Annotated in this window: 397 protein-coding genes, 12 tRNA genes, 3 rRNA genes and 17 pseudogenes (2 of these 429 cut by a window edge); 242 read left to right on the top strand and 187 right to left on the bottom strand. The window is 60.5% G+C overall.

What is annotated here, in order from left to right; genetic code table 11:
- The 4 genes from ACMTA2_RS23980 to ACMTA2_RS23965 all read right to left on the bottom strand — a co-directional run.
- Positions 1-768: the 5' portion of a type II and III secretion system protein family protein gene (locus tag ACMTA2_RS23980; RefSeq protein ID WP_413792060.1), read on the bottom strand. It extends 456 nt beyond the left edge of the window; 768 of the gene's 1,224 nt are visible here — the first part of the coding sequence; the start codon lies at positions 766-768; its stop codon lies off the left edge, out of view.
- 257 nt (positions 769-1,025) lie between these two features.
- Positions 1,026-1,664, bottom strand: coding sequence for a LysE family translocator (locus ACMTA2_RS23975; protein WP_413792059.1), 639 nt, complete (start codon positions 1,662-1,664; stop codon positions 1,026-1,028).
- A 1-nt stretch (position 1,665) separates the two neighbouring features.
- Positions 1,666-2,436 carry a 2OG-Fe(II) oxygenase family protein gene (locus ACMTA2_RS23970; RefSeq protein ID WP_413792058.1) on the bottom strand — a complete coding sequence of 257 codons (771 nt, stop codon included), beginning with the start codon at positions 2,434-2,436 and terminating at the stop codon, positions 1,666-1,668.
- Between the two features lie 66 nt (positions 2,437-2,502).
- Positions 2,503-3,129 (bottom strand): alanyl-tRNA editing protein, encoded by a 627-nt coding sequence (locus tag ACMTA2_RS23965; protein WP_413792057.1) that lies wholly within the window; start codon positions 3,127-3,129, stop codon positions 2,503-2,505.
- 89 nt (positions 3,130-3,218) lie between these two features.
- On the opposite strand from ACMTA2_RS23965, the gene ACMTA2_RS23960 reads away from it, so the two are divergent.
- Positions 3,219-4,217, top strand: a complete 999-nt coding sequence (locus ACMTA2_RS23960; protein ID WP_413792056.1) for a LysR family transcriptional regulator — start codon at positions 3,219-3,221, stop codon at positions 4,215-4,217.
- Between the two features lie 99 nt (positions 4,218-4,316).
- On the opposite strand, the gene ACMTA2_RS23955 is transcribed toward ACMTA2_RS23960, so the two are convergent.
- Positions 4,317-4,724, bottom strand: a complete 408-nt coding sequence (locus ACMTA2_RS23955) for a PA2817 family protein (protein WP_003179340.1) — start codon at positions 4,722-4,724, stop codon at positions 4,317-4,319.
- A gap of 89 nt (positions 4,725-4,813) precedes the next feature.
- A complete protein-coding gene (locus tag ACMTA2_RS23950) occupies positions 4,814-7,261 on the bottom strand; it encodes an acyl-CoA dehydrogenase (RefSeq protein WP_413792055.1) in 2,448 nt (815 codons plus the stop codon).
- A 273-nt stretch (positions 7,262-7,534) separates the two neighbouring features.
- On the opposite strand from ACMTA2_RS23950, the gene ACMTA2_RS23945 reads away from it, so the two are divergent.
- From ACMTA2_RS23945 to ACMTA2_RS23930, 4 genes are all read left to right on the top strand, one after another.
- The gene (locus ACMTA2_RS23945; RefSeq protein WP_413792054.1) at positions 7,535-8,194 is read left to right on the top strand and encodes a transglutaminase-like domain-containing protein; all 660 of its coding nucleotides are present in this window, start codon (positions 7,535-7,537) and stop codon (positions 8,192-8,194) included.
- A 44-nt stretch (positions 8,195-8,238) separates the two neighbouring features.
- Entirely contained in the window at positions 8,239-8,862 is a 624-nt protein-coding gene (locus tag ACMTA2_RS23940; protein WP_413792053.1) for a glutathione S-transferase family protein, read from the top strand.
- A gap of 137 nt (positions 8,863-8,999) precedes the next feature.
- Entirely contained in the window at positions 9,000-9,932 is a 933-nt protein-coding gene (locus tag ACMTA2_RS23935; protein WP_413792052.1) for an ABC transporter ATP-binding protein, read from the top strand.
- A 2-nt stretch (positions 9,933-9,934) separates the two neighbouring features.
- A complete protein-coding gene (locus ACMTA2_RS23930; protein WP_053124195.1) occupies positions 9,935-10,714 on the top strand; it encodes an ABC transporter permease in 780 nt (259 codons plus the stop codon).
- Between the two features lie 188 nt (positions 10,715-10,902).
- On the opposite strand, the gene ACMTA2_RS23925 is transcribed toward ACMTA2_RS23930, so the two are convergent.
- Positions 10,903-11,418 carry a DUF2062 domain-containing protein gene (locus ACMTA2_RS23925; protein WP_413792051.1) on the bottom strand — a complete coding sequence of 172 codons (516 nt, stop codon included), beginning with the start codon at positions 11,416-11,418 and terminating at the stop codon, positions 10,903-10,905.
- 144 nt (positions 11,419-11,562) lie between these two features.
- On the opposite strand from ACMTA2_RS23925, the gene ACMTA2_RS23920 reads away from it, so the two are divergent.
- The 12 genes from ACMTA2_RS23920 to ACMTA2_RS23865 all read left to right on the top strand — a co-directional run bounded on the left by ACMTA2_RS23920 (position 11,563) and on the right by ACMTA2_RS23865 (position 23,069).
- Positions 11,563-13,809 carry a DNA internalization-related competence protein ComEC/Rec2 gene (locus ACMTA2_RS23920; protein WP_413792050.1) on the top strand — a complete coding sequence of 749 codons (2,247 nt, stop codon included), beginning with the start codon at positions 11,563-11,565 and terminating at the stop codon, positions 13,807-13,809.
- Between the two features lie 95 nt (positions 13,810-13,904).
- A complete protein-coding gene (locus tag ACMTA2_RS23915; RefSeq protein ID WP_413795711.1) occupies positions 13,905-14,540 on the top strand; it encodes a MotA/TolQ/ExbB proton channel family protein in 636 nt (211 codons plus the stop codon).
- Complete coding sequence (locus tag ACMTA2_RS23910) at positions 14,537-14,965, top strand: ExbD/TolR family protein (RefSeq protein ID WP_013694002.1); 429 nt, start codon at positions 14,537-14,539, stop codon at positions 14,963-14,965. The genes ACMTA2_RS23915 and ACMTA2_RS23910 overlap by 4 nt, the downstream gene beginning before the upstream one ends.
- Complete coding sequence (gene lpxK, locus ACMTA2_RS23905) at positions 14,965-15,975, top strand: tetraacyldisaccharide 4'-kinase (RefSeq protein ID WP_413792049.1); 1,011 nt, start codon at positions 14,965-14,967, stop codon at positions 15,973-15,975. Before ACMTA2_RS23910 ends, lpxK begins: the two co-directional genes overlap by 1 nt.
- A 22-nt stretch (positions 15,976-15,997) precedes the next feature.
- On the top strand, positions 15,998-16,183 hold the full coding sequence (locus tag ACMTA2_RS23900) for a Trm112 family protein (protein ID WP_003179363.1): 186 nt from the start codon (positions 15,998-16,000) through the stop codon (positions 16,181-16,183).
- The gene (kdsB, locus tag ACMTA2_RS23895) at positions 16,180-16,944 is read left to right on the top strand and encodes a 3-deoxy-manno-octulosonate cytidylyltransferase (RefSeq protein ID WP_413792048.1); all 765 of its coding nucleotides are present in this window, start codon (positions 16,180-16,182) and stop codon (positions 16,942-16,944) included. The genes ACMTA2_RS23900 and kdsB overlap by 4 nt, the downstream gene beginning before the upstream one ends.
- Positions 16,944-17,408 carry a low molecular weight protein-tyrosine-phosphatase gene (locus ACMTA2_RS23890; RefSeq protein WP_413792047.1) on the top strand — a complete coding sequence of 155 codons (465 nt, stop codon included), beginning with the start codon at positions 16,944-16,946 and terminating at the stop codon, positions 17,406-17,408. The genes kdsB and ACMTA2_RS23890 overlap by 1 nt, the downstream gene beginning before the upstream one ends.
- Positions 17,405-18,424, top strand: coding sequence for a UDP-N-acetylmuramate dehydrogenase (gene murB, locus ACMTA2_RS23885; RefSeq protein ID WP_413792046.1), 1,020 nt, complete (start codon positions 17,405-17,407; stop codon positions 18,422-18,424). The genes ACMTA2_RS23890 and murB overlap by 4 nt, the downstream gene beginning before the upstream one ends.
- A gap of 280 nt (positions 18,425-18,704) precedes the next feature.
- Positions 18,705-19,175, top strand: coding sequence for a (2Fe-2S)-binding protein (locus tag ACMTA2_RS23880; protein WP_413792045.1), 471 nt, complete (start codon positions 18,705-18,707; stop codon positions 19,173-19,175).
- The gene (locus ACMTA2_RS23875) at positions 19,172-21,487 is read left to right on the top strand and encodes a xanthine dehydrogenase family protein molybdopterin-binding subunit (protein WP_413792044.1); all 2,316 of its coding nucleotides are present in this window, start codon (positions 19,172-19,174) and stop codon (positions 21,485-21,487) included. Before ACMTA2_RS23880 ends, ACMTA2_RS23875 begins: the two co-directional genes overlap by 4 nt.
- Positions 21,487-22,458, top strand: coding sequence for an XdhC family protein (locus ACMTA2_RS23870; RefSeq protein ID WP_413792043.1), 972 nt, complete (start codon positions 21,487-21,489; stop codon positions 22,456-22,458). Before ACMTA2_RS23875 ends, ACMTA2_RS23870 begins: the two co-directional genes overlap by 1 nt.
- 20 nt (positions 22,459-22,478) lie before the next feature.
- Entirely contained in the window at positions 22,479-23,069 is a 591-nt protein-coding gene (locus tag ACMTA2_RS23865) for a nucleotidyltransferase family protein (RefSeq protein WP_413792042.1), read from the top strand.
- 403 nt (positions 23,070-23,472) lie between these two features.
- Here ACMTA2_RS23865 and rne read toward each other — a convergent pair whose 3' ends face one another.
- Complete coding sequence (gene rne / locus ACMTA2_RS23860; protein ID WP_413792041.1) at positions 23,473-26,658, bottom strand: ribonuclease E; 3,186 nt, start codon at positions 26,656-26,658, stop codon at positions 23,473-23,475.
- A 699-nt stretch (positions 26,659-27,357) separates the two neighbouring features.
- Here rne and rluC point away from each other — a divergent pair.
- Genes rluC through ACMTA2_RS23845 form a run of 3 tightly spaced genes read left to right on the top strand, consistent with a single transcriptional unit; the run spans position 27,358 to position 29,976 of the window.
- Entirely contained in the window at positions 27,358-28,314 is a 957-nt protein-coding gene (gene rluC / locus ACMTA2_RS23855; RefSeq protein WP_413792040.1) for a 23S rRNA pseudouridine(955/2504/2580) synthase RluC, read from the top strand.
- Complete coding sequence (locus ACMTA2_RS23850; protein WP_413792039.1) at positions 28,304-28,966, top strand: HAD-IA family hydrolase; 663 nt, start codon at positions 28,304-28,306, stop codon at positions 28,964-28,966. Before rluC ends, ACMTA2_RS23850 begins: the two co-directional genes overlap by 11 nt.
- Before the next feature lie 20 nt (positions 28,967-28,986).
- On the top strand, positions 28,987-29,976 hold the full coding sequence (locus ACMTA2_RS23845; protein WP_413792038.1) for a S49 family peptidase: 990 nt from the start codon (positions 28,987-28,989) through the stop codon (positions 29,974-29,976).
- A gap of 88 nt (positions 29,977-30,064) precedes the next feature.
- Here the strand turns inward: ACMTA2_RS23845 and ACMTA2_RS23840 are convergent, their stop codons facing one another.
- Positions 30,065-30,643, bottom strand: a complete 579-nt coding sequence (locus ACMTA2_RS23840; RefSeq protein WP_413792037.1) for a Maf family protein — start codon at positions 30,641-30,643, stop codon at positions 30,065-30,067.
- Positions 30,644-30,748: 105 nt separating this feature from the next.
- On the opposite strand from ACMTA2_RS23840, the gene ACMTA2_RS23835 reads away from it, so the two are divergent.
- The 23 genes from ACMTA2_RS23835 (at position 30,749) to araH (ending at position 51,078) form a co-directional block, all read left to right on the top strand.
- Positions 30,749-31,276 carry a YceD family protein gene (locus ACMTA2_RS23835; RefSeq protein ID WP_003204262.1) on the top strand — a complete coding sequence of 176 codons (528 nt, stop codon included), beginning with the start codon at positions 30,749-30,751 and terminating at the stop codon, positions 31,274-31,276.
- Positions 31,277-31,289: 13 nt separating this feature from the next.
- Entirely contained in the window at positions 31,290-31,472 is a 183-nt protein-coding gene (gene rpmF, locus ACMTA2_RS23830) for a 50S ribosomal protein L32 (protein ID WP_003179396.1), read from the top strand.
- 4 nt (positions 31,473-31,476) lie between these two features.
- The gene (gene plsX / locus ACMTA2_RS23825) at positions 31,477-32,487 is read left to right on the top strand and encodes a phosphate acyltransferase PlsX (protein WP_413792036.1); all 1,011 of its coding nucleotides are present in this window, start codon (positions 31,477-31,479) and stop codon (positions 32,485-32,487) included.
- A gap of 123 nt (positions 32,488-32,610) precedes the next feature.
- Positions 32,611-33,549 (top strand): ACP S-malonyltransferase, encoded by a 939-nt coding sequence (gene fabD, locus ACMTA2_RS23820; RefSeq protein WP_413792035.1) that lies wholly within the window; start codon positions 32,611-32,613, stop codon positions 33,547-33,549.
- Between the two features lie 15 nt (positions 33,550-33,564).
- Positions 33,565-34,308 carry a 3-oxoacyl-ACP reductase FabG gene (gene fabG, locus ACMTA2_RS23815; RefSeq protein ID WP_018613558.1) on the top strand — a complete coding sequence of 248 codons (744 nt, stop codon included), beginning with the start codon at positions 33,565-33,567 and terminating at the stop codon, positions 34,306-34,308.
- Between the two features lie 191 nt (positions 34,309-34,499).
- Positions 34,500-34,736: an acyl carrier protein gene (acpP, locus tag ACMTA2_RS23810; RefSeq protein WP_003175607.1), complete on the top strand. Its 237-nt coding sequence runs from the start codon at positions 34,500-34,502 to the stop codon at positions 34,734-34,736.
- Positions 34,737-34,844: 108 nt separating this feature from the next.
- The gene (fabF, locus tag ACMTA2_RS23805; protein ID WP_186707195.1) at positions 34,845-36,089 is read left to right on the top strand and encodes a beta-ketoacyl-ACP synthase II; all 1,245 of its coding nucleotides are present in this window, start codon (positions 34,845-34,847) and stop codon (positions 36,087-36,089) included.
- The gene (gene pabC / locus ACMTA2_RS23800) at positions 36,089-36,904 is read left to right on the top strand and encodes an aminodeoxychorismate lyase (RefSeq protein ID WP_413792034.1); all 816 of its coding nucleotides are present in this window, start codon (positions 36,089-36,091) and stop codon (positions 36,902-36,904) included. The genes fabF and pabC overlap by 1 nt, the downstream gene beginning before the upstream one ends.
- Before the next feature lie 3 nt (positions 36,905-36,907).
- Positions 36,908-38,056: an endolytic transglycosylase MltG gene (gene mltG, locus ACMTA2_RS23795; RefSeq protein WP_413792033.1), complete on the top strand. Its 1,149-nt coding sequence runs from the start codon at positions 36,908-36,910 to the stop codon at positions 38,054-38,056.
- A gap of 20 nt (positions 38,057-38,076) precedes the next feature.
- Positions 38,077-38,709 carry a dTMP kinase gene (tmk, locus tag ACMTA2_RS23790; protein WP_413792032.1) on the top strand — a complete coding sequence of 211 codons (633 nt, stop codon included), beginning with the start codon at positions 38,077-38,079 and terminating at the stop codon, positions 38,707-38,709.
- Positions 38,702-39,688, top strand: coding sequence for a DNA polymerase III subunit delta' (locus ACMTA2_RS23785; RefSeq protein ID WP_413792031.1), 987 nt, complete (start codon positions 38,702-38,704; stop codon positions 39,686-39,688). Before tmk ends, ACMTA2_RS23785 begins: the two co-directional genes overlap by 8 nt.
- Before the next feature lie 38 nt (positions 39,689-39,726).
- Positions 39,727-40,083 (top strand): PilZ domain-containing protein, encoded by a 357-nt coding sequence (locus tag ACMTA2_RS23780; RefSeq protein WP_413792030.1) that lies wholly within the window; start codon positions 39,727-39,729, stop codon positions 40,081-40,083.
- A gap of 11 nt (positions 40,084-40,094) precedes the next feature.
- Positions 40,095-40,889, top strand: a complete 795-nt coding sequence (locus ACMTA2_RS23775) for a TatD family hydrolase (RefSeq protein ID WP_413792029.1) — start codon at positions 40,095-40,097, stop codon at positions 40,887-40,889.
- A gap of 384 nt (positions 40,890-41,273) precedes the next feature.
- Positions 41,274-41,912 carry a TetR/AcrR family transcriptional regulator gene (locus tag ACMTA2_RS23770; RefSeq protein WP_060741238.1) on the top strand — a complete coding sequence of 213 codons (639 nt, stop codon included), beginning with the start codon at positions 41,274-41,276 and terminating at the stop codon, positions 41,910-41,912.
- A gap of 157 nt (positions 41,913-42,069) precedes the next feature.
- Positions 42,070-43,038, top strand: a complete 969-nt coding sequence (locus ACMTA2_RS23765; protein WP_413792028.1) for a GTP 3',8-cyclase MoaA — start codon at positions 42,070-42,072, stop codon at positions 43,036-43,038.
- 232 nt (positions 43,039-43,270) lie between these two features.
- Complete coding sequence (locus ACMTA2_RS23760) at positions 43,271-43,876, top strand: DUF4823 domain-containing protein (protein ID WP_072406309.1); 606 nt, start codon at positions 43,271-43,273, stop codon at positions 43,874-43,876.
- 15 nt (positions 43,877-43,891) lie between these two features.
- A complete protein-coding gene (locus tag ACMTA2_RS23755; RefSeq protein ID WP_413792027.1) occupies positions 43,892-44,452 on the top strand; it encodes a DUF1285 domain-containing protein in 561 nt (186 codons plus the stop codon).
- A gap of 173 nt (positions 44,453-44,625) precedes the next feature.
- Complete coding sequence (locus ACMTA2_RS23750) at positions 44,626-45,372, top strand: FadR/GntR family transcriptional regulator (protein ID WP_003204233.1); 747 nt, start codon at positions 44,626-44,628, stop codon at positions 45,370-45,372.
- On the top strand, positions 45,369-46,244 hold the full coding sequence (locus ACMTA2_RS23745; RefSeq protein WP_413792026.1) for an SMP-30/gluconolactonase/LRE family protein: 876 nt from the start codon (positions 45,369-45,371) through the stop codon (positions 46,242-46,244). The genes ACMTA2_RS23750 and ACMTA2_RS23745 overlap by 4 nt, the downstream gene beginning before the upstream one ends.
- Before the next feature lie 236 nt (positions 46,245-46,480).
- Positions 46,481-47,299, top strand: coding sequence for an SDR family oxidoreductase (locus ACMTA2_RS23740; RefSeq protein ID WP_024616941.1), 819 nt, complete (start codon positions 46,481-46,483; stop codon positions 47,297-47,299).
- Between the two features lie 175 nt (positions 47,300-47,474).
- A complete protein-coding gene (locus ACMTA2_RS23735; protein ID WP_413792025.1) occupies positions 47,475-48,479 on the top strand; it encodes a substrate-binding domain-containing protein in 1,005 nt (334 codons plus the stop codon).
- A 75-nt stretch (positions 48,480-48,554) separates the two neighbouring features.
- Positions 48,555-50,099 carry an L-arabinose ABC transporter ATP-binding protein AraG gene (gene araG, locus ACMTA2_RS23730; protein ID WP_413792024.1) on the top strand — a complete coding sequence of 515 codons (1,545 nt, stop codon included), beginning with the start codon at positions 48,555-48,557 and terminating at the stop codon, positions 50,097-50,099.
- 10 nt (positions 50,100-50,109) lie between these two features.
- Positions 50,110-51,078 (top strand): L-arabinose ABC transporter permease AraH, encoded by a 969-nt coding sequence (gene araH / locus ACMTA2_RS23725; protein ID WP_092201941.1) that lies wholly within the window; start codon positions 50,110-50,112, stop codon positions 51,076-51,078.
- A gap of 141 nt (positions 51,079-51,219) precedes the next feature.
- Here the strand turns inward: araH and ACMTA2_RS23720 are convergent, their stop codons facing one another.
- Both ACMTA2_RS23720 and ACMTA2_RS23715 read right to left on the bottom strand, forming a co-directional pair.
- Positions 51,220-51,600 (bottom strand): Rho termination factor N-terminal domain-containing protein, encoded by a 381-nt coding sequence (locus tag ACMTA2_RS23720; RefSeq protein ID WP_413792023.1) that lies wholly within the window; start codon positions 51,598-51,600, stop codon positions 51,220-51,222.
- Between the two features lie 32 nt (positions 51,601-51,632).
- Positions 51,633-51,980 carry a hypothetical protein gene (locus ACMTA2_RS23715; protein ID WP_413792022.1) on the bottom strand — a complete coding sequence of 116 codons (348 nt, stop codon included), beginning with the start codon at positions 51,978-51,980 and terminating at the stop codon, positions 51,633-51,635.
- A gap of 189 nt (positions 51,981-52,169) precedes the next feature.
- Between ACMTA2_RS23715 and ACMTA2_RS23710 the strand changes: the two genes are divergently transcribed.
- Complete coding sequence (locus ACMTA2_RS23710) at positions 52,170-52,652, top strand: GNAT family N-acetyltransferase (protein ID WP_413792021.1); 483 nt, start codon at positions 52,170-52,172, stop codon at positions 52,650-52,652.
- Between the two features lie 5 nt (positions 52,653-52,657).
- On the opposite strand, the gene ACMTA2_RS23705 is transcribed toward ACMTA2_RS23710, so the two are convergent.
- On the bottom strand, positions 52,658-53,290 hold the full coding sequence (locus ACMTA2_RS23705) for a glutathione S-transferase family protein (RefSeq protein WP_413792020.1): 633 nt from the start codon (positions 53,288-53,290) through the stop codon (positions 52,658-52,660).
- 188 nt (positions 53,291-53,478) lie between these two features.
- On the opposite strand from ACMTA2_RS23705, the gene ACMTA2_RS23700 reads away from it, so the two are divergent.
- The 5 genes from ACMTA2_RS23700 (at position 53,479) to ACMTA2_RS23680 (ending at position 58,650) form a co-directional block, all read left to right on the top strand.
- Positions 53,479-54,459 (top strand): 2-dehydro-3-deoxygalactonokinase, encoded by a 981-nt coding sequence (locus ACMTA2_RS23700; RefSeq protein WP_413792019.1) that lies wholly within the window; start codon positions 53,479-53,481, stop codon positions 54,457-54,459.
- A 19-nt stretch (positions 54,460-54,478) separates the two neighbouring features.
- Complete coding sequence (locus tag ACMTA2_RS23695; protein WP_413792018.1) at positions 54,479-55,099, top strand: 2-dehydro-3-deoxy-6-phosphogalactonate aldolase; 621 nt, start codon at positions 54,479-54,481, stop codon at positions 55,097-55,099.
- A gap of 50 nt (positions 55,100-55,149) precedes the next feature.
- Complete coding sequence (gene dgoD / locus ACMTA2_RS23690; protein ID WP_186707213.1) at positions 55,150-56,298, top strand: galactonate dehydratase; 1,149 nt, start codon at positions 55,150-55,152, stop codon at positions 56,296-56,298.
- Positions 56,299-56,476: 178 nt separating this feature from the next.
- Positions 56,477-57,787 carry an MFS transporter gene (locus tag ACMTA2_RS23685; RefSeq protein WP_413792017.1) on the top strand — a complete coding sequence of 437 codons (1,311 nt, stop codon included), beginning with the start codon at positions 56,477-56,479 and terminating at the stop codon, positions 57,785-57,787.
- Between the two features lie 59 nt (positions 57,788-57,846).
- A complete protein-coding gene (locus ACMTA2_RS23680; protein WP_072406290.1) occupies positions 57,847-58,650 on the top strand; it encodes an IclR family transcriptional regulator in 804 nt (267 codons plus the stop codon).
- Positions 58,651-58,732: 82 nt separating this feature from the next.
- Here ACMTA2_RS23680 and ACMTA2_RS23675 read toward each other — a convergent pair whose 3' ends face one another.
- A complete protein-coding gene (locus ACMTA2_RS23675) occupies positions 58,733-59,785 on the bottom strand; it encodes an NAD(P)-dependent alcohol dehydrogenase (protein WP_413792016.1) in 1,053 nt (350 codons plus the stop codon).
- Between the two features lie 178 nt (positions 59,786-59,963).
- On the opposite strand from ACMTA2_RS23675, the gene ACMTA2_RS23670 reads away from it, so the two are divergent.
- On the top strand, positions 59,964-60,854 hold the full coding sequence (locus tag ACMTA2_RS23670; protein ID WP_413792015.1) for an AraC family transcriptional regulator: 891 nt from the start codon (positions 59,964-59,966) through the stop codon (positions 60,852-60,854).
- A 186-nt stretch (positions 60,855-61,040) separates the two neighbouring features.
- Here the strand turns inward: ACMTA2_RS23670 and ACMTA2_RS23665 are convergent, their stop codons facing one another.
- Positions 61,041-62,705, bottom strand: coding sequence for an electron transfer flavoprotein-ubiquinone oxidoreductase (locus tag ACMTA2_RS23665; RefSeq protein WP_413792014.1), 1,665 nt, complete (start codon positions 62,703-62,705; stop codon positions 61,041-61,043).
- A gap of 543 nt (positions 62,706-63,248) precedes the next feature.
- On the opposite strand from ACMTA2_RS23665, the gene ACMTA2_RS23660 reads away from it, so the two are divergent.
- The 14 genes from ACMTA2_RS23660 (at position 63,249) to ACMTA2_RS23595 (ending at position 74,761) form a co-directional block, all read left to right on the top strand.
- Positions 63,249-63,998: an electron transfer flavoprotein subunit beta/FixA family protein gene (locus ACMTA2_RS23660; RefSeq protein WP_014339477.1), complete on the top strand. Its 750-nt coding sequence runs from the start codon at positions 63,249-63,251 to the stop codon at positions 63,996-63,998.
- 2 nt (positions 63,999-64,000) lie between these two features.
- On the top strand, positions 64,001-64,930 hold the full coding sequence (locus ACMTA2_RS23655; protein ID WP_413792013.1) for an electron transfer flavoprotein subunit alpha/FixB family protein: 930 nt from the start codon (positions 64,001-64,003) through the stop codon (positions 64,928-64,930).
- A gap of 75 nt (positions 64,931-65,005) precedes the next feature.
- Positions 65,006-65,830, top strand: coding sequence for a substrate-binding periplasmic protein (locus ACMTA2_RS23650; RefSeq protein WP_413792012.1), 825 nt, complete (start codon positions 65,006-65,008; stop codon positions 65,828-65,830).
- A 9-nt stretch (positions 65,831-65,839) separates the two neighbouring features.
- The gene (locus tag ACMTA2_RS23645; protein WP_413792011.1) at positions 65,840-66,199 is read left to right on the top strand and encodes a DUF4398 domain-containing protein; all 360 of its coding nucleotides are present in this window, start codon (positions 65,840-65,842) and stop codon (positions 66,197-66,199) included.
- Positions 66,196-67,005 carry an OmpA family protein gene (locus ACMTA2_RS23640; RefSeq protein ID WP_413792010.1) on the top strand — a complete coding sequence of 270 codons (810 nt, stop codon included), beginning with the start codon at positions 66,196-66,198 and terminating at the stop codon, positions 67,003-67,005. Before ACMTA2_RS23645 ends, ACMTA2_RS23640 begins: the two co-directional genes overlap by 4 nt.
- A gap of 200 nt (positions 67,006-67,205) precedes the next feature.
- Positions 67,206-68,648 (top strand): aminotransferase-like domain-containing protein, encoded by a 1,443-nt coding sequence (locus ACMTA2_RS23635; RefSeq protein WP_413792009.1) that lies wholly within the window; start codon positions 67,206-67,208, stop codon positions 68,646-68,648.
- A gap of 86 nt (positions 68,649-68,734) precedes the next feature.
- Entirely contained in the window at positions 68,735-69,214 is a 480-nt protein-coding gene (locus ACMTA2_RS23630) for a translation initiation factor 2 (RefSeq protein ID WP_413792008.1), read from the top strand.
- Between the two features lie 148 nt (positions 69,215-69,362).
- Positions 69,363-69,617: a YkgJ family cysteine cluster protein gene (locus ACMTA2_RS23625; protein WP_413792007.1), complete on the top strand. Its 255-nt coding sequence runs from the start codon at positions 69,363-69,365 to the stop codon at positions 69,615-69,617.
- A 54-nt stretch (positions 69,618-69,671) separates the two neighbouring features.
- The gene (locus ACMTA2_RS23620) at positions 69,672-70,280 is read left to right on the top strand and encodes an START domain-containing protein (RefSeq protein ID WP_413792006.1); all 609 of its coding nucleotides are present in this window, start codon (positions 69,672-69,674) and stop codon (positions 70,278-70,280) included.
- Between the two features lie 141 nt (positions 70,281-70,421).
- Positions 70,422-70,658: a hypothetical protein gene (locus tag ACMTA2_RS23615; protein ID WP_413792005.1), complete on the top strand. Its 237-nt coding sequence runs from the start codon at positions 70,422-70,424 to the stop codon at positions 70,656-70,658.
- 202 nt (positions 70,659-70,860) lie between these two features.
- Complete coding sequence (locus ACMTA2_RS23610) at positions 70,861-71,202, top strand: ribonuclease E inhibitor RraB (protein ID WP_413792004.1); 342 nt, start codon at positions 70,861-70,863, stop codon at positions 71,200-71,202.
- A gap of 389 nt (positions 71,203-71,591) precedes the next feature.
- Entirely contained in the window at positions 71,592-73,001 is a 1,410-nt protein-coding gene (locus tag ACMTA2_RS23605; protein WP_413792003.1) for a circularly permuted type 2 ATP-grasp protein, read from the top strand.
- A 9-nt stretch (positions 73,002-73,010) separates the two neighbouring features.
- A complete protein-coding gene (locus ACMTA2_RS23600; RefSeq protein WP_413792002.1) occupies positions 73,011-73,961 on the top strand; it encodes an alpha-E domain-containing protein in 951 nt (316 codons plus the stop codon).
- Positions 73,958-74,761: a transglutaminase family protein gene (locus ACMTA2_RS23595; protein WP_413792001.1), complete on the top strand. Its 804-nt coding sequence runs from the start codon at positions 73,958-73,960 to the stop codon at positions 74,759-74,761. The genes ACMTA2_RS23600 and ACMTA2_RS23595 overlap by 4 nt, the downstream gene beginning before the upstream one ends.
- 129 nt (positions 74,762-74,890) lie before the next feature.
- On the opposite strand, the gene ACMTA2_RS23590 is transcribed toward ACMTA2_RS23595, so the two are convergent.
- Positions 74,891-75,703, bottom strand: a complete 813-nt coding sequence (locus tag ACMTA2_RS23590; protein WP_413792000.1) for a c-type cytochrome — start codon at positions 75,701-75,703, stop codon at positions 74,891-74,893.
- A gap of 609 nt (positions 75,704-76,312) precedes the next feature.
- Between ACMTA2_RS23590 and ACMTA2_RS23585 the strand changes: the two genes are divergently transcribed.
- From ACMTA2_RS23585 to ACMTA2_RS23575, 3 genes are all read left to right on the top strand, one after another.
- A complete protein-coding gene (locus ACMTA2_RS23585; RefSeq protein WP_413791999.1) occupies positions 76,313-77,518 on the top strand; it encodes an acetyl-CoA C-acetyltransferase in 1,206 nt (401 codons plus the stop codon).
- 26 nt (positions 77,519-77,544) lie between these two features.
- Entirely contained in the window at positions 77,545-79,689 is a 2,145-nt protein-coding gene (locus tag ACMTA2_RS23580; RefSeq protein WP_413791998.1) for a 3-hydroxyacyl-CoA dehydrogenase NAD-binding domain-containing protein, read from the top strand.
- Between the two features lie 89 nt (positions 79,690-79,778).
- Entirely contained in the window at positions 79,779-80,513 is a 735-nt protein-coding gene (locus ACMTA2_RS23575) for an amidotransferase (RefSeq protein ID WP_413791997.1), read from the top strand.
- A gap of 109 nt (positions 80,514-80,622) precedes the next feature.
- On the opposite strand, the gene ACMTA2_RS23570 is transcribed toward ACMTA2_RS23575, so the two are convergent.
- The 3 genes from ACMTA2_RS23570 to ACMTA2_RS23560 all read right to left on the bottom strand — a co-directional run bounded on the left by ACMTA2_RS23570 (position 80,623) and on the right by ACMTA2_RS23560 (position 83,397).
- Positions 80,623-81,594 (bottom strand): magnesium and cobalt transport protein CorA, encoded by a 972-nt coding sequence (locus tag ACMTA2_RS23570; RefSeq protein WP_413791996.1) that lies wholly within the window; start codon positions 81,592-81,594, stop codon positions 80,623-80,625.
- Positions 81,595-81,728: 134 nt separating this feature from the next.
- A complete protein-coding gene (locus tag ACMTA2_RS23565) occupies positions 81,729-82,451 on the bottom strand; it encodes a 1-acylglycerol-3-phosphate O-acyltransferase (protein WP_413791995.1) in 723 nt (240 codons plus the stop codon).
- A gap of 256 nt (positions 82,452-82,707) precedes the next feature.
- Entirely contained in the window at positions 82,708-83,397 is a 690-nt protein-coding gene (locus ACMTA2_RS23560; protein ID WP_413791994.1) for a crotonase/enoyl-CoA hydratase family protein, read from the bottom strand.
- 308 nt (positions 83,398-83,705) lie between these two features.
- Between ACMTA2_RS23560 and ACMTA2_RS23555 the strand changes: the two genes are divergently transcribed.
- Positions 83,706-83,795 (top strand) — tRNA-Ser (locus tag ACMTA2_RS23555).
- 175 nt (positions 83,796-83,970) lie between these two features.
- Here ACMTA2_RS23555 and ACMTA2_RS23550 read toward each other — a convergent pair.
- The 6 genes and pseudogenes from ACMTA2_RS23550 to ACMTA2_RS23525 all read right to left on the bottom strand — a co-directional run.
- The gene (locus ACMTA2_RS23550) at positions 83,971-84,966 is read right to left on the bottom strand and encodes a hypothetical protein (protein WP_413791993.1); all 996 of its coding nucleotides are present in this window, start codon (positions 84,964-84,966) and stop codon (positions 83,971-83,973) included.
- A 156-nt stretch (positions 84,967-85,122) separates the two neighbouring features.
- Positions 85,123-86,289 carry an Arm DNA-binding domain-containing protein gene (locus ACMTA2_RS23545; protein WP_413791992.1) on the bottom strand — a complete coding sequence of 389 codons (1,167 nt, stop codon included), beginning with the start codon at positions 86,287-86,289 and terminating at the stop codon, positions 85,123-85,125.
- Positions 86,290-86,665: 376 nt separating this feature from the next.
- The gene (locus ACMTA2_RS23540; RefSeq protein WP_413791991.1) at positions 86,666-89,386 is read right to left on the bottom strand and encodes a toprim domain-containing protein; all 2,721 of its coding nucleotides are present in this window, start codon (positions 89,384-89,386) and stop codon (positions 86,666-86,668) included.
- A gap of 69 nt (positions 89,387-89,455) precedes the next feature.
- Positions 89,456-89,695 (bottom strand): hypothetical protein, encoded by a 240-nt coding sequence (locus tag ACMTA2_RS23535; RefSeq protein ID WP_413791990.1) that lies wholly within the window; start codon positions 89,693-89,695, stop codon positions 89,456-89,458.
- Positions 89,692-89,982: an Ogr/Delta-like zinc finger protein gene (locus tag ACMTA2_RS23530; RefSeq protein ID WP_072344114.1), complete on the bottom strand. Its 291-nt coding sequence runs from the start codon at positions 89,980-89,982 to the stop codon at positions 89,692-89,694. The genes ACMTA2_RS23535 and ACMTA2_RS23530 overlap by 4 nt, the downstream gene beginning before the upstream one ends.
- A 43-nt stretch (positions 89,983-90,025) precedes the next feature.
- Positions 90,026-90,217 (bottom strand): annotated as a pseudogene (locus ACMTA2_RS23525) (DNA-binding protein); the annotation flags it as partial.
- A 102-nt stretch (positions 90,218-90,319) separates the two neighbouring features.
- On the opposite strand from ACMTA2_RS23525, the gene ACMTA2_RS23520 reads away from it, so the two are divergent.
- The 3 genes and pseudogenes from ACMTA2_RS23520 to ACMTA2_RS23510 all read left to right on the top strand — a co-directional run bounded on the left by ACMTA2_RS23520 (position 90,320) and on the right by ACMTA2_RS23510 (position 92,556).
- Positions 90,320-90,667, top strand: coding sequence for a helix-turn-helix domain-containing protein (locus ACMTA2_RS23520; protein WP_413791989.1), 348 nt, complete (start codon positions 90,320-90,322; stop codon positions 90,665-90,667).
- A gap of 497 nt (positions 90,668-91,164) precedes the next feature.
- Positions 91,165-91,460: pseudogene (locus ACMTA2_RS23515) on the top strand (DUF4113 domain-containing protein); the annotation flags it as partial.
- Between the two features lie 178 nt (positions 91,461-91,638).
- Complete coding sequence (locus ACMTA2_RS23510) at positions 91,639-92,556, top strand: DUF4145 domain-containing protein (RefSeq protein ID WP_413791988.1); 918 nt, start codon at positions 91,639-91,641, stop codon at positions 92,554-92,556.
- Positions 92,557-92,805: 249 nt separating this feature from the next.
- On the opposite strand, the gene ACMTA2_RS23505 is transcribed toward ACMTA2_RS23510, so the two are convergent.
- The 18 genes and pseudogenes from ACMTA2_RS23505 to ACMTA2_RS23420 form a co-directional block, all read right to left on the bottom strand.
- Positions 92,806-93,351, bottom strand: coding sequence for a GNAT family N-acetyltransferase (locus ACMTA2_RS23505; protein ID WP_413791987.1), 546 nt, complete (start codon positions 93,349-93,351; stop codon positions 92,806-92,808).
- The gene (locus ACMTA2_RS23500; RefSeq protein WP_413791986.1) at positions 93,323-93,634 is read right to left on the bottom strand and encodes a type II toxin-antitoxin system TacA family antitoxin; all 312 of its coding nucleotides are present in this window, start codon (positions 93,632-93,634) and stop codon (positions 93,323-93,325) included. Before ACMTA2_RS23500 ends, ACMTA2_RS23505 begins: the two co-directional genes overlap by 29 nt.
- 248 nt (positions 93,635-93,882) lie before the next feature.
- Positions 93,883-94,731 (bottom strand): DNA cytosine methyltransferase, encoded by an 849-nt coding sequence (locus ACMTA2_RS23495; RefSeq protein WP_413791985.1) that lies wholly within the window; start codon positions 94,729-94,731, stop codon positions 93,883-93,885.
- Positions 94,692-94,892 carry a Com family DNA-binding transcriptional regulator gene (locus ACMTA2_RS23490; RefSeq protein WP_413791984.1) on the bottom strand — a complete coding sequence of 67 codons (201 nt, stop codon included), beginning with the start codon at positions 94,890-94,892 and terminating at the stop codon, positions 94,692-94,694. The genes ACMTA2_RS23495 and ACMTA2_RS23490 overlap by 40 nt, the downstream gene beginning before the upstream one ends.
- 30 nt (positions 94,893-94,922) lie before the next feature.
- On the bottom strand, positions 94,923-96,173 hold the full coding sequence (locus ACMTA2_RS23485) for a phage late control D family protein (protein WP_413791983.1): 1,251 nt from the start codon (positions 96,171-96,173) through the stop codon (positions 94,923-94,925).
- Positions 96,170-96,610, bottom strand: a complete 441-nt coding sequence (locus ACMTA2_RS23480; RefSeq protein ID WP_413791982.1) for a phage tail protein — start codon at positions 96,608-96,610, stop codon at positions 96,170-96,172. The genes ACMTA2_RS23485 and ACMTA2_RS23480 overlap by 4 nt, the downstream gene beginning before the upstream one ends.
- Positions 96,611-96,616: 6 nt before the next feature.
- Positions 96,617-99,157, bottom strand: a complete 2,541-nt coding sequence (locus tag ACMTA2_RS23475; protein WP_413791981.1) for a phage tail tape measure protein — start codon at positions 99,155-99,157, stop codon at positions 96,617-96,619.
- Complete coding sequence (locus tag ACMTA2_RS23470) at positions 99,147-99,266, bottom strand: GpE family phage tail protein (RefSeq protein ID WP_413791980.1); 120 nt, start codon at positions 99,264-99,266, stop codon at positions 99,147-99,149. The genes ACMTA2_RS23475 and ACMTA2_RS23470 overlap by 11 nt, the downstream gene beginning before the upstream one ends.
- Positions 99,267-99,274: 8 nt before the next feature.
- Positions 99,275-99,603 (bottom strand): annotated as a pseudogene (locus ACMTA2_RS23465) (phage tail assembly protein).
- Positions 99,604-99,631: 28 nt separating this feature from the next.
- The gene (locus ACMTA2_RS23460; RefSeq protein ID WP_413791979.1) at positions 99,632-100,147 is read right to left on the bottom strand and encodes a phage major tail tube protein; all 516 of its coding nucleotides are present in this window, start codon (positions 100,145-100,147) and stop codon (positions 99,632-99,634) included.
- 23 nt (positions 100,148-100,170) lie between these two features.
- A complete protein-coding gene (locus ACMTA2_RS23455; protein WP_413791978.1) occupies positions 100,171-101,340 on the bottom strand; it encodes a phage tail sheath protein in 1,170 nt (389 codons plus the stop codon).
- Positions 101,341-101,462: 122 nt separating this feature from the next.
- Complete coding sequence (locus tag ACMTA2_RS23450) at positions 101,463-101,828, bottom strand: DUF6124 family protein (protein ID WP_413791977.1); 366 nt, start codon at positions 101,826-101,828, stop codon at positions 101,463-101,465.
- A gap of 391 nt (positions 101,829-102,219) precedes the next feature.
- Positions 102,220-102,651, bottom strand: a complete 432-nt coding sequence (locus ACMTA2_RS23445; protein WP_413791976.1) for a tail fiber assembly protein — start codon at positions 102,649-102,651, stop codon at positions 102,220-102,222.
- A gap of 11 nt (positions 102,652-102,662) precedes the next feature.
- The gene (locus tag ACMTA2_RS23440) at positions 102,663-103,835 is read right to left on the bottom strand and encodes a phage tail protein (RefSeq protein ID WP_413791975.1); all 1,173 of its coding nucleotides are present in this window, start codon (positions 103,833-103,835) and stop codon (positions 102,663-102,665) included.
- Complete coding sequence (locus tag ACMTA2_RS23435; RefSeq protein WP_413791974.1) at positions 103,825-104,454, bottom strand: phage tail protein I; 630 nt, start codon at positions 104,452-104,454, stop codon at positions 103,825-103,827. The genes ACMTA2_RS23440 and ACMTA2_RS23435 overlap by 11 nt, the downstream gene beginning before the upstream one ends.
- Positions 104,451-105,362, bottom strand: coding sequence for a baseplate J/gp47 family protein (locus ACMTA2_RS23430; RefSeq protein ID WP_413791973.1), 912 nt, complete (start codon positions 105,360-105,362; stop codon positions 104,451-104,453). Before ACMTA2_RS23430 ends, ACMTA2_RS23435 begins: the two co-directional genes overlap by 4 nt.
- Positions 105,359-105,703, bottom strand: coding sequence for a GPW/gp25 family protein (locus tag ACMTA2_RS23425; RefSeq protein WP_413791972.1), 345 nt, complete (start codon positions 105,701-105,703; stop codon positions 105,359-105,361). Before ACMTA2_RS23425 ends, ACMTA2_RS23430 begins: the two co-directional genes overlap by 4 nt.
- The gene (locus tag ACMTA2_RS23420) at positions 105,700-106,272 is read right to left on the bottom strand and encodes a phage baseplate assembly protein V (protein ID WP_413791971.1); all 573 of its coding nucleotides are present in this window, start codon (positions 106,270-106,272) and stop codon (positions 105,700-105,702) included. Before ACMTA2_RS23420 ends, ACMTA2_RS23425 begins: the two co-directional genes overlap by 4 nt.
- 196 nt (positions 106,273-106,468) lie before the next feature.
- On the opposite strand from ACMTA2_RS23420, the gene ACMTA2_RS23415 reads away from it, so the two are divergent.
- Both ACMTA2_RS23415 and ACMTA2_RS23410 read left to right on the top strand, forming a co-directional pair.
- The gene (locus tag ACMTA2_RS23415) at positions 106,469-107,356 is read left to right on the top strand and encodes a hypothetical protein (protein WP_413791970.1); all 888 of its coding nucleotides are present in this window, start codon (positions 106,469-106,471) and stop codon (positions 107,354-107,356) included.
- Positions 107,357-107,403: 47 nt separating this feature from the next.
- Entirely contained in the window at positions 107,404-108,273 is an 870-nt protein-coding gene (locus ACMTA2_RS23410) for a S1 family peptidase (protein ID WP_413791969.1), read from the top strand.
- On the opposite strand, the gene ACMTA2_RS23405 is transcribed toward ACMTA2_RS23410, so the two are convergent.
- From ACMTA2_RS23405 to ACMTA2_RS23375, 7 genes are all read right to left on the bottom strand, one after another.
- Positions 108,270-108,761, bottom strand: a complete 492-nt coding sequence (locus ACMTA2_RS23405; protein WP_413791968.1) for a phage virion morphogenesis protein — start codon at positions 108,759-108,761, stop codon at positions 108,270-108,272. The genes ACMTA2_RS23410 and ACMTA2_RS23405 overlap by 4 nt on opposite strands.
- Positions 108,762-108,769: 8 nt before the next feature.
- On the bottom strand, positions 108,770-109,213 hold the full coding sequence (locus ACMTA2_RS23400) for a phage tail protein (RefSeq protein WP_413791967.1): 444 nt from the start codon (positions 109,211-109,213) through the stop codon (positions 108,770-108,772).
- Positions 109,214-109,238: 25 nt separating this feature from the next.
- Positions 109,239-109,451, bottom strand: a complete 213-nt coding sequence (locus ACMTA2_RS23395) for a tail protein X (RefSeq protein WP_413791966.1) — start codon at positions 109,449-109,451, stop codon at positions 109,239-109,241.
- Positions 109,451-109,912 carry a head completion/stabilization protein gene (locus tag ACMTA2_RS23390; protein ID WP_413791965.1) on the bottom strand — a complete coding sequence of 154 codons (462 nt, stop codon included), beginning with the start codon at positions 109,910-109,912 and terminating at the stop codon, positions 109,451-109,453. The genes ACMTA2_RS23395 and ACMTA2_RS23390 overlap by 1 nt, the downstream gene beginning before the upstream one ends.
- Positions 109,913-110,013: 101 nt before the next feature.
- A complete protein-coding gene (locus ACMTA2_RS23385; protein ID WP_413791964.1) occupies positions 110,014-110,712 on the bottom strand; it encodes a phage terminase small subunit in 699 nt (232 codons plus the stop codon).
- 9 nt (positions 110,713-110,721) lie between these two features.
- The gene (locus ACMTA2_RS23380; protein ID WP_413791963.1) at positions 110,722-111,729 is read right to left on the bottom strand and encodes a phage major capsid protein, P2 family; all 1,008 of its coding nucleotides are present in this window, start codon (positions 111,727-111,729) and stop codon (positions 110,722-110,724) included.
- A gap of 19 nt (positions 111,730-111,748) precedes the next feature.
- Positions 111,749-112,579 carry a GPO family capsid scaffolding protein gene (locus ACMTA2_RS23375; protein ID WP_413791962.1) on the bottom strand — a complete coding sequence of 277 codons (831 nt, stop codon included), beginning with the start codon at positions 112,577-112,579 and terminating at the stop codon, positions 111,749-111,751.
- A gap of 142 nt (positions 112,580-112,721) precedes the next feature.
- On the opposite strand from ACMTA2_RS23375, the gene ACMTA2_RS23370 reads away from it, so the two are divergent.
- Both ACMTA2_RS23370 and ACMTA2_RS23365 read left to right on the top strand, forming a co-directional pair.
- Entirely contained in the window at positions 112,722-114,479 is a 1,758-nt protein-coding gene (locus tag ACMTA2_RS23370) for a terminase ATPase subunit family protein (protein ID WP_413791961.1), read from the top strand.
- Entirely contained in the window at positions 114,476-115,483 is a 1,008-nt protein-coding gene (locus ACMTA2_RS23365) for a phage portal protein (RefSeq protein WP_413791960.1), read from the top strand. The genes ACMTA2_RS23370 and ACMTA2_RS23365 overlap by 4 nt, the downstream gene beginning before the upstream one ends.
- Positions 115,484-115,549: 66 nt before the next feature.
- On the opposite strand, the gene ACMTA2_RS23360 is transcribed toward ACMTA2_RS23365, so the two are convergent.
- From ACMTA2_RS23360 to ACMTA2_RS23340, 5 genes are all read right to left on the bottom strand, one after another.
- Positions 115,550-116,020 (bottom strand): hypothetical protein, encoded by a 471-nt coding sequence (locus tag ACMTA2_RS23360; RefSeq protein WP_413791959.1) that lies wholly within the window; start codon positions 116,018-116,020, stop codon positions 115,550-115,552.
- On the bottom strand, positions 116,007-116,936 hold the full coding sequence (locus ACMTA2_RS23355) for an endonuclease/exonuclease/phosphatase family protein (RefSeq protein ID WP_413791958.1): 930 nt from the start codon (positions 116,934-116,936) through the stop codon (positions 116,007-116,009). Before ACMTA2_RS23355 ends, ACMTA2_RS23360 begins: the two co-directional genes overlap by 14 nt.
- 590 nt (positions 116,937-117,526) lie before the next feature.
- On the bottom strand, positions 117,527-119,512 hold the full coding sequence (drt3b, locus tag ACMTA2_RS23350; RefSeq protein ID WP_413791957.1) for an antiviral reverse transcriptase Drt3b: 1,986 nt from the start codon (positions 119,510-119,512) through the stop codon (positions 117,527-117,529).
- On the bottom strand, positions 119,505-120,728 hold the full coding sequence (drt3a, locus tag ACMTA2_RS23345) for an antiviral reverse transcriptase Drt3a (RefSeq protein ID WP_413791956.1): 1,224 nt from the start codon (positions 120,726-120,728) through the stop codon (positions 119,505-119,507). The genes drt3b and drt3a overlap by 8 nt, the downstream gene beginning before the upstream one ends.
- A gap of 459 nt (positions 120,729-121,187) precedes the next feature.
- Positions 121,188-122,369 carry a phage exclusion protein Lit family protein gene (locus ACMTA2_RS23340; protein ID WP_413791955.1) on the bottom strand — a complete coding sequence of 394 codons (1,182 nt, stop codon included), beginning with the start codon at positions 122,367-122,369 and terminating at the stop codon, positions 121,188-121,190.
- Between the two features lie 1,205 nt (positions 122,370-123,574).
- Between ACMTA2_RS23340 and ACMTA2_RS23335 the strand changes: the two genes are divergently transcribed.
- Together ACMTA2_RS23335 and ACMTA2_RS23330 are read left to right on the top strand one after the other, a co-directional pair.
- Positions 123,575-124,057, top strand: coding sequence for a nuclear transport factor 2 family protein (locus ACMTA2_RS23335; RefSeq protein ID WP_413791954.1), 483 nt, complete (start codon positions 123,575-123,577; stop codon positions 124,055-124,057).
- A gap of 140 nt (positions 124,058-124,197) precedes the next feature.
- The gene (locus tag ACMTA2_RS23330; RefSeq protein ID WP_003204158.1) at positions 124,198-124,425 is read left to right on the top strand and encodes an integrase; all 228 of its coding nucleotides are present in this window, start codon (positions 124,198-124,200) and stop codon (positions 124,423-124,425) included.
- Positions 124,426-124,441: 16 nt separating this feature from the next.
- On the opposite strand, the gene ACMTA2_RS23325 is transcribed toward ACMTA2_RS23330, so the two are convergent.
- Both ACMTA2_RS23325 and ACMTA2_RS23320 read right to left on the bottom strand, forming a co-directional pair.
- Positions 124,442-124,924: a GNAT family N-acetyltransferase gene (locus tag ACMTA2_RS23325; RefSeq protein WP_413791953.1), complete on the bottom strand. Its 483-nt coding sequence runs from the start codon at positions 124,922-124,924 to the stop codon at positions 124,442-124,444.
- 100 nt (positions 124,925-125,024) lie between these two features.
- Positions 125,025-125,960: a helix-turn-helix transcriptional regulator gene (locus tag ACMTA2_RS23320; RefSeq protein WP_413791952.1), complete on the bottom strand. Its 936-nt coding sequence runs from the start codon at positions 125,958-125,960 to the stop codon at positions 125,025-125,027.
- Between the two features lie 565 nt (positions 125,961-126,525).
- Here ACMTA2_RS23320 and ACMTA2_RS23315 point away from each other — a divergent pair.
- The 9 genes and pseudogenes from ACMTA2_RS23315 (at position 126,526) to ACMTA2_RS23275 (ending at position 133,059) form a co-directional block, all read left to right on the top strand.
- A complete protein-coding gene (locus ACMTA2_RS23315) occupies positions 126,526-127,875 on the top strand; it encodes an MFS transporter (RefSeq protein ID WP_413791951.1) in 1,350 nt (449 codons plus the stop codon).
- 101 nt (positions 127,876-127,976) lie between these two features.
- Entirely contained in the window at positions 127,977-128,675 is a 699-nt protein-coding gene (locus tag ACMTA2_RS23310) for a fumarylacetoacetate hydrolase family protein (RefSeq protein WP_413791950.1), read from the top strand.
- Positions 128,676-128,696: 21 nt separating this feature from the next.
- The gene (locus ACMTA2_RS23305; RefSeq protein WP_413791949.1) at positions 128,697-129,455 is read left to right on the top strand and encodes an SDR family oxidoreductase; all 759 of its coding nucleotides are present in this window, start codon (positions 128,697-128,699) and stop codon (positions 129,453-129,455) included.
- A 32-nt stretch (positions 129,456-129,487) separates the two neighbouring features.
- Entirely contained in the window at positions 129,488-130,444 is a 957-nt protein-coding gene (locus ACMTA2_RS23300; protein ID WP_413791948.1) for a 2-hydroxyacid dehydrogenase, read from the top strand.
- Positions 130,445-130,596: 152 nt separating this feature from the next.
- On the top strand, positions 130,597-130,884 hold the full coding sequence (locus tag ACMTA2_RS23295) for a type II toxin-antitoxin system Phd/YefM family antitoxin (protein WP_063324969.1): 288 nt from the start codon (positions 130,597-130,599) through the stop codon (positions 130,882-130,884).
- A pseudogene (locus ACMTA2_RS23290) lies at positions 130,874-131,184 on the top strand (type II toxin-antitoxin system RelE family toxin). The gene ACMTA2_RS23295 and the pseudogene ACMTA2_RS23290 overlap by 11 nt, the downstream one beginning before the upstream one ends.
- Positions 131,185-131,279: 95 nt before the next feature.
- On the top strand, positions 131,280-131,684 hold the full coding sequence (locus tag ACMTA2_RS23285) for a hypothetical protein (protein WP_413791947.1): 405 nt from the start codon (positions 131,280-131,282) through the stop codon (positions 131,682-131,684).
- 183 nt (positions 131,685-131,867) lie between these two features.
- Positions 131,868-132,449, top strand: coding sequence for a hypothetical protein (locus ACMTA2_RS23280; protein ID WP_413791946.1), 582 nt, complete (start codon positions 131,868-131,870; stop codon positions 132,447-132,449).
- A gap of 49 nt (positions 132,450-132,498) precedes the next feature.
- On the top strand, positions 132,499-133,059 hold the full coding sequence (locus ACMTA2_RS23275; protein WP_413791945.1) for a GNAT family N-acetyltransferase: 561 nt from the start codon (positions 132,499-132,501) through the stop codon (positions 133,057-133,059).
- Here ACMTA2_RS23275 and ACMTA2_RS23270 read toward each other — a convergent pair.
- Positions 132,995-133,378, bottom strand: a complete 384-nt coding sequence (locus ACMTA2_RS23270; RefSeq protein ID WP_413791944.1) for a DUF2834 domain-containing protein — start codon at positions 133,376-133,378, stop codon at positions 132,995-132,997. The two genes, ACMTA2_RS23275 and ACMTA2_RS23270, sit on opposite strands and share 65 nt — an antisense overlap.
- 117 nt (positions 133,379-133,495) lie before the next feature.
- On the opposite strand from ACMTA2_RS23270, the gene ACMTA2_RS23265 reads away from it, so the two are divergent.
- The 4 genes from ACMTA2_RS23265 (at position 133,496) to ACMTA2_RS23250 (ending at position 136,000) form a co-directional block, all read left to right on the top strand.
- Complete coding sequence (locus ACMTA2_RS23265) at positions 133,496-134,305, top strand: helix-turn-helix domain-containing protein (protein ID WP_413795710.1); 810 nt, start codon at positions 133,496-133,498, stop codon at positions 134,303-134,305.
- A gap of 17 nt (positions 134,306-134,322) precedes the next feature.
- Entirely contained in the window at positions 134,323-134,688 is a 366-nt protein-coding gene (locus tag ACMTA2_RS23260) for a VOC family protein (protein ID WP_413791943.1), read from the top strand.
- Positions 134,679-135,482: a diaminopimelate epimerase gene (dapF, locus tag ACMTA2_RS23255; protein WP_413791942.1), complete on the top strand. Its 804-nt coding sequence runs from the start codon at positions 134,679-134,681 to the stop codon at positions 135,480-135,482. Before ACMTA2_RS23260 ends, dapF begins: the two co-directional genes overlap by 10 nt.
- Positions 135,483-135,553: 71 nt before the next feature.
- A complete protein-coding gene (locus ACMTA2_RS23250) occupies positions 135,554-136,000 on the top strand; it encodes an NUDIX hydrolase (protein WP_413791941.1) in 447 nt (148 codons plus the stop codon).
- A 6-nt stretch (positions 136,001-136,006) separates the two neighbouring features.
- Here the strand turns inward: ACMTA2_RS23250 and ACMTA2_RS23245 are convergent, their stop codons facing one another.
- Complete coding sequence (locus ACMTA2_RS23245; RefSeq protein WP_413791940.1) at positions 136,007-136,573, bottom strand: nucleotidyltransferase family protein; 567 nt, start codon at positions 136,571-136,573, stop codon at positions 136,007-136,009.
- 113 nt (positions 136,574-136,686) lie between these two features.
- On the opposite strand from ACMTA2_RS23245, the gene ACMTA2_RS23240 reads away from it, so the two are divergent.
- The 3 genes and pseudogenes from ACMTA2_RS23240 to ACMTA2_RS23230 all read left to right on the top strand — a co-directional run bounded on the left by ACMTA2_RS23240 (position 136,687) and on the right by ACMTA2_RS23230 (position 138,909).
- Positions 136,687-137,784, top strand: coding sequence for a sterol desaturase family protein (locus ACMTA2_RS23240; protein ID WP_413795709.1), 1,098 nt, complete (start codon positions 136,687-136,689; stop codon positions 137,782-137,784).
- A 55-nt stretch (positions 137,785-137,839) separates the two neighbouring features.
- A pseudogene (locus ACMTA2_RS23235) lies at positions 137,840-137,932 on the top strand (suppressor of fused domain protein); the annotation flags it as partial.
- Between the two features lie 125 nt (positions 137,933-138,057).
- On the top strand, positions 138,058-138,909 hold the full coding sequence (locus tag ACMTA2_RS23230; protein WP_413791939.1) for an AraC family transcriptional regulator: 852 nt from the start codon (positions 138,058-138,060) through the stop codon (positions 138,907-138,909).
- 36 nt (positions 138,910-138,945) lie between these two features.
- Here ACMTA2_RS23230 and ACMTA2_RS23225 read toward each other — a convergent pair whose 3' ends face one another.
- On the bottom strand, positions 138,946-139,161 hold the full coding sequence (locus ACMTA2_RS23225; protein ID WP_413791938.1) for a hypothetical protein: 216 nt from the start codon (positions 139,159-139,161) through the stop codon (positions 138,946-138,948).
- Between the two features lie 57 nt (positions 139,162-139,218).
- Between ACMTA2_RS23225 and ACMTA2_RS23220 the strand changes: the two genes are divergently transcribed.
- From ACMTA2_RS23220 to ACMTA2_RS23210, 3 genes are all read left to right on the top strand, one after another.
- The gene (locus ACMTA2_RS23220) at positions 139,219-141,531 is read left to right on the top strand and encodes a TonB-dependent siderophore receptor (RefSeq protein ID WP_413791937.1); all 2,313 of its coding nucleotides are present in this window, start codon (positions 139,219-139,221) and stop codon (positions 141,529-141,531) included.
- 117 nt (positions 141,532-141,648) lie between these two features.
- Positions 141,649-142,062, top strand: a complete 414-nt coding sequence (locus tag ACMTA2_RS23215) for a hypothetical protein (protein WP_413791936.1) — start codon at positions 141,649-141,651, stop codon at positions 142,060-142,062.
- On the top strand, positions 142,049-142,450 hold the full coding sequence (locus tag ACMTA2_RS23210; protein WP_413791935.1) for a hypothetical protein: 402 nt from the start codon (positions 142,049-142,051) through the stop codon (positions 142,448-142,450). The genes ACMTA2_RS23215 and ACMTA2_RS23210 overlap by 14 nt, the downstream gene beginning before the upstream one ends.
- Here the strand turns inward: ACMTA2_RS23210 and ACMTA2_RS23205 are convergent.
- Positions 142,444-142,729, bottom strand: a pseudogene (locus ACMTA2_RS23205) (DUF3363 domain-containing protein); the annotation flags it as partial. The gene ACMTA2_RS23210 and the pseudogene ACMTA2_RS23205 overlap by 7 nt on opposite strands.
- Before the next feature lie 452 nt (positions 142,730-143,181).
- On the opposite strand from ACMTA2_RS23205, the pseudogene ACMTA2_RS23200 reads away from it, so the two are divergent.
- Positions 143,182-144,273, top strand: a pseudogene (locus ACMTA2_RS23200) (IS1182 family transposase); the annotation flags it as partial.
- Here the strand turns inward: ACMTA2_RS23200 and ACMTA2_RS23195 are convergent.
- Positions 144,267-144,668, bottom strand: a pseudogene (locus tag ACMTA2_RS23195) (site-specific integrase); the annotation flags it as partial. The pseudogenes ACMTA2_RS23200 and ACMTA2_RS23195 overlap by 7 nt on opposite strands.
- 221 nt (positions 144,669-144,889) lie before the next feature.
- On the opposite strand from ACMTA2_RS23195, the gene ACMTA2_RS23190 reads away from it, so the two are divergent.
- The gene (locus ACMTA2_RS23190) at positions 144,890-146,167 is read left to right on the top strand and encodes a DUF2254 domain-containing protein (RefSeq protein WP_413791934.1); all 1,278 of its coding nucleotides are present in this window, start codon (positions 144,890-144,892) and stop codon (positions 146,165-146,167) included.
- 3 nt (positions 146,168-146,170) lie between these two features.
- On the opposite strand, the gene ACMTA2_RS23185 is transcribed toward ACMTA2_RS23190, so the two are convergent.
- Positions 146,171-147,493 carry a chloride channel protein gene (locus ACMTA2_RS23185; protein WP_413791933.1) on the bottom strand — a complete coding sequence of 441 codons (1,323 nt, stop codon included), beginning with the start codon at positions 147,491-147,493 and terminating at the stop codon, positions 146,171-146,173.
- A 202-nt stretch (positions 147,494-147,695) separates the two neighbouring features.
- Between ACMTA2_RS23185 and ACMTA2_RS23180 the strand changes: the two are divergent.
- From ACMTA2_RS23180 to acuI, 9 genes and pseudogenes are all read left to right on the top strand, one after another.
- Positions 147,696-148,195, top strand: a pseudogene (locus ACMTA2_RS23180) (tyrosine-type recombinase/integrase); the annotation flags it as partial.
- 133 nt (positions 148,196-148,328) lie between these two features.
- Positions 148,329-149,759: an IS1182 family transposase gene (locus ACMTA2_RS23175; RefSeq protein WP_413791932.1), complete on the top strand. Its 1,431-nt coding sequence runs from the start codon at positions 148,329-148,331 to the stop codon at positions 149,757-149,759.
- 291 nt (positions 149,760-150,050) lie between these two features.
- Positions 150,051-150,950, top strand: coding sequence for a transcriptional regulator GcvA (gene gcvA, locus ACMTA2_RS23170; RefSeq protein WP_413791931.1), 900 nt, complete (start codon positions 150,051-150,053; stop codon positions 150,948-150,950).
- 337 nt (positions 150,951-151,287) lie between these two features.
- Entirely contained in the window at positions 151,288-153,783 is a 2,496-nt protein-coding gene (locus ACMTA2_RS23165) for a CoA transferase (RefSeq protein WP_413791930.1), read from the top strand.
- 263 nt (positions 153,784-154,046) lie between these two features.
- Entirely contained in the window at positions 154,047-155,693 is a 1,647-nt protein-coding gene (locus ACMTA2_RS23160; protein WP_413791929.1) for a BCCT family transporter, read from the top strand.
- Positions 155,694-155,807: 114 nt separating this feature from the next.
- Positions 155,808-156,965: an iron-containing alcohol dehydrogenase gene (locus ACMTA2_RS23155; protein WP_413795708.1), complete on the top strand. Its 1,158-nt coding sequence runs from the start codon at positions 155,808-155,810 to the stop codon at positions 156,963-156,965.
- 61 nt (positions 156,966-157,026) lie between these two features.
- Positions 157,027-158,523: a CoA-acylating methylmalonate-semialdehyde dehydrogenase gene (locus tag ACMTA2_RS23150; protein ID WP_413791928.1), complete on the top strand. Its 1,497-nt coding sequence runs from the start codon at positions 157,027-157,029 to the stop codon at positions 158,521-158,523.
- Positions 158,524-158,709: 186 nt separating this feature from the next.
- Positions 158,710-159,342, top strand: coding sequence for an acrylate utilization transcriptional regulator AcuR (gene acuR, locus ACMTA2_RS23145; RefSeq protein ID WP_413791927.1), 633 nt, complete (start codon positions 158,710-158,712; stop codon positions 159,340-159,342).
- A 45-nt stretch (positions 159,343-159,387) separates the two neighbouring features.
- Positions 159,388-160,371 (top strand): acrylyl-CoA reductase (NADPH), encoded by a 984-nt coding sequence (gene acuI / locus ACMTA2_RS23140; protein ID WP_413791926.1) that lies wholly within the window; start codon positions 159,388-159,390, stop codon positions 160,369-160,371.
- Between the two features lie 242 nt (positions 160,372-160,613).
- Here acuI and ACMTA2_RS23135 read toward each other — a convergent pair whose 3' ends face one another.
- Positions 160,614-161,300 (bottom strand): HD domain-containing protein, encoded by a 687-nt coding sequence (locus ACMTA2_RS23135; protein ID WP_413791925.1) that lies wholly within the window; start codon positions 161,298-161,300, stop codon positions 160,614-160,616.
- 126 nt (positions 161,301-161,426) lie between these two features.
- Complete coding sequence (locus tag ACMTA2_RS23130) at positions 161,427-162,887, bottom strand: L-lactate permease (protein WP_413791924.1); 1,461 nt, start codon at positions 162,885-162,887, stop codon at positions 161,427-161,429.
- 131 nt (positions 162,888-163,018) lie between these two features.
- On the opposite strand from ACMTA2_RS23130, the gene ACMTA2_RS23125 reads away from it, so the two are divergent.
- The gene (locus ACMTA2_RS23125; protein ID WP_413791923.1) at positions 163,019-163,546 is read left to right on the top strand and encodes an Lrp/AsnC family transcriptional regulator; all 528 of its coding nucleotides are present in this window, start codon (positions 163,019-163,021) and stop codon (positions 163,544-163,546) included.
- A gap of 41 nt (positions 163,547-163,587) precedes the next feature.
- Here ACMTA2_RS23125 and ACMTA2_RS23120 read toward each other — a convergent pair.
- The 7 genes and pseudogenes from ACMTA2_RS23120 to ACMTA2_RS23090 form a co-directional block, all read right to left on the bottom strand.
- Positions 163,588-163,901: pseudogene (locus tag ACMTA2_RS23120) on the bottom strand (hypothetical protein).
- Between the two features lie 73 nt (positions 163,902-163,974).
- A pseudogene (locus tag ACMTA2_RS23115) lies at positions 163,975-164,562 on the bottom strand (alpha/beta hydrolase family protein); the annotation flags it as partial.
- 85 nt (positions 164,563-164,647) lie between these two features.
- Complete coding sequence (locus tag ACMTA2_RS23110) at positions 164,648-165,337, bottom strand: phytanoyl-CoA dioxygenase family protein (RefSeq protein ID WP_413791922.1); 690 nt, start codon at positions 165,335-165,337, stop codon at positions 164,648-164,650.
- A 285-nt stretch (positions 165,338-165,622) separates the two neighbouring features.
- A pseudogene (locus tag ACMTA2_RS23105) lies at positions 165,623-165,853 on the bottom strand (short-chain dehydrogenase); the annotation flags it as partial.
- A gap of 22 nt (positions 165,854-165,875) precedes the next feature.
- Entirely contained in the window at positions 165,876-166,616 is a 741-nt protein-coding gene (locus tag ACMTA2_RS23100; protein ID WP_413791921.1) for a Fic/DOC family protein, read from the bottom strand.
- On the bottom strand, positions 166,613-166,873 hold the full coding sequence (locus ACMTA2_RS23095) for a hypothetical protein (RefSeq protein ID WP_413791920.1): 261 nt from the start codon (positions 166,871-166,873) through the stop codon (positions 166,613-166,615). Before ACMTA2_RS23095 ends, ACMTA2_RS23100 begins: the two co-directional genes overlap by 4 nt.
- A 236-nt stretch (positions 166,874-167,109) precedes the next feature.
- Positions 167,110-167,388, bottom strand: a complete 279-nt coding sequence (locus tag ACMTA2_RS23090; RefSeq protein WP_058544244.1) for a hypothetical protein — start codon at positions 167,386-167,388, stop codon at positions 167,110-167,112.
- 555 nt (positions 167,389-167,943) lie between these two features.
- Between ACMTA2_RS23090 and ACMTA2_RS23085 the strand changes: the two genes are divergently transcribed.
- The 6 genes from ACMTA2_RS23085 (at position 167,944) to ACMTA2_RS23060 (ending at position 173,395) form a co-directional block, all read left to right on the top strand.
- On the top strand, positions 167,944-170,133 hold the full coding sequence (locus ACMTA2_RS23085; protein WP_413791919.1) for a response regulator: 2,190 nt from the start codon (positions 167,944-167,946) through the stop codon (positions 170,131-170,133).
- Positions 170,134-170,223: 90 nt separating this feature from the next.
- Entirely contained in the window at positions 170,224-170,475 is a 252-nt protein-coding gene (locus ACMTA2_RS23080) for a hypothetical protein (RefSeq protein ID WP_413791918.1), read from the top strand.
- A 364-nt stretch (positions 170,476-170,839) separates the two neighbouring features.
- Positions 170,840-171,250, top strand: a complete 411-nt coding sequence (locus ACMTA2_RS23075; RefSeq protein ID WP_014339430.1) for a glycine zipper domain-containing protein — start codon at positions 170,840-170,842, stop codon at positions 171,248-171,250.
- 596 nt (positions 171,251-171,846) lie between these two features.
- Complete coding sequence (locus ACMTA2_RS23070; protein WP_413795707.1) at positions 171,847-172,053, top strand: hypothetical protein; 207 nt, start codon at positions 171,847-171,849, stop codon at positions 172,051-172,053.
- Between the two features lie 88 nt (positions 172,054-172,141).
- Complete coding sequence (locus ACMTA2_RS23065; RefSeq protein ID WP_413791917.1) at positions 172,142-172,513, top strand: hypothetical protein; 372 nt, start codon at positions 172,142-172,144, stop codon at positions 172,511-172,513.
- 186 nt (positions 172,514-172,699) lie between these two features.
- On the top strand, positions 172,700-173,395 hold the full coding sequence (locus ACMTA2_RS23060) for an HAD-IA family hydrolase (RefSeq protein WP_413791916.1): 696 nt from the start codon (positions 172,700-172,702) through the stop codon (positions 173,393-173,395).
- 69 nt (positions 173,396-173,464) lie between these two features.
- Here the strand turns inward: ACMTA2_RS23060 and ACMTA2_RS23055 are convergent, their stop codons facing one another.
- Positions 173,465-174,211, bottom strand: a complete 747-nt coding sequence (locus tag ACMTA2_RS23055; RefSeq protein WP_413791915.1) for a 3-oxoacyl-ACP reductase family protein — start codon at positions 174,209-174,211, stop codon at positions 173,465-173,467.
- A gap of 125 nt (positions 174,212-174,336) precedes the next feature.
- Here ACMTA2_RS23055 and ACMTA2_RS23050 point away from each other — a divergent pair, with 125 nt between their 5' ends.
- A complete protein-coding gene (locus tag ACMTA2_RS23050) occupies positions 174,337-175,260 on the top strand; it encodes a LysR family transcriptional regulator (RefSeq protein WP_413791914.1) in 924 nt (307 codons plus the stop codon).
- A 147-nt stretch (positions 175,261-175,407) separates the two neighbouring features.
- On the opposite strand, the gene ACMTA2_RS23045 is transcribed toward ACMTA2_RS23050, so the two are convergent.
- From ACMTA2_RS23045 to ACMTA2_RS23035, 3 genes are all read right to left on the bottom strand, one after another.
- A complete protein-coding gene (locus ACMTA2_RS23045) occupies positions 175,408-176,136 on the bottom strand; it encodes an aspartate/glutamate racemase family protein (protein ID WP_413791913.1) in 729 nt (242 codons plus the stop codon).
- Positions 176,137-176,196: 60 nt separating this feature from the next.
- Positions 176,197-177,726 carry an NCS1 family nucleobase:cation symporter-1 gene (locus tag ACMTA2_RS23040; protein ID WP_413791912.1) on the bottom strand — a complete coding sequence of 510 codons (1,530 nt, stop codon included), beginning with the start codon at positions 177,724-177,726 and terminating at the stop codon, positions 176,197-176,199.
- Positions 177,727-178,178: 452 nt separating this feature from the next.
- On the bottom strand, positions 178,179-178,922 hold the full coding sequence (locus ACMTA2_RS23035; RefSeq protein ID WP_013693959.1) for a phosphoadenylyl-sulfate reductase: 744 nt from the start codon (positions 178,920-178,922) through the stop codon (positions 178,179-178,181).
- Positions 178,923-179,095: 173 nt separating this feature from the next.
- On the opposite strand from ACMTA2_RS23035, the gene thrH reads away from it, so the two are divergent.
- A complete protein-coding gene (thrH, locus tag ACMTA2_RS23030; RefSeq protein WP_413791911.1) occupies positions 179,096-179,713 on the top strand; it encodes a bifunctional phosphoserine phosphatase/homoserine phosphotransferase ThrH in 618 nt (205 codons plus the stop codon).
- 125 nt (positions 179,714-179,838) lie between these two features.
- On the opposite strand, the gene pabB is transcribed toward thrH, so the two are convergent.
- From pabB to rloA, 4 genes are all read right to left on the bottom strand, one after another.
- The gene (gene pabB, locus ACMTA2_RS23025; protein ID WP_413791910.1) at positions 179,839-181,182 is read right to left on the bottom strand and encodes an aminodeoxychorismate synthase component I; all 1,344 of its coding nucleotides are present in this window, start codon (positions 181,180-181,182) and stop codon (positions 179,839-179,841) included.
- Positions 181,183-181,504: 322 nt separating this feature from the next.
- The gene (locus tag ACMTA2_RS23020; RefSeq protein ID WP_413791909.1) at positions 181,505-182,491 is read right to left on the bottom strand and encodes an alpha-L-glutamate ligase-like protein; all 987 of its coding nucleotides are present in this window, start codon (positions 182,489-182,491) and stop codon (positions 181,505-181,507) included.
- Positions 182,491-184,023, bottom strand: a complete 1,533-nt coding sequence (gene rloB, locus ACMTA2_RS23015; protein ID WP_413791908.1) for an osmotic stress tolerance membrane protein RloB — start codon at positions 184,021-184,023, stop codon at positions 182,491-182,493. Before rloB ends, ACMTA2_RS23020 begins: the two co-directional genes overlap by 1 nt.
- 5 nt (positions 184,024-184,028) lie before the next feature.
- Positions 184,029-184,565 carry a retropepsin-like aspartic peptidase RloA gene (gene rloA / locus ACMTA2_RS23010; RefSeq protein ID WP_305467789.1) on the bottom strand — a complete coding sequence of 179 codons (537 nt, stop codon included), beginning with the start codon at positions 184,563-184,565 and terminating at the stop codon, positions 184,029-184,031.
- Positions 184,566-184,847: 282 nt separating this feature from the next.
- On the opposite strand from rloA, the gene ACMTA2_RS23005 reads away from it, so the two are divergent.
- From ACMTA2_RS23005 to prpF, 5 genes are all read left to right on the top strand, one after another.
- Positions 184,848-185,561: a GntR family transcriptional regulator gene (locus ACMTA2_RS23005; RefSeq protein WP_413791907.1), complete on the top strand. Its 714-nt coding sequence runs from the start codon at positions 184,848-184,850 to the stop codon at positions 185,559-185,561.
- Positions 185,558-186,448, top strand: coding sequence for a methylisocitrate lyase (prpB, locus tag ACMTA2_RS23000; protein WP_003204061.1), 891 nt, complete (start codon positions 185,558-185,560; stop codon positions 186,446-186,448). The genes ACMTA2_RS23005 and prpB overlap by 4 nt, the downstream gene beginning before the upstream one ends.
- Before the next feature lie 41 nt (positions 186,449-186,489).
- Positions 186,490-187,617 carry a bifunctional 2-methylcitrate synthase/citrate synthase gene (prpC, locus tag ACMTA2_RS22995; protein ID WP_413791906.1) on the top strand — a complete coding sequence of 376 codons (1,128 nt, stop codon included), beginning with the start codon at positions 186,490-186,492 and terminating at the stop codon, positions 187,615-187,617.
- 197 nt (positions 187,618-187,814) lie between these two features.
- A complete protein-coding gene (acnD, locus tag ACMTA2_RS22990) occupies positions 187,815-190,406 on the top strand; it encodes a Fe/S-dependent 2-methylisocitrate dehydratase AcnD (RefSeq protein ID WP_413791905.1) in 2,592 nt (863 codons plus the stop codon).
- A 42-nt stretch (positions 190,407-190,448) separates the two neighbouring features.
- Positions 190,449-191,642: a 2-methylaconitate cis-trans isomerase PrpF gene (gene prpF / locus ACMTA2_RS22985; protein WP_413791904.1), complete on the top strand. Its 1,194-nt coding sequence runs from the start codon at positions 190,449-190,451 to the stop codon at positions 191,640-191,642.
- Positions 191,643-191,753: 111 nt separating this feature from the next.
- On the opposite strand, the gene ACMTA2_RS22980 is transcribed toward prpF, so the two are convergent.
- The 10 genes from ACMTA2_RS22980 to soxR all read right to left on the bottom strand — a co-directional run bounded on the left by ACMTA2_RS22980 (position 191,754) and on the right by soxR (position 199,144).
- The gene (locus tag ACMTA2_RS22980) at positions 191,754-192,647 is read right to left on the bottom strand and encodes a metal ABC transporter substrate-binding protein (RefSeq protein ID WP_413791903.1); all 894 of its coding nucleotides are present in this window, start codon (positions 192,645-192,647) and stop codon (positions 191,754-191,756) included.
- Positions 192,648-193,547: a metal ABC transporter permease gene (locus tag ACMTA2_RS22975; protein ID WP_249875573.1), complete on the bottom strand. Its 900-nt coding sequence runs from the start codon at positions 193,545-193,547 to the stop codon at positions 192,648-192,650.
- A complete protein-coding gene (locus ACMTA2_RS22970; protein ID WP_413791902.1) occupies positions 193,547-194,299 on the bottom strand; it encodes a metal ABC transporter ATP-binding protein in 753 nt (250 codons plus the stop codon). Before ACMTA2_RS22970 ends, ACMTA2_RS22975 begins: the two co-directional genes overlap by 1 nt.
- Entirely contained in the window at positions 194,296-195,225 is a 930-nt protein-coding gene (locus tag ACMTA2_RS22965; RefSeq protein WP_053123647.1) for a metal ABC transporter substrate-binding protein, read from the bottom strand. Before ACMTA2_RS22965 ends, ACMTA2_RS22970 begins: the two co-directional genes overlap by 4 nt.
- A gap of 35 nt (positions 195,226-195,260) precedes the next feature.
- Positions 195,261-195,836, bottom strand: coding sequence for a DUF6162 family protein (locus ACMTA2_RS22960; protein ID WP_413791901.1), 576 nt, complete (start codon positions 195,834-195,836; stop codon positions 195,261-195,263).
- Positions 195,833-196,159: a hypothetical protein gene (locus ACMTA2_RS22955; RefSeq protein ID WP_413791900.1), complete on the bottom strand. Its 327-nt coding sequence runs from the start codon at positions 196,157-196,159 to the stop codon at positions 195,833-195,835. The genes ACMTA2_RS22960 and ACMTA2_RS22955 overlap by 4 nt, the downstream gene beginning before the upstream one ends.
- Positions 196,156-196,698 (bottom strand): thiamine pyrophosphate-binding protein, encoded by a 543-nt coding sequence (locus ACMTA2_RS22950; protein ID WP_413791899.1) that lies wholly within the window; start codon positions 196,696-196,698, stop codon positions 196,156-196,158. The genes ACMTA2_RS22955 and ACMTA2_RS22950 overlap by 4 nt, the downstream gene beginning before the upstream one ends.
- The gene (locus tag ACMTA2_RS22945; RefSeq protein WP_413791898.1) at positions 196,695-197,909 is read right to left on the bottom strand and encodes a PepSY-associated TM helix domain-containing protein; all 1,215 of its coding nucleotides are present in this window, start codon (positions 197,907-197,909) and stop codon (positions 196,695-196,697) included. Before ACMTA2_RS22945 ends, ACMTA2_RS22950 begins: the two co-directional genes overlap by 4 nt.
- 219 nt (positions 197,910-198,128) lie before the next feature.
- Positions 198,129-198,587 carry a VOC family protein gene (locus tag ACMTA2_RS22940; protein ID WP_207282724.1) on the bottom strand — a complete coding sequence of 153 codons (459 nt, stop codon included), beginning with the start codon at positions 198,585-198,587 and terminating at the stop codon, positions 198,129-198,131.
- Between the two features lie 104 nt (positions 198,588-198,691).
- Positions 198,692-199,144 (bottom strand): redox-sensitive transcriptional activator SoxR, encoded by a 453-nt coding sequence (gene soxR / locus ACMTA2_RS22935; protein ID WP_413791897.1) that lies wholly within the window; start codon positions 199,142-199,144, stop codon positions 198,692-198,694.
- A 96-nt stretch (positions 199,145-199,240) separates the two neighbouring features.
- On the opposite strand from soxR, the gene ACMTA2_RS22930 reads away from it, so the two are divergent.
- The 5 genes from ACMTA2_RS22930 to ACMTA2_RS22910 all read left to right on the top strand — a co-directional run bounded on the left by ACMTA2_RS22930 (position 199,241) and on the right by ACMTA2_RS22910 (position 203,887).
- Entirely contained in the window at positions 199,241-199,606 is a 366-nt protein-coding gene (locus ACMTA2_RS22930) for an antibiotic biosynthesis monooxygenase (RefSeq protein ID WP_413791896.1), read from the top strand.
- Between the two features lie 116 nt (positions 199,607-199,722).
- Positions 199,723-199,989, top strand: coding sequence for a hypothetical protein (locus ACMTA2_RS22925; RefSeq protein ID WP_413791895.1), 267 nt, complete (start codon positions 199,723-199,725; stop codon positions 199,987-199,989).
- Between the two features lie 103 nt (positions 199,990-200,092).
- Positions 200,093-200,707 (top strand): LysE family translocator, encoded by a 615-nt coding sequence (locus ACMTA2_RS22920; protein ID WP_413791894.1) that lies wholly within the window; start codon positions 200,093-200,095, stop codon positions 200,705-200,707.
- Between the two features lie 159 nt (positions 200,708-200,866).
- Complete coding sequence (locus ACMTA2_RS22915; protein ID WP_413791893.1) at positions 200,867-202,033, top strand: cysteine desulfurase family protein; 1,167 nt, start codon at positions 200,867-200,869, stop codon at positions 202,031-202,033.
- 45 nt (positions 202,034-202,078) lie between these two features.
- Positions 202,079-203,887, top strand: a complete 1,809-nt coding sequence (locus tag ACMTA2_RS22910) for an aminopeptidase P family protein (RefSeq protein WP_413791892.1) — start codon at positions 202,079-202,081, stop codon at positions 203,885-203,887.
- A gap of 9 nt (positions 203,888-203,896) precedes the next feature.
- Here ACMTA2_RS22910 and ACMTA2_RS22905 read toward each other — a convergent pair whose 3' ends face one another.
- Together ACMTA2_RS22905 and ACMTA2_RS22900 are read right to left on the bottom strand one after the other, a co-directional pair.
- Entirely contained in the window at positions 203,897-204,487 is a 591-nt protein-coding gene (locus ACMTA2_RS22905; RefSeq protein WP_413791891.1) for a 2-hydroxychromene-2-carboxylate isomerase, read from the bottom strand.
- Positions 204,488-204,517: 30 nt separating this feature from the next.
- Entirely contained in the window at positions 204,518-205,246 is a 729-nt protein-coding gene (locus tag ACMTA2_RS22900; protein ID WP_413791890.1) for an SDR family oxidoreductase, read from the bottom strand.
- A gap of 90 nt (positions 205,247-205,336) precedes the next feature.
- Here ACMTA2_RS22900 and ACMTA2_RS22895 point away from each other — a divergent pair, with 90 nt between their 5' ends.
- A complete protein-coding gene (locus ACMTA2_RS22895) occupies positions 205,337-205,906 on the top strand; it encodes a TetR/AcrR family transcriptional regulator (protein WP_413791889.1) in 570 nt (189 codons plus the stop codon).
- Between the two features lie 6 nt (positions 205,907-205,912).
- Here the strand turns inward: ACMTA2_RS22895 and ACMTA2_RS22890 are convergent, their stop codons facing one another.
- Both ACMTA2_RS22890 and rhtA read right to left on the bottom strand, forming a co-directional pair.
- On the bottom strand, positions 205,913-206,194 hold the full coding sequence (locus tag ACMTA2_RS22890; protein WP_014337379.1) for a hypothetical protein: 282 nt from the start codon (positions 206,192-206,194) through the stop codon (positions 205,913-205,915).
- Positions 206,195-206,362: 168 nt separating this feature from the next.
- Positions 206,363-207,253, bottom strand: a complete 891-nt coding sequence (rhtA, locus tag ACMTA2_RS22885) for a threonine/homoserine exporter RhtA (RefSeq protein WP_413791888.1) — start codon at positions 207,251-207,253, stop codon at positions 206,363-206,365.
- Positions 207,254-207,935: 682 nt separating this feature from the next.
- Here rhtA and ACMTA2_RS22880 point away from each other — a divergent pair.
- The 5 genes from ACMTA2_RS22880 (at position 207,936) to rrf (ending at position 213,168) form a co-directional block, all read left to right on the top strand.
- A 16S ribosomal RNA gene (locus ACMTA2_RS22880) occupies positions 207,936-209,472 on the top strand.
- Positions 209,473-209,595: 123 nt separating this feature from the next.
- Positions 209,596-209,672, top strand: a tRNA-Ile gene (locus ACMTA2_RS22875).
- Positions 209,673-209,682: 10 nt separating this feature from the next.
- Positions 209,683-209,758, top strand: a tRNA-Ala gene (locus ACMTA2_RS22870).
- Between the two features lie 245 nt (positions 209,759-210,003).
- Positions 210,004-212,895 (top strand): 23S ribosomal RNA (locus ACMTA2_RS22865).
- 157 nt (positions 212,896-213,052) lie between these two features.
- Positions 213,053-213,168, top strand: a 5S ribosomal RNA gene (rrf, locus tag ACMTA2_RS22860).
- The 16S, 23S and 5S rRNA genes sit together here with 2 tRNA genes alongside, the layout of an rRNA operon.
- A 117-nt stretch (positions 213,169-213,285) precedes the next feature.
- On the opposite strand, the gene ACMTA2_RS22855 is transcribed toward rrf, so the two are convergent.
- Entirely contained in the window at positions 213,286-213,687 is a 402-nt protein-coding gene (locus ACMTA2_RS22855; RefSeq protein ID WP_413791887.1) for a lysozyme inhibitor LprI family protein, read from the bottom strand.
- 153 nt (positions 213,688-213,840) lie between these two features.
- Here ACMTA2_RS22855 and ACMTA2_RS22850 point away from each other — a divergent pair, with 153 nt between their 5' ends.
- Positions 213,841-214,299: an SRPBCC family protein gene (locus tag ACMTA2_RS22850; RefSeq protein WP_413791886.1), complete on the top strand. Its 459-nt coding sequence runs from the start codon at positions 213,841-213,843 to the stop codon at positions 214,297-214,299.
- Between the two features lie 463 nt (positions 214,300-214,762).
- Here the strand turns inward: ACMTA2_RS22850 and ACMTA2_RS22845 are convergent, their stop codons facing one another.
- Both ACMTA2_RS22845 and ACMTA2_RS22840 read right to left on the bottom strand, forming a co-directional pair.
- A complete protein-coding gene (locus ACMTA2_RS22845) occupies positions 214,763-214,972 on the bottom strand; it encodes a hypothetical protein (RefSeq protein WP_413791885.1) in 210 nt (69 codons plus the stop codon).
- A 177-nt stretch (positions 214,973-215,149) separates the two neighbouring features.
- A complete protein-coding gene (locus ACMTA2_RS22840; protein WP_413791884.1) occupies positions 215,150-216,097 on the bottom strand; it encodes an AraC family transcriptional regulator in 948 nt (315 codons plus the stop codon).
- 201 nt (positions 216,098-216,298) lie between these two features.
- Between ACMTA2_RS22840 and ACMTA2_RS22835 the strand changes: the two genes are divergently transcribed.
- Positions 216,299-217,036: an SDR family oxidoreductase gene (locus ACMTA2_RS22835; RefSeq protein WP_413791883.1), complete on the top strand. Its 738-nt coding sequence runs from the start codon at positions 216,299-216,301 to the stop codon at positions 217,034-217,036.
- Between the two features lie 31 nt (positions 217,037-217,067).
- Positions 217,068-217,325: an Atu4866 domain-containing protein gene (locus tag ACMTA2_RS22830; protein WP_014337384.1), complete on the top strand. Its 258-nt coding sequence runs from the start codon at positions 217,068-217,070 to the stop codon at positions 217,323-217,325.
- 72 nt (positions 217,326-217,397) lie between these two features.
- On the opposite strand, the gene inhA is transcribed toward ACMTA2_RS22830, so the two are convergent.
- Complete coding sequence (inhA, locus tag ACMTA2_RS22825; protein ID WP_413791882.1) at positions 217,398-218,084, bottom strand: isonitrile hydratase; 687 nt, start codon at positions 218,082-218,084, stop codon at positions 217,398-217,400.
- A gap of 100 nt (positions 218,085-218,184) precedes the next feature.
- Here inhA and ACMTA2_RS22820 point away from each other — a divergent pair, with 100 nt between their 5' ends.
- Positions 218,185-219,177 (top strand): GlxA family transcriptional regulator, encoded by a 993-nt coding sequence (locus tag ACMTA2_RS22820; RefSeq protein WP_413791881.1) that lies wholly within the window; start codon positions 218,185-218,187, stop codon positions 219,175-219,177.
- Here the strand turns inward: ACMTA2_RS22820 and ACMTA2_RS22815 are convergent.
- Together ACMTA2_RS22815 and ACMTA2_RS22810 are read right to left on the bottom strand one after the other, a co-directional pair.
- Positions 219,146-220,048: an alpha/beta fold hydrolase gene (locus ACMTA2_RS22815; protein ID WP_413791880.1), complete on the bottom strand. Its 903-nt coding sequence runs from the start codon at positions 220,046-220,048 to the stop codon at positions 219,146-219,148. The two genes, ACMTA2_RS22820 and ACMTA2_RS22815, sit on opposite strands and share 32 nt — an antisense overlap.
- Positions 220,049-220,076: 28 nt before the next feature.
- Positions 220,077-220,454, bottom strand: a complete 378-nt coding sequence (locus ACMTA2_RS22810; protein ID WP_413791879.1) for a hypothetical protein — start codon at positions 220,452-220,454, stop codon at positions 220,077-220,079.
- A 590-nt stretch (positions 220,455-221,044) separates the two neighbouring features.
- Here ACMTA2_RS22810 and ACMTA2_RS22805 point away from each other — a divergent pair.
- Positions 221,045-221,377 (top strand): annotated as a pseudogene (locus ACMTA2_RS22805) (DUF6124 family protein); the annotation flags it as partial.
- 261 nt (positions 221,378-221,638) lie between these two features.
- On the opposite strand, the gene ACMTA2_RS22800 reads toward ACMTA2_RS22805, so the two are convergent.
- The 4 genes from ACMTA2_RS22800 to tam form a co-directional block, all read right to left on the bottom strand.
- Positions 221,639-223,462, bottom strand: a complete 1,824-nt coding sequence (locus ACMTA2_RS22800; RefSeq protein WP_413791878.1) for a glycoside hydrolase family 15 protein — start codon at positions 223,460-223,462, stop codon at positions 221,639-221,641.
- The gene (locus tag ACMTA2_RS22795; RefSeq protein ID WP_413791877.1) at positions 223,455-224,255 is read right to left on the bottom strand and encodes an SDR family oxidoreductase; all 801 of its coding nucleotides are present in this window, start codon (positions 224,253-224,255) and stop codon (positions 223,455-223,457) included. The genes ACMTA2_RS22800 and ACMTA2_RS22795 overlap by 8 nt, the downstream gene beginning before the upstream one ends.
- 278 nt (positions 224,256-224,533) lie before the next feature.
- On the bottom strand, positions 224,534-225,667 hold the full coding sequence (locus ACMTA2_RS22790) for a cupin-like domain-containing protein (protein WP_413791876.1): 1,134 nt from the start codon (positions 225,665-225,667) through the stop codon (positions 224,534-224,536).
- A 92-nt stretch (positions 225,668-225,759) separates the two neighbouring features.
- Complete coding sequence (gene tam / locus ACMTA2_RS22785) at positions 225,760-226,530, bottom strand: trans-aconitate 2-methyltransferase (RefSeq protein ID WP_413791875.1); 771 nt, start codon at positions 226,528-226,530, stop codon at positions 225,760-225,762.
- Positions 226,531-226,675: 145 nt separating this feature from the next.
- Here tam and ACMTA2_RS22780 point away from each other — a divergent pair, with 145 nt between their 5' ends.
- From ACMTA2_RS22780 to ACMTA2_RS22760, 5 genes are all read left to right on the top strand, one after another.
- On the top strand, positions 226,676-227,410 hold the full coding sequence (locus ACMTA2_RS22780) for a thioesterase II family protein (RefSeq protein WP_413791874.1): 735 nt from the start codon (positions 226,676-226,678) through the stop codon (positions 227,408-227,410).
- 294 nt (positions 227,411-227,704) lie between these two features.
- Entirely contained in the window at positions 227,705-240,265 is a 12,561-nt protein-coding gene (locus ACMTA2_RS22775) for a non-ribosomal peptide synthase/polyketide synthase (protein ID WP_413791873.1), read from the top strand.
- Entirely contained in the window at positions 240,266-251,341 is an 11,076-nt protein-coding gene (locus ACMTA2_RS22770; RefSeq protein ID WP_413791872.1) for an amino acid adenylation domain-containing protein, read from the top strand. It begins immediately after the preceding gene.
- Positions 251,341-263,823 carry a non-ribosomal peptide synthase/polyketide synthase gene (locus ACMTA2_RS22765; RefSeq protein ID WP_413791871.1) on the top strand — a complete coding sequence of 4,161 codons (12,483 nt, stop codon included), beginning with the start codon at positions 251,341-251,343 and terminating at the stop codon, positions 263,821-263,823. The genes ACMTA2_RS22770 and ACMTA2_RS22765 overlap by 1 nt, the downstream gene beginning before the upstream one ends.
- 211 nt (positions 263,824-264,034) lie before the next feature.
- Positions 264,035-264,997, top strand: a complete 963-nt coding sequence (locus ACMTA2_RS22760; RefSeq protein ID WP_413791870.1) for an alpha/beta hydrolase — start codon at positions 264,035-264,037, stop codon at positions 264,995-264,997.
- A gap of 217 nt (positions 264,998-265,214) precedes the next feature.
- Here ACMTA2_RS22760 and ACMTA2_RS22755 read toward each other — a convergent pair whose 3' ends face one another.
- The 5 genes from ACMTA2_RS22755 to pvdM form a co-directional block, all read right to left on the bottom strand.
- A complete protein-coding gene (locus tag ACMTA2_RS22755) occupies positions 265,215-267,665 on the bottom strand; it encodes a TonB-dependent siderophore receptor (protein ID WP_413791869.1) in 2,451 nt (816 codons plus the stop codon).
- 104 nt (positions 267,666-267,769) lie between these two features.
- Complete coding sequence (locus ACMTA2_RS22750) at positions 267,770-269,419, bottom strand: cyclic peptide export ABC transporter (protein ID WP_413791868.1); 1,650 nt, start codon at positions 269,417-269,419, stop codon at positions 267,770-267,772.
- Positions 269,420-269,714: 295 nt separating this feature from the next.
- Complete coding sequence (gene pvdO / locus ACMTA2_RS22745) at positions 269,715-270,590, bottom strand: dihydropyoverdine dehydrogenase (protein WP_413791867.1); 876 nt, start codon at positions 270,588-270,590, stop codon at positions 269,715-269,717.
- Between the two features lie 23 nt (positions 270,591-270,613).
- Positions 270,614-271,894, bottom strand: coding sequence for a pyoverdine-tailoring periplasmic protein PvdN (gene pvdN / locus ACMTA2_RS22740; RefSeq protein ID WP_413791866.1), 1,281 nt, complete (start codon positions 271,892-271,894; stop codon positions 270,614-270,616).
- Complete coding sequence (pvdM, locus tag ACMTA2_RS22735; RefSeq protein WP_413791865.1) at positions 271,891-273,261, bottom strand: pyoverdine-tailoring dipeptidase-like protein PvdM; 1,371 nt, start codon at positions 273,259-273,261, stop codon at positions 271,891-271,893. The genes pvdN and pvdM overlap by 4 nt, the downstream gene beginning before the upstream one ends.
- A gap of 333 nt (positions 273,262-273,594) precedes the next feature.
- Between pvdM and pvdP the strand changes: the two genes are divergently transcribed.
- Positions 273,595-275,211 (top strand): pyoverdine maturation tyrosinase PvdP, encoded by a 1,617-nt coding sequence (gene pvdP / locus ACMTA2_RS22730; protein ID WP_413791864.1) that lies wholly within the window; start codon positions 273,595-273,597, stop codon positions 275,209-275,211.
- Between the two features lie 180 nt (positions 275,212-275,391).
- Here the strand turns inward: pvdP and ACMTA2_RS22725 are convergent, their stop codons facing one another.
- From ACMTA2_RS22725 to ACMTA2_RS22710, 4 genes are all read right to left on the bottom strand, one after another.
- Entirely contained in the window at positions 275,392-275,718 is a 327-nt protein-coding gene (locus ACMTA2_RS22725; protein ID WP_092331482.1) for a DUF6124 family protein, read from the bottom strand.
- A 529-nt stretch (positions 275,719-276,247) separates the two neighbouring features.
- On the bottom strand, positions 276,248-277,642 hold the full coding sequence (locus ACMTA2_RS22720; protein ID WP_413791863.1) for an efflux transporter outer membrane subunit: 1,395 nt from the start codon (positions 277,640-277,642) through the stop codon (positions 276,248-276,250).
- 10 nt (positions 277,643-277,652) lie between these two features.
- A complete protein-coding gene (locus ACMTA2_RS22715; protein ID WP_413791862.1) occupies positions 277,653-279,623 on the bottom strand; it encodes a MacB family efflux pump subunit in 1,971 nt (656 codons plus the stop codon).
- Positions 279,624-280,772 carry an efflux RND transporter periplasmic adaptor subunit gene (locus tag ACMTA2_RS22710; protein ID WP_413791861.1) on the bottom strand — a complete coding sequence of 383 codons (1,149 nt, stop codon included), beginning with the start codon at positions 280,770-280,772 and terminating at the stop codon, positions 279,624-279,626.
- Positions 280,773-281,238: 466 nt separating this feature from the next.
- On the opposite strand from ACMTA2_RS22710, the gene ACMTA2_RS22705 reads away from it, so the two are divergent.
- The 11 genes from ACMTA2_RS22705 to ACMTA2_RS22655 all read left to right on the top strand — a co-directional run bounded on the left by ACMTA2_RS22705 (position 281,239) and on the right by ACMTA2_RS22655 (position 295,755).
- Positions 281,239-281,721, top strand: a complete 483-nt coding sequence (locus ACMTA2_RS22705; protein WP_092257832.1) for a sigma-70 family RNA polymerase sigma factor — start codon at positions 281,239-281,241, stop codon at positions 281,719-281,721.
- Positions 281,722-281,867: 146 nt separating this feature from the next.
- Entirely contained in the window at positions 281,868-283,202 is a 1,335-nt protein-coding gene (locus tag ACMTA2_RS22700) for a lysine N(6)-hydroxylase/L-ornithine N(5)-oxygenase family protein (RefSeq protein WP_413791860.1), read from the top strand.
- Between the two features lie 338 nt (positions 283,203-283,540).
- Positions 283,541-286,801 carry an ATP-binding protein gene (locus tag ACMTA2_RS22695; protein ID WP_413791859.1) on the top strand — a complete coding sequence of 1,087 codons (3,261 nt, stop codon included), beginning with the start codon at positions 283,541-283,543 and terminating at the stop codon, positions 286,799-286,801.
- Positions 286,802-286,941: 140 nt separating this feature from the next.
- The gene (locus ACMTA2_RS22690; RefSeq protein ID WP_413791858.1) at positions 286,942-287,376 is read left to right on the top strand and encodes a PleD family two-component system response regulator; all 435 of its coding nucleotides are present in this window, start codon (positions 286,942-286,944) and stop codon (positions 287,374-287,376) included.
- Between the two features lie 114 nt (positions 287,377-287,490).
- On the top strand, positions 287,491-288,105 hold the full coding sequence (locus tag ACMTA2_RS22685) for a response regulator (protein WP_413791857.1): 615 nt from the start codon (positions 287,491-287,493) through the stop codon (positions 288,103-288,105).
- A gap of 176 nt (positions 288,106-288,281) precedes the next feature.
- Positions 288,282-289,148 carry a pirin family protein gene (locus ACMTA2_RS22680; protein ID WP_413791856.1) on the top strand — a complete coding sequence of 289 codons (867 nt, stop codon included), beginning with the start codon at positions 288,282-288,284 and terminating at the stop codon, positions 289,146-289,148.
- Positions 289,149-289,353: 205 nt separating this feature from the next.
- The gene (locus ACMTA2_RS22675; RefSeq protein WP_413791855.1) at positions 289,354-290,796 is read left to right on the top strand and encodes a mechanosensitive ion channel domain-containing protein; all 1,443 of its coding nucleotides are present in this window, start codon (positions 289,354-289,356) and stop codon (positions 290,794-290,796) included.
- Positions 290,797-291,040: 244 nt separating this feature from the next.
- On the top strand, positions 291,041-291,481 hold the full coding sequence (locus ACMTA2_RS22670) for a carboxymuconolactone decarboxylase family protein (RefSeq protein ID WP_003203930.1): 441 nt from the start codon (positions 291,041-291,043) through the stop codon (positions 291,479-291,481).
- Positions 291,482-291,697: 216 nt separating this feature from the next.
- Positions 291,698-292,198 (top strand): sigma-70 family RNA polymerase sigma factor, encoded by a 501-nt coding sequence (locus tag ACMTA2_RS22665; RefSeq protein ID WP_060741413.1) that lies wholly within the window; start codon positions 291,698-291,700, stop codon positions 292,196-292,198.
- 37 nt (positions 292,199-292,235) lie between these two features.
- The gene (locus ACMTA2_RS22660; protein WP_413791854.1) at positions 292,236-293,219 is read left to right on the top strand and encodes a FecR family protein; all 984 of its coding nucleotides are present in this window, start codon (positions 292,236-292,238) and stop codon (positions 293,217-293,219) included.
- A gap of 142 nt (positions 293,220-293,361) precedes the next feature.
- Complete coding sequence (locus ACMTA2_RS22655; protein WP_413795706.1) at positions 293,362-295,755, top strand: TonB-dependent siderophore receptor; 2,394 nt, start codon at positions 293,362-293,364, stop codon at positions 295,753-295,755.
- A 197-nt stretch (positions 295,756-295,952) separates the two neighbouring features.
- On the opposite strand, the gene ACMTA2_RS22650 is transcribed toward ACMTA2_RS22655, so the two are convergent.
- Positions 295,953-297,104 carry an MFS transporter gene (locus ACMTA2_RS22650; protein ID WP_413791853.1) on the bottom strand — a complete coding sequence of 384 codons (1,152 nt, stop codon included), beginning with the start codon at positions 297,102-297,104 and terminating at the stop codon, positions 295,953-295,955.
- 181 nt (positions 297,105-297,285) lie between these two features.
- Between ACMTA2_RS22650 and ACMTA2_RS22645 the strand changes: the two genes are divergently transcribed.
- The gene (locus ACMTA2_RS22645) at positions 297,286-298,278 is read left to right on the top strand and encodes a diaminopimelate epimerase (protein WP_413791852.1); all 993 of its coding nucleotides are present in this window, start codon (positions 297,286-297,288) and stop codon (positions 298,276-298,278) included.
- A 199-nt stretch (positions 298,279-298,477) separates the two neighbouring features.
- On the opposite strand, the gene codA is transcribed toward ACMTA2_RS22645, so the two are convergent.
- The 5 genes from codA to ACMTA2_RS22620 form a co-directional block, all read right to left on the bottom strand.
- Positions 298,478-299,725 (bottom strand): cytosine deaminase, encoded by a 1,248-nt coding sequence (codA, locus tag ACMTA2_RS22640; protein WP_413791851.1) that lies wholly within the window; start codon positions 299,723-299,725, stop codon positions 298,478-298,480.
- A gap of 12 nt (positions 299,726-299,737) precedes the next feature.
- A complete protein-coding gene (gene codB, locus ACMTA2_RS22635) occupies positions 299,738-301,009 on the bottom strand; it encodes a cytosine permease (RefSeq protein ID WP_413791850.1) in 1,272 nt (423 codons plus the stop codon).
- Positions 301,010-301,285: 276 nt separating this feature from the next.
- Positions 301,286-302,116 carry an alpha/beta fold hydrolase gene (locus ACMTA2_RS22630; protein ID WP_413791849.1) on the bottom strand — a complete coding sequence of 277 codons (831 nt, stop codon included), beginning with the start codon at positions 302,114-302,116 and terminating at the stop codon, positions 301,286-301,288.
- A 125-nt stretch (positions 302,117-302,241) separates the two neighbouring features.
- A complete protein-coding gene (gene queD, locus ACMTA2_RS22625) occupies positions 302,242-302,598 on the bottom strand; it encodes a 6-carboxytetrahydropterin synthase QueD (protein WP_003203918.1) in 357 nt (118 codons plus the stop codon).
- A gap of 83 nt (positions 302,599-302,681) precedes the next feature.
- Entirely contained in the window at positions 302,682-303,761 is a 1,080-nt protein-coding gene (locus tag ACMTA2_RS22620) for a patatin-like phospholipase family protein (RefSeq protein WP_413791848.1), read from the bottom strand.
- Between the two features lie 126 nt (positions 303,762-303,887).
- On the opposite strand from ACMTA2_RS22620, the gene ACMTA2_RS22615 reads away from it, so the two are divergent.
- The 7 genes and pseudogenes from ACMTA2_RS22615 to ACMTA2_RS22585 all read left to right on the top strand — a co-directional run bounded on the left by ACMTA2_RS22615 (position 303,888) and on the right by ACMTA2_RS22585 (position 309,983).
- A complete protein-coding gene (locus ACMTA2_RS22615; RefSeq protein WP_413791847.1) occupies positions 303,888-304,196 on the top strand; it encodes a PepSY domain-containing protein in 309 nt (102 codons plus the stop codon).
- Complete coding sequence (locus ACMTA2_RS22610; protein ID WP_413791846.1) at positions 304,196-304,507, top strand: PepSY domain-containing protein; 312 nt, start codon at positions 304,196-304,198, stop codon at positions 304,505-304,507. The genes ACMTA2_RS22615 and ACMTA2_RS22610 overlap by 1 nt, the downstream gene beginning before the upstream one ends.
- Positions 304,507-305,175, top strand: coding sequence for a response regulator transcription factor (locus ACMTA2_RS22605; protein WP_063320294.1), 669 nt, complete (start codon positions 304,507-304,509; stop codon positions 305,173-305,175). The genes ACMTA2_RS22610 and ACMTA2_RS22605 overlap by 1 nt, the downstream gene beginning before the upstream one ends.
- Positions 305,172-306,485: a sensor histidine kinase gene (locus ACMTA2_RS22600; protein WP_413791845.1), complete on the top strand. Its 1,314-nt coding sequence runs from the start codon at positions 305,172-305,174 to the stop codon at positions 306,483-306,485. The genes ACMTA2_RS22605 and ACMTA2_RS22600 overlap by 4 nt, the downstream gene beginning before the upstream one ends.
- A gap of 243 nt (positions 306,486-306,728) precedes the next feature.
- Positions 306,729-308,045, top strand: coding sequence for a Na+/H+ antiporter family protein (locus tag ACMTA2_RS22595; protein WP_413795705.1), 1,317 nt, complete (start codon positions 306,729-306,731; stop codon positions 308,043-308,045).
- Between the two features lie 258 nt (positions 308,046-308,303).
- A pseudogene (locus ACMTA2_RS22590) lies at positions 308,304-309,077 on the top strand (cache domain-containing protein); the annotation flags it as partial.
- An 84-nt stretch (positions 309,078-309,161) separates the two neighbouring features.
- Positions 309,162-309,983, top strand: a complete 822-nt coding sequence (locus tag ACMTA2_RS22585; RefSeq protein WP_370873826.1) for a methyl-accepting chemotaxis protein — start codon at positions 309,162-309,164, stop codon at positions 309,981-309,983.
- Between the two features lie 242 nt (positions 309,984-310,225).
- Here the strand turns inward: ACMTA2_RS22585 and trhP are convergent, their stop codons facing one another.
- Positions 310,226-311,551 (bottom strand): prephenate-dependent tRNA uridine(34) hydroxylase TrhP, encoded by a 1,326-nt coding sequence (trhP, locus tag ACMTA2_RS22580; protein ID WP_413791844.1) that lies wholly within the window; start codon positions 311,549-311,551, stop codon positions 310,226-310,228.
- Positions 311,552-311,697: 146 nt separating this feature from the next.
- Between trhP and ACMTA2_RS22575 the strand changes: the two genes are divergently transcribed.
- Positions 311,698-312,759 (top strand): AI-2E family transporter, encoded by a 1,062-nt coding sequence (locus tag ACMTA2_RS22575; protein WP_413791843.1) that lies wholly within the window; start codon positions 311,698-311,700, stop codon positions 312,757-312,759.
- Here the strand turns inward: ACMTA2_RS22575 and ACMTA2_RS22570 are convergent.
- The 3 genes from ACMTA2_RS22570 to ACMTA2_RS22560 all read right to left on the bottom strand — a co-directional run bounded on the left by ACMTA2_RS22570 (position 312,756) and on the right by ACMTA2_RS22560 (position 313,544).
- Positions 312,756-312,938 carry a hypothetical protein gene (locus tag ACMTA2_RS22570; protein WP_003203898.1) on the bottom strand — a complete coding sequence of 61 codons (183 nt, stop codon included), beginning with the start codon at positions 312,936-312,938 and terminating at the stop codon, positions 312,756-312,758. The genes ACMTA2_RS22575 and ACMTA2_RS22570 overlap by 4 nt on opposite strands.
- A gap of 89 nt (positions 312,939-313,027) precedes the next feature.
- On the bottom strand, positions 313,028-313,222 hold the full coding sequence (locus tag ACMTA2_RS22565; protein WP_014337442.1) for a hypothetical protein: 195 nt from the start codon (positions 313,220-313,222) through the stop codon (positions 313,028-313,030).
- A 246-nt stretch (positions 313,223-313,468) separates the two neighbouring features.
- Positions 313,469-313,544, bottom strand: a tRNA-Asn gene (locus ACMTA2_RS22560).
- A gap of 234 nt (positions 313,545-313,778) precedes the next feature.
- On the opposite strand from ACMTA2_RS22560, the gene ACMTA2_RS22555 reads away from it, so the two are divergent.
- On the top strand, positions 313,779-314,006 hold the full coding sequence (locus ACMTA2_RS22555; protein ID WP_018612405.1) for a hypothetical protein: 228 nt from the start codon (positions 313,779-313,781) through the stop codon (positions 314,004-314,006).
- Positions 314,007-314,270: 264 nt separating this feature from the next.
- Here the strand turns inward: ACMTA2_RS22555 and ACMTA2_RS22550 are convergent, their stop codons facing one another.
- Entirely contained in the window at positions 314,271-315,467 is a 1,197-nt protein-coding gene (locus ACMTA2_RS22550; RefSeq protein WP_413791842.1) for an amino acid aminotransferase, read from the bottom strand.
- Between the two features lie 332 nt (positions 315,468-315,799).
- On the opposite strand from ACMTA2_RS22550, the gene uvrB reads away from it, so the two are divergent.
- From uvrB to ACMTA2_RS22495, 11 genes are all read left to right on the top strand, one after another.
- The gene (gene uvrB, locus ACMTA2_RS22545; RefSeq protein ID WP_413791841.1) at positions 315,800-317,815 is read left to right on the top strand and encodes an excinuclease ABC subunit UvrB; all 2,016 of its coding nucleotides are present in this window, start codon (positions 315,800-315,802) and stop codon (positions 317,813-317,815) included.
- Positions 317,816-318,044: 229 nt separating this feature from the next.
- Positions 318,045-319,526, top strand: a complete 1,482-nt coding sequence (gene gltX / locus ACMTA2_RS22540) for a glutamate--tRNA ligase (RefSeq protein WP_413791840.1) — start codon at positions 318,045-318,047, stop codon at positions 319,524-319,526.
- 146 nt (positions 319,527-319,672) lie between these two features.
- Positions 319,673-319,748: transfer RNA gene (locus ACMTA2_RS22535), tRNA-Ala, on the top strand.
- Positions 319,749-319,827: 79 nt separating this feature from the next.
- Positions 319,828-319,903, top strand: a tRNA-Glu gene (locus ACMTA2_RS22530).
- 53 nt (positions 319,904-319,956) lie between these two features.
- Positions 319,957-320,032, top strand: a tRNA-Ala gene (locus ACMTA2_RS22525).
- Between the two features lie 75 nt (positions 320,033-320,107).
- A tRNA-Glu gene (locus tag ACMTA2_RS22520) sits at positions 320,108-320,183 on the top strand.
- 178 nt (positions 320,184-320,361) lie between these two features.
- Entirely contained in the window at positions 320,362-320,901 is a 540-nt protein-coding gene (locus ACMTA2_RS22515; protein ID WP_413791839.1) for a TetR/AcrR family transcriptional regulator, read from the top strand.
- Positions 320,902-320,930: 29 nt separating this feature from the next.
- Positions 320,931-321,764 (top strand): alpha/beta fold hydrolase, encoded by an 834-nt coding sequence (locus tag ACMTA2_RS22510; protein ID WP_413791838.1) that lies wholly within the window; start codon positions 320,931-320,933, stop codon positions 321,762-321,764.
- 85 nt (positions 321,765-321,849) lie between these two features.
- On the top strand, positions 321,850-322,299 hold the full coding sequence (locus tag ACMTA2_RS22505) for an acyl-CoA thioesterase (protein ID WP_413791837.1): 450 nt from the start codon (positions 321,850-321,852) through the stop codon (positions 322,297-322,299).
- 164 nt (positions 322,300-322,463) lie between these two features.
- A complete protein-coding gene (locus tag ACMTA2_RS22500; protein WP_413791836.1) occupies positions 322,464-323,423 on the top strand; it encodes a tRNA dihydrouridine synthase in 960 nt (319 codons plus the stop codon).
- A 119-nt stretch (positions 323,424-323,542) separates the two neighbouring features.
- Positions 323,543-323,995 carry an Hsp20 family protein gene (locus ACMTA2_RS22495; RefSeq protein WP_053123476.1) on the top strand — a complete coding sequence of 151 codons (453 nt, stop codon included), beginning with the start codon at positions 323,543-323,545 and terminating at the stop codon, positions 323,993-323,995.
- A 209-nt stretch (positions 323,996-324,204) separates the two neighbouring features.
- Here ACMTA2_RS22495 and ACMTA2_RS22490 read toward each other — a convergent pair whose 3' ends face one another.
- Together ACMTA2_RS22490 and ACMTA2_RS22485 are read right to left on the bottom strand one after the other, a co-directional pair.
- Positions 324,205-327,483, bottom strand: coding sequence for a sensor domain-containing protein (locus ACMTA2_RS22490; protein WP_413791835.1), 3,279 nt, complete (start codon positions 327,481-327,483; stop codon positions 324,205-324,207).
- A 69-nt stretch (positions 327,484-327,552) separates the two neighbouring features.
- Positions 327,553-328,443, bottom strand: a complete 891-nt coding sequence (locus ACMTA2_RS22485) for a LysR family transcriptional regulator (RefSeq protein WP_413791834.1) — start codon at positions 328,441-328,443, stop codon at positions 327,553-327,555.
- Between the two features lie 157 nt (positions 328,444-328,600).
- Between ACMTA2_RS22485 and leuC the strand changes: the two genes are divergently transcribed.
- From leuC to ACMTA2_RS22390, 19 genes are all read left to right on the top strand, one after another.
- Positions 328,601-330,019 (top strand): 3-isopropylmalate dehydratase large subunit, encoded by a 1,419-nt coding sequence (gene leuC / locus ACMTA2_RS22480; RefSeq protein ID WP_413791833.1) that lies wholly within the window; start codon positions 328,601-328,603, stop codon positions 330,017-330,019.
- Positions 330,020-330,030: 11 nt separating this feature from the next.
- The gene (leuD, locus tag ACMTA2_RS22475) at positions 330,031-330,675 is read left to right on the top strand and encodes a 3-isopropylmalate dehydratase small subunit (RefSeq protein ID WP_413791832.1); all 645 of its coding nucleotides are present in this window, start codon (positions 330,031-330,033) and stop codon (positions 330,673-330,675) included.
- 138 nt (positions 330,676-330,813) lie between these two features.
- The gene (locus ACMTA2_RS22470; RefSeq protein ID WP_413791831.1) at positions 330,814-331,578 is read left to right on the top strand and encodes a class I SAM-dependent methyltransferase; all 765 of its coding nucleotides are present in this window, start codon (positions 330,814-330,816) and stop codon (positions 331,576-331,578) included.
- Positions 331,579-331,644: 66 nt separating this feature from the next.
- Positions 331,645-332,727 (top strand): 3-isopropylmalate dehydrogenase, encoded by a 1,083-nt coding sequence (gene leuB / locus ACMTA2_RS22465; protein WP_063320312.1) that lies wholly within the window; start codon positions 331,645-331,647, stop codon positions 332,725-332,727.
- 54 nt (positions 332,728-332,781) lie between these two features.
- Positions 332,782-333,894 carry an aspartate-semialdehyde dehydrogenase gene (asd, locus tag ACMTA2_RS22460; RefSeq protein ID WP_024779161.1) on the top strand — a complete coding sequence of 371 codons (1,113 nt, stop codon included), beginning with the start codon at positions 332,782-332,784 and terminating at the stop codon, positions 333,892-333,894.
- Between the two features lie 253 nt (positions 333,895-334,147).
- The gene (locus ACMTA2_RS22455) at positions 334,148-335,158 is read left to right on the top strand and encodes an aspartate-semialdehyde dehydrogenase (RefSeq protein ID WP_413791830.1); all 1,011 of its coding nucleotides are present in this window, start codon (positions 334,148-334,150) and stop codon (positions 335,156-335,158) included.
- A gap of 210 nt (positions 335,159-335,368) precedes the next feature.
- Positions 335,369-337,960, top strand: a complete 2,592-nt coding sequence (locus ACMTA2_RS22450) for a FimV/HubP family polar landmark protein (RefSeq protein WP_413791829.1) — start codon at positions 335,369-335,371, stop codon at positions 337,958-337,960.
- Positions 337,961-338,288: 328 nt separating this feature from the next.
- The gene (truA, locus tag ACMTA2_RS22445; RefSeq protein WP_413795704.1) at positions 338,289-339,113 is read left to right on the top strand and encodes a tRNA pseudouridine(38-40) synthase TruA; all 825 of its coding nucleotides are present in this window, start codon (positions 338,289-338,291) and stop codon (positions 339,111-339,113) included.
- 63 nt (positions 339,114-339,176) lie between these two features.
- Positions 339,177-339,800, top strand: a complete 624-nt coding sequence (locus tag ACMTA2_RS22440) for a phosphoribosylanthranilate isomerase (protein WP_413791828.1) — start codon at positions 339,177-339,179, stop codon at positions 339,798-339,800.
- Between the two features lie 263 nt (positions 339,801-340,063).
- A complete protein-coding gene (gene accD, locus ACMTA2_RS22435) occupies positions 340,064-340,984 on the top strand; it encodes an acetyl-CoA carboxylase, carboxyltransferase subunit beta (RefSeq protein WP_060741445.1) in 921 nt (306 codons plus the stop codon).
- Complete coding sequence (gene folC, locus ACMTA2_RS22430) at positions 340,981-342,288, top strand: bifunctional tetrahydrofolate synthase/dihydrofolate synthase (RefSeq protein WP_413791827.1); 1,308 nt, start codon at positions 340,981-340,983, stop codon at positions 342,286-342,288. The genes accD and folC overlap by 4 nt, the downstream gene beginning before the upstream one ends.
- A complete protein-coding gene (locus tag ACMTA2_RS22425; RefSeq protein ID WP_413791826.1) occupies positions 342,272-342,949 on the top strand; it encodes an SPOR domain-containing protein in 678 nt (225 codons plus the stop codon). Before folC ends, ACMTA2_RS22425 begins: the two co-directional genes overlap by 17 nt.
- Before the next feature lie 89 nt (positions 342,950-343,038).
- Positions 343,039-343,599 carry a CvpA family protein gene (locus tag ACMTA2_RS22420; protein ID WP_030142022.1) on the top strand — a complete coding sequence of 187 codons (561 nt, stop codon included), beginning with the start codon at positions 343,039-343,041 and terminating at the stop codon, positions 343,597-343,599.
- A gap of 40 nt (positions 343,600-343,639) precedes the next feature.
- Positions 343,640-345,145, top strand: coding sequence for an amidophosphoribosyltransferase (gene purF / locus ACMTA2_RS22415; protein WP_413791825.1), 1,506 nt, complete (start codon positions 343,640-343,642; stop codon positions 345,143-345,145).
- A gap of 56 nt (positions 345,146-345,201) precedes the next feature.
- On the top strand, positions 345,202-346,413 hold the full coding sequence (locus ACMTA2_RS22410) for an O-succinylhomoserine sulfhydrylase (RefSeq protein ID WP_413791824.1): 1,212 nt from the start codon (positions 345,202-345,204) through the stop codon (positions 346,411-346,413).
- On the top strand, positions 346,410-347,183 hold the full coding sequence (locus tag ACMTA2_RS22405) for an SDR family oxidoreductase (protein ID WP_413791823.1): 774 nt from the start codon (positions 346,410-346,412) through the stop codon (positions 347,181-347,183). The genes ACMTA2_RS22410 and ACMTA2_RS22405 overlap by 4 nt, the downstream gene beginning before the upstream one ends.
- Before the next feature lie 103 nt (positions 347,184-347,286).
- Positions 347,287-347,362, top strand: a tRNA-Val gene (locus tag ACMTA2_RS22400).
- 58 nt (positions 347,363-347,420) lie between these two features.
- Positions 347,421-347,497, top strand: a tRNA-Asp gene (locus ACMTA2_RS22395).
- A gap of 89 nt (positions 347,498-347,586) precedes the next feature.
- Positions 347,587-347,663 (top strand) — tRNA-Asp (locus tag ACMTA2_RS22390).
- A 167-nt stretch (positions 347,664-347,830) separates the two neighbouring features.
- On the opposite strand, the gene ACMTA2_RS22385 is transcribed toward ACMTA2_RS22390, so the two are convergent.
- The 7 genes from ACMTA2_RS22385 to ilvD form a co-directional block, all read right to left on the bottom strand.
- Positions 347,831-349,126, bottom strand: coding sequence for a hypothetical protein (locus ACMTA2_RS22385; protein WP_413791822.1), 1,296 nt, complete (start codon positions 349,124-349,126; stop codon positions 347,831-347,833).
- Between the two features lie 16 nt (positions 349,127-349,142).
- Positions 349,143-350,396 (bottom strand): OprD family porin, encoded by a 1,254-nt coding sequence (locus tag ACMTA2_RS22380; RefSeq protein WP_413791821.1) that lies wholly within the window; start codon positions 350,394-350,396, stop codon positions 349,143-349,145.
- A 109-nt stretch (positions 350,397-350,505) separates the two neighbouring features.
- Entirely contained in the window at positions 350,506-351,876 is a 1,371-nt protein-coding gene (locus tag ACMTA2_RS22375) for an MFS transporter (protein WP_413791820.1), read from the bottom strand.
- Positions 351,877-351,958: 82 nt separating this feature from the next.
- Positions 351,959-353,236, bottom strand: a complete 1,278-nt coding sequence (locus ACMTA2_RS22370; RefSeq protein WP_413791819.1) for an FAD-dependent oxidoreductase — start codon at positions 353,234-353,236, stop codon at positions 351,959-351,961.
- A 90-nt stretch (positions 353,237-353,326) separates the two neighbouring features.
- A complete protein-coding gene (locus ACMTA2_RS22365; protein WP_413791818.1) occupies positions 353,327-353,809 on the bottom strand; it encodes an aconitase X swivel domain-containing protein in 483 nt (160 codons plus the stop codon).
- The gene (locus ACMTA2_RS22360) at positions 353,806-355,089 is read right to left on the bottom strand and encodes an aconitase X (RefSeq protein WP_413791817.1); all 1,284 of its coding nucleotides are present in this window, start codon (positions 355,087-355,089) and stop codon (positions 353,806-353,808) included. The genes ACMTA2_RS22365 and ACMTA2_RS22360 overlap by 4 nt, the downstream gene beginning before the upstream one ends.
- The gene (gene ilvD, locus ACMTA2_RS22355) at positions 355,089-356,798 is read right to left on the bottom strand and encodes a dihydroxy-acid dehydratase (RefSeq protein ID WP_413791816.1); all 1,710 of its coding nucleotides are present in this window, start codon (positions 356,796-356,798) and stop codon (positions 355,089-355,091) included. The genes ACMTA2_RS22360 and ilvD overlap by 1 nt, the downstream gene beginning before the upstream one ends.
- Before the next feature lie 126 nt (positions 356,799-356,924).
- Between ilvD and ACMTA2_RS22350 the strand changes: the two genes are divergently transcribed.
- Complete coding sequence (locus tag ACMTA2_RS22350) at positions 356,925-357,866, top strand: LysR family transcriptional regulator (protein ID WP_413791815.1); 942 nt, start codon at positions 356,925-356,927, stop codon at positions 357,864-357,866.
- 79 nt (positions 357,867-357,945) lie between these two features.
- Here ACMTA2_RS22350 and ACMTA2_RS22345 read toward each other — a convergent pair whose 3' ends face one another.
- Positions 357,946-359,229: an NAD(P)/FAD-dependent oxidoreductase gene (locus ACMTA2_RS22345; RefSeq protein WP_413791814.1), complete on the bottom strand. Its 1,284-nt coding sequence runs from the start codon at positions 359,227-359,229 to the stop codon at positions 357,946-357,948.
- Positions 359,230-359,412: 183 nt separating this feature from the next.
- On the opposite strand from ACMTA2_RS22345, the gene ACMTA2_RS22340 reads away from it, so the two are divergent.
- A tRNA-Val gene (locus tag ACMTA2_RS22340) sits at positions 359,413-359,489 on the top strand.
- Positions 359,490-359,609: 120 nt separating this feature from the next.
- Here the strand turns inward: ACMTA2_RS22340 and ACMTA2_RS22335 are convergent.
- From ACMTA2_RS22335 to ACMTA2_RS22305, 7 genes are read right to left on the bottom strand one after another with little or no spacing between them, the layout of a single operon-like run.
- Complete coding sequence (locus ACMTA2_RS22335; protein WP_413791813.1) at positions 359,610-360,746, bottom strand: phage integrase Arm DNA-binding domain-containing protein; 1,137 nt, start codon at positions 360,744-360,746, stop codon at positions 359,610-359,612.
- Entirely contained in the window at positions 360,746-360,979 is a 234-nt protein-coding gene (locus ACMTA2_RS22330) for a hypothetical protein (RefSeq protein WP_215002355.1), read from the bottom strand. Before ACMTA2_RS22330 ends, ACMTA2_RS22335 begins: the two co-directional genes overlap by 1 nt.
- A 40-nt stretch (positions 360,980-361,019) precedes the next feature.
- Positions 361,020-361,385, bottom strand: a complete 366-nt coding sequence (locus ACMTA2_RS22325) for a hypothetical protein (RefSeq protein WP_413791812.1) — start codon at positions 361,383-361,385, stop codon at positions 361,020-361,022.
- Positions 361,386-361,434: 49 nt separating this feature from the next.
- Positions 361,435-361,860: a hypothetical protein gene (locus tag ACMTA2_RS22320; RefSeq protein ID WP_413791811.1), complete on the bottom strand. Its 426-nt coding sequence runs from the start codon at positions 361,858-361,860 to the stop codon at positions 361,435-361,437.
- A 49-nt stretch (positions 361,861-361,909) separates the two neighbouring features.
- Positions 361,910-362,608 carry a hypothetical protein gene (locus ACMTA2_RS22315; RefSeq protein WP_413791810.1) on the bottom strand — a complete coding sequence of 233 codons (699 nt, stop codon included), beginning with the start codon at positions 362,606-362,608 and terminating at the stop codon, positions 361,910-361,912.
- Positions 362,605-363,408 (bottom strand): hypothetical protein, encoded by an 804-nt coding sequence (locus ACMTA2_RS22310; RefSeq protein WP_413791809.1) that lies wholly within the window; start codon positions 363,406-363,408, stop codon positions 362,605-362,607. Before ACMTA2_RS22310 ends, ACMTA2_RS22315 begins: the two co-directional genes overlap by 4 nt.
- On the bottom strand, positions 363,405-363,899 hold the full coding sequence (locus ACMTA2_RS22305; protein ID WP_413791808.1) for a DUF4406 domain-containing protein: 495 nt from the start codon (positions 363,897-363,899) through the stop codon (positions 363,405-363,407). The genes ACMTA2_RS22310 and ACMTA2_RS22305 overlap by 4 nt, the downstream gene beginning before the upstream one ends.
- 277 nt (positions 363,900-364,176) lie before the next feature.
- Between ACMTA2_RS22305 and ACMTA2_RS22300 the strand changes: the two genes are divergently transcribed.
- The gene (locus ACMTA2_RS22300; protein ID WP_413791807.1) at positions 364,177-364,815 is read left to right on the top strand and encodes a DUF4760 domain-containing protein; all 639 of its coding nucleotides are present in this window, start codon (positions 364,177-364,179) and stop codon (positions 364,813-364,815) included.
- Between the two features lie 800 nt (positions 364,816-365,615).
- The gene (locus ACMTA2_RS22295) at positions 365,616-366,197 is read left to right on the top strand and encodes a hypothetical protein (RefSeq protein ID WP_413791806.1); all 582 of its coding nucleotides are present in this window, start codon (positions 365,616-365,618) and stop codon (positions 366,195-366,197) included.
- Here the strand turns inward: ACMTA2_RS22295 and ACMTA2_RS22290 are convergent.
- The 4 genes from ACMTA2_RS22290 to ACMTA2_RS22275 all read right to left on the bottom strand — a co-directional run bounded on the left by ACMTA2_RS22290 (position 366,157) and on the right by ACMTA2_RS22275 (position 369,720).
- Entirely contained in the window at positions 366,157-366,534 is a 378-nt protein-coding gene (locus ACMTA2_RS22290; protein ID WP_413791805.1) for a hypothetical protein, read from the bottom strand. The genes ACMTA2_RS22295 and ACMTA2_RS22290 overlap by 41 nt on opposite strands.
- Before the next feature lie 81 nt (positions 366,535-366,615).
- On the bottom strand, positions 366,616-366,930 hold the full coding sequence (locus ACMTA2_RS22285; RefSeq protein WP_413791804.1) for a hypothetical protein: 315 nt from the start codon (positions 366,928-366,930) through the stop codon (positions 366,616-366,618).
- 288 nt (positions 366,931-367,218) lie between these two features.
- On the bottom strand, positions 367,219-367,707 hold the full coding sequence (locus tag ACMTA2_RS22280; RefSeq protein ID WP_413791803.1) for an IS110 family transposase: 489 nt from the start codon (positions 367,705-367,707) through the stop codon (positions 367,219-367,221).
- A gap of 573 nt (positions 367,708-368,280) precedes the next feature.
- Positions 368,281-369,720 (bottom strand): PDZ domain-containing protein, encoded by a 1,440-nt coding sequence (locus tag ACMTA2_RS22275; protein WP_413791802.1) that lies wholly within the window; start codon positions 369,718-369,720, stop codon positions 368,281-368,283.
- A gap of 755 nt (positions 369,721-370,475) precedes the next feature.
- Between ACMTA2_RS22275 and ACMTA2_RS22270 the strand changes: the two genes are divergently transcribed.
- From ACMTA2_RS22270 to ACMTA2_RS22260, 3 genes are all read left to right on the top strand, one after another.
- Positions 370,476-370,748 (top strand): hypothetical protein, encoded by a 273-nt coding sequence (locus tag ACMTA2_RS22270; RefSeq protein ID WP_003203821.1) that lies wholly within the window; start codon positions 370,476-370,478, stop codon positions 370,746-370,748.
- Between the two features lie 377 nt (positions 370,749-371,125).
- On the top strand, positions 371,126-372,361 hold the full coding sequence (locus ACMTA2_RS22265; RefSeq protein ID WP_413791801.1) for an FYVE zinc finger domain-containing protein: 1,236 nt from the start codon (positions 371,126-371,128) through the stop codon (positions 372,359-372,361).
- 164 nt (positions 372,362-372,525) lie between these two features.
- A complete protein-coding gene (locus ACMTA2_RS22260) occupies positions 372,526-373,071 on the top strand; it encodes a hypothetical protein (RefSeq protein WP_413791800.1) in 546 nt (181 codons plus the stop codon).
- A gap of 121 nt (positions 373,072-373,192) precedes the next feature.
- Here ACMTA2_RS22260 and ACMTA2_RS22255 read toward each other — a convergent pair whose 3' ends face one another.
- On the bottom strand, positions 373,193-373,378 hold the full coding sequence (locus tag ACMTA2_RS22255; RefSeq protein WP_413791799.1) for a hypothetical protein: 186 nt from the start codon (positions 373,376-373,378) through the stop codon (positions 373,193-373,195).
- A gap of 142 nt (positions 373,379-373,520) precedes the next feature.
- Between ACMTA2_RS22255 and ACMTA2_RS22250 the strand changes: the two genes are divergently transcribed.
- A complete protein-coding gene (locus tag ACMTA2_RS22250) occupies positions 373,521-373,721 on the top strand; it encodes a hypothetical protein (RefSeq protein ID WP_413791798.1) in 201 nt (66 codons plus the stop codon).
- A 262-nt stretch (positions 373,722-373,983) separates the two neighbouring features.
- On the opposite strand, the gene ACMTA2_RS22245 is transcribed toward ACMTA2_RS22250, so the two are convergent.
- Positions 373,984-375,177 carry an IS4 family transposase gene (locus ACMTA2_RS22245; protein ID WP_413791797.1) on the bottom strand — a complete coding sequence of 398 codons (1,194 nt, stop codon included), beginning with the start codon at positions 375,175-375,177 and terminating at the stop codon, positions 373,984-373,986.
- A gap of 238 nt (positions 375,178-375,415) precedes the next feature.
- Here ACMTA2_RS22245 and ACMTA2_RS22240 point away from each other — a divergent pair, with 238 nt between their 5' ends.
- A complete protein-coding gene (locus ACMTA2_RS22240) occupies positions 375,416-375,922 on the top strand; it encodes a P-loop nucleotide/nucleoside kinase family protein (RefSeq protein ID WP_413791796.1) in 507 nt (168 codons plus the stop codon).
- Positions 375,923-376,115: 193 nt separating this feature from the next.
- Here ACMTA2_RS22240 and ACMTA2_RS22235 read toward each other — a convergent pair whose 3' ends face one another.
- Positions 376,116-377,021 carry a LysR substrate-binding domain-containing protein gene (locus ACMTA2_RS22235; protein WP_413791795.1) on the bottom strand — a complete coding sequence of 302 codons (906 nt, stop codon included), beginning with the start codon at positions 377,019-377,021 and terminating at the stop codon, positions 376,116-376,118.
- Positions 377,022-377,126: 105 nt separating this feature from the next.
- On the opposite strand from ACMTA2_RS22235, the gene ACMTA2_RS22230 reads away from it, so the two are divergent.
- From ACMTA2_RS22230 to ACMTA2_RS22215, 4 genes are all read left to right on the top strand, one after another.
- Complete coding sequence (locus ACMTA2_RS22230; RefSeq protein ID WP_413791794.1) at positions 377,127-377,594, top strand: PACE efflux transporter; 468 nt, start codon at positions 377,127-377,129, stop codon at positions 377,592-377,594.
- A gap of 72 nt (positions 377,595-377,666) precedes the next feature.
- Positions 377,667-378,167: a DUF4765 family protein gene (locus ACMTA2_RS22225; RefSeq protein WP_413791793.1), complete on the top strand. Its 501-nt coding sequence runs from the start codon at positions 377,667-377,669 to the stop codon at positions 378,165-378,167.
- A 147-nt stretch (positions 378,168-378,314) separates the two neighbouring features.
- Entirely contained in the window at positions 378,315-379,025 is a 711-nt protein-coding gene (locus tag ACMTA2_RS22220) for an AzlC family ABC transporter permease (protein ID WP_413791792.1), read from the top strand.
- Positions 379,022-379,330 carry an AzlD family protein gene (locus ACMTA2_RS22215; RefSeq protein ID WP_413791791.1) on the top strand — a complete coding sequence of 103 codons (309 nt, stop codon included), beginning with the start codon at positions 379,022-379,024 and terminating at the stop codon, positions 379,328-379,330. The genes ACMTA2_RS22220 and ACMTA2_RS22215 overlap by 4 nt, the downstream gene beginning before the upstream one ends.
- A 53-nt stretch (positions 379,331-379,383) precedes the next feature.
- Here ACMTA2_RS22215 and ACMTA2_RS22210 read toward each other — a convergent pair whose 3' ends face one another.
- The 6 genes from ACMTA2_RS22210 to ACMTA2_RS22185 form a co-directional block, all read right to left on the bottom strand.
- Positions 379,384-379,590, bottom strand: coding sequence for a hypothetical protein (locus tag ACMTA2_RS22210; RefSeq protein WP_413791790.1), 207 nt, complete (start codon positions 379,588-379,590; stop codon positions 379,384-379,386).
- A gap of 232 nt (positions 379,591-379,822) precedes the next feature.
- Positions 379,823-381,034: an MFS transporter gene (locus ACMTA2_RS22205; RefSeq protein ID WP_413791789.1), complete on the bottom strand. Its 1,212-nt coding sequence runs from the start codon at positions 381,032-381,034 to the stop codon at positions 379,823-379,825.
- A gap of 37 nt (positions 381,035-381,071) precedes the next feature.
- Complete coding sequence (locus tag ACMTA2_RS22200; protein WP_092327232.1) at positions 381,072-381,458, bottom strand: ectoine synthase; 387 nt, start codon at positions 381,456-381,458, stop codon at positions 381,072-381,074.
- A gap of 19 nt (positions 381,459-381,477) precedes the next feature.
- Entirely contained in the window at positions 381,478-382,665 is a 1,188-nt protein-coding gene (locus ACMTA2_RS22195) for an acyl-CoA dehydrogenase family protein (protein ID WP_413791788.1), read from the bottom strand.
- On the bottom strand, positions 382,658-383,686 hold the full coding sequence (locus tag ACMTA2_RS22190; protein ID WP_413791787.1) for a class I SAM-dependent methyltransferase: 1,029 nt from the start codon (positions 383,684-383,686) through the stop codon (positions 382,658-382,660). Before ACMTA2_RS22190 ends, ACMTA2_RS22195 begins: the two co-directional genes overlap by 8 nt.
- A 19-nt stretch (positions 383,687-383,705) precedes the next feature.
- The gene (locus ACMTA2_RS22185) at positions 383,706-385,244 is read right to left on the bottom strand and encodes a class I adenylate-forming enzyme family protein (protein WP_413791786.1); all 1,539 of its coding nucleotides are present in this window, start codon (positions 385,242-385,244) and stop codon (positions 383,706-383,708) included.
- A 154-nt stretch (positions 385,245-385,398) separates the two neighbouring features.
- Here ACMTA2_RS22185 and ACMTA2_RS22180 point away from each other — a divergent pair, with 154 nt between their 5' ends.
- Positions 385,399-385,533, top strand: coding sequence for a hypothetical protein (locus ACMTA2_RS22180; RefSeq protein WP_413791785.1), 135 nt, complete (start codon positions 385,399-385,401; stop codon positions 385,531-385,533).
- A 220-nt stretch (positions 385,534-385,753) separates the two neighbouring features.
- Entirely contained in the window at positions 385,754-386,257 is a 504-nt protein-coding gene (locus ACMTA2_RS22175) for an anti-virulence regulator CigR family protein (protein ID WP_413791784.1), read from the top strand.
- Between the two features lie 195 nt (positions 386,258-386,452).
- On the opposite strand, the gene ACMTA2_RS22170 is transcribed toward ACMTA2_RS22175, so the two are convergent.
- Positions 386,453-388,303, bottom strand: a complete 1,851-nt coding sequence (locus tag ACMTA2_RS22170) for a sigma-54-dependent Fis family transcriptional regulator (protein ID WP_413791783.1) — start codon at positions 388,301-388,303, stop codon at positions 386,453-386,455.
- A 421-nt stretch (positions 388,304-388,724) separates the two neighbouring features.
- Here ACMTA2_RS22170 and ACMTA2_RS22165 point away from each other — a divergent pair, with 421 nt between their 5' ends.
- The 6 genes from ACMTA2_RS22165 (at position 388,725) to ACMTA2_RS22140 (ending at position 394,723) form a co-directional block, all read left to right on the top strand.
- Entirely contained in the window at positions 388,725-389,819 is a 1,095-nt protein-coding gene (locus ACMTA2_RS22165; RefSeq protein ID WP_413791782.1) for an ABC transporter ATP-binding protein, read from the top strand.
- A complete protein-coding gene (locus tag ACMTA2_RS22160; RefSeq protein WP_413791781.1) occupies positions 389,819-390,928 on the top strand; it encodes an ABC transporter ATP-binding protein in 1,110 nt (369 codons plus the stop codon). Before ACMTA2_RS22165 ends, ACMTA2_RS22160 begins: the two co-directional genes overlap by 1 nt.
- The gene (locus tag ACMTA2_RS22155; protein ID WP_413791780.1) at positions 390,925-391,791 is read left to right on the top strand and encodes a carbohydrate ABC transporter permease; all 867 of its coding nucleotides are present in this window, start codon (positions 390,925-390,927) and stop codon (positions 391,789-391,791) included. The genes ACMTA2_RS22160 and ACMTA2_RS22155 overlap by 4 nt, the downstream gene beginning before the upstream one ends.
- Before the next feature lie 10 nt (positions 391,792-391,801).
- Positions 391,802-392,602, top strand: a complete 801-nt coding sequence (locus ACMTA2_RS22150; protein WP_413791779.1) for a carbohydrate ABC transporter permease — start codon at positions 391,802-391,804, stop codon at positions 392,600-392,602.
- Between the two features lie 10 nt (positions 392,603-392,612).
- On the top strand, positions 392,613-392,885 hold the full coding sequence (locus ACMTA2_RS22145; protein ID WP_413791778.1) for a DUF2160 domain-containing protein: 273 nt from the start codon (positions 392,613-392,615) through the stop codon (positions 392,883-392,885).
- 95 nt (positions 392,886-392,980) lie between these two features.
- Entirely contained in the window at positions 392,981-394,723 is a 1,743-nt protein-coding gene (locus tag ACMTA2_RS22140; protein WP_413791777.1) for an ABC transporter substrate-binding protein, read from the top strand.
- 367 nt (positions 394,724-395,090) lie between these two features.
- Here the strand turns inward: ACMTA2_RS22140 and ACMTA2_RS22135 are convergent, their stop codons facing one another.
- The 3 genes from ACMTA2_RS22135 to ACMTA2_RS22125 are packed head-to-tail and all read right to left on the bottom strand — an operon-like array spanning position 395,091 to position 397,683.
- Positions 395,091-396,272, bottom strand: a complete 1,182-nt coding sequence (locus ACMTA2_RS22135) for an acetyl-CoA C-acetyltransferase (protein WP_413791776.1) — start codon at positions 396,270-396,272, stop codon at positions 395,091-395,093.
- Positions 396,273-396,283: 11 nt separating this feature from the next.
- A complete protein-coding gene (locus ACMTA2_RS22130; RefSeq protein ID WP_215002104.1) occupies positions 396,284-396,949 on the bottom strand; it encodes a CoA transferase subunit B in 666 nt (221 codons plus the stop codon).
- A 35-nt stretch (positions 396,950-396,984) separates the two neighbouring features.
- Positions 396,985-397,683: a CoA transferase subunit A gene (locus tag ACMTA2_RS22125; protein WP_003200117.1), complete on the bottom strand. Its 699-nt coding sequence runs from the start codon at positions 397,681-397,683 to the stop codon at positions 396,985-396,987.
- Between the two features lie 130 nt (positions 397,684-397,813).
- Here ACMTA2_RS22125 and ACMTA2_RS22120 point away from each other — a divergent pair, with 130 nt between their 5' ends.
- Entirely contained in the window at positions 397,814-398,716 is a 903-nt protein-coding gene (locus ACMTA2_RS22120; RefSeq protein ID WP_413791775.1) for a LysR family transcriptional regulator, read from the top strand.
- A gap of 26 nt (positions 398,717-398,742) precedes the next feature.
- On the opposite strand, the gene ACMTA2_RS22115 is transcribed toward ACMTA2_RS22120, so the two are convergent.
- A complete protein-coding gene (locus tag ACMTA2_RS22115; protein ID WP_413791774.1) occupies positions 398,743-399,582 on the bottom strand; it encodes an NAD-dependent protein deacetylase in 840 nt (279 codons plus the stop codon).
- A 195-nt stretch (positions 399,583-399,777) separates the two neighbouring features.
- On the opposite strand from ACMTA2_RS22115, the gene ACMTA2_RS22110 reads away from it, so the two are divergent.
- The 6 genes from ACMTA2_RS22110 to ACMTA2_RS22085 all read left to right on the top strand — a co-directional run bounded on the left by ACMTA2_RS22110 (position 399,778) and on the right by ACMTA2_RS22085 (position 404,559).
- Positions 399,778-400,035 carry a hypothetical protein gene (locus ACMTA2_RS22110; protein WP_413791773.1) on the top strand — a complete coding sequence of 86 codons (258 nt, stop codon included), beginning with the start codon at positions 399,778-399,780 and terminating at the stop codon, positions 400,033-400,035.
- Between the two features lie 36 nt (positions 400,036-400,071).
- Positions 400,072-400,302 (top strand): metallothionein, encoded by a 231-nt coding sequence (locus ACMTA2_RS22105; protein WP_413791772.1) that lies wholly within the window; start codon positions 400,072-400,074, stop codon positions 400,300-400,302.
- Positions 400,303-400,783: 481 nt separating this feature from the next.
- Positions 400,784-401,161, top strand: coding sequence for a con-10 family general stress protein (locus tag ACMTA2_RS22100; protein WP_413791771.1), 378 nt, complete (start codon positions 400,784-400,786; stop codon positions 401,159-401,161).
- Between the two features lie 258 nt (positions 401,162-401,419).
- On the top strand, positions 401,420-402,301 hold the full coding sequence (locus ACMTA2_RS22095) for a manganese catalase family protein (protein WP_413791770.1): 882 nt from the start codon (positions 401,420-401,422) through the stop codon (positions 402,299-402,301).
- Positions 402,302-402,407: 106 nt separating this feature from the next.
- A complete protein-coding gene (locus ACMTA2_RS22090; protein ID WP_413791769.1) occupies positions 402,408-403,337 on the top strand; it encodes a ZIP family metal transporter in 930 nt (309 codons plus the stop codon).
- A 202-nt stretch (positions 403,338-403,539) separates the two neighbouring features.
- Entirely contained in the window at positions 403,540-404,559 is a 1,020-nt protein-coding gene (locus ACMTA2_RS22085; protein ID WP_413791768.1) for a hypothetical protein, read from the top strand.
- 9 nt (positions 404,560-404,568) lie between these two features.
- Here the strand turns inward: ACMTA2_RS22085 and ACMTA2_RS22080 are convergent, their stop codons facing one another.
- Positions 404,569-404,763: a hypothetical protein gene (locus tag ACMTA2_RS22080; RefSeq protein ID WP_413791767.1), complete on the bottom strand. Its 195-nt coding sequence runs from the start codon at positions 404,761-404,763 to the stop codon at positions 404,569-404,571.
- A 227-nt stretch (positions 404,764-404,990) separates the two neighbouring features.
- Here ACMTA2_RS22080 and glsB point away from each other — a divergent pair, with 227 nt between their 5' ends.
- Positions 404,991-405,899, top strand: a complete 909-nt coding sequence (glsB, locus tag ACMTA2_RS22075; protein ID WP_003200136.1) for a glutaminase B — start codon at positions 404,991-404,993, stop codon at positions 405,897-405,899.
- A 63-nt stretch (positions 405,900-405,962) separates the two neighbouring features.
- On the opposite strand, the gene ACMTA2_RS22070 is transcribed toward glsB, so the two are convergent.
- Together ACMTA2_RS22070 and ACMTA2_RS22065 are read right to left on the bottom strand one after the other, a co-directional pair.
- Positions 405,963-406,292: a hypothetical protein gene (locus tag ACMTA2_RS22070; protein WP_413791766.1), complete on the bottom strand. Its 330-nt coding sequence runs from the start codon at positions 406,290-406,292 to the stop codon at positions 405,963-405,965.
- 636 nt (positions 406,293-406,928) lie between these two features.
- On the bottom strand, positions 406,929-408,875 hold the full coding sequence (locus tag ACMTA2_RS22065) for a DNA topoisomerase III (RefSeq protein WP_413791765.1): 1,947 nt from the start codon (positions 408,873-408,875) through the stop codon (positions 406,929-406,931).
- Between the two features lie 241 nt (positions 408,876-409,116).
- Here ACMTA2_RS22065 and ACMTA2_RS22060 point away from each other — a divergent pair, with 241 nt between their 5' ends.
- From ACMTA2_RS22060 to ACMTA2_RS22045, 4 genes are all read left to right on the top strand, one after another.
- Positions 409,117-409,524 (top strand): response regulator, encoded by a 408-nt coding sequence (locus ACMTA2_RS22060; RefSeq protein WP_413791764.1) that lies wholly within the window; start codon positions 409,117-409,119, stop codon positions 409,522-409,524.
- Positions 409,525-409,627: 103 nt separating this feature from the next.
- On the top strand, positions 409,628-410,149 hold the full coding sequence (locus ACMTA2_RS22055) for a sigma-70 family RNA polymerase sigma factor (protein WP_413791763.1): 522 nt from the start codon (positions 409,628-409,630) through the stop codon (positions 410,147-410,149).
- Positions 410,146-411,105, top strand: coding sequence for a FecR domain-containing protein (locus ACMTA2_RS22050; protein WP_413791762.1), 960 nt, complete (start codon positions 410,146-410,148; stop codon positions 411,103-411,105). Before ACMTA2_RS22055 ends, ACMTA2_RS22050 begins: the two co-directional genes overlap by 4 nt.
- Positions 411,106-411,200: 95 nt before the next feature.
- Entirely contained in the window at positions 411,201-413,666 is a 2,466-nt protein-coding gene (locus ACMTA2_RS22045; protein ID WP_413791761.1) for a TonB-dependent siderophore receptor, read from the top strand.
- Positions 413,667-413,709: 43 nt separating this feature from the next.
- Here ACMTA2_RS22045 and ACMTA2_RS22040 read toward each other — a convergent pair whose 3' ends face one another.
- Both ACMTA2_RS22040 and ACMTA2_RS22035 read right to left on the bottom strand, forming a co-directional pair.
- Positions 413,710-415,332 (bottom strand): MFS transporter, encoded by a 1,623-nt coding sequence (locus ACMTA2_RS22040; protein WP_413791760.1) that lies wholly within the window; start codon positions 415,330-415,332, stop codon positions 413,710-413,712.
- 204 nt (positions 415,333-415,536) lie between these two features.
- Positions 415,537-417,180 (bottom strand): GMC family oxidoreductase, encoded by a 1,644-nt coding sequence (locus ACMTA2_RS22035; RefSeq protein WP_413791759.1) that lies wholly within the window; start codon positions 417,178-417,180, stop codon positions 415,537-415,539.
- 130 nt (positions 417,181-417,310) lie between these two features.
- Here ACMTA2_RS22035 and ACMTA2_RS22030 point away from each other — a divergent pair, with 130 nt between their 5' ends.
- The 3 genes from ACMTA2_RS22030 (at position 417,311) to ACMTA2_RS22020 (ending at position 420,260) form a co-directional block, all read left to right on the top strand.
- Positions 417,311-418,195 (top strand): LysR family transcriptional regulator, encoded by an 885-nt coding sequence (locus tag ACMTA2_RS22030; RefSeq protein WP_413791758.1) that lies wholly within the window; start codon positions 417,311-417,313, stop codon positions 418,193-418,195.
- A gap of 279 nt (positions 418,196-418,474) precedes the next feature.
- Positions 418,475-418,846, top strand: a complete 372-nt coding sequence (locus ACMTA2_RS22025) for a c-type cytochrome (RefSeq protein WP_072406927.1) — start codon at positions 418,475-418,477, stop codon at positions 418,844-418,846.
- Between the two features lie 115 nt (positions 418,847-418,961).
- Positions 418,962-420,260 (top strand): D-arabinono-1,4-lactone oxidase, encoded by a 1,299-nt coding sequence (locus ACMTA2_RS22020; protein ID WP_413795703.1) that lies wholly within the window; start codon positions 418,962-418,964, stop codon positions 420,258-420,260.
- 123 nt (positions 420,261-420,383) lie between these two features.
- Here the strand turns inward: ACMTA2_RS22020 and ACMTA2_RS22015 are convergent, their stop codons facing one another.
- Positions 420,384-421,151, bottom strand: a complete 768-nt coding sequence (locus ACMTA2_RS22015; RefSeq protein ID WP_413795702.1) for a methyl-accepting chemotaxis protein — start codon at positions 421,149-421,151, stop codon at positions 420,384-420,386.
- 93 nt (positions 421,152-421,244) lie between these two features.
- Positions 421,245-422,327, bottom strand: a pseudogene (locus ACMTA2_RS22010) (HAMP domain-containing protein); the annotation flags it as partial.
- Positions 422,328-422,621: 294 nt separating this feature from the next.
- Between ACMTA2_RS22010 and ACMTA2_RS22005 the strand changes: the two are divergent.
- Positions 422,622-423,665 carry a GlxA family transcriptional regulator gene (locus ACMTA2_RS22005; RefSeq protein WP_413791757.1) on the top strand — a complete coding sequence of 348 codons (1,044 nt, stop codon included), beginning with the start codon at positions 422,622-422,624 and terminating at the stop codon, positions 423,663-423,665.
- An 83-nt stretch (positions 423,666-423,748) separates the two neighbouring features.
- On the opposite strand, the gene ACMTA2_RS22000 is transcribed toward ACMTA2_RS22005, so the two are convergent.
- On the bottom strand, positions 423,749-424,162 hold the full coding sequence (locus ACMTA2_RS22000; RefSeq protein WP_413791756.1) for a hypothetical protein: 414 nt from the start codon (positions 424,160-424,162) through the stop codon (positions 423,749-423,751).
- Positions 424,163-424,523: 361 nt separating this feature from the next.
- The gene (locus ACMTA2_RS21995; protein ID WP_413791755.1) at positions 424,524-425,246 is read right to left on the bottom strand and encodes a pirin family protein; all 723 of its coding nucleotides are present in this window, start codon (positions 425,244-425,246) and stop codon (positions 424,524-424,526) included.
- A gap of 305 nt (positions 425,247-425,551) precedes the next feature.
- On the opposite strand from ACMTA2_RS21995, the gene ACMTA2_RS21990 reads away from it, so the two are divergent.
- Positions 425,552-426,502, top strand: coding sequence for a GlxA family transcriptional regulator (locus tag ACMTA2_RS21990; RefSeq protein ID WP_413791754.1), 951 nt, complete (start codon positions 425,552-425,554; stop codon positions 426,500-426,502).
- Positions 426,503-426,685: 183 nt separating this feature from the next.
- A complete protein-coding gene (locus tag ACMTA2_RS21985) occupies positions 426,686-428,176 on the top strand; it encodes an ATP-binding protein (protein WP_413791753.1) in 1,491 nt (496 codons plus the stop codon).
- On the opposite strand, the gene ACMTA2_RS21980 is transcribed toward ACMTA2_RS21985, so the two are convergent.
- Positions 428,123-430,927, bottom strand: a complete 2,805-nt coding sequence (locus ACMTA2_RS21980; RefSeq protein ID WP_413791752.1) for an ATP-binding protein — start codon at positions 430,925-430,927, stop codon at positions 428,123-428,125. The genes ACMTA2_RS21985 and ACMTA2_RS21980 overlap by 54 nt on opposite strands.
- Positions 430,928-431,287: 360 nt before the next feature.
- On the opposite strand from ACMTA2_RS21980, the gene ACMTA2_RS21975 reads away from it, so the two are divergent.
- From ACMTA2_RS21975 to ACMTA2_RS21945, 7 genes are all read left to right on the top strand, one after another.
- Positions 431,288-432,109: an alpha/beta fold hydrolase gene (locus ACMTA2_RS21975; protein WP_413791751.1), complete on the top strand. Its 822-nt coding sequence runs from the start codon at positions 431,288-431,290 to the stop codon at positions 432,107-432,109.
- Between the two features lie 132 nt (positions 432,110-432,241).
- Entirely contained in the window at positions 432,242-433,189 is a 948-nt protein-coding gene (locus ACMTA2_RS21970) for a LysR family transcriptional regulator (RefSeq protein WP_413791750.1), read from the top strand.
- Entirely contained in the window at positions 433,186-433,599 is a 414-nt protein-coding gene (locus ACMTA2_RS21965; RefSeq protein ID WP_413791749.1) for a DoxX family protein, read from the top strand. The genes ACMTA2_RS21970 and ACMTA2_RS21965 overlap by 4 nt, the downstream gene beginning before the upstream one ends.
- The gene (locus ACMTA2_RS21960) at positions 433,592-434,230 is read left to right on the top strand and encodes an antibiotic biosynthesis monooxygenase (protein WP_413791748.1); all 639 of its coding nucleotides are present in this window, start codon (positions 433,592-433,594) and stop codon (positions 434,228-434,230) included. The genes ACMTA2_RS21965 and ACMTA2_RS21960 overlap by 8 nt, the downstream gene beginning before the upstream one ends.
- A gap of 118 nt (positions 434,231-434,348) precedes the next feature.
- Positions 434,349-436,187: an amidohydrolase gene (locus tag ACMTA2_RS21955; protein WP_024617381.1), complete on the top strand. Its 1,839-nt coding sequence runs from the start codon at positions 434,349-434,351 to the stop codon at positions 436,185-436,187.
- 145 nt (positions 436,188-436,332) lie between these two features.
- Positions 436,333-436,962, top strand: coding sequence for an isochorismate family cysteine hydrolase YcaC (gene ycaC, locus ACMTA2_RS21950; protein WP_003203400.1), 630 nt, complete (start codon positions 436,333-436,335; stop codon positions 436,960-436,962).
- Positions 436,963-437,212: 250 nt separating this feature from the next.
- Complete coding sequence (locus tag ACMTA2_RS21945; protein WP_413791747.1) at positions 437,213-438,094, top strand: LysR family transcriptional regulator; 882 nt, start codon at positions 437,213-437,215, stop codon at positions 438,092-438,094.
- Between the two features lie 72 nt (positions 438,095-438,166).
- Here the strand turns inward: ACMTA2_RS21945 and ACMTA2_RS21940 are convergent, their stop codons facing one another.
- The 18 genes and pseudogenes from ACMTA2_RS21940 to ACMTA2_RS21855 all read right to left on the bottom strand — a co-directional run bounded on the left by ACMTA2_RS21940 (position 438,167) and on the right by ACMTA2_RS21855 (position 456,092).
- Entirely contained in the window at positions 438,167-438,643 is a 477-nt protein-coding gene (locus ACMTA2_RS21940; RefSeq protein ID WP_413791746.1) for a PA2171 family ribosome-binding persister protein, read from the bottom strand.
- Between the two features lie 198 nt (positions 438,644-438,841).
- Positions 438,842-439,951, bottom strand: coding sequence for an NAD(P)/FAD-dependent oxidoreductase (locus ACMTA2_RS21935; RefSeq protein WP_413791745.1), 1,110 nt, complete (start codon positions 439,949-439,951; stop codon positions 438,842-438,844).
- Between the two features lie 62 nt (positions 439,952-440,013).
- Positions 440,014-440,289 (bottom strand): type II toxin-antitoxin system RelE/ParE family toxin, encoded by a 276-nt coding sequence (locus ACMTA2_RS21930; protein WP_413791744.1) that lies wholly within the window; start codon positions 440,287-440,289, stop codon positions 440,014-440,016.
- Positions 440,289-440,561 (bottom strand): CopG family ribbon-helix-helix protein, encoded by a 273-nt coding sequence (locus ACMTA2_RS21925; protein WP_014337668.1) that lies wholly within the window; start codon positions 440,559-440,561, stop codon positions 440,289-440,291. Before ACMTA2_RS21925 ends, ACMTA2_RS21930 begins: the two co-directional genes overlap by 1 nt.
- 230 nt (positions 440,562-440,791) lie before the next feature.
- Positions 440,792-441,007, bottom strand: a pseudogene (locus ACMTA2_RS21920) (DUF2867 domain-containing protein); the annotation flags it as partial.
- Positions 441,008-441,145: 138 nt separating this feature from the next.
- The gene (gene nuoN / locus ACMTA2_RS21915) at positions 441,146-442,609 is read right to left on the bottom strand and encodes an NADH-quinone oxidoreductase subunit NuoN (protein WP_413791743.1); all 1,464 of its coding nucleotides are present in this window, start codon (positions 442,607-442,609) and stop codon (positions 441,146-441,148) included.
- A 7-nt stretch (positions 442,610-442,616) separates the two neighbouring features.
- Positions 442,617-444,149, bottom strand: coding sequence for an NADH-quinone oxidoreductase subunit M (gene nuoM, locus ACMTA2_RS21910; protein WP_053123219.1), 1,533 nt, complete (start codon positions 444,147-444,149; stop codon positions 442,617-442,619).
- 39 nt (positions 444,150-444,188) lie between these two features.
- Positions 444,189-446,042: an NADH-quinone oxidoreductase subunit L gene (nuoL, locus tag ACMTA2_RS21905; protein ID WP_413791742.1), complete on the bottom strand. Its 1,854-nt coding sequence runs from the start codon at positions 446,040-446,042 to the stop codon at positions 444,189-444,191.
- Positions 446,039-446,347: an NADH-quinone oxidoreductase subunit NuoK gene (nuoK, locus tag ACMTA2_RS21900; RefSeq protein WP_003180046.1), complete on the bottom strand. Its 309-nt coding sequence runs from the start codon at positions 446,345-446,347 to the stop codon at positions 446,039-446,041. Before nuoK ends, nuoL begins: the two co-directional genes overlap by 4 nt.
- Positions 446,348-446,351: 4 nt before the next feature.
- Positions 446,352-446,852, bottom strand: coding sequence for an NADH-quinone oxidoreductase subunit J (nuoJ, locus tag ACMTA2_RS21895; RefSeq protein ID WP_003180049.1), 501 nt, complete (start codon positions 446,850-446,852; stop codon positions 446,352-446,354).
- Between the two features lie 9 nt (positions 446,853-446,861).
- Positions 446,862-447,410, bottom strand: coding sequence for an NADH-quinone oxidoreductase subunit NuoI (gene nuoI, locus ACMTA2_RS21890; RefSeq protein ID WP_003180051.1), 549 nt, complete (start codon positions 447,408-447,410; stop codon positions 446,862-446,864).
- Between the two features lie 11 nt (positions 447,411-447,421).
- On the bottom strand, positions 447,422-448,429 hold the full coding sequence (nuoH, locus tag ACMTA2_RS21885) for an NADH-quinone oxidoreductase subunit NuoH (protein WP_413791741.1): 1,008 nt from the start codon (positions 448,427-448,429) through the stop codon (positions 447,422-447,424).
- Positions 448,426-451,140 (bottom strand): NADH-quinone oxidoreductase subunit NuoG, encoded by a 2,715-nt coding sequence (gene nuoG / locus ACMTA2_RS21880; protein ID WP_413791740.1) that lies wholly within the window; start codon positions 451,138-451,140, stop codon positions 448,426-448,428. Before nuoG ends, nuoH begins: the two co-directional genes overlap by 4 nt.
- Positions 451,141-451,281: 141 nt before the next feature.
- Positions 451,282-452,640 carry an NADH-quinone oxidoreductase subunit NuoF gene (gene nuoF, locus ACMTA2_RS21875; protein ID WP_413791739.1) on the bottom strand — a complete coding sequence of 453 codons (1,359 nt, stop codon included), beginning with the start codon at positions 452,638-452,640 and terminating at the stop codon, positions 451,282-451,284.
- Positions 452,637-453,134 carry an NADH-quinone oxidoreductase subunit NuoE gene (gene nuoE, locus ACMTA2_RS21870; RefSeq protein WP_053123206.1) on the bottom strand — a complete coding sequence of 166 codons (498 nt, stop codon included), beginning with the start codon at positions 453,132-453,134 and terminating at the stop codon, positions 452,637-452,639. Before nuoE ends, nuoF begins: the two co-directional genes overlap by 4 nt.
- Before the next feature lie 2 nt (positions 453,135-453,136).
- On the bottom strand, positions 453,137-454,921 hold the full coding sequence (gene nuoC, locus ACMTA2_RS21865; RefSeq protein WP_413791738.1) for an NADH-quinone oxidoreductase subunit C/D: 1,785 nt from the start codon (positions 454,919-454,921) through the stop codon (positions 453,137-453,139).
- Positions 454,922-454,993: 72 nt separating this feature from the next.
- Positions 454,994-455,668 carry a NuoB/complex I 20 kDa subunit family protein gene (locus tag ACMTA2_RS21860; RefSeq protein WP_013693708.1) on the bottom strand — a complete coding sequence of 225 codons (675 nt, stop codon included), beginning with the start codon at positions 455,666-455,668 and terminating at the stop codon, positions 454,994-454,996.
- Positions 455,669-455,678: 10 nt separating this feature from the next.
- Complete coding sequence (locus tag ACMTA2_RS21855; RefSeq protein ID WP_030141323.1) at positions 455,679-456,092, bottom strand: NADH-quinone oxidoreductase subunit A; 414 nt, start codon at positions 456,090-456,092, stop codon at positions 455,679-455,681.
- A 702-nt stretch (positions 456,093-456,794) separates the two neighbouring features.
- Between ACMTA2_RS21855 and ACMTA2_RS21850 the strand changes: the two are divergent.
- Positions 456,795-457,814: pseudogene (locus ACMTA2_RS21850) on the top strand (methyl-accepting chemotaxis protein); the annotation flags it as partial.
- Positions 457,800-458,717: a methyl-accepting chemotaxis protein gene (locus ACMTA2_RS21845; RefSeq protein WP_373682450.1), complete on the top strand. Its 918-nt coding sequence runs from the start codon at positions 457,800-457,802 to the stop codon at positions 458,715-458,717. The pseudogene ACMTA2_RS21850 and the gene ACMTA2_RS21845, both read left to right, overlap by 15 nt.
- 99 nt (positions 458,718-458,816) lie before the next feature.
- Here the strand turns inward: ACMTA2_RS21845 and aceA are convergent, their stop codons facing one another.
- Positions 458,817-459,052 carry the 3' end of an isocitrate lyase gene (aceA, locus tag ACMTA2_RS21840; RefSeq protein WP_014337679.1) on the bottom strand. 1,090 nt of this gene lie beyond the right edge of the window, so only the last 236 of its 1,326 coding nucleotides appear in the window; its start codon lies beyond the right edge, outside the window; its stop codon occupies positions 458,817-458,819.

Raw genomic sequence — 459,052 nt, 5'->3', positions numbered from 1 at the left:
GCGAATACCAAACTCCTTGTACTCGATGGACACATTGTCGCTGCCGGCACTGGGCACCGGGATCGGTACTTCGCCGCCGGCCAGGAAACTCGCACTCTGCCCGCTGAGGGCCACCAGGCTCGGCCGCGCCAGGGTATAGGCGAAACCGCTGCCTTCCAGGGCATTGATCATCAACAGCGTCTTACCGGTGGCAAACGACAGGTTGAACATGTCGTTGTTGGCCGGCAATGAAGGCCGGATGACACCGCCGATGGTGGGTAACGTCCTCGGCGAGCCGAAGAGGAAATTGCCACGGCTGCCGAAAATCGACGTCGAGGCTTCCTTGAGTTTGGTCCGGCTGACTTCAACGAAACGGATGTCGGTCTGCACCTGGGCGAGCAGCATCGGGTCTTCGGAAGGCATGCTCGCGGCGCCCGTCAGCGCCTCAGTGGCCCGGCCCTTGACGAAGACCATGCTTTGGCGCGGGATCTTCGAGCAGGCCGTCCAGACCATCAGGCTGGTCGCGCCGGGCGCCAGGCCTGTGAGAATGAAAGCATCGCTGCCACTGGGTTGAACATCGGCAATTTTCGGGTCGCCGACGGCCAACTTCGTCACGGGAGCGAGGATGCGCAGTTCGCTCTGGAGCCCTTGGCCGACCTCGAAGGTCGCCGGCAGATTGTCCAGTTGTGAACAGTCTGCCGCCACGGCCTGGGCCGCCTCCAAGCCAAGCCCCATCCAGAACAGGCCATGAATGAAATGTTTTAAAACGGGTGCGGTGCGCTGGGTCATGAAGTGATCCTCGATAAGAGACCATCCCTAGGCTTAACCATTGCCTCGGATCACTTAAGAGGCCCGGGCTGCCCCTTTTCATCTAGCCAGACCGTTCACCGATTCCGGCCCTGTCCTCGCTTCTGTCTGACGGTAGTTCAAGCATGGCAAAGCGCCACGCGTCAGGACAAAAAAATGACTAAAAGCTGACGGGTGGAATAAATCGAGAAAGGTAGCGTCAATAATCCGTCTCTTGTCGCGATTTACAACGGACAAATTCACATGGAAAGGATCAACCGGCCGGCAAAAAGAATCAGCACCACCCCCATGGTCCGCTCGAACCAGTGGCCCATGCGCATGAACACCTCCCGCACCTTGGCGCTGGAAAAAAACAACGCCACGACGACAAACCACAATGCGTTCACCAAGCACATCCAGATTCCATACAGCGCCTGGATTGGCAACGGCGTCGTCGCGCTGATCAACGTGGTGAAAATCGCCAGAAAAAACAGCGTGGCCTTGGGGTTGGTGGCGTTGGTCAGGAAACCGGTGGCAAACGCCTTGAAAGGCGTTTGCCCGGCAGCGACCTCGGCGTTGTCCTGTTGGTTTTCAAGGGAGGATTTGGGTTGGCTGCGCAGCAGGTTGATGCCCAAGTAGAGAATGTACGCGCCGCCCACGACCTTGGCAGCCGTCAGCAACCACGCGGTGGTGTGCATCAGCGCACCGACGCCGAGCAAGGTATAGAGGACATGCACTGAGATGCCGGCACCTATGCCCAGGGCGGTACAGATCCCGACCCAGCGGCCAAAGCGAACGCTCTGGCGAATCGTCACGGCGAAATCCGGACCGGGCGCAACCACCGCCAGAAAGTGAAGGGTGGCCAGGGCCAGGAATTCGCCAAGGTAGTTGGATAGCATTTCAACTCCAAAAGGTCAGGGGCGAGGAGTCGCCGCGATAACCGACAAAAAACGAAAGGCTCAGGCGTGGAGCGGCCACACCGGGGCTGACCGAATGCATGCATCGCGAGTTGAACATGATGAAGTCACCCGGTTGCGGTCGGACTTCCAAGGTCGGACGGCCCAGTAGGGCCGGATCGATGCCGTAGCTGTCGCCGCGCATTTCATCGAACAGGCCTGGCGAGACGTGCTTGTCCCACATTTGCAGTGCGCCACCTTCAGAGGGCATGTTGAGGTAGATGTTGCAGGCGAGCTGGGCTTGCAGGCTGTGGGCGTGAAAACTGTCGGGGGCGTCCTTGGCGAAAATATCGTGATGGGCCAGGAAGCACACGCCGGGTTTCACCACACGAGACAGGCCTACGTACATCTTTCGGCCATAAAGGCTTTCCAGGTGCGCCCCTGCCGGCCAGGTTTCGTCGAGCATGCAGCGCAAGGTGTCCACCGGCGAGGAATACGGGGCGCAGCGGTTGCGCAGCTCGCCGATGTTGCGACCGGCCTGGCGGAAGTAGTCCTCGATCAGTGGTGGCTGATTCTCGGCCTCGTAGAAGGCCATGCCGATGCGCCCGATGCTGGGGGCGTTGATATAGCCTTCGAAACCGGGGGCCAGGATCTTGTTGCCAATTTCAATGGCCAACGCTTGCGGCAGGAAATTTTTCAAGCGCACGGCGAGCACTTCGCCATCTACCAGTTTCTTGATACACCACTGATCGAGGTGCTCGACATCAAGCATCATGAGACAGGTCCGTCTGAGTGAGGGGATGGGCCTGCGAGCAATTCCTGGCCGCAAGGCGGGTGGATATCAGGCCACGTGGTAATGCACCGACAACGTTCCTTTCTTTTGCGATAGCGAGGCGATGGTGACCGCTCCCAGTTCTTGCAGCCGCCGTACATGGGTGCCGCCGCAGCCATAGGCCGTCAGCTCACCGAAGCCGACTTCCCGAGTGCCTTGGCGAAGCGCGATCAGGCGCGGCAGGTCCTCGGCGATCCATGCATCGATGCCTTTCTGGATGATGGCTGCGTCCAGCTCCTCAGGATGTTCCCCAGGCTGGAACTGCACGCGGCTTTCGCCGGGCCAGTGATGGGCCTTGATCGGTTTCCAGCCACGGCTTTCGGCGAAATGGCCGATCAAATGCCCGGCCGAATGCAGGCGAGAATTCAGCAATCGCCGTTGTTCATCCACGCGGATCGCGACCATGCCTGGGGCCACTGGGCGGTCGACGTAATGAATGATCTGTTGCCCGTCCTGGACGACGCGCACGACCTGGCTGTCGCCGATCCATCCGGTGTCGCAGGGCTGACCGCCGCCCTGGGGATGGAACAGGGTGGCGCGCAGGATCACGGCAAATTCATTTTCCCGAGGGCTGCAATCCAGGACTTCCACGCTGGCCTTGAGGTCATCGCTATGAAAAAAGAGGCGAAGCGTCATGACCCTACCCACATCAGAAATTGTGACGGGATTATAGGTAGGGCGTAAAAGAGTGATAATCCGTTCAAATCTCAAAGGACTGTTGCGCCATGAGCACAAATCTACCGTTGCCGTTGCTTGCCGAAATGGCCATTTTCGTCAAGGTTGTGGAGACCGGTAGCTTCTCCGAAGCGGCCCGTCAGTCAGGTTCATCGCCGTCGGCCATCAGCCGCAGCATTTCTCGCCTGGAGAAAGCCCTGGCGACTCGATTGCTGCAGCGCACCACCCGCAAGTTGCGGTTGAGCGATGGCGGGGAGGAAGTGTTCAAGCGCTGCCAGGAGATGGTCGCCGCCGCTCGGTCGGTGATGGAGGTCAGCGGCCAGTTCACTCAGGAGGCCGAGGGGCGTATTCGCGTCAGCGTGCCCAAGGCGGTGGGGCGTTTCGTGATTCATCCGCACATGCCCGAATTTTTGCGTCGTTATCCCAAGGTCGATGTGGAGCTGTTCCTGGAGGATCGCCAGGTCGACCTGATCGACGACCATGTCGACCTGGCGATCCGGATTACCGATCAACCGTCGGCCGGGCTGGTGGGGCGTCAGTTGCTGACCATTGACCACTTGCTCTGCGCCACGCCGCAATACCTGGCGGAACACGGTATACCCAGGCATCCCCACGATTTGCAGGAGCACAGCTGCATTTACCTGGGGGAAACCCCGAATGATGCGCGCTGGAAATTCAAGAAAGGCACCAAGTCTGTCACCGTCGGCGTACGCGGACGCTACGCGGCCAATCACACGGGGGTGCGGTTGGGGGCGGTGTTGCAGCACATCGGTATCGGCAGCCTGCCGTATTTCACCGCCCGTCATGCCTTGGAGCAGGGCCTGATCGTGCAGGTGTTGGCAGACTGGACGTTCCTGGCTTCCTATCACGGTGGCTTGTGGTTGTTGCACTCACCGACCCGTTACCTGCCGCCGAAGCTGCGGGTGTTCATTGACTATCTGGTGGAGTGCCTGGCGAAGGAGCCGACGTTGAACAAGGTGGGTGGAGCGGGGCGCTCCGGCAAGGTTGCGGCGCACTATGAGTTGCCGGAGAGTGACGGGTTGTTCTGACGGGCCCCATCGCGAGCAGGCCCGTCCGGCCATGCACCTCGGCAAGAAAAAAAAAGCCCGCCGGGGTTAACCGTGCGGGCCTTTGCATCGCGGTCGCTATCAGTGCTTGCTGTCCTGGTCCGACATTGCCAGCAATTGCTTTTCCTGGTTCCAGTCGAAAGGTTCGTCGTTCTGTTCGGCTTCGAAACGGCGTTCCTCCAGGGCCTGGTACAGGGCGATTTCTTCGTCGGGCATGTAGTGCAGGCAGTCACCGGCGAAGTACCAGAGCAGGTCGCGAGGCACCAGGTGGGCGATTTGTGGATAACGAACGATCACCTGGCACAGGAGGTCCTGGCCCAGGTATTGGCTTTCGATCGGGTCGACGGGCAGTTGCGCGCGCAACTCGTCGAAGCGCTCCAGGAACAAGGCGTGGCTTTCTTCGGGCACCTGTTCGGCCTCACCCACGGCGACCAGGATGCTGCGCAAATGGTCAAGCAAGACAAGGTGATCGGCAACGATATTGGACACGAGATAAGTCCTCAAGAGCAAAACGGGCGCAGGAGTATAAAGCCCTTGCGCCCGCTTTTACAGGTGACGAGCGTAGCGGGTCGTCAGGATCAACGGACCTTGTCTTGCGCCAGCGTCAACGCGTCCTTATCGAAATCATCCACGTCGATGACCTTGCGCCGCGCCACCTCGGCCGCACGCAGGGTCTGCGCCTCACCGGCTTGCAATACACCCGCTTCCAAGGCTGCGTCGACGAGAGCTTCGCCAGGCGCCGGGTTGAGCTGACCCTGCTTGAGCGCACCGTGCAGTTTCTTGTGCAGTGGATGGGCGGCGGACAGCAGATCGGCGGCGTGTTGCAAGGCGCCCACCGGATCGTCGTTCGATTGCGGGCGATAGCAGCCCTGCAACAGCTCTTCGAGGGTCGGATCACCCTTGGGCCGGCCGATGACCGCAGCCACCTCGGCGTCGAGCCGGTCGCTCGGCCCCTTGTGACGACGACCGAAGGGGAACACCACCAGGCGCAACAGGACACCCAGCACCCGGTTCGGAAAGTTGCTCAGCAGTTCATCCAGCGCGCGCTCCGACTGGCCGAGGCTCTCCTCCATGGCCCAGGTGAACAGCGGCGTCATGTGGTCCGGCGAATCCAGGTCGTGATAACGCTTGAGCGCGGCGGATGCCAGGTACAGGTTGCTCAAGACGTCGCCCAGACGGGCCGACAAGCGTTCGCGCCGTTTGAGCTCGCCGCCCAGCAGCATCATGCTCAGGTCCGCGAGCAGGGCGAACGCCGCGGCCTGTCGGTTGAGCGCGCGGAAATAGCCCTGGCTCAAGGCATTGCCGGGGACCCGCTCGAAGTGCCCCAGGCCCAGGTTGAGCACCAGGGTGCTGGCGGCGTTGCTGACGGCGAAGCCGATGTGCTTGAGCAACAAGGCATCGAATTCCACCAACGCCTGGTCCTTGTCTTCGCGGGTTGCCAGGGCCATTTCCTTGAGCACGAACGGGTGGCAGCGAATGGCGCCCTGGCCGAAGATCATCAGGTTGCGCGACAGAATATTCGCGCCTTCGACCGTGATGAAGATCGGCGCACCTTGCCAACTGCGACCCAGGTAATTGTTCGGGCCCATGATGATGCCCTTGCCGCCATGCACGTCCATGGCGTGGCTGATGCACTCGCGACCGCGTTCGGTCAGGTGGTACTTGAGAATGGCCGACAGCACCGAGGGTTTTTCCCCCAGGTCCACCGCGTTGGCGGTCAGCATGCGGGCCGCATCCATCATCCAGGCGTTGCCGCCGATGCGCGCCATGGCTTCCTGGATGCCTTCAAATGCGGACAACGGTACGTTGAACTGCTCGCGCACCTGGGTGTACTGGCCCGTCACCAGGCTGGTGAATTTCGCAGCGCCGGTGCCCACCGCCGGCAGGGAAATCGAGCGCCCGACCGACAGGCAGTTCATCAGCATCATCCAGCCCTTGCCGAGCATGGCCTGGCCGCCGATGAGGAAGTCCAGCGGGATGAACACGTCCTTGCCCCAGTTCGGCCCGTTCATGAACGCGGCGCCGAGGGGCAGGTGACGGCGACCGATATGCACGCCAGGGGTGTCGGTGGGAATCAAGGCGAGGCTGATGCCCAGGTCTTCTTCCTCACCCAGCAGGTGGTCGGGGTCATACGCTTTGAAGGCCAGGCCCAGGAGGGTGGCCACCGGGCCGAGGGTGATATAGCGCTTTTCCCAGTTCAGGCGCAGGCCGAGGGTTTCCTGGCCTTCCCATTCGCCCTTGCAGATGATGCCGGTGTCGGGCATCGCCCCCGCGTCGGAGCCGGCCAGCGGCCCGGTCAAAGCGAAGCAGGGAATGTCGTCGCCTCGGGCCAGGCGCGGCAGGTAATGGTCACGTTGTTCGTCGGTGCCGTAGTGCAGCAGCAGTTCCGCCGGGCCGAGGGAATTGGGGACCATCACGGTGGAAGCCAGGTCGCCGCTGCGGGTGGCCAGTTTCATCGCGACCTGGGAGTGGGCATAGGCGGAGAAGCCCTTGCCGCCATATTTCTTGGGAATGATCAGCGCGAAGAAACCGTGCTCCTTGATATGGGCCCAGGCTTCAGGCGGCAGGTCCATGGCCTGGCCGATCTGCCAGTCGCTGACCATCGCGCAGAGAGCTTCGGTGGGGCCGTCGAGGAACGCCTGCTCCTCCTCGGTCAGTTGCACCTTGGGGTAGGCCAGCAGCGTGTCCCAGTCCGGGCGGCCGCTGAACAGTTCGCCATCCCACCACACCGTGCCGGCGTCGATGGCGTCGCGCTCGGTCTCGGACATGGGAGGCAGGGTTTTCTGGAACCAGTCGAACATCGGCGCGCTGAAATATTTGCGGCGCAGGTCCGGTAGCAGCAGCGGGGCGGCGACGGCGGCGAGTACCCCCCAAAGGATCAGCAGCAGCCAGCCGGGCGCATGGCTGAAAATACCCATGGCCAACAGGTAGACCGCGACGATACCCAGCGCGGGCAGCGGGTCGACGCGCCGATGCGCCAGCCAGGCGATCCCGACGACCAGGACCAGTATCCACAACAACAGCATATGTAATCCTCCGTGAATCAAGGCAAAACCGACCTTCAGAGCTTAGACGGCATCTGCAAAACCGGCGGTCAGCGCGATGTGATTGATTTCGTGGGAAACCCTGGTTGCATTGCGCCAGTCTGGTTGGCAACAGCCGTGGGAAATCGTTCGTTAACACGGTGAGAAAACGCCATTGTTTGGCCGGAATGCCGTTATCGCCGGAGGGTGGCCGTGGATAAACTCGAACACAGCCAGCTCTATCCGCGGTGATGTTTCTCGAGAGGCCTTCCTGTTATGCAGCAATACCTGAACCCCAGCCGCTTCATCGACAGCGATCACCCCGCGGTCATAGACTTCGCCGAATCCCACCGCGGCACCGACCGCGACCCGCTTGCCCAGGCGGTCAACCTGTATTACGCCGTGCGCGAGGCGGTGCGCTACAACCCCTACACCTTCAGTCGCGACCCTGCGACCCTGCGTGGCAGTTACGCGCTGGCAGCAGGCGAAAGCTATTGCGTGCCCAAGGCCACCTTGCTGGCCGGCTGTGCCCGGCATTGCGGCATCCCGGCGCGCATCGGCCTGGCGGATGTCCGCAATCATCTGTCTACGCCGCGCTTGCTGGAATTGCTCAGGAGCGACGTGTTCGCCATGCACGGTTATACCGAGCTGTACCTGAACGACCGCTGGGTCAAGGCCACGCCGGCATTCAACCAGGGGCTTTGCGAGTTGTTCGACGTGGCCCCGCTGGAATTCGACGGTCGTCACGACAGCGTTTTCCACCCGTTCAATCGGCAAGGGGCGAAGCTGATGGAGTACATCACCGACCATGGCCAGTTCGCCGATGTGCCCGAAGCATTCTTCTTCGAACACCTGGAGAAATGCTACCCGCACCTGTTCGGCGCGCAGGCGCCGCGCTTGCTCGGCGACATGCAGGGCGATTTGAGTCGCGCCTGATCCGGCGTATGCTGCTGCGGCATTTATCCATCGAGGACGCCGTGATGCTGAAGATATGGGGCCGGAAAAATTCATCGAATGTGCGCAAGGCGTTGTGGTGCGCAGAAGAGTTGGGGCTGCCCTACGAGGCCATCGATGCGGGCGGGGCGTTCGGCGTAGTGGACACGCCCGAGTACCGCGCGAAAAATCCCAATGGCCGCGTGCCGATGATCGAGGACGACGGCTTCGTGCTGTGGGAATCCAACACCATCGTGCGTTACCTGGTGGCTCGTCATGCGTCGGGCTCGGCCTGGTATCCCGCTGACATACAGGCCCGGGCCCAGGCTGAAAAGTGGATGGACTGGACCACGTCCAGCTTTGCCGCACCGTTTCGCACGGTGTTCTGGGGTGTCTTGCGCACCCCGGCCGAACAACAGGACTGGGCGGCCATCAACGCCGCGATCAAAGAGTGCGACGACTTGCTGGCGATGGTCGAGCAGACCTTGAGCGAACAGCCTTACCTGTCGGGTGATGAAATCGGCATGGGTGACATTCCCCTGGGCAGTTTCATTTATGCCTGGTTCGAGATGCCCATCCAGCGTGCCGAACGACCCGGCCTACAGGCCTGGTACGCGCGGTTGCAGCAGCGTCCGGCCTACCGCAACGCTGTCATGACCGCGTTGACTTAATACCTACTATCAACACACTTGACTGTACTTGTGCGGCGACGCCAAGCACCATTGCCTTCGTGCGCCGTGGTTGCATTGCTCGCCGCCCGCCCTTATCTATGTTTTTCTTCCCTCCCTTCTTGGTGCGTAAATCCGATATGAGTTCCGCTCTGTCCATCCGGCAGCTAACCAAAACCTACGGCAACGGTTTCCAGGCCTTGAGTGGTATCGATCTGGACGTCGCCGAAGGTGATTTCTTCGCCTTGCTCGGTCCTAACGGTGCCGGCAAATCCACCACCATCGGCATTCTTTCCACCCTGGTGAACAAGACCAGCGGCACGGTGAATGTGTTTGGTCATGATCTGGACCGCGAGCCCGCCGCCCTCAAGCGTTGCATCGGCGTAGTGCCCCAGGAGTTCAACTTCAACCAGTTCGAAAAGACGTTCGACATCGTCGTGACCCAGGCCGGTTACTACGGCATCCCGCCGAAGATCGCCAACGAACGCGCCGAGCAGTACCTGACCCAACTGGGCCTGTGGGACAAGCGCGACGTGCCGTCCCGCTCACTGTCCGGTGGCATGAAGCGTCGACTGATGATTGCCCGCGCGCTGGTGCATGAGCCGCGCCTGCTGATCCTCGACGAGCCGACCGCCGGCGTGGACATCGAGCTGCGTCGCTCGATGTGGAGCTTCCTGACCGAGTTGAACCAGAAAGGCATCACCATCATCCTCACCACCCATTACCTGGAAGAGGCTGAGCAGTTGTGCCGCAACATCGGCATCATCGACCACGGCACCATCGTCGAGAACACCAGCATGCGCCAGTTGCTCAGCCAACTGCATGTTGAAACCTTTCTGCTGGACCTGAAACACGACCTGAAGACCGTGCCCCAGCTGATCGGTTATCCGGCCCGTCTGGTGGACAGCCACACCCTGGAAGTGCAGGTGGACAAGACCGTGGGCATCACCGGGTTGTTCACCCAACTGGCCCTGCAAAGCATCGAAGTGCAAAGCCTGCGCAACAAAACCAATCGCCTGGAGGAGTTGTTCGTGTCCCTGGTGGAGAAGAATCTGGCGAAGGTGGCGGTATGAGCATGAGTTCCGAACTGCGCCCCAACCTCATCGCCCTCAATACCATCGTCTACCGTGAAGTCCGGCGTTTCATGCGGATCTGGCCGCAGACCCTGCTGCCGCCGGCCATTACCATGGTCTTGTACTTCGTGATCTTCGGTAACCTGATCGGCCGGCAGATCGGCGACATGGGTGGTTTCACGTACATGGACTACATCGTGCCGGGGTTGATCATGATGTCGGTGATCACCAACTCCTATGGCAACGTGGTGTCGAGTTTCTTCGGCAGCAAGTTCCAGCGCTCGATCGAAGAACTGATGGTCTCACCGGTGTCGCCCCATACGATTCTCATCGGCTACACCTTGGGCGGTGTGCTGCGCGGCCTGGCGGTGGGCCTGATCGTGACCCTGCTGTCGTTGTTCTTCACCGATCTGCAGGTGCATCACCTGGGTGTAACGGTCTTGGTGGTGGTGCTCACGGCCACGATCTTTTCGCTGCTGGGGTTCATCAATGCCGTGTTCGCGCGCAATTTCGATGACATCTCGATCATCCCGACGTTCGTGCTCACGCCGCTGACGTACCTGGGCGGGGTGTTCTACTCGATCTCCTTGCTGCCGCCGTTCTGGCAGACCGTGTCCCTGGCCAACCCGGTGCTGCACATGGTCAACGCCTTTCGCTACGGCATCCTCGGCGTTTCGGATATCAAGATCAGCATCGCCATCACGTTCATGCTGGTGGCGACCGTGGTGCTCTACATCGGTTGCGCGCGGTTGCTGGTCAGCGGGCGCGGGATGCGTACCTAAATCCCCTGTGGGAGCGAGCTTGCTCGCGATGGCGTCGGGTCCTTCAGTCATTTTCTGGCTGACACACCGCTATCGCGAGCAAGCTCGCTCCCACATTGAAATGCATTCCCTTGCGGGAGCTCGCTCGCGATGGCGCCAGTCGAAGCATCGCTAAAAAGGCCTCCATTCCCAGGAGGCCTTTTTGCATCTCACATCCGGCTTTTCTTGCGCCGCCGCCACTGTCGCGCCACCCACCAGCGCCAGTAACTCATGGTGACGAAGTAGGCCAGGGCGCCGAGCACCAGGCCGGTCACCACCGAACCGAGCAGGAACGGCTGCCACAAGGTGGCCAACTGGCCGCTGATCCATTCCCAGGTCAGTTCTTCGGGCAGCGTCCGGGCGGGCACGTCCATCAGCCAGGCGCCGGTCTGGTAGGTGCAGAAAAACACCGCCGGCATGGTGATCGGATTGGTCAGCCACACCAGGCTCACCGCAATCGGCAGATTGCCGCGCACCGTGACGGCCAGCGCGGCGGCCAGCAACATCTGCAACGGGATCGGCAAGAATGCGGCGAACAGGCCAACAGCCATCGCCCGGGCCACGGAGTGCCGATTGAGGTGCCAAAGGTTGGGATCGTGCAGCAGGGTGCCGAGAAAACGTAAGGATTTATGTTCCCGAATGCTCTCTGGGTCTGGCATGTAACGTTTGAATAGGCGCCGGGGCATAAGGCTTCTCGGTCGGTTCAACGCAGTAAAGCCGCAAGTATGTCTGGATTCTACAGCTGGCAGATTCAGACTTTGTGACAATTGATAACGCCAGCGGTGCCGCGAACCGTCTATGCCTGAAGAGGGCACTCTCAAGGACGGGTTATGCGCACAGGGTTAGTCGCGCTTGCACTGGGACTGTCGGTCCCGGTTTTCTTACCGGCACTGCCGCCGTCGTGGCTGGTTGCAGCCATGCCGGTGCTGGGGCTGATGGTGTTGCCGTTTCGCACCTACCCGCTGGGTTTTTTCCTGTTCGGGCTGGCCTGGGCCTGCCTGTCGGCGCAGGGTGCGCTGGACAATCGACTACCTGCCGCCCTGGACGGAGAAACCCGCTGGGTCGAAGGGCGCGTCGTCGGTTTGCCGCAACAGGGCGACGGCGTGGTGCGCTTCGAACTGGCCGATGCCCAGTCACGTCGTACCCGATTACCGGCAACGATGCGCCTCGCCTGGTTCGGTGGCCCGCCCGTCAAGAGCGGCGAACGCTGGCGGTTGGCAGTGAAGCTCAAGCGGCCCGCCGGGCTGCTGAACCCACACGGCTTCGACTATGCCGCCTGGTTGTTGAGCCGCGGTATCGGCGCGACCGGGACGATCAAGGAGGGGCGTCTGCTGCAGACGTCCCAGGGCGCCTGGCGTGACAAGGTACGCCAGGCGCTGGCACAGGTCGATGCCCACGGCCGCTCCGGTGCGCTGGCGGCATTGGTCCTGGGTGATGGCGGCGGGCTGAGTCGCGAGGACTGGCAGGTGTTGCAAGACACCGGCACCGTCCATTTGCTGGTGATCTCCGGGCAACACATCGGCCTGCTCGCCGGCCTGGTGTACCTGTTGGTGGCCGGTGCGGCACGTTATGGTCTGTGGCCGGCGGGGCTGGCGTGGTTGCCTTGGGCCTGTGCGTTGGCCTTTTGCGCCGCCCTGGGCTACGGCTTGCTCGCCGGTTTCGAGGTGCCGGTGCGACGGGCCTGCGCGATGATTGGCCTGGTATTGCTGTGGCGCTTGCGCTTCAAACAGCCGGATCCCTGGTGGGCGTGGCTGCTGGCTTTCACTGGGGTGCTGGTGTTTGACCCGCTCGCCAGCCTGCGGCCGGGGTTCTGGTTGTCGTTTGCGGCCGTCGCCATCTTGATGTTCACCTTTGGCGCTCGCCTGGGGCCCTGGCGCTGGTGGCAAACCTGGACCCGTGCCCAGTGGCTGGTTGCGGTCGGCCTGTGTCCATTGCTGTTGATCCTGGGTTTGCCGGTCAGCCTCAGCGGACCGCTGGTGAACCTGCTCGCGGTGCCCTGGATCAGTTGGCTGGTCTTACCGCCAGCGCTGCTTGGCACGGCGTTTTTGTCGGTGCCGATCCTGGGTGAAGGGCTGCTGTGGATCGCCGGCGGGTTGCTCGATCTGCTGTTCAAGGGGCTGGCGCTGGTTGCCGGACGGATACCCGCCTGGGTCCCTGTCGCGGTTCCGCCATGGGCCTTGGGCATCGCCGCCCTGGGGGCTTTTTTCCTGCTATTGCCCACAGGTGTGCCGCTGCGTGTGCTGGGATGGCCGATGGTGTTGTTGATGGTGTTTCCCCCGCGAGAGCATCTGCCGCAAGGGCACGCCGAAGTCTGGCAACTGGACGTGGGCCAAGGGCTGGCGGTGCTGGTCCGAACCCGGCATCACACCCTGCTTTACGACGCAGGGCCGCGCTTTGGCGAGGCCGACGTGGGCGAACGCGTCGTGCTGCCGACCTTGCGCAAACTCGGTGTGCAGGGCTTGGATCTGATGCTCCTCAGCCATGCCGACGCCGATCATGCCGGCGGCGCCCGCGCCGTGCGCAAGGGGCTGGCGACGAGGGAAGTCATCAGTGGCGATCCCGACGCGCTGCCCGCCGAGTTGCAGGCCGGGCCTTGCGACAGCGGCAGGCGCTGGGAATGGGACGGGGTCGGGTTCGAACTGTGGCGGTGGGCCTCTGCCGTCGAAAGCAACCAGAAATCCTGCGTCTTGCGGGTGGACGCCGGCGGCGAACGCCTGCTGCTGACCGGCGATATCGACGTCCACGCCGAACGCGCCTTGCTCGACGAGGCCCTGGCGCTGCCGATCCAGTGGCTGGCCGCGCCTCATCACGGCAGTCGCAGCTCGTCGTCGATGGCGTTGCTGTCACGTCTCGAGCCGCATTCGGTGCTGATCTCACGCGGGCAGGGCAATGCGTTCGGTCATCCCCATCCCCAAGTGATGGCCCGCTACCGTCGTTCGGGCCTGGCGATCTACGACAGCGCCGAGCTGGGTGCCATTCGTCTGCAACTGGGCGCGTTCGAATGGCCGCGTACCGAGGCCGGGCGCCGACGCTACTGGCGCGATCCGCCCGCCGTCAGGCCACCGGGGCAGCATTGATCCAGCGCAATGGGCTGATGCGCTTATCGGCGGGGCGGGTCTGCAAGGCGAGTCTGTGTGATAAAGTGGCGCACTTTTTCGAGGGGGCAGTCACTGTGTGGGAATTGGTCAAATCCGGCGGCTGGATGATGTTGCCGATCATTCTGAGTTCCATCGCGGCACTGGGTATCGTTGCCGAACGCCTGTGGACCCTGCGGGCCAGCCGCGTGACCCCGGAGCATCTGCTCGGGCAGGTCTGGGTCTGGATCAAGGACAAGCAGTTGAACAAGGACAAGCTCAAGGAGCTGCGGGCCAGTTCGCCGCTGGGGGAGGTTCTCGCCGCCGGCCTGGCGAACTCCAAGCATGGTCGCGAGATCATGAAAGAGTGCATCGAGGAAGCCGCCGCCCGGGTCATCCATGAGCTGGAACGCTACATCAGTACCCTGGGCACCATCGCCGCCATGTCCCCACTGCTGGGCCTGCTGGGCACGGTACTGGGCATGATCGACATCTTCAGCGCGTTTACCGGCTCCGGCATGAGTACCAATGCCGCCGTGCTGGCAGGGGGGATTTCCAAGGCCCTGATCACCACGGCCGCCGGCCTGATGGTCGGTATTCCCGCCGTATTCTTCCATCGATTCCTGCAACGCCGCGTCGATGAGTTGGTCGTCGGTATGGAGCAGGAAGCCATCAAGCTCGTCGAGGTGGTGCAGGGTGACCGTGATGTGGACCTGGCTGGGGGCAAGCAGTGAAATTCCGCCGCAAGCCACGGGAAAACATCGAGATCAACCTCGCGTCGCTGATCGACGTGGTGTTCATCCTGCTGCTGTTTTTCGTTGTGACCACCACGTTCACCCGGGAAACCCAGCTCAAGGTTGAATTGCCGCAAGCCGTCAGCGGCTCGCCGGCCGAAGACCAGCAACTGAAGAACCTGGAAATCACCATCAGCGCCGAAGGCGCGTTCTCGGTGAACAACCAATTGCTGCCCAAGAGCGACCTGGCGAGCCTGATCGAGGCCCTGCAGAAAGAGTCCGGTGGCGACACCAACCTGCCGCTGTCCATCAGCGCCGACGGCAAGACCCCTCATCAATCGGTGATCACCGCCATGGACGCGGCCGGCAAGCTCGGTTTCAGCCATCTGCGCATGACCACGGTCGAGGCGGCGCCCGCACCCTGATGGCCATGTCCGATCGATTGCTTGCCGCGTGGTACGACGGCCACCCGGCCCTGACCCTGCTACGCCCGCTGGAGTGGTTGTATCGGCGGGTGGTGGTGGGCAAGCGCGAGCGTTTCCTGGCGGGGGAAGGCCAGATCTACCAACCGCCCGTGCCGTTGGTGGTGGTGGGTAATATCACCGTCGGGGGCACCGGCAAGACGCCCTTGATCCTGTGGCTGATCCAGCACTGCCAGCGCAGTGGCTTGCGGGTCGGGGTGGTCAGCCGGGGCTATGGCGCCAAGCCGCCGCAGCTGCCGTGGCGGGTCGCGGCCGAGCAGGGCGCCGACGTCGCGGGGGACGAGCCGCTGCTGATCGTCCAGCGCACGGGCGTGCCGTTGATGATCGACCCCGATCGCAGTCGCGCGGTCCAGGCGCTGCTGGAGAGCGAACCGCTGGACCTGATCCTGTCCGATGATGGTATGCAGCATTATCGGTTGGCCCGGGACCTTGAGCTGGTGCTGATCGACAGCGCCCGCGGCCTGGGCAACCGCAGGTGCTTACCCGCCGGGCCGTTGCGCGAGCCGGTCGAGCGACTGCAATCGGTCGATGCCGTGCTGTACAACGGCGCCAGTGCCGACCGTGAAGACGGTTTCGCTTTCCAATTGCGTCCCACCGAACTGGTGAACCTGGCCAGTGGCGAGCGCCGTCCCCTCGACCATTTTCCACCCGGCCAGGCCCTGCACGCCGTTGCCGGCATCGGCAACCCCCAGCGTTTCTTCAAGACCCTCGAAACGCTACACTGGCGACCAATACCGCACGGGTTTGCCGACCATGCCGAATACAGCGCCCAGGCCTTGAACTTCACGCCGTCCCTGCCGGTGGTCATGACGGAAAAAGACGCGGTCAAATGCCGTGCCTTCGCCGCGCCCGACTGGTGGTACCTGGCGGTGGACGCCACGCCGTCGCCGGCCTTCGCGGCCTGGTTCGATACGCAGTTGATGCGCCTGTTGCCGGATCGGCTCTTGCCTTAAACCTTTCACCCAGGGGAATTCCATGGACACCAAACTGCTCGATATTCTCGCCTGCCCGGTCTGCAAAGGCCCGCTCAAGCTCAGCGCCGACAAGACCGAACTGATCAGCAAGGGCGCCGGCCTGGCCTACCCGATTCGCGACGGCATCCCGGTGATGCTCGAAAGCGAAGCCCGCACCCTGACCACCGACGAGCGCCTGGATAAATGACCTCCGCCTTTACCGTTGTCATTCCGTCGCGATTCGCCTCGACGCGCCTGCCTGGCAAGCCGTTGCTGTCGATCGCTGGCAAGCCGATGATCCAGCACGTCTGGGAGCAGGCTTGCAAAAGCAGCGCCCAGCGCGTGGTGGTGGCGACAGACGATGCGCGTATCGTCGAGGCCTGCAAAGGCTTTGGCGCCGAGGTCATCCTGACGCGCGAAGACCATAATTCCGGTACCGATCGCCTGGCGGAGGTCGCGGCCAAGCTCGGTCTTGCCGCCGACGCGATCGTCGTCAATGTCCAAGGCGACGAGCCGTTGATCCCACCGAGCGTGATCGACCAGGTCGCCGCCAACCTTGCGGCCCACACCGAGGCGCGCATGGCCACCCTGGCCGAGCCGATCGAGGATGTGCAGACCTTGTTCAACCCCAACGTGGTGAAGGTGGTCAGCGACCTCAATGGCCTGGCGTTGACCTTCAGCCGTGCCACGTTGCCCTGGGCGCGGGACGCATTCGCCCAAAGCCGTGACGTGATACCAGAAGGCGTGCCATATCGCCGCCACATCGGCATCTATGCCTACCGCGCCGGCTTCCTCCAGGACTTCGTCGCCTGGGGCCCGTGCTGGCTGGAAAACACTGAAGCGCTGGAACAACTGCGGGCCCTGTGGCATGGCGTGCGTATCCATGTCGCCGATGCGCTGATCGCCCCGCCGACCGGTGTCGACACCGCCGAAGACCTCGAGCGCGTTCGTCGCCTGCTGGAGGCTTGATGCGGGTCCTGTTTGTCTGCCTCGGCAACATCTGCCGCTCGCCCACCGCCGAAGGCATCCTGCGCCACAAGTTGCGTGAGGCCGGGCTGGCCGGGCAGGTGGAAGTCGCTTCCGCCGGCACGGGTGACTGGCACGTCGGCAAAGCGCCGGACAAGCGCAGCCAGGCTGCGGCCCTGAAGCGTGGCTACGACCTGTCGGCCCAGCGCGCGCAACAGGTGACGCGCGCCGACTTTGCCGCCTACGACCTGATCCTGGCGATGGACAGCAGCAATCTGCGCCACCTCAAGGCCCTGCAACCGGCCAATGGCAGGGCTGAGCTGGACCTGTTCCTGCGGCGCTACGAAGCCGGACTCGACGATGTGCCGGACCCGTACTACGACGGCGAGCAGGGTTTCGAGCAAGTGCTGGACCTGATCGAGCGGGCCACGGATCGCCTGGTGATCGAATTGAAGGGGCGGTTATGACCTTGCAGGTACGGGCGGGCGTCAGCCTGAAGCCCTTCAACAGTTTCGGTGTGGACGTCACTGCCCGGTTGTTCGCCGAAGCCCGCAGCGATGGTGATGTTCGCGAGGCGTTGGTTTATGCCACCGAACATGCCGTGCCATTGTTGGTAATCGGCGGCGGGAGCAACCTGCTGCTGACCGGCGACATCGACGCGCTGGTGCTGCGCATGGCCAGCCACGGTATTCGCCTGCTCAGCGATGACGGCGAACGGGTGGTGGTCGAGGCCGAAGCCGGGGAACCCTGGCATCCCTTCGTCCAACACACGCTAGCGCAAGGCTGGTCGGGCCTGGAAAACCTCAGCCTGATTCCCGGCACCGTAGGCGCGGCACCGATGCAGAACATTGGTGCCTACGGCGTAGAGATCAAGGACGTCTTCGCCGGCCTCACTGCTCTGGATCGCCAGACCGGCGAGCTGCGCGATTTCAGCCTTGAAGACTGTCGGTTCGCTTATCGCGACAGCCTGTTCAAACAGCAAGCGGGTCGCTGGTTGATCCTGCGGGTGCGCTTCGCCCTCAGCCGCGCCGCACACTTGCATCTGGAGTACGGTCCGGTTCGCCAGCGATTGACCGAGCAGGGCATCGAGCAGGCGACACCCACCGATGTGAGCCGGGCCATTTGCAGCATTCGCAGCGAAAAACTCCCGGACCCGGCCGTGCTGGGCAATGCCGGCAGCTTCTTCAAGAACCCGCTGGTGCCGGCCGCGCACGTAGCGCACCTCAAACTGCAATACCCTGACCTGGTGGCTTATCCACAGCCTGAAGGGCAGATGAAAATCGCCGCCGGCTGGTTGATCGAACGGGCCGGCTGGAAGGGCTTTCGCGAAGGTGATGCCGGGGTGCACACGTTGCAGGCGTTGGTGCTGGTCAACTACGGCAACGCCACGGGCCCGCAACTTCTGGACCTGGCCCAGCGCATCCAGAAAGACATTGCCGAGCGTTTCCAGGTCGAGCTGGAAATGGAGCCTAATCGGTACTAAGCGCGGTGGGAGCAAAGCTTGCTCGCGATCAGTTGAACAACGCCCGGCCGCAATCACGCATATGAGCATTTGTGCAGGATTGTGCAGGGCGTTTTGCTTGTTCCTGGGTTAATTTAGTTCGCTAACGATGCGAACATTGCATCCTAAAGGCCCGATGCAGACGCCTGCGTGCGCCGGCATAAGAGAGCCTGACCAGCCTGAGTCAGTCTGCGACAACCGAACCGTCAACCCAGCGGCAGATTGCTCGACCCCATAACTCGATCACTATGCGGGCGTGCCCATGATTACCCTGAAACTCAATGGAAAAGACCATCAACTGGATGTGACCGAGGACATGCCGCTGCTGTGGGCTATCCGGGATGTGGCCGGTTACAACGGCACCAAATTCGGCTGCGGCATGGGCCTGTGCGGCGCCTGCACCATCCACATCGACGGCGCTCCGGCGCGCAGTTGCATCACGCCAATCGGCTCGGTGAAAGGGCAGGACGTCAGCACCATCGACGCGCTTCACGCCGATCCGGTCGGGCAAATCGTCCAGAAGGCCTGGCTCGACACAGCCGTGGCCCAGTGCGGTTATTGCCAGGGCGGGCAGATCATGTCCGCCACGGCGTTGCTCAAGACCAACCCTAATCCGAGTGATGAGCAGATCGAAGAAGCCATGGTTGGCAACATCTGCCGTTGCGGCACTTATAACCGGATCAAGACCGCGATCCGACAGGCTTCCACCCACCTGAAGGAGGCCAAGGCATGAGCCGCTTGCCCGATGATTTCGTCCTGAGCAACCTCAGCCGCCGTGGTTTTCTCAAAGGCGCGAGTGCCACCGGTGTGTTGGTGCTGGCGGCTACTTGGGGCTTGCCGGATGTCTTTGCCGAGGAAAAGAAATTCGGTGCCGAGGGCATGCCCCATGGCGCGGTCGATGACCCGAAGGTGTACGTGAGCATTGCCGCCGACGGCAGCGTGACCGTGATCTGCAATCGTTCGGAAATGGGCCAGGGCGTGCGCACCAGCCTGAGCATGGTCGTGGCCGATGAACTGGAAGCCGACTGGGCGCGCGTCAAGGTGCAACAGGCGCCGGCCGATGAGGCGCGTTTCGGCAACCAGGACACCGACGGTTCGCGCAGCATGCGTCACTGGTACGAGCCGATGCGCCGTTGCGGGGCCGCCGCCCGGACCATGCTGGAACTGGCCGCCGCCGCACAGTGGAAGGTGCCGGTGGGTGAATGCCGTGCGCAACTGCACACAGTGCTGCACCAGCCGTCGGGGCGTGAACTGGGCTATGGCGAACTGGCCGCCGCCGCCAGTGCCCTGCCGGTGCCGGCCCGTGACAGCTTGCGTCTCAAGCAGCCATCCGAGTTCCGCTACATCGGCAAGGAAGCGAGCCGGGCCATCGATGGCGCGGACATCGTCAATGGTCGTGCCGTGTTTGGTGCCGATGTGCATTTCGAGGGCATGCTCTATGCGGTCATCGCGCGTCCGCCGGTCTATGGCGGCAAGGTCAAGCTTGTGGACAGCAGCGCGGCGCTGAAGGTACCCGGCGTGGTCAAGGTGGTCCAGATCGAGGGGCGCCCGCTGCCCTCGGAATTCCAGCCGTTGGGCGGCGTGGCGGTGGTGGCGAAGAACACCTGGGCGGCCATCAAGGGCCGCGAAGCCCTGAAGATCCAGTGGGATGACGGCCCGAATGCCGGCTATGACTCCATTGCCTATCGCAAGGAGTTGGAAGCGGCAGCCCTCAAGCCCGGAAAAGTGGTGCGCAGCAGCGGCGACCTCGACGATGCGCTGGCCAAGGCTGATTCGACGTTGGAAGCGTCGTATTACTTGCCGCACCTGTCCCAATCACCGATGGAACCGATGGTTGCCGTCGCCCGGTTCAAGGACGGCCAATGCGAGGCCTGGGCACCGAGCCAGGCCCCCCAGGTGACCCGTGAACGTGTCGCTGAACGCCTGGGCATTCCTTTCGAGAAGGTCACGGTGAACATCACGTTGTTGGGCGGCGGTTTCGGACGCAAGTCCAAACCCGACTTTGTCGTCGAAGCGGCCGTGCTCGCCAAGGAGTTTCCCGGTCAGGCAATACGGGTGCAATGGACCCGTGAAGACGACATCCATCACTCGTATTTCCACACGGTCTCGGCCGAATACCTCAAGGCTGGCCTGAACCAGGACGGCATGCCGTCCGGCTGGTTGCACCGCACCGTGGCCCCGAGCATCACCGCATTGTTTGCGCCGGGCATGACCCACGAGGCGCCGTTCGAAATAGGCATGGGCGTGACCAACATGGCTTACGCCATCCCGAACCTGCGCCTGGAAAACCCCGAAGCGGTGGCCCATGCCCGGGTGGGTTGGTATCGCTCGGTGTCGAACATTCCCCACGGGTTCGCGATCCAGAGTTTCATCGACGAATTGGCCCACAAGGCCGGCCAGGATCCTTTGAAGTACCAGGTCAAATTGCTGGGGCCGGACCGTAAGATCGACCCGCGCACCTTGAGCGAAGAATGGAACTACGGCGAATCCCCCGAGCGTTATCCGATTGATACGGCGCGCATTCGCACGGTGCTGGAAACCGCTGCGAAGGCCGCCGGTTGGGGCCGGGAACTGCCCAAGGGCCGTGGCCTGGGGTTGGCGGTGCACTACAGTTTCGTCACCTACGTGGCGGCGGTGCTCGAGGTGGAGGTCAAGGACGATGGCACGGTGATCGTGCACAAGGCGGATATCGCCGTGGATTGCGGTCCGCAGATCAACCCCGAGCGCATCCGCTCCCAATTCGAAGGCGCCTGTGTCATGGGCCTGGGCAACGCGATGGTGGGCGAAATCAGTTTCAAGGACGGCAAGGTGCAGCAGGACAATTTCCATATGTACGAAGTGGCGCGCATGTCCCTGGCGCCCAAGGAAGTGGCCGTGCATCTGGTCACGCCACCGGGCGAGGTGCCGTTGGGCGGTGTCGGCGAGCCGGGTGTGCCGCCGATTGCGCCTGCGCTGTGCAACGCGATTTTCGCCGCCACTGGCAAGCGTATCCGTAGCCTGCCTGTACGCTATCAGTTGCAAGGCTGGCAGCAGGCGAAGGCCTGATGGACAGCGTTGATCTGAACGTCCTGCGCAGCGTGTTTGAGTGGCGTCGCGCCGGACAACGAGTGGTGTTGTTCACCGTGGTCCAGACCTGGGGCACCGCGCCCAGGCCACCGGGGGCGATGTTGGCCTTGCGCGAAGATGGCGTGGTGATTGGTTCGGTGTCGGGTGGTTGTGTCGAGGATGACCTGATCGCCCGGCTGCATGACGGCCGTATTCCGGCGGACGCTCCGCCGGTGCAACTGATCACCTATGGCGTCACCCGTGAAGAAGCGGCGCGTTTCGGCCTGCCGTGCGGCGGCACCCTGCGCCTGACGGAAGAGCGGGTGGGCGATCCACAGTGGATCGCGCAGTTGCTGGAACGTTGCGAAGCCCATGAGATTGTCGCCCGTGAGCTGACAGTCGCCAGCGGCAACGTGGTCCTGACCCCGGCCAGCAAGACCGACGCCCTGGTGTTCGATGGGCAGGTGCTGCGGGCCATATACGGCCCACGTTGGCGGCTGTTGCTGATCGGCGCCGGGCAACTGTCGCGCTACGTGGCGGAAATGGCCCGGTTGCTGGACTTCGAAGTGCTGATTTGCGATCCGCGCAAGGAGTTTGTCTATGGTTGGGAAGAGCAGCATGGCCGCTTCGTCTCGGGGATGCCCGACGAAGCGGTGTTGAGTATCCAGACCGACGAGCGCACGGCCATTGTGGCCCTGACCCATGATCCTCGCCTGGACGACATGGCGCTGCTTACGGCTCTGGACTCCAAGGCTTTTTATGTCGGCGCCCTGGGTTCGCGGGTCAACAGCCAGAAACGCCGGGACAACTTGGCTCAGCTAGGCTTGTCAGCAGAGGCCATTGAACGCTTGCATGGACCGATCGGATTGCACATCGGTAGCCACACCCCGGCGGAAATCGCCTTGTCGCTACTGGCCGAGATCGTGGCCATCAAGAACGGCGTGGAACTGCGGCAGAAAAAGCCTCTGTAAGCCGTGGGCAAGGAGGGCGTATGAACGAGTCGATTGGGGTGATCATTCTGGCGGCTGGAGCGGGCAGTCGTTTCCGCCAGATTGCAGGCCCCGGCAAGGATAAATTGCTCGCCGATTGCACTGGGCGTGACGGTGCCGTGCGTTCGGTGATCGAGCAGGTGCTGGTGAATCTGCCAGCCTTTCTGGAAAAGCGCGTGCTGGTGACGAGCAAGGACCGGCCACAAGTCGTCCGCATGGCCCAGGCCTATGGATGCGACATCGTGGAGCTGGACTCCCCGGGCCTGGGCGACAGCATTGCCGCGGGCGTCCAGGCCTGCCCGGATCTTGATGGCTGGCTGATGGTGCTGGGCGACATGCCCTTTATCCTGCCGTCGAGCATCGAACAGGTGGTGGCGGGGATTCGTGCGGACGGCATCAGCGTGCCGGTCCTGGCGGGTGAGTACGGGCATCCAGTGGGATTCGGTCGTGAGTTAGCGCCGAAATTGATGGCGCTGACCGGCGATCGGGGAGCCAGGATATTGTTTGCCGCAGCGCAAGTGGTCGAAGTGCCGGTGGATGACCCTGGCGTGACGTGGGATGTCGATGTGCCAGAGGCACTGGCCTTCAAATAACAGGCGACGCAGAACCCTGTGGGAGCGAGCTTGCTCGCGAAAGCGGTCTGACTTCAGCATTGATGCAAGCTGACCCGGTGCCATCGCGAGCAAGCTCGCTCCCACATTGGATTTTCAGTGGGCATCAGTCTTGGGCCCGGCCCCATCTCCCATATTGGATCTTCAGCGGATATAAGACTTGTGCCTGGTCCCGGCCCTTGTGGGAGCGAGCTTGCTCGCGAAAGCGGTCTGACTTCAGCATTGATGCAAGCTGACCCGGCGCCATCGCGAGCCAGCTCGCTCCCACATTGGATCTTCAGTGGCATAAGTTTTGTGCCTGGTCCCAATCCCTGCGGATAAGTATGAAGGCATAAAAAAGCCCCGCCTGGCGTTACCAGGCGGGGCTTTTTACTGGGCGGTGGAATCAGGCGTGAGGTTTAGGCTCGTGCTCTTTTTCCAGGGCTTCAGTGTGACGCGGAGCGATTTCTTCAGCGACGTGCTGAGGTTCGTCGAACGTCGGAGCCGGTTCAACCGGAGTTTCGGCGACCGGGGCAGGGGCTGCCTCGGCGACTTCTTCCACGGCTGGAGCTGGCTCGGCAGCAGGTGCTTGAGCGGCGGCTTGTTCGGCTTCCTTCTGCAGACGCTCGGCTTCACGCTTGCGACGACGCACTTCACGGGGATCGTTCGGTGCACGGCCATTTGCGGTCAGGGCGCTGGCAGGTGCTGGCTCTTCAACCTGGGCAGGTGCTTCGGCAACCACGGGCGCTTCGACCACTGGAGCAGGTTCGACCACTTCTGGTTCGACCGCCTTCACGAGCTCTGGTGTCGGCTCAGGCTCGGCAACGGGGGCCGGTGCGGCCGGTTCGGCAGTCCAGTTGAACGCAGTCTGCTCTTCGCGGACAGGCTCTGGGGCCTTTTCCTCGGCCGGTGCTTCGAAGGCCGGCTCAGCAGCTACCACTGGCTGCTCGACAACCGGTGCAGGCTCGGCGACCACTTCAGTTTCAGCAACCTGGGCTTCATGGGTCGGAGCGAGCTCCACTTCTGGCGAGGCGGTGGCCTCTACCGGGGTGGTGGCTTCGATCGCAGGGGCTTCAACCGGCGCGCTTTGCACCGCATCGGTGGCGCGTTCGGCTTGTTCGTGAGCCTGGGCTTCGGCTGGGGCACTGATCGCGCTGCTGGCAACGGCCGCAGTCACGGCCAGGCCGGCGGCCAGGTCGGCAGCGCTTGGCGCTTCAGTGTTTTCGGTGGACTCGGACTCTTCCGAACCTTCGATCACGTTGCCGTTGGCGTCGCGCTGACGCTCACGACGGTTGCTGCGACGACGCTGGCCACGGGAGCGGCGGCGTGGACGATCGCCTTCGGCGGTGTCCTGGCCGTCTTCCTGCAACTGCTCTTCGGTGTTCAGCACTTCCTCTTCGCTGGCAGCGGCGGCTGCCTGCTCGGCGCGTGGCTGGCGCTCTTCACGTGGCGGACGCGGTGCACGTTCTTCACGCGGCTGGCGGGCCGGACGCTCTTCAGCGGTGGCGGCGGCGGCAGCCGGGGCGGCATCCAGTGGCTCGCGCAGTTCGCGAACACGTTCTTCACGCTCGCCACGTGGCTTGCGATCTTCACGCGGTGCGCGCGGCTGACGTTCTTCACGCGGCGGACGCGGTGCACGCTCTTCGCGGGCTACGGCTGGCGCTTCCTCACGGACTTCGCGTGGCTGACGCTCTTCACGCGGCTCACGTGGCGCGCGTTCTTCACGCGGTGCACGTTCTTCGCGAGGCTTGCGTTCTTCGTCGCGACGACCGTTGCGGTTGCGGGTCTGTTGGCGACCGTTACGGCGTTCTTCGTTGCGGGCAGGGCGCTCGGTAGCGGCAGGCTTGGCGACGACGGCCGGGGCAGCGGGCTCTTCCTTGGTGGCGAACAGGCTGACCAGTGACTTCACCAGGCCTTTGAACAGGCTTGGCTCTGGTGCAGCGGCCGGGGCGGCAACCGGAGCAACCACTTCGGTCGGAACCGGAGCGTTGGCGCGGGCCGGTGCGGTCTTGACCGCGGCTTCCTGACGAACCAACGTGCGCGTGGCGGCGGCCGGCTGGACTTCTTCCACTTCGGCAGCGGCAGCAGCGATTTCGTAGCTGGACTGGTTGGTGTGGGCTTCCGGGCTGTCATCGCGCAGGCGCTGCACTTCGAAGTGCGGCGTCTCGAGGTGATCGTTCGGCAGGATGACAATGCGGGCACGGGTACGCAGTTCGATCTTGGTGATCGAGTTGCGTTTTTCGTTGAGCAGGAACGCGGCCACCGGGATCGGCACTTGGGCGCGCACTTCGGCGGTGCGGTCTTTCAGGGCTTCTTCTTCGATCAGGCGCAGGATCGCCAGGGACAGCGATTCGACGTCACGGATGATGCCGGTGCCGTTGCAACGCGGGCAAACGATGCCGCTGCTTTCGCCCAGGGACGGACGCAGGCGCTGACGGGACATTTCCAACAGACCGAAGCGCGAGATGCGACCGACCTGTACGCGGGCGCGGTCGGCTTCCAGGCATTCACGGACCTTTTCTTCCACGGCGCGCTGGTTCTTGGCCGGGGTCATGTCGATGAAGTCGATGACGATCAGGCCGCCGATGTCGCGCAGGCGCAACTGACGGGCGATTTCCTCGGCCGCTTCAAGGTTGGTCTGCAGGGCGGTTTCTTCGATGTCGCTGCCTTTGGTGGCGCGCGCCGAGTTGATGTCGATGGACACCAGGGCTTCGGTCGGGTCGATGACGATGGAGCCGCCCGACGGCAGTTCGACGACGCGCTGGAAGGCGGTCTCGATCTGGCTTTCGATCTGGAAACGGTTGAACAGCGGAACACTGTCTTCGTAGAGCTTGATCTTGCTGGCGTACTGCGGCATCACCTGGCGAATGAAGGTCAGGGCTTCGTCCTGGGCTTCGACGCTGTCGATCAGCACTTCGCCGATGTCCTGGCGCAGGTAATCGCGGATAGCGCGGATGATCACGTTGCTTTCCTGGTAGATCAGGAATGGCGCGGAGCGATCCAGCGAGGCTTCTTTGATGGCGGTCCACAGTTGCAGCAGGTAATCGAGGTCCCACTGCATTTCTTCGCTGCTGCGACCCAGGCCGGCCGTGCGCACGATCAGGCCCATGTCGGCAGGTGCGACCAGGCCGTTGAGGGCTTCGCGCAGTTCGTTGCGTTCTTCGCCTTCGATACGGCGGGAGATACCGCCGGCACGCGGGTTGTTCGGCATCAGGACCAGGTAACGGCCGGCCAGGCTGATGAAGGTGGTCAGGGCGGCGCCCTTGTTGCCACGTTCTTCTTTTTCAACCTGGACGATGACTTCCTGGCCTTCGCTCAGGACGTCCTTGATGTTGACGCGGCCTTCAGGGGCCTTCTTGAAGTATTCGCGGGAGATTTCTTTGAGGGGCAGGAAGCCGTGGCGCTCGGAGCCGAAATCGACAAAGGCAGCCTCAAGGCTTGGTTCGATGCGAGTAATCCGGCCTTTATAGATGTTGGCCTTCTTCTGCTCGCGTGCACCGGATTCGATATCCAGGTCGTAGAGGCGCTGGCCGTCTACCAGTGCAACACGCAACTCTTCGGGTTGAGTTGCGTTAATCAGCATTCTTTTCATGTAGTACCGTCGGTTTCCGGGCTGCCGGAAACGGCGTTCGGCACACACGACTTCTCACGGTCGGTGTCAGGTGCGTCCTGGAGATGGCAGGGCCACTCCAGTGTCCAGCGAGTTCGGCCCAATGATGGCGAAGTCGCGACGGACGCGTCCTGCTTGCTGGTACTCAAGCACTCAGTCAGGAGGAGGAATCAACCGGCGTCTGTGGACGAGATGAAGCGTCTAAATATAAGCCTAGTGCTACACAGTCCGACGGTTGTACGTCTCCACCCTACACGTATCCCTGATAATTCGGGTGCTGCCGCGCGCAGAATCCGCAGCGGGTTGGCATTTACCGTGAGCTCCGGAAGGGGAGGTCACGCATCATGGCTAATTTAGGCGTTGTTTCCGAAGCTCTCGCTCGGGGTCGTTCGCAGCTGACTGCACTTTGTGAACTGGCCGTGAATGTGGCGCGCAAGGCGAGTCAAAACTCTGCTTTGCGGCGTATTTCAGGCCTCATGTCACCTGCGCTCGTTACACCTGAAAACTCTACCGTTACGTAGCGAAAGCCCCGTAGGACGGCCTCTCGTCCTCGTGAATTGCGTTGGTCAGGGCCGGTTTTTGACCGCTGGTCCACTGTCCAGCCACTTTTGGCGGCGTTCGCGACTATAGCAGCAATGATTAAGTGCTTCAATTCCATAAAAAATTGTTATGATCGCCGCCATGACAACTACTGCCCCTTCGACCCCTGGCGTTCAACTGCTCGAGGTCTCGCCGGAATATGCCGGCCAACGAATCGATAATTTCCTGCTGGCCCGGCTCAAAGGCGTGCCCAAGACCTTGATCTACCGCATTTTGCGCAAAGGCGAAGTGCGGGTGAACAAAGGTCGGATCAAGCCCGAATACAAGCTCCAGGCCGGTGACGTCGTGCGTGTACCGCCGGTTCGCGTGCCCGAGCGCGATGAGCCGGTCCCCCTGGCCCAGGGATTGTTGCAACGCCTCGAAGCCTCGATCGTCTATGAAGACAAGGCCCTGATCGTGATCAACAAGCCCGCGGGCATTGCTGTTCACGGCGGCAGCGGCCTGAATTTCGGCGTGATCGAAGCCTTTCGTCAATTGCGCCCGGACGCCAAGGAGCTGGAACTGGTCCATCGCCTCGACCGCGACACCTCCGGCCTGCTGATGATTGCCAAGAAACGCAGCATGTTGCGCCACCTGCACGAGCAATTGCGCGGTGATGGTGTCGACAAGCGCTACATGGCACTGGTGCGTGGCCGCTGGGAAACTTCCATCAAGCAAGTCCGTGCGCCGTTGCTCAAGAGCAACCTGCGTTCCGGCGAGCGCATGGTCGAAGTCAACGAGGAGGGCAAGGAAGCGCTGACGGTGTTCAAGGTGTTGCGTCGCTTCGACGACTTCGCCACCTTGATCGAGGCCAAGCCGGTGACGGGGCGTACGCACCAGATCCGCGTCCATACCCTGCATGCTGGCCACTGCATTGCCGGTGACAGCAAATACGGCGATGACGATTTCACCAAGGAAATCCGCGACCTGGGCGGCAAGCGCCTGTTTCTTCACGCCTATATGCTCACCGTGCCGCTGCCCGATGGCGGCGAGTTGAAATTGCAGGCCCCGGTGGATGACATGTGGGCCAAGACCGTGGAGCGGCTGAGTGCATCCTGACTACAAATTGCTGATATTCGATTGGGACGGCACTCTTGCCAATTCCATCGGTCGGATCGTGGAGTCGATGCATGTCGCCTCGGATCGTTCGGGGTTTGCCCGGTGCGACGATTTTGCGGTGAAAGGCATTATTGGCCTTGGATTGCCGGAAGCGATCCGCAGTTTGTACCCCGGGATTGGCGACGATGAGCTGGTGGTTTTTCGCCAGCACTATGCCGATCACTACATTGCGCTGGAAGCCGAACCTTCACCGTTGTTCGAGGGCGTGGTTCATACCCTTGAAACCTTGAAGGGCGAGGGTTACCGCTTGGCAGTCGCGACCGGCAAGGCTCGTCGAGGGCTGGATCGGGTATTGAGGGCCCATGGTTGGGAAGATTATTTCGATATCACCCGTGCCGCCGATGAGACGGCCAGCAAGCCGCACCCGTTGATGCTCGAGCAGATACTGGCCCATTGCGAGGTGCCGCCTGCGCAGGCGTTGATGGTGGGGGATTCCTCATTCGACCTGCAGATGGCGCGCAATGCTGGCATGGGCTCGGTGGCTGTGAGCTATGGTGCTCAGTCCATCGAGGCACTCAAGGCGTTCGAGCCGCGACTGGCGATCGACCATTTTCCTGAATTGCACGCCTGGCTGAGCCAGCGCGCCGATTAAAGTCTGTTGAGGAAGCATGTATGACCGATGAATGGAAGGCACCGGCCAAGGCGAGCGCTGACAACGGTGACGATAAAAGCTGGAAGCTGCTGGAGAAAACCCTGCTGGCCGGGGTGGAGGAGCAGCGTCGTGCGCGTCGCTGGGGGATTTTCTTCAAGTGCCTGGTCTTTATCTATCTGTTTTTCGGCTTGGCGATGATCTTCCAGGTCCTTGATGGGAAGAAGGGTCCGGGAGGTGGTTCGGCCTATACGGCGGTCATTGACATCGAGGGCATGATTGCCGACAAGGAAGCGGCCAGCGCGGACAACATCATCGGCAGCCTGCGGGCCGCGTTCGACGATGCGAAAGTCAAAGGGGTGGTACTGCGCATCAACAGTCCGGGTGGCAGCCCGGTGCAGGCCGGCTACGTCTATGACGAAATCGTCCGCTTGCGAGCGGCGCATCCGGAAATCAAGGTCTATGCGGTGATTTCCGATCTCGGTGCCTCCGGTGCCTATTACATCGCCAGTGCGGCGGACCAGATCTATGCCGACAAGGCCAGCCTGGTGGGTTCCATTGGTGTGACGGCGGCGGGTTATGGCTTTGTCGAGACGTTGGGCAAATTGGGGGTGGAGCGTCGGGTCTATACCGCGGGCGAGCACAAATCCTTCCTCGATCCGTTCCAACCGCAAAAGCCTGAAGAGACGGCATTCTGGCAGGGTGTGCTTGACACCACTCATAAGCAGTTCATCGCCAGCGTCAAGAAAGGGCGGGGCGAGCGGCTGAAAGACAAGGAGCATCCAGAGCTGTTCTCTGGGTTGGTCTGGTCGGGCGAGCAGGCGTTGCCGCTGGGCTTGATCGATGGTCTGGGCAGTGCCAGTTCGGTGGCTCGGGACGTGATTGGCGAGAAAGAACTGGTGGACTTCACCGTCGAAGAGTCGCCGATCGACCGCTTCTCGAAAAAACTGGGGGCCAGCATCGCCCAGCACCTGGCGATGTGGATGGGGTTCCAGGGGCCGGCGTTGCGCTGATTGTCTTGGGGTTTCAATGCGGGGAGGCTGAGAGCCTCCCTTGCCACAAGTTTTGTAGTTGTCAGTGGTTGCGCTCAATACCCGCGCTTCAGGGGATTTGCACGCCCTCGACCAGCAACATATCCACGAGGCGAATCAGTGGCAGCCCGATCAGGCTGGTGGCGTCCGGCCCTTCGGTGCTCTGGAACAGGCTTACGCCCAGTCCCTCGGCCTTGAAGCTGCCAGCGCAGTCATAGGGCTGTTCGGCTCGCAGGTAGCGTTCGACGCGTCCCGGGTCCAGGGTGCGCATATTCACGGTAAACGGAATGCAGTCGACCTGGCAGGCGCCGGTCTGGCTGTTGAGCAGTGCCAGGCCGGTCAGGAATGTGACCCTGGTGCCGCTGGCGGCCAGCAGTTGCTCGCGTGCATTCTCGAAGGTGTGGGGCTTGCCCAGGATGCGCTCGCCGAGCACGGCGACCTGGTCTGAGCCGATGATCAGGTGCCCTGGGTGGCGGCTGGCCAATGCCCGGGCTTTTTCCTGCGCCAGGCGTTTGACCAGTTCGAGAGCAGGTTCGCCGGGGCGATGGCTTTCGTCGATATCGGGTGAACTGCAGACGAACGGCAGTCCCAGGCGGGCGAGCAATTCCCGACGATAGACCGAGCTTGAGGCAAGTAATAAAGGCAGCATAGGCATCTCCAGGAGGCAGGTGCGAATTCTAGCGAGGCATGCAAGTGACGGACAGGGCTGAATTTCCTTTGACATGGGCGGGGGCATCCCTATAATGCTGCGCCTATGTTGAATGACCCGATTCCACCTCACGTTGACCCGCGCAAATTGGCTGACCGTGGCACCACCCTTCAAGGTGAACTGCTGCTGGCCGATTTGAAGAGACTCTGCGACCCGCTTTCCGACGATGTCGGTACGGTCCAGGCCAAATTCGTTTTTGAACGAGATGAACGTAAATCTGTGGTAATCCACAGCTTTATCGACACTGAAGTCAAAATGGTTTGCCAGCGTTGTCTTGAGCTGGTCACCCTGCCGATCCACAGCGAATGCAGTTACGCCGTGGTAAAGGAGGGTGCGAATACCCAGTCGTTGCCGAAAGGTTATGACGTGCTGGAACTGGGCGAAGATCCATTGGATCTGCAGTCACTGATCGAGGAGGAGCTTCTGCTCGCCTTGCCCATTGTGCCTGCTCATCATCCGGAAGAATGCCAGCAGCCGGCGGGAGCAGATGAGCCCGAACCGAGCGAGGACGAGGTAACGCGGTCCAACCCGTTCAGTGTATTGGCGCAGTTAAAGCGTGACCCAAACGTTTAGGAGTTAATCAATTATGGCTGTTCAGCAGAACAAAAAATCCCGCTCTGCCCGTGACATGCGCCGTTCGCACGACGCGCTCGAGGCTAGCACCCTGTCCGTAGAAAAGACCACCGGTGAAGTTCACCTGCGTCACCACGTATCGCCAGAAGGCGTCTACCGTGGCCGTAAAGTGATCGACAAGGGCGCCGACGAGTAATCACTTGTCCGCTCAAGTCATCGCGATTGACGCAATGGGCGGGGACTTCGGTCCCCGCAGCATTGTTCAGGCCAGCCTTGCTTGTCTGAATGCAACACCCTCGCTGCACCTGACCCTCGTCGGTCAATCCCCCCTTTTAGAAGAGATGCTCAGCGGCCAGTCAGCTGTGGATCGCGCGCGCCTGACGATTGCCCCGGCGTCCGAAATCATCACCATGGACGAAAAGCCGGCCCAGGCCCTGCGCGGCAAGCCTGACGCCTCGATGCGGGTAGCCCTTGAGCTGCTGCGCGATGGCAAGGTCCAGGCCTGTGTCAGCGCGGGCAATACCGGTGCGCTGATGGCATTGTCCCGCTATGTACTCAAGACCTTGCCGGGTATCGACCGGCCCGCGATGGTGGCGGCGATTCCGACCCAGCGTGGGTTTTGTCAGTTGCTCGACCTGGGGGCGAATGTCGATTGCAGTGCCGAGCATTTGCTGCAGTTTGCGGTGATGGGTTCGGTCGCGGCTGAAACCCTGGGCGTCGTGCGTCCTCGGGTAGCGCTGTTGAACATCGGTACCGAAGACATCAAGGGCAACCAGCAGGTCAAGCTGGCGGCCACGTTGTTGCAGGCTGCGCGGGGTATCAACTACATCGGTTTCGTCGAGGGCGATGGCTTGTACCGTGGCGAGGCTGATGTGGTGGTCTGTGATGGCTTCGTTGGCAATATCCTGCTCAAGTCCAGCGAGGGGCTGGCGACCATGATCGGCCAGCGCATCGAGACCTTGTTCAGGCAAAGCCTGGCCTCGCGGGTGGTAGGCGCCCTGGCGCTGCCGCTGATGCGTCGGTTGCAAGCGGACCTGGCGCCGGCGCGGCACAATGGTGCGAGTTTCCTCGGGCTGCAAGGCATCGTGATCAAGAGCCACGGTTCGGCGGGTGTGCAGGGTTTTCAGAGTGCGATCAACCGAGCGGTGATCGAGATCCAGGAGAACCTGCCGGAGCGCTTGCACGGGCGCCTCGAAGATTTGTTGACTTAGGCATTTTCGTCCGACAATGCTTAAATGTGACCGGTCGGTTCAACCCGCCATCCAACGTTCAGTTTGCTAGCGCCCCCAGGGGCGTCAATTTTTGACGACAAGATCATTAGGGGCTTTGTTTTCATGTCTGCTTCCCTCGCATTCGTCTTTCCAGGACAGGGCTCGCAGTCCCTCGGCATGCTGGCCGAGCTGGGCGCGCAATACCCGCTGATCCTCGAAACATTCAAAGAAGCTTCCGACGCTCTCGGCTATGACTTGTGGGCATTGACCCAGCAAGGGCCGGAAGCACAGCTCAATCAAACCGATAAAACCCAGCCGGCCATCCTCACCGCTTCGGTCGCCTTGTGGCGCCTGTGGCTGGCTGAAGGCGGCGCGCGCCCGGCGTTCGTCGCCGGACACAGCCTGGGTGAATACAGTGCCCTCGTGGCGGCCGGCAGCCTGAGCCTGGGCGCCGCGGTGAAACTGGTGGAACGTCGCGGCCAGTTGATGCAGGAAGCCGTTCCGGCCGGGCAAGGCGGCATGGCCGCGATCCTCGGTCTGGAAGATGCCGATGTGCTGGCCGCCTGTGCCGAAGCGGCGCAAGGCGATGTGGTCAGCGCGGTGAACTTCAACTCCCCGGGCCAGGTGGTCATCGCCGGTGCCAAGGCGGCAGTCGAGCGTGCCATCGAGGGCTGCAAGGCCCGTGGTGCCAAGCGCGCCATGCCACTGCCAGTGAGCGTGCCCTCGCACTGCGAGCTGATGCGTCCGGCCGCCGAGCGCTTTGCCGAATCCATCGCCGCCATCGATTGGCAGGCCCCGCAGATTCCCGTGGTGCAGAATGTCAGCGCCAACGTGGCGCCGGACCTCGAGACCCTCAAGCGTGATCTGCTGGAACAACTCTACAAGCCGGTTCGCTGGGTCGAATCGGTGCAGACCCTGGCAGCCAAGGGCGCGACCGAACTGGTCGAATGCGGCCCTGGCAAAGTGCTGGCAGGCCTGAACAAACGCTGCGCCGAAGGCGTGTCGACTTCCAACCTCAATACCCCAGATGCCTTCGCTGCCGCCCGTGCAGCGCAGGCCTGAACAGGAGAAGCTTGCATGAGTCTGCAAGGTAAAGTTGCACTGGTGACCGGTGCAAGCCGCGGCATCGGCCAGGCCATCGCCCTGGAACTGGGTCGTCAAGGCGCCATCGTCATCGGCACCGCGACTTCCGCTTCGGGCGCCGAGCGTATCGCCGCGACCCTGAAGGAAAACGGCATCCAAGGCACTGGCCTTGAGCTGAACGTGACCAGCGACGAATCCGTCGCGGCGGTGCTGGCAAGCATTCAGGAGCAGTTCGGTGCGCCGGCGATCCTGGTCAATAATGCCGGTATCACCCGCGATAACCTGATGATGCGCATGAAAGATGATGAATGGTTCGACGTGGTCGACACCAACCTGAACAGCCTGTACCGGCTGTCCAAGGGCGTTCTGCGCGGCATGACCAAGGCTCGCTGGGGTCGAATTATCAGTATCGGCTCGGTTGTGGGTGCCATGGGCAACGCAGGCCAAGTAAACTATGCTGCGGCGAAGGCCGGTCTGGAAGGTTTCAGCCGTGCGCTGGCGCGTGAAGTGGGTTCGCGCTCGATTACGGTAAACTCGGTTGCACCGGGTTTCATCGACACCGACATGACCCGTGAACTGCCGGAAGCACAACGTGAAGCCTTGTTGACACAGATTCCGCTGGGTCGTCTGGGGCAAGCTCAAGAAATCGCGTCCGTGGTCGCTTTTCTTGCGTCGGACGGTGCGGCATACGTGACCGGGGCTACAATCCCGGTGAACGGCGGGATGTACATGAGTTAAATGTGACGGATTGCTTCAAAAAAATGTCATACGAGCTGTCTAAAATCCGTTATAAAGCTGCAACCAATTTATAGACGGCGGGCCGCGGGGTTTGAGGAGTGAAGCTTTCGGTTGAAAAACCGAAAAGTTCTTCTATACACTTACCCACCGGCCAGCTGCCTGAATTTGTCCATTAGGAGTGAAAACAAGGTATGAGCACCATCGAAGAGCGCGTCAAGAAAATCGTTGCCGAGCAACTGGGCGTTAAAGAAGAAGAAGTTGTGAACACCGCTTCCTTCGTTGAAGACCTGGGTGCCGACTCCCTTGACACCGTTGAGCTGGTGATGGCTCTGGAAGAGGAATTCGAGACCGAGATTCCTGACGAAGAAGCTGAGAAGATCACTACTGTACAAGCTGCTATCGACTACGTTACCAGCCACCAGGCGTAATCGTATTCAGTCGTCGCTAGCTGTCATGGAAAAACCGCACTGCCGTCACGGCGTGCGGTTTTTTCTTTAGGCCTGATGCAAAGTCGTCATTAGAAAAAGGAGAGTGCTGTGTCGCGTAGACGCGTCGTAGTCACCGGTATGGGTATGTTGTCGCCACTGGGCACGGATGTGCCGAGCAGTTGGCAGGGCATTCTGGCCGGCCGCAGTGGCATTGGTCTGATCGAACACACCGACCTTTCTGCCTATTCCACCCGTTTTGGCGGCTCGGTAAAGGGCTTCAATGTCGAGGAATACCTGTCGGTCAAGGAAGCCCGCAAGCTCGACCTGTTCATTCAATACGGCTTGGCAGCCGGTTTCCAGGCAGTGCGCAATGCTGGCCTGGAAGTCACCGATGCCAACCGCGAACGCATCGGCGTGGCCATGGGCTCGGGTATTGGCGGCTTGACCAATATCGAAGAAACCAGCCGCACGTTGCACGAATCGGGGCCACGACGGATTTCTCCGTTCTTTGTGCCGGGTTCGATCATCAACATGATTTCCGGTTTCCTGTCCATCCACCTGGGTGCCCAGGGGCCCAACTACGCCATCGCCACGGCGTGCACCACCGGTACCCACTGCATTGGCATGGCCGCGCGCAACATCATGTACGACGAAGCCGACGTGATGATTGCCGGTGGCGCTGAAATGGCTGCTTGCGGCCTCGGCATGGGCGGTTTCGGCGCGTCCCGTGCGCTGTCGACCCGTAACGACGAGCCCGCCCGTGCGAGCCGTCCGTGGGACAAGGGGCGCGATGGCTTCGTGTTGTCCGACGGTGCCGGTGCGCTGGTGCTCGAGGAACTGGAGCACGCCAAGGCGCGCGGCGCGACCATCTATGCCGAACTGATCGGTTTTGGCACCAGTGGCGATGCGTACCACATGACCTCGCCACCGGCCGATGGCGCCGGTGCGGCCCGTTGCATCGCCAACGCCTTGCGTGACGCGAAGCTCAACGGCGAACAGGTGCAGTACATCAACGCCCACGGCACCTCGACCCCGGCCGGCGACCTGGCCGAAGCCCAGGCGATCAAGACCGTGTTCGGCGAGCACGCCTACAAGCTGGCGGTCAGTTCGACCAAGTCCATGACCGGTCACCTGCTGGGTGCGGCAGGGGCGGTGGAGGCGATCTTCAGTGTACTGGCAATCAACAGCCAGACGGCGCCGCCGACCATCAACCTCGATGAGCCGGACGACGGCTGCGACCTGGACTTCGTGCCGCACACTGCCCGCAGCATGGACATCGACGTGGTGTTGTCCAACTCCTTCGGCTTTGGTGGGACCAACGGTTCGCTGGTGTTCCGCCGGTTCGCCGGTTGATGGACAGCTGGGTCGACGGTCAGCCGGCGGACGTCCTGTCGCTGAAAGATCGCGGCCTGGCTTACGGCGATGGGTTGTTCGAGACCATTGCCGTGCATGCTGGCAACCCGGTGCTGCTGGAGCGCCACCTTCAGCGTCTGGAAGCGGGTTGCCGGCGGTTGACGCTCAACGTCGACATGAGCGCGTTGAGCACAGAGTTGAACGCCTACGCCCGCGGCCTGGGCGATGGCGTGCTGAAGCTGATCGTGACCCGTGGCGACAGTCAGCGCGGGTATGCCGCCGATCCTTCGGCGCCGGCCAGGCGCATCCTGCAAGGGAGCCCGCCAGCCGCTTATCCCGGCGCCCATGCCGAACAAGGCATCGACCTGTTTCCCTGTACCGTGCGTTTGTCGGAGCAGCCCTTGCTTGCCGGTCTCAAGCACCTCAATCGCCTGGAACAAGTGCTGGCCCGCGCCGAATGGCGCGATGCGCAGTATGCCGAAGGCCTGATGCTGGATGTGTCCGGGCGGGTGATCGAAGGTGTATTCAGCAACCTGTTCCTGGTGCGCGATGGGGTCTTGTTCACCGCTGACCTGAGCCGTTGTGGCGTGGCCGGTGTGATGCGCGCGGAATTATTGTTTCAAGCCAAGTCCCAGGGCATTGCCACCCAAGTCACCGACATCAGCCTCGAACAACTGCACCAGGCCGAGGAGGTCTTCGTCTGCAACAGCGTTTATGGCGTGTGGCCTGTACGCGGATGCGGTTCGGCGCGCTGGTCGGTTGGCCCGCTCACCCGTAAACTGCAGACCCTTGCCCGTGCGCTATTGGATGCTTGATTCGTGAGACGTAAATTCTTGCTGCTGCTGGAGACCGGACTGGTCCTGGCAGGGCTATTGTTGGGGGCTTCGGCCTGGAAGATTCATTCGGCGCTGCAACAGCCGCTGAACATCACCCAGGAAGAATTGCTGGACGTGCCCAACGGGACCACCCCGACTGGAACCCTCAAGCGCCTCGAAGCCGATGGCCTGATCAGGGACGCCTTCTGGCTGCGAATCTATTGGCGCTTCAATCTTGCCGGCCAACCGTTGCACTCCGGCGAATACCGGATGGTACCGGGCATGACCATGGAAGGGCTGATCGGTGTCTGGAAGCGCGGTGAAGTGGTGCAGTACAGCGTGACGCTGGTGGAGGGCTGGAATTTCCGTCAGGTGCGCGCCGCATTGGCCAAGGATGAAAAGCTCCAGCAGACCCTCACCGACTTGAGCGACAGCCAGGTCATGGACCGTCTGGGGCATTCAGGGGTATTTCCCGAAGGCCGGTTCTTCCCGGACACTTATCGCTTCGTGCGCGGTACCTCCGATGTCGAACTGCTGAAGAAAGCCTACGATCGCCTGGAAGACGTGCTCGCCAAGGAGTGGGCACAGCGTGCCGCCGATGTGCCGTACACCTTGCCTTACCAGGCACTGATCATGGCGTCCCTGGTGGAGAAGGAAACCGGTGTGCCCCAGGAGCGCGGGCAGATTGCCGGCGTCTTCGTGCGGCGCATGCGCCTGGGCATGCTGCTGCAGACCGATCCCACGGTGATCTACGGCCTGGGCGAGCGCTACACCGGCAAGCTCACCCGCGCCCATCTGAAAGAAGAAAACCCCTATAACACCTATCTGATCCCGGGCTTGCCGCCGACGCCGATTGCGATGGTGGGGCGCGAAGCGATTCATGCCGCGCTGAACCCGGCGCCGGGCAACAGCCTTTACTTTGTCGCCCGTGGCGATGGCAGCCATGTGTTTTCCGATGACCTGGAGTCGCACAACAACGCGGTGCGCGAGTTCCAGCTCAAGCGCCGTGCCGACTATCGCTCCAGCCCGGCCCCGGCAGCGCCGGACGAACAGGTGCCGACCCCGGCGGCATCGCCCGACACGGCACCCGAACCGGTGCCCCAGGTGCCGGCCCCCGAACCGGACGCCAGCGAGCCACCGAGCCCGCAATGACTTTGATTGAGGATCGCCCTGTGACTGGCTTGTTTATAACGCTGGAAGGCCCGGAAGGCGCCGGCAAGAGCACCAACCGCGAATACCTGGCCGAACGCCTGCGGGCCGCAGGCATCGAGGTCGTATTGACCCGTGAGCCGGGCGGTACGCCGCTGGCCGAGCGCATTCGCGAGGTATTGCTGGCGCCTCTCGAAGAAGTCATGAACCCTGACACTGAGCTGCTGCTGGTATTCGCTGCCAGGGCGCAGCATCTGGCCGAGGTGATTCGCCCGGCGCTGGCCCGTGGCGCCGTGGTCCTTTGCGATCGTTTTACCGATTCGACCTATGCCTACCAGGGCGGCGGCCGCGGTTTGTCCGTGGAACGCATCGCTGCGCTGGAAACCTTCGTCCAGGGTGAGCTGCGGCCAGACCTGACCCTGGTGTTCGACCTGCCGGTGGAAATCGGCCTGGCCCGGGCCAGCGCCCGCGGCCGGCTGGATCGTTTCGAGCTTGAGGGCCGGGATTTCTTCAATGCCGTGCGCAATGCCTTCCTGGCGCGCGCCAAGGCCGATCCGGCGCGTTACCTGCTGATCGATGCCGCGCAGCCGCTGACCCAGGTCCAGCAGTCCCTGGATGACTTGCTGCCACGTTTGCTGGAGCGTGTCCGTGGCTGAAGCCTATCCCTGGCAAGACGGTCTCTGGCAGCAACTGGCCGGTCGTGCCCAGCATGCCCATGCCTATCTGCTGCACGGCCCGGTCGGCATTGGCAAGCGGGCACTGGCCGAGCGGCTGATGGCCAGCCTGTTGTGCCAGCGTCCAGGTGTCTCGAACGCCTGCGGAGAATGCAAGTCCTGCCTGCTGCTCAAGGCCGGCAGCCACCCCGACAATTACGTGCTGGAGCCGGAAGAGGCGGACAAGGCCATCAAGGTCGACCAGGTTCGCGACCTGGTCAGCTTCGTGGTCCAGACTTCGCAGATGGGCGGGCGCAAAGTGGTGCTGATCGAGCCGGTCGAGTCGATGAACATCAACGCCGCCAACGCCTTGCTCAAAAGCCTCGAAGAGCCTTCCGGCGATACAGTATTGCTGCTGGTCAGCCACCAGCCGAGTCGCCTGCTGCCGACCATCAAGAGTCGCTGCGTGCAACAGGCCTGTCCGCTGCCGAGCGAGGCGATGAGCTTGCAGTGGCTGGCCGGGGCCTTGCCTGACAACACTGAACAAGAGCGTGTCGAGTTGCTGACCCTCGCGGCCGGTTCGCCCCTGGCGGCTGTCAGCCTTCAGGCCCAGGGCGTGCGTGAACAGCGGGCCTTGGTGGTGGATGGGGTCAAGAAGCTGCTCAAGCAGCAGCAATCCCCCACGCAACTGGCCGAGGGATGGAACGCCATTCCGTTACTGCTGCTGTTTGACTGGTTCTGCGACTGGTCGAGCCTGATCCTGCGTTACCAGTTGACCGAAGACGAGGCCGGTCTGGGGTTGGCGGACATGCGCAAGGTGATCCAGTACCTGGCGCAAAAAAGCAGCCAGGATAAAATCTTGAACATTCAGGACTGGATTCTTGCCCAACGTCAGAAGGTGCTGAGCAAGGCGAACCTCAATCGGGTACTGTTGCTCGAGGCGCTGTTGGTGCAATGGGCGAGTTTGCCTGGTCGAAACTGACAGACACTAAACTCAGCTCAATCGCAGCGGAGATCAGCATGAACGAACCTGTCAGTCCTGGCCCACGCAATGGCATCTTGTCCCTGACGATCAAGGACAAGTCGGTGCTTTACGCCGCCTACATGCCCTTCATCAAGAACGGCGGCCTGTTCATTCCCACCAACAAGAATTATCGCTTGGGCGATGAAGTGTTCATGCTCTTGAGCCTGATGGAGGAGCCGGAGAAAATTCCGGTCGCCGGCAAGGTGATCTGGCTGACGCCAAAGGGCGCCCAAGGCAATCGGGCCGCCGGCGTGGGCGTGCAGTTCAGCGACGGCGACAATTCGGCCCGCAACCAGATCGAAACCCATTTGGCCGGCTCCCTGAAGTCCGACCGTCCCACCCATACGATGTAGCCCGGCCTTTTATGCTTGTAGATTCCCATTGTCACCTTGACCGTCTCGACCTCGCTGCCCACGGCGGCTCCCTGGATGCTGCGCTGGACGCGGCACGTGAACGGGGTGTCGGTCATTTCTTGTGCATCGGCGTCAGCGCCGACAACGCCGCCGACGTCAAGGCCTTGGCCGAACGTTATGCCGATGTCGATTGTTCGGTCGGTGTCCACCCGCTGGATGTCCAGCCCGACGCCGCGCCGGCGCTTGATTGGCTGTTGCGTGAGCTCGATCATCCACGGGTGGTCGCCATTGGCGAAACCGGCCTGGACTATCACTACGAGCCGGAAGCCGCCGACGTTCAGCAGGCGTCGTTCCGGCTGCACCTGGAGGCAGCCCGGCAGACCGGCAAGCCGGTGATCATCCACACCCGTGGCGCCCGCGCCGATACCCTGGCCTTGCTGCGTGACGCCGCGCTGCCCCAGGCTGGCGTATTGCATTGTTTCACCGAAGACTGGGACATGGCCAAGGCCGCCCTGGACATGGGCTATTACATTTCCTTGTCCGGGATTGTCACGTTCCGCAACGCCGATGCCCTGCGTGACGTTGCCAGCCGGGTGCCGGCGGATCGGCTGTTGGTGGAAACCGACTCGCCTTACCTGGCGCCGATCCCGTATCGCGGCAAGCCGAACCTCCCTCAATACGTACGGGAAGTGGCGGAGTTTCTAGCAATGTTGCGCGGTGAGACCTACGAGCGGTTTGCGGAGCAGACGACGGAAAATTTTAAGAAGTTGTTTCCGCTGGCTCACGTCAGTCCGGGGCAGGCCTGAATTTCATGCAAAAAAAACCCGGGTTCTGGGGGGTGAATCCGGGTTAAGACCATTAGGAGTAAAACAAAGGCACGCGGTCCGTTGGTACCTTTATCAGCGCGTCACTTGGGGGAGATGTCGCGCCGACAGTTCAAGTATTGATCAGTATGCCAACGCGTCCAGTCGGGCCGGGGCGGTTTTTAAACAAATTTGGAATACGCTCGCTTCGGATAGGTTCTCACCGTCGACAAAGCGCGCCAGCGCGGCGCATTGGCGCGGGAAACGGCGAGGCGGGTGTGCACGGTTTTGTGAAGAACAGCGGCCGAGAACGGATGATCCGTGCATTTTTGCGTAAGTTAGGCATAATACCCGGCTTCGAATTTTGACCCTTCAGACCTTTTTCTTATGCACAAAGAACCCCGTAAGGTCCGTGAGTTTCGCCGCCGCGAGCAGGAAATTCTCGACACCGCGCTCAAGCTGTTCCTCGACCAGGGTGAAGACAGTGTCACCGTCGAGATGATTGCGGATGCCGTGGGTATCGGCAAAGGCACGATTTATAAACATTTCAAATCCAAGGCGGAGATCTACCTGCGCCTGATGCTCGACTACGAGCGCGATTTGAACGAGCTGCTGCATTCGGCCGATGTGGACAAGGACAAGGAGGCCCTGTCCCGGGCCTACTTCGAGTTCCGCATGCGCGACCCGCAGCGCTACCGCTTGTTCGACCGCCTGGAAGAGAAGGTGGTCAAGGGCAATCAGGTGCCGGAAATGGTCGAGGAGTTGCACAAGATCCGCGCTTCCAACTTCGAACGCCTGACCCTGCTGATCAAGGGCCGGATCAGCGAGGGCAAGCTCGAAGACGTGCCGCCTTATTTCCATTACTGTGCCGCCTGGGCGTTGGTGCATGGCGCGGTGGCGCTGTATCACTCGCCTTTCTGGAGCAACGTGCTGGAAGACCAGGAAGGATTTTTCCAGTTCCTGATGGACATTGGCGTGCGCATGGGCAACAAGCGCAAGCGCGACACCGACGTCCCGAGCAACTGACTGCCCGCACCGGCAACAAGACATTCAGCTGCCTTATTGCGCCATGTCCGCTTACATGGCGCAGTGCCCCAGTAATATACTCAGGCTTGGGGCTTGCGGAATCTTGATTTCTAGGTCAATTTTTGCGGGTCCGATTTTTCTCGTGCCGGAGTGATCCATGATCGTTGACCGTCAAGGCAGGCGTTTCCGTAATCTGCGGATCAGCCTGACCTCAGCCTGCAATTACGCCTGTACCTATTGCGTGCCTGACGGCAAGCGGTTGGTGGCTGCGCAGGATGAACTGTCGGCCGAGGCCATGGCGCGTGGCGTGGCCTATTTGATCGAGGCCGCCGGTATCGAGCGGCTACGCATCACAGGCGGCGAACCGCTGGTCAGCCCCAAGCTCGAGCGTTTCATGACGGCGGTGGGGCAGATGGGGCTGGACGACATCAGCCTGACCACCAATGGGCAGCTACTGGCGAAGAAGCTGCCATTGCTGGTGGACGCCGGAATTCGTCGCATCAACGTTTCCCTCGACACCCTGGACCCTGCTGCGTTTCGCAGTATCGCCCGCGGCGGCGACCTGGCGACCGTGCTCGATGGCATGGAACAGGCCCGGGCCGCCGGGCTGAAGATCAAGGTCAACATGGTGCCGCTGCGCGGGCAGAACCTGGACCAGGTGATGCCTTTGCTCGAGTACTGCCTGGCGCGTGGCTATGAACTGCGTTTCATCGAGTTGATGCGCATGGGGCACCTGGCCAGCGACTCCAACGCCTTCCTGCAGCAGTTCGTCAGCCTCCAGCAACTGCTCAGCCTGATCGGCGACCAGTACGAATACCTGCAAGCCGATGCGCCGGTGGATGCCACGGCGGTGCGCTATGAGATCCCGGGGCTGGGCTATTTTGGTGTGATTGCCAACGAAAGCGTCCCGTTTTGCCGTACCTGCTCGCGGCTGCGACTGTCCTCAACGGGCTGGTTGCACGGGTGCCTGTCGTCGAGTAACCGTCACTTCGTCGGCGACCTGTTGGACAAACCACGCCATCAGGCCTTGCCGGCGCTTCAGCGCTTGTTGGTCAAGGCGCTGGGGGACAAGCAGGAGGTGGCATTCTCCGGCGGCGCAACCATCATGAAAATCATCGGCGGCTGAATAAGGCTTTTGTGGCGAGGGGATTTGTCCCCGCGGGTTGCACAGCAACCCCAAGAACTATCGCCTCGGAGAATCAGGTCGAGTATTTCTATCCTTTGGGGGGCTTCGCACCCAGCGGGGATAAATCCCCTCGCCACAGGAATAACGAACCGTCCCTCCGATCAAGATGGCGCAAAAGCTGCATCCCACGACCATTCGCCGGTTTTCCGACACCGGTTTTTGGAGGGATAGGATGCGTAGTCTGGTTTTGCTGCTGGCCGTTCTGGTGCTTGGCGGTTGCATGAATGTCAGCGACATGGGAGAAGGCGTTCGTTACCACATGAGCGATGCCGGCCTGCTGGACCATAGCGACAGCCGTCGGGTGAACAACCTGCGTATTCAGCCAGACTCGTTCATCTACATCGCCCAGGGCGCCTTCGCCCCGCCGGGCAGTGCCTATCCGCGTCCCAATGTCGTGGCCGAAGAAGCCTTCAATGGCTTCATCGAATATTTCCCCATGGTCCGTCGCGCCCGTGTTCCCGAAGGCCTTGACCAGGCCATGGGCGAAGCCCGTGCCGCCGGGGCCCATTACCTGTTGTACACTCGGTTCGCCAAGGCCGATAACCGCATCGGCAACTCCGACGAATGGCTGGATGAAGAAGCCGTGGATCGCCTGGGTGTCGATACCAGCGTAATTCAAATCATGTTGATCGAGACCAGCACCCAGTATTTGATTGATACTGCACGGATCAAAAGTCGTGGCGGTTTACTGACGTTGCACGACAAACAGCCCCAAGACCTCATCGCCACGCCGTTGCGTGAATACGCTCGCAGCCTGCTGGGGATGAGCGACGAGTAACTACAAGGAGTCACCATGAGCGGACCGCAAAAAGCCAATGACTTGCTGGGGCAGATCCCCAAGACCAAAGGCCTGCCACCGGTCCACTTGTGGAACCCTGACTTCTGCGGCGACATCGACATGCGCATCGCCCGGGACGGCACCTGGTACTACCTGGGCACGCCCATCGGACGAAAACCGATGGTCAAGCTGTTCTCCACCATCATCCGCCGCGATGGCGATGATTATTTCCTGATCACCCCTGTGGAAAAAGTCGGCATCAAGGTCGATGATGCCCCCTTCGTTGCCGTGACCCTTGAGGTCGAAGGGCAGGGGGAAGGGCAGTTGTTGCGTTTCACCACCCATGTCGAGGAAACCACTGAGGCCGGTGCCGAGCATCCGCTGCGGGTGGTGATCGATCCCCAGACCCAGGAACCGGCGCCCTACGTGCATGTGCGCAGCAATCTTGAAGCGCTGATCCATCGTAATGTGTTCTATCAACTGGTGGAGCTGGCGGTCAGCCGCGAGATCGACGGGCAGCGCTGGTTGGGTGTGTGGAGCGGCGGCGAGTTCTTCCCCATAGGCTTGGAACCGTAAACCCTGTGGGAGCGAGCCCGCTCGCGAAGGCTCCGGCCCATCCACCTCTTCTCAACTGACCCACCGCTATCGCGAGCAAGCTCGCTCCCACAGTGGCCAAGTAAAATTCAAATTGACACCCAATCATATGATGATTAGCGTGGGCCTCCAAAAGAGTGGCCCGCGGGGTTTTCATGTCCAGCAGTTTTCATGCATCGACCGTCGATTGGCTGGGGGGCTGGATAGCCGCCGGCCAGGTCAAGCCTGGGCAGACCATCAAGGTCGAGGCGGACTTGGGCGAGCAACTGGGCGTCAGTCGCACGGTGATACGCGAGGCGATCAAGACCCTGGTGGCCAAAGGCATGCTGGAGGTCGGGCCGAAAGTCGGCACGCGGGTATTGCCGGTGCGACGCTGGAACCTGTTCGACCCCCAAGTGGTGGGCTGGCTGTCACGCAGCGGCCTGCCGGAAAACTTCGTCGATGATTTGCTGGATCTGCGCCGTACCATCGAGCCGATGGCGGTGCGTTGGGCCTGCGAGCGGGCCACGGCCGATCAGGTGCAGGCAATCCGCCTGGCCTACCATGCGCTGGAGCGGGCGGTGGACAGCGGCGCCGACTACAACCGCGCCGACCAGTTTTTCCATGAGTGCATCCTGGCCGCCAGCCATAATCAATTTATCGAGCAAATGGTCCCGGCCCTGGGTGCGTTGCTGGCGGTGTCATTCGAAGTGTCGGCGGCCGACCCGGATGAGCTGCGCCGCACCTTGCCGATCCACAAGGACATCGCCGACGCCATAGCCGCCCGTGACGCCGCGCGTGGCGTCTGGGCCTGCATGACCCTGATCGATAACGCCGACTTGGCGATCAAACGTTTTTACCCCAATGTCATGGCCGGTCGAACAGACGCCGCCGGGCAAGCCGGGAACGGGAGGTTTCAATGAAGTGGACGGCTGTGACGGAACACCGGGCGAAGTTGGGCGAGGGGCCTTTCTGGGATGCGCCGACCCAAGCATTGTATTGGGTCGATATCGCCGGCAAGCAGGCGTTGCGGCTGATCGGCGCCAATGTGGATATCTGGCAGATGCCCGAGCATGTGTCCGCCTTCATACCGACCCAGCATGGCGACGCGTTGGTGACCTTGAGCAGTGGCGTCTATCGCCTCGATCTTGATTCGCCAGGCCTGGAACCGCGGCTGACGCTGTTGTGCATGGCCGACCCCCAACTGGGCAATCGTGCCAACGAGGCCCGTTGCGACGCCCTGGGCCAACTCTGGCTCGGCACCATGCAGAACAACATCGGTGCCGAAGGCGAGGACTTGCCGATCGAGCACCGGTCCGGCGGATTGTTTCGCGTCGGCAGCGATGGCCGGGTCATGCCTTTGTTGCGTGGGTTGGGCATCCCGAACACGTTGCTCTGGAGCCCTGATGGCACCACGGTGTATTTCGGCGACAGTCTGGATGGCACGTTGTATCGGCACTTTATCTACCCGGAAGGCAACCTGGCGCCGGCCGAGGTCTGGTTCGGCCCGCACCCGCGTGGCGGGCCGGATGGCTCAGCGATGGATGCCCGGGGCTATATCTGGAACGCCCGCTGGGACGGCAGTTGCCTGTTGCGACTGACCCCGGACGGCCAGGTCGATCGAGTGATAGAACTGCCTGTCAGTCGCCCGACCAGCTGTGTATTTGGTGGTGAAGATTTCAAGACGTTGTACATCACCAGCGCGGCGAGCCCCTTGGGTCATCCGCTGGACGGTGCCGTGCTGTCGATGCGTGTCGATGTGCCTGGCGTGGCCTGTACAAGGTTTGCTGGATAATTCCCAATATGTGGGATGTAAATATATATATTGAGATTAATCGGCGGCCGGGTTTATAGTCGGCTCCATCGGCAATACGCACTCACACTAAAAAAACAAGACAGGTGAAGTGATGCAACGATCTTTCCCCGTACGCCCCGGCGGCGTACGTCGGCCACTGTTCTTTCAAGCGCCTTCGCGCCGGTCATCCGTGGATGCCCGGTTTTTGTCGTGCCCGTGCGCAGTAGCCTTGAGCCATGGCTGAGCCCTTGGTCTTGCCGCCCGTGCCGGAGCCACCCAAGGGTGAACGCCTGAAGGACAAGGTCGTGCTATTGACCGGCGCCGCCCAAGGCATTGGCGAGGCGATCGTCGCGGCGTTCGCTTCGCAACAGGCCCGGCTGGTGATCAGTGATATCCAGGCGCAGAAGGTCGAAGCGGTGGCCGCCCACTGGCGTGAACGCGGGGCCGATGTGCAAGCGCTGCAGGCCGATGTGTCGAAGCCGCAGGATTTGCAGGCCATGGCCCGTCGTGCCGTCGAACTGCACGGTCGCATCGATGTGTTGGTCAACTGCGCCGGCGTCAATGTCTTCCGCGACCCGCTGGAAATGACCGAAGAGGACTGGCGCCGCTGCTTCGCCATCGACCTGGATGGCGCCTGGTACGGTTGCAAGGCGGTGTTGCCACAGATGATCGAGCAGGGCGTGGGCAGCATCATCAACATTGCCTCGGTCCATTCGTCCCACATCATTCCCGGCTGTTTCCCTTACCCGGTGGCCAAGCATGGCCTGCTCGGCCTGACTCGCGCCCTGGGCATCGAATATGCGCCCAAGGGGGTACGCGTCAACGCCATCGCCCCGGGTTATATCGAAACCCAACTGAACGTCGACTACTGGAACGGCTTTGCCGACCCCCATGCCGAACGTCAGCGTGCGCTGGATCTGCACCCGCCACGGCGCGTCGGGCAACCGATCGAAGTGGCCATGACGGCCGTGTTCCTGGCCAGTGACGAAGCACCGTTTATCAATGCCTCATGCATCACCATCGATGGAGGACGTTCGGTCATGTACCACGACTGAATATTCCTGGATTGCAGTGGGAAACTTCGCCTGTAATCCAATCATCATACGATATGACTATTCAGGCCTATGCTGTGTAGCAACTTGATGTAACCGCCCAGCCTGCGCATTTCCACCGACGGTGGAGCAGAAACCTGGACGTTTGGCTTTCAATAAAAAAAACAAGGAGTCAACTATGAAACATCGTCGTGGGATCCGTTCCCTGTGTCGCGCCGCCCTGGCGGTTACCGCGGTCAGCCTCAGCAGCCACTTGCTGGCGGCCGATGCAGTAAAAATTGGTTTCCTGGTCAAGCAGGCCGAGGAGCCTTGGTTCCAGACCGAATGGGCGTTTGCCGAGAAGGCGGCCAAGGACAAAGGCTTTGAGTTGATCAAGATCGCCGTGCCCGACGGCGAGAAAACCCTCTCGGCCATCGACAGCCTGGCCGCCAACGGGGCCAAGGGTTTCGTGATCTGCCCGCCGGACGTATCCCTCGGCCCGGCCATCGTGGCCAAGGCCAAGCTCAACGATCTCAAAGTGATTGCTGTCGACGACCGTTTCGTCGACGCCAGCGGCAAGTTCATGGAAGACGTGCCGTACCTGGGCATGGCCGCGTTCGAGGTGGGCCAGAAGCAGGGCGCCGCCATGGCTGCTGAAGCGAAAAAACGCGGCTGGGATTGGAAGGAAACCTATGCGGTGATCAACACCTACAACGAACTGGACACTGGCAAGAAGCGCACCGACGGTTCGGTCAAATCCCTCGAGGAGGCCGGCATCCCGAAAGACCACATCCTCTTCGCCGCCCTGAAAACCCTCGACGTACCCGGGAGCATGGACTCCACCAACTCGGCCCTGGTGAAGCTGCCAAGCGCCGCCAAGAACCTGATCATCGGTGGCATGAATGACAACACCGTGCTGGGCGGCGTGCGCGCCACCGAAGCGGCCGGGTTCAAGGCGGCCAATGTGATCGGCATCGGCATCAACGGCACCGATGCGATCGGTGAGTTGAAGAAGCCTGACAGCGGCTTCTTCGGTTCGATGCTGCCAAGCCCGCACATCGAAGGCTACAAGACTGCCGAAATGATGTACGAGTGGATCACCACCGGCAAGGAACCGCCGAAGTACACCGCCATGGACGAGGTGACGCTGATCACCCGGGAGAACTTCAAGCAAGAGCTGGAAAAAATCGGCCTGTGGAACTGACGGCCGGTTGATTCAAAAGCGGCCCTGGCCACTTGAGTGGCGGGGTCGCTTGATCTCTGTAAGTTCGAGGTGGTTATGCAAGCGCAAACAGCGACACGGCAACATAACATCGGCGGCAGCTTGCGGTTCAACGGGATCGGCAAGTCCTTTCCCGGCGTGCAGGCGCTGGCCAATATCAGTTTCGTTGCCCATCCGGGGCAGGTCCATGCCTTGATGGGTGAAAACGGCGCTGGCAAGTCCACGCTGCTCAAGATCCTGGGCGGTGCCTACATCCCGAGCAGCGGCGACTTGCAGATCGGCGAACAGACGATGGCGTTCAAAGGCACCGCCGACAGCATCGCCAGCGGCGTGGCGGTGATTCACCAGGAACTGCACCTGGTGCCGGAAATGACCGTCGCTGAAAATTTGTTTCTCGGCCACTTGCCGGCGCGTTTCGGCCTGGTCAATCGTGGCGTGCTGCGCCAACAGGCGCTGACGCTGCTTAAAGGCCTGGCCGACGAAATCGACCCCCAGGAAAAAGTCGGTCGCCTGTCCCTCGGCCAGCGCCAATTGGTGGAAATCGCCAAGGCCTTGTCCCGCGGCGCCCACGTCATTGCTTTCGACGAACCCACCAGTAGTCTGTCGGCCCGGGAAATCGACCGTTTGATGGCGATCATCGGTCGGCTGCGAGACGAGGGCAAAGTGGTGCTCTACGTCAGCCATCGCATGGAGGAGGTGTTCCGCATCTGTAACGCGGTGACGGTGTTCAAGGATGGTCGCTACGTGCGGACGTTCGAGAACATGAGTGAGTTGACCCATGATCAACTCGTCACGTGCATGGTCGGTCGTGATATCCAGGACATCTATGACTACCGTCCTCGGGAGCGCGGCGATGTGGCGCTGCAAGTGAAGGGCCTGTTGGGGCCGGGCTTGCGCGAACCGGTGAGTTTCCAGGTGCACAAGGGCGAGATCCTCGGCTTGTTCGGGCTGGTCGGTGCCGGTCGTACCGAGCTGCTGCGCTTGCTCAGTGGCTTGGAGCGTCAGCGCGAAGGAAGTCTCGTCCTGCACGACAAGGAACTGAAACTGCGTTCACCTCGGGATGCCATCGCTGCGGGCGTGCTGCTCTGCCCGGAGGATCGCAAGAAGGAAGGCATCATCCCGTTGGGCAGTGTGGGCGAGAACATCAACATCAGTGCGCGCCCGGCTCATTCCGCGCTGGGCTGCCTGTTGCGTGGCGACTGGGAGCGGGGCAACGCCGACAAGCAGATCAAATCGCTGAAAGTGAAGACGCCGGCGGCCAGCCAGAAAATCATGTACCTGTCCGGCGGCAACCAACAGAAGGCGATTCTTGGACGCTGGCTGTCGATGCCGATGAAAGTCCTGCTGCTGGACGAGCCCACGCGCGGCATCGACATCGGTGCCAAGGCGGAGATCTACCAGATCATCCACAACCTGGCGGCCGACGGTATCGCGGTGATTGTGGTGTCCAGCGACCTGATGGAAGTGATGGGCATTTCCGACCGAATCCTGGTGCTCTGCGAAGGGGCCATGCGCGGCGAGCTGCCGCGTGACCAGGCCAACGAATCCAACCTGCTGCAACTGGCGCTGCCGCGCCAACGCGTTGCCGACGCGGCGAACTGAGAGGTAAATCATGACCATTCAAAACAATGCACTGCCAACGGCACGCAAACCCCTGGACCTGCGCCGTTTCCTGGATGACTGGGTCATGCTGCTGGCGGCCATCGGCATCTTCGTGCTCTGCACCCTGATGATCGACAACTTCCTGTCGCCGCTGAATATGCGCGGCCTGGGCCTGGCAATTTCCACCACCGGCATCGCGGCCTGCACCATGTTGTATTGCCTGGCGTCCGGGCACTTCGACTTGTCGGTCGGTTCGGTGATTGCCTGTGCCGGCGTCGTCGCGGCGGTGGTGATGCGCGACACCAACAGCGTGTTCCTCGGCGTCAGCGCGGCGCTGGTGATGGGGCTGATCGTCGGCCTGATCAACGGCATCGTCATCGCCAAGTTGCGGGTCAACGCGTTGATCACCACCCTGGCAACGATGCAGATCGTCCGCGGCCTGGCCTACATCTTCGCCAATGGCAAGGCGGTGGGGGTGTCGCAGGAGTCGTTCTTCGTATTCGGCAACGGCCAGTTGTTTGGCGTGCCGGTGCCGATCCTGATCACCATCGTCTGCTTCCTGTTTTTCGGCTGGCTGCTGAACTACACCACCTACGGGCGCAACACCATGGCCATCGGTGGCAACCAGGAAGCGGCGTTGTTGGCGGGGGTGAACGTTGATCGCACCAAGATCATCATCTTCGCCGTGCATGGTTTGATCGGCGCCCTGGCCGGGGTGATCCTGGCCTCGCGCATGACCTCGGGCCAACCGATGATCGGCCAGGGCTTCGAACTGACCGTGATCTCGGCGTGCGTGCTGGGTGGGGTGTCGTTGAGCGGTGGTATCGGCATGATCCGCCACGTCATTGCAGGCGTGCTGATTTTGGCGATCATCGAAAACGCGATGAACCTGAAGAACATCGACACCTTCTACCAATACGTCATTCGTGGCTCGATTCTGTTGCTGGCGGTGGTGATTGACCGCTTGAAGCAGCGCTGAGCCCTGCGGCGACCGGGCGGGCCCCTTCGCGAGCAAGCTCGCTCCCACACTGGTTCTGCGCAGTGCCGAGGTTCTGAGCCCTGACACAAAAACCTGTGGGAGCGAGCCTGCTCGCGATAGCGTCCTTCCTGACGCCAACAATCACCCCGCCTTGCGCAAGGCTTCGACCAGCTCCTGCTTGCGCATCTTCGAGCGCCCGGGAATGTTTTTCGCCCGGGCCTCCTTCATCAGGCTGTCCACCGTCTGGGTCCCATGGGAGGCTTTACTGGTGCGCGGGTGACCTTCGCGGGTCTTGGCAGCACGGCGGGCTGATTCCTTGCGGTCGGTTTTCTTGGCCGTCGCCGGTTTTTCCTTGCCCGAACCACCGGAGCGTTCGCCACCACCGGACTGTTTGTTCACGGTCGCCCAGGCACGTGCCTCGGCTTCGTTCTCGGACACGCCTTTTTTCTCGTAACCCTTTTCAATGTGTTCGGCCTTGCGCTTTTGTTCGGCGGTGTATTTGTCTTTGCTTCCACGAGGCATGGGATATTCCTCCTCAAATGTCTGAGCAGAGGCTATTGGCTGGCGGCGCCACCCTCGGAGCCCGAACCTCCGGTCGTGGTTTTAGAGCCCACCCCGGTCTCGGCGTTATCAGGTGCGGTCGAGTCCGGCGTATTCATGCCTCCCTGGCGCCCCGTGTCATTGCCTTGCACCCGCGGGTCGGTGCCGGTAGCCGGTGGTTGACCATTGTTCAAGGTGCCGCCGCCGGTGCCGTCGGTGTTCAACTTGGGCAGGCCTTGCGTGGCCGGAGAGTTGGGTGCCTGCACCGGGTCGGTCGGCCCCGTACCGGAAGTGGATGCCGCGAACGCCGCCGAGGACAGCAGTGCAGTGAGGGTGAATGCAGTCAGCCTTGAAGTGATCATGGTGTCGCCTCCATTTTTAGAATGCTTGCCTGATCTTGGGCCGTAGCGGTTCGAGGTTGGTGCCTGGGGGGCGACGAATGGTGTGTTGGGAAAACCGGCTGGCTGCCCGTCAAGAACCTGGACGCTGCCCGTGACGAGCGCGACGTAGCGGCTTAGTATGGCGCTTTCAATTGGCTACAAGGCCTGCTCATGTCCATCGAGATCCGTCCTGCGCAACCCAGCGATGCGCCTCAAATCCTTGCCTTCATCACCGAGTTGGCCGATTACGAAAAGGCCCGCCACGAAGTCATCGCCAGTGTGGCCGACATTGAGCGCAGCCTGTTCAGCGAAGGCGCGACCGCCCATGGGCTGATCTGCCTGCGTGACGGCGTGCCGATCGGTTTCGCGGTGTTTTTCTTCAGTTATTCCACTTGGCTGGGCAGCAACTGCTTGTACCTCGAAGACTTGTACATCACGCCTGACCAGCGCGGTGGCGGGGCGGGCAAGACGTTGCTGCGCCATTTGGCGAAAATTGCCTGTGACAACGATTGCGGGCGCTTCGAATGGAGTGTGCTGGACTGGAACACGCCGGCCATCGAGTTCTACAAATCCCTCGGCGCGCAACCCCAGGAAGAGTGGGTGCGCTACCGAATGGACGGCAAGGTGCTGCGGGATTTCGCCCACGGCAACTGAGCACTTCACGAGTGTGCGGCGGATGCGTACTCGGCAAATCCGGGGCGCTGTTCCAGCCGCTTGCAATAGGCGGCGACCGCTGGATAGTCGGGACGCTCCATGGGCGCCTGGCGCCAGCGGTGTACGGACAAGCCGATGAGCACATCCGCAAGGGAAAACGCCGCACCGGCCACGTAGGCGCCGGTACGGTTCAACTGCTGCTCCAGCAACCCCATCTTCTCGTTCCAGCCTTTTACGCCGGCAGCGATGCGCAGTGGGTCCTGGAAGTCTGGATTCTTGCGTACCAGGGCGTGGAATGCGTAGCCCCATGACGGGTTGAGCTCTGTGGCTTGCCAGTCCATCCACTGCTCGACACGCGCCCGTGCGGCAGGTTCGACAGGCAACAGGTCGTTGCGCCCATGTTTACCCACCAGATAGCGGCAAATGGTGTTCGACTCCCAGAGCACACCGTTCTCATCAATGATCACCGGCACCTGGGCATTGGGATTCAAGGCCAGGAAATCCGGGTCTTGGGTTGAAGAAAAACCAATGCCCCAGTCTTCGCGCTCGTAGGCGATGTCCAGTTCCTGGCAGGTCCACAGCACTTTTCTGACATTGATCGAGGAAGTGCGACCGAGGATTTTCAGCTGTTGTCCCATCACTTGTTCCCTGAGTTGTTTGGCGTCCGCTCAGAAACGTAGCAGGGTCTTGGACGGATGGCGATTGGCTTTATGGTTGGCTTATTAAATCCCAATATATGGGAGTGATATTTATATATTGAGATTTCGCTGCGCGCAGGTTTATAGTCCGTCTCACTCACTGCCAAAAAACAGAACAGGTGAAGCGGATGCAGGCGCAATTGATCGCGCTCGATTGGGGGACGACCTCCTTACGGGCTTACAAACTGGCAGCCGGTGGCGAGGTGCTCGAGCAGCGCTCGCTGTCATCGGGGATCATGCAGTTGCCTTCCGAGCCGCGAACCGTGGCCGGCCGGGTGTGCATCGACGGTTTCGAACTGGCCTTCGACGAGGCCTGCGGCGACTGGCTCGATGCTCAGCCAGGCTTGCCTGTGATCGCCTGTGGCATGGTCGGCAGTGCTCAGGGCTGGCGTGAAGCGCCTTACTGCGACACACCCGCCAACGTCGCCAATCTCGGACATTCCCTACAAACCGTTCGCAGCCTTCGCGGTGTCGATGTGCACATCGTGCCGGGCGTGATCCAGCGTTCACGCTTGCCCAATGTCATGCGGGGTGAAGAAACCCAGGTGCTCGGCGCCTTGCACAGCCTGCCGGACGAAGCGGTGCTGATCGGCCTGCCGGGCAGTCATTCGAAATGGGTGGAAGTGGCCGATGGCTGCATCGTGCATTTCGACACCTTCATGACCGGCGAGATCTTCGCCGTGCTCAGTGACCACAGCATTCTCGGCCGCACCCAGCAACGAGGGGCGACCTTCGATGGCGTGGCCTTTGATCGTGGCGTACAGGTGGCGTTGTCGGTGGACGGCCAGATCGGTCCGTTGTCCACGGTGTTCAGCGCTCGCAGTCTGGGCTTGACCGGCGAACTGGAGGCCAGCGCCCAGGCCGATTACCTCTCGGGCCTGCTGATCGGCCATGAGCTGACGGCGCTGGCCGAGGTGCAGCGTCGGCGACGCGACAGCCTCCATCTGCCGACGGTGGTGCTGATCGGCAACTCCCAACTCTGTGTCCGTTATCAACGGGCCCTCGACGCCTGCGGCTTCGCCCGGGTGGTCCTGGCCGAACAGGCCACCGAACGCGGTTTGTGGCAACTGGCCGTAGCGGCCGGGTTGCTCGATTCAACCGCCCCCTGAACCTGACTGGAGGTCTGACATGCTCACACAAGCACTGGCGCACAACGGGCTGATTGCGATCCTGCGTGGCCTGCGTCCCGAAGAGGCGGCGGCCATCGGCGAAGTCCTGTACAGCGCCGGATTTCGCGTCATCGAAGTGCCGCTCAATTCCCCCGAGCCGTACGAAAGCATCCGCATCCTGCGCAGTACCTTGCCCGCCGATTGCCTGATCGGTGCCGGTACCGTGCTCACGCCGGAACAGGTCGAGCAGGTGAAAGTCGCTGGCGGCCAAGTGATTGTCATGCCTCACAGTGATCCGAAGGTGCTGCGAGCGGCGAAAGCGGCGGGCTTGTACCTGTCGCCAGGTGTCGCCACGCCCACTGAAGCCTTTGCCGCGCTGGCTGAAGGCGCCCATGTGCTGAAGCTGTTTCCCGCCGAGCAAATGGGCCCGGCGGTGGTCAAGGCCTGGCTCGCCGTGCTGCCGGCCGGGACCGTGCTGGTGCCGGTGGGTGGGATTACGCCGGACAACATGGCGGTGTTCCTCGAGGCCGGCGTCAAGGGCTTCGGCCTCGGTTCCGGGCTGTTCAAGCCGGGTCTGACGGCGGAGGAAGTGGCGGTACGCGCCAAGGCCTACGTGGCCGCATGGAATGCCTTGAACTGAAGACTTTTCCAGCGCCCTCGTGCGCTGCATCTGATAAGAGAGACAACAAGATGAAAATCACCAAGCTGACCACGTTTATCGTTCCGCCGCGCTGGTGCTTCCTCAAGGTCGAGACCGACGAGGGCGTGACTGGTTGGGGCGAGCCCGTGGTTGAAGGCCGTGCCCACACGGTGGCGGCGGCTGTCGAGGAATTGTCCGACTATCTGATCGGCAAAGACCCACGCAATATCGAAGACATCTGGACCGTGTTGTATCGCGGCGGCTTCTACCGTGGCGGGGCCATTCACATGAGTGCCCTGGCCGGCATCGACCAAGCGTTGTGGGACATCAAGGGCAAGGCCCTGGGTGTGTCGGTCAGCGACCTGCTGGGCGGCCAGGTGCGCGACAAGATCCGCGTGTATTCGTGGATCGGCGGTGACCGGCCGGCGGACACCGCCCGCGCCGCGAAAGAGGCCGTGGGCCGTGGCTTCACGGCGGTGAAGATGAACGGCACCGAAGAGCTGCAGTTTCTCGACACCTTCGAAAAGGTCGACCTGGCCCTGGCCAACGTGGCGGCGGTGCGGGATGCGGTGGGGCCGAACGTCGGCATTGGCGTGGATTTCCACGGCCGGGTGCACAAGCCCATGGCCAAGGTGCTGATGAAGGAACTCGACCCCTACAAGCTGATGTTCATCGAAGAGCCGGTGCTCAGCGAAAACTACGAAGCCCTCAAGGAATTGGCGCCGCTGACCAGCACCCCGATTGCCCTGGGCGAGCGGTTGTTCTCGCGCTGGGACTTCAAGCGTGTACTCAGCGAAGGCTACGTGGACATCATCCAGCCGGATGCCTCCCACGCCGGTGGCATCACCGAAACCCGCAAGATCGCCAACATGGCCGAGGCCTACGACGTGGCGCTGGCGCTGCACTGCCCGCTGGGCCCGATCGCCCTGGCGGCGTGCCTGCAACTGGATGCGGTCTGCTACAACGCGTTCATCCAGGAGCAAAGCCTGGGCATCCACTACAACGAGAGCAACGACCTGCTGGATTACATCAAGGATCCGCAGGTGTTCGACTATGACAAGGGTTTTGTGAAGATCCCGAATGGTCCGGGCCTGGGCATCGAGATCAACGAGGAATACGTCATCGAACGCGCGGCCATCGGCCACCGCTGGCGCAACCCGATCTGGCGTCATGCCGATGGCAGTTTTGCCGAGTGGTGAGTCAGGCCTGACCCTGTGGGAGCGAGCTTGCTCGCGATGGCGATGTATCAGTCATGCATATGCCAACTGACACACCCTCATCGCGAGCAAGCTCGCTCCCACAATTTGATCTTCGCAAGCGGGGAGATCTTCTTCGATGCGCCCGTTTCCTCAATAAACATAAGAAGAGGCACCTCACATGCAAGCGCACACCCTGAGCGCGCAGGCGTCGTTGGTGACGCCCAGCCGTAAGCGTTTTTTCATCATGGTCCTGCTGTTTATCACCGTGGTGATCAATTACCTGGATCGCAGCAACCTCTCGATCGCCGCCCCCGCATTGACCAGCGACCTGGGCATCGATCCGATCCACGTCGGGCTGATTTTCTCGGCGTTCGGCTGGACCTACGCCGCCATGCAGATCCCCGGTGGTTGGCTGGTGGACCGGGTGCCGCCGCGCATTCTGTATAGCGTGGCATTGCTGTTGTGGTCGGTCGCCACGGTAATGCTGGGTTTTGCCGCCAGTTTCATCGCGCTGTTCGTGCTGCGCATGGCGGTCGGTGCCCTGGAAGCGCCGGCTTACCCGATCAACAGCCGCGTGGTCACCACTTGGTTTCCCGAGCGCGAGCGGGCCACGGCCATCGGTTTCTATACCTCCGGGCAGTTCGTCGGCCTGGCCTTCCTGACCCCGGTATTGGCCTGGCTGCAACACGCCTTCGGTTGGCACATGGTGTTTGTCGCCACGGGTGCGGTGGGCATTCTCTGGGCGGTGATCTGGTACGCGGTGTATCGCGAGCCACGGGATTTCAAAGGCGTCAACGCCGCCGAGATCGATCTGATCCGCGAAGGCGGCGGGCTGGTGGATATCCAGGCCGAGACCGCAAAAGTGAAGGCGAAATTCAGCTGGACCGACCTGGGCATTGTCCTGACTCAACGCAAGTTGTGGGGCATTTACCTGGGGCAGTTCTGCCTCAACTCCACGCTGTGGTTTTTCCTGACGTGGTTCCCGACCTACCTGGTGAAATATCGCGGCATGGACTTCATCAAGTCAGGGCTGCTGGCGTCGCTGCCGTTCCTCGCGGCGTTTGTCGGTGTGCTGTGTTCCGGGTTCTTCTCCGACTGGTTGATCCGCCGCGGCGCCACCGTGGGGTTTGCGCGCAAGCTGCCGATCATTGGCGGGTTGCTGATCTCGACCTCGATCATCGGCGCCAACTTCGTCGAATCGACGCCCCTGGTGATCGCCTTCCTGGCCCTGGCGTTCTTCGGCAATGGCCTGGCGTCGATCACCTGGTCGCTGGTCTCCACCCTGGCGCCGGCGCGATTGCTCGGGTTGACAGGCGGGGTGTTCAACTTGATCGGTAACCTGGCGGCCATTGCCACGCCGATCGTCATTGGCTTTCTCGCCAGCGGCGATTCGTTTGCCCCGGCCATCACCTACATCGCTGTCCTGGCATTGGCTGGCGCGCTGTCCTACATCCTGTTGGTGGGGAAGGTCGAGCGCATCGAGTTGTAGTCCGACGGGGCGGGCGACCATAATGCCGCCCGTTCCCCGCTCACTGTTGAAGGCCGGCTATGCAGCAAGACGATCCAAAAATCACCAAGGACGCCGCGCCCACAGGCACGCAGACATTGCTGCGTGGCTTGGGCGTGGTACAGGCGGTCGCCAGCGGCGCCCGTGACTTGAAGGAAATCGCCCGGCTGATCGGAACCACCCGCAGTACCACCCATCGCCTGGCCAGTTGCCTGGTGGATGAGCGTTATCTGCGTGTAGTGCCGCAAGTGGGCTACCTGCTGGGGCCGAAATTGATCGAGCTGGGCTTTCAGGCCCGGGAAGAGTTGCCACTGGTGAGCCTGGCGGGGCCGTACCTGGACGAGCTGTCGGCGCTCACCGGGGACACCGTGCACTTGGCGATTCGTGAAGGCGATGAAGTCTTGTACCTGCTGAAAAATCCAGGGCGCAACGGCCCGGAAATGCGCTCGCGCGTAGGCCATCGCATGCCGTTGGCGCGCACCGGGATCGGCAAGGCGCTGATGCTCGATGACACTCAGGAACAATGGAAGCGGCTGTATGAAATCAGCCTGCCAGCCGGTGGGAAGAATCAGTTCTGGCCCCAGCATCAGGAGCAATCCTGGGAGCAGTTCCAGCAACGAATGCTGGAGTACGTGGCGGGGGGCTATGCCTTCGACCTGGAAGACAATGAACCGTCGATTCGCTGCGTGGCGGCGCCGATCCGTGACGCGGGCAAGCGCATCGTCGCGGGTATCAGCATTGCCAGCACCGTGCCGTACATGCCGCTGGAAAAGATGGCCGAGCTGATTCCCCTGGTCAAAGGGGTCACAGCCCGGCTGTCGGCAGAGTTGGGCGCCAAGGTCTGATGAGTGGCCTGTGTGGCTAACTCATGCACTCAACTTCGGCGCCAGAACTTGAGTACTCGAATTAACCGTACAGGCCACTGCGTCAGGCCTTGAGGGTCGCCATGTCGATGACGAAACGGTATTTCACGTCACCGGCGATCATGCGGCTGTAGGCCTCGTTGATCTGACGGATGTCGAGCATCTCGATGTCGCAGCTGATGTTGTGCTCGGCGCAGAAATCCAGCACTTCCTGGGTTTCTGCGATCCCGCCAATCAACGAACCGGCCAGGACGCGACGGCCCATGATCAAGTTGGCCGCATGGACCGGTGGATCGATCGGCTCGACCAGACCCACCAGGATGTGCACGCCATCGAAGCGCAGGGTGCTGAGGTAGGGATTGAGATCGTGCTGCACCGGAATGGTGTCCAGCAGGAAATGGAAGCGTCCGGCCGCGGCGGCCATCTGCTCGGGGTCGGTGGACACGATCACATGATCGGCGCCCTGGCGACGGGCCTCTTCAGCCTTGCTGGCCGAGCGGGTGAACAACGTGACTTCCGCGCCCATGGCTTTGGCGAACTTGATACCCATATGGCCGAGGCCACCCATGCCCAGCACGCCGACCTTGTCGCCGGCCTTCACGCCGTAGTGCTTGAGGGGCGAGTAGGTGGTGATGCCGGCGCAGAGAATCGGTGCGGCGCTGGCCGGGTCGAGCGCGGCCGGGATGCGCAACACGAAGTGCTCTTGGACCACGATGCTGTTGGAGTAGCCACCCATGGTATGCCCGCCGCTGACCCGGTCCGGGCTGGCATAGGTCTGGGTCATGCCCTGATAGCAGTATTGCTCCAGGTCCGCGTGACAAGCTTCGCACTCGCGGCAGGAGTCGACCATGCAGCCAACACCGACCAAGTCGCCGACCTTATGACGGGTGACATTTGCACCGACGGCGGTGACTTTGCCGATGATCTCGTGGCCAGGCATCAGTGGATAAACGGCGATGCCCCATTCGTTGCGCGCCTGGTGGATGTCGGAGTGGCAGACGCCGCAATAGAGGATTTCGATCGCCACATCGTCAGCTCGCGGGCTGCGGCGTTCGAACTTCATGGGGGCGAGGGGAGCGGTGGGCGATTGGGCGGCGTATCCGATGGCGGTGTACATGATGGACCTCGCTAAGCAGTGAACAGTGAGGTGATCTATTCTGGGAGCCTTGACGGTATGCGGCGATGACCATTCCTACGGGTGTCATGCCTAATCCTCCGGCCTTGGCCTGGGATTGCTCCTATGTGACGCCAGACCTGCGATGATGTTCCTATCCATTTTTTCGTGAAGTTTTCCCATGTTGCTGACCCGTCATCTCGATGCCAACGCGGCGCTGGTTTCGCTGATCGAACCCTTGGCGACCCGTGACGGCTTTATTCCTACGCGCCTGCCTGGCGTGCAAGTGCTGCGGTGCAGCCAGGACATCGCCCGTGGCCCGCAGCTCTACGAGCCGAGTCTGGTGATCATCGCCCAAGGCAGCAAGCTGGCGTACCTGGGACCGCGTACGCTGGAGTATGGCGCCGGGCATTACTTGATCCAGGCGTTGCCGGTGCCGTTCGAATGTGAAACCTACGCCATGCCCGATGCTCCGTTGCTCGGGATTTCGGTTGCGATCGATCGGGCTCTGTTGGGCGAGCTGGTGCTGGCCATGGGGTTGATGCCGGGGCGAAGTCTCGCGGCCCAGACGCCGGAATCCATGACCAGCGCCGTGCTCGATGGCGCCATGCGCGGATGCGTCGAACGCCTGTTGCAGTGCTTGCACGACCCGCTGGAGTGCCAGGTCATGGGCCAGGCGCGGCTGCGCGAATTACTCTTCGCCGCCTTGCGCGGGCCCCAGGCCGACGTGCTCCGGGCGTTGGTGGAGCAGCATGGGCAGTTCGCCCGGATCGCCGCAGCCCTGAGCCATCTGCACGCGCATTTCACCGAACCGCTGAACGTCGAGACCCTGGCCAATTGCGCCAACATGAGTGCTTCGACGTTTCATGAGCATTTCAAGCGCAGCACGCTGCTTTCGCCAGTGCAGTACCTCAAGCGCTTGCGTTTGCTCAAGGCCCAGCGGTTGTTGCTCGTCGATGGCATGGGCGTGGCGCAGGTGGCCCATCAGGTGGGGTATCAGAGTTCGTCGCAGTTCAGTCGGGAGTACAAGCGTTATTTCGAGCGTAGTCCGGGGGAGGAGCGCGCCGCCTGATCCACTGATGTCGCCTTGTGGGCGCGAGCTTGCTCGCGATCGTGTGTGTTTCGGTCAACATCTGTGTTGAATGAAAAATCGCTATCGCGAGCAAGCTCGCTCCCACACTTTGGACTGTGGTGTTCCTTGAATGGCAGGCAACAAAAAGGCCCCCATTACGGGAGCCTTGATGTACAGCGCAACGGCTTACATGTTCGGGTAAGTCGGTCCGCCAGCGCCTTCCGGCGACACCCAGGTGATGTTCTGCGCAGGGTCCTTGATGTCACAGGTCTTGCAGTGCACGCAGTTCTGGGCGTTGATCTGGAAGCGCTTCTCGCCGTCTTCCTTGGTCACCACTTCGTACACGCCCGCCGGGCAGTAGCGCTGGGCCGGTTCGTCGTACAGCGGCAGGTTCTTGCTGATCGGGATGCTCGGGTCGGTCAGCTTCAGGTGGCAGGGCTGTTCTTCTTCGTGGTTGGTACCCGAGATGAACACCGAGCTGAGTTTGTCGAAGCTGATCTTGCCGTCGGGTTTCGGGTAGTCGATCTTTTTGCAATCGGCGGCCAGTTTCAGGCAGGCATAGTCCGGCTTGGTGTCGTGCAGGGTGAGTGGTATTTTGCCGCCGAAGATGTTCTGGTCGATCCAGTTGAAACCGCCACCGATGATGGCGCCGTATTTGTGGATCGCCGGGCCGAAGTTGCGGCTGGCGAACAGCTCTTCATACAGCCAGCTGCTCTTGAAGCTGTCGACGTAGGCGGTCAGTTCATCACCCCCTTCGGATTCGGCGAACAGGCGATCAGCCACGGCTTCGGCGGCGAGCATGCCGGATTTCATGGCGGTATGGCTGCCCTTGATCTTGGCTACGTTCATGGTGCCCAGATCGCAGCCGATCAATGCGCCACCCTTGAAGACCATTTTCGGCAGCGAATTGATACCACCCTTGGCTAGTGCACGAGCACCGTAGCTGACACGCTTGCCACCTTCCAGGTACTGCTTGAGTACCGGGTGATGCTTGAGGCGTTGGAATTCGTCGAACGGCGACAGGAAGGTGTTGCTGTAGGACAGGTCGACGATCAGGCCGACCACCACCTGGTTGTTTTCCAGGTGATAGAGGAAGGAGCCGCCGGTGTTCTCGGTGCCCATGATGTCCAGCGGCCAGCCAGCGGTGTGCACCACCAGGCCGGGTTGATGCTTGGCCGGGTCGATTTCCCAGATTTCCTTCAGGCCGATGCCGTAGTGCTGGGCGTCAGCCTCGCTGTCCAGGTTGAAGCGCTTGATCAACTGCTTGCCGATGTGGCCACGGCAGCCTTCGGCGAACAGCGTGTATTTACCACGCAGTTCCATGCCCGGGGTGTAGAGGCCTTCCTTCGGGTGGCCTTCGCGGTCGACACCCAGGTCGCCGGTGATGATCCCGCGCACTACGCCGTTCTCGTCGAACAGCGCTTCCTGGGCGGCGAAACCCGGGTAGATTTCCACGCCCAGATTCTCGGCCTGCTGGGCCAGCCAGCGGCACAGGTTGCCCAGGGAAATAATATAGTTGCCTTCGTTGTGCATGGTCTTGGGCACAAAGAAGTCAGGGATTTTGCTCGCGGCCTCGGCGTTCCTCAGGACATAAATGTCATCACGCACGACGGGCGTGTTCAACGGCGCGCCGAGTTCTTTCCAGTCCGGGAACAGTTCGTTCAGGGCACGGGGCTCGAACACCGCGCCGGAGAGGATGTGCGCACCGACTTCGGAACCTTTTTCGACCACGCAGACGCTGATTTCCTTACCGGCTTCGGCGGCCTTCTGTTTCAGTCGGCAAGCGGCAGACAGGCCAGCGGGGCCGGCACCGACGATGACCACGTCGAATTCCATGTATTCGCGTTCCACAGGCTATCTCCTACTCAAGGCTCACAGTTTTTCTAATTGGAGGTTTGGCGTTGCATCCGTTGTTTCCTTCGCCAAAAGCGCCGAAAGCGACAATGGATGAACCGCGGGTCTCTCTTAAGCGGCGCATTATATCTACACCACTCTCAGGGTCCAATACAAACGTTTGTTTGAAATTGCCGCAGCCCAGATAAATCACTGACGTACGGCTTATGACTGACCATTTTGCCGTATTGACCGGAATAGGCGTTCCGGTCAAGATACGGGCGGTTTTGCGCTCGCCGTAGGCTGACTGTTGGTTTCAAGAGCACCTCTAAAGACAGGGCGAAGGCAGCACAAAGTGACGTATTGCGCGGTTTCGAGGCGCAGTTTACACGCCGCGATAATGAATGACTCCTCGGTCATCACTGACGAATGGTCTTCACTCCCGTGAGCAGGTCATGTGTGGTTCATGCCGGCGTTTTTAGAGGTGCCCTTGCGCCCATGAGCATCAACCGCCAGGTTCGCCTAGGCGACTTTTTTTCACCGGAGAGTAACGAGGAATCCATGAAGGTTCTTGTAGCTGTCAAACGAGTGGTCGACTATAACGTCAAGGTTCGCGTCAAGGCGGACAACTCCGGCGTCGACCTCGCCAACGTCAAGATGTCGATGAACCCCTTCTGCGAAATCGCCGTGGAAGAAGCCGTACGCCTGAAGGAAAAAGGTGTTGCGACCGAGATCGTCGTCGTCTCCATCGGCCCGACCACCGCCCAGGAACAACTGCGCACCGCGCTGGCACTGGGTGCCGATCGCGCCATCCTCGTCGAATCCGCCGAAGACCTGACCTCCCTGGCCGTGGCCAAGCTGCTCAAGGCCGTTGTCGACAAGGAACAGCCATCGCTGGTAATCCTCGGCAAGCAGGCCATCGACAGCGACAACAACCAGACCGGTCAGATGCTCGCGGCATTGAGCGGCTACGGTCAGGGCACCTTCGCTTCGAAAGTCGAAGTGTCCGGCGACAGCGTTGCCGTGACCCGCGAGATCGACGGCGGCGCACAGACCGTTTCCCTGAAACTGCCGGCCATCGTCACCACCGACCTGCGTTTGAACGAGCCGCGTTACGCGTCGCTGCCAAACATCATGAAAGCCAAGAAGAAGCCGCTTGAAGTGCTGACCCCTGACGCTTTGGGCGTTTCCACCGCCTCCACCAACAAGACCCTCAAAGTCGAAGCACCGGCTGCACGCAGCGCGGGCATCAAGGTCAAGTCGGTGGCTGAACTGGTCGAGAAACTGAAAAACGAAGCGAAGGTAATCTGAACATGACTATCTTGGTAATCGCCGAACACGATAACAAGGCGCTGGCTCCGGCCACGCTGAACACCGTTGCTGCCGCAGCCAAAATCGGCGGTGATGTGCACGTCCTGGTAGCCGGGCAGGGCGCTAGCGCCGTTGCCGAAGCTGCCGCGAAGATCGCTGGCGTGGCAAAAGTGCTGTCGGCCGACAACGCCGCCTACGCGCATCAACTGCCGGAAAACGTTGCGCCACTGGTAGCGGAGCTTGGCAAGGGTTACAGCCACATCCTGGCTGCCGCCACCTCCAACGGCAAGAACATCCTGCCGCGCGTTGCTGCCGCGCTGGACGTCGACCAGATCTCCGAGATCATCTCGGTGGAAAGCGCCGACACCTTCAAGCGTCCGATCTATGCCGGTAACGCCATTGCCACTGTTCAATCGAACGCTCCGGTCAAGGTCATCACCGTCCGCGCCACCGGTTTCGACCCGGTTGCCGCCGAAGGTGGTTCGGCTGCTGTCGAAGCAGTAGGCGCTGCCCACGACGCCGGCATCTCCAGCTTCGTCAACGAAGAACTGGCCAAGTCCGATCGTCCTGAGCTGACCGCTGCCAAGATCGTCGTTTCCGGCGGCCGTGGCATGCAGAACGGTGACAACTTCAAGCACCTGTATGCCCTGGCTGACAAGCTCGGCGCTGCCGTCGGTGCTTCCCGCGCCGCGGTCGACGCCGGTTTCGTGCCCAACGACATGCAGGTCGGCCAGACCGGCAAGATCGTTGCGCCACAGCTGTACATCGCCGTCGGTATCTCTGGCGCGATCCAGCACCTGGCCGGCATGAAAGACTCCAAGGTGATCGTTGCGATCAACAAGGACGAAGAAGCGCCGATCTTCCAGGTGGCCGATTATGGCCTGGTAGCGGACCTGTTCGAAGCCATCCCTGAGCTGGAGAAGCTGGTCTAATCCGGCGTCTTCACTTATAAAGAGCCCGGCCCTTTGGCCGGGCTTTTTATTTCTGCCTCAGAGGAGCGTATTGCCATGGATCTGCGTCGTTTGGCCGGCTGGTCGTTGCTGTGGACGTTGGCGCTCGTGCCAGGCTTGTCTGTCGCCGCGGGCAAATGCGAACGACTGATCGCCACCGGCAGCCCGGATGCGCCGCCTTACCTCTGGCAAGACCCCCAGGACCCCAAGCACCTGATCGGCGCCGGTGCCGACTTGCTCCAACAAGTGGCGGGAGAGCTGGGGATCAAGATCGAATTGCTGTATGCCGGCAAGCGCGCCCAGGCGCTGGACGAAGTGCGCAGCGGGCGCATGGACTTGCTTACCGATGCGCCGCTGACCACGACCGGGCTCGATGCCCTGGATTATGTCCACCCGCCCTTGCTGGAAAACGATTACCTGGTCTGGACCCGCAAAGACACGACCCTGGTCATCAACCAGCCCGAAGACCTTCACGGTCATCCCGGCGCATTGTCGGAAAAGTCTCGCATGACCCAAGGATTCGGCGTTTTTGCCGAGCAGCAATTGTCCCTGGTGCGAACACCCAACCTGACCCAGGCCTTTCAGAAATTGCTGTTGGGAGAGGTGGAATATGTCCTGGCAGGGCGCTACTCAGGCCTGGCAATGGCGCAGACACTGGGGATGGCCAACGACCTGCAAGCCGCACCGCAACCGGTGGACAACCCCGGGCTGTTCCTGGCGCTTTCCCATAACTCCGCCTGCAATGACCCATGGTTGCGCGGACAGCTGGCGCAAAAGATGACAGAATTGGCCGCGTCCGGTCTGACGGAGGCTGTGTTGCTGCGCAATCTCGAGCGTTGGAAAACACAGTTGCAGCCACCTGTCAGTGCCCCAAAACAGTAGGGAACATTAGTGACTATTCGACCTCTTTTCGCTGCCCTGGCCGTTCTGGCTCTGGCGGGCTGCGCAGCCGATCCGGCGCCGAATGAACAGATCCGCCTGACCGAACAGGCACTGGAGCAAGCCCGGGCCGTTGGCGCCACTGCCGACGAAGTGCCCGAATTGAAACTGGCTGAAGAAAAATTCATACGCGCCAAATCCAACATGGCTGACGAATCCTACAAGAAGGCGCGCATGCGAGCCGAACAGGCTGAACTCGACGCCCGCTTGGCTGAAGCGAAGGTGCTGACCCTCAAGAGCCAAGAGCAACTGAACGTGCTCGACACCCGAATCAAGCGCTTGCGCAAACAGTTGAGGGAGGATGCCCAATGAAGCACTCCCACGTATTGGGCGGTTTGCTCCTCGCAGGCCTGGCCAGCTTGTATGGCTGCGCCGGCCAGCGTAGCGAGGCGGCACTCGAGCAGGCCAGCACCGATTTCCAGAAGGTCAAGGAAGACGCCAACGTATTGCGTGCCGCGCCTCGGGACTTGATCCGCGCCGGCGAATCCCTGGCCCGTGCCGATCGTTTGTCGAGCTACTGGGGCAGCGGCGAGGATGTGCAGCATTACGCCTACCTGAGCCAGCGCTACAGTGCTATCGCGCGGGAGCACAGCAACCAGGTGCTCAATGAAGAGCGCGCGGCGAAGCTCGAACTGGAGCGTCAGCGCCTGCAGTTGGCCCTGCGCGAATCCAAGTTGCTGAGTGTGCAGCAGCAGGGCAAATGGCTCGAAGAACAGATCATGGCGATGGCGACCACCCAGACTGATCGGGGCTTGGTGATGACCCTGGGCGACGTGTTGTTCGACACCGGCGAAGCAGAACTGAAAAACTCGGCCAACCGGGTCGTGCTCAAGATCGTGCAGTTCTTGCAACTCAATCCCAAGCGCGTGGTGCGTATCGAGGGATACACCGACAGCACCGGCGGCAAGCAGGAAAACCTCAAGCTGTCTCGTGACCGCGCACAGTCGGTTGCGGATGTGCTGGTGGACCTGGGGATTGATGAAAAACGCATCCAGGTCGAAGGCTACGGTGATGAATACCCGGTGGACGTCAACGCTTCCGAGCGTGGCCGGGCACAGAACCGTCGCGTTGAAATTGTGTTCTCCGACGAAAAAGGCCAGCTCGGCGCCGCCCGCTGAGGGCTGCGTCACTGGAAAACCCGGCCCCTGTAAAAGGCGCCGGGTTTTTTTGGCCCTGCAATCGATGGGCGACGAGTACAGTTAGAGCTGTCACTCCACTGTACTGTCGAGTAATCTGGCAACTGTCCCAGTACACTTCTAAACTGTTCCGGTATCGTTTCCGACAAGAATAAAATGCCTGTGAAATCGAGTGCTGCGTCATGACCAACCTCTTGCTCTATCAACGTATTGCTCAACAGCTGGCTGAAGACATCCGGCGTGGTGTGTATCAGCCCGGTGAACGCGTGCCGTCGGTGCGCAAGATGAGCTCGCAGCTCAACGTCAGCCACGCCACGGTGTTGCAGGCCTACGCGAACCTTGAAGACCAGGGGCTGATTCGTGCGCGGCCGCAATCGGGTTACTACGTGCACCAGACGCCGGCCCTGACGGCACCGACGCCGGACATTGCCCGGGTCGAGCGCCCGGGGCTGGTGACGCGCAGCAGCATCATCCAGCAGGTATTGGTCGAGTCGCGCCGCGAAGGGGTGTTCCCCCTAGGCGCGGCGGTGCCGAGCGTCGACTATCTGCCTGTCCGGGCCTTGCATCAGCAACTGGCCAAGGTCACACGCTTCCACAGCCCGCGGGCGTTCAGCTACATGTTCAGCCCGGGTTTCGAGCCGTTGCGCCGCCAAGTGGCGATTCGCATGCGCGATGCCGGCGTCGTGGTGGACCCTTCCGAGGTAGTGATCACCCACGGCTGCGTCGATGCGCTGCAGATGTCCTTGCGGGTGCTGACGCGGCCGGGGGACTTGATCGCCGCCGAGTCGCCCACCTATTACGGCCTGCTGCAACTGGCGGATCTATTGGGCCTCAAGGTCATCGAGATCCCCAGCGACCCGGTCACCGGCATGAGCCTGGAGGCCTTGCAGTTGGCGGCCAACCAGTGGTCGATCAAAGCGCTGGTGCTGACCACGCGCCTGAGCAATCCCCTCGGTGGCACCATGCCGGAAGAGCGGCAGAAGCAACTGCTGCGCCTGGCGTCGGACTTCGACATCCAGGTCGTCGAGGACGATATCTATGGCGAGTTGATGTTCGAGCAGGGGCGCACCAAGGCCCTCAAGGCCTACGACCGGCTGGACCGGGTCATCTACTGCTCGAGTTTTTCCAAGACGTTGTCGCCGGGTGTGCGCATCGGTTGGATGATCGCGGGGAAATTCCAGCAGGAAATCCAACGGCTCCAGACCTTCAGTACGCATTCGGCGTGCAGCGTCACGCAGATGGGCATTGCCGCGTACCTGGAAAACGGCGGCTATGACCGGCACTTGCGCTATATCCGCCAGGAGTACCGCAAGAACCTCAGCGCCTTTCAACTGGCGGTGCAGCAGTACTTCCCCGAAGGCACGCAGATGAGTCGTCCCACTGGAGGCTTCATCCTGTGGGTCAGCCTGCCGGGGCGGGTCAATACCCAGGAGTTGCATGTGCGGGCGTTGCAACAAGGCATCAGCATCGCGCCCGGGCTGATTTTCAGTAACACCGAGCAGTTCAACCACTGTATTCGCCTGAACTGCGGTACACCCTGGAACCGTGAGGCAGAGCGAGCCTTGATGACGTTGGGGTTGTTGGCAACGCAATTGTGCCAAGAAACGGCCAGCGGGTTTCTATAGGAATCAGCGGCTTAGCTTGATGTGCTTGTCAGCGCCTCATTATCAGGCGAGCATGGTGGATCTCTGCCGTCAGTGCCGTTGTGTCTATGAAAGCCATTGTTCCTGTTGCCTGGGTTTTGATCGGCCTGTTGAGCGTCTTCCCGATGGGAGGTGTCGCCGTGGCGGCCCCGGCGCAGGAAAAACCGGCTGTCGGGGCCACGAAGACTGCGCCGAAAAAAGCCGCAGTGACCCAGAAGCCGGCCGTCAAAAAGGCGGCTGCGGCGAAGAAAAAAAAGCGCGCCCCCATTGCTTCCAAGAGCAAGTCAGCCCGCGAGGTCGCCAAGACTCCATTGCCGCCGGCCAAGCTGGACCTGAGCCTGCCCCATGACATGGTCGAGGAACTGCAGCCACCGGGTAAGGTGCCGTTGCCCAAGCGGGAGCCGCTCTTGCCGTCAATGTTTGGAGAGAAACCCGGACCGTTCCAGCTCAATGGCCGCCTGTTGAGCAATGAAATGCAGCTGCCACTGCGCAATCAGGAGCGCAATGAGGTGGAAGGCGCAGCGCTGGATTTCGAATTCAAGCAATAAACTTTCGGCAGGCCTGCAGTTCGTCGCTGACCATTCGGTCATCCCGCCGTGGGCAAAAAAACACGCAGACGGTAATTTAAAACGAGTGTTTTAGCCGTTACTCTGTGTTCTGTTACTAACCATTACCTGTCGTGAGGATGTTGTCGTCATGAAATGCCGTGAAGGCTGTGGCGCCTGTTGCATCGCCCCTTCCATCAGTTCACCTATCCCGGGCATGCCCCAAGGCAAGCCGGCGGGAGAACGTTGCGTGCAATTGTCGGTCGATAACCTGTGCCGGATCTTCGGCCAGCCGGAGCGCCCGGCGGTGTGCTCGGCGTTCGAAGCCGACATCGAGGTTTGCGGCAGCAGCAGTGAAGAGGCCATCCGGCTGATCGGTTGGTGGGAGCAAATCACGGCAGCGTAATGAGTCAATGAACGGCTCCTAACTGAACGAACTTGGACAATAAGGAAAAGAACTATGGGTTCGCTGCATCGTATGGCTGTGTTGTGTGGGTTGACCGTGTTGCTGGCAACGGCCACCGCCCAGGCAGAGGACTGGCAGGTTGCCAAGGAGCAGGACGGTATCAAGGTTTCCCTCAGTGAGGTGGCGGGCTCCAAATACAAGGCCTATCGCGGCGTGACGGTGATGAAAACCACCATGGCCAAGCTTCGGGCCTTGCAGGAAGATGTCGTCGGCGCCTGTGCCTGGATTCATGAATGCAAGAGCCAGAAATTGCTCAAGCACGAAGGCAATCAGAGCTGGACCTACACTCAGTTCAATACGCCATGGCCGGTGACGCCTCGGGACTCGGTGCTGGAAATCACCACCGAGGAGGGCGCCGATGGTAGCCTGACCCGCAAGCTCAAGGGCATGCCCAAGTACCTGCCTGAAGAAAAAGATTTCGTGCGAGTGGCCCAGGTCGAAGGCTTCTGGACATTCACGCCAAAAGGCGCGGACCAGATCGAAGTCGTTTATCAAGTGCACACCGAGCCGGGGGGGGACGTGCCATCCTGGCTGGCGAACAAGTTCGTGGTGGATGCGCCGTTCAACACCCTCAAGGCCCTGAGGGAACGCGCCGAAAAATAGTCGGCCGAGGCAGCACAAGAGAGACCGCCCCCCGAGGCGGTCTTTTCATGTGTGCCGTCCAGACGCCCGGCGGAACGATTGTCCGGACCTCAATGTCGAGATAAAGGTAAGCCAGGCCCTGAATTGATCAAGGAGACACCGATGCAAAAGTGGGAAATCACTTTCGTGGATGATCATGGCGAAGCCATCGCCGAGCAGTTCGACTACGAGCAGGAGCCTACGATGGAGCAGGCTGCACAACTGATTCGCGAAAAAATGCTGCCTGTTTCTGCCCAACTGGATCTCAACGACCTGGAAGGTCGCACTGAAGATCCCACCGTCAAGAACCTCAAGTCCCAGCACAGTATCGAAATCATCAGCATTACACCGATTTCATGAAACGGTGCCTGGTCTCGCTTGGCAGCGACTGCCACTTGCGGCTACTCTGCAATTGAGATCAGCGAAAGGATCGCCAAGGTCCGGTCTTGTCAGCTACATGCTTGTGTCCCGACGGTCATTTTGATGCCGTATCGCTTGCAGCCTGAGGGCTTCATGCACGGGAAGACGGAAAGTCTATCCATCGGTTTTAGGAGGACGTTTCATGAGCACAGCCTATCAAGAAGACATCAGCACCAGCGTATTGCGCCGCATGAAAGAAGGCGGTTTCGATTTTTCCCGATTCCATCCCATTGAGTTCTACGCCATTTTCCCGGACGAGGAGCGGGCGCGCAGGGCGGCAGGTCATTTTCGGGGCGAATCGTTGAACGCGCAGATCAGTGCACGGGACGACGGGGCTTGGTCGTTGGAACTGAGCCGGGTGATGTACGCCACTTACGATGATATTGGCGACTTCGAGCAAGACTTCGAGGCCGTCGTCGAACCCCTGGGGGGCGTGATCGAGGGCTGGGGCGTCAAGCAAGAGATCCGGCGCTTTCAGGCCTGACAAGCACTCCCCGCAACCACAGCAACGGCTGACCTTTGTGTCGGCCGTTTTCATGTCTGTGAGCTAATCGAGAACGCCTGTGGGAGCCGAGCTTGCTCGCGATGGCGGCGGCACTCTCAAAATGATTACCCGCTGACACACCACAATCACTTCCCCACGTTTTGTACCTAACTGTATCCAGATCAAGCTGCGTCGTTTTTCCGAGACTATGCTCAGCAGAGCGACGGCCTGCGTCGCAATGAAGCGGGGAACAGCGGGATGGGGGCATTTGCTGCACCGTAAAAGTGCGCGACCTGTCAGCGGAGATTCCAACCCGTTGATCATAAAGCGTTTATGCCGATGGCACGGGGCTTGCGAAGCCTTGCTGCGAGGGTGACAAGGAGTACGGCATGATCCGCAGCGGTTTTGATGAAATGTACGATGCCCACGGCCAGGTCCGCCCGCACTACCAGGCGTTTGCCCGCTGGTTGGCCGACACGCCTGACGAGCTGCTGGCGCAACGCAGGCGCGAAGCCGACCTGTTGTTTCATCGTGCCGGCATTACGTTCACGCTCTACGGCGACGAACAGGGCACCGAGCGCCTGATCCCCTTTGACACGATCCCGCGCAGCATCCCGGCCAGTGAATGGCGGGTGGTCGAACGCGGCTGCATCCAGCGGGTCAAGGCGCTGAACATGTTCCTGGCCGACCTCTACCACGAACAACGGATCATCCGGGCCGGCATCATTCCCGCCGAGCAGGTGCTGGCCAACGAGCAGTACCAACTGGCGATGCAAGGGCTTGACCTGCACCGTGACATCTATGCTCACATTTGCGGTGTCGACCTGGTACGCGACGGTGACGGCACCTACTACGTGCTCGAAGACAATCTGCGGACCCCCAGTGGCGTCAGCTACATGCTCGAAGACCGCAAGATGATGATGCGCCTGTTCCCCGAACTCTTCGCCGCCCAGCGCATCGCCCCCATCGACCACTACCCGAACCTGCTGCTCGATACCTTGAAAAGCTCCAGCCCGCTGGACGACCCCAGTGTCGTGGTGCTGACGCCGGGGCGTTTCAACAGCGCATTCTTCGAGCACGCGTTCCTGGCCCGGGAGATGGGCGTGGAGTTGGTGGAAGGCGCCGATCTGTTCGTACGGGATGACAACGTGTTCATGCGCACCACCGATGGGCCGAAGGCGGTGGACGTGATCTATCGTCGCCTCGACGACGCGTTCCTTGATCCACTGGCCTTCAATCCGGATTCGATGCTCGGCGTACCGGGCCTGTTGTCCTCCTACCGTTCCGGCAACGTGGTGCTGGCCAACGCCATCGGCACGGGCGTGGCCGACGACAAGTCGGTGTACCCATTCGTCACCGACATGATCCGTTTTTACCTGGACGAAGAGCCGATCCTGAAGAACGTTCCGACATGGCAGTGCCGCAATCCTGCTGAGCTTTCCCACGTACTGGCGAATCTTCCCGACCTGGTGGTCAAGGAAACCCAAGGGTCGGGCGGTTATGGAATGCTGGTGGGGCCGGCCGCGACGACGGCGCAAATCGACGCCTTTCGTGAACGGATCAAGGCCAAGCCACACGCGTACATCGCCCAGCCGACGCTGTCGCTCTCGACCTGCCCGACCTTTGTCGAAAACGGCATCGCCCCGCGCCACATCGACTTGCGTCCGTTTGTGCTGGCCGGCCGCGAGACCCGTGTGGTCCCTGGCGGACTGACGCGGGTGGCGCTGCGCGAAGGCTCCCTGGTGGTGAACTCATCCCAGGGTGGCGGTACCAAGGACACTTGGGTGGTCGAGGATTGAGGAGCTGCCATGTTAAGTAGAACCGCCTCGGACCTGTACTGGATGTCGCGCTACCTGGAGCGGGCGGAAAACCTCGCGCGGATGCTCGATATCAGCTATTCGTTGTCACTGATGCCCCAGGACGGGCGTGGCAACGGCCTGCATGAGCTGGCCATGCCATTGTTGATCACCGGCACGCTGGATGATTATCGGGAGCGACACGGCGACCTGCACGCCGAGCGCCTGCTGCATTTCTTTGCCCTGGAAGCGGCCAACCCGGCCAGTATCTACAGCTGCCTCGGTGCCGCGCGGGCCAGTGCCCACGCGGTACGTGGGCGAATCACCGCCGACATGTGGGAGAACATCAACGCCACCTGGCTGGAAATTCGCGGTATCGCCGAGCAAGGCTTGAATCGCTACGGCATGAGCCGTTTCTGTGAGTGGATCAAGGAGCGATCCCACCTGTTTCGCGGCGCAACCTACGGCACCATCATGCGCAACGACGCGTTCCGCTTCATTCGCCTGGGGACCTTCATCGAAAGGGCCGACAACACCCTGCGCTTGCTCGACGCCCGCTACGAAATGGCCGGTGACCAGGCCAACGCGGTCAGCGATGGCACGGCCCACGCGTATTACCAATGGAGCGCCTTGTTGCGGGCCTTGTCGTCCTTCGAGGCTTATACCGAGATATACCGTGATGCCCCGGGCGCTCGCCATGTGGCTGAGTTGCTGCTGTTGCGCGCCGATGTGCCGCGTTCGCTGCGCGCCTGCACCGAAGAAATCAACCAGATCCTCGCGAGCCTGCCGGGCACCAACGGTCGGCAGGCACAACGGCTGGCGGCGGAAATGGACGCACGCCTGCGCTACACCGGCATCAACGAAATCCTCGACGGGGGCCTGCATGCCTGGCTCACCGAATTCATCCCACGGGTCCGTGAACTGGGCAACGCCATTCACAGTTCCTATCTGGAGGTCATATGAGACTCTCGATCAGCCACGAAACGGCCTACCACTATGAAGACCAGGTTCGCGCCAGCATCCAATACCTGCGCCTGACACCCCACGACAGCGAACGCCAGCATGTGCTGAGCTGGCAACTGGATTTGCCCCGGCCGGTGCGTGCGCAGCTGGACCCGTTCGGCAATATCCTTCACGTACTGACCTTGGACGAACCCCACGAAACAGTCATCATCGGCGCCCGTGGGCAGGTGGATATCGATCCGTTGCGAGAAGCCGAGCATGAAAGCCAGTCGGCGCTGCCGTTCCTGCGCTTCACCCGGCTAACGGAAGCGGACGAAGCCCTTCGAACCTTCGCCGCGCAGCAATGCCAGCAGCGTCGCGATCGCACGGCGCTGATCGACCTGATGCATGGGCTGAACCAGCACATGATCTTCACCCCTGGCACCACGGCAATCGAAACCAGTGCGGCCCAGGCTTTTGCCGGTCGCAGCGGAGTGTGCCAGGACCATACCCACGCCTTCCTGGCCTGCGCGCGTAGCCTGGGCGTGCCAGCGCGGTATGTCTCGGGGTATCTGTTCAGCGAGGAGAGCGAACACCTGGCAAGCCATGCCTGGGCGGAGGCCTGGCTTGACGACGCCTGGTACAGCTTCGACGTGACCAACCAACTGGCCCGTCCGGAGCGCCACCTGAAGCTGGCCGTGGGCCTGGATTACCTGGACGCCTGCCCGGTGCGAGGCATGCGTCGCGGTGGCGGTTGCGAGCAGATGCACGCCAAGCTGGTCGTGCCACCGGCGCCGGTGATCACGGTGCAACGACAGTAATCCTCCGACGGGGGGAGTTTCTGTGGCGAGGGGAGCTTGCTCCCCGCTCGAGTGCGAAGTGCTCGCAAGCTTTTTAAGGGGCTGCTGCGCAGCCCCGCGGGAGCAAACGCTCTCGCCACAAAAACACTATCACGGGGCCAATGGCAGCTTGCGCCCTGCCATATGCTTCAAATAACCCACCAGCAAATCCAGCTCCGAATCCGGCAGCACCGCAGCCGAGAACCCGGGCATCTTGCCTTGGGGCCAGCGACGCAGCGCTTGCGGGTCGCGAATGTAGCGCTTGAGAAAGTCCCCGGCGAAGTATTCGGTCGGGTTGAAGGGCATGTTCAGGTCAGGGCCGAACTGTGCATCGCCTGCGCCATTGAGCCGATGGCACGCCAGGCAATTTTTCTGGAACAGCGCGAAACCTTTATTGATCGGGTCGTCCTTGGCCAGGTTGGGCGCCGGCAGCAGGGCCGGAAAGCGTTCGGCCACGGCCGACAGGCGCTTGATGGTGGCCACCGCGTAGGGCCATTGCTCCGGGCTGATGTGGCCAGCCTGCGGATCGGTCCAGACCAGGTAGAAAGGCCCGGCACTGGGCTTGCCTTCCCCCAGCGACGGCCAGGGCTTGGCCGGGTCCTCGATCGCTAGCCAGGCCCGGGCCCCACTCTTGTCGAGTAGTGGCGCCGCAGGCATTTCGGCTGCGAAGCCGTCCAGGGCAACGGCCTGCAAGTGGTCTTCCGGCTGGATGCCCGTCAACAGTGACGTCAGCGGCACGGCTCGATAGCTCATGGGTTTCTTGTAGGAAACGTCATCAGCAATCTGGACCGTTTGAGCGTCCGGGTGCTTGAGCAGTTCTTCGGTTTGCCAGGTGCGCGTGCTCGCGCCCAACTCCAGCACCAGTTGAGCGGCAAAAAGGGGCGTGCTGAGCAGCAACGCCCCGAACACAATAAGAGCTTTCAAGTTGATCGCCTTCCATGTCGAGGGGGGCCGCAAAGGTTGGCACAGCCATCGCGACTCGAACAGAGAACCCGTCACATTTTTTGGCGACACAACTAATGGATGATGCAGATGCCCTCGCGCAGGATTCAGCCAATCACCTTGGTGATATTCGGCAAGATCAACAGCAGCGTCGTGGCAAAGAGAATGAGTCCGGCTTGGCGAACTTTCGAATGTTTGAACATGGCTGACCCGCCTTTATTGTTATTTCCTAAAAGCCAGCCTGCATATCCATGGCGGCTGGCGTTGCACTTCCTGTTCGACAAGCGTCTCGGCAAAACCCGACGACTTTCTTGTACAAGGATTACATTAGGGGCCTTGGCGGCCTTGGCTTAGATCCAATTCATATCAGCTTGGCACAGGTTGCTCTAAAAAAGGTATGAGGCCTATTGCCACCTTCCTGCCGGCCCTTTTGCTAGACAGCTTGCCCTCCTGAATCGGTTAACCCGATAGCTCGCTACCGTTCGTCTGAGCGTGGCCGTCAACGCCATTGAGCACTGTGGTCATTGAATCCGGCGCCGCTGGGCTTATGGTTGGAGGCATCGCATTACCCCCCCGTGGTTCGAGGATGCCATGACCCAAGCTTTGATTTTTGACGCATTACGCACGCCTCGTGGCAAGGGCAAGGCCGATGGCGCGTTGCACAGCGTCAAGCCGGTGAACCTGATGGGTGGCCTGCTCAGCGCCTTGCAGCAGCGTATGGATCTGGACACCAGCCAGGTCGATGACATCGTGCTCGGTTGCGTGACCCCGGTGGGTGAACAGGGGGCCGATATCGCCAAGACCGCTGCGCTGGTGGCCAATTGGGACGTCAGCGTGGCGGGTGTGCAACTCAATCGGTTTTGCGCCTCGGGCCTGGAGGCAGTGAACCTGGCGGCCATGAAAGTGCGTTCCGGCTTCGAAGACCTGGTGGTGGCTGGCGGCGTCGAATCCATGTCCCGGGTGCCCATGGGCAGCGATGGCGGTGCGTGGGCGCTGGACCCGCAATCCAACCTGCACGGTCACTTCGTTCCCCAGGGCATCGGTGCCGACCTGATTGCCACTCTGGAAGGCTTCAGCCGCGAGGACGTTGACCGCTACGCGCTGCATTCCCAGCAAAAAGCGGCACGGGCCCGGGCTGACGGTTCGTTCGATAAATCCCTGGTCACCGTGCGGGACCAGAATGGCATCGTGCTGCTGGACCATGACGAATTCATCCGCGCCGACTCCACGCTCGAAGGCCTGGGCAAGCTCAAGCCGAGTTTCGAAGCCATGGGCCAGACGGGCTTCGACGGCACGGCGCTAAGGGTCTACAGCCATGTCGAACGCATCCATCATGTGCACACGCCGGGCAACAGTTCCGGCATCGTCGATGGGGCGGCGCTGATGTTGATCGGTTCCGAAGCCAAGGGGCGCGCCATGGGCCTGCAACCCCGGGCGCGGATCGTCGCCACGGCCGTCACCAGTACCGGCCCGACCATCATGCTCACCGGCCCGGCGCCGGCCACCCGCAAGGCCCTGGCAAAGGCCGGCTTGCGGGTGGAGGACATCGACCTGTTCGAAGTCAACGAAGCCTTCGCCTCGGTGGTGCTCAAGTTCATCAAGGACATGGTCATCGACCCCGCCAAGGTCAACGTCAACGGTGGTTCCATCGCCATGGGGCATCCCTTGGGCGCCACCGGCTGCGCCATCCTTGGCACGCTGCTCGACGAGTTGGAGGCGCGTCGCCTGCGTTATGGCCTGGCGACCCTCTGTGTCGGCGGTGGCATGGGCATTGCCACCGTCATCGAACGCCTCTGAGCCCCGACTTCAAGGAACACTTCTTCATGACCGATGCCATCCGCTACGAAATCGGCCAGGACCGGATCGTCGTCCTGACCCTGGACATGCCGGGCCAGAGCGCCAACACCATGAACGCGGTCTACCGTGAGGCCATGGCCGCCTGCGTCGCCCGCTTGCAGGCTGAAAAGGACTCGATTGCCGGTGTGATCATCACCTCGGCCAAGCACACCTTCTTCGCAGGCGGTGACCTCAACGAATTGATCAAGGTCGGCAAGCCCGAGGCCAAGGCTTTCTACGACAGGGTCCTGCTGCTTAAAGCGCAACTGCGAGCCTTGGAGACCCTAGGCAAACCCGTGGTGGCGGCCATCAATGGCGCGGCCCTCGGCGGTGGTTGGGAAATCTGCCTGGCCTGCCATCATCGTGTGGCCCTGGACTTGCCGTCGGTGCAGCTCGGCTTGCCGGAGGTCACGCTTGGCCTGTTGCCGGGCGGCGGCGGGGTGGTGCGGATGGTGCGCCTGCTCGGTTTGGAAAAGGCCTTGCCGTATCTGCTCGAGGGCAAGAAGGTCACTGCGCAACAAGCGCTACAGGCCGGTTTGATCGATGAGCTGGCGAAGGATCGTGACGAACTGCTTGCCAAGTCCAGGGCCTGGATTCTTGCCAACCCCAGCGTCATCCAACCCTGGGATGCAAAGGGCTATCGACTGCCCGGCGGCACGCCGTCTGACCCGAAAGTCGCGCAAATGCTGGCAATCGCCCCTTCGATCCTGAGCAACAAGACCCAGGGTTGTCTGCCTGCACCGGAGAAAATCCTCTGCGCAGCGGTGGAGGGCGCCCAGGTTGATTTCGACACCGCGCACCTGATCGAAACCCGCTACTTCACCGAACTGACCACCGGCCAGGTGGCGAAGAACCTGATCGGCACCTTCTGGTTCCAGCTCAACGAGATCAAGGCTGGCGGCTCTCGCCCACAAGGTCTGGCGCCTTATCTGACGAAAAAAGTCGGCGTGCTCGGTGCGGGCATGATGGGGGCGGGTATTGCCTACGTCAGCGCCGTGGCCGGCGTCGCAGTTGTACTCAAGGATGTCGATCTGGCGGCGGCCGAGAAGGGCAAGGCCCGTTCGGCGGCATTGCTGGATAAAAAGGTCGCCCGCGGCCAACTCACCGCCGAGCAGCGCGAAGCCACGCTGGCGCGGATTCACCCCACCGACAGCAACGCTGACTTGGCCGGCTGCGACCTGGTCATCGAAGCGGTGTTCGAAGATCGCGCCCTGAAAGCCAGCGTGTCGGCCGCTGCCCAGGCGGTGGTGGGCGATGATGCGGTAATCGCTTCCAACACCTCGACCTTGCCCATCACCGGCCTGGCCATGGTTGTGCCAGACCCGACGAAGTTCATCGGCCTGCACTTCTTCAGCCCGGTGGAGAAAATGCCCCTGGTGGAGATCATCAAGGGCGCACGCACCAGTGACGCGACCTTGGCCCGGGGTTTCGATTTTGTCCTACAGATCAACAAGACGCCGATTGTGGTCAACGACCGCCGCGGTTTCTTCACGTCGCGGGTATTCGGCACCTTTACCAACGAGGGCATTGCCATGCTCGGCGAGGGCGTGAGCGCGCCGATGATCGAGACCGAGGCGCGCAAGGCCGGGATGCCGGTCGGGCCTCTGGCGATCGCTGACGAAGTTTCCCTCAGCCTGATGAGCCATATCCGCGCGCAAACTGCCAAGGACCTGCGCGCAGAAGGGAAAACGCCGATTGAGCACCCGGCGTTCGCCGTGATCGACTTGCTGGTCAACGAATACAAGCGACCGGGCAAGGCCGCTGGTGCCGGTTTCTATGACTACCCGGCCAATGGGCAAAAGTACCTGTGGCCGCAGCTAAAGAGCCGCTTCGAGCAAGCCGATGGGCAGATTTCGCCCCAGGATATCCGTGATCGCCTGCTGTTCATCCAGGCCCTGGAAACCGTGCGCTGCATGGAGGAGGGGGTGCTGACGTCGACGGCCGACGCCAACATCGGCTCGATCTTCGGCATCGGTTTCGCGGCCTGGACTGGCGGTGCGTTGCAGTTCATCAACCAATACGGCCTGCAAGACTTTGTCGGTCGCGCCCAGTATCTGGCCGAGCAATATGGCGAGCGCTTCTCCCCGCCTGCCTTGTTGTTGGAGAAAGCCGCCCGCCACGAACTGTTCTGACAGACCCGGGAAGGGGCTTGCCTTGGGACCGTGTTTCAGGGCAGGCTCTGGGGTGTGCAATATTCCCGTCATCGTGTCAGGTATTTTTTATGTCGCTACGCATCTGCATTCTGGAAACCGATATCCTGCGTCCGGAACTGGTCGACCAATATCAGGGTTACGGGCAGATGTTCCAGCGCCTGTTTTCGCAGCAGCCCATTGCGGCCGAATTTGTTGTGTACAACGTGATGGAGGGGCATTACCCCAGCGATGACGAGCAGTTCGACGCTTATCTGGTGACCGGCAGCAAGGCTGATTCCTTCGGCACCGACCCTTGGATTCAAACCCTCAAGACCTATCTGTTGGAGCGCTACCAGCGGGGCGATAAATTGCTCGGCGTGTGTTTTGGTCATCAACTGCTGGCGCTGTTGCTGGGTGGCAAGACCGAACGCGCCATCCAAGGCTGGGGCGTAGGCACCCATCGCTACAAACTCGCCGCCAAGGCGCCGTGGATGAGCCCGGTGATGGAAGAACTGACCTTGCTGATCAGCCATCAGGACCAGGTCACCGAATTGCCCGAAAACGCGACGGTCATTGCCTCCAGCGATTTCTGCCCGTTTGCCGCCTACCACATCAACGACCAGGTGCTGTGCTTCCAGGGTCACCCAGAGTTCATCCACGATTATTCCCGGGCGTTGCTGGAGATTCGCCAGCAGCACCTCGGCGAGCAGATCTACAGCCAGGGCGTGGCGAGCCTTGCCCACGAGCACCACGGCAGCACAGTGGCGGAGTGGATGATGCGTTTCGTCGCTCACAAGCCGCAGGCCGAAGCCACCCAAGGCTAACGATCACCCCTCTCTAATGTGGGAGCGAGTCTGCTCGCGATAGCAGTGGATCAGTTGGCGTCGATGTCGGATGCGCCGCTGTCATCGCGAGCTCCCCAAGAGAACAGGTCTACAACCAACCCGACCGCTTGAAACTCGCCCACAAAGCCGTACATCCCACCCCGATGAATCCGAGCACCAGAAAGTAGCCGTAGTGCCAGGTCAACTCCGGCATGTTCTCGAAGTTCATCCCGTAGATCCCGGCCACTGCGGTGGGGAATGCCAGAATCGCCGCCCACGCTGCAAACTTTCGCTGCACCACGCTCTGGCGGGAAGCTTCCAGCAGCACCCCGATTTCAATGGTCTGGCTGGCGATGTCCGCCAAGGTGGCCAAGTCTTCCATTTGCCGTGTGACGTGGATCTGCACGTCGCGGAAATACGGCCCCATGTTCTTGTCGATAAAGGGGAAGTCCAGCCGCTGCAGCTCCTCGCTGATCTCCACCATGGGCGCCGCGTAACGACGCAGGCGCAATACATCGCGGCGCAAGCTATGCAGGTTCTGGATGTCTCGCTCATTCAGGGCGCTGCACAGCACGTTGCGCTCCAGCTCATCGATTTCGGCGTGAATGGCCTCACCCACCGGTTGGTAGTTTTCGATCACGAAATCGAGGATGGCGTAGAGCACGAAATCTTCGCCGTGCTCCAGCAGGATAGGACGCGCCTCACAGCGTTGCCGGACGTGGGCGTAGGACGCGGAGTGGCCGTTGCGGGCGGTGATGATGTAGCCCTTGCCGGCAAAGATATGGGTTTCGATGAACTGCAGCTTGCCGTCCTTGCGTATCGGCGAATACGTGACGATAAACAGCGCATCGCCAAAGGTCTCCAGCTTGGGCCGGCTGTGTTTCTCCATGGCGTCTTCGATGGCCAATTCGTGCAGGTTGAATTGACGCTGCAGGTTGGTCAGCTCCAGGGTGCTGGGCTCTTCGAGACCGATCCACACAAAATGACCAGGTTTGGCAGCCCAGGCGCTGCCTTCGTCGAGGGTGATGTTGGTGATTTTCTTACCGGCGCTGTAAACCGCAGCAGCAACGACTCTACCCATAATGGTGGTTCACTTCTTATTGGAAATGGCTGTGGCAGGCAGCGTCCAGCTTAACGCGCCCTGTAGCTTGAGAGTCAGCAAAATCTGCGGAGTTCGGCGGCAAAAGAAAACCCGCCGAGGGGGCGGGTTTCCATTCAGGCGGCTTGCAACTGCCGGTCCATCGTCGCGATGCACTCGCGCATCTGTTCACGGCATTGGGCGATGAGCCTGGGCATGTCATCCATACTCAATCCGGCCGTAGGAATCGCCGGCAATGAACGTATGAGGATGTCACCGCTGCGCCAGCGATTGAGGCGCATGTGTTTGATGTAGCTGCTGACGCAAACCGGAATAATCGGGACCCCGGCGGCGATTGCCATTTGGAAGGCGCCTTTCTTGAATGGCAGCAGGTCCTCGCCCAGGTTGCGCGTGCCTTCCGGAAAAACCCAGATCGAGGTGTCCTCGTGTTGCAACGTATGGGTGGTGGTCAGCATCGACTGTCGTGCCTTGATCGCGTTGCCGCGGTCGATCAACACGTTGCCGGCCAGCCAGAACAACTGCCCGAACAGCGGCACCCATTTCAGGCTCTTCTTGCCGATGCACACGGTACGGCGCGGCACCACATTGCCGAACATGAAGAGGTCATAGTTGGATTGGTGGTTGGCGATGATGACGCAGCCGTTGGGCTTATTCACCAGCGAGTCGACCTGCGTCCGGACCCGCAAGCGCAAAATGCACATCGCCGGCAATGCGTACAATCTTGCGCATAAACGGCTGTTGTCCGGATTGAACGGCCGGCACAGGCCCAGAATCACTCCAAGCACACCCGCCAGTACAAAATGCAGGCCCATCAACAACATACGCAATACAAACAGCATCTACGGGCCCTATCGGGACAAAAGGTGGCGCAGTGTACGGATGTGCACTGTTTTCGGCAATTGCCCCTGTAGACGTAGGAGATGGACGATGTTTAAGCGCATGTTTCCACATGGCACGACAGAAGCGGCCTAGAGCGGTTGCGGATTTTTAATCTCTGTATGTAGGAAAAAGCCCAGCTTAAGGGGGCAGAACCTGTGGCGAGGTAGAAAGGTCCCTCGCCACAATGATCCGGTGAGCCTTGAGTGACTTTAAATGTCAGCCCATATGCTCTTGGTCCAGCAAAATCGCACTGTCCAACGTCTCCAGCAGAGCCTTGCGGACTTTCAGCTTGGTGTTCTTATGGGCGGACATGTTGATTTTCTTCAACTGACGCGCCGCTTCCAGGGCCGCGCCTTGCAGTTCCTCGGCCGACACCACCTTGTCGAGGAAACCCGCATCCACAGCGCCCTGGGGATTGAACATCTCGGCATTGATCACCGAGCGGTGAAACGCCGACTTGCGCAGGCGATCACGGGCCAGCTCGATACCGGCGTGGTGCATGGTCATGCCGATCTGCACTTCGTTCAGGCCAATACTGAACGGCCCTTCCACACCAATGCGGTAGTCGGCAGACAAAAGCAGGAAAGCACCCTTGGCCACCGCATGCCCCGGGCAAGCGACAACGACAGGGAAGGGGTGCGACAACAGGCGGCGGGCCAGCGTCGAACCGGCCGTGACCAGGCTCACCGCTTCCTTTGGACCGGCGGTCATCACCTTCAGATCGTAGCCACCCGACAGAATCCCCGGCTGTCCGGTAATGATCACCACCGCCCGATCCGCCGTCGCCTGGTCCAGCGCAGCGTTGAACGCGGCAATCACATCTGGCGAGATGGCATTGACCTTGCCGTTGTTCAAGGTCAGGGTCGCGATACCGTCTTCGAGATGGTAGGCAATCAAGTTGCTCATGACGCTATTCCTTGTAAGAGAAGTGTCGCAGACGTTACCCACCGCCGCAGGCCAGGTAAAGCGCCGTGACTGACTCACCGGTCAGCCCCAGGCTTCGCAAACACCCTGGCCCGCCCATTCCGCCAAGCCTTCATCTATAGAGCATTGCCTATACAGCCCCGGAGATTGGCCGGTTTGCCATGCCCAGGCGCGTTTGAAATGCTCGACCAAGCTTAACCGCATGAAAATTCTGAAAAAAACCTTTGCCATCGGAAATGCTTTCGACTACATTAGCGCGCCTCGACAGACTGAACAGTTTGCCGAGATACGGTGAAGTGTCCGAGTGGCTTAAGGAGCACGCCTGGAAAGTGTGTATACAGGAAACTGTATCGAGAGTTCGAATCTCTCCTTCACCGCCATATTCTGCAAACACAAACCCCTGATTTTCCTAGAGAAAGTCGGGGGTTTGTGGTTTTTGGTGTCTGGAAAAGGGCGATATGGGAACAATATGGGAATGGTGATGCCAATGTGGGCGCGCTAGTGGTCCGTTTCTAACGCGTTGTCGAGGCTTCTGTGATGCCTATCGAAGAGGCGCTAGCCACCAGAGTCTGCTGGTGTGGATTCTGCCTCTCTCGATCGCTGAATCTGTTGATCGATGGTAGGAAGATAAGGCAGGAGATAATCCAAACCTCCAGTGTCATGTTTAATCATTTTTATTTGATTTTTTGGTATTTCAATGAATTGATTTGTTGAATCATTCAATAGAATGAAAGCTTCGGTGCTTCGTATGATGAGGTAAAGTTTCTTATCAAGATTGTTCTTAGAGGACGTACTATCTATCAGTTCTATTGTAACCGGGATTCCTCCGCCGTAGCCAACAAGTCTCAGAAGGTTTGAGTAATAGTTCGGATTGAATAGAAATACGACCCATGCGGAAAAGTAGATGGCTGTGGTTATCAAGGCTATCCATTTTATTGTGGATGGTCTTATCAGCGTGATAAAGGCGAAAGCGGCGAATATAGAGTAGGATATAATGGCAGTATTAAGAATGTCAGGGCGGATTTTTGTAAGATTTTGAGGGTAAGTGATGATAAAAAATATGCTATAAATGATTGTGCCGGTTGCTATTGCGGCTGCCCAGCCCAGCCACCAAGGCTTGTTCTTGAAGTACTCACTGAGGTCGGGATTGAAAGTCATAAGTAATCGCGGAATTCTACTGTTTGGTCTCCATTTGACTAGATAGCTGGTCCAGTTATTGAGTTTTGCGAATATTTTGAATACCAGGATAGTTAAACAATATATCAATGATCCAGAAATCAAGAACGCAAGGTTTATCAATGTTACGCTTGCTTTTAAATATGGTATGCCTTCTATGGGGGGTCTAACGCCATAGGATATTGCATAAAAATAAGTGGCATACTCGCTTAGTAGTCCAAGTATGCTAGAGCCGCCTAATGCTCCTAAAAGCGCACCTATAATTAGTTTTATCGGTAGGGACCAACTCAGGCTACTCCATGCGAATATTATTATTTTTTTTGTTTTCAATAAAATACTATCAAAAACATTTACCTCTGGTGTGGCTACATTCATAAATGGAATCCGTTCTTTGCAAGGAAGGTGTCTGAGCACAGCGTTGGCATGAAGTGGGGGGGGGGGGGGCAATAGGCCTTTATCGTTGCACTCATGTGAGTTTTTAGCAACGGGGGATAAGATTTAACCATCGGATTCCATCAGCTATGGGTCATGCTACAGATCTAGTGCGTGCTGCAGCATCCCAATCACATCCGGGCCGTCCTCATTGATCCAAGTACCATAATGCTGTCGAATCATGTTTCCATTCGTATGCCCCATCTGTTCCGCGATCCAATCAATCGAAGCCACCCCCGTGGTCAGTAGCTGGCTAGCATAAGTGTGCCGACACTGCCCCGGCCCTCGGTACCGAACCCCGGCCGCATTCAAATGAGCCTTGAAAAACCGATCCCGTACAACGAAATCACTGACGTGTGGCAAGCCGCTTTTGGTATTCAAAAACACAAAGTGCAATTTGTGCTGCCGTACTGTCTTGTTGTCCCGTTCGACGATATCGACTGTCTCCGGTTGCTTGTCCTGGTTCATTGCATTGATCTTGCGCAGCGCATCCCACGCCGGCTCCAGCAACCGTACCTTTCGCGTCGAACGCCGAGTTTTCGTCACCCGATAAGCCCCACGCACCTTCGATCGGCGAAACGTCACCGTCCCTTGCTCCAAATCGACATCCTCCCACGCCAAAGCAATGGTCTCTGAAACCCTCGGCCCCGCCCAAATCATGAACTGCACCATCAACAACTCTTGCGTACGGCTGGTCGACGTCTCAAGGATCTGTTTGATTTCCGCCCTGGTGAACGGATCCGGCGCTTCAGGATCGGGCAGGCGGACGAATAGGCCCTCTGTTGGGTCGTGAGCAACCTTCTTACGAGTGCGGTACAGCCTGAAGATCTGCCGCACGTTGCAGATGATGTCTCGGATGGTTTTGTTCTTCAGCCGAGTCGAAAGCGTGTCCTGCACCCACTCCTGCAAATCCAAATGGTCGATTTGGTCGATCTGAACCTTTCCCCAGCGCGGCCGAACATGCACTTCTGCCTTATTGACATAGCCCCTGTAGGAAGTGGCGGCCACACTGTTGGCTTTGATTTTTAGCCACAGGTCCAAGTAGTGACCGAAGGTGTTCTCGACCAGTTTTGCCGAGTTAGGGAAGTGCCGACTGTAATCGAAGGTACCGGCCTGTATCTCGTATTCGATGATGTTCACCAGGCGCGCCGCATGCTCACGGTTTGCCGCCGTATTACCACCGGGCACAAGCTCCCGGCACAACTCGCCATTAAAACGAAAATAGACCCGTACCGAATTTCCGCGGGCCTCTACGCCATCTGCCATATGCTTCTCCATGCAATCTATGAATAGCCCCACCGGAACCCGGCGGGAGGGAAGGCCGTCCCTGGCTTCCCGTGCTGCGTTGTTTTCGAGCTAAGCGCTATTGATCAGTCCTGACGGAGCAACCAGAACAAGCTGGCACCTCTTTTGGGCCTCGAAGCTTTTCCTGACAGAGCTTCTTCGGCCCGACGTCGCTCGTTAATGGCCTGTCGGGTCTTACTGCACCTGTAATGGTTGCCGTGGGCGCGGTACTTCCCGCATTGGTCGCAGAACCCCGTCAGCTCGAGATTCCAAGGAAAGGATTTGCCATTCTGCATGGTGTTGCTCCTTTATGTTGTGCAGGCATTGCCTGCGTGGTGATGGTTACAAGCGGTGCTGCTTAGGCGTTCTGGAAGGTCCAGCAACGCACGGTGGTGGATTTCCTTGCCATCGCGTTATTGGCTGCCTGGGCCGCTCGGACGGCGCTGTAGGTGGCCTTGTTCACCTCAAGCAGCTTGCGGCTGCGGCTATTGACCAACAGCGTGCGCAGGGTCTTGAGATCCGCGAGGTTCTGTCGGTGATCGCTGGCTTTTTCGGCGAAGTCGTTGAGGTTGATGGCGATGAGTTTCGGGTCGACGCTGTGATTGACCTGCGGCCCTTCGCCGAGGCTTTCCAGGTACTCGTAAACGTCCCAAAATTCGGCAACCAAAGGATGGTCAGCGCTGATCGCCGCCTGACGTTCCAGAGCCATGCTGGTGAGGGCTTGATGGGTAGTGACACGCTGGTTTTCATCCAGCGGACAGATCAAACAAAGGCAGTCCACCAGCGCCATGATCTGGCTATGGTTCTTGATGATCCGCTCCACACGGATCTCCTTAAGCTGGCGCAGACGCTGCTCGTGCACCGCCACACGCCCGGCAAACTTCGCCATGACCTGGGCTTCGGCGCGCACAGCCATCAGGAGGAAGTGGCTGAGCTGTTCCACCGGGATCAAATTCAGGTTATCCGCGGCGGCACGGCTCTCGGTGGTCACTGCAGGACGAGCAAAGTGAGTTTTGATAATCCGGGTCAGGATCGCCTCCGACGCGCTGACGTCGGCGTTCTGGCTGATGGCGACGACACCCCGAAACGGTGGCTCGTAGGTTTCGTTACCACTGGTTTTCATCCCCCGAGTGCCGAGGGTGCCGCCGCCAAAGAAGTCTTTGAGCTCGTCCCAGTCAAAGCCCTTGGCATGCGCCTTGTCCGGCTCGTTGCGGTCGCCCTCGATCAACACCACCGGCATGTTGGAAACTTGACCCATGGCCCGCTGACGGCCGGCACGTGTTGATTTCGACGGGTCGAAACCTTCGTGCTCTCGGCCCAAGAGCTTCCAGAGAAAAGTCAGCAGCGTTGTTTTGCCGGCGCCGGCCTCGCCCGTCACTTCCAGAAAGGGAAACGACTTGTACTGCGCGCGAATCTGTTCGGCGAACAACGAGCCAAACCAGAACGCCAGTGCAACGATTCCCTTGGCGCCGAAACATGTCCAAAGCATGGGTAGCCAGTCGTTGCGGTACTGCTTGGCGTCACGCTGGATGTGCATCGCAATCGACTTCTGCAGCGTCTTGAGCCGCAGCTTGTCGAACTCAAAGAAGTCTTCTTTGTTGACCTGGTTGACGATGCCATTGCGCACGGCAATGTCGCCGAACACATAGGCCCCATGCTCCTTGCTGTAGCCCACATAATCGATGGTCTCTACAGTTTTCAGTCCATAGAGCTGGTCCTTCATGATCTTGTCGAGTTGCTGCCCGCTGCCGGTGAAGACCGCGCCGGCAGCCATGCTGAGCAAGCGCTTCTTGAACTCGCTGGCGGCAGCGACCTGGCCGCCCGTGAAGGTGTTTTTTACGCTGCCGCCGTCGTGCGGAAAGTCCACACGGAAGTAGTACCAGGACTCGTCAGTTACCTCGTTGCGCTGGAAGTACAGCGCCTGGGGGTAGCAGTTGGCGATTTCGACAACACCACCACATTGGCGCAGTGCCTTGTCACGACGTTGTTTATCGTTAAGCAACTGGTCTTCGTGGCGCTCCGAAGACTCCAACGCCTGCATGGCCTTGTTGAACTTCTCCAGGTCCATCTTGAACCAGTACAGCCGGCTCTCGAACTCGAAGTGAAACTCATAGCGCTCGCGCCATTCGTACATCAGCGCGCCTTTCTCGGTCGCGCTTTCGGCGATCAGAAGCGAGCCGTGATAGCGGGCGGTAGCCAAGTCTCTTTTAATTTGCTCGGTGCGCTGGGGCTCGTCATCTATAAAGGCCCAGCGCTGATGCAGGTCATTCCAATCAACCTTGCGGCTGTCAGGCTGAGGGATTTGCGCTGCTTCGCATTCATAGCCTAGAGCACGTGCCTGTCGTACCCATTGTCTGGTGTATTTGTGTGCACCGGGCTCGTTGTCCAGCGCCCAGACCAACTTGGGCAACTTGCCGCCGCGCAGCCGTGCCAGCTCTCTCAACGACTCCTCGGGAAACGCGTTGGACGACATAGACGACACCGCTGCAATGTCGTTATGCACCAGTGCGATAGCGTCGAAGATCCCCTCGACAATCCACAGCTCGGCGACGTCCACCAATTCGACGCGAGGTGGACACCACCAAACGCCGCGAGGACTATCACCAGGCTTGAACCGGGCTTTCATCTTGCCGAAGCGATGTGGACGATCGATCAGCCTTTCCCAATAGCCCCCTTTGTCCAGGGCGAAGCGGACCGTAGTGCTGCCTTCGTTCAGCTCTCGGCAATAGTAGGACTCTTGGCTAAACCAGCCCTGAATCAGCTCAAGGCGAAACCCACGGGCAAACTCCAGATAGGCTCGAGCTGTTGCGGTGGGATATTGATCGCAAGAGGGCGCTCGACGGCTCCAGTCATCGAACAGATCCTCATACAGCTCCTTAACGTGCCAACGCTTCGAGCATTTGCTCTCGCGACCGCAAATGATCAGCCACGGTTTCGATACCCGGGTATAGAGCTCTTTTTGTCCACAGGCTGGGCACTTGCCGCCGCGCCAATAGACATCGCTGTGCCGCGCCTTGAATCCATAGTCGTTCTTGAGCCGTTGAAGCACTTCAGCCCGCAGCGTTTCTGACTGTTCCATGTCGCACCAACTCATGGGCAATAAAAACCCCGCCCCACGGTCGAGTAGGGTTGAGTCAATGATTAGGGGTTAAAGCGTGGTGGGGTGGTCGAGGCCGGACGCCGCGTGATGCTCAGTCCAGGCTAACTGCGCCAGTTTCGTCGCAATGCCGGACGGCACCTCAAGTGCAACGATCAGATGGCGGATACAGTTTTTGAACAACTGATCGCTATCAGCGAGATGTTCTGCTTGGTGCCGAGTCAGATAGGCAAGGGCGGCTTGCTGCATGCTGCTGCGGTAATCAAGCGAAATAGGCTGGGTATCGTTCATTCAGTCCGCTCCATCCTTGAGTGGGGTAATAGTTCGAGCTGAGCGACGTTCGTTGTCATCGCCTCACGACGTAGCGCGACATCTGCCAAAGGTAACTTGACCGACGGGTTGGCCATCCCGCTGGGGCTCATCTCATGTGTCATTTCAAACTCGGCGCGAACAGACCAACCGCAAGCCTCGTTAGTGCATTGCAAGTAAGCAATGCGAAGAAAAATATGTGTGCCCTCACTGGTGCGGATGCGCATCCGTGATTGGCAATGGGGGCAGACCAATTTGTAAGTGCTCACGGCGGTGTCCTTGCGCTAGGGCTGATGGAGTGATGATTGTCGGGACAGTGCCGACCTTGATACCCAATAACACCGCAGCCCGATGGGCTTCGCCGCGGCGTCCTTTCTTCCGACCATTCAGCAGGTCGCTGACCAGGTTGCTGTTCAGCGAGTTCTGACGAGAGAACTGCGCGATGCTCATACCTTTTCGATCAAGCTCCGCTCGGGCTTGCTCGGGTGTGAGAGGGGCGGGCATAGTGTCCATTCGTGGGCATCCGTGTTGATTTGGTGCAATTATGCCCAATGATTTGTGCCTGTAAAGGATGAATGTTTGAAAAGTTGTGCATCAGGAAATGACATGGACGTTGGCGTGGGTGAACGTTTGCGTGAAGAACGGACGCGCCTTGGGCTCAACCAAGATGCCTTTGCGCAACTGGGTGGCATCACTCGCAATACCCAGGGCAGCTATGAAAAAGGCGAGCGAAACCCTGATTCCGTCTACCTTACGGCGGTGCTCAAGGCTGGTGTCGATGTCCCGTATGTCTTGACTGGAAGACGGATACAACGCGCGTTTGAAGGCTTGAGCGAGGACGAAGAGACGCTGCTGAACCAGTTCAGAACCTTGTCTGCCTATGACCAAAAAGCTGTGCATCGCATCATCAGCGCGATGGCTGACGCGCCCGGTGCTTCCAGCTCCGAGAAATAACTAGTCGTATTTAAACGATTCGTTACGATGAATTTCGGTTTTGATTTCCCACACGCCTAAGTAACGTTGCGCACGCAATGCACTTAATGGAGTAGTGGGCATGTTGGATCAGGATGAAAAAAAGAACATTGGCGTGGAGAAGAGCGACCGCGAAAATTCTGAGCTGACACGAGATGAGTGGAATCTTCTTACATGGTATCGAGAGTTGTCTGATGTGGATCGGGGCTATATAAGGCATATTGCAAGGTCGCTGGCGTGCGCCCCTTTATCTTAAGTATTGCAGTGAGGCGGGGCCTGTTTTTGCTGTGAGTTTCGGTGAACGGAGCGCGACCACATTTCTACGCCGCATCGAACTCCCAGCGGAGCTGTCAACATGAGGCATCCAGCGGAAGGATCAGTTGCGGCCTTGATTCCTGACGTTTCCAACCCCTCTGCCGACTTGAAACCATTCGAAATCTTTGGTGGGCATGCACGCAGTCCTGGCAATTTCCTCAGCCAAGGTGGCGACCGAAGCGGTGAATCGTCTATTCAGGCCGGGTTCGATATGGCAAAGCAGAGATTCTGCTGATGGATCTGCGCCAGACTGGTGAATTTGAAGACGACTTGTTCGCTCAGTCTCAACCGTTGGTCGTTGAGAGGGTGAGGGGGGCTAGATGATTAATCAGCGCTGAGGGCGTGGGATGTTGGGCACTGCTAGCGCGCCCCCCAGTCCAGATTGGGGATGCGGCGGGAAATGATGAGTCAGAGCTTTACGACTAAGCTTGATCGGTTATGGACCGTAAAATGCACCTAACGGATGAAGCCAGTGTTAACTGAAGCAAGTGTTGTATTGTTCAGACGGCATTGAGTACATTGGCTGAGCTGCCCGTTAGGCTGGGGCCGTTACGTGAAAAAGCTGCTCCTAATACAATTAACTTAGGTGGCGGTCCTTATTGTAAATGTTGTTTATCTAGTAGTGGAAGGGATCCTTAATGTCTGGTAAGACTTTTAAAAACATTTGCTCGCGATGTAAGGTTCGAACCAATCATGCTATTCACTCGGAGCACGCAGAGGAAGGCGATCCTACTGAGTACCATTATGTGTTGAGACATCAAATTATTAAGTGTTGTGGTTGCGATACGCTGTCGTTTAGAAGAGTTTATATAGATTATGAAAATGCTTGGCCAGATGGAGAAGACCATTGGGAAATACCTACGGATATCGATGTATATCCACCGTTAAATGTGGCAAAAATAGATCGTAATTACCTTCCGTTGATAGTGGGAAGTATTTATGTCGAAACCTGCGACGCTTATGCTCAAGGTTCTCTGACATTAGCAGGCATTGGTTTGAGAACAACAATCGAAGCAATATGTAATGATCAAGCTATCCCCGGTAAAGAGCTTAGTACTCGTATTACAAATCTTGCGGTCAAAGGCCTGATCTCAAAAAAAGAATCCACTCGCTTGCACACAATTCGTTTCATGGGCAATGATGCGGCTCATGATATAAAAAAGCCGAGCAAGACGCATCTGGATGCTGCTCTGGCCATAGTGGAACACCTATTGAAAACTGTTTATATTTTGGATTTAGAAACTCGCGACTTAGATGGTGTGGTGGAGGAGTATGAGATTTTTGAGAATCTCTTAATGAAGAAATTGAAGGATTTCAATGTGGGGGACTCTTACCCTATATCAAAATATTTAGGAAAAGACCTCCGGAAGATCAGTGGCTCCGCTAAGAAGTTTGAAAGCGAGCTGAATAGGAGAATAGCTAAGAAAGAAATTGGATTTCTTGCGATGGGGGGAAGGGCGAAATTTCAGGGCTCAAAGGAAGAACTTCAGCATTATACTTTGAGCTCCGCCCCCGTTCTTGGAGTGGCTCCTCCTGTTATACCAGCTCCAGTTTGAGCGTTTCGAAAATTTTGCCATTTAATCGTTATGAAGCTTTAGCTTAAAGCCTCAGTCGTTTTCGCTGAGGCTCGAAAGTGCCATATTAAGATGAGGTTAGATTGCCTTGTAAAGCCTTTTCAGAGTTCTGAGAAGGCCTTCAATAGGTCGTTGGCTTCGCTATCAATGGAGCTCTGGCCAACAGAGTTACATTGATAACGACATAGGCAAGCCCGCTATAATCGTTGTGGGCGGATCAATTGGAAGGTGCTAGGATGCTGCCACAGCCTGCAAGATCACTTTGATTCCGAGTAGCATTGGCGTGCTTTGATTGATGTCAGGCGCGTCAATCGGTTTAAACCCAAGCTGTTCATAGAACGAAACAGCGTTTGGTGCTGAGTCCAAGTAAATCCCCTTAATAGGAATTTCTTTATGAACTCGAGCCGCCTGTTTGAAGGCTTCCATCAGGAGCTGTTGGCCTATGCCCAACCCTTGATAGTTAACATCGACTCCAAGCATCACCAGCCGTATCACTGGGACACGAGATGGCAAATTCTTATCATCGATGCCAGCCTGAGCTGCCGCCTTATCAATGTCCGACAAGGTAAGCGTGCAGAAGCCGATCACTTCTTTTGCCGGTGTAATTGCACCAATCGCATTGATGTTTTCGCTTTTAAGAGCGCGCTTCAGGCTGCCCTTGAAATACGAGTTAATAACACCTACGTTGGAATTGAACGTTTTAGGGTAGGTGTACTTATCGAAGTTGACAAGCATATTGCTGTCAATTTCACATGTTGGCATCTCGTCGGTCTTCATGTTGCCCTCGCATTAGTCTAAGTAGTGCGCTGGTAGGCGCAGCGGTTTCATCCTCTAGGAGGATTTGTTGTAAACGGGAGAAGGCCTGTTCGGAAACTTCTATTCTCCTGTGGTTTTCTATAACTGCTTCTGCTTTTTCAAAGGCAGAAGCCATTATGAAAGATGACATGTCTAAGCCAGAAATCGTTGCTGCTTTCTTAATGAACTCCTTCGCAAAGTCAGTGGTTTTTATTTCAAGTCTTGCGCTTTTTACAGTTCTAAGTGTTTCGTCTAAAGTTTTCATGTTTAATACCTTGTGCTAAATTTATATTTTCCTTCTAGGTTAAATTTATGTCGATCTCATTTTTTTACCCTGGATGGGGTCATAATGATCACTGTGTTCTCCTCTCATTTACGTTGACGTTTCTAATTCTCGTATTTATTCATTATTGTATTTTTTTGCTAGCGGTACGGATGATAGCCGTACGACAGTCGATTGTCAAGGTGTACGGCTATCAGCCGTACACCTTGCTGGATCGGGCGTGCTGAACGTTATGCATTGATCAGCTTTGTGCCAACCCACTCCGCAACCTGCGCAACAACGGCATTTCCGGCACTGAAAGCCTCCGCAAGGTTGGCCGCATCCAGTCCGAGGCAAAACCCATCATCCTCAGACGCTCGCTGCCGCTCAACCATCTGATCCCATCCGTTCGGGTGAGCGACGAAAGTGGTACAGCCCATAGCGATCTGGGAGCCGGCTTTGTTTGCCAATAAAGTATTGGCAGCCCAGGCATCCGCGGGGCGTGGCCATTGGATCGAGCGAGACGCTGGAGGTATTGCGTCCACTGGCGCGGCGTCAGCCAGGAACTGGAAGGGGGGCATGCGTCGATAACCGGCGACCAGGAATATTCGACGACGTTGCTGGGGGACTCCGAAATATTGAGCATTAAGCACTCGCCAAAATCCCACATACCCGCAATCCGCAAGGGCCCGGATGACTGTCTCAAAGTCTTGGCTATCGTTGACAGCGAGCAGGTTAACGACGTTCTCAAGGACCACCCAGCGAGGTTGTATTTCTTTGAGGATGCGTATGACTTCCCAAAACAGGCCGCTGCGTTCGCCGCGTAGTCCTCGGGTGGCCTGGTTGCTTTCCCTGCATCCGGCGATGCTGATGTCCTGGCAGGGGAAACCGGCGGTAAGGACGTCGACCGGGGTGAGGTTGTGGGCGCCGCAGGTGCGCACGTCCTCGAACTGGCGCGCATGGGGAAATCGATCGGCAAGCACAGCCCGGTTGATCGGGTTGAGTTCAACTTGCCAGGCACTGCGGTATCCCGCGTTTTCAAATCCGACATCAAAGCCTCCTATGCCTGCGAACAGGCTGCCAAGGGTGGGTTGCTGCATTCAGGAACTCGTTGTTCTGGATGCTCGCGGCACGCTTGGGGGAGGCTCTGGGCCTTCAGGTGGTTGAGTGTCCGGCAACGCGGGCACTTGATCTGTAGTTCATCGAAGCCGCTGACGGCGGCGAGTTTGCGGCAGCAGTGGCCGCACCGTATGTCTTGCATGAAATCGTCCTTGAAGGGATGCCCGTAAGGTCATTGTTTCTCTGTCTGCATCCGGCGCCATGCCCGATCAGCGGCCCGCTTTGCTGTCGTCTCCGTGGCGTACAACCATCGCAATCGTCTCGGCTTGGCCTGGTCTCCCGCCGTTACGCTCTTTTCGTTCCCGCTTCTTCTGTCGCGGTAGTAGGCGATGACCCCGGTGAAGTCGCTGGTGCTTTCTTCCGCCAAGCCCTCAACCGTGTCCTCCGGCAACTTGCTTTCAAGCTCCAGGCGCACCGTGTATCCATCCAACGGACTGAGGCTGTGTTGCACGTTGCCGCCGTACCAGATGATCGCGTCAATCTCCGGCTTCACGCCCTTGAGCGTGTAGGTCAATTCCGGGATCAGATCAGGCCGGCCGCGAGCCAGGGTGTAGCTGAGCGTCGCGCTGCCGCGTTGCAAGCGGTTGAACTCAGATCGAGCAGCACGCAGCGCGGATTGGCGGTCGCTGTAGGTATGGCGCAGGTCTTTGAGGTCTTCACCGCCGCCGGCAACAGCTTCCTGTTTTTTGGCGCTGTTCACGTCGTAGAAATAAGCACGTACGCCGTCGTAGCTGTCGCGGTCGGCCTGCAGGTAGCGGTGCTGGTCGCCGTCGCTTCGTGTGAGGTTTATGTGGGGCAGGTCAGCACCACTGGCGCTCTTGCCGCCACCGGTCGGCAGACACACCAGGCACCCCGCTTTGACGGTGGCCACCGCATCGAATTCCTCGCCCAAGCGGCTGATCAGGTTGGCGTCGGACTCGTTGGCCTGATCCAACTGCAGGATGGGCAGTCCGCCCAGGGCATTCGAAACGGTGGCGGTGAGGCCATTGCCCAACGCGATGGCACCCAGGACGGCGCCGAGCGTGGTGTTGCTCCAGCTGCGTTCGCGTTTGATTTTCAGACCTTTGCGTAGATCAGCCGAGCGGGCGCGGATGTGCAACACATCCGGCGCGCCGCTGTGCTCAGTTTCATCGACGGTGTAGCTGCCCTTGTTCACCAGTCCTGTATCGCTCCAACCCAACCATAACCAGATGACGGCGCCCTTGGGCGGGATAGCCAGCAGCCCGTCATGGTCGCTCAGGGTGAGGCTGAGTTGGTCGGCCTCAATGCCGCGATTGTCGGTGAGCTCCAGTTGCATCAGCCGAGGGCTGATGAGTGGGGCGATGTCATTGCCATCGACGGTGATGCGGAACGCGGGCACTGGATAGGCTGCGTCGTGCTGGTCCACATAACCCGTGACCCGCGAGAGAACAGTGTCAATCATAAGAGCCCCCTCATGATGCTGACGCCGACACGGGTGGCGGCGCCGAGCAGGTCGATACGGTCATCATCGATGCGCTTGAGGCTGAGGGTGAATTCGATTCGCCGTGGCGTGCCGTCGCGAAAGAACAGCGTTTTGGTTTCGTTCAAGCGCTCGATGACCCACAGGCCGTAGATCCGGCCACTGCCCTCTACCATCGGCCAAGCCTTGCCGGTGTTCGCCATCAGGCGCAGGGCGTCGAGGCTCAAGGCGCTGCCGGCCAGCTCCGGCAAGATCATGCCGGGCAGGGTAATGGTGTCGTCACCACGTCCCACGAACTGTCGCGCCGGGGCCGCACCTACGCGGCTGTTGCTCGCGTGGCGCCACTCGGTCTGACGTTGCAGTTCCTGGTAGGCGGCGGTGGAGAGGCTGAACACGAACATGCCCAAGGCAAGCATCATGGTCGATCACTCCAGGTCCGAAAGGCGGCTACGGCGTCGAGCGGCTTGCTCGTTCTGATGCCGGGCCAACTCAGCTCGCACCGTCCGAGCGACCGCGTTGGCGTCCATGCTGGGCGTGGTATGCACATGGATGGCGTAGGTGTCGTGGCTATCGAAATAACGGGCCGGCGGCTGGCCGATCGGCGCACGGTCATCGATGGTCAATGATTGTGTCGACGGCAGACGCCCGACCTCGATGAGCCGTTTCCCCAAGGCCGTCATGGCACGCAACGGCTCGTCGGCGCGTAACGTTAGGCCCTGGGCGAGTCCATCGACCGTGAAACTGCCCAACTCGGCAAAGACTCGCGATGGGCTATGGATGCCCAGCGTGTCCTTGAAGGCGTCGATCGTCCGAATGCCGAGGCGGTCCACCACATCCTTGAGTTTCCCCATGCCGGCCGTCAGCCCTTCGACCAGGCCATCGATCATCAGCCCGCCGAAGGCGGTGAAGCGATTGGGCAGATCAACGCCCAGGTATTTCATCACCGCGGCGAACGCCTGGTAGATCAGCCCGATCGGACTGAAGTCGGCCAGCACTTTCAGAATGCCGCCAAGGCCATTATCGAAGCCTGCCTGGATCTCGCGCCAGGCGCCGGTCAAATAGCCTGTCACGGCCTCCCAATGCTCGTACAACAGGTAGGCAGCGCCAGCGATGGCGGTAATAGCCAGCCCAATCGGATTGAGCATTAAGGCGCGCCCGACGAGCAGCAGCGACTTGGCTATGAACGGCAACACGGTACGCCCCAACATCGACAGCAAACCAATCAGTCCCGGCAGCCGAAAGCCCAGCAGAACCAGAAGATAACGCAGCGCCGCGAACGGCAGCAGCACACTCGCTACCGCCAACATCAAACCGCCTACCATCACTGCCAGCGCGGCCAGGATGGCGACGGTTTTAACCAGACTCGCCGCGAGCTTTGGATGCTCACGGGCCCAGGATTTAATGGCCCGTACCACTGACGTGACGGACTGAACGAGTTCTCTGAGCGGTCCGTTCTGCTGGTCTTGCAACTCGATGCCCAGGTCCTGCCAGGCGCTGCTGAGTGTGGTCAGGTCTCCCTTGAGGTTATCGGCCATGACGTTGGCGGTGCGGGCCGATTCGCCCTGGCTCTGACGCAGGCTGGCGATGAGTGTCTGCAATTCGCCGGTGCCGGCTTGTTCGACCAGTTGCGCCATGCCCTTGACCGCTTCCTCACCGGCGATGGCTTTCAACAGGCCGCCTTTTTCGGCGGTGCCCAAGGCGCGGGTTTTGTCGTGGATCTCTTTCAGCAAGTCGGGCAGGGGCCGCAGATTGCCGGCAGCGTCGGCGGTGACGATGCTCAATTGGTGCAAAGCCTTTTCCGCGCCTTTGGGCGGGGCGGCCAAGCGGTTCATGATTGAGCTGAGCGCTGTGCCGCCCATGCTGCCTTGCAGGCCGGCATCGCCGAGTTTGCCGGCCATCGCCGCGGTAACTTCCAATTCCACGCCATACGTCTTCGCCATGGGGGCGGCGTATTTCATGGTGTCGCCGAGCATTTGAAGCGTGGTGTTCGAGCGGGTGAAGGTGCCCACTAATACATCGCCCAGGCGATCCATTTCATGGGCGGTCAGGCCGAGTCCCGAGAGAATGTTCGAGGCGATATCAGCGGTCTGAGCCAGCTCAGTGCCGCCGGCCATCGCCAGGTTGAGCATACCGGGCATAGCGGTCTGGATGGCGATGGGCTCGAACCCCGCCATGCCGAGATAACCTTGTGCATCTGCCGCCTGGCCCGCGGTGAATTGAGTTGCGCCGCCCAGGTACCGAGCTTGGGATCGCAAGGCATTGAGCGCTTCGGCTTGCTCATCCAGACGGGTGATAGCCTGCACCCGGCTCATGCTCGCATCGAAATCGATGCCCGGCGACAGCATCCGCGCCCCCGCATACAAGACCGAACCGCCACCGGCCGTCGCAACAGCTCCCTTGCCGGTCAACTCGCCAGCGCTGCGCCGAGACGCGTCCATCGAGGCCCGAGCGGCGCTGAGTCGGCGATGTTGTCCGGTCAACAATGTCAGTTGTTTGTGCTGTGCGTTCAGGCTCGCATTGGTGGCGCCGATCTGTTCGCGCAGTTGGCGTTCGTCGCGTGACAGGTGCTGGGTGCTGATGCCTGCACTGCTCAATCGAGTGCGCAGTACCTGGAGCTGTTCGCTTTGTTTTCGATGCTGCTCTTTGAGGGCTTGCGCGGCCCTGACGGCAGCCTGAAATTCTTTCGCCATGGCTTTGGTGGGCGCGCCGGTCGCGGCGAACTGTCGGCTTAACGCGTTAACCTTTACCCGTGCAGCGTCGAGCGCCTGCTCGGTCCGCAAAGCGGCCGACCGCTGTGCCCGCCAGGCGCTGATATCGTGCTGTTGCGCGTTGAGTGCCTTGAGACGGTCGCGGGTTTCTTTCAAGGCGCGAGCGGTGGCGTGGCTGCGTTTGTCGATGGCCTTCAACGGGCCGCTGGCTTTGTCGATCGCGCCCAGCAATACGCGCAGTTTCAAGTCATTCGCCATCAGTGGCACTCCGTACCCGGGCGCGCTCGCGCCACGCCATCAGTTCATGCAAGCCCAGCCCATCCATGTCGGCCGGCGCCCAATGGAAAACCACGGCCAGGTCGGCCATGGCGTCTTCTACGCAACGAGGCAGGTGTCCGTCTTCGCCGACTTCTGCAACAAAAAACCGGCAATTTTGCTGCGCAGGCGAGCAGGTCGGCCGGGTCAAGGGCGGCGGCTTCCGGCGCGGTGATGGTCGGGGAACTGATGCGCGGCAGGATCTTGAACAGGGTGGCGACGTCCATGTTCAACAGATCCACCAGGTGCACGCCGCGCAACTCACCGGACTGTGGTTTACGCAGGGTGATGCGCTCGATGACGCTCTTGCCACGGAGGATGGGCGTGTCCAGGGTGACGGTGTTTTCATCTGCCGGGGGCAGGGCTTCGAGGGTCTCTTCAGTCTTCATGTCAGGTTCCAAGGGCGGTGGGGCGGGGTCAGATGCCGAGGGCTTGACGTTGCTTGTCCAGCAGGTCTACGCCGTTGACGATCTCGATGAAATTGAGCAGGTCGATTTCGATGATCTCTTCGTTGTCGACGATCAACTTGTAATAGCTGCAGGTGGTGGTGATGCTGTGTTCGGTGTCTTCGCCGGGCTGCGCTTCACCCATCTCAATGGTTTCGTGGCGCCCACGCATGACGATCTCCACGGCGCTGACGGCCTCGGTGTCGTCCTGCTGGAACGCGCCGGAAAAGCGCAATGCAACGCCCGACGCATTGACGGCGCCGAACTGTTTAAGGGCGATCAAATCCAGGCCGCCGGTCTTCCATTCGAACTGAATGCCGTCGTCCGAGAAGCCGAGATCAGCCTTGACCGGGCCGTTCATACCACCGCCGCGATAGCCTTCCATCTTGCGGCCGAGCGGGGGCAGGGTGACGGTCTTGACCACGCCCAGGTAGCTGTTGGCGTCGTTGAACAGGTTGAGGTTCTTGAGTTTGCGGGGCATGGCCATGGCAGGGCTCTCCGTTGCGCGGTTCAGCTATTGATCTTGTTGGCGAAGTCCATCAAATAGCGGTCGGTGATGCGCTGGCGCAGCGTGAGGTCTTCCAGCGGCGGTACGGGTGTGTAGTCGTAGTCGAGGAACAGCTTGCCGGCCTTGAGGGTGTCCTTGTCATTGACGTCGTCCGGATACCAGCACTTGCCGCCGATCAAATAGCCCGCGCCGATCAGCGCGCGGAACTTGGCATTGATCCCTTCGATGATGTCGCGCACCAGGGACGCATGCAGTGGCTTATCCACCGCCCACATATGCGCCTCGGCCATGGTGTCGGCGAGGATCTGTGCCGTGCGGGTGTAGTTTTCGAAGGCGAACAGCGGGTCGTTGCTGGTGGTACGGCTGCCCCAGAAGCGAAAGCCGCCCTGGTTGATGAGCGTGGTGACGTCATGGCTGTTGAGGTAGTTGGCGTCGGTGGCGGGGTTTTGCAGGTCCCAGAACACGTCGGCGCTGATGCCGGTCACGCCGTTGACGGCGACGTTGGACAGGGTCTTGTGCCAACCCACTTCCTGATCGATCTTGGCCCGCAGACCCAGGGCGCGGGCCACCGCCGAGGCGGTTACTATTCCGTTAGTGGCGGGGTTCCAGTGCTGGAATTCGGGCCAGATGACCATCGCTTCCCGTGCGCCGAAGTTGGCTCGATAGGCGACCACCTCTTCCTTGTTTTTGCAGTCCCAAGCGCTGACGTAGGCGAAACCTCGCACCTGCTGAGCGATGGAAATCAGGGCGGTGGCCACCGGCAGGCTGTCGAGGCCTGGTACACCCAGGATGCGCGGCACCATGCCGACGCGGGCCTTGGCGGCGAGCAGGGCTTTCAGGCCGGTGTATTTGCCTTCGGCGGTGGTGGTGCCGATCAGGGCGCTGGTGGTCTCTTCCTCGGTGGCGCCTTCCTTCACGCGCACGACAATGGTGTAGGGCCTGGTCTGGTCGGCTATGGCCTGTAGGCAGGACGCCAGGGTGCCCGTGGTACCGGCTTTGCCGATGGCGGTTTGAACGTTGGTTAGCAGGACCGGCGTGTCGAAGGGGAAGATGCCTGCATCGGCGTCGTCGGCCGTGCAGACCAGGCCGATGACCGCGGTGGGGATGGAGCGAATGGGGCGGGTGCCGTCGTTGAGTTCGATGACCCGCACGCCATGGAGATAATCGGTCATGGGGTGCCTGTGCAGTGTTTGGATGACATTTGCACAGGCTGCCGCGCTCGCAGCGATTGGGCGAGCCGGCGGGCGTGTAGTTGGGGCGTCTACAAGTGCCGGCCAGCCCTTTCGATTACGGGCTACTGCTCACGTGGATCGGTGATATCCAGCGCCCGATTCGCCAGCAGTTCACTCACCTCGATCACTTGCAGGATACCCAGCGCAACATGCCGACGAGAGCCTTCAAGATCGAATGCTAAGTCGTTGATCATGGCATTGGCGGAGGCTAGGTTTTCGCTGAGGTTGGCGAGCAGGCTTTCAGTGTCGACGCCATCGACGACAGTGAAGAGCTGACCCGCGGGCGAAGCTTTCTTGGGTTTGGCCTGTTCTGGCTTCAAATAGAAGTTGAGTGCCCGCTCAGTGGCTTCGTGGAATTTTTCCGGATCGAGGCTTGAGTAGGAGGAGGTGGGATCCGAATCCGGAGGATTGGGTGTAACTTTGAACATGATGACGCTCCTATGAGGAATGGGAGCCGCCAAGACCTGTCGCTAAACAGGGTGGTGGCGACTGCACGCAGGTTAGCGAACCGGACATAGGCACCCGGCAGACCCGAAGGTCTCCTACATACAGCCGCCATAACGTAATTGCAGTCAGACCCCGCAACGAAGCATGGACGCATATGTGCCTATAGTTCGGGTCGCTAAACCCGATCACTGATGAGCAGTGACGGAAATCAAGCTACCGGTACGGACCAGGACACACAAGCCGGCGGATTCTGGCTTAGTTGTAGGTAATGGCGCAAGGTGACGTAGCCTCCGGGCTAGCACTCGGTGTTACTGGGTATGTGTCTGTAAGGATCGGTACTCAGGTTGAAAGAATCGTAAACAAAGCCGCTGTTTATGTTCTCAGTCCAGCTATCCAGAGGGGGGCTACAGGCCTTCTCTCCAAGTTGGGGAAGTAAGGCGTTTGCGGCCAGTCGCGCAAGGCCTGAACATAATCCAACAGCTCTCGTAATTGGTCGCCAGTGAGTGTCGTTGGCCGCGCTGAATCCACTTCGTCCTGATGTCGCTCGCGCAACCACCGCACGCTTTCAATCCTGGCGTCTCGCCACATGCGCTCAGCCGATGCCAGCTCTTCTGCGGTTGCCGGTGGTGGATCGATCAGGATCGGTAACCCTTCATGATCGTGACTGCGAATCTTGCCCGGTTCGGGGTTAGCGATGACTCTTAGGAAGCGATCCTCAGTAATGAAGACCGCGTCTTCTGGCGTCTCTGCGTGGATGCTATCCAGGTAAGTACTACCGGTTGAGGGGCTGTAAAATCGACGCATGTTAGGTTCCTTTATCGGCCAATGGCGATCCAATCGATCGCCAGTACACCCGCACGTCCATTAAAGGACGAATACCAGTTACATCCCGTCCGTGTGGGTGCGCCTGCACCTCCCAAGATCCCAACAAGCGACGGGTTAATCGCACGACCTGTGCCCACCACCTGCCAACAGACATTTGGGAACGCGAGTGGAAACGCCGTTTTGCCGATCCCCGATGCGTTGGACGTTGTCGTTCCCCACATGAAGGTGAAGCCGAACAGCCATGAAGGGAACATGATGTAGCCATTGCTGGTAAGGCTGTAGCTGAAGCCGGCTCTCATCTTCGCGGGTGTGACGATGACGGTGTTCAGAGTCCCCGCATTCACTTCTGATTGAGTCCCTACGCGAAGCACGCCTCGAAGCGTCTCGGTCGCACTGGCTGAGCGGATCGCCTGATAGGTGCTCAAGGGCGTCATGATTTTGTTGGTATCAGTACCGGACTCTGCTTCCGCCTGAGTCGCCTGTGCATTGCGCAGCTTCTTAGGCGTGATGATGGTGCTGTCGTCTTTTCCGTTGGTGACCTGCGGCTGCGTGGCAATTTTCGCCCAACCAAAGGTATTTTCCGTTGCCTGCTTCAAGACCTTGGCGATGGCCTGAAACACTCGTAGCGGGGTCACGAGTTTACTGTTTTCAGTGCCCGCTTCGGCCTCGGCCTGGCTGGCGCGAACAGCCAGGCCTTCGGCGTAGGCTCGGGTTGCCAGGACAACAGACGGGTCGATCTTGAGCTGAACGTTGCCCGTACCGCGGGTAATGATGTGCATGCGCACCACTTGGTTACGGCCCGTGCCCTGTGTCAGCAAGGGCTTATAGCTGGGCGCCGCATTCCCCACGGCGCAAAACACACCGTCCTTGTCTTCAAGCGCCAATTCACGGATCCACCAACCGCCCACATCTGGGGGCAGTACCAGCTCCGCTATGAGGACATTCGGGTCCGTAGGCGATACGTGCAACTGATTCAGTTGGGCCCGGTAGACCTGGTTAATCAATCGCGTCTGCGACGGGCTCGGCACCGGGTCGGTGCCGTTGGCATCACCAATCAGCATGTACTTGGGCTCCCAAGGAATACCGAGCGCGTCGCAGTTGGTTTTCTTGGCGGCGCCAAGGGCGGTCAACAGGCCGCCGAATATCGTTTTCTCATCCACCATGGGAATACACATCCAGTTCGTCGAGGGTGTAGAGGCTCATGTTGGTGTACCCCTGGATGCCCACATCAATGTCGGCATTGCTCCAGGGGTACACGTCGATTTCATCGCCGTCGTCGAGCGCGACGCCGAGGAAAATGTTCAGTTGGGTTTGCAGAATGATGTCGAGGCCGATCAGGTGTCGGGTGAGAGGCTTGGCGTCGTCGATGAGCCAGACCAGTTCGCGATACATCGCTTCAGTGATGCCGCTGTCGAGTACGCCGATCTTCAGGGTGAAAGTGGCGCGTGGGCCTTCCGGCTCGGTCTGCCACCACTCCACGACGTCGATCAAATACCCCAGCGGCTCCACCACGCGGCGGAGCGAACCGAGGGTGCCTTTGCGCGAATGGATGTAATACGCGCTGCGGATGGCGGCACGCTTGGCCGCTTCGCTCCACTGGCTGTCCCAGCGGTCTACTGAGAAGGCCCAGGCCAGGTAAGGCAGTAGCGGCAATGGGCATAGGTCGGGGTTGTACAGGGTGCGCAACGGAATCGGGACGCGCTGAATTTGGGCCAGGGCTTGCGCTGCTTGCCTCTCCAGCGGTGTCGAATTGCTTGGCAACAGCGGCGTGTCGGCGATCATTCAACGCCCCATGCCAGTTCAATGCTCGTGCAATAAGGCGCCTCATAGGGCGTTGCGACGATATCGACCCAATCCTGCAGCACGACTTTGCGCACGCCCTCGACATGCAGCGAGGCGTGAATGATCGATTCAGACACTTCCAGGCCCAAGCGACGTCGTTGGTGCACAAAGCTGAATAGCTTCGCGTTTGCGGCCGTCATACTCAGCTCGTTTTCAGGTCCGGAGGATGATGGGAACAGTTTGGCCTTGACCTGGTAAGGAATGACCTTGGCGCTTTGCACGGTCAATCGGTCGCCTACAGGGCGTCGGTCATCGTCGCTGAGGTAGGTTTTGACGGCGGCGAGCAGGGTGGGTGGGGCGGTGCCGTCGCCGAGTATCGATTGCACCGTCACCACCGCTTCAGCCGGCAATGGGCTCTCGGCAGTGGCGTCGGCGACTTGGCCGTCAGCAGACCGGGCATGAAAGATATAGCTGTTGCGCGGGCCCGCGGTGCTCAGTCCTTCCCACGCCATCTGCGCCCGTTCCCGCAGGCTGTCGTCACTCTCCATCTGCAGCGGAATCGGTGGCATGACGGACGGCTTGGCGGCCTGAATGACCAAGCGCCTGACGTTGTAGTTCGCGGCCAGGTTGTCCAGGTCGGTGCCTCTGGCGAGGGCGAGCATGTTTGCCGTAGAGGCTTCATTGACCCGTTGACGCCAGACCATTTCGCGGTAGGCATTCTCCTGGAGCAGTTTGGTTAACGGCTCCGATTCCAGGTTGAGGCGCGCAGCAATCTCGGCGCGCTCTTCGACGGGCCATAGGCTGATGGCGTAGGCCTTGCGCTCGGAGAGGATCTGCTCGTAATCGATCTGTTCGACCACCTGCGGCGCTGGGAGCTGGCTCAAGTCAATGGCGACAAACGAACTCATGCGCTACCTCCTAAATGCAGGGGTACGCTCAGGCTCAGCGGCTGGTTGCTGTCGACGATGCTGCCTTCGATGTCCAATGACGCCCGGCCTTGCAACGTGGCACCGAGAAACAGCACGCGGCTGAGGCTGATGCGCGGCTCCCAGCGCATCAGCGCCATGACGGTGGCTGCGTAGACCTGTAAGCGGGTGATGTCGTTGAACGGATGGTCCACCAGGTCGGGTAACAGGCTGCCGTATTCGCGGCGCATGACCCGGGTACCGAGTCGCGTGCTGAGGATGTCGCTCATTGATTGGGCGATGCTTTCTTCAGTGGTGAGAGACGCGCCGGTATATCGGTTCATACGGGCTTCCCCGTCATGCCACTGCCAGGCGTGACGCCGCTGTGCGGGTGGTTTACCAAGCTGATGCCGGCTGCAACCACGTCCGCCGAGACGGTGACCTTTCCGGTGATTTTGTGGTTGCCGGTTTGGGTGTAATTGCCCTCGTGCGTAATGTCGCCGATTAGGTTGATTCCGCCGGGGCTGGTCAGAGTGGTGCTGCCGCCATCGGTGAGGGTGGCGTTGAGGTGGTGGGCGATGCTGTCGTACTCAATCACCGTGCCGTCCCGGTAGGTGTAACGGTGCAGGCCTTCACGGTCGCCGTTGGCTGGGAGGTGGTCGCTGAATAGGCCGGTTAGGACTACGCCATTGGAGAGTTGACCGGAAGGACTGAAGAGCAGGACCTGTTCGTTTTCTGTCGGAGGATTCCACTCGCGGTCGGCGCCGGCTCGTAAGGCGATCCAGGGTAGCCACGCTGTGGTCAGCGTTCCGGTTTTGACTTGCACGCGTGGGGGCTTCATCTGGACGGCGGCGATGGTGCCATAGCGGATGAGGTTTTCGATTTGGCGGGTAAGGGTGGGTAGGTTGTTCATGACGTCGATGGTGGCGTCACATGCGCTCGGTATCAGCCTTACTACTTTGTAGGGGCCGGAATCACAACGTGGAGTGACGCGCTGTGTAGGTCAAAATTTTATTTTCCTTTCTTCTGGCGTAATGGCTATTCGCTGCTATATATCCACTACTAGGCTATGGCAGAACGCCACTCTCTGAGCGGACAAGGAGCTTCAAATGAAAGATCATATGATCGGGTTGTCCGACCTTCAGCATTTAGGAAGACTATTTTTAGTCTCTGCTGTAACGTTTACGGCTGCTTGTTCAAATCGCCCAACACACTTCATTCCACCGAATCGTGCAGATCCGATCATGGAAGTCTCTGAGGTTAAAGTTGAAGAGACAGAAGTTATCCTTGGGAGAATAAAGAATTCTACAGATCGGAATGCCGAGCAGCTTAAGTTGCTTGCGATATCTGATATTTATTGCGGTGATTTTATCTCGTCCATTTATGGGCGGCGGGCAGTAACAAATGTTTGGTATAGTACTATCACAACGGCCACGGCAGCAGCGGCTGCTATAGTTGGCGGCAGAGCAGCGCAAAATTTGGCGGGTACCTCTGCAGTTACTAACGAAATGAGATCCTCCATCAATAATGAGATGTATGGAGGGGAATTAATTCCGACAGTCGCCAAAGAAATTCAGGGTATGCGTAAGACTGAGATAATTCGTATTGCCGGCATGCAGGCATCGGATATTAATCAGTACAGTGCTTCAGCAGCAATTGCGGATGCTATTGGTTATCATGAAATGTGTTCGATACCTATTGCGATCTCTAGGATCCTGAGCAGAGCCAATGAAAAATCTGGCACCCAAACTCTGGACTTGGATAGTTCTATTAAGCGGCTTGATAGTGCAATTGCGACCAATAAGGCACTTTTAAATGATTCGAATTTTTCAAGTGATCCGCTAAAGAAGAAGGCTCTCACGGACGCTATTCTCGCCTTGACTGAGAAGCGCAATGTTTTGATTAATACATTCTCTATCCCCGGTTATCAATCCAAATCTAACGATGACCAAAAGCCAGTGGAAGGTAACCCAAAAAATACGCCTCCGACACAATGATTTGTTAACCGTTTATTGTCAATTTAACTACTGGGGTGGTACGTTTTATGAATCCGGCAACACAGATATCATTGACAACCGTCAGGCTCGAGTGTAGCGGCCCTAATACGTCTAGCGTCGGTACGGGGTATTTGTATTTATATATATGCGGAGATGATATTTACCCGGTGGTTGTGACTAATAAGCATGTTGTCGCGGGCGCGAATACTCTGAAAACGGAGTTTCATGTCATCAAGCAAGGTACGTTTGTAGGTGAGGATGGCGATGCGGAAGGTGAAGAGAAATTTCCGGTCGTGATCGGCGATCTAAATAATGTAACTCTTCACCATCCGGATGATTCAATCGATCTCTGTGTTATTCTGTTGGGCACGGTCCTGAACAGTATAAAGAAAGGATATGGAGTAAAAAACGTATTCATAACTGACGGATGGCTGGTGGATCAAGAACTTGCTCCGATTATTAGGCCTGTTGAGACAGTTGTAATGGTCGGTTACCCTAGCGGAATTTGGGATCAAGTAAATAATAGGCCGATCACTAGGCGGGGGTTGACGGCCTCTCACCCTTTGAAATCATGGAACGGTTTACGTCAGTTTGTAATTGATGCAGCCTGTTATCCAGGGTCTAGTGGTTCTCCTGTTTTTTTATTTGAGGATGGTTTATATAGGGATAAAGAGGGGGGTTATACGCCCGGAACTCGAGCTAAATTATTAGGCACGCTTTGGGGTGGCCCTATGGTGAATGCTCAAGGTCAGATGGTCGATATAGAGGTGCCGGTTTCCATATTAAGTAACTCAGAGAGAGCTCAGGTTCCAGTGGTGCAGGTTATGATGAACTTGGGGTACGTGATACATGCTGAAGTATTAAACGATTTCAAACCCATGATTGAAGCTTTTATGTTAAAGTATGAAAATAGTTAGTGGGTTTTCGATTTTGCTTGTGATAGGTGATTGAGTATGCTGTCGCGTACCAGGCTTATATCCGTGTTGGTAACTCCCAAAATCTCTCTGCGTTTATAGGTTGTTTTCAGGCCCCTTTTGTTCGCGTTGTCTCTCAAACCAAACTGATGCACTTTGGCGATGCGGGCGATTCGCCCAATGAATCCAATGCTAATCAGTCTCTCATTGCCTTGCACCTTCAAATATCTTCTCGTGTTCAATTTCTTAAACATCTTGAGACTCCGCTTCACGCGTCCATATTTATCACGAACATGTTGCTTCTTACGCGGTGCGTACGGAGTGCTGTCCGGGTTTTGCTGGGCAACAATTCGCTGCTTCTGGCTTCGCAGTATCTCTCTGCCCAGAGTCCGGATGAGTTCGTTGCGAGGCCTCAATTCAAGTTGGCCCAATAGGTTGGCGGCCCAATCTTCTAATGCATTCAGTCGATCGCTCATTTGGGCGTCACGCATTACTATCTTTACCTCTTAGTCACGGACATTTTGATTAAGTCATTTTTTACGTGCGAGGGTTCGCCAGAGTGGCAAGTTGTGGTTTTGCCGTCAGCGTCTTTTCCCACGACCACGCGCTCGGTCAGCGGCAGGGTTAGGCTGAGGTCCACCTTGCTGTTATCCAGAAGGTCGGCCTCGAACCGGATGCCGTCGTTAGATTTATCCAAGTTCTCCAGCAGCTCGGATTGATTCACGCTCACCCATCCCAATAGCGGTAGCATGACTGTATCAGGATGACCGGCAAAGTCGGTGAGGATAATCTGCAAGTCAAAGTTGTACTCGAAGGACAGGCTGGCCGCCGCGGTGCAGCGGATCTTGCCGTTGTCGATGAAGATCAACAGTCGGTCGGGGTTGTGTTTGAGCTCAGCAATGGTGGTGAGCAGATGAGTGCGAAGGCTCTCGGGTTTGTTCATGGATGTGAAATCTCGTTGCTGTGGATCAATCCCATAGATTCACCATCTGCCGCTGTGGGGCTATCGTCTGGACCTCGGGCATTTGTACGGCCAAGCCTTGGGGCAAGATAGGGCCATAGCTGGCAAGGCCAGGGTTGGTGTTGAGTACCGCTTCGGTCACCCCAGCGGTGCGGCCGTAGTGACGCCAGCAAAGGGCGTCGACGGTGTCGTTTTGAACGGCTCGGATAGTGATAGACATCAGATCAACTCCACCGTGGTGCGGTTGATACCCAGGAAGTCGCGCACGGCCCAGCGCTGGTCGCGGCGGTAGTCGTCGATGCTAGGAGTTAGAGTGTCAGCGTTCTGGTTGCCGCTGTGGGTGGTGTCATAGGAGCGGTAACGCTCGCAGATCTCTGCACCTGTAGCGGCCTCGACAGCGCGGCGGTAGAGGTGCACCAAGATTGGCACGTCATTGACCCGTTCTCCGGGCACATTATCCAATTTCGTGTGGCCTGCAGCTTGTTGCATGGAACGCCATTCGCTCAGCTCTCGGTTGACGCTGATAGCAGCGGCGATGGCTGCGGTTTCCAAACGTGGCGCGGTGACGCTGGCATCGATCCTCAGCGTGGCACGCAACTGATCCAAGTCGATCGCGGGCCAAAAGGCATCGGTGTTGATATGGCCGCTGGCGACGGTGCCGCCGGCTATAAATCCGCTCATGGAACAGCACTCAAAGATAGGTCGCCGGTGGTCGGGGCTTCACGTTCAGGTACGGCCTGGCCGATCCGCCCCGAGCCGGCGGGGTGCGTGGGGACGCTCGGTTAGCCGGCAGAGCCGGCAAGTTTGTTGAGCAGGCGTTCGGCCCGCTCCAGATCTTTCTTGCCACCGCAGGCGTCGTGCAGGGCGATGGCTTTTTTCAGCAAATCCACACCGACCTGAAGCTGGCAGGGTTGGTCTGGCGCCTCTTCGGTGATGCCTTCCAGTGTGGCGCGGCCCATGGCGAGAAACAGCTTGGCGCGGGCCTGGTCGGGCATGTCTTCGGCGTCGGTGAGTTCGGCGGTGCGATGCAGGATGGCCAGGTCGAACAGTTCGCCGATTTTCTGAGCCTTGAAGGCCGCTGTGGCGACCTCTTCAGCGACCAGGCATCCCAAGGTGCGGGCGAACCGATCCGGCATCACCATTTTGTACTTCAGCACATAGGTCGCGATATCGAGCCCACCAGTGAAGTCGCCGGCATCGAAGCGCCAGACCATGACGGTGGTCATCACTTCGTCCTGAGCGCCTTTGCCACCTTCCAGCACACCTTGCACGTAGGATTCGTAGCTCGGCAGTAGCTGGCGTTTGAGTTCGGCCTTGCCCTGGTTGGACTGGACCTGTTTCAGGCGCAGGCGGTCTTGCAGCAGCTGATTGAGCTGATGCTCGTACGCTGTGGCGCCGGCCATGGTTTGGGTAGGGTCTGTAGCTGCCGCTTCCACGGCAGCCGTTACACGTTCAAAGTGGTGACGGCAGGGGTTGGTCATGGTGGCCCCTCAGCTCAGGGTGATGTTTTCGGCCAGGGCGGCGCAGCCCAGGTCTTCGATGACGTAGCTTTCGTTGACCGACTCGAAGTTTTCGATGCGGTCGCGCTTGGCGTTGTCGACGACGGTGCGGCGGCGGGTGCCTTCCTGCCAGTACAGCGACAGGTTGTCGAGGCGGGTGACCATCAGGCCGCTGGCCGGGAAGTGTGGTACGCGCACGGCCGGCAGGTTGCCAAGGCGCTTTTGACTGGTGACGATGTCGGCAGCCAACACTTCAGTTGGTGCCTGCACTGTGTTGATGATGGGGAAGTACTTGTCGGCCAGCAGTTGGCGACCACAAATCACCACCAGCTCGGTGTCTTCCTGATACCAGGGTTCGATGAACTCGTTGACCATGCTGACGACCAGGGCGTCGATGTTTGCGAAGTCCTTGTTGGAACCGATTTCGATTTTACCGCTGCCGTCTTTCACTTCGGTCATGACCCGGGCAGGGTTTTCCTCGCGCATCTTTTGCAGCCAACCGATGTTCACGTCTTGCAGCAGTTTGTTGATGGTTGGATTGGATGTCGCGGCGCGGCTGATGCCGTTCCAACCGATCATGATTCGGTTGAGGGCCTGGGCCTTGATAATGGCGTCGCGAATGCGCGCTTGGAAGTCTTTGAACTTGGCCCACTGGTCCAGCTTCTGGTAGCGAATGCCGGTGTCGAAGTTGGTTTGGGTGCAGTTGTACCCGCGGTCGTCCAGGCCGCTCGGATCGCGTGGTTCACGGTCTTTGATAGTGGTGTCGGTGGTGCTGGCAATGGTGCCGTCGATGCTGATCCCGATCTTCTCCCCGGATTGTTCCGACACGCCGTAAATGTTGATGGCGCTGAGAAAGGCGCTGGACTCTTGGATGCGGGTTTCCAGCGTCTGAGCAACGCTGGGGTCTGCGGTGAATTTGGTGGTGACGTCAGCCACTCCATGCAGTTGCGACAGTTGCTGCAGGTAGGCGTTGAACAGTACTCGGGTGTCGTTACGCATATTGATCGTCCTTGATGAGTCAGCAGTCGGTCATGACCTGGTTACCGCCGCCGGATACCTGCGGGCGCGTTTTCTGGTTGGGATCCTGGGTGGTGGAGAGCTGGTTTTTCAGCTCGGTCAGTTCGGTGCTGACTTGATCGAGTCGGGTTTGTAGCCCCTTGGAGAATTGCTTCTCGGCGGTCAGTTGGTCGGGCAGCTCCTTGACGTGTTCGGCGATGGCTTCGACTGCTTCGCCTATTTGGGTGAACTCGCTGTCATCCTTGACCTGTTTGCCGGTCAAGAGGGTTTGCACTTTGGTGAAGAGCTGGGCGCCGATGCTCGGCTTCTCTTCGAATTCTTCAAATTTCAGCTCGGTCTCGACCGCTTCGGTGAACATGGAAGTTTCCGAATAGTGACGATCCTGGAAGGGGCTGGATTCGGGCTTCTGCGCTGAGAACGCCAGGACGTCGGTGCCCAGGCTGGCGGGTGAGTCGGTCACGGCGAGGCCAACGATGTAGGCCTCGCCTGTGTCGGCAAAGCTCTCGTCGATCTCGACGGAGGTGTAGATCTTCTGCTTGGCCTTGTTCATGGCGATCAGGTCGTTGGTGGGCTCGACCTTAGCGAATAGAGCCAGCTTGGTTTGGCCGTTGACGTCGACCTCTTCGGTCTTGACAGCCAGCACGTCGCCGTAGGCTTTGAACGGGCTGTCTGGCAGCAGGCTTCGGAAATGTTCAAGCCAGATTCGAGCGCCGTAGGTGCTTGGGTTGAAGTTCTTGGCGGCCTGTTCCAGCCAACTGCGTTTGATGGTGCGTTTGTCCGATGTGGCGCCTTCGACGGCGACGCGGAACCAGTTGCTGCGGTACTTCTTCATGCTGGGGATCCTCAGTGCGGGGCGCTGCAATGAGGGCATGGTCGTCACGGGCGCGCGCGGCGGCAATGACGCGGGACTGTAGGCGGGGAGGGCACAAGGGGCGGCGCTATTGAGTCGCAGCCATGGGCGGCAGGATCCGGTCATGACGACTGCCTTGCTACCCATCGATCCCCGACGCCAATCCAAGTTTCTCTACTGGATGGGCTGGCGCGTCTGCGAGATTGCCGAAGCCACCGGCCAAAAAGAAAAAACGCTGCACAGCTGGAAGGCCCGCGACGAGTGGGACCGAGCGGACAACGTCGAACGCATTGGCGGCGCCCTGGAGGCGCGCCTGGTGCAACTGATCCTCAAGGACAATAAAACTGGTGGCGACTTTAAGGAAATCGACCTGCTTCACAGGCAGCTTGAGCGCCAGGCCAGGATTCAACGCTACCAGGGCGGAGGTACCGAAACCGATCTCAACCCGAACCTTGCCAAACGCAACGAAGGGCCGAAGAAAAAAGCCGCCAAGAATGACATCAGCGAAGACCAGGTCGAGCTGTTGCGTGAGGCCTTCATCGATGGCTGTTTTGATTACCAGAAAGACTGGTATCGGGCTGGCAACCAGCGTACCCGCGTCATCCTCAAGAGCCGGCAAATCGGCGCAACGTACTACTTCGCCCGTGAGGCGTTCATCGACGCTCTGGACACTGGGCGTAATCAGATTTTTCTGTCGGCCTCGAAGAACCAGGCCTACCTGTTCCGTGGCTACATCCAGGCCTTCGCTCGGGAGGTCATCGGCGTAGAACTGACCGGCGACCCGATTGTGCTGCCCAACGGCGCGGAGCTGTTTTTCCTGGGTACCAACGCCCGCACTGCCCAGGGATATCACGGCAATTTCTACTTCGATGAGTTTTTCTGGACCTTCAAATTCGAGGAGTTGAACAAGGTCGCCTCGGGCATGGCGATGCACAAGAAGTGGCGCAAGACCTACTTCTCGACTCCGTCGAGCATGGCCCACGAAGCGTACACCTTCTGGACGGGCGAGCGCTTCAACAAGGGCAAGCCCGCCGCGCAGCACACCAAGGTTAATGTGACCCACGGCGCGCTCCAGCAGGGGCGGTTCTGCGAGGATCGACTGTGGCGGCAGATCGTCACGTTATTGGACGCCGAGCGGGGCGGGTGCGATCTGTTCGACATCGAGGAACTGCGCCGGGAGTACAGCCCCGAAGCGTTCGCCAATTTGTTGATGTGTGAGTTTGTTGACGACGGGGCGAGCATCTTTCCGCTGGCGTTGTTGCAGTCGTGCATGGTCGATAGCTGGGTAGAGTGGGGCGAGGACTATAAGCCGTTTGCCCTGCGTCCGTTCGGAGATCGACAGGTGTGGGTCGGCTATGACCCGGCCGAGACGGGCGACTGTTCCGGCTTGGTGGTGGTCGCGCCGCCGATGGTACCGGGCGGTAAATTCCGCGTGCTCGAGCGCCATCAGTTTCGCGGTATGGACTTCGCCGCCCAGGCTGCCGCCATCAAGGCTGTATGCGTCCGTTACTGGGTGACCTACATCGGCATCGACGTCACCGGTTTGGGCAGTGGCGTGGCCCAACTGGTGCGCCAGTTCTTCCCCGCGGTGACCACCTTCAGCTATTCGCCTGAGGTGAAAACCCGCCTGGTGCTCAAAGCCTATGACGTCATCCACAAGGGGCGGCTGGAGTTCGACGCCGGCTGGACTGATATGGCGCAGTCGTTGATGGCTATCCGCAAGACCATCACTGCAGGTGGCCGCCAGTTCACTTACACCGCGGGACGCAACGACAACACCGGCCATGCCGACCTGGCCTGGGCGCTCTTCCACGCATTGCACAACGAACCGCTTGAAGGGCAGACCGCTGTCAATACCGGGCGAATGGAGATTTTCACATGATCGAACAACTCGCTAGCCAAGCGCTACTGCCGGCCACCCTTGACGCCCCCAGTGCGGGTACTCAGGTGTTCAGCTTCGGGGATCCGACGCCGGTGCTGGGGGGGCGGGAGGTGTTCGATTACTTGGAGTGTTGGTTCAACGGACGGTGGTATGAGCCGCCGTTGTCGCTTAACGGCCTCGCCCGGTCTGTGGGGGCGAGCGTGCATTTGCATTCGGGGTTGATGTTCAAGCGCAACCTGCTGAGCAAAACGTTTATCCCGCATCCGATGCTGTCCCGGGCGGCTTTTGAACAGTTTGCCCTAGATTTCCTGTGCCTGGGGAATGGATACCTGGAGAAACGACGTTCGGTGCTGGGCAACACACGGCAACTGGTGCCGTCGTTGGCGAAGTACATGCGCGCTGGGCCGGAGGGGCAGTTCTATCAGGTGCAGGGCTGGAAGAACGAGCACGCGTTTGAACCGGGCAGTATCTTCCACTTGCGCGAGGCGAATTTGCACCAGGAGATTTATGGGATGCCGGAGTGGATCAGTGCGTTGCAATCGGCGCTTCTCAATGAGTCGGCGACGCTGTTTCGACGTAAGTATTACGAGAATGGGAGTCATGCAGGATTTATCTTGTACATGACCGATGCAGCGCAAACTGAGGCGGATATCGACGCTTTACGTAAAGCGCTGAAGGAGTCGAAGGGGCCGGGGAATTTTCGGAATCTGTTTGTCTATTCGCCCACTGGCAAGAAGGACGGCATCCAATTGATACCGGTAAGCGAGGTGGCGGCCAAGGATGAATTCAACTCGATAAAGAATCAGACCCGTGATGATGTATTGGCGAGCCTGCGCATTCCACCACAGTTGATGGGCATCGTGCCGCAGAACGCGGGTGGGTTTGGGGCGATTAACGAAGCAGCGCGGATTTTCATTACAAACGAATTGGGCCCCATTCAGGCGAGAATGACTCAACTTAATGATTGGGCCGGGCAAGAAATACTAAAATTCCAGATCGATTAGATGGACGCAAGGGCCCTAAATTTGACCTGCGGCGCTGCGTGCTGCAGCGCCGAGCTGAGTAGATTATTACGATTGCTCATTGGAGCCTACAGGGAGGTTGATAAGTCTGTAGAGCTCCTTTCCAACTTCTGGGTCTGTGAGCATCAGTGCTAAAATTCTTTCGAGTGATTTTTTGTCTTCACACAAATATTTATCGCCGCCAAACTTTATCTGGCAAGGATAGCCTCGTTTATGGATGTCAATCTCTCCAATGTCAGATTTGTTATCGGTATTCGCTAGCGGGTTGAAAGCAACTATATAGGTGATGTATTCAATTTCTTTGGGTGGAGTTTTGCTAGAAAAAACTCCGAGCCCTAATAGAGCAGCCATAGCGCCGCCTTCTCTTCGAGTTTCGCGTTTGATATTTACCTTGCCATCGCTCGCTGCAGAGACTTCTGCATTCATTTGATCGAATATAGCGTTTATCTCGGAAATGATTGCCGCCGCGTCCGCTGCCGCTTTGAGTCCCTGATCAAAAGCACTCTTAAAGTTGGCCATTATTAACTACCTTCTCAATTATTCCATACACTGGTATGTGGTCAAATTTTGATTTTGTGCTAACGACGAGCTCCGCTAATCCGGGGACGTCGCTTAGATGAGTATTGTCATCCGCTAGCCTCCACTCTTTTGCAGAAACAAAAGCGTGCGAATAAATTATCTGATCGAAAGTGTGCCACCTTGTAGTTGTCCCACTTTTATAGTAATAGCTGCCCCCTTTAAACGATTGACCAACTTTTCCTTGGCCCATTTGGCTCCAGTAGGGGTTGTAAAATAAATGCTCTCGCCTATGCACCAAGTCGATGTCTCTCGTCGCCATTACTTGAGCGCTCAAGGATTGATCGAATGGTTCATCATTATAATCGCCGAGAAGTATTATGTGAGGTGGCGTTAAGCTTACGTTGAGAATTTTATCAACTTCGTCACGTAACCGAATACCAAGAACATCTCTGTCGGCATGGTTTTTATGACACCAGAGTCTGCTAGGCCAGTGTGACGCAAAGATATTGAATACGGTGCCAGTGTCTTTCTCTAAAATGTCTATTCGCTGAGCGATTTTAAGAGTGCTTGTCCCTTTTTCTGATGTAATGTTTTCTGTGTTTAGTATGATTATTTTTTGCGGGTTATAAATATAACAGATGTCAAATTGTGATTTTCCTATATTTGACACGCCAGATCGAAACTCTAAGTTATTCAACAATTTAATAGATTGTAGATACTCATAGTCCTCTGATGAGATTTCACCAAGAGCCATGAAGTCGACTTTAGAAGTTGTAAGTAGATATACAATTACTTCAACGGCATTTTTTCTGAGGTCTTCACTGCCTCTACTTTTTCCTGATGGAGCAAGGCTAGTGTTCCACCAGGCAAGTGTTATTCTTTTACCAGCTCGGAGACTATTGTCAGTAGTGATCATGTTATAACCATAGTAGTCACTTTTTACCAGTTTACGCTGGCGCTGGGTGATATCATAGCTTCAAAATCAGCATCCGGTGGATGCCATTTGTAGGGACTTACAGTAAGGAGAGGTGATGTAATGAGGCTGTACCTGCTGAGAGAGCACTGACGACCTAATTTGCAACTTCTCAGCCAGACGACGCCACGAAGGTACTGGACCGGATTAGGAACGGTGGGCTAGGGGATGCTCCGAGAAATGAGGAGCCGCGCCTATGGGCCAGGGCTATTTTGGCAACCTTTAACTTTTATCCAGCGCCTTCATAGGAAAAGTACGATTCCTAGGTCTTGGATTCTTTATCTATGTCATCCGGATAGCTTAAAGGGGACACCCCGAAGGGGGGAACACGCACGGCCCATCGTGTGTCCTTCGACCAGCAACCTCCATGGTGCCAGGCGCCATATTGGTTGCTCAGATGGTCTAGGTGCGCCTTTCATGTTCGATGACGGTTTGCAACCGCCTTCGAGTTTTACTCAACGTATTCGCAGATATCTCGTAAGCTCTGGCCTGGGTCAAGCTGACCTGCATGTTCCCAGCTCAATCCTATCCAATTAGTATGGGGTACGCAATTCCTTTTTCTTCAAAACCATTCCAAGATCTGCTGTTTTATTCCAACCAAAAAACCATGTCCTATTACTAACGTCTTCCAATAGTTTTTTGGTGCGGTCATTTAAGTTTTTTTCTGATACGTGCTTTAGTACACGTTTGGCAATGTTGTGTTTCTCTAAAGCTGACACGTGCGGGCATGATAATAGATCGAAAAATAAAAAAACATTCTCCGCTTCGTCCGCCCAGTGTTTAAGTGCGAATCGCTCCGTGGAGAAACTGACTGCAGCGCGGACCATTTTTTCTAGATTAGGAACCCCACCTACGTAAGATATTAGAAAGACTAGCTGAAAGTAGTCAAAATTACTTCTTAGAGTGATTTCGTTTTCTGAATCGATTTTTAAGTTAAATATTTGAGATAAAAACTTCGAATCGAATATGTAGGCGTCACCAAAGCTCCGAAGCACGATCAATAGATTCATTACCTCTATTTTATGCTCTGGAAAGTCAGAGTTTGCTTGCTGTATGATTAAGCGTGATTCTTCCACGACTTTTCTGATAAGCGAGTCCTGAAGGTCGGCTGGAAGGGGTTTCATTATTTTGGATATTGTGAGTATTATTTCTGATATTTGATACGTCTGTCTCACCCGTAAAGTCATGGAGTAATAGAAAAAAACGATATCAATAACTGCGGTAAGAAAAAAATAAAGATCATTAGCAGGGTCAGGCTTATTCGATCTTATTTTTTTTCTTACCATTCGAGATAGAAATTTCTTGAATATCCCTAGGAAGTAGTTTGCAGTCGCATCATAGGAGCCAGTCTCGCTAATGGAACGTTTTATGGCTGCGATTGTTTGCACAACTGCTGCTGTAACATTATCAATTTCTTTGAGGTGAATAATAGTGGAACTTTTTCCCGTGTCCTCACTTGTTTCTGATTTGATTTCTACATATTTATTAAAAAATGCAGCCACATTAAGAGAGATGTTGTGGCGAGAAATTGATGTGTTTGTAATATAGGGGCGAACGGTGTCAGTTGTTTTAGCGTGATTTACAGCGAGTTTATATTCTGAAAGCGCATCGGGGATGAGTTTTTTTAAGGTGTCCTGAACGCTAAGCTGAGTTGTGTAAATGAAGTAGTCATCAACATATCTTCTTATTGAATAGTCAATGTCTAAGCGTAACCCAAGTTTAGTGCAGCGATTTACTATATCCAGATCTATCTGTTGAAGTATGATTTCCGCAAAAATTCTGGATATTTCAGGGCCAATGATAATGCCTGCTGTCTCACCATGATTGGCATTCTGAATAAGCTTGTCAAAACGATTTTCAAAAGAGTTTTGTGACTTGTTTCTCTTCGCGTGGCCCTTATTTTTCACTGCCCAAGCGATGGTATGAGTATAGATTCGATTAAAACAGTCAGAGATGTCCATCATGGTTAAAAGTTTGAATTTCTTCTCCAACCTCAAAAACTCCAGGGAGTCGTAAAATCGGAAAAGAAATGGAAATTTTTTATAAGCAAAGTAGGAAGTGCCGGTGTTTGGAACTGCTTCAAATCCATCAGTTTCTATCTGAATGTCCTCGGCCGAAGCGTTGCCAGTAGCACGGGAGCGTTCGACATAGTAGCTTGCTATAGAAGCTGGAGCCCTTAGGGAAAAGGGGCTTCGCTGACATAGTCCTACAATAAGGTGGTCATATTGAGAATAAAAAATACCTGTTTCGAGTTGCTGTGCAGGATGCATAATAGCTAGGCCGCGAGACTCAAAAGAGTTTTTTCGAATTTTATATTTATAGGGGATTGTCGGCTGGCTTTTAAAGATATCTAACCCGTGCTCGGATTTTAGTTTTTCAATTAGTCCATCTTTAGCTGCTAGGTATAAGCCCTCGTTTGAGAATAGCATTGGTACTTCATAAGGAAGTGTTTCGGTTAGTATTGCTCGATATTCGTCGTTCTTCCTAATGCGGACTTTGTTATTGGCGGGTTTATACATGGCCCCAAACTCTCTTGATTTCCATAAGGTGCTCAGGCTTAAAAGGTCTTACAATTTTTTGTTGAAAACCTTGCATGAGTGATATTTTTAAGAGTTCACGGCGCTCATTAACTGATAGGAGAGGCCAGAGTCTCCGCCCCAGTGAGCCGCTCTTGCTGCATAATGCTTTTTGCAAAAAAATATCGATGCCAATAAGATCACAATGACGCTCCTTATCAATCAGTAAATGATTAAAATGTACGCCCGCATACAATTTTCCTCTCGCTGGATCTTTTCCTATGTTGTAGTTGCTTGCCAAGAACGTTAATCGAGACTTGAGCAGGGCAAAGTCTTTTGTTTTGCAAAATTCAAATAGTGCTAGCATTATTCGGGTCTTTATTTTTTTTATTTTCTTTGTTGCTATCCCGACCTGTAATGTTGTTGGCTTGTCTTTGCTTTCACTCAAAAAGTTGAATTCGTACCCTAGATACGTAACACTAGATCCTCCGTCACTTGTGCTGACGGGGCCCCTATGAGAGTGGTGCAAGGAAACGCATTTTTTGGAATGGAACGATAGTCCGTCCGGTAAATATATATTTTTTGCAATATCACCTGGGTCCTCACAAAACAGCATAAAAATATCATCAACGTATCTAGTGTAAAAATAGCAGCCAGGTAGTGAGCGGCATGACGCATCAAACTCTCTCATATATAATTCAGATAACGTGGAGCTTAACGAAATTCCTCTAGGTAAGCCTGCGTATTTACATAACTCAAGATTGGAAAATAGCTTCTCAAGAATTTTCTTTGATTCAAATGAAAGCCTATGATCTTTATAGGCAAGGTCTAATGCTTTCGCGCGCGGTATAGATTCGAAAAATTTTGTAATATCTAATTTTTGCAACCAGAACTCGCAACTTTCAGCCAGTAGAACTTTGATCTGAGGAAGTATGCTATTTCTGTCGGTTGTTTTTATGTTGAAAACACGTTTTATGTTGTCGTTGAGCTTTCTTAGCGCGAATTCATCCGTTATGTTCTGGGGGGAAAAGACTTCTCCATGCGCCATTACATTTTTTTTAAAATCTGAAAATGTATATGTTGATTTTGATATCGACTCCTCAACTGTGGCTAATTTTGCACGATAATCATCGCCTCCAGCGCCCATGTCATACTTGAAAATGTCTTGTCTGGTCAGAAGGCGCATGAAATTTTTGGAGGAGAAATGTTGGTTCAACATGCTGAGCTCCTTGCTGTTTCCACTTTCCTGTGGTTCTACGTCGCTTGGTAGCCCACCAAGGAGACGCAAAATGGGATCACTCAGGGAGGCTACGGGAAACCTCCAATGCTTTTCGATGATGACACATTCGATTGGATAATCGTCTAAGTGCTGCCCAAGAATTTTATTAATTCAATCTATCGGTTCGCGCAAGGTGATTGAGAAAGCTGTGTGCCACCTCTCGTATGTGTTGCTAGAAAGCGCACTAGGTGTTGCTTTAAATCCATCGTTAAATTCAAGACTCGTTTGCCGATCGAGGCTGTCATGGAGTGACAGATGTTCGAAGCTACGAGGTATTAATACCTGTAGCGGGCAAACATCAGTCTTCAGGTTTTCACTGATTGCAAGGCGATTTGTTGCTAGACGAAGGAGCTTGGCTCGTGATGCTCCGTTGGTAGGGGAGGTGCTGCTTCAGCCATTTTAACTTGGCAGCCAATCCTGGTGATCTGCAACACCACGCTTACCTACTGCATACGCATGCAGCAGGAAGCTGCGATTATCTGACCAGATTGCACCGATTAACTCAGCAACGTCGGCCTGTTGCTTGAGGTACGCGTCTAGTCCCTCCTGTTCGCCTGGGCAATGGCTTTCTATAAATTCGCGTGTAACATTAGCGATGGTAGCTAGACGATCTGCCAACGGTGGATGCTTCTGATCTTTCCGATAACCTTTTTCATCTCCGGTGAGCATGATTTGATATCCGCGCTTGATAAAATCAAGAACAGATAGGATGAGGACTGCGCCAACATTGGTTTTAGCGCAGTGGTTGGGGCCGCGGGGATTATTCTGTCCCAACAACATGCATATGACTGAGCCTAAAACATCGGCCTCGGTTTCCTTAGCTTGGGAAATTGATGACGCTTCACCTCCTGCCCCCGCAGTCCCTCCCCAAGAATGCTCAAGCACGTGATGGCTGTACTCATGAGCAAGTACAAACCAAGTCATGGCCTCATCAATGTCACCGATTAAGTGAATTTGACGGTCTCCCGTGATCTTTATGGAGCGACCGATGTCCGGTGTTTTTGGGTTCGTGCAGTAGTCCAGAAAGAACATGCCCCAGTCTCTGCGAAGCTCGGTGTCGGCCATCAAAGATTTCATCACTGGTTTTGCATCCCAGATCATCTCTATGACGTCCCCATTAGTCGGGCCCATAATTACAGTGCGAGCGAATAGTTTCGCCAAGCGATAGATCAATGTGGTCAGGTGCCTAGTCATCATGATCACACTCGCCTGGGTGCTTATCACGGGCATCTGCATGGCCTCCAGATGGTCCCCGTGCAGGATGCCCACGGAAACACCGCTACGCAGTGAAAGGCCAAGCCCTGAGATGACTTTCTCGATTTCACGGGCTTCCGACTCAAAACTGATGTGCGTGAGCGGGTCGTCCTCGGGCGCTACTTTAGCCCCCATTTTACTGAGGATGTTCTGCCGCAAATCAGGCAGTACCGTGTCAGGGAATTGTTTCTTGATGAATTCAACGGCGGCATCCAATTGGTCGGGCTCAAGGCGCAGTCGGTAGCTATCATCGGTTTTGAAATGCTTCTGCTGCTGCGCCCTGTAGTCTTTTGCTGCCTCCAACTCCGGATTATCGGAAGTGCTCATGTCTGATCCTTCAGTAGGTGTGCTTAGAGGGTTGCGCTGAATATGTTTACGTTGAGCATGACCTAGGTTACCAGTCGGCGATTATACCGGTCGCGACGGATAACTAGATATGAACGGGTGCTCAAATCGGCCGAATTCGTGCGCGTGGATTTTTTTGCATGTCTCCTTTTGGCGCGCGCCGTCATCCCCCCACCACGCCTCCGGTCTAAATGGGTCTTTTTTTCCGCAGTCCTGCACATGGCTGAGCGCGGCTAAGCTCGGGCGTTGCCGTGATGATCGTGGAGGCCAAAAAGCCTGCGAATGCCTGCAAAGGTTGGGGGGCCGCACGGTGTGTTCCCAGACGTGGCTTGTTGCCAGATACGAGTAACCATCCGACGCCGACTTTCAGGAACGCAGTCGGTAATGTGGTAATTCCGAAACTGTTACACCGACAAAAGCCCGTATTCATTGGCTTTGATGGATTACCTCGTAAAGTGATTTTGAGTAAGAAAAAGGGTAATATCGTCGTAAGTGATTGATTTATAAAATATGAATAAAAAGAAAGATTACTTCCTCAAAAGGTAATTGCCTTACTTCTACATTACTTAAAAATCACCTTGCATCAATCCTGTACAGGCCCAGTGAAATCAAGCCCTTCAAGTGGATCAGAGGATTGAGCTGCCAAAATGACTCATTTCCGACGCCGTTCCCAAAAAAACGCATAAAGCCCTATATTGCAGCTCGCTTCCTGTTGCTGCACAGACTCCATGGGACTGCCATGGGAACGCTTGCACGCTAACTATCGCCCTGAAACCCTTATAAACCGGGGGACGACTTCGCGAAAATCGCAATCGGGTGCTTTCGAATCTCTCCTTCACCGCCACATTCGATATACACAAGACCCCTGGTTTTCCAAGAAAACCAGGGGTCTTGTGGTTTCTGCCGTCTGAAAAAATGACGACAGGGGCAATGGCCCCAGGCGCGCGATAGCTTCCCGGTGAGGGTGGGATATTGAGCACCGGGGCAAGAAGGTCGCTAAGACTGAAGGCGGAAAGGCACGGCAAATTGCTTGATGAACGGCTGCCAGTGGAACCCTCGCCACTGGACAGAATCAGGCAACCTCACAGCAGTATCGGGCAAAGGTTTCTGGGCACATGCCGTTAAGGTCCTCCTGGAGGAGTGTCTTATCAACCGCATTGCTGTGAGAGAACATCATGACCAGATGGATGAATTTTGCTTGGCGGGTCCAGGCTCTTGCGCTGTCTTTAATATTGTTTACGAACAACGTCTGGGCTTCGGAAAACACCCAGCACGCGAATGCGACTCTGGTCCGCCAGGCGTTCACTAACTGGCAGCAGGGCAAAGGCACGGCGTTCGATCTGCTGGCGCCCAATGCGAAATGGACCGTGGCCGGGACGAGCCCTGTTTCCGGTGTCTATAACAGCAAGGCTGAGTTGGCCGAAGTCGTGCGGCCGATTACTGCGCGGCTGGCAACACCGATTGTCCCCACGGTGCAGAGCATCGTTGCTCAGAATGATGTCGTGGTTGTTCTGTGGAACGGCACGGCCACGGCGCTTGATCAAAAACCCTACAACAACACCTACCTGTGGCACATGACCCTCAAGAATGGTCAGATCATTGAAGTCACAGCCTTCCTGGACACCTACGTGCTGAACGATCTTATCCGGCGCGTAAAACTCCCACAGTAGTGGCTGGGCTATCTTGTTGGCTGTGAAGCAGTTCGCTTTTCCGTAGCGTGCTCTCCAAAAGCTTTACTCGATTCAGAACAAAAACCGGAAATGCGTGGTCTTTGTCAGTACCCCAAGTCGTCTCTCCCTGAGGTCGCACAATGAGTCTGATTGATTGCCCTGAATGCGCTTCCCGAATTTCCGACAAGGCCTACGCCTGCCCACATTGCGGCAATCCTTTCCGGGAGCCGAGTTTCCGCCTGACCGAGAAGAACGTGGGCCAGATTGCCGGGGTGACCGGCGTCTGGCTCACCGCGCCGTGGATCGCGCGGATGGTCTTTGGTGTGGTGGCCGTGATTGCGGTGGCGGCGGTATTGATTCTACGGTGACTGTGTCGATAGCCAGCTAGCGAGCCGGGTCCGCCGTGCAAGCGCTCTGCCGAACATAATAATTGTCGAACTCACTGCTTTCGAAAAATTGGAAACCGTGGCGGAGGTAAAAGCGATTCGAGGCGCTTTCCTTAAGGGCACCCACCCTGAGCGGGAGCGCGCTCGCGTCCGCTTCCTTGAAAATATGATCGAGAACAGCAGCGCCTATTCCTGAGCCTTGCACGCAGGGCCTGACATACAAGTGGTCAAGCAAGAGTTCATTGTCGAAAGGCTTGACCACCACGAACCCAACCCTCTTTCCCGATACCTCGATGTGGCGTGTATAGCGAGGTTCAAAACCTCCAAGAAACCGCTCGCGCGCCCGCACCGGGTCAAATCGCCCCACACGCTCCAGACTTTCGCGCATGGCCTCGATTCGAATATCCACCAGAGCGTCTGAGTCGCTTTGTTGAGCGGGGACCAGAGTGACTGGAGGGTTTTGATGGGGGGTGAGGGCCATTGTTCACGCTCTGATTTTCATCCGGGGAGCCAGTATAGATAACCTAGCGATGCCGGCTCATGGCGCCGAAGTTGAGTACACGAATTAGCCACACGGGCTACTAGCCATTGTTCAACGGCAACTGCGGACTGTCCGGATTCAACTGCTGTCGCCTGAACTGCCCCGGCGGCTGTCCATGTATCTGGCGAAAACGCCTGGAAAAATAGGCCTCGTCGGCAAACCCGCACAACCTCGCCACTTCGCCCACGGGGCGGGTGCCATTGAGTAAGTAATTGCGCGCGGCATGCATCCGACGTTCGAGCACCAGTTCGGTGAAGGTCTTGCCGATTTCCTTGCGCAGCCAGTGGGTCAGGTACGTCGGTGACAGGTAGGTCGCTGCTGCCACCTTGATCAGGTTGAGGTCGGGGTCGGCGATGTTCTTGCGCAGGTACTCGGACATCCGGCCCAGCGCATCGCGTCGGCTGACTTCGGCGGCGTTCTCTTCGGCCAGGCGCTTGAGCGGCTCGGCGTACAAGGCGCAGACGCTGCCGATCAGTTGCAGCAACAAGCCCTTGAGCATCTCGCGGGTGCCGAACTGACGATTCTGGTCCAGGCCACGCATCTGTTCGATCAGCGCGCAGGCTTTAGCGAAATCCTCATCCCCCAGAATGAAGTCCAAGTGTTCCTGGAAACGGAACGGTGACAGTTCCGGCGCCAGCAGAATCGAGACCTCTTCCAGGTCCATCGGGTCGCACTGCAGATGCGGCAGCAGGAACGTCTGGGAAAAATTGATCACCATGAAGTTGCTCTCGGCCGGGTGCAAAATCATGTGCACGCGGTGGGGCAGGATGAAGGCCAGGGTGTTGCGCGGAAACGGACGTTCGACGTTGCCAATGTGTTGCACGGTGTCGCCGCCAAGGTTGATCTGGATCTGGAAGTATTCGTGGCGGTGCGGGCTGGTTTCGGCGCGTCGGCCCTTTTTGTCGCGGATGTAGAAATCCGTCAATTCGCTGCGTTGCTGCATGACGTAGGTGGGGACTCGGCTCGGTGATGACATCTCCTGGGAATCCTTTGCGGTGCATGACGGTGATGACGATTGTGACTGTGCACCTTGATGATTTTCAAGAAGTCATACGATGACGAGACTGTCGGCGTGAATTTTCTGTCTCTCGAAAATGGAGGGCGCCTGTCCAAAAACGATAAGTTTTATCTTGTTAATTTATTGTTTAAAAACAAATAGTTATTTTGAGTTTGGCAATAGTCTGAAAAAAATCACCAATCTGATTTTTTTGGACAGGTTCCTTTTGCGCGGTTTTAAACGGGAAAAATGATCTAACAGCTCGGTTGATTTTGAGTTGTTGTACGACCACTGTTGGGCCACGCAACCCGATCCTCCATCCAAAAACAATCAAAAGGTGCGCACATCATGAACCTGTTTCTGCTTCACGCTGACCCTCCCGACCGCTCCTGCAACAGACCCTGTTGCAAGGCCTCTTCGAACACCTGACACCGGCTGTTCGTACCCCTCATTTCAGTAGCGATTGTTCTGCCCCGGCATCGAGGGCATTGATTTCGGCTGCTCGTAAACATTTCGACGCTTCTAACAATAACGAGGTCCACTCATGTCGAATTCCCACACCTCCCAGACCGCCGCAACACCGGTGGTTGCCGGCGTCCGGGACGCCGCAGTGCCAGAGCGTCTGCCGTCGCGGCGGCGTTGGTTCATGCTGTCGTTGCTGCTGATCGCGACGATCATCAACTACATCGACCGGGTGAATATCTCGATTGCCGCGCCGTTCCTCGCCAAGGACCTGGGCCTGGACAAGATCGAGATGGGCCTGATTTTTTCGGCGTTTGCCTGGACCTACGCCATTGCCCTGGTGCCCGCCGGGTTCATCGCCGATCGCTTCGGTTCCCGGTTCACCTATGGGGTGTCGCTGATCAGTTGGTCGACCGTCACCGTGTGCCAGGGCTTTGCCACGGGCTTCGCTTCGCTATTCGGTCTGCGCCTGGCCGTCGGCGCGATGGAAGCGCCAGCGTTTCCGGCCAACAGCCGGGCGGTCACGGTGTGGTTCCCGGCGCGTGAACGGGGCCTGGCCAGCAGCATTTATGTTTGCGGCCAGTACTTGGGCACGGCGCTGTTTACCGGTGCGCTGCTTTGGCTGGCGACCACCTACGACTGGCGCCATGTGTTCTACAGCACCGGCGCACTTGGCATCGTCTTCGGTGTGGCCTGGCTGTTCCTGTATCGCGACCCGATGAACTGCAAGAAAGTCAGCAAGGAAGAACTCAAGTACATCGAAGCCGGGGGAGGGCTGGTCAAGAGCAGCCAGGAGCGCACCCGCTTCAACTGGCGGCAGATCGCCGAGCTGTTCAGCTATCGGCAGGTCTGGGCGATTTGCATCGGCAAGTTCGCCAGCACGTCGGCGCTGTACTTCTTTCTCACCTGGTTCCCCACGTACCTGATCGAAGAGCGTCAGCTGACCATGATCAAGGCCGGGATCTTCGCCGTGCTGCCGTTCGTGGGCGCGACGGTGGGCATCTTGCTCGCCGGGATTGTGTCCGACCTGCTGATCCGTCGCGGCTACTCGCTGTCCTTCGCCCGCAAGTTGCCCTTGGTGGTCGGGTCGATGCTGGGCATGTCCATCGTGCTGGTGAATTTCACCGATTCGAATGTGATCTGCATTGCCGTGCTGACGATTGCCTTCTTCGCCCAGGGCATCGCGTCGTCCTCGTGGGCGGCAGTGTCGGAAGTGGCGCCCAAGGAACTGATCGGGCTGACCGGCGGGATCACCAGCCTGGCGGCCAACATCGGCGGGATTGTCACCCCCATCGTGATTGGCGCAATCGTCCACAAGACCGGCTCATTCGCCTTGGCCTTCTGGTTCATCGGCGGCGTGGCGCTGATCGGCACCTTGTCCTACTCGTTGCTGCTCGGCCGTTTGTATCGCATTGAACTCAAGGCGCGCTGAGCCCGGAAAAAACCGTTTTTCTCCAACACGAGGCGGCATTCCTCCAACTTCGCCAAGGATTGCCGCCGTACGCTGACCCTTCCAACAGGACTTTTATCAGGATGAACATGCCCGAATATGTCTTTACCCCGGACCTGCCAGTGACCTTGCCGGTTGTCGGCACCCCTCAGCGTTTTCCCGTCGGCCGGGTCTTTTGCGTGGGGCGTAATTACCCTTGGCCTGATACCCAGGGTGAATCCCGCGTGCCGCCGGTGTTCTTCATGAAACCTGCCAGTTGCGTAGTGGAAGCGACGGGTGGGATGACGTTTCCATCGGTGACCGAGGAGTTCGTTCACGAAATCGAATTGGTCGTGGCCATCGGTGAGGGCGGCGCCAACATCCCTGAGAGCCAGGCGCTGGCTTATGTGTGGGGCTACGCGGCGGGTCTGGATCTGACCCGGCGTGATGTCCAGCGCATGGCCAAGCGCAACGGTTTGCCGTGGGAGGGCGCCAAGGTGTTCGACGGCGCCGCGCCAATGACCGCCATCGTGCCGGTCTCCCGGGCGGGGCACCCCGATGGCGAGTTGTGGCTGAACGTGAACGGCCAGGAGCGCCAGCGCGACAGCCTCGACAGCCAGATCTGGTCGGTCAGTGAAGTGATCGCCCGTATCTCCCAATCGGTGGCGCTGCGGGCTGGCGACCTGATCATGACCGGTAGCCCGGCAGGCGTCGATGTGCTGCAGCCGGGCGATGTCATCACGGCGGGCATCGATGGCATCGGCGAACTGGAAATGCGCGTCGGTCCGCGTTTATCTGACTGAATTCGAGAAGGGAGAATCCACATGTCCAACACATTGAAAGTGGCTCTGGTGACTGGCGCCGGCAGCGGGATTGGCCGAGCGGTGGCCCTGGGCCTGATAGCAGACGGTTACACGTTGGTGCTGGCCGGGCGCCGCCCCGAGCCCTTGCAGACATTGGTCGAGTTGGCGGCCTGCGAGGGACGCGAAGCCTTGGCGGTACCCACCGATGTGCGCGATCCGGCCAGTGTCGATGCACTGTTTGCCGCCATCGCCGAGGCCTACGGACGCCTGGACGTCGTGTTCAACAACGCCGGGGTCAACGCGCCCGCCGTGCCGCTGGATGAGCTGACGTTCGAGCAGTGGCGAAACGTGATCGACACCAACCTCAACGGCGTTTTCCTTTGCGCCCGCGGTGCCTTCGGCCTGATGCGCCGGCAGCAGCCCCAGGGTGGACGGATCATTAACAACGGTTCGATCTCGGCCCACACCCCACGACCGTTCAGCAGCGCCTACACCGCCAGCAAACACGCGGTGCTGGGGTTGACCAAATCCCTGGCCCTGGACGGACGCGAATACAACATCGCCTGCAGCCAGATCGACATCGGCAACGCCCTCACGGAGATGTCCGTGCGCATGACCAAGGGCGTACGCCAGGCCAACGGCAGCATCGCGGTGGAGCCGATGGTGGACGTCAAGCATGTCGCCGATGCGGTGCGCTACATCGCCGGCCTGCCGTTGTCGGCCAACGTCCTGAACATGACCGTCATGGCCACGGCCATGCCGTTTGCTGGCCGCGGTTGAGCCTGTCTTTTCCATTCCGTTACGAGGTCTACATGAAGCCAGAAGTCTTGCAACTCAGCCCGATCCTGATCCCTGAAATCAACGCCCGGCTCAACGAGCTGTTCACGGTGCGGCGCTATTTCGAACAGGCCGACAAACAAGTCTATCTGCAAGAACACGGTGCCAATATTCGCGGTGTGATCACTGGAGGGCATACCGGCATCAGCCAGGCGCTCATGGCCCGACTGCCCAAGCTGGAAGTGGTGGCGGTCAACGGCGTGGGCACCGATGCGGTGGACTTGGCTTACGCCCGGGATCGCGGAGTCCGTGTCACGGCCACCGTCGGTGCGTTGACCGAAGATGTCGCCGACTTGGCAATCGGTTTATTGATTGCCGTGTGTCGCGGCTTGTGCACCGGTGATCGCTACGTGCGCTCCGGCCGATGGCCCCAGAGCCCGACGCCACTGTCTCCGCTGCCGCTGGCCCGTCAGGTGTCCGGTATGCGCATCGGCATCGTCGGCATGGGGCGGGTCGGTCGCGCCGTGGCAACCCGCGCCGCCGCGTTCGGTTGCCCGATCAGCTACACCGACCTGCAACCCATGAGCGACGTGAACCACACTTTCGTCGCCGACCTCAAGCAACTGGCCCGCGACAGTGACGCCCTGATCCTCGCGGCCGCTGCCGACAAGGCGGAAGCCATCATCAATGCCGAGGTGCTGCGTGCCTTGGGCCAGGGCGGGTATCTGATCAATGTGGCGCGGGGCAAACTGGTCAACGAGGCCGACCTGGTGGCGGCGCTGAGTTCTGGTGAAATCGCCGGTGCGGCGCTGGATGTGTTTGTCGATGAGCCGCATGTGCCCGAGGCGTTGTTTGGCAATGAGCAGGTGGTGCTGCAACCCCACCGGGCGAGCGCGACGTTGCAGACCCGCACGCGGATGGGGGAGATGGTGGTGGCGAGTCTGGTGGATAGTTTTGCTGGGAAGGTGCCGCAGGGGTGTGTGACGGGGTGAAGCGCAAGAGTTGCGGCTTCGCGGGCCAAACCGATGAATGTGCTCTGTTGAGCTAGGGGGCGGAAGGTAGGTCTCAGGTGTGCAACGGCTGTGCTTGCTCGGTCAGCCAATAAAGACCAAAATAACGACCTATTTAAGCGGGAGCCGCCTCCATGCAAATCATTTTGGCTGATGTGGCCGTCAGCGTATCCGAACTCAAAAAGAACCCCTCATCCGTCCTGAGCGGCGCCAACGGCGCGCCAGTGGCCGTGTTGAACCATAACCGTGTTATGGGTTACATGGTCCCGGCAAGTGTCTACGAGGCGATGGTTGATCGCTTGGAGGAGCTGGAACTGGCGCAAGTGGTAAAGGCACGCATCGAGGCCAATGAAACACCTGTTCGGATGTCCCTTGATGAGCTCATTGGCGAGGCTGAGGCTGATATCGTCAATGGGCGTTGATTATGATGTCGAGTGGGATCCGAAGGCACTCAAGGAGCTTAGAAAACTGACGGTGCAATCCGTCTGCAGCTTCTGAAAAAACTCCAGTCCCGGCAGGGCAACCCGCGAGTGCCAGCCGACGCGCTTCATGGAATGAAGGATTGCTACAAGATCAAGTTGCGTGGGGCTGGGTATCGACTGGTGTACCGCATTGAGGAAGAGCGGATTGTCATTCTGGTGGTAGCGATTGGCAAACGGGAGCGCGGCAACGTTTGCGATTCGGCCAGGAGCCGGGCTGGTATGCAAGAAACAAAGGGGTAAGACGATGAGCGCAGCCCGTAACGACTTTCAAACCGTGATCGCAACGCTTGGCGAGCTACATGCGGTACTGGATCGCCTGCGCAGTGAGTTTGTACATGGCATCAAGACCCCCTGCCGCTTTTGAGGCGACCTGCACGTCTGTGCAATTGATCAAGGACCTGATGGAGACGCTCGGGCTCACCGGTTCAGACCTCCCTGAAATCGGTGATAAAACGGCGGTGTCCAAAGTGCTCAATGGCGATAGGATTATCAGTCACAAGATGGCATATGCGCTGGCGGAGCGGTTTGCGATGGAGCCGAGTGCTTTCTTGACCGCGACCTCAGCAAAGGTGGCGGCTCATATCGAAACTGTCCCTCTTTCCGTTAGCGTTTCAGGTCATTACGTTTTGCACGAGGACTCCCTGACCGCATATTCAGTGGAAGAAGCCAGTGCCGGTGAATACAAAGTAATGACTTCGAACGGCCGCAGAAAGACAGCCAAAGAGCCGGATAAGGGGTAGGGCAATCATCTGCTGATCAAGGGGCAGGGTTGGTTGTCGATCCACAGGAACTTCGGATGACACGCGCCCCGATACATCGGCCATTGCAGCCAATCCCCGAACCCTCTATAAAATCTCGCGCTGGCATCGCGTTCCTCTCGACCGTCGTTGGCCCTGGATATCTGACCCGCATGGAGCATCATCGTGAGCCAATCGTCACGCCCCCTAAACGCCCGAACTGACATTTGCCCGCGTACGACGTCCCGCGTCCTGCGACATGCCTGGAATCTCACCTTACTGACCCTGCTCACCGGCTGCGGAGCGCTGTCGGATGTCCGCTCTTTCTCCACCCCTTACTCAACGCCAGACGGTGGTGAGACCGCACGCTTGCGGGTGATCAGCGATGGCATGGTCAGGGCCGTACCCAAGTCCGATTGTGTGGACTTCCGCCTGCCGGGCGCCGGGGTCATGGTGGCGTTCCGCGATGGCTACGCCAATCGCAACGGCGAAAGCCTGGGCATGCCGGATGACGACAAACACCCATCTTCCACGGTCATGACTGAGCTGCTGGTGCCCGCCGGGCAGCCCATTGCTTTTCATTACATCGGTGCCCAATGCTACAACATGTTCAGCTTTGTCCCTAAGGCAGGGGAGGATTACCAACTGGACGCTGCGGGGCGTTATGAGTGTGAGGTAAGGCTCAAGCAACTGCCTGCGGCAACGACGCAACTTCCCCGTTCATTCTTGAAGGACAGCAAACTGTGCAGGGCGACGGATAACTTTTAGCGTGGAGGGTTTTCCAAGGACGCCATAACGTTGAAAAAGGAGTTTCATCATGAGCCCCATCCCCACGTTCCAAACCCGACGCCTCATCCTCACACCCCTTGAACTGACGGATGCACCGGCGATCCAGCAGCTATTTCCCCATTGGGAAGTGGTCCGTTACCTGGACAGCCGCGTGCCCTGGCCTTACCCGGATGACGGCGCGCTGACGTACGTGCGCGACCATGTACTCCCGGCTATTGCAGCCGGACGCGAGTGGCACTGGATGATCCGTATTGCCGAAGCGCCGACGCAGAGCATCGGCAGCATCAGCCTGTACGACCAGCCCGGCAACAATCGAGGGTTCTGGTTGGCGCCGCCGTGGCAGGGGAAGGGCTATATGCGCGAGGCTTGTGAAGTGATCAATGCCTATTGGTTCGAAACCCTGGAACGCCCCGTCATGCAGGTGCCCAAGGCGGTGGGCAACCTGGCTTCGCGCAGGGTTTCGGAGCGCGAAGGCATGCGCATGATCGGGACGCAGCAGGGGGATTTTGTTTGTGGGGCGTTGCTCAAGGAGGTTTGGGAGATGACGCGTGAGGCGTGGCTTGAGAAAAAGGCGGATGGGGGTGAGTAGACGTCACCGATGATGATTGGCGTCCAAATCCGTTAACGACGATGTATAACAGTGGACCGATTGATACGAAGATGGCCGTGATCAGTATGTAGGGCAGCAACGACATGAACGACCTGCCTTTCGAGCGAGTGTCCCTGTACATCCAAATGCACGCCATGCAAGCGAGCAGATAGAGATCGATGACTACTTGCGCGGTGTCTGGGCTAGACATGAGCCTGACGCCGAATTCCAGGAGCGATTGTTCGGCGAGAATCACAGTACTGGCCGTGTACATTGAAAAAAACAGCAGCGCGACAAGTGCAACGTAGGGTCTTTTCACTTTACCTCCTTGGACTCGTTCATTGGTCAATAGAGGTAGGCTAGTGATATGGCCGTCATGGTTTCAATGACCTCTGAGGTCATGGACGCCACTCACCCGCAATGCCAGAGTCAACGGATGACCAGTCGACCTTTTTCTCGAACAACGCCACCAACCTCAGCCGGTGCGCAACTGCGTCACTTGCGCCAACAGGCCGGACTGAGTCAGTTGGACTGTGCACTGATAACCGGGTTATCCCAGCGTCACCTTAGTTGCATCGAGACGGGGCGCGCCAAGCCAAGCCCTGGCACTCTGCATAACTTGTTGACTGCCTTGGATGTACCTTTGGAGCGATGCAACGACATCTTCATTGCCAGTGGCTATGCCCCACGCTACGAAACGACGCCGCTCACGTCTTCGTCAATGGAAGTGGTACGTGATGCCATTAATCATGTCCTTCACGCCAATAACCCCGCTCCGGCGATTGTTCTGGGTGCCCAATGGGACATCCTTGCAGCCAACACCAGCGCGGGTGTTCTGTTCGATCTGGTGGGTCTTGCCAGGGATGCAGCTGATGGGCTCAACCTCTTGGTGACACTGCTGCAACCCGGTGGCTTGGGCGATCATTTGAGTAACGCCGAGGAAATAAGATTAGTGACCTGGCAACGGGCATCTCGGGAAGCCTTGAGTAATCCTGCGTTGGCTGAGATTCTGAAGAGCCTGCCGGCCCCACAAAGCTCTGCGGCGCGGGTTAACGAGCTGCCTCCGCTGTTGCTGACGCGAGTCGACTCTCCCCATGGAGAGCTGAAGTTCATGTCAACGTTCACAACCTTCGGCATGCCGCTCGACATCACGATGAGCTCATTGCGTATCGAGCATCTGATTCCTGCCGACGCGAAGACCTGGGAGGTAATGACTAAGGCATATGAGCAGGCGCAACACCAATAATGATCAAGGAAGAACACATGCAACCGTCACTCAATCGAATCATGCTGTATGTCCGGGACGTTCAAGCGACCTGCGATTTTTATGAGCGTCATTTCAGTTTTACCAGTGAAAGAAAAGTCGATGACCGCGTCACCGAATTGCGTCCTGCAAACGGTGGCGCGATCCTGATGGTTCATCCGGCAGGGAAGGCCGTTAAAACAGGGCAAGTCACCGTAAAGCTTGTCTTTGATCTCCAGGATGTCGAGGGTTTCAAGGCCAAGTGCATGGCCCAGGGCCTGAAATTTGGCGCTACGCACAGGGCGGACGGTTACTCTTTTTCCAACGCCAAAGACCCCGACGGTAATTCCATTTCCATCTCCAGCAGGGCGTTTGCATGCCGCTGAAGTTTCAAAAGATGCATGCCAATGGCGATGACTTCGTGATTGTCGATTCGCGAAATTCGGCCAACCCGGTGACGAGTGCCATGGCCCAGCGAATGGGGGATCGGAACCGGGGGGTGGGCTTCAACCAACTCGCGGTGTTGCTCGATTGCGACGATGCCGATGCGCGCGTGATGTTCTGGAACGCGGATGGCTCCGCGCTGGACGTTTGTGGCAGTGCGACGCGGGGTGCGGCGGATATGCTGATGCGCGAAGCAAATGTGGCTTCGGTGGCGTTGCGCACTAACCGTGGTCTGCTCACGTGCGAGCGCACCCCAACCGGCGATATTTCCGTCGACATGGGTGTGCCGCTTTTCGGCTGGTCGGACATTCCTTTGGCCCAAGCACTGGACACCGCCGTGTTGCCACTTGCCGGCAGTCCAGCCGCCTGCAGCATGGGAAATCCGCACTGCACCTATTTTGTCGATGATCTGGCAACCGTTGATATCGCGACCATCGGCCCGGCCATTGAAACCAACGCGCTATTTCCACTCAAGACCAACGTTCATTTCGTCCAGATCATTGATCGCACACATATTCGCTTGCGCATCTGGGAACGCGGGGCGGGTATTGCGCTGGGTTCGGGATCCTGTTCGTGTGGCGCGGTTGTTAATGGGATTCGTCGTGGTTTGCTGGACGATACCGTCGAGGTTGAATGTGATGGCGGCCGCGTGACGGTTCAATGGGATGGCGTGGGCGCGGTCTTTCTTATCGGGCCGGTGGAGGCGAGTTTTTCGGGGACGATGAGTCAGGGCTGAGTCGGTATGTGTTTCAATCCCTGGGATTGGCAGGACGTTGTGCATCATTAAATCAAAAGGAAGTTTTATTCATGTCGGAGCAACGCATTCGCCCCCTCGCTCTTTGTATCTTTCATCATGATGGAAAAATACTGGTCAACCAGTTCTACGATGCCAATAAAAACCAGACGCTTTTTCGTCCGATTGGTGGCGGTATCGAATTTGGCGAAAGAAGTCGCGATGCCATCGTCCGAGAAGTGCAAGAGGAGCTGGGTGCCTCGATCAGTGATCTTCGACTGATTGGCACCTTGGAAAGCATTTTTACCTACGCCGGCAAGCCTGGGCACGAGATTGTCCAAGTCTACGATGCAAGGTTTGACGACGCCGACCTCTACGACAAAACCTGGTTGGAAGGCTTTGAAAGCGACGGCGCATCATTCAAGGCAACGTGGTGCTCCAGTGCCAGTTTCACGGCTATATCACCCCTGGTACCTGAGGGGCTTTACGATCTGCTCAAGTCGGCTTCGCTCTTGGAGTGAGTGGGATCAGCGAAGGTCATCCATTATCCTGAGCCACGGCCAGCGAGCCTGATAACTTTTCGCCTTCTCATCGAACAAATCGGGCTGGGAGTTCTTTGGATTGATACGAAGAATGCCTTGCTCGACATCGTCGAGCCCGTAGGGCGCATACACTTCACTTGTTTCAACATCCAGTCCAATACACGTACCCGCAACCAAGTAACGATCAATGCCGTCCCTGGCCGACTGAAGTTGAGGATAAGGCTTGCCAAACCGCTGGCCGTACCAAAGGTGGACGCGAGCCTGATTCTTGATCTCGATGTTGACGTCGAGGTCCTGGAAGACACGCTGGGCGGTGTTGATGACTTCATTCTCGGCTTCCCAAGACAGATCAGGGTCGAAGTAAAAAACGTCGTAATCCTTCACGCCCCATGCCGGTGGCCGTTGCGACTGATGATTCCAGACAGCTTGGAACAGGCAGCCAGCGGTGAGCATGCATTGATTCAAACCGAGCGAAGGCAAGCGCGAAGTGATTTGCGCATTGATTGGGTTGGTCATTGCTATCCTGACCAAGCTTTCGACTGTCAATGTCATATTCATCCTATGGAGTTGTCGGTCCAGGCGACTGATCATACCTATCTGAAAACCCAAGCTCATCCCAACGCGACTGATTTACAATGCCGTTCCTTCGACAGAGACCGGCCTTCGTGGATGCGTTTTCCCTTGTCTATCAACACCTGAGCGCATGGGTCATCGCACCCGTCACCCAGCAGTTCCTCGGCATTTTCAACCTGAACGGCCGTCTCGGGGTCCTGTTTCTCTGCGCCTCCTACGGTGTCGCCTACGGCCTGTTCCGTTACAGAAAACACCGCGGCCTGACCGATGCCCGTTCGTTCTGGCAATTCATTGGCGGCAATCAGGTGCATCTGCACCGTTCGGCACTGCTGGACTATCGCTACTACTTCGTCCGGGCGATTCTCAAGATTGCCTTGGTGTTGCCCATTGTTCATCTGGTCGATCCGTACATCCTGCGCTCCGGGGATTACCTGGCTTTTTTCAGCAACCTCTGGGGCGCGCGTCCGCGCCTCGGTGAGAATTTTTCGCTCGCGTTGCTTTATGGGCTTGGGGTGTTCCTGGTGAAGGACTTCGTCCACTACTGGGCGCACCGGGCGTTTCATTCGCGCTGGCTCTGGGCGTTTCACAAGGTTCATCACTCGGCGCCCGTGCTGGTGCCGGCTACGGCCAGTCGGGTGCATTTTGTGGAAAAGATCGTCGAGAAGCTCGGCATCACCGCCTGCCTGGGCCTCTTCGCGGGAGGCTTCTGGTATGTCTGTGGTGGTGAGATCAGTCGCTACACGCTGTTCGGCGTGACGTACCTGGTGTTCATCTTCAATAGCCTGGCGGCCAACTTGCGTCACACCCATGTCTGGTTGTCCTTTGGCCCGGTGCTGGAACATGTGCTGAACAGTCCGGCCCAGCACCAGATCCACCACAGCGATGCACCGCGCCATTTCAACCGCAATTTCGGCGTCAACCTGTCGCTGTGGGACTGGATGTTCGGCACGCTCTATGTCACCCGCTCGCAGCCCGAGCACTTGCGTTTCGGCACCGGAGAACAGGACCACCAGCGTTACCTGACGGTGTATAGCCTGATTGTCACGCCTTTCGTCGAAACAGCCCGCAAGTGCCTGCCTGCGTTTTCATCCCAACGCCAACACGCCACTATTGGCTCAACAGCTGCCATCGGATCAGCACTCATTGACACCGGTGAAGCCGAGCAAAAACCCAGCAAGGAACGCCCATGAGTTTCTTCAAGAAGCTCTTTGCTTCATCGAAAGCCCCTGGAGCTCAGGACGACGAGGCCTGTCCGATCCTTTCGATGATACGGAAGGAATGGGCAACGGTTTCGAAATGGAATGGTTCGTTGAAACCGCGGATATTCCCGAGCGCTCCCTCCTGGCGAGTTCGTCATCGTTTCTCCTGCGCTTCAAAAATGAAAGAAGGGGGATACCCAATTTGAATTATATTTTCCGATTAGGCCAAAGTCTCATCTTCCATCCGAGGCTCTACGAGACAACATGTCCAGCATTGCAATCTCCGATCTAACAGTGCCTTGGGACGTCGACAGCGTCTCGCGAGCCGTTGTGGCATTAAGTGCCACATCGGTAACAAGGGACTGGGAAAACGCGAGGCATCAGCACCGCAAGGCGCAGTTGATCTACTCACTACGTGGCATTCTCAACTGCGAAATTGAAGACGGTGTCTGGATCGTTCCGCCGCAGTGCGCCATATGGATACCGGGAGACTTGCCACACGCGGCGTGGGGATCGGGTGAAACGGAATGCTATTGCCTGTTCGTTGAGCCAGACGCAGCACCGGACCTTCCGAAAACCTGTTGCACGATTTCGGTATCGCCATTGCTACGCGAGTTGCTACTGAAAGTGGCCGGTTTTCCTGAGTCATACGCGCAGGGTGGACGAGAAGACCGGTTGATTGCCGCGTTGCTCGATGAGTTGGTGGCGGCCCCCGTGGAAGACTTACATCTGCCCATGCCGCGTGATCCCCGATTGTGCCGTCTCGTGGAAATGATGTTGGCCGACCCTACGGACAAGACCTCGAAGGCCGATTGGGCTACTCGAATTGGTATGAGCGAGCGAAGCATGAGCCGTCTTTTGCTGCATGAAATTGGAATGAGCTTTGGGGGCTGGCGTCGGCAGTTGCACGTGATCCTTGCGCTTCAACGTTTGACCAAGGGCGAAAGCGTGCAAACGGTGGCATTGGAGCTGGGGTACGAAAACGCCAGTGGGTTCATAACCATGTTCCGCAAGGCCATGGGCAAACCTCCGGCACGATACCTATCGGATCGCATCAGCGGCGCAGAGCTCGCTTCCGTGCCCGGCATTATGCTCCCCAATGAAATCTCACCCTGATGCATCAGGCTATCTTGGTTCGGGACCACCGGCCGTTCACCTTCGCCTGTGGTCCTTCCTTGCGAAGTTGCCGATATCTCGCAACGTCGTGGTGATGGTGAAGATTGACTCCTCGTCGAGAGCAAAGCCTTCCTCGGATGCCAGCGACTGCAGGTGTTCACGCAACGCCAGGTCTTCAACGAAAACCATCCTCGCGCCAAAATGACATCCTACTTGGCCTAAATGAATAACAATCTGGCCTGGTTTCGCCATCACTCCCTGCTGTCTCTATTGTTAAATGAAGCATCTAAATACAAATGAGTATTGTTGATGTTCATCATCGCAACTGTTGGGAAGTCCCGTTGGCCAATTGATATGCGCGCAGAGCCTGATCGCTATCCTCATCTGGATGGGCCGTACAAGGGCGTAATCAAGAGTGCGCCCCGCACCGTGCTGGGCTCGGCAGTTGCGGCGGCAGTTCTCATTAGCGCGCAGGGCGCATTCGCCGCCGAGCCCGGGCAGATTCAAACCAAGGTCGGGGAGAAGTCTCAAGAGGAGATAGTCTTGCCGGCCATCACCGTAACGGCCCCCATGGATACGGCGACCACCGAAGGTACTGGCTCCTACACCACGGGCCAGACGTCGGCGGCGACGCACCTGCCGCTTTCGTTGCGGGAAATACCGCAGTCGGTGACGGTGATCACCCGCCAGCGCATGGACGACCAGCAATTGAATTCGGTGCAGGGCGTACTGGAGAACACCACGGGCGTCTCTTCGTACCAGTCCGACAGCGAACGGACGAGTTTCTATTCGCGTGGTTTCTTGATCAACAACGTTCAGTACGACGGCATACCCACCGTCGTCGGCAACATCGTCAATGGGAGCGGCATCGGTTCCATCGATACCGCGTTCTATGATCGTGTCGAGGTAGTGCGCGGCGGCTCCGGCTTGCTGACCGGCACCGGCAATCCCTCGGCCGCCATCAACTTGGTGCGCAAACGGCCAACCCGCGAATTCTCGGCGTCCGCCTCGCTCGGTGCGGGGAGCTGGGATACCCACCGGGAAATGGCCGACGTATCGACTCCGTTGACCGAGGATGGCCGTATCCGCGCCCGCATGGTCGGGACGTCCCAGGAAGGAAACTCGTACATCGATGGGTACAAGCCGCAGAGGAAGGCGTTCTACGGCATCATCGAGGCAGATCTGACACCAGACACGACGGTGAGCCTGGGCTATGACTACCAGGACATCACGCCGAAGGGCTCCACCTGGGGAGGTTTACCGCTATGGTTCAGCGACGGCACGCAGGCGGAGTATTCACGCTCCAAGAACTACGCACAGAACTGGAGCCATTGGGACAACACCCTGAAGACGGCGTTTGCCGAGATCGAGCACCGCTTCGACAACGGCTGGAACCTCCGGGCCGTCGCTAACCAGTACCGCACCGAATACGATGCCGAACTACTCGGCCTGATCGGCCGCCCTGATCGCGCCACGGGGCTGGGTTCCTATCCCAACGGGGCTTATCCGGTGGCACTGGCGTCCGAAGGTCGCAGCCGTCAAAACACCTTCGACGTGATGGCGAGCGGCCCCTTCGAACTGCTTGGCCGCCAGCATGACCTGGTGGTGGGGGCGACGAGTTCGCGCCGCACCGCCAGCCAGGAAGATATCGCTCCGTTCTATGCAGGCTTTACGCCGGTCAACGTCTATGAACTGAGCCCAGCCTATCCCCGGCCCAACTTCGATGCCATGGCTTCGATTCCGACCCGCACCCTAATCAAACAGAGCGGTGTCTATAGCGCAGCCCGGTTCTCGCTGACCGAGCCTCTGAAACTCATTGTAGGCGGCCGCTTCAGCAACTACGAAATCGACGACGTCGTCGGCGGCTCGTCGTTGCACTACAAGAAGAGCAGTGAATTCACTCCTTATGCTGGCTTGATCTACGACATCGACAAGACCTATTCGGCCTACGTGAGCTACACGGGCATATTCAATCCGCAAACCGACTATCGCGACAGCCGGGGCAACGTGCTCACGCCGTCAAAGGGAAAAACCAAGGAAGTCGGACTCAAAGGCGCTTACATGGACGGGCGTCTGAATGCCTCGTTGGCCTTGTTCGAGACCGAGCTGGACAACGCAGCACAGATGGTCGCAGGGACCTATACGCCAGCTGGTGCCCAAGCCTATATGGGCGCGGATGGGACGAAGTCGCGCGGGGTCGAGTTGGACTTGCAGGGCGAGCTGGCGCGTGGCTGGAACATCTATGCGGGTATCGCCCATTTCACTGTGCAAGATGGTGATGGCGTCCGCTTGAATTCGCAAATACCCCGCACCACAGCCCAGCTTTTCAGTACCTACCAGTTGCCCGGAGAGTGGAGCAAGTTGACGCTAGGCGGAGGCGTCAAATGGCAAAGCCGCTTCTACCAAGCGCCCAACACCGGCACCAGTTCATTAGGCGGGGAACAGGGTTCTTATGCCCTGGTATCACTGTTAGGGCGTTACGCCATCACGAAGCAGATTACCGCAGCAGTCAACGTCAACAACGTGTTCGACAAGAAGTATGCGTTGCAGAAGGGCGATTTTGACACCGTAGGTTATGGCGCACCACGCAACTTGATGGTGACGCTGGACTATAGGTATTGATTTACCGCAGGCGAACGCTTCAACCGTTGGAAATCCGCAGACATACAACAGCCATTGATTATCGAGAAAGCTCCCATGCCCCTTCAGCCTACGCTACACCCCGCCCAAGACCTGGCCATGAACAACCCAAACAAAGTGGCCTTGTTCTGGTTGACGACAGCCGCTGGTGCCATACTTTTTGTCACCTTCCAGTTGTTCTTTTACGTCAACGACTTTGTGAGAGCGCACGGAGCGACACCGTCGATTACCTTTGAACCCGACATACTGTGGGTGTTTTCCGCATTCTATGGCTCTTGGATCGTAACGGTGCTTCTCGCCCTGATAGGAACGCGCAGGGCTCAGGGGGGGGCCTTGGTCCTCGGCAGTCTGCTTGTCGTCCTGAATACCCTCGGGGGAATCTCCGACGGGTTGCGCGACGGTTGGCACATTGCCTTTTCGGCAGTGTTCTTCATTACGTTGCCAGGCATATTCGCCCTTGCAGCCACCTGGCGTTGCATCAAAAGCAAAGGAGTCGGCCATGTCGGTGAATAGTTCTGACTTCCCTTTTGTCTGGATGAATCTTACGCAAGAGTCCGGACATGATCACCAGAAGGACTTCGACGAATTGGAGGCCAATTTGCGGCGCGGGGAGCCTTTTGTACTTTTGACTGATACCGCACCCGCCGAAGACCATGAGCACTCGCCGGAAGACAAGAAACGCACTGCCCTCTGGATGAAAAAGCACAAGATTGAATTGCGGAAGTCGATCCTGGCTATGATCTTGGTTGAACCTCACTCGGCAAAACGTCTTGGTTACAAAGCATTTGCGGTCGTCTTTGCCAAGTTCTGGGGCTACCCTATGCTTCTTGCTGCTTCACGTGAGCAGGCAATGGAGATGGCAAAAGAATTGCTCCTAAAAGATGGAAACTCGTCTCACTGATGGCCCCGCTGGCGTCCGCTCTTCCATGAAACTCTGCCGCCGCGCACTGTCGCGGCGAGCTGCTGCCCGGTTGCTTGATCGCCGGCTTCCACCACACGAGCGAGAACCCCGCACCTACTGGCCGAGCATGATGCGACGTCAGTAGATGCCGGCCACGCGCTACCCATCCGACTTTGGGCGGTGCTCCAGGCCTGTTCCGGTGACAATGCCCCTAGCTGCCTGCTCCAGCTCCCGATTGCGCAGATTTCCCAGCAGATTCCGGGCGAGGATGACCCGCTGCCTCTACACTTCTCAGCTATTGAGTTTCTTTATTTATGGAGCAGTATTCGGTGCAGTGAATCGCTCCAGTTTTGTAGGGCCGTGATGATCGATTCATGGCCGAAAGCCGCCGACCGCGAAGGGCTGCAGTCGGCCGAGACTGTGTAAAAACGCATCTATCGTGCTTAGATCTGCAACGTTAAATCTGCCAACCTTAATCAGTCACAGGAGCGCTCGTGGCTGGGTTTATCCCAATTATCTTGTGAGGAAAGTAATGGAGGCTCTTCAAAGTGCTCCCATTCCAAGTACCACTCGTATGTTTCGTTGTCAGCCTTGAATTCATGTTTAACAGTCCAGCCAAGTTCCACTAGCTTTCGAGCCCTGTGAGAGGCATGTGCCTTAGTCATTCTCGGCGCTTTCATAAATGTCATCGCGTGTATGATTGCTGGAGATTTTAACGCAGGAATTGCCTGATGAAACGCTTCATTCAAGGCGAATATCGCGGTCAGAGCACCTTGCTCCCCGAGAGCCTCGACGATTACGTCAGCGATACCAATCCGGTGCGTGTAGTCGAGGTCTTCGTCGACGAACTTGACCTGGTCAATCTAGGTTTTGAAGGTGCCATTCCAGCCGATACTGGACGGCCGGCTTACCACCCCGCGATCCTGTTAAAGATATACATCTACGGCTATCTAAACCGCATTCAATCGAGCCGGCGGCTGGAACGAGAAGCTCAAGGCAACGTCGAGTTGATGTGGTTGACCGGACGTTTGATGCCGGATTTCAAGATCATCGCCAACTTCCGAAAAGACAACAGCAAGGCCATCCGAGGCGTCTGTCGCCAGTTCGTTGTGCTGTGTCAGCAGTTAGGTCTGTTTGGAGAACATCTGGTCGCCATTGATGGCAGTAAATTCAAAGCAGTCAACAACCGCGACCGCAATTTCACCAGCGCCAAACTGAAGCGGCGCATGGAAGAAATTGAGTCGAGTATCAACCGTTACTTGGCGGCACTCGCTGCCGATCGGCAAGAACTCAAGGCTTCCGAGCCCAGTGCCGGGCGGCTGGAAGAGAAAATCGCCAAGCTCAAAACTCAAATGAAGGAGCTTCAGGCGATCGAAATCCAGCTCAATGAATCGCCGGATAAACAGGTCTCACTGACCGATCCAGACGCCCGTTCCATGATGACGCGCGGCACAGGAATCGTCGGCTACAACGTGCAGACAGCGGTCGATACTCAGCACCATTTGATCGTTGCACATGAGGTGACCAACGTCGGTTCCGACCGCGATCAACTCAGCTCAATGGCCAAGCAGGCCCGCGAGGCGATAGCCGCAGAAACGTTGTCGGTGGTGGCGGACCGAGGTTATTTCAAAAGCGAACAAATCCTGGGTTGTCACGATGCCGGCATCACCGCCTATGTGCCCAAACCGATGACCTCTGGAGCCAAGGCTGACGGGCGTTTCAATAACGATGCCTTCGTCTATGACGCGACAAAAAACGAATACATTCGCCCGGCTGGGGAGGCGCTGATCTGGCACTACTCCTGCGTTGAAAAAGGCCTGAAGTAGCCTTTGACGATACGACCGTATTGACGAGTGGATAGATGGTCTGAAGTATGTGGCCGGCTAGGAAAAAGGCAGTCCTCGCTGCGTAGCTGGGCCCGATGTATCCAGGCCGCGAGAGCAGACCGTGTTTGCTCAGTGATCTCAAACTGCACAGGCTGCTGCGTTTTCTGCTGCATCACCATGGCTCGTGATGATACGTGCTCTCCATGAGAGACATCGCGCACGCGGGGCTTGGTTAAGCGATGGCCAGATCGAAGAGAGCCAGGTCTCGGGTTTTTTCCGCAATTTGAAGCCTTACTCGAATGGCCCAGATATCTCTCAGTCGGAGTGGGGGGCTGCCCGACCAGTTTTCCTTTGTTCCAGGGCTGACGGCTGCAGATAGCGATGATGTTCATGACAAGTCCTCCACGTGTGGAAACACGAGGATGGCTGATCAGAGCAACGGTTGCTAACCGGCCAATAGCGGACGTCGGCTTGATGTCCCACTATTGACTTTTATCAACTCAAAATCAGATAACTTGAGCGTCTTGCTGTTCATCTCCTGCGTCGGCCTATAGTCGAATAAAACTTCCGCCCCTTCTGCGACTCTATTGACGTATTCACTGAAGGATTGCACATGATCGCCCGTTGGCGTTGGGTCACGAATCAACTCACTAAACGGCTGTGGTTCAGAGCCTCCCTATTCTCCCTTCTAGGGGTAGCTACGGCGCTGTTCGCTGTTGTATTCAAAGACTTCATCCCAGAATCATTGCCAGCGCGTATCGGCGCGGACGCAGTGGACAAGATTCTGGGGATCATTGCCTCCAGCATGTTGGCCGTTACGACCTTCTCGTTAAGCACGATGGTCACCGCTTATGGGGCCGCTAGCAGCGGAGTGACGCCACGCGCCACCACTTTGGTGATGGAAGACACTACAACCCAAAATGCCCTTGCCACGTTTATAGGCTCATTCCTCTTTAGCCTGGTAGGGATCATCGCGTTGAGCACGGGCGCCTATGGCACGCAAGGTCGAGTATTGCTGTTCGCAGTCACGATTATTGTGGTCATCCTGATCGTTTACACCCTTCTGCGCTGGATCGATCACCTGTCCAAACTCGGAAGGGTGGGAGAAACCATCGACCGAGTCGAGAAAGCTGCTATAGAGGCAATCACTCAGCGAGTCCAGTGGCCCTACTTAGGCGGCTCAGCGTACCCAACCGAACTGTTGCTACCACCTGGCGCAGTCACAGCAAATAGTGAGGTAACTGGCTACGTGCAACATATCGACGTGAGCGCACTTGGAGCTATCGCGAAGGATGAACAAATCCAGATTTATCTAGAGGTACTTCCTGGGACATTTGTGCACGAGGGAATGCCGCTCCTGCACATCGTGAGCTCGGGCAACACATTGGCCGTAGATAGCGATGCTGTAAGAAAGAGGGTTCTAGCGGCTCTGACCATAGGCATCCGGAGAACCTTTGAAAATGATCCCCGCTTCGGACTTTGCGTGCTCTCGGAAATCGCTTCTCGCGCCTTGTCGCCAGCAGTAAACGACCCAGGGACTGCCATTGATGTCATTGGACGGGGAGTGAGAACTTTAACCTGCTGGAGCAAGCCTCGCGTGACAGGCTCGCAAACAGATAAAGGCTGTAAACAGGTCTTTCTCCGAGGATTGACGGTAGATGACCTGTTCGATGATTTTTTTGCCCCGATCAGCAGGGACGGTGCAGCTTTGCTGGAAGTTAACCTGCGCCTGTTAAAAGCTCTAATCAGTCTTGCTGAAATAAACCCTGCGATCTTCAAGGATGCATCCGACAGGCACGCGGTTCTTCTGATCACTCGTGCCGACACCACGTTAACTCTGCAGCATGAGAAGGATCAACTGAGCTCGTTGGCTAGAACGATGACACGATAAGGCCTATCGAGCTGAGTTCTTCGGCGCTGCCGCAGGTTCTGCACTTTCGAGAAAATCTCGCGCCAATTGCTGATACAACTCAGGGCCCATTCTTGAACTGACAGCCTTGGCAATCAAAGCGACCGCCATGAGACTGATTACCATACTGTGGCTATCGATCATCTCCATCACAATGATTGCCGAGGTGATTGGTGACTGAGTAACGGCAGCCAGAAAACCAACCATGCAGAGTGCGATAGTGGGCTGCGCAGCCAGGTGAAATAGCTCTGCGGTATTGGCGCCGACTGCGGCCCCTACAGCGAGCGAGGGGGCGAAAATTCCTCCTGGAATACCAGAGAAGTAGGTCACTACGGTCGCGAGGAAGCGAGTGATGGGGACGTGCCATGGCAGGACTACTTCGGATGCGATGACCTGGGAGGTAATGTCGTAGCCACTACCGAAAGACATTCCGCCACTCAACCAACCCAATATTGCGACGATCAATCCACAGATGCCGGCAAACCAAACCGGGTGCAGGCCTCGCCAATTCCAGATGATGAAATTTGGGTGACGCTGTGGCCATAACAACATTCGGCTGAATAGCCCACCCAATAACCCACATCCGATCCCTATCACCAGTGCCGGGATGACTATGTCGGAGTTGATATCCTGAATGCCAAAATGTCCGAAATAGTTGTAGTTTCCTTGTAAGGCAATGGCAACCATCCCAGACAGAATGATGGTGCTCAGAAGAACACCGCTGGTACGAGTTTCCAGCTTTCTGCCCAGTTCCTCAACGGCAAAGGCGATACCGGCCAGCGGCGTATTGAATGCAGCCGCAATACCCGCTGCACCTCCCGCCAAAATAAGATCCTCGCTGCGTACAATTCGCGCATTCGGCAAGAAGCGGTGAAAGAAGTACATGATGGATGCTGCAACCTGAACTGAGGGGCCTTCACGCCCTGCCGAAAAGCCGCCCGTCAGCGCCAGAGTACCAAGGCCTATCTTGGCGAAAGCAATGCGCAGCGAAACCAGCTTGTTTATTGGCTTACCTTGACGAGCAAGGCGTGTTGCTGCGATTACTTGCGGAATCCCGCTGCCTTGTGCACCTACGAAAAAGCGCGTTGTCAGCCACACTACGAGCATGCCGATTAGTGGGGTGTAAATAACAGGAAGCCACACTCGCTCACTGGTCTGTTGAGCAAACTGCGCCAGGGCTATGTCCGCCAGCCTTGCAAAAGCCACTACCAGCAGGCCGGCAATGGTCGCCGCAATCCATAACGTGACCCTGGTGCGCCAGCGCATGGAGGCGAAGCCTCGGCGTAACAGCATTAGTGGTTTGATCACCCGAAGTGCTCCTTGAATTCGCCTTCTTGATCGTAAGACTAACCAATTAGCATCTTTCCCTCATAGCAACGGTTTTGTTGAGTAAAGAAAACGACCTGTGAATCGCCCTCCGTTTTGTAGACGCTGAGTGACTGCTCTTGGCCGGTTAGCGACCGTTGCTCTGATCAGCCATCCTCGTGCTTCCACACGTGGAGGACTTGTCATGAACATCATCGCTACCTGCAGCCGTCAGCCCTGGAACAAGGAAAACTTGTCGGGCAGCCCCCCACTCCGACTGAGAGATATCCGGGCCATTCGAGTAAGGCTTCAAATTGCGGAAAAAACCCGAGACCTGGCCCTCTTCGATCTGGCCATCGCTTAACCAAGCCCCGCGTGCGCGATGTCTCTCATGGCGAGCACGTATCATCACGAGCCATGGTGATGCAGCAGAAAACGCAGCAGCCTGTGCAGTTTGAGATCACTGAGCAAACACGGTCTGCTCTCGCGGCCTGGATACATCGGGCCCAGCTACGCAGCGAGGACTGCCTTTTTCCTAACCGGCCACATACTTCAGACCATCTATCCACTCGTCAATACGGTCGTATCGTCAAAGCCTAGGTGAAAGCCGTAGGGCTTGATCCAGCCATGTATGGCACCCATACAATGAGACGAACGAAGGCATCACTGATCTATCGTAGGACGAAGAACCTGCGGGCGGTTCAGGCGGAACAGACTAAGGTTTGATCATGCATAGCGACGGTCGAAGTCAGACCGTCGCTAACCGGCCCAGAGTGTGTAAAAACGCCTTCGCTAACCCTTGCTATGATTTCTGAGGATTTCATCGCAGGGATCGCCCATGAAGCGCTTTATCCAAGGTGAACATCGAGGCCAAGGCACCTTACTTCCCGAGAGCCTCGACGACTATGTCAGCGATACCAACCCGGTGCGCGTAGTCGATGTCTTTGTCGATGAACTCGACCTGGTCTCTTTGGGTTTTGACGGTGCTATCCCAGCCGACACAGGCCGGCCTGCTTACCACCCAGCGATCCTGCTGAAGATCTACATTTACGGTTATCTCAACCGCATCCAGTCGAGTCGACGCCTGGAACGAGAAGTCCAACGCAACGTCGAGCTGATGTGGCTGACCGGGCGGTTGATGCCCGACTTCAAGACCATCGCTAACTTCCGAAAAGACAACAGCAAGGCCATCCGGGGCGTCTGTCGCCAGTTCGTCGTGCTGTGTCAGCAACTGGGACTATTCGGAGAAAATCTGGTCGCCATCGACGGCAGTAAGTTCAAGGCAGTCAACAATCGCGACCGCAATTTCACCAGCGCCAAACTGAAGCGGCGAATGGAAGAAATCGAATCGAGTATCAACCGCTACCTGACGGCACTCGATGCTGCCGATCGGCAAGAACCCACAGCTTCAGAGTCCAGTGCCATGCGGCTGGAAGAGAAAATCGCCAAGCTCAAAACTCAAATGAAGGAGCTTCAGGCGATCGAAATCCAGCTCAATGAATCGCCGGATAAACAGGTCTCACTGACCGATCCAGACGCCCGCTCCATGATGACGCGCGGCACGGGAATCGTCGGCTACAACGTGCAGACAGCGGTCGATACGCAGCACCATTTGATCGTTGCACATGAGGTTTCCAACGTCGGTTCCGACCGCGATCAACTCAGCTCAATGGCCAAGCAGGCCCGCGAGGCCATAGCGTCAGAAACGTTGTCGGTAGTGGCTGACCGAGGTTACTTCAAAAGCGAACAAATCCTGGCTTGTCACGATGCTGGCATCACCGCCTACGTGCCCAAGCCGATGACATCTGGAGCCAAGGCTGACGGGCGTTTCAATAACGATGCGTTCATCTATGACACGGCAAAAAACCAATACATTTGCCCGGCTGGAGAGGCGCTGATCTGGCGCTATTCCAACGTTGAAAAAGGCCTGAAGTTGCATCGCTACTGGAGTTCAAAATGCCAGGGCTGCGCGTTAAAAGCACAGTGCACACCAAGCACAGAGCGACGAGTTCGACGTTGGGAGCATGAAGCCGTATTGGAGGAAATGCAGCTTCGGCTGAGCAAAGCACCAGAGATGATGCGAGTCCGAAAACGGACGGTTGAGCATCCCTTCGGGACGCTCAAACAATGGATGGGTGCAACGCACTTCCTAACGCGAAAGTTAGCTGGGGTGAGCGCGGAGATGAGCTTGAATGTGCTCGTCTACGACTTGAAACGGGTTATGAAAATCATCGGTGCCAACGGTTTGATAAAAGCGCTGACGGCCTGAAAAAGGTTGATTTTGGCCCATCCCAGAGGCTGTAAAAACAGCGTTGACGTGTTCCAGGTCGCGACCGATGCGACCCGCAGCATTGACCGTGCGATCGCTCAGCCAACGAAGGTCGATGATCCAAAACGATGAGGTCAAAGCGTTTTTACACACTCTGGGCCAAAAGCAGCCATTGAGTGCCTACCAAATCAGAGCAGATTCAGTTTACTATCCGGCTTACTCCATTCTCATGAAACAATTTGGGCTGCTGTGTCGTACTGATAACTTGCCCTGGCTGGAGATCTCCCCTCAATGAAAAAAAACTTGCCCCCACTCAACTGGTTGCGGGCATTTGAGTCTGCTGCCAGGCATCTCAGTTTTACCCTTGCCGCGCAGGAGTTGAATCTTACTCAGGCTGCTATCAGTCAGCAGATCAAAGGACTCGAGTCTAAGTTGGGGGCTGTTCTTTTCAAGCGCCGGCCAAAGGGATTGGAGCTTAGCGAAGCAGGGCAAGCCTATCTGCCGGCAGTGCATGAAGCTGTCGAGCGACTGGCGGCTGCTACAGATGAGATTTTCGGGCAAGGACATAAAAGAGTACTGACAGTACGGGTCAATCTGGTGTTTTTCATTCACTGGTTGGCGATACGTCTGCCAGACTTTCGCAAGCTGCATCCGGAGATAAATCTTCATATCACCAGCAATATTTGGGTATCTGAGGTTGATGTCGAGGCCGACTTGGAAATCCGTCACGGCCATGGTCAGTGGGCAGGGCTGAAAGCGGAGAGACTCACCTGGGACTTGCTGGTGCCGGTATGTGCTCCCTCGTTGGCCACGGAACAAAAACCGCTAAACACCCCCAACGACCTTGCCCACCATGAGTTGCTTCACGTCCTCGGATATGAAGAAGGATGGGGATATTGGCTGAAGAAGGCTGGATCAGAGCACGTAGATTCTTCCCAAGGGTTGCAATTCGACACACTGATCTCTGCCCTTAAAGTGGCAGAGTTGGGCCAAGGGGTCGCTTTGGCTCGCTCGTCACTGGTTGAACAAAAGCTTGCTGAGGGCACTCTGGTCGCCCCTTTCAAACAGCGTTTCACCACCCATGAAGCGTTCTACTTGGTGTACTCCCCACACAGTACTGCTAACCCACAGGCAGCTGCATTTATCGCTTGGCTCATTGCCGAAGCTGAGGCTGCGAAACGCAGCAATTGACGCTGAAAAAAACAACCAAACATCTCATCAAGGCACGTGAAACGTGCGTTATGGCGTGTGGCCGGTAACTATTTCACTCCCCCTACGCAGGCTGTGTCGTCGCGCCCAAAAACGCGGTATGTCAGAGATTGTGCGTATAAGAAAAGCGGCGTTGCCATAAATAAAACAGACCCGCCGGGTCTCTTTATATTGCTTTTCCTATTCCTGTAATTGCCCGAAAGTTGTGCCCAGATCGTCACCTAGACCTTGCGCCAGTATCTCGCGAGGCACTCGACGACAAACCACAAAAACAATAAAAGCACGCGTTTCAGCGCGCTTTGAAAAGTGATGGTGAATCATGGGACAGCTGAGTCAATTACCCCTGCGTAACGTCAAAGTCATCGACTTTGGTCAATACATTGCGGGCCCTGCGGTGGCTATGATCCTTGCGGATCTTGGTGCCACGGTCATTCATATCGATCCTCCGTCCGGGCCGCTATGGGACAGCCCGGCCAACGCGGTGCTCAACCGCAACAAGCACTGCTTACAACTCGACCTCAAGTCAGCCGAGGGCCTGAAGAACGCTATGGCGCTGATCGCCAGTGCCGATATTTTGATCGAGAACTTCCGCCCAGGAGTCATGCAACGACTAGGCATCGATTTTGCCGTATTACGCCGCCAGCGCCCTGAGTTGATCACGCTATCCATTCCTGGTTTTGCTACAAACGATGAGTTGCGTCGTGACTGGCGCGCCTTCGAGTCGATCATTGCCTCGGCCTCCGGGGTGTTTACCGATATGGGCCAGAACCGCGTACTGATGGGTATTAACCCAAGCTTTTCGCCCCTGCCGCTAGCATCGTCTTACGGCACCATGCTCGCAGTTTCTTCCGTGGTACTAGCCCTGCAAGCACGCCAACGCAGCGGCATGGGGGATGAAATCGAGGTTCCTTTGGCAGCCGCAGTGATGGAAGGCCTGTCATACAACTCGATCAAGATCGACGATTATCCACTGCGCTACAAGACCTTGCGTGAGAAGGAAATCGAGCGTCGGCGCGCCGAGAACCTGCCCATGAACCTCAGCTACGAGGATCTTCAGGAGTATCTCGATCCGTTCTACCGCACCTATGAATGTGCCGATGGCCGTAAATTCTACGCAGTTTGTCCATCTCATCGCTCGCACGCTAAACGCTGTCTGCAAGCCATGGGACTGTACGAAGAAATGCTGGCTGCAGGCTTGCCTAAAGTAGAAGACCCTTACCTGCCACTGGCCCAGTGGGAGGGCGATGCGTCCCTCGGTGTCTACCCGTTGCCGGAGCATTGGGCAAAGCGCATCTCGGTGCGTATGAAGGAGGTGTTCCTTACTAAAACAGCCGCTGAGTGGGAAAAAATATTTGGTGAAGGCCAGTTCCCTGGCGCGCCACATCGCACGACCCAAGAGTGGTTGCACGATGAGCATGCCAACACAGCCGGTCTGGTCGTCGATGTCGACGATCCGCAGTACGGCGTGATGAAGCAGCCCGGTGCAATTTCCTGGCTGGAAGACAGTGCGGATCAAATGTTGGCGCCTCAAGCACGACGCACTGTTAATTTTCAGGAAGCCCTAGCCGCTATCGAAGCATGCGCTACAGCACCTCTTCCTGCACCAGCAGAAAAGGTCGGCGGCTGGCTAGAGGGTGTGCGCATCCTCGATCTGACCAATGTAATCGCCGGACCACACTCCACGTCATTTCTTGGCCGCTTTGGTGCCGACGTAATCAAGCTCGATCCGACCACGCCGAACTACGACCCGTGGAATACGGTGGTCTTCGGTATGTCGTCGGCACGGGGCAAGCAGAGCATTCTGGTTGACCTGAACCAGCCTGATGGGCGCGAAGTATTCAATAACTTGGTGCGTTCGGTCGATATCATCGTAATGAACGCTCCAGATCGTCAGCTCGCCCCGCTGGGCTTGGACGAGGCTAGCCTGCAGGCAGTAAATCCTGGCGTCATCTTCTGCCAATTGGACTGTTTCGGTGGTCCTCGTCGCGGGCCACGTACCGACTACTTGGGGTACGACGACCTGATTCAAGCAACTACCGGCATCATGCTGCGTTTTGGCGGAGGTATGCAGACCCCAGAGGAGCATGCTCATGTTGGCACTATCGATGTCATGTGCGGCTTCGCTGCCGCGTTAGGTATTTCCACCGCGCTCTATCAAAAAGCGGTCACTGGCCGAGTCAGTCGAGCACGCACCTCGTTGGCATCACTTGGCAACCTGGTGCAGATCCCGTTCTGCTTCGACTATGCCGGTCGCGCGCCTTTCGACGAGCCGGCCGGCCGAGATGCTGTGGGCTATAGCGACTTGTCACGTTTTTATCGCACCTCAGACGACTGGCTGTACCTGGACAGTCATGTGGGTGAATTGGAGCGTTTGGCGCGCGTAGAGGGCTTAGCGGGCCTGGTCGAGTCAAATGATCGCGCCGCTTTTCTTAAGCGCGCGTTGATGTCCGCAACTTCAGCAACTTGGCAGAGCCGTCTACAGACCGTCGATATTGCGGCAGCTGCGCCTGACAACCTCGACAACCTGCGTCAACGCTACAGCCGTCCTGCAGATGGCCTACCTGGCACCGACAACGGAAGTTATTCGTTCAGCGTATATGCCGATCACCCGAGCGGCCACTGCGTCACACAGCTTGATCCATTTGCCATTCGCACACGTCTTGCCCCTATTCGCGCACTGTCGCCAGCGGAGAAGTTTGGCACCTCGACACGCAGAGTTCTTCGCGACTTTGGCTACAGCGAAACCCAAATTGACGCACTCATCGCGAGCAAAAGCATCGGCGAAAGCTGGAGTGAGGAGTATCTGCCGAGCTAAGTAAAAGAATCATAAGGGCGCTCTGGAATACAACTGCCTTGTACGTCAGAGCGCTACCACCCTGAAGTGACCTAAACGAGAACCACCATGACTAATAAATATAAAAAAGCTGTGCCAAACACCCGCCGCTCCTTTTGTGGCCCGCAACGCTTATGCATACAGAGCAACCACGGCTAGTAGGCAATTCGCATCCGCGGACTACGACCCAGGCAACTGCTTGATAAACGTCAGCGCAGTCAGCCTACAAGAGGAGAGTTTTCACGATGAGTAACATACACAACGGCTCAGCCCTCGATGGACGAGTGTTCTGGCCTTCGATTGCGGTCATTCTCGGCATCACCATCCCACTGGTTGTGTTTCCCGAATCAGGCAACCTGATCATCAAACAGTTATTCGGTTTTGCCACCGGTAACTTTGGCTGGCTCTATTTGCTTAGCGGCCTGGGTGCGGTGCTGTTTCTGCTGTGGCTCGCATTAGGCCGCTATGGCAACGTGCGCTTGGGGCGCGCGGAAGATTTGCCCGAGTTTTCCTACTTCAGTTGGATTGCCATGATTTTCTGTGGCGGCATCGGTATTGCCATCGCCAACTGGGCCTGGGTTGAGCCGATCTACTACTTCGATGGCCCGCCGCTAGGCATCGCCGCCAAAAGCAAGGAAGCCGCCGAGTGGGCACTGGCCTATGGGCAGTTCCACTGGGGGCTCACACCTTGGGCCTTCTACTGCCTGCCGGCGATTCCGATTGCCTACTCCATGTATGTCCGTCGTCAGCCAGGCGTGCGCCTGTCAGTTGCAGCTCGCGGGGTATTGGGCGATAAGGCGGATGGCTGGCTGGGAACCCTGCTCGACACCGTGGTGGTGTTCGGCATCGTCGGCGGCGTTGGCACCTCGCTGGGCCTGGCTGTACCGTTGGTCTCGACCTTGGCCTCCGATGTGTTCGACCTGCAGCCGTCGTTTGGTTTCGACATGCTTATTCTTGGCCTGTGGACTGCCATGTTCGGTGCCAGTGTTTGGTTTGGCCTGAGTAAAGGCATCAAGCTTCTCAGCGATATCAACGTCTATTTGGCCGTGCTGCTTTTGCTGTTCGTGCTGGCGATCGGCCCGACACTGTTCATCGTTAACGGCTGGTCCAACAGTGTCGGTTTAATGGTCAACAACTTCATTCATATGAGCTTGTGGACCGACCCGATAGCCAAGGGAAGCTTCCCTCAAGATTGGACTATATTTTACTGGGCTTGGTGGATTGCCTATGCGCCCATGATGGGACTGTTTGTTGCTCGTATTTCTCGTGGCAGAACAATCCGTGAGTTGGTGTTCGCTGAGTTGATCTGGGGCAGTTTGGGTTGCTGGGTGTTCTTTGCGGTATGGGGCGGTTATGCCCTTGATCTGCAGCTGTCCGGAGTGCTGGATGTCAGCGCCATCCTCAACCAGCAAGGTATTCCGGCGACCGTACTTGCGATCCTAAAAACCATGCCGATGGCCAATGTGATCATCGCCGGATTTGTCCTGCTGTGTTTCGTGTTTCTCGCCACAACTCTTGACTCGGCGGCTTATGTGCTGGCTTCGGTCACGTCGAACAAGTTGTCCGGATATGAGGAACCACGCCGCTGGATCCGCATTACCTGGGCATTGTTGCTAGCGATAGTCGGTATTGGCTTGATCAAGGTTGGTGGCCTCAAGGCGGTGCAAACCTCAACTATCATCGTTGCTTTGCCGCTTATTCCCGTGCTGGCGATCCTTGCTTGGTCGCTGCTACGCATGCTCAAGCAGGATTTTGGTACACGCCTGAGTTCACCGGTACTGATTGTCGATGGCCCTGCATTACCTGCTCAGGGAATGCCAGCTCCAGACCTCATTACTCAGCCATTCGGTGCCACGCCTAATCCTGCAGCACCGTTGGGGTCACAACCCTAGTAACCAACCGGGTGCCACAACTACCTACACGGCACCCAACTTTTTTGAAATGACGCATGGGTCGGCCTGTCTGTACCTAGGGGACGATTCATGCCTGAGAAAACTGGAGTTGATATGTCTAATCAAGTGATTCTGCCTCGAATCATGCAGCTCGGTGCCGGCGCCAGCGAGGCGATCCCCAATGTGCTCACCAGCCTTGGCTGTTCGCGACCGTTGTTGATCACAGATAAAATGATGGTGCAGCTAGGTTACGCAGAGCGTATTCAGACGACTTTGGCAATGAGCGGAATGACCGCGGAAATATTCGCTGACACCGTTCCCGAGCCTACCGTTGATTCGATCCAGGCCGGTGTAAAAAAGGCTCGCTCCGGCGATTACGACAGCATCATCGCCCTCGGCGGTGGCAGCCCAATCGACAGCGCCAAAGCCATCGGTATCTTGGCCAAACTCGGCGGTGAAATGCGCGACTATAAGTTTCCGCGCAACGTCACCGAGTCCGGTTTGCCGATCATTGCTGTGCCGACTACCGCCGGTACTGGTTCTGAGGTGACGCGTTTCACCATAATCACGGACGAGAAGACCGACGAAAAAATGCTCTGCGTCGGCATCGGTTTTATGCCCGTAGCCGCACTGGTCGACTACACCCTGACCCTTAGTCTGCCACCCCGGGTAACCGCCGATACCGGCATTGATGCTTTGACTCATGCCATCGAAGCCTACGTCAGCCAGAAAGCCAATCTTTACAGTGACAGCCAAGCGCTGGCGGCCATGAGGTTGATCGGCCCAAACCTGCGTCGTGTGTTCCACAGCGGCCAAGACAATGCGGCGCGCGAAGCGCTGATGCTCGGCTCAACCCTCGCGGGCGTGGCCTTCTCCAGTGCATCGGTAGCGCTAGTGCATGGCATGAGTCGACCTATCGGTGCGTTCTTTCATGTACCCCATGGGTTGTCCAACGCCATGCTGTTACCAAGCGTCACCGCGTTCTCGATCCCGGCAGCCGCCGAGCGCTATGCCGACTGCGCGCGCGCCATGGGCGTCGCTACCGCGCAAGACAGCACCGATGCCGCCAACGCCAAGCTGCTAACTGAGCTGAAGTCACTCAACGACGAGCTGCAAGTGCCGACTCCGGAACAATTCGGCATCAACCGAGAGCGCTTCTTCGAGCTCATGCCAACCATGGCGCAACAAGCGCTGGCATCCGGTTCGCCGGGAAACAACCCGCTCGTTCCCACGGTGGAACAGATGGTCGAGATCTACCGCAGCCTCTGGTAAGCGATTTTTCTAAGCGTTTAGCGGCCTATTGCCGCGACATCAACACATCAGGAGTAAGTGCATGAACATCGTAGGTCATCTTATTAACGGCCAACTCAGTACCGATGCCGAGCGCCTTCAGGACGTATTCAACCCATCCACCGGGCAAGCTGAAAAGCAGGTTGCCCTAGCGTCGAAGCAAACCGTCGAGGCCGCCATCGCTGCTGCCGAAGCTGCTTTCCCAGCCTGGCGTAACACCCCGCCGATCAAGCGTGCGCGGGTGATGTTCCGTTTCAAGGAATTGCTCGAGCAGAACGCTGATCGCATCGCGCAAATGATTGGTGAAGAGCACGGCAAGATCTCTCACGATGCCTTGGGCGAGCTGCAGCGCGGTATCGAAAACGTTGAATACGCCTGCGGTGCGCCTGAGTTGCTCAAGGGGGAGCACAGCAAAAACGTCGGACCCAATATCGACTCGTGGAGTGAGTTTCAGCCGCTCGGTGTGGTTGCCGGTATCACCCCGTTCAACTTCCCGGCGATGGTGCCGCTGTGGATGTTCCCGATGGCCATCGTCTGCGGTAACTGCTTCATCCTCAAGCCGTCTGAGCGCGACCCTAGCTCGACTCTATTTATTGCTCAGTTGCTACAGCAAGCCGGTCTGCCTGACGGCGTGATGAACGTAGTAAACGGCGACAAAGTAGCGGTGGATACGTTGCTCAACGACGAACGCGTTATGGCAGTCAGTTTTGTGGGTTCGACCCCGATTGCGGAATACATCTACAAAACGGCCAACGCCAACGGTAAGCGCTGCCAGGCGTTGGGTGGTGCTAAAAACCACGCCATCGTGATGCCCGATGCCGATATGGATAACGCAGTCAACCAACTGCTCGGTGCTGCCTTTGGTTCCTCCGGCGAGCGCTGCATGGCTTTGTCGGTAGCCGTGGCCGTGGGTGATGTCGCTGCCGATGCACTGGTGGAGAAAATGCAAAAAGCCATGCAATCGCTGAAAGTCGGCGCCTACTCGGAAAAGAGCAACGACTTCGGTCCAGTGATCACCAAAGCGCATCAGCAGAAGGTTATGGGCTATATCAACAGCGCCGAAGAACAGGGCGCAACGATCGTGGTCGACGGCCGCAATCCAAAGGTAGCCGGTTATGAGAACGGTTTCTTTGTCGGCGGCACACTGATCGATAACGTCAACGCGGACATGCTCAGCTACAAGGAAGAAATTTTTGGCCCGGTGCTGCAAGTGGTGCGCGTTAACAGCATGCAGGAAGCCATGGAACTGATTGATGCTCATGAGTACGGCAACGGCACCTGCATCTTCACGCGCGATGGCGAAGCGGCGCGTTACTTCTCGGACAACATCAAAGTCGGCATGGTCGGCATCAACGTGCCGCTACCGGTGCCGGTGGCTTATCACAGCTTCGGCGGATGGAAGCGTTCGCTGTTTGGAGATCTGCATGCATACGGTCCAGATGCAGTTCGCTTCTACACCAAACGTAAGACCGTTACTCAGCGCTGGCCATCTGCAGGCGTACGTGAAGGCGCCGAATTCTCCATGCCGACCATGAAGTGACGATTCATTGCTGACGGTCAACTAATAGTCTGGCGTGCCTCCTTTGTATGAAGGTACGCCAGACCTAAAGACAGTAACCGCCCTACAGCCTCATCTTGACCAACTTGTTACACCTGCCAAATCGGTAGCCTTCGGATGATTTTTATTTTTTGTTGAATTTAAAGACGATCGGTCTAATATTCCATTATGACTATTTCTAAACCACAGGCCCGTCGAGGCCGCCCGCCAAAAGTCGCCCGTGAGCACGCGGAAACACTAGAGATTTTGCTTCGTTGTGGCATGGAGGTACTGACCGAGCAAGGTTTTGCTGCCACCGGGATCGACACTGTTCTAAGACGGATCAGTGTGCCCAAGGGCTCGTTCTATCACTACTTCGAGAGTAAGGAAGCCTTTGGGCAGGCGGTGTTGCGTCGTTATGCCGATTACTTTGCCGGGAAACTGGATCGCTGGTTGCTGGATGAAACAGAGCTTCCCCTCCAGCGCCTCCAAAAATTTGTCGAGGACGCCAAATCGGGCATGACCAGGCATGAGTTTCGTCGGGGCTGTCTGGTTGGAAATCTTGGGCAGGAGATTGTTGTCCTGCCCGAAAGCTTTCGTAATGAATTGGAGGACATTTTGCTTGATTGGCAGAATCGTCTGGCTATCTGTTTGCGGCAGGCGGTCAGCCAAGGGCAGATACACGCAGATAGTGACTGTGAGGCACTAGCGGCCTTTTTCTGGATTGGCTGGGAAGGCGCGGTTTTACGCGCCAGGCTGGTACAGGAGGTGCGGCCACTGGATGTGTTCATTGATGGATTTCTCGCCGGCATTACGCGGTGATTTTTCGCCATTTAATAGACGATCGGTCTAAATAAGGAGCAAGCAATGTTTAAGGCAATTCTTGTCGATAAAGACGCAGATTTTTATCGAGCAAACTTGATCGAGCTGGAGGATGCGCAGCTTCCAGATGGAGATGTCACTGTTCGTGTCGCCTACAGCACACTGAACTACAAAGATGGACTGGCTATCAGTGGCAGTAGCCCGGTCGTTCGTAGGTTTCCAATGATTCCCGGTATTGATCTGGCGGGAACCATTGAAACCAGCAATCACCCTGCATATAAGGCTGGTGATCGGGTTCTGCTTAATGGATGGGGCGTAGGTGAAGGGCACTGGGGGGGATTGGCGCAGAAAGCAAAACTCAATGGTGACTGGCTGATTCCTCTTCCTGAAGCGTTAAGCGAACGCCAGGCAATGGCAATCGGAACAGCAGGCTATACCGCAATGCTCTGCTTGATAGCGTTGGAGCGCCACGGTCTGACGCCAGCATGTGGAGAGGTTTTGGTAACGGGTGCCAATGGTGGAGTAGGTAGCTTTGCCATCGCATTGCTTGCACGTAAAGGCTATTCAGTGATCGCTGCAACGGGCCGACCTGAGGAAGGCGAGTATCTGAAACGTCTAGGTGCAACGACCATCATTGAGCGTGCCGAGTTATCCAGCCCGGGACGCGCATTGGCAAAAGAGCGTTGGGCTGCGGCGATCGATTCAGTCGGTAGTCATACCCTCGCTAACGTATGCGCGGGTACTCGCGCAGATGGTTTGGTTGCCGCATGCGGCCTAGCTCAAGGCATGGACTTTCCGTCGACTATAGCTCCTTTTATCTTGCGTGGTGTGAGCCTGCTGGGTATCAACAGCGTGACACGTCCTTATAAAGAGCGTGTCGAAGCCTGGGATCGGCTTTGCACTGACTTGGATCTTGTGCAACTGGATGAAATTACCCGCGAGATTGGTCTGAGTGAGGCCATACCGGCTGCCCATGAGTTGCTCAACGGTAAAGTTCGAGGCCGTTTGGTGGTGAATGTGAATAGGTAAGCAGGTCTGATGCAGCGTTGCAGGGCGGCCTGGGATACCCCTTTAGCAAATTTGACCGACCTGATGGTTGCCACTTTTTTGAATCAGGACATCGCTGTCACGCAGATGCTTATAAAAGCAAAGCGCCGCATAAAAGAGCAGGAACGAGAGGGGAGCGAGTACTTTGAGGACCAGCTTCTCGAAGCCATGAAGAGAGTGCAGTCAGGGGAGTAAGTCATCCCTTCGCCGCTTGAATCCAGGCTTCAGTCGAGACGGTCGATGGCGCGTGCAAGATTTGCGCGTGCCTGCTGCTCGAATGCGTCTAAGTACGCTGCGGTCGTATAGATGCGCTCGCGCGCCAGGAAGCCTTCAAGGACCTGGCGCCGTTTTTGGCGGTACATAGGCAGAGGCACAAACGGGTACTCGCGGCGAATTTGTTGGTCGTATTCCTCGAACCGTTCGAACGACGTACCAAGGATCGCCAGGTCCGTGTCCACCAACACCGCTTCGTCTGCCGACGCCGGGGCGCCGTCGTGTCGCGTCACCATCACCAGATCGTAAAGCCTGCGTCGCGTTTCATCGTCCAGGCCACTGTCACGTGCCACGTCGTCCAACCATTGCGCACTGCGCAGTTCGTTGTCGCTGCGAAGGGGGTCGTAGATCGCGTCATGGAACCACAGCGCGAGGTCGATTTCGGCGGGGGCCTGGCAGGCCGCGTTGACGAGTCGTCGCACCTGGAGGCATTCCTGCAGATGCTGGAGGTTATGGTAGGCGCGGTGCGGCTCGCAGTAATGTCGAATGAGTTCTTCGTACGTCTCTCGTGACGCGCATACGACGCCAAGCTCCGCCCAGACGCGAGCCCAGGCGGTGAAACCCGTGCCGTCAGCCACGTCTAGATCGCCGTGTGTGCTGGCCGGGATTAGACCGCTCTCTTCTGGCGAATCCGTCATCGTTTCTCCTGCGCTTCAAAAATGAAAAAGTGAAGAAGGGCTGCAACCCGACTCATGGTAGTCATTGCAGTCGCTAAGTCGCTAAGTCGCACGTTGCTCATTGGGGACCCATCTGCCAATACCCTGCTATCCAAACCATCCACTCAACAACGCCGCGCCCAACGCGACTAACGCGGTATTGAGACAGACCAGCGTGAAGCCAAACCTTACCAGTTCGCCTTCCTCCTTGGCCTGGGTCTTCGCAAGTCCCAGGATCAGCATGACCACCGACAGCGAGCCCAGTGCTGCATGCCCTGCCGAGCTGTTCTGGACTGCGGCCAACAACAGGCGAGAGGATTCGGGCAACATGGCGATGGCCGGCATGAAGATCGCGTTGCCGCCAACATTCGACCCAGTCATGTAGCCTGACAGCGCGCCAAACAGGGCAACCAGCGACGTCGCGGCGGCGGGCGACAGACCCGCCAGCATTTGCATCAAACCCGCGAGGAAGCCGGCCTTCACCATCATCTGCGACATCGCGAGGAAGAAGAAAATGGTCAACAGTGGTCGCTTCGCCCGCGCCACCAGCGCAGCAGGCATGCTGACGTCGAGTGCTGTCTGGCGTTGTGTGTGGCGCGTGTGAAACCCTAGCCCGATCAGCACCAGAGCCAGTGCCAGGCCAGGTGAGGCGAGTGGCTTCCAGGTGACCTGGGCGCCCTGTACAACCCAGTGATCCTGCCAAGAGGTGATCGCCCACACCATCTTCAACGCGACAATGCAGGCAATCAGCACCAGATACGGCCATGCCTGACGCGGCCATTGCACTGCACCGCGCTCGCTATCGTTGCGGTGCAGGCGCCACAGCCCAGCAGAGAGTACCGCTGCGGCCGTCACCAGGCCCGCGGCAACGCCGGCCACTTCCGGCCCCAGCCACCGACTGGCACTGTAGAGCACGCCCACAAACAGCAGCCAGAAAGCGCCCAACGCCCTCCATTCCCGCGGGTCACGAACGCCTGCAAGAAATAGCGCGATTGCACTGAGGGCCAAAAAAACCGGTGCGCTGGTCAGTGCTGAGGTTGATGCCAGCGCGGGTGCGTCCAGGTGAACCAACGAAGCACCAATAACCGATGCCAGGCCCAGCGTTCCCCAGGGCATGATTGCCATGCCGGTCAGTGCTATTCGTAGCGCGATCCGACGTTCGAAGAGACTGAGCAGCAGGGGCACCGTGGCGATCAACGACACGCCGAAGCCGGTCATCGCTTCGAGCAACGGTGCCAGTCCAAGAACGATAAACACGACTTGATCGCCGCGTCCAAGCCCCAGCGACCGCACCCATTGGCTAAGCGCCAGGTTGACGCCCATGCGCTCGATAAAAATCACGAAGACCAGACCTGGGACGATCACGAAAGCCGTACTTGCAAACAGCACGGCCGTATCTTGAGCAGCGGCCACCATACTGCCTAGGCGCCACGCGTCGGCAGCGCCAGCGAGCCAGAGCACCAAGACTAATGCAGTGCCTGCAATGGCGGCATGCATGGGTGGCCGGCGCAGCCCGACGAGCATGGCTGTAACCAACAGGACAGGGGAAAGATGGAACAGTGCGAGCATGCCAATAATATCCTGTGTGTGTTGCGACTAAGGCTGCGTACGCAGACTGCTGGCAAGATAATATTTCTCTCGGCTAGATAAAGGGGTGCGGTTTTCTGTTAGTTTTCGAGAAAATTTCTCACGGGTTTACCATGGCCAAAACTGACGTAGCACTTGAATCGTTGGACAAGTTCGACCGTGCCATCTTGGACCTCGTCCAGCACGACAACACGATGCCGCTGCGCCTCATGGCCGAGCAGGTCAATCTTTCCACGGCCGCCGTTCAGCGCCGTATCAAGCGGATGGAAGCGGGGGGCGTCATCACCGGCAACGTAGCCATCGTGGATCCCACCGCCGTAGGACGGCCGATCACGATCATTGTTGAAGTGATGGCAGAGCGCACCAGCATCGAGGCACTGGAGGCGATGAAGGCACACTTCGCGGTGCCCGAAGTTCAGCAGTGCTACTACGTCACCGGCGAAGTGGATTTCGTCCTGGTATTAACCGTTGCCAGCATGAACGAGTACCAGGCGTTGGCGCGGCGATTGTTTGCCGAAAATTCCAACGTTACCTGGTTCAAGACAATCGTGGCGCTGGACCGTGTGAAAGTCGGGCTTAATGTGCCGAGCATGCCTGTGGGAAAAGGGATGAAAAAGGGGGATTTACTTTTACTTCCATAAAACAAATCCGGCCGGGTCGGGTATGTGACTTCGACAGACGCTCACGTAGGGCTAAGCGCTTGCCCATGTTCCGCTGCCAACATCGACCTGAACTGGGAAATGATCTCTGAAGATAACCCGGCACCTTCGAACACTGCGCAGGTGAAGCTCACGGAGGCAGGGCCTGGAGCAGTGATGATGCGGTCCGCAACCACAGCTACTGGGCTGCGTCGATAAAACTCATTTCCTTCATAACCCACGTAGCAGGAGCGAAAAACCTGACGTCGATCCCGTAAAAAGGGGACGCAGTTCCAGCGATGAAAGCATATTCCCAGTCCGCAAAACCGGGTGTCAGTATCAAACCCACGCGTGCCATCAGTCAGAATCCTTCATGAATGCCAAATGCCTGCCACGGCATTTTCGTTAAGCCGCAGCGAGTCAGTACCATCGGTTACAAACTGCCTTTTTTGTCTGCAGTCTTGGGCGAAGCGCTCAGGGTCGAAGCGAGCGCCGCCGATCTCCAGGGCCGTCCAGCCGCCGAGCGAATGGCCCACGGCTGCAATTCGGCCATTGGCGACCCGACCAAATTTTCCAGGTTGGGTCGTGACTGCATCGATGGCTCGGCGCAGGTCAACCGGCCGCTGCCATAACTGCGCCGCTGCTTGGGGGCTGCGGTCATGGGTGGTGCTGCCGGGGTGGTTGATGGCGGCGACGATGTAACCCTTCTGGGCCAACGAACTGGCCAGCCAGAGCTGGTTGCTCCAGTTACCCCTGTATCCGTGAGAGAGCACCACGAATGGATGTTCGCCGGCCGTTGGCGGCGCGTTGCGCACAGCAGGCGCGCCGACAAACACCGCGTTATCGGCGATCAGTTGCGGGATTTCGGTCGTTGCGCTGGGGTACCAGACGACCATCTCCAGTGCGCGGCCATTGTGCGGATCCGGCAGGGTGGAAGATTGGAAACCGATGGGGTTTTCGTCAGCAAATGCAGTAGTTGTCAGGCAAGCCAACAACAGGGCGCCGAAAGCTGTTTTCAATGTCGTTTCTTCCTTGATCAGACGAATGGGGGGCGATAAGCACGGGCATTAAAGCTCAGATTCGAACCGCTGCGCATCACTTTCATCAATCCGAGAAACTAGTCCCGAAAGCAAACTCCGACGGTGCGAATCGATCGCGGGTGTCCATACGAATATTGCGCAGCGCCACGGTTTCCAGGTGTGACGCGTAGAGCGACTCCGAGAAATAGCTGATCAGAATGGAACGACGGCGTGCGCCGATCACGTTCAGGCTGCCCCCATGCACCAGATCGACATCGAACACCAGGATGTCACCGGCAGAGCCTGAAAGCTGTATGGCGCCTGACTCGTCATTGAAGTCGAAGAGTGGGGCATCCGGCTCGGGGCGGTGGCTGCCGGGGACGATCCGTGTCGCGCCGTTCTCGGGGCCGTAGTCGTCGAAAAAAGCCAGGGCGATGGCGATGTCGCCTGGTCGTTGGGCCGACAAGTCGCGGTGCAATTGTTGGTGGCCGTTGCCGGCCAGGGGCTCACGTCCTTCCACTTGGGAGAGGAAGAATCGCTCGCCGATCAGCTCACCTGCCACCGACAGTAGCTGGGGTAGACGACATACAGACTGGATCTTCGAATCATCGTCCAGCATCGAATAGCGCCAGTCCATGCCACGGGGCACTGGCCATTGATCCGACGGCCGCACACCTGCATCGAACACGCTGCGCAAGCCAGCCAGCCACTCGTTCGGGATTGCTTGACGGAGCAGGGTGTAGCCGTCTTGGTGGAGTTGTTTGCGGTCAGGCATGGTTTTTCGACTTCTTTGGGCGGACCTTTGGAAGGCTAGTATGCAAACCAAAAGTAGGACTACCGTAAGGCTACTCCCGCAAGAAAAATGATGGACCGTGGCGAGGGGATTTATCCCCGTTGGGGTGCGAAGCAGCCCTGAACTCAGCCACCGTAGTGTGCCAGGTAGGTCGCGCTTTTTTTGGGGCTGCTGCGCAGCCCAACGGGGATAAATCCCCTCGCCACAGGTTCAGTGTCTTCAGGTGATGGGGTTTGATTAGTTCATGCTTTCGCCACAGCGTCGGGCTTATAACGTGGTACCTGCCGGTGCCGCATCCAATCTTCGGGCAATCACATCCATCACGTCGCACCCATCACGCAGTGGAATGCAGCACAGCTGTGCGAGGTCCTGAAGGGTTGCGGGATCGATGGTCAATTCATCACGCATCGCCAGGTTCTCCAGGAACTGGGTGGCGGCACGGATTCGGTAGGCGGCTGAGTCGAGCAGGATGTGTAGCGGGGCGGTGGTGTCGTCGTAAGCACTTCGGGCACGTAGAAGGCTAAGGGGCGAGAGGTTTTACCCTGTGTGTCTTATAAATTTGCTGGACTTCTGGGTTGTCCAGGCTTTCGTACGTGATGTCTTCTTTGTCCAGCCCATCCAGGCCTCTGATACCACTGATGGTTTCCGGCCACTCGTCACGGCTGGATATGGATACTCTGAATGGTTTCAGGTAGTTGTCGAGATGCCCTTGGCCAGGCGCTCGGATCTCATCGCTGAGCGCTCGTAGGTAATCGTCTTTGTTTGTTTTTGACCAATCGATAGCGAACTTGGCTCGATAACAGAGCTCCATGAAGACTAATAGAATCGTACGTCCATTGCCGTCAAGAAAGGGGTGCGCGAAAGCCAGTTGACCCATCACCTCGCCAGGATGCTCTCTGAAGTATTTCTTATCGGCCGCCAGTTCAAGTGCATAGTCGACAGACCTCTTGATGAGTTCCGGGCGCTCGAAAGCTGTACTGCGGGGATCGTTATGGGAACCCTTGAAGACGGCCAAGTGAGGTACTAACTCGTTTCGATCTTTCCCGGCCCAAGGATAAAAGCCTGAAAATAAAATCTTGTGAACTTTGAGCACTTTCTGGAAGGTAATGGGACTTTTTTTCGCCAGACAAGCAAGGGCATCTTCGATACTTGCCTCGAAGGAAAGGTGCTCAGATTCTTTTACTTCAATAGGGTCTTTAAGTCGTAATGAGTTTTGAAGATACCCTGCTGTTTCGAAATCACCGAACGGATCAAAACTCATGCGCTACGTTTCTTGGCGCGTCTTTTCTCCTGAAGGTACTCGCCTTGGAGCGTCAGAATCTCCGACTTACTCAGAACGCCTTTTCTCTTGAGATTGACGAGCAACTGTTCGATGCCATCCAACTCGACGACATCTCCAGCCAGACGAGTGATGGTCGCAGCCATACGGCTCATACCATCATGTTCAGCCGTGACATTGTGGGCTTTAGCAAGCTTTCGGACCTGAGTCGCGACGCTAGCAGTAGCTGTTTGGGTCATTGGAAAGTCCTCTACTTACGGCAAAACCATAGCATGGGGTCGTTTTTCTGTCTCCACGGGCTATGGATAAAACCGTGTCCGTGACGTGCTGTTTCGATCAGTGGCTCTGGCGTTTCAACATTTCGCGGTACCGTTGTAATTCGGTGTACTTACAAAAACGATGTACCCGTGGCGAGGGGCTGCTGCGCAGCCCAGCGGGAGCAAGCTCCCTCGCCACAGGTTGTCGGCGGGCAGGTTTATAGGGTGGAACCTGCCGGTGCCGCATCCAATCTTCGGGCAATCACATCCATCACGTCGCACCCATCACGCAGTGGGATGCAGCACAGTTGTGCGAGGTCCTGGAGGGTTGCGGGATCGATGGTCAATTCATCACGCATCGCCAGGTTCTCCAGGAACTGGGTGGCGGCACGGATTCGGTAGGCGGCTGAGTCGAGCAGGATGTGTAGCGGGGCGGTGGTGTCGACGTAGAGCGGTTGGTCGTCGGCGTTGCTGGTAAGGCCCATGTATTGATTCATAAGTAAGCTCCACTGGAAAAGTTTCACCACCTAATCGTCGCCAAACGAAAGGTGGCAACTGTACGCAGGTTGGCGAACCGGAGTGGAAGCCGGCAGACCCGAAGGTCTCCCGCGTACAGCTGCCATAACGACAACTCTACAGATGCAAGAACGCCTGCAACAAAGCAAGCGCTTTTGCATCCCACTGCGGGTCGCCAAACCCGGCCACCATCTGGGCGACGCGAAGACTATAGTCGCCGCCGCAAAAAATACGCAAGGGATTGATAGCGAAGGGGATTCCCAATCATCTGTAGGACGTTGCCATAGCCGTAAGCATCTGAGCTATATGTCTTACAACTGAGCAAGCCCCTCACTTACATCGGGCTAAATCCCAACGATATGTAGGATATTTCTGTAGCCTCATCGCCCGTATCTGCCCGTTACCGCTCATTTGCCCCCCGACGCCTCCCACAATCCAATCGCGCATTCCCACCCGTCGCGGGATAATACGGCCCTGCCTGGGGTCACAAGCGTTTCCCCCTCGTTGGTATTGGCGTCTCAGAAGGATCGAACGCAATGACAGATTGGCTTCAGAGCTCTGGAGAAATGGCTGAACGGGTTCGGCGCCATCCTTGGGGGGACACGCCGCTCGGGCTGCCTTCGCAGTGGCCTGATGTGTTGAAGACCACCGTGGCGCTGAGCCTTGACTCGCACTTTCCCCAGGCCATCGTGTGGGGGCCGGAACTGATCACGTTGTACAACGACGCGTTCCTGCCGATCCTCGGCAGCAAGCCCGAGGCGCTGGGGCGGCGGTTCGATGAGGTGTGGCGGGAGGTCTGGAGCGATATCGGGCCGATCGTGCAGGGCGCCTTCGATGGGCAAGCGACCTTTATAGAGAACTTCCCCCTGGTCATCGAGCGCGGCGGTGGTCCTGAGCAGGCTTATTTCACGTTCTGCTACAGCCCCATCCGCGACCAGTTCGGCACGGTGGTGGGTATGCTGGATACGGTGACCGAGACCACTTCCACGGTGTTCATGACCCAGCGGCTGGCGGTGCTCGATGCCATCGGCAATGCCGTGGCGAACGCCACCGACCCGCAGAGCATCATGGCAGCCACCACACGAATCCTGGCGGCGCACCTGAACCTGTCCAATTGTGCCTACGCGGACATGGATGAGGACGAGGACGGCTTCACCATTCGTGGTGATTGGGCCAGGGTGGGTTCGCCCCATATCCTCGGGCATTATCGACTGGCTGATTTTGGCCGACTGGCGGTCACTAATCTGCGGGCCGGCAAGCCGCTGGTGATCAACGATAACCTCAAGGAGCTGGCGCCGGAGGAAGCGGCGACGTTCCAGGCCATTGGCATCGCCGCCACCATCTGCGTGCCGTTGATCAAGGGCGGGCGATTGACCGCGCTGATGGCCATCCACGACAAGGCGCCGCGGGTCTGGTCATCCTACGACCTCGCGCTGCTGATGGAGGTCACCGAGCGATCCTGGGCCCACATCGAGCGCGCCCGTGCCGACGCCGCCGTGCGTGAAGGCCTGGCGGCCCTGGCGGAATTGAACGCGACGCTGGAGGAGCGGGTCGAGGAGCGCACGACGCGCTTGAAGCAGACCGAGGCGGCGCTGCATCAGTCGCAAAAGCTCGAAGCCATCGGCCAGCTCACCGGGGGCGTGGCCCATGACTTCAACAACCTGCTGACGATCATCCGTTCTTCGGTCGACTTCCTGCGCATGCCCAACCTGTCCGAGGACCGTCGGCAACGCTACATGACGGCGGTTTCCGAGACGGTGGAGCGCGCCTCCAAGTTGACCAGCCAGTTGCTCGCGTTTGCCCGGCGCCAACCGTTGAAGCCGCAAGTCATCGATGTGGGCAAGCAAGTGCAGAGCCTGGGGGACATGCTGCAAACCGTCACCGGGGCGCGGATCCAGGTCAACGTCGAGTTGTGCGATCGGCCCTGTTACATCCGCGCGGATTTGAGCCAGTTCGAGACGGCGCTCATCAACATGGCCCTCAATGCCCGGGATGCCATGAACGGTCAGGGCACGCTGTGGCTTCGGCTCAGTTGCGGCGGTGGCATGCCGCCGATCCGTGGTCATGCCGGGGCCGGCCAATCCTTTGCCGCCATTGCCCTGGCCGACACCGGCACGGGTATCGACTCGCAGGTGCTCGAGCACATCTTCGAACCTTTTTTCACCACCAAGGAAGTGGGCAAGGGCACGGGGCTGGGCTTGTCCCAGGTGTTCGGTTTTGCCAAGCAGTCCGGTGGCAACGTCGATGTTTCGACCGTGATGGGCGAGGGCACGGTGTTCACTTTGTACCTTCCGGAAGTGGAGCCCGAACAGACCCACGAGCCGGTCAGGGAGGAAGTCGCGCACCTGGTGCTGGAAAAGGGCAAGCGCCGGGTGTTGATCGTGGAAGACAACTTGGAGGTGGGGCGTTTTGCCAACCAGATCCTCCAGGACCTGGGCTACGAAACCGCCTGGGCGACCAATGCCGAAGAAGCGCTGGAAATGGTCGGCCCGGATGCGATGGCATTCGACGCGATATTCTCTGATGTGGTGATGCCGGGCACCAGTGGTATTGCCTTGGCCAGGGCGCTGCGCGAGCGTCGCCCGGACCTGCCCGTGGTGCTCACTTCCGGCTACAGCGAAGAGTTGGCCCACAGGGGGCATGAGGGTTTCGAGTTCTTGGCCAAACCTTATTCAGCTGATCAGGTTTCTCGGGTTTTGAACCGGACGATGCTGGGCGCTGAATGAGTGTTTCCTTTTTGAAACAGCGAGTTCCATTCGTCGGTGAAGTGTGTTTTGGAATCAACAGTCTGTTGATGACCGACTAGTCTCACTGTCGTGAAGGTCGATATTGTCAGGCAACCGGTTGTTGCCGGTATGGACCTCGATGAAAGGGGAAAGGTTATGGGAGCAGCGTACAGCGAGGACCACGGAGCCGCGTATCCGATCAATGAAGGGCTGCAGTGTGGCCAGTCGACCTACCACGCAGACTTTGGCGACGAGCCGATCAAGTCCATCAGGACGAAGGTGGCAAAAGTGCAGCGAGGGGAGAAGGCCAAGTTCTTGCCCCGGGTGCCGGTCAAGAAGTGACAGGGGAGCTTGCTCCCGCCGGGCTGCATGGCAGCCCTTTTTTATGAGCGCTTTGCCCTGGCGCGCCTGCCCGGTCAAGGCAAGCCTCCTCGCCATGGGGAACATTTCGGCTTTTACATTAATATTTTGCTTCTTTTCTCAACTGGCGATTTCTTTCACGTTTCTTTCACAAGCAGGTACGTACTCTAAGCTCATCCGTTAGAAAGCAGTACCTGCCCGTTTCCCCAGCGGGCTTTTTTTTGTCTGTCATAAAATCAAACGCCGTTTCGTTGTCCAACCGTCATGGCTGACGCTGTGTGGCGTAAACTCGCGCCCGCGCGCACCGGCCTTTTTTCCCGATGCGGCATTTCTTGAGGTTTCTATCATGCGTTTGACTTTGTCCACCTTGGTACTGGGGCTGGTGGTTGCCCAGGGCGCGATGGCTGCCGGTGACGGTACCGCTGCAGTCGGCGGTGGTCTGGGCGGTGTGTTGGGCAACGTGGTCGGCCAGCAGATGGGCGGCAGCACCGGCGCCGCGATTGGCGCGGGCGTTGGCGGCGCAGCCGGCAGTGCGGTGGGCGCTCGCAAGGGCAGCCGCACCGAAGCGGCCATTGGCGGAGGCCTGGGGTCGGCCGGTGGTTCGATTGTCGGTAACCGCCTGGGCGGCTCCACCGGCTCTACCATCGGCGCAGGCATCGGCGGCGCGGCGGGTGGCGCATTGGGCAGCAATCTGTCCAATGACAACGACGGTCACTCCGGTGGCAAGAAGCACAAGCATAAGAAAAAGCATCGTTAAGCGAATGCTTGGATGAATAGACCCGGCCTTGTGCCGTGATGCTATTCGCTTGAAAAAACGGCGCTTCTTTCAGAGATGGGAAGCGCCGTTTTTTTTGCGCTTTTTTGGGTTGAAGGGGCGTCGAGGTCTAGTACCCAAGGCAAGAGCTGCAGGCAGGCCCAGGCTCTATGTGACAGCACTACCGCTATCGCGAGCAAGCTCGCTCCCACAGGGGATCGCGGGTGTTCGCAGCATCTGCACACGCCACAAAAACCTGTGGGAGCGAGCTTGCTCGCGAAGGCGGTGGCCCAGGCAATGGCGATATTGAATGTACCGCCGTCATCGCGAGCACAAGCGCTTTGGTTACTTTCGCCTGGGCCGGCATTCTGGCCTGCGGCCGTTATCGAAGAAATGGATATACACTCCCACTGAAACATATCCCCCAGAACGGCAAATCAAAATCTCCGGAACGATTGCCATCCCCCCGCTTCGAACTCATACATCCATCACCGATTGCGAGGTGTACCATGACGCCGCAAACGCAAGACAAGGACGAGAACGACTCCTCGGGCACGCCTGTCGTCAATGACCCGGGCAATGAAGACCCCGGGTCCCTGATGGATGACGCTCAGGTTCCCTTGATCGAGGAGGATGAAACCCCGGAATACCCGCTGCCTTCGCCCACCAACTCCCTGAGTCGCGACCAGCGGCCACCCGACGACGAGGCGGACGTCGAGCAGGTGCCCAGCGACGATGCAGATGTCGAGGCGACGCCGGATGATCCGGACATCGCCGGCGACGATGCCTCCGGCAAGCCGAGCTGATCGGCAGGGCCGCCTGTCGATTCAGTGGCACCATCGCTCCGCCATGGGGGCCAGACATCAGGTAAGTACCTTGAAAAGGAGACTCACCATGATGAAGTCCAACATGACAGCGCTGACACTCGCCTGGATTCTTTCTGTCAGTTCATTGACCGCTTTTGCACAATCTTCGAGCGGCACGCCCCCCGTGGACAAGGGCGGGATGCCACCGTCCTCGGAAATGGAAGCTGGCTCCAAATCCGGCGCCAGCGGTAACGCCCTGCCTCCGGGCTCTATTGGCGGCGGCAATGGCGGCGATGCCAGCGGCAGCACCAGCCCCGGCACGGGCAGCGGTTCGATGAGTGGTGGCAGCACGATGGGGGGTGCCGACGCGGGCGGTGGGACCAACGGTGGCACGGGTACCAGCGACAGCGGTGGCAGCTCGGGCGGCAGTGGCTCGGGGTCGGGCGGCTCCGGTCAGTAACCCCCATCATCAACTTACGCTAGTGGCGAGGGAGCAAACGCCCTCGCCACAAAGCTCATCCTCAGATTTCCCATTGCCGGTTCCAAGCCCCCTTCGTTATCCTGCTGAATCCTTTAAGGCGAACACACTGCCCTGGCCGCACCTGAGCCATCCCTGGAATGTTGTGTTGATAACGGATCAGATGCGATGAATGCACCGCTGAAAGAGTTTGGCCCGATCAAAGCTGTGATTTTCGACATGGATGGGCTGTTGCTGGACACCGAGGGGATCTACACCGAGGTCACGTCCATCATCGCCGAGCGCTACGGACGCACGTTCGATTGGAGCGTCAAGCAGAACATCATCGGGCGCGGTGCCGTGGACCTGGCCAATTACGTCGTCCAGGCGCTGGAATTGCCGATCACCCCCGAAGAGTTCCTGGTCATCCGCGAGCCCTTGATGCGCGAGCGTTTTCCTCACGCCCTGGGGATGCCCGGCGCCGAGGAACTGGTGCGGCATTTGAAGGCCCACAACGTTCCGATTGCGGTGGGCACCAGTTCGTCGAGCCCTACGTTCGCACTGAAAACCACCTTGCACCGCGACTGGTTCGCACTGTTCGACTTCATCGTGACGGCGGACGACCCTGAGGTTGGCGCGGCGAAACCAGCGCCGGATATCTTCCTTACTGCTGCCCGGCGCCTGGGTGTCGATCCGCGCGATTGCCTGGTGTTCGAGGATTCGCCGTTCGGCGTAACCGCCGCGAAAGCCGCCGGCATGACCGCCATTGCCATTCCGGATTCGGCCATGGCGGACGAAAAATACGTCCATGCCGACGGGATCATCCGCTCCTTGAAAATGTTCCAGCCGAGTCTTTGCGGTTTACCGGAGTTGGAGTGGGCCTGACACTGTCGTGCTACACAGCAAAACGCCGGTCATGGTTAAAACCATGACCGGCGTTTTTTCATGCCGGGATCAGGCGCCGAAACCGCCGTCGATGGTCAGGCTGGCACCGGTGATGTAACCGGCTTCCGGCCCTGCCAGGTAGGCGACGAAACTGGCGATTTCATCGACGTTGCCGTAGCGCCCGACGGCCATCAGCGACAACAGGCTGGAGGCGAAGTCGCTGTCGGCCGGGTTCATGTCAGTGTCCACCGGGCCGGGCTGCACGTTGTTGACGGTGATGCCACGCGGGCCGAGGTCGCGGGCCAGGCCTTTGGTCAGGCCCACCAGCGCGGCTTTGCTCATGGCGTAAGGCCCGCCGCCGGCGAAGGGCATGCGGTCGGCGTTGGTGCTGCCGATGTTGATGACCCGACCCCCTTCACCCATGTGCCGTGCTGCCGCCTGGGTGGCGATGAACACGCTGCGCACGTTGATGGCCAGGGTCTGGTCGAAATCTTCGAGTTTGAATTCATCCAGCGGCCCCATCGCCAGCACGCCAGCATTGTTGACCAGGATGTCCAACCGGCCAAAAGCCTCGACGGTGGCCGCGACGGCGTTACGGATGGCCTCGGCGTCGGCGCTGTCCGCCTTGATCGCCAGGGCCTTGCCGCCTGCTGCGGTGATGCTGTTCTGCAGCTCTTCAGATTTTGCGCCAGAGCTGACGTAGGTGAAGGCCACGGCGGCGCCTTCTGCTGCCAGGCGTTTGACGATGGCGGCGCCGATGCCGCGAGAACCGCCCTGGATCAAGGCGACTTTACCGCTCAGTGCTTGGTTACTCATGATGATCTCCAAAAAGTGCCGGGGCGAGATGCCGCGGTGATGGAGCGAGTATCAAGAAGGTGCCGTGGGCTGTGTAGACCGTCATTGCTATAGTCTGTCTAAACCAAAAGTTTAGAGTGGGGCTCATGGAGACCTTCAACAGTATCGAATGCTTCGTGCGCAGCGCCGAAGTCGGCAGCTTTGCCGAGGCGGCGCGACGTCTGAGCGTGACCCCGGCCGCGGTGGGTAAAAGCGTCGCCAAGCTGGAGGCGCGAATGGGCGTACGTCTGTTCCAGCGCAGCACCCGCAGCCTGAGGTTGACCGAAGCCGGCCAGTTGTTCCTGAGGGAAGTCGGCAGCAGCTTCAACACCATCCAGAACGCCGTCGCCAACTTGGCCAGCGCCGGTGGGCAACCGGCGGGGACGCTGAAGGTGAGCATGGGCACGGCGTTCGGTCGATTGTATGTCGTGCCATTGCTGGGGGAATTTCTGCGACGTTATCCGGCGATCAACCCGGACTGGCATTTCGATAATCGCCAAGTGGACCTGATCGGCCAGGGCTTCGATGCCGCCATCGGCGGCGGTTTCGAGTTGCCCCAGGGGGTGGTGGCGCGCAAATTGACGGTGGCGCATCGGGTGCTGGTGGCATCCACGGACTATCTGCAAACCCATGCCGGGTTGGCAGAGCCGGAGGATCTGGCGCAGCACCAAGGCATCCTGATTCGCTCGCCACAAACCGGACGCGTGCGCTCCTGGCAACTGACCAACCGTACCCAGCAACACAGCCCGCTCATGCTCAAGACACGCATGACCATGAGCGACTCGGAAGCCGACTGCGCGGCCGCGGCCCAAGGACTGGGCATCGGGCTGGTGAGCATGCCGGTGGCCGTGCCCTATCTGGAGTCCGGCGCGTTGCAGCGAGTGCTGCCGGACTGGTACGTCGATGACGGCAACATCTCCATCTACTACGCCGAACACAAGCTGTTGCCAGGCAAGACCCGGGCGTTTGTGGATTTCATCATCGAGCAGTTTGCCGAGCAGGGGTTGGCGCGGCGGTTTAGTGCGGTTTGAGCCAGGCTTGGATCGAGTTGGCTCCAATCGCGAGCAAGCTCGCTCCCACATGGGTTTACGGGTGTTCACAGCATGTGCACACGACACAAAAAACTGTGGGAGCGAGCTTGCTCGCGATTCGGGACACTTCGGTCTAAAGCCGTGAACTCACCGCCCAAACCGCCCCGGCCAGCCGATGATGGTCTTGGGTCGAGGCGTCGCGTAGGTGCGCACTTTCGACGTCGACAACCCCAGCCGCACCAGCGATTCAGCAATGGTCACCGCTGCCGTCACCCCATCGACCACCGGCACCCCGGTGCGCTGGCGGATCTGCTCATCGAGCCCGGCCATGCCACCGCAGCCCAGGCAGATCACTTCGGCCTTGTCCTGGCTGACCGCCAGTTCAGCCTGCCGTACGATGGCTTCAACCGCCCGTTGTGGGTCCTGCTCCAGTTCCAGCACCGCCAGGCCGCTGGCCCGCACCGAGGCGCAGCGGTCGAACAAACCGGACAGCTTGAGTCGGTCTTCGATCAGCGGCACGGTGCGGTCCAGGGTGGTGACCACCGAATAAGCGTGACCGAGGAACATGGCGGTACTGGCGCCGGCATCGGTGATATCCACCACTGGCACGTTCAGCAGTTCTTGCAGACCTTCGCGGCCATGCTCGCCGTAGCCGGCCTGGATCACCGCGTCGAACGGCTGGTCGTAGGACATCACCCGGTCCATCACCGCAATGGCCGCCAGGTAGCTTTCAAAATTGCCCTCGATGGAGTCCGCGCCGAAATGCGGCGTGAGCCCGACGATCTCGGTGCCCGGCGCGGCCACGGCCTGGGCCTGGCGAGCGATGGCCTGGGTGATGGATTCGGTGGTGTTGACGTTGATCACGAGAATTCGCATGAGCTGTCCTCCTTGATGCATGAAAGTAAGCGACCCGTACCGGCCGGGCCGTTTGAGGGATCAATGATGAACGTTATCCACAGCGATGGATTCGCCGCTGACGTCTTCGTAATACAGTTCGCGCTTGGCGATGATCAGGTACAACAACCCTGCAATCGAAGCGCCAATCAGCCAGGAAAACGGTGAGACGGCGTCAAAACCGGGCACCAGGGCCAGGATAATCGCGATCAGCGCCGCCGGAATGAACGCCGCCACCGCCCGCAGGTTGACCCCATTGCTGTAGAAGTACGCACCGTTTGGGTCCTCGCTATACAGCTGCGGCACATTGATGCGGCCCTTTCGCAGCAGCCAATAGTCGACCATGATCACGCCGTACAGCGGCCCGAGCAGGGCGCCGAGGCCGGACAGGAAATACACGATCACCAGCGGGCTGTTGTAGAGGTTCCAGGGCAGGATCAGCACGGCAATGGCGGCGCTGATCAGCCCGGCGCGGCGGAAGGTCAGGTATTTGGGGGCCAGGTTGCTGAGCACGAACGCCGGGGCGACGAAATTGGCCATGATGTTCACCGCCACGGTGACGATCAGGAAGGCCAGGCAGCCCAGCACCAGAAGGAACGTGTTGGGAATCGAGGCGACGACTTGGGTCGGGCTTTCGATGATTTGCCCGTTGATCTGGAACTGCGCACCGCAGAGCAGGATGGTAATCCCGGCAAACACCAGGATGTTCACCGGCAGGCCCCAGAAATTGCCGACGATGATGGTTCGGCGGCACGGCGAGGAGCGGGCGAAGTCGCAGAAATTGAGGATCAAGGTGCCGTAGATCGACAGCCACAGCGCGCCGCCGGCAAAGATATTGCGCCACATTTCGCCACCGGTCAGCGGCTCGCGGATCGACCAGGCAATGGTGGCACCGGCCTGGGTGTACATCCAACCGGCCAGGGCTGCGACGGTCACCAGGATCACCGGACCGGCGAAACCTTCATACCGGCGCACCGTCTCCATGCCGTAGGCCAGGATCACCAGTTGCACGAACCAGATCGCCACGAAACACACCCAACCCAGGCTCGACAGGCCGAGGATCAAGTCGCGGTCGTAGTCGGCGAAGCCCGGATGGATTGCCACCAGCAACACGCGGAACACCACCGACGCCAGATAGGTCTGGATCCCGAACCAGGCAATGGCGATGACCGCCCTGATCAACGCAGGAATCTGTGCGCCGTGGATTCCGAAGCTGATCCGGCTGATCACCGGGAACGGCACCCCGGTTTTCTGGCCCATGTAGCCGGACAGGTTCATGAAACCATACACCAGTGCCGCGCCTATCCCCAGGGACAGCAAGATCTGCCAGCCACCCAGCCCCAGGGCATAGAGGCCGATGGCGAAGGAATAGTTGGCGATGTTGTGCACGTCGTTGGTCCACAGGGCAAAGATGCTGTAGCGACCCCAGCGGCGACCTTCGGCCTTTGTCGGCGCCAGGTCCTTGTTGTGCAGCCTCGGGCTCAGGGCCAGGGAGGCTGCGGCGTTGTCATCGGGGGCAGTGGTGGAGGAGGGCAGATCCAGCGCGATGTTATTGGAGGGACTTGTACGCATTCCGGCAGGCTCCTGATTCTCGGCGCTGCGATGACTGTGCATGAGCGCGGGGCTCGACAAATCTTCGTCGCGGCGGGCGAGCATCATTGGTTACGGGGCATCTGCAGCCTGTACGGGATAGGGCGCTTCAGGCTTGCGGATCTAAAGTGTGTGTATGTTTTATAAATGTTGTATACAAAACACTTGTCGACTCTAGCCATATTTATGCCACTTACGGATCTATCCAGCGTGACACTAATTTCGTTTTGTTATGGTATTTGAATAACTAGCTGAAATACGGAGATTTAAAGCTGACCGTTTAAACAGGTATTTTTTTTGGGGCGAACGCCAGTGGAGAAAGGAAGCCAGGTGGGGTAGGGAATTGGGTGTAACTTTTTGGGGCAGTAACGACATAAGTGCACACAAAAATGCCACTTGTGGTGACATTTTTGTGTACAGAGAGTGGCGAGCGCTTAGACGGTCTTGGATTTGGCGATGATGTTCCCGGCGTGCAGCCCGCATTCTTTCTGCGTGGCTTCTTCCCACCACCAGCGGCCTTCGCGCTCGTGCTGGTTCGGCAGCACCGGGCGGGTGCAGGGTTCACAGCCGATGCTGATGAAGCCGCGCTCATGCAGGCTGTTGTAAGGCAGCTCCAGCATGCGGATGTAACCCCAGACTTCTTCGCTGGTCATCTGCGACAGGGGGTTGAACTTGTACAGGGTGCGCTCCGGGGTGGAAAACGCCGTGTCGATTTCCAACACCGCCACCTGGCTGCGGGTGCCGGGGCTCTGGTCACGGCGCTGGCCGGTAGCCCAGGCGCGGACATCGGTCAGCTTGCGGCGCAACGGCTCGATCTTGCGGATGCCGCAGCATTCGCCGTGACCGTCCTTGTAGAAACTGAACAGGCCTTTTTCCTTCACGAAGGGTTCAAGTTTCGTGTAGTCCGGCGAGACCAGTTCGATGTCGATCTTGTAATGCTCGCGCACTTGGTCGATGAAACGATAGGTCTCCGGGTGCAGGCGACCGGTGTCGAGGCTGAACACCTTGACGTTCTTGTTCAGTTTCCAGGCCATGTCCACCAGCACCACGTCTTCGGCGCCGCTGAAAGATATCCATAGCTCGTCGCCGAATTCGGCGAAGGCCAGTTTGAGGATGTCCTGCGGGGACTTGTTGGCATAGGTCGTGGCGAGTTCCACGACGTCAAACGATGGGCTCATCAGGGCGGTTTCCTACAGGTCGGTGGCGCTGGGCGCTCTATATGGGGCTATGGTAACAAAAGCTGTCGAGACTGGCGCGTTCCTGTGCGTTGCGCGGGCTTCGACGAATGGCTAGAGTCGGCAGGCCTTTTGTTCGCTCAACCGATAAACATCAGAAAAAATGGGAGTGTCTTGTGGAAATTGCCTGTCTCGACCTGGAAGGTGTACTGGTCCCGGAGATCTGGATCGCCTTCGCTGAAAAAACCGGGATTGACTCCCTCAGGGCGACCACTCGGGACATTCCCGACTACGACGTGCTGATGAAGCAACGGTTGCGCATCCTCGATGAACACGGCCTCAAGCTTTCCGACATCCAGGAAGTCATCGCCACCCTCAAGCCGCTGGACGGCGCCATCGAGTTCGTCGACTGGCTGCGCGAGCGCTTCCAGGTGGTGATTCTGTCCGACACGTTCTACGAGTTTTCCCAGCCATTGATGCGCCAGTTGGGCTTCCCGACATTGCTCTGCCATCGCTTGATGACCGATGACAGCGGGCGGGTGACTGGCTACCAGTTGCGTCAGAAAGATCCCAAGCGCCAGTCGGTCCTGGCCTTCAAGAGCCTGTACTACCGGGTGATTGCGGCGGGGGATTCCTACAACGACACCACGATGCTGGGTGAGGCCGACGCCGGGATTCTCTTCCATGCGCCTGAAAACGTGATTCGTGAATTCCCGCAATTCCCGGCGGTGCATAGCTTTGCCGAGTTGAAGCAGGAATTCCTCAAGGCTTCGAACCGCAGCCTGAGCCTGTAACCCAACCCCTGTGGGAGCGAGCTTGCTCGCGATAGCGGTGTGTCAGTTTGCACAAAGGCTGCTGGCCCAACGCAATCGCGAGCAAGCTCGCTCCCACAAGGTCTTGTGCCTGGCCTGGGGTCTGTTCAGAGGTTCTGCAAGGTTTCCAGCAGCACCTTCACCTTGGTAATCGACTCCTGATACTCGGCCTCCCAGTCCGAGTCCGCGACAATCCCGCCACCGCCCCAGCAGCACACCTGCCCATCCTTGACCAGTAAACTGCGGATGGCGATGGAGCTGTCCATTTCCCCGCGCACATCCAGGTACAGCAACGACCCGCAATACAACCCGCGGCGGGTCGGTTCGAGTTCGTCGATGATCTGCATGGCACGGATTTTCGGCGCGCCGGTGATCGAGCCGCCGGGGAAGCTGCCGGCGATCAGGTCCAGGGCGTCCTTGTCGTCGGCCAGTTCGCCGGTCACGCTGCTGACCAGGTGATGCACGTTCGGGTAGCTTTCCAGGCTGAACAGCTCCGGCACCCGCACCGAGCCGATGCGACAGGTGCGGCCCAGGTCGTTGCGCAGCAGGTCGACAATCATCAGGTTTTCCGCCCGGTCCTTGGGGCTGGCCAGCAGTTCGGCGGCGTGGGCCGCGTCTTCGCTGGGTGTTGTGCCGCGGGGCCGGGTGCCCTTGATCGGCCGGGTTTCCACCTGGCCTTCGCTGACCTTGACGAAGCGTTCTGGGGACAGGCTCAGCACCGCGCCGCCCTCCGGCAGGCTCTGGAAACCGGAAAACGGCGTCGGACACGCCGTCCGCAGCGCCTGGTAAGCAGCCCAGGCATCGCCCTGGCAGGAGGCGCGAAAGCGTTGGGCAAAGTTGACCTGGTAGCAGTCGCCGGCCTGGATATAACTGTGGATGCGCTCGATTGCCTGCCGATATTCATCGGCACTGAGGTCGGGAGCCATCGGGCTTTCAAGTCTGAAGCCGGGCGCCGTCGCCGGGGCGGGCTGGCTGAACAGCGCGATCAGGCGCTGGCGTTCACCTTCGCCACAATGGGGGTGGAACACCAGTTGGCTGGTGCCCGCCTGATGGTCGCTGACCAGCGCCCAGTCGTACACGCCAAAACGCGCGTCGGGCAGTTGCAGGTCGTCCTGGGCATGGGACGGCAGCGTTTCGAGGTGTCGGCCGAAGTCATAGCTCAAGTAGCCAATCAGGCCGCCGGCGAAAGGTAATTGCACCGTGGCCGGCAGTACCGCGTCGCCCAGTTGCGTCAGATGAATGCGCAGGCGTTGCAGGAAAGCGCTGCCGCTCTCGTCCGGCAATACCGCCAGTTGCGCCAGTGGCCAGGCACTGAGCAGGTCGTAACGCCCGCGCTCGGCGCTCGGCCGGCCGCTGTCGAGCAGCACGCTGCCGGGGGCATGGCGGATCGCCGCGAAATACTCGGCAGGGTTGGCGCGGTAGGGCAGCGGGTGTACGGAGCAGGTTGGCATGGGCGGGGCAGGTCAGCCGTTCAGGCGGGGGAGCGATTGTAATCCCCTGTAGGATTTGCTCCTAGAGGGATGTCGGAGATGAGCAAGTATGGGGGCTATCGAAAATATTCGGGTGTGAACACTTTGTGGCGAGGGGATTTAGCGAAACGTCGCACCGCCCCGCTGGGTTGTGCAGCAACCCCAAACAGGCATGATGCGGTCAGCCTGAGGCACCGAGGTGATAGGTTTTAGGGTTGCTTCGCAACCCAGCGGGGATAAATCCCCTCGCCACAGGTCCGGCATGTTCCGGTCCAGACAATTTGTATTGTGCAGGTTAGAGGGATCAGCCTTCAACCGGCGGAATATGCCCAAACAACGCCTGGGCAAACGCCACGCGCTCTTCCACGGTTTCGGTAACGCCCCGGGCCTTGAGTTCTTCCAAGTGGGCTTCCACTGCATGGGTGCGCAGGGTCAGACCGCAGTCGTTGGCGATCTGGATGTTCAGGCCCGGCCGGGCGTTCAGTTCCAGGATCAACGGGCCTTTTTCCTGGTCCAGTACCATGTCGACGCCGATGTAGCCCAGCCCGCACAGTTCATAACAACCGGCGGCCAGCTTCATGAAGCCGTCCCAATAGGGCAGTTGCACGCCGTCCACCGCGTTGGTGGTGTCGGGGTGTTTGGTGATGATGTTGTTCAGCCAGGTGCCGCGCAGGGTCAGGCCCGTGGCAAGGTCGACGCCCACGCCGATGGCGCCCTGGTGCAGGTTGGCTTTGCCGCCGGACTGACGGGTCGGCAAGCGCAGCATGGCCATCACCGGATAGCCCATCAGCACGATGATGCGGATGTCCGGCACGCCCTCGTAGCTGATGCTCTTGAAGATCTGGTCCGGCACCACGCGGTATTCGATCAGCGCCCGGTCACGGTGCCCGCCCAGGGAATACAAACCGGTGAGGATGCTGGACACATGGTGCTCGATTTCCTCATGGCTGATGATCTTGCCGGACACCGTGCGATAGCGGCCTTCGAAGCGGTCGGCGATGACGATGATGCCGTCGCCGCCGGCGCCTTGGGCCGGTTTGATCACGAAGTCGGTGCGCCCGCCGATGATCTCGTCGAGCTTGTCGATTTCCTTCTCGGTGGAGATCACCCCATACAGCTCCGGCACATGGATGCCGGCGGCGATGGCCCGTTCCTTGGTGATGATCTTGTCATCGACGATGGGGTACAGGCTGCGTTTGTTGTACTTGAGCACGTAGTCGGCATTACGCCGGTTGATGCCCATGATGCCCCGGGCCTCCAGGGCCTTCCAGGTCTTCCAGAAGCCGAACATCAGGAGTCTGCCTTGAGGAAGGCCTTGAACCGAACCAGCTCGGTCAGGCGATAGCCGCGATAACGACCCATGGCCAGCATGAAGCCCACCAGGATCAACAGGATCGCCGGGAAGGTGAACACGAAGTACACCAGTTCCGGCACGCTCATGATCAGGTGCGCCAGGGACGCGGCGAACAAGGTGCCGATGGCGACTTTCATCGCGTGGCCGGCGCCGCGTTCTTCCCAGGTGATGGACAGGCGTTCGATGGTCATGGTCAGGATCACCATCGGGAACAGCGCCACTGAAAGGCCGCGCTCCAGGCCCAGCTTATGGCTGAAGAGGCTGATGGCGGCGATCAGCACCACCACGAACGTCAGCACCACCGAGAGCCTTGGCAGCATTTGCAGCTTGAGGTGCTCCAGGTATGAACGCAGCGAGAGGCCCAGGGTGGTGATCACCGTGAACAGAATGATGCCGAAGCCCAACTGGGTTTCACGGAAGGCCAGGGCGATCAGCACCGGGGTGAAGGTGCCGAGGGTTTGCAGGCCGATCAGGTTGCGCAGCACGAGGATCACCAGCACGCCGATCGGGATCATCACCATGATCATGAAGGTTTGCTGGGTTTGCAGCGGCAAGCCGTAGAGCGAGTATTCGAGGAAGTTGGCGTCTGTGTTTTCGTCCGTCAGCTTGGCCAGTCGAATGGCGTTCATTTCGCTGTTGTTCATGCTGAAGGTGACGGTGGCTTTCTTGCCGCCATCGACGGTGATCAGGTTTTCATCGCCGGTCCACCACAGCAGGCGGTCGGTGGGCAGGCCCTGTTCGCCGGAATCGGGGTTGAAATACAGCCAGTCGGTGCCGTTGAAACTGCGCAGCCACAGCTCGGGCGTCTGCGGCTGGTCGGCCACCAGGCGGATGGTATGGACCTTTTCCACCGGCACGTGGGCAATGGACAGCACCAATTCGACGATGCGCGCCTTGTTGGCCGAGGACGGATCGCCAGCCAGCAACAGCTTGACGTTGTCGTCGTTGAGGTTGTTGACCCGCTTGATCGCTTCGCTGATGAACGTCTCGACGTCGGCCGAGTGCTGGCGAATCGGCGCGAGCAGGGCTTCGGCGGCCAGCTTCTCCGGGCCTTCGACGGCGATGCTGTCGCGGAAGGTCGGGCCCTTGAGCTTGGTTTTCTCGGCGCTGTAGCGCTTGGTCAGCACCAGGCGGTAATACAGGGTCTGGTTGCCCTTGGCGCGACGGGCCGACCACGTGACCTTGCGGTTACCATCCACCCGGTTCACCGCCACACCGTAATTATTGGAAATGAAACTCTCGTTGAGGCTCACGTAGTCGCGGCTCAGGGGCGGCACGAACATCTGGATCTTGACCGGATCCTTGGCGTTGGCCACGAATTCGACCTTGGCGTCGATGTTCCACAGGTCGTCGGTGGCGTCTTCGGTGACCGGGATGCCGAGCACGAAAATCTGATAGGCCGTTACCGAGAGGCCCAGCACCACCAGGATGGCGATCAGCATTTTCAGATGGAGGGTAAGGGAGCGCATTGGAATTACTCTGCGGTTTGAGCGGCATTGGCGCAGGCGGGTTTGCCGGCAGCGTATTTGAGACTGGGGTCGACCAGTGCGTCGAAGCGCTTGAGCGCTTCGGAACCGATCAGCAGCGGGTATTGGAAGGCGCTGCGGTCGGTCAGGTTCACTTCGATGCTGCGCAGGGCCGAGCCCATGCAGATGTCCAGTTCGATGACCGGCCGGGCCGTGTATTTCTTGCCTTCTTCCGGGTCGTAGTCACCGGCGCGGCGCTTGATCTTGCTGACCCGGGCCAGTGGACGTTCGATGGGGTGCGAGTGGGCCGCGTCGATGGCCAGGTAAAAACGTACCCAGGATTCGCCATCGCGCTTGAAACGCTTGATGTCCCGGGCGCTGAGGGACGCGGTCTTGGCGCCGGTGTCGAGCTTGGCCGCGACCTCCAGGTCGATGCCCTGCAGGGCGGCGTATTCGTTGAGGCCGTACACGGTTTTTTCACCCGCCACGGCAAGCCCTGGCAGGCACATGAAATAGAAAGCAGCAGATAAGGGCTTGAGTGTCATAGATCCTGGTGCGCAGCGTTCCGTTCATCGGTTCAGGCCCTGGCATTACTGCACAAGCTCCCTAGGCAGCCTTTCTCTACAAGAAGGAGAGCGGCGTATAACCGCGGCATTCTAGCACGGTGGTTTTCTGACGCCACCGCTGGCCAGAGGCTACGAATCCTTATGCAAACGGGCTATCGCCAAGGCGTTATTAGACGATTGTCGACAATGTTGAATTTTGTTTTGACGTAAAGGCAGTCATTGGTTAGTTTTTGCCATATTGATTTGCAAGGTGTCGACAATATGCTCGATCAGCTCGAAGCCCCGGTGATGGTTCAGGACGAGTCGGAGACCCTGTCCGAGAACGTCTTCCGGCGTATCCAGGCCGCCATCGTCAAGGGCGAGATTGCCCCTGGCAGCAAAATTTCCGAGCCCGAGCTGGCGCGCACCTACGGCATCAGCCGCGGGCCGTTGCGCGAGGCCATCCACCGCCTGGAGGGCCAGCGCCTGCTGGTGCGGGTGCCCCATGTCGGTGCCCGGGTGGTATCGCTGAGCCACGCCGAGCTGCTGGAGCTCTACGAAATCCGTGAGTCCCTCGAAGGCATGGCCTGCCGCCTGGCGGCCGAACGCATGACCCTGGAAGAAATCGACGAACTGCGCCGGGTCCTGGAAACCCACGAGCGCGATGCGGCATTCCAGGCCGGTGTCGGTTATTACCAGCAGGAAGGCGATTTCGACTTTCATTACCGGATCATCCAGGGCAGCGGCAACCGTACCCTGACGCAGATGCTGTGCGGCGAGCTATACCAACTGGTGCGCATGTACCGCATCCAGTTCTCGACCACGCCCAACCGTCCGCGCCAGGCCTTTGCCGAGCACCACAGGATTCTCGACGCCATCGCCGACCGTGACGGCGAACTGGCTGAATTATTGATGCGCCGACACATCGGTGCGTCCAAACGCAACATTGCGCGTCATTTCCAGGACAGCGCCGCCACTGAACGAGGTGAGTCATGAGTTCCAGCAAGAGCACGCCAGGCCAGCGTTTCCGCGATGCGGTCGCCACCGAGCATCCGCTGCAAGTGGTGGGCACGATCAACGCCAACCACGCGCTGCTGGCCAAGCGCGCCGGTTTCAAGGCGATCTACCTGTCGGGCGGCGGCGTGGCGGCCGGTTCCCTCGGCGTGCCGGACCTGGGCATCACCGGCCTGGATGACGTGCTGACCGATGTGCGGCGTATCACCGATGTGTGCGACCTGCCATTGTTGGTGGACGTGGACACCGGGTTCGGTTCCTCGGCGTTCAACGTGGCGCGCACGGTCAAGTCGATGATCAAGTTCGGCGCCGCGGCGATTCACATCGAGGATCAGGTCGGCGCCAAGCGTTGCGGCCATCGTCCGAACAAGGAAATCGTCTCGCAGCAGGAAATGGTCGATCGCATCAAGGCCGCCGTCGATGCCCGCACCGATGACAGTTTCGTGATCATGGCCCGTACCGATGCCCTGGCGGTGGAGGGCTTGGAATCGGCCCTGGACCGCGCCGCCGCGTGCATCGAGGCCGGTGCCGACATGATTTTCCCCGAAGCCATCACCGAACTGGAGATGTACAAATTGTTCGCCAGCCGCGTGAAAGCGCCGATCCTGGCCAACATTACCGAATTCGGCGCGACCCCGCTGTACACCACCGAACAGCTGGCCGGTGCCGACGTGTCCCTGGTGTTGTACCCGCTGTCGGCCTTCCGGGCCATGAACAAGGCGGCCGAGAACGTCTACACCGCGATCCGCCGCGACGGTACGCAACAGAATGTCATCGACACCATGCAGACCCGCATGGAGCTTTACGATCGCATCGACTACCACACCTTCGAGCAGAAGCTCGATGCGTTGTTCGCAGCGAAGAAGTAAGGCGAGACTCCCCTACAAATTCAAGAAAATGGAGACAGCAAATGGCCGAAGCAAAAGTACTCAGTGGCGCCGGGCTCCGTGGCCAGGTGGCCGGGCAAACCGCATTGTCCACCGTGGGCCAATCGGGCGCCGGCCTGACCTATCGCGGCTACGACGTTCGCGACCTGGCGGCGGATGCGCAATTTGAAGAAGTGGCCTATCTGCTGCTGTACGGCGAGCTGCCGACCCAGGAACAGCTGGACGCCTACACCGGTAAACTGCGCCAGTTGCGCGACTTGCCCCAAGCCTTGAAGGAAGTGCTGGAGCGCATTCCCGCCGAGGCCCACCCGATGGACGTGATGCGCACCGGCTGCTCGTTCCTCGGCAACCTGGAACCCGAGGAAAATTTTTCCGAGCAGCATGACAAGACCGACCGCCTGCTGGCCGCATTCCCGGCGATCATGTGCTACTGGTATCGCTTCAGCCACGAAGGCCAGCGCATCGAATGCGTGACCAACGAAGTTTCCATCGGCGGCCACTTCCTGCATCTGCTGCATGGGAAAAAACCGAGCGAGTTGCACGTCAAGGTGATGAATGTCTCGCTGATCCTCTACGCCGAGCACGAATTCAACGCGTCGACCTTCACCGCCCGGGTCTGCGCCTCCACGTTGTCGGACCTGTTTTCCTGCATCACCGCCGCCATCGGCTCGCTGCGCGGCCCGTTGCATGGCGGTGCCAACGAAGCGGCGATGGATATGATCGAACGCTTCAGTTCACCGCAGGAGGCCATCGAAGGCACCCTCGGCATGCTCGCGCGCAAGGACAAGATCATGGGCTTCGGCCACGCGATCTATAAGGACAACGACCCGCGCAACGAGGTGATCAAGGGCTGGTCGAAAAAACTCGCCGACGAAGTGGGCGACACGGTGCTGTTCCCGGTCTCCGAAGCCATCGACAAGACCATGTGGGAGCAGAAGAAGCTGTTTCCCAACGCCGATTTCTACCATGCCTCGGCGTACCATTTCATGGGCATCCCGACCAAGCTGTTCACCCCCATCTTCGTCTGCTCGCGCCTGACCGGCTGGGCGGCCCACGTGTTCGAACAACGCGCCAACAACCGCATCATCCGACCGAGCGCCGAATACACCGGCGTCGAACAGCGCAAGTTCGTGCCAATCGAACAACGCTGAGCTGGAGGGTTCTAGCCGCCGGAACTGGATACCCCCGAAACCCTGTGGGAGCGAGCTTGCTCGCGATTGCGTACTGACATTCAACATTAATGTCGACTGATATACCGCTATCGCGAGCAAGCTCGCTCCCACAGTGGCCGGGGTCGCTTCAAGTCTGGCGCCAACCCTTCTGAAACCACCGTGACCGAGTCCTGACGATGAACACAGAATTTCGCAAACCGCTGCCCGGCACTTCGCTGGATTACTTCGACGTTCGCGAGGCGGTGGATGCCATCCGCCCCGGCGCCTATGACGGCCTGCCGTATACCTCCCGCGTGCTGGCGGAAAACCTGGTGCGTCGTTGCGCCCCGGCCACGTTGAGCGAGTCGCTGCTGCAACTGATCGAGCGCAAGCGCGACCTGGACTTCCCGTGGTTCCCGGCCCGCGTGGTCTGCCATGACATCCTCGGCCAGACCGCCCTGGTGGACCTGGCCGGCCTGCGCGACGCCATCGCCTTGCAGGGCGGTGACCCGGCGCAGGTCAACCCGGTGGTGCCAACCCAATTGATCGTCGATCACTCCCTGGCGGTGGAAAGCGGTGGTTCCGACCCGCAAGCCTTCGCCAAGAACCGCGCCATCGAAGACCGGCGCAACGAAGACCGCTTTCACTTTATCAACTGGACCAAGAAGGCCTTCAAGAACGTCGATGTGATTCCGCCGGGCAACGGGATCATGCACCAGATCAACCTGGAAAAAATGTCCCCGGTGATCCAGCAGCGTGACGGCGTGGCCTTCCCCGACACTTGCGTGGGCACTGACAGCCACACGCCCCACGTTGATGCCCTGGGGGTGATCGCCATTGGCGTCGGTGGCCTGGAAGCCGAAAGCGTCATGCTCGGTCGCGCCTCGTGGATGCGCCTGCCGGAGATCATCGGCGTCGAGCTGACGGGCAAGCTGCAACCGGGCATCACCGCCACCGACATGGTGCTGGCGCTGACCGAATTCCTGCGCAAGCAAAAAGTCGTGGGGGCGTGGCTGGAGTTTTTCGGCGAAGGCGCCAGCGCCCTGACCTTGGGCGACCGCGCGACCATTTCCAACATGGCCCCGGAATACGGTGCTACGGCGGCGATGTTCTATATCGACCAGCAAACCATCGATTACCTGAAGCTCACTGGCCGTGAAGACGACCAGGTGCGACTGGTCGAGACCTACGCCAAGCAGGCAGGCCTGTGGGCCGACAAGCTCAAGGGCGCGCAATACGAGCGTGGCCTGACCTTCGACCTGTCGTCGGTGGTGCGCAACATGGCAGGTCCCAGCAACCCGCACGCCCGTGTCGCGGTGTCGGATCTGGCCGCCAAAGGCATTTCCGGGCAGTGGGACGATGTGCCGGGACAAATGCCTGACGGCGCGGTGATCATCGCCGCCATCACCAGTTGCACCAACACCAGTAACCCGCGCAACGTGATTGCGGCGGGCCTGCTGGCGCGCAACGCCAACCGCCTGGGCCTGGTCCGCAAGCCATGGGTCAAGTCGTCCCTGGCACCGGGCTCGAAAACCGTGGCGCTGTACCTGGATGAAGCGGGCCTGACCAAAGAGCTGGAGCAACTGGGCTTCGGCGTGGTGGCGTTCGCCTGCACCACCTGCAACGGCATGTCTGGCGCGCTGGACCCGGTGATCCAACAGGAAATCATCGACCGCGACCTGTACGCCACCGCCGTGTTGTCGGGCAACCGCAACTTCGACGGACGTATCCATCCGTACGCCAAGCAGGCATTCCTCGCCTCGCCACCGCTGGTGGTCGCTTATGCCATTGCCGGGACCATCCGCTTCGACATCGAGAAGGATGTGCTGGGCGTGGTGGACGGCCGGGAAATCCGCCTCAAGGACATCTGGCCGAGCGACGAAGAAATCGAGGCGGTGGTCAAGGCTTCGGTGAAACCGGAGCAATTCCGCCAGGTGTACATCCCAATGTTCGCCATCCAGGAAGACACCGGGCCGAAAGTGACGCCGCTGTACGACTGGCGCCCACAAAGCACCTACATCCGTCGTCCGCCGTATTGGGAAGGAGCGCTGGCCGGTGCACGACCGCTCAAGGGCATGCGCCCGCTGGCGGTGCTGCCGGACAACATCACCACCGACCACCTGTCGCCGTCCAACGCCATCATGCTGGACAGTGCCGCGGGTGAGTACCTGGCGAAAATGGGCCTGCCGGAAGAGGACTTCAACTCCTACGCGACCCACCGCGGCGACCACCTGACCGCGCAACGCGCCACCTTCGCCAACCCGAAACTGTTCAACGAAATGGTCCAGGAAAACGGCAAGGTCAAGCAGGGCTCCCTGGCCCGGGTCGAGCCGGAAGGCAAGGTCATGCGCATGTGGGAAGCCATCGAGACCTACATGGAGCGCAAGCAGCCGCTGATCATCATTGCCGGCGCCGACTACGGCCAGGGTTCGTCCCGGGACTGGGCGGCCAAGGGCGTGCGCCTGGCCGGTGTCGAGGCGATTGCCGCCGAAGGTTTCGAACGTATCCACCGCACCAACCTGGTGGGCATGGGCGTGTTGCCACTGGAGTTCAAACCCGGCACGGACCGCAAGACCCTGGGCATCGACGGCAGCGAAGTCTATGACGTGATCGGCGAGCGCACCCCGCGTGCGACGCTGACGTTGGTCATCACGCGCAAGAACGGTGAACGCGTCGATGTGCCGGTGACCTGCCGCCTCGATACCGCCGAAGAAGTGTCGATCTACGAAGCCGGGGGCGTGCTGCAACGCTTTGCCCAGGACTTCCTTGAATCGGCAGTTGCCGTCTAAATCACAACTGCGGACACCCGGGGTGTCCGCTTGAGGAGCATCATGGCTCACGCACCGCAAATCAGAATTCCCGCTACCTATATGCGTGGCGGCACCAGCAAAGGTGTGTTCTTCAACCTGCAAGACCTGCCCGAAGCGGCCCGAGTCCCAGGCACCGCCCGGGATGCCCTGTTGCTGCGGGTGATCGGCAGCCCCGACCCGTACGAAAAGCAGATCGATGGCATGGGCGGCGCGACGTCCAGCACCAGCAAGACCGTGATCCTGTCCAAGAGCACCCGAGCCGACCACGATGTCGATTACCTGTTCGGTCAGGTGTCCATCGACAAGCCGTTCGTGGATTGGAGCGGTAACTGCGGCAACCTGTCGGCGGCGGTCGGTTCGTTCGCCATCAGCAGTGGCTTGGTGGATGCCGGTCGGATCCCGCAAAACGGGGTCGCGGTGGTGCGCATCTGGCAGGCCAACATCGGCAAGACCATCATCGCCCATGTGCCGATCACTGACGGCGCAGTGCAGGAAACCGGGGACTTCGAACTCGATGGCGTGACCTTTCCCGCGGCCGAAGTGCAATTGGAATTCATGGACCCGGCGGCAGAAGAAGAGGGCGGTGGGGGCTCGATGTTTCCCACCGGCAACCTGGTGGACGACTTGGAAGTGCCCGGTGTCGGCACCTTCAAGGCGACGCTGATCAACGCCGGGATCCCGACGATTTTCATCAATGCCCGGGACGTCGGTCACATCGGCACCGAATTGCAGGGCGCCATCAACGGTGACCCCAAGGCGTTGGCCATGTTCGAAACCATTCGCGCCCACGGTGCCCTGCGCATGGGCTTGATCAAGCACCTGGACGAAGCAGCCCAGCGCCAGCACACACCGAAAGTGGCGTTTGTCGCGCCGCCAGCGGACTACGTTTCATCCAGCGGAAAAGCCGTCGCGGCCGGGGACGTCGACCTGTTGGTGCGGGCGCTGTCCATGGGCAAGCTGCACCACGCCATGATGGGCACGGCAGCGGTCGCCATCGGCACGGCCGCCGCTATTTCCGGCACAGTGGTCAACCTCGCGGCCGGTGGCGTCGAGCGCAACGCGGTGCGTTTCGGCCACCCGTCCGGCACGCTTCGCGTCGGCGCCGAGGCCAGCCAGGTCAACGGCGAATGGACCGTGAAAAAAGCCATCATGAGCCGCAGTGCGCGGGTGTTGATGGAAGGGTTCGTGCGGGTGCCGGGGGATGTCCTGAACTGAGTCGAAAAAACTGTGGGAGCGAGCTTGCTCGCGATGGCGATGTGTCAGCTGACATGGATGTTGTATGTGCTGGCCTCATCGCGAGCAAGCTCGCTCCCACATGGATTGTTGTCAGCCTCCCGTCAGCGCCGTGACGACCCGCTCTGCATTACTCTCCAGCTCCGCCACCGGGTCGGCGCCATCGGTGCTCAATACCAGCAGCTGGCTGCCGCCCTCGGCAATGGCTGCCTTCAGCGCATCCGAAGGCTGGCGATGATGGAGCACCAGCGCCACGTCGTTGTCCTTCAACGTCGTACTCAATTGCTTGAGGGCCTCGGCTGTCCATTCGGCATCGGGCCGGGTATCGGTGCTGATGGCGTCCAGGTTGAGCCCGCTGATCAGGTAGCCGAAATGCTCGCTCAGGCTGACCACGCTCATGTTATCGGCGCTGGCGAGGCGTTTTTCGCTGTCGGCGCTGAGTTTGAGCAGGCGCTGCTTGAGGGTCGCCAGGTTGGCGTCGATCTTCGGTTTGTCCGCCGGGGCCAGGCGCACCAGGTCGGCGGCGATCACGTCGGCCATGCGTCCCAGGTTATGGCTGGCCATCCACGGCTGGCTCGCCAGGCCGTCGGCCATGCCCGGTTGCACGGCGATACCGGGCAGGGCGCCGTCCACCGGGCGCGCGGCGTCGATCTCGACGATGCGGATATTGCTGCGTCGGGCCATGGGGTACAGCGGATCGTCGGGCCATAGCGAACGCAGGCCGATCACCCCGTCGGCATCGCTGGCCAGCTTGCTCAAGGCCGGCGCGCCACGGCCACTGAAGTACGCGCTCTGGCGGGTGCCGGGCAGGTTGGCGGGCGCGGCCCGCTCCAGACTGACCTCGGTGCCCTTGAGCAAGGCCTCGCCCAATCCGTAGGTGACGGGCAACGAGGCCAGCAGACGGACCTTTTCGTTGGCGAATGACGAGGTAACGGCCACGCCGCACAGCGCGACGGCCAGGGTCAGTTGTCGCAATGAAAAAACCATTTATCCAAGATTCCCTTTGAGGCTGGGGACGACGCCACGGGCGATGGCGCTCAGGGCGAAAGCGATGCCGGCCACCAGAATGATCGCGGCACCGGATGGAATCGGCAGGTCGAACACAATCGGCGCGAGGATCCCGCACAGGGTGCTGACGGTGGCGATCAGCACGGAACACCAGAAAAAACCTTTCAACGATTGACTGAGCAAGCGCGCCGCCGCCGCTGGAATCACCAGCAACGCACCCACCAGGATGGCGCCGATGACTTTTACCGCCGCCACGGTGATCAACGTCACCAGGACCACGAACAGGTAGTCCAGGGTCTTGACCGCGACCCCACGCACCGCCGCCAGTTGCGGGTTGAAGCTGGCGAGCATGATGCGGTTGTACAGCGGCAAGGCCAGGGCCATCACCAGCGAGCCAACCACCGCCAACACCAACAGGTCGTTGCCGTTGACCGTCAGCACCGAGCCGAACAGTACGTTTTCCAGGATGTGCACGTTGATCTTGCCCGCCAGGATCAACAGCAGGCTGGCACCCAGGGCCAGGGATACCGACAGGAAGACGCCGATCAGCGTGTCGGGCGCCAGGCCGGTGCGGTTGCGCAGGTAATTGAGCAGGATGCCGAACAGCAGGCAGTACCCGAACAGGCTGCCGTAAGGCCCAGTGTAGGGTTCGCCGAGCAGGATGCCGACGGCCACGCCGGTCAGCGCCGCGTGGCCCACCGCCTCGGAGAAAAACGCGAAGCGCTTGACCACCACCAGCGTGCCGAGACCGCCCAGCACAGGGCCGATCAACAGCCCGGCCAGCAACGCGTTGACCACGAACCCGTAGGCCAGCGCTTCAGGCAGGTAACCGGCCGAGGCCCAGCCCTGGACCATCAAGCGAAAGGCTTCATAACTCATCAGGCCGCGCTCCCGTTCGTTCGTGGATGGGTGGAAAACAGCGTCAACAGCCGCTCCGGGGTCAGGGTCTGGCGTGGCGGGCCGTCGAACAGCACCCGGCGATTCAGGCCGGTGACACGGTCGGCCAGGCGCCCGACGGCTTCCAGGTCATGTTCGATCCATAGCACGGTGATCCCGGCCTGGCGCCAGTCCTGCAGCAACCGTTCGAACACCTGGATGCCGGCTTCGTCCAGGGCCGACATCGGTTCATCCAGCACCAGCAATTGCGGTGAGGGAATCAACCCCTGGGCCAGCAACACCCGCTGGCGCTCGCCGCCGGACAGCGCGCCCATGCGTCGCTTGCGCTTGTCTTGCATGCCGACCCGCTCCAGGGCCAGGCCAATGGCGCCGGCGTAATGTTTGCTCAAACCGAGAAAGGCCGGTCGCCGCTGACACATCGCCGCCATGAAATCATCCACCGTCATGGGCAGGCCCCGGTCGAATTCCAGCGCCTGGGGCACGTAGCCGATCACCCCGGGTTCACCCGGCCATTGCAGGCTCAAGCGTCCCTGGTGCGGCATCTGCCCCAGCAAGGTCTTGATCAGCGAACTCTTGCCGCCGCCATTGGGGCCGACCAGTGCATGGATGCTGCCGGGCTCCACCTGGAATGCCACGCTGTCCAGAATGGTGGTACGGCCCAGGTTCAGGCTGACGTCGGCGAACTCGATCAAGGGGCCAACGTGCTGCAGAGTGAGGGTTTCCTGGACGGTCATGCGCCGGACTCCTGGATGGCCCGGACCACGGTGTCGAGGTTACCGGCCATTTCCTTTTCGTACTTCTCGGCGCTGTAGTCACCGTAGGAGATGTGCGAGAGGGGGTACAGCTTTACGCCCGATTCACGCTGGATGGTATCGACGTAGGTGGAGGGGAAATCCATTTCCGAAAAGATCACCTTCACGTCCAGCTCCCGCAATTGGTCGATGGTTTTCTTCAATTGGCTGGGGCTCGGTTCGATGCCATGGGCCGGCTCGACCACGGCGGTCACTTCCAGGCCGAATTCGCGCAACAGGTAGTCGTAGGCGGCATGCACCGTGGCGACCCGCAACTCGGCATTGGGGGCCTGGGTCAGCTTCGCCAGGGCGGCGGCGCGCATCTGCCGCAGGCGCTTGCCGTAGGCGCGAGCGTTCTGGGTATAGGCCTTGGCATTGTCCGGATCGAGCTTGCCCAATTCCCGGGCGATGTTATTGACCTGGGCGATGGAGGCACTGATGGACAGGAAGGTGTGCGGGTTCACAACCTTGCCCGCGCCTCGGGCGGCGGTGCCGGTGGCGGCCAGCAGGGGCACGTTTTCGTTGGCTTCGATCACCTTCACATTCGGAGTTTCGCTGGCGGCGATCATGCGGTCGGCGAAATCGTCGTGCCCCACGCCGTTGAGCACGATGACGTCGAGGCCGCCGATACGCTTGATGTCTTCGGCCCGAGGTTCATAGGCGTGGGGGTTGAAACCGGCCGGGATCAGCGGCACGACCTCGGCCTTGTCGCCGACGATGTTGGCCACGTAGCTGTAATACGGGTGCAAGGTGATGCCGATACGCAGGCGCTTGGCTGTTTCGGCGCTCACCGGCGAGGTGAACAGGCAGGCCAGCAGGCCGATCAACAGCAGGCGCAGCAAGGGACGGCGTTGGGATGCAATAGGCATGGGCAAGCGGTCTTCTCTCGAGTGAAGGCGTGGGGTCAGTGCCGGTGCTGGCGGGTTACACCGGCATCGAATTGCGCGACGATCTGTTGCCAGCCGGCGGCGGCCAATGCCGCGTCGTCCAGCGTGGTGGGCATCGCGAGGCCCGTGCCGCGGTTGAGCCAGATGTCCGGGGCGGCGTCGGACGCTTCGCCGATGCGCATCAGAAACGAACCGGCCACCGACGGATTGGCACTGGCGCCGAAGTAGGCCCGGCCTTCCAGTAGTTGCCAGGCGTGACCGCCCCGGCTAACGGAGCTGGCGTCCTGGGCGAACGGCGCGAAGCCCTCTTCGGCGAGGGTTTGCGGGGCGGGCAGGGTTTGCTGGTCTTCGCGCAGCAAGCGGATTTCATCCAGGGTCACCCGCAGGTCGGCATAGATGCCTTGCTCGGCGGCGCTGAGGTCGCGGCGGGCGTCGAGCTGGTTCGAGGCCAGGCGAGGGGCGTCTTCGGCTTTGCCATGCCAGGCCACCACGGACCCGGCCACCAGCACGATGACCAGGCACAGCAGCAACACGTACAGGGTTTCATGGCCCGCGCCGGCAGGGCGGATGACTTGAGTCGTGGCGTTGCTCATGGGGCCTCGATGTCGGCTTGGTCGATTTCCACCACGTGGCCGGGGCCGGCGTCGAAGAGCACGTAGAATTCAGCGTCCGGTTTCTTGAAGGTCAGCTTCGAGTCGGCGCCGAGCTTGCCCGGGACGAGGATGGTCTCGTCATAACCGATCACGTCCAGGGTCACCCCAGGCGCACCGCTGCCGTCGGAAAAGCCACCGGTGCATTGGATCTGCTCGGCGTCGATGGCCTTGCACTCGCACATCGGATTGTGGGCCAGGACAGTGCTGCTTGCGCCTGCGCAGAGCAGCAGCGCCAAGCCCTTGGATAAAGCACGGAGGGTCATGGTTGGGCTCCTTGGTTCTTCAGCCAGGTAACGGTGGCCGGGGAGGCCTGGTTCAGGGGAATAGAGGCCTGATGCATCGAACCGTCCCAGCCTTCGAGGGTTATCCACAGTTCGGCATCGGGCCGGGTCTTTGGCGGGACCGGCAACAAGGCGCCCATGCGATAGGGCGAGCCGAAGAAAATCACCCCGGCGGCCCTCAGGCTACGGGGCTTGCCGATGCGCAGGTAGGTGGCCTTGACCTGGCCGATACAGCGTTCGCACAGGGCCGCATTGAAATGCTTCATGGGGCCGGCAGGGCCCTGGACGCGTGGGGCTTCGTTGCGAAACTCCGCCAGGCGCAGGCTCCAGGGACCGACCTGGACTTCTCCGACCTCCCGCTCGCCAAGCCCGGCATCACCACGAAACAGAGCCGCTTCGGAGAGGTATTTGGGCATGAACCCCAGGGGGATCAGCAGCAGCAACACGTTGAGATGGAACCGCCATTTATGCCAGAACAGGCTCAGGCGTGACGGTGATGAAGCGGTATTGGACGGATTCACAGACTGCCCTCCGACGATTCACGGGGGACCGACGGCTGCAGGGCCTGGGCGATTCGGGCCCCACGGGTGGGTTTCTGGCTACGCTTGAAGGCATTGGCGGTGGCCAGGGCGGTGCGTTTGGTCCAGATCAGCAGCCCGCTGAGGACCATCATGCTCAGGATCAACCCGAAGAAAAACCAGATGAGCTTGATCCAGAGACCGCCGAAGTCCCCGGTGTGCAAGGGGCGCATGGATTCGGTGACGAACTCCAGGGTCGTGCGGTCCGACAGCAGCCGTGAGGCCGCCACGTCGCCGTTGTAGGGGTTGATGGTGGCGGTCTGGAACATCAGCGGATACCAACCGCGGCCGCCGATTTCCAAGTGGCTGTAGGCATTGCCGGGCAGGCTGATGAAACTCGCTTCCAGTCCCGGGATGCGTTGTTGGGCGATTTCAATGGCCCGGTCCAGGTTCACCTGCGGTGGCGCCTGGCCGTCGACGGACAACGGCACGTTTTCACGGGCCACCACCGGGATGACCGGTTCGCTGGAAATGGAGATCTGGTTGTCGCCCAGCAAGGCCTGGATCAGGAACCAGGTGCCGGTGACAGAGATGACCGCGATGAACCAGATCGACCAGATACCGCTGAGCCGGTGGAAGTCGCCCCAGAAAATCCGTGCGCCATGGCGAATTCGCAGGGTCGGACGGAAGAAGCCTTTCCAGAATCGCTTGTAGACCACCAGCCCGGTCACCAGGGACGCGAGCAAGGGCAGGCCCAGGAACGACACCAGGTACCAGCCCCAGCTGTAGCCGTTGGTGAACGGCACCAGCCACCAGCCATGCAGGGCGCGGGTGAACGCCTGGAAGTTGAATGTCGGCGCCGAGCCCTGGATAACGCCGCTGTACGGGTTGACGTAGACCGTGTCGGGGCGTCCGTCGGGGTAGGTCACGCCGACTTCCAACGCAAAATGCGACTCGTCCGGACGCACGATGCTTTGCACCTGGGTTTGCGGCTGGGCCTGCTTGATCGCGGCGATCACTTGGTCATAGCTGAGTAGCGGGGCGTCGTCCGAGGGCTTGCTGGCTCGCATGTCGGGGTTGACCAGCCAGACGATCTCCTGGCTGACCACTGCCAGGGTGCCGGTGACACAGACGATGAGCACGAAGAACCAGATGGGCAATGCCAGCCAGCTATGGACCAGGAACCAGAGTTTGGAGCGGGATTTCTTCGACATGATTGAACGTCTTGATTCGATGAAAGGTTCCGTATTGCGGGCTTCGCAACACCATGAATCCAAAAAGGCAGGCCGTGGCTTTTGCCGACGCGGCCTGCTGCATCTAATTAAGACGAACGAGCGAGCAAAATCCCGAAGGGGAAGATGAAAGAAAATGTTTCGCGTTTAGTTTCACTGTCTATTGTGGCCAGGGAGCATGCACCCTGGCCACAGGCAAGGTCAGCCTTGTTGGAACATCTCCCTGGCCCGTTGCTCGATCTGTTCCTGGCTCAGGTCCTCCTTGTGCGTCGCCAGGAACCACAGGTGCCCATAGGGATCTTTCAAGGTGCCGCTACGATCGCCGTAAAACTGGTCCTTGACCTCGGAAATCACTGTGCCACCGGCCGCAATGGCCTGGGCAAATGCGCTGTCCACGTCCTCGACATAGAGATGCAGACCCACCGAGGGCGATTGGTCCGGGTTGCTCAGCGGGCCTTGATCGCAAGGTGTGCCGAGCATGATCGGATAACCGTTGATCCGCAGTTCGGCATGTCCGATGCCGCCGTCGGGCATGGCCAGGCGCATGACCTCGGTGGCATTGAAGGCTTTTTTGTAGAAGTCGATGGCTTCGGCGGCTTTTTGAATGCCCAGGTAGGGCGTGATGTTATGAAAGCCTTCGGGAATGGCATTGACGCCCATGACGTTTCTCCTTTGGTTATGGGAGGCGAAGAGAGTCTTCGTCGATTTGCGCCCCTCCACTATAGGCCAGCGACCCTGGCTGGGCGCGGGGGCCGACGAACGCTTCAGGGCTGTTCCAGCAGATGAGCCCCCGGTCCGTGTTGGCCTAGCACGTCGCCCTGATTGCGCAACGGACAAGCCTCCATCGACAGGCATCCGCAGCCGATGCAGCCATTGAGTCGATCACGCAGCGCCACCAATTGGTTGATGCGCTCATCCAGGTCCCGGCTCCACTGCGCCGACAAGGTCTGCCAGTCGGCGGCCGTTGGCGCACGGTTGTCCGGCAGATTTTTCAACGCCTCGCCGATTTCCGCCAAAGGAATGCCCAGGCGTTGGGCGACCTTGATCAGCGCCACGCGACGCAAGACCGCTCGTGAGTAGCGACGTTGGTTGCCCGGGTTACGCGTGCTTTTGATCAATCCCTTGGATTCGTAGAAGTGCAGGGCCGTGACCGCCACGCCGCTGCGAGCGGCCACTTGGCCGACGGTGAGCTCCTTGTGGACATCGATCTGCGTCATCGTTTCAATTCTCTGCTTGACCTCAAGTTAACTGGAGGTTTTACCCTGTACGCCTTCGGGTCGCAAGATCCGCCTGACCTGCATAGGGGACCTTTCATGCAAACGCCAAGGAACAATCGCAGTTTCACTCAGTTGATGGAATTCCACATCGAACCTCAATGGCAGCAGGCGCTGGTCGCCGCCTTGTCGGAACAGACCGAGCGCCTGGCCCGGGACCACCAGGGCTTGCTGAGTGCCAGCATCCAGGCCAGCGACGACGGTCGGCGCGTGCTCAATTATTTGCAATGGCAGACCCGCGAGGCGGGCGAGGCGGCGCTGCGAGGTTTCGAAAGTGACGAGCAGGGTTTCTGGCGGTTGATCCAGGCTCACCGAGCCAAAGCCGTGACGTTCGGTTCGTTCCAGGTGCTGCGCAACATCGAGCGCAGCCTGGACAACGCGCTTCATTGCCAGTTGGTCGATTAAGCGCAACGGCGGATCCAGGCAGGCAATACCCACTATCGAAAGGGTTGATTTCTGCCGTGCAGGGCCGGCGGGTAGCCTGTGTTCATCGCCCAACTCCAGAACACCGGACACCCGCCATGAACCGTACCTTTGTCGCTTTGCTGCTATTGACCGCCACCCTGCTGGGCGGCTGCGCCAGTTCTTCCCCGGAGCTGCGTCCCTACACCGTCGATGAGACTCGCGAGCTGGCCCTTGAAGCCTTGAATCGCCGTGGCCTCTCGTTCGATGAATACCACGCGAAGAAAGCCGAGCTGCTCGGTTCGTCGCAGAAAAACGTGGGGTACGACGATCAGGGCCAGATGAGTGCCGAGCAGGTAGTGCAACAGCCTGGCCGGCCAAGCTGAGAGACTGTACCGCTCAAAGTTTTGCGCAACTGTCCGTGGGTTTGCGCCAGGACGTGGGGTAGGGTCATGACTTGACTGACCGCCCCTGATGGACTGCCCCGACATGACCCTTTCGCTTGACCTGCTGCTGGGCTTCGCCCTGTTTGCCCTGGTGACCTCGATCACGCCAGGCCCTAACAACACCATGTTGTTGGCCTCGGGTGTCAATTTCGGTTTCAACCGCACCATTCCTCACATGCTGGGCATAACCTGCGGCTTCTTTTCCCTGGTGCTGGCGGTAGGCCTTGGCCTGGGCGCGGTGTTCCAGACTTATCCACTGCTCTATACCGCGCTGCGTTACATCGGCGCGGCCTACTTGTTGTACCTGGCGTGGAAAATCGCCCACTCCGGCCCGGTTTCGGACAGCCAGTCGGGGAACAATACCCCGATCAGCTATTGGGGGGCAGCGGCGTTCCAATGGGTCAATCCCAAGGCCTGGATCATGGCCATCGGTGCCATCAGTACCTACACGCCACTCCAGGGTTATTTCTTCAACGTGCTGGTGATTGCGGCGGTGTTTGCCTTGATCAATTTGCCAAGCGTGAGCTTGTGGGTGGTGTGTGGCAGCCTGTTGCGCAACCTGTTGCGGGATCGTCGCTGGTTGCGCCTGTTCAACTGGGGCATGGCGCTGTTGCTGGTCGCTTCGATGTATCCGTTGTTGCTCGAAAGCATCAGTTGAGGGCTGAGCTTCGACGCGATGCCTGCTAAGCTCGCTGTTCAGGAGCGTTCCTACGCACTTTTAAACGAAGTTCGACTTCTTTAAGGTCTTTGATCAGGTATTGCTAGTCTCGAATCCAACGAGGGCGCCTGGTTCCGGAGCGGGCTCTGCGAGTTTCCTATGAATAAACGTCCTTTGTATTTCGATTATGCCGCCACCACGCCGGTGGATGAGCGGGTCATCCGGGTCATGGTCGAGTGTCTGGGTTTTGACGGCAACTTCGGCAACCCGGCGTCCAGTTCCCATGCCTTCGGCCAGGAGGCCCGGTGCTCGGTGGAGCGTGCTCGCCAACAGGTGGCGCAATTGGTGGGAGCCCAGCCCGAAGAGATCGTCTGGACTTCCGGCGCCACCGAATCCAACAACCTTGCCCTCAAAGGGGTGGCTCAGGCACGCACTGGTTGCGCCGGCCATGTCATCACCAGCCTGATCGAGCACAAGGCGATTCTCGATACGGCGCGCCAACTTGAAGACAGCGGCGTCGCGGTCACCTGGCTGAAGCCGGACGCCGAAGGCCTGATCAGTCCGCAAGCGGTTCGCGAGGCGTTGCGTGAAGACACGTTCCTGGTGTCGCTGATGCTGGTGAACAACGAGCTGGGTACCGTCAACGACGTCATCGCCATTGGCGAGATTGTCCGCGAACACGGTGCACTGTTCCATGTGGACGCGGCCCAAGGCGCGGGCAAGGTACAGATCGACCTGTCGGCCTGGCCGGTGGACCTGATGTCGTTTTCCGCGCATAAGGTCTACGGCCCCAAGGGCATCGGTGCGCTTTACGTTGGCGGCCGTGCCCGGTCACGGCTGTCGGCGCAGATTCATGGCGGTGGACATGAAGGCGGCTTGCGCTCCGGAACCCTGGCGACCCACCAGATTGCAGCCATGGGCGCCGCATTCGAATTGGCAGCCGCGGTATTCGACGACGAGCACGCTAAGATCGCCCGGTTGCGCAATCGTTTGCTCGAGCCGCTGCTGGCGTTGCCCGGTGTGCGGATGAATGGCAGTGCGAGCCGCCGGATTCCCCACACGCTGAGCCTGACCTTCAACGAAGGCGAGTTCAATCCGGCATTGCTGGGCGCATCGATTGCATTTTCCGCGACCTCGGCCTGCAATTCGGCACAGAACACCCCGTCCCACGTGCTGCTGGCCCTGGGGCACGATGCCCGTGCGGCCGGGCGTACCATTCGCTTGAGCCTGGGGCGCTTTACCACCGAGCAGGATATCGACGAGGCGGTGCGGCTGATCAAGGCGGCGTGTGCGATTGCGCCGGCGTTCTGGGCCACGAGCCCATAGGCCGTCCTCGGCATCGAACAACAATTTCAATGAGCAGGAGAAACAATGAGCACCGAGCCTTTACCCCACGGACTGGTTCCCCAGCGCCTGGCCCGAATCCGCCAACTGATGAGCCGAGAGGGTATCCATGCGCTGCTGGTGCCATCGGCCGACCCGCACCTGTCCGAATACCTGCCGGGCTATTGGCAGGGTCGGCAATGGCTGTCGGGTTTCCATGGCTCGGTGGGCACCTTGATCGTGACCGGCAGTTTCGCTGGCGTCTGGGCCGATAGCCGTTATTGGGAGCAGGCCACCAAGGAGCTGGAGGGCAGCGGTATAGAGTTGGTCAAGCTCATACCGGGCCAGCCCGGTCCCTTGGACTGGTTGGCCGAGCAAACGCCTGAAGGCGGGGTCGTTGCGGTCGATGGTGCGGTCATGGCCGTGGCATCGGCCCGTACCCTGGGCGGAAAGCTCGAGGAGCGCGGCGCGCGGTTGCGCACCGACATCGACCTGCTCAACGAAGTCTGGACCGATCGCCCAAGCTTGCCGGATCAACCGGTCTACGCCCATTTGCCGCCCCAGGCGACCGTCAGCCGCGTCGAAAAGCTCGCCAAGTTGCGCGAATCCCTTCGGGAGCGTGGTGCCGACTGGCACTTCATCGCCACGCTGGATGACATCGCCTGGTTATTCAACCTCCGCGGCGCGGATGTGTCATTCAACCCGGTATTCGTTTCGTTTGCGTTGATCAGCCAGCAACAGGCAATGCTCTTCGTGGCCCTGGACAAGGTTGACGCACCGCTGCGTGCCGTTCTTGAACAGGACGGCGTGACCCTGCGCGACTACAGCGAAGCTGCCGCCGCGTTGCGTGAAGTGCCGGATGGCGCGAGCCTGCAGATCGATCCGGCGCGGGTGACGGTCGGCTTGCTGGATAACCTGGGCAGCGGCGTGAAGCGGGTCGAAGGCCTCAATCCAACGACATTGGCCAAGTCCCGTAAAAGCCTGGCCGACGCCGAGCACATCCGGCGGGCCATGGAACAGGATGGCGCGGCGCTCTGTGAGTTCTTCGCCTGGCTGGAAGGGGCCTGGGGGCGCGAGCGCATCACCGAGTTGACCATCGACGAGCACCTGACCGCCGCCCGCACGCGCCGGCCGGACTTTGTCTCCCTGAGCTTCAACACCATTGCCGCCTATAACGCCAACGGCGCGATGCCTCATTACCACGCCACGGAAGAAGCCCATGCGGTCATCGAAGGTGATGGCCTGTTGCTGATCGATTCCGGCGGCCAGTACTTGGGGGGCACCACCGACATCACTCGCATGGTGCCGGTCGGCACACCCACCGCTGAGCAGAAACGTGATTGCACGCGCGTGCTCAAGGGCGTGATTGCCCTGTCCCGGGCCAAATTCCCGCGGGGCATTCTTTCGCCGTTGCTCGATGCCATCGCCCGCGCACCGATCTGGGCGGAGCAGGTGGATTACGGCCATGGCACCGGTCATGGCGTCGGCTATTTCCTCAATGTCCACGAAGGCCCGCAGGTGATTGCCTATCAAGCCGCCGCCGCGCCGCAAACGGCGATGCAGGCCGGCATGATCACCTCGATCGAACCGGGCACTTATCGTCCCGGGCGCTGGGGTGTGCGCATCGAGAACCTGGTGTTGAACCGTGAAGCCGGACGCAGCGAGTTCGGTGAGTTCCTTGAGTTCGAAACCCTGACCCTGTGCCCGATCGACACCCGCTGTCTGGAACCTTCGCTGCTGACCCAGGACGAAAAAGACTGGTTCAACGCCTACCACGCCGAGGTTCAGCGCCGATTGAGCCCGTTGCTGGACGGTGACGCACTGCAATGGCTCAACACCCGGACGATGGCGATTTGATCTAGGGGATCAGGCGAGGGCTTCACGGACGAAGTCCAGCCGATCCTGGCCGAAGAACAGCTCGTTGCCGACAAACATGCTCGGGGCGCCGAACACGCCCCGTGCGATGGCTTCTTCAGTGGCGGTCTTGAGTGCTTGCTTGACCTGCTCGTCGTTCGTCAAGGCCAGCACATCGTCGGCGTCGAAACCGCCTTCGTTCAGGACCGCTGCGACAGTCGTCGGGTCATTGAGGTTGCGGGCATCCACCCAGAAGGCGCGGAACAGGCAATCGACGAAGGCCTCGAAGCGCTCAGGTTGGCGCAATTGCATGCCAGTCACCGCGCGCATCAGTTGCAGTGTATTGATGGGGAAGTGTGGATTGAACTTGAAGGCGACCCCGTAGCGCTTGGCGAAGCGATTCAGATCCTTGAACAGGTAAGGATTCTTGGCCGGCACTGTCGCCGGTGATGCATTGCCGGTTGCCTTGAAGACGCCACCCAATAACATCGGGCGATAGATCAGTTGGCTGTTGGTCTGCGCGCACAGTGTCGGCAACTGGGTGTAGGCCAGGTACGTGGTCGGGCTGCCGAAATCGAAGTAAAACTCCACCGATTTGCTCATGGGATCTGCTCTCTTGTTGTTGTGAGGGGGTTACCAGCGTTCGCTCCAGGGACGCAGGTCCAGTTCGAAGGTCCAGGCGTCGCGGGGTTGGCTGTGCAGATACCAGTAATTGTCGGCGATGTGTTCGGGGTTCAGGATGCCGTCCTGATCCTTGGTGGCATATTTTTCCGGGAAATTGTCGCGGATGAAGTCGGTGTCGATCGCGCCGTCCACCACCACATGGGCCACGTGGATATTCAGCGGTCCCAGCTCACGGGCCATGCTTTGGGCCAGTGCACGGATGCCGTGTTTGGCGCCCGCGAATGCGGCGAACCCCGAGGCGCCACGTAATCCCGCCGTTGCTCCGGTAAACAGAATCGTCCCGCGCTGGCGCTTGACCATGCGCTTGGCCACCTCCCGTGCATTGAGAAAACCAGAGAAACAGGCCATTTCCCAAATCTTGAAGTATTTGCGTGCGGTTTCCTCGAGGATGCTGCAGGGGACGTTGGCACCGATGTTGAACACAAAGGCTTCAATCGGACCTATCTGGCTCTCGATTTGCTCGATGAGTGCGATCACGTCGTCTTCTTTGCGTGCATCACAGGCAAACCCGTGGGCTTCGCCGCCTTCGGCGCGTATGCCATTGACCAGCGGCTCGAGTTTGTCGGCGCTGCGACGGGTAACACAGGCCACAAAGCCTTCCTGCGCAAAGCGTTTGGCAATCGCTCCGCCAGTGGCATCGCCCGCGCCGACAACCAGTACGACCTTCTTGTTATTCATGGGGCAGCCTCATTGGTAAACGATCGTTAGCTAAACGGACGTTATGCTAAGATCCGGCAAGCGTCAAGGTGAGCGATCAGGGGCAAGACCATGCGTTATTCGGCCAATCACAAAATGGAAACCCGCGAGAAGCTGCTCGCCAGCAGTGCGGTGTCCGCCAAGAAATCGGGTTTCTCTACGGTCGGTGTCGACGGCCTGATGAAAGCGATCGGTCTGAGCGGCGGTGCGTTCTATAGCCACTTCTCGTCCAAGGACGAGCTTTTCAAGGCCATCGTTGAGCGGGAGTTAGCTCAGAGCCTGGATCGCCTGAGTGGCGATGGCGCCATGGACTCAATCAAACTGGAGCGCTGTCTTAAGCAGTACTTGAGCATGAGCCATGTCGAGCAGCCCGAGGCGGGGTGCGCACTGCCGGTACTGGGCGCCGAGATCGCGCGATCGGATGTCCAAGTGAAGGAGGCGGCGCAAGCATGGATCTGTCGTCTGCACGAAAGCTGGGCGCGGATACTGGGAAGCGACAGCCTGGCCTGGGCCATCCTGTCCCAATGCGTGGGGGCGTTGGTTGTTGCGCGGATGCTGGTCACGCCGCAGGTCCAGCGTGACGTCCTCAGGTCCAGTCATGAGGAAATCAGTCGTCGAATCGCCGAACAAGAGCTCGATTGAAGCTGCTTATTTGCAGATGACGATCATGCTGCGGCTCGTATAGCCGGCGGGGTTGAGTCCGAAGGGATAATCCCCGGGTTCTTCGACGGCATCGCCAGATTTGGCAATGACCTTGTAACCCTTGGGAGCGCACGAGTTGGCTGCGCTGGCAGCGCACTGGTCCCAGGATGAGGAGAGGCCGGAGCAGTTGATGTGCAGGCCTTTTTTGCCGCGCTTGACTTCAGTTTTCGATGTCGCCGCACAGCCCGCTACTGCAAGTACGGCGATCAGTATCAAAATTCGTTTCATTCCCGTCCTTATAATCGCCGTGGATCTTGTGTCCACGTACGATTGTGTTCGCTCTTGCGTGAAGCGTTCATGACGTCCTGTATGAAAAAATCCATGTCTGACATTAGGTTACTGGCTTAAACATGGCCTAAATGCGCAGCAAATACCAGACCTTCGTGAAATCCTGCTTCAATCTGCCGCGACGGCGGGCTTCGCGGTGTTGGTCATGGTCAGCGTTGCGCCGACCGACGCGAGGATGATGCAGGTAATGGCCATCCACTGGGCCAGGGACAAGTACTCCTGGAGAAAGACGAGCCCCGACAAGGCCGCGATTGCCGGTTCGACGCTCATCAGGGTACCGAAGGTGCGGGCGGGCATTCGAGTCAGGGAGATCATTTCCAATGTGTAGGGCAGGGCTGTGGACAGGATGGCGACACCGATGGCGATTGGAATCAGGCTTGGTGTGAGCAGTGCGGCGCCGGCGTGGAAGATGCCGATAGGGGCGACGAACAGGGCCGCGATCATGACCCCCAATGCGGCGGTTTGTACGCCATTGTCCGCACCGGCCTTCTGGCCAAACAGGATGTACAGCGCCCAGCAGAAACCGGCACCCAGGGCGTAGCCGGCCCCAAGCAGGTCGATGCCGGCACTGGTCGCGCCGGTCGGTATGAGCAACAACAGGCCAGCCACCGCCAGGGCGATCCAGAGAAAGTCGATTGCCCGGCGTGAGGCGTAAATGGCAACTGCCAGAGGGCCTGTGAATTCGAGTGCAACGGCGATGCCCAGCGGAACGGTGCGAACTGACATATAGAAGAGGAAGTTCATACCGCCGAGCGCCATCCCGTAGACGATCACTGTGCGCAGGGATTGGGCGGTGAGCTTGGCACGCCAGGGGCGTAGCAGTAGCAGCATGATGAGGCTGGCAAAAATGAGTCGCAGTGTTGTGGTGCCTTGTGCACCCACTACGGGGAACATGCTTTTGGCGAGAGAGGCTCCTGATTGAATGGAAGCCATGGCTATTAATAGCAAGGCAACCGGGTACAGGGTGGAGGCCAGGCTGCGATGTGGAGAGGGCGTCATTACGAAGTGTCGTCCAGAATAAAGGCGGGAGGAGGTAGCGTTGAGCAGTATATTGCGCATATGCAGCGAATTCGTCTATATACGAGCCCTATTTAAGTGCCATGCCTGGTTAACGATAGAAAAGCGAAATTAAGTGTTGACGGCAGATTCTGGACGTCTATAATTCGCCCCACTTCCGGCGCAGTCGAAACGGAAAACTCCTTGATATTCAATTAGTTAAGTAGGTTTCGAGGGTGCGGGGCTTCAGTTCATCGAGGCCTGGAAGGAGCGGATAGAGCGGTGTGGTTTGGCTCTATCGGCGGTTCGATCTTCTCGGTCGAAAGCGGTGAAAAAGAGGTGTTGACAGCAGCGAGTAACGCTGTAGAATTCGCCTCCCGCTAACGAGAGATCGGAAGCGCAAGTGGTTGAAGTTGTTGAGGTTTACGAAGTGAAACTTTGAAAACTTCTTAAAATAACCGCTTGACAGATGCACGGGGCGCTGTAGAATGCGCGCCTCGGTTGAGACGAAAGAATCAACCAACCGCTCTTTAACAACTGAATCAAGCAATTCGTGTGGGTGCTTGTGGAGTCAGACTGCTAGTCAACAGATTATCAGCATCACAAGTTGCTCCGCGAGAAATCAAAGATGTAACCAACGATTGCTGAGCCAAGTTTAGGGTTTTCTCAAAACCCAAAGATGTTTGAACTGAAGAGTTTGATCATGGCTCAGATTGAACGCTGGCGGCAGGCCTAACACATGCAAGTCGAGCGGTAGAGAGGTGCTTGCACCTCTTGAGAGCGGCGGACGGGTGAGTAATGCCTAGGAATCTGCCTGGTAGTGGGGGATAACGCTCGGAAACGGACGCTAATACCGCATACGTCCTACGGGAGAAAGCAGGGGACCTTCGGGCCTTGCGCTATCAGATGAGCCTAGGTCGGATTAGCTAGTTGGTGGGGTAATGGCTCACCAAGGCGACGATCCGTAACTGGTCTGAGAGGATGATCAGTCACACTGGAACTGAGACACGGTCCAGACTCCTACGGGAGGCAGCAGTGGGGAATATTGGACAATGGGCGAAAGCCTGATCCAGCCATGCCGCGTGTGTGAAGAAGGTCTTCGGATTGTAAAGCACTTTAAGTTGGGAGGAAGGGTTGTAGATTAATACTCTGCAATTTTGACGTTACCGACAGAATAAGCACCGGCTAACTCTGTGCCAGCAGCCGCGGTAATACAGAGGGTGCAAGCGTTAATCGGAATTACTGGGCGTAAAGCGCGCGTAGGTGGTTCGTTAAGTTGGATGTGAAAGCCCCGGGCTCAACCTGGGAACTGCATTCAAAACTGTCGAGCTAGAGTATGGTAGAGGGTGGTGGAATTTCCTGTGTAGCGGTGAAATGCGTAGATATAGGAAGGAACACCAGTGGCGAAGGCGACCACCTGGACTGATACTGACACTGAGGTGCGAAAGCGTGGGGAGCAAACAGGATTAGATACCCTGGTAGTCCACGCCGTAAACGATGTCAACTAGCCGTTGGGAGCCTTGAGCTCTTAGTGGCGCAGCTAACGCATTAAGTTGACCGCCTGGGGAGTACGGCCGCAAGGTTAAAACTCAAATGAATTGACGGGGGCCCGCACAAGCGGTGGAGCATGTGGTTTAATTCGAAGCAACGCGAAGAACCTTACCAGGCCTTGACATCCAATGAACTTTCCAGAGATGGATTGGTGCCTTCGGGAGCATTGAGACAGGTGCTGCATGGCTGTCGTCAGCTCGTGTCGTGAGATGTTGGGTTAAGTCCCGTAACGAGCGCAACCCTTGTCCTTAGTTACCAGCACGTTATGGTGGGCACTCTAAGGAGACTGCCGGTGACAAACCGGAGGAAGGTGGGGATGACGTCAAGTCATCATGGCCCTTACGGCCTGGGCTACACACGTGCTACAATGGTCGGTACAGAGGGTTGCCAAGCCGCGAGGTGGAGCTAATCCCACAAAACCGATCGTAGTCCGGATCGCAGTCTGCAACTCGACTGCGTGAAGTCGGAATCGCTAGTAATCGCGAATCAGAATGTCGCGGTGAATACGTTCCCGGGCCTTGTACACACCGCCCGTCACACCATGGGAGTGGGTTGCACCAGAAGTAGCTAGTCTAACCTTCGGGAGGACGGTTACCACGGTGTGATTCATGACTGGGGTGAAGTCGTAACAAGGTAGCCGTAGGGGAACCTGCGGCTGGATCACCTCCTTAATCGACGACCGCAGCTGCTCCATGAGCTCCCACACGAATTGCTTGATTCATTGAAGAAGACGATAGAAGCAGCTTTAAGCTCCAAGCTGATAGCTCACAGCTAACAGTTACAAGCTCGAAATTGGGTCTGTAGCTCAGTTGGTTAGAGCGCACCCCTGATAAGGGTGAGGTCGGCAGTTCGAATCTGCCCAGACCCACCAATTTTGTTATGGGGCCATAGCTCAGCTGGGAGAGCGCCTGCCTTGCACGCAGGAGGTCAGCGGTTCGATCCCGCTTGGCTCCACCACTACTGCTTCGATTGTATAAAGCTTAGAAATGAGCATTCCATCGGTTCGATGGTGAATGTTGATTTCTAGTCTTTGACTAGTTCGTTCTTTAAAAATTTGGGTATGTGATAGAAAGATAGACTGAACGTTACTTTCACTGGTAACGGATCAGGCTAAGGTAAAATTTGTGAGTTGCTCGTTGAGCAAGATCGAATTTTCGGCGAATGTCGTCTTCACAGTATAACCAGATTGCTTGGGGTTATATGGTCAAGTGAAGAAGCGCATACGGTGGATGCCTTGGCAGTCAGAGGCGATGAAAGACGTGGTAGCCTGCGAAAAGCTTCGGGGAGTCGGCAAACAGACTGTGATCCGGAGATGTCTGAATGGGGGAACCCAGCCATCATAAGATGGTTATCTTGTACTGAATACATAGGTGCAAGAAGCGAACCAGGGGAACTGAAACATCTAAGTACCCTGAGGAAAAGAAATCAACCGAGATTCCCTTAGTAGTGGCGAGCGAACGGGGACTAGCCCTTAAGCTTCTTTGATTTTAGCGGAACGCTCTGGAAAGTGCGGCCATAGTGGGTGATAGCCCTGTACGCGAAAGGATCTTAGAAGTGAAATCGAGTAGGACGGAGCACGAGAAACTTTGTCTGAATATGGGGGGACCATCCTCCAAGGCTAAATACTACTGACTGACCGATAGTGAACTAGTACCGTGAGGGAAAGGCGAAAAGAACCCCGGAGAGGGGAGTGAAATAGATCCTGAAACCGTATGCGTACAAGCAGTGGGAGCCCACTTTGTTGGGTGACTGCGTACCTTTTGTATAATGGGTCAGCGACTTATTTTCAGTGGCGAGCTTAACCGAATAGGGGAGGCGTAGCGAAAGCGAGTCTTAATAGGGCGTCTAGTCGCTGGGAATAGACCCGAAACCGGGCGATCTATCCATGGGCAGGTTGAAGGTTAGGTAACACTGACTGGAGGACCGAACCGACTACCGTTGAAAAGTTAGCGGATGACCTGTGGATCGGAGTGAAAGGCTAATCAAGCTCGGAGATAGCTGGTTCTCCTCGAAAGCTATTTAGGTAGCGCCTCATGTATCACTGTAGGGGGTAGAGCACTGTTTCGGCTAGGGGGTCATCCCGACTTACCAAACCGATGCAAACTCCGAATACCTACAAGTGCCGAGCATGGGAGACACACGGCGGGTGCTAACGTCCGTCGTGAAAAGGGAAACAACCCAGACCGTCAGCTAAGGTCCCAAAGTTATGGTTAAGTGGGAAACGATGTGGGAAGGCTTAGACAGCTAGGAGGTTGGCTTAGAAGCAGCCACCCTTTAAAGAAAGCGTAATAGCTCACTAGTCGAGTCGGCCTGCGCGGAAGATGTAACGGGGCTCAAACCATACACCGAAGCTACGGGTATCACGTAAGTGATGCGGTAGAGGAGCGTTCTGTAAGCCTGTGAAGGTGAGTTGAGAAGCTTGCTGGAGGTATCAGAAGTGCGAATGCTGACATGAGTAACGACAATGGGTGTGAAAAACACCCACGCCGAAAGACCAAGGTTTCCTGCGCAACGTTAATCGACGCAGGGTTAGTCGGTCCCTAAGGCGAGGCTGAAAAGCGTAGTCGATGGAAAACAGGTTAATATTCCTGTACTTCTGGTTATTGCGATGGAGGGACGGAGAAGGCTAGGCCAGCTTGGCGTTGGTTGTCCAAGTTTAAGGTGGTAGGCTGAAATCTTAGGTAAATCCGGGGTTTCAAGGCCGAGAGCTGATGACGAGTTACCCTTTGGGTGACGAAGTGGTTGATGCCATGCTTCCAAGAAAAGCTTCTAAGCTTCAGGTAACCAGGAACCGTACCCCAAACCGACACAGGTGGTTGGGTAGAGAATACCAAGGCGCTTGAGAGAACTCGGGTGAAGGAACTAGGCAAAATGGCACCGTAACTTCGGGAGAAGGTGCGCCGGTGAGGGTGAAGCACTTGCTGCGTAAGCCCACGCCGGTCGAAGATACCAGGCCGCTGCGACTGTTTATTAAAAACACAGCACTCTGCAAACACGAAAGTGGACGTATAGGGTGTGACGCCTGCCCGGTGCCGGAAGGTTAATTGATGGGGTTAGCTAACGCGAAGCTCTTGATCGAAGCCCCGGTAAACGGCGGCCGTAACTATAACGGTCCTAAGGTAGCGAAATTCCTTGTCGGGTAAGTTCCGACCTGCACGAATGGCGTAACGATGGCGGCGCTGTCTCCACCCGAGACTCAGTGAAATTGAAATCGCTGTGAAGATGCAGTGTATCCGCGGCTAGACGGAAAGACCCCGTGAACCTTTACTATAGCTTTGCACTGGACTTTGAATTTGCTTGTGTAGGATAGGTGGGAGGCTTTGAAGCGTGGACGCCAGTCTGCGTGGAGCCATCCTTGAAATACCACCCTGGCAACTTTGAGGTTCTAACTCAGGTCCGTTATCCGGATCGAGGACAGTGTATGGTGGGTAGTTTGACTGGGGCGGTCTCCTCCTAAAGAGTAACGGAGGAGTACGAAGGTGCGCTCAGACCGGTCGGAAATCGGTCGTAGAGTATAAAGGCAAAAGCGCGCTTGACTGCGAGACAGACACGTCGAGCAGGTACGAAAGTAGGTCTTAGTGATCCGGTGGTTCTGTATGGAAGGGCCATCGCTCAACGGATAAAAGGTACTCCGGGGATAACAGGCTGATACCGCCCAAGAGTTCATATCGACGGCGGTGTTTGGCACCTCGATGTCGGCTCATCACATCCTGGGGCTGAAGCCGGTCCCAAGGGTATGGCTGTTCGCCATTTAAAGTGGTACGCGAGCTGGGTTTAGAACGTCGTGAGACAGTTCGGTCCCTATCTGCCGTGGACGTTTGAGATTTGAGAGGGGCTGCTCCTAGTACGAGAGGACCGGAGTGGACGAACCTCTGGTGTTCCGGTTGTCACGCCAGTGGCATTGCCGGGTAGCTATGTTCGGAAAAGATAACCGCTGAAAGCATCTAAGCGGGAAACTTGCCTCAAGATGAGATCTCACTGGGACCTTGAGTCCCCTGAAGGGCCGTCGAAGACTACGACGTTGATAGGCAGGGTGTGTAAGCGCTGTGAGGCGTTGAGCTAACCTGTACTAATTGCCCGTGAGGCTTGACCATATAACACCCAAGCAATTTGTGAACTCGAAAGAGACCAGATTGCGGTGTGTGAAGACGAAACGAACCGAAAGTTCGAGAACGTCAGCGACAACACACAAACTATCGCATACCCATTCGCTGGAACGTGACCGCAAGGTACGCGCTGGCTACCGAATTTCTTGACGACCATAGAGCATTGGAACCACCTGATCCCATCCCGAACTCAGCAGTGAAACGATGCATCGCCGATGGTAGTGTGGGGTTTCCCCATGTGAGAGTAGGTCATCGTCAAGATTAAATTCCGAAACCCCTATCTGCTGATGCAGGTAGGGGTTTTGTTTTTTCCTGAAACAAAAGCTTTGGCCAAAAAAAGGATGACCTGTAGAGGTCATCCTTTTTTTGCAACCGGCCCTAAGCCTCAGGTACAGGGCAGCTCAGATCCCCTTCCTTGCACTTGAGATAGGTCTTGAATGCCTCGACCCGGGCTTTAGTCTGGACGGTGATGCAGTTGCTGTAGATCAGCGGGTAGACGCTGCCGCCCTCGACCCCGGAGGCGGAAAAGTCGCATTCGGCGTCACGGAAACCTATCCAGGCACGTTGAGCCTTGACCAGCATTTTCTTGGCCTCGGGATTGTCCTTCAGTCGTGTGGTGATCTGCTTGTATAAGCTGTTCAGCTCGTTGTCGGCGGCCTTGTTTTCTTTGGCTGCGCATTGGTTCATTTCGCCTTGAGTGGTGGCGTTGGCGCAGTCGTCAGCCTGGGCAACGGTGACAAAAAACAGCGACGTCAGAGCCAGAAGCAAGCGTAGGGACATGTCAGGTCTCTCCTTGAGGGGTTGAAACACCGAGGGAGTTTACATCGCGCCGTGCTGTTTTAATTTTGGCGAACGCTAAACCACGGTCTGATACAACTTTCCGGTTGGCCTTGTGGTCTTACAAGCCTACTGTTGAAGCACAGGAGGTGACTCATGCATTCATCCGACCGCATTGAAAGAAAGATCCTGCTCAAGGCCCCGCGCTCTCAAGTCTGGCGCGCCCTGGCCAATGCCGAAGCCTTCGGTCAATGGTTCGGTGTCGCTCTTGAGGGGAAACGGTTTGTGGCAGGTGAACGTACCCAGGGGCAAATTACTTATCCAGGTTACGAACACCTTGTCTGGGACGTCGCGGTGGACCGGGTGGAGCCCGAGCGGGTCTTCTCGTTTCGCTGGCATCCTTACGCTGTCGAGCCGCAGGTGGATTATTCCCAAGAGTCCGAAACCCGGGTGCAATTCGAACTCGAAGACATGGATGGCGGGACCTTGCTCAAAGTCGTGGAGTCGGGTTTCAACAACATTCCCGAGGCTCGCCGGCTCAAGGCCTTTCGCATGGACAGCCGTGGCTGGGACGAGCAGATGACCAACATTGAAGCCTTCCTGAGCAAGTCTTGATCGGGGACTGCTGAGGGACTAAGGGTTTTCGGAGGGGCAGGTATAGCGAATGTCTTACACGAGATGGTAGCTATGTCGTCTATTTCATTTTGGATCCGAGGCGTAATCTGAACCTATCCACTGAAGCACAGGAAGTGCTCAGGATCAGGGACGATCGACCATGCAAGGATTAGCTATCGACAGGGAGTCGTAATGGTCTTGGAAAAACCCGCTTCGGCGGGTTTTTTTTCGCCCGCTGAAAGGCAGGAAAGAGTCCTATAGCGAAAGGCTTACATGCCGTTGCTGCTTTCTCGTCTTTTTCCACGCCGCCGGTAGGCCTAATCTATGTTCATCCACTGGGTACAGGGAGTGCTCAGGGTCATGGATGATTGGACCAGGCATGGAATGCCGGACAGGGAGTCAAATTGGTCCTCAAAAAACCCGCCTAGGCGGGTTTTTTTTCGTCTGCGAAAAAGTGGCCTGATCATGCCAGGCGCCGGGTCATGGTGCGATCGGACCCATCAGCAGCCAAGGCCTGACCCCCAGGCGTCCGATCCGCACCATCAGCGGCCACAGGCTGCTGGTAATCGCTAGCCTGGGTAAAGAAGCGGTCTTGCTGCTGGCTCGGCAAGGCAAACGCACTGACGCTCAGGGCGAAGGTGGTAACGGCGATCAAGGTGTTGAGCGTTTTCATGGTAGAGACTCCGGTCATATCAGGGGTGAGTGCCGGGTCGTTCAGATGTCGTGATCTGCTGAACCCGTTGCAGCGGCGACGGTTGTCTTGCTGCATGGGTTCAAATTAGAGGCGAGACGGTGGTGGGCGTTAGACGGATACTGCCCTGGTTTTGCCTGATCCTGTTTGTGTGCAGGATCAGGCGCTACTGGCTTGCAGTGCCTGGGCACGCAAACGAGCGATGTCCTTGCTTGGGGAGGCGCCAAACAGGCGGCTGTATTCACGGCTGAACTGCGAAGGGCTTTCATACCCCATCTTGTAGCCGATTGCTGAAACGTCGCTGTTCTCCGCCAACAACAAGCGCCGAGCTTCCTGCAGGCGCAACTGTTTCTGGTATTGCAGCGGGCTCATGGCGGTGACGGCTTTGAAACGGTGATGCAGGGCCGAAGGGCTGAGATTGATCATTTGTGCCAGGCGGTCGATGCTAAGTGGTTCGGCGTAATGGGTATTGAGCCATTCGATGGCACGGCTGATGCGATGAGTCTGGGTGTCGGGAATGGCGATTTCGTGCAAGCGCTGGCCTTGGGCGCCACGCAGCAGCCGGTAGAAGATCTCCTGTTGGGCCAACGGCGCGAGGGTGGCGATATCGTCCGGGCTGTCCAACAGCCGCAGCAGGCGCAACACCGCGTCGAGCAATGGCGCATCAATGCGATCCAGGAACAGCCCGCGCCCGCTTCTTTCGGCCGGCACGCCGATAGGGCTGGCGTCGGCAATCAGGCGGCAGATCTGTGCCGGATCGATGTCCAGGCGGATGCACAGATAGGGGCGCTCGGGGCTGGCTTCAATCACCTGGCCGGCCAACGGCAAGGTCACCGAGACGACGAGGTAATTTAGCGGGTCATACACGTAGCATTCGTCCGCCAGGCGCACCTCTTTGCGCCCTTCGACAATCACGCATAAACCAGGCTTGTGCACGGTGTGCAGCGCCTCGGTTGGCTGGTCGCTGCGGATCAGGTGCAGGGCCTCGATGGCCGTCGAGTGGACACCGAATCCCGGCGCAAAACGCATCATCAGGCTCGCCAGTTCGGCGCGACGCTGATTGACGCCCTCGTCTGGGGAAATGTGGATGGACGTGGATACCGACATGCCGATCAACCTCCCTGGCCAAATGAATGGGCCGCGTTAGTAAAACCGATTGCGCGGCTGTCGGCCAGCGTCGGATTCATCGCTACAGGATCGTGCAAGTGCGCAGGAGTATCCGGCTAACCCCGGCCTCGGTGGGTTCCCTAATCTGGACCTGTCAAAACGCTCCCACCGGGAGCCACACATCCAGACGAGGAAACCATCATGTCCGATATTCAAAACAAAGTAGTGGTCATCACCGGCGCCAGCAGCGGGATTGGTGAAGCTGCGGCGCGGTTGCTCGCGGCTCGCGGTGCCCGTGTCGTGCTTGGCGCCCGGCGCATCGATCGTCTGCAAGCACTGGTGCAGGAACTCGAAACTGCCGGTCAGCAGGCTGTCTGCAAAGCGGTGGACGTGACCCGCCGCGACGATGTCCAGAACCTGATCGACTTCGCTGTCCAGCGTTTCGGCAGGGTCGATGTGATCATCAATAACGCCGGGGTCATGCCGCTCTCCAAGCTCGAGGCGCTGAAAGTCGAGGAGTGGGACCGCATGATCGACGTCAACATCCGTGGCGTGCTCCACGGCATCGCCGCCGGCCTGCCGCTGATGCAGCGCCAGCGCAGCGGTCAGTTCATCAACATCGCGTCCATCGGTGCCTACGCCGTCAGCCCGACTGCTGCCGTGTATTGCGCCACCAAGTATGCCGTGCGGGCGATTTCCGAGGGCTTGCGCCAGGAGGTCGGAGGAGATGTACGGGTGACGGTGATTTCCCCTGGTGTGACCGAGTCGGAACTGGCCGAGAGCATTTCCGATGAAGGAGGACGTGCCGAAATGCGTGAGTTCCGCAAAATCGCCATCCCGGCTGAAGCCATCGCCCGGGCGATCGCCTACGCCATCGAACAACCGGCAGACGTAGACGTCAGCGAACTGATCGTGCGGCCCACCGCCAGCCCGTTTTGAACCGCGTTTTACCCGACAGGAGAGATGTCTCATGAGAAAGGCCTTTGGAGACCAGGACAAATTTGTCGGCCTGTGGGTGACGGCTGATGGCGTGATTCGCCATCGGCTGCTGCCGGGCGGACGCTATGACGAAGCGCGAGGTTTGCGTGAAAGCGCTTACCAGGGCGACTACTGGTTGCAGGATGACCACATCGAATACCACGACGACACCGGTTTCACCGCCGATGGGGATTTTCGTGAGGGTGTGCTGTATCACGCGGGGATGGTGTTGTATCGCCAGGAGGGATGATGAGTCCAGGGTGGGCTGTGTGGGAGCAAGCTTTGCTCCCACACAACAATCATGCCTGGTTGGGACTCAGCGCTACGCCTGTTCCAGCCGCGCCGCAGCACGCTGGGTGATTTGCGAGCGCACTCGGAGCGACTCGGCCGCACGCCGATTTGCTTCTTCCAGGACGCGCGTCGGCGCGGTGTCCGGGCTGCCGGCGTTGAACGGTGGTGCAGGGGCGTATTCAAGTTGCAGCTGGACCAGCTCGGCGGTGTCCCGGTCGAACAGTTCGGCCGCCAGGGTCAGGGCAAAGTCGATCCCGGCCGTGATGCCGCCACCGGTGAGCAGGTTGCCGTCGCGGACCACGCGGTCGTTGACCGGCGTCGCGCCCAGGGTTGGCAGCAGGCTGTGATAGGCCCAGTGGGTGGTGGCGCGCTTGCCTTGCAACAGACCCGCAGCACCGAGCACCAGCGAGCCAGTGCACACGGACGTGATGTATTTCGCCTCGGCGGCCTGCCGCTTGATAAAGGCCAGCGTCTGCTCGTCTTCCATCAGGGGCCCGACGCCGGTCCCGCCGGGAACGCAGATCACGTCGAGCTTCGGGCAGTCTTCGAATGTGGTGGTGGGCAGCAACACCAGGCCGGTGCTGGCGGTGACCGGGGCCAGGTCCTTCCAGACCAGGTGGACCTTCACGTCCGGCAAAGAGGCCAGTACGTCATAAGGGCCGGTCAGGTCCAACTGCTGGACTTGGGGGAATAACAGCAAACCGATCTGCAACGTCATGTCGCGTGCTCCTTTTGGATGATGCCCGAGGGGTGGACGGTTTCACTTTAGATCCGTAGGCTCTGGCGTATACGCCAATAAGCCCACGAATCACGCCAATATGCCCAACCCCCCGAAAACCATTCATGTCCTGGCCTTCGCCAACGTGCAAGTGCTGGATGTCACCGGGCCCTTGCAGGTCTTTGCCTCGGCCAACGACCTGGCCCGCCAGCAAGGTTTGCCGTTGCCGTACACGCCGACGGTCATTGCCGCTGGGGGCGGGGCGATAATGTCCTCGGCAGGGTTGGCGCTGATGGCCGAGCCGTTGCCAAGCGAAGGCAGCGACACGCTGTTGATCGCCGGTGGCTGGGGCGTGTACGACGCGGCGAAGGACCCGGCACTGGTGGCCTGGGTCAAGGATCACGGCCAGCGTTCGCGGCGAGTGGCGTCGGTGTGCACCGGGGCGTTCCTGCTGGCCGCCAGCGGTTGGCTGGACGGGCGGCGCGTGGTGACGCACTGGACCCGCTGCGAACAACTGGCCGAGCAACATCCGCAGGTGCGGGTCGAACCCAACCCGATTTTCATCAACGACGGTCCAGTCTGGACTTCGGCCGGGGTCACGGCCGGCATCGACCTGGCCCTGGCGCTGGTCGAGGAGGACCTGGGTCGTGCGGTGGCGCTGGAGGTCGCCCGACACCTGGTGGTGTTCCTCAAGCGTCCTGGCGGGCAATCGCAGTTCAGCGTGACCCTGTCATTGCAAAAACAAGGCAGTCGGTTTGATGACCTGCATGCCTGGATCGCCGAAAACCTTACCCGTGACCTGGGCCTGTCGAGCCTGGCCGCCGAGGTGGGCATGAGCGAGCGCAGTTTTGTGCGGCATTACCGCGCCGATACCGGCCAGACCCCGGCGCGGTCCGTGGAGTTGATTCGCGTGGAAACCGCTCGCCGGCTGTTGGCCGACACCGCGGTGTCGATCAAGCGAGTCGCGGTGCAATGTGGCTTCGGCAGCGAAGAAACCCTGCGCCGAAGTTTCCTGCGGGCCATGGGGGTGACGCCCCAGGCTTATCGCGAGCGATTCGCCGTCAGTCCTCAAGCAGATCCAGCAATGCCTTGAGCGTGGCCTCGGGGGCTTCCTGGGGAATGTTGTGGCCGACACCGGCGAGCACTCGGCGCTCATAGAAACCGGTGAAATGCTCGGCGTCTTCATCGTGTTCTGGCGCGGGTCCCACGCCGTCGTCGGCGCCGCACAGGGAAATGCTCGGCACGGGGATGGCTGGTTGTGCCGCCAGCCGTTCCTCCATCCACTCCAGCGTCGGGTCGCCCGGTGCATACATGAAGCGGTGACGGTAGGAGTGGATCACCACGTCGACAAAGTCCGGGTTGTCGAACGACGCGGCGCTGAGGGGGTACCGTTCGGCGCCTCGTGCCCAGGTCGGTGACCACAGGCGCCAGAGCAACCCACACAGTTCACGTCGGTTCCGGGTCAGCCCTTCGACGCCTCGGGCTGTGTGAAAGTAATACTGGTACCACAGGCGATGTTCGGTTTCCGGGTCCAGCGGCTGCGTGGAACGTGGAATGTCCTGCAAGTTGTAGCCATCGCCGGTCACCAGGCAGCGCACACGCTCGGGCCACAGGGCCGCGACGATACACGCCGCCCGACCGCCCCAGTCGTAGCCGCACAGCGCCGCTTGGGGGATGGAGAGTACGTGCATCAGGTCCAGCAGGTCCTGGGCCAACGCCGCTTGCTGGCCGGAACGTAGGATGGCCGGGTTGTTGAAGCGGGTCGGGCCGTAGCCGCGCAGGTAGGGCACGATGACCCGGTAGCCACGCAGGGCCAGGGCCGGCGCGATTTCATCGAACGCCCTGGGGTCGTAAGGAAAACCGTGCAGCAGGATGATGGGGACGCCACTGGAAGGGCCGTGCTCTTCGTAGGCGATGCGCAGCAACGGCGTGACGGCGAAGTTGACCTTGGGTTCAACGTTCATGTCGACCTCTGGCAGTGTGTGGTTGCGTTCAGGCAGGTTCCTGGTTGACGTATTTGGCCCGATCCGGGGTGAACGTCACGATCATGTTCGTGCTGGAACAGGTCAGGGTGCGCTCCTGGGTCAGGTCGATGTCCAGGTCTTCATTGCGCAGGCCCTGCCACTGGGCGAGGTATTTGAGGCAACCGAATTTTTCGTTTTTCTTCAGGCTGCGGCTGACGCCCCCTTTCCAGCCCAGCACCGGCAACTCACCGGCCAGGCAACGTTGCGCCAGTTCGGGAAACCTCACTGCCCGGTCGCGGCCGATTTCCCAGCATTTGATCAGGCCCCGATCCTGGCCTTCCCAGAGGTCTTCGCGGGTCAGGCCTGTTCGGGGTGGGGTGGCGATGGGGCGTTTGATATGGGTCATGTCAGATCCTTGAGTCGGGTTTTTATCGGGCAGCTCCGCTGCACCCGTGAGTGCATCGATCTTAGGAGGGGTTTTCGGGGCTGGCAACCTGTAACGGCTGTGACGATAGAGGGGGAAGTGGCGGTGATCGCTTTTGTGGCGAGGGGATTTCATCCGCGCTGGCTGCGCAGCAGCCCCCTAAACAGCCAACGCTATCTGCCTGATGCGCTGATGAGAGGGGCTGCTTTGCAGCCCAGCGGGGATAAATCCCCTCGCCACAGATAAATCCCCTCGCCACAATGGTGTGGAGTTCCTACAAGAAAATAGGCGAACCGGAATTTTCCGACGAGTCGCGGCGGTTGTCGGTTCGGAAAGGGTGGGGATAGGCTTTGTCCGTCGCTGCAAAATCAGCGACCGGGTTTGGTCGCCCAGGTTTAGAATGGCGCACGGTGCCGCGCGAGCGGCTGTCTGCTTTATGGCTGACTGTGCGTGGGAGGGCTTCGGGCCCTGCCGGGTTTCCATTCCCTGGTCGACCAACCCGCGTACAGTTCGCCACCCTTCTGCTTGGTCGCGGAAATGGCGAACTCCACTTTCGAATGGAGATTCACGTCATGGTCAAGATCACCCCCAACCCCCCACGGGCCGAAGACCTCTCTTCCTACACCGCCCTCGACACAAAAAAACTCCGCGAAGCCGCCGACCGGGCGTTGAATCTTCACTTGTCGCCGCCGACGTCGGCCAAGCCCGACACCCAGGAGGGCCAGGTGTTTTCAGTGGTTCCAGGCATCGATACCGAATCGGTGCTGACCAGCCTCAGCGAAACCCTGGCCTCGGCCAATGCGATGGTCAGTGACTTGGCGTTCGAGCTGGAAGGCTCTCGACGGCATGTCGCGTTGGGCATTCAGCAGTTGATTGAACTGGGTACGTTGCTGGCCAACCGCGCTTGGATGACATCGAATTGGCCGAGCCCACACGCTAGCGGGCGCAATGCTTTTTGTGGCGAGGGGATTTATCCCCGCTGGGCTGCGCAGCAGGCCCCTAGACAGCCAATGTTATCTGCCTGATGCACTGAGGCGTTGATGACAGGGGCTGCTTCGCAGCCCAGCGGGGATAAATCCCCTCGCCACAGATCAATCCCCACCACAATGGTGTGGAGGTCCTACAAGAAAAGGGATTTGTTCACTCTAAAGCCAAGGCAGCCCGGCTCACGGCTGCCAATGAGTCTTCTCCCCGCTCAACTTGCGGTCCAGGAAGCTCGCTGCGCTGATCAAGGCCAGGTGGGTCAAGGCCTGGGGCGTGTTGCCCAGGTGATACCCGTGGCTGTCGAACTCTTCGGCGTACAGCCCCAGCGGGTTGGCGTAGCGCAGCAGTTGTTCGAATTCCAGCTGGGCTTTTTCAACGCGGCCGGCGCGGGCCAGGCATTCGACGTACCAGAACGAGCAGGCGGCGAATGAGCCTTCGGTGCCGCTGAGGCCGTCGATGGGGCTGTCGTCGTTGCGGTAGCGGTACACCATGCCGTCGCGCACCAGGCTTTTTTCAATGGCGTTCAGGGTGGACAGCCAGCGTGGGTCGCGGGCGCTGACGAAGCGCACCAGAGGCATCAACAACATCGAACCGTCCAGGGCAGTGCTGCCTTGGCGCTGGATGAAGTGTTGGTGTTCCTCGTTCCAGAAATTTGTCCAGATGTCTTGGTAAATGGCCTGGCGGGTCTCGTCCCAACGGGCGAACGGGGCGGGCAGGGAGCGCTTTTCGGCCAACCGGATGGCGCGGTCGACGGCGACCCAGCACATCAACCGCGAATGCAGGAAGTGCTGCTTGTCGCCGCGCATTTCCCAGATGCCCACGTCCTTGTCCTGCCAGACCTTGCACACCTGGTCGACTACGTCGACGGTGTGTTTCCAGCCTTGATGGGAGATGGCTTCGCCGTATTTATTGACCAGGTACACCGCGTCCATCAGCTCGCCAAAGATATCCAACTGCACCTGTTGGTAGGCGAGGTTGCCGATGCGCACCGGCTGCGCCCCACCGAAACCGCTCAGGTGCGGCAATTCGGTTTCCGGCAACTCCAGACGGCCATCCAGGCCGTACAGGATGTTGAGTTTGGTCGGCTGATCACAGCAGTCGCTGACTCGACCGCGCAAAAAGCGCATGTAGGCGTTGGCTTCTTCGACGAAGCCCAGGCGCATGAACGCATAGACGGTGAACGAGGCGTCGCGGATCCAGGTGTAGCGGTAATCCCAGTTTCGCTCACCCCCACGGGTTTCCGGCAAGCCGAAGGTGGCGGCCGCGAGGATGGCGCCATGTTTGCGTGAGGTCAGCAGTTTCAGCGCCAGGGCCGAGCGGTTGACCATTTCCCGCCAGCGCCCGCGATAGTTGGATTGGCCGATCCAGCCGCGCCAGAACGCCAGGGTCCGTTCCAGGCAAATCGCACTGACATCGTCCTGGAGCCGCGGGTCATCGATGCCGCCCAGCAGGAACTCAGCGCTCTGGCCCTGTTCGAGGGTGAATTCGGCCACGGCTGCGTTGCCGTCCAGCATCATGGGCGGATCGGCGCGCAAGCGCAGGCTCGGTTGCCCCGGCGCGGTGAAGCAGACGTGACTGCCATCCAGGCGCGCGACTGTCGCGGCCCGGGCGTAGTCATGCCGCACCGCGCAGCGCATGCGAAACGTCGCGCTGCCGACGGTCATGTGCACCTTGCGCATCAACACCGGCCAATCATCCTCGCTGTCGCCGATGGGCAGCAGGTCGGTGACTTCCACCACCACGCCATCGCTCAGCCAGCGGGTTTGCAAGACGTTGGTGTCGGGCAAGTAGATTTGTTGGCGACGGGCATCAGGCAGGTCTGGGGCGAGTTGGAAAATCCCTGCTTCGGGGGTGTCCAGCAGCGAGCAGAAGATCGACGGGCTGTCGAATTCCGGCCAGCAGAAAAAATCGACGCTGCCGCGGTCGTTGACCAGCGCGGCGCTGCGCATGTCGCCGATGATGCCGTGGTTTTCGATGGGGCTTTGCGGTTCGTCATGGTCAGCCATTGCCACGAAACCCCGGATAAAGGCTCATCCCGCCATCGATGAACAAGGTGGTACCCACCACATAATCGGACAAGTCCGAGGCCAGCCAGACCACCGCGTTGGCGACGTCCTCCACATCGCCGACGCGACCGTAAGGAATCAGTTCCAGCAGTTTCTGTTCCTGCTCGCCCTCGGTGGCTTCACGATTGATGGCGGTGCGGATGGCACCGGGGGCGATGCTGTTGATGCGGATGCGCTGGTGGCTGGTTTCCTGGGCCAGGCTCTGCATCAGCAGATCGACACCGCCCTTGGACGCGGCGTAATTGACGTGGCCGGCCCAGGGAATGCGCTGGTGCACCGAACTCATGTGGATGATCTTGCCGGCGGCCCGGGACACGCCCCGGCGAATGCCCTGGCGGTTGAAGATCCGCAGGGCGGTACGGGCGCAGAGGAACTGGCCGGTGAGGTTGGTGCCGATCACGGTGTTCCAGTCCTCCAGGCTCATGTCGACGGCGGCGGCGTCCTTTTGCAGGCCGGAGTTGGCCACCAGGATGTCCAGCGTGCCAAAGGCTTCGAGGGCCTGGGCGAACAGTTGCTCGACGTCTTGTTCCTTCGACACATCGGCACCCACGGCGATGGCGCGGCCGCCGTTGGCGTTGATTTCACGGGCCAGCTCCAGTGCCGGACCGGCGCTGGAGTGGTAGTTGAGCACCACGGCGGCCCCCGCGTCTGCCAACGCCTTGGCCGCGCCTGCGCCAATGCCGGAGCTGGCGCCGGTGACCAGGGCAACCTGTCGGGCGAGGGATATCTGCATGGTCTAGCACCTTGAATGGAGGGCCTAACCTGCTGACTGGCGTGAGGCGTGCAGAGTTCATTTGGGTGAAGCGATCTTCACAATCCACTGAACACGCCACCCATGCCGAACACAAAATCTGTGGCGAGGGGATTTATCCCCGCTGGGGCGCGAAGCGGCCCCCATTCAAACCGCCTGACACATCACCGTTGCCAGGTTTTGGGGCTGCTGCGCAGCCTAGCGGGGATAAATCCCCTCGCCACAGATAAATCCCTCGCCACGAAAGCGGTGTTCGGCTGTTACCAACCCCGCCCCGAATTCACCCAGAAATTCACCGACAACGAGGTGGACACCGACTCCACCTGATGGAACCAGCCTTCCGGTAAAAACAGCAAATCGCCAGCCTCCAGCGTCACGCGCATGAAGGTCACGTCCCGGGCGTGGGGGAAGCGCTGGTAGTCCGGCGCGTCCGGGTTGAAATCACAGCCGTCCAGCCCGCCTTGGGGCGCCGTGGACCAGGTGCCCAGCGCTTCGCGGTGATGGGGCGCGGCGAGGGTAAAGGTTTTCTGGCCCCAGACCTGGGCGAACAGGTTGTCGGTGTCATCGCGGTGCAGCGGCGTCAGGGTGCCCTTGGGGCCGATCCAGATGCGCGGTGGGATGAACAGCGAGGGGTCGAAGTAGGGCGGGTACTTGATCTGCTCCATCAGTTGCGCCGGCAGGATGTTGTTGCCCATGTAGGCCGGCGGTTCGCCGTCCGCGCCCTTGGTCGCCGGGCTGTCGAGGGAGGCGATGAAGTCGGCCATGGACGTGGAGCGGAAATCCCGCTCGGTGGAGAAGGTCTTCTTCACGTAGTCGCCGTGGCGGGTGATGCCTTGCAGCTCGGCAAAATGCACCAGGGATTCTTCGCGGCTGAGCTTGAACAACGGCCAGTCCTGCAACGCATCGCCGATGACCAGCGGAATGCCGTGGGGTAAATAGCGCGCTTGAAACTCTTGCACCGACAGCTCCCTGAAAGGACGACGCTCGACGTTGCGTTGGGTCGGCAGGCTGGCGGTGAGTTTTTCGCTGAAGCGCGGCGGGGTGGGGTAGCGCTTGTTCATGTCGACCCTTTCCACCACGCCACCGCCATGCCGGGCATGGTCGATGATCTGCGGCAGCAACGTCGCCAGGCCCATGTTGCCACCGATCTTCAGGCGACCGCTGGCGAACAGTTCCTCGACATTGGCCATGCCGGCCATGATCCCGAGGAAGTCCTTTTCCGCCACCTCGATGGTCACATCGGGGCTGGCGTGGCGGCCCGCCTCGGTGCGGCTGCTGGCCTTGACCTCGGACCAGTACGCCTGGTGCGGGCCGAACACGAATTGGAAGACGCCATCGATACCGACGGCGCCGGCATTGGCGAACAGCTTGCCCAGGATGGTTTGCAGGTCCACGGCGGTCACTCTTGCGGGTTTTTGGTCTTAGCAGGTAACGAGAGCCCGGATCAGAAATTTAGGCCCTCGTCGCTGCGTCATCGACCATCGCCCTAGCGCGTCGCGACCATGAACACCCGGGGAAACGGCAGCAGCACGGTCCCGTCGTCCAGGGCTGGGTAAGCCCGTTCGATCGCCTTGAGGTAGTGCGCCAGGTACTGCTCGCGTTGCGCCTCGTCCAGCGGTTCGAGAAACGGCCGCAAGCCGCTGCCCTTGAACCACTCCACCACGCCTGCGGCGCCGCCGGCCAACGGATGATGGTAGGTGGTGCGCCACACATCGACGCGGCTGCAGTGGGGCTTGAGGATCGAGTAATACGTGCTGGGATCCTCCACCTCGGTACGGGAATCCGCCGCCCCGGCCAGGAGACTGGCCCAGGGACCGTTGGCGGCGATTTCCCGCATCAAGCGGTGGGAGGGTTGGTGCAGGGTGTCGGGCATCTGGATCGCCAGGCTGCCGCCGGGGGCGAGTTTGCCCATCAGCGAGGGCAGCAGGGTGGTGTGGTCGGGCAGCCATTGTAGTACCGCGTTGGCGAAGATCACGTCGAACGGCCCGGGTTCATCCCATTGGCCGATGTCCGCGGTGTCGAATTCCACGGCGGGCAAGCGTTTGCGGGCGGCGTCGACCATGTCGCTGGAACTGTCCAGGCCGCGCACCGTGGCACCGTGGAAATGCGCCACCAACAGTTCGGTGGAATTGCCCGGGCCGCACCCCAGGTCGATCACCGTACGGGCCTGCACGGCAGGAATGGCGGCGAGCAGGTCCCGGGACGGACGGGTGCGTTCCTGTTCGAAGGTGACGTATTGCTTGGCGGACCAGCCCATGGCGTTCTCCTGTGCGGTGGCGTGATTCGAGGTGCCGCCAGTATAAGGTCGGGCGAAGAAAAGAGAGCGAACGTCACGGTTTTGACTAATTCTGTGGGTTACGATTTCGTTATCTTCCCTACACGACCGATTGGAGAAAACCGCAGTGACCCAACTGACCCTGCTGTGCCTGCCTTATTCCGGCGCCAGCGCGATGGTGTACAGCCGCTGGCGACGCACGTTGCCGCAATGGCTGCACGTGCAACCGGTGGAGTTGCCGGGGCGCGGGGCGCGCTTCGACGAGCCGCTGCACACCGACATGGGCCCGTTGGCGATGCAACTGGCGCGGGAGCTGCGCCCGACGCTCAAGGCCCCTTACGCCGTGTTCGGTCACAGCCTCGGCGCGCTGCTGGCCTGCGACATTGCCCATGCCCTGCGTGAGCTCGGCTGCCCGGAGCCGGTGGCACTGTTTGCCTCGGGCACCGCTGCCCCGACGATGCGGGCCGACTACGACCGCGGTTTCGCCAAGGCGAAAACCGACGCTGAGTTGATCGAGCAGTTGCGCACCCTCAACGGCACGAGCGAGGAGATCCTGGCCAATGAAGAGCTGATGGCCCTGACCCTGCCGATCCTGCGGGCGGACTTCCTGCTGTGCGGACGTTTCCAGCCGCGGGTGCGCCCACCGCTCGGTTGCCCGGTGCATGTGCTCGGCGGCACCACCGACAAGGCCACCACCGAACAACTGATGGGCTGGCGCCAGGAAACCACGGGCAGCTTCTCGGTGGACATGCTGGCGGGCGGGCACTTTTTCATCCATGAGCACGAGGCCAAGGTGCTGCGGCTGATCAAGGATCAGTTGAGCGTGCATCATCGGCGGCATGGGTTGGCGATCAGTGCCTGATGCGCTGATGCACAAATAACCTGCTGTGGCGAGGTGATTGATCCCCGCCGGGCTGCGAAGCAGCCCTCTCAAGGACAATCTCAATCAACCTGATGCTCCCCGGTGACAGGTTCCAGGGGCCGCTGCGCGACCCGCCGGGGATAAGTCTCCTCGCCACACGGTGGGCGGTCTGTTGCCTGTCGGGATGCTCTTCCTGACACCTATTCTCAAGCGCTAATTTTTCCGGTTTGCATTCGTTTCATAGGGACGACTTGCCTTTGTGCCTTGTGCCCACTGATTCCGGATACCCCAGAAATGAATGCTGAAGACGCCTTGAAACTTGCTCGCCGGTTTATCGGGTTGCCCCTGGACAAGCGCCGGATGTTCCTGGCCGCGCTGGACAAGGAGGGCGTGCAGTTCAGCGGTTTTCCTATCCCCCAGGGCGTCGAGGCCGAGGATCGCCAGGCGTTGTCCTATGCCCAGCAGCGCATGTGGTTCCTTTGGCAGTTGGAGCCGGACAGCGGTGCCTACAACCTGCCCGGGGCGGTGCGGCTCAGGGGTGTCTTGAGCCTGCCGGCCCTGGAGCAAGCTTTCGCCAGCCTGGTAGCCCGTCATGAAACCCTGCGCACGGTGTTCCAGCGCCAGGCCGATGACCGCCTGCTGCAAGTGCCAGCCAGTGCGCCCCTGGTGATCGACCACGCAGACTTCAGTGCCATGCCGGCCGCCGAGCGCGAGCAGGCGGTTCGCCTGGCTGCCGAGGCCCAGTCGATGCGGCCGTTCGACCTGGCCTGTGGGCCCTTGCTGCGGGTCGAATTGCTCAAGCTCGATGAGCAGGAACATGTGCTGCTGTTGACCTTGCACCACATCGTTTCAGACGGCTGGTCGATGAACGTACTGATCGATGAGTTCATCCGTTTCTACGACGCCCATGAGGCCGGCGTTGCACCGCAGTTGGCCGACTTGCCGATCCAGTACAGCGACTACGCCCTGTGGCAACGCCGTTGGCTGGAGGCCGGCGAGCAGGCGCGTCAACTCGAATATTGGCAGGCACAATTGGGCAATGAGCATCCCGTGCTGGAGCTGCCCATCGATCACCCACGCCCGGCGATGCCCAGCTATCGCGGCACGCGCTTTGAGTTCGCTGTGGAGCCGGCACTGGCCGAGCAACTGCGCGCCACCGCCCAGCAGCACAACATCACCCTGTTCATGCTCCTGCTCGGTGCCTTCAACGTGCTGCTGCATCGCTACACCGGCCACACCGATATCCGTGTCGGCGTGCCCATCGCCAACCGCAACCGCGCCGAAACCGAAGGGCTGATCGGCTTCTTCGTCAACACACAGGTATTGCGCACCGAGCTCGGCGGCCAGACCCGTGTCGATGAGCTGCTGCGCACGGTCAAGGAAGCCGCCCTCGGCGCCCAGGCCCATCAGGACCTGCCGTTCGAACGGTTGGTGGAAGCCCTGAAACTGGAGCGCAGCCTCAGCCATACACCGCTGTTCCAGGTGATGTACAACCACCAGCCACAAGTGGCCGACATCGCCAGCATCCGCACGGCGTCGGGGCTGGAGTTGTCGATGCTGGAATGGCAGAGCCGCACCACACAGTTCGACCTGACCCTCGACACCTGGGAAAAGGCCGGCAAACTGCACGCGGCGCTGACCTATGCCAACGATCTGTTCGATGCCGCCACGGTCGAACGCATGGCCGGGCACTGGACGCGACTGCTGCAAGGCATGGTTGCCGACAGCCGCGCGCTCGTCGCTGAGTTGCCGTTGCTTGAAGCCGATGAGTACCAGCGCCTGATCCATGACTGGAACCCGGTGGATACGCCGTTCGAGCAGACGCTGTGCATCCACCAGATGATCGCCCGCCAGGCCCTGGCTGCGCCGGATGCACTGGCGGTGACCTTCGCCAACATCCGACTGAGCTACAGCGAACTCGACGGCCGCGCCAATCGCCTGGCCCATAAACTCATCGAATTGGGCGTGGGCCCGGAAGTGCGGGTAGGTGTGGCGATGCCGCGCTCCGAGCACCTGCTGATCGCCTTGCTGGCGGTACTCAAGGCCGGCGGGGCCTACGTGCCGCTGGACCCGGACTACCCGGCCGAGCGCGTGGCCTACATGCTCGATGACAGCCGCGCCCGGGTCTTGCTGACCGAACAGGCGGTGGCGGCGACGCTGAACGTGCCGGCCGAAACCGCCGTGCTGATGCTGGATCGGATCGAGCTGGGGCAGTACCCACTCAGTGCACCGATCACCCTCGTCACGCCAGACAACCTCGCCTACGTGATCTACACCTCCGGCTCCACCGGTAAGCCCAAGGGCGTAGCGATTGCCCATCGCAATGTGCTGGCGCTGATCGATTGGTCCCGATCGGTCTACAGCCGCGACGACATCCAGGGCGTACTCGCCTCCACGTCGGTGTGCTTCGATTTGTCGGTGTGGGAACTGTTCGTGACCCTGGCCAACGGCGGCTCGCTGATCATCGCCCGCAATGCCCTGGAGTTGCCGCAATTGCCGGCCCGGGATCAGGTGCGGCTGATCAACACGGTGCCCTCGGCGATTGCCGCGTTGCAGCGCAGCGGTGAAATCCCGGCCAGTGTGCGCATCATCAACCTGGCCGGTGAGCCACTGAAGCAGAGCCTGGTGGATGCGCTGTACCAACAATCCTCTTCCTGTGGGAGCGAGCTTGCTCGCGATAGCGGCGGGTCAGCCCCCCATGGGCCAACTGACAGGGCGCCATCGCGAGCAAGCTCGCTCCCACAGGGGGTAGAGCATGTGTACGATCTTTATGGCCCCTCGGAAGACACCACCTATTCCACCTGGACCCGGCGCACCGCCGGCGGTACGGCGAATATCGGCCGGCCCCTCAAGCACACCGCCAGCTACCTGCTGGACGCCGACCTGCAACCGGTGCCCCAAGGCGTCTCGGCGGAGCTGTACCTGAGCGGCGCGGGCATCACCCGTGGTTACCTCGGCCGTGCCGCGATGACTGCCGAGAAGTATGTGCCAAACCCGTTTTCCACTTGTGGCGAACGCTTGTATCGCACCGGCGACCTGGCCCGTTACCAGGCCGACGGCGCCTTGCAATACGTCGGTCGCATCGACCATCAGGTCAAGGTCCGCGGCTTCCGTATCGAACTGGGGGAAATCGAAGCGCGCCTGTTGCAACAATCTCGGGTGCGCGAATTGGCGGTGCTGGCCCAGGACGGCGAGCACGGTCAGCAACTGGTGGCCTTCATCGTCCCGAGCGAGGCCGCGGTGCTGACCGAGGCCGAGGGCCAGGTGCAATTGCGCGAAACCCTCAAGGCTGCCTTGCGCGAACACCTGCCGGACTACATGGTACCGGCCTATCTGATGTTCCTCCCACAACTGCCGCTGACCCCCAACGGCAAGCTCGACCGCAAGGCGTTGCCGGCCGTCGATGGCAGCGAACAGCAGCGTGAATTCGTCGCGCCCCACAGCCCAATGGAAAAAGCCCTGGCGGCGATCTGGCAGGACGTGTTGAACCTCGACAGCATCGGCCTGGAAGACAACTTCTTCGAGCTGGGCGGTGATTCCATCGTCGCCATGCAAGTGGTCAGCCGTGCGCGGCAAGCCGGGATCGTGCTCAGTCCCAAGGCCTTGTTCCAGCACCAGACCCTGCGCAGCCTGGCGCTCGTAGCGCGCCAGGGCGACAGCCAGGCGATCGATCAGGGCCTGGCACGCGGCGCGGTGCCGTTGACGCCTGTGCAGCAGTGGTTTTTCGAGCGCGACATTCCCGAGCGGCAACACTGGAACCAGTCGCTGCTGCTGGTGCCTGGCGAACACCTTGATGCCGTGGCATTGGCGGCGGCCCTGGCCCGCTTGGCTGAGCACCATGACAGCCTGCGCCTGCGCTTTACCCAGGTGAACGGCCAATGGCAGCAAGCCTATGCCGAGCCGTCGGCGGCCAGTTTGTTGTGGCAGCGCCAGGCGACCTCGGTCGAACAACTCAACGCCCTGTGCGACGACGCCCAGCGCAGTCTCGACCTGGAAGACGGGCCACTGTTGCGGGCGTTGCTGGTGGACATGGTCGACGGCAGCCAGCGCTTGTTGCTGGCGATCCATCACCTGGTGGTGGACGGTGTTTCCTGGCGCGTGTTGCTGGACGATCTGCAACAGTTCTACCGCCAACTGCAGGCCGGCCAGGCGATCCAGGTGCCGGCCAAGACCAGCGCTTATGGACAATGGGCCGCGCACCTGCACGGGCATCTCGATGGTTTCATGGGCAGCCTCGATTACTGGCGCGCCCAAGGTCAGGCGCCGGCCGGCAACGGCTTGCCGTGCGATTACCCCGAGCGCCTGCTGCTGGCGTGTGACGAGCGCAAGGTCCAGGTGCGACTGGACGCCGAACAGACCCGCCAACTGCTGCAACAGGCGCCCAAGGCCTATCGCACCCAGGTCAATGACCTGCTGCTGACGGCCCTGGCCCGTGCGGTGTGCCGTTGGACTGGCCAGGACAGCACCCTGATCCAGCTCGAAGGCCATGGCCGTGAAGCGCTGTTCGATGGCGTTGATCTGACCCGCACCGTCGGCTGGTTCACCAGCCTTTTCCCGGTCAACCTCAGCCCGGCGCCGGCATTGAGTGCGTCGGTCAAGGCCATCAAGGAACAACTGCGCGCCGTGCCGGACAAGGGCCTGGGCTATGGCGTGCTGCGCTACCTGGGCGAACCGGCGGTGCGTGCCGAACTGGCGGCCTTGCCGGCACCGCGTATCACCTTCAACTACCTGGGCCAATTCGACCGGCAGTTCGACGACGGCGCGCTGTTTGTTCCCTCTAGCGAAGGCAGTGGCGCGGCGCAACATGCCCGGGCACCGCTGGCGAATTGGTTGACGGTGGAAGGCCAGGTCTATGGCGGCGAGCTGTCCCTGAACTGGGGGTTCAGCGATCGGATGTTCAAGCAGCGGACCATCGAGACACTGGCCGCTGACTACCTCGCTGAACTGAGGGCGTTGATCAAACACTGCTGCGCGCTGGAAACGCCACAGGCCACGCCATCGGACTTCCCCCTGGCCCGCATCCGCCAGGCGCAACTCGACAGCCTGCCGGTGGCCGCCGGGCAGTTGGACGACCTCTATCCGCTGTCGCCCATGCAGCAGGGCTTGCTGTTCCACACCTTGTACGAGCAGGCGGCGGGGGAATACATCAACCAGTTGCGCGTGGGCGTGCAGGGCCTCGATCCACAGCGCTTCGCCGACGCCTGGCAGGCCACCCTCGACGCCCAGGACATCCTGCGCAGTGGTTTTGTCTGGCAGGGCGATCTCGAGCAACCGTTGCAGATGGTCCATCGCCAGGTCGAGTTGCCGTTCACGCTGTTGGATTGGCGTGAACGCGAAAGCCTCAGCGAAGCCCTGGATGAACGCGCCGCCGCCGAGCGCCGGCAGGGTTTCGACCTGGCCCGGGCACCGTTGCTGCGCCTGGTGCTGGTGCAGACCGAGGCCGAGCGCTGGCACCTGATCTACACCCACCACCACATCCTGATGGACGGCTGGAGCAACGCCCAATTGCTGGGTGAAGTATTGCAGCGCTACAGCGGTCGCTTGCCCAAGGCCAATGTCGGGCGTTATCGCGACTACATCGCCTGGCTGCAACGCCAGGACGCTCAACTGAGCGAGGCGTTCTGGACCGGTCAGTTGGCGACCCTGCAAGAGCCGACGCGGTTGGCGCGCGTCATGTCCGCCAGCGAAATCCACAGTGGCCATGGCGATCACTTCCAGACCCTGGACGCGACCCGCACCCAGGCCTTGGAACAGTTCGCCCGCCAACAGAAAGTCACCCTCAACACCCTGGTGCAAGCGGCGTGGCTGTTGTTGCTGCAACGCTACACCGGCCATGACAGCGTCGCCTTCGGTGCCACCGTGGCCGGACGTCCGGCGGATTTGCCGGGCATCGAGCAACAGGTTGGCCTGTTCATCAATACCTTGCCGGTGATCGCCGCGCCACGTCCGGACCAGTCGGTCGGTGCCTGGCTGCAAGCCGTGCAGGCACAGAACCTGAGCCTGCGGGAGTTCGAGCACACGCCGTTGGCGGACATCCAGCGCTGGGCCGGCCAGGGCGGCGAGGCGCTGTTCGACAACATCCTGGTGTTCGAGAACTACCCGATTGCCCAGGCCCTGGCAGAAGGTGCCGGGCAGGGCGCGGTGTTTGGTGAAGTCAGCCACCTGGAACAAACCCATTACCCGTTGAGCGTGGCGGTGACCCTCGGCGAGACGCTGGCGTTGCACTACAGTTTCGACCGGGCGCATTTCAGCACGGCGGCCATCGACGGCATCAGTGCGCAGCTATTGCATTTGTTGGAACGCTTCGCCGAGTCGGCGGCGCGCAACCTTGGGCAAATCGCCCTGGTCAGTGCCGAGGAACAGGCCCGGCAACAGGCCGCCAATCATCCGCAGCCGTACCCGACCGACATCACCGTGCATCAGCGCATCGCCGATCTGGCGGCGCACAAGCCCCAGGCTACGGCGGTGATCTTTGACGGCCAGCGTTTCAGCTATGGCGAGATCGACCGGCGCGCCAACCAGTTGGCCCACGCCTTGATTGCCCGTGGCGTGGTCCCGGAGACCCGGGTTGGCGTGGCCCTGCCGCGCAGCGAAGGGGTGATCGTCGCGCTGCTGGCGGTACTCAAGGCCGGCGCGGCCTATGTGCCGCTGGACACCAGTTACCCACGAGAACGCCTGGTGTACCTGATCGAGGATTCGGGGCTGGCGTTGTTGCTCACCGATTCCCGGGTCTCGGCACAACTGCCGCTGGAAGGTGCCGCCCAGGTGCTGGAGCTCGATCGCCTGGACTTGAGCCTGCAGCCGCTGGAGGCGCCATCCGTTCAGGTCGATCCGCAGAACCTGGCCTACGTGATCTACACCTCCGGCTCCACCGGCAACCCCAAAGGCGTGAGCGTGGCCCACGGTCCACTGGCGATGCACTGCCAGGCCATCGGTGAGCGCTATGAAATGCAGGGCAGCGATTGCGAATTCCACTTCATGTCCTTCGCCTTCGACGGTGCCCATGAGCGCTGGCTCACCAGCCTGACCCACGGCGCTTCGCTGCTGATCCGTGACGACAGCCTGTGGACCCCGGAGCAGACCTGCAACGCGATGCGCGAGCACGGCGTGACCGTGGTGGCGTTCCCGCCGGTGTACCTGCAACAACTGGCCGAGCACGCCGAGCGCGAGGGCAACCCGCCGAAGGTGCGCATCTACTGCTTCGGCGGCGATGCGGTGCCCAATGCCAGCTTCGAACGGGTCAAGCGCGCCCTCGATCCGGACTACATCATCAACGGCTACGGCCCGACCGAAACCGTGGTCACCCCGTTGATCTGGAAAGCCGGCCGCGACGTGGCGTGTGGCGCCGCCTATGCACCCATCGGCAGCCGCATCGGCGACCGCAGCGCCTACGTGCTCGACGCCGACTTGAACCTGCTGCCCCAAGGCATGGCCGGTGAACTGTACCTGGGCGGCACCGGGCTGGCGCGGGGTTATCTGAACCGTCCGGGCCTGACGGCCGAACGGTTTGTCGCCGACCCGTTCAGCCGCAGCGGTGGCTTGCTGTACCGCACCGGCGACCTGGTGCGCCAACGCGTCGATGGCACCTTCGATTACCTGGACCGCATCGACAACCAGGTGAAGATTCGCGGCTTCCGCATCGAACTGGGTGAAGTCGAAGCCAGCCTGCAAGCCCTGGACGGCGTTCGCGAAGCGGTGGTGGTGGCCCAGGAAGGGGCTGCTGGCAACGGCAAGCGTCTGGTGGCTTATGTGGTGGCCGATAAACCGGTGCGGGAGGATTTCGCCGAGCATCTGCGTGAACAACTCAAGGCGACCTTGCCGGCGCACATGGTCCCGGCCTATCTACTGCTGCTCGAACGCCTGCCGCTGACCCCCAACGGCAAGCTCGACCGCAAGAACCTGCCCAAGCCCGACGTCAGCCAATTGCAGCAAACCTACGTGGCACCGCGCAGCCCGTTGGAACAGCAACTGGTGTCGATCTGGCAGGACGTGCTCAAGCTTGCGCAAGTGGGCCTGCGGGACAACTTCTTCGAACTGGGCGGTGATTCCATCGTCTCGATCCAGGTGGTCAGCCGCGCTCGCCAGGCCGGTATCCACTTCACGCCCAAGGACTTGTTCCAGCACCAGACCATCGAGGCGCTGGCGGCGGTGGCCCGGACGGGCGCAGCGCTGCAAGCGATCGACCAACGACCGGTCACCGGCGAAACCGCGCTGCTGCCGATTCACCAGTGGTTCTTCGCCCAGGCGATTCCTGACCGTCATCACTGGAACCAGTCGGTGATGCTCAAGCCGACCCAGGTGCTGGATGCCCAGGCGCTGGAGCAGGCCTTGGATGCCCTGGTCGCGCACCACGACAGCCTGCGCCTGGCCTTCATCGAGCAGGCCGGAGGCTGGACGGCACGCTACCGTGACGGGGTGGCCGACGGGATTGTCTGGCAAGCCGACGTCGCCGATCTCGCCGCGCTGCAAGCCCTGGGCGATCAGGCCCAGCGCAGCCTGCAACTGGACGGCGGCTCGCTGATCCGCGCGGTGCTGGCGAACCTCGCCGATGGCACCCAGCGTCTGCTGCTGATCGTGCATCACCTGGTGGTCGACGGGGTGTCTTGGCGGATCCTCGTCGAAGACCTGCAAACGGCTTATCGGCAGGCACTGACCGGCACCATCGTGCAGCTACCGGCCAAGACCAGCGCGATCCAAGCCTGGGCCGAAGCATTGCAGGGCTATGCCCGCAGTGAATCCCTGCAGGCCGAACTGGAATTCTGGCAGCAGCAGTTGCAAGGCGCCTGCACGGCATTGCCATGGGATAACCCCCAGGGCGGGCAGCAACAGGGTCAGGCCGTGACTGTCCGCACGTCACTGGACAAGTCCCTCACCCGGCAACTGTTGCAGCACGCCCCGGCGGCCTATCGCACCCAGGTCAATGACCTGTTGCTCACCGCCCTGGCGCGGGTGATGGTGCGCTGGACCGGCGCTGACAACGTGGTGGTGCAACTCGAAGGCCACGGCCGCGAAGAACTGTTCGAACACATCGACCTGACCCGCACGGTCGGCTGGTTCACCAGCCTGTTCCCAGCCCGTTTGACACCCGCTGCCGAGCTCGGTGCTTCGCTGAAGCAGATCAAGGAACAGCTGCGCGCCATCCCCCACAAGGGCATCGGTTTCGGCGCCCTGGCGCACCTGGGCGATGGGCCGGCGCGACAAGCGTTGCAGGCTCTGCCAACGCCGCAACTGACCTTCAACTACCTCGGCCAGTTCGACGGCAGTTTCGCCGCGGCTGACGATGTCCTGTTCGTGCCCACCGACGAACATGGCGGTGAAGAGCTGAACATGCAGGGTCCGCTGGGCAGTCCGCTGGCGCTGGACGGCAAAGTCTTCGGCGGCGAGCTGGACTTGAGCTGGACCTTCAGCGGCGACCTGTTCAACGTCGCGACCATCCAGCGCCTGGCCGACGACTACCTGCAAGAACTCACCGCACTCATCCGCCATTGCTGCGACAGCCAGCACCGTGGCGTGACGCCGTCGGACTTCCCGCTGGCGCGGCTGTCCCAGGCGCAATTGGACGCATTGGTCCGAGAACCTCAGGCTGTCGACGACATCTACCCGCTGTCGCCGATGCAACAGGGCATGCTGTTTCATTCCTTGCTCGGGCACGGCAGTGGCGATTACATCAACCAGATGCGCCTTGACGTGGAGGGCGTCGATCCGCAGCGTTTCCGCGCCGCCTGGCAGGCGGTGGTCGATGCCCATGACATTCTGCGCACCGGGTTCTTCTGGCAGGGTGACCTGGAGCAGCCGGTGCAAATCGTCCAGCGCCAGGTCGAGGTGCCGTTCCGTGTGCTGGACTGGAACGGGCGGACGGAGATCGACGACGCCTTGCAAACCCTCGCCGATGAAGAACGGGCGCAAGGTGTGGACCTGACCCTGGCGCCGTTGATGCGCCTGGTGCTGGTGCGCACCGGTACGGATCGGCATCACCTGATCTACACCAACCATCACATCCTGATGGATGGCTGGAGCAGCGCGCAGTTGCTTGGCGAAGTGTTGCAGCACTACCGCGGCGACAGCGTGGCACGCCCGGCTGGCCGTTATCGCGATTACATCGCCTGGTTGCAACGCCAGGACGCGCGCCTCGGCGAAGGGTTCTGGACGCAACAGTTGCGCGCGCTGGATGAACCGGTGCGCCTGGCCCAGGCGTTTACGCGTCCGGCACAGGACGTCTCGGCGAAGCTGTACGGCCATCACCGCATGCAGTTGGATGGGATGCAGACCCGACGCCTGTCCGAGTTCGCCCGCGAGGCCAAAGTCACCGTCAACACCCTGGTGCAAGCGGCCTGGCTGTTGCTGTTGCAACGCTACACTGGCAAGGCCAGTGTGGCGTTCGGTGCGACGGTGGCGGGGCGGCCGGCGGACCTGGTGGGCGTCGAAGGCCAGATCGGCCTGTTCATCAACACCTTGCCGGTCATTGCCAGCCCGCGTCCGGAACAGGGCCTGAGTGACTGGTTGCACTGCGTCCAGGCGCAGAACCTGGCCTTGCGCGAGTTCGAGCAAACGGCGCTGTTCGACATCCAGCGCTGGGCCGGCCTGGGCGGCGAAGCCTTGTTCGACAACATCCTGGTATTCGAGAACTACCCGATTTCCGAAGCCTTGGCGCACGGTGCGCCTGAAGGTTTGCGTTTCGGTGCCGTGGACAACCTGGAACAGACCAATTACCCGCTGACCCTGCTGGTCAGCCTCGGTGCCGAGCTGGCGGTGCAGTTCAGCTACCAGTGCGCTCGTTTCACCGAGGCCTCGGTCGAGCAGATCGGCGTGCACCTGCAACGCTTGCTGCTGCAAATGATCGACGCCGGGCAACGTCCCCTGGGCGAACTGAGCGTGCTCGACGAGCGCGAAACCCGCCAGCAGGTGCAAGGCTGGAACGCCACCGCGGCGGATTATCCGCAGGTGCGCTGCGTCCATCGGCTGTTCGAGGCCCAGGCCCGCCAAACGCCAGATGCCACGGCGCTAGTGTTCGCCGATCAGGTGCTGAGCTATGCCGAACTCAATGTCCGGGCCAACCGCCTGGCCCATCGCTTGATCGAACAAGGCGTGGGGCCCGATCGGTTGGTCGGTGTGGCGCTGGAGCGTGGCGTGGACATGATTGTCGCCTTGCTGGCGATCCTCAAGGCCGGTGGCGCCTACCTGCCACTGGACCCGGCGTTCCCCCAGGATCGCCTGGCCTACATGATCGAAGACAGCGGCATCGAGCTGCTGCTGACCCAAAGTTCGCTGCTCGACCAGCTACCGCTGTCCTGTGGGAGCGAGCTTGCTCGCGATGGCGGTGGTTCAGTCAATGATGATGTCGAGTGTGCCGACGCTATCGCGAGCAAGCTCGCTCCCACAGGGTTCGGTGGTGGCGTTAAGACATTGGTGTTGGATCAGGAGGGTGGCTGGCTCGACGGTTATGCCTGCGAGGCGCCGGCGGCGGGCCTGGATGCGGAGCACCTGGCCTACGCCATCTACACCTCGGGGTCCACCGGCAAGCCCAAGGGTGTGATGGTGCGTCATGAGGCACTGGTCAATTTTGTCGCCAGCATGGCCCGTGAACCGGGCATCGCCGCCAGTGATCGGGTGCTGTCGCTGACCACGTTCTCGTTCGACATCTTCGGCCTGGAACTTTACGGCGCACTGTTGAGCGGTGCCTGCGTGGTACTGGTGGACAAGCAGAGTGCCCACGACCCCGAGGCGCTGCTCAAGACCATCGACCGGCAACAGGTCAGTGTGGTCCAGGCCACGCCATCGACCTGGCGCATGTTGCTCGACCACCCGGCGTCCGGTTTGTTGGCCGGGCGCAAATGCCTGTGCGGTGGCGAGGCGTTGGCCGAGGACCTTGCCGAGCGGTTGCTCGATGTCGCTGGCGAGGTCTGGAACCTGTATGGCCCGACCGAAACCACCATCTGGTCGGCGGCCTACCGCTTGACTCAAGAACAACGCGTGCCGTACCTCGGCCGGCCGATTGCCAACACGTCGCTGTACATCGTCGGCGATCACTTCGCGCCGAACCCGGTCGGGCTGATCGGCGAACTGTTGATTGGCGGCGATGGCCTGGCCCGGGGTTACCACGACCGCCCAGCGCTTACCGCCGAGCGATTCCTGCCGGACCCGTTCGGCAAGGGCGCGCGGGTGTACCGCACTGGTGACCTGGCGCGCCAGCGTGGCGACGGCGTGATCGAGTACATCGGCCGGGTCGACCATCAGGTGAAGATCCGCGGCTTCCGCATCGAACTGGGGGAAATCGAAGCCTGCCTGCTGGCCCAGGAAGCGATCCGCGAAGCCGTGGTGGAGCCACAACCAGGGCCGGGCGGCCTGCAGTTGGTGGCGTACCTGGTGGCCGCCCATCCAGAGACTGCCGAACCGACGGCCCTGCGCGAAGCCCTCAAGGCGCGGCTCGCGCCCTTGCTGCCCGACTACATGATGCCGGCGCACTGGCTGCTGCTCGAACGCTTGCCGTTGACCCCCAACGGCAAGCTCGACCGCAAGGCCTTGCCACTGCCGGACGCCCAGCAACTGCTGCGTGCCTACGTCGCGCCACAAGGCGCGCTCGAACAGGGCATCGCCGACATCTGGCAAGACGTGCTCAAGCTTGAACGGGTAGGGCGCGACGACAACTTCTTTGAACTGGGAGGGCATTCCCTGTTGGCGACGCAAGCGACGGCGCGCCTGCAAATGGAACAGGGCGCCGCGGTGCCCCTGGACTTGCTGTTCAGCACCACGTCCCTGGCCGACTACGCCGCACAACTGGCGGCCCACCTGACCCCTCACTCCAGCGCAGACCTGAGTGAGATGCATGACTTCCTGGCAGACCTGGAGACCCTTTGAATGACTCAGCTCGATAACCTGTCTCTGGTTCAGCGTTTCATCCGTTTACCGCTCGCCCAACGGCAAGCGTTCCTGCACAAGCTGCACAGCAAAAACATGAGCCTGGCGACGTTGCCGATCCCGGCGATGCGCGACGAGTTCGAGACCCTCGACCTGTCCTACGCCCAGGAGCGCCAGTGGTTCCTCTGGCAACTGGACCGCCACAGCGCCGCCTACCATGTGCCTACGGCGCTGCGCCTGCGCGGCGCCCTCGACCTGCCTGCGCTGCAACGCAGCTTCGACGCCTTGCTGGCCCGTCACGACGTGTTGCGCACGGTGTTCGTCGACAGCGAGCAAGGGCCCCGACAAGTGGTGCTGGCGCGTATGAGCCTGGCGATCGAGCCGGTGGTGGTGGACGAGTCCGCGCTCAAAGCCCTGATCGACGATGAAATCGCCGGGCTGTTCGACCTGCAACAAGGGCCACTGCTGCGGATCAAGCTGCTGCAACTGGCAGCGGACGACCGTGTGCTGGTGCTGACCCAGCACCACATCATTTGCGATGGCGCGTCCGCTCGGATCATGGTCAACGACCTGGTCCAACTCTACGCCGCCCACCGCAGCGGTCAGGCGCCGACCCTGGCACCCTTGCCGATCCAATACGCCGACTATGCGATCTGGCAACGCAAATGGATGGAGGCCGGCGAGTTGGAGCGGCAACTGACCTACTGGACCGAACGGCTGGGCGATGGCGGCGACGTTCTGCCGTTGCCGACGGACCGCCCGCGCCCGGCGGTGCAGAGCCATCGCGGCGCACGCCTGGACCTGCGCTTCGACGCCGGGTTGACCCAGGGTCTGAAACACCTGGCCCAGGGCGAAGCCTCGACGCTGTTCATGGTCTTGCTGGCGTCGTTCCAGGCCTTGCTGCACCGCTACAGCGGCCAGTCGGATATCCGCGTCGGCGTACCGGTCGCCAACCGCAATCGCCCGGAAACCGAAGGCCTGATCGGCTTTTTCGTCAACACCCAGGTGCTCAATGCCCAGGTGCGGGGCGACTTGCCTTTCGAGCAATTGCTGGCGCAGGTCAAGCAGGCTTCGCTGGGGGCGCAAGCCCATCAGGACCTGCCGTTCGAGCAGTTGGTGCAGGCACTGGCGCCGCAGCGACAGGCGAGCCACAGCCCGCTGTTCCAAGTGATGTTCAACCACCAGAGCAGCGGCGCGGCTCAAGCCCTGCAACTGCCGGGGTTGCAGGTCGAGAGCCTGGATTGGCGTTCCCACACCGCCCAGTTCGACTTGACCCTCGACACCCACGAGACCGACGGTGAGCTGGCCGGGTCCCTGAGTTACGCCACCGACCTGTTCGATGCCTGCACCGTGCAACGCCTGGCTGAGCACTGGCTGAACCTGCTGCACGGCATCGTCGCCGATCCCCGCCAACGCATCGGTGAACTGCCGCTGCTGACCGCCGCCGAGCAACGGCAACACATCGGCCAATGGAACCCGGCCCCGCGCAGCTTCCCGGGCGAGGGGTGCCTGCATCAGCGCATTGCCGAACAGGGGCGCTTGCGTCCTGATGCCGTCGCGCTGCGTTTCAACGCCCAAACCCTGACCTACGGTGAACTCAACGCCCAGGCCAACCGCCGCGCCCATCAGTTGATCGCCCACGGTGTCGGTCCGGATGTGCTGGTGGGATTGGCGGCCGAGCGCGGTTTCGACATGCTGGTGGGCCTGCTGGCAATCCTCAAGGCCGGCGGTGCCTATGTGCCGCTGGACCCGACTTATCCCCAGGATCGCTTGGCCTACATGATGCAGGACAGTGGCATTCAACTGTTGCTGTCCCAAGCGGCCCTGGTCGATCAATTGCCGGTGCCGGACGGCGTGCAGGCGCTGCTGCTGGACGCCGACGTCAGCGCCTTCGCCGACAGTGATCCATTGGTGACGATGGATGCGTCGAACCTCGCCTACGTGATCTACACCTCCGGTTCCACCGGTAATCCGAAAGGCACCTTGCTGCCGCACCACAACGTGCTGCGCCTGTTCGAGGCCACCGAGCCGTGGTTCCAGTTTGGTCCGCAGGATGTCTGGAGCCTGTTCCATTCCTACGCGTTCGACTTCTCGGTGTGGGAGATTTTTGGTGCGCTGCTCCACGGTGGCGAGCTGTTGATCGTGCCGTACGACGTCAGCCGTTCGCCGCAGCAGTTCCACGAACTGCTCTGTGAGGCCGGAGTGACGGTGCTCAACCAGACGCCTTCGGCATTCAAGCAATTGATGCACGAGGCTTGCGCCGATGACCGGGCCAACGCCCTGCGCTACGTGGTGTTCGGCGGCGAGGCGCTGGACGTCAAGGCCCTGCGCCCGTGGTTCGAAAAGTTCGGCGACGCGGCCCCGCAGTTGATCAACATGTACGGCATCACCGAAACCACTGTGCACGTGACCTACCGTCCGCTGTCGCTGGCGGACCTGGAACAGGACGCCAGCAGCCCGATTGGCGAGCCGATTGCCGACTTGTCGTGGTACTTGCTGGACGGTGATTTGAACCCGGTGCCGAAGGGCTGCATCGGTGAGTTGTACGTCGGCCGCGCCGGCCTGGCCCGGGGTTATCTGAAGCGTGGCGATCTCACTGCGTTGCGGTTCATTCCCGACCCGTTCGGCGACAGCGGCGCACGCTTGTACCGCACCGGCGACCTGGCGCAGTACCGCAGCGATGGCGTCATCGAGTACGTCGGCCGCATCGACCACCAAGTGAAAATCCGTGGTTTCCGCATCGAACTGGGCGAGATCGAAGCGCGCCTGAACGCCCTGGCAGCGGTGCGTGAAGCGCTGGTATTGGCCCAGGAAGGGCCGAGCGGCCAGCAACTGGTGGGTTATGTGATCCCGGCAGCCCCCCACGAGGAGCAAGCCGGTTTGCGTGACCGGATCAAGAGCGAGCTCAAGGCCGAGCTGCCGGACTACATGGTGCCGACGCACCTGCTGTTCCTCGAACAATGGCCACTGACCGCCAACGGCAAGCTCGACCGCAAGGCCTTGCCGACCGCCGATGCCAGCCAGGTCCAGCAGGACTACGTGGCGCCACGAAGTGAACTGGAACAACAGATCGCGGCGATCTGGCAGGACGTGCTCAAGGTGGAGCGGGTAGGGCTTAGCGATAGTTTCTTCGAACTGGGCGGCCATTCGCTGCTGGCGACACAGATGGTCTCGCGCATTCGCCAGGCCTTGGGCCTGAACCTGCAACTGCGCCAGTTGTTCGAGAACGCCAGCCTTGAGGCTTGTGTGGCCGCACTGGTGGGCAGCGACGTGGCGCGGCCCGCGAGCATCCCGCGTCTTTCCCGGGACCAGGCGCAACGGCCACTGTCCTACGCCCAGCAACGCCAGTGGTTCCTCTGGCAGATGGAGCCCCGCAGCGCGGCGTACCACATTCCGGCGGCGCTACGGATCCAGGGCGCCCTGGACCTGGAGGCTTTGCAACAGAGTTTCGCTGCCCTGGTGCAGCGCCACGAAAGCCTGCGCACCACCTTCGTCCAGGTCGATGAGCAAGCGTTCCAAGTCATTCACGGACAGATGAACCCGGTGGTGATCCCGCAGGTTCTCGACGGCGGCAATGAACAGATCCAGGCCTTTGTCCGCCAGCAGATCGCCCAGCCATTCGACCTGCAAAACGGTCCGCTGCTGCGGGTCGGCCTGCTGCGGGTGGCGGCCGACGAGCATGTGCTGGTGCTGACCCAACACCACATCGTTTCCGATGGCTGGTCGATGCAATTGCTGGTGCAGGAGCTGATCCAGGGGTATGCCGCGTACAGCCAGGGTGAGTCCCCGGCATCGGCCGAGCTGCCGATCCAGTATGCCGATTACGCGGTGTGGCAGCGTCAGTGGATGGACGCCGGCGAACGGGAACGGCAACTGGCGTACTGGACCGATGTGCTGGGGGGCGAGCAGCCGTTGCTGGCGCTGCCCACCGACCGACCGCGCCCGCCCCGGCAGAGCTTTGCCGGCGCACGCCTGGCTATCGACCTGCCCCAGGCCCTGGGCCAACAACTGCGACAACTGGCCCAGCGCGAAGGCAGCACGTTGTTCATGGTTTTGCTGGCGTCGTTCCAGGCCTTGCTGCACCGCTACAGCGGCCAGTCGGACATTCGTGTCGGCGTGCCCATCGCCAACCGCAACCGGGTGGAAACCGAAGACCTGATTGGCTTTTTCGTCAACACCCAGGTGCTCAAGGCGGAGGTCGATCCGCAGCAGCGCTTCAGTGCGTTGCTGGCGCAGGTCAAACAGGCGGCCATCGGCGCCGAGGCCCATCAGGACCTGCCGTTCGAGCAACTGGTCGAAGCACTGCGGCCTGAGCGCAACCTGAGCCACAGCCCGTTGTTCCAGGTGCTGTACAACCACCAGAACGTGGCTCGCCAGGCACTGCCGGCGTTGCCTGGGCTGGTCATCAAGGCCCAGGACTGGGAAAGCCAGACCGCCCAGTTCGACCTGACCCTCGACACCCTGGAAGCCGAGGGTGAACTCGGTGCGGCGCTGACCTATGCCACTGACTTGTTCGATGCCTGCACTGTGCAACGCCTGGCTGAGCACTGGCTGAACCTGCTGCACGGCATCGTCGCCGATCCCCGCCAACGCATCGGTGAACTGCCGCTGCTGACGGCCGCCGAGCAACAGCAACACATCGGCCAATGGAACCCGGCCCCGCGCAGCGTCCCGGGCGAGGGGTGCCTGCATCGGCGCATTGCCGAACAGGCGCGTTTGCGTCCCGATGCCGTCGCGCTGCGTTTCAACGCCCAAACCCTGACCTACGGTGAACTCAACGCCCGGGCCAACCGCCGCGCCCATCAGTTGATCGCCCACGGTGTCGGTCCGGATGTGCTGGTGGGATTGGCGGCCGAGCGCGGTTTCGACATGCTGGTGGGCCTGTTGGCAATCCTCAAGGCCGGCGGTGCCTATGTGCCGCTGGACCCGACTTATCCCCAGGATCGCTTGGCCTACATGATGCAGGACAGCGGCATCCGTTTGCTGCTGACCCAAGCGGCCCTGGTCGATCAATTGCCGGTGCCGGACGGCGTGCAGGCGCTGCTGCTGGACGCCGACGTCAGCGCCTTCGCCGACAGCGATCCGCACGTAGTGATGGACGCGGCGAACCTCGCCTACGTTATCTACACCTCCGGTTCCACCGGCAACCCCAAGGGCACCTTGCTGCCACACCACAACGTGCTGCGCCTGTTCGAGGCCACCGAGCCGTGGTTCCAGTTTGGTCCGCAGGATGTCTGGAGCCTGTTCCATTCCTACGCGTTCGACTTCTCGGTGTGGGAGATTTTTGGTGCGCTGCTCCACGGCGGCGAGCTGTTGATCGTGCCCTACGACGTCAGCCGTTCACCGCAGCAGTTCCACGAACTGCTCTGTGAGGCCGGGGTGACGGTGCTCAACCAGACGCCTTCGGCATTCAAGCAATTGATGCACGAGGCTTGCGCCGATGACCGGGCCAACGCCCTGCGCTACGTGGTGTTCGGCGGCGAGGCGCTGGACGTCAAGGCCCTGCGCCCGTGGTTCGACAAGTTCGGCGACGCGGCCCCGCAATTGATCAACATGTACGGCATCACCGAAACCACCGTGCACGTGACTTACCGTCCACTGTCGCTGGCGGACCTGGAACAGGACGCCAGCAGCCCGATTGGCGAGCCGATTGCCGACTTGTCGTGGTACTTGCTGGACGGTGATTTGAACCCGGTGCCGAAGGGCTGCATCGGTGAGTTGTACGTCGGCCGCGCTGGCCTGGCCCGGGGTTACCTGAAGCGTGGCGACCTCACTGCGTTGCGGTTCATTCCCGACCCGTTTGGCGACAGCGGCGCACGCTTGTACCGCACCGGCGACCTGGCGCAGTACCGCAGCGATGGCGTCATCGAGTACGTCGGCCGCATCGACCATCAAGTGAAGATCCGTGGTTTCCGCATCGAACTGGGTGAGATCGAAGCGCGCCTGAACGCCCTGGCAGCGGTGCGTGAAGCGCTGGTATTGGCCCAGGAAGGGCCGAGCGGCCAGCAACTGGTGGGCTATGTGATCCCGGCAGACCCCCACGAGGAGCAAGCCGGTTTGCGTGACCGGATCAAGGCCCAGCTCAAGGCCGAGCTGCCGGACTACATGGTGCCGACGCACCTGCTGTTCCTCGAACAATGGCCACTGACCGCCAACGGCAAGCTCGACCGCAAGGCCTTGCCGGCCGCCGACGCCAGCCAGGTGCAGCAGGACTACGTGGCGCCGCAAAGTGAACTGGAACAACAGATCGCGGCGATCTGGCAGGACGTGCTCAAGGTGGAGCGGGTAGGGCTTAGCGACAACTTCTTCGAGTTGGGCGGTGACTCGATTGTCTCCATCCAGGTGGTCAGCCGCGCCCGTCAGGCGGGCATCCGCTTTACCCCCAAGGACTTGTTCCAGCACCAGACCGTGCAGGCACTGGCGAGCGTCGCCCAGACCGGTGGGCAAGAGCAGGCTATCGATCAGGCGCCGAGCCAAGGGTCGACACCGCTGTTGCCGATCCAGCAGGCGTTTTTCGACGAGGCGATTGCCGAGCGTCACCACTACAACCAGTCGGTGTTGCTGAAGCCGGCCAGAGCGTTGCAAGCGTCCGTGGTGGAGCAGGCCTTGCAGGCGTTGGTGCTGCACCACGACGCCTTGCGTTTGTCCTTCAGTGAAACCGCCGAAGGGTGGCGCGCCGAGCACCGTGAGGTGGCGGCGCAACATCAGGCCTGGGCGGTCGATGGGTTGCTGTGGCAACGCGAAGTGGCTGGCGCGGTGGCCCTGGAAGAACTGGCCAACCAGGCCCAGCGCAGCCTGGACCTGCAAGGCGGGCCGCTGCTGCGCGGCGTCCTGGCGACCTTGGCCGATGGCAGCCAACGCCTGTTGCTGGTGATCCATCACCTGGCGGTGGACGGCGTGTCGTGGCGGATTCTGTTCGACGACCTGCAAACCGCCTACCAGCAGTTGCTCGCCGGCCAAGCGCTGCAACTGCCGACCAAGACCAGTTCGGTCAAGGCCTTTGCCGAGCAGTTGCAGGCCCATGCGCGCAGCGCGCAACTGCAGCAGCAATTGGCCTACTGGCAAGGGCAACTGCACGACGCACCGACCGACCTGCCGTGCCTCGACCCCGAGGTGATCGGGCAAAACCGCGAGGCCGTCACCGTTCACACACGACTGGACGCGCACTTGACCCGGCAGTTGCTGCAAGAGGCGCCAGCGGCCTATCGCACCCAGGTCAACGACCTGTTGCTCACGGCCCTGGCCCGGGTGATCTGCCGCTGGACCGGCCACGACAGCCTGTTGCTCCAGCTCGAAGGCCATGGCCGCGAAGAGCTGTTCGCCAATGTCGACCTGACCCGCACAGTGGGGTGGTTCACCAGCCTGTTCCCGGTCCGGTTGTCGCCGGCCGTGAAACTGGCGGATTCGATCAAGTCGATCAAGCAAGGGCTGCGGACGATTCCCGACAAAGGCGTGGGCTTCGGTGCGCTGCGTTACCTGGGCGACGACGCCAGTCGGGCGGCCCTGGAGGCGTTGCCGGTGCCGCGCATCACCTTCAACTACCTCGGCCAGTTCGATGGCAGTTTCGATCAGGACCAAGGTGCCTTGTTCAGCCCGGCCAGCGAAAGCGCCGGTGACGAACAAAGCCCGCTGACCACCCTGGGCAATTGGCTGACGCTCAACGGCCAGGTGTTCGATGGCGCGCTGCGGTTGGGCTGGACGTTCAGTGCGCAACAATTCGAGCCGGCGACCATCCAGGGATTGGCCGATGACTACGCCCGTGAGCTGGCGCTGTTGATCGCCCATTGCTGCGACCCGACGAGCCAGGGCGTGACGCCGACGGATTTCCCCCTGGCCGGCCTGACCCAGGCGCAACTCGATGGCCTGGCGTTGTCGGCGCGCGGGGTGGAAGACCTTTACCCGCTGGCGCCGATGCAGCAAGGCATGTTGTTCCACAGCCTGTACGAAGCGGGCAGTGGCCAGTACATCAACCAGATGTGCCTGGACATCGAAGGCCTCGACCCACGGCGTTTCGAGGCGGCCTGGCAAGCGGCGGTCGATGCCCATGACAGCCTGCGCAGCAGTTTTATCTGGCAGGGCAGCGAGCGCCCGGTGCAGGTGGTGCACAAGCAGGTGCGCGTGCCGTTCACCTCGCTGGACTGGAGCGCCCGCGCCGATGTCAGCCAGGCCCTGGCCGAACTGGCGGACGCCGAGCGCGAGCAGGGTTTCGACCTGGCCTGCGCCCCGTTGCTGCGCCTGGTGCTGGTGCGCACCGCTGAGCAGCGATATCACCTGATCTATACCCATCACCACATTTTGATGGACGGCTGGAGCAACTCGCAGTTGCTCGGCGAGGTGTTGCAGCGCTACGACGGCCAGGCCCTGCCACGCCAGGCCGGGCGGTATCGGGACTACATCGCCTGGCTGCAAGGCCGCGACGCCCAGGCCAGTGAAAGCTTCTGGCTGACGCAATTGCAAAGCCTGGAGGCGCCGACCCGTCTGGCCGAGGCCCGTGTCGCGCCGTTGCAATCGGCATCGCAAAGCAGCCACGCCAGCCACTATCACGACTTGACGCCCCAGCAGACCCAACGCCTGAGCGAGTTCGCCCGCCAGCAGAAGGTGACGCTCAATACCGTCGTCCAGGCGACCTGGCTGTTGCTGCTGCAGCACTACACCGGGCACGCCACCGTGGCCTTCGGCGCCACCGTGTCGGGGCGTCCGAGCGAGCTCAAGGGGGTCGAGCAGCAGATCGGCCTGTTCATCAACACCCTGCCGGTGATCGCCAGCCCGCGCCCGGAGCAAGCGGTGAGCGCACTGCTGCAACAGCTCCAGGGTCAGAACGTGGCCATGCGCGAGCACGAGCACACGCCGCTGTTCGAGATCCAGCGCTGGGCCGGGCAGGGCGGTGACGGTTTGTTCGACACCTTGCTGGTGTTCGAAAACTACCCCGTGTCCCAGGCCCTGCAAGAGCAGGCGCCCTCAGGCTTGAGCTTCGGCAGCGTGGCCAGCCAGGAACAGACTAATTTCCCATTGACCCTGGCCGTCAATCTAACTGACATCCTGAGTCTGCACTTCACCTATGCCCATGCTGCCTTCCCTACACACACCGTCGAGCGCCTGGCTGAGCAGGTGGCACACGTGCTCGCGCAGATGGTGAGCCTGCCGGCCGGTGGTTGCGTGGGCGACATCCAACGGCTGGATGAGGTGACCCGCGACAGGCTGCTGCACGACTGGAATGCCACCTCGGTGGTGGAACCGCCTCGGCGCCCGGTTCATCAATGGATCGAGGCCCAGGCCCGAAGCACGCCCGATGCGGTCGCCCTGGTCAGCGAGCAGGAGACGCTCACCTACGCCCAACTCAATGCCCGGGCCAATCGCCTGGCCCATGGCTTGATCGAGCGCGGCATCGGCCCCGACGTGCTGGTGGGCCTTGCGCTGTCGCGCAGCGTGCAGATGGTGGTCGGCTTGCTGGCGGTGCTCAAGGCCGGCGGCGCCTACGTGCCACTGGACCCAGCCTATCCCCGGGATCGCCTGGCGTACATGGTCGAGGACAGCGGCATCGCCTTGCTGCTCACCGAGACCGATGTGCTGCCGCTGTTCGGCGACGCTGCCGTGACCGCGCTGCTGTTGGATCAGCCCGGTCAATGGCTGGCTGGCTACAGCGAGCGCGACCCTGGCGTGGCCATCGACGGCGATAACCTCGCTTATGTGATCTACACCTCTGGCTCCACCGGCAAGCCCAAGGGCGTGACCCTTCGTCATGCCGCCCTGAGCAACCACATGGCGTGGATGCAAGGTTGCCTGAAACTGACGGCCGCCGACCGCGTCCTGCAAAAAACCGCGATCAGTTTCGATGCCTCGGTCTGGGAGTTCTGGCTGCCGTTGATCAGCGGCGCGCAACTGGTGCTCGCCAGCCCGCACCTGAACCTCGACCTGACCACCCTCTGGGCCGACGTGGCGCGGTGGCGCATCAGCGTGCTGCAAATGGCGCCCTCGCTGTTGCAGGCCTTGCTGCCACTGGCGACCCGCGAGCAACTGGCCTCCCTGCGCCTGCTGCTGTGCGGTGGCGAAGCCCTCAGCGCGCACCTGTCGCGCCAGGTCATGGCGCTGTTCGATGGCGAACTGCGCAACCTGTATGGCCCGACCGAAGCGACCATCGACACCAGCAGCCATGCCGTGGTGCGGGGCAGCGAAGACGACGCCGAGCGGATCATCGCCATTGGCCGTCCCATTGATAACGTGCGCACCTACGTGCTGGACGCGGCGTTACAGCCTTGCGCCGTGGGCGCCGTCGGCGAGTTGCACATCGCCGGTGATTCCCTGGCCCGTGGTTACCACCAACGACCGGCACTGAGCGCCGAGCGCTTCATTCCCGATCCGTTCGCGCCAACCCCAGGTGGCCGCCTGTATCGCACCGGTGACCTGGCCCGTTATGGCGCCGACGGGGTGATCGAGTACCTCGGCCGGATCGACCACCAAGTGAAGATCCGTGGCCTGCGCATCGAGTTGGGGGAAATCGAAGCGCGCCTGCAGGCCGATGCCGATGTGCGCGATGCGGTGGTGCTGGCGCGGGACGACGTGAGCGGGCCGAACCTGGTGGCCTATCTGGTCGGCCAGGACAGCCCTCTCGACCAGGGCAGCCTGGGCGAGCGGCTCAAGGCGCGACTGGCGGCCCAGGTGCCGGACTTCATGGTGCCGACCCATTGGGTCTTCCTCGACCGCTTGCCGCTGACCCCCAACGGCAAGCTCGATCGCAAGGCCTTGCCGGCACCGGACACCCGTGCCCTGCAACCGGCATACCTGGCACCGCAGAGCGACCTCGAATGCCGGGTCGCGGCCGTCTGGCAAGACGTGCTCAAGGTCGAGCAGGTCGGGCTGGGCGACGACTTCTTCGAGCTGGGCGGGCATTCGTTGCTGGTGGTGAGCGTGGTCTCGCGCCTGCAACTGGAACTGGGCCTGACCTTGACCCCGCAACTGATTTTCCAATTCCCGGTACTCGGCGCGTTCGTGGCGCAACTCGAGCCTGCCGGCGAACCCATGAGTACGTCGAAATTGAGCAAGCTTGAAGCGCTGCTCGATGAATTTGAGGAGGTTTGATGGACACCGCTGTCGCACAACGTATTGCCAGGCGCTTCATAACGCTGCCGCTGGAAAAACGTCGCTTGTACTTGCAGAAGATGCTCGAAGAGAACGTTTCCCCGGCGAACTTGCCGATCCCGCCTGTCAGTGCCGAGTTCGACACACTGTCGTTGTCCTTTGCCCAGGAGCGCCAATGGTTCCTCTGGCAGCTGGACCCCGAGAGCGCGGCCTACCACATGCCTACGGCCCTGCGCTTGCGCGGGCCGCTGGACATCGCTGCGCTGGAGCAGAGTTTCACGGCGTTGGTGGCCCGTCACGAGAGCCTGCGCACCACCTTCCAGACCCATGGCGAGCAGGTCGTGCAGCAGGTGCACGCGGCGGCACCGGTGCGTTTGCAGGCAGACACCTTGGAATGGTTGCCGGACCAGACGCAGCTGCGCCAGTTGATCGAAGGGGAAACCCGCCAGCTCTTCGACCTGCAACAGGGGCCGCTGCTGCGCACGCGCCTGCTGCGGTTGGCGGCGGATGATCATGTGTTGATCGTGACCTTGCACCACATCGTTGCCGATGGCTGGTCGATGCAGGTGATGGTCGAGGAACTGGTCAACGGCTACGCCGCCTTCAGCCAGGGCCGCGCGCCGGAACTGCCGGCACTGCCGATCCAGTACACCGACTACGCCATCTGGCAGCGACACTGGATGGAAGCAGGCGAGCGCGAGCGTCAGTTGGCATACTGGATTGCACGCCTGGGCGGCCAGCAACCGGTGCTGGAACTGCCAACCGACTTTCCGCGTCCGGCGGTGATGAGTTATCGCGGCGCGCGGCTGGAACTGGCCATCGACGCGGCACTGGCCGGCGACCTCAAGCACATGGCCCAGCGCGAAGGCGTCAGCCTGTTCATGCTCCTGCTGGCCTCGTTCCAGGCGCTGCTGCATCGCTACAGCGGCCAGAACGATATTCGCGTCGGCGTGCCGACGGCCAACCGCAACCGGGTCGAGACCGAGCGCCTGATCGGCTTTTTCGTCAACACCCAGGTGCTCGACAGCGATGTCCAGAGCCAGGATTCGTTTGGCGCCTTGCTGCAACAAGTGAAACAGACAGCCTTGGGCGCCCAGGCTCACCAGGAGCTGCCGTTCGAGCAACTGGTCGAGGCGTTGCAGCCTGAGCGCAACCTGAGCCACAGCCCGCTGTTCCAAGTGATGTTCAACCACCGGACCCAAGGCCCGGCGGGCGAGGGACCGGTCGGTACGTTGAAAGTCGAGGAACTGCGCTGGGATTCGCACACGGCGCAATTCGACCTGACCCTGGAAACCGTGGAGCACAGTGAAGGGCTTTCGGCAGGGCTGATCTATGCCACCGACCTGTTTGGCGCCGAGACAATCGCGCGCCTGGCCGGGCATTGGCAGAACCTGTTGCGGGCGATCGTAGCCGACCCGGCGCAGCGCATCGGTGAATTACCGTTGCTCGACGCGGCCGAGCGCCAGGCCCAGCTCGACAACAGCCAGCGCCCCCCGATGCCCGCGCCCGAGGCGGGTTTTGTTCATCGACTATTCGAAAGACAAGCGGCGCGCACCCCGGACGCCCCGGCGCTGGTGATCGACGGCGAGCGCTGGAGCTACGGTCAACTCAATGCCCGGGCCAATCAGTTGGCGGGAAAGCTGCAAAGCCTCGGCGTGGGCCCCGATGTCCTGGTCGGCATTGCCGTGGAACGCAGCGCGCACATGCTGGTGGGCCTGCTGGCGATCCTCAAGGCCGGCGGCGCCTACCTGCCGCTGGACCCGGCGTTCCCCCAGGAGCGCCTGGCCTACATGATCGAAGACAGCGGCATCGAGTTGCTGCTGACCCAAAGTTCGCTGCTCGACCCGTTATCGCTGTCCTGTGGGAGCGAGCTTGCTCGCGATGGCGGTGGTTCAGTCAATGATGATGTCGAGTGTGCCGACGCTATCGCGAGCAAGCTCGCTCCCACAGGGTTCGGTGGTGTGAATACGTTGGTGTTGGACCAAGAGGGTGACTGGCTCGACGGCTATGCCAGCGAGGCACCGGCGACGGACCTGGATGCGGAGCACCTGGCCTACGCGATCTACACCTCCGGCTCCACCGGCAAGCCCAAGGGTGTGATGGTACGCCACGGCGCGCTGACCAACTTCGTCGCGAGCATGGCCCAGGCGCCGGGCATGACGGTCCAGGACCGGGCGTTGTCGCTGACCACGTTCTCGTTCGACATTTTCGGCCTGGAAATCTACGTGCCGCTGATGGTCGGCGCGTGCATCGTGCTGACCGGCCAGCACGTCGCCCAGGACCCCTGCGCGGTGTTGGCGCTGATCGAGGCCGAGCAGGTCAACGTGGTGCAAGCCACGCCGTCGACCTGGCGCATGTTGCTGGACAACGAAAGCGCCGACGGGCTGCGCGGCTGCAAATGCTTGTGCGGTGGCGAGGCGCTGCCCCAGGAACTGGCCGTGCGCATGCTCGCCCTCGGCGGTGAAGTGTGGAACCTCTACGGCCCGACGGAAACCACCATCTGGTCGGCCTTGCACCCGTTGCAAACCCAGGCCGCGCAACCCTGGCTGGGCGGCCCCATCGACAACACGGCGCTGTACATCGTCGGCGCCGACCTGATGCCGGTGCCCTATGGCGTGGCCGGTGAATTGCTGATCGGCGGCCAGGGGCTGGCCCGTGGTTATTTCCAGCGTCCGGCGCTGACCGCCGAACGTTTCGTGCCCCATCCATTTGTCGCCGGCGAGCGCCTGTATCGCACCGGTGACCTGGCGCGCCAGCGTGCCGACGGCATCCTCGAATACCTTGGGCGCATCGATCATCAGGTGAAGATTCGCGGGTTCCGCATCGAACTGGGAGAAATCGAAGCGCGCCTGCTGGAACAGGACAGCGTGCGCGAAGCGGCGGTACTGGCCCAGGAGGCACCGGGCGGCCAGGCGTTGGTGGCGTACATCGTTCCAACCGCCGAACTGAATGATCTGGACGCCGCCCAGAGCGCTTTGCGCGACAGCCTCACGGCCCGGCTCAAGGTCAACCTGCCCGACTACATGGTGCCGGCCCACATGGTGTTGTTGCCACGCTTGCCGTTGACACCCAACGGCAAGCTGGATCGCAAGCAGTTGCCCAAGCCCGATGCCAGCCAGTGGCAGAAAACCTATGCCGCGCCGCAGACACCCGTGCAGCAGGCGGTGGCGACGATCTGGGCCGATATCCTCAAGGTGCCGCGGGTGGGCCTGGACGACAACTTCTTCGAACTGGGCGGCCATTCCTTGCTCGCCACCCAGGTGATGTCGCGGATTCGCCAGCAACTGAATATCCAGGTCCCGTTGCGCCTGTTGTTTGCCCATAACAGCCTGCGAGCGTTTGTCGAGGCCATGGGGACGGCATCGGCGCACGATGAGCCGGGCATCCCACGCATTCCTCGCGACCAGCCGCTGGCGCTCTCGTTCGCCCAGCAACGGCAGTGGTTCCTCTGGCAACTGGAACCCACCAGCAGTGCCTACCACATTCCGACGGCCCTGCGTTTGCGCGGCGCCCTCGACCGTGCCGCGCTGCAACAGAGCTTCGATGCGCTGGTGGCGCGTCACGAGAGCCTGCGTACCCGCTTCGTGCTCGACAATGAGCGTCCTCTGCAAGTGATCGACGAACCAGCGCCGCTGGCCCTGGCGGTGGAATCGTTCGAAGCCAGCGTCGATGAACGTACCTTGCGCGGCTTGATCGAAGTCGAAACCCGGCAACTGTTCGATTTGCAGCGCGGTCCGTTGCTGCGGGTCAAGTGGCTGCAACTGGGCGCTGAGGACCATGTGCTGATCCTGACCCAGCACCACATCGTGTCCGACGCCTGGTCGATGCAGATCATGGTCGACGACCTGCTGCAGTTGTACGCAGGTTTCAGCCAGGGCCAGCCCGTGGCGCTGGCACCGCTGCCGATCCAGTACGCCGACTACGGCCACTGGCAGCGGCAATGGCTGGCGGCGGGGGAGCAGCAGCGTCAACTCGACTACTGGATCGAGCAGTTGGGCGGCGAGCAACCGATTCTCGAGCTGCCGACCGACCATCCGCGTCCGGCCCAGCAAAGCTATCGTGGCGCACGGCTGCCCATCGTCATCGAACCGGCCCTGGCCGAAGGCCTCAAGCGCTTGGCCCAGCAACACAACAGTACGCTGTTCATGCTCTTGCTCGCCGGCTTCCAGACCTTGCTGCACCGCTACAGCGGCCAGGACGACATCCGCGTCGGCGTGCCGATCGCCAACCGCAACCGGGTGGAAACCGAGCGTCTGCTGGGCTTCTTCGTCAACACCCAGGTGCTCAAGGCCGACATCGACGGCAACCTGCGATTCGACCAGTTGCTCGATCAGGTCAAGCAACGGGCCCTCGGCGCCCAGGCTCACCAGGACCTGCCGTTCGAACAACTGGTGGAGCGGTTGGAACCGGCGCGCAACCTGAGCCACACGCCACTGTTCCAGGTGATGTTCAACCATGCCAGCGATGCCCGCCGGGACCTGTCGGCGTTGCCGGGCCTGAGCCTGGAGCAACTGACCTGGGACTCGGGCACCGCCCAGTTCGACCTGACCCTGGACACCTTCGAGTACGCCGATGGCCTCAGCGCCGCGCTGACCTATGCCAGCGACCTGTTCGAACCGAGTACCATCGCCCGCCTGGGTGAGCATTGGCTGAACCTGTTGCGCGCCATTGTCGCCCACCCGACCCAGCGCATCGCCGAGCTGCCGATGCTGGACGGCGCGCAGCGGCGCCTGATCGTCGAGGACTGGAACCGCACCTACGCCGACTACCCGAACCACCTCCCGGTCCATCATTTGATCGAAGCCCAGGTCGAGCGTGACCCCCACGCCGAGGCACTGGTGTTCGAAGGGCAATCGCTGAGCTATGCCCAGCTCAACGCCCGGGCCAACCGGTTGGCCCACGCCTTGATCGAGCGCGGCGTCGGCCCGGATGTGCTGGTGGGCATCTCGGTGCAGCGCAGTGTGGAAATGGTGGTCGGGCTGCTGGCGATCCTCAAGGCCGGTGGCGCCTACGTGCCGCTGGACCCGGAATACCCGCCGGAGCGCCTGGCCTACATGATCGAGGACAGCGGCATCGAGTTGCTGCTGACCTGTGGGAGCGGGCTTGCTCGCGATAGCGGTGGTTCAGTCAATATTGATGTTGACGGTGAGGGCCTTATCGCGAGCAAGCTCGCTCCCACAGGAGGGGGCGGTGTCACCACGTTGCTGCTGGATGGGGACGACGACTGGTTGCGGGACAAGGCCACCGACAATCCGCCTGCCCGGGCCGTGGCGCAGAACCTGGCCTATGTGATCTACACCTCCGGCTCCACCGGCAAGCCCAAGGGCGCCGGCAACAGCCATGGTGCGTTGACCAACCGCTTGTGCTGGATGCAACAGGCCTATGGCCTGGAGGCCGGCGACAGCGTTTTGCAGAAGACGCCGTTCAGTTTCGATGTATCGGTCTGGGAGTTTTTCTGGCCGTTGATGACCGGCGTGCGCCTGGTCGTCGCGGCACCGGGCGATCATCGCGATCCGCAGAAGCTGGTCAGCCTGATCGAACGGGAAAGCATCACCACCCTGCATTTCGTGCCATCGATGCTGCAGGCGTTCGTGCTGGATGCCAACGTCAGTCGTTGCACCCGCCTGACCCGCATCGTCTGCAGCGGCGAAGCCCTGCCGGTAGATGCACAGCAACAGGTGTTCGCCAAGTTGCCCAATGCCCGGCTGTATAACCTGTACGGCCCGACCGAAGCGGCCATCGACGTGACCCATTGGACTTGCCGCGACGAAGGACGCGATGCGGTGCCGATTGGCGAGCCGATTGCCAACCTGATGACGTACGTCCTCGACGATGAACTGAACCCGGTGCCGAGCGGCGTCAACGGCGAGCTGTACCTCAGCGGCCAGGGCCTGGCCCGCGGTTATCACCGCCGTCCCGAACTGACCGCCGAGCGTTTCGTCGCCAGCCCGTTCGTGACCGGCGAGCGGCTGTACCGAACCGGTGACCTGGCGCGCTATCGCCCGGACGGGGTGATCGACTACATCGGTCGGATCGACCATCAGGTGAAGATCCGCGGGTTCCGCATCGAATTGGGTGAGATCGAAGCGCGCCTGCTTGAACATGCGGCGGTGCGAGAAGCGGTGGTGGTGGCCCAGGACAGCCGCAGCGGCAAGGTGCTGAGCGCCTACGTGGTCGTCCAGGCCGGTGAGGCCAGCGACTGGCCGCTGTTGCGCGAAGCGCTGCTGGCCCATTTGCGCCTGAACCTGCCGGAGCACATGGTGCCGACGCACCTGACCCGCCTGGAACACATGCCGCTGAGCCCGAACGGCAAACTCGACCGCAAGGCGCTGCCGGCACCGGACCTGGCCGAGCGCCAGGAAGCATTCACGGCTCCGGTCAACGCCATCGAGCGGGCACTGGTGGACATCTGGCAAGGGGTGCTCGGCGTCGAGCGGGTGGGCACCGCCGATAACTTCTTCGCCTTGGGCGGCGACTCGATCAACTCGATCCAGGTGGTCAGTCGGGCGCGTGCCCAAGGCATCGGCCTGACCCCCAAGGACCTGTTCCTGCACCAGAACATCCAGGCCCTGGCGCGGGTCGCCACGGCGGCCGATGAAGGCGTGGCCGACCAAGGCCCGGTCACCGGCGACAGCCTACTGGTACCGATGCAGCATTGGTTTTTCGCCAATGATATCCCGCACCGCGACCACTGGAACCAATCAGTCCTGCTGACCCCGCGCGAACCCTTGGACATCGCCCATCTGCAACAGGCCCTCCAGCACGTGGTGGCCCACCACGATGCCCTGCGCCTGCGGTTCACCCAGGCCGACGATGGCCGCTGGCGCGCCAGCCATCAGGCCGTGGATAAGCCGCCGCTGGAGATCTGGCAGCGCACCACGCAGGACGCCGCCGAGATCATCGCCATCGCCGACCAGGCCCAACGCAGCCTCGACCTGCAACATGGCCCATTGCTGCGCTGCAGCCTGATCGCGGTGCAGGACGGCAGTTCGCGTCTGCACCTGGCGATTCATCACCTGGTCATGGACGGCGTGTCGTGGCGAGTGCTGCTGGAAGACCTGCAAAACGTCTACCGCCAACTGCGGGCGAACCAGGCGCCGGCCTTGCCGGGCAAGTCCACGGCGTTCAAGGCTTGGGCCGCTCAGTTGCAGGACTACGCCCACAGCGAAACCCTGAACAAGGAACTGGATTACTGGGTCGGGCAACTGGACCAGCCCCTGCCGCCGTTGCCACGAGCCCGTCCCGAGGGCAGCCAGGCGGCGGCCCATGGCCGTTCGGTGAGCACACGCCTGGACGCCACACAGACCCAGCGTTTGCTCAAGCAGGCGCCGACGGCCTATCGCACCCAGGTCAACGATTTGCTGCTCAGCGCACTGGCGCAAGTGGTCTGCCAATGGACCGGGCAACCGGCCTGCCTGGTGCAGCTCGAAGGCCATGGCCGTGAAGAATTGTTCGAGGGCATCGACCTGAGTCGCACCGTCGGTTGGTTCACCAGCCTGTTCCCGGTGTTGCTGACGCCGGCCAGCGACCCCGCCGAGTCGATCAAGCGGATCAAGGAACAACTGCGGGCGGTGCCGAACAAGGGCCTGGGCTACGGCGTCCTGCGTTACCTCGGGGCCGAAGCGGTCCAGCAGCGGTTGGCAAAACTGTCGCCAGCGCGCATCACTTTCAACTACCTGGGGCAGTTCGACCAGAGCTTCGATGAGCAGGCGCTGTTCGTGCCGAGTGAAGAGGGCAGTGGTGCGGGGCACGGCGATGACGTGGCGCTGGGCAACTGGCTGACCATCGATGGCCGGATCTTCAACGGCCAGTTGACCCTCGACTGGACCTTCAGTGGCGATGTTTTCGACGCGGCCACGCTCCAGTCGTTGGCCGATGCCTATGCCGTGGCGTTGCAACAACTGATTGATCACTGCTGCACCGACGGGCACTTGGGCCTGACACCTTCGGACTTCCCGCTGGCGCGCCTGAGCCAGGCGCAACTCAATGGCCTGCCGGTGCCCGTGGCGCAGGTGGAGGACATCTATCCGCTGTCGCCGATGCAGGACGGCATGCTGTTCCACACCCTGGCCGACGACAGTTCCGGCTTGTACATCAACCAGATCAGCCTGCCGGTGCATGGCCTGGACACCGAGCGTTTCGCCCGGGCCTGGACGTCGGTGATCGAGCGCGAGGACATCCTGCGCACCAGTTTTCACTGGCAGGATGGCCTGAGCGCGCCGGTGCAAATCGTCCATCGCCATGTCGAGTTGCCGTTGCAGATTGAAGACTGGCGTGGACAGGACATCAGCGAGCAGGCGATCAGTGCCCGGGCGACCGCCGACTACCTGGCCGGTTTCGACCTGAGCCGCGCGCCTTTGCAACGGGTGTTGTTGCTGCGCCTGGAAGACGATCGCTATCAGATGATCTGGACCTGCCATCACATCCTCATGGACGGCTGGAGCAGTTCGCGGTTGTTCGGTGAGGTGTTGCAGTTCTACGCCCATGGGCAGGTGCCAAGCCGCAATGGTCGCTACCGCGAGTTCATCGAATGGCTGCACCGCCAGGACCAGAATGCACTGGAACGCTTCTGGCGCAGCCGCCTCGACACCTTGGAACAGGCGACCTCCCTCAACCAGGCAATGTTCCCGCGGCATGTCGAGGCACTGCCGGGGCACGAGGCGCTGTATTCGCGCTGGGACGTGGCGCAGACCGCTCGCCTGCAACAGGCCTGCCGCGCCTTGCAGATCACACCCAATACCTTGATCCAAGGGGCATGGCTGCTGTTGCTGCAACGCTTCACCGGGCAGAACACCGTGGTCTTCGGCGCCACCGTCGCCGGGCGTCCGGCGGGGCTGGTCAACGCCGACAACATCCTCGGCCTGTTCATCAACACCTTGCCGGTGATCCAGACCCTGGACCCCGAGCAGCCGCTGGATCAATGGTTGCAACAGTTGCAGGCCTACAACCTGGACCTGCGTGAGCATTCCCATGCGCCACTGGCGGATATCCAACGTTGGTCGGGCCTGGGCGGGCAGGGTTTGTTCGACAGCATCATCGTGTTCGAGAACTACCCCATCGACGAACGCCTGGGCGACCAGCGGGACACCGGCCTGAGCTTCGGCGAGTCGCGCAATCATGACGTGACCAACTTCCCGATGGACCTGGCGGTCAACCTGGGTGAAACGCTGTCCATCGAGTACCTGTTCCTGCGCAACGCCTTCAGCGTCGAAGCGGTGGAACGAATCCGCCGGACCCTGGAAGACACCTTGGAGGCGATGATCCATGCGCCCCACGCGTGCCTGGGCAACCTGCAGCGCTTGTCGCTGGAACAGTGGCAGGCCTTTGCACAATGGAGTGCGGCGCTGAACGCCTGCTATCAGGCGCAGTTGCTGCCGGAGCTGATTGGCCGGCATGCCCAGTCGCGTCCGCAGGCCACGGCGCTGGTGTGTGGCGACGACTCGCTGGACTATGGCGAACTGGAGCGTCGCGCCAACCGCCTGGCCCACCGCTTGATCGAACTCGGCGCTGGCCCGGAAGTGGTGGTCGGCGTCGCCCTGGAGCGTTCGGTGGACATGGTCGTGACGCTGCTGGCGGTGATGAAAAGCGGTTCGGCGTATGTGCCGCTGGACATCGATTATCCACCCGAGCGCCTGGCGTTCATGATCGAAGATTCGGCCATGGCACTGTTGCTGACCCACAGTCGGGTGCAGGCGCGCCTGCCGCAGCTCGACGGTCTGGCGCGCCTGGCCATCGACGGTTTCGACAGCCGTGGCTACAGCGATTTGCCGCCCCACAGCGGTTTGCTCGGCGGCAACCTGGCCTACCTGATCTACACCTCGGGTTCCACCGGTCGACCCAAAGGTGTCGCCGTGGCGCACGGGTCGATGAGCATGCATTGCCAGGCCATCGCCGGGCTGTACGACATGGACGAACACACCCGCGAACTGCATTTCATGTCGTTCGCCTTCGACGGCGCCCATGAACGCTGGCTGAGCACGCTGTTCAGCGGCGGTACCCTGGTGATTCGCGACGGCGCGCTGTGGACGCCGGAGCAGACCTTCGACGCCTTGCACCGCCACGGCATTACCATCGCCTGCTTCCCGCCGGCCTACCTCAAGCAACTGGCCGAATACGCCGCCAACAGCCCACTGGCGCCACCGCCTGTGCGGGTGTACTGCTTCGGCGGCGATGCGGTGCCGGACCAGACCTTCGAGCAAGTGAAGGCGGCGCTGCGTCCGCAATTCTTCACCAACGGCTACGGCCCGACTGAAACCGTGGTCACGCCGATGCTGTGGAAGGTGCCGGCCAGCGAACGTTGCGAAGCCGCCTACGCGCCGATCGGGCGTGCGGTGGGTGAGCGCGCCTTGTATGTGCTGGACGACAACCTCAACCCGTTGCCGCCGGGCATTGCCGGCGAGTTGTACATCGGTGGCGCGGGTATCGCCCGGGGTTATCACCGTCGCCCGGACCTGAGTGCCGAGCGCTTCGTGCCGGATCCGTTCGGCCAGCCGGGTGATCGCCTGTACCGCAGCGGCGACCTGGTACGCCAGCGCGTCGACGGCGTGCTCGATTACGTCGGCCGTATCGACCACCAGATCAAGGTGCGGGGGTTCCGCATTGAACTGGGGGAAGTGGAGGCCAGCCTGCGGCAACTGGACGACGTCAGCGATGCGGTGGTGATCGCCCGCGACAGTGCCTCGGGCAAGCAGCTGATCGGCTACGTGGTCACCCCCGACGGCGTGGCCATCGGCGATCGGCTCAAGGCCGAGCTGCGGGCGCAACTGCCGGACTACATGGTGCCGGCCCAGGTGATCTGCCTGGAGGCGTTGCCGGTCACCCCGAACGGCAAGCTCGATCGCCAGGCCTTGCCGGAGCCGGAGTTCAAGGGGGCCGAGTATGTGCCGGGGCGTAACCGCGATGAGCAACTGCTGGCCGAAATCTGGGCCGAGGTGTTGCAAGTCGAGCGGGTGGGCATCACCGACAATTTCTTCGAGTTGGGCGGTGACTCGATCCTCAGCCTGCAAGTGGTCTCGCGGGTGCGCAACCATGGGGAGCTGAAGATGGAGCTCAAGCTGCGGGACCTGATGCGCGGCCAGACCATCGAGGCGATTTTCGACCAGCGTTCGAACACGTTTGCCGTAACGGTCGAGGACGTGACCCAGGTGGCCGCCGAAGGGCAGTTCAACCTGATTCCGATCCAGCAATGGTGGTTCGACCAGCGCATGAGCGAGCCCCATCATTACAACCAGGCGTTGATGCTGCGGGCCCGCCAGGGGTTGAACCTGACGGCGCTGGAATTGGCCTTGCGCGGCATGATGCAGCAGCACGATGCCTTGCGCCTGCGTTTCAGTGAGGTTGGCGGGCGTCACCTGCAGCATTACCAGGCGTTGGAGGAGATGCAGGCCCAGTGGGCCGACGAGCCTTTGCTGTGGCAGCACAGCGTGGCCGATGAAGCTGAGCTGGAGTTGTACGCCGAACAGGTGCAACGCAGTCTTGATGTGCACGACGGGCCGGTGTGGCGCACGGCGCATGTGACCCTGGGCAGCGGTGAAGTTCGCGTGCTGATGGTGATTCATCACCTGGTCATCGACACGGTGTCGTGGCGTTTGCTGCTGCAGGATTTGCAGACGGCTTATGCGGCCTACAGCGACGGCCAGACGCCGAACCTGCCGATTCGCACCAGTAGCTACCGGGCCTGGGCCGAGGGCCTGCAAGCCTATGCGCGGGACTATCCGGCGCAGGAAAAAGCCTGGTGGCTGGAGCAGATCGACCAGCCGGGCAGCGAGTTGCCGTGTGACAACCTGCGGGGCAAGAACCAGGTGCAGTATCAGTCGGTGGCGCATTTGAGCCTGTCGGAGCAGCACACCCAGCAGTTGCTCAAACAGGTGCCGGCGGTCTACCAGACGCAGATCAACGATGTGTTGCTGGCGGCGCTGAGCCGTGTCTTGTGCCGCTGGAGCCAGCAGCCGTCGGTGCTGATCCAACTGGAGGGGCATGGTCGCGAGGACCTGGTCAAGGACATCGACCTGAGCCGCAGCCTGGGCTGGTTCACCAGCATGTTCCCGGTGCGCCTGACCCCGAGCCATGAAGCCGACATCGGCACATCGGTGCGGGCGGTGCAACGGCAGTTGGCCGCGGTGCCAAACAAGGGATTGGGCTATGGCGTGTTGCGCTACATGAGCGGCGAACCGATGGCCACCACCTTGGGCCACGCGCCCCAGGCACGGGTAACGTTCAACTACCTGGGGCAGTTCGACCAGAGCTTCGACGACAAGGCGTTGCTGGTGCCGGCGGCGGAAAGCTACGGCAGCTGCTACAGCCCCCATGCCGCGCTGGGCAACTGGCTGGAAGTGGTGGGGCAGGTGTACGACGGGCGACTGGCGCTGCGCTGCATCTTCAGCACCCGCCGCTACCGTGCCGAGACCGTCGAGGGCTTGATGCGCGCGTACCAGGAGGAACTGGAAGTGTTGATCGAGCACTGCGTGGCGCAGGCGGCCTGAATCTCAAGCCGGGCATCGCCCCTGTGGCGAGGGGATTTATCCCCGTTGGGCTGCGCAGCAGCCCCAATAAATCGAAAGACGATCTGTCAGGTTGACCGAGTCGCCAGGATTGGGGCCGCTTCGCGACCCAACGGAGATAAATCCCCTCGCCAAAGAGGGGGGCAGTCCTGGCTCATCTTTTACCCATGGTTTTTCATAAGGAACCCCTGCGATGTCCCTGCATCCAGAACTCAACGCCTTCCTCGACCTGGCCGAAGAAAGCCAGGCCGACGGCCCCGGGCCGTTTCACCTGTCGACGCCGGCCCAGGCCCGCGAGGCGTTCGAGCGCACCACCGGGCAATTGCGCTGGGACGCTCCGGCGGATGTGCAGTGCGCTGCTCATGCATTCACCGCCCGTGACGGCGCGACGCTGGCGCTGCGTCTGTATCGTCCCGCCACGGCTTCGGCCCAGGCGCTGCCGGTGCTGGTGTATTTTCACGGCGGCGGCTATGTGGTCGGCAGCCTGGCATCCCACGACGGCGTCTGCCGCGAATTCTGCGCCCGGACACCGTGCGCGGTGTTGTCGGTGGGCTATCGCCTGGCCCCGGAACACACCTTCCCGACCCCGCTGAACGACGGCGCCGACGCCCTCGACTGGCTGGCACGGCGGGCCCACACCGAAGGCCTGGACGTCAGCCGCGTGGCGTTCGGCGGCGACAGCGTCGGCGCGACCCTGGCGACGGTGCTTGCGCTTCAAGCAGCCCTGGAACCTGCGTCCCTGGCGATCCAGCCGTGCTTTCAATTGCTTTGTTATCCGGTGACCGATGCGTCCACCAGCAGCCCGTCCACCGAGCTGTTCGGCGAAGGGTATCTGCTGGAGAGCGAAACCCTGGAGTGGTTCTACCGGCACTACGCCAATGAGCCCACCGATCGCCTGGACTGGCGTTTCTCGCCATTGCTGGCGCCCGGCTGCCCCGGCCTGGCGCCGGCCCTGATCGCTCTGGCCGGCCATGACCCGCTGCTCGACGAAGGGCGTGCCTATGCCCGGCGTTTGCAGGAACAGGGGGTGAGCGTGGAACTGATCGAATACACCGGCCTGATCCACGACTACCTGCGCTTGCGGAGCGTGGTGCCGGAGATTGACGAGGTGTACGCGCAATTGAGCCAAGCCTTGCGGACTGCACTCACTGCCTGAAATACCACAATCCCTTGTGGGAGCGAGCTTGCTCGCGATAGCGGAGTGTCAGCCAAGATTATTTTGCTGATCCACCGCCATCGCGAGCAAGCTCGCTCCCACAGTTGTTTTGGGTGGGCTCAGGATTGGCATCTGCCACACATCCTCTGTGGGTGGTTTCAGGATTGGCAGGCACAAAAAAACCGGGCCAGGCCCGGTTTTTTTTGTGGGGTGTCGCTTAGAAGTCGTAGGTCACGTCCAGCGAGGCCACGCGTTCCTGGCCGTAGTAGCAGCCGAACGAGTAGTTGCAGTGGGACACGTACTCGCGGTCGAAGACGTTCTGCACGTTCAGGCTGGTGGTGACGCCACGCAGGCTCGAGGTGGCCTTGCCCATGTCATAGCTGATGGTGGTGTCGAACACGGTGAAGGCCGGGACGTCGAACGAGTTGGCCGCGTCGCCCGGCTTGCGGCCGGTGTGGCGGGCGCCTGCGCCGAAGGTCAGGCCATTGAGCACGGCCTGGGTGAAGTGGTAGTCGACCCACAGCGTGGCGGAGAACGGTGCCTGTTGCTCGCTACGGTTGCCCTCGTTGCCGTAGTTGTCCTTGGTGTAGAACGAGTCGAGGTAGGTGGCGGCGGCCATGACGTCGATGTTGTCGAGGGTGGATTTGACTTCCAGTTCAACGCCCCGTGAACGCACCTGGCCCGACTGGATCGAGTTCTGCGGATCGGCGGGGTCGGCGGTGACCAGGTTCTTCTGTTTGATCTGGAACACCGAGGCGGTGATCATCGTCTTGTCGAACGGCTGGTACTTCACGCCCACTTCGTATTGTTCGCCTTCGGTCGGCTTGAAGGCTTCGCCGCTAGCGTCCGTGCCCGTGGTCGGCAGGAAGGATTCCGAGTAGCTGATGTACGGCGCCAGGCCGAAATCGGTGACATAGGTCAGGCCCACCCGGCCGGTGAACTTGTTATCGCGCAGTGAGGAAACAGTGCCCGCCAGCAAGTCCTTGTTGTCCACTTCGGCCCAGTCCTGGCGGCCGCCCACGGTCAGGATCCACTTGTCCAGCTTGATCTGGTCTTGCAGGTAGACGCCGGTCTGGCGAACGGTGTTGTCCCACTTGGTGTCCAGCGTTGGGGTTACGCTGCTGGTGTCGTAGTTGTTGTTATTGCCGTACAGGTCGATCGGCGCAACGTTGTAGGCGTTGTAACCATCGTACTTACGGTTGAAATGACGATAGTCCACGCCCGCCAGGGTGGTGTGTTCCAGGGCGCCGGTATTGAATTTGTACTCCACGTTGTTATCGACGGTGTAGGCGGTGTTGTGCTGTTGCCAGTCGAGTTTTACGCGGTTGGCCTGGGTCTGGTCAGTGACGCCACCGGTGGTGACGAAGCTGCGCAGGTAGAAGCCCCGGTACTGGTCGCGCACATCGGTATAACGCGCAGTGGAGCGGAATTTCAGGTCATCGGTGATGTTGTGGCTGAAATCGTAGCCCAAGATGAACTGGTCACGCTTGTAGTCGTTCCACCTCGAGTCACCGGAGAAGAAATCCCGGTCGATCCGCTGGCCGTTGGGGCCGCGCTCCAGGGAACCGATCCGCGGCAGCGCCTGATAGTCCTCCAGACCGTCGTCGCGCTGGATCTGCGCCAGCACGGTCAGCGAGGTGTCGTCGTTGGGCGCCCAGGTCAGGCTCGGTGCCAGCAGCATGCGTTCGCTGTGGGTGTGATCGACCTGTTGGTTGCCTTTTTTCGCCACGCCGATGACGCGGTAGCTGAATTCCTTCTGGTCGTCGATCGGACCGCTGGTGTCGAATGCGCCGTTGACCCGGCTGTAGCTGCCCGCGCCCAGCTTGATCTGGCTGCGCTGTTCCGTGGTCGGGCGCTTGGAGACCATGTTGATCAGGCCGCCGGGCTGGTTCTGCCCGTACAGCACCGACGAAGGGCCCTTGAGCACTTCGATGCGCTCCAGGGTGTACGGGTCGATTTGCGGGGCACCGCCGAGGCTGCCGGCATAGGGCAGGTAAGCCCCATCAAGGTACAGCGGTGTGGGCGAGAACCCCCGGCTGGTGATTTCGTCGGCGATGGCGTTGCGGTCGGTGAAGCCACCGGTGTTCAGGCCCGGCGTGTAGCGCAAGGCCTGGGTCAGGTTGCGTGCGCCTTGGGTGGCGACCTGCTCGGCGGTGACCACGTTGATGGTCTGGGGGATCTCCAGGATCGGCGTGTCGGTCTTGGTGCCGGTGGCGCTGCGGGTGGCGACGTAGCCGTCCACCGGTCCGTAGGCGGTTTCCGCGGATTTACCGGTGATGGTCGTGGCGCCCAGTTCCAGCGAATTCCCCGCTGTCCTGGCACGCACGCTGGCCGTGTTGCCCTGGATGGTGAACATGACGCCGGTCCCCACCAGCATCTGCGACAACGCTTGCGCTGCTGTCAACCGGCCGCTGACCGGTTGGCTGCGCAGGCCCTGGACATCATCGGCGCTGTAGAGCACTTGCATGTTCGATTGATTGCTCAATGCCTGCAGGGCACTCGCCAGCGACTGCGCCGGAATGTTGAGATCGACTTCCTGTGCCTGGACCTGTGCGCTGAATGGCATGGCCAATGCCAGGCTGAATGCGGTGGCGCTGAAGCCTGGTTGCAGCAGGCGGCGCATGATCAGTGCCTTGGTAAAACGTGGAATCCCCGGAGTTGCTGGCATGTGTTTCACTCTTGCAGGTTTTAGTTTTAATAGGGGTGTAGTTGTCATCAATTCTTAATTAGGACGCACGACCCAGAAAAAACCAGAATGAGAATCGTGATTATTTACGCAGATTGCAGTTCGGTGATGACGCGACCGGCTTCCATGCGCACCAATTGGTCGGCCACGTCGAAGTAACGGTCGTCGTGGGAAATCACGATGATGGTCTTGCCCAGGCGCTTGAGGTCCGGCAGCAGCTCGGTGTAGAAAATCCGCCGGAAGGTCGGGTCCTGGTCGGCGGCCCATTCGTCGAAGACCAGCACCGGGCGTTCTTCCAGCCACGCATTGACCAGTGCCAGGCGCTTGCGCTGGCCGGTGGACAGGTCGGTGGTGGTGAAGGCACCGTCGCGCACGCTAACCTTGTGGGCGATCTCCAGGCGCTGCAGGTATTTATTGGCGTCGTCCGGGATATGGGTGTCGCCCTGGACGATGTCGTCGAACAGGTAGTAGTCGGCAAAAATCGTCGTGAACAACTGGCGATAATCGTCGCGGGTCACGGCCGTCACCACGTGGTCATTGAGGCGGATTTCCCCCTGCTGCGGCGCGTACAGGCCCAGCAGCAGCTTGATCAGCGTGGTCTTGCCGCAACCGTTTTCACCCACGATGAACACGATGTCGCCCTGATCGATCTTCAGGTTCACCGGTCCCAGGCGGAACGGCGTGGCGCCTTCCACCGCCGGGAAGCTGTAGGTCACATTGCTCAGTTCCAGCGTTTGCACCGGGGTTTTCGGCTGGCCCTGGTCGTTGAGCAACAGGTGCGGTTCCGGGGATGAAAACTGTTCCGACAATTCGGCGATGCGGCGGAAGGCGATCTGGGCGCGGCTGACGATCGGCAGGGTGCCGATCAGGTGTTCCAGCGGACCTTTCATGTACAGCAACACCAGCACGAAACCACTCATCACCGCCTTGTCGGCGCTCGGCCACAGCGATTGCAAGGCCAGGGCCAGGCCGATCACCACGAAGAACAGCATCGAGCCGAAGGTCTTGGCGATCACGAAAATGTTCACCGAGCGGATCTGCGTGTCACAGATCTTGTCGGCGGTGTGTTCGATGCCCGAGACGAACATGCGTTGCCGACGAGGGCGATGGATGCGCAGTTCCTTGGCGCCTTCGGCGATGGCGTTGTAGTGCTTCTGCAATTCGTCCTCGGAATCGCGCGCCTCCATGAAGCCCTTGATCCCACGACCGCGGGCGATGTACTGGACCACGGTGCCGATGACAATCGCCACGACCATCATCAGGAACATCGGCCACGACAGCATGGCCAGGTAACCCATGCAGCCGAGGGTGACGGTCAGGGAAATGGCCAGGGGGGCGAAGGCGAAGGCGAAATCGCTGATGGTGTCGACGTCGTGGGTCAGCACCGGGATCAGGCGATGGCTGCGGTAGCGTTCGATCTGCTGGATGGGCGCCGACAGGACTTTTTCCCCCAGCTCCTTGCGCAGCTTGGCGATGATCTTCTGGCCGACGTAGTTGGTGCCGATGTCGGAACAGATGGAACTGACCAGGGCCAGCAGGCACAACCCGGCGAACACGCCTACCACGGTGTGGCTCAGCCCGCCTTCGGCGTGCAGCACCTTATTGATGGTCGCCAGCAGCACGGTCACGCTCAGGCCACCGACCATGCCCAGCAGGATGGCGCCGATGACAATCAGCCGGAAGGGTTTGAGCAGGGTGAACAATTCATTGATCACCCCGCGTTTTGGTTGGCTCATGGAGGTTTCCCTGCTAGATGAAAAGGGCGAAGGCCATCGCGGGTGGTTGCCGGGAGGGCTTTAGAGCGCAGGCGCGCCTGTCTGTAAGACGGTTGGTGCTGGAGGGGATTTAACGGCGGATAGCCGGAGGAACACTGTTGTGGCGAGGGGATTTATCCCCGCTGGGGCGCGAAGCAGCCCCCAAACAGGCGACACCGGTCAGTCAGGAATATCCAGGCCATATTCATTGGGGCTGCTTCGCAGCCCAACGGGGATAAATCCCCTCGCCACAGGGTATTGGGGTGGGGCTGCTGATTTACATATCCCGCGCCACCCGAAAACCGATCCAGTCCCCCCGATTGCCCGGCACCAACGCGTTGCGGTTGCCGGAGCGGGAGAACACCGGCGCTTCACCCCAGTCGTTGCCGCGGATGCGTTTGAATTCGCACTTGCCGGTCAGCCAGGCGCTGCCGTCGCTCGGGGCGCCTACATAGTTCTCGTTGTAGCAATCGGCCGTCCACTCGTAGACGTTGCCGTGCATGTCGTACACGCCGAAGGCGTTGGGCGCGAAGCTGCCGGCCGGGGCGGTGAAGTTGTAGCCGTCCGCGGCGCCGTAGGTGTTGGCGTGCTGGGCGATGCTGTACTCCTTGCCTTCATCGAACGGGAAGGGGAACGGCCCGGTGCTGCCGCCGCGTGCGGCGTATTCGCGCAGCGACTCACTGACCAACCGATATTGTTTGCCGGTTTTTTTCGACAACCACGCCACGTAGGCATTGGCCTCGTCGAAGTCCATGCACACCGCCGGGTGCCGGTCGGTGTATTGCTTGCGCGGGTCGCTGCCTTGGTAGTCCGGGATGCCGGCCTTGCACGCTCGACCGGGACGCTCATCGCCATCGGGCATGGTGTAGCCGGTGTCGCGCAGGTAGGCGAACCATTCGCCCTTGAGCACCTGGAAGCGACTGATCGCCACAGGCTTGGCAAACGTCACCGGGTGCAGCGGGCCTTCGTCGGGCTCGCGTCCCACTTCGTCGTCCGGGGTGCCCATCTGGAAGGTGCCGGTGGGCAGCACGACCATTTCCGGGCAGTCCTTGCAGTCACGGAACACCTGGCCCGGTTGCGAGGCCTGGGCGCCGGAGGGCAGCAGGGCGGCGAAGGCCAGTGCCGGGAGTAGCTTCAACGAAAAACTGTTCATCCGTCTCTCTCGATAAGTCAGGTTCAGAGTGTCTTGCCCAGCAACCCCATGAAGCGATCGATCTCGGCTTCGGTGTTGAGCAGCCCCGGTGCGGTGCGGACCACCGGCCCCGCATCGCGGTGCACTGCGTCGGCGATCACCCGGTTCTTCATCAGGTAGGCGGCCACCTCGTCGCTCTCGCGACCCTTGACCCGGAAGAAGGTGAAGCCGGCGGACAGGTCTGGGCTCAGGGGCGTGACCAGTTCGATCTGCGGCAATGCCACCAGCTGTTTTTTCAGGTAGGTGTTGAGGGCGTGGATGCGCGCCTGCACCTCGGCCTTGCCCAGTTGCAGGTGCAGCTTGAAGGCTTCGTCCGCCGCCCAGCGATGCTCGAAGGCGTGGTAGCCGCCCGGCGTCATGGTGGTGGAAAACGCCGTGGCCTCGGAGAAGGTCGGGATGATCGGCGTGACGTACTTGAGCTTTTCGCTGCGGCTGCACACCAGGCCCGTGCCCCGTGGGCCGAACATCCACTTGTGGGTGCCGGCGATGAAGAAGTCGCAGTTCATCGCCGGGAAGCTCAGGTCTTCGACGCCAAAACCGTGGACGCCGTCCACCACGTACACGATGCGCTGTGCCTCGCTGCGGCCCTGGTTGTGCTTGTCCACCAGCGCGCCGATCTTGTCGATGGGCAGCTTCACGCCGCTGCCCGAATGCACCCAGGTCATGCCCAGCACCCGGGTTTCGGGGCGGATGTTGCGGTCGATGGCCGTGAGGATCTCTTCGTGGCTGGCGTTGTGGGCGTTTTCGAACAACTTGATCTTGCGCACCCGGGTGCCGTCACGCTGGGTGCGCAAATCGAGAATGGTGTGGGTGGCGTAGTGTTCGTGGGCGGTGGTGAGGATTTCCTGGTCGGCCGCCACATGGACGCCGCCGTAGATCATCGACAGGCCTTCGGTGGTACTGCCGGTGAGGGCGATCTGCTTGGGCGTCGCTTGCAGGTAGCGGCCGGCCCAGGTGCGCACGTTTTCCTCGCGCTCTTCGGTGACCCCCAGGTCCCAGTCCATCAACAGCCCCGGGTTTTTGTCCAGGGCGGCGCGGTGTGTTTCGATGGCCTCGCTTACCGGGCGCGGGTGGGTGGTGACCAGAAAATTGGAGAAGTGCAGATAGTCCGGGTCCTGATTGAACAGCGAGCGCAGTTGTGCCCATTTGTTCTTGGGCAGCGGCGGCAGAGGCGCGGCGCTGGCCGTGGTGGGCAGGCTGGCAGCCAAGGGCAGGCCGGCGGCGAGGATGCCGGCCTGTTTCAGGAAGGTGCGACGTTCATTCATGGCTGGACGGTCTTCTGGGTCGAGGCGATGGCGGGGCGTGCGGCTTTCTGCACCTGATCCCAGACCCGCAGGAAATTGCCGCCCCACAGTTTGGCGATGTCGGCTTCGGAGTAGCCGCGGGTCAGCAGTTCGGCGGTGACGTTGCGGATGTCGCCGACGTTCTCCCAGCCTTTCACGCCGCCGCCCTCGTTGAAGTCCGAGCTGATGCCGACGTGGTCGATGCCGATCTTGCGCACGGTGTAGTCGATGGCGTCCCCCAGGTCCTTGAGGCTGGCCTTGGGTTCTTCTTCGAGGATGCCGTAGAGCTGGCCGGCGTACTCGCCGAACTTCTGTTCCGGCCAGGCGGCGATGATCGGGTCGCCGGGCATCAACGCCATCGCCAGGTTGGGCAGCGGTTGCAGGCCAAAACGCTCGCGCAAGGCATTGAGTTTGTCCTGGGTCTTTTGCGTCAGCGGCCGCAGGTACTGGGAGAAGCCGACGATCTGCACCACGCCGCCACTGGCCTTGATCAGTTGCAGTTCCTTGTCGCTGAGGTTGCGTGGTATGTCCACCATCGCCCGAGGTGCCGAATGGGAGGCTACCAGGGGCGTGCGGCTCAGTTGCGCGACTTGCTCCAGGGCCTGGGTCGACATCTGCGACACGTCGATGATCACGCCCAGGTCGTTCAGGCGCGTCACCGCTTGCTTGCCGATGTCCGACAGGCCGCCGAGGGCGTCGGGCGAGTCGTTGAAGAACGGCAGCGGGCGGGAGGAGTCGGCCCAGTCGTTGTTGCCGATGTAGCTGAAGCCGAACATGCGCATGCCCCGCGCTGTCCACAGGTCCAGCAGGCTCAGGTCGTGGCCCAGGGGATAGGCGTTGAGCATGCTGATGAAGATCGCGAACTTGCCTTCGCCGTGCAGGCGACGGAAATCATCCGGGGTGTAGGCGATGGCGACCTGGTTGGGAAAGTCCCGGACCAGGCCGGTGATGATCTTGTAGCGCACTTCCTGCTGGTTGCGCGCCTCCTCGACAAAACCGGCGGTGGGCTTGTGCGGCGCGTTGGGCCCGTTCCACAACTCCGGCCAGCCGAACACCGTCAGGGCCGCGCCGGACAGTTGTCCACGGTTGGCTTTGACCAGGTCGAACTGGCCGCTGCCGTCCTTGTCGGCTTCGTTGCCGGCGGTGCCGAAATCCAGCGGCACGGTGATGTGGCTGTCGAAGGACAGCAGGCGCTCGTGCAGTTCCCTGGCCTCTTTCATCACCTTGACCGGGTAGCCGGGGTTGTCCCGCCACCAATGGTCCCAGGCCGCCAGGCCACCACCCACGGCGAGCGCCAGGGCCAGGGGCAGGCCGATGAAAAGAGCCTTTTTCGAACGAGGTGTTGTCATTGCCGATCTCAGTCAGGTTTGCCTTGGAAGGACAGGCACGGGGGCCTTTGCTATCTGGGGAGAACGAGTGATCGGGCGGGAAATTTAGGCGTTCTCGGGGCCGCCATCGCGAGCAAGCTCGCTCCCACAGATGAGCGCATTCCAAATTGTGGGAGCGAGCTTGCTCGCGAAGGCGGCCTTGAAACCAACCTGACTTTTGGGAATGTACTCAAATTCATTGTGGGAGCGAGCTTGCTCGCGATGAGGCCCTCACAGCCTCCCTATAAATTTGTCATCCCACCCCTCGTTCTAGCTTGGATAAAGCCCGCTCCAGGGCTGGACACAGGTAAGGCAATGACGATTTCTCGACGATGGTTCATGGCAGGCCTGGCGCTGACCGGTGCCGCCGTGCCTGCGGTGTATTACGGGCATCGCGAACTGACCCGACCGGACCCGACCATCACCCCCGGCGAGGCCTCGTTCGACGTGGCGGACGTAGCGGGCCAGCGCCGGGCCGATACGTTGCGGGGCATCTGGACGATCCGTTTCACCGGCCGCGACGCCGGTCTCGAAGGCTTGCCCCAGGACGATCTGCAGGTCTTCCTCGATATCGGCCAGAGGGGCCGTGGCCTGGTGGGTTACCTCGACAGCGCCGAACGCTTGCGCGGTGCCGATGAGCCGCGTTATCGGGTATTGGGCGACCTGGCCGGAACCGACCCGAAGCAACTGAGCTGGCGGTTGATGGGGGCTCAGCACGCCGCGCCGGACTATGAATTCATCATGACCCTGGACGAAGTATGGGCCGGTTTCGGCAATGCCGGCAGCGCCACCCTCAGCGGCCGGGTGTTGCGCCTGGACCGTCCCTTGGCGTTGCCTGAGCAGGACAATCATTTCATCGCCGTCAAGCAGCGCTTCCCCGAGGCGCGGGAGCGCACGCCGCTGAGTCCGGCGCTGCTGGCCTGGCTGGTGTCGCCCGAGCATCGGCTGTTCCACCAGCTCTGGCATGCCACCCGGGACAAATGGCACACCCTGGACGAAGACAAGCGCAATGCCCTGCGCGGCATCGGCTGGCAGCCCGGTCCACGGGACCAGGAGCGTGATGCTCGCGGCAAACGCAAGGATCGCAACGGCTCGGGCGTGGACTTCTTGTTCATGCACCGGCACATGCTCGGCAAGGCGCGCTCGTTCCAGCCGCTACCGTCGTGGCCGCGCTTTCCCTTGCCGCAACCGGAGCTGGAACGTGACCGCCTGGGGTTCGCCCGCTACCTCGATAACCACGATGGCACGGCCTTGCCGCCGACCTGGCTCGCCGATGGCGACGAGCAGTATGCCCAGTGGGTCAGCGACATCAAGACCGCCGAGACCTACCACAGCAATTTCCAGGTCTGGGAATCGCGTTACCGAGACCCGCGCTACCTGTCGAAGCTGACCCTGGGTCAGTTTGGCTCGGAAGTGGAGCTGGGCCTGCACGATTGGCTGCACATGCGCTGGGCCTCGGTGCCGCGCGACCCGTCCAACGGCCACCCGGTGCCGTTCGCCCGCGACCCGGCGGACTTCGCCCAGCGCTGGTACGCCCCGGAAAACGACTTTCTCGGCGATCCGTTTTCCTCCCACGTGAACCCGGTGTTCTGGGCCTTCCACGGCTGGATCGACGACCGCCTCGAAGACTGGTTTCGCGCCCACGAGCGTTTCCACCCCGGGGAAGTGAGCCGGCTCGAGGTCAACGGCGTGCCCTGGTTCGCCCCGGGTCGCTGGGTCGAAATCGCCGACCCCTGGCTAGGCCCGGACACCCACGGTTGCAGCACCACGCCGGGGCTGCAGGTTGGCCGTTCGGTGGAAATGGACCCGGAAACCATGAAACTGGCGTTGCGCATCACCTTCGGCAGCGATGACAAAAAACTCTCCGAACTGTTGCGCCGCGTGCCGCAACGACCGTGGTATGCGCGCAATCTCAAATCCAAGCCGGTGTAACCCTTCCTAGTGGGATGAACACCATTGTGGCGAGGGGATTTATCCCCGCTGGGCTGCGAAGCAGCCCCCAGAGCCGGCACCTCGGTGTGTCAGGGGTATTGAGTGAGCCGGTTTGGGGCTGCTGCGCAGCCCAGCGGGGATAAATCCCCTCGCCACAGGTGTCACTTGGCTTGAGTGCGTTTAGCGCGGCGCGGCGATGTCCAGGGCGCGGTTCGCCAACAGCTCTGCCAACTCGATCATTTGCTGGATGCCCAGCGCAAAATGGCGCCGCGGGCCTTCCAGTTCAAAGGCCTGCTCACTTGCCATGACGTTGACCGAAGCGAGGGTCTCGCTGAGGTTGGCCAGCAGGCATTCCATGTCCGCGCCTTCTGCCACGGTGAACAACTGGCCCGGTGGTGGGTTGGGTTTTTCGGGTTTGGGGTCGAGGTAGAAGGCGAGGGCGCGGTCGGCGGCATCGTTGAGTTTTTTGGACTCGTCTTCGGGGGGATTGGGGGTGATCTTGAACATGGCGTAACTCCTAGTATTCATTTTCAGGAGCCGACACCATCGCTACCAAACGATTGGGTGGCGGCCGTACGCGGGTTGGTAGACCGGAGCACTAGGAACCCGGCGCGCCCGAAGACGCCCTGCGCACGGCCACCATGGAACAGACACCGAGAGAGCGTCTGTAGGAGGTGGCGCTTGCGCCTAGTTGACTCGCGGGCTACCAAACCCGATCGCTGAAATCAGCGACCCGGAAACAGTAAAAGCCACGAGCCAGGCGCACAAGCCGGCGGATTCTGGCGCAGTTGTAGGTAACGGCGCAAGACGATGTAGCCTGGCTCGGACGTCCTACATTGCAGCCTCAACAGCACTGAAGCGAACGCAGTTGTGGCGAGGGGATTTATCCCCGCTGGGCTGCGAAGCAGCCCCCCTTAACCAACGACTCGGTGTGTCAGTTGCTTTGAATACGCTGGTTTTGGGGCTGCTGCGCAGCCCAGCGGGGATAAATCCCCTCGCCACAGGTGTGTGGCTTGGCTTGAGGAGTTGGAGGGCGTTACATCACCCGCCAACCCCCACCCAACGCCTTGTACAGCGCCACGCTCGCCTGCACCCGCGCCAGCCTTAACTGCACGTTCATGTCCTGGGCGACGTACAGCGTGCGTTGGGTTTCCAGCACGGTGAGCAGGTCTTCGGCGCCGGCCTGGTAGCGGCGCTGGGCGATGTCGAAGGCGGTCTGGGCCTGGTGCAGTTCTTCGCTTTGCCATTGCCGTTGCTGGTCGAGACCGTGGATGCCGTTGAGGGCTTTTTCGACGTCGGCGAAGCCGTTGATGATGGCGGCGCGATAGAGTTCCAGCAGTTCCTCTTGGCGGGCGGTGGCTCGGTCCCGTTCGGCACTCAGGCGGCCGTTGTTGAAGATCGGGGCGGTCAGGCCGGCGGTGAGGTTGTAGACGTTGTTACGCAGCAACTGGTCGGCGATGTCGGCGCCGGTGGCGAGGCTCAGGCCGAGTGTCATGGTGGGCAGCATGGCGGCGCGGGCCACGGTGATGTCAGCCTGGGCGGCGGCGAGGCGGGCTTCGGCGGCGGCGATGTCCGGGCGGCGGCGCAGCAGGTCGCTGGGCACGCCGGCATCGATGGCCGGCCAGTGCAGACGGTCGAAACTATCGTCGTCGAGCCTGACCGATTGCACCGGTTGCCCCAGCAGCGTCGCCAGGGTGATCAACGCTTCCCGGGCCTGTCGCTGCACCTGGGGCAAGCGGCGTTGCTGGGCCGCCACCAGGCTTTTCTGCTGGGACAGTTCCAGGGCCGTGGCGCTGCCGGCGTCGTAGCGGGTCTGCACCAGGTCGAGCACGCGTTGGGCGTTGTCCAGGTTCTGTTCGGCGATGCGTTGTTGCTCGCCCAGGGACAACGCCTGGGTATAGCTGTTGGCGACGCCGCTGAGCAGGGTCAACTCCACGGTCGCGCGGTCGAACTGGCTGGCCGACAGCGTGCTCAGCGCACTGTCCCGGGCCGCCCGCTTGCCGCCCCAGAAATCCAGCTCATAGGTGGCGCTGAGGTTGGCGTCGTAGTAGTCGATGGTGCGGTTGTCCCGGTCTACGTCCAGCTGGCTGTAGCCCTTGCCGCGCAACAATTCCTGGCGATTGCCGTTGAGCCCGGCCGTGACCGCCGGCAGCAACGGCGCGCCAGCGATCACCGCACTGGCCTGGGCCTGGCGCACCCGGGCCATGGCGGCGGCCAGGTCGTGGCTGTCCCGGCGCGCCTGTTCGATCAGCCGGTTCAACTGTGGGCTGCCGAAGTGCGTCCACCATTGCAGGTTTACCGCTTGGGCGCCGGGCGTATCGAGCTGCTGCCAGGTCGGTGGCGGCTGGATGCCGCTGTCCGATGCCGATTCAGGGGTGGCGCAGGCCGCCAGCAACAGGCTGGCGGCCAGGAGGGTCAGGGGCGCTTTCATGGGATAAGGATCATTCACTGGTGAGGGCCGCGACCGGGTCGAGGCGGGCGGCCTTGCGGGCCGGCATGAAGCCGAAGACGACGCCGGTGGCCAGGGCGCAGCCAAAGGCACCGAACACCGCCAGCCATTCGAAGGCCACGGCAATCTTGCCCAACAGCAAGGCGCCACCCACCAGCAAGGCCAGGCCGATACCGGCGAGCCCGCCGACCACCGAGAGCATCACCGCTTCGGTGAGGAACTGGCGCAGGATGTCCCGCTGCCGGGCGCCGGTGGCCATGCGGATACCGATCTCGCGGGTGCGTTCGCGCACGGTCATGAGCATGATGTTCATCACGCCGATGCCACCCACCAACAGCGAAATCGCCGCAATGGCCCCGAGCATCAGCGACAGCGCGCCCTGGGTGCGCGCCTCGGCCTGGATCATCGCGGCGTTGTTGGTCAGCTCGAAATCCTGCTTGCCGTCGTGCAGGCGCAACAGGGTGCGGGAGACCGCCTGTTCGGCTTCCTTGACCTTGCCCGCGTCCCGGGCGGCGATCACCACGTATTCGGGATGGCGCGTGCCGAACAACCGGACGCTGGCGGCGGAATAGGGCACGGCAATGCGATTGTCGGCGTCCGAATCCCCGGAGCTGGCGCCTTTTTCCGCCAGGACGCCGACCACCTGGAACGGCATGTTCTCGATCAGGATGTAGCGGCCGATGGGGTTGGCGACATCCTTGAGCAGCTTTTGCCGGACCTTGTGGCCGATCACCGCCACCGCCGCCGCACTTCGTTCGTCGGCGTCGCTGAAGTAACTGCCTTCGGCCACCGGCCAATTGAAGATGGTCGGGAAGTTGGTGTCGTTGCCGCCGACGTAGCTGGTGTGGTCGAGGTTGCCGAAACGCACGCTGGCTTCGGCACCGTTGACCGGCATGATGCGCTGCACTTCGGGCAGGTTGGCGAGGGCGGCCAAGTCGAATTCGCTGATGATGCCCTTGGCGGCTCGCGGCGAGGGTGCGCTGCCGTTGAGGTAGATGATGTTCGAGCCGAACGCGCCCATCTGGGCCATGACCTGGCGCTTGCTGCCTTCGCCCACGGCCAGCATCACCACCACCGAGGCCACGCCGATGACGATGCCAAGCAAGGTCAGGGCGGTGCGGAAGCGATTGATCCACATCACCCGCCACGCCGCCTGCACCGCGTCCACCAGCTCACCTTTCCAGGCGCCGTTGTGTTCGCTGCCGGCGCTCAGGCGCTGGCGCAGGTCCACGGCTTGCAGGGCCTTTGGGTTGGCTGGCACGTCGCTTGGCAAAGAGCTGGCGCTGTCACTGATGATCAGCCCATCGCGGATCTCGATGATGCGCTTGGCCCGGGCCGCCACTTCGCGGTCGTGGGTGATCAGGATCACCACGTGGCCCTGGCTCGCCAGTTCGTCGAGCAAGGCCATGACCTCGATGCCGCTCTGGCTGTCGAGGGCGCCGGTGGGTTCGTCGGCGAGGATGATGTGGCCGCCATTCATCAAGGCCCGGGCAATCGACACCCGTTGCTGCTGACCACCGGACAACTGATGTGGACGATTGCCTGTGCGGCTGGCCAGGCCCAGGCGGTCGAGCAGGGCACTGGCCCGGGCGTGGCGCTCGGCGGCGGAGGTGCCGGCGTAGATGGCCGGCATTTCGACGTTTTCCTGAGCAGTGCCGGAGGGGATCAGGTGATAGCCCTGGAACACGAAACCGAACGCTTCGCGCCGCAGCCAGGCCAGTTCATCGCTGCCCAGATTGGCGACGTCTTCGCCGGCGAAACGGTACTCGCCGCTGGTGGGGCGGTCGAGGCAACCGAGGATGTTCATCAAGGTGGATTTGCCGGAGCCGGACGCGCCGACAATCGCCAGGAATTCCCCAGCGTGAATGGACAAGTCGATGCCGCGCAGCACCTCCACCCGGGGGCTGTCGCCACCGCCGTAGGCCTTGCGAATGTCCCGCAGTTCGATCAGGGGCGTGTCCATTCAGCCTCCGCTGCCGCTGGCCGGGCCGATCAGCACCCGGTCGCCTTCGCTCAGGCCGTCGACAATCTGCGTGCGCAGACGATCGCTGACGCCGGTGCGAACGGTGCGTGGCTGGACGTCGCCGTTATCGGCCAGCACTTGTACCTGGCCGGCGTCCCGCAGGGCGGCGATGGGCACGGTCAGCACGTCTTTGGCCTGGGCGGCGACGAAAAATACCTGGGCGGTCATGTCGGTCATCAGCGCGCGGTCGGCGTTGTCGACGTCGAGCAACACGGTGTAGAGCACCACCCGCTCGCTGCCGCTGCGGCCTCCGGTGGGGCTGCCGCCCTGGCTGGCCTCCAGCGGGCGTGGCGGCACCGGGAGGATCTGGCGAACGGTGCTGCTCCAGCGACGGTTGCCGCCGGCCAAGGTGGTGAAGTAGGCGGTCATGCCCGGCTTGACGTGGCCGATGTCCGCTTCCGAGACTTCGGCCCAGACGGTCATCGGTGATAGACGGGCGATGCGCAGGATCAACGGGGTTTGCTGCTGGGCGTTGAGGGTCTGGCCTTCCCGGGCACCGACGGCGACCACGGTGCCGCTCATCGGCGCATAGATGCGCGTGTAGCCCAGTTCGGCCTCGTCGCTGCGCAGGCTAGCCTGGGCCTGGCGGATCTGGGCCTGGAACATGTCGATGCGCGCCTGGGTCGCCCGCACTTCGGCCTGGGCAGTCTGCACGTCTTCCTCGCGGGTGGCGCCGCCGGCCTTGAGCTGCTGCTGGCGGCGGAACTTCTGCTGGGCCAGGTCGTGCTGGGCGCGCTGTTCCTGAAGCTGGGCCTTGAGGTTCTCGATTGAAAAACGCCCGGCGTCGAGCCGGGCTTTTTGCGTGGACGGGTCGATTTCCACCAGCAACTGGCCTTCGCGCACCTCGTCGCCGGCTTCCACATGAATCTTCTGGATCTGCCCGGATGCCTGGGCGCCGACGTCGACATAACGCCGCGGCTGCAACGTGCCCAGGGCGGTGACGCTGTTTTCGATATCGCCACGGGTGACGGGCGCGGTGACCAGGGGCGCACGGCTGGGCGCGACCGCTTGCCAGGCGGCGAAGGCTACGGCCGGAAGCAGGGCGAAGGTGAGAAGCCAGACGCGTCGGGTAGGGCGGGGATGTTTCATGCAGGGTTCCGGCCGGTGATATCGGGCCCGTCGCAGGGGGGAAGGGACGGGAGGCTGTTTTGGTAGACGAGCGCTTGGGGCTGGAATTTACTGGTTTGAAACACTTGGTCGCAGTGGGCGGAAGGGCAGCGCGATAACCAAGTCAGGTGATGGTGTGGCGAGGGGATTTATCCCCGCTGGGCTGCCAAGCAGCCCTCCAAAGCCAGCGCCTCGGTGTATCAGATGTATTGAGTGGACTGGTTTGGGGCCGCTTCGCAGCCCAGCGGGGATAAATCCCCTCGCCACAAAAGCCATGCTTCGCCATAGCCGAGGGGAGACGAATCAACCCTTATACAAACCAACGCTTTAAATCTATATGAGAATTACTATAAATTACGCTATTGAATTTGCCACTATCGTGCTATGCCCTTTTCAGGCATGTCGGGTGACACAGGGATAGCTGGCGCAGCCATTGCGCACGGGAGTCATGTTGGAAAACTACTATCGCGAGCTGGTGTGTTTCCTGAACGCCAGGCTAGGCAACCGCCAGGCGGCCGAGGATGTGGTGCATGACGCCTATGTGCGAGTGCTGGAGCGTGCCAGCGACACCCCTATCGAACAACCGCGGGCGTTCCTCTACCGTACGGCGCTGAACCTGGTGATCGACGGGCACCGACGCAACGTCCTGCGCCAGGTCGAATCCCTGGATGTGCTGGACAGCGAAGAACGCTTCTTCACCCCATCGCCCCACACCAGCCTCGACCATGGCCAGCGCCTGGACATGCTGCAGCGTGCCCTGGCCGAGTTGCCGCCGCTGTGCCGCGAGAGTTTCCTGCTGCGCAAGCTCGAAGGCCTGTCCCATCCGCAAATCGCCGAGCGCCTGGGCATTTCCCGGGCCCTGGTGGAAAAGCACATCGTCAACGCCATGAAGCACTGCCGCGTTCGCGTGCGTCAGTGGGACGCCCCCTGATTCAATCGTCGCCGGTCACCCGGCGGTAAATTTTTTTTCACTGTCCTCGTTCCTCTCAACAGACGACTTGCCGGCGCCTTCAGTGCCGGTCAGGTTCCCCAGGCTTTTCGTGCCCTGTTGAGGGGCTTTTCCAGAGGACACTGGACATGACACAGGCAATTGCATCGCCCATCGTTCACGACTTGATCGGCATTGGCTTCGGCCCTTCGAACCTGGCGCTGGCCATCGCGCTGCAGGAGCGGGGGCCGGTCCAGGGTGAACTGGACGTGCTGTTCCTCGACAAGCAGGCAGATTACCGCTGGCACGGCAACACCCTGGTGACCCAGAGCGAGTTGCAGATTTCCTTCCTCAAGGACCTGGTGACCCTGCGCAACCCCACCAGTCCGTATTCGTTCGTCAATTACCTCAAGCACCATGGCCGCCTGGTGGACTTCATCAACCTCGGCACCTTCTATCCGTGCCGCATGGAGTTCAACGACTATCTGCGCTGGGTGGCCGGGCATTTCACCGAACAGAGCCGCTATGGCGAAGAAGTGCTGCGCATCGAACCGGTGCTGCACAATCAGCAGGTCGAAGCGCTGCGGGTGATCTCCCGGGATGCCCAGGGCGAAGAGGTGGTCCGCACTACTCGCTCGCTGGTGGTCAGTACCGGTGGCACGGCGCGAATTCCCGAGGCGTTCAAGGCCTTCAAGGATGACGCGCGGGTGTTCCACCATTCCCAGTACCTGGAGCGCATGGCGACCCGGCCGTGCATCAGTGGCCAGCCGATGAAGATCGCCATCATCGGTGGCGGGCAGAGCGCGGCCGAAGCCTTCATCGACCTGAACGACAGCTTCCCTTCGGTACAGGTCGATATGATCCTGCGCGGCTCAGCCCTCAAGCCGGCGGACGACAGCCCGTTCGTCAACGAAGTGTTCTCGCCGGAATTCACCGACCTGGTGTTCCAACAACCCCACGGCGAGCGCGAGCGCCTGGTCAACGAGTACCACAACACCAACTATTCGGTGGTGGACATCGACCTGATCGAACGCATCTACGGGATTTTCTATCGCCAGAAAGTCTCCGGCATCGCCCGCCATGCGTTCCGCACCCTCACCACGGTGGAGAAAGCCACGGCCACCGACGCCGGCGTGGAATTGGCCGTGCGCAACAACGCCACTGGCGAACTGACCGTACGCCGTTACGACGCGGTGGTGCTGGCCACCGGTTACGAGCGGCAGATGCACCGTACCCTGCTGGAGCCGCTGGCGCAGTACCTGGGGGATTTCGAGGTGGATCGCAATTACAAGCTGATCACCGACGAGCGCTGCAAGACGGCGATCTACATGCAGGGCTTCTGCCAGGCCAGCCATGGCCTGAGCGATACGCTGCTGTCGATCCTGCCAGTGCGTGCCGATGAGATCGCCGGCTCGCTGTATGAGCAGGAGTACCCTCGCGGGCAGGCTCGTCCGGTACGCGATCGCTTGCTCGCCGCCGTATAGGCCCTGTGGGAGCGAGTCACTCGCAGGAAATCCATCAGCCAACGCAACCCCTGTGGGAGCGAGCTTGCTCGCGATGGCGTCAGTTCAGCCAATATTGAAGTGACTGACACTACGCCTTCGCGAGCAAGCTCGCTCCAACAGGCCATAGGCCCGGTCTGGTCACGCGCAGGAAATTCTTCAGAAATTTCCTACACTCACTTCACAGCCTCCTGCTGTTTGAAAGGCTCGGTTCGCTGTTCCCTCGTATTGGCAGTCTGAACCCCTCAGCCGGTCCACCCTGACTGATGTGCAGTCGGTGTGAGCCGGGCCGACTACGCCAAGCGAAACACCCTGACCAGATGATGCTGCTTCTACGCACAGGCCTGGTGACGCTGTTGCTGGGCTCATTGAGTGTGGCGCCACCGGTGGACGCGACCCCTGAGTCGTTGCAGGTGCTCGGGCGCTCCAACGTGGATGATTACTCGGTGTCCCTGGATGCCGCCGACTGGGCCTGGCTGCGCCAGAAGGGCACGTTGCTGCTGGGCGCCTCGGCACCGGACTATGCGCCTTTCAGCATCACCGGCAATGGTCGCGACTACGAAGGCCTGACCGCCGATTACGCGCAATTGCTGGGGCAGCTCCTGCACGTCAAGGTGCAGGTCCAGCGCTATCCGTCCCACGTCGAAGTGCTCCAGGCCCTGCGCGGCGGTGAAATCGACCTGCTGGGCACCGCCAACGGCTTCGAAGCCGCCGATCCGGACCTGGCGATGTCCCAGGCCTATGCCGATGACTTGCCCACCCTCGTGGCCCGCATCGACGACAGCCAGGACTTGCCCACGGACCTGGCGGGCATGCGGGTGGCAATGCTTTATCACTACTTGCCGCCGGAGACGGTCGAGGCGTTTTATCCCGACGCTTCCTTGCGGCTGTTCCCCTCGACCTTGAGCGCCATCGGTGCCGTGGCGTTTGGTCAGGCCGACGTCTACCTGGGGGATTCGATCAGTTCCAACTACCTGATCGGCAAGAATTACCTGAACAATGTCCAGCTGGCCGATTTCTCGCGCCTGGAAGTGCAGCCGTTCGCCTTTGCGGTCCATCGCGACAATGCGCGGGTGTTGCGTATCGTCAACGCCGCGCTGCACGCCATTCCCGCCAGCGAGCGCATGATCATCCTGCGGCGTTGGAGCGCCGGTGGTGCGAGCATACCCGGTCAGCAGGCGCTGCATTTCAGCGTCAGCGAACAGCGCTGGCTGGATGCCCATCCGCGGGTCAAGGTCGCAGTCAACGAAAACTTCCTGCCGCTGACGTTTTTCGACGAACAAGACCACCTGCGGGGTATTGGCGCCGACGTGCTGGCCCGGGTCAGTTTGCGCACCGGTTTGAAATTCGATGTGCAACGGGGCGACTCGGTTGACGATTTGATCGGGCAGATCAAGAGCGGCAAGGCCGATGTCTTGGCGACCGCCATACCCAGCACCGAACTCGAGGACGAGTTACGTTTTACCCGGCCATACCTGGCGAACCCCTTCGTGCTGGTGGTGCCGATCAGGGCCAAGGCGCTGACCTTGGACCAGATGGCGGGCCAGCGCGTGGCGCTGGTGCGCGGCAACGTGCTGCGCGAGTTCCTGCTGGAGCAGTTTCCCCGCGTGCAGTTGGTGACGGCGCAGAATGCCGCCGATGCCATGGCCATGGTCGCCGCCGGCACGGCAGACGCGGCGATCAACCCGCTGATCAGCGCCCGCTACATGATTTCCCGCCAGTACCGCGACACGCTGCAAGTCACCAGCACCGTGGGCACCGTGCCCGCCCGCGTAGCCTTGGCGACGAACCGGGGCGCATTGGAGCTTTACTCGATCCTGGACAAGGCGCTGTTGAGCATCACCCCGGAAGAAATGGACGAGCTGACCAACCGCTGGCGCAGTGAGGTGGTGATCGACGACAGTTATTGGCTGCGCAACCGCACCACGATCCTCCAAGGGTTCACCATTGCTGCGCTGCTGTTGCTGGTGGCCTTGGGCTGGGGCATTTATCTGCGGCGCCTGCTGGAACAGTTGCGCGTGGCCAAGGAAAGCGCCGACGAGGCCAATCGGGCCAAGACCACCTTCGTAGCGACCATGAGCCATGAGATCCGCACGCCGATGAATGCGGTGATCGGCCTGCTGGAGCTGGCCCTGAAAAAAGCCGACCAGGGTGTCGTGGACCGATTCGCCATCGAAGTCGCGTCGGGTGCCGCCCATGGCATGCTGGACTTGATCGGCGACATCCTCGACATCGCCCGCATCGAGTCGGGCAAGCTGTCGCTGGCGCCGCAACGGGCCAATCTGCACACGTTGATCGAGTCGGTGGCGCGGATATTCGAGGGCCTGGCCTGGCAGAAACACCTGCGCTTGCACTGGGCGCTGGATGCCGGGGCCGACCGGGACGTGTTGATCGACCCATTGCGCTTCAAGCAGATCGTCTCGAATCTGTTGAGCAACGCCATCAAGTTCACCGAGCAGGGGGACGTGCGTCTGAGTTTGCGTGGCGAGCTGGACGCTGAAAACAGGCACCTCGGCATTTGCCTGCGGGTCGAGGACACCGGTTGCGGTATTTCCCCCGAGGATCAGCGCCGCCTGTTCAGCCCCTTTACCCAGGCCGGCCATCACCCCCAATCGGCGCGCAGCGGTTCCGGGTTGGGGTTGGTCATCAGCCGCACGTTGTGCGAAATGATGGGCGGCACCCTGGTGTTGCGCAGCGTGCCAGGGGAGGGCACGCAAGTCGAAGTCCGGCTGGACTTGGCCGTGCTCGACGTGCTGCCAGCGGCGCCACCGACCCAGGACGAGGTGCTGCTGCCGGGCCGGGCGCTGCGCATCCTGGTGGTCGACGACTACCCGGCCAACCGCTTGCTGCTGTCCCAGCAATTGGGCTACCTGGGTCATCGTGTCCAGGAGGCACCGAACGGGGTCGACGGCCTGCAGGCCTGGCGCAGCGAACACTTCGATGTGGTCATCACCGACTGCAACATGCCCTTGATGAGTGGCTACGAACTGGCCCGGGCCATTCGCGACGAAGAGCGCGACCGCAACCTGCCACCCGGGGTGATCCTGGGTTTCACGGCTAACGCCCAGCCTGAGGAAAAGGAGCGTTGCGCCGAGGCCGGGATGGACGATTGCCTGTTCAAGCCCATCGGCCTTCGGGAACTCAATGCGTGCCTGGTTTCGCTCACGCCGGATGCACCGGGGGCCGATCCCGGCGATGGCGTCGACTTGGCCGGCCTGGAACAACTGACCGCTGGTGACGCGCGCGCCATGGGGGCGTTGCTGGAGGAACTGGTCAGCAGCAATGCCGAAGATCGGGTGCGACTGCAGCATTTGTTCTCCCGACAGGACTTGCCGGGCCTGGCGGACCTGGCGCACCGGATCAAGGGGGGCGCGCGGATCATCCAGGCGCAACGCCTGATCGCCGCCTGCGAGGCGCTGGAAAGCGCTTGCCGAGGTAACGATGCGGTGCTGCTCACCGAAGCCGTGGAAGGCCTTCACCAAGCCATCGAACACCTGGCTGAACGAATCGAGGCCTATAGGGCGAGGGCGCTGGCTCCCGCGGGGCCGCCAAGTGGCTCTCTAGGTCCTTCGCAGAGATAAATTCCTTCTCTACAAGGGCTGCGTCTGTCCTTATTTTAGGAATAGTCCTACATCGCCCTTCAAATGCTTCCTCTAGCCTGAGCGCCCTTAATGTTCTTGAGCCGGTGCCTACCTGGCGCATTGCTATTGGAAAGCTTGCCATGTCGAACAAAGCACTCCGTATCCTGATTGCCGACACCCAACATACCCATCGAATCGTGCTGGAACGTCTGTTCAACCAACAGGGCTACTACCGGATTGTCCCCGTGAGCCATTTGCAGGAATTGCTCACGCTGGTGGAGTACGGCAGCGAGCCGTTCGACCTGATTGTCGTCAACGCCCAACTGGCCGGTGGTGCACTGGATCTGCACGATTTTGTTGTCTATAACCCACAGGTTCGCCACGGGATGATTTACAACGCGCAACCGACCAGTCCGTCGCCGGTGCCAGTGGCGCGTCGATCAAACCTGCACTTGAGTCAGGCGCCACTGCCTGACCTGGTTGCACTGCGACGCTTGATGGAGCGGGTTGATCCTCAGGCCCATGAGCCGCTGCACGCGTGGGGGCGTCCCCTCAGACAGGGGCATGGACACTGAACCAGACCGTTGGTCTGCACTGTCAGGTCTGACAGGTGGCGGGGCCTGGCGCTTGTGCAAGAGTCCGGTGCGGTCACGGCGCCGGCGCCGTTTGTATTGTTTTGGGGAACTGTCTTGAAAGATGTGTTGATCGTGGATGACCACCCTGTCATACGAGGGGCGTTGCGGCTCATTTGCCAGAATGAGGCGTTCACCCATATCCGGGATGCCAGCGGCGCGGCCGATGCCAGGGCCCTCATCAAGGAGAGCGCGCCAGACTTGGTGATCCTTGACCTGGTGATGAATGGTTTCGATGGCCTGGACCTGCTGGTCTGGATCATGGCCCAGTTTCCGGAATGCAGCGTGCTGGTGTTTACCTCCCAGGATGCGCAGCACTTCTGCAACCGCTGCATTTCGGCCGGAGCCCGGGGCTTTGTGACCAAGAAAAGTGACCTCAAGGAACTGACCAAGGCCATCCAGGCGTTGAAGTCCGGTTATGCCTATTTTCCCCAGATGTCCGTCCGGCTGGATTTTCAGCAACGCAGCGAACAGCAGGCCCTGGAAAGCCTCTCCACCCGCGAGTTGTCCATCTTGCGCATGCTGGCCATGGGCATGCGTGGCAAGGATATCGCCGAAAGCCTGTACCTGAGTCCAAAAACCGTCAGCACCTACAAGACGCGCCTGTTGGAAAAGCTCGGCCTGCAATCCTTGGTGGGGTTGTCGGAGTTTGCCAAGCGCAATCACCTTTGAATGAGTGACACCACAAACCTGCTCCCACAGGGTGACTGTGGTGATATGCAGTTTTCTAGGGGCTTCATTGTTCTCCAGATAGAACGCTAAAGCCGATTTTTGCAGTCTGGTGCTGCAAAGGTGTCGGTTCTAAGCTGTGTCCATCAAATCGCAGTACCTGATTTTGGAGACACGGCATGAAAAATATCATCGGCCTCTACACCAGCCCACGGCCCCATTGGGTCGGCGATGGCTTCCAGGTGCGCACGCTGTTTTCCTACGACAACCTGGGCAAGCACATCAGCCCCTTCCTGCTGCTGGACCACGCCGCCCCCACCGAATTCACGCCGACCACCCAGCGTAGAGGCGTCGGCCAGCACCCGCATCGGGGGTTCGAAACCGTGACCATCGTCTACCAGGGCGAACTGGAGCACCGTGATTCCACCGGCAGCGGCGGCAAGATTGGCCCTGGTGACGTGCAATGGATGACCGCCGCGTCCGGCATCATCCACGAAGAGTTCCACTCCGAAGCCTTCGCCCGCCAGGGCGGGTTCATGGAGATGGTCCAACTGTGGGTCAACTTGCCCGCCAAGGACAAAATGGCCCCGGCCGGATACCAGACGATCCTCAAGGGCGACATTCCGAACATTGCCCTGAAGGACAACGCCGGCAGCCTGCGTCTGATCGCCGGTCGCTTCGAAGGGCAGCAAGGTCCGGCGCGGACCTTCACCCCCATCGACGTCTGGGACATCCGCTTGAATGCCGATAAAAACCTCACCCTTGACCTGCATGAAGGCCGTAACACTGCATTGGTGGTGCTGCGGGGTTCGGTACAGGCCAATGGCCGCGAACGGATCGAGGCCGGGCAGATGGCCCTGTTCGACCGGGCTGGCGACCAATTGAGCCTGCAAACCAACAATGATGCAGTGGTGCTGCTGCTCAGTGGCGAGCCGATCGACGAACCCATCGTCGGCCATGGTCCATTCGTGATGAACAGCGAGCAGGAAATCCACCAGGCCTTCAACGATTTCCACTCCGGGCGTTTTGGCCGGATGGACGATTGACGCGAAACAACAGCCACCCAGAACCCATTGTGGGAGCGAGCTTGCTCGCGATAGCGGTAGGACATTCAATGATGGGTTGACTGTCAGACCGCCATCGCGAGCAAGCTCGCTCCCACAAAGGGGATCTGCATGGGATCTGTAGGGATCTCTACAGCTTCTTCAATCTGTGCCAATCTTCGCCAATCGCCCTCCTGGAGCTGTCCCGATGCTGTTTCTGATCTCCGAGCACCCGCTGCTCTGTGCCCTGGCGCTGCTGGTGCTCGACCTGTTGATGTGGCGCCTGGTCAGTGCGGATCGGATCTATTGGAAAGTCGGCGCAAGGCTGGTGATTTTTTCGCTGTTCAGCGTGCTGCTGTTCAACGAAGGCCTCAACCCTATGATGCCGGCCCCATGGAGCGACGATGTGCCTCGGCACCTGGCTGCGACCGGCCTGCAGATCGCCTGGTGGCTGTTCGCCGCGCGAACCCTGACGGTGCTGATCGGCGCGGCGATGATGCAACGGGTCGGCCATACCGGGCGGCTGTTGCAGGATTTGCTCGGCGCGGTGATTTTCCTGATCGCCGTCATCGCCGCAATGGCCTACGTACTGGATTTGCCGGTCAAAGGCGTGCTGGCAACGTCCGGCGCGGTGGCGATCATCGTCGGCCTGGCCTTGCAGAGCACCCTCAGCGACGTGTTCTCGGGGATCGTGCTCAACACCACCAAGCCCTATCAGCTCGATGACTGGATTTCCATCGACGGCACCGAAGGCCGGGTCACTGACATCGACTGGCGGGCCACGCGTTTGCAAACCGCCCAGGGCAGCATGGCGGTGATCCCCAACTCGTTGGCGGCTAAGGCCAAGGTCATCAATTTCAGTCGCCCCAGCGATGTCCATGGCTTGTCCATCAGCGTGCAGGTCAGCCCTCACGCACGGCCACAAACCGTGATCGACGCGTTGGAACGGGCCATGATCGGCTGTCGTCTCCTGCTTGCCAGCCCGGCACCCAGCGTCGCCCTCAAAAGCAGCGGCAGCGGTGGGGCGGAGTATGAAATCAGCGGGTTCGTCGCCTCCATGGCCCAGAAGCGCACGGTGCGCAACCAATTGTTCGACCTGGCGTTCAGGCATTTGCAGGCGTCGGGCGTGAGCCTGCTGTCCACCAGCGAAAGCGCCACGGCCAAGGATGTGTCGCGGCCCCGGGCGTTGCTGGAAAGCTCGAATATTTTCTCCACCTTGCGCCAGGACGAGAAAGACACGTTCAGCCAGAACATGACCCTGCAGACCTTCCGTGCCGGCGACGTGATTTTGCCGGCGGGGGAGGTCAGCGATCATCTGTTCATCATTGAATCCGGTGTGGTCAGCGTGACCCTCGTGCGTAACGGCCAGCCATTCGAGGCCGGACGCATGGGGCCTGGAGAGGTGATCGGCGAAGCCGGGATCGTGGCCGAGCAGGCGGCCCTGGCGAACTTTTCCGCCAAGACCTTCTGCACCCTTTATCGCATCGAGAACAGCTACCTCAAGCCTTGCCTCGACGCCCGTCACGACATCAACGACGCCATGAAAAACCTGTTGGACGTTCGCCTCCACCTCGCGCAGAACCTCACCCGCGAGCAGCCCAAGCCCGTGGCCAAGAAGCGCTTTTTGCAATGGCTGCGCAGCCGGGCCTGAACCCGACATCAGAGGCTGCGCAATAATCCTCTGTGGCGAGGGGATTTATCCCCGCTGGGCTGCGCAGCCCCGCGCGGCGGTGCGACGTTCGATAAACCCCTTCGCCGCCAATGAGCTTGTGCCCATTTCCATAGAGTGGACATCGACTGTCATTGGCCACCCGGACTTCCCAACAATTGGCTATTTGTACCGCGCCACTGCACGGCTAACGTAGCGCTACACCCAAATTGTCCTGGAGTTCACCATGCAACCGCGTATCGATTTCTACACCGCTTCCCCTGACGCTTTCAAAGCCATGCTGGCCCTGGAAACCGCCGTCTCGAAACTGGGCCTGGAGAAGTCCCTGCTGGAACTGGTCAAGCTGCGTTCCTCGCAGATCAACGGCTGCGCCTTCTGCATCGACATGCACACCGCCGATGCCCGCAAGGACGGCGAAACCGAACGTCGCCTGTACGCCGTGACCGCCTGGCGCGAAGCGCCGTTCTTCACCGGCCGCGAGCGCGCCGCACTGGCCTGGACCGAAGCCCTGACCCGGTTGAGCGACACCCACGCGCCGGACGCTGACTATGCCTTGCTGAGCGAGCATTTCAGCCCCAAGGAAATGGTCGACCTGACCGTGGCGATCAACGCCATCAATGGCTGGAACCGCCTGGCGGTGGGTTTTCGCAAGATGCCTGAAGCGTAATCAAAAGGAAAATACCTGTGGGAGCGAGCTTGCTCGCGATAGTGGTCTGACAGGTTCATGCATAATCGACTGACACTCCGCCATCGCGAGCAAGCTCGCTCCCACAAAGGTTTTATTCCTCAGTTTTAAAGCTTCGGACGACAGGCACCGCAATAGGTTTGCTTCCTATTAATAGGAAGCATTACTATTCATGCCCCGTTTCCACAGCGCGCCGTGATGACCCCCAAGCTGCCCCGCAGACCCGGCTTTTTCGAGCATTACGAAGAGTTGATCGGCACCTGGACCCGTCGCCTGCGCAATCGCCAGCAGGCCGAGGACCTGGCCCACGACACCTTCGTGCGGGTGCTTGAGTCCGATTCGAGCGGGGTCGAGCAGCCACGGGCCTATCTGCATCAGACGGCGCGCAACATTGCAGTGGATGGCTATCGGCGCGAAGATCGACGGGGGGCCATGGAAGAGGCTGTCATCGACCCTGGTCAGTCGTTTTCGGGCGACCCGGAGCACTTCATGCACGCGATCCAACTGGCGGACTCCATCGAGCGAGCGCTTGCCGAGCTGCCGGCCAACTGCCGCACGGTGTTTGTCTGGCAGAAGATCGAAGGCCTGACCCAGGCGGAAATCGCCGAGCGCCTGGGCCTGTCAAAAAACATGGTGGAAAAGTATATGATCCGCACCCTGCGGCATCTGCGCGATCGTCTGGACGGACCAGGCCAATGATCCGTCGTCTTCTTCCACCTGAGCCACAGGACCTTCCATGATGGATAGCCGTGAATGCCCGTGCGGGCAGGACAGGGTTCGCGACGCGGCGGCGCAATGGTTCGTGCGTTTGCAAGCGCCCGCCATGAGTATCGAGGAGCGCCAGCGTTTCGAAGCCTGGCTGGACGAGCATCCCAACCACCGCGACGAAATCCAGTTGCTCCAGGGCATCTGGAGCGCCACGGACCTGCTGTCCAAGGAACGCCTGCGAGCGCTGTGCGACCCTCCCGCTGAACGTCCCAAGCGCCGGCCGCTGTTGCGCTATGCCGTTGCCGCCGGGCTGTTCGCGGTGGCGCTGGGGTTGGGGTTGTTCAGCGGCATGAGTTCTTCCACCGACTACAGCGGCGAATTCGCCACTGCCTTTGGCGAGCGTCGGCATATCGCCTTGCCGGACGGTTCGGTGATCGACCTCAACAGCCGCAGCCGCGTCCGTATTCAGTTCGCACACCATCAACGGCGGGTGGAACTGGCCGAAGGCGAGGCTTTGTTCACGGTCGAGCATGATGCCGGCCGGCCATTCACCGTCGAGGCGGGCAACGGCCAGGTGACGGTCACCGGGACGCGCTTCGATGTGCGCCGCGACGCCGACAACACCCGGGTCGCGGTGGCGCAGGGTAGCGTCAAGGTCCAGGGGCGTGGCGCGCCCAAGGCACAGTCTGTCAGCCTGGCGGCGGGCCTTGGCACCCGGATCGATGCCCAGGGCCATGTCGCCACGCCTTACGCGGTCAATACCGAGGCGGTCACCGCTTGGCGCACTGGCAAACTGGTGTTCGACAATGCGCCGCTTAAAGACGTGGCTGAAGAAGTCTCCCGCTATCGCACCCAGCCCCTGCGGGTTGGCAGCGCGGCGGTGGGCAACCTGCGCCTGACCAGCGTGTTTCGCACCGATGATCCCAAGGCGCTGCTCAAGGCGCTGCCGAACATCCTGCCGGTGACCGTGCGCACCCTGGATGACGGCAGCCAGGAAATAATTGCGCGCTAGATTCAGGTTTTTTTCGAGTTCTTCGTCTTCTTGTCCAACTGCAACTGGTTTGCATTAACAGACGCGTATTCTTGCGATCAACAGGACAAGGTTCGACGTGAAAACCACCGCCCAAAACCACAACCGTACCCCCGCGCGCTGGATGCCATTGGCCCTGAGCCTGGCCGTCAGCGTTGCGCTGCCCCAGGCGTTTGCCGACCAGCCGGCCACGGCCATTCATATCCAGGCGCAGCCGTTGGGTGCGGCCTTGAGTCAACTCGGCCAGCAGACCTCGCTACAGGTATTCTTCAGCCCCGAGCTCGTGGCCGGCAAGCAAGCCCCGGCGGTGGACGGCAACGTGTCCCCGGAAGCGGCCTTGCGTCAATTGCTGCAGGGCAGCGGCCTGCAATATCAGATCGATAAGGGTTCGGTGACCGTGTTGCCGGCACCCTCGGCATCCAGCGTAGGCCCGTTGGAGCTGGGGGCGACTGAAATCCAGGTGGTCGGTGACTGGCTCGGCGATGCCAACGCCGAAGTGGTGCAGAACCACCCCGGTGCGCGTACGGTGATCCGCCGCGAAGCGATGGTGGAGCAGGGCGCCATGAACGTCGGCGACGTGCTGCGGCGGGTGCCGGGTGTGCAAGTGCAAGATGCCAACGGCACGGGTGGCAGCGACATTTCCCTGAACGTCGGCGTGCGTGGCCTGACCTCGCGCTTGTCGCCACGCTCCACGGTGCTGATCGACGGCGTACCGGCGGCGTTCGCGCCCTATGGCCAGCCGCAACTGTCCATGGCACCGATTTCCTCGGGCAACCTGGACAGCATCGACGTGGTGCGTGGCGCGGGCTCTGTGCGTTATGGGCCGCAGAATGTCGGAGGGGTGATCAACTTCGTGACCCGCGCGATTCCGGAAAAAGCCACCGGTGAAATCGGCACCACCCTGGAAACCTCCCAGCGCGGCGGCTGGAAACACATCGACACGGCGTTCCTCGGTGGCACCGCCGACAATGGCCTGGGCGTGGCGCTGTTGTATTCGGGCGTCAACGGCAACGGTTATCGCCAGAGCAACAACGGCAACGATATCGACGACGTGATTCTCAAGACCCATTGGGCGCCCACCGATGTCGACGACTTCTCGCTGAATGTCCACTACTACGACGCCAAGGCCGACATGCCCGGCGGCCTGAGCCAGGCCCAATATGACGCGGACCCTTACCAGTCCGTCCGCGACTGGGACAACTTCAGTGGCCGGCGCAAGGACGTGTCGTTCAAGTGGATCCGTGAGATCAACGAGCGCACCCAGGCCGAAGTGCTGACCTATTACTCCGACAGCTACCGCGGCAGTACCATCGCCTCACGGGACCAGCGCAACCTGGTGTCCTATCCACGCACCTATTACACCTTCGGCATCGAGCCGCGGGTGTCCCATGTGTTTGACCTGGGCCCCACCACCCAGGAGGCCAGTGTCGGTTATCGCTACCTCAAGGAAGGCATGCACGAACAAGCCAGTCGCCTGGCGTTGCGAAATAACGAACCGGTGGTGCGTCCCGGGGCCGACGGCCACGTCTACCAGGACCGTACCGGCGGCACGGAGGCCCACGCGGTCTACCTCGATGACAAGATCGATGTCGGCCAATGGACCATCACCCCAGGCATCCGCTTCGAAAGCATCAGCACGCAATGGCACGACCGCCCGGTGCTCGACACCGCCGGCAGCCCGGTGCAGGAAAAGCGCCGCAGCATCGACAGCAACGAACCGCTGCCGGCCCTGAGCGTGATGTATCACCTGTCCGACGCCTGGAAGCTGTTCGCCAACTACGAGACATCGTTCGGCAGCCTGCAATACTTCCAGCTCGGCCAGGGCGGCAACGGCAACGACACCGCCAACGGCCTGAGCCCGGAAAAGGCCCAGACCTACGAGATCGGTACGCGCTACAACGATGACGTGTGGGGCGGGGAAGTGACGCTGTTCTACATCGACTTCGACGACGAGCTGCAGTACATCAGCAATGACGTGGGCTGGACCAACATGGGCGCCACCAAGCACCAGGGGCTGGAGGCTTCGGTGCATTACGACATGGCCGCCCTCGACCCACGCCTCGAAGGCCTTAGCGCCAATGCCGGTTTCACCTACACCCGTGCCACCTACGAAGGTGAAATCCCCAGCTTCAAGGGCCGCGACCTGCCGTTCTATTCCCGTCAGGTGGCCAACCTGGGCCTGCGCTATGAGATCAACCGCTGGACCTACAACCTCGACGCCTTTGCCCAGTCCAAGCAGCGTTCACCCGGCAACAACGTGAATGCCGATGGCAGCTTCAGCGACAACTACATCACCGACGGCAGCGCCGATGGGCAGTTTGGCGACATGCCTGGCTACGTGCTCTGGAACGTGCGCGCCGGATATGACTTTGGCGCACAGCTGTCGAACCTGAACGTCGGCGCCGGGGTGAAAAACCTGTTCGATCACCAGTACTACACCCGCTCCAGCGACAACAACTCGGGTATCTACGCCGGCGCACCGCGCACGTTCTTTGTGCAGGCCAGTGTGGGGTTTTGATCAAGATCCAAGGCTGAGACCTATCCTTGTGGCGAGGGGATTTATCCCCGTTGGGCTGCGCAGCAGCCCTGAAACCAGCCACCTCGGTATGCCAGACAGGCCGCATCGACAGGATTTGGGGCTGCTGCGCAGCCCAGCGGGGATAAATCCCCTCGCCACAGATCAGTCTCCTTTCAATAAAGAAATGTGTGCAGGCATCAGACCTTCAAGACTTTCCCGCTGACGGCCACCGCCACCAGCGACAACGCGATCAACCCGAACGCAAGGCTCAAGCTGCTGCCATGGGCGACGAAGCCGATCAGCGCCGGGCCGGCGAGGATGCCGGCATAGCCGATGGTGGTGATGGCTGGTACCGCGATCGCTTCCGGCATCAGGGTCTGTTTGCCGACGGCGGTGTACAGCACCGGCACGATGTTCGAACACCCGGCGCCCACCAACGCGTACCCCAGCAGTGCGGCTTGCCACATCGGAGCGAGTGTCGCCAGCAGGAACCCGGCCGCTGCGATCGACCCGCCGTAGATGATCACGCGCTTGGCGCCCAGGCGGTGCACCACCGAGTCGCCGGTCAGGCGGCCGATGGTCATGGTCAGCGCGAAGGCGGCATAACCCAGCCCGGCATAGGCGGTATCCACCGCACGCTCGGTGGTCAGGAACACGGCGCTCCAGTCCAGCACCGCACCTTCGGCCAGGAACACGATGAAACACAGGATGCCGATGAACAACACCACGCCATGGGGAATGGCGAACGCCGGCCCCGAGCTTTCGCTGCCATAGGGCAACAGGTGTGGCGCGGCCTTGAACAACGCCACCAGCAGCACGCCATTGACCACCAGCGTTGCCCCCAGCGGTGAAAGCCCGAGGCCGAGCAGGGCGCTCACACCGGCCGCGCCAATGATCCCGCCGAGGCTGAACATGCCGTGGAAACCCGACATCATGGTCTTGCCACTGGCCCGTTCGACGATCACCGCTTGCAGGTTCACGGTCGAGTCCACGGTACCGAGCCCGGCGCCAAACAGGAACAACGCGGCCACCAGCCAGGGCAGGGAGGTCATCGTCGCCAGCAGCGGCAGCGCCAGGCAAATCAGAATCGTGCCGCCGCTGAGCACCCGGCGGCAGCCGAACCGCGCCGCCAGTGCGCCGGAAATCGGCATCGCCAGGATCGACCCGACCCCCAGGCATAACAGCAGCAACCCGAGCGTGCCTTCATCCAGGTTCGCCCGCACCTTGGCGTAAGGCACCAGCGGCGCCCAGGCGGCGATGCCGATGCCGGCGATGAGGTAGGCGATGCGGGTGGACATCTGTTCCAGGCGTCCGGGAATAAAGGTGGGCGGGGGGGTAATGGCGGTCATGAAACGTCCTTGGCTTGCGTGCGGTGCGGTGGTGCAGGCAGGCGCCTATGCTTGCATATCCACTGACCGCACCGCGACCCCAAGGTGCCGACGCCACTATCCGGTTGCCAGCAGGCTTTGCTCCCCCGGCCTTTGCCGTCATAAAGTAGCGGTCCTTGCTGGCGGATACCGGGACTGACCCATGACGAAGTTTTATGACGCGCGCGGCAATCTCTATGGCGTCATCTCCCCTGGGCAGGTCCGGGACCACGGCATCGCGCTGCCTCAGTCGGCTGCCCAGGCCGCGCAGGCGCGTGAGTCCTGGGCAACGGCTGCCGTGCACGCATTCTGCGCCTGGGCGCCGGGCGAAGCACCACCGGACGCCAAGGCTCATCGCAGTGATGGTCTGTTGATCGGCCCGTTCCAGCACGAACCGCCCTTCGATCTGTTGATCGTCAATACCGACGGCACCCTGGCCGAGCGCAGTGGCAATGGCTTGACGATTTTCTCCCAGGCCTTGCGAGAACAGGGCTTGATGGTGGGGCCTGGTGATTGCGTGCTACAGGTTCATCACGACAAGCCCGACGGCTTTTCGCCACTGCAAACCTCGGTTCGTGCCGCTGAATTCGAAGGGACGCCGGGTTTCTGGCTGGACCTGGGTAAACCGCTGTTCGGGGCCCAGGCCGTCGGTGCCGAGGGCGTCGAGCGGGTGATGTTCAACCAGCGCGATGTCAGTCGTGTGGCGGCACTCGAACGGTTGAACCCGGCGTGGGGCAATAGCCAGTTCGTGAGCATGGGCAATCCTCACTGCGTGACGCTGGTGGACGGTGCCGAGGCGTTGCCGAGCAATTCGCAGATGCGTGCCGCGGCGCTCTCGCACAGCCTGACTCGCATCGCTTATGCGGTGCCCGGTGGAGCCGGCGTCCCGTGCCCGAGGGGGGTGAATCTGCAATGGGCCTGGCTCGAAGCCCAAGGGCGAATCGCGGCCCGGGTGTTCGAGCGAGGCGAGGGGCCCACGGCCTCCTCGGGCACCAGCGCCAGTGCCGTGGCCAGCGCGGCGTGGCGGGTGGGTTGGGTGCCGGCGGGGCCGGTGCGGGTGGTGATGCCGGGGGGGACTGCGCCGATTTTGCTGGAAGAAGAGGTGGGTGAGTTGGTGCGGGTCAGGTTGTTTGGGACGGCGCGGTCTGTGCCCTAGCGCTTTCTGAAGGTGCGTGGCGTGGCCGATGCCGCCACCGCGAGCAAGCTCGCTCCCACAGGGGATCTTCAGTGGATAGAAATGTCGTATCTGACACAGATCCATTGTGGGAGCGAGCTTGCTCGCGATAGCGGCGGGTCAGTCACATCCATATCAGCGGGTAGACCGCCACCGCGAGTAAGCTCGTTCCTACAGGAAATCAGCCTGGCTGCTGCGCAAACTCCACCACCGGCATCTGCCGCTTCATCAGCACTTCGCCGTTGCGAATCGAATAGAGCGGCAAGCCCTGGCTGCGGATCACTTCGTAGTCACTGTCCGCCGACAGGATCAGCAAGTTCGCCGGACGGCCGGGTTCCAGCCCGTAGCGTTCGCCCAGGGCCATGGCCTTGGCACTGTTGTCGGTGACCAGGTCCAGGGCGCTCTGCAGGTTGCGGTAGCCGAGCATGTGACAGATATGCAGCCCGGCCTCCAGCACTCGCAGGATGTTGCCGTTGCCCAGCGGATACCACGGGTCGACGATGGAGTCCTGGCCGAAGCAGACGTTCATCCCGGCTTCGAGCAGTTCATTGACCCGGGTGACGCCGCGGCGTTTGGGGAAGGTGTCGAATCGGCCTTGCAGGTGAATGCTTTCGGTCGGGCAAGAGACAAAGCTGATGCCTGAGTGCCCGAGCAGACGGAACAGCTTGGCGCAGTAGGCGTTGTCATAGGAGCCCATGGCCGTGGTGTGGCTGGCGGTGACGCGGGCCCCCATGTCGCGGCTGCGGGTTTCTTCGGCGAGTACTTCGAGAAAGCGCGAGTGCGGGTCGTCGGTTTCGTCGCAATGCACATCCACCAGGCACCCGGTGCGCTCGGCCAGGTCCATCAGGAACTTCACCGAGCTGACGCCTTGGTCGCGGGTGTATTCGAAGTGGGGGATGCCGCCCACCACGTCGGCGCCCATGCGAATCGCTTCTTCCATCAGCTCGCGACCGTTGCGGTAGGACTCGATGCCTTCCTGGGGAAACGCGACGATCTGCATGTCCACCAGATGCTGGCTTTGCTCACGGACTTCCAGCATGGCCTTGAGGGCCGTCAGCTCAGGGTCGGTCACGTCGACGTGGGTGCGCACATGCTGGATGCCATGGGCGGCGAGGGCCTGGAGCGTGCGCTTGGCGCGGGTCTTGGTGTCTTCCTGGGTGATGGTGGCCTTGCGCTCGCCCCAGCACTCGATGCCTTCGAACAGCGTGCCGCTCATGTTCCAGCGTGGCTCGCCGGCGGTGAGGGTGGCGTCCAGGTGGATGTGCGGTTCGACGAAGGGCGGTACCACCAGGTTGCCGCCGGCATCGAGGTCTTGCGGGCCGAGGCTGGGGGCCTCGGTCTGGCGGGCGATGTTGGCGATCAGGCCGTTTTCCAGGTGCAGTTCATGCAAGCCTTCGCGGTTGCGCAGGCGGGCGTTGATGATGTGCATCGGGCGAATCCTTTAGAGGTCTTGTAGGGGCGCGTCAGCGGCGCGAATACCCATTACGCTGATCAATAGCACATACGTTAGCGCGCCGGTGGCGATTCCTACCAGCGGCGCGACCCACGGTGAATTGAACGCGGCGACCGTGCCGAGCCCATAGGCCACCAGGCCGGGCCAGTTGAACGCCGGTAGCCGGGCTTCGGCCAGGCGTGGATAGCGACCACGCCAGCGGAAGAAGAAATCGGCCATGATCACCCCGCCAATGGGTGGGATCACGGTGCCCAACAGAATCAGGTATGGCACCAGCAGATCGTACATGCCCAGCAGGGCCAGCAGCGTGCCGATCACCGCGCCGCAGAGGGTCACGGTCTTGCGCCGGCGAGTGCGCAGCAGGTTGCAGCCGGCCACGGCGAAGTTGTAGATGGTGTTGTCCTGGGTGCTCCAGATGTTGAGCAGCAGCATCGCCATCGCCGCCATGGCGAAGCCCTGCAACAGCAACACTTCGACCACGTCCGGCTGTTGATAGACGATGGCCCCGTAGGCGCCGATCAGCACCATGAGGCCGTTGCCCAGGAAGAAGCCGATCAGGCTTGCCAGCACCGCGACCTTCGCCGAGCGGGAGAACCGTGTCCAATTGGTGGCCTGGGTCGCGCCGCTGACGAAGGTGCCGAACACCAGCGTGATGGCGGTGGACACATCGAGGCTGCCCGTGGGCACCACCGCCAGCAAGCCCTCGAAGCCGCCGACCTTCACCGTCGCCACCCACATCGACAGCATCAGCAGCAACATCATCGCCGGCACGGCGAGGTACGAGAGGAGTTCCAGGCCGCGATAGCCGATATAGGCGGTGACGCAGAACCCCAGGCCAAACAGCACCATCAACCCCAGCACGGTGCCTTCGCCCAACTGGAAATACTTGCCCAGCACCACCGCGGCGGTCGCCGTGCCCCAGGCGTACCAGCCGATCTGGGTGAACCCCAGGATCAAGTCGCTGAGCTTGCTGCCCACCTCGCCGAAACAGAAGCGCCCCATCAACACCGAATTGAGCCCGCTCTTGAAGGCGATGTAACCCAGGCCAGCGGCATAGAGGCCTAGCAGCAGGTTACCGATCACAATCACCGTGAGCATCTGGGCAAAACCGAACGCCACTCCCAGCTTGCCTCCGGCGAACATCGTGGCGGTGAAGAAGGTGAAACCCAGCAGCACCATGACCGTGGAGGCCAGGCCCTTGCGGGCATGCAGCGGGACTTCGCTCAGGGGATAATCGTTGCCCGGATCGTTCTGAGTCATGAGGCGGTCCTTGCGGATGAGGGGGAGATATCGCAAGTGTGCAGCGGCCGTGCCAAGGGCATGATCGCGAGGTTATTTATAGACAATCCTGGGGATTGGGTGGACGAAGGGATCAAAAGCGGTGCGCGGGTGATTCAAGTTGGAACACGGGTCTCATTAGCGACGAGCCCCTGTGGGAGCGAGCTTGCTCGCGATACCGGTGTGTCAGATAGCATCAAATTGACTGCCATGCCGCCATCGCGAGCAAGCTCGCTCCCACAGGAGGACGCAGTGTTTTCAGGTCGGGGAGGGCAATGGCAGGAACCGCAACACCGCCGCGACGATGGCCTCCGGTGCATCTTCCTGGACCAGGTGCCCGGCGTTCGGAACAGGGTGCAACTGTGCATCTGGGATCAGCTTGTGCAGGGCCCGGCCGCGTTCGATGGGGATCCACTGGTCATCCTCGCCCCAAAGGATCTGGGTCGGGCAGCGCACGCTGGGGTACAGGCCCTCGGCTTCACGGGTATAGCGTTCGTCCATCTGCGCAATCTGCCGGTAGAACGCGGCCTGGCCCGGCTCGCCAAGCCATGGTTGCACGTAGGGCGCCAGTTCCGCGTCCGGGATGTCGCGTTTGATCGCGCCGCGGATATAGGTCGGCACGATGGCCCGCTGGATGTAGTCGGGCAGGCCGCTGAAGGCGGCTTCATGCTGGCGGACATGCTGCACAAAGGGTGAACCCCAGGGCGACAGCGCCACCGGATCGATCAGGGTCAGGCTGCGGTAGTCCTTGCCATTGAGCAGGTGCGTGCGCAGGGCGGTGGCGCCGCCAAAGTCATGGGCCACCACGTCCGGGCAATCCAGGCGCCAATGCTTCAGCAATTGTGCGAACAACTGGTTTTGCACGCCGAGGGACACGTCGGCGTCGGGTTGCGCGGATTGGCCATACCCCAGCAGGTCGAAGTAATGCACCCGGTGGGTGGCGAAGAACAGCGGGGCGATCCGGTGCCACACGTAGGAAGAGAAGGGCGTGCCGTGGACAAACACCAACGGCGGGCCATCGCCGTGGATGGCGTAGCGGATGGGGTGTCCGTTGAAGTCGTATAGCTGATCCAGTGGCCAGTGGGTCATGATCGAACCTCTGTCTGAAAGGGGTCAGGGGATCATAGGCCAATGCAGGCAGGTCAGGGAAAGCACAGTGGGGCAGCTAGGTCCTGTGGGAGCAAACTTTTCTCCCACAGGCGGCCCCACGGATTTTATTCGCCGTGGTAGATGCAACCGCTGGTGCAGGTCTCGTGGATGCGGATGGCGCTGAGCTCCGGCAGCAACGGCTTCAGCTCATTCCAGATCCACTTGGCCAATACTTCGCTGGTAGGGTTTTCCAGGCCAGGAATGTCGTTGAGGTAGTTGTGGTCCAGGCGCTCGTAGAGGGGCTTGAAGATCGCCTTGATCTCCGAAAAGTCGCGAATCCAACCGGTGTGCGGATCGATATCGCCGCTCAGGTGGATCGCCACTTTGAACGAGTGGCCGTGAAGGCGGCCGCACTTGTGGCCGTCCGGCACGTGGGGCAGGCGATGGGCGGATTCGAAAGTAAATTCTTTGAAGATTTCCACAGGTTCGGGCTCTTTAAGGTAGCGGTCGCGAGGCAGGCGGCGCAGTTTATCAGTTTGATAACGGCGTTGCGCGACCGTGCTGACTAAAGGGTCAGCAAACGCTCGCCCAACCCACCGTTGGCCGTCAGCTCCAGGAACTCGTCACCGAGCCGGCGGCTCTCGTCCATTGCCGTGCGCCAATACTTGCGTCGGCTCGGGTCGTCGCCCATGAAGCGCTTGAAGTCGTTGCGGTCTGGCAGCTTGCCGTAGGGCAGGCGCGCCAGGTATTCCCGGGACGGTGCCAGCAGCAACACGTCCTGCAGGCGATCGACGCTGCCCCGGCGCCACGGCAGGCCCTTGTCGAACCAGCCGGGAATGACCCGGTCGGTGAAGTGCGGATACAACACGATGTCCTCGCCGCTGTACGGCAGGTCGAGGTGGTAGTCCAGCAGACCGCCGTCGCGATAGGTGCCGGCACCGGCGCCCGGCAGGTCGCGCACGCCCTCCATGACCATCGGGATCGAGCCCGAGGCCAGCAGGGCCTGGCGCAGGTTGCCGGCCGCCAAGGGCACGAAGCGCGATGGAAAGTCATTCAGCGGATGCAGGGGCGGGGCCAGGCGCGGGTCGTGGATGATCAGCCGTTCGAAATGCCGCGACAGCCGCGCACGGCCTCGCAGGTTGTCGGCGATCACCGACGACAGCCCCAGGCCCAGCCGGCCGCGATGATCCTCGGCGAGCAGGCCGTGGCTCTTGACCACCATGATGTTGAGCCGGTATCGCGGGTTATCGAGGATCGAAGCGTCGCGGCCGTCGAGCAAATCATCGAGCATGCGTTGCGAGCTCTGGCTGACCCCGGCCATGGTCACGCCTTTGGCGAAGCTTTGATCGTTGTACAAGGTGCCCAGGCGTCGGATCCCCTCGGCGGCATCCGGCAGGCAGGCACTGGCGAAGCGCCAGGCTCCCACCGAGGCCCCGATCAGCGAGCGTTCCCGGGGCGCGGCGGACAGCCATTCGCCGAACAGCGCCAGGTCGAGCCCCTGGATGCCCAGGGCCTTGGGACCACCGGCGGCGCCGGGCAGGATGCCGACGTCAGCGGCGTTCAAGCCGGCCTGGCGAATCCGCCCGAACGCACGGGGGCCGGCCTTGAGGGTGAGGGTGGGGAACTTGATGTGGATGGCGGTCATACCGGTCTCGAATACGGGTAGGCGGCTGATTATAGCGACACAACGCCCTAGGTGATGGCCATTCAGTTTCAGTTAAGTTCCTCTCGATACAGTCCCCCGGTAAACATTATAAAAAGGAGACTACCCATGAACCGCCTGACTGCCTTTTTCATCGCGACCCTCATGGCCTTCGGTGCGAGCCTGGTTCACGCACGAGACCTGAGCGCGGACGAAGCCCGCAAGCTGCAAGACGCTGGTACCATCCTGTCCTTTGAAAAACTCAGCGCCACGGCCCTGGCCAGACATCCCGCCTCCACCGTCACCGACACCGAGCTGGAAGAGGAGTACGGCAAGTACCTCTACAAGGTGGAACTACGCGATGACAAGGGCCTCGAGTGGGATCTGGAATTGGACGCCACCAACGGCAAGGTACTCAAGAATCATCAGGATATGTAATGAAGCTTAATTTATGCGCCCGCAGCCGATGGGCGCTGGCGCTGCTGGCGTTTTGTTCGTTGGCCGTGGCCCGCGACCTGGATCAGGACGAGGCCCTGCAACTGCGCCAGCAGGGCGTGATCCTGCCACTCGAACAACTGCTGCAACAGGCGCTGGACCGGCATCCCGGCGCCAAGCTGCTGGAAGCCGAGTTGGAGGAGAAACACGGTGTCTATATTTATGAGGTCGAGTTGCTGGACACTGACGGCGTCGTGCGCGAACTGGACCTGGAGGCCGCGACCGGCCGCTTACTCAAAGATAAGGAAGACTGATGCGCCTGCTTCTGGTGGAAGATCACGTGCCCCTGGCCGACGAACTGATGGCCGGGCTTGCACGCCAGGGCTACGCCGTCGATTGGCTCGCCGACGGTCGCGACGCGGTATACCAGGGCAGCAGCGAGCCCTATGACCTGATCATCCTCGATCTCGGCCTGCCGGGTGTGCCGGGGCTTGAGGTGCTCGCCCAATGGCGTGCCGGTGGCTTGAGCACGCCAGTGTTGATCCTTACCGCACGTGGCTCCTGGGCCGAGCGCATCGAAGGCCTCAAGGCCGGGGCCGACGATTACCTGACCAAACCTTTTCATCCTGAAGAGCTGCAGTTGCGGATCCAGGCGTTGCTGCGCCGCTCCCACGGTCAGGTCAACCAGCCGACGCTGAAATCGGCCGGGTTGCACCTGGATGAGAGTCGCCAGTGCGTGGTCCGCGACGGCACCGACATCCAGCTCACGGCGGCCGAGTTCCGTCTGTTGCGTTATTTCATGCTGCATCCCGAGCAGATCCTTTCCAAAAGCCATCTCGCCGAACACCTGTACGACGGTGAGACCGAGCGCGATTCCAACGTGCTCGAAGTCCACGTCAATCACCTGCGGCGCAAGCTGGGCCGCAGCGTGATCGAAACCCGTCGCGGCCAGGGTTACCTGTTCGGCGGGCAGGCGCAGTGAGATCCATCCAGCGGCGCCTGAGCCTGGGGTTGATCGGTGTGATGGTGGTGGTCGGCCTGGTTCTGGCACAGACCAGCCTGTGGTTGTTCGAGCTGGGCTTGCAGCGTTACCTGGAAGCCGGGCTGCGCAATGACAGCGAAAACCTGCTGGTGGCTCTGGTGCGCGGCCCGCAGGGGCTGCAACTGGATGAACGACGTTTGTCGCCGGCCTATCAGCGACCGTTTTCCGGACATTATTTCCGCATCGACTTTGCCGATGTGCACTGGCGCTCCCGCTCCCTGTGGGACCAGGAATTGCCCCGGCTCGACCACCCGGGCCTGCACAGCAACCTGCAACTGGGGCCTGAGGGCCAGAAGCTTTTGGTGCTGCGCACCGACTATCGGCGGCTGGGCCAGGCGATCTCCATCAGCGTGGCCCAGGATTACACACCGGTGCGTGACAGCTTCCGCCGGATGCAACAGATCGGCCTCGGGCTCGGGTTGGCGGGGCTGTTGCTGATTCTGTTGCTGCAACGCATCACCGTGCGCCGGGCCCTGCGTCCGCTGGACCGGGCCCGGGAGCAGATTGCCCAGTTGCAGCGCGGGCAGCGTTCACAACTGGACGAACAGGTGCCACGGGAGCTGGAACCGCTGGTGACGCAAATCAACCATCTGCTGGCCCACACCGAAGACAGCCTCAAGCGTTCGCGCAACGCCCTGGGCAACCTTGGCCACGCCTTGAAAACCCCGCTGGCGGTGCTGCAAAGCCTGGCGTCGAACGAGAAGCTCGACCCCTATCCCGAACTGCGCAAACTGTTGCTCGATCAACTGGAGCAGGTCCGCCAGCGCCTGAACCGCGAGCTCAACCGCGCCCGCCTGTCCGGCGATGCCTTGCCCGGCGCACACCTGGACTGTGACACGGAACTGCCAGGATTGCTGGCCACGCTGAACATGATTCACGGCGAACACCTGCACCTGAGTTACGTCGCCCCGCCAGGCCTGCACCTGCCCTGGGACCGTGAAGACCTGCTGGAACTGTTGGGCAACCTGCTGGACAACGCCTGCAAATGGGCCGATGCCGAGGTACGCCTGACCCTGACCGAAACGCTCGAGGGGTTCAGCCTGGCCGTGGAGGACGACGGCCCAGGCATCCCCGCGGACCGCCGCGACCAGGTGTTCAGCCGCGGCACGCGGTTGGATGAGCAAACCGATGGACACGGTTTGGGCCTGGGCATCGTGCGGGACATCGTCGACACCTGGGGCGGGATGCTGGCGTTGGACGACAGCGAGTGGGGTGGGTTGAAGGTCGTGATCGAGTTGCCCAAGCGCTGATCTCATGGCACCGCCCCCTGTGGGAGCGAGCTTGCTCGCGATAACAATCTATCGGTGACTATCTATGTGGCTGAACGGACGCCATCGCGAGCAAGCTCGCTCCCACAGGGGGGCGGCGGTGGTAGTCAATATTGCGAGATTTGAAAACCCGCCCCACGGCCCTTGCAGCTTGCCGTCGCTTGCTGCAAAGTCGCGACCTTTTTGTCCGGTGGCTTTCCATCGCTGTGCTCTGAGGTAACGATGATAAATGCAGTAATTGCCGCGGTTGGCGTCATGCTGGTGCTCAGCTTGTCCCGCGTGCACGTGGTGATCGCGCTGATTATCGGCGCGTTGGTGGGCGGCCTGACGGGCGGCCTGGGGATCGAGGCGACGCTCAAGGCGTTCAATGCCGGCCTGGGCGGAGGGGCGACAGTGGCGTTGTCCTACGCCTTGCTCGGTGCCTTCGCCGTGGCGATTGCCAAGTCCGGCATGGCCCACGCCCTGGCGGACAAAGCCCTGGCCCTGGTGGATCGCCAGGATGCCGCTGGCGGCACGAGCGTCAAGTGGGTGCTGATCGGTCTGCTGGGGACGGTCGCGGTTGCTTCCCAGAACGTCCTGCCGATCCATATCGCGTTCATCCCGCTGCTGGTGCCGCCGCTGCTCTACGTCCTGACCAAGTTGCAACTGGACCGCCGCCTGATCGCCTGCGTCATGACCTTCGGTCTGATCACGCCCTACATGTTCCTGCCGGTGGGCTTTGGCAACATCTTCCTCAATGAAATCCTGCTGGCCAATGTCGCTCGCAGCGGCGTCGACATCAGTGGCATCACGGTCACCCATGCCATGGGTATTCCGGCGTTGGGCATGGTGTTTGGCCTGGTGCTGGCGTTTATCACGTACCGCAAGAAACGCGTCTATGACCTGAAGCAGATCGCCAAGGCCGAGCAAGTGGCGGTGCGCTACAACCCGCTGAGCCTGATCGTGGCCGGGCTGGCGGTGGCGGCGGCATTCGCGATCCAACTGCTGGTGGACTCGATGATCATCGGTGCCCTGGTCGGGTTCCTGATTTTCTCGCTGTCGGGGGTGGTGCGCTGGCGCGAGGCGGACGACCTGTTCACCGAAGGCATGAAAATGATGGCGATGATCGGCTTTATCATGATCGCCGCTTCAGGGTTTGCCGAAGTGATGAAGGCCACCGGTGAAGTCCAGAGCCTGGTGGAAGCCTCGGCGGCCTGGATCGGCCACAACAAAGGCGTCGGCGCGCTGATGATGTTGCTGGTGGGGCTGCTGGTGACCATGGGCATCGGCTCGTCGTTTTCCACGGTGCCGATCCTGGCGACGATTTTCGTGCCACTGTGCCTGCAATTGGGCTTCAGCCCGCTGGCGATCGTCTGCATCGTCGGCACCGCCGGCGCCCTGGGCGATGCCGGCTCGCCCGCCTCGGACTCGACCCTGGGCCCGACCTCCGGCCTGAACATCGACGGCCAGCACCATCACATCTGGGACACCGTGGTCCCGACCTTCATCCACTACAACCTGCCGCTGCTGGTGTTTGGTTGGGTGGCGGCGATGGTCTTGTAGGGCTGATTCAACAGGGCTCAAGGACCGAGTCGCACCCTTCGCGAGCAAGCCCGCTCCCACACTGGATCTGTAGTGAACACAAAATATGTGTACACCAGCGATCCCTTGTGGGAGCGGGCTTGCTCGCGAAGAGGCCTTTGAATCCAGCGAAGAAGTTGCTGCCTGACGCGATAGCCGGTTAAACCTGTCCTACAGTTTTGCCGCGCGGTGCCGTTAATACAGCTAACCACGCCAATAACACCAACAAGAGTGAACAGCATGCGCCTGAGCCTGAAGGCTAAAGTCCTGTCCCTTGCGATACTGCCGGTATTGCTGTCCGCCGTGATCATCAGCCTGACCACGGCTTTCATCTTGAAGGAGCAAGCGAGTAAAGAAGTCCAGCAGACCCGTGAACGCCTGCTCAGCGACGCCAAGGCCACGCTGCAGAATTACGTGGCGGTGGGCCTTACCGCGATCAAGCCACTCTACGATGCCGCCGCGCCTGGCGATAACGAGGCGCGCGCTCAGGCGATCAAGCTGCTGTCGAATATCACCTATGGCAAGGACGGCTATTTCTTCGGATACGATTCCGAGACCATTCGTCTGTTCAAGGCCAACAGCCCCGATGGCGTGGGCAAGAGTTTCAAGGACAACCGCGACCCGAACGGTGTCTACGTCAACCGTGACCTGGTGAAAGTCGCCAAGGACGGGACGCATTACCTGGAATACAGCTCGCCGCTGCCCGGCAGCAAGGACCTGGTACCCAAGCTCGGCTACACCGAATACCTGCCCAAGTGGGACCTGGCGGTCGGTAGCTCGGTCAACCTGGACGGCATCGAAGCACAGGTGGCGCTGGTGGAAGCCAAGGTCCACGATCGCCTGCAAGGCGTGATATTGAGCATCGTCGGGATCGCCGCGGTGGTGTTGCTGGTGATTGCCGTGGTAGGCCTGGTGCTTGCCAACACGATCCTGCGTCCCCTGCACCTGATGAAAAACAACCTCGACGACATCGCCGCCGGTGAGGGTGACCTGACCCGTCGCCTGGCGATCACCAGCCAGGACGAGCTGGGCCAACTGGCCGGTTCGTTCAACCGCTTCGTCGACAAGATCCACGGCCTGGTGCGGCAGATCACCGACATGACCTCGCAACTGACCGGGCTGGTGACGCAAGTCTCCGAGCAGGCCCAGCGCTCCGAGCAGGCCATGGAACGCCAGCGCCACGAAACCGATCAGGTCGCCACGGCGATCAACGAGATGTCCTCGGCGGCCCAGGAAGTCGCCCGTAGCGCCCAGGGTGCCGCCGTCGCGGCCCAGCAGACCGACGAGGAAGGCCAATCGGCCAAGCGCGTGGTGGCCGGCAGTATCCAGCAGATTCATGCGTTGGTGAACGATATTCGCAGCAGTGGCGTGTCCCTGGACAGCCTGCAGCAGGACGTGGCGTCGATTGTCAGTGTGCTCGGGGTGATTCGTTCGATCGCCGAGCAGACCAACCTGCTGGCCCTCAACGCTGCCATCGAGGCGGCGCGTGCGGGCGAGGCCGGGCGTGGGTTCGCGGTGGTGGCCGATGAAGTGCGGGCCCTGGCCAGCCGGACCCAGCAAAGCACCCAGGAAATCCAGGGCATGATCGACCGCCTGCAATCCGGCACCCATGCGGCGGTGGAAGCGATGCGCCGTTCCAGCGAGGCCGGCGACGGCACCTCGGAACGGGCCAACGAGGCCGGCGCCTCCCTGGACACCATGGCGCAACTGATCGGCACCATCAACTCGATGAACGCCCAGATCGCCAGCGCTGCCGAAGAACAGACCGCGGTGGCCGAGGAAATCAACCGCAGCGTGCACCAGATCGCCGTGGCCGTGGACAGCGTCGCCGACGAAACCCAACTCGGCGCCCAGACGTCCCGCAGCCTGGCCGACCTGGGCCAGCGCCTGGGTCAACTGGTGGGGCAGTTCCGGATCTGACCCGGCGCAGCAGGAGCTGCCGAAGGCTGCGATCTTTCGCTCTCGATCCAGATGTCTTCACCTGGGCAACCGGGTCTTATCGAGAAAGAAGGATCGCAGCCTTCGGCAGTTCCTGCCGTGCTTCACAAGCGCAAACCGCTACAAAACCCTGTGGGAGCGAGCTTGCTCGCGATAGCGCTGGATCAGCCTACATTCATTTGGCTGACACACCGTCATCGCGAGCAAGCTCGCTCCCACAGGGGCTACGGCTCGCGCACATCGCGCATCAACAACCCGAACCGCAGATCCACCGCATCCGGGATCGGCACATAAACCACATGCCCATCCCCCGGTGCCACGTCGATGCCCTGGCCCTTGACGTTCTGCAACTGATGCAGGTCGAAGTGGAAGTTGCCCTTGGGGGTCATCAGTTCCATGTGATCGCCCAGGCCAAAGCGGTTCTTCACCCGCACTTCGGCCAGGCGTTCGCGCCGTTCGCCGGTCAGTTCGCCGACGAACTGCTGGCGCTCCGACACCGAGCTGCCGTTCTGGTAGTTCTGGTATTCGTCGTGCACGTGGCGTCTTAGAAAACCTTCGGTGTAGCCGCGCTGGGCCAGCGACTCCAGGTCGGTCATCAGGCTGCGATCAAAATTCCGGCCGGCCACCGCGTCATCGATGGCGCGGCGATACACCTGGGTGGTGCGCGCGCAATAGAAGTGCGACTTGGTCCGGCCTTCGATCTTCAGGGAATGCACGCCCATGCGCGCCAGGCGCTCGACATGTTGCACGGCCCGCAAGTCCTTGGCATTCATGATGTAGGTGCCGTGCTCGTCCTCGAAGGCCGGCATGGACTCTTCCGGGCGGTTGGCTTCCTGGAGCAAAAACACTTGGTCGGTGGGCGCGCCGAGGCCCAGGGTCGGCTCGGGCTGATAGCTCTGCACAATGTCGCCCACGGCGTTTTCCACCGCCGGTTGTGCCGAATATTTCCAGCGACAGGCGTTGGTGCAACTGCCCTGGTTGGCGTCGCGCTTGTTCAAATAGCCGGACAGCAGGCAGCGCCCGGAATAAGCCATGCACAGCGCTCCGTGGACGAACACTTCCAGCTCCATGGCCGGCACCTGCTCGCGGATCTCGGCGATTTCCTCCAGGGACAGTTCCCGGGACAGGATGATCCGGCTCAAGCCCTGCTGCTGCCAGAACTCGACGCTTGCCCAGTTCACCGTGTTGGCCTGCACCGACAGGTGAATTGGCATCTTCGGAAAATGCCGGCGAACCAGCATGATCAACCCCGGGTCGGACATGATCAGCGCGTCCGGCGCCATGGCGATCACCGGTTCGAGGTCTTTGAGGAAGGTCCGCAGCTTGGCGTTGTGCGGGGCAATGTTCACCACCACGTAGAAGCGCTTGCCCATGGCCTGGGCCTCGGCAATGCCCAAGGCCAGGTTCGCGTGGTCGAATTCGTTGTTGCGCACCCGCAGGCTGTAGCGTGGCTGGCCGGCGTATACCGCATCGGCACCGTAGGCAAAGGCATAACGCATGTTTTTCAGGGTGCCGGCGGGCGCCAGCAGTTCGGGGGCGGCGAGGGTCATGGTGGGGTCAGTCGCAAAAAGCGGGGAGGGTACGCCAGGGCCGGTCGGAGCTTATTGACTTGAATCAATGCGCGGCGCAAATGTGAAGGCACTCCGGCGTGTCCTGGCTGACTAATGTGTATCCCGCCTTTGGACACGGAAAGCTGATGAATCGAAAGATGCTGCAAAACAAAGCCCAGATGTTGCTGCTGGTGCTGGTCACGGTCGCCTTCATCTGGATTCTGCTGCCGTTTTATGGCGCTGTGTTCTGGGCGGTGATCCTGGGTATTGTCTTTGCGCCCATGCAGCGCCGCCTGCAGTTGAAGTTCGGTTGGCACCGCAATGTCACTTCGTTGTTCACCTTGAGCACCTGTGTCGTCATCGCGATCCTGCCGGTCATTGTCATCAGCATGTTGCTGGTCCAGGAGGGCACGGCGCTGTACAAGAGCCTGGAAAGCGGAGAGCTGGACATCGCCGATTACCTGGCCCGCTTCAAGGAGGTCTTGCCACCGTACTTCCAGCACTTGCTGGACCGCTTCGGCCTGGGCAACCTGAACGGCCTGCGCGACAAGATCGCCAAGAGCGCGATGCAGGGCAGCGAGTTCTTCGCCACCCAGGCCTTCAGTTTCGGGCAAGGAACCTTCCAGTTCCTGGTCAGCTTCTTCGTGATGATCTATCTGCTGTTCTTCTTTCTGCGCGACGGCGCGGAGCTGGTGCGCAAGGTGCGCACGGCCATTCCCTTGGCGGAACACCAAAAGCGCCGCTTGCAGCTGAAATTCAATCGGGTGGTGCGCGCCACGGTGAAAGGCAACCTGCTGGTCGCTATCAGCCAAGGGGCGCTGGGTGGGCTGATCTTCTGGATCCTGGGGATTCCCACTGTGTTGCCCTGGGCGGTGCTGATGGCGTTCCTGTCGCTGTTGCCGGCGGTGGGGGCGGGGCTCGTCTGGGCGCCGGTGGCGGTGTATTTCCTGCTCTCGGGGGCGATCTGGCAGGGCGTGGTGCTGACGTTGTTCGGGGTGTTCGTGATCGGCCTGGTGGACAATTTCCTGCGGCCGATCCTGGTGGGCAAGGACACCAAGATGCCCGACTACATGGTGTTGGTTTCGACCCTGGGCGGGCTGGCGGTGTTCGGGCTGAACGGCTTCGTGATCGGGCCGCTGATCGCTGCGCTGTTCATGTCGTGTTGGGCCTTGTTCGTCGAAAGCACGCCACGCGTACAGTTGCCCTAGGCGCTCAGCAGGTAGGGGCCGATGCGTTGCGACAGCGCCTGGGCGGCGGGCAGTGAAGTCAGCGGGCCGCTGATGGTCACGCCGTCCTGCACCAGATACCAGCAGGCCAGCAACCCGAGCTCCCTGAGCGGGGCGGGGACGGCGCTGCCAATGACAGACATGATTTGAACCTTGGGCATGGGAAACCTCCATCAATCGATGGGGCTACCTTACGGCTCGGAGGGAAGGGCGAAAAATCAACGGGCTCAATAGTAGGAATCGATGCCGCTCAATCGACGACCAGGTCGAGCATGTGCACCACTTCCTGCTCACTGAGCAGGCCCTTGCGCACCAGGTTTTCCGCCAGCAGGGACAGGAACTTGGCATTGCGGTGGCCTTCCAGCTGCTTGAGTTCGGTCAGTACGTTGTACACCTTGCTTGAGGTGCACAGGCCGACAATGCGATGGGGGTTTTGCGTGGGCATACCTTCGTCCTTGTTGTTATGAAGCTGTTGTTGGCGGACAGAGCCAGTTTGCGGCCCTGTCGTGACGCTCACGTGACAGCCTGGGTTGTAGGAAAAACAAAGCAGGATTCAGACCATAATGCCTTTTTGGCGCCGGATTATTGTTCCCGTAGCGACCTCTACAGGCTTTTTCAACCAGCAGCCTTTTTCTTTCGCCCACGAAAAAGCCCCTGAATCTTTCGATTCAGGGGCTTTTTTATTGCTGTCTGGCTCCACGACCTGGACTCGAACCAGGGACCCAGTGATTAACAGTCACTTGCTCTACCAACTGAGCTATCGCGGAATGGCGCGTATGTTACTGATTGGAAAAGAGAAGTCAAGTGTCTATTGGCGAACGGCGCATTCCAGATGTCCATTGAGGGTCAATCAGTGATTGGCAGTTACCGCAGGGCGGGAGAGGGCTACCATGGTTGCCCGGAAGTGGCAGGACGCGCTGCCGGCCATTCGCCGACATTGAGGTATTAGCCATGAACCACCTGTTACCACTTCACACAGCCCGTTGCGCCGAGGTGTGCTTGTGAGCACCGCCCAGATCAGTTTGCCCAAGGGTGTGGGGCCTCACGCCGAGAAACTGTACGACGCCATCACCCAGGCGAGCACGGCCGAAGAACTGAACCGCGCTGGTGGCAAGGCCGAGGGTTTTGTCCTGGGGCTGGAAAGTACCAAGGCGATCAAGAGCCAGGTGGCCGAGTCGCTGTATGTCATCTATGACGATGCAGCGAGTCAGCGGGCGACGGAGTTGTAGTCGCGATGCATTTTGCTCGTATAGGAAATGCAGGGCTGGATGCTTTTTGTGGCGAGGGGATTTATCCCCGCTGGGCTGCGTAGCAGCCCTGAAATCAGCAACGGATGTAGGAGGTTAATAACTTCAAGCACCTGGGGCTGCTTCGCAGCCCAGCGGGGATAAATCCCCTCGCCACAGGTTCTGGTGTGTGCCTGTTTTCATAGGCTTAGACAGTCAAAAAAAAAACGGGAAGCCATGGCTTCCCGTTCTTCATCCCAACGACCTTCAGATCACCTGGACGATGGCCTTGGTCACCGCATCGATGTTGTTCTGGTTCAGCGCGGCCACGCAGATGCGGCCGGTGTCCAGGGCATAGATGCCGAACTCGTTGCGCAGGCGCGTCACTTGTTCGACGGTCAGGCCGGAGTAGGAGAACATCCCGCTCTGGCGCGCGACGAAGCTGAAGTCATGCTGTGGGGCGGCCTTGGCCAGCATGTCGACCATCTGGTCGCGCATGCCGCGAATCCGCAGGCGCATTTCGGCCAGTTCGGCTTCCCATTGGGCGCGCAGCTCCGGGCTGTTGAGCACGGCGGCGACGATGCTGGCGCCGTGGGTTGGCGGGTTGGAGTAGTTGGTGCGGATCACGCGCTTGACCTGGGACAGCACACGGGCACTTTCTTCTTTCGACTCGCTGACGATCGACAGGGCGCCGACGCGCTCGCCGTACAGGGAGAACGACTTGGAGAAGGAACTGGAGGCGAAGAAGGTCAGCCCCGATTCGGCGAACAGGCGCACGGCCGCCGCGTCTTCGTCGATACCTTCGCCAAAGCCTTGGTAGGCCATGTCCAGGAACGGCACGTGGTTTTTGGCCTTGACCACGGCCAGCACGTTTTTCCAGTCTTGCGGGCTCAGGTCCACGCCAGTCGGGTTGTGGCAGCAGGCGTGCAGCACAACGATCGAGCGGTCGGGCAGGGCGTTGAGGTCTTCCAGCAGGCCGCTGCGGTTCACGTCGTGGGTGGCGGCATCGTAGTAGCGGTAGTTCTGCACCGGGAAGCCGGCGGTTTCGAACAGGGCGCGGTGGTTTTCCCAGCTCGGGTCACTGATGGCGACGACGGCGTCAGGCAGCAGTTGCTTGAGGAAGTCGGCACCGATCTTCAATGCGCCAGTGCCGCCCACGGCCTGGGTGGTGATGACGCGACCGGAAGCGATCAGTGGCGAGTCCTTGCCAAACAGCAAGGTCTGCACGGCCTGGTCGTAGGCGGCAATGCCGTCGATCGGCAGGTAACCCCGGGAAACGTGCTGAGCCACGCGAATCGTCTCGGCCTCGACCACGGCGCGCAGGAGTGGAATGCGCCCCTCCTCGTTGCAGTAAACACCCACCCCCAGGTTGACCTTATTGGTACGGGTGTCGGCGTTGAAAGCTTCGTTGAGGCCCAGGATGGGATCGCGGGGTGCCAATTCGACAGCGGAAAACAGGCTCATTAGTGCGCGGCTCTGAATGGAGAGTGAGGGGACGTGTGACGCTCCAGCCGAATGCACTAGAGCGGTGCACAAACGGGGAGCTAGTATAGAGGCCATCACCCTGCACGGCGACAGGCGATTCGGCTTTTAGGTTAAGTTTTTTCGATTTTTTTCGACCGTTAGTCCTCTTGCCGCGTCAAAGCCTCCAAGGCGTGTAGGACGTCCGTCTTGAAAGCGAAGGCATTCACCTCCACATTGTGTGCATCCCAGCTTTTTCCTCGGGCGACATCAGTCGTTTCGGTCTTTCTCGTTCCTGTCGGCTGGCCGACAGGGGTGAATCCAGAGGTTATGCCATGTCTGAATTCCAGCTAGTCACCCGCTTCCAGCCCGCCGGCGATCAGCCGGAAGCCATCCGCCTGATGGTCGAAGGCATCGAGGCCGGGCTGGCGCACCAGACGTTGCTCGGTGTGACCGGCTCGGGCAAGACGTTCAGCATTGCCAACGTGATCGCCCAGGTGCAGCGCCCGACCCTGGTACTGGCGCCGAACAAGACCCTGGCGGCCCAGCTGTACGGGGAGTTCAAGGCGTTTTTTCCGAATAACGCCGTGGAGTACTTCGTTTCCTACTACGACTACTACCAGCCCGAGGCCTACGTGCCGTCGTCGGACACCTTCATCGAGAAGGATGCCTCGATCAACGACCACATCGAACAGATGCGACTGTCGGCGACCAAGGCGTTGCTCGAGCGCAAGGACGCGATCATCGTCACCACGGTGTCGTGCATCTACGGCTTGGGCAGCCCGGAAACCTACTTGAAAATGGTGCTGCACGTGGACCGCGGCGACAAACTCGACCAGCGCGCCTTGCTGCGGCGCCTGGCGGACTTGCAGTACACCCGCAACGACATGGATTTTGCCCGGGCAACGTTCCGGGTGCGCGGCGATGTGATCGACATCTACCCGGCGGAATCGGACCTGGAAGCGATCCGCATCGAGCTGTTCGACGATGAGGTGGAGAGCATTTCGGCGTTCGATCCGCTGACCGGCGAAGTGATCCGCAAGTTGCCGCGCTTCACCTTCTACCCCAAGAGCCACTATGTGACGCCCCGGGAAACCCTGCTGGACGCCATCGAAGGGATCAAGGTCGAGTTGCAGGAGCGCCTGGAGTACCTGCGGTCGAACAACAAGTTGGTGGAAGCCCAGCGTCTGGAGCAACGGACGCGGTTCGATCTGGAGATGATCCTGGAGCTGGGTTACTGCAATGGCATCGAAAACTACTCGCGCTACCTGTCGGGGCGTCCGGCGGGCGCGCCGCCGCCCACGTTGTATGACTATTTGCCGGCCGATGCCCTGCTGGTGATCGACGAGTCCCACGTCAGCGTGCCCCAGGTCGGCGCCATGTACAAAGGCGACCGTTCGCGCAAGGAAACCCTGGTGGAGTATGGCTTCCGCCTGCCTTCGGCGCTGGATAACCGGCCGATGCGCTTCGACGAATGGGAAAGCGTCAGCCCGCAGACGATTTTTGTCTCGGCCACCCCCGGCAACTATGAAGCCGAGCATGCCGGGCGGGTGGTCGAGCAAGTCGTACGGCCGACCGGTCTGGTGGACCCGCAAGTCGAGGTACGCCCGGCGTTGACCCAGGTCGATGACCTGCTCTCGGAAATCACCAAGCGGGTGGCAGTGGAAGAGCGGGTGCTGGTCACCACGCTGACCAAACGCATGGCCGAAGACCTCACGGATTACCTGGCCGACCACGGCGTGCGGGTACGTTACCTGCACTCGGACATCGACACGGTGGAGCGGGTCGAGATCATCCGCGACCTGCGCCTGGGCACCTTCGATGTGCTGGTGGGCATCAACCTGCTGCGCGAAGGCCTGGACATGCCGGAAGTGTCGCTGGTGGCGATTCTCGACGCCGACAAGGAAGGTTTCCTGCGCTCCGAGCGCTCGTTGATCCAGACCATCGGCCGCGCGGCGCGTAACCTCAATGGCCGGGCGATTCTGTATGCCGACCGCATCACCGGCTCCATGGAGCGGGCCATCGGCGAGACCGAGCGCCGTCGCGACAAGCAGATCGCCTTCAACCTGGCCAACGGCATCACGCCCAAGGGCGTGTTCAAGGACGTCGCCGACATCATGGAAGGCGCCACCGTGCCCGGCTCGCGCAGCAAGAAGCGCAAGGGCATGGCCAAGGCGGCCGAAGAGAGTGCCCGCTACGAGGCCGAACTGCGCTCGCCCAGCGAAATCACCAAGCGCATCCGGCAGTTGGAAGAGAAGATGTACCAACTGGCCCGGGACCTGGAGTTCGAAGCGGCGGCGCAGTTGCGCGACGAGATTGGCAAGTTGCGCGAGCGGTTGCTGGCTGTCTGAGGTTGTGTGGCGACCTTAAGGGCCTCATCGCGAGCGCTCGCTCCCACAGTGGGCCGCGTCGTCCAGGCTGCAATCGGTCTTCTGTGGGAGCGAGCTTGCTCGCGATGGGGGCGACTCGGTCTGACGACTGGCCACACAAATCCCGCTCTCACTGGAGCCCGCCTACCAACGCCTGTTACCATCCGCCCCTTGTTTGATCTTCGCTTTTATATTCTTTCCGAGACATGCCATGACCACCGTCCGCACCCGCATCGCGCCTTCGCCCACTGGCGATCCCCATGTCGGCACCGCCTACATCGCTTTGTTCAACTATTGCTTTGCCAAGCAGCATGGCGGCGAGTTCATCCTGCGGATCGAGGACACCGACCAGTTGCGTTCGACCCGCGAGTCCGAACAGCAGATCTTCGATGCCCTGCGCTGGTTGGGGATCGACTGGAGCGAAGGCCCGGACGTCGGCGGCCCGCACGGTCCGTACCGCCAGAGCGAACGGGGAGATATCTACCAGCAGTATTGCCAGCAACTGGTGGACATGGGGCATGCGTTCCCGTGTTTCTGCACTGCCGAAGAGCTGGACCAGATGCGCGCCGAGCAGATGGCTCGTGGCGAAACCCCGCGCTACGACGGCCGGGCGCTGCTGCTGTCCAAGGAAGAAGTCGCCCGTCGCCTGGCGGCCGGTGAGCCCCATGTGATCCGCATGAAGGTGCCGAGCGAAGGCGTCTGCGTGGTGCCGGACATGCTGCGTGGCGATGTCGAGATCCCATGGGATCGCATGGACATGCAAGTGCTGATGAAGACCGACGGCTTGCCGACGTACTTCCTGGCCAACGTGGTCGACGATCACCTGATGGGCATCACCCACGTCCTGCGCGGTGAAGAATGGCTGCCGTCGGCGCCGAAATTGATCCTGCTCTACGAGTACTTCGGCTGGGAACAACCGCAGCTGTGCTACATGCCGCTGCTGCGTAACCCGGATAAAAGCAAGCTGTCCAAGCGCAAGAACCCGACCTCGGTGACGTTCTACGAGCGCATGGGCTTCATGCCCGAGGCGATGCTCAACTACCTGGGGCGCATGGGCTGGTCGATGCCGGACGAGCGCGAGAAGTTCTCGCTGCAGGAAATGGTCGAGCATTTCGATCTGTCGCGCGTTTCCCTGGGCGGGCCGATCTTCGACGTCGAGAAGCTGTCGTGGCTCAACGGTCAGTGGCTGCGTGATCTGCCGGTGGAGGAGTTCGCCGCCCGGGTGCAGAAGTGGGCATTGAACCCTGGGTACATGATGAAGATCGCTCCCCATGTGCAGGGCAGGGTAGAGACCTTCAGCCAGATCGCCCCGCTGGCCGGCTTCTTCTTCGCAGGTGGTGTAACGCCGGACGCGAAGCTGTTCGAATCCAAGAAGCTTTCGGGCGACCAGGTCCGTCAGTTGATGCAGTTGATCCTGTGGAAGCTCGAAAGCCTGCGTCAGTGGGAAAAGGACAGCATCACCGCGACCATCCAGGCGGTGGTCGAATCCCTGGAGTTGAAACTGCGCGATGCCATGCCGCTGATGTTCGCCGCCATTACCGGTCAGGCCAGCTCGGTGTCGGTGCTCGATGCGATGGAAATCCTCGGGCCGGACCTGACCCGTTTCCGCCTGCGCCAGGCCATCGATCTGCTCGGTGGCGTGTCGAAGAAGGAAAACAAGGAGTGGGAAAAACTGCTGGGCGCGATCGCGTAAGCGGTCGATGAGGCAGGGCATGCCCCGGTTTTCCGGGGTTTGTCGGTAAGTGATTGTTATCCCGGCAAAAAATTTTCAAATTTGTTGAAAATAAATTTGACAGTCCTCCGATACGCCCTTAAGATTCGCCCCGTCCTCAGCGATGAGGGGCTATAGCTCAGCTGGGAGAGCGCTTGCATGGCATGCAAGAGGTCGACGGTTCGATCCCGTCTAGCTCCACCAATTTACACTTCAAGGCCTGGCCACACCGGTCTTGAAGCGATCAACACTCAGCGTTGATCAGTGGTATAGAAGGGTTTGCGTCCCCTTCGTCTAGTGGCCTAGGACACCGCCCTTTCACGGCGGTAACAGGGGTTCGAGTCCCCTAGGGGACGCCAGTTTTACAGAAGCGATGTTGCAAGATGTCGCTCCGCCGCGAGGCGAAAAATCCGGGGCTATAGCTCAGCTGGGAGAGCGCTTGCATGGCATGCAAGAGGTCGACGGTTCGATCCCGTCTAGCTCCACCAATTACAGGTTCAAGGTCTGGCCACACCGGCCTTGAATCGATCAGTTCTCAGCGCTGATCAAGTCAGAAGGTTTGTGTCCCCTTCGTCTAGTGGCCTAGGACACCGCCCTTTCACGGCGGTAACAGGGGTTCGAGTCCCCTAGGGGACGCCACGATTACCCGCTCTGCGGGATTTTATAAGGGTCATTCAATTCTTGAATGGCCCTTTTGTTTGTCTGGCGTTCGGCCAATTCCCTATCCTGAGAAAGTCTTCTGACCAGCGGTCAAAATCTCCGCTTGCGGAAAATTATTATAGGAATAATATTTTAGTCGTAATATTCGGAGGTGGCGATGAGCGATAAAAAGGCACAAACCCGTGAGCGCATTCTCAAGGCCGCCAGCGATGCGCTGATCCAGCGTGGGCCGGCAGAGCCGAGCGTGGGCGAGGTGATGGGCGCAGCCGGGCTGACAGTGGGGGGGTTCTACGCCCATTTCGAAAGCAAGGATGCCTTGATGCTGGAGGCCTTCAAGCAATTGCTCAATCGGCGCCGCGGCTTGATCGCCGATATGGACGGCGAGCTGACAGGCGAAGAGCGGCGTGCCCTGGTCGCCGCGTTCTATCTGTCCCGCAAGCACCGTGACTCCACCGAGCATGCCTGCCCGATCCCGGCGTCGGTCGGCGAGCTCGGCCGGCTGCCGGAGGCGTTTCGTGAGGTGCTCAATGAGCATATCGAGTTGATGGTCGCACAATTGGCGGCCAGCCCGGAGGACGCCGACAAAGCCCTGGCCGACATCGCCTTGATGGTGGGCGGCCTGGCCCTGGCCCGGGCATTGGGGCCGGGAGAGTTATCGGATCGTTTGCTGCGCGCCGCCAAGTCGGCCGTGCGTTGAACTGAGGCGCAAGCCCCTGGAGATGAGCGATGAACAGGTTGAGCTGGATTCGTAGCGTCAATGGCACGCTTGGCTGGGTGGCTCCGCAGCTGGTGGCGAAGCAGATGCGGTCGCTGTTCATGCGCCCTCGAAGTTTGCCGCCGCGGGATTGGGAGTTGCCGTTGCTGGCGACATCCGAACGTATCACCTTGCGCTTCGGTCTCTCGGCCTTGCGCTGGGGCAAAGGCCCGGCGGTCTTGCTGATGCACGGCTGGGAAGGGCGGCCGACCCAGTTCGCGGCGTTGATCACGGCCCTGGTGGATGCCGGTTACACGGTGGTGGCGCTGGACGGCCCGGCCCATGGTCGCTCGCCGGGGCGCGAGGCGAATGTCCTGTTGTTCGCCAGGGCCATGCTCGAAGCCGCGGCGGAGCTGCCGCCGTTGCAGGCCGTGATCGGGCACTCCATGGGCGGTGCCAGTGCCCTGTTGGCCGTCCAGTTGGGGTTGCGTACCGAGACGCTGGTCAGCATCGCCGCGCCCGCTCGCATTCTTGGGGTGCTGCGCGGTTTCTCCCGGATGATGGGCCTGCCACCCAAGGCGCGTTCGGCCTTCATCCGCCAGGTGGAAAGCGATGTGGGCATGCCTGCCTCGAAGATGGATGTCGCGCATTATCAACTGGACGTGCCGGGGTTGATCGTCCATGCCGAAGACGACACCTCGGTTTCGGTCAAGGAGTCGCAGTTGATTCATGAGGCCTGGTTCGACAGTCGTCTGCTGCGGCTGCCACAAGGCGGGCATCAGCGGGTACTGGCCGATCCACGTGTCATTGATGGGGTGTTATCACTGTTGGCCGGTCGCAGCCTGCAAGCGCGTCAATCGGCTTGAACTGTGAGAGCAAGGCTTGCCCGCGATGGCGGTCGAGCTCGGATCCGTTACACTGCCCCAATCCAAATTCGACCGGGAGAGGGGCATGGGCTGGGATCGGGCAACGCCATTCATCATTGATCTTCAGGTCAATGCCGAAGACATCGACGGGCTGGGCCACGCCAACAACGCGGTGTACGTTACCTGGCTCGAGCGCTGTGCCTGGCGCCATTCCCAGCGCTTGGGCCTGGATCTGGTGGAGTACCGACGCCTGGACCGCGCCATGGCGGTGGTGCGGCATGAAATCGATTACCTGGCAGCCGCCTATGAAGGCGACGAGCTGCAATTGGCGACCTGGATCGTCGACTGGGACCAGCGCCTGAAAATGACCCGGCAATTCCAACTGGTCCGCCCCAGTGACAACGCCACGTTGCTGCGGGCCCAGACCACCTTCGTCTGCATCGAGCTGTCCACTGGCCGGCCCAAGCGCATGCCGCCGGAATTCATCGAGGGGTATGGCCCCGCCCTGGAACCGTCCGGCATTCTCGTGGACTGACCCACCGCTATCGCGAGCAAGCTCGCTCCCACAGGGTTTGGTGGTGGGCTCTGATTCTGTGAGCGCCCTGGAGCCCGCCCCCACAAGGGATTTGTGCTGAATGCCGGATAGGTGAGCAAAATCCGGTAAACTGCCGCACGTTTTTTCGTCGAGTGTGTGTTTCCATGCAAATTGCCCTGGCGCCCATGGAGGGGTTGGTCGACAACATCCTGCGGGACGTCCTGACCCGAGTTGGCGGTATCGACTGGTGTGTCACCGAGTTCATCCGCGTCAACGACCGTCTGCTCACGCCGGCCTATTTCCATAAGCTCGCCCCAGAGCTGCTGACCGGTGCCCAGACGGCTGCCGGTGTGCCGTTGCGGGTGCAGTTGCTCGGCTCCGATCCGGTTTGCCTGGCGGAAAACGCGGCGTTGGCGTGTGAGTTGGGCTCGGAGGTGATCGACCTGAACTTCGGGTGCCCGGCCAAGACCGTGAACAAATCCCGGGGCGGGGCGGTGTTGCTCAAGGAGCCGGAGCTGCTCAACGAAATCGTCGAACACGTGCGTCGGGCGGTGCCAAAACACATTCCGGTCACCGCCAAGATGCGCCTGGGTTTCGATAGCCCGGACGGTGCGCTGGTGTGTGCCACGGCGCTGGCCGAAGGTGGCGCGGCGCATATCGTGGTGCATGCGCGGACCAAGGTCGACGGCTACAAGCCTCCGGCCCACTGGGAGTGGATTCCCCGGGTGCAGGAAGTGGTCAAGGTACCGGTGTTCGCCAACGGCGATATCTGGAGCGTGGACGATTGGCGCCGTTGCCGCGAAATCAGCGGTGTCGAGGACATCATGCTCGGTCGCGGCCTCGTTTCCCGCCCTGACCTGGCCCGGCAGATCGCCGCCGCCCGGGCTGGCGAGGACGTGGTCGAGATGTCCTGGGCCGAGTTGCAACCGATGCTCCATGACTTTTGGCAGCAGGTGGTCGAGCAGTTGACACCGCGCCAGGCCCCGGGCCGGTTGAAGCAGTGGCTGGCGATGCTGACCCGCAATTACCCCGAAGCGGTGGAGCTGTTTACCGCGCTGCGCCGGGAAACCGACCTGGACGCGGTGGGGCATTTATTGGGTGTGCGGCGCACCGAAGCGGCCTGAAAAAAATTCGAAAAAACCTCTTGAAAAGTTTTTGGCGGACCCTAGATAAGGGTTACGCGATGCCGAATTCGGGTCGCGGAGACAAAAAAACTTGCTGAATTTTTCAGGAGATTTGAATCATGAGTACTGCATTTTCGCTGGCCCCTCTGTTCCGTTCCTCGGTAGGCTTCGATCGCTTCAACGACTTGTTCGAAACCGCCCTGCGCAACGAACCAGGCAGCAGCTATCCACCCTACAACGTGGAAAAACATGGTGATGACGAGTACCGCATCGTGGTCGCCGCCGCCGGGTTCCAGGAAGAAGACCTGGACCTGCAAGTGGAAAAAGGTGTGCTGACCATCAGTGGCGGCAAGCGTGAAGCCAGCAACGACAGCGTCACCTTCCTGCACCAGGGCATTGCCCAGCGTGCGTTCAAGCTGTCCTTCCGGTTGGCCGATCATATCGAGATCAAGTCCGCCGGCCTGCGTAACGGTCTGTTGAGCATCGACCTGTTGCGAGTGGTTCCGGAAGAGGCCAAGGCCAAGCGCATCCCGATCAACGGTGCGCAGCAGCAACCCGCGCTGCAAAACTGATGCATCGCAGCTGAAGAAGGGCGCCTGATGGCGTCCTTCTTCATTCTGGAGATCAGTGGAAGACTAATTGTGGCGAGGGGATTTATCCCCGTTGGGCTGCGAAGCGGCCCCAAAAAAGAACAGCCGACGCTGTTTAGCCTGACACACCGAGGCGACTGCTTTTAGGGCTCCTTCGCCGCCCCGCGGGGATAAATCCCCTCGCCACACAATCATGGCAACAGCCGCTCAAACGCCTCAAGCGGTAGCGGTCGGCTGTGCAGATAGCCCTGGTACAAATGGCAATCGAGCCCTTGCAGGAACTGTAATTGCTCCAGGGTCTCCACGCCTTCGGCAATCATCACCAGGTTGAGGCTGCGGGCCATGGCGACGATGGCGCGGATGATTTCGGTGTCGTTGGGGTCGCTGGTGGCATCGCGCACGAATGACTGGTCGATTTTCAGCGTGTCCACCGGCAGGCGCTTGAGGTAGGTCAGCGATGAATAACCGGTGCCGAAATCGTCCATGGCGAAGCTCACGCCCAGTTTCTTGAGCCGGCGCATCTTGGCGATGGTGTCGTCCAGGTTCTGGATCACGATGCCTTCGGTGATCTCCAGTTTCAGCAGCGAGCAGGGCAGGCCGTGGGAGGTCAGGCTGTTTTCGATGCGTTCGACAAAGTCGCTCTGGCGGAACTGTCGTGGACTGATGTTCACGCACAGGCTGAATCGCTGCGGGTCGATCTTGCCCTTGGCGATCAGTTGCTTGAAGCCGTCGCAGGCTTCATCGAGGATCCAGGTCCCGACTTCGAGGATCAGGCCACTGTCCTCCAGTACTTTGATGAATTCGTTGGGCGATTGGGCGCCGAGTTCCGGGTGGTGCCAGCGCACCAGGGCTTCGGCGCCGATGATGCGGTTGTCCCGGGCATCGACCTGAGGCTGGAAGTGCACGCTGAACTCGCCGCGGGCCAGGGCCTGGCGCAGATCGGTTTCCATGCGCAGTCGTTCGCTGGCGGCTTTTTGCATGGTGGTGTGGAACATCTGCGAGGTGTTGCGTCCCGAATCCTTGGCGCGGTACAGCGCGATGTCGGCGCGCTTGAGCAAATCGGTGGGCGTGGTGCCGTGGTCGGGAATCAACGCGATGCCGATGCTCGGCGTGACTTGCAGGCGTTGACCATCGAGAAACATCGGTTCCGAGAGCAGTTCACGCAGGGTGTCGGCCAGGGTCTGCACTTGCTTGCTGACTTCGTTGCGCGAGCCTTCCAGGCCGCTGAGCAGCACCACGAACTCGTCGCCACCCAAGCGCGCTACGGTGTCTTCCAGGCGCACGCTGGCTTCCAGGCGTGCGGTGATGATTTTCAGCACGGTGTCGCCCACCGGGTGGCCGAGGGAATCGTTGATGTGCTTGAAGTGGTCCAGGTCGAGAAACAGCAGGGCACCACGCAAGTTATGGCGCTTGAGCAAGGCAATCTGCTGGCTCAGGCGGTCCATCAGCAAGGCCCGGTTGGGCAGGTTGGTCAGCGGGTCGTGATAGGCCAGGTGACGGATCTGGGCTTCGGCATTGCGCAGCAGGCTCACGTCCCGGGCGGTCAGCAGCAGGCACTCGGTTTCATTGAGGGTGATGGGCTCGACCGAGACTTCCACCGTGAGGATTTCCCCCCGTTTATTGCGTCCGAGCATTTCCTGGTGAACGACGCGGCCCTTGAGTTGCAGTTCGGCCAGCAGGGCGGCTCGCTGTTTTTCTTCGGCCCAGATCCCCACTTCATAGACCGTGCGCCCGATCACTTCGTCGGCGCGGTAGCCGGTCAACCGGCAGAAGCCGTCGTTGACCTCAAGGTAGCGACCGCTTTCGTGTTCAGTGATGGTGATGGCGTCGGGGCTGGAATGAAACGCTTTGGCGAATTTTTCTTCGCTGGCCTTGAGGGCGGCTTCGGAACGTTGTTGCTGGGTGATGTCGCGCAAGGTCGTGACGATGCACGGCTGGTTGCTGACGTTAATCTGCCGGCTGGAAATCACACACGTCAGCGGCTGGCCGTTCTTGTGGTGAACGACGATGGCGACATTGTTCAGCGATTGTTCGCGAATCACTCGTTCGATGCGTTGCAGGCTGCTGCCCGAAGCATCCCATAGGCCGATTTCGTCGGCGCTGAGGCCGATCACGTCGCGGGCGGTCCAGCCGAAGGTCTGGGTGAAGCTGGAGTTGATCTCGAGGAACCGGCCGCTGTCCTGATGGGTGACACAGATCGGGTCGGGACTGACCTGGAACAGCGTGGCGAATTTTTCTTCCGAGGCGGCCAGGCTTTGTTCGCGCTCCACCTGGTCGGTGATGTCCAGCAAGGTCCCGGCCATGCGCAAGGGGCTGCCGTCGTCGTTGCGGTAGAGGCGGGCGCGGCTTTCCAGGTAGCGCGAGCTGCCGTCGGGTAGCTGCACGCGGTAGGTCAACTGGTAGTTGCCCGCCGGGCCTTCCCGCAGGCTGCGATAGGCGTTGCGCATATTGTTGCGTTCTTCCGTGGGCACCCCCTCGAAAAACGCATCGAACGATTCGTGGAACGGCTTGGGTTCCAGGCCGTGAAGCTGCGCGGCCCGGGCCGAGCCGTAGAGCATGCCGCTGGGTATGTGCCAGTCCCAGGTGCCCAGTTGCGCCGAATCGAGGGCCAGGTCCAGGCGTTCCTGGCTGTCCTTGAGGGCCTGTTCGGCGAGTTTGCGCTCGGTGGTGTCGAGGAACGTGCTCAGCAGGTACGGCTGGCCTTCGAGTTCGACTTTCTGTGCACTGAGGATGCCGTTATGGATCTGGCCATTGCTGGCCCGGAACTCCACTTCCATGCTGGTCAGTTCGCCCTTGGCCTTGGTGGCCTCCACCAGTTTCGCCCGCTGCCCGGGGTCGACCCACAGGCCCAGCTCCAGGGTGGTGCGGCCGATCACGTCATGCACCGGCCAACCGAACAGGCTTTCGAAGTACTGGTTGGCCTCGCTGATCAGGCCGTCTTCCTGGCGGGTCAGCAAGACCATGTTCGGGCACAGATGAAAAAGCGTGGCGAAGCGTTTTTCCGAGCTGCGCAGCGCCTGTTCCCGCTCGCGCTGATGGGTGATTTCACGAATTACCCCGATCATGCGCGGCCGGCCGTGCTTGTCGGGCAGCACGCTGCCGCTGATTTCCAGCCAGTGCAGGCTGCCGTCGGGCCAGACGATGCGGTGATGCATCGCCTGTTCCAGCGGCGCCCCGGCTACTGCCGCATGGAAGGCGCGCACGGCCCTGGCCCGGTCTTCGGGCAGCAGCAGGTCGAGGTAATCCACGTCCGCCGGCAACGGTTGGCGCGGATCGAAGCCGAACAACGCCTGGGTGCCACGGGACCAGCTGATCTTCCCGCTGTCGATGTCCCACGACCAGGCCCCCAGCCGCGCACCGTTCAGGGCGGCCAGCAACTGTGGCGCGCTGTCCCAGCTTTGCTCGGACCGCTTCGGGTCGAGCGCCTGGATGCGCGGCAAGGGCGGGAGATGGTCAGCAGGTTTGGGCATTTCTAGAGAGCCTTGAGCGGGTTTGGGTAGTAAACACAAGCATTCAAGGCCCTACAGGCGCAGCACAACCTATGCCTTTGTCCCTGGCAAATCGATTTGTGCGTCCAGTAAGGCCATGAAAGCCCGTGCGGCATTCGATAGCGTCCGTTCGGTGTGCAAGATATAGCCTAGCTGGCGACTGAGTTGTATGCCCGGTAAAGGAATACGCGCCACTTGTTCATCGAGCATGGTGCGTGGCAGAACGCTCCAGGCCAGGCCTATGGAGACCATCATCTTTATGGTTTCCAGGTAATTCGTGCTCATGGCGATGTTCGGCGTCAGGCCCTGGGCCTCGAACAACCGTTGCACGATGTGGTGGGTGAAAGTGTTCCCCCCCGGGAACACCGCCGGATGCAGGGCAATGTCCGCCAGGCTCACTGCGCTGTTTTCCAGCAAGGCATGCTCCGGGGCGACCACGAAGTCCAGGGGGTCGTCCCACACCGGCGTGGCCCGTACCAGCGTGTGGGGTTCGGGGGCGAGGGTGATGACCGCCAGTTCCGCCCGGCCATGGAGGATTTCTTCATAGGCCACTTCCGAATCCAGGAACTGGATATCCAGCGCCACCTGGGGATAACGCCGGGTGAACGCCCTCAATAACGGCGGCAGGCGGTGCAGGCCGATGTGGTGGCTGGTGGCGAGCGTCAGCCGCCCGGTCACTTCGCCGGTCAGGTTGGTCAGGGCGCGGCGGGTGTCGTCCAGCACGTTGAGGATCTGATAGGCCCGCGGCAGCAGGGCCCGGCCGGCCTCGGTCAGGCCTACTTCACGGCCCAGGCGGTCGAACAGGCGCACCTTGAGTTGTTGTTCGAGGCCGGCAATCCGCTTGCTGATGGCTGGCTGGGTCAGGTGCAGGCGTTCGCCGGCACCGGAAAAACTGCCCGTCTCGGCGATGGCAATAAAGGCATTGAGGTTGGCGAGGTCCATGGCGGTTTTGGTCGGATTCCAGTTGGTTATGCAAAGCATGAAAAATATGAATTTGAGTTATTTAATGTAACCCCATAGGATCAGCCTCACAAGCCAAGGGGTTATTGATTCGTTCAAGGCCCGGGGCATAGAAACAAGCTGATGAGGAAACCGTCTGATGGCCGGCAAAACGCTCTACGACAAGCTCTGGGATTCGCATTTGGTCAAGCAGCGCGACGATGGCTCGGCGCTGATCTACATCGATCGTCACATCATCCACGAAGTGACGTCGCCGCAAGCCTTCGAAGGCCTGCGCCTGGCCGGGCGCAAGCCTTGGCGCATCGATGCCAACATCGCGACCCCGGACCACAACGTACCGACCACGCCGGAGCGCAAGGGCGGCATCGAAGCCATTGCCGACCAGGTCTCGCGCCTGCAGGTCCAGACCCTCGACGATAACTGTGACGAATACGGCATCGTCGAATTCAAGATGAACGATGTGCGCCAGGGCATCGTCCACGTCATCGGCCCGGAGCAGGGCGCGACCTTGCCCGGCATGACCGTGGTCTGCGGTGATTCCCATACTTCGACCCATGGCGCCTTCGGGGCCTTGGCCCATGGCATCGGCACGTCCGAGGTGGAGCACGTGCTCGCCACCCAATGCCTGGTCGCCAAGAAAATGAAAAACATGCTGGTGCGCGTCGAAGGCAAGCTGCCGTTCGGCGTGACTGCCAAGGACATCGTCCTGGCCGTGATCGGCAAGATCGGCACCGCCGGCGGTAACGGCCATGCCATCGAGTTCGCCGGCAGCGCCATCCGCGACTTGTCCGTCGAAGGCCGCATGACCATCTGCAACATGTCCATTGAGGCCGGTGCCCGCGTTGGCCTGGTGGCCGCCGATGAAAAAACCGTGGAATACGTCAAGGGTCGTCCGTTCTCGCCAAAAGGCGCGGAATGGGACATGGCGGTCGAGGCCTGGAAAGACCTGGTCTCCGATGCCGATGCCCAGTTCGACACCGTGGTCGAGCTCGACGCAACGCAGATCAAGCCGCAAGTCAGCTGGGGCACTTCGCCTGAGATGGTGTTGGCGGTGGACCAGAACGTACCGGATCCGGCCAAGGAAATGGACCTGGTCAAGCGCGATTCCATCGTCCGCGCCTTGAAATACATGGGCTTGAGCGCCAACCAGGCGATCACCGACATTCAGCTCGACCGCGTGTTCATCGGCTCTTGCACCAACTCGCGGATCGAAGACCTGCGCGCCGCTGCAGTGATCGCCAAGGGTCGCAAGGTGGCCTCGACCATCAAGCAGGCCATCGTGGTGCCAGGCTCGGGCCTGGTGAAGGCCCAGGCGGAAGCGGAAGGGCTGGACAAGATTTTCCTCGAGGCCGGTTTCGAATGGCGTGAGCCGGGGTGCTCGATGTGCCTGGCGATGAACCCGGACCGTTTGGAGTCGGGCGAGCATTGCGCCTCCACCTCCAACCGTAACTTCGAAGGCCGTCAGGGCGCCGGTGGTCGTACTCACCTGGTGAGCCCGGCCATGGCCGCGGCGGCGGCTGTCAACGGCCGTTTCGTCGACGTTCGCGAATTGATCTGAAGGAGCGCAGCATGAAAGCTTTTACCCAGCACACCGGTCTTGTCGCGCCTTTGGATCGTGCCAACGTCGACACCGACCAGATCATCCCCAAGCAGTTCTTGAAGTCCATCAAGCGCACCGGTTTCGGCCCGAACCTGTTTGACGAATGGCGTTACCTGGATGTCGGTCAGCCGTACCAGGACAACTCCAAGCGACCGCTGAACAAGGATTTCGTGCTCAACGCCGAGCGCTACCAAGGCGCCAGCGTGTTGCTGGCCCGCGAGAACTTCGGTTGCGGCTCGAGCCGCGAGCACGCGCCGTGGGCCCTGGAAGAGTACGGTTTCCGCAGCATCATCGCGCCGAGCTACGCCGACATCTTCTTCAACAACAGCTTCAAGAACGGCTTGCTGCCGATCATTCTCAGCGATGCTGACGTGGATGAACTGTTCCAGCAGGTCGAGGCCACCCCCGGCTATCAACTGCAGATCGACCTGGCCGCCCAGACCGTGACCCGTCCTGATGGCAAGGTGCTGGGGTTCGAGATCGATGCGTTCCGCAAGCATTGCCTGCTCAACGGCCTGGATGACATCGGCCTGACCTTGCAGGACGGCGAGGCGATTGCCGCGTTCGAGGCCAAGCACCGGGCGAGCCAGCCTTGGCTGTTTCGCGATGCTTGATTTTGCGTAAGGCGTAAAGACACCATCGCGAGCAAGCTCGCTTCCACATTGGATTTGCGGCGTTCACAAAGCCCCTGTGGGAGCGAGCTTGCTCGCGATGGGGCCGGCCCAGGCGAGACAAAACCAAAAGGAAATCCCATGACCAGCACCGCCCACAGTCAGGTTGTACAAAAGCAATTCGGTGAACAGGCCTCGGCCTATCTGAGCAGTGCCGTGCACGCCCAGGGTGCTGAATTCGCGCTGCTACAAGCTGCATTGGCCGGTCGTGGCGATGCCCGGGTGCTGGACCTGGGGTGCGGCGCCGGCCATGTGAGTTTCCACGTGGCGCCGCTGGCCGGTGAAGTGGTGGCTTATGATTTGTCCCAGCAGATGCTCGACGTGGTTGCCACGGCGGCTGCCGAGCGTGGCCTGGGCAATATCGGTACGGTATGCGGCGCCGCCGAGCACCTGCCGTTCGCCGACGCTGAGTTCGACTTCGTGTTCAGCCGCTATTCGGCGCATCATTGGAGCGATCTGGGCCTGGCGTTGCGGGAAGTGCGCCGGGTGCTCAAGCCGGGCGGCGTGGCGGCGTTCATCGACGTCCTGTCGCCTGGCATGCCGTTGCTGGACACGTACCTGCAAAGCGTCGAAGTGCTGCGCGACACCAGCCACGTGCGCGATTATTCTGCCAGCGAGTGGTTGCGCCAGGTCAGCGAAGCGGGGTTGCACACCCGCAGCACCTCGCGTCAGCGCCTGCGCCTGGAATACCGCTCCTGGGTCGAGCGCATGCGCACCCCCGAGGTGATGCGGGCGGCGATTCTCCAGCTGCAGCGTTCGATGGGCGATGAAGTGCGTGAATATTTTGAAATTGAGGCCGATGGTTCGTTCAGTACAGATGTACTGGTGCTGTGGGCCGAGCGATAGCATTTTTCCCGGCCAGGCGTTGGGTGCAAAGCCCAGGCGTGTGCCGACAGAGCAAACGAGGAAAGCATGAGCAAGCAGATTCTGATTCTCCCAGGTGACGGCATCGGTCCGGAAATCATGGCCGAGGCGGTCAAGGTCCTGGAGCTGGCAAACGACAAGTACGGCCTGGGCTTCGAACTCAGCCACGATGTGATCGGCGGCGCAGCCATCGACAAGCACGGCGTGCCCCTGGCCGATGAAACCCTGGACCGTGCCCGTGCAGCCGATGCTGTGCTGTTGGGCGCCGTGGGCGGCCCGAAGTGGGACAAGATCGAACGCGACATCCGCCCCGAGCGCGGCCTGCTGAAGATTCGTGCGCAACTGGGCCTGTTCGGCAATCTGCGTCCAGCGATCCTGTACCCGCAACTGGCCGATGCGTCGAGCCTGAAGCCGGAAATCGTCTCGGGCCTGGACATCCTCATCGTCCGCGAGTTGACCGGCGGCATCTACTTCGGCGCCCCGCGTGGCACCCGAGAGCTGGAAAATGGCGAGCGCCAGGCCTACGACACCCTGCCGTACAGCGAAAGCGAAATCCGCCGTATCGCCCGGGTCGGCTTCGACATGGCCCGCGTGCGGGGCAAGAAGCTGTGCTCGGTGGACAAGGCCAACGTACTGGCTTCCAGCCAACTGTGGCGTGAAGTGGTCGAGCAGGTGGCCAAGGATTATCCGGACATCGAGCTGAGCCACATGTACGTCGATAACGCCGCCATGCAACTGGTGCGTGCGCCGAAGCAGTTCGACGTGATCGTCACCGACAACATGTTCGGCGACATCCTGTCCGACGAAGCGTCGATGCTCACCGGTTCCATCGGCATGCTGCCGTCCGCCTCCCTGGACGCCAATAACAAGGGCATGTACGAGCCGTGCCACGGTTCGGCACCGGACATCGCCGGGCAGGGCATCGCCAACCCGTTGGCGACCATCCTGTCGGTGTCGATGATGCTGCGCTATAGCTTCAACTTGAACGATGCCGCCGACGCGATCGAAAAAGCCGTCAGCGTGGTCCTGGACCAAGGCTTGCGCACCGGTGACATCTGGTCGCAAGGTTGTACCAAGGTCGGTACGCAGCAAATGGGCGATGCAGTAGTCGCCGCGCTGCGGAATCTGTAATCTTTCGGGCCCACTGCTTCGACGGTGGCCCACTTTTGTATAGGTGTAGTTGCGATGAAACGTGTAGGTCTGATCGGTTGGCGCGGCATGGTCGGTTCCGTGCTCATGCAGCGAATGCTGGAAGAGCAGGATTTCGATCTCATTGAACCGGTGTTTTTCACCACCTCCAATGTCGGTGGCCAGGGCCCGTCCGTGGGCAAGGACACCGGTGCGCTCAAGGATGCCTACAGCATCGAAGAGCTCAAGACCCTCGACGTGATCCTGACCTGCCAGGGCGGCGACTACACCAGCGAAGTGTTCCCCAAGCTGCGTGAAGCCGGCTGGCAGGGTTACTGGATCGACGCCGCATCCAGCCTGCGCATGCAGGACGACGCGGTGATCATCCTCGACCCGGTGAACCGCAAGGTCATCGACCAGCAGCTGGACGCGGGCACCAAGAACTACATCGGCGGCAACTGCACCGTCAGCCTGATGCTGATGGGCTTGGGTGGTTTGTTCGAAGCGGGCCTGGTGGAATGGATGAGCGCCATGACCTACCAGGCGGCGTCCGGCGCCGGTGCGCAGAACATGCGCGAGCTGATCAAGCAGATGGGCGCGACCCACGCCGCTGTCGCCGATGACCTGGCCAACCCGGCCAGCGCCATCCTGGACATCGACCGCAAGGTTGCCGAGGCGATGCGCAGCGATGCCTACCCGACCGAGAACTTCGGCGTGCCGCTGGCCGGCAGCCTGATTCCGTGGATCGACAAGGAGCTGCCCAACGGCCAGAGCCGCGAAGAGTGGAAGGCCCAGGCCGAAACCAACAAGATCCTGGGCCGCTTCAAGAGCCCGATCCCGGTGGACGGCATCTGCGTGCGCATCGGCGCCATGCGCTGCCACAGCCAGGCGCTGACCATCAAGCTGAACAAAGACGTGCCGATCGCCGACATCGAAGGCCTGATCAGCCAGCACAACCCGTGGGTCAAGCTGGTGCCGAACAATCGCGAAACCAGCATGCAGGAGCTGAGCCCGACCAAGGTCACCGGCACCCTGAATGTACCGGTGGGCCGTTTGCGCAAATTGAACATGGGTTCGCAATTCGTCGGTGCTTTCACTGTCGGCGACCAGTTGCTGTGGGGCGCGGCCGAACCGCTGCGCCGCATGCTGCGGATCCTGCTCGAACGTTGATCGATTGCTGTTGTGAAAGAGCCCGTGCCTTGTGAGAGGTGCGGGTTTTTTATTGGGCGACAGTTGTGTGTCAGGGCTGGCCTCATCGCGAGCAAGCTCGCTCCCACAGGTTTTACAATCACTGAAGATCCCATGTGGGAGCGAGCTTGCTCGCGATGAGGCCAGTCCAGGCACTGCAAGTCCCCCAGCCAATTGCCTGCATACCCACCACCCGGTAAAGTGCCGCTCCCCACGTTTTACCTGAGGTAGACCCATGAGCCAGTCCTTTGATATTGCCGTGATCGGCGCCACCGGTACTGTCGGCGAAACCCTCGTCCAGATTCTCGAAGAACGGGACTTCCCGGTCGGCAACCTGCACCTGCTGGCCAGCAGCGAATCGGCAGGCAGCTCGGTGATGTTTCGCAATAAAAACGTGCGGGTGCGCGAGGTCGACGAGTTCGACTTCAGCAAAGTCCAACTGGTGTTCTTCGCTGCCGGCCCGGCGGTGACCCTGAGTTTCGCCCCGCGAGCCACGGCGGCCGGCTGTGCGCTGATCGACTTGTCTGGCGCCTTGCCGCCCGAGCAGGCACCACAGATCGTGCCGGAAGCCAACGCCCAGGTCCTGGCCAGCATGGCCAAGCCGTTGCAGGTCAGCAGCCCCAGCGCATCGGCCACGGCCCTGGCGGTCGTGCTGGCACCATTGCGCGAATGCCTGGAGCTGCAGCGTATCAGCCTGACCGCCAGTCTCGCGGTGTCCGCCCAGGGCCGCGTGGCCGTGAGCGAGCTGGCGCGCCAGACCGCCGAGCTGCTCAACGCCCGTCCGCTGGAGCCGGCGTTCTTTGACCGACAGATAGCGTTCAACCTGTTGGCCCAGGTCGGTGCCCCGGACGAGCAGGGCCATACGTCGCTGGAAAAGCGCCTGGTCCGTGAGCTGCGCCAGGTGCTGGATCAACCTTTGTTAAAGATTTCCGTCACTTGCATTCAAGCCCCGGTGTTTTTTGGCGATAGCTTTAGCGTGACCGTGCAGTCTGCGAGCGCCGTCGACCTGGCCAAGGTCAATGCGGCCCTGGAAGCGGCGCCCGGTATCGAGCTGGTGGAGGCGGGCGATTACCCGACTGCGGTGGGTGATGCGGTGGGGCAGGATGTGGTCTACGTTGGTCGGGTACGCGGTGGGATCGACGATCCGGCTGAACTAAATATGTGGCTGACGTCAGATAACGTGCGCAAGGGCGCGGCGCTCAATGCCGTGCAGGTGGCTGAGTTGTTGATAAAAGACTTGCTGTAAAAGATACTTGGCATCAATTTGTCGAATGATTCTAGCTGGGCGCTATGCTTGGTCGGAATGCTTGAGGCGAACATCCCTCTGGGGGACTTTCCCGGGGCATGAGTGAAATGATCGCGCGCACCGTCGATTCGGGGCTGCGCGCAATGCCTTACGGCAGCGGCATCAATACCTTCTCGCTGGCCGAGGAATGTTCAAACAAAGGAAGAGGCTATGGTTCAAGTTCGCAAACTGGTGTTAGCAATAGCGGCCGCCTCGGCGCTGTCCTCCGGTATGGCGCAAGCGCTCGGGCTGGGGGAATTGACCCTGAAGTCGGCGCCGAACCAGCCTCTGGTCGCCGAGATCGAGCTGCTCGACGTCCAGCAACTGACCGCCGCCGAAGTCGTGCCGAGCCTGGCCTCGCCCGACGACTTCGCCAAGGCCGGGGTCGACCGCCAGGCCTTTCTCAATGACCTGAGCTTCACCCCGGTGATCAATGCCAACGGCAAGAGCGTCCTGCGGGTCACGTCCAGCCGGCCGCTGTCCGAACCCATGGTCAAGTTCCTGGTTCAGGTGATGTGGCCCAACGGCCGTCTGCTGCGCGACTACAGCGTGTTGCTCGACCCCTCCAAATTCTCGCCGCAGGCCAGCGATGCCGCCCGGGCGAAACCGCCCCAGGTCGTGTCCACGCCGGTCACTGGGGCCACCAAGCCTTCCCAATACACCACCACGCCGCGCGATACCCTGTGGGAAATCGCCGCCAAGGTGCGCAACGGTGGGTCTGTCCAGCAAACCATGCTGGCGATCCAGGCGTTGAACCCGCACGCGTTCATCAATGGCAACATCAACCTGCTCAAGACCGGCCAGGTATTGCGCCTGCCGGATCCGGTGCAAAGCACGGCATTGCCGCAACCCCAGGCCATCGCCGAAGTGGCTGCGCAGAACGCCGCCTGGCGTGCGGGGCGTCGTGGCGTGGCGAGTGCCGGCAAGCAGCAGTTGGATGCCACCAAGCGGGGGCGTGGCGAAGGCGCGCCGGCACAGGCGGCCGGTCGCGACAACTTGAGCCTGGTGTCGGCCGATTCGGCGAAGGCGGGCGGCAAAGGCGCAGCCGGCGATGCCCAGGCGCTCAGCAACAAGCTGGCAGTCACCCAGGAAAGCCTCGATTCGGCGCGCCGGGATAACGAAGAACTGAAAAGTCGCATGGCGGATCTGCAGAGCCAACTGGACAAGCTGCAGCGCCTGATCGAGCTGAAGAACAATCAACTGGCCAAGATGCAGGCCGAAGGTGCCGCCATTCCTCCTGCTGGCGAAGCATCTGCTGGCGAGGCGCCACCGGCGATGTCCGCCGAGCTGACCCCCGCGCCAGCGGCACAGGCCCCGACGACTGCACCTGCGCCAGAGGCGACCCCGCAAGCGACGCCGCCTGCCACCGTCGAGCCGGCACCTGCTGCGTCCAGCGAGCAAAAATACAACGACCTGCTGACCAATCCGATCCTGCTGGGGCTGATTGGCGGCGGCGCGCTGCTCCTGCTGTTGCTGCTGTTGTTGCTCGCCCGTCGCCGCAAGGCTCAACAGGAAGCGGAAAAACACTTGCGCATGGCCCGGGCCCTCGAGGAGGAGGCTGACTTCTCCCCGGAGCTCGATCTGCCCCCGAGCAGCTTCGAGGGCATTGAGGTTCCATCGCCAAGCGTAAAACTCGAGCCCAAACCCGTACCGGCCCCTGCGCCAGTGCCCAAGCCGGCCCCGGTGGTCGCGCCTGTGGTGGTCACGCCGCCGATCGCCGCGCCATTGGTGGCTCCGGCCGCCGAACGCTCCGACGACGTGCTGCCTCAGGCCCAGTCCCATATCGATCGCGGCCGCTTGAACCAGGCCGCCGACCTGCTTGAGCAGGGCATCAAGGCCGAACCCCAGCGCAGCGACCTGCGCCTGAAACTGATGGAAGTCTACGGTCAGCAGGGCGACCGCGATGCGTTTGTCGCCCAGGAACGCCAACTGGTGGCCAATGGCGACAACTTCGCCCAGGTCGAACAGCTGAAAAGCCGTTTCCCGGCCATGGTGGTCGCTACCACCGCTGGCCTGGCCGCAGCGACGGTAGCGGCTGAGTTGGACGCGCAGTACGTCAAGGACCTGCTGGAAGACAATTCGCCCACCGACGAGGAGCTGGACAGCGCCTTCGACCTGAGCCTGGATGACCTGGAAACTCCGGTCGCGCCGGCCCCCGAGCCTGTCGCCGAGCTGGACGCGTTCCCGGAAGACGACGACCTGAGTTTCGAGTCGGTGCTCAAGCAGCAGACTGAAGCCAGCGAAAGCCTGGACGACCTGTCGGAGTTCGACCTGGACCTGGGTGCCGACGCCCCGGCCCCGGCGCTTGCCGATGAAGACTTCCTGCTGGACCTGGACGATGACCTCAAAGGCCTGGATATTCCAGCAGCCGAAACGCCCGCCTTGGACGATACACCGGCCGACGATCTCGAGCTGCCAGCGGACTTCGATCTGTCCCTCGCCGACGAGATGGATGCCCATGACCAGCCAAAGGATGCCTTCGAATCCGAGCTGGACGACGTAAACGCCGAACTGGATCGCCTGTCCGATAGCCTGGGCCAGCCGACGTTCACCGCCGAAGATGCCTTGGCGGGTGCTGAAGACGAGCCGGACTTCGACTTCCTCAGCGGTACCGACGAGGTGGCGACCAAGCTCGATCTGGCCCAGGCCTACATCGACATGGGTGACAACGACGGCGCCCGCGACATCCTTGGCGAAGTGCTCAGTGAGGGCGATGCCACACAAAAGAGCGAAGCACAGGAAATGTTGTCGCGCCTGGCGTGAATCAGCGGTTATACAAGAACGGCAGCCAGTGAGGCTGCCGTTTTTGTTTGCGGCGGGATTTACTGATGTTTGGGCTGGCATCAATGCAAGCTGACCCACCGCTATCGCGAGCTAGCTCGGCTCCCACAAGGGATTTGCGGTGAGCGCGGAACTCATGAGCGTGGGATAACCCCTGTGGGAGCCGAGCTTGCTCGCGCTAGCGCCAGCCCATTCAACACAGGATCACCCGCCGGGCTGGCATCCCAAGCCGCCGGCCTTATAATGCCCGCCTTTGCGTACTTCAGCAGGCTGTAATTCCTTGGCAAACATAGACAACCCGGCCGCCGAAATGGCGGCCGACGGCTTTTTCCGGATCGCCTTGGGCGTTGAATACAAGGGCTCGCGCTATCGTGGCTGGCAGCGCCAGGCGTCTGGTGTATTGACGGTGCAGGAAACCCTCGAAAACGCGCTGTCCAAAGTCGCTGACTCGCCTGTGTCGCTGCATTGCGCCGGCCGTACCGATGCCGGCGTGCATGCCTGCGGCCAGGTGGTGCATTTCGACACCCAGGTCGAACGCTCGATGAAGGCTTGGGTGATGGGCGCCAACATCAACTTGCCACACGATGTCAGCGTCAGTTGGGCCAAGGTGATGCCGGCGCATTTTCATGCGCGCTTCAAGGCCATCGCCCGGCGTTATCGCTACGTGATCTACAACGATCAGATCCGTCCGGCGCACCTGAACGAGGAAATCACCTGGAACCACCGTCCGCTGGACGTCGAGCGCATGGCCGAGGCCGCGCAGTACCTGGTCGGGGTTCACGATTTCAGTGCTTTCCGTGCCGGCCAGTGCCAGGCCAAGTCGCCGATCAAGGAGCTGCATCACCTGCGCGTGACCCGTCACGGCAAGATGATCGTACTCGACATCCGCGCCAGTGCCTTCCTGCATCACATGGTGCGCAACATAGCTGGGGTGCTGATGACCATCGGCGCTGGCGAGCGGCCGGTGGCGTGGATCAAGGAAGTGCTCGACAGTCGTGTCCGTCGCTCCGGTGGCGTCACCGCGCACCCGTTTGGCTTGTACCTGGTACAGGTCGAATATCGCGATGAGTTCGAGCTGCCGGAGCGTTACATCGGGCCACATTTCCTCACAGGCTTCTCGGAACTCGACGGCTGACGCCCTCCGCATCATTTGTTACCATCCGGGACTTTCACGGATTTGCCTGAGGTTTTAGCCACCATGCCGGTCGTTCGCAGCAAGATTTGCGGGATTACCCGCGTCGAGGACGCATTGGCGGCGGTCGAGGCCGGGGCCGATGCCATCGGGCTGGTGTTCTACGCCAGGAGCCCACGGGCGGTCACGGTGCAGCAGGCCCGGGCGATCATCCAGGCCTTGCCGCCGTTCGTAACCCCGGTGGGGCTGTTCGTCAATGCCAGTCGTTGCGAGCTGGGCGAGATCCTCGATGCGGTGCCGCTGGGCCTGTTGCAGTTCCATGGCGACGAAGCCCCGGCCGACTGTGAAGGCTGGCATCGTCCGTACATCAAGGCGTTGCGGGTCAAGGCCGGTGACGACATCGCCGCCGGTTGCGAGGCCTTCACCGGTGCCAGCGGCATCTTGCTGGACACCTATGTGGAAGGCGTTCCCGGCGGTACCGGTGAGGCATTCGACTGGTCGCTGGTGCCGCAAGGGTTGAGCAAGCCGATCATCCTGGCCGGTGGCCTGACGGCGGAAAACGTCGCGGCGGCCATTCGTCAGGTTCGCCCTTATGCGGTGGACGTGAGCGGTGGGGTGGAGCAGGACAAGGGCATCAAGGACCCGGCAAAGATTCGTGCGTTCATGGCTGCTGTTCGCAACAGCCAGTAGTCAATGTGACGGCTGGCAGACTGCCGCCGTCCATACCTGCACTGTACAAAGCAGGCAGGCGCCGCCTTCGGGTGGGCCGATAGCGTAGTGGCAACCGCAGTAGTGGTTGCCGGGAAGGCTGAGGAGGTTGGACGGCACGCAGGTCATGTTTTGCGCTGACCGTGATGGCCGTTCGACCCTCGCCGCACAATGAATTTAGCTCAAGGGCATACGCGGGGCCGCGAACCAGAGCGTTCGGGCCGCCGGTACTGGAGAAAGAAAGCATGAGCAACTGGTTAGTAGACAAACTGATCCCTTCGATCATGCGTTCCGAGGTGAAGAAAAGCTCGGTGCCTGAAGGTCTGTGGCACAAATGTCCGTCCTGCGAGGCGGTGCTGTACCGTCCCGAGCTGGAAAAGACCCTGGACGTTTGCCCCAAGTGCAACCACCACATGCGCATCGGCGCGCGTGCCCGTATCGATATTTTCCTGGACGCAGAAGGCCGCGTGGAACTGGGCGCCGACCTGGAGCCGGTGGATCGCCTGAAATTTCGCGACGGCAAGAAATACAAGGATCGCCTGACCGCTGCCCAGAAGCAGACCGGTGAAAAAGACGCCCTGGTGTCCATGAGCGGCACCTTGCTGGGCATGCCGGTGGTGGTTTCTGCCTTCGAATTCTCCTTCATGGGCGGCTCCATGGGTGCCATCGTCGGCGAGCGTTTCGTTCGCGCCGCCAACCACGCCCTGGAAAACCGTTGCCCGATGATCTGCTTCGCTGCTTCCGGCGGTGCGCGGATGCAGGAAGCCCTGATCTCCCTGATGCAAATGGCCAAGACCTCCGCGGTATTGGCGCGCCTGCGTGAAGAAGGCATTCCGTTCATTTCGGTGCTGACCGACCCGGTCTATGGCGGTGTTTCCGCCAGTCTGGCCATGCTGGGCGACGTGATCGTCGGCGAGCCGAAGGCCCTGATCGGCTTCGCTGGCCCGCGTGTGATCGAGCAGACCGTGCGTGAGAAGCTGCCGGAAGGCTTCCAGCGCAGCGAGTTCCTGCTGGAACACGGCGCCATCGACATGATCATCCATCGTCAGGAGCTGCGTCCGCGCCTGGGCAACCTGCTGGCCCAACTGATGGGCTTGCCGACGCCGACCTTCGTCGCCGCACCGATCGAACCGATCGTGGTTCCACCAGTGCCTGCCGGGCTATGACCCAACGCACCCTGGGCGACTGGCTTGCCTACCTCGAGCAGTTGCATCCATCGGCCATCGACATGGGGCTGGAGCGCTCGCAGACGGTAGCGTCCCGCATGGGACTGGCCAAGCCGGCGCCCCGGGTCATCACCGTCACCGGCACCAACGGCAAGGGTTCGACCTGCGCCTTCGTGGCTTCGCTGCTGCGGGCCCAGGGCCTGAGCGTGGGCGTCTACAGCTCGCCGCACCTGCTGCGTTACAACGAGCGGGTGCAGGTCAATGGCGTCGAAGCCACTGACGCCCAGCTGTGCGAAGCCTTTGCCGCGGTGGAAGCCGGGCGAGGCGATACAACCCTCACGTATTTCGAGATGGGCACCCTGGCGGCGTTCTGGTTGTTTGCCCGTGCCGGTCTTGATGCGGTTGTGCTGGAAGTCGGCCTGGGCGGACGGCTGGATACGGTCAACCTGGTGGACGCAGACATTGCACTGGTCACCAGCATTGGCGTGGACCACGCCGATTACCTGGGCGATACCCGCGAATCCGTGGCCTTCGAGAAGGCCGGCATCTTTCGCCAGGGCGCGCCTGCGCTTTGCGGCGATCTCAATCCCCCTCAGCCGTTGCTGGACAAGGTTCGCGAATTGAACTGCCCGTTCTTTCTGCGCGGGCGGGATTTCGACCTGGCGATGACCGAGCAGCATTGGCAATGGCGCGGCAGCGACCTGCAGGGCAATCCGGTGGAGTTGCGCGATCTGCCGCTGCTGGACCTGCCGATGGAGAATGCCGCGCTGGCGCTCCAGGCCTACCTGTTGCTGGGCTTGCCCTGGGAGGCCGGGCAAATCGTCCAGGCGCTGCAGGCGACCCGTGTGGTCGGGCGCCTCGACCGTCGTCAGTTCGACTGGCAAGGCAAGCGTCTGAACCTGTTGCTGGATGTCGGTCATAACCCCCATGCGGCGCAGTACCTGGCCGAGCGCCTGGCGCGGCGGCCCGTGGTGGGGCGGCGCCTGGCGGTGTTCGGGCTACTGGCCGACAAGGATCTGGATGGCGTTGTCGAGGCGTTGGATGCTAGTGTCCAGCACTGGGCGGTGACGCCGCTGGATTCGCCGCGTTCGCGCACGGCGGCTGAGTTGCAGGACGCCTTGCACCGTCACGGTGCTTCTGTGCAAGCCTACGCCAGTGTGGCCGCCGCCCTGGAAGGGCAGTGCGCCCTGGCGACGGCCGATGATGAAATCCTGCTGTTCGGATCATTTTTTTGTGTTGCCGAGGCCCTTCAATGGTTGGCCCGGCGCTCCACGGAGGAAGCTGCAGATGGCATTGCTGGATAAAGCGTACAAGCAGCGCATGGTCGGGGCTCTGGTGTTGGTGGCCCTGGCGGTGATTTTCCTGCCGATGCTGTTTTCCCGCCAGGACGAGCAACGCCAGGTCACGGTCGATGCGCCGGCCGCGCCACAGGCGCCTTCGGTGCCGCCCGTGCAGGTCGAGCCAGTGGCCGTACCCGAACCCCAGGCGTTGCCCCAGGAACCTGTGCCCAGCGACGAGGAACTGGCTGAGCAATCTGCTGCGCCTTCCATGCCCATTGCGCCTGCACCGACGCCTGCCACGCCGGCTCCCGCTGCGCCGAGCAAACCGGCTGTCGCCCCCGTGCCTGTGCCCGCTGCACCGGCGATCAAGCCGGCCCCGAGCCAGCCGATTACCGCGGCCCCGGCCAAGCTGGACACGACCCAGAGTCGCGTGGATGCCAATGGCCTATCGGTCAGTTGGTCGGTGCAACTAGCCAGCCTGACCAGTCGCGAAAGTGCCGAGAACTTGCAGAAAACCCTGCGCAGCCAGGGCTACAACGCCTACATCCGTTCCGCCGATGGCAAGAACCGGGTGTTTGTCGGGCCGCTGATCGAGCGTGCCGAAGCCGACCGCCTGCGTGACCTGCTCAGCCGCCAGCAGAACCTCAAGGGGTTTGTGGTGCGCTTCCAGCCAGAGCGCGGCTGACAGCGATTTAGCTGATTTGAATCGTGCAGCTTACCGACAGCCCTGCGCTCTGCTAAAATGCGCCGCCTTATCCGTCTGTAGGCTGCACCGTGCCATTTACCTGGGTTGACTGGGCGATCGTTGCGATCGTCGCCATCTCCGCATTGATCAGTCTGAGCCGCGGCTTCGTCAAGGAAGCCCTCTCGCTGCTGACCTGGATCATTGCGGGAGTCGTAGCCTGGATGTTTGGTGGTTCGCTGTCCCAGTACCTCGCCGGATACATCGAAACTCCCTCGGCCCGCGTGATCGCGGGCTGTGCCATCTTGTTTATCGCCACCTTACTGGTTGGCGCAATGATCAATTATCTGATCGGCGAACTGATTCGCGTCACCGGGCTTTCCGGGACGGACCGGTTTCTGGGCATGGCCTTTGGCGCGGCGCGTGGCGCGTTGCTGGTGGTCGTGGCCGTCGGGCTCTTGAGCCTGGGGCCGGTACAGCAGGATACGTGGTGGCAGGAGTCCCGGCTCGTGCCACAATTTCTATTGGTCGCAGACTGGTCCAAAAACCTGATCCTGGGTTGGAGCAGTCAGTGGCTTGCCAGCGGTATCAGCGTACCCGCTGAAATACCGTTCAAGGAACACCTCTTGCCGACGGCCAAAACGCCGCAGTAAGTGTGTTCAGTTCAGATCCATTAAGTAGGGGTTGCGTCGCATGTGTGGCATCGTCGGTATCGTCGGTAAGTCGAACGTCAATCAGGCGCTGTATGACGCGCTAACCGTGCTCCAGCACCGCGGCCAGGACGCTGCCGGTATCGTGACCAGCCATGACGGCCGGTTATTCCTGCGCAAGGACAACGGCCTGGTGCGTGACGTGTTCCACCAGCGTCACATGCAGCGCCTGGTCGGTCACATGGGCATCGGCCATGTGCGTTACCCGACCGCAGGCAGCTCGACGTCGGCTGAAGCCCAGCCGTTCTACGTCAACTCGCCTTACGGCATCACCCTGGCGCACAACGGTAACCTGACCAACGTCGAGCAACTGGCCAAGGAGATCTACGAATCTGACTTGCGCCACGTCAACACCAATTCCGACTCGGAAGTGATGCTCAACGTGTTCGCCCATGAGCTGGCCCAGCGCGGCAAGCTTCAGCCGACCGAAGAAGACGTGTTTGCCGCCGTGACCGACGTGCACAACCGTTGCGTGGGTGGCTACGCGGTGGTGGCGATGATCACCGGCTACGGCATCGTCGGTTTCCGCGATCCCCATGGTATCCGCCCGATCGTGTTCGGCCAGCGCCACACCGACGAAGGCGTCGAGTACATGATTGCCTCCGAAAGCGTGTCCCTGGACGTGCTGGGTTTCACCCTGATTCGCGACCTGGCCCCGGGCGAAGCGGTCTACATCACTGAAGACGGCAAGCTGCACACCCGCCAGTGCGCGACCAACCCATCCCTGACCCCGTGCATCTTCGAACACGTCTACCTGGCGCGTCCGGACTCGATCATCGACGGTGTCTCGGTCTACAAGGCGCGCCTGCGCATGGGCGAGAAACTGGCCGACAAGATCCTGCGCGAGCGTCCGGAACACGACATCGACGTGGTCATCCCGATCCCGGACACCAGCCGCACCGCGGCCCTGGAGCTGGCGAACCACCTGGGCGTCAAGTTCCGCGAAGGCTTCGTGAAGAACCGCTACATCGGCCGGACCTTCATCATGCCGGGCCAGGCCGCACGGAAAAAATCCGTACGCCAGAAGCTCAACGCCATCGAACTGGAGTTCCGCGGCAAGAACGTGATGCTGGTGGATGACTCCATCGTTCGTGGCACCACGTGCAAGCAGATCATCCAGATGGCCCGTGAAGCGGGTGCCAAGAACGTGTACTTCTGCTCCGCGGCCCCGGCCGTGCGCTACCCGAACGTCTACGGCATCGACATGCCGAGTGCCCATGAGCTGATCGCTCATAACCGTTCCACCCAGGACGTGGCCGACCTGATCGGCGCCGACTGGCTGATCTACCAGGACCTGCCGGACCTGATCGAGGCAGTGGGCGGTGGCAAGATCAAGATCGAGCAGTTCGATTGCGCGGTATTCGACGGCAAGTACGTCACCGGCGATGTCGACGAGGCCTACCTGAACAAGATCGAGAACGCGCGTAACGATGCGTCCAAGGCCAAGACCCAGGCGGTCAGTGCGATCATCGATCTGTACAACAACTGAGTCACGAACCGGCCCCGAGGGGCCGGTTTGCGTTTAACCGATTAAGGAGTGACAGCATGAGTCAGGATTGGGATGCCGGTCGGCTGGACAGCGACCTTGAAGGCGTAGCGTTCGATACCCTGGCGGTTCGCGCGGGTCAGCACCGTACACCGGAAGCCGAACATGGCGATCCGATTTTCTTTACCTCCAGCTACGTGTTCCGCACGGCCGCCGACGCGGCGGCGCGGTTTGCCGGCGAGGTGCCGGGCAACGTCTACTCGCGCTACACCAACCCGACCGTGCGGGCGTTCGAGGAGCGCATTGCTGCCTTGGAAGGCGCCGAGCAAGCCGTGGCGACGGCCACCGGCATGGCGGCGATCATGGCCGTGGTGATGAGCCTGTGCAGCGCCGGCGACCACGTGCTGGTGTCACGCAGCGTCTTCGGTTCGACCATCAGCCTGTTCGAAAAGTACTTCAAGCGCTTTGGCGTGGAAGTCGATTACGTGCCCCTGGCGGACCTGTCCGCTTGGGATGCGGCAATCAAGGCCAATACCAAGCTGCTGTTCGTCGAGTCGCCTTCCAACCCCCTGGCCGAGCTGGTGGACATCGCCGCGCTGGCGGAAATAGCCCACGCCAAGGGCGCCATGCTGGTGGTCGATAACTGCTTCTGCACCCCGGCGCTGCAGCAGCCGCTGAAGCTGGGGGCGGACATGGTGGTGCATTCGGCGACCAAGTTCATCGACGGCCAGGGTCGTTGCATGGGTGGCGTGGTGGCCGGCCGTGGCGAGCAGATGAAGGAAGTGGTGGGTTTCCTGCGCACTGCCGGGCCAACCCTCAGTCCGTTCAATGCCTGGGTTTTCCTCAAGGGCCTGGAAACCCTCGGCCTGCGTATGAAAGCCCATTGCGCCAATGCCCAGGCCCTGGCCGAGTGGCTGGAGCAACAGGACGGCATCGAGAAAGTGCATTACGCCGGTCTCAAGAGCCATCCGCAACATGACCTGGCCTTGCGTCAGCAACGCGGTTTCGGCGCGGTGGTGAGCTTTGAGGTCAAGGGGGGCAAGGAGGGCGCCTGGCGCTTCATCGACGCGACCCGATTGATTTCCATCACGGCCAACCTGGGTGACAGTAAGACCACCATCACCCACCCGAGCACCACGTCCCACGGTCGCTTGTCGCCCCAGGAGCGGGAGTCGGCGGGTATTCGTGACAGCCTGATCCGCGTTGCGGTCGGCCTGGAAGACGTGGCGGACCTGCAAGCCGACCTGGCCCGCGGGTTGGCGGCCTTGTGATCGAGCTGGCGACGCCGCCGAGCGGTACTCATGGCCGGGTTGCACTGGTTACGGGCGCCGCGCGGGGCATCGGCCTGGGCATCGCTGCCTGGCTGATCTGTGAAGGCTGGCAGGTGGTGCTGACCGACCTGGATCGCGAGCGCGGTTCCAAGGTGGCGAAGAGCCTGGGCGACAATGCCTGGTTCATCGCCATGGACGTGGCGGACGAGGCGCAGGTCGCCACCGGTATCGCCGAGGTGCTCGGACAGTTCGGACGGCTCGACGCACTGGTGTGCAACGCAGCCATCGCCGACCCGCACAACATCACCCTGGAAAGCCTGGACCTGGCTTATTGGAATCGGGTTCTGGCGGTGAACCTGGGTGGGCCGATGCTGCTGGCCAAGCACTGCGCGCCGTATCTGCGCGCCCACAACGGCGCTATCGTCAACCTGGCCTCGACCCGCGCCGCGCAATCGGAACCTGACACCGAAGCCTATGCGGCGAGCAAGGGCGGCCTGCTGGCCCTGACCCATGCCCTGGCAATCAGCTTGGGACCGGAGATCCGCGTCAACGCTGTCAGCCCTGGCTGGATCGATGCGCGAGACCCCTCACAGCGCCGTGCGCAGCCACTGACCGATGCCGACCATGCCCAGCACCCGGCGGGCAGGGTAGGCGCCGTGGAGGACGTGGCGGCGATGGTGGCGTGGTTGTTGTCGCGCAATGCCGGTTTTGTCACGGGGCAGGAGTTCGTGGTGGACGGCGGCATGACCAAGAAAATGATTTATGAGTGAGGCGGTTGCCGCCACCGCTTGAAACTGTTTTTGAAAAAACTCCAACCCTGCTATTGACTTAGCTTCGGTACCTGCGTAAATTTCGCGGCCTCAGCGAAGCAAAGGGTGATTAGCTCAGCCGGGAGAGCGTCTGCCTTACAAGCAGAATGTCGGCGGTTCGATCCCGTCATCACCCACCATGTTTTACGAGAGTCTTGCGAAAGCAAGACGGAAGCTGTCAAAAGCCTCCACCGACGCGCAGCGGTAGTTCAGTCGGTTAGAATACCGGCCTGTCACGCCGGGGGTCGCGGGTTCGAGTCCCGTCCGCTGCGCCATATTTTCCGAAGCAGGTTCGCCTGGTTCGAGATTCAAGCCTAAAGGTTTGGATCAGACGAGTTAACTGGACGCAAGTCCACAGCGATACGCAGCGGTAGTTCAGTCGGTTAGAATACCGGCCTGTCACGCCGGGGGTCGCGGGTTCGAGTCCCGTCCGCTGCGCCATATCTGCTTCGAGGCCCACTGAACGCCTTGAAGCTACGAAACAAGCGGCCTATGGCCGCTTTTTTCGTTTCTGGCTTCCATTGAATTCAGTACCCACCCCGATTTTTCAAGTCAGACATTCAAATACGCCGCCGGCGCCAGGCCGAGCGGCGTGCCTCGGCCTGCCTTCAAGAAAAGGCTTCGATCATGGATTTATGGGCCTCCACCACCGGTATCAGGAGGCTGGCATCGACTTTTTCCAGGGTGTCCTCCTGGGTATGGAACCAGCGATGTACGCCCAGCACCGCGAAGGCATTGAGGTATCCGCGCTCGATGATGCCCGACAGTTCTCCTTTGCCTTTCAACGCATTGAGGGGACGCTCCAGGCCCGGCAGACCGGCGAATACCCGTGTCGCCTTGTCCATGAGCGCAGGCGATACCATCAGCGCGCGTTGCGGGTCGGCGGAGGGAAGGAAGAAGGGCGTGTCCCGACTCGCCAGGTCGAGACAGTCGCGCGTAGCCAAGCCTGCGCCGATGTGGGTCCAGATCGCCGTGGCCTCTGGTGGCGGCGCGAGCGGCACGGCTTTGTGCATACCGGCAAAATCCATTTCATGGCCACCGGAATTGATGACACAGATCGAGTGGTCGGCAAAGCGCTTCGCTGCCCATTGGGCAAGATGCAAAAAAGCGGCAGTTCCCGTGCCGCGCTCGGCCACGCAGGAGAACCAGCCTGTGCGTGGCGTGGAAATGACCAACCATTTCTTGCCTGCCACTCTTCGTCCTATCAGGTTGACGGTGTCGCGCTGGCTTGCCTGGCCCGACACCGTCAGCGTGATGCTTCTGTCCTGCATGATTGCCGGTATCAATGACGGCAGGTCACTGGGGGCCATGACGACGATGGGCACATCGGTCATCGGTTTCAGTCGTGTATTGAGACCGACGATCCCTCCTGTCGGCCCGACCGGGACGATGACGATGGCGGCAGGAGCTGCCTTGACGGCGGCCTCAAGAAAACGCCCCGCCTGCCCCATGAACAGCGCCGCATGTTTGTCATGGGGCAGCACCAGTACCGCAATCTTTCCCGAAGCCTCGGGCGCCTGGGAGGGATCGTGGATCAGCACGGCCTTTGCAGTCAGGCCTGCCGTTGAAGTCGACACCACGACAGGTTGGGGTTTCACCTGGACTTTATGCCCTTCCCAGGCGAGCTCGGAACGCACCGTCTCGAAGTGCGGGAGCGACACGTTCTGCTCTTCAATGACGTACCCGGACGCTTTGAGCCGCGATGCAATCCAATCGGCTGTCCCACGGTCGCCTTTGCCCCCACTGCCTTTGTCGCCCAGCGCCGCGTGTTTCTCTAGGTCGCGTTGCAGTTGCTGCAGCAAGTCGTCGTGGGGCGTCGCCAGCGTCATCTCCTGCGCTTGTGCGATCGTGGCCAACGAGGCCAGCGCCAGCGAACTGCCCAGTAATTCCCGTCGATTCATCATCGCAATGGCCCCGTGATCACCAGAGTTTCCAGGTATAGGCGGCAATGAGCCGGTTTTCGTCCAGGTCTTGCGTCAGGCCATTGCCGGAGCGAAAGGTCGCATTCCGCCAGCGCAGGTCCAGGCCCTTGAGCGCGCCGCTCTGTATCACATAGGTGATGTCGGTATCGCGTTCCCATTCCGTTCCTCCACTGATCGTGCGACTTTCCACGCCTGTGCCTTTTACGTAACGCGTCATGAACGTCAACCCAGGGACACCCAGGGCTGCAAAGTCATAGTTGTAACGTACCTGCCAGGAGGTTTCGCCGATCTTGGTGAAGCTGTTGTAGGTGACCAGGTTCGCCACGTAGGGCGTGCCGGTTTCGATGACGGGAAATGCCGTATCCCCGCGCATTTTCTGATAGCCCACGGAGAATTTGTGCGCTGCAACACCCAGCGTGACGATGCCGTTGACGTTGCGGTTGTCGATGCGCCCGGCCTTGGCATTACCGGTATCGCGGCTGTCGAAGTAACGCAGGTCGCTGCGCAGGGTGATGCCTTCTCCCAGGGGCAAGGTGTGGATCAGGCCGGCAAATTGCTGGACATAAATATCGTCCAATTCGCCGTGATGGTAGCGCAGGGTAAGGTCCTTGGTCAGTGCGAAGTCGCCGCCTATCAAATCCAGATGGCTGGATTTCTGACCTGCATAACCGATGTCGTCGTTGCCGGAGGAATCGCGGGCATTGCCCTTGGTCAGGCGTCCGGTGGTAAAGGTCAGTCGGTCAATGGCATTGGAAGTCAGTAACCCGCCTGTGAACGTCGAGGGTAATAGCCGCATGTCGTTGTAGAAGGCCAGCGGGTTCGTGGGCATGAGGGTGCCGATCTTCAGCTCGCTCTTGGCGAAGCGCACCTTGGCGGTGGCGCCCAATTCACTGTAGTTGTCCACCGGCTCGTTGCTGTCAGGGCCGTAGGGCAACAGGCCTGAGCCGCGTCGTCCTGCGCCGGAGTCCAGTTTCACGCCCAGCTCAGCCAGTGCGTCCAGCCCGAAACCGACTGTGCCCTCGGTGTAACCGGACCGCAAATCCGTGATGAAACCCTGGGCCCATTCTTCGGCCTTGGACTGAGGCGCGTTGTCTTGCCGGAAGTCACGGTTCAAATAGAAATTGCGGGTGGTCAGCGTCGCGGTGCTGTCTTTCAGAAATTCCGCACTTGCTGGTTGGATGATGAGAAGCAGAACGCCGGCGGCCAGGGCAGCGCTGCGTTGTGACAGCTGTAAAAACAGGATCCTGATCATTGTTATTGGTCTCCAGGAATGCAATGGGACGAAATTTGGGCGCACGTCTTCCAGGCCGCGGTGTCTGCCGCGGCGGCGTGACGAATCGCTGGGTGCTGAAGCCTGGACGTCAGGCTTGGGAGGTATCCGGTACTGACTCGGCGGTTGAAGGCTCGTCTTTCTCAACCAGCCGTCCTATGACGAACGCGCAGACGGTGAGCAGGGCAGGGCAAATAGCCAAGACCAGGAAGCTTTTCACCACCGGCAAGCCGCTGTTGAGCACGTAGGCGCCGAGCAGGGGGCCGAGGATCGAACCGATCTTGGCCATTGACGTGGCCCAGCCGGTGCCATTGGCGCGAATGGCGCTGGGATAGAAGACCCCGGCAATGCTGAGGATGCCGTAATGGGAGCCTTTGACGAACACGGCACCCGCCAGGCTCAGCATCAGGAACGCGGTGCCTTGCATGCCGGTAATGCCAAGTACCAGCAGGAAGGGCAAGGCGAGCAGCGGATAGATCATCACCATATAGGGCCCGCGGGTATCGACGAAGCGCATCATCACCAACCCCGCCATCGCACCGCTGAACGACGCGATCGAACTGACCCACGACGCGGTCGCGCGATCGAATCCTGCGTATTGATAGACCAGCGGGCTCCAGGAGGCGAGGAAGTACATGGCCATGGAACTGGCGGAGTAGCCCAGCCAGATCATCGGTGTGATCCATTTCAAGCGGCCGATGAACAGTTGGCTGACGCGGAAGGCCTTGTGGCCGATGTCCGGCTCGTCCAGCAGGACGAATTGGTCACCGGGGCGCACATCCAGATTCGGGTCCATGCGCTTGAGAATGGCCGCGATTTTTTCCGGCGACTTGCGCTTGCTCGCCAGGAAGCGAACCGATTCGGGCAAGGTGAACAGCAACAGGACCCAGGCGATCAGCGTCAGCGTGCCGCCGAACACGAACACGCCTTGCCAACCGACGTGCGGCGCCAGCCATACCGTCAGTGGGCCGGCTATCGCACTGCCAAGGCTGAAGCCAACCATGATCACGGTGACGACCGTGGAGCGATAACGCTTGGGGACAAACTCAATGTTCAACGCCCAGCACAAGGGCAGCATGGCACCCAGGGCAAAGCCGTTGAAAAAACGCAGGACCATCAGCGATTCATAGCTGTCGGCCATGACAAACAGCAGCGTCAGCAGCCCAAACGCGCAGTTTGAAAACAGTATTGTGGGGCGGCGACCGATGCGGTCGCCGAGATAGCCGAAGAAGAACCCCCCAAGCATCATTCCCAGCAGACCGATGGAGAAGATTTCACCCAGTTGAATCTTGTCCAGGCCGACTTCATCGGCGATGTAGGAGGCCGTGTGCGAGAGCACCAGCAAATCGAACCCGTCCAGGAAAGTGATCAGGACTGAGACCAGAATCACCACGTAATTGAAGCGTGACAATTTGCGACCTTCGATAAGCGCCGCGACATCCAGGGTGCGTGACTGTGACATGTACGTTCTCCACTGCATTTTTTATTCTTGTTGGAGTGGCGCCCGCGTTCGCACGACGGTCGCATCGAACTGCTCGAAAACTCTATTTCAGGTTGAACGCAAGCCGCTCACGCAACGCATGGGCGGGTATATCGGCCAGACGGCCGCCAGGGCCCGCGAGGTCCAAGGCATGGGCGGCCGCGGCGCCCATCGCGATGCACGGCCCCATCACGCGAACACTCGACAGCGCGGCCGCGTCGGCATCGATACAGCGACCGGCGACCACCAGGTTGTCACTGCCTTCTGGGAGCATACTGCGCAGCGGCACGCTGTGGATGTGATCGTCGCCGAAGGGCTCCCATTGATAGCCGCTGGTATTGCCGTGCAGCTCCACCGGCCAGGAGGTGCGTGCCACCGCATCCGGGAATATCGTGGCGGCCCGTACTTCATCCGCCGTCAGATGATGCAGCCCGACAATCCAGCGCGTCTGGCGAATGCCTGGCAGCGCATACGACCGTACCCTGGCCTTGCCATAGGCCTCGGGATATTCCGCTTTGAGGAACTCGATCACCTGCTCCACCTGTTGACGCCCGGCGATGGCGACATGGGACGCGGCAACCGGGTCCAGGGGCGTTTCGATGTGGGTCATGTTGAAGGCCGCCGTACCCCGACCGGGAAACTGGAAGAACAAGCCATCGTCGCGCTCGATGCCGTAGTGCTTGGCTTTTTGCTTGACCCGTTCGGTGAATTGCGCGCGGGTTGGCAGGTGTGCTTCATCGATGTGTTCCAGCACGAACATTTGAGTGCCGTAGATTGGCGTATCCGGTTCACGGCAGGCAAACCCGGCATTCCAGACCAGGGCTGCGTCGCCACTGGCATCGACAAACCCGTCGGCCGCCACGCGTACGTCGCCGTAGCGGGTGGCCAATTCCACTTCCAGGACCCGCGCGCCTTCGCGCACCACGTCACGCAATACCGCGCCGAGCACCACGGTGATGCCAGCGTCGAGCACCTTTTGACCCATCCAGCGGCCGAGGGCGACTTCGTCGTAGTAGACCACGGTGGTCAGCGGGCCGATGGCCTGGTGAAGGTCGCCCGAAGCCCCCAGGTCGCGAAGGATGCCGTCGGCGATGCCGTGGGTCAGCAATTGACGGTTCGGGCCATTGGAGAACAGGCCGCAGAAGGTGCCGATGATCGAGCCGACCGCTTGGCCGCCCAGCATCGGCAGGGCGTCGAACAGCACCACGCGCTTGCCGAGGGCGGCGGCTTCGAGGGCGGCGGAAATACCGGAGATGCCGGCGCCGGCGATGCAAACGTCGGCCTGCAGGCGTTGAGCGGTAGGAGCGCTGGTGCGGCGCACCGTACGAATAACATGAGCCATGACATTACCTTTGGGTGAAAAAAGGGCGGCCGAGCCCGAAACCGTGGCCCGGAAGTCGCGGTGGAGGTTGTTTCGGCGAGTACTTGTGAGCTACGACGGGTCTGGCGGTCGCGCCGTCCCGTCAGGCGGTTGGGCTATGGGTTGGGTTGAGCGTGATTGTCGCGGAGTCACTTCGACGATCCCGGCGTCGGCGTCGACGCGAACCCAGTCTCCGGTGCGGATCCGGCCCAGCGGGTCCTCGGTGAAGTCGGTCATGGCGGGTGCGTGCACGACGACGGCCCCCAGGCCCATTTTCGCGGTCATTTCATTGAACAGCAGGGCGCCGGGGGCGACGCCGGCGAGACGCGCGATATGGAACTGCGAGGACCAGCCGGACGAACCCTTGGCGCCGGGGAACACCAGGACCTTGCCCGCAAAACTGATGCCCTTGAGTTCGTGGCGCGTCTCGATGACGGTGCCGCTGCGCGGGTCGATGCCGCCCCAGCCGGAGATGCGCTCATGGGTCACCAGCGCTTCGCCTTCGAAGCATCCGCCGACCACCTTGCGGCCTTTGAGCGTAAAGGGAGTATTCATTTCAGACCTCCTTTCCAACGCCCTTCGATGGCCGCCTGGACGCAGTCGGCGGTGCTACCGAACCATGCCTGGATGCCCATGATCGCGGGCAGGTAATGGGCCTGTTTGGCCGAGTCCACGGCCGCGACCCGGGTGCCTTTTGGAATCACCTTGCCAATCGCCGAGCAGGTATCCGTCATCACGTGTCCACCCGCCTGCTCGATGATGCGTGTATAACCGGCGACATCGGCCAGGTGCTTGATCGATGCAGCGGTGAATAGCCAGAGTTCCGTATTCGGGCTTAGGCGTTGTCCTTCGAGCAGTTGGCAAACTTCCCAGATCTGTTCGAGGCTGTAGTGCGGGCAGCCGAGCATGACGAAATCGATCTGCGCGTCTCGCGCCGTGATGTTGACTTGTTCGTAGGCCCAGCGTCGTTCGGCTTCACCGAAACGCAAAATCGCTGAAGGCCGGGACCCGCCCAATGCTTGCTCGCGGGTTCGCGCCTCGGGGGTGATGCCCACCAGGTGGTACATCTCCACGCCACCGCTGGAAGCGGCCGCCGCGCCGAAGTGCTTGAGACGCGCCAGGTTGGGCTGATGTGTCACGCCTTCGATGACCGGGATGCGATCCTGGACCTGTTCACCGACCCAATAGCCGAGCAATCCCCAGTCGGCCGTGGTCGTCACGGCGATATCAAGATGGACCAGGTGGCTAGCGCGACGATTCTCATCGAGATGAAGTCCCCAATAAGGGATCTTGCCCGTGAGCATGGCCGCGCCGGTGCTTTCCCGGCCTTCTGCGTTGGTGCGAGCGCCGAGTACCGAGTTGATGTAGATGACGGCCGAGGACTCCATCCAGGCGCAATGTTCGCCTTTCACCGGCACGTTTCCCACCTGGTAGGGCGTGCACGTGTTCAAGGGCTGCACGCCCAAGCTGCTGCTGTAGGCCTGGCCTGTCTCGTAGATACGCACGACGTCTTTGGAAATGCCCTGGCGTTCGGCGTGTCGCGGGTCGATCCCCTGTTGCAGGTGGCTGCTGAATACCTTGACCTTGGGGATCTCGATCACTTCGGCGCTGTCGAGATTGAACTCGCTGAACACGGCGTCCATGCCGCCTTCACGCTCGGCGTACTGACGTAAAAACGGCGTTGTGGCGCCGATGGTCCCGGCCACGTTGCGGGTGTCCACCAGGTATTGCGCACCCAGGGCTTCGCCATAACGTACCAGCAGGTCCATGGCCTTCTGCACTGCCGGGCCTTGATCGCCGGCGAGCATGGCTTTTTCGTCGTCGAGCAATTTCATCAGTGCGATTCCCGCTGGTCGGTGTGGTCGACCGGCTTGATCAATACGGCGCCGTGCTCCATGGCTGAAACGCTGTTGCGGTAGATATCCAGCCACCCCCCGCCGAACTGTGGTGCCTTGGGCTGCCAACGGCCGCGGCGGGCCTGCATTTCGGTGTCGCTGACGGCGGCATTCAGGGTGTGCAGGTCCAGGTCGATGTCGATGATGTCCCCGTCTTCTATCAGCGCCAATGGGCCACCGACAGCGGCCTCCGGCGCTACTTCAGCCACCACCAGCCCTTTGCAGACCAATCCCGAAAGATGACCGTCGGTCAGCATGGCCACGTGGTCGCCGAGCCCGGCGCCGTCAATGGCGAATACCACTTTCGAGGCGCCACCGCCCATGGCCGGGCCGCCACGCACTCCGGCACCACGCATGACCACCACATGGCCAGGCTGTATGCGTCCGTCCTGCAAGGCGTCGATGGCGTCGGCGGAGCGCTCGAAACAGATCGCGGGGCCTTTGAAGCGACGCATCTTGTCTGGGTCGATGCCATATTTGACGATGCCGGCCTGGGGCGCGATGTTGCCGCGCAGCATCACGATCGCCGGCTGGATGGCGAAAGGGTTGTTCAGCGGGCGGATCACCTCGTCGTCGCTGGGGGTGACACCTTGCAGGTTTTGCGCGAGTGTCTTGCCGGTGACGGTCAGTGCATCGCCGTGCAGCAGCGGTTCCAGACGCTTGAGCAGCCCACGCCCGCCGCCTGCGGCTTCCATCTGCTCGATGCTGTGCTGGCCCACCGGCCGCACGCCAACCAGGACGGGCACTTGTTTACCCAAGTTCCTGAAGAGCTGGTAGACGTCCACGTCGACCCCACCTTCGGCAGCCACCGCCTGCATGTGTTTGATGGTATTGACCGAGCCTCCGGCGGCAAGCATGGTCGCCACGGCGTTGGCGAAGGCGCCCGGGGTGAGGATGTCGCGGGGTTTGAGGTCCTCCGCGACCATTTCCACGATGCGTTTGCCGGCCTGGTCCACGAAATCGAACATTTGTGGGCTGTTGGCCGCGATGGGTGCACTGCCGGGCAAGGCCATGCCCAGGGCTTCACACACCAGATGCATGGAGTTGGCGGTGCCCATGCCCGAGCAGACCCCCGGTCCCTTGATGGCATTGCGGGTCATGCCCACCAGCTCTTCGACGGGGAGTTTACCGGTGACGACGTGCATGGAGCTGATGAACACATCTTCAATGTCGACGTGCTGGCCGTTGTATTCGCCGCTGGGCTGATACCCACAAATCACGATCAGCGTTGGAATATTCAGTCGAGCCGCGGCCATGAGTTGGCCCGGCACCGTTTTATCGCAGGAAGCCAGGCAAATCATGCCATCGAGCTGTGCACCCTCTACCGCCACTTCGATGTCGTTGGTGATGAGATCGCGGGCGGCCAGCATGTAGGCACCCCCGGCGCCGGCCCCGGTGATGAAGTCACTGGGCGCTGCGGTGCGGACCTCAAAGGGCAGGGCGCCGGCATCGCGTATCGATTGCTTGATTCTGTCGGCGATGCCATCCAAGTGGCTGAAGCAGATCGCCAGGTTCGACGAGGAGTTGACGATAGCGATCTTGGGTTTCTCCAGCTCGCTTTCGTCGATGCCCAAAGCACGCCATTGGGCCGCGCGAACGGCCCATAAGTAAGACCCGTGTGGGAAATTGCTGCGCAGCTTCTTGGGCATTGTGGGCTCCGTTTATTGTTATGTGGGGCTGCCGAACTGGTTAATCGAGTTAACCATCTTGTACCGAGTCTAGGCTTCGACCTAGAATCTGAAAACCTTATTTTGCTTATAGATAAAATCCAAAATATGGATATCAAAGACGTCGACCTCAACCTGCTGAAAATCTTCGATGCGTTGCGCAAAAAACAGAGCGTGACCCTGGCCGGCGATCTCATGGGCCTCAGCCAGCCGGCCATGAGCTTCGCCTTGTCAAAGTTGCGGGCGTTGTTCGATGACCCTCTGTTCATCCGTACTTCCCGGGGCATGCAGCCTACCGCCAGGGCTCTGGAAATTGCCGAACCGGTGCAGCGAATCCTGGAGATGGTCAGCAGCGAGGTGTTGCCGTCGACCGGGTTTGTCGCCGAGCACGCCGAACGCCAATTGGTGCTGTGCATGTCGGACATTGGTGAAATGGTGTTCCTGCCTCGCTTGATGCGCATGCTCGACAAAAAAGCGCCGCGGGTGCGGATTCGCACCCTGGCCTTGTCCTCCGAACAACTGGAAGAGGGGTTGGACGCTGGCGAAGTGGATGCGGCGATCGGCTATTTCCCGCGCTTGCTCAACACCTCTATCCGGCATCGTGCGCTGTACCGCCATTCATTCGTATGCATCGTGCGTAGCGACCATCCTACGATCGGCGCCAGCATGAGCGCCGAACAGTACCAAGCCGCTGTGCATGTCGCGGTCCAGGCGGAGGGGCGGGGCATGGACGTGCTGGACCGTGAGTTGGCTGCCCACGGCATTTCACGTCGGGTGCGTTTCAGCCTGCCACGGTTCATGGGCGTGCCTTTCCTGGTGGCGGAGTCCGATATGATCGCCACTGTTCCCCTAGCGGTGGGCCGGCGGTTCGCCGAGATCACGGATGTGCGCCTGGTCCCGCTACCTTGGGATCTTGGCGGTTATGACATCCATCTGTATTGGCATACGCGTTTCCATCATGATCCGGCGAATCGATGGTTGCGTCAGTCCTTCATTGAATTGCTTGGTGATTTTTTTCCTGGCGAACAAGGGGGCGACTCGATGCCCTGATGGCGGGTTACGAGCGGGAGCGAGCCCATGGCCAGGGCGTTCGCGCCCGTCGGGTTTGGGTGGAACGCCAGGGCGAGCCTCAGAATCCCAATCTATCCCGCAGCCCGTAATACCAAGCCCCCATCGCCGCAAACGGCGTGCGCAACAGTTGCCCACCAGGGAAAGGGTAGTGGGGCAGGTCCGCAAACGCATCAAAACGCTCAGCCTGACCTCGCAGCGCCTCGGCCAGGACCTTGCCCGCCAGGTGCGTGTACGTCACGCCATGGCCGCTGCAGCCTTGGGAATAGTAAATGTTATCCCCCAGCCGCCCGACCTGCGGAAGACGTGACAGCGTCAGCAGGAAATTTCCGGTCCAGGCGTAATCGATCTTCACATCCTTGAGTTGCGGGAACGCCTTGAGCATCTTCGGCCGAATGATCGCCTCAATGTTCGCCGGATCCCTCGCGCCATACACCACACCGCCACCGAAGATCAGGCGTTTGTCGCCCGTCAGCCGGTAGTAATCGAGCAGGTAGTTGCAATCTTCGACGCAATAATCCTGGGGCAGCAGACGATGAGCCAGCTCATCGCCCAGCGGCTCGGTGGCGATCACCTGGGTGCCGCACGGCATGGATTTGGCCGCCAGCTCCGGCACCAGATTGCCCAGGTAAGCATTGCCCGCCACGATAATGAACTTGGCCCTGACCTTGCCCTGTGGCGTATGCACGACGGGGCTGGCACCACGCTCGATGCGCACCGCTGGCGATTGCTCATAAATCACCCCGCCCAGCGACTCCACAGCCGCCGCTTCGCCCAGGGCCAGGTTGAGTGGATGAATATGCCCGCCGCTCATATCGAGCATGCCACCCACATACTCATCGCAAGCCACCACCTCGCGAATACGTCGCTGATCCAGCAGCTCCAACTGGGTATGGCCGAAACGCTCCCATAAACGCTTCTGCGACTCCAGGTGGCCCATCTGTTTAGCGGTGAGGGCGGCGAATACACCGCCGTCCTTCAAATCACACTGAATCTGGTACTTCGCCACCCGCTCGCGAATGATCCGCCCACCCTCGAACGCCATATTGCCCAGCAACTGCGCCTGTTGAGGGCCAACACTACGTTCGATCACATCAATGTCACGGCTGTAACTGTTAACGATCTGCCCACCGTTGCGACCCGAAGCCCCAAAACCCACCTTGGCTGCCTCAAGAACGGTGACCTTAAAACCGTTTTCCAGCAAAAACAGTGCAGAAGACAGCCCGGTGTAGCCGGCACCAATCACGCACACATCGGTTTCGACGTCGTCCTGCAGGGCCGGGCGCGCCGGAACCGGATTGGCCGACGCGGCATAATAGGACGCTGGGTAGGATGTGTTCGCCATTCTGCAACCTCTGTTTTATATTTTTTACGAATGCGTCGATCCTACCCGAGATAAAAATTGGCCGCCAGCCACCGCAAAATCTTCGTCGCATTGGCGAAATTAAATATTTTGCATATTCATAGGGTTAGGTGAAAAAAAGGTGTTGACACCCCTTCGGAATTCCGTAGAATGCCGCCTCACAGCAGGCACGTAGCTCAGTTGGTTAGAGCACCACCTTGACATGGTGGGGGTCGTTGGTTCGAGTCCAATCGCGCCTACCAAACAAAATCCGCTCTGCTGGGCGGTCTAGAGGGGTTACCGGAAACGGTAACCCCTTTTTGCTTTCTGCCATTTGCAAAACTTTTGCAAAACTTTTGCAAAACTTTTGCAAAACCCCCACCTCAGAACGCCAATTCGGCGCCCACTTCGACGTATTCAATCGTCTTGTCTCCATGCCCCTCCTGATAGTGCTTGGTCATCTTCTCGTCCGCGTGTCCCATCAAGGCCTGGATGTATTCCATTGGGAAATTCTGCTGCTCATAAAGCCAGGCGCCTAAAGCGCGGATCTCGTGAAAAGTGGGGCGCTCACCGACCGGGACATGATCGTAGGCGTGGGCTGCATCCCGAGCCTTGCTGAACTCCTTGGTCAGATAATCCGGCGTCACCGACGTCCAGTGGTCTTTGGCGTCGATTTGCTCCCTGCGCCTGGCCTTGGGTTTGTAGTGGATCAAGTACGGCGACGCGATCGGTGAGCGAAGGCACTCACCTACTACCTCCCGCAGCGCGGCCCCCATGGTTATTTTCAGGTGCACCGGGTTGTCGTAGCCCTGGGTTTTCCCTGGCGATACGGTCAGCGTGTTCTGGCCCATATCTGCAGCAGATTTCAGCCAGGTCACGATGTCCTCCCGCCGCTGAAGGCTGGTCAGGGCAAGGCGGATGGCTCGCTTCAGCCACGGTGGTGTGGTGCCGGCATCGATGATGAGCTTCAGCCCCTCGACTGTGTGCCGCTGGCGCTTCTTCTCCGCTTCTTTTTTCACAAGGGTCAGCTCGGCGTTGTTACGCTCGGCCAGGCCCTTGGCCACGGCGAAGGCGAAGATCTGCACCCATAGCCCCCGGTGCTTGGTGTAGGCGTTGTTGCTGAACTGGTCCAGATATTCAGCCATGGCGAGCACATCCATCTGCCCAATCAGCCGGTCACCAAGATCCTGCCGATATCGCTCAAGCTTGAACTTGATCTCTTCCAGGGTTCGCGCCGCGTAGCCTTTGTCCACAACCCATTCATCATGGAAGCGCTGAAGCAGGTTGCTGACAGTGGGCAGGCGATCGCCTGTTAGCAGAGTGAGCAGGGCACCGTCGTCGACGACCAGCGCGGCGAGTTTGAGGTTGGCGGCCCGGGCCAGTTTGATTGCCTCCTCCAGGGGGCGGTTGATGCTGGTCATCAACCCTGTGATCGGGTTGCGGTACCGCCAATATTTCCCGTTGGGGTAGAGGTTTGGCGGCAGCTTCCTATTTTTGAGCGTGCGCGGCCGAGCAGCCATCAGCCAATCTCCATCATCTGAGCCAGGAGAGGGTCATTCGAACCCATCACCGCCGCCTGGATGTCCACGAAATACATCCCTCCCTTTACCTCTCCAACCACTTCGCCTTCCTCAATCCATTTTTTCAGTTGCTGCACGCTGGGCTTGCCGCCGGCGTACCGCAGTTTCCGATACTCGCTCACCTCCATGAGGCGGGGGAGCTTTACCGTGATCTGGGCAATGACTTTTGCCATGATGATGCTCCGTGCCGCGCGTGGCGGCAGAAGGTGGTGGTCAGTTGGTCGGTGTGGCGGTGAAGTCCATGCCGAGCTTCCAGGCGATGTAACAGCGGGTCAGTGCCTCGGGAGGCGATCCAGAAAACCCGACATGCCCAAACTCTTTCGCCTCGAACTGCGCGCCATGGGCAAATAGGGTCAAGATTCCTGCTTCAGCCATTTCCTGGATAAGGATCCCTGCCTCACCGAGGTGTGAGTCGGGGCGAAACGGGAACGGCTCACCCCCCGGGCCAGTGTCTCGGTACAGGCAAGGTCCAGAGGCGTAGAGCTTGATTTGCCGCCTCTCTTCAATTCCCTGGGCGCGGGCTGCCCACAGCGCCAGATCGGCGCCTCGAAGAACTTGGATAGATGATTTCTCACGCATAGGAATACCTCGCCCGCCGTTCACCGGCAGGCATGTAGGGGGAGTGGGGTTAGGAGATAGTGGTCGGGCCAAAGCCGCAGACGGTCAAAGTCTCATCAACTTCTTTTATAACCCTGAACTGGAGCGTCACGGCCCGCTGGGTGGAGAGGTTGAAATAGTCCCAATATCTGACTACCCACTCAGCCATTTCCTTGTGCCGCGGCCCGACGACTGCCCCGTAGATTCCGCAGGCTCCCAGATACCCCATGAACTCATCGATGTTCAGGTAGGGCCTGACCTCGTGGTCATCGATGTCAAGCATCCGCTCAAACAGATCAGCCATCTGCGTCAGGGAATCGCGGAAATGCTGACTGGTCACGAAGTGCTTTTTATAGAGAGCCCATACCTTGAGAGTCAGGCCGCCGGCATTGAAAGCCGGCCATGCTTCGTCCTCGACTTTCAGATTGGCCGGGTCAAATGCGATTTTGACGATCATGGCCTCGGCCCCCTGTACACCAGCCAGGCCATGTAGAGCAGGGGGAGGATCATGGCTGAACCCTCTTGAACTCGACGACCCAGACCCAGGGGTTAGAGCGCCACGATTCCTCGCCGTTGATCGACTGCCAGAGCCCGGCGAACCCATGGATCACCGCCTCTTTGCATTCGAACCGGCTCGGCGCAGTTTCGAGGTACTGTTGGCACATCGCGGCATCAACACCTTCGGCTTGCGCCTGGTCGCCGCTGATGTCCTGCAATCGCTCGACGCGTACGTCGGTGATCTCCAGCAGGATGCGGCTCACCCAGCGCGGCATGTGGATCGAGGGCCGGGTTTTCCCTGGCGTGATCATCGAACATCCGGTCTGCCGAACAGCCCCGTTTGCTGGGTACAGGATCGGTTCGCCCTGGCTCAGGTCTCGCGGTGCAATTGCATTAACCTGAGCGTCAACTACCCAGGCCTCGCGCACCCAGAGTCGGTCGCCGCGTCGGCCATATGGGCAAGGTGCGTACTCTTCCAACTCCTTGGCGCACTCTGCCTCGGTCGATCCAAATACGCAGAAACCATAGCGCGGGTCTCGCTGGCCTATTGCGCTCCAGCGCTGCCGATCGCCAACCGGAATGGCTTTATCCTCGGTAGGTATCTGGAAGCCTTTCACTGCCCGCCGCGTTACCGTCTTCCGCCCATCCAGAATGGCGCGCACCATCGGCGCCGAGAACAGGATCGGTCGTTCCTTGATCTGGCTCATGGAGTCACCTTGTGTCGAACCCACACGCAGATCGGGCCGTCGTCGGCGTCATGGATCGAGAAGATGAACCAGCCTTCGCCGGCGGGAGGCGTCGGCTGCCAGGCCGAGCAGTCAGGTATGCCATTCGCGAACCAGGATTCTTGCAGGTCTTCCGGGGCGTCGTTCTCGAAGTCACGTTCGCGCACCTCAAGACCCCTATCGGTGAACCATGCATATGGGATCAGTTCGTCATCAGTGGACGGCCACTCTGGGTGAGTCCAGAAACCAAACTCGTCGCGCTGGACGGGTGCCGGCTGGATCAAAACGGTTTCTTCGGACATGCGTATCTCCATCCCGCCACATGGGCAGGCTTGATAGGGGATCGGCGCATCAGCTTGCGGCGGTACAGGGGCGGCCCGCTCCAGTCCCTGGCACTCATCGAGCCAAGCCCGGCGCGATTGCTCCCGGTCAGCCAGTTGCGTTTCCAGCTCGTCGTTGCGCTGGTCTGCCGTGGTCAGGCGCTGTTGCAGGGCGTCACGCGCCTTTATTGCCTGGTCATGCTTTTGGCGCCAGTGCAGTACAGCCTCAAGCTCTTCGGCTGCAGTTACGGCAGGTTTCCCGCTCATGCGGCGCTCGATCATTTGCCAGACTGTCTCGTGCTCCGGCCAATCCTCTTCAACAACCACCGCGTTGACCAAGGCTTTTCCAAAGTGCGCGATGCGGAATATCTGTTCGCTGCGGCTCATGTTGTCGCCTTGATCGTTTGCTAATTTGCTTAGCTTGACGACCAGGTAACGGTCTTCGCGTTGAAAGTCACTCATCCTGCGATCTCCATCGATACCAGATCATGGGCATTCACAACCCGCATGCCGAGCTCGCGTGCGATGTGCACCTCGAGCCGGGCGCCTTTCGAGTTCTCCCAGTCGGGCAGAACCGCCACCATCCCGCACAGGCCCAGGCGGGTCAGGTCGTAGGCCATGTAGTCGGCCCAGTCAGCTCCGTCGACGATGCCGTGCTCTGCGGGGTTCTCCACGACGTAGCCGCGAGCCCGGAGCTGGGCGGCCATTGTGTTGAAGGCGGGGAAGTTGAAGTCTTCGAAGCCGGTCATGGGACCGGCCAGGTACAGACGGTTGGCCCGGGCGGCGGCGAGGGTGACGCTGGCCTTGGCCAACTGCACGCCGCGGTTCATGCCCATCGCATAGGCCTGGTCCTGGAACGCAATGAGCTGATCCGCAAATCGTTCAGAATGCTGCTGGTGCAGGTTTTCAATGGCGTGGCGATCGTCTGGGTGGTTGCGGTTTTCTGCGAGCATGGGGAGTCCTTACCGGGCCAGGCCCGGGCTGGGGAGGAAGGGGGGTTGCTTTGGTGCGATCGGGGGGCTATATATTGGTTGTGAGGTTGGGAAACCTCACCGCAGGTTTTGACATTCAACTGGCGTTGGTGTACAAGATCGCGTTCTAAAAATCGATGAGAGGGAACAGCATGCAGCCAGTAATCCGTCGTGAAGAAGAATGGGTATAACCCGAATAATTAGCGTTTGACCGTGTAATAGATGCCCCTCTCCGAGGGGCATTTTTTTGGGGAATTAAATGGAATTTCACAGTTTCGCCAGACGTAATGAAAAATATCTATGGGTAATATTTTTTGCTACAGTATTTATTGCTTTGAGCTTAATGAAGTTTGAACGCATTTACGCGTTTCTGAAAATCAATCCGACGTTACTATTTTTGTCTGTAACGGCTCTCATGGCTTATAAAAGCTATTTCAGCCAAAGGCACCTAGCTGTAGCAAAAAATACAATTGATTTTCAGACCAGTTTTCACAGTTCTGATGATGTTAAAAAAGCGACGAGCTACTTCCTTCAGGTAATAAAAACACTTAGTACTGAGGAAGTCGAGGATCTTGCCAGAAAGGAACGGAGTCAAGAGGATGGAGCAAAAAGTGCGCGAGAGTTGCTGAACTCTTGGGAACGTGTCGCCGTTGCGGTTCGAAACAAAGTTTATGATGAGGAGATGCTATTTAATACCTATTCGGGTTTTCTCATCACTGTCTGGCAGGATCTATCGCCCTATGTTAGAAAAAAACGGTTAGAAAATCCGAAATTTTTCGTTGAAGTTCAATGGCTTGCTATTCGTTGGCGAGCACGTAAAGAAGACAAGTTGGCCCACAGACAAATCAGAGATTTAATTAAGCTTCTGGATAAAGCAGAACGGTTGCTGGACAGCTAGAATCAACCGTGGCTTGTCTAGCCTAGCTGACGGATATGGCGGACTTGAGCAGATACCCTCTGTTCTGTACGCAGACAGGCGCTGACTCATTTACGGACCGGCTACGGACCGCGACATTCGAGGTGGTGAGCTCTTCGATTCATCGGTTCCGACGGAATTGGCCAGCACTTTGCGTTAGGAAAGTTCTAGTTTTGGCTTCTTGCTCAAAGTGTTCTCCAATGAAGGCGCCGCCCTCCGTGAGCTAGGGTGGCAATTTGATAGTTGATGGGATTGAATAGAGTAATTTTGCGAATGGACGAGGCAGGTTATGCAGTTTGCTCGAGGACTACGGATTCTCGGTGTCGCGACGTTGTTGGTGACAGCTGGGTGCAAGTCGTACACAGAAAAGGCGGCAGAAGGACTGCCAAACTCTCAAACGGCCGGGATCCGGGCGATTGAGAGAACGCTCACGATCGCCAGCGTGGACGGGGCAGATACTCTCTATGCGCTGTATACGCAGCGGACGGAATATCGATTGACAGCGGGGCACCACCGCTTAGAAGTAAAAAAGTGGACAGGGACCCGGGCGACACGACCGATTTTTCGAGACGTTAACCTGATCGCTGGTCGGGAGTACGGCCTCAAGTCTGTGCCAAGTGAAGACTGGTGGGACTTTAAGCTTGAGGATTTGGAAACAGGTCAACGTGTAGACAGGCCAGTCAACCCTTAAAGCCACGATGCGCTTTCCCCCTCCGTGACCGGTGGTGGCAATTTGGTTTGGGTTGGGGTTTGATGGTGCGATTAATCAAGAAGGTGCGCACATGAAACTAAAGGAGCGGGGGGCGCTATTTGCCGGTTTAACTCTGCTGAGCGTTTGGATTGCATTGCTCGGCACGTCGTTGCTATGGATGGTGGTTGGCATCTGCAAGTATTACGGCATGGATCTCAAGGGCGGCGATTGGGTGCAAGCCGCCGCTTCACTAACGGGGGTTGGTGCAGCTATCTTCATTGCTAACTCTCAACTACGACGTGATGCCTCGGCAGAGAAAAACAGAAAGAAAGTTGCCTTAGCTGCATTAGTGAAAATGGCGGAAGTAGCAGGGGTTGAAGTAAATCAACTATATTTAAATGCATCGCCAAACAGTAGAAGCCCGATGCATCTGGAGCGCGTCCGAAGCATGGAGAGATCATTCATGGCAGTGGACATACTCAATCTCCCTGATGCCCGGATGGTTGAACATGTCCTGCAAATTCGCAGCATGCTGGAGTATTCAGCCCAGCAGATGGACCTTGCACATAATCTAATTGATAAGGACGCCGCTCATAGAGCATGGGAGTCGTTGGTCGCTGCCCGTATTCTTATTAATGGTGCATCATTGAATCTTCGGCGATTGGCCGAATGATGGCGTCGCCAGGATCTTTCGCAATCTCGGCCATGCTCTTCTCGTAAAGTGCTAACGACACCTTTTCTGGTATCTCATAAGGTGGCGTGACACAGCGAAGCATCTTGGCCTGCGTTTCAAAGTCGGCGGCTATCAGGTTCCGCAGCAGGTTCTGATACACCTCCTGCTGGTTGTTGAAGCCGTGAACCTTCATGACTCTCTGAAGGTCCGTCTTGAACACCCCGGCCACCTCAACCGTGAACTTCCCGATGCCCAGGGCAGCATTCTTTGCGGCCGCCTTCTCGCGCTTCTTCTTTTGCTTGATGGCTTCCGCCGTCGGCTGCTGTTCTTCGGCCATGGCCTACCTCTTCAATTCCGCTGGCCGGCAGCGCCAGCCATGTTTGCCGCCGCCGCTGGCGCACCTGGTTGTTGATCCGTCTCATGAAGGCTCGGCGAACGTGAAGCCGTTTTCGCTGGCGATGAGCTGAACGCGCTTGATGTGCATCTTCAAAGCGCTGGCTGCTTCGCTGACTGTCTTGCCAGCCTCGGCCTGCTCTCGTACTGCTGGCGCCAACTTGTCCCGCTGGGTCCGCAGCTTGGCGTGGTGAGCGGTGGTGCCGAAGAAGGGCGCCTCTGCGTTCACGCCGCTTTCGATCTGCTGGATGGTCTTCCCGCTGCCGAAGAACTGATCGAGCTTCTGATTCAGGTCCTGGATGATAGCGTCCCGCGGGTTGGGCATCGGTTCGCCGATCATTGCCTGCCACCCGAGAGCGAGACCTTGATGCCATCAGCACGCGCCTCCAGCACCTGGGCAAAGTTGACGGCTGCCTTCCAGGTCCAGCGGAAGCCCTTGGTCAAGCCGGTGGAGCGTTCAACGATGTGATACCGACCTGGTCTCTCCTATATGTCAGGTTTCTCGTTCTACTTCCGCCACACTCCTTGAACGTGTTAAAGCATCGCTTAATCCGTCAAGCAGACCGGACAGCCTGGTCTAAAAAACATTAGGAAAAGGGGACACCCATTAGCCGGTCTCAAGTCAAGGCTAAAAGCCTTTGACCTCATTACAGCTGAAGCTATGCCCAAGCTGGCGTGCCGCAATGTTTTCAACGGCCAGGATGTGCTGGGTTCTTGTACGTACCAACTGAATTCGTTTACGCGCCAAATCTCGTAGCGCTCGTTCGTGCGGTGGATGAATATAGCCCGTCGGCAGAATCCCCAGGCGCAGCAAATGCGCGAGGAATGCCGCATCATCCTTATCGTCCGAATGCTTTAAACCCTCATAGCGTTTCATTGCCACCGGGTTCGCCAATTTGACGTCCAAACCCACAGCCATAAGGCCGTCGACTAGCCAATACCAGTTGTACGTCGACTCAACCACCACGCCAACCAGCTCGTCACGGTGTGGTTCGAGGAGTGAGAGAATCGGCCTAAGCTCATTGGGGCAGCGTCGGCTAACCAGGACTCTGTCCGCTTCGTCGGTTACCACCACAACGCTGTTGTTCGAATGCAGATCTATGCCACAGAATTTCATCACGGCCTCCTCAGCAAAAGTCTAAGTTCGCACCTTGAATTTTGCGCCACCTCTGTTAGGTGGGGGAGGCCGGCCAGATGATTCTCAGATTTATTTTTTGCTGCCCTGAGAGCTTCCATCGAGTGGATTCGCTTGGGTCAACTAGCTGCCGGCTAGAAAAATAAATCTGTCCCCTTTTCCGCCTTTTCCGTCCCTTTTCCCCAAGAAGGCACAACCTCCCTTTTTCTCTAGAGGATGGAGTGCCACGCGTTTGGGGTTATACAAGACCTGGCATGCAGCCGCTTTGGGACTGAGTTTTCTGAGGCCTCGCTTGACCGGCTAATTGATCGTTCATGTACGTTCGGCAAACACGCCTTTCTGACACTGTCGTTTAGGCAATGGTGTCCACCTAAGTGCGCGCGATGTCCTAGTTTTACCGCGCGTGCTAGATGACTTTGCCGGACGCATACGCAGCACTCCCAGACCTCGGGTGAGTATGGCTGGGCCGAAAATGAAAAATCCCCGCTAATGGCGGGGATCGTTGTGGGCATTGAAAAAACCGGGGGCTAAATGCCGGACTTTGTGAGGCACGAATTAATGCGGGATAATTTTCGCAGTGGGATCAGCCGCTCCGTCACTTGCCAAAGCTGCTTTGGCGCTATCATAAGAGTCAAAGCAACGAAGCGTCGTCGTTTGCTTGGGTCCAAACATGCCATCAGCGGTGGCCAAGCAGTGACCACTTGATGCGCTGCATAAGGCATCGTTTACCTTGCTGTCACGCCATATGCCCGGCTGACTGAGCACAACCTTCTGCTGGAATGCTTTAATTGTCGCAGCTTGGTTACCAGTCGAGCTATTCGCTTTTGCATCCTGAAACACCGAAGACAGAACGCCAGGATTTTTCTCATAGGCGCTGGATGTCATGTAGATGTAGCAAAACTCTTTGAGTGATGACTTTACTGGCATTACTGATGGGCCAGGTGAAATGGCCTGCGCATTCGTCGGCGGACCTAAGACTACTGGAAAAAGACCAAGTGCGCCGTTGCGCGAAATTTTCAACACCGCAGTAGATCCAGTGGGAATCTTGTTGAGCGCCACCAGAAAATCTATGTCATCCCCAACTTTAATTTCACCCACTGCCACCACCACATCGGCGAACATAAGCCCGGCGCGTGAGGCTGGGCTCCCAGCAATAACTTGCTCTATGGACGCCCCAGCCAAGGGCATGCTAAGACGTGCGGCTTTAATCGGATCAATAGAGCTAACTTTTGCGCCCAGGCGTCCGGCTAAAAATGGAAAAGGTGAAGGGCATGATCGGGTCGCCAGCACCTCGCTCACAGATTTTTTTTGGGCTAAGGCAAAAGACCTCACGTCCGCATCATCTGACGCCTCTGCCCGCACGCTCATTTCCATCGCGAGCTGCAGATACTCGCAGGACCGCCCCTGGTATTTCACCGTAGTCTCATTTGCTATCCATTGAGCCTTAGATGTCTGCTGTGGCACGTGCGCTGATATCGACGACGCTCCCTGCAAGGGTTCTGCTGAAGGTACTCCAGCAACATGGGCGGGTGCAGTCATATTTGCCGCCGCGAATGTAGAGCCGGGAGAAACCCTTCCGCCGCCCTTGATATATTCCTCCGCACCGGGTGGCATCCGGGATTGTAGTTCCTTCGCCGCGGAAGGCTCCCTGATCACAACATCCATCGCCGCTACTTGGGTAGAAGTCGCACCCGGCAAACAACCAGTCTCACGCTCAACTTGCTCGATCGACGTGATAGCCCACTGCGCCTGCTTTCTGACGTAGTTCTGATGCTCTCCTACGTAGACGGCCAAACTTTGAGATTTCTCTCTTTCCACGGCAAGTGCGAGACAGCTCTTACCTTGGTAATTGGCAGGCGCGACCCCCACGCTCGCAGGCGTTTCGGCGCCGGACGAAGCTTCCAACCCCATATTGATAAACTCTACTGGCCCAAGGCAGCCGGCGAGAGTTGCGGTAGCTAAGGCAATCACCGCGAAGCTAATGAGTCTACGCATGTCGAAACCCGGCTGATATCAAAAAAGCATCATCGCCCAGTTAGCCTGTATGAGCAATAAGTCACTACTTCTAGGCGCTCCCTGCTGACTCGCCTGCCCGGCCCTTCGCAAAACGTGAGCATGATTGGCTCGTTGCCCAAGCTGCGACCGCGTGCACTTTGTGGGTTCCAAGCTTAAGCGCCCAATAAACATAACTGTTAGGGGGGAAAACGAGGGGGAAACGAGGACAGGCCACGATTATTAGATGTGTCGATTACAAGTGAGGTCAAAATCGGGGACTGTCCCTGAGGGATCCCCAAATTTACTCCAGGCTCTGCGCCTGGTAATGAACCTCGTCGCGCCGGGACTGCTCAAGCTTTTCTAAATGCTCTCGTCCGCCAAAGTCCGTGCAGCAACGCCAATTCTCTATGGCTTAGAAAGGCTCAACCGTAGAGCGCGATTGGCAGCGACGCAAATTCCTACACAAACCTCGGAAACCAGTGCATTGCAGCCTCTGGATGTGCCATTTACTGTCTTTCTGTCGCCCAGATGGCGATTCGGGTTTGGCGACCCGATTGAATGAAGCGCAGAAGCTCCTGCTACACTGCGGGGCTTTTTTGCATTTGCAGACTGCTTTATGGCAGCTGTGCGCGGGAGACTTTCGAGTCTGCCGGTTCGCTTTCATTCCCGGTTCGCCAACCCGAGCACAGCTGCCACCCTTTCGTTTGGCGACGTTTGAGTGGTAGTCCCTTATCAATTGAATGAAGGTACTACTCATGACTCGATACATGCCCATCACCGGCATCGACTGCATCCCCGCGACCCTGCTCATCGACACCGAAGCGCCTCTGGACGTCCTTTTCGAAACTGCCGATTACCGTATCCGCACTGTGACCCAAGTCTTGGAAAATATCGCGTTCCGTTCGGACATCAGCTCTGACACGGTGGTATTGACTGACTTTTGTAAATTACTCACCACCTCGTTACGCGATGGTTGTGATGTCATGGATGTGATTGGAAGACGATTGCGGGCGCAGGCGGCGGAATAAATGAGGACGGGCAACTTATAAGCTGCCCGTTTCATAAGAGGAAAGTGGGGGCAGACTTCGCTTACGAGACGGTCCGATTACAAGTGAGCTCAAATCGGGAGCTGTCCCCAGTTTTTATTCTCCGGTTGGCGTGATTCGAGTTTGTGGGCTATTCCTTGGTTTCCCGACATTGGGTCAGGTCAAGGCGCGAGTCATGAGCAATCGAGCGCAAGTCGATGCCTTGGAACACGTGCTCTCGATCATCAAATCGAGCGAAGTGAGTATTGCGGCATACGGGACTTTCGAGAATGCACAGGCCATCACTGATGGCTAGCGCAGCCACGTGTTGCTAAGCGGCCAGCGATCCACCCGCCAATTTCTTCTCTCAAGGACGAGCCATGTTAACGGTCAACGAGGTCCTTGTTTTCGACTGCACCGATGAGGGCGTGGAGCAACTGGTGCGGGAGGGAAAGATCCGGCGTTTCCGCAGCAAACAGCTCAAGACGACATTCTGGAGCGCGCACGTGGCGCCACGGCTCGCCGCCGATGAATCGGCGCTGCTCCTGCCAACGTTCAACGATTGGGTCGCAGCACCCATTGCGAGCGGCAATTCCCACGGGCAATTCGTCTCCGTGTCTTCGAGCAGTCCGTTCGCGCCTGCCGGGCGCCTGAACGGTGCACCTACCGGTCTGGCAATGCAAAGCACGCAGGAAAAAATATTCACGTCGATTGACGCGCTGATCAACGCGCTACGAGGGCATGTTGCCGCCACGGATAACAGGCAAAAAGAAGAGCGCCTGGCGCTCGATGTCCTCGCCAATATCAAGATGTTCGAACGCTATGTGCTGGATCGATTGATAGTGAATATCCAGCGGGCTATCACTCATAAAACACGCAACCGACCCGCCGGCGAGTCGTACTACGGTCCCGGCGCGAAACTGGATTGGACTCGGGACATTGTCGATGCCCTCGCAACCGAGCTGCCGCTGACCCGGCTGTATAAAAAGGTCGCTGCTATCCACGACTTCTGCCGCTGCAACAGATTCGAGACGCCAAATCGAGGCACTACCCGAGGTATGCGCATCGACAACGAGAAATACAGCCTTGCGGAGGACAACCCCTGGATCGTCAACCAGCGCAGCCTGAACAACTCCATCTGGGCGGGTAAATCCGGCTCGGCGATGGATATGGTTTACGCTGCCAAGCAAATGGGTATCGATGACGATGATAGCCTTGCCGCGCTGGCGTTCTGTATTGTCGCCTTCTTTCATTTCATGCCGACCAGCCAGAGTTCGACCCACACGTACCATGAGGTCATGACCGGCGCGACGAGCGTGCATAAAGGAATCGAAACGTTCTACAAGGCTGCGGAAGTTCCCGGTGGGCAGGACGTGTTTCGCCAGTTGCAAAGCCGACCCAGTCCCTGGAAACCAGACGACAGCGTCCAACGCTGCCCCGGCTGCAATACCGCCTTTGGCGTCTTTACCCGTAAGCACCACTGTCGAGCATGCGGCGGTATATTTTGTGCCGACTGCAGCAAAGAGACGAGGGCGGTAGTAATGCCGGCTATCCGGCCGGGCAAAGCGCCCGAGACAGGGAATCTGCGTGTCTGTAAATCCTGTGCTAACGGCTGATTGCCGCCGGAACCGGGGCAAACACGAGTCTTTGCTGACCTCGCTGCTGGCTCGTAGCAACGAAGTAATGGTGCTAAATTCTGCGCGTCCAGCGTGCGGGCTCATCTGGCTCGGCGGGGATATTTAACGCCTCTCTCAACCGATTTTGTGGATATGGAAGTTCAATGAATAAATCCAAGCTTTCGACCGCGCTGTCCTGCGCTGTTGCTGTTCTGATGCTGAGTGGATGTGCTGCCTCTGTAAAAAGCGGCGGAACGGAAACGCTCGTCATTCAGGAGTCGGCCAAGCAGAATCTGGTCGTGAACTTTGAAGGGAATAGCAAGGTTCAACAAAACGAGGACTGGCCTCGTTTGAAGCAGGAATGGAATGATGCCCTACAAGTCGAAGCGACTCGCGCCGGCTACAGCCTTGCACAGGCCCAGGCATCAAGCCAAGAGGGCAAGGACGGTGTCGGCATCAAGATCAACGTGACCAATTTCCGTTACCTGACCCCTGGCGCACGCTACGGAGCCGGGGTCATGGTGGGGAATGCTTGGGTCAACTCCAGTGCCGATTACTCGGACTTGAAGTCAGGTCGCCTGATCGGAACTCGGACGTATGATACGACCTCGTCTGCTTGGGAAGGCGTTATGTCGGCCATGACTCAAGAGCAGGTTCAGGCGATTTCCCAGAAAATCATAAGTGACATCAAGAGCGCAAAAGCCAAGTAGTGCGATCCGACGCGACCTGGTTGGGCGACGGCTCGTCCAAGCCCAAGCGGGTCTTCAGCCCCGGCTTCATCGCGTTCTGCGTATGGGGGGCTGTTTTTGAGCTAATAGGGCTGAATCACTTCTACAGGATCAACCAGTGCCAGGCTGTTTCCTGGCACTGGTTGATCCTGTAGAAGTGATTCTTGCGATTGTATTTATGTTCAGCGGTTACGCCTTCGCCGGTTGTGGCAACATCGATGACCATGACCAGCGCGCCTACTGCAATGCCACTACCGGCAGCAGTAGTTGTGGGAATATCGACAATCATGACCTGCGCGTCCAGTGTGAGTCCGCGAAGCGCTGATGGGGGACATCGGCGGTGGAATGGGTAGGGAACACCCGCATAGCGTTCTGCCGTGATGTATCTGCGTTGAAGCTAATGAAGCAATGCGCCTGAGGAAGGTTAATCAATGCCAAAGAAACTTCAGGAAGGCAAAGCAGCGACTGCTGCTGACATTGAGCGCTCTATCCAGGCACTGAACAAAATGGCGGAACGCCTCTGGGGCGATGGTCGGGAAGCTGAGGCGAAAGCCCTGCTCGATGCCTTGGATGCTTTAAACAGGGCGCTCGATAGAATCAGGATCGGGGAGAGTCGCAGGGTTCTTCATTGAAGCGTGAAGAGAGATGGGACTTACCCACGATATGAAACGGGCCGATTACAAGGGACCAAAATCTTGGTCTGCCCTTGGTTTCATTCGGATAAATTCAAAATCGTGGGATGGCCCAAAGAAAAGCCCGACTGGGGAGGCCGGGCTAAAAGGGTTTCACTAGGAGCTGAGATGACCATAGGCGCTCGGCTGTGAAAAGGATGTGAAAGATTGCGTTCAGTACGAGTTTTAAAATCGTGTCTGTCCCTGAGTGATCCCCACAAATCTACCCCGCCTCCTGCGCTTGCTGTTCCACCTCCAAGCGCAGGAGTTGTTCCAGCTTTTCCAGAGTCCTCGAGCATATTCGCGCCCCGTTTCTCCTGAAATATTCCAGCCCCAATCGCCACAGTGACAATACTCGTTTGTCCTTGAGACTGTTGCTCTGGAAATGCCTTTCATGTCCCCGCTGACGAGCCAGTAGCCCCATCAAAAAGGTCACGTAGTTGGTCAGCGCGGCGATCAACAACAACGCCTCGATCCGCTCCGGACAATGGCTGCGATGCAGGTCAAAGGCAAAACCGAAGCGATGACTTTTGACGTCTCGAAATCCCTCCTCTATCTGCATGCGCCTTTTATAAATCGCCGCGATTTGTGCTGGACTCCATTGTTGTTCGGGGAGGTTACTGGCGAGCAGCCAAGGTTCGCTCTCTCGATGGGCACATACACGGCTGAGTTTGTTTTTGGCAATCGAGCCCGTCACACGCTGATGTTTTCGCCCCTTCGGCGAGTGCTTTACGCAATACAGATTGATGAAGTGCGGCGCGCTTCGAGTCATCTCGATTCGTCCCAGTGATTTGGGGGATGCGGTGGCGTGGGCGTAGAGATTTCTCACCGATTGCCACGGTTCTAAAGCGACTCGATAGAGATCTCGGTTTCGCACGCGGCCCACGTAATACCAGCCTTGGGCCTCAACAGCCTTGATCCAGGGCCGACGAAAACCGGCATCAGCCACCAGGATCGGAATGCAATTTTCAGGAAGGATTTGGGCAAGGGTCTGGAGCAAGCGTTTTTGATATCGCGGGCAGCCTTCTTTCTCATGAACGCTCTCGTAAATAGGAAAAGAGCGGCCTGCCAGCGGGATGGCAGCGCGTAGTAAAAAGAATTTGCCTGGGGCATCGATGGGCGACCAATCGACCAGGATCAGCGGGTGTTTCAAGTTGCCGAGCAAGGCCCTGAGCATGACCCAATAAAACAGCGGTCGTTCGGCTCTGAGGTGAGGATTTCCCAGCAGTCGATCCACTCGTTTGATGGCGTGCTTGGGATAAGCGCGGCTAGGCATAAACCGACCCAGAGCCGTCAGTGTCAAGCATTGGCCTTGCAGTAAGGCGGATACGCAACACATTAGAGCGGTCAGTCGGCGAGCATGGATATTGGGTAGTGCTTGAGCGAGAGCGGTATGTAAAAATCGGATGGCCTGCATGGGGTACGGAGTCTTGAATTGTGTGGTGCAATCAAAACTGCACGCCCCGTGCAGGTCGCATCAATTGGCTATCTTCTTGATTTGTCGTGGGAATTTTCGGGGATCACTCAGTGTCTGTCCCCGATTTCATTAAAGAAATATTGATCCAGCTGTCTATGCGGCGAGCGGGATCGAACAATCGCTACCGCATAACCGGCTGCTGCCTACACTGATTAGCTCACTGATCGAAGGACATGGAATGCTCATCGTCTTCAGCGGCCTTCCCGGCACCGGAAAAACGACTATCGCCAATGATCTTGCCGCTACGACAGGCGCCGTTTACCTGCGGATCGATACGATTGAGCAAGCGATTCGAAACTCGGGCGCTCTTGCGCAAGATGTAGGGCGCAGTGGTTACATGGTTGCCAATGAGCTTGCCCTGAGCAACCTTCGTTTGGGCCGCACGGTCATCGTTGATTGTGTCAATCCCGTCCTCGAAAGCCGAATCACGTGGAGCGAAATCGCCTCACTCGCTGGTGCCCGGTTGGCAAACATCCAAGTGGTTTGCTCCGATAAAGATGAACATCAGCGTCGGGTCGAAACAAGGATGGTTGATATTCCCGGGCTGACTCCACCAACTTGGCAGTCTGTACTGGATCATGAATATGAGCCGTGGGATGAAGCTCCGTTTTGCATAGACACAGCCCTGGCCTCGCCGGTGCAAGCGGTCTCGATGATCATCGACCGATTTCTGTCCAGTGAGTAGCCAAGGTAGCAAGGTGTGATGCGAACGCTTCGTTACCTTTTGTCAGGCTGGTCAACTCAAGCGCCTGCTTGCTAACGAAACCGACGATAGAGGCCCCATCCATGCCTGCGCCGCTCTGATACAAATGGCGATCAGTTATTTTTGGATTGCCGCAGATGATTCAGCGGATAGGTATTGCTGCTTGATCCCGGGTTTAGGTGGCAGGAGCATCCGGTTCAGCGATGCTCCTCCCCAGCAACCACTCACTAAACGCCCGCACCACCGCCTGCCGCTCCCGCCCCGGCACACACACCAACGTATACCGCGCACCCGCCAAGCGAACCTCAGGCCGGTAATCAACCAGCTCCCCACGCCCGACAGCCTCCGCAACCAGCACATTGCTGGCGAGTACCAGCCCGTGCCCGGCGATCGCCGCCTGCAGGGCATGCTGTTCCTCGTCATAACGCCGAAAACGCGCGTTCTCCAGCCAGACCAGGGTCTCGGCCTTGGCGCACCATGCCGGCCAGTCAACCGCTACGCTCGCGCTACTCAGCCACGGCACGTCTATCAATTCGACGGGCGAGCCCTTAGGGGGTGGTTGCCAGCCAGGGTGGCAATAAACGCCAAAGTATTCATCCAGTAAAGGCTGTTCGAACAGCTGTGGGTCGGGTGTGAAGAGCGCGCGAATCGCCAGGTCGATGCTGGCGTCCCGTCGCAGATCCACCACATCGTTGCTGCTGTGCAGCCTGACGTCGATCTCCGGATGCAATCGATGAAAGTCTCCGAGCCGAGGTATCAGCCACAGGCTGGCGAACGCTGGCGTCGTGCTCACCACCAGGGACTGCGCGGCACACGACGGCGACAGCACTTGCAGGCCCTGCTGGAGATCGAGCAGGGCGCGGTAAATGTAAGGATGAAGGCGCTCGCCATCGGTGCTCAGGCGCACGTTTTGGCTGGAGCGTTCGAACAGTCGCACGCCCAGGAAGGTTTCAAGGCTTTTGACCTGATGGGAGATTGCCGCCGGGCTGACATTCAGTTCCTGGGCCGCTGCCTTGAAGCTGCCCAGCCGCGCGGCGGACTCGAAGCCGCGCAAGGCGGTGAGGGGCAGTTTGGCGAACATGGGGGGTAGGTTACTCAGGTTGAGCGTGGCTCAATTTAGCTCAATTGTTCGGGGGTGCTCAACTTGCCAGTCTGTGGTCTCCCAGCCCAACCCAGGAGCCCAGCGATGCAAGGCACGCCCCGTAAAATCCTTCAGGCCATCCTCTACGAAGCCGGCGGTGTGCTGTTCGTGGCTCCGGCGCTGGCGCTGACCTACGACCAGGGCATGGGTTATTCAACCCTGCTGTCGCTGGTGATTTCCGCCGTCGCGCTGGCTTGGAACATGGTTTTCAATGGCATGTTCGAGTGGTGGGAACGTCGCCAGCGCAGCCGCCATCGCAACTGGCAGCGACGACTGCTCCATTCCCTGGGATTTGAAGGCGGCTTGACGTTGATTCTGACTCCGGTGATTGGTGCGTGGCTGGGCATCAGCCTGTGGCTGGCGCTGGTGACCAACCTGGGGTTGTTCGTGTTTTTCTTTTTTTACGCGCTGGTTTTTCAATGGGTGTTCGATCGAGTGTTCGATGTTCCGCTTTCGGCGCAGGCCGATCAGGGGCTGCATCCAACGCCCGTTGAGTCATTTACTGGTCGGTAAAGTCCGATGTCTTCCTATACTCATCGTTCCGGCCCGGACATTCACCGGTGCGATCATGGACGAGGAAATCACATGGCTTCCACCAGCAGCACACTCGCTCCGCAAGATGAAAGTGGAATAGCCCATAGTTTAGAGGGGATTGTCACGAAGACCGATGTTGTTGCCGAGGCGCTAAGGAGCGGCAATCACAAAAATGTGGTACTGGTCCGGGGAGGGAGCGCTACAGGTTGCGCAGCGGCAATCAATACCTCTAGTGCCGGAGGGGAACCGGCAGATGTGAATTGTGGAGCGCCAACCCTGCAACAAATGATCAGTCAGGTGGGCGGGTCTCAGCCAGGTATACCGCAGGAGAAGCTACCAGAGTTCACCTCCGTTCCTGCCAACGCCACAAAATGGGCGAGGCGTGGAGGATGGCTAGTGGTGAAGATCAACACGAGATATCTCATTGCCGGAGACGCTGGGGAGTGCGGCTGGATTTGCCTGAAAAACGCACCGTTGCTCTTCGCGCACTTCCTTCCGCACCCCACGCCCTTAACGGCGGAGGAAGGAAAGGCTTTTCTTAATGCGGATTAACGCACTGGCCAGAGCGTCCGAGCGCTGGCGGCGCAGTGATCTGCGGTACGTTGTGTTGCCCATTGCCCCGCCAAACAGTTTTCGACAAGCCGATTCAGCCCCATACTCTCGGTTTTTGCACCGCGGATATCCAGAAGAGGCCCTGTTTTGTCGAATGTTGAACCCCACCTGCACGCGCTGACGCTGAATCACATCTATGACGGTTTCAAACAACTGATCCCCCTCTCTCTTTTCGTCGTCGTGTTCGGCGTTGCTTTCGGCCTGGCAGCGGCGCAAACGGGCTTGAGTGATACGTCGGCCGTGCTCATGAGCACGCTGGTTTTTGCCGGTGCGTCTCAATTTGCCGCGCTGGATCTGTGGGGGCAGCAAGTTCCCATTGTTCCGCTGATGATCACCGTCTTCGCCATCAACGCCCGGCACTTGTTGATGGGCGCGACGCTTTACCCGTGGCTGCGGGAGCTGCCCGTTGCCAAGCGCTACGGTGTCATGCTGGTTGTTTCGGACGCGAACTGGGCCATGGCGATGCAGGCGCTCAGTCGTGGCAAGCCGGGGCTCGGGATTTTATTCGGCGGTGGCATTGCACTCTGGGCCGCGTGGATCCTGGGCAGTTGGCTGGGGCTTCATTTTGGTAGCGCCATTGAAAACCCGGTCAGTTTCGGACTCGATATGGTGATGGGCTGTTTCTTGTTGGCGATGGTCGTGGGCGGGAAGAAAAACCTGCGCATGTTCATCATCTGGACCGTGGCGGGCTGCTCATCGCTGCTGGCTTACTGGTACTTGCCGGCGAACAGTCATGTCGTGGTCGGCGCTTTGGCGGGGGGTATTCTGGGCGCGCTCTGGATGGAGAAAAAACAATGAGCGTTGAAACGGCGGGTTACGGCACCTTGGTTGTCATATTGATAATGGCCGTGGTGACATTGGCGACTCGGTGGGGTGGCGTTTTCGTGATGTCGTTCGTGCCGATCAACTATCGGGTGCAGCAGTTCATCACGGCCATGTCCGGTTCGGTGTTGGTGGCGGTGTTGGCGCCGCTGGCGGTTAAAGGGGATAACGGCGCACGGCTGGCTTTGCTGACCACGGCAATCGTCATGCTGGTACTGAAAAAACCGTTGCCGGCCATTGCCGCTGGCATACTTGCAGCGGCGTTAGTGAGGCAGTTCTGAAAGGCCGAGTCGCCCGCGAACAAGCGGGCGACGGAACCCTGTCAACACCCAGGTCAAAAACTCAGCGCCGCCGCTTCCCCAAACGAGTGATCCTGTACACCCGTCATAAAGTGCAGCGGCATCTCCTGTGGCGCTTCGATGGGTGGAATTTCAAAACTCCCCACTACCTGACCCTGAAGCGCACTCAACCGCATCGACTCTTCTTCCTTTAACTTTGCCATTCTCGCGTGGTTCGCTGCGATTTCGTTGAGAGTTGACACGGTACATCTCCATTGGCTGACCAAAGCATTGATTAATTTGCCGCCGCGTCAGAATTGCGTCGTTCTTGGCTGCTGAGACGGGCCAGTGCAAGCCCTGAGCCAGACGTGGCCGCTTGTTGGCCCCGACACGCGACAGATGACGAATGGCGGGGCAGACGTGCATTGACGTCGGCAACGTTTCAACCATGCCTCAACAATAAGTCACTGATAATACAAACCGTCACCGGCAGGGTCAGTCGGTCTTGGCGCTGTAGACGCTTGACCGGTGTGTCGAATACCTGTGCACCACGACCACCCCGGCGCCGATCAGGCTGGTGGCAACCGCCAGCACCAGGATCACCTGTTGCGTGCCGATAGGTGCGGCCAGCACCGCGACCAACAGGCCTGCCAGTGGTTGGGACAAGTTGTTGAGCAGCGTAATGACGCCAACGGTCTTGCCGAAATCCTGGGGCGGAATGACTTGTTGGCGGATGCTGCGCATGTACACGTTGAACATCTTGTCGAAGCCGACGACCAGCAGGAAGCCGACCACATAGCCCCATGCATGGGGGCTGAGCGCTGTGATGAACGCGCCAGCGGCAATCAACGTGTAGGACAGGGCCCCCAGCCATTTCAAGGGCAGCGTGACCCGCGCCAGGAAGAACAGGATGACGATGGTGGTCACGGCGCCGGCCGCCTGCACCCCGGCGTAATAGTCCTTGCCGGCACTGTATTGGCCGATGACCATGGCCGCCGAAGTGGCGAGTGTGACGCCAATGATCAGGTTGACGCCCACCGCCAGGCTGATGATCTTCTTCAGTTCCGCCAGGTCGCGGATATGGCCGAAAGCGATGCGCAACGGGTTGAGCCAGAGGTCGTGATGTTGCTCGAAGGTTTCCAGGGTGACGGAACTGGTGCGCTGCCAGTAGAGCATCGCCAGGTCCGCCAGCAGGAACAGCCCGGCAATCGCCAGCACTACCCAGTGCCATGCCCAGACTTCCAGCATCAGCGCGGCGAGCAACGGGCCCAGCACCAGGCCGGTCTGATCGGCGATTTGCGAGTACGACAGGGTCTTGGTGTAGGTGTAGTGCTTGAATATGTAGGGCATCACCACTTCGCGGGCCATGATGCCCTGGGTGGTCAGTACGCCACAGAGCGCCGAAAGCGCGACGATCCAGTAGATGCCCCCGAAGATCGCGTACAAGACCACCGCCGCGAGACAGGCCGCGGCGCGATAGACCTGGCTGATGTGCAGGATGCGGATGGGCGAGAACTTGTCGCACAGGGCACCGCAGATCGGGAACGACAGGTAGCGCGGCAGGGATTCGACGAAGAAAGCCAGCCCTGCCCAGGAGACGCTGTTGGTGGTCTGGAACACAATCAGCGGGACGATGAACAGCAGTATCTGGTCGGCCAGCCGAGAGAGGAACATCGAGGTGAAAAAGGCCAGGTAATCCTTGCGCATGGGGTTCTCGTGTCGAGGAGCGGGGGCGGGTTGACGCTCAGTAGGCAGAGCCGGAGGCATCATTCAGGTTGTGACGTTCGTCGCCCTTGAGCGGCGGGTTGAAGACGCTGACCAGGATCAGGTCCTGATCCTTTCCGCCGCGCAGGTAGTGGCGGTCATGTTGGTCGAGGACGTAGATGTCGCCGGGACGAATCGGATAGACGTTGCCCTCCATGTCTTCGACTTCGCCCTCACCGGCAATGCAATAGCAGGCTTCGAGGTGGTTGCGATAGTGCAGCAATGATTCTGTGCCGGCGCGTACGACGGTATGGCAGACGGTGTAGCCCATGCCGTCCTTTTCGGTCAGCAACCGATGACTGGTGCCGGCTCCCCACTCGACGAAGTGGGCGGTTTTTTCGATGTCGGATTTGTTGCGAACAAACATGCCTGTCTCCTTGGTGGCGTTACGGCGTGATCAATGTCTGGGTGCAAGCCGGTGCATCGACGACAAAGTCGGCGTAGCCCAGCATGGCGCTGTCCCAATGGACGTCCCGGTGCGCCACCATGGCCTGCAGGTCGCGCCAATGACGATGAAGCGTGTTGTCGCGGGTCATGGACGAGGCGCCCGCCTGTTCGACCAGGCGCTGGATGGCGTGAAGGCAAAGCCGCGCCACGTAGCTGCGATCGCGCTTGAGCCGCAGCAACTCGTCCTCGGACAACGGCCGTCGCGCCTGGCCGGACTCATGCAGCAGGGACACCAGTGCGGTGTACAAGGCCGTTGCCGCCGACAATTGCGCGGCGCTGTGGGCCAGCCGTTCCCTGGCCGGGGACGAGGCTGGGGTTTTCTGCTGTCTCAGCGATTCGACATGACTGGCATAAGCCCCTTCGGCGCAGCCCAGCACGGGCCCGAGCAGAGAGGTGGTGATAAACGGCACGATCGGCACGCTGTACAGGTAGTCGCCGGGTAATTCGCTCGTGCGGTGGGCGAAGATTTCTTCAAGGCGGAACACCTGTTCGGCGGGCACCAGGACATCGTGCAGCAACACATCGTGCGAGCCCGTGGCCGCCATGCCGCAGGTGTCCCACGTGTCCAATACCTCCACGTCGCGGGTCGACACCACGAGCAGCATCCGCTCCGGACCGGGCGTGCCGTCGTGATCGGTCACGGGGGCGTTGAGCAACAGCCAGGAAGCGTGCTTTATGCCCGAACTGAAGCGCCAGGTGCCGTTGACCCGAACACCGTCCGCGTCCGGCGACAACCGGCTGTGAGGGCCGGCCGATGCGGAAGCGAACAGCTGCGGCCGCCCGTCCTCGAACAACCGGTGCTGGCATGCCTGGCTCAGGCGGCCCGCAATGGCGGCATGGCCACCCACCAGGCTGATCATCCAGGCGGTCGAGGCGCAGGCGCGGGCGGCCAGTCGGGAGGCTTCCATCAGCACGGGCCAACCGGGCATGTCCAAGGGCTCTCGGCGAGGAGAGACCAGCTCAAGCAGGCCATCGCCGAATAACTCGTCGAACGTCGCCTGGCTCAATGTTCGATTCCGCTCGGCCTCGGCCGCCCGTTGCTGCCAGTGCGCCAGGCGTTTTCGGACCCGCTCCACGGGCGTTGGCCGGATCACCTCGTCGAGGCCGAGCATGGCGTCCTCACGCATCGGCGCGCTCCTTTTCGCGCGGCAGGGGGGCGCGATTCACATAGCCAATGGCCGACTTCTCGAAGCAAAACCCTTCAGGCTGGTGGATCGGGCCCAGTACGTTGAGGAATTGCTCGAGTCGGGCCCCATCGTCCGTGGCAACGAACTCATAGAAATTCGTACTGTTCCACAGCAGGTAGACATGTTTGAAATGACTGGACAGCGCGTCGACGAGCTCGTGCATCACTTGGCCGTTTTGCATCTGCTCCAGCATTTGCTGGCGTTTCCAGTCGATCTCTTCCTGGGTGAAATAACGCGTCTTGAAGCCGTTGTCCTTCATTCGTTCGCGCTCCAGGTACTGCTCGACATCCTCGTGGTTGAGCTTCTCGAGAAAAAACACCAGGGCGCCGGGTTTCAGCAGGGGCTTGATGTGATTGACCTGGGCTTTGCGGTCGCGGCTATAGAACTGGAAAGCCGCCGTTTCATAGACGTAATCGAACCCTTCCTTGAACCGTCCGTAAGGCTCTTCAGCGAACAGTCGGGGGTGCAGGGTCAGGAACGATTGGGGGTAGAACAGGGAACGCGTCGGGTCGGCGTACCGGTCGAAGTGAGGTTGGTTGGCTGTGTTGGGCGAGGTGGTGAAGGTGTTGATCAGGCCTTGGGAGTGCGCTGCAAGTGCGCGTCCGTTGCTGCCGTCGAAGGCGTCGATCTCGAAAAAGCTGAAGGTTCGGTGTTCGACCGCCTGCCGGGCCTGGGAGAGCCGCGTGAGGGCGACGCCGATCCTCGCCATCTCTTCGAGGATGTACGGAACGCTCGCCAGGAAGTGCAGGAACAGTGGGCCGGCATCCGCCACGAGGCGGTCGTGGTAGGCCACGACGTCGGCATTGGCCATGGCGTGCCGCAGATGACTGGTCAACGACTGCGCCGGAACCTGGGTCGCGCCGGTGGCCAGGCGATGGAAGTGATCGGCCAGATGCAGCATCGAGCTGCTTTTCAGGTCTTCGTCCGGGCTGAAAGAAGTCGCCGGTGGTGTCGTGTCCATGTTTTATCGCTCCCTGATATCAGATCAATCCTTTGGCGGTGATCTTTCCCGAGTCCGTTTTTGGCAACGTATCCATGAATACGCACTGGGTCGGCACCATGTGCCAGTCCAGTGAGGCCTGGCAGTGCTCCAGCAGCGCCTGCTCTGTCGTGTCCCGGCAATCGGCCTCCAGTACGACGCAGGCCTTGGGGACGAACCCGGCGGACTCGTCGGCGACGGGGACCACCACGACCTGGGCGACCGCGGGGTGGGACGCCAGGCATTGTTCGATTTCCCGCGGGTTCACTTTCCAGAGATTGCGCGCAAACAGGTCGTCTTTCCGGCAGACGTAATACAGATAACCTTGTGCATCCCTGCGGAAGAAGTCGCCGGTACGGTAATACCTGTCCCGGCCAAAACAGTTGCATTTGAATGCCCTGGCTGTCTCTTCAGGCATCTTCCAATATTCCAGCATCAAATAGTCGCTGCTCACCAGAAGTTCACCAACCACTTCCGGCTCTGTAATCGGATCGTCATGTTCGTTGACGATCACGGCATGCACGCCTTTAAGCGGTTTGCCTACCGAGCCGGGATACTGTGCAATATCGGCCGGGGGCAGATAACTGACGCGCTTGCATTCGGTAAGACCGTAGTTGGAAAAGATATCGACGTTGGGAAGTGCCTGTCTTATTTGTTGAATGTGCCGCGGATAAAGCGGTTGCCCACTGCTGGATATATAACGAAGCGAGGGTAGTTGCCGTTGCCAATGCTCGCCCATGCTTGCCAGCAGGAAAAATACCGGTGGGAAGACATGCAGGCCGGTCACCTGTTCCCGGCTGATCACTTCGAGCACGTCGTCGGCACAGTTCGCGGGTTGGCTTTCGATCACGGCGGTGCCGCCAAAGAACAACGGCATCATGATGTTGTAGACGCCGTAATCGGAAGCCAGGGTCGAATAACTGAGGATGACATCGCTGGCGGTATTGCCCAGGTAATCGATGACGCTGGTCGCGGCCGCGATCATGATGGAGTGGTTGACCACCACGCCCTTGGGGTTGAACGTGGATCCCGAGGTGTAGAAGATCGAGGTCGGCAGGTGTTCATCGACAGCGGGAAGCGGTTTTTCCAGGTCGTCCGGCGTCAGTGTTTCCAAGGCTTTCACAAGGCTGGGTGCGTCTGCCGGGAGGTCCTGGGGTGCACCGAACACGAGGATTGTTTCCAGGTTCGCCGCCGAGGCCAGCGCCCCTGGATCCTCGTAGCGATCCGTGAGCAATACCCGGGCATCGGTGTGCTCCAGTTGATAGAGCAGTTTGCCGCGGCTGTAGGTGGGGTGCGTCGCGGCAGTGATCGCGCCGATTTTCAAGACGCCCAGAAAGGCCGCGATCAAGTCCGCGCTGATCCGCGAGTACAGGGCCACACGGTCGCCGCGCTTGACGCCGCATTTGATCAACAAGGCGGCGATCGATGTGGCGCGTTTCTCTAAAACGTCATATCGCGTGTGGACACCATCGATCACCAGCGCTGATTTGCCAGGCGTACGGCGGGCATTGTTTTCAAAGAAATGATGAAAAAGAGGCATCGGCGATCCCTTGCATTAACGTCCTGTTGTTTCAATTGAATCGATGATTCATCAGGGCGGCGACACTTGCAGGCGAGAACAACGACACGCCTGTGCAGGAGCGATAAGAGTATTCAGAGGTGATAGGCAGTGGGCATCGAGAGGTGGCATAAGCGTGATCTCCTTGTTGTTTTTATTGCCATCCATGATGAAGCGGTTGCTTGAAGTCGGCCTGATAGTTCCATTCGAAAGTTTGACTGTCAAGCTTGCCGGGCCGGGCTGGCGCAAGGTTTTTGTCACGGTATCGTGACAATGTTAGAAGTCTGCAAAAAGTGTGGGAGATTGCCTAAATACCAATCTTCAATCCAAGTAAGAATATTCTTGAAAGCCAGTAGGCTCCGAGCATTGGTAAAAAATTGAATGTCGTCTCGGGGGCGTGAGCCTTGTATCGGAGTTATGGCTGCACGAACCTACGACCGTGTTGATCGTCTACATTGACAGGGGATATCCCCTTTATCGAGAGCATTAGCATGTCCACATCACGCTCGTTGATTGCAGCTTTAACCTGTCTTGCCTTGGTGGCGGGTTCCGAGGCTGTCGTGGCGGACCCAGGCAACGGCAAGGGCAACGCACAATTCGATCAAGGCCAGGGTCATGGGCAAGGAGGCAAAGGAGGGCAGGGCAACAAGGGTGGGCAGGGGAATCCCGGCAATAAAGGCAACCAGGGCGGCAAGGGCAACCCCGGCGGTGATTGGAGTCACGGCCCGAGCATTGACCGCAGCGGCATTCTGGGTGTGATTGGCGGTTATCGCGATTATTGGAGCCCTGGCCCTCCCTTGCCGCCGGGTATCCAGAAAAACCTGGCTCGTGGCAAGCCATTGCCCCCCGGTATTGCCAAGAAGCTCGACGGACGCCTGTTGGGGCGGTTACCGCGCTATGACGGCTATGAATGGCAGCAGGTTGGCACGGACCTGATCCTGGTGGCGATCGCCACTGGCATCATCTATGAAGTGCTCAATGGTGCGTTCGACTGACCCGGTGTTCCAACTGACTGGCACCTCTTTGCAGCGGTGCCAGTCAGTGAAGCGAACTTCCTGTGGGAGCGAGCTTGCTCGCGATGGCGTCGTGTCAGTCACTTCATCATTGGCTGAACGGACGCTATCGCGAGCAAGCTCGCTCCCACAGGTTTCGCGGATGTTCACGCAATCGGCTATGGGGCAGGGTTTGTATCAGTTTTCCAGTTGTCGCAGGCGTTTGTACAGGGTGTTGCGGCTAACCCCCAGTCGTCGTGCCAGGTGCGAAATGTTCCCGCCCACCGCTTGCAACTGGCGGTTCAGGTCTTCGGCATCGTTCAAGTCCACCGCCAGCGGTTCCGGTGTGTCCACCGGCTCCATTTCCAGGTCGACAAAAAAATCGTCGGGCAGGTGCTCCGGACGGATCGGCTGTTCCTCTGCCATCGCCAAGGCCACTTGCAGCACGCTGCTGACTTGGCGCAGGTTGCCCGGCCAGGGGTGGCGCTCGAACAAGTCCAGTACCTCGCGGCTCAGGCCGGCCCACTGGGTCTGTTCGCGGTGGTGTTCCCACAGGCGTTTGAACAGGGCCTGCTTGTCGCTGCGTTCGCGCAGGGGCGGCAGCTCCAGGGTCAGGCCGCCGATGCGGTAGTACAAGTCTTCGCGAAACCGCCCCAGTTGCACCTGTTCGCGCAACGAGCGGTTGGTGGCGGAGATGATGCGGATGTCCACCGGGAACAGCTCGGCACTGCCCACCGGTTGCACGCAACGCTCCTGCAAGACCCGCAGCAGCCGGGCTTGGGTCGGCAGGGGCATGTCGCCGATCTCGTCGAGGAACAGCGTGCCGCGGTCAGCCTTGCGAATCAGGCCGATACTGCCCTTTTGATTGGCGCCCGTGAAGGCGCCTTTTTCGTAACCGAACAGTTCCGACTCCACCAGCTCGGCGGGGATCGCGGCGCAGTTGACGGCAATGAACGGTTGCTTGCAGCGTGAGCTGGCCTGGTGCAGGGCTTTGACGAACACTTCCTTGCCGACGCCGGTCTCGCCATGGATCAGCAGCGGAATGTCCTTCTCCAACAAGCGTTCGGCCTGGCGCACAGCTTTTTCGACGCGGCTGTCACCAAAGTGCAGGGTGTTGAGGCTGATGGCGTTGCTGGCCGGGGCCGGGGCCGGTGCAGGCGTCGTTTCGGTGAAGACGCGGGCCCTGATCGACACCTGGCTCGGGCGCCTGAGCAAGCACTGGAACCGATTGCTGCCGCTGGCTTGCAGGGCGAACGGCAAGCCGTCGGGTTGGTTCAGCAGTTCCAGCAGTGACACCTTGAACAGGCTTTCGATACTGACCCGTGACAGGCTCAGGCCCAGCAAGTTGTCGGCCCGGCGGTTGGCGGAAAGCACTTGGCCGCTCTCATCGAATATCAACAGCCCGGCCCACTGGCTGTCGAGGTTGTTCAAGCCGGTGTTGAAGGTCAGTTGGAAGTGTTCACCGCGAAACAGGTTGAGGATTAGCCGGTTCTCTACGGTCTGGCTCATCATCTTGACCATGCCCAGGGTGTGGGAGGGTGGCAGGTAGCTGTCGCTGGAGACATCCAGCACGGCTATGACCTTGCGCTCGGCATCGAAGATCGGCGCGGCGGAGCCGGTCATGAAGCGGTTGGCCTTGAGGAAGTGTTCATCGTGCTCGATGTGCACCGCCTGTTCGCAGGCCAGCGCGGTGCCGATGGCGTTGGTGCCGGTGCAGCGCTCCCTCCAGCTCGCCCCGGCGCTGAAGCCATGGGCCAGTTTCGGCTCGATGAAGCGCTGGGTGCCCCAGGAGGTCAGCACTTGACCCTGGTTGTCGGCCAGCATGATCAGGCAATTGGAGTTGCTCAGGATGTTCTCGTAATAGGGCAAGACTTCCTGGTGAGTGGTCTGCACCAGCGAATGCTGGCTTTCCAGTAGCTGGGCGATGCCTTGGGCGGGCAACTGATCGAAGGCCGGCGCGCTCTGGTGATTCAGGCCAAAGGCGCGGCAACGGGACCAGGAGGCCTGGATGATGGCCTCGTGGGACAAGGCAGGAGCAGGTGCGGCCATGGGGGCACTCTCGCAGGTGCTGTTTTTATTGTTGTGGCAAGTCTCGCACAGAGTCCTTGTGCTGGGGCAGGCCTGAATACCACTTCATACACAGAACCTGTGGGAGCGGGCTTGCTCGCGAAAGCGGTGGATCAGCAGCATCGATGTGACTGGCACACCGCTATCGCGAGCAAGCTCGCTCCCACAAAGGGCATGGCCAGGCTAGCCGAAAACATTCTTTCAGTGTTGTTCAAAATTGTTCATTGTCAACCCAGTCGTTGTTCAATTGTTCATTCCTGATTGTTCACTTGTGTTCACCAACGAACGTATTTTTTCAATGATTAAAGATAAATATCAACCAATTCAATAGCTTGAGATTTCTGGCACGGCTTTCGCTTTTGTATTCGGGTCGCTTGACTCCAAATAATAAAAAGGCCGAGCCATGTCATTAAAGCTTGAGCACATCTGTCGCACCGTCGAAGGCCAGACCTGGATCGACGATGCCAATCTGAGTTTCGAACCTGGATCCTTCAACGTCCTGTTGGGCCGTACGCTGTCCGGCAAGACCAGCCTCATGCGCCTGATGGCCGGGCTGGACAAGCCCGACAGCGGTCGCGTCCTGATGAACGGCGTCGACGTCACCCACCGCCCGGTGCGGTTGCGCAACGTGTCGATGGTTTACCAGCAGTTCATCAACTACCCGACCATGACTGTTTTCGAAAACATTGCCTCGCCGCTGCGCCAGGCCGGTGTGTCCGAAGAGATTATCCAGGGCAAGGTCCTGGAAACCGCAAAAATGTTGCGGATCGAAAAATTCCTCAAGCGCTATCCACTGGAGTTGTCCGGCGGCCAGCAGCAGCGCACGGCCATGGCCCGGGCGCTGGTCAAGGACGCCGAGCTGATCCTGTTCGATGAGCCCCTGGTGAACCTGGACTACAAGCTGCGTGAAGAACTGCGCCAGGAGATGCGCGAGCTGTTCCAGGCCCGCCACACCATCGCCGTCTACGCCACCACCGAGCCTAACGAAGCGCTGGCCCTGGGTGGCACCACGACGATCCTGCATGAGGGCCGGGTGATTCAGAGCGGCAAGTCGTCTTCCGTCTATCACCAGCCGCAAACCGTGCTGGCCGCCGAATTGTTTTCCGAACCTCCCATCAACCTCATGCCGGGTCGCATCGCCGGCAATGAAGTGAGCTTCGCCAATTTCGTCCACTTCCCGCTGAACGTCGACCTGCGCCCGGTGGGCGAGGGCGAGTTCCGTTTCGGCGTGCGCCCCAGCCATATTTCCCTGGTGCCGAGCAACGACGACGACCTCGAACTGGCCGTGACCGTCGAAGTGGCGGAAATCAGCGGCTCGGAGACGTTCCTGCACGTGCGCAACGAGCATTTCCTGCTGGTGTTGCACTTGCCAGGGGTGCATGAGTACGACGTGGACGCGCCGATCCGCATCTACATTCCGACCCATAAACTGTTTGTCTTCGATGCCCAAGGCAAGCTGGTCCAGGCCCCGGGCCTGCGTATTGCGAGGGTTGCCTGATGGCTGAAATTCGTTTGCAGAACCTCGCCCACAGCTACACCAGCACCCCGGCGGGCCCCGAGGATTACGCGATCCGCGAGATGAACCACATCTGGGAGCAGGGCGGTGCCTACGCGCTGCTCGGGCCGTCGGGCTGCGGCAAGTCCACGTTGCTCAACATCATCTCCGGCTTGCTCAGCCCCTCCGAAGGGCAGGTGATGTTCGACAGCAAAGTCGTCAACGAGCTGAGTCCGGAGCGCCGCAACATCGCCCAGGTGTTCCAGTTCCCGGTGGTGTACGACACCATGACGGTGTTCGACAACCTGGCGTTCCCATTGCGTAACCAGGGCATGGCCGAAGCACGGATCCACACCAAGGTGCAGGAAATCGCCGAGGTCCTGGACCTGCAGAACCTGCTGGACAAAAAAGCCCGCAACCTCACCGCCGATGAGAAGCAGAAAGTCTCCATGGGCCGTGGGCTGGTGCGCGACGATGTGTCGGCGATCCTGTTCGACGAGCCGCTGACGGTGATCGACCCGCACCTGAAATGGAAACTGCGGCGCAAGCTCAAGCAGATCCACGAGCAGTTCAACATCACCATGGTCTATGTCACCCACGACCAGTTGGAAGCCTCGACGTTCGCCGACAAGATCGCGGTGATGTACGGCGGCCAGATCGTACAGTTCGGCACGCCCCGGGACTTGTTCGAGCGCCCGAGCCACACGTTTGTCGGGTACTTCATCGGCAGCCCGGGGATGAACCTGATCGAGGTCACGGCGCAGCCCGGTGGCGTCGGCTTCGCCTCGACCCACTTGCCCCTGTCCGAAACCTTGCAACGTCAGGTCGCCGAAGCCGAAGGCAAAAGCCTGAAGGTCGGCATCCGGCCCGAGTTCGTGCATGTCTGGGATGGCCCTTATGACGACGCGATGCGGGCTGACGTGGTCCACGTCGAAGACCTGGGCACCTACAAGATCCTGACCCTCAACCTTGATGGCGTACCGCTGAAGGTCCGCCTGGCCGAAGACAAGCCCGTGCCCGAAGGCACGGCGTACATCAGTTTTCCGGGCCAATGGCTGATGGTCTATGCCGATGAGTATTTGCTGGAACCGTTGAGTGAGGTGCAGCCATGAACAAGGTGCAGAACAACAAGGCGTGGTGGCTGGTATTGCCGGTGTTCCTGCTGGTGGCCTTCAGTGCCGTGATCCCGATGATGACGGTGGTCAACTATTCGGTGCAGGATATCTTCGACCAGTCCAGCCGCTACTTCGTCGGCGCCGACTGGTACAAGCAGGTACTGCTCGATCCACGGTTGCATGACTCGCTGCTGCGCCAGTTCATCTACTCGGCGTGCGTGTTGCTGATTGAAATTCCCTTGGGCATCGCCATCGCCCTGACCATGCCGACCAAGGGCAAATGGTCGTCCCTGGTGCTGATCATCCTGGCGATTCCGTTGCTGATCCCGTGGAACGTGGTGGGCACCATCTGGCAGATCTTCGGCCGCACCGACATCGGTTTGCTGGGGTCTACCCTCAACGGCCTGGGCATCAACTACAACTATGCGGCCAACACCATGGACGCCTGGGTCACCGTGCTGGTGATGGACGTCTGGCACTGGACGTCGTTGGTGGCGCTGCTGTGCTATTCGGGGCTGCGAGCGATTCCCGACGTCTACTATCAAGCGGCGCGGATCGACCGGGCATCCAACTGGGCAGTGTTCCGGCACATCCAGTTGCCGAAGATGAAAAGCGTGCTGCTGATCGCCGTGATGCTGCGCTTCATGGACAGCTTCATGATCTACACCGAGCCGTTCGTGCTCACCGGCGGCGGGCCGGGCAACGCCACCACGTTCCTCAGCCAGACCTTGACGCAGATGGCCATCGGCCAATTCGACCTGGGCCCGGCGGCGGCGTTTTCCCTGGTGTACTTCCTGATCATTCTGTTGGTGTCCTGGCTGTTCTACACCGCCATGACGCACTCCGACGCCAACCGTTGAGGCCCGCACAATGAGCAAGAAAAAGCTGATTCCGCTGTTGATCTACATCCTGTTCCTGCTGGTGCCCATCTACTGGCTGCTGAACATGTCGTTCAAGAGCAACACCGAGATCCTGGGTAGCCTGACGTTGTGGCCGCAGGATTTCACTTTCCACAACTACAAGGTGATCTTCACCGACCCGAGCTGGTACACCGGTTACCTCAACTCGCTGTACTACGTGAGCCTGAACACGGTGATTTCCCTGGGCGTCGCGTTGCCGGCGGCCTATGCGTTTTCCCGCTATCGGTTCCTGGGGGACAAGCACCTGTTCTTCTGGCTGCTGACCAACCGCATGGCCCCGCCGGCGGTGTTCCTGTTGCCGTTCTTCCAGCTGTATTCGTCCATCGGCCTGTTCGACACCCATATTGCCGTGGCCCTGGCCCACTGCTTGTTCAACGTGCCGTTGGCGGTATGGATCCTCGAAGGGTTCATGTCCGGGGTGCCGAAAGAAATTGACGAGACCGCCTACATTGACGGCTACAGTTTCCCCAAGTTCTTCACCAAGATATTCATTCCGTTGATCGGCTCAGGCATCGGGGTCACGGCATTTTTCTGCTTCATGTTTTCCTGGGTCGAGCTGTTGCTGGCTCGGACGTTGACCTCGGTGAATGCCAAGCCGATCGCGGCGGTCATGACCCGTACGGTGTCGGCGTCCGGTATCGATTGGGGCGTGCTGGCGGCGGCGGGGGTGTTGACCATCCTGCCGGGTATGCTGGTGATCTGGTTCGTTCGCAACCACGTGGCCAAGGGCTTCGCCCTGGGCCGGGTCTGAGGAGTCGATGATGGAATGGATGAACTGGACCGCCCCCACGGCGATATTTTTCGGGGTTATCGCCTTATTTCTGGTAGGCATGACCACTTGGGAGTTGCGTTCGCCGAGCATCCCTCGGCGTGGTTTCCTGCCGATTACCACGACCCGTGGCGATCGGTTGTTTATCGGTCTTCTCGGTAGCGCTTACCTGCACTTGCTGGTGATCGGCGCCACCGACTGGAGCATCTGGATAGCGTTCGCGTTGTCTTGGGTGTGGCTGTTGGCAGTGATGCGGTGGGGCTAAGTGGCCTGTGTGGCTAATTGGAGTACTCGAATTAACCGTACAGGCCACGTCGAAGGTTCGACGAACAGGCTCTTAAACCCAAACAGGAGGTCTCTATGTTCAATAAAAACAATAAGCTGCGACATAGCGTTTCATTGGCAGCCATGCTGGCACTCAGCGGGCTGAGTGCTGCGGCCTGGGCCGACGCCTATGAAGACGCCGCTAAAAAATGGATCGGCAGCGAATTCAAACCGTCGACCTTGACGGACGCCCAGCAGCTTGAAGAACTCAAATGGTTCATCAAGGCATCCGAGCCGTTTCGAGGCATGAAGATCAACGTGGTGTCGGAAACCCTCACCACTCACGAATACGAGTCCAAGGTGCTGGCCAAGGCCTTCACCGAAATCACCGGGATCCAGTTGACCCACGACCTGCTGCAAGAAGGCGACGTGGTGGAGAAGATGCAGACGGTGATGCAGTCGGACAAGAACATCTATGACGGCTGGGTCAACGATTCGGACCTGATTGGTACGCACTTTCGCTACGGCAAGACCGAATCGATCACCGACCTGATGGCCAACGAAGGCAAGGCTTACACTTCGCCAACCCTGGACATCAAGGACTTCATCGGCATTTCCTTCACCACTGCGCCGGACGGCAAGATCTATCAACTGCCCGACCAGCAATTCGCCAACTTGTACTGGTTCCGTGCCGACTGGTTCGAGCGCCCGGAGCTGAAGGCCAAGTTCAAGGAAAAATATGGCTACGAGCTGGGTGTACCGGTGAACTGGTCCGCCTATGAAGACATCGCCAAGTTCTTCTCCGAAGACGTCAAGGAGATCGACGGCAAGCGCGTCTACGGCCACATGGACTACGGCAAGAAAGACCCGTCCCTGGGCTGGCGCTTCACCGACGCCTGGTTCTCCATGGCCGGCGGTGGTGACAAAGGCCTGCCCAACGGTTTGCCGGTGGACGAGTGGGGCATTCGCGTGGAGGACTGCCATCCGGTCGGCTCCAGCGTGACCCGTGGCGGCGATACCAACGGTCCCGCGGCCGTGTTCGCCACCACCAAATATGTGGACTGGATGAAGAAGTACGCGCCGCCGGAAGCGGCGGGCATGACCTTCTCCGAATCCGGTCCGGTGCCGTCCCAAGGCAACATCGCCCAGCAGATTTTCTGGTACACCGCTTTCACCGCCGACATGACCAAGCCGGGCCTGCCGGTGGTGAACGCCGATGGCACGCCGAAATGGCGCATGGCGCCTTCGCCACGTGGGCCGTATTGGGAAGAGGGCATGAAGCTGGGGTATCAGGACGTGGGTTCCTGGACGTTCATGAAGTCCACGCCTGAGAAGCAGAAACTCGCGGCCTGGCTCTATGCGCAGTTCGTGACGTCCAAGACCGTGTCGCTGAAGAAGACCATCGTTGGCCTGACGCCGATTCGTGAGTCGGACATCAACTCCCAGGCGATGACCGACCTGGCGCCGAAACTCGGTGGCCTGGTGGAGTTCTACCGCAGCCCGGCCCGCGTGCAATGGACCCCGACCGGGACCAACGTGCCGGACTACCCACGACTGGCACAACTGTGGTGGAGCCACATTGCCGAAGCGGCCAGCGGCGAGAAGACGCCACAGCAGGCTCTCGACGGGTTGGCCAAGGACCAGGACGCGATCATGACGCGTCTGGAACGCTCCAAGGCCCAAGCCACCTGTGCACCTAAGATGAACCCTGAGCGCGACGCGCAATACTGGTTCGACCAACCGGGCGCACCGAAGCCGAAACTGGCGAACGAAAAGCCTAAAGGCGAAACCGTGAGCTACACCGAGCTGTTGAAATCGTGGGAGGCGGCACGCAAGTAAAGCCCCGGATGTGAAAACGAACGGCACCGAAAGGTGCCGTTTTTTTTTGGCCAGGGCTTACCGCAACAGACAGACCCGCCGCTATCGCGAGCAAGCTCGCTCCCACAGGGTTTGGTGGTGACCCTAGATATTGCGTACACCCAAAATCCATTGTGGGAGCTGCTCCCACAGGATTTGGCGGTGTCCATGAATGCTGCATACACCACAGTTCCCCTGTGGGAGCGAGCTTGCTCGCGATGAGGCCGGCAAGCCATCCACATAAACCAGCAGGCAAAAAAACCGGCGCAACCAAGGTCGCGCCGGCGGTGGTGCCAGTGGCTGCGTGGATAGTCGTGGGTCCGTGCAGCCACTGTTGAACCCGCGTCGGTTATGCCCGTTCCAGCGCCAGGGCCACGCCTTGGCCGCCGCCGATGCACAGGGTGGCGAGGCCTTTCTTGGCGTCGCGCTTGATCATTTCATGCAGCAGCGACACCAGGACCCGGCACCCCGAGGCGCCGATAGGGTGGCCCAAGGCGATGGCGCCGCCATTGACGTTGACCTTGTCCATGTCCCATTTCAGCTCCCGGGCCACGGCCAGCGATTGGGCGGCGAAGGCTTCGTTGGCTTCGATCAGGTCCAGTTGCTCCAGCGACCAGCCGGCCTTGTCCAGGCAGCGACGGGTGGCCGAGACCGGGCCGATGCCCATGATGGCCGGGTCGACGCCGGCATTGGCGTAGGCACTGATTTTCGCCAGCACCGGCAGGCCCAGGGCCTTGGCTTTTTCCGCGCTCATCAGGATCACGGCGGCAGCGCCATCGTTGAGGGAGGACGCATTGCCCGCGGTGACGCTGCCGTCCTTCTTGAAGGCAGGCTTGAGCTTGCCCAAGGATTCGGCGGTGGTACCGGCGCGCGGCTGTTCGTCGGTGGCGAATGCCACTGGGTCGCCTTTGCGCTGGGGAATCAGGATCGGCGTGATCTCATCGGCGAACCGAGCGCCCTCGATGGCGGCGACGGCCTTCTGCTGGGAGGCGGCGGCGAAGGCATCCTGCTCCTCGCGGCTGATGCCGTATTTGTCCACCAGGTTCTCGGCGGTGATGCCCATGTGGTAATCGTTGAAGGCATCCCACAAGCCATCGGTGATCATGCTGTCGATCATCTTCGCGTGGCCCATGCGCAAGCCGGTGCGGGCCGCCGGCAGGACGTAGGGGGCCAGGCTCATGTTTTCCATGCCACCGGCAATGATCACCTCGGCGTCGCCACAGCGGATCGCCTGGGCACCGAGGTGCAACGCCTTGAGGCCCGAGCCGCAGACCTTGTTCAAGGTCAGCGCCGGCACCGCGTGGGACAGGCCGGCGAGGATCGACGCCTGGCGTGCCGGGTTCTGTCCGGAACCTGCGGTCAGCACCTGGCCGAGGATCACTTCATCGACCTGGTCGCCGGACAAACCGGTCTGTTCCAGCAGGCGACGAATCACCGCGGCACCCAGTTCCGGCGCGGGAATGGAAGCCAGCGAACCCTGGAAACTGCCGATGGCGGTACGGGTAGCGGCGACAATCACGACTTCTTGCATCGTATCTCTCCTCACTGGGCAGCGAACTGCATTTCAGGCACGTGGTCCGGCACGATCAACTTGCCAGCGGTCTTGGCGACGATTTCCTCGACGCTGACGCCTGGAGCACGCTCTTTAAGGATGAAGGCGCCGTCCTGGATTTCCAGGTAGGCCAGGTCGGTCAGCACGCGCTTGATACACCCGGCGCCGGTCAGCGGCAGGCTGCAGCGGGGCAGCAGTTTCGATTCACCGTCCTTGGACGCATGGGTCATGGTGACGATGATGTTCTCGGCACCGGCCACCAGGTCCATCGCGCCGCCCATGCCCTTGACCAGCTTGCCGGGAATCATCCATGAGGCAATGTTGCCTTCGACATCCACCTCGAATGCGCCCAGCACGGTCAGGTCGATGTGGCCGCCACGGATCATGGCAAACGATTCGGCCGAAGAAAAGATCGACGCGCCAATGCGCGCGGTGACGGTCTGCTTGCCGGCGTTGATCATGTCGGCATCGACTTCGGCTTCGGTGGGAAACGCGCCCATGCCGAGCAGGCCGTTTTCCGATTGCAGCATGACTTCCATGCCTTCGGGAATGTAGTTGGCGACCAGGGTCGGAATGCCGATGCCCAGGTTCACGTAGAAGCCGTCCTGCATTTCGCGGGCGACGCGTTGAGCCATTTGTTCGCGGGAAAGTGCCATGGTGTTATTCCTTCATTCGGGCCGGGGGCAGGGGATCACTTACGCACGGTGCGCTGTTCGATGCGCTTTTCGAACGTGCCGCAAATGACCCGGTCGACGTAGATGCCAGGGGTGTGGATCTGCGTCGGGTCCAGCTCGCCGGGTTCGACGATTTCTTCGACTTCCACCACGGTGATCTTGCCCGCCGTGGCGGCCAGCGGGTTGAAGTTCTGGGCGGTGTGGCGATAGATCACGTTGCCGAAATGGTCGGCCTTCCAGCCTTTGACGATGGCGAAGTCGCCGGTGATGGATTCTTCCATCAGGTACTGGCGGCCGTGGAATTCACGCACTTCCTTGCCTTCGGCCACGGGCGTGCCGACGCCGGTGGCGGTGAAGAAGGCCGGGATGCCCGCGCCGCCGGCGCGCATTTTTTCGGCGAGGGTGCCTTGGGGGGTGAGTACGACTTCGATTTCGCCGCTCAGCAGCTGCTTCTCGAACAGGGCATTTTCGCCCACGTAGGAGGCCACCACCTTGCGGATCTGCCGGTCTTCCAGCAGCACGCCGAGGCCGAAACCGTCGACGCCGCAGTTGTTGGACACCACGGTGAGGTCGCGAATGCCCTTGCGCTTGATCTCGGCGATCAGGTTTTCCGGGATACCGCACAGGCCGAAGCCGCCGGCGATGACGGTCATGCCGTCCTTCAAGCCTTCCAGCGCCTCCTCATAGGAGCTCACGCGTTTGTCGAAACCTGCCATAGACACCTCTTTTATTCTTGATGGGGTCGCAATGGACTGCAGTGTTGCGCCAAGTCATATATTTGTTAAGTTGATTTTTGCACTGAATTGATTGATAAAACTCAATAATTGCCCTCGGAGCCTGGCGACCATGACCCTCAAGCAAATCCGTGCCTTCCTCGCGGTGGCCCAAAGCCTGAGCTTCGCCGTGGCTTGCGAGCGGCTGCACCTGTCCCAGTCGGCCTTGAGCCTGACCATCAAGGCCCTGGAAGAGGGGCTCGGTGGGCGATTGTTCAGTCGCAATACCCGTAACGTGGCGTTGACCCCCGAAGGTGAATCCTTGCTGCCACTGGCTCGACGGCTGGTGGCCGACTGGGACAACGCCGAGGACGAAATGCGCCAGCGCTTCACCTTGCAGCGCGGTCGCGTGACGCTGGCGGCGATGCCATCGTTTGCCGGCAACCTGTTGCCGCCGATCCTCAAGACCTTCCGCGCCCGCTATCCGAATGTCAATGTCACGGTCAACGACGTGATCAACGAACAAGTGCTGGAAATGGTCCGTGATCGCCATGTCGAGCTGGGCGTGGCGTTCGAGCCGATGCAGGGTTCGTCGTTGGCATTCACCCCCCTGTATCTCGATCGCTTCGTCGCGGTGGTGCCGCTGGATTCTCCGCTTGCCCAGTGCGACGAACTTCACTGGGAAACCCTGCTGGAGCAGCCCTTCATCACACTGCAACGCCCCTCCACCGTACGGGTGATGTTGGAAGAGCATCTGCAGGTCCGCGGCATGAAACTGCCCGTAGAGTTCGAGAGCCACCAGTTGGCGACGGTCGGGCGGATGGTCGCCAGTGGGCTGGGTGTCAGTGCCGTGCCAGCGCTGTGCGTCGGGCAGATGCATGAGCTGGGTGCCCGCTGCATCACTCTGAGCGAGCCGGTGATCGAGCGAGCTATCGGTGTGCTGACCAAGCCGGGGCATGAGCTGTCGGCGGCGGCGCAGGCGTTGTTCGATACGCTCAGGGATCAGGAGTCGGGTATGCAGTTGGCCGCAGGTTGACCCGGCCACTGTGGGAGCGGGTGTTGCTAAAACGGGCACTGTGCCAGCAATGGCAGTAATTGCTCGCACGGCTCTTCAAGCTTGAGGTCCAGCAGCTCATCGGCCCGGGTCTTGCCGCGGTTGATCGCCAGCAGCGGCTTGCCCTGGTCCTTGATGGCCCGGCACAGGCGAAACGCCGAATACGCCATCAACGACGAGCCCACCACCAGCAGGCCTTCCGCGTGCTCGACGGCTTGCAGGGCGCGAGCCGCGGTGAGGGGGGCGACGTTCTCGCCGAAAAACACCACGTCGGGTTTCAACCGCTCGCCGCCGCAATGGGGGCAATGGGGCACCTGAAAGCGCGCTTCGAACGCCGGGTCGAGCAGGGTGTCGCCGTCAGGGGCCTGCACGGCATCGACACCGGCCAGATAAGGGTTTTCGGTTTCCATCAGCTGTTGAATCTGCTGTCGCTCGCTGCGCTGGCCGCAATCCAGGCACAGCACGCGATGCAGGCTGCCGTGCAGTTCGATCACGTCCTGGCTGCCGGCCTGGTCATGCAGGGTGTCGACATTCTGGGTGATCAGGCCCGTGATGCGTCGTTGCGCCTGCAACTGGGCCAAGGCCTCGTGAGCCACGTTCGGCCTGGCCTGCCTCACCCGTGGCCAGCCCAGCATCGCCCTGGCCCAGTAGCGCCGTCGCGCCTCGGCCTGGGCGAGGAACTCCTGGTACATCATCGGTTGTCGACCCCGACGAACCCCGTCGCTGTCGCGGTAATCGGGAATGCCCGAAGGGGTGCTGATGCCGGCACCGGTGAGCACCAGGAAACGGCGCCCAGCCGTGTACGCCAGCAACTGATCGAGGGGTTCTTGGTGAAAGTCGTCGGGCATGGGAGGTGTCTGCGTTGGCCTTGAGTCGTTGAGGTTAGCACTGGGTCCCGGTCGACGCCTTTCGTCGCCCTGGGGGGTGGTTTGTTCAAACTTTCCCCTGCGCCGCGTTATCCACTTTTATGTGCGGTAGCCAGCAGCAACGAACGGTCGGTCCAAGGGGGCGGCCGCCCCTGAAACTGCCGAGAGAGGAAGCGTATGAAGCGGACCAAAGGTGAAGTACGGGCCATCAATCGAGAGAGTTCGATGGTGGGTGTGTACGTGAAGCAAGCGGACCGGCATACGGTGCTGAAGTTGAGTTCAGCCAATGACATCGATATTGGCGACATCCTGGCGTGGGACAGTGGCTCGGCCTTGGGTACCCAGTCCTATCACAACCTGACCAAGGGCTGGACCGCCGATGTGTATGTGGCCAACCACGGTGTCGCGGCGGCGAACCTTGATGTCCAGTTGTAACCAACGCCTTCAACCCGTGACCTTGGGAGAATGAGCATGAGCAAATTAAAGTGCGGTTGCCCCGATTGCCAATGCGAAGTGGATCCGCAACGGATGTTCAACCACGACGGCGAGGCGTATTGCTGCCAGGCCTGCGCCGAACAACACCCCAACGGTGAACCCTGTGCGGCCCCCGACTGCCATTGCGAGCGCAGCGGCAAGGTGGAGGATCGGCTGGACGACGCGCTGGAGGAAACGTTTCCGGCGAGCGATCCGATTTCACCCTGAGCATTCTTGAATCCGGGTATCGGCGACAGGGTATCCGGACGCCGCAAGCCGGTCAGTGCGGTGGTGCAGGACAACGCCGGCAGCCCGCGAGTTTTGGCTTCCTGGAACGGCGCGTGGCCAGGGTGACGAGACCGGTGCAATGGGGTGCCGGCGTTGCCCGGCCTGTGGCGGACAGCGTGGAAAGACACGCACTGACTTTTAGATTGAAGCGGGACGATTGTCGCAGCTCGCTCGCGATAGCGGGTCGCCCTCAGCCAACTCCCGCAGGATCTTCGCTTGGCGAAGTTCCAGTGTTAAGACTGTCAATCAGTCCTCATGTGTTTAATAGGCTGTTGCAATAAAAGCCAGTCGTGCGGGGGGAATTAAAACGTTGACCATTCGTCGCTCCTGGCATCGATTTCTTAAACCTTGCCGGTGTCATGTTTTCCGAATAAGACGGGTCAGCAAGGCTCGTTGAAATTAACTAAACGAGGTGAATGAAATGGCTAACACAGGTAATAACAACCCTGGCAATTTCGCTAACGATCGTGAGAAGGCATCGGAAGCCGGGAAAAAGGGCGGCCAGGCATCCGGTGGCAACTTCGCCAATAATCCTCAGCGCGCCGCCGAGGCGGGGCGCAAGGGTGGCCAGGCCTCTGGCGGCAACTTTGCCAATGACCCGCAACGCGCCGCAGAGGCGGGTCGCAAAGGCGGGCAAGCCTCGGGTGGTAATTTTGCCAATGATCCTGAACGAGCCTCGGAAGCCGGCCGCAAAGGTGGCCAGGCCTCGGGTGGCAACCTTGCCAGCGACCGGGAAAAAGCCTCCGACGCCGGCAGGAAAGGGGATAAAAGCAGCCACGGTGGCGGTCGTAAATCGTAATGACCCGTGATCTCGCAGGTCCCGTGCCATTGCAGGGGGCCTGTTTGCGAAGGAGTATTGAAAGCCGGGTATTAATACCCGGTTTTGCTGATGTATCGAGTGCTTAAAACAATAAGCGAGTGGGCTGTAGTTGTAATTAACCGTTCGTCTTCTGTCGTGAATAAAAACTAAATTTTATGCGTTTAACTTCTTCAGACTTCCATGGGCCTGCCGTCGGCAGCGTTCTCCTGAAGTGTGTTCTGAACGAGGAGTTCAATCATGTTTCTACATAACAAGAGATTGCAGTACACCGTGCGTGTCGCTGAGCCTAATCCTGGACTTGCCAACCTGCTGCTCGAGCAGTTCGGCGGCGCCCAGGGGGAATTGGCGGCGGCGTCGCGTTATTTCACCCAAGCCTTGTCCGAGGACGATCCGGGCCGTAAGGATCTGCTGATGGACATCGCCACCGAAGAGCTCAGCCATCTGGAGGTGATCGGCTCGATCATCGTGATGTTGAACAAGGGTGCCAAGGGCAAGATGGCTGAAGGCGTGGAGAAGGAGGGCCAACTGTACCGGGACATCAACGGTGCCGGTAACGACTCTCACATTACCAGCCTCCTGTACGGTGCCGGCTCGCCATTGACCAATTCCGCCGGGGTGCCGTGGACCGCTGCCTACGTGGACACCATTGGCGAGCCGACGGCGGACATGCGTTCCAACATCGCCGCCGAAGCCCGGGCCAAAATCGTCTATGAGCGATTGATGAATGTCACTGACGACCCGGGTGTAAAAGAAGCGCTGGGCTTTTTGATGACCCGTGAAATCGCGCATCAGTTGTCGTTCGAAAAAGCCTTGCATGCCATCCAGCCCAACTTCCCACAAGGTAAGCTCCCCGGCATGCCTGAGTTCACCAACGTGTACTTCAACATGTCCCAAGGTGAACCCACCGTGCGCGGCCCATGGAACCAGGGTGACGACTGGGAATTCGTCGAAAATCCCACGCCGGCGGTCGACGGTGGCGATGGCCTGGCCAGTGTGCAACTGAGCAAAAAAGACGAAGCGCTGCTGATGGACATGAAGGCGCGGACGATGTCCAACCCTGAAAGCGACCCCACCACCGGCGCCGACTTGGGTTCAGGGATGCAAGGTGACAAACTGTAAACAAATGGCGAGGGAGGCGACTCCCTCGCCTGATATTTCGTTAGATCGTTGCCACCGTTGACGCAACGATCAGCCATGTCACGGTCAAGACTTGTAAGGACATTCGATGGACCAGCCCACCTCCCGGATTCGCTCACCCTGGCGCACCTGGTTGAACCCCGTGCAAGATAACCTGCTGTTGGGGGTAACGTTCTGGCTCGGGCTGGGATTGGTGGCCGCGTTGTTGCTCTACAGTGGCTACAACGCCTTGGTCGGTGCCGATCGTCAAAACCTGGGCTACGCCGTGTTGGGCGGTACATCGGGTTTTGCCGCCACTGCCCTGGGGGCATTGATGGCGGTGGTGCTGCGGGACATCTCCTCGCGTACCCAGGACATCATGCTGGGGTTTGCCGCCGGCATGATGCTCGCCGCCAGTTCGTTCTCATTGATCCTGCCGGGTATCGAGGCGGCACAGGTCATCTGCGGCAATCAGTTGCTTGCTGCGTTTGTCGTGGTGGTTGGCCTGGGCCTGGGCGTCGCCCTGATGATCGGCCTGGACCGCTTCGTGCCACATGAACACGAACTCAGTGGCCGGCGTGGTCCCCAGGCCGAGCGTATCAATCGCGTCTGGTTGTTCGTGCTTGCCATCACCTTGCACAACTTGCCGGAAGGCATGGCCATCGGCGTCAGTTTTGCCGACGGCGATTTCAAGGTCGGTTTGCCCCTGACCACCGCCATCGCCATTCAAGACATTCCCGAGGGCCTGGCCATTGCCATGGCGTTGCGGGTTACCGGCATCAGCACCCTGCGCGCCGCGCTCATCGCGGTCGGTTCGGGATTGATGGAACCCCTGGGCGCGGTGATCGGCCTGGGCATGTCGTCAGGCGTGGCCGTCGCGTACCCCATCAGCCTGGGGCTCGCGGCGGGGGCGATGATTTTCGTGGTCTCCCACGAGGTGATTCCCGAGACCCATCGCAACGGCCATGAAACCCCAGCCACCCTGGGGTTGATGATGGGGTTTGCGGTGATGATGTTTCTCGACACGGCACTGGGCTGAAATACCCGCCGATACCCTCTGTCAATGTTCGGCGATAGCGGCGGTTCAGCGACGAGGGTGTTGACTGACACGACGCCATCGCGCGCATCCTCCCACAGGGGATGACGGTGGCGTGCCACTCTCTTGAATACCCGCGAAGATGCTGGCGCGAGGCGACCTATACTCAACCCCGTGGATGACCTGAATCCGGGGTGGCGCGATTGTGCTGCGTTCGCTGATGTTGGCCGTTGTGCTCGTTCTGGCGGGGTGTGCCACGCCACAGCGCGGCCAACCGGTCGCCACGGTGGTGATAGCCCAGGACACTTGGCGACAGGTGGACCGGCAAATCATCGCGGCGTCGAAAAGCGCGATCGAACAAGCTGGGCTCTACGCTCGCGGGTCGATGGAGCATTGGCGTGTGTTGGTCTATGAACGCACCGAGGTTGAATTCATCCCGTGGTTCAGCAGCTACTGGACCCAGGAATGGTTGGCGGTAAAGGTCAGCTGGTATGCCGCCAGTGCCGAAGGAGAGGCGGATTCCTCGGCCAGGCGCCTGGCGGTGTACTTGCAAGAGCAGTATCGCGAGCAGGTGCTGGAACCGGTGGCGGTGGAAATCGATCCCGAGGCGATCAGGGCCAACGCGACGGGCTATTACCTGCGCCTGCTCAACCAGCAGGTCCAGGTCATCGCCCAGCGGCATCGCATCCCGAACGAGCTGATGAACCGGCGCCTGCACGGCATCCCGGCCATTCGCCTGGGGCCGCCGGCGACGCGTGACGCTTCGTTGTACGAGATGATTCACACCGAACCGTTGAACACCCTTCCAGCCTATGGGGCCCTGATCGATCACGTCAACAAGGCCGCAACCACGGGTGCCGGGCCATCGGAGGCGGTGATTGCAACGGTGGCGCAACGTACCAGCGAAAAAATCGAGGCCCAGTTCGCCACGCGTGGGGCAACCAGTGCGGCGGCTGCCGTGGCCGGGAAGGCGGCCGGGGCGTTGATCTCGGTGGGCGTGGCGGGCATTCGTGCGATCATCCATGAGGGCGAGCGGCCGGAAATGGAAGCGCAGATCCGCAAAAGCCTGAGCGCTGCATTCGACGAGGCGTGGTTCAAGTCACTCAAGCATCCCCTCAGCGGGGTGATGGCACCGGTGTACTACCTGGACGAGGAAATCAAAGACAACCTGGTGGAGGCGGACCTGGCCAATCGAGCGGTGGTTTTGCCCGATATCAAGCCGTGACGGGCCGACTCATTCGGAGCCGAGGGTCACGCGACAACCTTTGCGATGGCGGATCTGCTCGTCCGATGGGCGTTCCTTGATGAACTCGAAGCGCGGTTCGCCTTCGCTGTAGATCACCAGCCAGCCCCATTCCAGCTCGCTTTCATCCTGTCCGGGCTTGGGCGGCGAGGCCCACCAGGGTTCTTTTTGCACGATCTGACGCATCGTCTACTCCTGCCGATTGATCCTTTGAACTATAGACCGCTCGATTTCGTGATAAGCGCTGGTGAAAGCCCATGAAACGTATGTGGCCGGTGGAGTTCTTGTGGCGAGGGGATAAATCCCCTCTCCACAAGAGCTTGTTTGATGGGGCAGTGTGCTCTGATCCCGCCCACCGGCGTCTAGCGTCTGTATCCCCGCACTCGAACGGGGAATGACTGGACCCCGCGCATATGCAAGCACTGTTGAACGAGATCCTCGATGCGGTTCGCCCCCTGATCGGTCAGGGCAAGGTAGCCGATTACATTCCCGCCCTGGGCACCGTGGCGCCCAACCAGTTGGGTATTGCCGTGTATGGCAACGACGGCGAGTTGTATTGCGCCGGCGACGCTGAAACCGCGTTTTCGGTGCAGAGTATTTCCAAGGTGTTCAGCCTGGTGCAAGCCATCGGGCATTCCGGTGAAGCGATCTGGGAGCGCCTGGGCCATGAGCCGTCCGGCCAGCCCTTCAACTCCCTGGTGCAACTGGAGTTCGAGCGTGGCCGGCCGCGCAACCCGTTCATCAATGCCGGCGCGTTGGTGATCTGCGATATCAACCAGTCGCGTTTCGCTGCGCCGGCGCTGTCGATGCGCGATTTCGTGCGCCGTCTGTCGGGAAACCCACAGGTGATGGTGGACGGCAAGGTCGCCGAGTCGGAATACCAGCACCGGGCCCGCAACGCGGCGATGGCGTACCTGATGCAATCGTTCGGCAACTTCCATAACGATGTGGAAGCGGTACTGCGCAGTTATTTCAGCCATTGCGCCCTGCGGATGAGCTGTGTCGACCTGGCGCGGGCGTTCTGCTTCCTGGCCAACGACGGGTTCTGCAAGCACAGCGGCGAACAGATCCTCAGTGCCCGGCAGACCCAGCAGGTCAACTCCATCATGGCCACCAGCGGCCTGTACGATGAGGCCGGCAACTTCGCTTATCGCGTCGGCCTCCCAGGCAAGAGCGGCGTCGGTGGCGGGATTGTCGCCGTGGTGCCGGGACGGTTCACCGTATGCGTCTGGTCGCCTGAACTCAACGTCGCTGGCAACTCCTTGGCCGGCATGGCGGCGCTGGAGTTGATGAGCCAGCGGATCGGCTGGTCGGTGTTCTAGTTGCCTGCTTCATAAAAAAGGGCCCGCTCCTGATCCAGGAGCGGGCCCTTTTTTCAGGGGATATCAGCAGAGGCGGTCGATGACCCGGACCTCGGCGTTGTTCTGCATCGACTGCCAGGCCTGGGTCAGCGTTTGCAACACGCGACCGATGAAGTCTTTGTCGGCCGCGGCCTTCTTGCCAACGTAGCCCTGGCCACGGCGGTACATCCTCAGCCGGGCACCCAGCTCATGCGTGTTCTTTTCGAACTCGTCTTCGCGGGTGTAGGGCGACAGGCAGTCCATATGCACCTGGCCAGTCTTGCTGATCCACAGGATATGGCTGTCGAGAGTGTCCTTGTGTGCGGCGAATATGCGAGCCAGTTCATCAATAGATGGTTGATTATTCAGATTCATGTGTAAGCCCCTTGACCATTTGGTTGATCTGTCTGGTGGTTCGCAAAAACTTCGCTACTCGGTAAGTACCTGCCTGCTACCGAAACCAGGCCGTCAGCATTCTTCCGTCGAACTTCGACAGGGTCGTGCATCGGTTGTGTAGTGTTATCGAAGGGCTGCTACGCAAATGCGCGACAACGAAGAGAAACAGCGAAGAATCTTCAGGCAGTGTCAACTTTCGAGGGTTGAACCACGCGCGTCATGAGGATCTTCACCGACGTTTCTCGTCCTTGTTACCGGACGGTCAGGCCAGGTCAGCACCTTCAATCTGCCTTGTGGGCAGTCCCTTATCCAAAAAACAGCTCGGCGGTCAGACGAGCTTGCTCAAACAGTTGCCTGTACTCCCGATCGGGGAGACGTCTGCATCATGCAAGGGCAAATCGGAGGCGTCAACGGTTTTGTAGTGATTATTTTTGCTCACTACATATTGTCGGACAAAACGGTTTGGGTATGAGGATTTCCGGTCAGACACACAATCAATGAGGGAGCGAGCTTGCTCGCGATGGCGGTGTGTCAGTCAATTATCTGATGGCGGATTCACCGTCATCGCGAGCAGGCTCGCTCCCTCAGGGGGATCAGAGGGGGCCTGATTTTTGTTCAGGTGGCCTTGGCTTTGCTCGTCTTGCGCGGTGCAGCGGCCGTCTTGCGCTTGGCCGGCTTGCGTTTGTTTTTCCACGGCGTTGCGCCACGCCCGGCGGGGCTGGCCGGGCCGCTGATGGTCAGGCTCATGCCCTGGCAGCGGGCGACGTGCTTGCTCATCCAGGCGGCTTGCCGGGTCACGAACTCTTCCAGGCTCATTTCCCCGCTTTGCACCATGTCCAGGGCCTGCTCCCAGATGGCGGTCGTGCCTGGGTCGGCGATGGCCCGGGGTACGGCGTCGATCAGGCTGAAGGCCGCGGGGGTGGCGCACAGGGCCTTGCCGTTTTTCACCAGGTAACCACGGTCGAGCAGCCCCTGGATGATCGAGGCCCGGGTCGCTTCGGTGCCGATGCCGGTGGTGTCCTTGAGTTTTTGCTTGAGCAGCGGATCTTCCACCAGTTTGGCGACGTTCTTCATCGCCTTGATCAGGTCGCCTTCGGTGAACGGCTTGGGCGGTTGGGTCCACAGGTCCTTGGGTTTCACCTCGTCCACGGCACAATCGCGACCTTCGGCCAGCGCAGGCAAGGTCTGCGGCGCCGGTGCTTCACGGCCCCTTGCCGGTGCCAGCGCTTCGGGCAGGGCGCGTTTCCAGCCGGGTTCGACGATCTGCTTGCCCACGGCACGCAGCGCCTGGCCGGCACAGTCGAAGTCGGCCTGGGTCCGGTCGTATTCATGGTTGGGCAGGAACTGCGCCAGGTAACGCGCGCGAATCAGCGTGTAGACCGCGCGCTGCTTGCCGGCGAGTTTGTCGAGGTTCCTGGCGGCGGCGGTGGGGATGATGCCGTGGTGGGCACTGACCTTGGCGTCGTTCCAGGCCCGGGATTTGCGCTGCGGCTGCAAATGCTCGCGCAGCGGCGCGAGGCTTGGGTCGGCCTGGGCGAGGGCGGCGAGGATGGCCGGTGCTTCATTGTGCTGGCTCAAGGGCAGGAAACCGCAATCGCTGCGGGGGTAGGTGATGAGCTTGTAGGTCTCGTAGAGCGACTGGGCAATGTCCAGGGTTTCCTGGGCGCCGAGGCCGAGTTTCTTCGAGCAGACTTCCTGCAGCGTGCCCAGGTCGAAGGGCAACGGCGCCGCTTCGCGCAGGCGCTCGGTACGCACCTTCAGCGTCCGGGCGGTGGCGGCGTTGCTCATGGCCTGGGCCGCGTCTCGGGCCAGGGCCTGGTTCAGGCAGCGCTCCTGGTCGTCGCAGGCGTCCGGGTCGGCGCGCCACTGGGCGATGAACGCTGTGCCTTCATGGCTGAGCTGCACGTCGATGGCCCAATAGGCGACCGGTACGAAGTTGGCAATGCTGCGGTCGCGGTCCACCACCAGTCGCAACGTCGGTGTCTGCACGCGACCGACCGGCAACACGCCCTGGTAGCCGGACTGGCGCCCCAGCAAGGTGAACAGGCGACTCATGTTCATGCCGATCAGCCAGTCGGCCCGGGAGCGACCCAGGGCAGAGTGATACAGGTTGAAGGTTTCGACCCCCGGCTTGAGGGCGGCCAGGGCCTTGCGGATCGATGCTTCGTCCAGGGCCGACAGCCATAGCCGCCGGATTGGCCCGCGATAACGGCAATGCTCCACCAGCTCCCGGGCGATCATTTCCCCTTCACGGTCGGCGTCGGTGGCGATCACCAGTTCCTTCGCTTCCCCCAGCAGGCGCTTGACTGCCTTGTACTGGTTGGCGGTTTTCGGCTTGACGGTCATTTTCCATTGCGCCGGCACGATGGGCAGGTCGGCCAGGACCCATCGCTTGTAGCGCGCGTCGTAGGCGTCGGGTGGGGCGGTTTCCAGCAGATGGCCGATGCACCAGGTGACCGTGAGGCCAGGGCCCAGCCAGCAACCGTCGCCTCGGCGCGTGGCACCGAGCACCGCGGCGATGTCCTTGGCCTGGGACGGCTTTTCACACAGGTACAGCTGCATAGCACCCTTTTCCTGAGCAGATGTCATGGGCTTGTAGCATGGTCATGGATGCGCGCCAGGGCAAGTTTTATCTGTATGGATATACAGATAAAAGCGTTGCGCTGCGTTGCCAAGGGGAGGTGGGGTGACATTCGGCGGGCCTGTCGGCACGCAGAATGAATTTCTCGCAGGGGCGTCGCTCATAACTTCAAGGCGGCTGAAACCGCAAAGAAGCTTGATGAGGTCAAGGAGAGTTACTTTCATGAATTCGATGCCAAATGGCGGCGACCAGGCGACTACCCGTTTGATTCTCGTTGTGGAAGACGATCCAACCATCCTGGAATTCCTCTGTGAAATCCTTGAGGACGAGGGGTTCGTCGTGGAGCCTCGGGAAAGCGCCGATGCGGCGTTGACGTTCCTCGAGGAAAGCGCCCACTACGTCGACCTGTTGCTTACGGATATCACCATGCCCGGCAAGATCGACGGTGCGGACCTGGCCAACCTGACCGGAGACCGCTGGCCGCAGATCCCGCTGCTGATCATGTCCGGTTTCGAGACGCCGGAAAGCGCCGGTATCAAGCACCACGCGTCGTTCATCGCCAAGCCCTGGGCCTTGGGACAGATGTTGGACCTGGTGGAGAGCACGGTGAAAAATCACGCCATCAACTGAGTGATTGCGCAAGGCGAGGGACGGCCGGGCACGTTTGGGTTGCAAGCGGCGATGGGGTCGATGACAATGCGAGTCATTATCAGTCGCGAATTATTCCATTGCCATGCCCTCCAACGATCTGTCCCTACGCAGTGCTGTCGACGTTCTGTACAGTGATCATCACGGTTGGCTCCAGGGCTGGTTGCGCAAGCGACTGGGCAACACGTTCGATGCCGCCGACCTGACCCAGGATACGTTTGTGCGGGTCATCAAGGCGCGCACCGCGCTGGATATCCGCGAGCCGCGACCGTACCTGTCGATGATCGCCAAGGGGCTGTTGATCGACCTGTTTCGTCGTCGTTCGCTGGAGCAATCCTACCTCGAAGCATTGGCCGCCATGCCGCAAGAGCAGCACCCATCGCTGGAGGAGCAGGCGATCCTGCTCCAGGCCCTGATGGAGATCGACCGTCTGCTCCTGGGGTTGGGGCCGCGTGTCAGGCAGGCGTTCATCCTGTCGCAGTTCGATGGCCTGACATACCCGCAAATTGCCGAGCGCCTGGGCGTCAGCGTGCGCACGGTCAATAACCACATGGCAAAGGCCATGGAACATTGCTGCCTGATGCACATTCAATTGCAGCTGTCATGAACCTGCCACCCGAAGAGTTGAACGCCATCCGTGTGGCGGCGCGGTGGTACGCCCGGCTTCATTCGGGCATTACGACCGACGCGGACCGGGCCGATTGGTGCGCCTGGCTGGCTGCCGATCCGTTGCACAGCCAGGCCTGGCAGCGCATGGCCGCGGTGGCCGAGCAGATGGCAAGCGTGCCGGGCGCCCTGGCGGCACCGACCTTGAACGACACCCACCAGCGATCCCGACGCCAGGTGTTGCGCAGCGCCTTGCTGCTAACGTCCGCTGGCGGCCTGGGTTGGCTGGGCTGGCACAGCCAGGCCACCCAGAACCTGTTGTGTGATTACCACACCGCGGTGGGCGAACGTCGCGAGTTTCAACTGGCCGATGGCGGCACGGTCCTGCTCAACACCGACACCTCGATCAATGTTCGTTTCGATGGACGGCAGCGACGCCTGGAGCTGTTGCGGGGTGAGGTGCTCGTGACAACGGCGGTCGATCCCCTGCGACGTCCGTTCACGGTGGTCACGGGGCCGGCCGAGGTGCTTGCGCTGGGCACGCGGTTTATCGTCCGTAGCCAGGGGCGGGGCGGCGAAGTGGCGGTGCTTGAGAAAGCGGTCGAAGTGAGCCTGTCGGCGAGTGGGTCAAGGCGGCGGGTCGAAGCCGGCCAGCGCCTGGACTTCAATGAGCGGTCGTTGGGGACGCTGCGCGGCAACGACGTGTCGGTCGGTGCCTGGCAGAAGGGAAGCATCATCGCCATTGACCGTCCCCTGGCGGCGCTGCTGGATGAGTTGTCGCGTTACCGTCCCGGTGTGCTGCGCTGGGATCCGGCGATTGGCGACTTGAAGGTGTCCGGTGTGTTCCCCGTCGATAACACGGATCTCGCCCTGGCCGCGCTGGAAAGCGGTTTTTCGCTGCGAGTGACCCGCTACAGCCGCTTCTGGGTCCAGGTCGCCGGTGGCGATCGGCGGTAATGCCGAACAATAAATAAACCAGCCCCTGCACTTTTCGTCTCCATCGTTCGGCTCTTCCTCAGTGAGTTTTTATCGACCGTTTGGGGAGGGGAAATATGACGTGGGTGAGCGTGCCAGGCCGTCTGGTGTTTGCAGTGGAAATCGGTTTGCTGGCGGTCACGACCGCCAGCGCCACGGTCGTGAACGCCAGCCCGGCGGCGCAGCAGCAAGCGGTGCAGGCCTACGATATCGGTGCCGGCAGCCTGGTGGATGTGCTGACCCGTTTCTCCAGCGCCGCCGGCGTCGCCCTTTCGTTTGATGCCCGGCAACTCGGGGATTTGCAATCGCCCGGCCTGAGAGGTTCGTTCGGCGTGGGCGACGGCTTTGCCCGCATTCTTGGCGGTAGTGGCCTGCAAGCTGAGCCCCAGGCCAACGGTACATATGTGCTGCGCCGGCTGCCCGCCAACGGTTCGGTCATGGAACTGGGAGCTACCACCATCGAGGCACAGATGCTCGGGGCGACCACCGAGAACAGTGGTTCCTACACGACGGGCGCGGTGACCATCGGCAAGGGCGAACATTCCCTGCGCGAAACACCGCAGTCGGTGACGGTGATCACCCGCAAGATGCTCGATGACCAGAACCTCAACACCATCGATCAAGTGATGGAAAAGACCCCCGGCATCACCGTCTACGACTCGACCATGGGCGGCAAGTATTTCTATTCCCGCGGGTTCCGCATGTCTGGGCAGTATCAATACGACGGCGTTCCGCTGGACATGGGCAACAGCTATGTCCAGGCCGACAGTTTCAGCAGCGACATGGCTTATTACGACCGTGTCGAAGTCCTGCGCGGTGCCGCCGGGATGATGAAGGGCGCAGGCGGTACTTCCGGTGGTGTCAATTTTGTCCGCAAACGTGGCCAGGCCACGGCCCAGACCGAACTCAGCCTCTCGGGCGGCACCTGGGACAACTACCGTGGGCAGGTCGATACCGGTGGCCCGCTGAATGATTCCGGCACTGTGCGGGGCCGGGCGGTGATCGCCGAGCAGAGCCGGCATTTTTTCTACGACGATGCCCGGCGCAAGGACCAGATTTATTACGGTGCCCTGGATTTCGATCTGTCGCCCGACACCACGCTCGGCGTGGGCGTTGCCTATGAAGACGTCGATGCAAGCCCTTGCTGGGGCGGGCTTCCTCGTTACCGGGACGGCAGCGATCTGAAACTCAGCCGTTCCACTTGCCTGGATCCGTCGTGGAACACTTGGCGCAGCCAGCGGACTACGGTGTTCAGCGACCTCAAACATCAGCTCAACGACGACTGGGCGGTGAAGGTCGCTGGTGTCTATACGAAAAATACCCAGGACATCAAATACGCCTTTGCGTCGGGTTCGGTGGCGCCAGGCACCGCGACCACCAACCTGCTGGGCAGCATGTACGACTATGACCAGGTCGATTACGGCCTCGACGCCTACCTGGACGGCAAGTTCGACGCCCTGGGACAGCAACATGAATTGATCGTCGGTTTCAATGCCAGTCGTTCGGACAAGGACGATTTTTTCTCGGTCGCCTTCTTGCCGCAGAAGCAGAACGTATTCGAACCGGATCGACATATTCCCGAACCGGACGACAGTTACTTCATCGAAAACTCGACGCGCGGTGGCCCGGTCAAAACCGTTACCCAGCAGCAGGGCATGTATTCGACCCTGCGCCTGAAACTGGCGGACCCGTTGACCTTTGTCGTGGGCAGTCGGGTGAGCTGGTACCGCTCCAAGACCGACTCGCAGTTTCTCACCGGCGGTTCGGAGCACGCCAAGAGCACGGAGACGGGCCAGGTCACCCCGTTTGCCGCCGTGCTGCTGGACCTCAATGAGCACCTGACGGCCTACGCCAGTTACTCGGATATCTTCACGCCCCAGGGCAACTATCGCTCCGAAAGCGGCTCGGCGCTCAAGCCCCTGGTGGGCGAGAGTTATGAGTTGGGGATCAAGGGCGAGTGGTTCGAGGGACGTCTGAACAGCGCCTTCAACCTGTTCCGCACGCTGCAAAAAGACCAGGCCCAGACCGACTACACCTCCAGTTGCGCGTCTTCGGACGGTTACTGCTATGAGAACGCCGGCAAGGTTCGCGCCCAAGGTTTCGAAGCCGAGAGCAGCGGTGAAGTCATCGAGCGCCTGCAATTGCTGGCCGGCTACACCTACACCCAGACCAAGACCCTCGACGACATTGACACGAGCCTCAACGGTGGTTCGTTCAACAGCTATGTGCCGCGCCATGTGCTGCGCCTGTGGGGCGATTATGCCCTCGGCGGAGCGTTCGAACGGTTCAGTGTCGGCGCCGGGGTCAATGCACAAAGCGACAACTTCCGGGTTTCGCCGGCGACGGGCGAGAAGATCACCCAGGCCGGTTATGCGGTATGGAATGGCCGTGTCGGCTACCGCATCGATGACACCTGGTCGGTGGCGCTCAATGGCAACAACCTGTTCGACAAGCGCTACTACACCACCATCGGCACCGAGGGTTTCGGTAACTATTACGGTGAGCCGCGCAACTTCACCATGACCGTGAAGGCGCACTTCTGATCCCGGCGGCGAGGGCGACAGTGCCCTCGCCACGGTTTCGTCCTCAGTTTTTATCCAGGTCCACGTTCCGGGTTTCCCGCAGGCAGATCATGCCCACCACCAGGCTCACCCCGGTGATCACCACCGGGTACCACAGCCCGTAGAAAATATCCCCGGTGTAGACCACCAGGGCGAACGACACGGTGGGCAGGAAGCCACCGAACCAGCCGTTGCCGATGTGGTAGGGCAGGGACATGGAGGTGTAGCGGATCCGTGTCGGGAACAGTTCGACCATCAACGCCGCCAGCGGTCCGTAGCACATCGCCGAGATGATGATCAGCGCCACGATCAAGGCCACGATCATCGGCCGGTTGATCTGCTGGGCGTCGGCCTTTTGCGGGTAACCGGCCAGGGTCACCGCGCCGCGCAAGGCGGCTTCGTCATAGCCTTCGAGTTTCACGTCACCGACGCTGACCTGCACCTCGCTGCCGGCCGGAGCCGCGACGCTGCTGTAGGGCAGGCCTTGCTTGACCAGGAAGGTCTTGACCTTGTCGCACGGGCTGTCGAAACGCGCCTTGCCCACCGGGTCGAACTGGAAGGTGCACGTGGCCGGGTCGGCGACCACGGTGATCGGTGCCTGACGGCTCGCCAGGTCGATGGCCGGGTTGGCGTAGTGGGCCAGGGTCTTGAAGATCGGGAAGTACAGGGCGGTCGCCAGCAACAGGCCGATCATCAGCACCGGTTTGCGCCCGACCTTGTCCGACAGCCAGCCGAAAAAGATGAAGAACGGCGCGCCGATCACCACGCTGACGATCAGCAGGCTGTTGGCCAGGGCCGGGTCCATCTTCAGGAACTGGGTGAGGAAGAACAGTACGTAGAACTGCGCAGCGTAGAAGGTCACCGCTTGCCCGGCGTTGATGCTGAACAGGGCGATCAGCACCACCTTCAGGTTTTCCCATTTGCCAAAGGATTCGCGGATCGGTGCCTTGCAGCACTTGCCTTCCTCTTTCATTTTCAGGAAGGCCGGCGACTCATGCAGGCTCAGGCGAATCCAAGTGGAGATGCCCAGCAGCAGGATCGACAGCAGGAACGGAATGCGCCAGCCCCAGACTTCGAACTGGTCACCCGTGAAGTAGCGACAGCCCAGCACCACCAGTAGCGACAGCAGCAGCCCGAGGGTCGCGGTGGACTGTATCCAGCTGGTATGAAAACCGCGCTTGCCCATTGGCGCGTGCTCGGCGACGTAGGTCGCCGCGCCACCGTACTCACCCCCCAGGGCCAGGCCCTGGAGCATGCGCAGCACCACCAGGATGATCGGCGCGGCGATGCCGATGCTGGCGTAGTTGGGCAGCAGGCCGACGCAGAACGTCGCCAGGCCCATGAGCACGATGGTGGCCAGGAACGTGTACTTGCGTCCGATCATGTCCCCCAACCGGCCGAATACCAGTGCCCCGAACGGCCGCACGATGAAACCCGCGGCGAAGGCCATCAGGGCGAAGATGAACGCGGTGGTGTCGTTGACCCCGGCAAAGAACTGCTTGCTGATCACCGCCGCCAGGGCGCCATACAGGAAAAAGTCGTACCACTCGAACACCGTCCCCAGGGACGAGGCGAAGATGACTTTCTGGGTTTCCTGGCTGGTGCCGGCGCTGCGCGTAGCTTCCAGGGGCTGAACATGTTCCGACATATCGATATCCCTCACAGTGATTGTTTTTGTTGTTCCACTGCGACGCCGGGGTGGCGTCTCCTGATTTGACACACTTTCCTTGAATAGACTCATCCCCTTGTGGGAGCGAGCTTGCTCGCGATGACAGCTGCCTATTCAACGCCTAGGTGACAGACAGATTGCTATCGCGAGCAAGCTCGCTCCCACAGGGGGGCGGGGTTGTTGTCAGACCGTGGCCGGCTCCTTTTGGGACGTGGTGATTCTTGTGTCTGCCTCAAGCATCATCTGCGCGGCCTTCTCGGCAATCATCAAGGTCGGCGAGCAGGTGTTGCCCGAGGTGATACGTGGCATGATCGAGGCATCGGCGATGCGCAGGCCCTTGATGCCGTGAACGCGCAGTTGCGCATCCACCACGGCGTCTTGGTCCTGGCCCATGCGGCACGTGCCGACCGGGTGGAAAATCGTCGTACCGATCCGGGCGGCGGCCTGGTGCAGTTCCTCTTCGGTTTGCAGGCTGGGACCCGGCAGGTATTCCACGGGTTTGAACGCGCTCAGGGCCGGGGCCGCGACGATGCGTCGGGTCAGGCGGATGGCGTCGGCGGCAACCCGCAAGTCTTCGGGATGGCTCAGGTAATGGGGCTGAATCAGCGGTGCTTCGTGCGGGTCGGCCGAACGAATGTCCACCCGGCCACGGCTTTGCGGGCGCAGGTCGCAGACCGATGCGGTGAAGGCCGGGAAGCTGTGCAGCGGTTCGCCGAAGCGCTCCAGGGACAGCGGCTGCACGTGGTATTCGAGGTTGGCCGAGGCCTGCTCCGGGCCCGAGCGGGCGAACGCGCCGAGTTGGCTGGGGGCCATGGACAACGGGCCGCTGCGGTCGTACAGGTAGCGCAGGCCCATGCCCATCTTGCCCCACAGCGTGCCGGCGATCTGGTTCAGGGTGCGGGCGTTTTCCAACTGATAGATCAGCCGCAGTTGCAGGTGGTCTTGCAAGTTGCCGCCGACACCGGGCAACTCATGGGTCACACCGATGCCCAGGTGTTGCAGCAGGCTGCGCGGGCCAATCCCGGAGCGTTGCAAGATCCCTGGCGAGCCAACGGCGCCGGCGCACAGGACGATTTCCTTGCGGGCCTTGAAGGTCATGCCTTTGCCCTGCCAACGGGCGCTGACCGCGTGGGCGCGCTCGTCACGCAGCAACACGCGGTCAACCTCGACGTCGGTCAACACCGTGAGGTTGGCACGCTGGCGCACCGGCTTGAGAAACGCCTTGGCCGCGTTCCAGCGCACCCCGGCTTTCTGGTTGACCTGGAAGTAGCCGCAGCCTTCATTGTCGCCGCTGTTGAAGTCGTCGACGTTGGGGATGCCGCTCTGCTCGGCGGCGCTGCGGAAGGCATCGAGAATCGGCCATGACAGGCGCTGGCGTTCGACCCGCCATTCCCCAGCGGCGCCGTGGAACTCGGATGTGCCGGCAAAGTGGTTTTCGCTCTGGCGGAACAGCGGCAACACGTCTTCCCAGGCCCAGCCGGGATTGCCCTCGGCGGCCCAGCCATCGTAGTCCGCAGCCTGGCCGCGCATGTAGATCATGCCGTTGATGGAGGAGCAACCGCCCAGGACCTTGCCGCGGGGGTAGCTCAGGGCGCGCCCCTGCAGGCCCGGTTGCGCTTCGGTCTTGAAGCACCAGTCGGTGCGTGGGTTGCCAATGCAGAACAGGTAGCCGACCGGGATGTGAATCCACGGATAGTTGTCACGTCCACCGGCTTCGAGCAGCAGCACCCGGTGTTGCGGGTTGGCCGAAAGCCGATTGGCCAGCAAGCACCCGGCAGGGCCGGCGCCCACGATCACGTAATCGTATTCATCGACGACAGGTTGCATTCGCGACCTCATTCTTGTTGTTGTGGGAACCATCCTAGTTGTTAGTTTTCGTCAAAAGAATGTTAGTTTTTGCGCAGCGGCTGTGCGTTTATAAACAGTCGGGTCTTCAGGCGTGTTCAAGGAACCCCTCATGTTCGACTGGAATGACTTGCGCTATTTCCTGGAGCTGCAACGCAGCGGGCGTCTGTTGACGGCCGCGCGACGCCTGAACACCACCCACGCCACGGTGGCCCGGCACATCGAGGCCATCGAGAAAAGCCTCGGCACCGCGCTGTTCGTCCAGCATGCCCAGGGCTATGAACTGACCCCGGCCGGCGAGACGTTGCTCAAGCACGCCGAAGCCATGGAGAACGTGGCATTGCTGGCCCAGGAGGACATCACCCAGTCCAGTGCGCCCCTGGGCAAGATCCGCCTGGGGGTGACCGAAGGGCTGGGCATCATGTTCCTGGCCAGCCGCATGGACGGGTTGTTCCAGCGTTATCCGGGGCTGGAAGTGGAACTGGTGGCGGTGCCGCGATTCGTCAGCATCCTCAATCGGGAGGCGGACATCAGCATCCACCTCGAACGCCCGGCGGCCGACCTGCTGGTGACCCGTAAACTCACCGACTACAGCCTGGCGCTGTACGCCAGCCAGGCCTACCTGGACCGCTCGCCAGCGTTGCGCAGCCGCGAAGACCTGGCACGCCATGCCTGGATCGGTTATGTCGACGACCTGCTGTTCAGCCAGGAACTGATGTTCCTCAACAGCTTTTGCCGCAACCCCCGAGTGGTGTTCCACAGCACCAGCGTCATCGCCCAGCAACAGGCCGCGCGTTCGGGCCTGGGGATCGCGGTGCTGCCGTGCTACATGGCCAGCGGCGATCCGACCCTGGTGCCGTTGCTGCCGGACGAAACCATCCGCCGCAGCTACTGGATCAGCACCCGCCGCGAACTGCACAAGTCCGTACGGCTGCGGGTGCTGTGGGATTACGTGGCGCAGTTGTGCGAGCACGAGCAGGCCCTGCTGCTGCCCTGACCGCGCAGTACCCCTGTGGCGAGGGGATTTATCCCCGCTGGGCTGCGCAGCAGCCCCAAAACGCCTACCTGAATACCGAGGCGACACATTAGGGCCGCCACGTGCCCCAGCGGGGATAAATCCCCTCGCCACAGGGTCATCGACGCTCCAGTGCTGGCCGCCCAAGCCCCCTTTTATGGCCCCCAATGACCTTAAGCCGACGCGGTGGTGTGCCTTAGTGTGGGAGCTGCCAGACCCACCACAAGAAAGGCGCAACCGTTGCGCCGTCAAGAGGGCCTTATGTCGGCAATCACACCTTCCTTCCTGCTTCGAACCGCTGCCGTCGTGTCGTTCGGCGCGTTGCTTGTCGCGTGTGGCGAAGAGGCCAAGCCGCCCGCGCCCACGGTGTTCACGGCCATGCCCAGCGATGCGGCACTGGCCCAGGTCTACGACAGCAGCTGCAAGCTCTGCCACGCCAACCCCGGTGCCGGGGCACCGTTGACCGGCGACACGAACGCCTGGGCCCCGCGGGTCGCCCAGGGCGCGGATACCCTATTGGACCACGCCATCAACGGCTACAACGGCATGCCGCCCATGGGCCTGTGCATGCACTGTTCCGAAGAGCAGTTCCTGGCCCTGATCGCCTTCATGTCCGGTCAACACTTCCAATAATCAATACGGGTACTACGGCATGACGATGGACTACTCACGGCGTCGGTTGCTGCAACAGGCCGGCGTTGTCGCCGCCTTTACCGCATTGGGCAACCAGGGGGCCCTGGCCGAGCTGATGCGCGCGCCTCGGTTGATCCCGTGGCGCAACTGGTCCGGTGCGCAGAGCTGCCTGCCGGCGGCGCGCCTGGCCCCCAAGGACCTTGATGAACTGGTGCAGGTGGTGCGCCGCGCCGAAGGGCGGATTCGTCCGGTGGGTTCCGGTCATTCCTTCAGCGCCCTGGTGCCCACCGACGGCACCTTGTTGTCGCTGAGTTTCTTCAATGGCTTGCTGGATCACGACGGGGCCAGCCTGCAAGCGGAATTCGGCGGTGGCACGCCCATGTCCCGCATGGGCCCGGCGCTCAAGGCCATCGGCCAGGCGCTGCCGAACATGGCCGACGTGGATTACCAGACCCTGGCCGGAGCCATCGCCACCTCGACCCATGGCACTGGCAAGGCCTTCGGCTCGTACGCGTCCCAGGTGGTTGGCCTGCAACTGGTAACGGCCCGCGGCGAGGTGCTCGATTGTGATGCCCAGCGCCATCGCGACGTGTTCAGGGCTGCTCGGGTATCCCTTGGTGCGCTGGGGCTGGTGACCCGCGTGCGCCTGCAGAATCGCGCCGCCTATCGCTTGCGCGAGCACCAGTGGGTGGCGAAGACCGAGGAGTTGCTCGAGGAGGTGGACACCCATGCCCGGGACAACCAGCACTGGGAAATGCAGGTCGTCACCCATTCCGACTATGCGCTGTCGATCACCCTGAACGAAACCACCGACCCCGCTACGCCGCCAATCAGCCCCGAGGAGGAGGGCGGCAACGAGTTCGTCTCCCTGATCGAAAACCTCGACAAGTACGGCAGCGATTTTCCAGCGATCCGACGCGCGCTGCTCAATAGCCTGCGGCTGGTGGCCGATTTCGATGACCGCGTCGGTGATTCCCATGACATCTACGCCAACGCCCGCACCGTGCGCTTCAACGAGATGGAATATTCGGTGCCGGCCGAACACGGTCCAGCGTGCCTGCGGGAGATCCTCGCACTGATCCGCGACAAGGACCTGCGCACCTGGTTTCCCATCGAATACCGCTACGTGAAGGCCGACGACATTGCCTTGAGCATGTTCGAAGGCCGGGACAGTTGCTCGATCTCCGTGCACCAGCATTACCAGATGGACCACCACAGTTTCTTCGCGGCCATCGAGCCGATCTTCTGGAAATACCAGGGCCGTCCACATTGGGGAAAACTGCACTCCTTGAACGCCAGGGCACTCCAGGCGCTGTACCCGCGCTGGGCTGAATTCAGCCAGGTGCGCCAGGCGCTCGATCCCGGCGGCAAGTTCCTCAATGGGCATCTTGCATCGATTCTGGGTTTGAGCTGAAGGAAGAAGCTGTGGGATCGAGCCCGTGAAAACGGTCTGCCTGTGCCGGTGATGTTGGAAGTGCCGACGCCTTCGCGAGCAAGCCCGCTCCCACAATTGATCTTCAGTGGACGTAAGCCCGGTTTAGAATTTGAAGCGTCCCACCAGTCCCTTGAGTTGCCCGGAAATATCGGTCAAGCGCCCCGAGCCAGTCTGCGCCGAGTGGGCGAATTCCTCGACCAACTGGGCATCGGCATGGATTTGCGCGATGTGCCGGTTGATGTCTTCGGCCACTTGGTGCTGTTCCTCGGCTGCCGTGGCGATCTGGGTGTTCTGATCGCGAATCGAGTCCACCGAGTTGCGGATCTTGTCGAAGCTGTCTCGGGCCTGCTGGATGCGCTCGACGCTGGTGTGCGACACCTGCAGGCTGTTTTGCATCTGCAGGGTCACTTCCTGGGTGCGCCGTGCGAGGTTGCCCAGCAGGCTGTCGATCTCACCGGTGGAGTCGGCGGTGCGGCGTGCCAGGGCCCGCACCTCGTCGGCCACCACGGCGAACCCGCGACCTTGGTCACCGGCCCGCGCGGCTTCGATGGCGGCGTTGAGGGCCAGCAGGTTGGTCTGCTCGGCGATGGAGCGAATGGTGTCGAGGATGGTGTTGATGTTCTTGCTGTCCTGTTCCAGCGCCTGCATGGTCTGGGTCGACTGTTGCAGGTCCTCGCTCAGTTTCAGCACGCTGCCCGTGGCTTCGCCGATGTGGTGCTGGCCGTCATGCACGTCGCGATAGCCTTCGTCCGCACTGGAGGCGGCCTGGCTGCACGAGCGGGCCACTTCGTTGGCGGTGGCGACCATTTCGTTGAACGCGGTGCTCACCAACTCCACGGCCTGGCGCTGGCGCCCGGCGGCTTCGTTCATGTTCTGCGCCACTTCGCTGGTGTCGGCGGCGGCGGTTTGCAGGTCGGATGAGGCGCTGCCGATGCGCTGCACCAATTGGGCAATCATGCCCAGGAACTGGTTGAACCAGCTGGCCAGGGTGGCGGTTTCGTCTTTGCCTTGCACCGTGAGCTGACGGGTGAGGTCGCCTTCACCTTCGGCGATCTCCTGCAAGCCATTGGCTACGCCGCGAATCGGCCGCACGATCATGCTGGCGAAGCTCGCCCCAACGATGGCGAACACCACAGCCAGCACGGCGGCAATGGCAGCGATCAACCAGGTCAGGCTCGAAGCCTCGGCCATCACTTCGTCGCGCTTGATCAGGCCGATGAAGCGCCAGCCCAACCCTTTGGAACTGACCACGTGGGCCATGTAAGGCACGCCGTCGATTTCGATCTGGGTCACGCCATCGCTGCTTTTGGCCAGCTCGGCATAGTTGGGGCCCAGGTCGGCCAGCGGCTTGAAGTTGTGCTTGGCATCGGCGGCGTCCACCAGGACGTTGCCGTTGGCTTCCACCAGCATCAGGTAGCCGCTGTCGCCCAGCTTGATGTTCTTGACCAGTTCGGTCAGTTGCTTGAGCGATACGTCCAGGCCCACCACGCCCACCAGCTTGCCGGCGGCGTCTGAAACCGTGTGCACGATGCCGATCAATGACACATCATCCGGCGCCCAATAATAGGCATCCGTACGCACGGTGGTGCCCGGCTTGGCGATGGCGGCCTTGTACCATGGACGCACCCGAGGGTCGTAGTTGGCTATCTTGGGATCGTCAGGCCAGCTGGCATAGCCGCCGTCGGCCAGGCCCAGGGAAAGATAGGCGGTGGTCGGGTGGCTCTTGGCGAATCTGTCGAAGATCTCCAAAAGCTGTTTGTTGTTCTCGGGGAGAGGAATTTGTGCGGCGTCGGCACCGGAGTAGTTTTTCAGGTCCTTGGCCGCGACGATCCTTGGATCCTTGGCGAAAAACTCGACGTTCTGACTGATGCCATCGAAGAACTGCTTCATGCCGTTGTCGATCTGGCGGATTTCACGGCCGCTACTGTCCAGGAAGTTGGCCTTTGCCGCGTCTCGCAGGTTCAGCACGACAAGCACCGCCACCAGGATAACCGGGAGGCAGGCGATGGCCGCGAACGCCCATGTCAGCTTCTGTTTGATATTCATGACTTCTCCCGCGGAATGTTTTAAGTGTTGGAACGGCGGAAACAGCAGTGGTTGGCGTTGCGAGTCTCTGGAGGGGAAAAGCGCCCATGCCTACTGCCAGTGTATCGACCAAAGTCGCAGGCACTTGAGGCTTGCCATTTTTGGCGCGGGCCGACCGGTAGACGACGCAGGCGCGATTGCAGCCGGCTTGACTAGTCTGGAAGATAGCGTGGTTTGCGTTGCGCCTTCGCCCCGCGGCTCAGGGCACCTGCATGCAGCAAACCCTCATCGTCTTAAATGTATTAACGAGGCCCTATGCCAAGCGCATTCGAGAGCGTACTCAAAAACAAGAACATGGCTTATCGGCCCCTCGGCGCGGCACCTGCCAGCCAGGCACCGATCCGCGTCGCGTTTGTATTGATGGATAACTTCTCGATGATGTCCTTCACCGGTGCGGTGGACGCACTGGTGACCGCCAACCTGATGAGCGACATGCCCCTCTATGACGTGCTGACGGTGGGGGTGTCAGGTGGGCAGGTGACGAGCGACCTGGGCATTGTCATCTCCACGGACATCGAACTGGCGCAGATGCCGGAAAACCAGGATGTGCTGATCGTCGCGGGGGGCTTTCGGGTGAAGTTGCAAGGTCACCCCTTGTTGCGCCGCAAGCTGCGCGCCCACGCGACGTCCGGGGCGATCCTGGGGGGGCTGTGGAACGGTGTCTTTTTCGTTGCCGATGCCCATCTGCTGGATGGTTTCGAGTGCGCTGTCCACCCGGAAAGCCGCGCCATGATGGCGGAGGTGTTTCCCCACGTGAAGGTGTCCAACCGGGCCTATGTGGTGGATCGGGAGCGGGTCAGTTGTGCGGGCGCCAACAGTTCGTTGCGCATGATGCTCCAGTTGATTCGCCAGACGGGCGGAGCGGCGCTGGTGGGGGCCATCGAGGAGATTCTGCGTTGTGATGAGTCAGGCGACGATGCCACGGACTTGCCGCCGGTTTTCGTCGAGACCGACCCCACGCTGCCAGAAAGCCTCAAGTTGGCTCTGGAGCTGATGTGGCAGAACGTAGAGGAGCCCTTGACCATCGATGAGTTGGCGGCGTGCGTGAAGATTTCCAAGCGGCAGTTGGAGCGGCGGTTCTGCAGTTTTCTCGGTGCGACCCCCACGCGTTATTACCTGGAGCTGCGCCTGACGCGTGCGCGCCAACTCATCCAGCAAACCAATCGGTCGGTGACCGAAATCGCCGTGGCGACAGGCTTCGTCAGCTCGCCGCACTTCCAGCGGCGTTTCCGGGATTTCTTTGGTGTGCCGCCTGGCAGTTACCGTTCGAAATCGGAGCGCAAACAGGCCTTGCGATAAAGCCACTGCTGGATAGGCAGGATGTTTTGCGAGGGGGTAGGGAGCGGCTCAGCGGGAGCAAGCTCCCGCGTCATGGACACGAGTCAGCTGTTATCGTCGGACTGTGTTTCGGTCGGCAGGTCTTCGGTTTGCGGAGCGGCTTTGGATGCGGTCAAGGTCGTCTCCTTGCACAGCGCCTTGCCGACTTCGTCGGCGATCGAGCCGTCGATGATCCGCCCTTGCATCTGGTCGAACTGGGCTTTTTCCAGCCCGGCGAGGCTGTTGTACATCCCCATGTGCCGCACATTGCGGCTGGCGCAGTCGAGTTCCAGTTTCGTGTAGTTGGTGAAGTAAGCACCCGCTCTCTGCACGGTGGCCTGGATGGCTGTGCCGCTGTCGACAAACGAGACGATGGAGTACACGGCATCCGAATCATCATAAAGGTATTTGATGTTCTGGACGTCCGCGGTGGCACTGCACGCAATCGAGATTAAAGCGAGGGATATGACGGTTTTCATGCTTTCTTCCATGAATAAGCAAGTCAGGAAAAGATTAATAGCAAAGTGAAATCATTTTGCCTAATCCGATACAGCGGGTCAATTTGCATTGGCTAGCATCTATGACCGTCGGTCAGAAGCGAAGTCCTTTCGGGAACTTTATAGGTTCCCCTGGTTCTCGGCAACAGACACACACATTTACTCGGGTTATCACGCCTCACCCTGAGGTGCGTCGCCGCTCCAATAGATCAAAGCTTGAAATCGCCCAACCGCCTACTTTTTTTTAGACGTTTTTCGTCTGAAATGCCCAAAGAATCACGACTCCAGACTTTAAGAGCCTTTGTGAGAGCAAGCTTGCCCCCACAAAGTTTGACAGGTTGCCTCATGGCATCTGCGGCAGTTCCTGCGGGCGCAGATCGAACACCAGCACCTCGGCATCCTGGCCGTTACTCAAGGTCAGGACTTGCTCCTCGCGCACCCGCACGCCATCACCTTCCCGTAGTGGCACGCCGTTGAGCTCAACAGCGCCTCGGGCCACGTGCACGTAGGCATAGCGATCCGGTGCCAGGGTCAGGGTGGCGCTTTGCTCGCCATCGAATAACCCGGCATAGACCCGTGCATCCTGGCGCACCTGGAGCGAGCCGTCGGCGCCGTCCGCAGAGATGATCAATTGCAGGCGACCCTGTTTCTGCTCGCGGCTGAAGTGCTCCTGCTGATAGCGGGGCGTGGCACCGCTGACGTTGGGCACGATCCAGATCTGCAGGAAATGCACCGGCTCGTCCGCACTGTGGTTGAACTCGCTGTGGGCCACGCCGCTGCCGGCGCTCATCAACTGCACGTCACCGGGGCGAATGACCGAGCCCGTGCCCAAGGTGTCCTTGTGTTCCAGCGCCCCTTCGAGCACATAGGAAAAGATCTCCATGTCCCGGTGGGGATGCTGGCCGAAACCCTTGGCCGCGGCGACCCGGTCGTCGTTGATGACCAGCAGGTCGGAGAAGCCCTGTTCGTTGAGGTTGCGGTAGCTGGCGAACGAGAAGGTGTGGAACGAGGTCAGCCAGCCGTGGCGGGCAATGCCGCGGTCCGAAGCTTTGCGAAGGGTCAGCATGATGAGTTCTCCTGATGTCTATGGGCGACGGCCGGGTGGCCGTTCGCCGGGTTCAGAAGAAGGTTAATGGTTAGCGTAATCTTCAATAAGTAGGTGAAAAACGAAATATTGTCCTGTCTGAGTAGACAATTGTCGGCTCGCCCCCGGCGCCTGGCTTCGTCATAATGCCTCTACACCTGCCTTGTGGGCCGAGCCTGCTCGCGAATGCGCGGGCCGTTGGTGCTGGGTGGGCTGATCGAGCGCTTTCGCGAGCAGGCTCGCTCCCACAGGGATGTGTTTTCTCTGATTTTCCGGCGTTTTTACTGATGAAAACCGTTGCAATGGTGCTGTTCCCAGACTTCTTGCTGCTCGACATGGCCGGGCCGCTGGAAGTGTTTTCGATCGCCAATCGATACCTCGAGGCGGATAACCGTTATCAACTGTTGACCCTGGGCACCGAGCGCGGCCCGATGCGTGCTTCCAACGGTGTGACCGTGCAGGCCGATATCCACATCGATCAGGCGTGGGCGGCCTACGAAGTGTTGCTGGTGCCGGGTGGGCCGGGTGCCTACAACGATCGGCACCCGGGTTTGCACATCTGGCTGAAAGCCGCCGCGCAACGAGCCACGCGCTACGGCTCCATCTGCACCGGCGCCTTTGTGCTCGGGGAGGCGGGCTTGCTCGACGGTTATCGCGTCACCACCCACTGGCATTACACCGAACGCCTGATACAACGTTTCCCCAAGGCCTTGGTGGAAACCGACAAGATCTTCCTGCAGGACCGACGCCTGATCACGTCCGGCGGCGTCACCGCCGGTATCGACCTGGCGCTGTCCATCGTCGCCCAGGACCATGGTCGCAAAGTCGCGCTGGACGTGGCCAAGGTGTTGCTTGTGGTGATGAAGCGCCAGGGCGGTCAGGCGCAATTCAGCCCTTTGGTGGCGGCAGTGGCGGCACAGGAATCGGCCATTACCCGCGTGCAGAACCATGTCATGGAGCACCTGGAAGAACCGTTCACCATTGAGCGCATGGCGGCGCTGGCTTCCATGAGTTCGCGACATTTCGCCCGCCTGTTCGCCCGCGAAGTGAAGATGACGCCGATGGAGTTCCTGCAAGGCGCGCGCATTGACCGGGCGCGCCAGTTGCTGGAAAGCACCGACCTGCCGCTCAAGACCGTGGCGTTTCGCAGCGGCTTCGGCAGTGTGCGGCACATGCGCTTTTTGTTCGGGGAAAAGCTCGGCCTGACCCCGGTGCAATATCGCCAGCAGTTCAGTTGAGCCGTTGGTGTCCGTCCAGGGCACCGTGATGTCCGTGGTGCTCCCTGTGCCAGCATTGTCCTGAGACCTGCGCCTGCCAAGATAACGGCGAACCCCTTGGAAAGGATGCGCAGGAGCCAGGGCAGACGTGTTCGGTGATCCGCGCGCTGATGTCCGGAACGGTTATCCGGCGCTGGATCACCCATGAACAGTTTCGTCAGACCCGATAGCGAGCCGACGGTGAGCTTTGGTCCGTTTGCGTTCTACCGGCAGCAGCGGCTGGTCACCCGTGACGGTCAACCTCTCACGCTGGGCGGCCGTGCCCTGGATGTTCTGCAAGTGCTGGTGGAGCACGCCGGCCATTACGTCAGCAAGCAAACACTCATCGCCCACGTCTGGCCCGACAGCGTCGTGGAAGAAATCAACCTGCGGGTGCACATCGCGGCGCTGCGGCGGGCCTTCGCCGACGGACGGGACGGCGCTCGCTATATTCTCAACCACCCGCGACAAGGCTATTGCCTGGCGATGCCCCGGGTGGTGCAAAAGGACGCCGTGTTGTCTTTCAGTCCCCAGGCCGAGCGGCACAACCTGCCCACGCGCTTGAACCCGGTGGTCGGCCGTGACAGAGTCCTGGGCCGGTTACTGGCGCAGGTGCCCCGTCAAGCCCTGACCACCGTGACCGGTCCGGGCGGGGTCGGCAAGACCACCGTGGTGTTGCGGGTGGCGCAGCTGCTGCTCGAACATTTTGACGACGGGTGCTGGTTCGTTGACCTGGCGGGCATCAGCGATCCTGCACAAGTGATGGCGCGGGTGGCCGACACGCTGGGCCTGGCGCACGGTTCGTTGGGGCGGCGCCTTGAGCCCTGTCGCATGTTGTTGGTGCTCGACGGTTGCGAACACGTGCTCGAGGCCTGTCGGGACTTGGCCCAGGCCCTGGCCGCGGCCGCGCCGGGGGTGGCGCTGTTGTGCAGCAGCCACGAACCCCTGGCGTTGCCGGGCGAAAGAATCATGCCCCTGCCGGGCCTGGCGGTGGCGTCGCCCCTGGAACCCGAGCACCAGATCATGGCATGCCCGGCGGTGCAGTTGCTGGTCGAGCGGGTCGGCGCTCGGTTGCAAGATTTCAAGCCCCATGGCCGTGATTGGTTGATCCTGGCACAGATCTGCCAACGCCTGGATGGCTTGCCGCTGGCGCTGGAACTGGCGGCGGCTCAGGTCGACGCCTTGGGGGTGGCAGGGGTCCTCGAGCAGTTGGATTACGGTCTGTCCCTCCTGAGCCAAGGGCGGCGTACGGCGGTGCCCCGGCATCGAAGCCTCGAGGCCGTACTGGATGCCAGTGTCGAGCGTTTGAGTGCTGACGAACGGACCACCTTCTTGCGCCTGGCGGTGTTCGAGGGGCCGTTTACGCTCAGGGCGGCGCTGGCCGTGATCACCTGCGCCGAGCTGAGTGTCGGGCAATTGCCCGGGCTGCTGGCGCGGTTGGCGAGCGTTTCACTGCTGATGGTCGAACCGTTGGCCGAAGGGGGGCATTTCAGACTGCTGCACACCACTCGCGCCTATGCCATGGACAAGCTGCGGCGCAGTGGTCAATGGCCTGTGTTCCATCGGCGTTATGTGTTGCAAGGCGCGTGGGGCGCGCGTCATTCAAGGCCCCAACCGGCGAGTCAGCGTCCGGAGCAGCGCGTCGGCCTCCAATAAGTCCGGGGTGTCGAACCCCTCGCTGAAGCGACGATAGACCGGTCCGAGCAGTTCCTGGGCGGCGTGCACCTGCCCCCGGCGTTGCCACAGGCGGGCCAGGGACGTGGCGCTGCGCAGCTCCCAGGCCAGGGCCTGGTGGCGGCGGGCCACGGAATGGGCGGCCAGCAGTTGGGCTTCGGCGGCTTCTTCCAGGGACGGTTCGTTCCGGGCCAGCAAGGTTTCGGCGCCGGCCCGCAGGAGCTCAGCCGCACACCAGCCCGCGGCGCCGCTGCGGGCCCGCTCCAATTGCGCCGGGCTGACATACTCTGGGCGCAGGGTGACCGCGATGTCCTGGACCAACCCGTTTGTCGGGCTCGTCTCCAGGGGCCGGCCTTCGAATGCGCTGTCGTAAAGGCAGGCCCAGTCATGGAACAGCATCACCGAATGTTTCTTGGCCTGCTGTTTCAGCAGGTCGAGCCTTTCCCGGGCGGTTGGATAGTCGCCTGTGTAATGGGCGATCACGCAACCGGCCAGCGCCAGGGTGTAGCAGATCGAAATGCCGTGGTTGATCTGCAAGGCGATCTGCAACGCCAGGTTGGCGGTGCGCCGGGCTTTCTCGGCAAAACCTTGCAGCCAGAGGATGCGCGCCAGAATCGTCAGGGCGGCCACGCTCTGGTCGTATTGCACGCCGAAGCCGTGGCTGAAGCGGCTGAGGTGGCCACTCTGGGCCAGGCGCTGGATCACCTGTTCGGCTTCATGCCGCGCGGCGCCCTGGTCGCCCGTGAAGTGCAGCGCCAGCACCCGCAGGCGTTGGGTGCTCAAGGACAGGGGCGGGTCGCCCTGCAAACCCAACTGGTCGAAATCCAGGCTGTGTTCCAGGGCCTGTTGGTAGTTGCCGCAACTGAGGTCGACGGTCATTTGCCCGGACACGGCGCGCAGCTCACTGGCCCGGTCCTGGCATTGCCGGGCCAGTTGCCGGGCGGTGGCGAAGGCACGGACCGTGGCCGCCGTGCCGCCCTCGGTGTGGTAGTTGAAACTGGCGTGGGCCAGCTCCAAGGCCAAGGTCAGGCGTGGGCATGGCGAGGGGCTGGTCCGCAGCAATTGCAGCGCCTTGTTGACATAGAGGCCGTGCTCCTTGAGCAGCGACAGCTCCTGCCAGAGGGGCAGGGTGCGAGCGGTCAGCCGGATCGCGACGGCGTGGGAGCCCTGCGGGCCCAGGCCTCGGTCGAGGGCCGCGCGGATGTCGTCGCGGTAGTCGGCGTAGCGAGCGATCCACAATCGGGTGGGGGTGTTTTCCCAGTCGCTTTCCGCTCGTCCCATGAGTGCCAGGCAGCGCTCGGCATGACGCTCCTGGCTGGCCGCCAGTTCCCCGGCTTTGGCCAGTTGCTCCAAGGCATAACGGCGGGTGGTATCCAGCAGGCGATAACGCACTTCTTCATCGCCGATCTCGACGTTGAGCAACGATTTGGCGACCAACTGGCTGACCGACACCAGCACCTGGTCGGGCGCGACATGCTGGCCGACGATCACCGCGGCGGCCGAGGCCAGGTTGAAACTGCCCATGAACACCGCCAGCCGCCGCAGGCAGGTTTGTTCACAGGTCGTGAGCAACGCGAAGCTCCAGTCCAGCGTGGCGCGCAGGGTCTGTTGGCGCGGTACGGCGTCGGTGTCGTTGTGGAGCAGGGCGACGCTGTCTTGCAGTTGCCGGTGAAGGGCTTCGAGGGTGAAGCGACCGAGTTGTCCGGCGGCCAGCTCGATGGCCAAGGGAATGCCGTCCAGCCGTTGGCAGATGTCGATCACCAACGGCACCTCGCGGTCGGTCAGTTCGAAGTCGTCACGGCTGGCCATCGCCCGCTCGGCAAACAGTTGCAGCGCCGGGTATTCCAGGGCGGGATAACCTTCGATGGGCATCTCCCGGGGGGGAAATGCCAGGGCGTCCAGGCGCTGCACGTGTTCGCCTTCGGCGCGCAAACCTTCGCGGCTGGTGGCCAGGATGTGCAGGTGAGGGGCGCCACGCAGCAAGGTTTCGCTGAGTTGCGCGATGGCGTCGATCAGGTGCTCGCAGTTATCGATCACCAGCAGCAGATGCCGTTCCCTGAGCTGCCGGGCAATGGCGTCCAGCGGATCACCGTCCTGCTGGGGCAGGTCGAGCAATGCGCACAGGTTGGGGGCGATCATGGCCGCGTCGTTGAGTGATGCCAGGTCCAGCAGGTGGGTGCCGTCACGGTAGTGGCCGATCAGCCGTTCAGCGACCCGCAGGGCAACGGTGGTCTTGCCGATGCCGCCGGTGCCGACCAGGGTAATGAAGCGTTTTCGCGGTAGCTGGGCCACCAGGTTTTCCACCAGGGCCTGGCGGCCGATCAGGCGCGTGCGCTGCAGCGGCAGGTTGCGCGCCAGGGACGGGTGGGGGATGTGCGCCAATGGCGCGCGGAGTTCGAATGACAGGGGGGCGACAAAACTGTAGCCGCGCTGCGCCACGGTGACGATGTAGCGCTGTCCGGCCTGGCCATCTCCGAGGGCCTTGCGCAGGGCCGCGACGTGCACGCGCAGGTTGGTGTCTTCCACCACGCTCCTGGGCCAGACCCGGGCGATCAGTTGCTGCTTGCTCACCACCTCGCCTGCGTGTTCGAGCAACACCAGCAGAATTTCCACGGCGCGCCGTCCCAGGCGCAACGGTTGCTCGCCCTCCAGTACCAGGCGCTGGCGCGGATGGACTCGGTAAGGGCCGAAATGCACCGTCTGGTCGACGGGCAGGCTGGGGGATTGGCTCATGGTGCTCTCAATGTTCTGGGCCCGATACCTGGGCTTTACCCGAGCATATTCCTCAGGTTTGGCTTCAAGCGCAACGGCGCAGGCTTCCCAGCCAGGCACAGATCTCTGTGGCGAGGGGATTTATCCCCGCTGGGCTGCGCGGCAGCCCCAAAAGCGACATGTCGGTGTGTCAGGCTGACTGGATTTGGGTTTTGGGGGGCCGCTTCGCAGCCCAACGGGGATAAATCCCCTCGCCACAAAAGCCGTCTCCATCCGGGTTTTCAACATCATCGTCCCGAAAAAATTAACAACGTTTAACTCACGCCCCGGCCGCCTCTGACCGGACCATGAAGCCATCCACTCACCTCAAGGATTCATGGCATGAGTACCTTTATCACCCGCGACGGCACCGAGATCTACTACAAGGATTGGGGAAGCGGACAACCGGTGGTCTTCAGCCACGGCTGGCCATTGAACTCGGACAGTTGGGAGGCGCAAATGCTGTTCCTGGCGTCCAACGGTTACCGGGTGATTGCCCATGACCGCCGTGGGCACGGGCGTTCCAGCCAGCCTTGGGATGGCAACGACATGGACACCTACGCCGATGACCTGGCCGAACTGATCGAGCGCCTGGACTTGAAGGACGCGGTGTTGCTGGGTTTCTCCACTGGCGGTGGCGAAGTGGCGCGCTACATCGGGCGCCATGGCGCTGCCCGTGTCGCCAAGCTCGGTCTGATTTCGGCGGTGACGCCGTTGATGGTCAGGACCGCGGCCAACCCTGGCGGCTTGCCCATCGAAGTCTTCGACGGTTTCCGCCAGGCCTCCCTGGCCGACCGTTCTCAGCTATACAAAGATGTGGCCAGTGCGTTCTTCGGCGCCAACCGTCCGGGCGCCAAAGTCTCCCAAGGCATGATCGACTGGTTCTGGATGCAGGGCATGCTCGCCGGCCACAAGAACACCTACGACTGTATCAAGGCGTTCTCGGAGACTGATCTTTCCGAAGACCTGCGCAACATCGACGTGCCGACCCTGGTGGTCCATGGCGATGACGACCAGGTGGTCCCCATCGAAGCCGCTGGCATCGCCGCCGCCAAATTGCTGAAGAACTCGCAGTTGCTGGTGTACCCGGGCGCGCCCCATGGCCTGACCGACACTCACAAGGACCGGCTGAACGCGGACCTGCTGGCGTTCATCCAGGGTTGATCAAGCCATGAAACTGTGGGAGCGGGCTTGCTCGCGAAAGCGGTGGGTCAGTTGGCACTTATGTCGAATGTGCCACCGCATTCGCGAGCAAGCCCGCTCCCACAGGATTGGCACTCAACAGGAACAACACCCATGAACCGCAACGATTTACGCCGTCTCGACATGAACCTGCTGGTGATCTTCGAGGCGCTGATGTTCGAGAAAAACCTGACCCGCGTCGCTGAAAAGTTGTTCATGGGCCAACCGGCGGTGAGCGCGGCGCTGGGGCGACTGCGGGATCTGTTCGATGATCCGTTGCTGATCCGTCACGGTCGCGGCATGGAACCCACGCCACGGGCCCTGGCGATCCTGCAAGAATTGCAACCGGCCATGGACACCATCTCCGGGGCGGTCAGCCGGGCCAAGGCGTTCGATCCATCCACCAGTTGCGACGTGTTTCGCATCGGTCTGTCCGACGATGCCGAGTTCGGCCTGTTTCCGCCGCTGCTGAGCCAACTGCGCGAAGAAGCACCGGGGATCATCGTGGTGGTGCGCCGGGCCAATTTCCTGTTGATGTCGTCGCTGCTGGCCAGCGGTGAAATCAGCGTGGGTGTCAGCTACACCACCGATTTGCCGGCCAATGCCAAGCGCAAGAAGCTGCGGGACATCCCTTGCAAGGTCTTGCGCGGCGACAAGCACCCGGGGCCGCTGACCCTGGACGAGTACTGCTCGCGGCCCCACGCCATGGTTTCGTTCTCGGGCGACCTGAGCGGCAACATCGACCTGGACCTGGCCCGCATCGGCCGGACCCGCAAAGTGGTGCTGGCGGTGCCGCAATTCAGCGGTCTGCGGGCCTTGCTGGCCGGCACCGAGCTGATCGCCACCGTGCCCGACTATGCCGCCTGCGCGCTGGTGGAAGGCTGCGCGTTGCGCGCCGAAGACCCGCCGTACGAGATCAATGCCGCCGAACTGTCGATGGTCTGGAGCGGTGTGCATGACAACGACCCGGCCGAACGCTGGCTGCGCTCGCGCATTGCCAGCCACATGTCTCAACCGCTGCCGGCTGCCGCCTCGGCCGCCCCGGACGGAGTCCACCGATGAACATGACCGATGAGCGCCCGTTGCAGGATCTGGGCTTGCTGTTCCTGCGCCTCAGTGGCGCGCTGTTTTTGCTGTGGGTCCACGGGCTGCCGAAGCTGTTGCACTACAGCGTCGAGCTGACCCGGATCGAAGACCCGTTTCACCTCGGTGCGGCGCCGACCCTGATCCTGGCGATCTTCGCCGAGGTGCTGTGCCCATTGCTGATCATGGCCGGTGTCCTGGTGCGCCTGGCGTGTCTGCCCATCCTGTTTCTGCTGGCCGTGGCGCTGCTGGTGGTGCACCCGCAGTGGAGCCTGGAAGAAGGGCAGTTCGGTTGGTTGCTGCTGATCATATTTACCAGCGTATTCATTGCCGGGCCCGGGCGCCTGGCGGTGAACACGCGTTTTGTTGGAGTGCTTCGCCATGTCTGAATCTCAAACCATCGGCTCCCCTGCGAGCCCGGCCAAACCCGGCTTCGACGAAATCGTCACCCTGGTGGTCAAGCACCGGATCAAGGCCGGCCAGGATGCGGCCTACGAGGCTTGGTTACGGCGCATCGTAAGCGTGGCCGGTCAGTGGCCAGGGCACCTGGGCGTGGACGTGGTCCGGGGCAAGCGGGGCGGATTATCGCTGTTCACCTGTGTGCTGCGGTTCTGCTCCACCGAGGCCATGCAACGCTGGCTCGACTCCCCCGAGCGCCGCGAGTTGGTGGAAGAAGCCGCGCCGCTGCTGGCCGACGGCGACCAGACCGAAGTCGCGCCGCACAAGGAATTCTGGTTCGCCCCGCTGGCCGATGCCGCCACACCGCCACCGCGTTGGAAGCAGTCGGTGGTGACGCTGTTGGTGATCCTGCCGCACACCCTGCTGGTGCCGCTGATCTGGGGGCCGTTGCTGCAACTCAATGCGTTTCTTTCCAACTACGTGGTGGCGACGTTCCTGATCACCCTGACCATCGTGCTTTCGGTGGTGTACGTGTTCATGCCGCTGGCGACTCGATTGTTCGCACCCTGGATGGAAGCTTCGAAGGCCCACGAACACTTGGAGCCCGGCCATGGCCAATAACGACGATCCAACCGATCCGCTGCGCCGCCAACTCTTGGCCGCTGGGTCCTTACTCAGCGCGGCGGCGGCTTTCTGGCCACGTCTATCCCTTGCCTCTACTCATTCAGAAGGAAATCCGATGAACGCCGATCTGATTCTATTCAATGGTCAATTCCATACCGTCGACCGCGAGAAACCCCGCGCCAGTGCGGTCGCCATCAGCCAAGGGCGCTTCGTTGCGGTCGGCACCGACGCCGAGGCCATGGCCTTGCGCGGCAGTGGTACCCAGGTCATCGACCTCAAGGGCCGCACGGTCATTCCCGGGCTCAACGACTCGCACTTGCACCTGATTCGCGGTGGCCTGAACTACAACCTGGAACTGCGCTGGGAAGGCGTGCCGTCCCTGGCCGATGCCTTGCGCATGCTCAAGGACCAGGCCGACCGCACGCCAACGCCGCAATGGGTGCGCGTGGTGGGGGGCTGGAACGAATTCCAGTTCGCCGAAAAACGCATGCCGACCCTGGAAGAACTCAACCAGGCGGCCCCCGATACGCCGGTGTTCGTGTTGCACCTGTATGACCGCGCCTTGCTCAACCGCGCCGCGCTGCGGGTCGCCGGCTACACCCGTGACACGCCGAACCCGCCGGGTGGTGAGATCGTCCGTGACAGCAAGGGCGAGCCCACTGGCATGCTGGTGGCGCGGCCCAATGCGATGATCCTGTATTCGACGCTGGCGAAAGGGCCGAAGCTGCCACTGGAGTACCAGGTCAATTCCACTCGCCAGTTCATGCGTGAACTCAATCGCCTGGGCCTGACCAGTGCAATCGATGCCGGGGGCGGCTTCCAGAACTACCCGGACGACTACGCGGTGATCGAGCAATTGGCCCGCGAGCAGCAGTTGACGGTGCGCATCGCCTACAACCTGTTCACCCAGAAGCCCAAGGAAGAACTCAGCGACTTCAAGAACTGGACCGGCAGCGTCAAGCTGCACCAGGGCGATGACTTCCTGCGGCACAACGGTGCCGGGGAAATGCTGGTGTTCTCGGCGGCGGATTTCGAGGACTTCCTCGAGCCTCGCCCGGACCTGCCGCCGGGCATGGAGCAGGACCTGGAACCGGTGGTCCGGCACCTGGTGGAGCAGCGTTGGCCGTTCCGCCTGCATGCCACCTATGACGAATCCATCAGTCGCATGCTCGACGTGTTCGAGAAGGTCAACCGCGATATTCCGTTCAATGGCCTGCCGTGGTTTTTCGACCATGCCGAGACCATCACGCCGAAGAACATCGAGCGGGTTCGGGCGTTGGGCGGCGGGATTGCGATCCAGGATCGCATGGCCTTCCAGGGTGAATACTTCGTCGACCGCTACGGCGCCAAGGCCGCCGAAGCCACGCCGCCGATCAAGCGCATGCTCGCCGAAGGCGTGCCGGTGGGCGCCGGCACCGATGCCACCCGCGTCTCCAGCTATAACCCCTGGACCTCGCTGTACTGGATGGTCAGCGGCCGCACCGTCGGTGGCCTGTCGTTGCACGAAGAGGGCTTGCCGCGCCTGACCGCTCTGGAACTGTTCACCCACGGCAGCGCCTGGTTCTCGTCGGAGCAGGGCAAGAAAGGCCAGATCAAGGTCGGCCAATTGGCGGACCTGGCGGCCCTGAGCGCGGATTTCTTCAGCGTCGAGGAAGAGGCCATCAAGTGGATCGAGTCGGTGCTGACGGTGGTCGACGGCAAAGTGGTCTATGCCGCTGGCGATTTCGAGAAACTCGGCCCGGCCAGCGTCCCGGTGTTGCCGGACTGGTCGCCGGTGGTCAAGGTCCCGGGCCACTGGCGCCCGACCTCACCGTTGCAGGCCCAGGTCCATCAGTGCAGCGGCCCCTGCACGGTGCATGCCCACAGCCATGAGCGCGCACGCCTGTCGAACGTCCCGGTCAGCGATTTCCAAGGCTTCTGGGGCGCGTTTGGCTGCTCCTGCTTCGCCTTCTAACTAACGCACCGATTCTTTCCTGTGGGAGCGAGCTTGCTCGCGATGGCGGCGGAACATTCAACGTCGCCGCCGCCTGACACTCCGCTATCGCGAGCAAGCTCGCTCCCACAAGGTTTTGTAGCATCCATCCCAAAGGAGTCATCCCATGAGCAACGTTCCCGCCTACAACCGCCTGAACAAAGACGACGCAGTGGTCCTGCTGGTCGATCACCAGACTGGCCTGATCTCCCTGGTCCAGGACTTTTCGCCCAACGAGTTCAAGAACAACGTCCTGGCCTTGGCTGACCTGGCGAAGTTCTTCGAACTGCCGACCATCCTGACCACCAGCTTCGAAAAAGGCCCTAACGGTCCGATCGTGCCGGAGCTCAAGGAAATGTTCCCGGACGCGCCGTACATCCCGCGTCCAGGCCAGATCAACGCCTGGGACAACGAAGATTTCGTCAAGGCGATCAAGGCCACCGGCCGCAAGCAACTGATCATCGCTGGCGTGGTGACCGATGTTTGCGTGGCGTTCCCGACCTTGTCGGCGTTGGCTGAAGGTTTCGACGTGTTCGTCGTGACCGACGCCTCGGGTACGTTCAACGAAACCGTGCAACAGGCCGCCTGGGTCCGCATGACCGCTGCCGGCGCGCAGATGATGAACTGGTTCTCGGTGGCCTGTGAGCTGCACCGCGACTGGCGCAACGACATCGAAGGCCTGGGCAACCTGCTGTCCCAGCGCATTCCGAACTACCGCAACCTGATGAACAGCTACTCGGCGCTGACGGCCAAGTAAGTAGTTTCCTGGCTGAACAGGTGCCCGCCAATGTGCGGGCATCTTTTTGTCTGGTCAATGACCCCTTGTGGCGAGGGGATTTATCCCCGTTGGGCTGCGCAGCGGCCCTGAAATAGGCTAACCGGGTGTGTCAGAATGTTCACATGATTAATTATTGGGGCTGCTGCGCAGCCCAGCGGGGATAAATCCCCTCGCCACAGGTTTGTATTGGGCCTGGATGTTTAAATAAAGCCTCACCCCAGGAATGACAATGAACCCCTTCGAAGACATGCGCATTTTCGTCCAGGTCATGGAGTCGGGCAGCTTCACTGCGGCGGCCGACAAGCTCGGGCTGTCCAAGCAATTCGTCAGCCGCAAGCTGATGGAACTGGAACAGCGCCTGGGCGTGCGCCTGCTCAATCGTTCGACACGGCGCCTGGACATCACGCCCTTGGGCCAGCGTTACTACGAGTCGGCGCTGCGCTTGCTCAGCGAAGTCGAGCAGGTGGAGCAGGGCATCAGCGGCCAGACCGATGCGCCCCGCGGCACCATTCGCCTCAGCGCACCGCTGTCCTTCGCCATGGCGCATCTGGGGAGCTTGTTGCCGCTGTTCCTGCAACGCTACCCCGACGTCAGCGTCGAGGTGGACCTGAGCGACCGCTCGGTGGACCTGCTGGGGGAGGGCTACGACCTGGCGCTGCGCATCGGCGTGCTGGAGGATTCAACGCTGATAGCCCGGCGCATCGCGACCATCGAGCGGGTGTATTGCGCCAGCCCCGTCTACCTGGCACAAAAAGGCACACCCGCGAGGCCTGAAGACCTGCGCAATCACGACTGCTTGCCCTATGGCCACAGCCGCCAGGTGCAGTGGCGTTTCGCGGGGACCGGCAAACCGTTGACCCTGGAGGTCACGGGACGCATGCGCGCCAATAACGGCGAACTGCTCAGGGACGCGGCCATCGCCGGCATGGGTATCACTTACCTGCCCACCTTCATCCTCGGCGATGCGCTGAAAGACGGTCGGTTGACCCAGGTGCTGGCGGGGTACCAGACCGAGCCACTGACGCTGTCGGCAGTCTATCCGCAACATCGGCAGGGCTCACGCCCGGTACAGGCGCTGGTGGAGTTCCTGCGGGAACAGATGCACCGGTGATTCGCAGGGTGGAATCAGGGCCGGAACGACGTTCAGCCGTCCGGGGACGGCTGAAGCATTTTGAAGCGAGAATCAGGCGGCGAGGTTGGCGCTGCCCAGTTCCTTCTTGTACTGCGCTTTCATGGTTTCCATTTCTGCGCCCAGGGCATCCAGCTTGGCCTTGCCCAAGACTTTCTTCGCCTGCGGGAACATCTCCTTTTCTTCCTCTTCGATGTGGTGCTCAAGCAGTTCCTTGACCACTTTCACCCGGCCCGCGAATTCAGGCTGGGACGGATCGGTGGTTTTCAGGTCCGGCAGCACCAGCGAGTCGACGGTGCGATGCTCTTCCTTGGCCTCGTAGTACATTTCCGCTTCGTCCTTGCCACCCGCTTGCTTGAAGGCCGGATACAGGATCTCTTCTTCCAGGCGGGTGTGGATGGTCACTTCCATTTCCAGTTTCGCCAACAGATCGGTGCGTTTCTTGATGGCGCGATCAGTGGATTCGCTCAATTGGGTCAGAATCGCTTTCACGCGTTCATGGTCGGCTTTCAACAGGTCGATGGCGTTCATCGGTAGCTCCTCGGCAATACACGGATGCGGGCAGGCTTGGAAACGCCGGCGCCGCGTAAGAGCTTGATTGCATCAGTTGTGCCAGCCGAGCAGCGATTTAAAACTCTTTAAAAACAAAGAGTTGAGACGATTAAAATTTCATGCGTCGTGCAAGCTGCATGAGCGGGGCGCAAAACGCGTTGCACTTTGCGCTGGTGGCTAGATATTTTCGATTTGTTGTCGGACTCGGCTGGCGATGGCCAGGCAGGATGTCAGCCCCGGCGACTCGATCCCGAGCAGGTTGATCAACCCTGGCACCCGGTGTTCGGCCTCGCTGCTGATGACAAAGTCGCGGGCCGGCTCGCCGGGGGCGGAGATCTTCGGGCGGATGCCGCTGTACGCCGGTTGCAGGCTCTGGTCCGGCAGGCCCGGCCAATAATTGCGGATCGCCGGGTAAAACGCCTCGGCCCGGGCCGGATCCACTCGGTAGTCCTCGCAGTCGACCCATTGGGTGTCCGGGCCGAAACGCGCCTGGCCTGCTAAATCGAGCGTCATGTGGATGCCCAGGCCAGCAGCTTCCGGTGCGGGATAGACCAAATGGCGGAACGGTGCTCGCCCGGCAAGGCTGAAGTAGTTGCCCTTGCACAAAAAGTCCTGGGGTACCGATTGCCTCTCCAGGCCATCGATGCGGCGGGCGAGGGGCGGTGCCTGGAGGCCCGCGGCGTTGATCAGCAGGCGACAGGACAGGGTCATCTGCGCCGTGCCGCCCAACTCCAGCATGAACCCTCCAGTGATGAGGCGAGCGCCCAATAAAGGCGTATGGAAAGCAATGTTCGCCCCGGCCGCTTCGGCGTCGCCCAGTAAGGCCAGCATCAGCGCGTGGGAATCGACGATACCGGTGGAAGGCGAATACAGCGCGGCGACACAGGCCAGGGCCGGTTCCAATGCCTGCGCCTGTTCTTGGTCGAGCAGGCGCAGGTCGTCCAGGCCGTTCATCAAGCCCCGCTCAAGCAATGTTTCGAGTCCCCCCACCTGCGCCTGATCCGTGGCAACGATCAACTTGCCGAGCCGGCGGGTGGCGACGCCGTGGCTTTCACAATAGGCGTACAGCCGGTGCCGGCCTTCGACGCACAGCTGCGCCTTGAGACTGCCCGGCGGATAATAGATGCCCGCATGGATGACTTCGGAGTTGCGCGAGCTGATGCCCATGCCGATGGCTTCGGCGGCTTCGATCAGCAGCACTTCATGGCCGGCACGCGCCATTTCCCGTGCCACGGCAAGGCCGACGACGCCCGCGCCGACCACCACGCATTCGATATCGACGCTCATCCTACCGGTCGTCGAATGAAAAAAGATTCTGCGTGACGGCAGTCAGTCCGTTCGAGCCCAAGTCATCGATCCTCACGTGTGTGCCACAGGCGTAGCAGGTAAAGGGTGGAACCGGCTATTTCATAGCGCATTTCGTAGCGCCCCACTTGGATTCTGCGCACGTCTCGAGGTTCGAACTCTTCCAGGCGTTCACCAATGCGCGGGTTGGCCAGCAGAGAGGTCGGCGCGGCCGTGAGTTGTTGCACTGTTCGCGCGGCTGCGGGTTGATTCACCGCCGCCAGAAATTCATAAAGTCGAGCAATGTCGGAAACAGCCTTGCTGGTCCACTTCAACTCCATCAGCGCGGTACCGGTAACGGGGCGTCGGTGCTGAGACTATCGGCCCAAGCCTGGACAGCCTGGTGGTCAATCACTCGGCCAGCGTCAACGTCGGCCAAGGCCTCATGGGTCAGGCGGCTTCGCTCCTCCTCCTGCTCGATCCAGGCAGATAGCGCTTGTTTGACGATCCAGTTCCTGGAGCGCTCAAGGCGCTCGGCCATCAGGTCTACTTTTTCGGCCAGGTGCACCGGAACGTGAGCTGTGACGGACCGGGTTTTCGCGGTGGTTGTCATGGTGGATTTCTCTTAGGCAATTGCCAGTACAAGCCAGTCTTCTGAGCAACCGCTTCCGGGGCTACTTACTACCGGTGATTAATACCGAGTCTATATTCAGCGAAATGATTAAGAATGAATAATATTGGAGCGTCAAGCACTCCGTTCGTAACCGCTCCGGATACTCAAAAGCATGTCGGAACATGCGCAGGTAGTGCAAAGCTGCCTCGAGATCGCTCACGCTCTCAGCCTTAGGGGCAGGTAGCCTGAGGCCAACCGACACGCGCTGCACGCAGGAGGCTGGCTTTGACGACCATGCGGTGAAAGGGGGCAATAACGAAGATGTAGGCCCGGCCTAGACGGTTGTGGCACTGGACCACGGTTGAAAGAACCAGTTGGCGACTGCCTTCTGGCTCTGCCTCTTCAGAACACAGGATCGATATCCGGAAGTCGAGGTGCTTCTCGTCGGGGCATCGGGGATCTCTCCTGAGTTCTAGCTACCAATTCGTGCCACTGGCCTGCGGCGCTAAAGGTGTTTCCCTTACGCATAAAAAAACGGCACCCAAAGGTGCCGTTTCTATTTTCTACGAGCTACCGCTACACGATCAGCCCATCAGACCTGCTTGCTGAACCAGGGTCAGCAACGGCTGCGGGTACACGCCGAGGAAGAACGCCAGTACGGCGATGGCCAGCAGCATCACGCCGCCTGCCTTCTGTTCCCAGTGCAACTCGGCGTCGTGGCGACGCAGGTTCGGTTCCATCAGGTACAGGGTGACCATGACGCGCAGATAGTAGAACACGCCGATGGCACTGCCCAGCACCAGGGAGCCGACCAGCCACCATTGGTGAGCCTCGACGCCGGTGGCGATGATGTAGAACTTGCCGATGAAGCCGGCGGTCAGCGGGATGCCGGCCAGGGACAGCATCATCACGGTCAGCACGGCGGTCAGGTACGGACGGCGCCAGAACAGGCCGCGGTATTCGTACAGGGCGTCGGCGTCGCGGCCGTTGTAAGGCGAGGACATCAGGGTGATCACGCCGAACGCGCCGAGGCTGGTGATCACGTAGGTGACCAGGTACACGCCGATGGCTTCCACGGCCAGGCCTTTGCTGGCGATCAGGGCGATCAGCAGGTAGCCGAAGTGGGCAATGGACGAGTAACCCAGCAGACGCTTGAGGTTGCTCTGGGTCAGCGCCAGCAGGTTACCGAACAGGATCGACGCGATGGCGATGATAGTCAGTACGTTGCTCAGCACACCACTGCTGGCCACTGGCGAGATCTGGAACAGACGCACCATGACCGCGAACACCGCCACTTTCGACGCGGTGGCCAGGAATGCCGCCACTGGCGCCGGGGCGCCTTCGTAGACGTCCGGGGTCCAGAGGTGGAAGGGCACCAGCGACAGCTTGAACGCCAGGCCGATCAGCATCATGCCCAGGCCCAGTTGCGCGATCGGGCTAGGCAGGCCGGTGGCCGCCAGGGCCTGGCCGATGCCGACGAAGCTCAGGGTGCCGGCTTCGGCGTAGAGCAGGGCCATGCCGAACAACAGGAACGCGGAACCGGCCGCCGACAGCACCATGTACTTGATGCCGGCTTCCAGGGAGCGCTTGTTGAAGAAGGCGTAGGCCACCAGGCCGTAGACCGGTACCGACAGCAGTTCCAGGCCGATGAACAGGCTGGCCAGGTGCTGCGAGCTGACCAGCACCAGGCCACCGGCGGCGGCCATCAGGATCAGCAGGTACAGTTCTTCGCGGTTGCCCGGGTAACCCGAACCGCCATCGCCGAGGTAGGCGTGGGCGAGGGTGACGCAGGCCAGGGTGGCCACCAGGATCAACGCCATGTAGAGGCAGGCGAAGCTGTCGACCTGCATCAGCGGCGTGACCGCCAGGGGCGCGACTTTCAGGGCCGGCAAGATCGACAGCAAGGCCAGGTTCAGCCCCGCCACCGACAGCAGGAAGGTCTGCGAGTGATTGCGCCGCCAGGCGATTGCCAGCATCACCACGATGATCGTGGCGCTGGTGATCAACAGCGGCGCAAGCGCGATAAAGTGTTGAATCGTGAATTCCATAGCGCTCTTACCGGGCCGAAGCGAGTTGAGAGAAGGCGGTGCCGAGCCACTGCTGCACGCCATGCATCGTGGCGGCAGAGGTGTCGAGGAACGGTTGCGGGTACACGCCGAGGTAAACCAGCAGCACCGCAAGGCCGAGCACCATGATCAGTTCGCGACCGTCCATGCCGCGCAACACTTCATCCGACTTGGCCGGACCGAAGTAGGCGCGGTGGATCATGATCAGCGAGTAGACCGAACCGAACACCAGGCCGGAGGTGGCAATCGCCGTGATCCATGGTGCGCTGACGAACGAGCCGATCAGGATCAGGAACTCGCCGACGAAGTTGCCGGTGCCCGGCAGGCCCAGGGAGGCCGCCGCAAAGAACAGGCTGATGGCCGGCAGGTAGGCGATGCGCGACCAGATGCCGCCCATTTCACGCATGTCCCGGGTGTGCAGGCGCTCGTACAACTGGCCGCTGAGGATAAACAGTGCGGCGGCCGAGAGGCCGTGGGCGAGCATCTGGATCACCGCGCCTTGCAGGGCCAGTTGGCTGCCGGAGTAGATCCCGATCAGCACGAAGCCCATGTGCGAAACGCTGGAGAAGGCGATCAGGCGCTTGATGTCGGTCTGGGCGAACGCCAGGAACGCACCGTAGAAAATCCCGATCAGGCCCAGGGTCATGGCAATCGGCGCGAACTCGGCCGAGGCATTGGGGAACAGCGGCAGGGCGAAGCGCAACAGTCCGTAGGCCGCCGTCTTCAACAAGATACCCGCCAGGTCCACGGAACCGGCAGTCGGCGCCTGGGCGTGGGCGTCCGGCAGCCAGGAGTGGAACGGCACCACCGGCAGCTTCACCGCGAAGGCGATGAAGAAACCGAGCATCAGCACGTACTCGGTGGTCTTGGACATCTGCACTTTCAACAGGTCGGCGTAGTTGAAAGTGATCACGCCGGTGTTGTTGAAGTTGACCAGCACCAGGCCAAGGATCGCCACCAACATGATCAGGCCGGAAGCCTGGGTGAAGATGAAGAACTTGGTCGCCGCGTAGATCCGGGTCTTCTTGCCGTCCGAAGAACTGTGACCCCAGAGCGCGATGAGGAAGTACATCGGCACCAGCATCATTTCCCAGAAGAAGAAGAACATGAACAGGTCCAGCGCCAGGAACACGCCGACGACACCGCCCAGGATCCACATCAGGTTCAGGTGGAAGAACCCGACGTGACGCTGGATCTCTTTCCAGGAGCAGAGGACCGAGAGGATACCCAGCAGGCCGGTCAGCAGGATCATCAACAGCGACAGGCCGTCGAGGGCCAGGTGCACGCTGATGCCGAAGCGCGCGATCCAGGCATGCTTGAATTCAAGCGCCCAGGTTGGATCGGCGCCAGGAGCCGGGGCAAATGAATAGTCGCCGGTCGCCCACAGCCAGAGGCCGAGCGCGAGTTCCAGGGACATGGTCAGCAGCGCAATCCAGCGCGGGAGCGTGGAGCTGGAGCGCTCCGCGATCCAGCACAGCAGGCCGCCGATGAAGGGGATCAGGATTAGCCAGGGCAGAATCATGACGGGCTCGTTTCCTTTCGCAAGTTCGCAAGGTTCATATCAGACCGCTACCAGCACGATGGCGCCGATAACCAGCACGGCGCCAGCCGCCATGGAAGCCGCATACCAACGCAGTTGACCGGTCTCGGTACGGCTCAGGGCAGTGTGGCCGCCCTTGGCCATGCGCGGGATCAGGCCAATGGTCTGGTCGAGCGGGTCTTTGCGCAGAATGTGGCTGATCGCAAGGTATGGCTTGACGAACAGTTTGTCGTAGATCCAGTCGAAGCCCCAGGCGGCGAACCACCAGGCCGAAAGGAATCGCCCGATGCCGCTGTTGGCGATGGCGGTGACGAAGCGACGCTTGCCCAGGAACAGCAGGGCGGCCAGCAGGATACCCGCCAGGGCGATGGCACCCGAGGCGATTTCCAGGCTGTGCTTGGCTTCGCCGCCGGCATGGCCGACGCTTTGCGGCAGTACATCGGCCAGCGGTGGGGTGATCAGGGCGCCGACGAAGGTCGACAGCACGATCAGCACCGACAGGGGCAGCCAGTGGGCAATGCCGTGGCCGGCGTGGGCTTCGGTCTTGGCTTCACCGTGGAACGCGATGAAGATCAGGCGGAAGGTGTACAGCGAGGTCATGAACGCACCCACCAGGCCCGCGTAGAGCAGACCCTGGTTACCGCTGGCGAACGCTTCCCAGAGGATCTCGTCCTTGGAGTAGAAACCGGCGGTGACCAGTGGCAGGGCCGCCAGGGCCGCGCCGCCGACGATGAAGCTGGCGTAGGCCAACGGCAGTTTCTTCCACAGGCCGCCCATCTTGAAGATGTTCTGCTCGTGGTGGCAGGCCACGATCACCGCACCGGAAGCCAGGAACAGCAGCGCCTTGAAGAAGGCGTGGGTCATCAGGTGGAAGATCGCGCCTTCCCAGGCACCGACGCCCAGGGCCAGGAACATGTAGCCGATCTGGCTCATGGTCGAGTAGGCGAGGATGCGCTTGATGTCGGTTTGTACCAGCGCGGCAAAACCGGCCAGCACCAGGGTCACACCGCCGACGATGCCGACCAGGTGCAGGATGTCCGGCGCCAGGGCGAACAGACCGTGGGTACGGGCGATCAGGTAGACACCGGCGGTCACCATGGTGGCGGCGTGGATCAGTGCCGAGACCGGAGTAGGGCCGGCCATCGCGTCCGCCAACCAGGTTTGCAGCGGCAGTTGCGCGGACTTACCGACGGCACCGCCCAGCAACATCAGGGTCGCCAGCACGATCCAGAAGTCACCGGCCTTGAAGTGCTCGGGGGCCTTGACCAGCAGTTCCTGGATATTCAGCGTGCCCAGTTGCTGGAACAGGATGAACAGGCCGATGGCCATGAACACGTCGCCGATCCGGGTGACGATGAACGCCTTGAGTGCGGCGTTCCCGTTGTTGCGGTTGCTGTAGTAGAAACCGATCAACAGGTACGAGCACAGGCCCACGCCTTCCCAGCCGAAGTACAGGAACAACAGGTTATCGCCGAGCACCAGGAACAGCATGCTGGCGATGAACAGGTTGGTGTAGGCGAAGAAGCGCGAATAACCGGCTTCACCGCGCATGTACCAGGAGGCGAACAGGTGGATCAGGAAACCCACGCCGACCACCACGCCGAGCATGGTGACCGACAGGCCGTCCAGGTACAGGGCGAAGTTCGGCGTGAAGCCTTCCACGGCCATCCAGCGCCACAGCACCTGCACGTACGCGCCACCTTCCGGTGGGGCGACGTTGAATTGCCAGATCACATAGGCCGTGACGATGGCAGACAGGCCGATGGAGCCCACGCCCACCAGGGCCGACAGGTTTTCCGACCAGCGTCCACGAGAGAACGACAGCAGCAGGAAACCGATGAGGGGGAATACGAAAGTCAGAAAGATCAGGTTCATCCGCGCATCTCGCTGGCAGCGTCGATATCGAGAGTGTGGAAGCGGCGATACAGCTGCAACAGGATCGCCAGGCCGATACTGGCCTCGGCGGCTGCCAGGCTGATCACCAGGATGAACATGATCTGTCCATCCGGCTGCGCCCAGCGAGCGCCCGCGACGATGAAGGCCAGGGCGGAGGCATTCATCATGACCTCCAGGCTCATCAGCACGAACAGAATGTTGCGGCGGACCATCAGGCCGACCAGACCGAGACAGAACAGGATGCCGGCAACCGCCAGACCATGCTCGAGAGGGATAGCAGGCATGTGATTACTCCTTCGCCTCGTTACGGCCCAAATGGAACGCCGTGACGGCTGCGGCAAGCAGCAACATCGAGGCGAGTTCGACCACCAGCAGGTACGGGCCGAACAGGCTGATGCCCACGGCCTTGGCACCTACGGTGGTGTGGCCGATGGCCTGGCCGCTCTGGTGAGCGAACAGCACATACAGCAGTTCACCCAGCAGCAGGGCGGACAGGATCACCGGCCCGGCCCAGATGCCGGGCTTGAGCCAGGAGCGTTCCTGCTGGACCGCGGCCGGGCCGAGGTTGAGCATCATCACCACGAACACGAACAGCACCATGATGGCGCCGGCGTAGGCGATCACTTCCAGGGCACCGGCGAACGGTGCGCCGAGGGCGAAGAAGGTCATGGCCACGGCGATCAGCGAAATGATCAGGTAGAGCAGGGCGTGCACGGGGTTGGTGTTGGTGACCACACGAAGCGTGGACACCACCGCGATACCCGATGCGAAATAGAAAGCGAATTCCATCTTTCTTCCTTAAGGCAGCAAGCTCTTCACGTTGATCGGTTCGGCTTCGTTCTGCGCGGCGCCTTTTGGCTTACCGGCAATGGCCATACCTGCAACACGATAGAAGTTGTAATCAGGGTTTTTACCGGGACCGGAAATCAGCAGATCTTCTTTCTCGTACACCAGGTCCTGACGTTTGAACTCGGCCATTTCGAAATCCGGCGTGAGCTGGATCGCGGTGGTCGGGCACGCTTCCTCGCAGAGGCCGCAGAAAATGCAGCGCGAGAAGTTGATGCGGAAGAAGTCCGGGTACCAGCGACCGTCTTCGGTTTCAGCTTTCTGCAGCGAGATGCACCCCACCGGGCACGCCACGGCGCACAGGTTGCAGGCCACGCAGCGTTCTTCGCCGTCGGGGTCGCGGGTCAGGACGATGCGGCCACGATAGCGCGGCGCCAGGTAGACCGGCTCTTCCGGGTATTGCAGGGTGTCGCGCTTGCGAAAGCCATGGCCGAAGATCATGACCAGGCTTCGCAGTTGGGTACCGGTACCCTTAACGATGTCGCCAATATATTTGAACATGGGTCAAATCCTCACTGAACCGCGGCCGCAGGCGCGTTCATCAAAACGATCGCAGCGGTCACCAGCATGTTGATCAGGGTCAGCGGCAGGCAGAATTTCCAGCTGAAGTCCATCACCTGGTCGTAGCGTGGGCGCGGGATCGAGGCGCGCAGCAGGACGAACAGCATGATGAAGAACGCGGTCTTCAGGGCGAACCAGACGAAGGACAGTTGCGGCAGGATGCCGAACGGACCGTGCCAGCCACCGAAAAACAGCGTCACCAGCAGCGCCGAGATCAGGATGATGCCGATGTATTCACCGACGAAGAACATGCCCCATTTCATGCCGGCATATTCAATGTGGTAACCGTCGGCCAGTTCCTGCTCCGCTTCCGGCTGGTCGAAGGGGTGACGGTGAGTCACGGCCACGCCCGCGATGAAGAAAGTACAGAAACCGAAGAACTGCGGAATGATGAACCACAGGTTCTGCGCCTGGTACTCGACGATGTCGCGCATGTTGAACGAGCCGGCCTGGATCACGATGCCCATGAGCGCCAGGCCCATGAACACTTCGTAGGACACGGTCTGGGCCGAGGCCCGCAGGCTGCCCAGCAGGGCGAACTTGTTGTTGCTCGACCAGCCGGCGAACAGCACCGCATACACCGACATGCCAGCCATGGCGAAGAAGAACAGCAGGCCGATGTTCAGGTCCGCCACGCCCCAGGTCGGGGTGATCGGGATGATCGCGAACGCAATCAGCAAGGCGCTCATGGCCACGACCGGTGCCAGGGTGAAGATCACCTTGTCGGCAAACGGGGGTGTCCAGTCTTCCTTGAAGAACATCTTGATCATGTCGGCGGCGATCTGGAACATGCCGAACGGGCCGACACGGTTCGGACCGTAGCGGTCCTGCCACCAGCCCAGCAGGCGACGTTCGACGAAGCTCAGCAACGCGCCGCAGACCACCACGGCCAGCAGGATCACGATGGCCTTGAGGACCGTCAGGATCACATCGATCACTTCAGGGGTGAACCAGCTCATTGCGCTGCCTCCTGCAGACCGTCGACGGTTTTGCCGAAAATCGCCGGTGGAATACCCGCCAGGCCGGCCGGCAGGGCCACCAGGCCGGCGCCCAGTTCTTCATTGATGCGCAGCGGCAGGCGCAAGGTCTGGCCCGCCACGTTCAGGCTCAGCAGGGCGCCGTCGTTGACGCCCAGGCGGTCGGCTTCGGACTTGGCCAGCGACACGTAGGCGGCCGGGATGCGTTCCTGCACCGGTGCAGCCTTGGAAGAGTTCTCTTCGCTGCCGAACAGGTGATGGAATGGCACGACCTGCCAGGTGCCCGGCGCCGGGTTGAAGGCGCGTGGCACGCTGGCGAACCAGCTCAGGCCATCGCCCTGGCTTTCGATCAGGCGGGTGCCCGGGTCACCGGCACGCAGGTGACCACCGACTTCGTCCTGGAACTTGTTCCAGGCTTGCGGCGAGTTCCAGCCCGGCGACCAGGCGAACGGCACTTGCGAGCGCGGTTCGGCGGAGCCCGAGTAACCTTCCATGGAGAAGGCGAACGCGGTGTCCTTGTCCTGGGACGTACGGGGTTCGTGGACGCTGATGTTGGCGCGCATCGCGGTGCGACCGGAGTAGCGCAGCGGTTCGCGCGCCAGCTTCAGGCCCTTGATGCGGAACGCGGCCGATGGCGCGGCGTCGACGATGCGAGCCAGTTGCGGGCTGCTCGAAGCGACGGCGGCGGTGACATGGTCCAGTTGCGTCCAGTCGATCGGCTGGTCCAGCAGGGTGGCGCGCAGGGCATGCAGCCAGCGCCAGCCTTCGTGGACCAGGATGCTGGCGTCCAGGTAAGTCGGGTCGAAGACCTGGAAGAAGCGCTGGGCGCGACCTTCCTGGCTGACCAGCGTACCGTCGCCTTCGGCGAAGCTCGCCGCTGGCAGCACCAGGTGGGCACGGTCGGTGGTGGCGGTTTTCTGGTGGTCGGCGACGATCACCACTTTCGCGGCGTTCAGGGCGGCGTCCACCCGGGCCTTGTCGGTGCGGGTGTAGAGGTCGTTTTCCAGCACCACGATGGCGTCGGCGCTGCCGTCGATCACCGCTTGCAGGGCCGCGTCCACCGATTCGCCACCGAGCATGGCCAGGCCGAGGCTGTTGGCTTCCGGCACGATCAGGCTGATGGAACCGTTCTTCTCCCGCAGCTTCAAGGCCTTGGCAATGTTGGCGGCGGCTTCGATCAAGGCTTTGGAACCCAGGGAGGTGCCAGCAATGACCAAGGGGCGCTTGGCCGCCAGCAGGGCGTCGGCGATGCGTTGGGCGAGGGCGGCCGCTTCGCTGTCCAGGCCTTCGACGGCCGGGGCGCTGGCGTCCAGGGCGTGGGCCACGGCGAAACCGATGCGGGCCAGGTCGTCCGGAGCGGCGTGGACGCATTCTTCGGCCACGTCGTCGAGCTTGGTTTCAGCGAGGCTGGCGATGAACAGTGGGTTTAGCGCGTCCTGGCCGATGTTCTTCACGGCGGCGTCGAGCCATGGCTGTACGCGCATGGCATCGGCCATGTCCTCGGCCTTGCCCTTGACCGACTGGCGCAGGGCCAGGGCCATGCGGGCGGCGGTCTGGGTCAGGTCTTCGCCAAGGACGAACACCGCGTCGTGGTCTTCGATGTCGCGCATCGTCGGCACGGGCAGCGGGCTGTCCTTGAGCACTTGCAGCACCAGGCGGATGCGTTCCAGCTCACCGGCCTCGATGCCACTGTAGAAGTGCTCGGCGCCCACCAGCTCACGCAGGGCGTAGTTGCTTTCCAGGCTGGCTCGTGGCGAACCGATGCCGACGATGTTGCGACCGCGCAGCAGTTCGGCGGCCTTGTCCAGCGCTTCGTCCAGGCTCAGCTTGGCACCGCCTGCCAGCAGCGGTTGGCGTGGCCGATCCTTGCGGTTGACGTAGCCATAGCCGAAACGGCCACGGTCACACAGGAAGTACTGGTTGACCGAACCGTTGAAGCGGTTTTCGATGCGACGCAGTTCACCGTAGCGCTCGCCCGGGGAGATGTTGCAGCCGCTGGAGCAGCCATGGCAGATGCTCGGCGAGAACTGCATGTCCCACTTGCGGTTGTAACGCTCAGAGTGAGTCTTGTCGGTGAACACACCGGTCGGGCAGACCTCGGTGAGGTTGCCGGAGAACTCGCTTTCCAGGGTGCCGTCTTCAACGCGGCCGAAGTACACGTTGTCGTGGGCGCCGAATACGCCCAGGTCGGTGCCGCCGGCGTAGTCCTTGTAGAAACGCACGCAGCGGTAGCAAGCGATGCAGCGGTTCATCTCGTGGGAGATGAACGGGCCCAATTGCTGGTTCTGGTGGGTGCGCTTGGTGAAGCGATAACGGCGCTCGTTGTGGCCGGTCATCACGGTCATGTCTTGCAGGTGGCAGTGGCCGCCTTCCTCACAGACCGGGCAGTCGTGAGGGTGGTTGGTCATCAGCCATTCGACGACGCTGGCGCGAAACACTTTCGCTTCTTCGTCGTCGATGGAGATCCAGCTGCCGTCGGTGGCGGGGGTCATGCAGGACATGACGATCCGACCACGCTTGTCGTTTTCGTCGGTGTACTGCTTGACCGCGCACTGGCGACAAGCGCCAACGCTGCCAAGGGCGGGGTGCCAGCAGAAATAAGGGATGTCGAGGCCCAGCGACAGACATGCCTGTAACAGGTTGTCTGCGCCATCGACTTCGAGCTCTTTGCCGTCTACGTGGATAGTGGCCATGGTTCAAAGTTCTTCGTTGGCCCGGTGTCAGCGGGCGTGGCTAATGGAATCTTGTTGTTCGTCCGAATCCAAACAGCCTGGGTAAAAGGCGTCATCGGACGAAAGGCGCAGGGCACGGACCCTGCGCCTTTTAAAGCGTCGTTACGCGCCGACCATGGTCGGCGTGACCACCTGATTGAGGTCGCCGGCGCGGGTTGGCGCGATGCCGGCCTCGAATTCAGGGCGGAAGTATTTGATCGCGCTGCCCAACGGCTCCACGGCACCCGGTGCGTGAGCACAGAAGGTCTTGCCTGGGCCGAGGAAGCCCACCAGACCCAGCAGGGTCTCGATGTCGCCGGGCTGGCCTTGGCCGTTCTCGATGGCCATCAGCAGCTTGACGCTCCAGGGCAGGCCATCGCGGCAAGGGGTGCAGAAACCGCAGGATTCGCGAGCGAAAAACTGCTCCATGTTGCGCAGCAGCGACACCATGTTGACGCTGTCGTCCACCGCCATGGCCAGGCCGGTCCCCATGCGGGTGCCGACCTTGGCGATGCCGCCGGCGTACATCTGGGCGTCCAGATGTTCAGGCAACAGGAAGCCGGTGCCGGCGCCGCCGGGCTGCCAGCACTTGAGCTTGTAACCGTCGCGCATGCCGCCGGCGTAGTCTTCGAACAGCTCGCGGCCGGTGACGCCGAATGGCAGTTCCCACAGGCCCGGGTTCTTGACCTTGCCGGAGAAGCCCATGAGCTTGGTGCCCATGTCTTCGCTGCCGTCGCGGGCCAGGGATTTGTACCAGTCCACGCCGTCGGCGATGATCGCCGGCACGTTGCACAGGGTCTCGACGTTGTTCACGCAAGTCGGCTTGCCCCACACGCCGACGGCGGCAGGGAAGGGCGGCTTGGAGCGCGGGTTGGCGCGACGGCCTTCCAGGGAGTTGATCAGTGCGGTTTCTTCACCGCAGATGTAGCGTCCGGCACCGGTGTGGACGAACAGCTCGAAATCAAAACCCGAACCCAGGATGTTCTTGCCCAGCAGGCCTGCGGCCTTGGCTTCTTCCACGGCACGGTTCAGGTGCTTGGCGGCGGTGGTGTATTCGCCGCGCAGGAAGATGTAGCCACGGTAGGTTTTCAGCGCACGGGCGCTGATCAGCATGCCTTCGATCAGCAGATGGGGCAGTTGCTCCATCAGCATGCGGTCCTTCCAGGTGTTGGGTTCCATTTCATCCGCGTTGCAGAGCAGGTAGCGGATGTTGATGGATTCGTCCTTGGGCATCAGGCCCCACTTCACGCCCGTGGGGAAGCCCGCGCCACCCCGGCCCTTGAGGCCGGAATCCTTCACGGTCTGGACGATGTCGTCGCCGGCCATGTCGGCGAACGCCTTGCGCGCGGCGGCGTAGCCGTTCTTGGCCTGGTACTCGTCCAGCCATACCGCTTCGCCGTCGTCACGCAGGCGCCAGGTCAGGGGATGGGTTTCGGCCGAACGCTGGATGCGGTTGGCAGGCCCGAAGGAAGTCAGGGTCATACGTAGCCCTCCAGCAGTTTGGCGACGCCGTCAGGCTGGACGTCACCGAAGGTGTCGTCGTCGATCATCAGTGCCGGTGCCTTGTCGCAGTTGCCCAGGCAGCACACCGGCAGCAGGGTGAAGCGGCCGTCGGCGGTGGTCTGGCCCAGGCCGATGCCCAGCTTGCTCTGGAGTTCACCGACCACCGATTCGTGGCCGCCGATGTAGCAGACCATGCTGTCGCAGACACGAATGATGTGACGGCCCACTGGCTGGCGGAAAATCTGGCTGTAGAAGGTGGCCACGCCTTCGACGTCGCTGGCCGGGATGCCGAGGATCTCGCCGATGGCGTAGAGCGCGCCGTCGGGCACCCAGCCGCGCTCCTTCTGAACGATCTTCAGGGCTTCGATCGACGCCGCGCGCGGGTCTTCGTAGTGATGCAGCTCGTGCTCGATGGCCGAGCGCTCGGTTTCGCTCAGGGCGAAACGGTCAGTCTGGATAAGCGTGCTGTTCATGCTTAGCGGTCCACGTCGGCCATAACGAAATCGATACTACCCAGGTACGCGATCAAGTCCGCGACCATGCTGCCTTTGATCACCGAAGGGATCTGCTGCAGGTGCGGGTAGCTTGGGGTACGAATCCGGGTGCGGTAGCTCATGGTGCCGCCATCGCTCGTCAGGTAATAACTGTTGATGCCCTTGGTCGCTTCGATCATCTGGAAGGACTCGTTGGCCGGCATGACCGGGCCCCACGAAACCTGCAGGAAGTGCGTGATCAGGGTCTCGATGTGCTGCAGCGTGCGCTCTTTGGGCGGCGGCGTGGTCAGCGGGTGATCCGCCTTGTACGGGCCTTCCGGCATGTTGCGCAGGCACTGGTCGATGATCTTGATGCTCTGGCGCATTTCCTCGACGCGAACCATGCAGCGGTCGTAGGCATCGCCATTGGCCGCCAGCGGCACTTCGAATTCGAAGTTTTCGTAGCCGGAGTAAGGGCGCGCCTTGCGCAGGTCGAAGTCGCAACCGGTGGAGCGCAGGCCGGCACCGGTGACGCCCCACTCCAGGGCTTCCTTGGTGTTGTAGGCGGCGACCCCGATGGTACGACCCTTGAGGATGCTGTTCTGCAGGGCGGCCTTGGTGTATTCGTCCAGGCGCTTGGGCATCCACTCGACGAAGTCCTTGACCAGCTTTTCCCAGCCGCGGGGCAGGTCGTGGGCCACGCCACCGATGCGGTACCAGGCCGGGTGCAGGCGGAAGCCGGTGATGGCTTCGATCACCGTGTAGGCGCGCTGGCGGTCGGTGAAGGTGAAGAACACCGGGGTCATGGCGCCGACGTCCTGGATATAGGTACCCAGGAACAGCAGGTGGCTGGTGATGCGGAAGAACTCGGCCATCATGATGCGGATGACGTCGACCTTCTCCGGTACCTTGATCCCGGCCAGTTTCTCGACCGAGAGCACGTACGGCAGGTTGTTCATCACGCCGCCGAGGTAGTCGATGCGGTCGGTGTACGGGATGAAGCTGTGCCAGGACTGGCGCTCGGCCATTTTCTCGGCGCCACGGTGGTGGTAGCCGATGTCAGGCACGCAGTCGACGATCTCTTCGCCGTCCAACTGCAGGATGATGCGGAACGCACCGTGGGCCGAAGGGTGGTTCGGGCCCAGGTTGAGGAACATGTAGTCCTCGTTGGCGCCCGAACGCTTCATGCCCCAGTCTTCAGGCTTGAAGCGCGCGGCTTCTTCCTCGAGCTGTTGCTTGGCCAGGGACAGGCTGAACGGGTCGAACTCGGTGGCCCGGGCCGGGAAGTCCTTGCGCAGCGGGTGACCTTCCCAGGTCGGGGGCATCATGATGCGCGACAGGTGCGGGTGGCCGGGGAAGTCGATCCCGAACATGTCCCACACTTCACGCTCGTACCAGTTGGCGTTCGGCCAGATACCGGTCACGGTCGGCACGCTAAGGTCGCTCTCGGACAAGGCGACCTTGATCATTACGTCACTATTACGTTCGATCGACATCAGGTGATAGAACACGGTGAAGTCGACGCCGTCGGGCAGCCCTTGACGCTTGGTGCGCAGGCGCTCGTCCACGCCGTGCAGGTCATAGAGCATGACGTACGGCTTGGGCAGGTTGCGCAGGAAAGTCAGGACTTCGACGAGTCTGGCCCGGGCAACCCAAAGCACCGGCATGCCGGTGCGGGTCGGCTGGGCGGTGAACGCCTCGGGGCCAAAACGGTTGTTCAGTTCGACGACCACATCCTGGTCGTCTGCCTTGTAAGGCGGGATGTACAGAGCACTGCCTGTAGTCATGGTTATTTATCGCTTTCGGTCAACGTAAAGAATGAAGCCAGGTTCTCGTTTCTTGTACAGAGCAGAGCTGGATCAGACTTCGTCGGGGCTGCGCAGGTTGGTGACTGCGATACGCTGTTCGCGGCGCTGTTCCTTTTGCGATGGCATGTCGGCGCGATAGACGCCTTGATCGCCAACGACCCAGGACAGTGGGCGACGCTCCTGGCCAATCGACTCCTGCAACAGCATCAAGCCTTGCAGGAACGCTTCAGGGCGAGGTGGGCAGCCAGGCACGTAGACGTCCACGGGCAGGAACTTGTCCACCCCTTGAACGACGGAGTAGATGTCGTACATGCCACCGGAGTTGGCGCACGAACCCATGGAGATAACCCACTTCGGCTCGAGCATTTGCTCATAGAGACGCTGGATGATCGGCGCCATCTTGATGAAGCAGGTACCGGCGATAACCATGAAATCCGCCTGGCGCGGCGATGCCCGGATCACCTCGGCGCCAAAGCGCGCGATGTCGTGGGGCGCCGTGAAGGCGGTGGTCATTTCCACGTAGCAGCACGAAAGGCCGAAGTTGTACGGCCACAGGGAGTTCTTGCGACCCCAGTTGACCGTGCTGTTCAGCACGTCTTCGAGCTTGCCCATGAAGATGTTCTTGTGGACTTGATCTTCTAACGGATCGGCGACGGTTTCCCGTTCGCCAATCGGATACTGCTCGTTAGGAGCATCGGGGTCGATCCTGGTGAGATTGTATTGCATTGCCAAAGCCTCATTGTTTCAGCTTCGCTTGCCGCTTGCGCCGAGCTTCCGGAGCCCAATCAAGCGCCCCCACCCGGTAAAGGTAGACAAGACCTGCCAACAGAATTGCTATGAAAACGAGAGCTTCGACGAATCCGGTCCAGCCGCTTTCGCGGACGGACACAGACCATGCAAAGAGAAAGAGGGCTTCGATATCGAAGATCACGAAGAGCATCGCGACCAGATAGAATTTGGCTGAGAGCCGCAAGCGGGCGCCACCGGTAGGTAGCATGCCGGACTCGAACGGTTCGTTTTTGCTGCGGCCCCAGGCTTTTGACCCGAGCAGGCTCGACACGCCGAGCATGAAGGCACACAGGCCGACAACGCCCAGAAGGAAAATGGCAAAGCCCCAGTTGTGGGCCATGAGTCCTGTCGCTTCGGGCATGCTGGAAATCCTTAACAGAGAGCAAAGGTCTCTGAGCTTGAAAAGAAATAACGCAGTGACGATATGTCGCAGCAATCAATCGCGGTGATTTTATGGCTAAACACCGGGCAAGTAAAATTCCTATAGCGAAATTATTTATTGGAATAAGGACATAGCGTACCTCCATGGCCCCGCAACCCCGGCTGGGCGGGCATTGGCCGTTTATTCAGCAATAATATTTCGTGAAGGTTGCAACAACGAAAAGCCTTTCCTAAATGATAATTATTATTGTTTGTGGGTGCTTTTGATCAATAGTGCTGTGCAGTAGCTGAGAAGTTTTCTTACATGCTCGCTACTGCAGTTGTCAGCGCTGGCCGTTTTACTCCTTTTCAGACTTCCTGTTACTGCGTTCGATCAATTTTTCTATCAGTGCGTCGAAGGGAAGGGCTCGGTAAGGGGTGGTTCTGAATGATGGCCGCTCCCGTCCGAGCCCGGCTTGTTCGCGCTGTCAGCAACGCGGTCCGGGCATTGGACCGTCAAGCGCCACCTCTCTGCCAGCAAAAATCGGTACGAGGCCTGGCCTAGAGCCTTGAAGGATTGATGGCAAATAGCTATCTTTTGCGACTCACTCATCTAATCATCTATATCAATGCTGGTTAGACAATCGCTCCCTTCATTGCTGCGTCAGTTTTATCGTTCGCGGCTGATTACCAAAGGAATGTCATGAATTCTTGGCTCGCGAATATCAGCGTTATGCTCAAGTTGGCTTTGGGCTTTGCCGTTGTGCTGCTTCTGACCGCTGTCCTTGCCGCGACCGGCTGGTTCAGCCTGGGGAAAATGATCGAGCGTACTGATCGAATGACCAGCATCACCGAGCTCGGCAACCGTCTTGATCATCTGCGCAGGGCTCGCTTGCAATACCAGGTGGACCGGGGGGATGAACAAAAAGGTGCATTGATCCAGGCGTCGCTGGAGCAGTTTGTCGCCAAGCAGAAAAGCCTCGCAAACGAGTTGAGAAAGCCTGAAAACCTGAAAAAACTTGCGCTGATCGAGCAGGCCAGCACGCAGTACCAAGTGGCACTGAATACGATGCGCGAGGCTTATCGCAGTGACGCCGCCATGCGCAAGGAGATGGGTGTCAATGCGGTCAAGGGGGCCGCGCTGATTGCCAAGGTCATCAATGACGTAGAAGCGATGCCTGCCTCGGATGAGCGCCGTTTCGAGTTGTACAGGATTATCCTCAAGGCAAAAGAGGACGTGGCACTGGTGCGTTATGAAGTGCGTGGCTATACCGGCAACCCCAACAGCGCCACCGAACTCGCCGCCACCCGCCAGCTCGAAAATGCGCTCAAGGGCATCGAAACCCTCAACAGCGCTTTCGGTCCGACCTATGCCGACACCATCAAGCAGCTGGAAACCGCGCTGATCGCTTACCGCCGTTCAGTGCAGAACTTCACCGCCAGCAACCAGGCCATTGAGAAGGCTGTGCAGGACACCATCGATTTGGGCGAGACCATTACCCGTCTGTCTGAAGAAATGTATGCCAGCCAACTGGTCTCCCGTGACGAGGACAGCGCCCAGGCCCGCATCCTGCAACTGAGTTGTACTGCCTTGGCGATGCTGTTGGGGATCCTTGCGGCCATGATCATCACTCGCCAGATTACGCGGCCGTTGCAGGACACATTGGCTGTGGTCGATCGCATTGCAGCAGGCGACCTCACGCAAGACATGGTTGTGACCCGTAGTGATGAGCTGGGTGTCTTGCAGCAAGGTATCCAGCGCATGGGCACCACGCTGCGCGACTTGATCGGTGGCATCCGCGATGGCGTCACTCAGATCGCCAGCGCCGCCGAAGAGTTGTCGGCCGTCACCGAGCAGACCAGCGCCGGGGTCAATAGTCAGAAGACCGAGACCGACCAGGTGGCTACCGCCATGCACGAAATGTCCGCCACCGTGCATGAAGTCGCGCGTAATGCCGAGCAGGCTTGCACGGTCGCCTCAGAGGCCGATGCACAGGCCCGTATTGGCGACCAGGTCGTCGCACAGGCCATCGTTCAGATCGAGCGCTTGGCCAGCGAAGTCGGGCGGTCCGTCGACGCCATGGATGACTTGGAGCAAGAAAGCGCGCGCATCGGCAAGATCATGGATGTGATCAAGGCGGTGGCTGAGCAGACCAATTTGCTGGCCCTTAACGCCGCCATTGAGGCTGCTCGCGCGGGTGACGCCGGGCGCGGTTTTGCCGTGGTCGCCGACGAAGTACGTGGGCTGGCCCAGCGTACCCAGCATTCCACCGAAGAGATTGAAAGCCTGGTGGCGGGCCTGCAGAACGGCACGCGCCAGGTGTCGAGCATCATGCGAAATAGCCGCGAACTGACCGATAGCAGCGTGGAATTGGCCGGCAAGGCTGGCATCTCCCTCGGCAACATCACCCAGGCGGTTTCTGGCATCCAGGCCATGAACCAGCAGATTGCCGCTGCCGCGGTGCAACAAAGCTCGGTGGCCGAGGACATCAGCCGCAGTATCCTGAGCGTGCGCGATGTATCCGAACAGACCGCCTCGGCCAGCGAAGAAACCGCCGCTTCCAGTATCGAGCTGGCGCGCCTGGGTAACCAGTTGCAGCAACTGGTCAGTCACTTCAAAGTGTAAAAAAACGGCGAAAAAAAGCCCCGAACCAGTCGGGGCGTCAGATCATCGGCTTTGCGGTTAGCTTTTACTCGGTCCGCAAGGGCCGTTTTACGGCGTGTATCAGTGGAACTGTTCTTCTTCGGTGGAGCCGGTCAGTGCGGTCACCGACGAAGTGCCGCCCTGGATCACGGTGGTCATGTCGTCGAAGTAGCCGGTGCCCACTTCCTGCTGGTGAGCCACGAAGGTGTAGCCTTTGGCGGCGTCGGCGAACTCCTGCTCTTGCAGTTTCACGTAGGCGGTCATGTCGTTGCGGGCGTAGTCATGCGCCAGGTTGAACATGCTGTGCCACATGTTGT

It is taken from the genome of Pseudomonas medicaginis (assembly GCF_965119365.1).
Taxonomy (GTDB): Bacteria; Pseudomonadota; Gammaproteobacteria; order Pseudomonadales; family Pseudomonadaceae; genus Aquipseudomonas.
This window is presented reverse-complemented; position numbering and strand designations above follow the sequence as displayed.

Bases quoted from the DNA above. Each gene is read 5' to 3' on its own strand.
- ACMTA2_RS23605 (WP_413792003.1), top strand. From the start codon at position 71,592: ATGATCCGCAGCGGTTTTGATGAAATGTACGATGCCCACGGCCAGGTC.
- ACMTA2_RS23090 (WP_058544244.1), bottom strand. From the start codon at position 167,388: ATGAATCAATACATGGGCCTTACCAGCAACGCCGACGACCAACCGCTC.
- ACMTA2_RS23715 (WP_413792022.1), bottom strand. From the start codon at position 51,980: ATGATCACTTCAAGGCTGACTGCATTCACCCTCACTGCACTGCTGTCC.
- ACMTA2_RS22695 (WP_413791859.1), top strand. From the start codon at position 283,541: ATGATGCTGCTTCTACGCACAGGCCTGGTGACGCTGTTGCTGGGCTCA.
- ACMTA2_RS23455 (WP_413791978.1), bottom strand. From the start codon at position 101,340: ATGACCGATTATCTCCATGGCGTGCGGGTCATCGAACTCAACGACGGC.
- acuR (WP_413791927.1), top strand. From the start codon at position 158,710: ATGACTATTTCTAAACCACAGGCCCGTCGAGGCCGCCCGCCAAAAGTC.
- ACMTA2_RS22660 (WP_413791854.1), top strand. From the start codon at position 292,236: ATGATGGATAGCCGTGAATGCCCGTGCGGGCAGGACAGGGTTCGCGAC.
- ACMTA2_RS23585 (WP_413791999.1), top strand. From the start codon at position 76,313: ATGACCCAAGCTTTGATTTTTGACGCATTACGCACGCCTCGTGGCAAG.
- ACMTA2_RS23740 (WP_024616941.1), top strand. From the start codon at position 46,481: ATGGCTGAGCCCTTGGTCTTGCCGCCCGTGCCGGAGCCACCCAAGGGT.
- ACMTA2_RS22900 (WP_413791890.1), bottom strand. From the start codon at position 205,246: ATGAATAACAAGAAGGTCGTACTGGTTGTCGGCGCGGGCGATGCCACT.
- rloB (WP_413791908.1), bottom strand. From the start codon at position 184,023: ATGCGCTCCCTTACCCTCCATCTGAAAATGCTGATCGCCATCCTGGTG.
- ACMTA2_RS22425 (WP_413791826.1), top strand. From the start codon at position 342,272: ATGGCATTGCTGGATAAAGCGTACAAGCAGCGCATGGTCGGGGCTCTG.
- araG (WP_413792024.1), top strand. From the start codon at position 48,555: ATGCAAGCGCAAACAGCGACACGGCAACATAACATCGGCGGCAGCTTG.
- ACMTA2_RS23130 (WP_413791924.1), bottom strand. From the start codon at position 162,887: ATGCTCGCACTGTTCCATCTTTCCCCTGTCCTGTTGGTTACAGCCATG.
- ACMTA2_RS23880 (WP_413792045.1), top strand. From the start codon at position 18,705: ATGATTACCCTGAAACTCAATGGAAAAGACCATCAACTGGATGTGACC.
- ACMTA2_RS23720 (WP_413792023.1), bottom strand. From the start codon at position 51,600: ATGCCTCGTGGAAGCAAAGACAAATACACCGCCGAACAAAAGCGCAAG.
- ACMTA2_RS22080 (WP_413791767.1), bottom strand. From the start codon at position 404,763: ATGCGTCAGATCGTGCAAAAAGAACCCTGGTGGGCCTCGCCGCCCAAG.
- ACMTA2_RS22100 (WP_413791771.1), top strand. From the start codon at position 400,784: ATGGCTAACACAGGTAATAACAACCCTGGCAATTTCGCTAACGATCGT.
- ACMTA2_RS22380 (WP_413791821.1), bottom strand. From the start codon at position 350,396: ATGATCAGGATCCTGTTTTTACAGCTGTCACAACGCAGCGCTGCCCTG.
- dgoD (WP_186707213.1), top strand. From the start codon at position 55,150: ATGAAAATCACCAAGCTGACCACGTTTATCGTTCCGCCGCGCTGGTGC.
- ACMTA2_RS23365 (WP_413791960.1), top strand. From the start codon at position 114,476: ATGATCGAACAACTCGCTAGCCAAGCGCTACTGCCGGCCACCCTTGAC.
- ACMTA2_RS23420 (WP_413791971.1), bottom strand. From the start codon at position 106,272: ATGAACAACCTACCCACCCTTACCCGCCAAATCGAAAACCTCATCCGC.
- ACMTA2_RS22090 (WP_413791769.1), top strand. From the start codon at position 402,408: ATGGACCAGCCCACCTCCCGGATTCGCTCACCCTGGCGCACCTGGTTG.
- ACMTA2_RS22850 (WP_413791886.1), top strand. From the start codon at position 213,841: ATGCATTCATCCGACCGCATTGAAAGAAAGATCCTGCTCAAGGCCCCG.
- ACMTA2_RS22065 (WP_413791765.1), bottom strand. From the start codon at position 408,875: ATGCAGCTGTACCTGTGTGAAAAGCCGTCCCAGGCCAAGGACATCGCC.
- ACMTA2_RS23330 (WP_003204158.1), top strand. From the start codon at position 124,198: ATGAGTCTGATTGATTGCCCTGAATGCGCTTCCCGAATTTCCGACAAG.
- lpxK (WP_413792049.1), top strand. From the start codon at position 14,965: ATGGCCATGTCCGATCGATTGCTTGCCGCGTGGTACGACGGCCACCCG.
- rne (WP_413792041.1), bottom strand. From the start codon at position 26,658: ATGAAAAGAATGCTGATTAACGCAACTCAACCCGAAGAGTTGCGTGTT.
- ACMTA2_RS22645 (WP_413791852.1), top strand. From the start codon at position 297,286: ATGACGAAGTTTTATGACGCGCGCGGCAATCTCTATGGCGTCATCTCC.
- ACMTA2_RS22345 (WP_413791814.1), bottom strand. From the start codon at position 359,229: ATGGCGAACACATCCTACCCAGCGTCCTATTATGCCGCGTCGGCCAAT.
- ACMTA2_RS23670 (WP_413792015.1), top strand. From the start codon at position 59,964: ATGTTGCTGACCCGTCATCTCGATGCCAACGCGGCGCTGGTTTCGCTG.
- ACMTA2_RS22130 (WP_215002104.1), bottom strand. From the start codon at position 396,949: ATGGCACTTTCCCGCGAACAAATGGCTCAACGCGTCGCCCGCGAAATG.
- ACMTA2_RS22295 (WP_413791806.1), top strand. From the start codon at position 365,616: ATGAAACTAAAGGAGCGGGGGGCGCTATTTGCCGGTTTAACTCTGCTG.
- ACMTA2_RS22305 (WP_413791808.1), bottom strand. From the start codon at position 363,899: ATGCTCGCAGAAAACCGCAACCACCCAGACGATCGCCACGCCATTGAA.
- fabD (WP_413792035.1), top strand. From the start codon at position 32,611: ATGTCTGCTTCCCTCGCATTCGTCTTTCCAGGACAGGGCTCGCAGTCC.
- ACMTA2_RS22320 (WP_413791811.1), bottom strand. From the start codon at position 361,860: ATGATCGTCAAAATCGCATTTGACCCGGCCAATCTGAAAGTCGAGGAC.
- ACMTA2_RS21945 (WP_413791747.1), top strand. From the start codon at position 437,213: ATGAACCCCTTCGAAGACATGCGCATTTTCGTCCAGGTCATGGAGTCG.
- tam (WP_413791875.1), bottom strand. From the start codon at position 226,530: ATGGGCTGGTCCGCCAAGCAATACGTCACCTTCGAACAGGAACGCACC.
- ACMTA2_RS22350 (WP_413791815.1), top strand. From the start codon at position 356,925: ATGGATATCAAAGACGTCGACCTCAACCTGCTGAAAATCTTCGATGCG.
- ACMTA2_RS23155 (WP_413795708.1), top strand. From the start codon at position 155,808: ATGTCTAATCAAGTGATTCTGCCTCGAATCATGCAGCTCGGTGCCGGC.
- ACMTA2_RS22370 (WP_413791819.1), bottom strand. From the start codon at position 353,236: ATGGCTCATGTTATTCGTACGGTGCGCCGCACCAGCGCTCCTACCGCT.
- ACMTA2_RS21925 (WP_014337668.1), bottom strand. From the start codon at position 440,561: ATGACAACCACCGCGAAAACCCGGTCCGTCACAGCTCACGTTCCGGTG.
- ACMTA2_RS22795 (WP_413791877.1), bottom strand. From the start codon at position 224,255: ATGCAGATATCCCTCGCCCGACAGGTTGCCCTGGTCACCGGCGCCAGC.
- ACMTA2_RS22255 (WP_413791799.1), bottom strand. From the start codon at position 373,378: ATGATTGTCGATATTCCCACAACTACTGCTGCCGGTAGTGGCATTGCA.
- ACMTA2_RS22150 (WP_413791779.1), top strand. From the start codon at position 391,802: ATGAGCAAGAAAAAGCTGATTCCGCTGTTGATCTACATCCTGTTCCTG.
- ACMTA2_RS23005 (WP_413791907.1), top strand. From the start codon at position 184,848: ATGCTCGATCAGCTCGAAGCCCCGGTGATGGTTCAGGACGAGTCGGAG.
- ACMTA2_RS22515 (WP_413791839.1), top strand. From the start codon at position 320,362: ATGAGCGATAAAAAGGCACAAACCCGTGAGCGCATTCTCAAGGCCGCC.
- ACMTA2_RS22490 (WP_413791835.1), bottom strand. From the start codon at position 327,483: ATGCCCAAACCTGCTGACCATCTCCCGCCCTTGCCGCGCATCCAGGCG.
- folC (WP_413791827.1), top strand. From the start codon at position 340,981: ATGACCCAACGCACCCTGGGCGACTGGCTTGCCTACCTCGAGCAGTTG.
- ACMTA2_RS22725 (WP_092331482.1), bottom strand. From the start codon at position 275,718: ATGTTCAAGATCACCCCCAATCCCCCCGAAGACGAGTCCAAAAAACTC.
- ACMTA2_RS22915 (WP_413791893.1), top strand. From the start codon at position 200,867: ATGAATAAACGTCCTTTGTATTTCGATTATGCCGCCACCACGCCGGTG.
- ACMTA2_RS22705 (WP_092257832.1), top strand. From the start codon at position 281,239: ATGTTGGAAAACTACTATCGCGAGCTGGTGTGTTTCCTGAACGCCAGG.
- ACMTA2_RS23020 (WP_413791909.1), bottom strand. From the start codon at position 182,491: ATGTTCGGCTTCTGGAAGACCTGGAAGGCCCTGGAGGCCCGGGGCATC.
- ACMTA2_RS23870 (WP_413792043.1), top strand. From the start codon at position 21,487: ATGGACAGCGTTGATCTGAACGTCCTGCGCAGCGTGTTTGAGTGGCGT.
- ACMTA2_RS22775 (WP_413791873.1), top strand. From the start codon at position 227,705: ATGAATGCTGAAGACGCCTTGAAACTTGCTCGCCGGTTTATCGGGTTG.
- pabB (WP_413791910.1), bottom strand. From the start codon at position 181,182: ATGCCAACCTGCTCCGTACACCCGCTGCCCTACCGCGCCAACCCTGCC.
- ACMTA2_RS22055 (WP_413791763.1), top strand. From the start codon at position 409,628: ATGCCCTCCAACGATCTGTCCCTACGCAGTGCTGTCGACGTTCTGTAC.
- ACMTA2_RS23700 (WP_413792019.1), top strand. From the start codon at position 53,479: ATGCAGGCGCAATTGATCGCGCTCGATTGGGGGACGACCTCCTTACGG.
- ACMTA2_RS22265 (WP_413791801.1), top strand. From the start codon at position 371,126: ATGTTAACGGTCAACGAGGTCCTTGTTTTCGACTGCACCGATGAGGGC.
- ACMTA2_RS22360 (WP_413791817.1), bottom strand. From the start codon at position 355,089: ATGAAATTGCTCGACGACGAAAAAGCCATGCTCGCCGGCGATCAAGGC.
- pvdO (WP_413791867.1), bottom strand. From the start codon at position 270,590: ATGAACAGTTTTTCGTTGAAGCTACTCCCGGCACTGGCCTTCGCCGCC.
- ACMTA2_RS22195 (WP_413791788.1), bottom strand. From the start codon at position 382,665: ATGCGTGAGGACGCCATGCTCGGCCTCGACGAGGTGATCCGGCCAACG.
- truA (WP_413795704.1), top strand. From the start codon at position 338,289: ATGGCGGCCGACGGCTTTTTCCGGATCGCCTTGGGCGTTGAATACAAG.
- ACMTA2_RS23745 (WP_413792026.1), top strand. From the start codon at position 45,369: ATGAAGTGGACGGCTGTGACGGAACACCGGGCGAAGTTGGGCGAGGGG.
- drt3a (WP_413791956.1), bottom strand. From the start codon at position 120,728: ATGTTGAACCAACATTTCTCCTCCAAAAATTTCATGCGCCTTCTGACC.
- ACMTA2_RS23845 (WP_413792038.1), top strand. From the start codon at position 28,987: ATGACCGATGAATGGAAGGCACCGGCCAAGGCGAGCGCTGACAACGGT.
- ACMTA2_RS22820 (WP_413791881.1), top strand. From the start codon at position 218,185: ATGCCCAACCCCCCGAAAACCATTCATGTCCTGGCCTTCGCCAACGTG.
- ACMTA2_RS22485 (WP_413791834.1), bottom strand. From the start codon at position 328,443: ATGGACCTCGCCAACCTCAATGCCTTTATTGCCATCGCCGAGACGGGC.
- ACMTA2_RS21940 (WP_413791746.1), bottom strand. From the start codon at position 438,643: ATGAACGCCATCGACCTGTTGAAAGCCGACCATGAACGCGTGAAAGCG.
- glsB (WP_003200136.1), top strand. From the start codon at position 404,991: ATGCAAGCACTGTTGAACGAGATCCTCGATGCGGTTCGCCCCCTGATC.
- pvdM (WP_413791865.1), bottom strand. From the start codon at position 273,261: ATGACAACACCTCGTTCGAAAAAGGCTCTTTTCATCGGCCTGCCCCTG.
- ACMTA2_RS22190 (WP_413791787.1), bottom strand. From the start codon at position 383,686: ATGGACACGACACCACCGGCGACTTCTTTCAGCCCGGACGAAGACCTG.
- ACMTA2_RS23500 (WP_413791986.1), bottom strand. From the start codon at position 93,634: ATGAAAACTTTAGACGAAACACTTAGAACTGTAAAAAGCGCAAGACTT.
- ACMTA2_RS23935 (WP_413792052.1), top strand. From the start codon at position 9,000: ATGAGTTCCGCTCTGTCCATCCGGCAGCTAACCAAAACCTACGGCAAC.
- ACMTA2_RS22205 (WP_413791789.1), bottom strand. From the start codon at position 381,034: ATGCGCAAGGATTACCTGGCCTTTTTCACCTCGATGTTCCTCTCTCGG.
- ACMTA2_RS23565 (WP_413791995.1), bottom strand. From the start codon at position 82,451: ATGCTGTTTGTATTGCGTATGTTGTTGATGGGCCTGCATTTTGTACTG.
- ACMTA2_RS23840 (WP_413792037.1), bottom strand. From the start codon at position 30,643: ATGCTGCCTTTATTACTTGCCTCAAGCTCGGTCTATCGTCGGGAATTG.
- ACMTA2_RS22630 (WP_413791849.1), bottom strand. From the start codon at position 302,116: ATGACCCACTGGCCACTGGATCAGCTATACGACTTCAACGGACACCCC.
- ACMTA2_RS23110 (WP_413791922.1), bottom strand. From the start codon at position 165,337: ATGCCTGACCGCAAACAACTCCACCAAGACGGCTACACCCTGCTCCGT.
- ACMTA2_RS23220 (WP_413791937.1), top strand. From the start codon at position 139,219: ATGTTCATCATCGCAACTGTTGGGAAGTCCCGTTGGCCAATTGATATG.
- ACMTA2_RS23370 (WP_413791961.1), top strand. From the start codon at position 112,722: ATGACGACTGCCTTGCTACCCATCGATCCCCGACGCCAATCCAAGTTT.
- ACMTA2_RS22505 (WP_413791837.1), top strand. From the start codon at position 321,850: ATGGGCTGGGATCGGGCAACGCCATTCATCATTGATCTTCAGGTCAAT.
- ACMTA2_RS23630 (WP_413792008.1), top strand. From the start codon at position 68,735: ATGAAAGCCATTGTTCCTGTTGCCTGGGTTTTGATCGGCCTGTTGAGC.
- ACMTA2_RS22025 (WP_072406927.1), top strand. From the start codon at position 418,475: ATGTCGGCAATCACACCTTCCTTCCTGCTTCGAACCGCTGCCGTCGTG.
- ACMTA2_RS22170 (WP_413791783.1), bottom strand. From the start codon at position 388,303: ATGGCCGCACCTGCTCCTGCCTTGTCCCACGAGGCCATCATCCAGGCC.
- ACMTA2_RS21855 (WP_030141323.1), bottom strand. From the start codon at position 456,092: ATGCCCGAAGCGACAGGACTCATGGCCCACAACTGGGGCTTTGCCATT.
- ACMTA2_RS23160 (WP_413791929.1), top strand. From the start codon at position 154,047: ATGAGTAACATACACAACGGCTCAGCCCTCGATGGACGAGTGTTCTGG.
- ACMTA2_RS22755 (WP_413791869.1), bottom strand. From the start codon at position 267,665: ATGCCAGCAACTCCGGGGATTCCACGTTTTACCAAGGCACTGATCATG.
- ACMTA2_RS22230 (WP_413791794.1), top strand. From the start codon at position 377,127: ATGCAAGGCACGCCCCGTAAAATCCTTCAGGCCATCCTCTACGAAGCC.
- ACMTA2_RS23360 (WP_413791959.1), bottom strand. From the start codon at position 116,020: ATGGCCAACTTTAAGAGTGCTTTTGATCAGGGACTCAAAGCGGCAGCG.
- inhA (WP_413791882.1), bottom strand. From the start codon at position 218,084: ATGACGTTGCAGATCGGTTTGCTGTTATTCCCCCAAGTCCAGCAGTTG.
- ACMTA2_RS22095 (WP_413791770.1), top strand. From the start codon at position 401,420: ATGTTTCTACATAACAAGAGATTGCAGTACACCGTGCGTGTCGCTGAG.
- ACMTA2_RS23940 (WP_413792053.1), top strand. From the start codon at position 8,239: ATGCTGAAGATATGGGGCCGGAAAAATTCATCGAATGTGCGCAAGGCG.
- ACMTA2_RS23215 (WP_413791936.1), top strand. From the start codon at position 141,649: ATGAACAACCCAAACAAAGTGGCCTTGTTCTGGTTGACGACAGCCGCT.
- ACMTA2_RS23540 (WP_413791991.1), bottom strand. From the start codon at position 89,386: ATGGAACAGTCAGAAACGCTGCGGGCTGAAGTGCTTCAACGGCTCAAG.
- ACMTA2_RS22165 (WP_413791782.1), top strand. From the start codon at position 388,725: ATGTCATTAAAGCTTGAGCACATCTGTCGCACCGTCGAAGGCCAGACC.
- ACMTA2_RS22240 (WP_413791796.1), top strand. From the start codon at position 375,416: ATGCTCATCGTCTTCAGCGGCCTTCCCGGCACCGGAAAAACGACTATC.
- ACMTA2_RS23060 (WP_413791916.1), top strand. From the start codon at position 172,700: ATGAATGCACCGCTGAAAGAGTTTGGCCCGATCAAAGCTGTGATTTTC.
- ACMTA2_RS23900 (WP_003179363.1), top strand. From the start codon at position 15,998: ATGGACACCAAACTGCTCGATATTCTCGCCTGCCCGGTCTGCAAAGGC.
- ACMTA2_RS22215 (WP_413791791.1), top strand. From the start codon at position 379,022: ATGAGCGTTGAAACGGCGGGTTACGGCACCTTGGTTGTCATATTGATA.
- nuoC (WP_413791738.1), bottom strand. From the start codon at position 454,921: ATGACTACAGGCAGTGCTCTGTACATCCCGCCTTACAAGGCAGACGAC.
- prpC (WP_413791906.1), top strand. From the start codon at position 186,490: ATGGCCGAAGCAAAAGTACTCAGTGGCGCCGGGCTCCGTGGCCAGGTG.
- ACMTA2_RS22715 (WP_413791862.1), bottom strand. From the start codon at position 279,623: ATGGACACGCCCCTGATCGAACTGCGGGACATTCGCAAGGCCTACGGC.
- ACMTA2_RS23560 (WP_413791994.1), bottom strand. From the start codon at position 83,397: ATGAGCAACTTGATTGCCTACCATCTCGAAGACGGTATCGCGACCCTG.
- ACMTA2_RS22565 (WP_014337442.1), bottom strand. From the start codon at position 313,222: ATGCCCACGCAAAACCCCCATCGCATTGTCGGCCTGTGCACCTCAAGC.
- ACMTA2_RS21965 (WP_413791749.1), top strand. From the start codon at position 433,186: ATGAACATGACCGATGAGCGCCCGTTGCAGGATCTGGGCTTGCTGTTC.
- ACMTA2_RS23685 (WP_413792017.1), top strand. From the start codon at position 56,477: ATGCAAGCGCACACCCTGAGCGCGCAGGCGTCGTTGGTGACGCCCAGC.
- ACMTA2_RS22960 (WP_413791901.1), bottom strand. From the start codon at position 195,836: ATGAGCAACGCCACGACTCAAGTCATCCGCCCTGCCGGCGCGGGCCAT.
- ACMTA2_RS22335 (WP_413791813.1), bottom strand. From the start codon at position 360,746: ATGGCTGCTCGGCCGCGCACGCTCAAAAATAGGAAGCTGCCGCCAAAC.
- nuoI (WP_003180051.1), bottom strand. From the start codon at position 447,410: ATGTTCAAATATATTGGCGACATCGTTAAGGGTACCGGTACCCAACTG.
- ACMTA2_RS23100 (WP_413791921.1), bottom strand. From the start codon at position 166,616: ATGAGTTTTGATCCGTTCGGTGATTTCGAAACAGCAGGGTATCTTCAA.
- nuoJ (WP_003180049.1), bottom strand. From the start codon at position 446,852: ATGGAATTCGCTTTCTATTTCGCATCGGGTATCGCGGTGGTGTCCACG.
- ACMTA2_RS23425 (WP_413791972.1), bottom strand. From the start codon at position 105,703: ATGAACCGATATACCGGCGCGTCTCTCACCACTGAAGAAAGCATCGCC.
- ACMTA2_RS22830 (WP_014337384.1), top strand. From the start codon at position 217,068: ATGAGAAAGGCCTTTGGAGACCAGGACAAATTTGTCGGCCTGTGGGTG.
- ACMTA2_RS22710 (WP_413791861.1), bottom strand. From the start codon at position 280,772: ATGAAACATCCCCGCCCTACCCGACGCGTCTGGCTTCTCACCTTCGCC.
- ACMTA2_RS21845 (WP_373682450.1), top strand. From the start codon at position 457,800: ATGGTTGTGACCCGTAGTGATGAGCTGGGTGTCTTGCAGCAAGGTATC.
- ACMTA2_RS23760 (WP_072406309.1), top strand. From the start codon at position 43,271: ATGCGTAGTCTGGTTTTGCTGCTGGCCGTTCTGGTGCTTGGCGGTTGC.
- ACMTA2_RS22765 (WP_413791871.1), top strand. From the start codon at position 251,341: ATGGACACCGCTGTCGCACAACGTATTGCCAGGCGCTTCATAACGCTG.
- uvrB (WP_413791841.1), top strand. From the start codon at position 315,800: ATGTCTGAATTCCAGCTAGTCACCCGCTTCCAGCCCGCCGGCGATCAG.
- ACMTA2_RS23445 (WP_413791976.1), bottom strand. From the start codon at position 102,651: ATGCGTCGATTTTACAGCCCCTCAACCGGTAGTACTTACCTGGATAGC.
- rpmF (WP_003179396.1), top strand. From the start codon at position 31,290: ATGGCTGTTCAGCAGAACAAAAAATCCCGCTCTGCCCGTGACATGCGC.
- ACMTA2_RS22840 (WP_413791884.1), bottom strand. From the start codon at position 216,097: ATGTCGGTATCCACGTCCATCCACATTTCCCCAGACGAGGGCGTCAAT.
- nuoE (WP_053123206.1), bottom strand. From the start codon at position 453,134: ATGAACAGCACGCTTATCCAGACTGACCGTTTCGCCCTGAGCGAAACC.
- ACMTA2_RS22110 (WP_413791773.1), top strand. From the start codon at position 399,778: ATGAAGCGGACCAAAGGTGAAGTACGGGCCATCAATCGAGAGAGTTCG.
- ACMTA2_RS22750 (WP_413791868.1), bottom strand. From the start codon at position 269,419: ATGAGCCAACCAAAACGCGGGGTGATCAATGAATTGTTCACCCTGCTC.
- ACMTA2_RS23660 (WP_014339477.1), top strand. From the start codon at position 63,249: ATGAAGGTTCTTGTAGCTGTCAAACGAGTGGTCGACTATAACGTCAAG.
- ACMTA2_RS21955 (WP_024617381.1), top strand. From the start codon at position 434,349: ATGAACGCCGATCTGATTCTATTCAATGGTCAATTCCATACCGTCGAC.
- ACMTA2_RS23265 (WP_413795710.1), top strand. From the start codon at position 133,496: ATGACCAGTCGACCTTTTTCTCGAACAACGCCACCAACCTCAGCCGGT.
- ACMTA2_RS22365 (WP_413791818.1), bottom strand. From the start codon at position 353,809: ATGAATACTCCCTTTACGCTCAAAGGCCGCAAGGTGGTCGGCGGATGC.
- ACMTA2_RS22060 (WP_413791764.1), top strand. From the start codon at position 409,117: ATGAATTCGATGCCAAATGGCGGCGACCAGGCGACTACCCGTTTGATT.
- ACMTA2_RS23945 (WP_413792054.1), top strand. From the start codon at position 7,535: ATGCAGCAATACCTGAACCCCAGCCGCTTCATCGACAGCGATCACCCC.
- ACMTA2_RS22620 (WP_413791848.1), bottom strand. From the start codon at position 303,761: ATGACCGCCATCCACATCAAGTTCCCCACCCTCACCCTCAAGGCCGGC.
- ACMTA2_RS22235 (WP_413791795.1), bottom strand. From the start codon at position 377,021: ATGTTCGCCAAACTGCCCCTCACCGCCTTGCGCGGCTTCGAGTCCGCC.
- ACMTA2_RS22455 (WP_413791830.1), top strand. From the start codon at position 334,148: ATGAGCCAGTCCTTTGATATTGCCGTGATCGGCGCCACCGGTACTGTC.
- ACMTA2_RS22450 (WP_413791829.1), top strand. From the start codon at position 335,369: ATGGTTCAAGTTCGCAAACTGGTGTTAGCAATAGCGGCCGCCTCGGCG.
- ACMTA2_RS22125 (WP_003200117.1), bottom strand. From the start codon at position 397,683: ATGGCAGGTTTCGACAAACGCGTGAGCTCCTATGAGGAGGCGCTGGAA.
- pabC (WP_413792034.1), top strand. From the start codon at position 36,089: ATGGACAGCTGGGTCGACGGTCAGCCGGCGGACGTCCTGTCGCTGAAA.
- ACMTA2_RS23460 (WP_413791979.1), bottom strand. From the start codon at position 100,147: ATGGCCATGCCCCGCAAACTCAAGAACCTCAACCTGTTCAACGACGCC.
- ACMTA2_RS23135 (WP_413791925.1), bottom strand. From the start codon at position 161,300: ATGACGGATTCGCCAGAAGAGAGCGGTCTAATCCCGGCCAGCACACAC.
- ACMTA2_RS22035 (WP_413791759.1), bottom strand. From the start codon at position 417,180: ATGCAACCTGTCGTCGATGAATACGATTACGTGATCGTGGGCGCCGGC.
- ACMTA2_RS22325 (WP_413791812.1), bottom strand. From the start codon at position 361,385: ATGCGTGAGAAATCATCTATCCAAGTTCTTCGAGGCGCCGATCTGGCG.
- ACMTA2_RS23775 (WP_413792029.1), top strand. From the start codon at position 40,095: ATGCTTGTAGATTCCCATTGTCACCTTGACCGTCTCGACCTCGCTGCC.
- ACMTA2_RS23930 (WP_053124195.1), top strand. From the start codon at position 9,935: ATGAGTTCCGAACTGCGCCCCAACCTCATCGCCCTCAATACCATCGTC.
- ACMTA2_RS23410 (WP_413791969.1), top strand. From the start codon at position 107,404: ATGAATCCGGCAACACAGATATCATTGACAACCGTCAGGCTCGAGTGT.
- ACMTA2_RS23065 (WP_413791917.1), top strand. From the start codon at position 172,142: ATGATGAAGTCCAACATGACAGCGCTGACACTCGCCTGGATTCTTTCT.
- ACMTA2_RS22770 (WP_413791872.1), top strand. From the start codon at position 240,266: ATGACTCAGCTCGATAACCTGTCTCTGGTTCAGCGTTTCATCCGTTTA.
- ACMTA2_RS23600 (WP_413792002.1), top strand. From the start codon at position 73,011: ATGTTAAGTAGAACCGCCTCGGACCTGTACTGGATGTCGCGCTACCTG.
- ACMTA2_RS23625 (WP_413792007.1), top strand. From the start codon at position 69,363: ATGAAATGCCGTGAAGGCTGTGGCGCCTGTTGCATCGCCCCTTCCATC.
- ACMTA2_RS21930 (WP_413791744.1), bottom strand. From the start codon at position 440,289: ATGGAGTTGAAGTGGACCAGCAAGGCTGTTTCCGACATTGCTCGACTT.
- ACMTA2_RS23435 (WP_413791974.1), bottom strand. From the start codon at position 104,454: ATGATCGCCGACACGCCGCTGTTGCCAAGCAATTCGACACCGCTGGAG.
- rluC (WP_413792040.1), top strand. From the start codon at position 27,358: ATGACAACTACTGCCCCTTCGACCCCTGGCGTTCAACTGCTCGAGGTC.
- ACMTA2_RS23835 (WP_003204262.1), top strand. From the start codon at position 30,749: ATGTTGAATGACCCGATTCCACCTCACGTTGACCCGCGCAAATTGGCT.
- araH (WP_092201941.1), top strand. From the start codon at position 50,110: ATGACCATTCAAAACAATGCACTGCCAACGGCACGCAAACCCCTGGAC.
- ACMTA2_RS22905 (WP_413791891.1), bottom strand. From the start codon at position 204,487: ATGAGCAAATCGGTGGAGTTTTACTTCGATTTCGGCAGCCCGACCACG.
- ACMTA2_RS23765 (WP_413792028.1), top strand. From the start codon at position 42,070: ATGATCGTTGACCGTCAAGGCAGGCGTTTCCGTAATCTGCGGATCAGC.
- nuoM (WP_053123219.1), bottom strand. From the start codon at position 444,149: ATGATTCTGCCCTGGCTAATCCTGATCCCCTTCATCGGCGGCCTGCTG.
- ACMTA2_RS22675 (WP_413791855.1), top strand. From the start codon at position 289,354: ATGCTGTTTCTGATCTCCGAGCACCCGCTGCTCTGTGCCCTGGCGCTG.
- leuB (WP_063320312.1), top strand. From the start codon at position 331,645: ATGAGCAAGCAGATTCTGATTCTCCCAGGTGACGGCATCGGTCCGGAA.
- ACMTA2_RS22005 (WP_413791757.1), top strand. From the start codon at position 422,622: ATGCCAAGCGCATTCGAGAGCGTACTCAAAAACAAGAACATGGCTTAT.
- ACMTA2_RS22665 (WP_060741413.1), top strand. From the start codon at position 291,698: ATGACCCCCAAGCTGCCCCGCAGACCCGGCTTTTTCGAGCATTACGAA.
- ACMTA2_RS22030 (WP_413791758.1), top strand. From the start codon at position 417,311: ATGTTCGACTGGAATGACTTGCGCTATTTCCTGGAGCTGCAACGCAGC.
- ACMTA2_RS23620 (WP_413792006.1), top strand. From the start codon at position 69,672: ATGGGTTCGCTGCATCGTATGGCTGTGTTGTGTGGGTTGACCGTGTTG.
- ycaC (WP_003203400.1), top strand. From the start codon at position 436,333: ATGAGCAACGTTCCCGCCTACAACCGCCTGAACAAAGACGACGCAGTG.
- ACMTA2_RS22980 (WP_413791903.1), bottom strand. From the start codon at position 192,647: ATGGTTTTTTCATTGCGACAACTGACCCTGGCCGTCGCGCTGTGCGGC.
- ACMTA2_RS22115 (WP_413791774.1), bottom strand. From the start codon at position 399,582: ATGCCCGACGACTTTCACCAAGAACCCCTCGATCAGTTGCTGGCGTAC.
- acnD (WP_413791905.1), top strand. From the start codon at position 187,815: ATGAACACAGAATTTCGCAAACCGCTGCCCGGCACTTCGCTGGATTAC.
- ACMTA2_RS22200 (WP_092327232.1), bottom strand. From the start codon at position 381,458: ATGTTTGTTCGCAACAAATCCGACATCGAAAAAACCGCCCACTTCGTC.
- ACMTA2_RS22175 (WP_413791784.1), top strand. From the start codon at position 385,754: ATGTCCACATCACGCTCGTTGATTGCAGCTTTAACCTGTCTTGCCTTG.
- rhtA (WP_413791888.1), bottom strand. From the start codon at position 207,253: ATGACGCCCTCTCCACATCGCAGCCTGGCCTCCACCCTGTACCCGGTT.
- ACMTA2_RS22020 (WP_413795703.1), top strand. From the start codon at position 418,962: ATGCGCGCGCCTCGGTTGATCCCGTGGCGCAACTGGTCCGGTGCGCAG.
- ACMTA2_RS22680 (WP_413791856.1), top strand. From the start codon at position 288,282: ATGAAAAATATCATCGGCCTCTACACCAGCCCACGGCCCCATTGGGTC.
- ACMTA2_RS22160 (WP_413791781.1), top strand. From the start codon at position 389,819: ATGGCTGAAATTCGTTTGCAGAACCTCGCCCACAGCTACACCAGCACC.
- nuoH (WP_413791741.1), bottom strand. From the start codon at position 448,429: ATGAGCTGGTTCACCCCTGAAGTGATCGATGTGATCCTGACGGTCCTC.
- prpF (WP_413791904.1), top strand. From the start codon at position 190,449: ATGGCTCACGCACCGCAAATCAGAATTCCCGCTACCTATATGCGTGGC.
- ACMTA2_RS22800 (WP_413791878.1), bottom strand. From the start codon at position 223,462: ATGGCTGACCATGACGAACCGCAAAGCCCCATCGAAAACCACGGCATC.
- ACMTA2_RS23755 (WP_413792027.1), top strand. From the start codon at position 43,892: ATGAGCGGACCGCAAAAAGCCAATGACTTGCTGGGGCAGATCCCCAAG.
- ACMTA2_RS23190 (WP_413791934.1), top strand. From the start codon at position 144,890: ATGATCGCCCGTTGGCGTTGGGTCACGAATCAACTCACTAAACGGCTG.
- ACMTA2_RS23875 (WP_413792044.1), top strand. From the start codon at position 19,172: ATGAGCCGCTTGCCCGATGATTTCGTCCTGAGCAACCTCAGCCGCCGT.
- ACMTA2_RS23095 (WP_413791920.1), bottom strand. From the start codon at position 166,873: ATGACCCAAACAGCTACTGCTAGCGTCGCGACTCAGGTCCGAAAGCTT.
- ACMTA2_RS22720 (WP_413791863.1), bottom strand. From the start codon at position 277,642: ATGAAAGCGCCCCTGACCCTCCTGGCCGCCAGCCTGTTGCTGGCGGCC.
- ACMTA2_RS23310 (WP_413791950.1), top strand. From the start codon at position 127,977: ATGAACATGCCCGAATATGTCTTTACCCCGGACCTGCCAGTGACCTTG.
- ACMTA2_RS23490 (WP_413791984.1), bottom strand. From the start codon at position 94,892: ATGCAAGACATACGGTGCGGCCACTGCTGCCGCAAACTCGCCGCCGTC.
- ACMTA2_RS22285 (WP_413791804.1), bottom strand. From the start codon at position 366,930: ATGATCGGCGAACCGATGCCCAACCCGCGGGACGCTATCATCCAGGAC.
- ACMTA2_RS23890 (WP_413792047.1), top strand. From the start codon at position 16,944: ATGCGGGTCCTGTTTGTCTGCCTCGGCAACATCTGCCGCTCGCCCACC.
- ACMTA2_RS22315 (WP_413791810.1), bottom strand. From the start codon at position 362,608: ATGAGCCAGATCAAGGAACGACCGATCCTGTTCTCGGCGCCGATGGTG.
- ACMTA2_RS22015 (WP_413795702.1), bottom strand. From the start codon at position 421,151: ATGAACGAAGCCGCCGGGCGCCAGCGCCAGGCCGTGGAGTTGGTGAGC.
- ACMTA2_RS22375 (WP_413791820.1), bottom strand. From the start codon at position 351,876: ATGTCACAGTCACGCACCCTGGATGTCGCGGCGCTTATCGAAGGTCGC.
- ACMTA2_RS23125 (WP_413791923.1), top strand. From the start codon at position 163,019: ATGGCCAAAACTGACGTAGCACTTGAATCGTTGGACAAGTTCGACCGT.
- ACMTA2_RS23250 (WP_413791941.1), top strand. From the start codon at position 135,554: ATGTCGGAGCAACGCATTCGCCCCCTCGCTCTTTGTATCTTTCATCAT.
- asd (WP_024779161.1), top strand. From the start codon at position 332,782: ATGAAACGTGTAGGTCTGATCGGTTGGCGCGGCATGGTCGGTTCCGTG.
- ACMTA2_RS22610 (WP_413791846.1), top strand. From the start codon at position 304,196: ATGAAGCTTAATTTATGCGCCCGCAGCCGATGGGCGCTGGCGCTGCTG.
- rloA (WP_305467789.1), bottom strand. From the start codon at position 184,565: ATGACACTCAAGCCCTTATCTGCTGCTTTCTATTTCATGTGCCTGCCA.
- ACMTA2_RS22920 (WP_413791894.1), top strand. From the start codon at position 200,093: ATGACCCTTTCGCTTGACCTGCTGCTGGGCTTCGCCCTGTTTGCCCTG.
- ACMTA2_RS23780 (WP_413792030.1), top strand. From the start codon at position 39,727: ATGAACGAACCTGTCAGTCCTGGCCCACGCAATGGCATCTTGTCCCTG.
- ACMTA2_RS22945 (WP_413791898.1), bottom strand. From the start codon at position 197,909: ATGTCGAAGAAATCCCGCTCCAAACTCTGGTTCCTGGTCCATAGCTGG.
- ACMTA2_RS23925 (WP_413792051.1), bottom strand. From the start codon at position 11,418: ATGCCCCGGCGCCTATTCAAACGTTACATGCCAGACCCAGAGAGCATT.
- ACMTA2_RS23610 (WP_413792004.1), top strand. From the start codon at position 70,861: ATGAGCACAGCCTATCAAGAAGACATCAGCACCAGCGTATTGCGCCGC.
- ACMTA2_RS23750 (WP_003204233.1), top strand. From the start codon at position 44,626: ATGTCCAGCAGTTTTCATGCATCGACCGTCGATTGGCTGGGGGGCTGG.
- ACMTA2_RS22575 (WP_413791843.1), top strand. From the start codon at position 311,698: ATGAATCGAAAGATGCTGCAAAACAAAGCCCAGATGTTGCTGCTGGTG.
- ACMTA2_RS22570 (WP_003203898.1), bottom strand. From the start codon at position 312,938: ATGCCCAAGGTTCAAATCATGTCTGTCATTGGCAGCGCCGTCCCCGCC.
- ACMTA2_RS23710 (WP_413792021.1), top strand. From the start codon at position 52,170: ATGTCCATCGAGATCCGTCCTGCGCAACCCAGCGATGCGCCTCAAATC.
- ACMTA2_RS22000 (WP_413791756.1), bottom strand. From the start codon at position 424,162: ATGAAAACCGTCATATCCCTCGCTTTAATCTCGATTGCGTGCAGTGCC.
- ACMTA2_RS22300 (WP_413791807.1), top strand. From the start codon at position 364,177: ATGGAATTTCACAGTTTCGCCAGACGTAATGAAAAATATCTATGGGTA.
- ACMTA2_RS23920 (WP_413792050.1), top strand. From the start codon at position 11,563: ATGCGCACAGGGTTAGTCGCGCTTGCACTGGGACTGTCGGTCCCGGTT.
- ACMTA2_RS23070 (WP_413795707.1), top strand. From the start codon at position 171,847: ATGGATGACGCTCAGGTTCCCTTGATCGAGGAGGATGAAACCCCGGAA.
- ACMTA2_RS22145 (WP_413791778.1), top strand. From the start codon at position 392,613: ATGGAATGGATGAACTGGACCGCCCCCACGGCGATATTTTTCGGGGTT.
- ACMTA2_RS22260 (WP_413791800.1), top strand. From the start codon at position 372,526: ATGAATAAATCCAAGCTTTCGACCGCGCTGTCCTGCGCTGTTGCTGTT.
- ACMTA2_RS23355 (WP_413791958.1), bottom strand. From the start codon at position 116,936: ATGATCACTACTGACAATAGTCTCCGAGCTGGTAAAAGAATAACACTT.
- ACMTA2_RS23520 (WP_413791989.1), top strand. From the start codon at position 90,320: ATGGACGTTGGCGTGGGTGAACGTTTGCGTGAAGAACGGACGCGCCTT.
- ACMTA2_RS22280 (WP_413791803.1), bottom strand. From the start codon at position 367,707: ATGAAATTCTGTGGCATAGATCTGCATTCGAACAACAGCGTTGTGGTG.
- ACMTA2_RS23495 (WP_413791985.1), bottom strand. From the start codon at position 94,731: ATGCAGCAACCCACCCTTGGCAGCCTGTTCGCAGGCATAGGAGGCTTT.
- ACMTA2_RS23340 (WP_413791955.1), bottom strand. From the start codon at position 122,369: ATGAGCACTTCCGATAATCCGGAGTTGGAGGCAGCAAAAGACTACAGG.
- nuoN (WP_413791743.1), bottom strand. From the start codon at position 442,609: ATGGAATTCACGATTCAACACTTTATCGCGCTTGCGCCGCTGTTGATC.
- ACMTA2_RS22385 (WP_413791822.1), bottom strand. From the start codon at position 349,126: ATGATGAATCGACGGGAATTACTGGGCAGTTCGCTGGCGCTGGCCTCG.
- ACMTA2_RS23975 (WP_413792059.1), bottom strand. From the start codon at position 1,664: ATGCTATCCAACTACCTTGGCGAATTCCTGGCCCTGGCCACCCTTCAC.
- ACMTA2_RS21990 (WP_413791754.1), top strand. From the start codon at position 425,552: ATGAAAACCGTTGCAATGGTGCTGTTCCCAGACTTCTTGCTGCTCGAC.
- ACMTA2_RS22650 (WP_413791853.1), bottom strand. From the start codon at position 297,104: ATGACCGCCATTACCCCCCCGCCCACCTTTATTCCCGGACGCCTGGAA.
- ACMTA2_RS23335 (WP_413791954.1), top strand. From the start codon at position 123,575: ATGAATTTTGCTTGGCGGGTCCAGGCTCTTGCGCTGTCTTTAATATTG.
- ACMTA2_RS23475 (WP_413791981.1), bottom strand. From the start codon at position 99,157: ATGGCGAATGACTTGAAACTGCGCGTATTGCTGGGCGCGATCGACAAA.
- ACMTA2_RS22845 (WP_413791885.1), bottom strand. From the start codon at position 214,972: ATGAAAACGCTCAACACCTTGATCGCCGTTACCACCTTCGCCCTGAGC.
- ACMTA2_RS23430 (WP_413791973.1), bottom strand. From the start codon at position 105,362: ATGAGTTCGTTTGTCGCCATTGACTTGAGCCAGCTCCCAGCGCCGCAG.
- ACMTA2_RS22810 (WP_413791879.1), bottom strand. From the start codon at position 220,454: ATGACCCATATCAAACGCCCCATCGCCACCCCACCCCGAACAGGCCTG.
- ACMTA2_RS22585 (WP_370873826.1), top strand. From the start codon at position 309,162: ATGACCTCGCAACTGACCGGGCTGGTGACGCAAGTCTCCGAGCAGGCC.
- trhP (WP_413791844.1), bottom strand. From the start codon at position 311,551: ATGACCCTCGCCGCCCCCGAACTGCTGGCGCCCGCCGGCACCCTGAAA.
- ACMTA2_RS22440 (WP_413791828.1), top strand. From the start codon at position 339,177: ATGCCGGTCGTTCGCAGCAAGATTTGCGGGATTACCCGCGTCGAGGAC.
- ACMTA2_RS22135 (WP_413791776.1), bottom strand. From the start codon at position 396,272: ATGCAAGAAGTCGTGATTGTCGCCGCTACCCGTACCGCCATCGGCAGT.
- ACMTA2_RS22615 (WP_413791847.1), top strand. From the start codon at position 303,888: ATGAACCGCCTGACTGCCTTTTTCATCGCGACCCTCATGGCCTTCGGT.
- ACMTA2_RS23230 (WP_413791939.1), top strand. From the start codon at position 138,058: ATGTCCAGCATTGCAATCTCCGATCTAACAGTGCCTTGGGACGTCGAC.
- ilvD (WP_413791816.1), bottom strand. From the start codon at position 356,798: ATGCCCAAGAAGCTGCGCAGCAATTTCCCACACGGGTCTTACTTATGG.
- ACMTA2_RS22290 (WP_413791805.1), bottom strand. From the start codon at position 366,534: ATGGCCGAAGAACAGCAGCCGACGGCGGAAGCCATCAAGCAAAAGAAG.
- ACMTA2_RS22940 (WP_207282724.1), bottom strand. From the start codon at position 198,587: ATGGGCGTCAATGCCATTCCCGAAGGCTTTCATAACATCACGCCCTAC.
- ACMTA2_RS23150 (WP_413791928.1), top strand. From the start codon at position 157,027: ATGAACATCGTAGGTCATCTTATTAACGGCCAACTCAGTACCGATGCC.
- ACMTA2_RS22275 (WP_413791802.1), bottom strand. From the start codon at position 369,720: ATGCGTAGACTCATTAGCTTCGCGGTGATTGCCTTAGCTACCGCAACT.
- ACMTA2_RS23225 (WP_413791938.1), bottom strand. From the start codon at position 139,161: ATGGCGAAACCAGGCCAGATTGTTATTCATTTAGGCCAAGTAGGATGT.
- ACMTA2_RS22410 (WP_413791824.1), top strand. From the start codon at position 345,202: ATGAGTCAGGATTGGGATGCCGGTCGGCTGGACAGCGACCTTGAAGGC.
- ACMTA2_RS23595 (WP_413792001.1), top strand. From the start codon at position 73,958: ATGAGACTCTCGATCAGCCACGAAACGGCCTACCACTATGAAGACCAG.
- codB (WP_413791850.1), bottom strand. From the start codon at position 301,009: ATGACTCAGAACGATCCGGGCAACGATTATCCCCTGAGCGAAGTCCCG.
- ACMTA2_RS23505 (WP_413791987.1), bottom strand. From the start codon at position 93,351: ATGAAGACCGACGAGATGCCAACATGTGAAATTGACAGCAATATGCTT.
- ACMTA2_RS21985 (WP_413791753.1), top strand. From the start codon at position 426,686: ATGAACAGTTTCGTCAGACCCGATAGCGAGCCGACGGTGAGCTTTGGT.
- ACMTA2_RS22185 (WP_413791786.1), bottom strand. From the start codon at position 385,244: ATGCCTCTTTTTCATCATTTCTTTGAAAACAATGCCCGCCGTACGCCT.
- ACMTA2_RS23245 (WP_413791940.1), bottom strand. From the start codon at position 136,573: ATGACATTGACAGTCGAAAGCTTGGTCAGGATAGCAATGACCAACCCA.
- ACMTA2_RS23960 (WP_413792056.1), top strand. From the start codon at position 3,219: ATGAGCACAAATCTACCGTTGCCGTTGCTTGCCGAAATGGCCATTTTC.
- ACMTA2_RS21975 (WP_413791751.1), top strand. From the start codon at position 431,288: ATGAGTACCTTTATCACCCGCGACGGCACCGAGATCTACTACAAGGAT.
- ACMTA2_RS22045 (WP_413791761.1), top strand. From the start codon at position 411,201: ATGACGTGGGTGAGCGTGCCAGGCCGTCTGGTGTTTGCAGTGGAAATC.
- ACMTA2_RS22955 (WP_413791900.1), bottom strand. From the start codon at position 196,159: ATGACCCTCCGTGCTTTATCCAAGGGCTTGGCGCTGCTGCTCTGCGCA.
- ACMTA2_RS23300 (WP_413791948.1), top strand. From the start codon at position 129,488: ATGAAGCCAGAAGTCTTGCAACTCAGCCCGATCCTGATCCCTGAAATC.
- pvdN (WP_413791866.1), bottom strand. From the start codon at position 271,894: ATGAATGAACGTCGCACCTTCCTGAAACAGGCCGGCATCCTCGCCGCC.
- ACMTA2_RS23320 (WP_413791952.1), bottom strand. From the start codon at position 125,960: ATGTCATCACCGAGCCGAGTCCCCACCTACGTCATGCAGCAACGCAGC.
- ACMTA2_RS23165 (WP_413791930.1), top strand. From the start codon at position 151,288: ATGGGACAGCTGAGTCAATTACCCCTGCGTAACGTCAAAGTCATCGAC.
- ACMTA2_RS22670 (WP_003203930.1), top strand. From the start codon at position 291,041: ATGCAACCGCGTATCGATTTCTACACCGCTTCCCCTGACGCTTTCAAA.
- acpP (WP_003175607.1), top strand. From the start codon at position 34,500: ATGAGCACCATCGAAGAGCGCGTCAAGAAAATCGTTGCCGAGCAACTG.
- ACMTA2_RS21995 (WP_413791755.1), bottom strand. From the start codon at position 425,246: ATGCTGACCCTTCGCAAAGCTTCGGACCGCGGCATTGCCCGCCACGGC.
- ACMTA2_RS22835 (WP_413791883.1), top strand. From the start codon at position 216,299: ATGTCCGATATTCAAAACAAAGTAGTGGTCATCACCGGCGCCAGCAGC.
- ACMTA2_RS21960 (WP_413791748.1), top strand. From the start codon at position 433,592: ATGTCTGAATCTCAAACCATCGGCTCCCCTGCGAGCCCGGCCAAACCC.
- ACMTA2_RS21860 (WP_013693708.1), bottom strand. From the start codon at position 455,668: ATGCAATACAATCTCACCAGGATCGACCCCGATGCTCCTAACGAGCAG.
- ACMTA2_RS23450 (WP_413791977.1), bottom strand. From the start codon at position 101,828: ATGTTCAAAGTTACACCCAATCCTCCGGATTCGGATCCCACCTCCTCC.
- purF (WP_413791825.1), top strand. From the start codon at position 343,640: ATGTGTGGCATCGTCGGTATCGTCGGTAAGTCGAACGTCAATCAGGCG.
- ACMTA2_RS22690 (WP_413791858.1), top strand. From the start codon at position 286,942: ATGTCGAACAAAGCACTCCGTATCCTGATTGCCGACACCCAACATACC.
- ACMTA2_RS23865 (WP_413792042.1), top strand. From the start codon at position 22,479: ATGAACGAGTCGATTGGGGTGATCATTCTGGCGGCTGGAGCGGGCAGT.
- ACMTA2_RS23640 (WP_413792010.1), top strand. From the start codon at position 66,196: ATGAAGCACTCCCACGTATTGGGCGGTTTGCTCCTCGCAGGCCTGGCC.
- ACMTA2_RS23480 (WP_413791982.1), bottom strand. From the start codon at position 96,610: ATGATGCTTGCCTTGGGCATGTTCGTGTTCAGCCTCTCCACCGCCGCC.
- ACMTA2_RS23550 (WP_413791993.1), bottom strand. From the start codon at position 84,966: ATGAATGTAGCCACACCAGAGGTAAATGTTTTTGATAGTATTTTATTG.
- ACMTA2_RS22270 (WP_003203821.1), top strand. From the start codon at position 370,476: ATGACTCGATACATGCCCATCACCGGCATCGACTGCATCCCCGCGACC.
- fabG (WP_018613558.1), top strand. From the start codon at position 33,565: ATGAGTCTGCAAGGTAAAGTTGCACTGGTGACCGGTGCAAGCCGCGGC.
- nuoG (WP_413791740.1), bottom strand. From the start codon at position 451,140: ATGGCCACTATCCACGTAGACGGCAAAGAGCTCGAAGTCGATGGCGCA.
- ACMTA2_RS21935 (WP_413791745.1), bottom strand. From the start codon at position 439,951: ATGAGCGTCGATATCGAATGCGTGGTGGTCGGCGCGGGCGTCGTCGGC.
- ACMTA2_RS23380 (WP_413791963.1), bottom strand. From the start codon at position 111,729: ATGCGTAACGACACCCGAGTACTGTTCAACGCCTACCTGCAGCAACTG.
- gcvA (WP_413791931.1), top strand. From the start codon at position 150,051: ATGAAAAAAAACTTGCCCCCACTCAACTGGTTGCGGGCATTTGAGTCT.
- ACMTA2_RS23545 (WP_413791992.1), bottom strand. From the start codon at position 86,289: ATGGCAGATGGCGTAGAGGCCCGCGGAAATTCGGTACGGGTCTATTTT.
- ACMTA2_RS23635 (WP_413792009.1), top strand. From the start codon at position 67,206: ATGACCAACCTCTTGCTCTATCAACGTATTGCTCAACAGCTGGCTGAA.
- ACMTA2_RS23040 (WP_413791912.1), bottom strand. From the start codon at position 177,726: ATGCGTACAAGTCCCTCCAATAACATCGCGCTGGATCTGCCCTCCTCC.
- ACMTA2_RS21980 (WP_413791752.1), bottom strand. From the start codon at position 430,927: ATGAGCCAATCCCCCAGCCTGCCCGTCGACCAGACGGTGCATTTCGGC.
- ACMTA2_RS22120 (WP_413791775.1), top strand. From the start codon at position 397,814: ATGACCCTCAAGCAAATCCGTGCCTTCCTCGCGGTGGCCCAAAGCCTG.
- ACMTA2_RS22050 (WP_413791762.1), top strand. From the start codon at position 410,146: ATGAACCTGCCACCCGAAGAGTTGAACGCCATCCGTGTGGCGGCGCGG.
- ACMTA2_RS22500 (WP_413791836.1), top strand. From the start codon at position 322,464: ATGCAAATTGCCCTGGCGCCCATGGAGGGGTTGGTCGACAACATCCTG.
- ACMTA2_RS22105 (WP_413791772.1), top strand. From the start codon at position 400,072: ATGAGCAAATTAAAGTGCGGTTGCCCCGATTGCCAATGCGAAGTGGAT.
- ACMTA2_RS22605 (WP_063320294.1), top strand. From the start codon at position 304,507: ATGCGCCTGCTTCTGGTGGAAGATCACGTGCCCCTGGCCGACGAACTG.
- ACMTA2_RS23705 (WP_413792020.1), bottom strand. From the start codon at position 53,290: ATGGGACAACAGCTGAAAATCCTCGGTCGCACTTCCTCGATCAATGTC.
- ACMTA2_RS22155 (WP_413791780.1), top strand. From the start codon at position 390,925: ATGAACAAGGTGCAGAACAACAAGGCGTGGTGGCTGGTATTGCCGGTG.
- ACMTA2_RS23050 (WP_413791914.1), top strand. From the start codon at position 174,337: ATGGAGACCTTCAACAGTATCGAATGCTTCGTGCGCAGCGCCGAAGTC.
- leuD (WP_413791832.1), top strand. From the start codon at position 330,031: ATGAAAGCTTTTACCCAGCACACCGGTCTTGTCGCGCCTTTGGATCGT.
- ACMTA2_RS23470 (WP_413791980.1), bottom strand. From the start codon at position 99,266: ATGGCCGACCTGGCCGTGGTTTTCCATTGGGCGCCGGCCGACATGGAT.
- ACMTA2_RS22970 (WP_413791902.1), bottom strand. From the start codon at position 194,299: ATGACCGTCCAGGAAACCCTCACTCTGCAGCACGTTGGCCCCTTGATC.
- ACMTA2_RS22700 (WP_413791860.1), top strand. From the start codon at position 281,868: ATGACACAGGCAATTGCATCGCCCATCGTTCACGACTTGATCGGCATT.
- accD (WP_060741445.1), top strand. From the start codon at position 340,064: ATGAGCAACTGGTTAGTAGACAAACTGATCCCTTCGATCATGCGTTCC.
- ACMTA2_RS23085 (WP_413791919.1), top strand. From the start codon at position 167,944: ATGACAGATTGGCTTCAGAGCTCTGGAGAAATGGCTGAACGGGTTCGG.
- ACMTA2_RS23395 (WP_413791966.1), bottom strand. From the start codon at position 109,451: ATGTCTATCACTATCCGAGCCGTTCAAAACGACACCGTCGACGCCCTT.
- ACMTA2_RS22250 (WP_413791798.1), top strand. From the start codon at position 373,521: ATGCCAAAGAAACTTCAGGAAGGCAAAGCAGCGACTGCTGCTGACATT.
- ACMTA2_RS22910 (WP_413791892.1), top strand. From the start codon at position 202,079: ATGAGCACCGAGCCTTTACCCCACGGACTGGTTCCCCAGCGCCTGGCC.
- gltX (WP_413791840.1), top strand. From the start codon at position 318,045: ATGACCACCGTCCGCACCCGCATCGCGCCTTCGCCCACTGGCGATCCC.
- ACMTA2_RS23305 (WP_413791949.1), top strand. From the start codon at position 128,697: ATGTCCAACACATTGAAAGTGGCTCTGGTGACTGGCGCCGGCAGCGGG.
- ACMTA2_RS22930 (WP_413791896.1), top strand. From the start codon at position 199,241: ATGCAAACGCCAAGGAACAATCGCAGTTTCACTCAGTTGATGGAATTC.
- ACMTA2_RS22470 (WP_413791831.1), top strand. From the start codon at position 330,814: ATGACCAGCACCGCCCACAGTCAGGTTGTACAAAAGCAATTCGGTGAA.
- ACMTA2_RS23400 (WP_413791967.1), bottom strand. From the start codon at position 109,213: ATGAACAAACCCGAGAGCCTTCGCACTCATCTGCTCACCACCATTGCT.
- ACMTA2_RS23535 (WP_413791990.1), bottom strand. From the start codon at position 89,695: ATGAACGATACCCAGCCTATTTCGCTTGATTACCGCAGCAGCATGCAG.
- soxR (WP_413791897.1), bottom strand. From the start codon at position 199,144: ATGACGCAGATCGATGTCCACAAGGAGCTCACCGTCGGCCAAGTGGCC.
- drt3b (WP_413791957.1), bottom strand. From the start codon at position 119,512: ATGTATAAACCCGCCAATAACAAAGTCCGCATTAGGAAGAACGACGAA.
- ACMTA2_RS22510 (WP_413791838.1), top strand. From the start codon at position 320,931: ATGAACAGGTTGAGCTGGATTCGTAGCGTCAATGGCACGCTTGGCTGG.
- pvdP (WP_413791864.1), top strand. From the start codon at position 273,595: ATGACGATTTCTCGACGATGGTTCATGGCAGGCCTGGCGCTGACCGGT.
- ACMTA2_RS23770 (WP_060741238.1), top strand. From the start codon at position 41,274: ATGCACAAAGAACCCCGTAAGGTCCGTGAGTTTCGCCGCCGCGAGCAG.
- ACMTA2_RS23575 (WP_413791997.1), top strand. From the start codon at position 79,779: ATGTCGCTACGCATCTGCATTCTGGAAACCGATATCCTGCGTCCGGAA.
- ACMTA2_RS22815 (WP_413791880.1), bottom strand. From the start codon at position 220,048: ATGAACGTTGAACCCAAGGTCAACTTCGCCGTCACGCCGTTGCTGCGC.
- ACMTA2_RS22760 (WP_413791870.1), top strand. From the start codon at position 264,035: ATGTCCCTGCATCCAGAACTCAACGCCTTCCTCGACCTGGCCGAAGAA.
- ACMTA2_RS23440 (WP_413791975.1), bottom strand. From the start codon at position 103,835: ATGGTGGATGAGAAAACGATATTCGGCGGCCTGTTGACCGCCCTTGGC.
- ACMTA2_RS23735 (WP_413792025.1), top strand. From the start codon at position 47,475: ATGAAACATCGTCGTGGGATCCGTTCCCTGTGTCGCGCCGCCCTGGCG.
- ACMTA2_RS22070 (WP_413791766.1), bottom strand. From the start codon at position 406,292: ATGAATCTGAATAATCAACCATCTATTGATGAACTGGCTCGCATATTC.
- ACMTA2_RS23075 (WP_014339430.1), top strand. From the start codon at position 170,840: ATGCGTTTGACTTTGTCCACCTTGGTACTGGGGCTGGTGGTTGCCCAG.
- ACMTA2_RS22140 (WP_413791777.1), top strand. From the start codon at position 392,981: ATGTTCAATAAAAACAATAAGCTGCGACATAGCGTTTCATTGGCAGCC.
- ACMTA2_RS23510 (WP_413791988.1), top strand. From the start codon at position 91,639: ATGTCTGGTAAGACTTTTAAAAACATTTGCTCGCGATGTAAGGTTCGA.
- ACMTA2_RS22855 (WP_413791887.1), bottom strand. From the start codon at position 213,687: ATGTCCCTACGCTTGCTTCTGGCTCTGACGTCGCTGTTTTTTGTCACC.
- ACMTA2_RS23570 (WP_413791996.1), bottom strand. From the start codon at position 81,594: ATGGGTAGAGTCGTTGCTGCTGCGGTTTACAGCGCCGGTAAGAAAATC.
- ACMTA2_RS22925 (WP_413791895.1), top strand. From the start codon at position 199,723: ATGAACCGTACCTTTGTCGCTTTGCTGCTATTGACCGCCACCCTGCTG.
- ACMTA2_RS22310 (WP_413791809.1), bottom strand. From the start codon at position 363,408: ATGAGTGACTTTCAACGCGAAGACCGTTACCTGGTCGTCAAGCTAAGC.
- ACMTA2_RS23950 (WP_413792055.1), bottom strand. From the start codon at position 7,261: ATGCTGTTGTTGTGGATACTGGTCCTGGTCGTCGGGATCGCCTGGCTG.
- ACMTA2_RS23405 (WP_413791968.1), bottom strand. From the start codon at position 108,761: ATGCGTGACGCCCAAATGAGCGATCGACTGAATGCATTAGAAGATTGG.
- ACMTA2_RS22895 (WP_413791889.1), top strand. From the start codon at position 205,337: ATGCGTTATTCGGCCAATCACAAAATGGAAACCCGCGAGAAGCTGCTC.
- ACMTA2_RS22225 (WP_413791793.1), top strand. From the start codon at position 377,667: ATGGCTTCCACCAGCAGCACACTCGCTCCGCAAGATGAAAGTGGAATA.
- murB (WP_413792046.1), top strand. From the start codon at position 17,405: ATGACCTTGCAGGTACGGGCGGGCGTCAGCCTGAAGCCCTTCAACAGT.
- ACMTA2_RS23485 (WP_413791983.1), bottom strand. From the start codon at position 96,173: ATGATTGACACTGTTCTCTCGCGGGTCACGGGTTATGTGGACCAGCAC.
- ACMTA2_RS23210 (WP_413791935.1), top strand. From the start codon at position 142,049: ATGTCGGTGAATAGTTCTGACTTCCCTTTTGTCTGGATGAATCTTACG.
- dapF (WP_413791942.1), top strand. From the start codon at position 134,679: ATGCCGCTGAAGTTTCAAAAGATGCATGCCAATGGCGATGACTTCGTG.
- ACMTA2_RS23695 (WP_413792018.1), top strand. From the start codon at position 54,479: ATGCTCACACAAGCACTGGCGCACAACGGGCTGATTGCGATCCTGCGT.
- ACMTA2_RS23615 (WP_413792005.1), top strand. From the start codon at position 70,422: ATGCAAAAGTGGGAAATCACTTTCGTGGATGATCATGGCGAAGCCATC.
- ACMTA2_RS23175 (WP_413791932.1), top strand. From the start codon at position 148,329: ATGAAGCGCTTTATCCAAGGTGAACATCGAGGCCAAGGCACCTTACTT.
- ACMTA2_RS23045 (WP_413791913.1), bottom strand. From the start codon at position 176,136: ATGCGAATTCTCGTGATCAACGTCAACACCACCGAATCCATCACCCAG.
- ACMTA2_RS22040 (WP_413791760.1), bottom strand. From the start codon at position 415,332: ATGTCGGAACATGTTCAGCCCCTGGAAGCTACGCGCAGCGCCGGCACC.
- leuC (WP_413791833.1), top strand. From the start codon at position 328,601: ATGGCCGGCAAAACGCTCTACGACAAGCTCTGGGATTCGCATTTGGTC.
- prpB (WP_003204061.1), top strand. From the start codon at position 185,558: ATGAGTTCCAGCAAGAGCACGCCAGGCCAGCGTTTCCGCGATGCGGTC.
- nuoF (WP_413791739.1), bottom strand. From the start codon at position 452,640: ATGACCCTGACTTCCTTCGGGCCTGCCAACCGCATCCAGCGTTCGGCC.
- ACMTA2_RS23285 (WP_413791947.1), top strand. From the start codon at position 131,280: ATGGCATCAAGACCCCCTGCCGCTTTTGAGGCGACCTGCACGTCTGTG.
- ACMTA2_RS23680 (WP_072406290.1), top strand. From the start codon at position 57,847: ATGCAGCAAGACGATCCAAAAATCACCAAGGACGCCGCGCCCACAGGC.
- ACMTA2_RS21970 (WP_413791750.1), top strand. From the start codon at position 432,242: ATGAACCGCAACGATTTACGCCGTCTCGACATGAACCTGCTGGTGATC.
- ACMTA2_RS23385 (WP_413791964.1), bottom strand. From the start codon at position 110,712: ATGACCAACCCCTGCCGTCACCACTTTGAACGTGTAACGGCTGCCGTG.
- ACMTA2_RS23675 (WP_413792016.1), bottom strand. From the start codon at position 59,785: ATGTACACCGCCATCGGATACGCCGCCCAATCGCCCACCGCTCCCCTC.
- ACMTA2_RS22550 (WP_413791842.1), bottom strand. From the start codon at position 315,467: ATGAGCCTGTTTTCCGCTGTCGAATTGGCACCCCGCGATCCCATCCTG.
- ACMTA2_RS23055 (WP_413791915.1), bottom strand. From the start codon at position 174,211: ATGAGTAACCAAGCACTGAGCGGTAAAGTCGCCTTGATCCAGGGCGGT.
- ACMTA2_RS23655 (WP_413792013.1), top strand. From the start codon at position 64,001: ATGACTATCTTGGTAATCGCCGAACACGATAACAAGGCGCTGGCTCCG.
- ACMTA2_RS22965 (WP_053123647.1), bottom strand. From the start codon at position 195,225: ATGCCTATTGCATCCCAACGCCGTCCCTTGCTGCGCCTGCTGTTGATC.
- ACMTA2_RS23650 (WP_413792012.1), top strand. From the start codon at position 65,006: ATGGATCTGCGTCGTTTGGCCGGCTGGTCGTTGCTGTGGACGTTGGCG.
- acuI (WP_413791926.1), top strand. From the start codon at position 159,388: ATGTTTAAGGCAATTCTTGTCGATAAAGACGCAGATTTTTATCGAGCA.
- ACMTA2_RS23295 (WP_063324969.1), top strand. From the start codon at position 130,597: ATGCAAATCATTTTGGCTGATGTGGCCGTCAGCGTATCCGAACTCAAA.
- ACMTA2_RS22890 (WP_014337379.1), bottom strand. From the start codon at position 206,194: ATGAAACGAATTTTGATACTGATCGCCGTACTTGCAGTAGCGGGCTGT.
- ACMTA2_RS23315 (WP_413791951.1), top strand. From the start codon at position 126,526: ATGTCGAATTCCCACACCTCCCAGACCGCCGCAACACCGGTGGTTGCC.
- ACMTA2_RS23375 (WP_413791962.1), bottom strand. From the start codon at position 112,579: ATGAAGAAGTACCGCAGCAACTGGTTCCGCGTCGCCGTCGAAGGCGCC.
- nuoK (WP_003180046.1), bottom strand. From the start codon at position 446,347: ATGCCTGCTATCCCTCTCGAGCATGGTCTGGCGGTTGCCGGCATCCTG.
- ACMTA2_RS22330 (WP_215002355.1), bottom strand. From the start codon at position 360,979: ATGGCAAAAGTCATTGCCCAGATCACGGTAAAGCTCCCCCGCCTCATG.
- ACMTA2_RS23970 (WP_413792058.1), bottom strand. From the start codon at position 2,436: ATGATGCTTGATGTCGAGCACCTCGATCAGTGGTGTATCAAGAAACTG.
- ACMTA2_RS22495 (WP_053123476.1), top strand. From the start codon at position 323,543: ATGAGTACTGCATTTTCGCTGGCCCCTCTGTTCCGTTCCTCGGTAGGC.
- ACMTA2_RS23260 (WP_413791943.1), top strand. From the start codon at position 134,323: ATGCAACCGTCACTCAATCGAATCATGCTGTATGTCCGGGACGTTCAA.
- ACMTA2_RS23965 (WP_413792057.1), bottom strand. From the start codon at position 3,129: ATGACGCTTCGCCTCTTTTTTCATAGCGATGACCTCAAGGCCAGCGTG.
- ACMTA2_RS23035 (WP_013693959.1), bottom strand. From the start codon at position 178,922: ATGAGCCCATCGTTTGACGTCGTGGAACTCGCCACGACCTATGCCAAC.
- nuoL (WP_413791742.1), bottom strand. From the start codon at position 446,042: ATGAACCTGATCTTTCTGACTTTCGTATTCCCCCTCATCGGTTTCCTG.
- ACMTA2_RS22975 (WP_249875573.1), bottom strand. From the start codon at position 193,547: ATGAGTTATGAAGCCTTTCGCTTGATGGTCCAGGGCTGGGCCTCGGCC.
- kdsB (WP_413792048.1), top strand. From the start codon at position 16,180: ATGACCTCCGCCTTTACCGTTGTCATTCCGTCGCGATTCGCCTCGACG.
- codA (WP_413791851.1), bottom strand. From the start codon at position 299,725: ATGCACATCATCAACGCCCGCCTGCGCAACCGCGAAGGCTTGCATGAA.
- ACMTA2_RS23275 (WP_413791945.1), top strand. From the start codon at position 132,499: ATGAGCCCCATCCCCACGTTCCAAACCCGACGCCTCATCCTCACACCC.
- ACMTA2_RS23580 (WP_413791998.1), top strand. From the start codon at position 77,545: ATGACCGATGCCATCCGCTACGAAATCGGCCAGGACCGGATCGTCGTC.
- ACMTA2_RS22655 (WP_413795706.1), top strand. From the start codon at position 293,362: ATGCCATTGGCCCTGAGCCTGGCCGTCAGCGTTGCGCTGCCCCAGGCG.
- ACMTA2_RS22245 (WP_413791797.1), bottom strand. From the start codon at position 375,177: ATGCAGGCCATCCGATTTTTACATACCGCTCTCGCTCAAGCACTACCC.
- ACMTA2_RS23390 (WP_413791965.1), bottom strand. From the start codon at position 109,912: ATGAGCGGATTTATAGCCGGCGGCACCGTCGCCAGCGGCCATATCAAC.
- ACMTA2_RS23415 (WP_413791970.1), top strand. From the start codon at position 106,469: ATGAAAGATCATATGATCGGGTTGTCCGACCTTCAGCATTTAGGAAGA.
- ACMTA2_RS23325 (WP_413791953.1), bottom strand. From the start codon at position 124,924: ATGGCCCTCACCCCCCATCAAAACCCTCCAGTCACTCTGGTCCCCGCT.